The sequence below is a fragment of the Kitasatospora sp. NBC_00240 genome (assembly GCF_026342405.1).
Taxonomy (GTDB): domain Bacteria; phylum Actinomycetota; class Actinomycetes; order Streptomycetales; family Streptomycetaceae; genus Kitasatospora.
The window spans coordinates 5443922-5901304 of record NZ_JAPEMU010000001.1 but is presented as its reverse complement, the minus strand read 5'-3'; the positions used below and the strand labels follow the sequence as shown (position 1 = coordinate 5901304).

Below are 457383 nucleotides of genomic sequence, written 5' to 3'. Positions count from 1 at the left end.
CGTCCGGGTCCTCACCCGGCAGCACCCGGTCGCGGCTGGAGACCAGCGTGACCTTGGAGCCGAGCGCCTGGTACGCGCCGGCGAACTCGGCGCCGGTGACGCCGGAGCCGACCACGATCAGCTCGCGCGGCAGCTCCTCCAGGTCGTAGACCTGGGTCCAGGTCAGGATCCGCTCGCCGTCGGGCTGCGCGTCGGGCAGCTCGCGCGGGTGGGCACCGGTGGCGATCAGCACCGCGTCGGCGCGCAGCGTCTGGACGCCGCCGTCGGGGCCGTCCACCAGCACCTCGCGGGAGCCGTCCGCGGCCTGCCCGCCGCCGCCGAGCCGGCCCTTGCCGCGCAGCACCGTCACGCCGGCCCGGGTCACGGACTGGGTGATGTCGTGCGACTGCGCGATCGCCAGGCGCTTGACGCGTCGGTTGACCTTGCCGAGGTCCACGCCGACGACCCGGGCCGATCCCTCGATCGGGGGCGTGTCGTCCGCGACGATGATGCCGAGTTCCTCGTACGAGCTGTCGAAGGTGGTCATCACCTCCGCGGTCGCGATCAGGGTCTTCGACGGCACGCAGTCCGTGAGCACCGCCGATCCGCCGAGGCCGTCGCGGTCGACGACGGTCACCTCCGCGCCGAGCTGGGCCGCCACCAGGGCTGCCTCGTATCCGCCAGGTCCGCCACCGATGATCACGATCCGAGTCACGTGCACCATTGTCCCGCACGCCGACCCCGCCGCCACGCCGGGGTCACGGCTGCCCTGCCGGCGCCGGGCGACGATCCCCGGTCGGCGGCGGCCCGGCGCACCCGTGGACGCTCCCCCGACCGGTTCCCGCGTTCAACTCCCGTAGGCTGGCGCCCATGCCCCTCTACGCCGCGTATGCCACCAACCTCGATGCCCGGCAGATGACCCGCCGTGCCCCGCACTCCCCGCTGCGCGGCACGGGCTGGCTGGACGGCTGGCGGCTGACCTTCGGCGGCGAGCAGCTCGGCTGGGAGGGCTCGCTGGCCACCGTGGTGGAGGACGAGAAGGAGCAGGTCTTCGTCTCGCTCTACGACGTCGCCCCGATGGACGAGGAGGGGCTGGACCGCTGGGAGGGCGTGCAGCTCGGCATCTACCGCAAGATGAAGCTGCGGGCGCACACCCTGGACGGCGACATCCAGGTCTGGACGTACGTCCTGAACGACTACGAGGGCGGCCTGCCCGCCGCCCGCTACCTCGGGCTGATCGCGGACGCGGCCGAGAGCGCCGGCGCCCCCCACGACTACGTGCTGGACCTGCGCCGCCGGCCCTGCTGACGGCTCCCACCGGCCGGACGGCCCGCCGTGCCGGGACCACCCGGGCCGGCGCCCCCGTTCACGGTGTGGCGCCGCCGCCCCAGGACCGCGCGGTGACCGCCAGCACGGCCGCCACCTCCGCGCGCCGCTCCGGATCGGTGCGCAGCCCGTTGCCCAGCTCGACGTGCAGCCAGGGCAGGCCCAGGCCGGCCGCGAAACGGCCCTGCACGTTGGTGGTCCCCTCCAGGTGGCCGCACTTGTCGCGCCAGGCCCGGCAGACGGCGAACCCGGCCCCCTCCAGGCCGTCGGCGGTCGACCGGAGGGCCGGCCCGGGGGGCGCGGTCCCGCCGGACAGCACCGCGTCCTGCCCCGGCAGGCTGCCCTCGTCGAAACCGTGCACCTGGAGACCCGGCAGTCCGCGCGCCGCCGTCGCCTGGAGCACCGCGTCGAACACGGTGTCCGTCCGGTGCGCCGGGTCGGAGGAGCCGCCGGCCCCGGCCTTGCGGTGCGCCCCGGCCAGCACCAGCACCCCGCCCGGCGCGTCCCGGAAGACCTCGACGCCGAGCAGTTCGGTCCGGGTGTCGAAGACCGGGTGCGGCACCTGCACCGACCAGGACGCCTTCGCGGACAGGTCCACGTACACCCGGCCCCAGCCGCGCTCGGCCTCGTGTCCGGAGCCGTCGGCGATCTCGGCCAGCCGCCGCCCGGAGCCGCTGTCCACGAACTCGGTCAGCCGGTAGCCGACCGTCCGCAGGCTCCGGTCCGCCTGGTCCGGGTGCCCCTCCACCGCCTGCGCCACGCCGTCGACGACCGCCCGGCGCTGCCCCTCGTCGGGGGAGCTGTAGGGCGTCGAGGGCCCGAACCCGGCGGTCCAGGCGTCCACCCGGGCCGCCAGGTCCACCTGCTCCGGGCCGGTGGCGCGCCCGGCGGCGGAGGCCTTGCCGGCGCCGGCCCGGCCGTTCGCCCCGGACGGGCCGGCGCCGAGCAGCGTCGCGGTCAGCACCCCCGCCAGCGCCGCCAGCGCCAGCAGCAGCACCACCGGCAGCACCCGGCGCCGGGAAACCCGTATCTCCATGCCGGAGAACCTACCGGCCCCGCGGGCCACGACCGCCGCGGCCGCCGCGGCCGCCGGGCGGGACGCCGGCCGCACACCCCTCGCGCGGCGCCCGGACGTGGAAAAACCGACCGACCGGGCGGATCGGTATCCAGCTGTGACCCCTCCGGTCCGCTCAAGCCACCGTGGATACGTATGCTTTTCAGGTTGTAAAACTGCGTATGCGAGCTGTCCGGAGCGGGCAGGCCGCCCACCTTCGACATCGAGGCATTCCTTGAGCACGGCCGCGTCACCGCCTCGCCAGCACCGCTACCGCCGCCGGGCGGACATGCCCCTGCTCGGCGGGATCCGGCCACCCATCGCCCTCCTGCTGGTCCTGCTGCTGGCCGTCTCCGCGCTCACCGCCGTCGCCGTCGGCGGGCTGCGCCTGGACGACGCCCCGCAGGCCGTCCGGGAGTCCCAGCAGTACGCGGCCGAGGACGGGGCCACCGCGCTGCGCGCCGCCGTCAACGAGAACGCCACCGACCTGCGCCGCGCCGCCGCCCGCTTCGACACCGCGCCCGCCGAGCCGGCCGCCGTGCTCGGCGCCCTCGGCCAGGCCTACCAGAAGTGGCGCGGCACCGTGATCCTCCAGCCCGGCAGCGGCAAGCTGCTCGCCGCCCGCGGCGAGACCGTGCCGCTGGCCGGACTGCTCGACCTCGGCGCGCTCGGCGACACCGCGCCCGCCCCCGTGCTCACCGGCACCGCCGGCGGCCCCCGACTGCTGACCTTCGCCCTGGTGGCCACCCCTACCGGGGAGCGGGCCCTGCTGGTCGCGTCCGGCGGCCTGCGGCTGCCCGGCATCACCACCGGGAAGTCCCAGAGCCTGCAGGTGCTCGACAACACCGGAGCCGTGCTCGACAGCGCCGGCCCGCCGCTCACCTCCGAGCCCGACAAGCGGATCGTCGGCGCCGCCCGCACCCGCGTCGCGCGGCAGCCCGCAGGCACCGCGGAGGTCACCTCCGGCAGCCTGGTCGGCCCGCCGGACCAGCACGGGACCCGCCGGATCGTCGGCTACTCGGCCGTCGCCGGCACCACCGCCCAGGACCTGGCCGCCCCGCTCGGCCTCACCCTGGTCTCCAGCACCACGGTCGACCGGCAGGCCGGCAGCCTGCGGCACCCGCTGCTCGGGCTGGCCGCCACCGGCGCCCTGCTGCTGGTCGCCCTGCTGGTCGCCGGCCTGCTCGTGCTCACCCTGCAGCGCCCGCTGCTGCGGCTCTTCCTGGAGTCCCGCCGGCTGACCCGCGGCGAGCGGCTCGACCAGCCGGTCTCCGGACCCGCCCGGGGCGAGGCCGGCCGGATCACCCGCGCCCTGGAGGAGGTCCGCCTCCAACTGCTCGACCCCGCCAGGCCGCCGGCCACCGAGCCGCCGGCCACCGCGGGCCGCCGGCGCCGGTTCGCCCCCGGCATCGCCCTGCCGCTCGCCCTCTGCGCGGTGGTCGTCCTCAGCTGGTCCGGCCCGCTGCTGCTGCTGAGCGGCGACAAGGGCGCGATCCGGGTACCCGGCCAGGTGGTCTCCGCCCAGCGGGACCGCACCGACACCGCCGCGGACCGGATCCGGCAGGCGCTCAACGAGGGCTACGCCGACCTCAGGTCGATCGCCCCGGCGCTCGGCGACGGTACCGAGGCCAAACCGATCGAGGCGGTGCTCCGCGGCACCCTCGCCGAGCACGGCCGCTACCGGTCGCTGTACGTACTCGGCCCCACCGGCGCCGTGGTGGCCCGGGCCGGCGAGGCGCCGCGGCACGCGGGCGCCGGGACGGTCGGGCCGGACGGCGTCCTGCTCCTCAACAAGTCCGGCAAGGAGCCGCAGGTGGCCGCCCGGGTCGGGCTCGGCCCGCAGGCCCAGGGCGAGAGCGCCGACCCGGCCGCCGAGGCGGCCGCGGCCGCCGCCCCGCCGACCGCCGTGGTGGTCGGGGAGTTCAAGCGCGAGTTCCTCGACGGCCTGCTGACCCGCCCCGGCCTCGGCCGGGTCTGGCTGATCGACGACCGGCACAAGGTGCTCTCCGCCAACGAGGCCTTCAGCTCCTTCGGCGACCTGCCCGAGGCCCGCGCCGAGGCGGTGCTCACCTCGGCCGGCAAGGGCGCCGCCGCCGACGTGGTCCGCCACGGCGGCGACCCGGCCGTGCTGGCGGCGGCCCCGCTCGGCGGCAACGGCACGGTGGCCAGGCTCGGCTGGTCCGTGGTCAGCGCCCAGCCGGTGGCCTGGCTCCACCTGGACCAGAACAAGGCCGACCGGCGGGCCGTGCTGGCCGGGATGCTCGGCCTCGCCGCGGCCGCGCTCTGCCTCGGCTGGCTGTTCGTCGCGGTCGGCATCCCGCTGCGCCGGCTCGCCGCGAGCGCGGAGGCGCTGGCCGCGGGCGACCGCCGGACGGTGCTGTACCCCGCGCACCACGACGAGGTGGGGGCGGTCGCCCGCAGCCTGGAACTGCTCCGGCAGGAGCTGGAACTGCTGGGCCGGCCGTCCGCCGGCCGCCGGGCGGCCCGGGCGGCCCGGGCGCCAGGGCCGCCGGCGGCCCCGCCCACCCCGGCCGGTGCCGGACACCGCTAGGGCCCCGCCGCCCGGCACCACCCGCGACCCGCCGTACGACCGACCGCCGTACGCCCGCCGTACGACCCGAGACCCCCGCGCCGCCGACCGATCGGACCGGCCGAAGGAACCCCGTGCTCTTCCTCTACATCGTGCTGGTGGTGTGCTGCGCCGTGCTGCTGGTGGCGGGCATCGTCGAACAGCGCCGGCACTTCGCGGCCCTGGAGCAGATCCCGGTCCGGGTGCTGGTCAACGGCATCCGGGGCAAGAGCTCGATCACCCGGCTGTGCGCCGGCGCGCTGCGCGGCGGCGACCTGGTGACGGTCGCCAAGACCACCGGCACGGCGGCCCGGTTCATCCACCCCGACGCGACCGAGGAGCCGGTCTACCGCAAGTTCGGCATCGCCAACGTGGTGGAGCAGATCGGCATCGTCCGGCGGGCCGCCACCTACCGGCCCGACGCCCTGGTGATCGAGTGCATGGCGGTGATGCCGGCCCTCCAGGAGGTCAACCAGACCAAGCTGATCCGCTCGACCATCGGCGTGCTCTGCAACGTCCGCGAGGACCACCTCGCCGAGATGGGGCCGACCCTGGACGACGTGGCGCGCTCCCTCTCCCGCTCGATGCCCGTCGGCGGTGTCTGCGTGACGGCCGAGCGCGACCGGGTGGACATCCTGCGCGAGGAGGCCGCCCGCCGGAACTGCGAGCTGATCGTGGTCGACCCGGAGACGGTGAGCGACGAGGAGCTGCGCGGCTTCAGCTGGTTCACCTTCAAGGAGAACGTGGCGATCGCGCTGGCCGTCGCCGAACTGCTCGGCGTGGAGCGCGGGACGGCCCTGCGCGGCATGTGGGAGGCCCCGCCGGACCCGGGCGTGCTGTCCGTCGACCGCTACCGCACCGCGGACGGCAAGCGGCTGCGCTTCGCCAACGTCTTCGCGGCGAACGACCCGGAGTCGACGCTGATGAACGTGCAGCAGCTGCTGGACCTCGGGGCGATCCACCGGCCGCTGAACGTGGTGATCAACTGCCGCCCGGACCGGGTCGAGCGCAACGGCCAGATGGGCGGCATCGTGCCCGACCTGGACCCGGACACGGTCTTCCTGATCGGCCACCCGACCAGAAGCGCCCGGGACGGCATCCCCGCCGACTGGCAGGGCCGGGTGGTGGACCTGGGCGGCGACCGGCGCGACCCGGCCGAGCTCACCGCCGAACTGCTGGCCGCGCTCGGCCCCGACACCTCGCTGGTCGCGGTCGGCAACATCCACGGCCAGGGCGAGCTCTTCCTGGAGGAGCTCACCCACCTCGCCCCCGACGACGAGGCGGACGAGGCGGCGGACGAGGACGCGCCCACGGCGGCGGACCTCTTCGCGCCCCGGGCGGCGGACCCGTTCCCCCCGGCCGCGGACCCGTTCCCCCCGGCGGCCGACGTGTTCGCACCGGTGCCCGGGCCCGCCCGGCCCCGCCGCGGCGCGCCCTGGCCCGGGGACGGCGTCCCGTCGCAGGCGACCCCGCAGGCCCGTCCGTACCCGGAGCCGTACGCGCAGCCGGAGCCGTACGGACAGCCGCAGCCTTACGGGCGCCAGGCGCCGTACGCGCAGCCGGGTCACCCCCACCCGCAGGCGTACCCGGACCAGGCCCAGCAGGGGTACCCGGCAGCGCACCGGCAGGGGCCCCGGCAGCAGCACCCGGCGGACCGGTCCGGGGAGCCGTCGCCCTACCCCGCAACGGACCGGTACCGGCAGCCCGACCAGTACCCGGAGCCGGACCGGTACCGGCAGCCGGACCGGTTCCCCCAGCCCGGCCAGTACTCCCAGCCCGGCCGGTACCAGCCGCCCGGCCCGTACCGGCAGCGGCCGGACACCACGCCGGACCAGCACCAGCAGCCGCGGCCGCCCGCGCCGGACCAGTTCCAGTACCAGTACGGAGACCAGCAGTGATACCCACCGAGCTCACCCCCGAGATCGCCGCCATCGGCATCGCGCTCGGCCTGGTCTTCTCGCTCGTCTGCTACCTGACCACCAACCTCTCCCCCGGCGGCATGATCACCCCGGGCTGGCTGGCGCTGACCCTGGTCGAGGACCTCCAGCGGGTCGGCATCGTGATCGGGGTCACGCTGCTCACCTACCTGGCGACCCGGCTGGTCCAGAAGCTGGTGATCCTCTACGGCAAGCGGCTGTTCGCCGCCGTGGTGCTCACCGGGGTCGTGCTCCAGGCGACGGTGATGCTGGTGCTGCAGCGCGAGCTGCCGACCCTGTACGCCAACCAGACGCTGGGCTTCATCGTGCCCGGCCTGATCGCCTACCAGCTGGTCCGCCAGCCGCGCGCGGCGACGCTGATGGCCACCAGCACGGTGACCCTGGCGAACTACGTGGTGCTCACCGCCGGCCTGCTGCTCGGCGCCCTGCCCGGCAGCTGAGCAGCCCGCACGCCCCCGCCGCACCGCCCGCTCCCGGCCGGCCCGGCCCCGTCTCCTCCCGAGGACCCCGCAATGAGCGTCTCCCGCAAGTCCGTGTTCAGTGGCGCGCTCGCGCTGACGCTGCTGGCCACCAGCGGCTACCTGACCGTGGAGCTCCGGCGGCGCGCGGAGCAGCCCGTGGCCGCGGCGGCCCCGCTGGTCGCCCACGCCACCCACCAGGCCGCGGGGGCCGCGCCGCAGGCCGGCACCTACCGCTACGAGCGGCTGGCCGCCCCCGACCGCACGGTCGTCCGGGACGCCGGCGGCGCGGTGCTGGCGACCCTCACCGACAAGGCCAGGACGGCCGTGCTGACCGGCCCCGGCCGGGTCTTCGCCGAGCCGGGCACCACCTCGGCGACGGTCACGGGGGACTCCTGGGTGCGGCTGCTGCCCCAGCCGTGGCGGGCCGGGGCCGAGGGCGAGGCGTGGTTCCGGACGTGGTTCCAGCAGTCGCTGGGCAGCACCGCGGACGACGTGCTGGCGATCGCCACCCAGTACATGGCCGGCGCGGCGCCCGAGAAGGACGCCAAGGGCGTCCGCTACCGGGGTGACGCCTCGTTCGGGCCGATCAACCCGGACGGCTCCACCGGCCAGGACTTCCGGCTGGAGCAAACCGACTTCTTCGACTACCTGGGGATCCCGTACACCTTCGCCGACAAGGCCACCAAGCAGCCGGACAAGACCCGCTACGGCGCCTTCGACTGCTCCGGCTTCGTCCGGATGGTCTACGGCTACCGGTCGGGGTACCCACTGCTCAGCAAGGACGTGGCGGGCGCCGGCCTGGCCCGCAGTGCCAACGGCCTGGCCCGGTTCTCGCCCGGTGTGCCCGTCCTGCCGCTGACCACGCTGCCCGGCTCCGACGTGACGGTGCGGCCGGCGTCGATCGACGCCCTGCAGCCCGGTGACCTGGTCTTCTTCGAGATCGACACCCGGACGGGCGCCAGGCTGGACCACACCGGGATCTTCCTGGGCATCGACACCGACGGGCACCCGCGTTACATCTCCAGCCGGGAGGAGGCCGACGGCCCGACCTTCGGCGACAAGGGCGGCACCGCGCGCCTGGACGACAACGGGATGTACGCCAAGGGCCTGCGCAGCGCGAAGCGGCTCTGACCGGCCGCCCCGGCCGCACCCGGCCACCGGGCCGGACGGACCGGACGGGTTCGGCGGGCGGCCGGGCAGGTTCGGCGGCGGCCGGGCAGGTTCGCCGGGCGGCCGGACGCCCCCGTCCGGAGCGGGTGGCGCCGGCCGGGGCGGCCACGTTTGTGGGTATTGCCGGACGGGCACGGTCAGATCCGGCCTCGACCTGTGGTTTTGGGTCATCCGGGTAACAATCCGGCATGGCCTGAGAGGGTTTTCTACGCGCGTAGTCGATTCCCGTCTATCCTCGGACCCGTGAACGTATCTCCTCAGTCGGTCGTCTTCGCCGACCCCTATGCCGCCGCCCAGGCCGCCGCCGAGCGCCTGCGCGAGCTGACCGGTGCCGAGCGCCACGACGTCGCCCTGGTGATGGGCTCCGGCTGGGTGCCCGCCGCCGACGCCCTCGGAGAGACGGTGGCCGAGTTCGCGGTCACCGAGCTCCCCGGCTTCCCCGCCCCGGCCGTGGCCGGCCACTCCGGCAAGATCCGGTCCGTGCGGATCCCCGGTCCGGACGGCGAGCGGCGCGCCCTGATCTTCCTCGGCCGCAACCACTACTACGAGGGCCACGGCGTGGCCACCGTGGTGCACGGCGTGCGCACCGCCGCGGCCGCCGGCTGCGGGACCATCGTGCTGACCAACGGCTGCGGCGGCCTGCGCCAGGGCTGGGTCCCCGGCCAGCCGGTCCTGATCAGCGACCACATCAACCTCACCGCGGACTCCCCGATCGTCGGCGCCAACTTCGTCGACCTGACGGACCTCTACTCCAAGCGGCTGCGCGAGCTGTGCCGCGAGGTGGACCCGTCCCTCGACGAGGCCGTGTACGTCCAGTTCCGCGGCCCGCACTACGAGACCCCGGCCGAGGTGCACATGGCCCGGGTGATCGGCGGCGAGCTGGTCGGCATGTCCACCACGCTGGAGGCCATCGCCGCCCGCGAGGCCGGCGCCGAGGTGCTCGGCATCTCCCTGGTGACCAACCTGGCGGCCGGCATCACCGGCGAGCCGCTCAACCACGCCGAGGTGCTGGAGGCCGGCAAGGCCTCCGCCGAGCGCATGGGCGCGCTGCTGGCGAAGGTCCTTGAGCGGATCTGAGCCGCCCGCGGCGCAGAATCAGCACTGACGGGGTCCGCGGGACGCCTCCCGCGGACCCCGTCGGTCCGCCCGCCCCCTCCGCCCGCACGCCCTCGCCGGCCACGGGCCCCGAACAACGCCCCCGGACCCGGTCCCCGGGCGCACCCGCCGACATCCGCACGACGTCCCCGTTGGAGCTGGAAGCGATGACCCAGGCACCCACCACCGACCTCCTCGCCCGGGCCCGGGCCTGGCTGGCCGAGGACCCCGACCCGCAGACCCGCGAGGAGCTGTCGGCCCTGCTGGCCGAGGCCGAGGGCGAGACCGAGTCCGGCAACCGGATCGCCTGGTCCCAGCTGAGCGAGCGCTTCGCCGGCCGGCTCCAGTTCGGCACCGCCGGCCTGCGCGGCGAACTCGGCGCCGGCCCGATGCGGATGAACCGCGCCGTGGTCGTCCGCGCCGCCGCCGGCCTCGCCGCGTACGTCAAGCGCGAGCAGCTGGGCGACCTCGTGGTGATCGGCTACGACGCCCGCCACAAGTCGTACGACTTCGCCCGCGACACCGCCGCCGTGATGGTCGGCGCCGGCCTGCGCGCCGCCCTGCTGCCGCGCGCGCTGCCGACCCCCGTGCTCGCGTTCGCCGTCCGGCACCTGGGCGCCGCCGCCGGCGTCACCGTCACCGCCAGCCACAACCCGCCCCAGGACAACGGCTACAAGGTCTACCTGGGCGACGGCGCCCAGATCGTCCCGCCCGCCGACGCCGGCATCGCGGACGAGATCGACGCGATCGTCGCGCTCGCCGACGTCCCGCGCGCCGAGGAGGGCTGGGAGGTGCTCGGCGAGGAGGTCGTCGAGGCGTACCTCGCCCGGGCCGCCGGCGTTCTCGAACCGGGCGGCCCGCGCGATCTCGACGTCGTCTACACCCCGCTGCACGGGGTCGGCCGGGACGTCCTGGTCGCCGCCTTCGCCAAGGCCGGCTTCCCCGCCCCGACCGTGGTCGCCGAGCAGGCCGAGCCCGACCCCGACTTCCCGACGGTGGCCTTCCCCAACCCGGAGGAGCCCGGGGCGATGGACCTCGCCTTCCGGACCGCCGCCGCGGCCGGCCCCGACATCGTCATCGCCAACGACCCGGACGCCGACCGCTGCGCGGTGGCCGTCCCCGACCCGGACGCCGAGGGCGGCTGGCGGATGCTGCGCGGCGACGAGGTCGGCGCGCTGCTGGGCGAGGCCCTGGTCGCCAAGAAGGCCGTCGGCACCTTCGCCACCACCATCGTCTCCTCCACCCTGCTCGGCCGGATCGCGGCCGCCGCCGGGCTGGGCTACGCCGAGACGCTGACCGGCTTCAAGTGGATCTCCCGCGCCGAGGGCCTGCGCTACGGCTACGAGGAGGCGCTCGGCTACTGCGTCGACCCGGAGGGCGTCCGCGACAAGGACGGCATCAGCGCCGCCCTGCTGGTCGCCGAGCTCGCCGCCGGCCTCAAGCGCGCCGGGCGCACCCTCGGCGACCTGCTCGACGACCTGGCCGTCGAGCACGGGCTGCACGCCACCGACCAGCTCTCCGTCCGGGTGAGCGACCTGTCGCTGATCGCCGACGCCATGCGCCGGCTGCGCGAGCGGCCGCCGACCGTGCTGGCCGGGCTCCGGGTCACCCAGGCGGACGACCTGACGGCCGGCTCGGCCGACCTGCCGCCCACCGACGGCCTGCGCTACCAGCTGGCGGGCGAGGGCGTCCGCTCGGCCCGGATCGTGGTGCGTCCCTCCGGCACCGAGCCCAAGCTCAAGTGCTACCTGGAGGTGGTCCTGCCGGTCGGTTCGGCGGACGCGCTCGGGGCGGCCCGGGCGGCGGCGGCCGATGTGCTGGCCCACGTCAAGCGGGACCTCGCCGAGGCCGCGGGCATCGAGGCCTGACCTCCGCCGGCCCCCTGGCACGACAACGGGCCCGGCCGACGAAGTCCTGTCGGCCGGGCCCGGGTGCGTCCGGGGAGGGGCGGGGTCAGGCCGCGATCACCGCGATCAGGGCGACCAGCCCGGCCAGGGTCGGCGCGATGATCCACCAGCACCAGGTGGCGGTCGCCTCGCCGGCGGCGTCCGGCCGGCCGCCGTTGCGCTCGGCGAGGTCCTGCAGCACCGCGACGACCTGGTCGGAGTAGGCCCGGTTCGGGTCGGGCGCGCCCGGCAGCACGGGCATGCTCGGGCGGACCAGCGTCCCCAGCCGGGAGGCGTGCGGGTCGCCCGAGGCGGCGCTGCGGGCGGCCAGCCGGTTCGCCCGCTTGCGCTGGCGCAGCGACACCGGCACGGCCCACACCTGGTACTTCTTGCCGCTGGCGAAGAGCTCGACCGAGTACCCGGCGCGCAGTCCCTCGACCGAGGCCCAGGGCGCGTGGACGGTCCGCAGCGGGTTGCGGACCAGCAGCCGCCGGTCGTCCGCGAGGACGGCGGGGCGCAGGGTGTAGGCGACGACCGGGGCCGCGAACACCGGCACCGCGGCCAGCGCGACCCACGGCGTCTTGCCGGTGCCGGTGATGACGGCGTCGACGATCAGCCAGCCGGCGATGGCCAGCAGCATGACGCCGGAGATGATGCCGGGAACGGAGCGGTACACGCGGTCGGCGTACACGGGCTCGCCTTCGGGGGCGGCGGAGCCCTGGTGGGGCGTGCCGTCGGAATCGGTCATGGCGTCGATTCTGCCCCATGGGCCCCCCGATCCACAGGGGTCGAGGGGCCCGGACCGAGGTCACGGCGCAGGTCGCCGGCTCACGCCGTCCGGCGGCGCAGGGTGGCCGCCCCGAGGGCGAGGGCGAGCAGGCCCGAGCCCGCGATCACCGCGAGGTCCCGCAGCAGCGGGCCGCCCGTCCCGGAGGTCGTGGTGATTCTGGTCATGGCGTCCACCGCGTAGGAGAGCGGCAGCACGTCGGAGAGCCACCGCAGGACGGAGGCCATGCTCTCCCGCGGCACGAACAGCCCGCAGAGCAGCAGCTGCGGCAGGATCACCGCGGGCAGGAACTGCACCGCCTGGAACTCGGTGGCCGCGAAGGCGGAGACCAGCAGGCCGAGGGCCATCCCGAGCAGCCCGTCGCCGAGGGCGACGGCGAACAGCAGCCAGGTGGGCCCGGCGACGTCCAGCCCGAGCAGGCCGAGGGTGAGCGCGGAGGCCAGCGCCGCCTGGACGAGCGCGACGACACCGAACGCCAGGGCGTAGCCGAGCAGCAGGTCGAGTTTGCCGAGCGGCATGGTGAGCAGCCGCTCCAGGGTGCCGCTGGTGCGCTCGCGGAGCATCGCCACCGACGTGACCAGGAACATCACCAGCAGCGGGAAGATACCGAGCAGGGCGGCGCCGAGCCGGTCGAAGGCCTGCGGCTGGCCGTCGTACATGAACCGCAGCAGGGTCAGCAGCAGGCAGGGGACGACCAGCAGCAACGCGATGGTCCGCGGGTCGTGGCGCAGCTGGGCGAGCACCCGGCGGGCGGTGGCGGTGGTACGGGTGACTCTCATGCCACTGCTTCCGTTCTGCCCGCCACCAGGGTGAGGAAGGCGCTGTCGACGTCGGCGGCGCCGGTGCGGCGCAGCAGTTCGGCGGGGGTGTCGTCGGCGAGCAGGCGGCCCTCGCGCATCAGCAGCAGGCGGTCGCAGCGCGAGGCCTCGTCCATGACGTGGCTGGAGACCAGCAGGGTGCTGCCGTGGTCGGCGAGTTCGCGGAAGAGCCGCCAGAGGTCCTGCCGGAGCACCGGGTCGAGGCCGACGGTCGGTTCGTCCAGGATCAGCAGTTCGGGGTGGCCGAGCAGGGCGGCGGCCAGCGAGACCCGGGCACGCTGGCCGCCGGAGAGGCGGGCGGCCAGGTCGTGCTCGTGGCCGGCCAGGCCGACGGCGGCGACGACGCGCTCCGGGTCGTCCTTGGGGGCGCCGAGGATGGCGGCGAAGTAGCGGAGGTTCTCCATCACGCTGAGGTCGCTGTAGACGGAGGGCGCCTGGGTGACGTACCCGACCCGGCTGCGCAGATCGGTGCTCCCGGCGGGCAGGCCGAGCACCTCCACCTGGCCGGAGGCGGTCTTCTGGACGCCGACGATCGAGCGCAGCAGGGTGGTCTTGCCGCAGCCGCTGGGGCCGAGCAGGCCGGTGATCGAGCCCCGGGGGACTTCGAGGGCCAGGTCGTGCAGGACGCTCCGGCCGCCGCGCAGCACGTTGAGCGCCGTGACCCGGATCGCGGGAGGTTCACCCGCGAGTGAATTCATCATGCGATGAGTTTCTCGCCGCGCACCCCTCCCGTCAAGCGCCCGGCCGGCCCTGCTCAGGCGCCGCCGAGATACCCCTGGAAGGTCGGCGCCAGCAGCGGCACCAGCTCCGCGCGGGTCGCCGAGGCCAGCGGCTCGACCCCGATCACATACCGGGCCATCGCCAGCCCGACGATCTGCGAGAACATCAACTCGGCCCGCAGCTCCGGCTGTTCGACCTGCAGCTCGGCCGCGATCCGGGCCACCAGCTCCTCCTGGACGAACTCCCGCATCAGCCGCGCCACCTGCTCGGTGGTGGCCGCCGCCCGGACCAGCGCCATCAGCCGGTCCAGCACCCCGGGCTGTTCCCAGAGCGTCAGCACGAACTGCGCCACCCGCTCCCCCAATACCGCCCGGTCACCCTCCAGCAGCTGCGCCACCGCCGCCTTCGGCTGCACCGGGAACTCCAGCGCGGCCATGAACAGGCGGTCCTTGCTCCCGAAGTAGTGGTGCAGCAGGGCCGCGTCCACCCCGGCCGCCCGCCCGATCGCCCGCATGCTCGCCTTCTCGTACCCCCGGACCGCGAACTCCGCCCGTGCCGCCTCCAGCACGGTCCGCCGGGTGTCGGCGCCACCGGGGCGCCGCCCGGTCCGCTTGCGGGGGGTGGGGGCGTCCGGCTGGTCGGGCGTGGTCGTCATGGGGCCATTCTCGGCGCTGCCGGGCGGTGGGAATTCGCGCCACAGGCCGCTGCCCGAATTCTTGCCGGGCGGTAGCTCATCCTTTCGAGTGAGCGGAATCGTTACTGCGCTCCGAGGCCGCGGTTGAATCCGCACGCTCTGCCGGATGAGCAACGAGACCGAGAGCCGGCCCGGCGACGGCCACTCCGAGCAGGACCTCGAAACGGCCCTCGTCGACCACGTGGTCCGGTTCCTCCAGGAGCTCGGCGTGGGCTTCGCCTTCGTCGGCCGGCAGTACCCGCCGCAGGTCGGTAGCCAGCAGTTCAAGACGGACCTGCTCTTCCACCACCTGCGCCTGCACCGGTACGTCGTCGTCGAGCTGAAGATCGGCCGCGCCCAGCCGGAGCACCTGGGCAAGCTCGGCTTCTGCACCGCGGTGGTGGACGACAAGGTGCGCGACCCGCAGCGCGACGACGCGACACTCGGCATCCTGATCGCCGCCCACCGGGACGAGGACGCCGTCCAGTACTCGCCGCGCGGGACGAACCAGCCGCTGGCCGTGACCACCTACCGGACGCTGCCCGCCGAGTTGCGTCCACTGCTGCCGAGCCCGGAGGACCTGGCCCGGGTGACGCACGGGGTGCTGGAGAAGCACGGGGTCGCGGGGACGTACGAGGCGTAGCCGCAAGGGGTGCGGCGCCCGACCCCGGGTGCCGCTTCGGCCGAGGTCTCGGTCCCGTATCGAACGGCAGCAGAAAGGGGCTCGCCCTAGCGGACGACTACGCGCGTAGATATGGTGGTCTGGTGACTATGTCCACTGTTGCAGCCCAAGCCTCCAGCGCTGCGGGCGGCGGCCTGAGTGACGTCGCGTCCTCCGAGGCCTCGCTCCGCCGTTTCCTGCACGGACTGCCAGGAGTCGACGCCGTCGGCCTGGAAGCCCGCGCCGCCACCCTCGGCACCCGCTCGATCAAGACCACGGCGAAGGCGTACGCCATCGACCTGGCGATCTCGATGATCGACCTGACCACGCTGGAAGGCGCGGACACGGTCGGCAAGGTGCGCGCCCTGTGCACCAAGGGCAGGAACCCCGACCCGACCGACCCGACCACCCCCCGCGTCGCCGCGATCTGCGTCTACCCCGACATGGTCGCCACCGCGAAGGCGGCCCTGAACGGCACCGACATCCAGGTCGCCTCGGTCGCCACCGCCTTCCCCGCCGGGCGCGCCTCGCTCCCGGTGAAGCTGGCCGACACCGCCGACGCGGTGGCCGCCGGCGCCGACGAGATCGACATGGTGATCGACCGGGGGGCCTTCCTCTCCGGCCGCTACCTGTCCGTCTTCGAGGAGATCACCGCCGTCAAGGAGGCGTGCAAGCGCCCCGACGGCACCGCCGCCCACCTCAAGGTGATCTTCGAGACCGGCGAGCTGCAGACGTACGACAACGTGCGCCGCGCCTCCTGGCTGGCCATGCTGGCCGGCGCCGACTTCATCAAGACCTCCACCGGCAAGGTCGCGGTCAACGCGACGCCCCCGGTGACGCTGCTGATGCTCGAAGCCGTCCGCGACTTCAAGGAGCAGACTGGGGTCCAGGTCGGTGTGAAGCCCGCCGGTGGCATCAAGACCACCAAGGACGCCATGAAGTACCTGGTCATGGTCAACGAGACCCTCGGCGACGACTGGCTGAGCCCGCACTGGTTCCGCTTCGGCGCCTCCAGCCTGCTCAACGACCTGCTCATGCAGCGCCAGAAGCTGACCACCGGCCGGTACTCCGGTCCCGACTACGTGACGGTGGACTGAGAACCATGGCCAAGAACACCAAGAAGGCGGAAGAGCCCGTGCGCAAGAACGGCCTCTTCGAGTACGCGCCCGCTCCCGAGTCCCCCGCGGCGGCCGGCGACATCGCCACCTCGTACGGTCACTTCATCGGCGGCGAGTTCGTCGACAGCAGTGGCAGCGAGGCCCTGAAGACCGTCAACCCGGCCACCGAACAGGTGCTCGCCGAGTTCGCGCAGGGCACCGAGGAGGACGTCGACCGCGCGGTCGCCGCGGCCCGCAAGGCCTTCACCGACTGGTCGGCGCTGCCGGGCAGCGAGCGCGCCAAGTACCTGTTCCGGATCGCCCGGATCATCCAGGAGCGCTCGCGCGAGCTGGCGGTGCTGGAGTCGATCGACAACGGCAAGCCGATCCGCGAGACCCGCGACGTCGACCTGCCGCTGGTCGCCGCGCACTTCTTCTACTACGCGGGCTGGGCCGACAAGCTCGACTTCGCAGGCTACGGCGCCAACCCGCGTCCGCTGGGCGTGGCCGGCCAGGTCATCCCGTGGAACTTCCCGCTGCTGATGCTGGCCTGGAAGATCGCCCCGGCGCTCGCCACCGGCAACACGGTCGTGCTGAAGCCCGCCGAGACCACCCCGCTGACGGCGCTGCGCTTCGCCGAGATCTGCCGCCAGGCCGGTCTGCCGAAGGGCGTCGTCAACATCGTCACCGGCGACGGGCGCACCGGCGCCGCGCTGACCTCCCACCCGGACGTCAACAAGGTCGCCTTCACCGGCTCCACCCCGGTCGGCCGGGCGATCGCCAAGCAGTTGGCCGGCACCCGCAAGAAGCTGTCGCTGGAGCTGGGCGGCAAGGCCGCGAACATCGTCTTCGACGACGCGCCGATCGACCAGGCCGTCGAGGGCATCGTCAACGGCATCTTCTTCAACCAGGGCCACGTCTGCTGCGCGGGCTCGCGCCTGCTGGTCCAGGAGTCCGTCCAGGACGAGGTGCTGGACGCGCTGAAGCGCCGGATGGACACCCTGCGGGTCGGCGACCCGCTGGACAAGAACACCGACATCGGCGCGATCAACTCGGCCGCGCAGCTGTCCCGGATCACCGAGCTGACCGCCGCCGGCGAGGCGGAGGGCGCCGAGCGCTGGTCGCCCGCCTGCGATCTGCCCGGCACCGGCTTCTGGTTCAAGCCGACCCTGTTCACCGGCGTCAGCCAGGCCCACCGGATCGCCCGCGAGGAGATCTTCGGCCCGGTGCTGTCCGTGCTGACCTTCCGCACCCCCGCCGAGGCGGTCGAGAAGGCCAACAACACCCCGTACGGCCTCTCGGCCGGCGTCTGGACCGAGAAGGGCTCGCGCATCCTCTGGATGGCGAACCAGCTCAAGGCCGGCGTGGTGTGGGCCAACACCTTCAACAAGTTCGACCCGACCTCGCCGTTCGGCGGCTACAAGGAGTCGGGCTACGGCCGCGAGGGCGGTCGCCACGGCCTGGAGGCGTACCTCGATGTCTGAGACCAGCACGCGACTTGACGTCCTCAAGACCTACAAGCTGTACGTCGGCGGGAAGTTCCCGCGCTCCGAGAGCGGGCGGGTGTACGAGGTGACCGACAGCAAGGGCCAGTGGCTGGCCAACGCCCCGCTCGGCACCCGCAAGGACACCCGCGACGCCGTGCTCGCCGCCCGCGCGGCGGTCAAGGGCTGGTCGGGCACCACCGCCTACAACCGCGGCCAGGTGCTGTACCGGGTCGCCGAGATGCTGCAGGGCCGACGCGAGCAGTTCGCGGCCGAGGTGGCGGTGTCCGAGAACATCGGCGCCAAGAAGGCCGCCGCCCTGGTGGACGCCGCCATCGACCGCTGGGTCTGGTACGCGGGCTGGACCGACAAGGTCGCCCAGATCGCGGGCAACGGCAACCCCGTCGCCGGGCCGTTCTTCAACCTGTCGGTGCCCGAGCCGACCGGCGTGGTCGGCATCGTCGCCCCGCAGGCCGGGTACGGGCACTCGTTCCTCGGCCTGGTCTCGGTGATCGCGCCGGCCATCGCCACCGGCAACACCGTGGTGGTGGCGGCCGCCGCCGACGCCCCGCTGCCGGCCCTCTCGCTGGGCGAGGTGCTGGCCACCTCCGACCTGCCGGGCGGCGTCGTCAACATCATCTCGGGCCGGACGGCGGACATCGCCCCGACGCTGGCCTCGCACCAGGACGTCAACGCGGTCGACCTCACCGGCGCGATCGCGACCGACGGTCCCGGCGCGGCGGCGGAGCTGGAGGCGTCCGCCGCGGATACCCTGAAGCGGGTGGTTCGACCCGAGGTGGACCCGTTCGCCCAGGACTGGACCGTTGCGCCCGGAACGGACCGGCTACTCTCCTTCCTGGAGACCAAGACGGTCTGGCACCCGATCGGGATCTGACCGGCCCCCGGGCCGGAGGACTCCGGTACAACTCCACAGACTGGCCGTCCCCAGTGCCCTACCCCCCCAGGGCCCGGACGTGCCATGACGGACCCGCGCCTCCCCCCCCTGGCGCGGGTCCGTCGACTTTCCGGGCCCGGCCGCACCGGTCGGCCCGAAGACGCCCCACCCGCACCGGCGGGCCGGTCGGCCGGCCGTCGACTTTCGTAGCGCCGGACCGAGCCGATCGGCGCTCCCCCGCCACCGCCCCGGCGCCCAGACTGGAACCATCGACCGGGAGGGGAGCACCATGGGGGAGATCATCGGCGAGCTGCTGGCACTGCTGACGGACGGCCTTGTCCGCAGCCTGCACGTGGTCCGCACCCGTCGACGGCTGGCCGCCGGCCGGCCCGTCCGGGTGCCGTGCTCGGCGCGCCCGGACGGGTCCGTGTGGCCGGCCGAGTACGTCTCCGGACGGCTGTGGCTCACCCCGGGCGCCACCCACGCGGTCTTCCGCGCCCGCACCCTCCCTGCCCTCGACCTGCCGGTCGGCGGCACCTTGCAGGACCCCGAACCGGACTCCTGGCGGAGCCAGGACTGGGCCGCCAAGACCTACCGGCCGCCCGGCGGCGGGCGGCCGGTGCACCTGCAGGTGGACAGTCGCTACCTGCCGCTGCTGCACACCGCCCTGACCGGGCCGGCCACCCTGCGCAAGGCCTGAGCGGCGGCCGGCCGCACACGCGGGACGCCCCACCGCAGGCCGGTGGCCTGGGGCGGGGCGTCCGTCATCGGTCCGCGCGAAGCGGTGCGGATCAGCTCCCGTCGGCGGTGCGCCGGCGGGACACCAGGACCGCGCCCGCGCCGAGGGCGAGAGCGGCGGTGGCGCCGCCGACCTCCCACGGAAGGGCGTCGCCGGCGCCGGTGGCGGCGAGCTGGGTGCCGGTGCGGGCTCCCGCGGTGGTACCGGTCGCCGTGGTCGTCAGGGTGGAGGGAGCGGTGACCGGGGTGGTCAGGCTCGCCGGCCGGACGCCGTCCCCCGGCCCGCCCTGGGCGGCGGCGGCGTCCGCGGCCGCCTTGTCGGCAGCCGCCTTGTCCGCGGCGGCCCGGTCGGCGGCGGCCTTGTCCGCGGCTGCCTTGTCCTTCGCCGCGGCCTCGTACTGGCCGGTCTTCAGGAACAGCCGGACGTCCTCGATGCTGCCCTCCAGCGCCGCCAGGGCGGCCGCGCGCACGGCCGGGCCGCCGGTCTCGGCGAGCTGGGAGGTCCGGAGCCGGTCGTCCGAGTCCTGGGCCACCTGCCGACCGGTCTCCAGGAAGCTCCGCAGGTCCGCGGCGCTGCCGTCGAGCGCCTGCTCCGCCGCCGCCCGGACGCGCGGGCCGGTCTTCGGGTCGCCGAGGATCGTGAGGATCTCGACCCGGTCGTCCTCGGCGCGGGCCACGTACTGGCCGACCTCCAGGAACTGGGCGATGGCCTCCGCGGTGTCGGCGTCCAGCGCGGCGCCGGCCGCCTTCTGGACCGCCTTGCCGCCGGCACTCATGATCTGCGAGACCCGCACCCGGTCGTCGGACAGCCGGGCCGCGTACTGACCGACCTCCAGGAACTCCCGGATGGCCTCGTCGGTGTTGGCGTCCAGCGCGGCGCTCGCCGCCTTCCGGACCGCCGGGCCGCCGGCGCTCAGGATCTGGAAGACCCGCACCCGGTCGTCCTCGGCGCGGGCCTTGTACAGGCCGGTCTCCAGGAAGTCCCGCAGGTCGGCCGCGGTGCCGGCGAGCGCCTTGGCGGCCGCCTCCCGCACGCCGCGACCGCTCGCCGGGTCGTCCAGCAGCTTCTGCACGGCCGCGCGATCCGCTTCCTCGGCCGGGTCGGACGCCTTGGGCGCCGCCGGGGCCTGCTCGTCGGCCGCGAGGGCGTCCGGGGCCGAGCTGCCGGCCGGCGACCCGCCGTCGGTGGTGCCGACCGCCGAGGCCGAGGAGGGGAGCAGGACAGCCGGTGCGATCGCGACCGCCACGAGGATCGCCGAAACGCGCGCCAACTTCATCCGTGGAACCTACTTCGCCTAGGAAGATCGTGAACCGCTCCAGCCTAGATCGTTTTTGACTTCTCCATGACTGAATTTTTACTTGCCGAGTCATCCGCCCGGACCTGGCACCCCCTGGCCGGCGAGGTGCCGACCAGCAGGCGAACCACCCGGGTCGGCGGCGACCGCGGACCGGCCCGGCAGGCCGGTCCGCACAGCCCGTCACCCCCCGGTCCACCCCCGTGACCGTCCTGCGGGCGACCGGCCGCCCGGCCGCGAAAGTCCGCTCCGCACCGTTTCGGCATCGCCGTCCGATGCGTCAGACTGGTGTCTCGTGAGTGACTCCCCGCTGAACCCCGCACCGACAGCCCGCGCCCAGGTCGTCCTGCTGTCCGGACCCTCCGGCTCCGGGAAGTCCTCACTGGCCGAGCGCAGCGGACTTCCCGTGCTCCAGCTCGACGACTTCTACAAGGACGGCGACGACCCGAGCCTGCCGCGGCTCGACGACGGCGCCGTCGACTGGGACTCCCCGCTCTCCTGGCACCGTGAGCAGGCCGTCGAGGCCATCCGCCGGCTCAGCGGCGCCGGCCGCACCGACGTCCCGGTGTACTCGATCCCCGACAACGGCCGGGTGAGCACCCGCACGCTGGACCTCGCGGGGGCGTCCGCGTTCATCGCCGAAGGCATCTTCGCCGCCGAGATCGTCGGGCAGTGCGCGGCCGAGGGCCTGCTCGGGGACGCGCTCTGCCTGCGCAACCGCCCGACCACCACGGCCTGGCGGCGGCTGCGCCGGGACGTCCGCGAGGGCCGCAAGTCCCTGCCCGTCCTGCTGCGCCGCGGCTGGCGGCTGATGCGCGCCGAACGCGGCATCGTCGCCCGTCAGGTCGGGCTGGGCGCGTACGCCTGCGCCGGCCCGGAGGCCGGGCGCCGGATCGGGGCGGTGGCCGCCGCCCCCGCGCCGGTCGAGGTCGGCGTCTGACGGCGGGCGCCGCCGGACAACGCCCGCACCCACGCCGTCCGCCGTCCGCCCGGCGCCCCGATGCCTCGGCGGCCGATCGTCCGCCCGCTGGACCTGAGGGTCCCGTGCCTCAGCCGAGGTCGCGACGCAGCAGGTCCTGGTAGCTCTCGCGGCGCACCACCGCACGGTGCTCACCGTCCCGGCAGAACACCACCGGGGGCCGCCGGGCACCGTTGTAGTTGTTGCTCAGCGCGTACGTGTAGGCGCCGGTGACCGGCACCGCGACCAGGTCGCCCGGGCGCGGGTCGCGCAGCGGCACGCCCGCGCTCAGCACGTCGCCGGACTCGCAGTGCCGGCCGACCAGCCGGCACCGCTCGCCGCCGCCCACCCGGGTCGCCACCGTGGCCTCGAAGCGCTGGCCGTACAGCGAGACCTCCAGGTTGTCGCCCATCCCGCCGTCCACCGCGACGAACGGCTGCCCGCCCGGCTTGACCGTCACCACCCGGTACAGCGAGACCCCCGCCTCCGCGACCATCGAGCGGCCCGGCTCGATCAGGATCCGCGCCCCCGCCGGCAGGACCATGCCGGCCGTCTCCACCAGGGTGTCCAGGTAGTGCTCGACGCTCGGCGGGCGGTCCCGGTAGGTGTACCGGGCGCCCAGGCCGCCACCCAGGTCGTACACCGCGAACTCGCCCAGCCCCGCCAGCGCCTCGACGGCCCGGGCGAACGGTCCGGTCTCCATGATCTGCGAGCCGACGTGCGCGTGGACGCCGTCCAGCCGCAGCCGGTCGCTGCCGCGCAGCCGGGCCACCGCCTCCTTCGCCTGCGGGAGCGGCAGGCCGAACTTGGAGCCCGCCTGGCCGGTCGAGATCGCCTCGTGGGTGTCCGGCCGGATGTCGGGGGTGACCCGGACCAGCACCCCCTGGGTACGGCCGGAGACCTCGCCGACGATCCGCTCCAGCCGGTCGATGTCGTCGAAGCTGTCCACCACGATCAGGCCGGCCCGCGCCTCGACCGCGAGCCGCAGCTCCTCCTCGGTCTTGGCGTTGCCGTGCACCACCAGACCGGCCGGATCCGCGCCGGCCGCCAGGGCCAGGGTCAGCTCGCCGCCGCCGGCGACGTCGAAGCCCAGGCCCTCCTCGGCGAGCAGCCGGTAGACGGCGGTGCACGGGAACGCCTTGGAGGCGAAGGTGACCCGGGAGTTGGGCCAGCGGGCGGCGAGGCCGTCGGCGTACCGGCGGGCCCGGGCGCGTACCGCGTTCTCGTCCACGAGCAGGGCCGGCGTGCCGTAGGCCTCGGCCAGCTCCGTCACCGGGACGCCGCCGATCAACAGGGTGCCGTCGCCGGCCAGGGAGGTGCCGGGCGGGAAGAGCCGGAGCAGGTCGTCCACGGCGGCCGACCCCGACGCCGTACCCGACCCCGTCGCCGCGCCGGCACCCGTCGCGGGCACCCCGGGCCCGGAGAACCCGCTCCCGGAGATCCGGGCGGTGGAGGGCCGGGCCGCGGGCGTGGTGGCGGCGAAGCTCATGGACTCCCTGCCTTTCCTGCTGCTGGGGGTGGACGGCCGCGCACCGGCGGAGGGGCCGCGTCGAAGGGGTGTGAGCACCATCGTCCGCGTGCCGGGCCGCCCGGTCTTTGGCGGAACTGCCTAAGGTGGAGGTATGGACCTCGCGAAATCGCCAATCGTCGACGGCACCAGCGAGGAACTCTTCGCCCTCGCCAACGCCATCGCGGCCGTCGTCGGCGGCTCCGTGGCGGTCGAGGACCTCGACCGGCGGGTCCTCGCCTACTCCGCCCTGCCCGGCCAGCCGATGGACGACCTGCGCCGCCGCGGCATCCTGGAGCGCCAGGTCCCGGACGACGAACCGGAGCAGCACGGGCAGTACCGCGAGGTGCTGGCCGCCCCCGGGGTCGTCCAGGTGCCGACCCTCAGCGCGGAGGAGATGCCCCGCTCCGCGGTGGCCATCCGCGCCGGGGACCTGCCGCTCGGCACCATCTGGGCCATCGAGGGCCCGGCCGCCACCGACCCGGCCGGCCGGCTCCTCCCGGCGGCCGAAGGCGCCCTGCTGGACGGTGCCCGGCTCGCCGCGCTCCACATGCTGCGCCGCCGCAGCTCCGCCGAACTCGACCTGCACGCGCGGGAGGACGCGCTGCGCGGCGCCCTGAACGGCAGCGGGCCGGCCGCCGAGGCCCGCTACCGGCTCGGGCTGCCCGACCGGGCCCGGCTCACCCTGGTCGGCCTGGCCGCGCAGCGGTCCGCCGGCCGCCAGGCGCCGCCGCTGGTCCGGCTCGCGGCCGCCGCGGCCCGGCACTGGGCCGCGGTGCATGCCGACGCCGCCGTCGCCACGGCCGGCCGGACCGTCTACGTGCTGCTGGCGGAGCTCGACCCGGCGGCGGTCCGCCGGCTCGCCGAGCAGGCCGTGGCGACCCTCGGCCGGACCTTCGACGCCCCGCTGCGGGCCGCCTTCAGTCGCTGCGCCGACGACCTCGGCGAACTGCCCGACCTGCGTTCGGAGGTGGACGACATCCTGCGGGTCACCACGGCCGCCCCGGACTCCCCCGAGGTGGCCGACCTCGCCGACGCCCACGCCGGGGTGCTGCTCGCGCACGTCGCGGACGAACTCGCCCGGCTGCCCCGGCTGCGGCACCCCGGGATCGAGGCGATGGTCGCGCACGACCGGGCGCAGCAGACCGCCTACGCCGCCTCGGTCACCGCCTGGCTGGACGCGGTCGGCAACGTCGCGCAGGCGGCCGAGCGCCTGGCGGTGCACCCCAACACCCTCAAGTACCGGCTGCGGCGGGCCCGGGAGCTGTTCGGCCTGGACCTGGACGACCCGGACGACCGGCTGTCCTGCTGGCTTCAGCTCCGGCTGTCCACCTGACCGGGCCGCGGCCTTGCGCCCCGGCCGGCCCGCCGGGACCCCGCCCGGGTCCGGCGGCACGGCTCCCGGGCACGGCAGAACGGCGGCCGGGCCGGTGCATCTCCCCCGCACCGGTCCGGCCGCCGTTCACGGCCGCGGGCTTCCCCCGCGGCGCCCGCTCCCCCGAACAGGCACCGCGATCCCGCGGCCTTCCGTTCCCGTCCCCCGACGGGAGTCCTGCACTGCGGGCCTCCCCCACGACACCCGCTCCCCCGAGCCGGTACCGCGTTCCCGCAGCGTCCCTGTCCCGTCCCCCGACGGGAGTCCTGTGGTGGTGCCCGTCACGCCACCAGTTCGCCGAAGGCGTGCGCGGTGTCGCCGGTGCGGTTGAGCTGCTCGTCCTCGCGCAGCCGGCGCAGGGCGCGCCAGATGCTGCTCTTGACGGTGCCGACGCTGATGCCGAGCACGTCGGCGATCTCCGGGTCGGTCTTGCCCTCGTAGTAGCGGAGCACCAGCATGGTGCGCTGGTTCTCGGGCAGCTTGGCCAGCGCCTGCCAGAGCACGGCGCGCAGCTCGGTGCCGCCCATCGCGTCGGTGTCGCCGACCGTCTCCGGCAGCTCCTCGGTCGGGTACTCGTTGACCTTGCGGCGCCGCCAGGCGGAGATGTGCAGGTTGGTCATGGTGCGGCGGAGGTAGCCCCCGACCGCGGCCTTGTCGGTGATCCGGCCCCAGGCGCGGTAGGTGCTGAAGAGCGCGCTCTGCAGCAGGTCCTCGGCCTCGTAGCGGTCACCGGTCAGGTGGTAGGCGGTGGCGTACAGGGAGGCGCGGCGCTCGCGCACGTACGCGGTGAACTCCGTGATGTGGTCCTCCGCGGCGGCCGAGGGCTCCCCCTGCGCGCCTCCCTGTACTCCCCCGCCGGTGCGTCCTGCCGCGGGAGACAGCCGCAGCAGTGTCGCACCTGCGGCCTCGCGGGCGTCCGGCTCCCCCGAGCCGACCGTCGCCAGGCCGTTCCCCGCACCCCCCGGGGTGTCCTTGCCCTCGACGCGGACGGGGAGGATGCCCCGCAGCGTGAGGGTGTTGGCGGAGTCGGCCGCGTTCCCCCGTCGGCCGATCCCGTACAGCTCCCCCGCCCTGCCGACGCCACCCACCCGGCGTCCGACAGGGTTTCCACCGGTGCTGTGGGCGCACCCCCGTACGACGACGGCACCGGAAGTCTCGTCGGTCCTGACCTCGTACCGCGTCCGGTGGGCCGGCTGGACGCCGGCTGACGAACGCGCGTTCCGCACAGCCGGGTTGCTCCGGGTCTGAAGCGATGCGTTCATCGTGCGCCCCCTTGGTCGGTACGAGCGGTTCCTTGCGCCGCCTCCGCGACCGGCCTGTTGGCCTGCTGCGTTGCGGCGACATGGAAAATCTTGCCCGCCGGTTGTGATGGCGCTGTCCGCCGACTGTCACAGGGCTGTCACAGCGGCCGGGACCCCGTTACCCGCCCCACCGCTCGCACCCGAGGACGCCTGAACACCTCGTTCCGGTTGCGGCTCCCGGTCCCTTGGCGCGGCCCCGGCCCGCACGGGTGTCCGTGATGCCGGTAGCGGGGGTGATTCGGCGGGCCGGGTGGGCCAGAATGAGGCCGTGCCATTCCTCCTTCTGATCGAGGACGACGACGCCATCCGGACCGGCCTCGAACTCGCTCTCACCCGCCAGGGCCACCGCGTGGCCGCCGCCGCCTCGGGCGAGGACGGACTGAAGCTCTTCAAGGAGCAGCGTCCGGACCTGATCGTCCTGGACGTCATGCTGCCCGGAATCGACGGCTTCGAGGTGTGCCGCCGGATCCGGCGCACCGACCAGCTGCCGATCATCCTGCTGACCGCGCGCTCGGACGACATCGACGTGGTGGTCGGCCTGGAGTCCGGCGCGGACGACTACGTCGTCAAACCGGTGCAGCCACGGGTGCTGGACGCCCGGATCCGCGCCGTGCTGCGGCGCGGCGAACGGGAGAGCTCCGACTCCTCCGCGTACGGCTCGGTGGTGATCGACCGCTCCGCGATGACCGTCACCAAGGACGGCGAGGACCTCCAGCTGACGCCCACCGAGCTGCGGCTGCTCCTGGAGCTCAGCCGGCGGCCCGGCCAGGCGCTGTCCCGCCAGCAACTGCTGCGGCTGGTCTGGGAGCACGACTACCTGGGCGACTCCCGGCTGGTGGACGCCTGTGTCCAGCGGCTGCGGGCCAAGGTGGAGGATGTGCCCTCGGCCCCGACGCTGATCCGCACGGTGCGCGGCGTGGGCTACCGGCTCGACCCGCCGGCCTGACCGGACCGCCGGCGACCGGCGACCGGCGACCGGCGACCGCAGCTGCGGACCGCGGACCGCCCGCACGGCAACCGGCCGACCGGGCCGGCCCGCAACGGCGGTCGGACCACCGGACTCCCGTCCGGGCTCCGGCCGGAAGACCTTCATCCCGACAACTACGCGACAGGTTCAAGTGACTGACCTTCAGGGGACCCGGCGGTTCGGACCGGTGCGGTGGCGCAGGCTGCGCTCGCTGCGGGTGCGGCTGATCGCGGTGTTCGCCGTGGTCGCGCTGACCACCGCCGTGTCGGCCTCCGGGATCGCGTACTGGTTGAACCGGGACGCGGTGCTCAAGCGCGCCCAGGACACCGCCCTCAACGACTTCCGGGTCTCGCTGACCCGCAACGTCTCGGAACTGCCGCTCGGCGCCACCTGCGAGGAACTCACCACCCTCGCCACCCAGGTGGCCAGCTCCGGGCTCAGCTACGACGTCCTGGTCGTCGACGACGCCCACCCGGAGTGCACCGCCTCCTCGGACCCCTCGCTCTACACCCTGGCCCAGGTGCCCACCCCCCTGCGGACCACCGTCAACAAGCCGCGCGAGCTGACGGCGAGCAACTCCGACGCGTACCACCTGTACTGGCAGCGGCAGAGCCTGTCCGGCCGGCCGTACCTGATCGGCGGGACCAGGGTCGTGCCGACCGGCCCGACCGCCTACATGTTCAAGTCGCTGGAGAACGAGCGGGCCGATCTCAACACCCTCGGCTGGTCGCTGGCGATCGCCACCCTGCTCGCCCTGATCGGCTCGGCACTGCTGGCGCAGGCCGCCTCCGCCACCGTGCTGCGGCCGGTCAAGCGGCTCGGCGAGGCCGCCCGGCAACTCGGCGAGGGGCGGCTCGACACCCGCCTGGAGGTCGAGGGCGCGGACGAACTCGCCGATCTGGCCCGGACGTTCAACCGCACCGCCGAGTCCCTGCACGAGCAGGTCGAGGAGCTGAGCGCCCGCGAGGCACAGAGCCGGCGCTTCGTCGCCGACATGTCGCACGAGCTGCGTACGCCGCTGACCGCGATGACGGCGGTGACGGACATCCTGGAGGACGAGGCCGAGTCGCTGGACCCGATGATCGAGCCGGCCGTCCGGCTGGTGGTGAGCGAGACCCGGCGGCTCTCCGACCTGGTCGAGAACCTGATGGAGGTGACCCGCTTCGACGCCGGCACCGCCAAGCTGGTCGCCGACGAGGTGGACATCGCCGACCTGATCATGTCCTGCATCGACGGCCGGGCCTGGTACGACGCGGTGGAGCTGGACGCGCCGCGCGGCGTCCGGGCGGTGGTCGACCCCCGCCGGCTGGACGTGGTCTTCGCCAACCTGATCGGCAACGCGCTCAAGCACGGCGGGTCGCCGGTGCGGGTGAAGGTCCGCGAGCGCGGGGAGAACGTGGTCGTCGAGGTCTCCGACAGCGGGCCCGGCATCCCCGAGGACGTGCTGCCGCACGTCTTCGACCGCTTCTACAAGGCGGACAAGGGCCGCGCCCGCTCCGAGGGCAGCGGCCTGGGGCTGTCGATCGCGATGGCCAACGCCCAGATACACGGCGGCACCATCGAGGCCGCGAACGGCGAGCAGGGAGCGGTCTTCACCCTGACCCTGCCGCTCACCCAGCCCCGGCCCGCCGACCAGGACGAGGACGCCTGATGAACACCCGCCCCGACGAGCGACAGTCCCCGCGCCGCCGCGCCGCCCCCGGCCGGCCGGTCGCCGGGCGACCCGGCGGCGACCGCCGCGGCGCGGACGCCTCCGGCCGGGCGCTGGCCGGTGTCGCCGTGACGGCGGCCCTGCTGGCGGCGCTGGCCACCGGCTGCGGCATCCGCCCGACCGCCGTGCCGGTGGACGCCGGCGGGCCCGCCAGCCGGACCGCCTGCCCGAGCCCGGTGCAGGTCCCCACGGCGGTGGGCACGCCCTCCGCCGCCCCGAGCGTGCAGCGGGCCCCCGCCGTCACCACGCCGTCGGCCAAGGCCGCGGCCGGTACCGGCCGGTCCGCCTCGGCCTCCCCCGCCGCGACCGTGCCGGTGACCCCCACGCCCGGCGCCGCGCCGACGGACGGCGTGTTCAGCGCCCTGCCCTCGCCCTCGCCCTCGCCCTCGGCCGGCGGAACCGGCCGGACCGGCTGCCCCTGACCGCCCGGGCGGCCGGGGCACCGGCCGCCGGAGCCCGCCGTGAAGGTCCCCGCGACCGGTGGGAACCGAGGCGCCCCGGGCCCGCGTCCTCCCCGGTGTGCAGCGAGATGGCACCAGCACACGCGCCGAGCGTGTCGGAGTGCGGACCGAGAACGAGCCGACCCGGCAGTGGTCGGCTCCGCCGTCCGCCGCCGAAGTCCCCCGCCCGCTCCGCGCGGCCGGCCTGACGGCGCTGGTGCTCCATCTGATGGTGGTCGGCTGGTTCGTGCTGCGGCCGCTGCCGGTGGCCTGGGTGTACGACAGTAATCTGACCCCGTTCGGCTCCGTCCGGCGGGCGCTGGCCCTGGGCGAGGCCGCCGGACTCTGGCAGGTGGCCTGCGAACTGCTGCTGCTGGCCCCCCTCGGGGTGCTGCTGCCGCTCGTCCGGGGCCGGGTGCGGGCCGCCTGGCTTCCGTCCTTCCTGCGGGTGGCCGGGGTGTCGGCGCTGCTGGCCACCGGCCTGGAGTTCCTCGGGTCCTGGGTTCCCGGCCATGTGCTGAACGTCGACCACATCCTGCTCGGGGTGGCCGGGGTCTCGCTCACCCACCTCGCGGTCGTCCCGGCCGCCCGGGCCGTGCTCCGCGCCCGGCCCGCGCCGGAGCGCCGCCCGGCGCCCGTGCCCGCGCCGGCCCCCCTGCCGCTCCAGGTGCCGGCACCGGTGCCGGCAGCCGCCAAGCTGAGCGCCGCCGCGTACGGCCGCCCGGCCCCGCGGACGCGCTGAAACACCGGCCCCGCAACACGGCACCCGGCAGCCGAACCACACGCGGGCAGTGCCCGGAGCGCGGCACCCCGGCAGCCGAACGACCCGCGAAGTGCCCGGAGCGGCCCCGCCCGCTCCGGGGTGCCGGCCTGTGCGGAGGCCGGCCGGCCTCCACCCCCACCACCGGGCCGACGGGCAGACGGCTCCTCCGGGGCGACCCTGAGAGCGACCCCGAGATCCGGCCGCGCGGGCCCCGGTGGGATGCCAGGGGCCGGGTCGCCTTCGGGGCTGACGCCCGTACGGCCGGCCCCGCGGAGGATGGAGACACGCCCACCGGAGAGACCGGCACCGGGCCGAAACCCTTCGGAGACTGTCATGAGCCGCCTCGCCCGCCCCCGTCACAACCGAGTCATCGCCGGCGTCTGCGCCGGGATCGCCGAGCGCTTCGACCTGACCCCGTGGACCGTCCGGGTGCTGTTCGTGCTCTCCTGCCTGCTGCCCGGCCCGCAGTTCCTGGTCTACCTGGCGCTCTGGCTGCTGCTGCCCCAGGAACCGTGAGCCGAGGGCGCGGCGCGCGCCCCCGGCGGCAGGAGGACAGAACCGCGTCAGCACGCGGACAGGCCCGCGGGCCCCGGGAGTTCCGGGGCCCGCGGGCCTGTCCGCGTCAGCGGTCGGCCGGGCCCGGCCGTGCGACAGGTGGTCGGTGCCGGGTCAGCCGCCGAGGCCGGGCAGGCCGGCGCCGCCGAGCGCGCCGGTGAGGCCGCCGACCGGGGTGCTGCTGAGGCCGGGGACGGCCGGCAGGCCGGCGCGGGGGGCGGGCGCGGCGTCGGCCGGAACGGCCTGGCCGGCGCTCGGGGCGAGGGTGCCGACGGTGCTGGCGACCCGGTCGCCGCCCGGCAGGCTGCTGACGGCGTTGGTCGCGGCGCCGGTCAGGGCGGGGTTGGTGAGCGCGCCGACGGGGGTGCCGAGCCCGCCCGTGGCGGCGGGGGCGGCGGATGCGGTGCCGGCGGCGGCCGCGGCCATCGCGACGCCGAGAGCGGCGACGCCGGCGGCCTTGAGAGTGGCCTGCTTCATGAGTTGGTCCCCTTGAGTCCTCGTCGGTGGCAGCCGTCCGGGCGCGTAGGACGGCACCCGCCGCCACACCGTGTCAGCAACGACTGGCACACCGTAGTGACTCCGTCGCATGCGGATCAAAGCCGCTTCACTCACACGGCCCAGTTGTCCGATGAGCGCCGATCCCGCTCGGGAGGGCGCCCATCGGACCGCGGCCACCGCCGAGGGCTCAGCCACCCACGCTGAACAGCCACTCCGCCTTGAGCTCGGCGTAACCCGGCTTGATCACATCGTTGATCATCGCGAGCCGCTCGTCGAAGGGCAGGAACGCGGACTTCATCGCGTTCACCGTGAACCACTCCATGTCGCCCAGGGTGTAGCCGAAGGCCTCCACCAGGTGCCCGAACTCCTGGCTCATGCTGGTACCGCTCATCAGCCGGTTGTCGGTGTTGACGGTGACCCGGAACTTCAGCCGGCTGAGCAGCCCGATCGGGTGCTCCGCGTACGAGGTGGCGGCCGCGGTCTGCAGGTTGGAGGTCGGGCACATCTCCAGCGGGACGCGCTTGTCGCGCACGTACGCGGCGAGGCGGCCGAGCTCGACGCCGCCGTCCTCGTTCACCGTGATGTCGTCGATGATCCGCACGCCGTGGCCGAGCCGGTCGGCGCCGCAGCACTGCAGCGCCTCCCAGATGGACGGCAGGCCGAAGGCCTCGCCGGCGTGGATGGTGAAGTGGTTGTTCTCGCCCTTGAGGTAGTCGAAGGCGCCCTGGTGGCGGGTCGGCGGGTGGCCCGCCTCGGCGCCGGCGATGTCGAAGCCGACCACGCCGTGGTCGCGGAAGCGGTTGGCCAGCTCGGCGATCTCCTGCGAGCGGGCGGCGTGCCGCATGGCGGTCAGCAGGGTGCCGACCCGGATCCGGTGGCCGGCCACGCGGGCGTTGGCCTCGCCGAGCCGGAAGCCCTCGTTGACGGCCTCGACGACCTGGTCGAGGGTGAGCCCGCCCTCCAGGTGCTGCTCGGGGGCGTACCTGACCTCGGCGTAGACGACGCCGTCGGCCGCGAGGTCCTCGGCGCAGTCGGCGGCGACCTTGACCAGCGCCTCGCGGGTCTGCATCACGGCGCAGGTGTGCGCGAAGGTCTCCAGGTAGCGCACGAGGGAGCCGGAGTCGGCGGCCTCGCGGAACCAGAGGCCGAGCTTGGCCGGGTCGGTGGTGGGGAGCCCTTCGTAGCCGCAGGCCGCCGCCAGCTCGACGATGGTCTCGGGCCGCAGCCCGCCGTCGAGGTGGTCGTGCAGCAGCACCTTGGGCGCGCGCGCGATCTGGTCGGGAGTGGGGATGCGGGGGCCGGTGGTGCCCGCGGTCACGGGGATCTGCTTCTCCATTGCGGGAGTGTAGCCCCTACGCGCGTAGATTCCCTAGCACGAATCACACCCGGCGAAGAACCGGCACCGGGATTCCACCGAAGGGCCCCCTCCCGGCCGGCCCGTGACCTGCGCGGCCGCCACCGCCCCGGCCCGCCTGCTGCCCGGCCCGGCCCGGCCTCCACAGGCCGGGCCGCCGGCCCGCCCGGCTCAGTCGTGTTCCAGCAGCCGCCCCCGCCGCGACAGCACGAAGTCCCGGAAGGCCGCCACCGGAGGCGTCAGCGGCCGGCCCGCCGCCCAGGCCAGTCCGATCGCCCGCCGGGTCCGCGGCGCCGTCACCTCCAGCTCGACCACCCCCGGCCGGGCCACCAGGGCCGGCGGCAGCAGCGCCACCCCCAGCCCGGCCGCCACCAGCCCGCGCAGCGTCTCGGCGTCCTCCCCCTCGAAGGCGAGCCTCGGCACGAACCCGGCCTCCGCGCAGAACCCGTCCGTGATCGCCCGCAGCCCGTACCCGCGCTCCACCGCCACGAACGGCTCCCGCGCCACCTCCGACAGTCGGATCCGCCGCCGCCCCGCCAGCCGGTGCCCGTCCGGGACGACCAGTGCCAGCCGCTGCTCGTCCAGCGGGCGGGCCGTCAGGTCCGGCGCGTCCGGCAGCGGGGAGACCAGGCAGAGGTCCAGCTCGCCGGCGCGCAGCCGCTCCAGCATCGCCGCCGTGTAGTCCTGCACCAGCTGGAACCGGATCTGCGGCTGCACCGCCCGGAACCCGCGCAGCAGGGCCGGCACCGCGTCCGTCCCCATGGTGTGCAGGAACCCGAACGCCACCCGGCCGCTCGCCAGGTCCGCCTCCGCCCGGGCCGCCTCCGCGCCGCGCTCCAGCTCGGCGAGGGCCCGCTCGACCGAGCCCAGCAGCAGCCGGCCGGCCCTGGTCAGCCGGACGGTGCGCCCCTGACGGGCCAGCAGGTCCACCCCCAGCTCCTCCTCCAGCCGGGCCACCGCCCGCGACAGCGTCGGCTGCGGCATCCCCAGCAGCTGGGCCGCCCGGGTCACGTGCTCCAGCCGGGCGACCGCCGCGAACTGCGCCAGCCTGGGCGCCAGCTGAGCCACCGCCGCCTCCGGCCCCAGCTCGGCGAGCCGGATCGGCAGCTCCACCGGCAACTCCCCGATCAGCCCACCGGGCGACCCTCCCGCGGCCCGCTCCCCCGACTGCTCGGTGCCGTCCGTCACCCGTTCCCGCTCCCCGGCGGCGGCCGCCGCCCCCGCCACCTCGACTCATGCCCGTACGTATGGGTTTCGAGTCAATCATGTATTGGACGCATCAGTCGGTGCGGTCCTACGGTCGTGTCATGTCACCCGCCAGTACCGGGGCATCCGCGGCCACCGTGCCGCCGGGTGCCCTCACCCAGTCGTCCCCTGCCACCGAAGCCCCCGCCACCAAGACCCCCGGCCCCGCGGTCGGCCCCGACCGCCGCCACCGCCCCGGCGACCGCGCCTTCCGCCGTGCCAACCTGGCCCTGTTCGCCGCCGGCGTCGCGACCTTCGTGCTGCTGTACTCCACCCAGGGCCTGCTGCCGATCCTCTCAGCCGACCTGAACCTCACCCCGGGCCACGCCAGTTGGACGGCGTCGGCGGCCACCCTCGGCCTGGCGCTGGCGCTGCTGCCGGCCAGCGCGCTCTCCGACCGGTACGGGCGCACCGCCGTGATGACGGCCTCCATGCTGGCCGCCTCCGCGCTGGCCATGGCCCTGCCGTTCGCCCCCGACCTGAGCACCCTGGTGATCCTGCGCGTCCTCCAGGGCGCCGCCCTCGCCGGACTCCCCGCCACCGCGATGGCCTACCTCGCCGAGGAGATCCACCCGAGCGCGCTGGCCTCCGCGATGGGCCTGTACGTGGCGGGCAACAGCATCGGCGGCATGGGCGGCCGGCTGGTCTCCGGCTGGGCCGGCGCCGCCTGGGGCTGGCGCTGGGGCCTGGCCGCCTCCGCCGCGCTGGCCCTGCTCGCCGCGCTGGCCTTCCGGCTGCTGATCCCGGCCGCCCGCCACTTCCGCCCCGCGCCGGTGGACGCCCGCGCGCTCGCCCGCACCGTCGGCGCGCACCTGCGCAACCCGCTGCTGGTCCGGCTGTACGCGCTGGGGATGCTCTTCATGGCGGTCTTCGGCGCCGTCTACAACACCGTCGGGTACCGGCTGACCGCCGAGCCCTTCGGCCTGCCGCAGTCGCTGGCCGCCTCGATCTTCGTGGTCTACCTGGTCGGCACCGCCACCTCGGCCGCCGCCGGCCGGCTCTCCGGCCGGCTCGGCCGCCGCGGCGCCCTGTACGTGGCGATCGGCGTCACCGCCACCGGCCTGCTGCTCTCGCTGAACAACTCGCTGGTCGGGGCGCTGCTCGGCCTGGTGCTGATCACCGGCGGCTTCTTCGCCGGCCATGCCACCGCCTCCAGCTCGGTCGGCCGCACCGCCACCCACGGCCGCGCCCAGGCCTCGGCGCTCTACCTGATCGCCTACTACCTGGGGAACAGCCTCGGCGGCACCGTCGGCGCCGACGCCTACCACTCGGTCGGCTGGGACGGCGCCGCCGCCGTCGGCCTCGGCGCGATGACCCTCGCCGCCGGCGTCACGCTGTACGCCACCCGGCAGGCGGTCCAGGCCCGGCGGGGTGCGGCCGTCACTACACTCCGGGCATGAGCATCGATCCTGCTGTGTTCGCCCGGTTGCGCGGGATCGCCGACCAGCTGCCGCAGGTCTGGATTCCGCAGTATGCCGAGCCCCGCGTCTTCGAGGTCGGCGCCGCCGTGGGCGATGTACCCGGGGTGGGTGTCCGGGAGTTGGGCGTTGAGCTGCCGTGCGATCCGCAGTACGGCCAGTTCATGAAGCCTGACCGGTGACAGCGTCAGGACGATCCCGCCCTCGGCGATCTCGACCTTCCCGATCCCGGGCCCCGCAAGGGCACCGGGATCGTCCACGACGAACCCGGGTACACCTCCCGCACGGAGTTCGCCTTCGGTGACACCGTGACAGTCGGGCCCTGGTCCCTGGACACCGGCGTCCTGCGCACCTACGCCTGACCGGACGGGCGGATGCACGGATCCATGGCCACCATGCGTCTGCGAGCCCGTGGCCCGCACGGCTTCCGCCAGTTACGCCAGGACCCACCTGGCGGGCTACGGAGCGCCATGTCCCGCACGATCAGTCACATCCCGTACCGGCCCGTCGACAGCGGTGTGCTGGCGCCAGCGTCGCCGGAGCGAGCCCTGGCGCCGCGCCGCCCTGCGCACTCTGCGGTACAGCACCGCACACCTGGCGCAGGCACGGGCCGAAGGCCGGCGGCCGACCCCGGAGCGGATCCGGCTGAGCCTGGAGATCCACTGCTACGGCAACGCCTTCCGCGACAGCGCCCGACTGGGCCGTTGCGCCGATCTCGCCGAGCGCGGCGCCCGGCAGAAACCCGGCTCCGGCTACGGGAGATCCTGCTGCCGGCCGCCTTCGAGGAGGCCGTTGTCGAACCCGCCCGCCACCGCCACGGCGAACTGTGGCACTCCTGGTGAGGCGGCCGGGCCCCGCCGATCGCGTCGGCGGGGCCCGGCCACATCTCGGAGGGCGGTTACGCGATCCGGTCCAGCACGATCGGCTTCGCCGTGAACGGCGTGCCCGCCGGGTCGACCACGATGCCGCCGGCCAGCGCCTCGATGGCGTACTCGTAGCGCTCGGGGGTGTCGGTGTGCAGGGTGAGCAGCGGCTGGCCGGCCACGATCGGGTCGCCGGGCTTGGCGTGCATCTCCACGCCGGCGCCGGCCTGCACCGGGTCCTCCTTGCGGGCGCGGCCGGCGCCGAGGCGCCAGGCGCAGACGCCGACGGCGTAGGCGTCGAGGGCGGTGAGGATGCCGGAGGAGGAGGCGGTGATCACGTGCTGCTCGCGGGCGACCGGCAGCGGGGCGTCGACGTCGCCGCCCTGGGCGCTGATCATGCGGCGCCAGTGGTCCATCGCGGAGCCGTCGCGCAGGGCGTCGGCCGGGTCCTTGCCGTGGACGCCGGCGGCGGCGAGCATCTCGCGGGCCAGCGCGATCGTCAGCTCGACCACGTCGGCGGGGCCGCCGCCGGCGAGCACCTCGACCGACTCGCGGACCTCCAGCGCGTTGCCGGCGGTCAGGCCGAGCGGGGTCGACATGTCGGTGAGCAGGGCGACGGTGTTGACGCCGGCCGCCTTGCCGAGGCCGACCATGGTGCGGGCGAGCTCCTGGGCGTCGGAGAGGTTCTTCATGAAGGCCCCGGAGCCGACCTTGACGTCCAGGACGAGCGCGCCGGTGCCCTCGGCGATCTTCTTGGACATGATCGAGCTGGCGATCAGCGGGATCGCCTCGACCGTGCCGGTGACGTCGCGCAGCGCGTACAGCTTCTTGTCGGCGGGGGCCAGGCCGTCGCCGGCCGCGCAGATGACGGCGCCGGCGTCGCGCAGCACGGTCATCATCTCGTCGTTGGAGAGCAGCGCCCGCCAGCCGGGGATGGACTCCAGCTTGTCGAGGGTGCCGCCGGTGTGGCCGAGGCCGCGGCCGGAGAGCTGCGGGACGGCGGCGCCGCAGGCGGCGACCAGCGGGGCGAGCGGCAGGGTGATCTTGTCGCCGACGCCGCCGGTGGAGTGCTTGTCGGAGGTCGGCACGCCCAGGGCGGAGAAGTCCATCCGGACGCCGGAGCGGATCATCGCGTCGGTCCAGCGGCTGATCTCGCGCAGGTTCATGCCGTTGAGCAGGATCGCCATCGCCAGCGCGGACATCTGCTCGTCGGCGACCTCGCCGCGGGTGTAGGCGTCGATCACCCAGTCGATCTGGGGATCGGTCAGCTCGCCGCTGTCGCGCTTGGTCCTGATGACGGAGGGGGCGTCCATGGGGTTCTCCAGGAGGGTCGGAAAAAGCGAAGAGTGCCGCGAGCCGACTGGTTCACACAGCCTCTCGCGACACTCTACGCGCGTAACAAACGGAACGGCCAGAGCCGCTCGCAAGACCTACAGGCGCTCGGGCCCGAACGCGTCGGGGAGCACCTCGCTCATCGGCCGACGGCCCGAGGGCAGGTCGACCAGCAGTTCGGGCCCGCCGTGCTCGTACAGCAGCTGGCGGCAGCGCCCGCACGGCATCAGCAGCTCGCCGGCGCCGTCCACGCAGGTGAAGGCCACCAGCCGGCCGCCGCCGGAGGCCTGCAGCGCGGAGACCAGGCCGCACTCGGCGCAGAGGCCGAGCCCGTACGAGGCGTTCTCCACGTTGCAGCCGCTGACCGTCCGTCCGTCGTCCACCAGGGCCGCCGCGCCGACCGGGAACTTGCTGTACGGGGCGTACGCGTGGCCCATCGCCTCGCGGGCCACAGCGCGCAGCGCCTCCCAGTCGACCGTCGGAGCGGGCGTCACTTGCCCTGCCCCTTGCGGTAGATCTGGCCGTCGGCCTTCGGCGGCCGCAGCCGCTGCGAGGCCAGCGCGAGCACCACGAGGGTGATCACGTACGGCGTGGCGACGATCAGCGGACGCTGCACCTGGTCGGTCAGCGCGTACCAGGCGCCGAGGCCGCCGGCCACCACGAAGCTGATCGCGGCGGCGAGGTACGTGCGGCGGTAGAGCTGCCACAGGGCGAACAGGCCCATGGCGAGCGAGACCACCAGGATCAGCACGTGCACCGACTCCGGGTCGCGCAGCTGGAGGCTGTCGGTGAAGCCGAACAGGCCGGCGCCGATGGCCAGGCCGCCCGGCATCCAGTTGCCGAAGATCATCGCGGCGAGGCCGATGAAGCCTCGGCCGAGCGTCTGGCCGTCCTTGTAGAAGTGCGCCGCGACCAGCGAGAGGTACGCACCGCCGAGGCCCGCGAAGGCACCCGAGGCGATCACCGCGATGTACTTGTACTTGTAGACGTTGACGCCCAGCGACTCGGACGCCGTCGGGTTCTCGCCGCAGGAGCGCAGCCGCAGGCCGAACACCGTCCGCCAGAGGACGAAGTAGCTGGCCACGATCAGCGCCGCCGCCAGGACCACGACCACCGAGAGGTTGGTGACCAGGCCGCCGAGCACACCGGCCACGTCGGACACCACGAACCAGTGGTGGTTCTCGATGTTCTTCAGCCCGGTGGAGAGCCCCGGGATGGTGATGTACGGCAGCGGATCCGCGGGCGGCGACTGGTTGGCGCCGGCGCCGAACGGGATGTAGTCCTTGTAATAGATCTTGTTGACGTACGCGCAGATCCCGGGGATCAGCAGGTTGACGCCGACACCGGACACGATGTGGTCCACGCCGAAGGTCACCGTGACCACGGCGTGCAGCAGACCACCGAGCGCGCCGCCCAGCATGCCCGCCACCAGGCCGAACCAGGGGCTGACCAGGTAGCCGCCCCAGGCGCCGCAGAAGGTGCCGGCGATCATCATGCCTTCGAGGCCGATGTTGACCACGCCGGCCCGCTCGGACCAGAGACCGCCCAGACCGGCCATGCCGATCGGCACGGCGGCGCCGAGCGCCGCCGCGATCTGCCCGGAGGAGGTGAGGCTGTGGTTGCCCGTCGCCATCCCCACCGCGGAGAACAGGATCGTGGCGCCCGCGATCAGCAGCAGCACCACCGGCAGGGACAGCTTGCGCTTCTTGGCGGGCGCGCTGCCCGGCGTCTTCGCGCGAGCGGCGGTTGCGGTGCTCATGCGGACACCTCCTTCTTGGCGGTCGACGCGGCCAGCGCGGCGAGTTCGGCGCCCACCTTCTGCTGCTGGCGCTTGAGGCCGTAACGGCGCACCAACTCGTAGGCGACGACGACGCAGATGACGATGGTTCCCTGCATGACCTGGACGATCTCGAACGGGAAGGCCCCGTTCTGCGGCAGCGGCAGCTGGGTGCCGCTGACGTCCAGGAAGGCGAACAGCAGCGCCGAGAAGACCATCCCGATCGGGCTGTTGCGGCCGAGCAGGGCGACCGCGATGCCGGTGAAGCCGAGGCCGGCCTGGAAGCTCTGACCGTAGTAGAAGGAGTTCTGCAGCAGGTCGGGCAGGCCGATCAGGCCGGCCAGCGCGCCGGAGACCGCCATGCTGATCAGCACCATGCGCTTGACGTTGACGCCCGACGCGGTGGCGGCGCTCTCCGAGCGGCCGGTGGCGCGCAGGTCGAAGCCGAAGCGGGTGCGGTTCAGGGTGAACTGGAACAGGACACCGACGATCACCGCGATCACGATGAAGCCCCAGAGCGTGCCGCCGGCCGTCTCGATCGAGAAGAAGTGGCTGGAGGCCGAGACCGGGTTCGTCTGGATGCTGTTGGTGGTGGTGCCCTTCTCCGGCGCGAAGATGCCGGGGACGAGCAGCAGACCCACCACCGCGCTGGCGATGGCGTTCAGCATGATGGTCGAGATGACCTCGCTGACGCCCCGGTAGACCTTGAGCAGGCCGGCGATGCTGGCCCAGAGGCCACCGACCAGCATGGCGGTGATCAGCAGCAGCGGGATCTGGATGACGGCGGGCAGGTCCATCTGGCCGCCGACGTAGGCGGCGAACAGCGCCGCGATCCGGTACTGGCCCTCGACACCGATGTTGAAGAGGTTCATCCGGAAGCCGAAGGCGGCGGCCGCCGCGGCCAGGTAGTAGACGGTGGCCCGGTTGAGGGTCAGCACCTGGCCGTCCGACTTGGTGCCGTAGGTCAGCATCACGTCGAAGGCGTCGAACGGGTTCTTGCCGGAGATCAGCAGCAGGATCGAGCAGAGCACCAGCGAGAGCAGCACGGCCAGCACCGGGGCGGCGAGGCCGAGCGCGATCCGCTCGCCGTCGAAGCGCTTGGCGGCCGTGGGCTTCGCCGGGGCCGGCGCGCCGCCCTGGCCGGGCGCGCTCGGGGCCGAGCTGCCGCCGGAGGGCGGGCCGTCGGCGAACGCGCCTTCGGCGGAGGTGCCGTCGGCGGGCTTGCCGTCGTCGGCGGAGTGGGAACTGGTCATGGGTTACTCCCCCGCCTGCGGGTCTTCGGCGGTCTCGGTGGTCGCGTCCGTGGTGCCCGGCAGGGCGTCGCCGGACTCGGCCTCGGTGCCCTCGGCGGCGAGCGCGCGGTCCTCGGCCACGGCCTCGGGCTCCGACTCGATGTGGCCCGCGGCGGCGCCGGTCATCGCGGTGCCCAGGTCCTCGGCGGTCACGGTGGCCGGGTCGGCGTCCGCGACCAGCCGGCCGCGGTAGATCACCCGGATGGTGTCGGAGAGGCCGATCAGCTCGTCCAGGTCGGCGGAGATCAGCAGGACGGCCAGACCCTCCCGCTGGGCGGAGCGGATCTGCTCCCAGATCTGCGCCTGCGCGCCGACGTCCACCCCGCGGGTGGGATGGGCGGCGATCAGCAGCTTGGGGTGGTGGCTCATCTCGCGGCCGATGATCAGCTTCTGCTGGTTGCCGCCGGAGAGGGAGGCCGCGGTGACCTCGATGCCCGGGGTACGGACGTCGTACTCCTGGACGATCCGCAGGGTGTCCTTGCGGGCGCCGGCCGCGTCGAGCAGCGGGCCCTTGGAGTTCGGCGCCTCGGTGACGTGCCCGAGGATGCGGTTCTCCCAGAGCGGGGCCTCCAGCAGCAGGCCGTGCCGGTGGCGGTCCTCGGGGATGTAGCCGATGCCGGCCTCGCGGCGGGCCCGGGTCAGGGTGCCGGTGAGGTCCTTGCCGTCCAGCGCGACGGTGCCGGCGTCCAGCGGGAGCATCCCCATCACGGCCTCGACCAGTTCGGCCTGGCCGTTGCCCTCGACACCGGCGATGCCGAGGATCTCGCCCTTGCGGATCCGCAGCGTGATGTCGTCCAGCACGACGCGCTCGATGCCCTCGGCGTCCGCCTTGGCGATCCGCAGGCCCTCGACGCGCAGCATCTCGTCCTCGGTGACGGTGGACGCGCGGCTCTCCGGGGAGGGCAGCTCGGTACCGACCATCATCTCGGCGAGCTGGCGGGCCGTCACGGTCTTCGGGTCCGCGTCGCCGACCGTGGTGCCGCGGCGGATGACGCTGATCGCGTCGGCCACCGAGAGCACCTCGTGCAGCTTGTGCGAGATGAAGATGACGGTGACGCCCTCGGCCTTGAGCTCGCGCAGGTTGGCGAAGAGCGCCTCGACCTCCTGCGGCACCAGGACGGCGGTGGGCTCGTCCAGGATCAGGATCCGGGCGCCGCGGTAGAGCACCTTGAGGATCTCGACCCGCTGGCGGTCGGCGACGCCGAGGTCCTCGACCAGCGCGTCCGGGCGCACGCCCAGGCCGTACTGGTCGGAGATCTCGCGGATCTTCGCCTTGGCCTTGCCTCCTATGCCGTGCAGCTTCTCGCCGCCGAGAACCACGTTCTCCCAGACGGTGAGGTTGTCCGCGAGCATGAAGTGCTGGTGGACCATGCCGATGCCACGGGCGATGGCGTCGCCGGGGGTGGCGAACTCCACGAGCTCGCCGTCGACGGCGATGGTGCCCTCGTCGGGGCGCTGCATCCCGTAAAGGATCTTCATCAGGGTGGACTTGCCGGCGCCGTTCTCGCCCATCAGGGCGTGCACGGTGCCTCGTCGCACGGTGATGTCGATGTCGTGGTTGGCCACGACGCCGGGGAAGCGCTTGGTGATGCCGCGCAGTTCGACGGCCGGTGTCGCCGTCCCCGCGCTGGGGGTGCCGCCCTTGCTCAGGGCGGGGTCGGAAGCGGTGATGGCGGTCTCCTGGTGGTCTGGAGGCGCGTCGTTGCGCTGGAGGGCCAAAAGTTCATGGGGGGACGGGACGGGGCCCGGGGGTACGCGCTGAGCGCACCCGGCCGGGCCCCTCCCTGATGCTGCGTCAATCATCCCGCTGCCCGGCAGGCGGCAGCGGTACCGACGTCTTGTTCCGCGCGCCTTACGGGGCGGTCGGGACGGTGGTGGCGCCGCTGGTGATCGCCGTGGTCGCGGCGTCCAGCTTGGCCTTGATGTCGTCGATGTGGCCGCCGGTGGTGGCGAGCGAGACGCCCTGGGCCTTCAGGTCGAAGTTCTTCACACCGGTGAGCGGCGCGTTGTCCTTGATCGACTTGATGTAGGTGTACACCGCGGTGTCCACGTTCTTCACCATGGAGGTGAGGATGACGTTCTTGTACTTCGACAGGGCCGGCTGGCTGGCCTGGTCGGAGTCGACACCGATGGCCCAGGTGCCCGGCTTGTTGGAGACGGCCTCGATCGAGCCGCTGCCGGAGGAGCCGGCCGCCGCGTAGATGACGTCCGCGCCCTTGTCGAGCTGGCCCTGGGCGGCCTCCTTGCCCTTGTCGGGCGAGGAGAAGCCGGAGAAGTCCGGCGGGGTGGTCAGGTAGGTCGTCTCGACCTTGATGTTCGGGTCGACGGACTTGGCACCCGCCACGTAGCCGGCCTCGAACTTCTTGATCAGCTCGGACTGCACGCCGCCGATGAAGCCGACGTGCTTCGCCTTGCTCTTGTTGGCGGCGGCGACGCCGGCCAGGTAGGAGCCCTCCTGCTCGGAGAACGTCAGCGAGGTGACGTTGGCCGGCTGGGTGGAGGAGGCCGAGTCGATGATCGCGAACTTGACGTTCGGGTTGTCCTTGGCGACCTTCTCGACCGCGGACTGGTAGACGAAGCCCACCGCGATGATCGGGTTGTAGCCGCCGGTGACCAGGCTCTTCAGCCGGGTCTCCTTGTCGGCCTCGGCCTCGCCGGTCTTGGCGTCGGCCTCGGTGATCTGGACACCCAGGTCGGCCTTGGCCTTGTCGAGACCGCGCGCGGCGGAGTCGTTGAACGACTGGTCACCGCGGCCACCGATGTCGTAGGCCATGCCGACCTTGATGCCGGAGTCGCCGGAGGCGCCGGCGGAGGCGGTCGTGTCGTCGGTGCTCTTTGCGCCGCAAGCGGCGAGCGAGGCAATGCCCAGGGAACCCGAGAGCACAACCGCGGCGAGCTTAGTAGAACGGCGCAAGGGAGTATCTCCTTCTCACACGCACCCGTTTAGCGTGGTCGGACGCCACCGTAACGCGCGTAGAACACGGTTGTGTTACGGCTCGTTCGGGCATCCGGGTTGTTATCAAACCGTGCCACCCGAGGGTGCGAATCCAATATCCGCCTCCAGTGTTACGGGCCAGGAGCCCACATCCAAACCAAATCGGAGCGGATCACGACAAATCCGGTCGGATCCGTGCAGGAATGAGGGTCGAAGGCGGGCATCTCGGGGCATCCGGATCGGCGCGGAGTCACCCGACGGCCACTGTCCGGGGCCGGAGCCTGCGCGGGCGCCGGGGCCGGCGACGGCGGGAGAAGCCGGCCGGAGGGGCCGTCCGGGGGCCGGCAAGGACAAGAACAGGACAAGGGCCGGAACAGGACAAGGGCAAGAACAAGGAGAAGGCCCCGGGTTCGACCCGGGGCCCCTCGTCGGAGCAGGCGGCGCCGTGACTCCGGCCCCGCCGCGGCTCAGACCTCGCTGTGCTCCAGGGCCAGCGCGGCGAACAGCTCGACGCCGATCCCGATCGCCCGCTCGTCCACGTCGAAACGGCCCTGGTGGAGGTCGCGGACCGAGCTGTCACCGGGAGCCCGGACGCCGAGCCGGGCCAGCGCGCCGGGGGCGTGCTCCAGGTACCAGGAGAAGTCCTCGCCGCCGAGGCTCTGCTCGGTCTCCTCGACCACCTGCCCGGCGGAGCCGAAGCGGGCGGTCATCGCCGCCTCCAGCTCGGCGATCGAGACGGCCTCGTTCACCACCGGCGGCACCCCGCGGTGATAGTCCAGCGTCCACTTGGCTCGGTGCGTCTCGGCCATCTTGGCGATGAGCTCGTGCAGCAGGTCCGGGGCCTCGCGCCAGCCCGGCAGCTCCAGGCAGCGGACGGTGCCCTCCAGCTCGGCGTGCTGCGGGATGACGTTCGCGGCGGACCCGGAGGCGATCCGGCCCCAGACCAGGCTGACGCCCCAGCGCGGGTCCATCCGGCGGGCGAACACGGCCGGCAGGTCGGCGGCCATCCGGGCGATCGCGGTGACCAGGTCGGTGGTCAGGTGCGGCCGGGCGGTGTGGCCGCCGGGGCCGTCCAGGTGCAGCACCAGCCGGTCGCAGGCGGAGGTGATCGCGCCGACCTTCAGGCCGATCCGGCCGACGGTGACCTTGGGGTCGCAGTGCACCGCGAAGATCCGGCCGACGTTGTCCATCCCGCCGGCCTTGATGACGTCCAGCGCACCGCCGGGCATCACCTCCTCCGCGGGCTGGAAGAACAGCCGTACGGGCCGGCGCAGGTCACCGTTGCGGGCCGCGGCCGCCAGCACCAGGGCGGTGCCCAGCACGATGGAGGTGTGCACGTCGTGCCCGCAGGCGTGGGCCCGGCCGGGCACGGTGGAGCGGTAGGTCACGTCCGTCTTGGCGTCGTCGATCGGCAGGGCGTCGATGTCGGCCCGGAAGGCCAGGAACGGCATGCCGGCCGGCGTGCCCGGCGGGACGATGTCGACGGTCATCCCGGTGCCACCGGGCAGCACCCGGGGCTCCAGGCCCGCGGCGACCAGGCGGTCGTGCAGCAGCCCGGTGGTGCGGAACTCCTGGCGGCCCAGCTCGGGGTGCCGGTGCAGGTCGCGACGGAACGCGATCAGCTCTGCCTCGAAGGCGCGTACCCGGGTGCGCAGGTCGGCGGGGCGGGCGGCAGCGAGAGTGGCCTGTTGGGCGGTCCGAGGATCGTTCACCTCAACAAGGGTAGGCCCGTGTGGGGGATTTGGCCTGACTTCCCCCGAAGAAGTCCCCGGATGGGCGCATACCGCCCGCGCAGCTGGGTATGACATCTCGTTTCAGTCGCCTTCCCGGGTGATCACTGTCCTGTGCAACGAACGCCCGCCCGGACGGACACGGCCGCAGCTCAGCCTGCCGCCCGCACATGACGACCGGGTGTACCGGCTGTTTCGACCTCGGTGGCCGGCCACCCGAACGAGTGACGCGACGTCAGAATCGCTCGACCGGCGCGTAGGTGCCCCACACCTCGCGCAGGGCGTCGCAGACCTCGCCGACGGTCGCGCGGGCCGCCAGCGCCTCCTTCATCGGCGGAAGCACGTTGTCCGTCCCCTCGGCGGCCCGGCGCAGCGCACCCAGCGACCGCTCGACGGCCGAGCGGTCGCGCCCGGCCCGGAGCGCGGCGAGCCGGGCGCACTGCCGGCCCTCCACCGCCGGGTCCACCCGCAGCGGCCGGTAGGGCTCCTCGGCGTCCAGCCGGAACCGGTTGACGCCGACCACGGTGCGCCGGCCGGCGTCGGTGTCCTGCTGGACGCGGTAGGCGGTGCGCTCGATCTCGGCCTTCTGGTGGCCCCGCTCGATCGCGGCGACCGCGCCGCCCAGCTCCTCCACCCGGCGCATCAGCCCGAGCGCGAGGGCCTCGACCTCGTCGGTCATCCGCTCGACCGCGTAGGAGCCGGCGAAGGGGTCGACGGTGGCGGTGACGTCCGTCTCGTACGCCAGCACCTGCTGGGTCCGCAGGGCCAGCCGGGCGGCCTTCTCGGTGGGCAGCGCGATCGCCTCGTCGAAGCTGTTGGTGTGCAGCGACTGGGTACCGCCGAGGACGGCGGCCAGCGCCTGCACGGAGACCCGGACGAGGTTGACCTCGGGCTGCTGGGCGGTCAGCTGCACCCCGGCGGTCTGGGTGTGGAACCGCAGCATCTGCGAACGCGGGTCCCTGGCGCCGAACTCCTCGCGCATCACCCGGGCCCAGATCCGCCGCGCGGCCCGGAACTTGGCGACCTCCTCCAGCAGCGTGGTGCGGGAGACGAAGAAGAAGGAGAGCCGGGGCGCGAAGTCGTCCACGGCCATCCCGGCGGCCAGCGCGGTACGGACGTACTCGATGCCGTTGGCGAGGGTGAAGGCGATCTCCTGCGCGGGATCCGCCCCGGCCTCGGCCATGTGGTAGCCGGAGATCGAGATGGTGTTCCACCTCGGGATCTCGGCCCGGCAGTACCGGAACACGTCCGCGACCAGCCGCAGCGAGGGCTTCGGCGGGAAGATGTACGTCCCGCGGGCGATGTACTCCTTCAGCACGTCGTTCTGGATCGTGCCGGTGAGCCGGGCGGGCGCCACCCCCTGGGACTCGCCGACGAGCCGGTAGAGCAGAAGCAGCAGCGCCGCGGGCGCGTTGATGGTCATCGAGGTGGAGACCTCGTCCAACGGGATCCCGCCGAACAGGACGGCCATGTCCTCGACGCTGTCCACGGCCACGCCCACCTTGCCGACCTCGCCGGCCGAGAGCGCGGCGTCGGAGTCGTAGCCCATCTGGGTCGGCAGGTCGAAGGCGACCGAGAGGCCGGTGCCGCCGCCGGCGATCAGTTGCCGGTACCTGGCGTTGGACTCGGCGGCGGTGCCGAAGCCGGCGTACTGGCGCATCGTCCAGGGCCGTCCGGTGTACATCGAGGAGTGGACGCCGCGGGTGTAGGGGTACGCGCCGGGCTCGCCGAGCCGCTCGGCCGGGTCCCAGCCCCGGAGCGCCTCGGGGCCGTAGACGGGCTCGACGGGCAGGCCCGACTCGGTGCGGCGGGGCTCGGCTGCCATGGGGTCTCCTCGGGCCGAGGGTGGCGCGCGGCGGCGCCGCCCGGTGGGCGTCCGACCCTTCGCAATGTAGTCCGCGGGGCGGTGCGGTGCCCGGGTGACGCGGACGGAACCGACCCGGGCGCGCCGCCCGCCGGGACGGGTGGCCGGCCCACTCCGGCGGGTGCGAACACTTTGAGATGATCGGATGAACGTCCAAGCCTCGCCGGCGGCCCCACCACGGGTGGCCGGCCCACTCCGGCCGGCAGCCCCTGCCGGCCGCCCCCACGAAGGAGCGGCTATGACCGAGCAGAAGGTGGCCGTGGTCACCGGCGCCAGCAGCGGGATCGGCGCGGCGACCGCCCGCCGGCTGGCCGCCGAGGGCTTCGAGGTGGTGCTGACGGCCCGCCGCACCGAGCGGATCGAGGCACTGGCCAAGGAGATCGCCGAGCACGGCGGCTCGGCCCGCGCGATCACCCTGGACGTGACCGACCGGCCCGCCGTGGACGCCTTCGCGGCGGAGCTCGGCCGGGTGGACGTCCTGGTCAACAACGCCGGCGGCGCGGTCGGCGCCGAGTCGGTCGAGGCCGGCGACCCGGCCGACTGGCTGGCCATGTACCAGGTCAACGTACTGGGCGTGCTGCACGTGACCCAGGCGCTGCTGCCGGCCCTGCGGGCCACCGGCGACGGCACCGTGCTGATCCTCTCCTCCACCGCGGCGCTGACGGCCTACGAGGGCGGCGGCGGCTACGTGGCCGCCAAGCACGCGGCGCACACCATCGCGGCCACCCTGCGGCTGGAGCTGTGCGGGGAGCCGGTCCGGGTGATCGAGATCGCGCCCGGGATGGTGAAGTCCGAGGGCTTCGCGGTGACCCGGTTCCGCGGCGACGAGGAGAAGGCCGCCGCCGTCTACGCCGGTGTCGCGGAGCCGCTGACCTCGGACGACGTCGCCGACACCATCGCCTGGGCGGTCACCAGGCCGCCGCACGTGAACATCGACCTGCTGGTGGTGCGCCCGCGCGCCCAGGCCGCCAACCACAAGGTCCACCGGGCCTGACCCGGCCGGACGCCGCCCGGGGGGCCGACGAGCGGATTCATCACATGATCATCAACTGGTACACCTGTGCGATGAGAACTCCCCGGGCCACCCGTCCGCGCCTGCTGGCCGCCTGCCTCGCGGCCGGCGCGCTGCTGCTCACCGCGTGCGACGGCCACCCGCAGCCGCGCGGCGCCGTCCCCGCCACGACCGGCCCCGCGACGGCGGCCACCGCCGCCGCGAGCCCCGCCCCGGCCGCCGGGCCCACCGGCGCGGCCGACCCGGCGCTGGGGCCGTTCTACGACCAGCGGGTCACCTGGGCCGGCTGCCCCGACGACCCGCGCGCCAAGAACGTCGACACCTCGGCCATGCAGTGCGCCAGGCTGCACGTCCCGCTCGACTACGCGCACCCCGGCGCCGACGCGATCGACGTCGCCCTGCTGCGGCTGCCCGCCGCCAGGCCCGAGCAGCGGATCGGCTCGCTCGTGGTCAACCCCGGCGGCCCCGGCGAGTCCGGCGTCGACATGGTCAGGTTCGGCGCCGACCGCTTCGAGGGCGCCCTGCACGACCGCTTCGACGTGGTCGGCTTCGACCCGCGCGGCGTCGGCGGCAGCGCCCCCGTCAACTGCCTGGACGACAAGGACCGCGACGCGCTCAACTCCACCGACGAGCCGCAGGACCCGCAGGCCCGCCAGGCCGACCGCGCGAAGCGGGCCGCCGACTTCGCCGCCGCCTGCCAGGCCCGCTCCGGCAAGCTGCTGCCCTTCGTCGGCACCCGCAACACCGCCCGGGACCTCGACGTCCTGCGCGAGGCCCTGGGCGACCGCAAGCTCAACTACCTGGGCATCTCCTACGGCACCTACCTCGGCTCGCTGTACGCCGAGGAGTTCCCCGCCAACACCGGCCGCCTGGTGCTGGACGGCGCCGTCGACCCGGCCGCCGACAAGCTGGACCAGAGCGTCAACCAGGCGGCCGGCTTCGAGAAGTCCCTGGAGCGCTTCGCCGTCGACTGCGTCCGCAACCACCCCGAGGACTGCCCGCTCGGCAGCTCGCCCGACCAGGCCGCCAGGAAGGCCGCCGACTTCCTGGACGGCCTGCGGGAGCACCCGCTGACCGCCAAGGACGGCCGCCGCCTCACCAGCGACCTCGGCTGGACCGGCGCCATCAGCTACCTCTACGGCGACGGGACGACCGCCTGGCAGCAGCTGCGCCGGGCCCTCGGCTGGGCGATGGCCGGCGGCAAGGGCGACTTCCTGCTGGCCTCGGCCGACAACTACAACGGCCGCGACGAGAAGGGGCACTACACCACCCTGGAGGACGCCGGACGAGCCATCCGCTGCGCCGACAGCGCGCCGCCCGCACCCTCCGCGGAGCGGATCCAGCAGGTCCTCGGGCAGCTGCGCGAGCAGGCGCCGCTGGTCAGCAAGGGCACCGCCGCCGAGGACTACAGCACCCCCGCCTGCGCGGCCTGGCCCTACCGGACCACCGAGACCCCGCACACCGTCCGGGCCGAGGGCAGCGCCCCGATCCTGGTGGTCGGCACCACCGGCGACCCGGCCACCCCGTACGCGGCCGCCGAGAGCCTGGCCAAGGGGTTCGCCGACGCCACCCTGCTCACCCGGGAGGGTGAGGGCCACGGCGCCTTCGGCAAGGACAACGGCTGCATCGACGCCGCCCTGGAGGCGTACCTGGTGAACGGCGTCCCGCCGGCCGCCGGCACCCGCTGCGCGAGGTGACCCGAAGGGGTGACGGCCGGCCCGGCGGCAGCTTCCCCGGGCCGGCGCACCCCGGGACCGTGCCGGGCGAAGTAGCACATCAGGCGGCCACGGGGACTGACGCAAAGCTGTCAACGTCACAACTTGATAGCTCGATCGGGTGAATTCCGCGCGCGCTCTCCCCAACTGATGACTGCTCAACTACCGTTGTGCCGCTGCCCGGCCGACCCCCGGAACCGCCCGGACCGGCCCATACTTCACCCGTGCCCCGCACCGACGGCACAGTCCCGCGCGACCACCGAGCACCGATTCATCGGCAGGATTGCCCGCACCCCTGTACGGCGCGGCTCCCTTTCACACTCCCACCGCGCCGCCCCTTCCCGCCCTCACGAGGAGGACCCGCTGGCCAGCGACGTCCCGCCACAGCGGCTCGACCTTCCCCCGGCTCTCGTCCAGGGGAGCCCCCAGACGGAGCCGGCGCTGCTCGGGCTGCACCGCTTCAACGAGGCCGACGCCGGTGCCGCCGAGGAGGCCCTGCTCGCCTGCTGCGGCAGCCACCGGTGGGCACTGCGGCTCACCGCGCACCGGCCGTACCCCGACATAGGGTCCCTGCTCGCCGCCGCGAGCGAGGCCTCCTACGATCTGCGCCCGGCCGACCTGGCCGAGGCGCTGGCCGACGAGAGCTGGATGCCGCAGCCGCTGCTCGGCATGCGCGCTCCCGGCAGCCAGGCCGCGCACACCGCACTGCGGGCGGCACATGCGGCGTACGAGGCCCGGTTCGGTCACGTGTTCGTGGTCTGCCTGGAGGGCATCGCCCCCGAGGAGATGCTCGACACCGTGCTCACCTCGGTCCGCACCCGGCTGGCCAACGACCCGGACGAGGAGCGGTTGGTCGCGGCCGACGAGCTGCGCCGGATCGCCCTGACCCGGCTGGAGCACCTGGTCGCCACCCACACCGAGGCCGGGGCGCGCTGAGGACCGGGCCGCCACCCGGCCCTCAGTCGTCGCGCTGGGCGGCGCGGAGCTTGGCCACCTGCTGCCGGACGACCCGTTCGTCCGGTGCGGAGGCCGGCTCCGCGCCTACGCCCACCGTGCTGAAGACCGCCAGCACCGACCCGACCCGGGCGAGTACCGCCCGCTGGGTGAGGGTCACTCCCCCGGATTCATTCGTCAGAGTGAACCCTGTCATCGCGTCCGCTCCCCCGGTGGTGGGCGTGTCGACCCGGGTGAGCCGGTGCTTGGCCGGCACGCCCTTGCGGGCGCCGGCCGTCCCGTGGCCGGTCGCCGTGGTCGAGGTGAAGCTGCCGCAGTTCGCCAGCACCTGCTCCACCTGCCGGCGCAACTCCGCTGCCCGGCCGGGGCGGTAGGCGAGCAGACCGGCGTAGACACTGCCCTTGGGATCGGCCGCGGTCGCCACGCTGAGGTCCGTCTCGGCGAGCGGGAGGTCCGGCCCGGCGGGGGTCGGGGAGCCGCCCCGACCGGCCGCGACGGCGGTGTTGGCCGGGGTCACCGCGTCCAGGACGGGCTGGCAGGCAGGTACGTCGGTGACCTCCCGGCCGTCCGCCGGGCCGGTCTCGCCGTGACCGGGAGTCATCACCGTCACGATGTAGCCGGGCCCGAGGTCCCCGTCGGCGAGGGCGGCGGCCCGCAGCTCGGCGGCGGCCAGGGCCCGGCCCTCGGCGACCCGGTCGGCGGAGACCCCGACCGTGGTGCAGCCGCTGGCCAGCAGCAACGCGCCGGCCAGGGCGGCGGCCGGGCGGGCCGCAGCGAGGGGGGACGGCCGGCGGCGCGGGCGGACCCGGAGGGCGGGCCGCAGCAGCGGGCGGAGGGCGAAGCAACGGGCAGGGCGGAGCGGCACGGGGGCCTCGGCAGTCGTCGGCGGCGGGGCGGGCCGCCACCGTAGCGCAGTCGGATGATGACGGACGGTGACGAGTTCCCGTCGGATTAGGCCGCTCGTGCCTGTTTGATCACACCTCGGGCCCCCGGAGGCGGTTCCCGACAGCGCGTCGATAGGATGCTGGCGGCCGGAGGACCGTACCGGCCGGGCTGACCGACACCGAAGCCGGCCGAGCCCCCAATCGCTTCCGGAGGGTTTTTCCGTGCCGGCTGGAACGCTGTACCGCGGCCGGGAAGGCATGTGGAGCTGGGTGGCTCATCGAGTCACCGGCGTCCTCATCTTCTTCTTCCTGTTCGCCCATGTCCTCGACACCGCCCTCGTGCGGGTGTCACCCGAGGCCTACGACACCGTCATCGCCACGTACAAGACGTGGCTGGTGAACCTGATGGAGTACGGCCTGGTGGCCGCCATCCTGTTCCACGCACTGAACGGCCTGCGGCTCGTCGCCGTCGACTTCTGGTCCAAGGGCCCGAAGTACCAGAAGCAGATGCTCTGGTCCGTACTCGGCGTCTGGGTCGTCCTGATGGCCGGTGCCTTCTACCCGATCCTTCAGCACACGCTGACCAACTGGTTCGGGAAGTGATCGGCATGCCTACGGACTACACCTACACCGACTCGCTGGTGGTTCCCTCCGCCCAGGCCCACACCGGCCTGGGTCTCGGTACCGGGAACCCCGCCGACGCCTTCGTGGTCGAGCCTCCCCGCACTCGCACCGCGAAGACCCCCCGCCGTACGCGGACCAACTTCGAGATGCTCGCCTGGCTCTTCATGCGCCTGTCGGGTGTCGTGCTGGTCGTGCTGATCCTCGGCCACCTGCTGATCATGCTGGTGCTCGACGGCGGCGTCTCCAAGATCGGCTTCGCCTTCGTGGCGGGCCGCTGGGCCTCGCCGTTCTGGCAGGGCTGGGACCTGCTGATGCTGTGGCTGGCGATGCTGCACGGCGCCAACGGCATGCGCACGGTCATCAACGACTACGCCGAGAAGGACTCCACCCGGTTCTGGCTGAAGACGCTGATGGGCGCCGCCACGGTGTTCACCGTGCTGCTCGGGACGCTGGTGATCTTCACCTTCGACCCCAACATCTGACGACACAGCATCTAATCGGCAATCGGCAGAGGCCAGAGGCGAGTTAAGACCCCCATGCAGATTCACCAGTACGACACAGTCATCGTCGGCGCGGGCGGCGCCGGCATGCGCGCGGCCATCGAGTCGACCCAGCGCAGCCGTACCGCCGTGCTGACCAAGCTCTACCCCACCCGGTCCCACACCGGCGCGGCCCAGGGCGGCATGTGCGCCGCCCTCGCCAACGTCGAGGAGGACAACTGGGAGTGGCACACCTTCGACACGGTCAAGGGTGGTGACTACCTGGTCGACCAGGACGCCGCCGAGATCATGTGCAAGGAGGCCATCGACGCCGTCCTCGACCTGGAGAAGATGGGCCTGCCCTTCTCCCGCACCGAGGCCGGCCGGATCGACCAGCGCCGCTTCGGCGGCCACACCCGCAACCACGGCGAGGCGGCCGTCCGCCGCTCCTGCTACGCGGCCGACCGCACCGGTCACATGATCCTCCAGACGCTGTTCCAGAACTGCGTCAAGCACGGCGTCGAGTTCTTCAACGAGTTCTACGTCCTGGACCTGCTGATCAACGAGGGCAGGACCGCGGGCGTCGTCGCCTACGAGCTCGCCACCGGTGAGATCCACGTCTTCCAGGCCAAGTCGGTCGTCTTCGCCTCCGGCGGCACCGGCAAGTTCTTCAAGGTCACCTCCAACGCCCACACCCTCACCGGTGACGGCCAGGCCCTGGTCTACCGCCGCGGCCTGCCGCTGGAGGACATGGAGTTCTTCCAGTTCCACCCGACGGGCATCTGGCGGATGGGCATCCTGCTCACCGAGGGCGCCCGCGGCGAGGGCGGCATCCTGCGCAACAAGGACGGCGAGCGCTTCATGGAGCGCTACGCCCCGGTCATGAAGGACCTCGCGTCCCGTGACGTCTGTTCGCGCGCCATCTACACCGAGCTCCGGGAGGGGCGCGGCTGCGGTCCGGACGGCGACCACGTCTACCTGGACCTCACCCACCTCCCGCCGGAGCAGCTGGACGCCAAGCTCCCGGACATCACCGAGTTCGCGCGCACCTACCTCGGCATCGAGCCCTACACGGACCCGATCCCGATCCAGCCCACCGCGCACTACGCGATGGGCGGCATCCCGACCAACGTCCAGGGCGAGGTGCTGCGCAACAACACCGACGTGGTCCCCGGCCTCTACGCGGCCGGCGAGGTCGCCTGCGTCTCGGTGCACGGCGCCAACCGCCTGGGCACCAACTCGCTGCTGGACATCAACGTCTTCGGCAAGCGGGCCGGCATCGCCGCCGCCGACTACTCGTCCACGGTCGGCTTCACCGAGCTGCCCGAGAACCCGGCCGAGAAGGTCCAGGCGCTGGTCGACGGCCTGCGGGAGTCCACCGGCACCGAGTCCGTCGCGCAGATCCGCAAGGAGCTGCAGGAGTCCATGGACACCAACGCGATGGTCTACCGCACCGGGGCGACCCTGAAGCAGGCCGTCGAGGACATCGCCGCGCTGCGTGAGCGGTACAAGCACGTCGCGATCCAGGACAAGGGTTTCCGGTACAACACGGACCTCCTGGAGGCCGTCGAGCTGGGCAACCTGCTCGACCTGGCCGAGGTGCTGGCGGTCTCCGCGCTGGCCCGCGAGGAGTCGCGCGGCGGCCACTACCGCGAGGACTTCCCGACCCGTGACGACGTGAAGTTCATGCAGCACACCATGGCGTACCAGGAGGTCGCCGAGGACGGCACCACCTCCATCCGCCTCGACTACAAGCCGGTCGTCACCACCCGCTACCAGCCGATGGAGCGTAAGTACTGATGAGCACTCCGACTGTGGAGCAGCACTCGGCCGCTCTGGACGCGGCCGAGGCGGGCGGCGTCCAGCTGATCACCGTGACCCTGCGCATCCGCCGGTTCAACCCGGAGGAGCACCCGGAGCCGGTGTGGGTGGACTACCAGCTCACCCTGGACCCGAAGGAGCGCGTCCTGGACGCGCTGAACAAGGTCAAGTGGGAGCAGGACGGCACCCTGACCTACCGCCGTTCCTGCGCCCACGGAATCTGCGGCTCGGACGCGATGCGGATCAACGGCCGCAACCGTCTGGCCTGCAAGACCCTGATCAAGGACGTCAACCCCGAGAAGCCGATCACCATCGAGGCCATCAAGGGCCTCACGGTCCTCAAGGACCTGATCGTCGACATGGACCCGTTCTTCCAGGCGTACAAGGACGTCATGCCGTTCCTGATCACCAACGGGAACGACCCGACGCGCGAGCGCCTGCAGTCCGCCGAGGACCGCGAGCGCTTCGACGACACCACCAAGTGCATCCTGTGCGCCGCGTGCACGTCGTCCTGCCCGGTCTTCTGGAACGACGGCCAGTACTTCGGCCCGGCCGCGATCGTCAACGCGCACCGCTTCATCTTCGACTCGCGCGACGAGGGTGCGGAGCAGCGGCTGGAGATCCTGAACGACCGCGAGGGCGTGTGGCGCTGCCGCACCACCTTCAACTGCTCGGAGGCCTGCCCGCGTGGCATCGAGGTCACCAAGGCGATCCAGGAAGTGAAGCGGGCCCTGGTCACCCGCCGCTTCTAGGAGCCACCCGCAGCACCGAAGCCCGAGGGCCCGTCCGGAGTGATCCGGACGGGCCCTCGGGCGTTCGCGTCGGGCAGGCCAGCCCGGCCGGACGGTTCGCAAGTCCGTTCGCCCTCCGCGCCGGACCGACGGCCGGCCACCGAGCGGTCCGGGCGGGAAGCGGCTATGCGGTCGGCCGATCAGCCGATCAGCCGGTGACGCTCCGTTCGCGCCCGGCGCGCAGGCCGCGGACGCCCACCAGGCCGACCAGGACGCCGAGGACGAAGGAGGTCACCGCGAGGGTGAGGTGGACCCAGAAGAAGGCGGTCGGCTGGGAGTGGTCGCCGCCGGTGAAGGCCTGGCCGCCGGAGTCCTTCCAGAGGTTCTTCACGAAGGTCACCCAAATGATCATCGACCAGGCGCCGAAGGCGGTCAGGAACCAGGAGGTGCGGCGGCTGAGCTTCATGGTGCGATTCCTCTGAAGGACGGGGGTCGGACCGGCGGGAAGCGGTCCGTCCCAGTATGCGCAGTGCGCCGGACGGCCCAGCCGGAGCCCCTCCCCCGGGGGACATCGACCCTGCTGCGGACGGACGCACCCGAATGTGGGTACGGTCTGCGGGTGCAAACACGCCGTCACCTCGCACGCCGGCTGGCCGCGCTGACCGCCGCCGCCTCGTTCTGCGCGGCTCCGGCCGCCTTCGCCGCACCGGGCGAGGACCCGCAGCCCCCGCCGCCGGCGATCGGCGGGGAGCGGCTGGGCCTGCCCGGCGTCCAACTCTCGCCCTCGGCCGGCGCGCCCGCGCTGCCCGCGGACCTCACCGGCAAGTCCTGGATAGTGGCCGACGCCGCGTCCGGCGAGGTGCTGGCCGCGAACAACCCGCACCTGCGGCTGCCCCCGGCGAGCACCATGAAGATCCTCTTCGCCGACACCGTGCTGCCGAAGTTCGACAAGGAGCAGGTGCACAAGGTGGCTCCGGAGGAGCTCACCGGCCTCGGTTCCGGAAGCAGCCTGGTCGGTATCAAGGAGGACCTGGACTACCGGGTCGAGGACCTCTGGCGGGGTGTCTTCCTCAGCTCCGGCAACGACGCCGTGCACGTGCTCTCGCACATGAACGGCGGGATCGAGGAGACCGTCGCCGAGATGCAGGCCCGTGCCGAGGCGCTGCAGGCCCGCGACACCCACGTGATCTCCCCCGACGGCTACGACCAGGACGGGCAGGTCTCCTCGGCCTACGACCTGACCCTGTTCGCCCGGGCCGGACTGCGCAATCCCGACTTCCGCGCCTACTGCGCGACCCGGGACGCCCAGTTCCCCGGCATGTTCGACAAGAACACCGGGCAGCGCGGCAGCTTCGGGATCGCCAACACGGACCGGCTGCTCGGCAAGTACCCGGGCCTGATCGGGGTCAAGAACGGTTTCACCACCAATGCCGGCTCCACCTTCGTCGGCGCCGCCGAGCGCGGCGGCCGCACCCTGCTGGTGACGGTGATGCACCCGACCACCTACCAGAAGGTCTACGACGAGACCGCCGCCCTGCTCGACTGGGGCTTCGCCGCCGCGGACAAGGTCACCCCGGTCGGGCAGTTGGTCGACGAGAAGGCGGCCGAGGCCTCTCCGGCCGCCGGGGCGGGCGCGGAGGCGACCGCCCCGGCCGCGAGCGGCGGACAGGCCGGCGGTGGCGACGGCGGGAGCGGGCCGGCCAAGGCGCTGGCGCCGCCGGTGGCGCGGACCTCCTCCGAGGGGTCGGGCGCCGGACCGATGGTGGCGCTCGGGGTGGCCACCGCGGCCCTGCTGCCGCTGCTGGCCTTCCTGGTGATCCGCCGGGCCCGCCGGGCCGAGGCCGCCGCCGCGGACGGGCGGTGGAGCGGGCCGCCGCCGTTCGACCAGGAGGCCTGAGCGGGGCCCGCGGGCACCGGAGGCAGACGAAGCACGGCGCGGGCCCGGCAGGCTTCCTGAAGCCTGCCGGGCCCGCGCCGTTTTCGATCCGGTGTGCAGGGGGTCGGCGGCCGTACCGCCGCCGAGGCGGGGTCAGCCCGCCCTGCGGTCCCGGGCGGCCTGCAGCCGGCGGCGGACCGCCCGGGTGGCCATCGGGGGCAGCAGGTCGATGGCCAGCCGGCGGCCGACCGAGCGGGGCCCCGGGACGGGCCCGCGGGCGGCGGACCGGGCGACGGCGGGGCGGGCGGCCGCCCTGGCCCTGACCTCGGGGTCGGCCAGGTTGAGGCCCTTGCCGGACAGCCGCAGCACCTCGCCGCCGGCCAGCGTGTCGCGGCTGAGGTCCCAGCCCTCGCCCGTCCAGTCGTGGCCGAGCAGCATCTCCTGGAGCACGGCCGGATCGCCCCAGGTGCCGTAGAACTTCTCGGGGCTCAGGCAGACCGGCCGCAGCCCGTGGCTGAAGACGGCCTCCCAGACCGCGGCGGCCGTCCCCGGGGTGTGCGCGGAGCGGTAGTCGTCGAAGACCACCACGCCGTTCTTGCCCAGGGCCGCGCGGGCGACCTGGACGTCCCCGGCGACGTGCTCGTACAGGTGCGAGGCGTCGATGTGGACGAAGCGGCAGCTCTCCGCGGCGACCCGGCCGTCCTGCAGCACCGAGGTGGGCGCCTGGACGACGGTCGGGAGCTCCGGGTGGAAGGCCAGGTAGTTGGCCTCGAAGGCCTGCCTGGTCAGGGTCTTGCGGTACGACATGGACATCTCGTCGGAGTTGGCCTCGTCGGGCGCGTCCGAGTCGAACAGGTCACAGATGGTGAAGGACTCGCCCGCCTGCAGGTGCCGGCCGATCAGGATCGCGCTCCGGCCCAGGTAGGTTCCGAGTTCCAGCAGGTCACCGGTGGTGTCGGCGTCGGTCTGCCCTTCCAGGATCCTGGTGAAGAGCAGTTGGTCGACGGGCCAGAACCAGCCGGGGACGTCATCCAGGCGCCGGGGGGTGGGGCGCACCGGATTCATGGTGTGGGGATCGGCGCTCATCACGGGAATCTCCAGGTGACTGCGGTGAGCGGGGTGGCCGCTGCTGCCTGCTGACACTGAAGTGGGGCCGGCAGTGAGGTGTGAGCCTAGTCACTTGTTCGACTCTGTGCGAGAGATACGGGCGGCTCGCTTTTATTCCGTCCGGACGCCCCCGCGGGGCCACCCCGGGAGGAGCCCGGAAGCCGCCTGTGGACCGGCCGGGAGGTGCCCGGGAACGGCCTTCGCGGCGTCCGGGCGGCGCGGGGAGGGCTGGACGAGGGGCTAGGGCTGGGCGGCCCCGCCGGCCGCGCCGGCCCGGTCCTCGTCCACGGCGGCCAGGGCCCGCCGGGCGTGCTCCCTGGCCCGCTCGCGGGCGGCCTCGGGGTCGGCCAGCGCCGTCCAGGAGACGCAGTACATCAGCAGCCGGCAGACGAAGTTGATCCACAGCAGCAGGGCCACCGGGACGCCGAAGGCCCCGTACAGGCTCCTGCCGGCCACCGAGCCCAGGTAGGAGGCGAGCAGCAGCTTGAGCAGCTCGAAGCCGACCGCGCCGATCAGCGCGCCCTCGACCAGACTGCGCCGGCGCTGGTCGGTGATCCGGGGGAAGGGCGCCAGCAGGTAGGCGAACAGCACCATGTCGGAGGCGATCGCGATCAGCAGGCCGACGGCGCTGAGCAGGTAGCCGCCGGGGCCGCCGCGGTCCAGCCCGAGTTGGTCGGCGATCTTCCCGGCGAGGGTGGTGCCGGCCGCGGAGGCGGCCAGCGAGAACAGGCTGACCAGGCCGAGGCCGAACAGCACCAGGCAGTCCCAGGCCTTGCGCAGCACCGGGTTGGCGGTCTCCTCCGGCAGCAGCCAGACGTCCCGGATCGCGCCGCGCATGGTGTCGACCCAGCCGAGGCCGGAGAGCAGCAGCAGGACACCGCTGATCGCCCCGACCGTGCCGGCGTTGGCGACCAGCGCGTTCAGGTCGAGCGAGTCGGACAGGCCGGGCAGCTGGTCCGCGATGCGCTTCTGGAGCTCCTCGACCCGCCCCGGGGTGAGCGCCGCGACGGCGATCGCCAGCGCGACGGTGAGCAGCGGGAACAGCGCGAGGAAGCCGAAGAAGGTGATCGCCCCGGCCAGCCGGTTGCCCTTGGTGGCGGTGAAGTGCTCGTAGACCCGGTAGGGCCGGCTGCGCAGCACCCGGGCCACAAGCGGTCCGACCACCGGGAGACGGGTGAGGAATTCCACGACGCGGGGCTACCTGTCTCGGGTCGGGGCGGCCGGAAGCGGGCGGCCGGGGCGGCGGTCCGTCCCCGTTATACCGCCCGGGCCGCCCGGAGCGGCTCAGGCGCCCCGGGCCACCAGCCGGCGGGTGCGGGCGAGTGCCCGGACCGCCTGGTAGCCGGTGTAGCGGCCCTGGCTGAGCAACTCGGTCCGGACGCCGTCCACGCCGCCGGGGGGCCGGTAGCCGGCCGGGCGGAGCCGGGCGCAGTGCTCGGCGGCGCGGCGGAAGAACTCCCGGCGGTCGCGGGGCGGGATCCGCCCGGCCCGGCTGACCACGGTGTTGAGGTGGTGCAGCATCCGCCCGAAGACCACCGGCCGCCAGTGGTCCAGGTCGGGGCGGCGGTCGAGGAAGGCGAAGACGAGGTCGTACTGGGCGAAGACGTCGAAGTGCTTGCGGCTGGGGGTGGCGAGGATGTTGCCGCCCTCCTGGCGCTGGCGGTAGTGCACGCCGACCTGGTCGAGGAGGGTGATCCGGCCGGCCGCGAGCAGCGCCGGGTAGGTCCAGGGGGTGTCCTCGTAGTAGCCCGCCGGGAAGGTCAGGCCCTGCGCGGTGACGTAGTCACGGCGGTAGGCCTTGTTCCAGACCACCTGCAGCAGCTCCAGCAGGTCGGGGCGCTGGTCCAGGTCGAAGACCTCGGGGCCGGGGCGGCCCATCACGGCGGCGGAGGCGGCCCGGACCACCCGGCCGTCGGGGTAGGTACGGGCGTAGTCGTAGACCAGGACGTCCGGGTCCTCGCAGCGGCGCAGGCGCTCGTCGACGGCCGCGAGCAGGCCCGGGGTGAAGGTGTCGTCGCTGTCGAGGAAGAGCACGTAGTCGCCGGTGGCCAGGTCGAGGCCGGCGTTGCGGGCGCGGCCCAGGCCCACGTTCTCCGGCAGGTGGAGCACCCGCACCCGGCGGTCGCGGTCGGCGGTCGCGTCGAGGATCGCGCCGCAGCCGTCCGGGGAGCGGTCGTCCACCGCGATCAGCTCGAAGTCCGCGGAGGACTGCGTGAGCACCGAGTCGAGGCACTCGGCCAGGTAGGCCTCCACCTGGTGGACGGGGACGATCACGCTGAAACGGGGCATCTGACAATCATTCCAGGGGTGGCTGCCGGGTCGGGGGTCCGGCCGGGCGGCAGGCGGGGAAGCACGCGGGGAGGCGCGCGGCGGCGATCGCGCGCCAGGCGGCAGAGTAACCGCCGCGCGGCGCCCCGACCCCATCCGCGCCTGGTGACCGGCGTCGGGCCACCGGACCGGCGAGGGCCGGACGGTAGGATCGGCCGCACGTGTGCAGCCGGAACAGCTCACGGCCGCCGCCCGTGCGCGCGGTCGTGGTTCCACCCCCCAATGAAAGGCCCGCGTAGCCGATGGCCCCCCGCCTCTCCATCGTCGTCCCGATCTACAACGTCGAGCGCTACCTGGTGGAATGCCTCGATTCGATCGCCGCCCAGACCTTCGAGGACTTCGAGGTCGTCATGGTCGACGACGGCTCCAAGGACGGCAGCGCTGCGCTCGCCCGGGCCTATGCGGCCAAGGACTCCCGGTTCCGGCTGGTCCAGCAGGTCAACAAGGGTCTCGGCGCCGCCCGCAACACGGGCATCCGCAACCTGACCGAGGGCACCGAGTTCCTCTGCTTCGTCGACAGCGACGACTCGATGCCGCCGAGCGCGTACGAGCTGATGATCAACACGCTCGACGAGACCGGCTCCGACTTCGCGACCGGCAACGTGCTGCGCTTCCGGGCCGTCGGGTACTACCCGTCCGGCGGGCACCGGAAGCCCTTCAAGGAGACCCGGCTCAAGACCCACATCACCGAGATCCCGGCGCTGGTCACCGACCGCACCGCCTGGAACAAGGTGTACCGCCGCTCCTTCTTCGACGAGGCCGGCATCCTCTACCCCGAGGGCATCCTGTACGAGGACGCCCCGGTCAGCGTGCCGCACCACTACCTCGCGCGCAGCGTGGACGTGCTCTCCGAGCCGATCTACCACTGGCGCGAGCGCGAGGTCGGCGAGATGTCGATCACCCAGATGCGGACCAACCCGAAGGGGCTCACCGACCGCGTCAAGTCGGTCGAGCTGGTCCGCCGGTGGCTGCTCGGGCGCAGCGAGCCGCGCTTCGCGAAGTACCTGCGCTCCTACGACGAGAACACCCTCGTCGAGGAGATCCCGATGTTCTTCCGGTCCGTGATCGACGGCGACCAGGACTACCGCGACGCCTACCAGGAGAGCGTCAGCCGGCTGCTCCGCGCGATCGGCCCGGAGAAGATCCGCAAGCTGCGCGCCCCGCTGCGGCTGAAGTACTTCCTGACCCTGCAGGGCCGGATCGACGAGTTCGTCGAGCAGCTGGAGTTCGAGGCCGGCAGCCACGGCGCCGCCCCCGCACGCGGTCTGCTCCGCCCGTACGCCGACTACCCCTTCCTGCGCGGTGGCCGCAAAAGCGTGCCGGCCGACGTGCTGCGGCTGGAGAACTCGCTGGTCATGCGCAGCCGGCTGTACAGCTCGGCGTGGGTGGACGGCAAGCTGGAGCTCACCGGGCACGCCTACCCCGAGCACCTGGGCGCCGAGAACAAGCACGACATGATCAAGGTCCTGGTGCTGCGCGAGGCCAAGGGCCGGCGGGTGCTCGCCGTGCAGACCAAGGCGCAGTACAGCCCGGAGGCCACCTTCGGCACCACGCACGACCTGTACAGCTGCGACTGGGCGGGCTTCAGCGCCTCCGTCGACCCGAAGCGGCTCAAGCACCGCGGGCGCTGGAAGGACGGCACCTGGCGGGTGCTGGTCGCCGGCGCCGGCAAGGGCGGCGTCTACAAGGGCCGGGTCTCCGGCGGCCGGAGCGACACCGCGGCCTACCTGCCCGCCCACTGGGTCGAGCAGGACGTCCGGATCGTACCCTGGGTCAAGGACACCTTCGTCCACCTGCGTGTGGAGACCGTCCGGGCCCGGGTGACCGGGCTGAGCGCCGGGAACGGGGAGGTCGAGATCGCCGGCGCGGCCCGCTCCGGGCCCGAGCTGGCCGGCGCCCGGCTGCGCCTCACCCACGTCGAGTCGGACCGCTCGCTGCTCCTCCCGCTGGAGCTGGGCGTCCCGGTCGGCCTGGCCCAGCCGTTCACCGCGAACTTCGGGACGGCGGCGCTGACCGAGGTCCGGCAGGCCTGGGCCGCCCTCGACCCGGCCGCCGAGACCCGGACCCGGGACACCTGGGACGCCGCGCTGGAGCTGGCCGACGGCGCCGTGCTCCCGCTGGCCACCGACGACCGCCTGCCGCTCGTCCACATCGACCTGGCGCTGGCCGCCCAGCCGGGGCAGCCGCGCCGCGCGCTCTACTCCAAGCCCTCCCCGACCGGCAACCTGCAGTTCGCGGACCAGGTGCTGCAGCCCGTGGTGGAGGCGATCACCGCCCGCGGCGAGGACGGCTTCCTGCTCAGCGGCAGCTTCCCGCTGCCCGGCGCGCACCACTACGAGCTGGTGGTGCGCCACGAGTGGCTGGAGGAGGAGCACGCCTACCCGGTGGAGATCTCCGAGGGCCGCTTCAGCACCGCGCTGCCGACCGTCCCGACCGCCTCCTTCGCCGGCCGGGTGCCGCTGGTCCTCGGCACCTGGGACGTCTTCTTCCGCCCGGCCGGCGCCCCGGTCGGGGAGCAGTGGCCGCGGGCCCTGGTCGCCCCGTCCTGCTGGTCGGCGCTCCCGCTGGACGTCGACTCCCGCGGCAAGCGGATCACGCTGGAGCGCCGCCGCCACGACGGCCTCTCGCTGGAGTCGCACTCCGCGCTGCTGCCCGAGGAGGCCAGCGCGTTCCGGCTGCGGCAGCTGCGCCTGACCGACTACCCGGCCGCCCAGCGGCGGCCGGTGCGCGACGCGGTGGTCTACCACCTCGCCTCCGGCGGCCAGTACGCCGACGCGCCGCGGGCGATCCACGAGGAGCTGGTGCGCCGCGGGGCGGACCTGGAGCACCTGTGGGGCGTCGAGGACCTGCAGACCGAGCTGCCCCGCACGGCCCGGGCGCTGCGGATGTCGAGCCCCGAGTGGTACGAGGCGCTGGCCACCGCCAAGTACGTGGTGACCAGCGGGCACCTGCCGGAGTTCTTCACCCGCCGTCCCGGCCAGGTGGTGCTGCAGACCTGGCTGGGCACGCCGCTGAAGCAGATCGGGCACGACTTCGAGAAGATCTGGTTCACCGATGTGAACTACCTGAAGGACCTGGACCGGGAGGTGGCGCAGTGGAACCTGCTGCTCTCCGGCAACGGCTTCTCCACGCCGGTGCTGCGCCGGGCCTTCGGCTACCAGGGCGAGGTGCTGGAGGTCGGCTCCCCGCGCAACGACGTCCTGTACGCGGCCGACCGGGAGAAGACCGCGGACCAGGTCCGGGAGCGGCTGGGCCTGCCGGAGGGCAAGAAGGTGGTGCTGTACGCGCCGACCTTCCGCGAGGACCGGCTGCGCCCCGACGAGGGCTACCAGCTCGACCTGCGGCTGGACCTGGACGCGGCCCGGGCCGCGCTCGGCGACGACCAGGTGCTGCTGGTCCGCAGCCACCACCTGGTCTGCGGACAGATCCCGGGCGCCGGCAACGGCTACATCTGGGACGTCGGCAGCTACCCCGACATGGCGGACCTGCTGCTGATCGCGGACGTTCTGGTCACCGACTACTCGTCGGCGGTCTTCGACTTCGCGGGCACCGGCCGGCCGATCCTGTTCTTCACGTACGACCTGGAGCACTACCGCGACAACCTGCGCGGATTCAGCCTCGACCTGGAGGCCGAGGCGCCCGGCCCGCTGCTGGCCACCTCGGCGGAGCTGGTCGCGGCCCTCGGCCGGGTCGACGAGGTCGCCGCCGAGCACGCGGAGCGCTACACGGCCTTCCGTGAGGCCTACTGCGGCCTGGACGACGGCGGCGCCGCCGCCCGGGCGGTCGACGGGCTGCTGGGCCACCAGGCCTAGGCCCCGGCCGGAACAGGCCCCCCGAAGTGCCCGGTGCGTGCGTCGCGCCGGGCACTTCGCCGTTCCCGGGGCTTTCTTTCCACGCTCCGGGCGTCCACGTCCGATTTGCTCTCGAATATGTGTTTCGTTAACGAATTTCCCAGGAGATTCCCTGGAAGATCTGGTTGACCCGGCAAGCCCCCCCGGTATGGGATGGCAATTCGGCCCACGCCCCCACCCGCACCGACCGGAATCGGCCGGCACCGGGCAGGGGTGGGCCCCCGGCCACCGCCACGGCCGGGTTGCCGCCATGAAGGGCCTCCCCCATGCCTGTCATCACCCGCCGCGGGCTCCCGCGCGCCCAGGACACCCCGGCCGCGGCCGGGACGCAGCCGGACGATCCCGAGTTCGGCCTGCTCAGAGCGCACTGGACGGACGCCGGCCTGGAGCTCACCGGCTTCGCCCGGCCCTCGGACCTCGACACCTCCCGCCGGGGCAGCGCACGGACCTGGCTCACCCTGCGGCAGATCGGCGGATGGCGGCACGTCAACGTACGGACCAGCCCGCAGTTCCTCCCCGAGGTCACCGAGGACAGCGCACAGACCCTGTTCAACCACGACTGGTCCGGCTTCACCGCCCTCGTCGACCCGCGCCGGCTGCGCACCGGCGGCACCTGGGCGGCCGGCGAATGGCGGATCGGCGCCAGCCTGTTCACCCGGCCCCGCCCGGCCCGGCTGCGCCGCCAGCACGGCCCGATCACCCGGCACTGGTGCGGCTCCGGCGAGTACCCGCCGGACCGCTGGGTCGACGAGGACGTCCGGATCCTGCCGTACTTCTCCGGCGAGGCACTGCGGCTGCGGGTGGAGCGGCCGCGGGCCCGGCTCACCTCGGCCCGCCCGGTGGACGGCGGCGTCGAGCTGGCCGGGACGTCCCTCCACTGCCCGGCCGGCACCGTGCTGCGGCTCACCCACCGTGAGTCCAGCGCCGTGCTGGACCTGCCGGTCCGCACCACCGGCAGCGCCTTCGGCGTGCGACTGCCGCTCGCCCCGTTCACCGCCGAGGGCCGCGGCACCGAGGCCCTCGAACACTGGGAGCCGGAGCTGGTCCGCCCCGACGGCGGCACCGAGATCCTCACCGTGGACGAGCGCGGCGGCCCGGTCGCCGGGCAGTACCCGCTGACCGCGCCCGACCGCGTGCTGTACCTCAAGCACCTGGCGCACGGCCGGCTCCAGCTCTGCGTCCGGCCCGGGGCCGGCTTCGTCGACCGGATCGCCGTCCGCCCCGACGGCTTCGAGCTCTCCGGCAGCTGCCCGCGGCCCGGCGACGGCCCGCTGGAACTCGTCCTGCGGCACAACAACGGCACCGCCGAGCTGCGCCACCCGGTCAGCCTCGGCGACGGCGACCGGTTCCGGATCCACCTGCCGGCCACCGCCACCGACTCCGGCGGGACGCCGCTGCCGCTGCGCAAGGGCGTCTGGGAGCCGCTGCTGAGCGCCGCCGGCGCCGAGCGCCCGCTGCTCGCCTCCCCCGCCGCGCTGCCCGCCCTGCCCGCCGCCGCCGAGGCCGGCGGCAAGCGAATACTCCTCCAGCGCCGCTGGCACGACACCGTGATCGTGGACTCCACACCCGTCCTCGCCCCCGCCGAGCGCAGCGCCTACGCCCAGGAGCGGCTGCGCACCCGCCACTACCCGGCGGCCCGGACCCTGCCGCTGCGCGAGGCCGTGCTCTACGACGTCTTCAGCGGCCGGGGCTACAGCGACTCCCCGCGCGCCGTGCACGGCGAGCTGGCCCGCCGCGGGGCCGCCCTGGAGCACCTCTGGGCGGTCGACGACGCCCAGGCCGTGGTGCCGCCGGGCGTCCGGGCCGTCCGGACCTGGAGCCCCGAGTGGTACGAGGCGCTGGCGACCAGCCGCTACCTGGTCGGCAACACGCACTTCCCCGACTTCCTGGAGCGGCGCGAGGGCCAGGTGGTGGTGCAGACCTGGCACGGCTCGATGCTCAAGCGGATCGCCCACGACGTCGACAACCCCTGGCTCTCCGACCGCGGGTACCTGGAGCAGTTGGACCGGGAGTCGCCGCACTGGAGCCTGCTGGTCTCCCCCAGCGCCTTCGCCACCCCCGTCCTGCGCCGGGCCTTCCGCTACGGGGGCGAGATCCTGGAGTCCGGCTACCCGCGCAACGACGTGCTCGCCCGGCCGGACGCCGCCGCGGCCGCCGCCGTCCGCCGCCGGCTCGGCATCCCCGACGGCCGCCGGGTGGTGCTCTACGCCCCCACCTGGCGGGAGGACCAGCAGCGCGAGGACGGCGACGGGTTCCGCCTGGGTCTGCGCCTGGACGTCGACGCCGCCCGCCGCCGGCTCGGCGCGGACCACGTGCTGCTGGTCCGCCCGCACGCGCACGTCCGGGAGCCGCTGCCGGGCGCCGGCGACGGCTTCCTGTACGACGTCGGCGACTACCCGGACGTCCAGGAGCTGCTGCTGATCGCCGACGTCCTGGTCACCGACTACTCGTCGATCATGTTCGACTTCGCGATCACCGGCCGCCCGATGCTGTTCTTCACCTACGACCTGGAGCACTACCGCGACACCCTGCGCGGCTTCTACTTCGACTTCGAGGCCGAGGCGCCCGGCCCGCTGCTGCGCAGCTCCGAGCAGCTGGTCGGGGCGCTGGCCGCGCTGCCCGCGGCGGTCGGGCCGCACCACGAGCGGTACGCGGGCTTCCGGGAGCGCTTCTGCGCGCTGGAGGACGGCGGCGCCGCGGGCCGGGTCGTCGACCGGATGCTCGCCCTCGGCGGCGGCTGAGCTCCCGGCCGGCCCGGTGACGGACCGGCCGGGACCCGGTGCCCGGCTGCCCCGGGCACCGGGAACCCCTTGGGGCGGCGGGCCGGCCCGAGCGGGCCGCCGGCGCTCAGCCCGTGCCGAACCCGTACGTCCGCCAGGGCCGCCAGACCTCGTCGGCGCCGAAGCGGGAGATGCCGAAGCCGGTGACCGGGAACGCCGCCTGGAAGGTCCTGGCCTTCTCGTAGGCCTCGTCCAGGACCTCCTCGGAGAGGCCGTGGGCCACCGTCACGTGCGGGTGGTAGGGGAAGGCCAGCTCCCGGGCCAGCGGCCCGGAGCGGACCGCCGCCTCCAGCAGCCGGCACTCGTGCGCGCCCTCCTCGACCCGGACGAAGACCACCGGGGAGACCGGGCGGAAGGTACCGCTGCCCTGCAGCAGCATCCGGAACGGCCGGTGCGAGCGGGCCACCGCCGCCAGGTGCTCGCCGATCTCGGGCAGCCTCACGGCCGGCACCTCGGTCGGCGGCAACAGGGTGACGTGCGTCGGTATGGACCGGGCGAGCGGGTCGCCGTGACCCGCGCGCGCGTCCTGGATCCCGGAGCCGTACGGCTCCGGGACGCTCACGGACACACCGATGGTGACGATCTCGGGGAGATCGCCACCACCGGGCAGGCTCGTCAGCGGCATCAGCGCCGCGCGGGGTTCGGGCTCGCCGGCCGCAGGAAGCCGATCCGGTCGTAGACCGAGGCCAGGGTCTCGGAGGCCACCGCCCGGGCCTTGTCGGCGCCGACCGCGAGCACCCGGTCCAGCTCGGCCGGGTCCTCCAGGAAGTCCTGGGTCCGCTTCTGGAACGGCGTCACCCACTCGGTGAACAGCTCGGCCAGCTCGGTCTTCAGGGCGCCGTACATCTTGCCCTCGAAGTGCGCCACCAGCTGCTCGACGCTCTGCCCGCTGAGCGCGGAGTGGATCCGCAGCAGGTTGGAGACGCCGGCCTTGCCCTCCTCGTCGTAGGAGACCACGGTGCCGGTGTCGGTGACGGCGCTCTTGAACTTCTTGGCGCTGACCTTCGGGTCGTCCAGCAGGTTGACCAGGCCCTTGGCCGAGGAGGCCGACTTGCTCATCTTCGCGGTCGGGTCCTGGAGGTCCAGGATCTTCGCCGTCTCCTTGAGGATGTACGGCTTCGGCATGGTGAAGGTCGGGGCGTAGCGGGTGTTGAAGCGCTCCGCGAGGTCGCGGGTGAGCTCCAGGTGCTGGCGCTGGTCCTCGCCGACCGGGACGGCGTCGGCCTGGTAGAGCAGGATGTCGGCGATCTGCAGGATCGGGTAGGTGAACAGGCCCACCGAGGTGCGGTCGTTGCCCTGCTTGGCGGACTTGTCCTTGAACTGGGTCATCCGGGCGGCCTCGCCGAAGCCGGTCAGGCAGTTCATCACCCAGCCGAGCTGCGCGTGCTCGGGCACGTGCGACTGGACGAACAGCGTGCAGCGCTCCGGGTCGAGGCCGGCGCCGAGCAGCTGGGCGGCGGAGATCCGGGTGTTCTCGCGGAGCGTCGCCGGGTCCTGCTCGACGGTGATCGCGTGCAGGTCGACCACCATGTAGAAGGCGTCGTTGGCCTCCTGCAGGTCGACCCACTGGCGCACCGCGCCCAGGTAGTTGCCCAGGTGGAACGAGCCGGAGGTGGGCTGGATGCCGGAGAGAACCCGAGGGCGGTCCTTGACCGGACCATTGACCGCTGCGTTGACCATGCGGGCCATTGTTCCAGCTTCACCGACCGCTCAGGAAACGTCTTCGAGAGAGGGCTGCGACAGTGTGACGGCACTCACTCTGAGCCGGGCGATCCGGCGGCCCTCCAGCTTGGCCACCGTCAGCAGCACACCGTCCGCCATCCGGACGTGGTCGCCGTCGACGGGCAGCCGTCCGAGCTCGGCGACCACGTAGCCGGCCACCGTCTCGTACGGGCCCTCCGGCACCGTGACGCCGGTCTCCTCGGCGAAGTCGCCGAGGTTGAGCAGGCCGTCCAGCTCCATGCCGCCGCCGGCCAGCCGGCGGGTGGTGGTCGTCTCCTGCGAGTCGTACTCGTCGCGGATCTCGCCGATCACCTCCTCGACCAGGTCCTCCAGGCTGACGATGCCGGCCGTGCCGCCGTACTCGTCGACCACGATCGCCAGGTGATGGCCCTCGCGGCGCATCTCGCCCATCGCCTCCAGCACCCGCTTGGTGTCCGGCAGCAGCTTCACCGGGCGCGCCAGGTCGCGGACCCGGACGGCCTGCTCGCCGCGTGCCCCGTACAGGTCCCGGACGTGCACGAAGCCGACCACCGAGTCGTAGCTGCCCTCGACCACCGGGTAGCGGGAGTGCGGCGAGGAGCTGGTCTCCTCGCGGACCTCCGCGAGCAGCCGCTCGGCGTCCAGGAAGGTCACCTCGGTGCGGGGCACCATCACCTCGCGCAACTGGCGCTCGCCGGCCGCGAAGACGTCCGCGATCAGCGCCCGCTCGTCGCTTCCCAGCTCGGTGTTGGCGGCGACCAGGCCGCGGAGCTCCTCCGAGCTCATGCTGCCGCGGCCCGCCTTGGGGTCGCCGCCGAACAGCCGGACCATCAGGTTGGTGGAGTGGCCGAGCAGCCAGATCGCCGGGCGCAGCACCACCGACATCACGTCGACCACGGGCGCGGCGAGCAGCGCGATGGAGTCGGCGCGCTGCAGGCCGATCCGCTTGGGGGTCAGCTCGCCGAGGACCAGCGAGACGTAGCTGATGACCAGGGTCAGCCCGACCAGGGCGACCGCGTCGGCGACCCCCGGGGACAGGCCCAGGTCGACGAAGAGCGGGGCGACCTTGCCGGCCAGGGTGTCGGCTCCGAAGGCGGCGGAGAGGAAGCCCATGCAGGTGACGCCGACCTGGACGGCCGCCAGGAACCGGTTCGGGTCGGCGGCGAGGTGGGCGGCCCGGGAGGCCCGCCGGGTGCCCCTGGCCTCCAGGGCCCGGATCTGCCCCTCCCGCAGGGAGATGAGCGAGATCTCGGCGACGTTGAACAAACCGCCCAGCATGATGAAGACGAGGACGAGCGCGGCGTCCCCGAGGGTTTCGTTCACAGCGGGTCAGTGTACGGCGCCGCCGCGGCCCGGGCGGGACACGGCGAAGGCCGGCCGCCCCGGGGTGGGGCGGCCGGCCTTCGGACGGTCCTGCGGAGCCGGCCGGGCGCTGCCGGTCGGTGCCGAGCGGGCGCTGCCGGACTGCGCTGATCGGTCGGTGCCGGTCAGGCGGTCCCGGTCAGGCCGTCCCGGTCAGGCGGTCCCGGTCAGGCTCAGATCAGGCCGAGCTCGGCGACCGCGTCGCGCTCCTCGACCAGCTCGCCGACCGAGGCGTCGATCCGGGCGCGGGAGAAGTCGGAGATCTCCAGGCCCTGGACGATCTCGAACTTGCCGTCCTTGGTGGTGACCGGGAAGGACGAGATGATGCCGGGCTCCACGCCGTACGAGCCGTCGGAGACGATGCCCATCGAGGTCCAGTCGCCCTCGGCGGTGCCGTTGACCCAGGTGTGGACGTGGTCGATGGCGGCGTTGGCGGCCGAGGCGGCCGAGGAGGCGCCACGGACCTCGATGATCGCGGCGCCGCGCTTGGCGACGGTCGGGATGAAGTCGTTCTCCAGCCAGGCCTGGTCGTTGATCAGCTCGGCGGCGTTCTTACCGGCAACCTCGGCGTGGAAGATGTCCGGGTACTGGGTGGCCGAGTGGTTGCCCCAGATGGTGAGCTTCTTGACGTCGTTGACGGTGACGCCGGTCTTCTTGGCGAGCTGGGCGACCGCGCGGTTGTGGTCCAGGCGGGTCATCGCGGTGAAGCGCTCGGCCGGGACGTCGGGCGCGTTGCGCTGGGCGATCAGGGCGTTGGTGTTCGCCGGGTTGCCGACCACGAGGACCTTGATGTCGTCGGCCGCGTTGTCGTTGATGGCCTTGCCCTGCGGGCCGAAGATGCCGCCGTTGGCCGACAGCAGGTCGCCGCGCTCCATGCCGGCGGTGCGCGGGCGGGCCCCGACCAGCAGGGCTACGTTGGCACCGTCGAACGCGGTGGCGGCGTTGTCGGTGATGGTGATGTCGCGCAGCAGCGGGAAGGCGCAGTCGTCGAGCTCCATGGCGACGCCCTCGGCGGCCTTGAGGCCCTGCGGGATCTCCAGGAGGCGGAGGTTCACCGGCACGTCGGCACCGAGCAGGTGGCCCGAGGCGATGCGGAAGAGCAGCGCGTAGCCGATCTGGCCGGCCGCTCCGGTGATGGTGACGTTGACGGGGGTGCGAGTCATTTTTACCTACTCCAGCGATCGCCAGTACCGCGCTCCACGCGCGCCCGACGCGCTGGAGCCGAGGACGATCTCTCGACGTCGAGAGACCCGGCTCAGGCTATCGCAAGCTGGGCGCGGCGCCAGCGCACGGGCCTGGCTGATACCTCACATCCCCCGCTTTCCCGGCCCGGCAAAGGGCGATGCCCGCCCGGGACGGTGTGTCCCGGACCGGCATCGGCGGCGCGCGCCGGCCGGGCGGGGCGGTCGACGAGGTCCACGATCACCTGCGCGGACCCCCGGCCGGCGCGGCCGGGCTGCTCCTGCCGTCCGCCCCGTTCGGTACGTCACCGGGTTCGGCACGGTCCGGCCGGCCACCCCGTGATCCTTGTGCGCACCGGTGGCCGCGGGCATGACGCGGCCCCCGCCCGGACGAACCGGACGGGGGCCGTGGGAGCCGGCCGGGCCTCAGTGCCGGGGACGGCCGATCAGCTGACCGATGTTGTCCAGCAGCGGGACCTCCAGCCAGGGATTGGGCTGGGCGACCATGGTGAGCAGCACGATCCCGCAGCCGAGCACCAGCAGCACGATCACGTCGGTGAACCTGCTGCGTACCGCCAGCATGCCGACCTCCGGCAGCAGCAGCCGCAGTACGGCGCCGAGCAGGATGCCACCGCCGACCACCATCAGCCCGTACTTGAAGCCGTCCTCGAAGTCGGCGAACACGGTGACCGCGAGCCCGGTCAGGACCACCGTCAGGACCAGCGTTATCGGCCACTGCCGGACCGGCAGCGTGTGCCCGCGCCCCAGCGCCGACCCGGCGCCCTCCGGCGGCAGTGTGCCCGTCGTCCGTACCGGCCGGCGGCGGGTCCTGGCCGGTCGTCGTTCGCTCATGGCCAGACCGTCCCTCGGGGTCAGATACCGGCGCGGCGCTCGGCCGCCTCGACGATGTTGTTGAGCAGCATGGCGCGGGTCATCGGGCCGACACCGCCGGGGTTCGGCGAGATCCAGCCGGCCACCTCGGCGACACCGGGGTGCACGTCGCCGACGATCTTGCCCTCGCTGCGGCTGACGCCGACGTCCAGCACGGCCGCGCCCGGCTTGACGTCCTCCGGCTTGACCAGGTGGGGCACCCCGGCGGCGGCGATGACGATGTCGGCCTTGCGCAGGTGGTAGGCCAGGTCACGGGTGCCGGTGTGGCACAGGGTGACGGTGGCGTTCTCGCTCTTGCGGGTGAGCAGCAGGCCGATCGAGCGGCCGACCGTCACACCGCGGCCGAGGACGACCACCTCGGCGCCGTTGATCTCCACGCCGTGACGGCGCAGCAGCTCGACGATGCCGAGGGGGGTGCAGGGCAGCGGGCCCTGGATGCCGAGGGCGAGCCGGCCGAGCGAGGTCGGGTGCAGGCCGTCGGCGTCCTTGTCCGGGTCCATCAGCTCCAGGACGGGGTTCTGGTCCAGGCCCTTGGGCAGCGGGAGCTGGACGATGTAGCCGGTGCAGGCGGGGTCGGCGTTGAGCTCGCGGACGACGTCCTCGACGTCCTGCTGGGTGGCGGTGGCGGGCAGTTCGCGCTGGATCGAGGCGATCCCCACCTCGGCGCAGTCCTTGTGCTTGCCGTTGACGTACCAGCGGCTGCCCGGGTCGTCGCCGACCAGGACGGTACCGAGACCGGGGACGATGCCCCGCTCCTTGAGAGCCGCCACGCGGACGGACAGTTCGGACTTGATCGCGGCAGCGGTGGCCTTGCCGTCGAGAATCTGGGCAGTCATGGCCCTATTCTCCTGGATCGGCCGGGGTGCCTGTGAATGCGCCCCGGCGAATACGGAACGTGTGGTTCTAGTTGCGGTTGCGCCACAGTTCTGTCCGCGCCCCGGGCCAGGCTGGACACGGCCGGGCCGTCCGGTCGACGATAAGGGCCGGCCATCTCCGCGCCCACAACCCGGTGACGGGCCGCCGGAGACGATGCGGGGACATCCTCGGGGGAACAACAGTGAGCAATCCGTACCAGACACCGCCGCCGGACCCGTACGGCGGCTACGGCCAGCAGCAGCCGCAGCAGTACGGTGCGCCGCAGTACCAGCAGCCGCAGCAGCCGTACCAGCAGCCCGGATACGGCTACCCGCAGCAGCAGGCGTACGCGCCGCAGCCCGTCGCCCAGCCGAACTCCTACGCCACGGCGGCCGTCGTCCTCGGCTTCGTCGCCGTCCTCTTCTCCTGCTTCTACGGCGGGTTCATCGGCCTGATCGGCCTCGGCGTCGGCATCGCCGGGCTCAACCGGTCGGCCTCCACCGGGATCGGCCGCAACATGTCGATCGGCGGGATCGCGCTCAACACGCTGGCCGTGCTGATCTCGATCGCCATGATCGTCTTCATCGTGATCGCCCCGCAGTAGCCGTGACCACCCCGACCATGACCGGACTGACGGTCCGTTGGCGGCGCAGCGCCGGCTCCCTGCCGGGCTCGGTGCTGCGGATGCTGCTGCGCGGGGCCGCCGGCGCGGCGGCCGCGGTGGCCGCGGCCGGACTGCACCGGGCGCACGATCCCGGTGTGCTCTGCCCGCTGCGGCTGGTCACCGGCGTCCCCTGCCCGGTCTGCGGGAGCACCACCGTCTTCATCGAGGCCGGCCGGGGCGACTGGGCGACCGCGCTCGGCGCCAACCCGGTGACGGTCGCCGCCGCCGTCGGCCTGCTGTTCGCCCCGCTCGGCCCCGGCCGCTGGTGGTCCGAGCTGCCCGCGGGCCGCCGGAACACCCTGATCGCCGCCGCCCTGGCCGCCGCCTGGGTGTGGCAGCTGGAGCGGCTGGGCATCTCCCGGCCCTGAACCGGCCTGCGCCCGCGCCTGAAAGCTCGTGCCCGAACGCTCGTACCCGAACGCAGCACCCGGTTCACGGGTCGACAGGTTTCCTGCCGTCACCGGCCGCCCCCTCGTCGGTCCGCTCCGCTATTGTCCCCTTCGGTCGGCAGCCCACATGCCCGTCCGTCCAGGACTTCCCCGCTGTCCGTCCCCCGTCCCATCCTGCCCGGAGGCATCACATGAGCTACCCGCCCGACCCCAACAACCCCTACGGCCAGCAGGCCCCGCAGCCCGGCTACGGCTACCCCCAGCAGCAGCCGCAGCAGCCCGGCTACGGCTACCCCCAGCAGCCGCCGGCCGGCTACGGCATCCCGCAGCAGCCCGGCTACGGCCACGCTGCCTACGTGCAGCCGTTCTACGCCGGCTGGGGCTCGCGGGTCGCGGCGTACCTGATCGACGGTCTGATCGTCGGTGTTCCGGCGGGCATCCTCTACGGCATCGGTGCGGCGATGACCGTGGGCAGCCTCGACTGCTCCACCGACTCGTACGGCGTGACGACCTGTGACGGCGGGGGTGTCAGCGGCGGCGGCGTCGCGCTGATGGTTCTCGGCGCGCTGATCAGCTTCGCCGCCGGCCTGTGGCTGATCGCCCAGGAGGGCAAGACCGGCCAGACCCCCGGCAAGAAGATGGTCAACATCCGGGTGGTCCGCGAGGCGGACGGCCAGCCGCTCGGCTTCGGCATGGCGTTCGTGCGCAAGCTCTGCCACGCCATCGACGGCCTGCCTTGCTACGTCGGCTTCCTGTGGCCGCTCTGGGACGCCAAGAAGCAGACCTTCGCGGACAAGATCATGAGCAGTGTCGTGGTCAAGTCCTCCTGACGAGGACGCGAAGGCGGAAGGCCCGCACCCCCGGAGGATTCCAGGGGGTGCGGGCCTTCCGCGTTCCGCCGTGCGGTGCCCGGCCGGTGCCGCGCACCGGCCGGGCGGGCGCTCAGTGGAAGAAGTGCCGGGTCCCGGTCAGGTACATCGTCACGCCGGCCTCGGTCGCGGCGGCCACGACCTCCTCGTCGCGGATCGAACCACCGGGCTGGACGACGGCCTTGATGCCGCCGCCGATCAGGATCTGCAGGCCGTCCGCGAACGGGAAGAACGCGTCCGAGGCGGCGTACGAGCCCTTGGCGCGCTCGCCGGCCCGCTCGACCGCGAGCTTGGCCGAGTCCACCCGGTTGACCTGGCCCATGCCGACGCCGACCGAGGCGCCGTCCTTGGCCAGCAGGATCGCGTTGGACTTGACGGCCCGGCAGGCCCGCCAGGCGAAGGCCAGCTCGGCCAGCTCCTCCGCCGACAGGGCGTCACCGGCGGCCAGCGTCCAGGTCGACGGGTCGTCGCCCTCGGCGTGGATGCGGTCGGTCTCCTGCAGCAGCACGCCGCCGGAGACCGGGCGGACCTCCTGGCGGCCGGCCGGCGCCTCGGGGGCGCGCAGCACCCGGATGTTCTTCTTACGGGCCAGCACCTCGACCGCGCCGTCCTCGTACGCCGGCGCCACCACGACCTCGGTGAAGATCGGGGCGATCTGCTCGGCCAGCGCCACGGTGACCGGGCGGTTGACCGCGATCACGCCGCCGTACGCGGAGACCGGGTCGCACTCGTGCGCCTTGCGGTGCGCCTCGGCGACGTCCGCGCCGGTCGCGATGCCGCACGGGTTGGCGTGCTTGATGATCGCGACGGCCGGCTCGGCGTGGTCGTAGGCGGCGCGGCGGGCGGCGTCGGTGTCGACGTAGTTGTTGTACGACATCTCCTTGCCGTGCAGCTGCTCGGCGCCGGCCAGGCCGCCGGTGCCGTCGCTGTACAGCGCGGCACCCTGGTGCGGGTTCTCGCCGTACCGGAGCACGTTCTGACGCTCCCAGGTGGCGCCCAGGAACTCGGGGAAGGTCGCGTCGCTCGGCGCGTAGCCGGCCTCGAACCAGGAGGCGACCGCGACGTCGTAGGCGGCGGTGTGCGCGAACGCGGCACCGGCCAGGCGCTTGCGGGTGGCCAGGTCGAAACCGCCGGAGGCCACGGCGGCCAGCACGTCGGTGTAGCGGGCCGGGTCGACCACGACGGCCACCGACGGGTGGTTCTTAGCGGCGGCGCGCACCATGCTCGGGCCGCCGATGTCGATCTGCTCGACGCACTCGTCGGGGGTGGCGCCCGAGGCGACGGTGGCCTTGAACGGGTAGAGGTTCACCACGACCAGGTCGAAGGGCTCGACACCCAGCTCGGCGAGCTGCGCGCGGTGCGACTCCAGCCGCAGGTCGGCGAGGACACCGGCGTGCACGCGGGGGTGCAGCGTCTTCACGCGCCCGTCGAGGCACTCGGGGAACCCGGTGAGTTCGGAGACCTCGGTCACCGGGACGCCCGCGGCGGCGATCCGGCCGGCGGTCGAGCCGGTCGAGACCAGCTCGACCCCGGCGGCGTGCAGGCCCTGGGCCAGCTCCTCCAGGCCGGTCTTGTCGTAGACGCTGACCAGGGCGCGGCGAATCGGGCGGACGTCTTCGGAGACAAGCGGCGTGGTGCTGGCGGCGGCGCTCATGCCGGGATCCATACCTTTCGGTCTTCAATACGGTGGCCTTCGCGGGCCAGCCGGCCCACGACCTCGACGAGCAACTGGCGCTCGACAGTCTTGATGCGCTCGTGCAGCGCGTCGCCGCCATCGGCATGGTCGGCGTCGGTGACCTCCACGACGCCCTGCGCGATGATCGGCCCGGTGTCCACCCCGGCGTCGACCAGGTGGACGGTGCAGCCGGTGACCTTCACGCCGTACGCGAGCGCGTCGGTGACGCCGTGGGCGCCGGGGAAGGCGGGCAGCAGTGCGGGGTGGGTGTTGACGATCCGGCCGGCGAAGGCGGCGACGAACTCCGGGCCGAGGATCTTCATGAAGCCGGCGGTGACCACCAGGTCGGGCCGGTGCTCCGCGACGGCCTCGGTGAGGGCGCGGTCCCAGCCGTCCCGGGCGGGGAAGTCCTTGACCCGGTGGACGAAGGTCGGCAGGCCGGCGCGCTCGGCGCGTTCCAGGCCCGCGATGCCGTCCCGGTCCGCGCCGACGGCGAGGATCCGCGCGCCGTACGCGGGGTCGGCGGCCGCGTCGATCAGGGCCTGCAGGTTGGTGCCGGAACCGGAGACCAGGACCACCAGACGGGCGGGGCCGGGCGTACGGGGCGGGAACACTTTGGCGGAGGCCACTGCGACATTCTCCGTAGCTTCGGGGCGCCGCCCGCTGGTACGTCCACCGGTGGTGGGGCCACTACGAACGGCAGGTCGAGCGGGTCGGAACGGCGGAATTCCCGCTGCGCTGCGGGCTCCGGGAACCGATGGGGATTGCTGACCGTCACCACGATAACGGCTGCTCCGGCGGGTCCCGAACCGGCCCGATACCGCTACGCGCGTAGCTGAGACCGGGATCTCGCCGCACCCGCGACGGCAGGCCGCCGCGGGCCTCCCGGACGCCTGCGGGATCATTGGAGGCGGGCAGGCAGGCCCCACCGACCGACAAGGATTGGCTGACACCATGAGCAGCGGCGACAACACCGGCGAGCGCAACCCCTTCGCGCCGCCGCCGGCGGACGCTCCGGACCAGCCGTGGCAGCCGCGGACGCCGCCGCCCCCGGCCGGCGGGAAGCCCGATGCGCCCGAGGCGCCCGAAGGGGAGGAGCAGCACCCCCAGGTGCCGCCGCAGCACCCGTGGAGCCCCGGCTACCAGGGCCCCTGGCACCCGCAGCCGGCCCCCCAGCAGCCCAAGCCCGACCCCAACGACCCGGCCCAGCGGCGCGCCCGCAACGCCCTGATGGCCGGCATGGCAGCCCTGGTCTGCTCCCTCGCCGGCATCCACTACGTGGCGCTGTTCCTCGGCGCGCTCGCCGTCCACTGGGCCGTCGGCGCCCTGCGCGCCACCCCCAAGCCGCCCGCCCCGACCGATGCCGCGACCCGCGGCGCCCCGGCCCGCCCCGGCTTCGGCCCGACCCTGGGCCCGGCGCACGGCCCGGCCGGCAGCCCGCAGAGCCCGGCGGCCCTCGCCGGCCTGTTCACCGGCTCGGTCGCGGTGATCGTGACGCTCTGCTCGATCGGCCTGAGCATGTACTACGCGGACTACGGGACCTGCGTGAAGGACGCCCTCACCTCGACCGCCGAGCAGAACTGCAGCCAGCTCGCGCCGAAGTGGTACGTCAACCTGGTCAACCCGAGCAAGTGACGGAAGCCGGGGGGTACGCCGGGGTCCGCCGGGCGTCCGGCCTCCCGGGGCCACGGCCGTAGCCCCGGCGGGCTGGACCGGGCCAGGGGCGGGCTGGGACCGGGCTGCGGCCGGGCTAGGGCCGGGCCCGCGGGCCGCACCGCAGCACCAGTCCGTACGCCCCCGCCCGGGCCCGGGCCGCCAGTACGCCCAGCACCGCTCCCGGCTCCGCACCTGCCGACGGCCACCGGGAGCCGAGGGGCCACCCGGGCCGGCCCGGCGCTCCGGCCCGGGCGAGTCCGGCCCAGGCGCGTCCGGCCCACGAGGCCCCGCGGGGCGACGGCCCTTCGGCGGTGAACCCGGCCTCCGGGAGGACCCCCGAGGACACCCCGCCGCGCACCAGCCAGGCCCGGACCACCAGGGCCCCCGGTACGCCCACCCCCGCGAACCAGCCGGCCGCCGCCGTCCCCACCTGCCACGGGACGGGACCCAGCTGCGCCATCCGCCCCGTCCCGAGCGCACCGCCGGCCAGCCACCCGGACACCGCGACCGCCGCACCCGCCAGCAGGGCGGCCGCCAGCGCCACCGCCACGGTCGCCACCGGGTGCCAGGCCCCGGCGGCCCGGCACCCGACTCCGCGCCCGTCGTCCTGCGCACCCGCCCCGTCCCGCCCGGCGGCCTCGGCCGGCCCGCCCGTGCCGTCCCCGGCGCCCTCCCCGCCCTCGCCGCCCCACGACCGGAACCCCGCCGACCCGCCCCGGCCCGCCGCCGCCCGGCCCAGCAGTACGGCCGGCGTCAGTCCGGCGAGGAGCGGCAGCAGGCAGACCAGCCAGCGCCAGCCCCCCTCCCCGGAGGCGGGAAGCAGCCCGAACAGCGGAACGGCCGGCAGCGGCCCGAGCAACGCCCCGGAAGGCGCGACCACCGCCCCCGTACCGACCACGAACCCCGGCCCCAGCGCGTACGCCGCACCCCACACCACCGCGTTCGGCAGCAGCACCACACAGAGCAGCAGGAGCCCGAGCACCCCCGCGACCCCGCCGCCGGCCTGCGGCAGCGGCCGACCGCCCACCAGCGCGTCCAGCACCGCCGCACCCGCGACCAGCAGCCCCCCGGCCCCGACCAGGCCCAGTACCGCGGCCAGCGCCGCCCGCCGGACGGCCGCCCCGGCCTCCGCGCGGGCCGCCGGCCAGATCCAGGAGGGCACCCGCTCCGGCTTGGGGACCGACCCGGCGGGCCATCCGTGCCCCACCGTCCGACCGCCAGGACGTACCGACCTGACACCCGCCCCGAGCGCGCCGACCACCAGCAGCGCCGCCGCCAGCACGTCCGGCAGCACCCGGGCCCGGAAGGCGGCCCCGGCCGCCCCGACGGCGCCGACCGGCTCCCCGCTCGCACCCAGCAGCGCCACCCCCGCCACCACCATCAGGTACCCGGCGCCCACCGCGACCGCCCCGCCCCGGCCCCCGCCGCGCGCCGCCGTACCCGCCCCCGCCACCCCGTCGGCCGCACCGCCGCGCGCACCGGCCGCACCGGGCCGGCCGACGCCGGCGGCCCGCCGGCCGGCGCGGTGCAGCTGCCAGGCGGTCAGGACGGTGAGCAGCAGCGGCGTGACGGTGACCGGCGCCCCCGCCCCGCCCCGGCCGAGCGGACCACCGTGCCCGAGCAGCCAGACGGTGCCCGCCAACCGGGCGGCTCCGCTCGCCGTGTCGTCCGCGTACGGGGTCACCACCCAGAGGCCGAGAATCGGCACCGCCACGGCCGCGAGCCCCAGGAGTGCCGTCCGCACCCCGGCGAGCAGGTCGGCCAGCACCGACCGGGAGCTCAGCTCGCTTGGCAGATCCAGGATCGGACGGCCCATCAGCTGCGTCATGCGCCTCATGGTGCCAAGACGACTCGCCCTGCCCCGTGAAGAGGCAAACCGTCGCCGTGTCCCAGATTATTGGCTTATGCGCATTTTCAGACCTCGCCACCAAGCCGTCGTCGCCGCCCCGGCCCGGAGGGTCTGATGACCACGCCACCCACCGCCGAGCGCCCCGCCGAGCGCGCCTCCGACAACACCGTCGAGCAGCCGCCACCGACCAAGGGGCGCCGCGCCAGGCGCAACGGCGGCCGGGCCCGGCCACAGCCGGACGCGGCCCGGCTGCTCGGGCTGCTGACACCGCGTGAGGCCCAGGTCCTGGCCCGGCTCGCCGCGGGTGACGACGCCGCGCAGCTGGCGGCCGCCCTGGGCATCGCCCCGGCCACGGCCCGCACCCACCTGCACCGGGCCATGCGCAAGATCGGCGCCCGCTCCCCCGAGGAGGCCGCCGCCACCGCGGCCGCCCTGCTCGCGGCCCCGACCCGAGGCCCGGCCCAGGGCGGCGCTCCGTCCGCTCCCGCCGGGAACACCGCAGGTGAGCGTGCATCCGGTGACACACCGGCACCCCCGCCCGGGGCCGGGACCACGGCGGCCCGGGCCGGGGCGGGAGCGCCGAAGGACGTCCCGGTGAAGGACGTCCCGACCATGGGCCTTCCGGTGAAGGACCGTCTCGTGAGGGACCGTCCCGTGAAAGAAGCACCGCGACGGGCCGGGCCAGGACAGGCAGGCCCGGCGAAGGGCACCGCGGAGAAGGACCGCGCGGCAGACGGCGCCGGCCCGAGGTCGGGAGCCGCGGGAGCCGGGGGAACCAAGGGAACGACGGCTGCCGCACCCCGCACCGTCACCTCGAAGCCCGGGGCACCCGAGGCAGGATCCCTGAGGTCCGGCGTCCGGGAGGCCGGCACCGGGGAAGCCGGAGCGACAGGGAACGACACCGGGAAGGCGGGCTCGGCGGGCTCGGCGGGCGACGGTACCCGGAAGGCCGAAGCGCCCGCGGGCAGTACCGGGAAGGCCGGACCCGGCGACGCCGCGACCCGGCAGGCCACCGGTGCCCCGTCCCCCGTTCGGCCCCCGGCCGTCGGGGCGGGCCTCGCCTTCGAGGACCTGTACGAGTCCGCGCACACCCGGTTGGTCCAGCAGGTCTTCCTGCTCACCGGGGCCCGCCGCCACACCCTGCGCTGCGTGCACCTGGCGTTCGGCGCCGCACTGCGGGTCTGGCCCGGGGTGTCGGCGCTGCCCGACCCGGAGGCGTGGGTCCGGGCCCGCGCCTGCGAGGCGGCGCTCTCCCCCTGGCACCGTGCGGGCCGGCGCCGGGCGGCGGCCGGGTGGCGGCCGTGGCGCCGGCCCGCGGTCCGGCCGGCCGACGAGGGCCAGGCCGTCCTGCCGGACCACGACCGGCTGTCGGACCAGGACCGGGCCCTGCTCAAGGCGCTGCGGCGACTGTCCCGCCCGCAGCGCCGGGCGCTGGTGCTGCACGACGGGATCGGGCTGCCGGCCGCCGCGGTGGCCGTCGAGGTGGAGTCGAGCACCGCCGCCGCCGAGGGCCGGGTGCTGGCGGCCCGGGTGGCGCTGGCGGCCGCACTGCCCGAGCTGGTCGGCGCGGACCCGGCCGACCCGGGCTTCGGCGACCGGCTCAGCGCGCTGCTCCACCGGGCGGCCGTCCGCGGCTGCCCGGAGCCGCACCGGCCGCCCGTCCCCGTGCTGAGTGCCCGGCACCGGCTCCGGACCGCCGGACGGACCGGCGGCGCGGCGGTGGTCACCCTGGCGATGGCGACCGCCGTGGCGACGACGCTCTTCGGCGCGGGGCCGGGTGAGCTGTTCAAGCCGTCCCCGCCGGTGCCGCACCCGGTCTGCACGAACGCGCAGAACGGCAGTGCCGGGCCGGCCGAGCCGGGCGGGGTGCCGCCGGGCCTGCGGACCGCCTGGTGCAGTTCCGCGCCGGGCCGGGCCGCCGTCCTGGGCCCGCCGCCGCTGCCGGCGCTCTCGCTCTGGGGGCCGGCGCTCCCGGGCGTCCGGGGTTCGATGGACGCGGCCGGTCCGCCGGGGCCGGGCGGGGCGGCGGCCGCCCGGTGCACGGTGCTCTCCCCGCGCCCGTGCGCCGCCCGGCCGCAGTCGGTGCCGCCGCTGCCGGCGCCGCTGCGCGCGGCCGGGGCACGCTGACCCGGGTGCGGCGTGCGCGGTGACCCGGACGGGGTGGCCCGGGCGAACGCGAGGGCGCCCCTCCCCGGACGGTGGTCCGGGGAGGGGCGCCCTCGCGAGCGGGGCGGCCGGGGCCGCCGCGCTCGATCAGCCTGTACTGCCGACCGGCTTCGGTCAGCCGATGAGCTCGCGAGCCAGGCGGGCGGTCTCGGACGGCGTCTTGCCGACCTTGACACCGGCGGCCTCAAGGGCCTCCTTCTTCGCCTGGGCGGTGCCCGAGGAGCCGGAGACGATGGCGCCGGCGTGGCCCATGGTCTTGCCCTCGGGGGCGGTGAAGCCCGCGACGTAGCCGACGACCGGCTTGGTGACGTGCTCGGCGATGTAGGCCGCGGCACGCTCCTCGGCGTCGCCGCCGATCTCACCGATCATCACGATGATCTCGGTCTGCGGGTCCTCCTGGAACGCCTTGAGGGCGTCGATGTGGGTGGTGCCGATGACGGGGTCGCCACCGATGCCCACGGCCGAGGAGAAGCCGATGTCGCGCAGCTCGTACATGAGCTGGTAGGTCAGGGTGCCGGACTTCGACACCAGGCCGATCTTGCCGGCCTGGGTGATGTCCGCCGGGATGATGCCGGCGTTGGACTGTCCGGGGCTGATCAGGCCCGGGCAGTTCGGGCCGATGATCCGGGTCTTGCTGCCCTTGGAGCCGGCGTACGCCCAGAAGGCGGCCGAGTCGTGGACCGGGACACCCTCGGTGATGACGACCGCGAGGCCGATCTCGGCGTCGATCGCCTCGACGACGGCGTCCTTGGTGAACTTCGGCGGCACGAAGATGACCGTGACGTCGGCGCCGGTCTTCTCGATGGCCTCGGCCACGGAGCCGAAGACGGGCACGTCGGTGCCGTCGACGTCAACGGTGGTGCCGGCCTTGCGCGGGTTCACACCGCCGACGATCTGGGTGCCGGAGGCGAGCATGCGGCGGGTGTGCTTCATGCCCTCGGAGCCGGTCATGCCCTGGACGATGACCTTGCTGTCCTTGGTAAGGAAGATAGCCATGATTCAGTCCTCTCCCTTACTTGTTGGCCAGCTCGGCGGCGCGGTCGGCCGCACCGTCCATGGTGTCCACCTGCTCGACGAGCGGGTGGTTGGCGTCGGTCAGGATCTGACGCCCCAGCTCGGCGTTGTTGCCGTCGAGGCGGACGACGAGGGGCTTGGTGACGGCCTCGCCCTTCTCCTCCAGCAGCGCGAGCGCCTGCACGATGCCGTTGGCGACCGCGTCGCACGCGGTGATGCCGCCGAAGACGTTGACGAAGACCGACTTGACGTCGGCGTCGCCCAGGATGATCTCCAGGCCGTTCGCCATCACCTCGGCGGAGGCGCCGCCACCGATGTCGAGGAAGTTGGCGGGCTTGACGCCACCGTGGTTCTCACCGGCGTAGGCGACGACGTCCAGGGTGCTCATGACGAGACCCGCGCCGTTGCCGATGATGCCGACCTCGCCCTCGAGCTTGACGTAGTTCAGGCCCTTGGCCTTCGCCGCCGCCTCGAGGGGGTTGGCCGCGGCCTTGTCCTCGAGCTCCTCGTGGTGGGGCTGACGGAACTCGGCGTTCTCGTCCAGCGACACCTTGCCGTCAAGCGCGATGATCTTGCCCTCGCCGGACTTGATCAGCGGGTTGACCTCGACGAGGAGCGCGTCCTCGGCGATGAAGACCTTCCACAGCTTCTGCAGAACGTCGGCGACCTGGTCGGCGATCTCGGCCGGGAACTTCGCGGCCGCGACGATCTCGGCGGCCTTCTCCGGGGTGCAGCCCTCGTTGGCGTCGACCGGGATCTTGGCCAGTGCGTCCGGGTTCTCCTCGGCGACGACCTCGATCTCCACGCCGCCCTCGACGCTGGCCATGGCCAGGAAGGTGCGGTTGGTGCGGTCCAGCAGGAACGAGACGTAGTACTCGTCCTTGATGTCCGCGGTCTGGGCCAGCATCACCTTGTGAACGGTGTGACCCTTGATGTCCATACCGAGGATCGCCTCGGCCTTGGCGACCGCGTCGGCCGGGTCGGCGGCGAGCTTGACGCCGCCGGCCTTGCCACGGCCACCGACCTTCACCTGAGCCTTGACGACGGCGCGTCCACCGAAGCGCTCGGCGATGGCACGAGCTGCTTCGGGGGTCTCGATGACGTCCCCGTCAAGCACGGGTACACCGTGCTTGGCGAAGAGGTCCCTCGCCTGGTACTCGAACAGGTCCACGTGTGTTCGTCCTTGTTCGTGGTCGCGGATTGTGTCTCTACGAGCGTGCCACGGCAGGATCTTCGCTGCGGGTCGTCGAGGCGGTGCAGGTACGCAGAGATACGGCCTTGCGGCCCACACAGCCACGGGCGCACACGTCAATCAACACGCGCGTCACGTCCGTCTGGCAGGTTATCCCCGTACGACGGGCCTGTTTCGCCCGGGACCGGCCCGGGTTTGGTGAGAACCGTCACAACGGCCCGCCCACGGCGTGTCGGGCGTGCCGCTCACCGCGCCCGGCGACCCCCGGTGAGGTCCGACCCGGTTCACCCGTCCGGGTGAATTTCCGGTCCGGCCGCTCAGTTCTGCAGGTCGGGTACCGGCAGCGGACGCTTCTCGATCGCGGCCGCCATGATCTCCGGGAAGGCGTCCGGGGTGCAGGCGAAGGCGGGCGCCCCCAGGGCGGCCAGCGCGGCCGCGTGGGCGTGGTCGTACGCCGGGGCCCCCTCGTCCGAGAGGGCCAGCAGGGCGATGAACTGGACGCCGGACGCCTTCATCGCCGCGACCCGCTTGAGCATCTCGTTGCGGATGCCGCCCTCGTAGAGGTCGCTGATCAGCACCACGATCGTCTCCGAGGGCCGGGTGATCCGCGACTGGCAGTAGGCCAGCGCCCGGTTGATGTCGGTGCCGCCGCCGAGCTGAGTCGCGAACAGCACGTCCACCGGATCGCTCAGTTGCTCGGTGAGGTCGACCACCGAGGTGTCGAAGACCACCAGTCGGGTGTCCAGCGTCTTCATCGAGGCGAGCACCGCGCCGAACACCGCCGAATGGACCACCGACGGCGCCATCGAACCGGACTGGTCGATGCAGAGGATCACGTCCTTCTTCACCGCCCGCTGGGCCCGGGCGTAGCCGATCAGCCGCTCGGGGACGACCGTGCCGCGCCCGTCCGGGCCGGCCTCGGGCAGGTAGTTCTTGAGATTGGCCCGGATCGTGCGGTCCCAGTCGATGTCGCGGTGGCGGGGGCGGTTGACCTTCGCACTGCGGTCCAGCGCACCGCCGAGGGTGGCCCTGGTCCGGTCGGCCAGCCGGCGCTCCAGGTCCGCGACCACCTTGCCGACCACGGCCCGGGCGGTCTCCCGGGTGGTCTCGGGCAGCGCGTGCTTCAGCGAGAGCAGCGTGCCGACCAGGTGGACGTCCGGCTCGACGGCCTCCAGCATCTCCGGCTCCAGCAGCAGGCGCTCCAGGCCCAGCCGGGAGATGGCGTCCTGCTGCATCAGCTGGACGACCGAACTCGGGAAGTACTCCCGGATGTCGCCCAGCCAGCGGGCCACCTGCGGCGCGGACCCGCCCAGCCCGGCAGTGCGCGGGCCCGGCTTCGCACCCTCGCCGGCCTCCCCCCGGTAGAGGGCGGCGAGGGCGGCGTCCATCGCGGCGTCCCGGCCGAGGAGGCGGCAGCCCGTCCCGTCGGCCTCCCCGCCGAGCACCAGCCGCCAGCGGCGCAGCCGCTCGGCGTCGGCGTCCGAACCGGTGCCCGGACCGGAACCGAGGGCGGTGCCGGCGGCCGTACCGGGGGCGCCGCCGCCGGCCGCGGCGAACTGGGGTGTGACGGACATCGGGCACTCCTTCTGACGGGATCTCGGACTTGGGTTCTCGCGATGTCGCGTCGTCGTCGGGACTTCAGGGCAGCGGGACTTCGGACAGCGGTACTGCAAGGCAGCGGTTCTGCAGGGCTTCAGGACAGCGGTTCTGCAGGGCTTCAGGACAGTGCCGGCGCCTGAGGACGCCAAAGCGCCGGCTCAGGCACTGCGGCGGTCGGTCTGCCGGGGGATCCGCCGCAGGCCGTCGCCCGGCCGGCCGGGACCGGCCGGCGACTGCGGCCCGGCCAGGCCGAGCAGCAGGGCCACGGTGGGCAGCGCGGCGTCCGCACGTTCCTCGTCGAGGTCCGCCGCCGGGCCGGCCGGCCGCGCCGCCGGGGCGCCGAGCGGACCGGCGGCCACCTGCTCGCCGACCGTGCGGCGCACCCCGGCCTCCAAGGCGGAGAACGTCCGGCGCAGCAGCGGCAGCACATCGGTGAAGACCTCGCCGGGCACGCCCGCCAGCCAGCCGTCCAGCAGACCCAGCAGGCGGGCGTCGTGCAGCAGCAGGGCGCCGCCGCCCGACAGGAAGCCCTCCACCCAGCCCGCGGCGTCCGCCGGGGCACTGGCCGTGGAGAGCACCAGACCCATCCGGCGGCCCGCCTCCGCGGAGTCCAGCCGGCCGTCGTCCAGCAGCAGCCGCACGGCCCGGCCGCGGAGCAGCCCGGGGACGCCGGTCGCCGCGCCGCCGGCCGGCTCGCGGCGGGCCAGCGAGCCGAGGGTGGCGGCCCAGCGGTCGGCGAGCGTATCGGCCGCCGGGCGCGGGGCGCCGCCCTGACCGGTGCCGGTAGTTCCGGTGCTGCCGGCGGCGCCGGTGCCCGTCCCGGCGGCGTTCTCCAGCAGGCCGATCGCCGCGTGCACCTCGTCGACGGAGCGCCGCATCGCCGCCGCGCCCTCCGCGTCCAGGCCGGTGCAGGCGGGCGGCAGGCCGACGCAGACCCGCTCGGCCAGCCCCCTGGCCACCGCGTCCAGCGCGGTGCTGTCCGTGCCCCGGACGTCCCCGTACCGCAGGGCCCGGACCAACGAGGGCAGTGCCCCGGCCAGTTGGGCCACGTCTGTGTCGAGGGCGGCCCGGTCGGCGAGCACCCGCATCACCGCGGGCAGCGCCCGCGACAGGCCTGCCAGCAGACAGCGCTCCACCAGCCCGGTCAGCGCGCCGAGTTCGCCGGCCCGGGCGGCCGTCTCCACCGCCTTGCCGGTCGCCGCGTCCTCGACCGTGGTGCCCCACTGGGCGGCCTCCACGATCCGGACCGCGAACTCCGGCTCCCAGCGCAGCCGCCAGCTCTCCCGGAAGGTGCCGGTGGAGTTGACCGCGGACCGGCTCGGGGTGCCCCAGTCGACGCCGAGCAGCCGCAGGCGGTGCAGCAGCCGGGAGCGGGCGACGTCGTTCTCCTTGCGGAGGTCGAGGTCCAGATCCCGGGCCTCGGGCTCCGGCTTGAGCCGCAGGGTGCGCTGGAGCCGGGTGAGGTCCCGTTGGAGCGGCACGGCCGGGGCCGCGTCGGGCACCTCGCCCAGCGCGTCGCCGATCACCAGCCGGTCGTGCACCAGGGCCAGCGCGACGTCCGAGCCGTCGCACATCACCGAGCGGACGGCGTCCAGCGTCTCGGTCAGCCCGGCCAGCGGGCGGCCGCGCATCACCGCGAGCGTGCCGGCCAGCCGGACGGCCTCGATGACGTGCGCGGACGAGACCGGGTGGTCCTCCCGGCGGAGCAGGTCGGCGGCCATCGTCATCCACCGGGCGAGCGGGTCGCCGTCGGCGGCGAACAGGTGGTGGTACCAGCCGGGCGAGGCGATGCCGGCGCCGTAGCCGGTGTGCTGGGAGAGCCGGCGGTGGGTCCACGGGACCCAGGTGATCTCGGTGCGGACCTTCTTGGGCAGGGTGGCGAGCAGGGCCCGGTCGTGCGCGACGGTCGGCATCGTGGCCAGCGCCGGGACGTGCCAGGCACCGCAGACGACGGCGATCCGCCGGTGCCCGGCCCGCCGGGCGGCCCGGACCTGCTGGCGCATGTACGCCTCGCGCAGCTCGTCGCGGCGCCCGGCCCCGCCGTCCTCGCGCAGTGCCGTCATGGCCTCGGCGACCGCCGTGAAGGGCGCGAGGGCGTCCGCGCCGGGGGCCCGGTGCTCGACCACGTCCTCCCACCAGCGCTCGGCGTCGTCGTGGCCGGCCGCCGCGGCCAGCGCGCCGATCGGGTCGCCGCCCGCCGGGCCGCCGTCCGGGAGGTGACCGTCCGGCCCGCCGTCCGGGAGGTGACCGTCCGGGAGGTGACCGTCCGGGAGGCCCTCCTGCCCACCGCCGTCCTCGCCCGGGCCGCTGTCGGCCGGGAGGGCCTGGTCCGGGCGGCTGTCCGGAGAAGTGCCCCCCGGCACTCCCCCTGACGGCTCGGACGGGCTCCGGGGCCCGGTCGGTTCCGTGGCGAGGCTGTACGCCGCGGGCAGGTCGATGAACCGGACGGGGACGTCGGCGTCGAGGGCGTACCGGATCGCGACCCATTCCGGGGAGAAGACCGCGAAGGGCCAGAACGCCGCCCTGGCCGGGTCGTCCACGGCGTGGGCCAGCAGGGCGACCGGCGGAACCATCTCCTTGTCGCCGGCCAGGTCGATGATCGGATCGGCCTCCGGCGGGCCCTCGACCAGCACCACGTCCGGCCGCAGCTGCTCCAGCGCGGCCGCCACCGCGCGCGCCGAACCCGGGCCGTGGTGCCGGACGCCGAGCAGCGTCACCTCTGCGCTCATCGCGCCTCCTCTCCTCGAAGACCGTCGGTCGGGTTCAGCGGGCGTTCTCGCGGGCGGCGCGGTAGAAGTCCTTCCAGCCGTCGCGCTCGCGGACCACGCCCTCCAGGTACTCGCGCCAGACCACCTGGTCGGCGACCGGGTCGCGCAGGACGGCGCCGAGGATGCCCGTGGTCACGTCGCCGGCCCGGAGCACCCCGTCGCCGAAGTGCGCGGCCAGCGCGAGGCCGTTGGTGACCACCGAGATCGCCTCGGCCGTCGACAGGGTGCTGCTCGGCGTCTTCACCTTCGTCCGCCCGTCGGCGGTGATGCCGTCCCGCAGCTCGCGGAAGACGGTGACCACCCGGCGGATCTCCTCCGCCCCGCCCGGCAGCTCCGGCAGGTCCAGCGAGCGGCCCAGCTGGCCGACCCGGCGGGTGACGATGTCGACCTCCTCGTCCAGCGTCGCGGGCAGCGGCAGCACCACCGTGTTGAACCGGCGGCGCAGCGCGCTCGACAGCTCGTTGACGCCGCGGTCCCGGTCGTTCGCGGTGGCGATCAGGTTGAAGCCGCGGACCGCCTGGGTCTCACCGCCCAGCTCGGGGACCGGCAGGGTCTTCTCGGACAGGATGGTGATCAGGCTGTCCTGGACGTCGGCCGGGATCCGGGTCAGCTCCTCCACCCGGGCGATCTTGCCGTCGGCCATCGCCCGCATCACCGGCGAGGGCACCAGGGCGGCCCGGCTGGGGCCGTGGGCGAGCAGCTGGGCGTAGTTCCAGCCGTACCGGACGGCCTCCTCGGGCGTGCCCGCGGTGCCCTGGACGAGCAGCGTGGAGTCCCCGCTGATCGCGGCCGCCAGGTGCTCGGACACCCAGGTCTTGGCCGTCCCCGGCACCCCGAGCAGCAGCAGCGCCCGGTCGGTGGCCAGGGTGGTGACGGCGACCTCGACGATCCGGCGCGGGCCGATGTACTTGGGGGTGATCACGGTGCCGTCGGGCAGCTCCCCGCCCAGCAGGTAGGTGGCCACGGCCCACGGCGAGAGCCGCCAGCGCTCGGGGCGCGGGCGGTCGTCCTGCCCGGCGAGCGCGGCCAGCTCGGCGGCGAACGCGTCCTCGGCGTGCTCCCGCAGCACCTCGGCGTCGGTCGTCCCGGCAGTCGTCGCAGTCGTCATGGGGGCTCCTTCTGGTCGGCCGCCGGACACACCTGTGGCAGGGGTCGCGGGCGGCGGGGTGATCGATGGGGAGCATCGGCGCAGATGTCGTCCGGCCGGCGGGAAGGGCCCCGTCCGGCCTGCTCGAACAACCATGCACCCCGCCACTGACAACCGGTCGCGGGCCACTGACCGGCGATCAGTTCGGCCGCCCCCGTTGTCAGTCCCTCCCCCTAGCGTCGTGGCCATGGAGGAACGCTGGAGCACCGAACACGTCCTGTCCCTGGCGCCTGACGCCCCCTCATGCAAGGCGGCGGGCAAGCTGTCCTCGCCCGCGCCCTGGTCGGGCACGGGCACCGACGGGGCGGCCCTCTGGGGCGAGTGCAAGGGCAGCGGCAGCACGCCGTACCGGACGGTCGTCGAACTGACCACGCCCGCCTACCGGTGCAGCTGCCCGAGCCGCAAGTTCCCGTGCAAGCACGCCCTCGGGCTGCTCCTGCTGTGGAGCGGCAGCCCCGAGGCCGTCCCGGCCGGCGCCGAGCCCGCCGACTGGGCCGCCGACTGGCTGAAGGAGCGCCAGGAACGCACCGAACAGGCCGCCGAGCGGCGCACCGCCAAGGCCGAGGCGGCCGCCGCCGACCCGGCCGCCGCGCGGCGGCGGGCCGAGAAGCGCTCCGCCCGGGTCGCGGCCGGCGCGCAGGAGCTCCGGCTCCGGCTCGCCGACCGGATCCGGCACGGCCTGGCCGACACCGGCGGCACCCGGTCCGACTGGGAGGAGGTCGCCGCCCGGATGGTCGACGCCCAGGCCCCGGGCCTGGCCACCAAGGTCCGCGAACTGGACCACACCGCGCAGGGCGACCTGCTGGAGGAGTACGCGATGCTGCATCTGCTGGCCACCGCCTACGGCCGGGTCGACGACCTGCCCGAGGCGCTCGGCGCCACCGTCCGCGCCCGGGTCGGCTTCACCTCCGAGACCGCCGAACTGCTCGCCGGCCCCACCGTCCGGGACCGCTGGCAGGTCCTGGGGGTGCGCGACACCCCCGACGAACGGCTGACCACCCGCCGGCTCTGGCTGCGCGGCGCCAAGACCGGCCGCCCCGCCCTGCTGCTCGCCTTCGGCCGCCCCGGCCAGGCCCCCGACCTGGCCCTGCCCACCGGCCAGGAACTGGAGGCCGAGCTGGCCTTCCACCCCGGTGCCCGGCCGCTGCGCGCCGTCCTCGGCACCCGCTACGGCGCGCCGCAGTCCCCCGGCGACGCCGTCCCGGCGGGCATCTCCCCGGCCGAGGCGCTGGCCGGCTACGGCGCGGCCGTCGCCGAGGACCCGTGGACCGAGTCCTGGCCCACCGTGCTGACCGGCGTGATCCCGGTCCACGACATCGACGGCTGGCACCTCACCGACGGCCGGCACAGCCTGCGACTGCACCGGGCCGGCCTGCCCGAGCCGGCGCTCTGGCAGCTCGCCGCCGTCTCCGGCGGCCGCCCGGTCACCCTCTTCGGCGAGTGCGGCCACCGCGGCTTCACCCCCGTCACCGTCTGGGACGAGCACGGCCGCCCGAGCGGCCTCACGCAGTAGGGCGCGGCGGCCGCCGCACCCGCCCCCGGGGCCGTGCGCACCGCCACCGCCCGAGCCTCCGCCACCCGCAGCCACAGCCGCGCCCGCAGCCGATCGGCGCCGGCCCGGCCACCACCCTTCAGGAGCCCGCACGTGACGGCCACCCGAACCGAACCCGCCGCCCCGGCCGACGCCTGGGAGGAGCTCCGGACCACCGCCCTGCTGGGCACCGACCGCCGCCCGCTCCCCGCGCCCGCCGGGTCGCCGGCCCTGGTCGCCGCCGCGACCGCGGTCGACCGGACGGACCCGGCCACCGCCCTGCTGGAGCTGGCCGCCCTCACCGCCGTCCGGCGCCGGGCCGGTGCCAGGCCCGCCACCGTGCCGTCCGCCGGGGGCGCCGCCCCCGCCGACCCGAGGCCCGAACTGCCCGTGGCCGCCGCCCGCCGGCTCACCGTCCTGCTGGACGGGCGCGCCGGCGGCGCGGGCGGCACCCTCGCCAACCTCACCGAACTGCTCCCGCAGTGGCTCGCCACCGCCCGGGCCCGCGGCTTCCGGCCGCCCGCCGCGCTGCTGCCCGCCCTGCTGGACGGTGCCCGCGGCCGCAGCGAACTGCGCGGCGACGTGGTCGCCCTGGCCGGCCCGCTGGGGCGCTGGCTGGCCGAGCGGAACCCCGACTGGCGCTTCGTGCTGCGCACCGCCACGGACGCGCCCGGCCCGGCCGGGCCGGCGGCCTCCGAACCGCCCGGCGACGCGGACGGCACCGGCAGCACGAGCACCTCGGGCGACACCGGCGCCCCCGGCGACGAGCACCGGATCTGGCACGAGGGCCTGTTCGCCGAACGCGTCACCCACCTGACCCGGCTGCGCCGCACCGACCCGGCCGCCGGCCTCGACCTGCTGCGCGGCACCTGGCCGACCGAACGGGCCGAGGACCGCCTGCTCTTCCTGGACGCCCTCCAGGACGGCCTCTCCCCGTCGGACGAGCCCTTCCTGGAGGCCGCCCTCGGCGACCGCAGCAAGAACGTCCGCGCGACGGCCGCCGAACTGCTCTCCACCCTCCCCGGTTCCGCCCTCGCCACCCGGATGGCCGAGCGCGCCCGGGCCGCCGTACGGCTCGCCGGCACCGGCCACGCGCTGCTGGTCACGCCGCCGGCCGAGTGCGACGCCGCGATGCAGCGCGACGGCGTGGCCCCGAAGTCGCCGACCGGGCGCGGCGAGCGCGCCTGGTGGTTCGGCGAGATCGTCGCGGCCACCCCGCTGAGCACCTGGACGGACGACACCGGCCTGACGCCCGCCCGACTGCTCGGGCTGCCGGTCGGCGACGCCGGCCCGGACGGCAAGGGGGCCGACCGGGCCGACGGCACCTGGACGGACGATCTGCGCGAGGGCTGGGCCCGGGCCGCGGTCCGCCAGCACGACGCCGACTGGGCCCGCGCCCTGCTCGGGCCGGCACCCAGGCCCGGGCGGGACGGCCGGACCACCCGCACCGCCGGGGCACCCGCCAAGCTGCTCGCCGTCCTGCCCGCGTCCGAGCGGGCGGCCTGGACGGCCGCGTTCATCCAGGCCCACGGCCTGGGTGAGGCCTTCCAACTGCTGGGGGCGTGCGCCACCCCGTGGACGCCCCCGCTCTCCACCGCCGTGGTGGCGGCCCTGGAGCGGGCCGCCCGCTCCGGGACGTACCCCTGGAGCCACAGCGGGGTCCTCGGGATGACCGAGCGGGCGCTAGCCCCGGAGGCCGCTCCCGCCGTGGAGGCCCTGGCGTCCGACGCCGCGCCCGACACCGCCTGGGCGGAGACCTTCGCCCGGCTCGCGGGGACCTTGCGCTTCCGGGCGGCGATGCTGGCCGAGCTCGACGTCTGAGCCCCGGGGCCGGCGGCAGACCGCGTGCCCCGGTGCCGGCTGCCTGCCGCGTGGAAGGCCCGGGCCGACGCGGCCCGGGCCCGGCGCGGCCTGCCGCCGCCCGCGGGAGGCGCACGGAACACGCGAGGGCGCCGCCGGAAGGAATCCGGCGGCGCCCCCACGGCGGCTACGGGAGCCGGGCCGGTGCGGCGCTCAGCTCGCGGCCCGCAGGTTGGCCTCGACCCAGGCCACCACGTCCCGGGTGGGGGTGCCCGGGGTGAAGATGTCGGCGACACCGAGCGCCTTGAGCTCGACGATGTCCTCCTCGGGGATGATCCCGCCGCAGAACACCTTGATGTCCGCCGCGTCCCGCTCCCTGAGCAGCTCCAGCACCCGCGCGCAGAGCGTCATGTGGGCGCCGGAGAGGATCGAGAGGCCGATGCCGTCCGCGTCCTCCTGGATCGCGGTGTCCACGACCTGCTCGGGAGTCTGGTGCAGGCCGGTGTAGATGACCTCCATGCCGGCGTCGCGCAGCGCGCGGGCGATCACCTTGGCACCACGGTCGTGACCGTCCAGCCCCGGCTTGGCCACCACTACGCGGATCGGCCCTGACACACCCATCACTGCCTCCTGGACGACGTTGTCCACCACCCCTCCGGATTGTGTCCGGTCCGGGTGTTGTTAACCATCGATAACTAAACCTGAGGGGAGGTTAGCGCCCAGGGGGCCGGTTGGTCGTTTCGCCCTTCCAAGGGAGGGGAAAATCACAGCACCGCGCGTTCGCCGCGGCCCCACCCTCCGCCCACGGGCTCCCGCGTGCCCGGGCGGCCCAGCCGTACCCGCACCCGCACCACCAGGGACGCACCACCAGGGACGTAGGACCGCGGGCGCCCGTCACGGGCCCGGCCACCGACGCCGGTCACGGGCACCGCCACCGACGACCCGGCACGGACGACCGGCCACCGACCCGTCGCCCGCCCGCCTGACCAGACCCCTCGGGACCGCCCGGCCGCATCGGCCGCGCCCTCCCGGCCGGGCCACCGTTCGACCGCCCCGCGCCGCCCGCCCACCGGGCGCCCCGCCCCGCCGCCGATCCCGGGGAGCCGCCGCATGTCCGTTCCCTTCCAGCGAGCCGCCGACGCCGTCCGGGGCGCCGGGGCCGAGGCCGCCGCCATCGCCGGCCACCTCGTCCGCTACCCCACCGGAGTGGGTGACGAGCCCCGCCCGCCGGCGGGCCGCCCGTGCCCGCCGCAGCACGACGGGCCCGCGCCGGGGCCCGGGGAGGCGCCCGGGGGCGCCGCCGAGGCCGGCCGCCCGCACCCGGGGCCGGTGCTGTTCCTGCACGGCTTCGCCGACAACCGCGCCGTCTTCCACCCCCTGCTCCGGGCGCTGCGCCGGGACGGCTGGACGCATCTGCACGCCCTCAACCACTCCCCGCTGACCAGTGACGTGCGGACCGCCGCCGTCCTGCTCGGCCGGCATGTGGAGTGGGCCCGGCGGGCGCACCGGGGCGCGCTGGTCGCCCTGGTCGGGCACAGCCTGGGCGGCCTGATCGCCCGGTACTACGTCCAGCGCCTCGGCGGGGACGAGCACGTGCCGACCGTGATCACCCTGGCCGCCCCGCACGAGGGGACCCTCGCCGCCCACCTGCCCAACCCGTTCCCGATCACCCGGCAGATGCGGCCCGGCAGTGACCTGCTGACCGAGCTGCGGCGGCCGGCGGCGACCTGTCGCACCCGGTTCACCGCCTTCTGGGGCGAGCTGGACGAGGTCGTGCTGCCCGCCCGCAACGGCCGCCTGCGGCACCCCGATCTGGCGGCCGAGAACATCATGGTCCCGGGGGCCGGCCATGTGGCCCTGCCGGTGGACCGCCGGGTGGTGGACGGGGTGCGCCGGATCCTGTCCGCCGCGGAGGCCGGCCCCGCCCACCACGGGACGGCCGGACCGACCGCCGTTCGCGCCGACGGCCGGATGGACGGGCAGCTGCCCGGGCCGCCGGACGGGCGGACGGATCTGCGGGCGGACCGCCCCCCGACCGACCCGCCCGCCGACCGCCTGTCGGCCTGACGCCGGCTCCCGGATGCCGGATGCCGGGCGCCGGGCCGCCCCGGCCCGAGAGCCGGCCGCCGCCGTCGGGGACGTCAACGGCGGCCCCGCGTGCCGCAGGACACGCCCGGCACACCGCACCCGCACGCCATCACCACAGCGGCGGGGCGATCCGGCTGCCTGAATGGCCGTCAGTCCTCTTGACATCCGGACTTTTGTCCGGACTCGGCCAGGGCGGCTACAGTCTCGGCTGTTTTCCCCCTCGCCCGAGGACCACCTGGAGGCAGCGCCCGATGGCTGACGCAGTCCGCCCCACCCGCGCGGAACTGCGGGTCGCCGCCCGCGCGCAGTCGCGCTCCGAACGCCGCGGCGCCGCGAAGGCCGCCACCCGTACGGCCCTGCTGGGTGTCGCGCTGCCCTCGCTGGCCGCTCTGGGCGTGGCCGGTGCCGCGGCCGTAACAGTGCGGGGCGACGCCGACCGCTCGACGGTCGCCGGTCCGGCCACCGAGGCCGCCCCGGCCGCGGCCCCCGCCGACGGACGGACGACCGACGCGGCCGGCGGGACGGACGCCGAGCGCGCCGCCCGCGGCGAGGCCCGGCCCCCGCTGTCCGCCCAGGAGGCCGCCGTACCGGCCCCCACCGAGACCGCGCCGGCCGCGGCGCCCGTCCCGGAGCGCCCGAAGGTGTCGCTGCCGGTGGAGCTGCACGGCCTGAGCGCCACCTACGGCGAGGCCGGCACGCACTGGACGGCGCGGCACACCGGGATCGACTTCCCCGTCCAGGGCGGGACCCCGGTGATGGCGGTCACCGACGGCACCGTCCGCACGCAGTGGAACTCGGCGTACGGCTACATGGCCATAGTGAAGGCCCCGGACGGCACCGAGACCTGGTACTGCCACCTGCGCACCTACAAGGTCCGCAAGGGCCAGGTGAAGGCCGGCGACGTGATCGCCTACTCGGGCAGCAGCGGCAACAGCACCGGCCCGCACCTGCACTTCGAGGTCCGCCCGGACGGCGGCGCCCCGATCGACCCGCTGCCCTGGCTGCTCGGTCAGGGGCTCGACCCGCGCTGATCCCGGGCCCCGATCCCGGGCCCGAAAGCCGCGCTCGAAAGCCGTGCCGGCCCCCCGGCCCGGAGCGGCTGCCCCGGGCCGGACCGGACGCTAGAGCTTCTCCACCGGCGCGTAGCGCAGCAGCAGCTGCTTGCGACCGGCGGTGCCGAAGTCCACGGTGGCCTGTGCCTTGTCGCCGACACCGGCGGTCGCCACCACCGTGCCGAGGCCGAAGGTGTCGTGGGTGACGCGGTCGCCGACCGCCAGGCCGACCACCTCGCGCTCGGTGACCCGGCGGGCCGACTGGCCCCAGCCGGCCTTCGGCGAGGCGGTGCTCGCCGCACCGCGCGAGCTGCCGCGCGAGCCGCCGCTGCCCGCGGTGAACCCGCCGGAGCCCGAGCCGCCGGAGTAGCCGCGCGAGGGCGGCGCCGAGGCCGCGCCCTTGCGCTTCCAGTCCACCAGCGGCTCCGGGATCTCCTCCAGGAACCGCGAGGCCGGGTTGTACGAGGGCTGGCCCCAGGCACTGCGCAGCACCGACCTGGTCAGGTAGAGCCGCTGCCGGGCCCGGGTCAGGCCGACGTACGCGAGCCGCCGCTCCTCCTCCAGCTCCTTGACCTGGTTGAGCGCCCGCATGTGCGGGAAGATGCCGTCCTCCATGCCGGTCAGGAAGACGACGGGGAACTCCAGGCCCTTGGCGGTGTGCAGGGTCATCATGGTGATGACGCCCGCGCCGTCGTCGTCCTCGGGGATCTGGTCGGAGTCGGCGACCAGCGCGACCCGCTCCAGGAAGTCGGCCAGCGAGCCGAGCGGCGGGGTGGCGTCGCCCTCCTCCGCCTCCGGGCGCTCGCCCGGATCCTGCTCGTACTCCAGGGCGACCGAGGCGAGCTCCTGGAGGTTCTCCACCCGGGTCTCGTCCTGCGGGTCGGTGGAGGACTGCAGTTCGGCGAGGTAGCCGGTCTCCTCCAGCACCGCCTCCAGCACGGCGGCCGGCCCGGCGCCGGACTCGACGATCTGCCGCAGCCCGGCCATCAGGGTGTTGAACTTCTTCACCGCGTTGGCGGAGCGCGAGGCCATCCCGTACGCCTCGTCCACCCGGACGAGCGCCTGCGAGAAGCTGATCCGCTCGCGGGCGGCGAGGGCGTCGATCATCGCCTCGGCGCGGTCGCCGATGCCCCGCTTGGGGACGTTGAGGATCCGGCGCAGCGGCACGGTGTCCTCGGGGTTGGAGAGCACCCGCAGGTAGGCGAGGACGTCCCGGACCTCCTTGCGCTCGTAGAAGCGGACGCCGCCGACCACCTTGTACGGCAGGCCGACCCGGATGAAAACCTCCTCGAACACCCGGGACTGCGCGTTCGTCCGGTAGAAGATCGCCACGTCGCCGGGCCGGGCGTCGCCCGCGTCGGTGAGCCGGTCGATCTCGTCGGCGATGAACTGGGCCTCGCCGTGCTCGTCGTCCGCGACGTAGCCGACGACCTTCTCGCCGTCCTCGCCGGCCGTCCAGAGCTTCTTCTCGCGGCGGCTGGTGTTCCGCTCGATGACCGCGTTGGCGGCGCTCAGGATGGTCTGGGTGGAGCGGTAGTTCTGCTCCAGCAGGATGGTGGTGGCGTTCGGGTAGTCCTCCTCGAACTGGAGGATGTTGCGGATCGTCGCGCCGCGGAAGGCGTAGATCGACTGGTCCGCGTCACCGACGACGCACAGCTCGGCGGGCGGCACGTCGGCCGCCTGCGCGGCCGCCGGGTTCACCAGGTCGCCGTCCACGGTGCGCCTGGGCGCCGCGGTGGCGGTGCCGCCGCTGAGCTCGCGGACCAGCATGTACTGGGCGTGGTTGGTGTCCTGGTACTCGTCGACCAGGATGTGCCGGAACCGGCGGCGGTAGTACTCGGCGACGGCCGGGAACGCCTGCAGCAGGTTCACCGTGGTCATGATGATGTCGTCGAAGTCCAGCGCGTTGGCCTCGCGCAGGCGCCGCTGGTAGAGGAAGTACGCCTCGGCGAGCTTCTTCTCGGTCGGGTTGGCCGCCTGGGCGGAGTAGGTCTCCTCGTCGATCAGCTCGTTCTTGAGGTTGCTGATCTTCGAGGTGAAGGACTTCGGCGGGTACTGCTTCGGGTCCAGGTCCAGATCGCGGCAGACCAGGCCCATCAGCCGCTGCGAGTCCGCCGAGTCGTAGATCGAGAAGCTCGACGTGAAGCCGAGCAGCTTGCTCTCCCGGCGCAGGATCCGCACACAGGCGCTGTGGAAGGTGGACACCCACATCGCCCGGGCCCGCGGGCCGACCAGCTGCTCGACCCGCTCGCGCATCTCACCGGCGGCCTTGTTGGTGAAGGTGATCGCCAGGATCTCGCCGGGCTGCACGTGGCGCGCGCCGAGCAGGTAGGCGATGCGGTGGGTCAGCACCCGGGTCTTGCCGGAGCCGGCGCCGGCCACGATCAGCAGCGGCGCGCCCGCGTGCAGCACCGCCTCGCGCTGCGGGTCGTTCATGCCCTCCAGCAGCTGCGCCGGGTCGATCACGGTACGGGCGTGGCCGTTGCGGTAGTAGGCGTCGCGCTCGGTCTCCGCGGCGTAGTCCGTCCGGAAGAGGTCGGCCGGGATGGCCTCCTCGTAGGCGGTGTACGGGACATCCTCCTCGTACGGCGGCGGCTCCTCGTCGACGGGCGGGTCGAAGGGTTCGTCCAGGGGCGCGGCACCCGCGGCGGCGGGCCGCTTCGGGCCGGCGGGCTTCCGGGCGGCGGGCAGCTCGAAGCCGGGGAGCGGGAGGTCGTCAAAGAGGCTACTCATGGCACTCCGAGTCTATGACCCAGGACTGACAACACCGGCCGGATCACAAGGGCCGCCGGTTCGGTCGGCTTCCGACCGGGTCGGCGCCCCGATCCACCGCCACCCCGCCCCGGAACGAACAGTTGCGGACAGATCAGGGCGCGGCCGTGACTTGCGGCCCGGCCGGACCGCCGTGGCGCTAGCGTCCCCGTCCTGAGCCGGTCGGTACCGCCGGACCGGGCCGGCCCGAGCCGGCCGGTCCGCCCGGGCACCGGGCCGGACGAAAGGAGGACGCCGCCATGGCGTCGCACAGGAAACCCAGGCGCACCACGCTCACCGGCCGGGCCCGCCGGACGGCCGCCACCGTCGTCGGGGCGGCCGCCGCCTCCGCCACCGTCCTCGCGCCCGCCGGCAACGCCGAGCCGCGGCCGGCCCCCGAGCAGGTCCGGGCGCAGGTGGACGAGCTGTACCAGCAGGCCGAGCAGGCCACCCAGCGCTACGACGGGGCGAAGGAGCAGACCGAGGCCCTGCAGAAGCAGGTGACCGCGCTCCAGGACGAGGTCGCCCGGCGGGCCGCCGCGATGGACGCCACCCGTGAGCGGCTCGGCGAGCTGGCCGCCGAGCAGTACCGCGGCGGCGGCTTCCCGCCCGGGTTCCAGCTCGCCCTCTCGGACGACCCGCAGCAGTTCCTGCAGCGCGCCGGCATGCTCGACCAGGCCGGCGCCGTCGAGCGCGGGGCACTGGAGGAGTTCGGCCGGCAGCGCCTCGCCCTGGACACCAGGACGGCGCAGGCCCGGCTGCGCCTCGCCGACCTCGACGCCCGGCAGCGCGAGCTGGCCGCCGAGAAGGCCACCGTCCAGGACCGCCTGAGCCGGGCGCAGGCCCTGCTCGCCGGGCTCACCGCCGACCAGCGCGGCTCCCTCGACCGGGCCTCCCGCGACGCCTCCCGCCCGGACCTCGACCCGGGCGCCGACACCTTCGCCGTCTCCGGCCGGGCCGCCGAGGCGATCGCCTTCGCCCGCGCCCAGCTCGGCAAGCCGTACGTCTGGGGCGCCACCGGCCCCGGTTCGTACGACTGCTCGGGCCTGGTCCAGGCCGCCTGGGCCGCCGCCGGGGTCGGCCTGCCGCGCACCACCTACGCCCAGATCGATGCCGCCCAGCGCGTCCCGCGGGACCAGCTCCAGCCCGGTGACCTGGTGTTCTTCTACTCGGGCGTCACCCACGTCGGTATGTACACCGGCGGCGGCCGGATGATCCACGCGCCGCACCCCGGGGCTCCCGTGCGCTACGAGAGCATCGACGTGATGCCCTTCGCGGGCGCCGTCCGGCCGTCCTGACGCCGGCGCCGGAACGTCCCCCGAGAAGCTCCGCCCGCCAACCCCGCCGGGGGTGCGCCCGCGCCCCCGCCCACGCACCGAACGGGCCCGCCCCTGCCGCAGGGGCGGGCCCGCGTCGTCGGGCGCCGGGGCGTCCGCCGGCGCCCCTTCGGGCCCTCGGTGCGACCGCGCCGGAAGGCCTCCGAAAAACTTTTGAACTCACCTGCAACCCCCGGCGGGGATGGACGTCTTTAGGAGAGAAGGGCACAGAGAGCGAGACCGGCGCAGCCGGGGGGCGCACTTCCGCTCAGCAGGAGCGGGCCGGTCACCTTCACCCACACACCGTCATTGCCACCTCCCTGGGGGAACACGTCATGCGCGCGTCCGGTATCTCCGCATTCACGAAGAACGTCCCGTCGCTCTCCCGCCGCGGCAAGATGGCCGGCCTGGCCGCCACTGTGCTGCTGGCCGGGGCCGTCCAGCTGCTCCCCGCCGACTCCGCCTGGGCCTGCGGCGACTCGATGCCCGGCCCCAGCGTCTCGGCCCCCGTACCCACCGCGACGCACCAGGGCTCGGTCGAGGCCGGCCTCTTCATGACGCCGGGCCCGCTGAAGGTGACCGCCGGCGGCGCCCCGCTGGAGATCCCGGTGGAGGTGGGCAACTTCACCGGCGCCCCCTACGAGAAGGTCGTCCCGCTGTTCGCCCTCTCAAACCCGTCCGGCGGCCTGGACCCGAAGTACGTGGTGCTGGAGGCGAACCTGCCCGGCAAGGGCTGGCAGAAGCTGCCGCTCCACTTCGGCTGCGACCCGACGCTGTGGACCGACGCCTCGGCGTTCCCCGGCGAGCACCTCGACGACGGCCACGCCACCCACTTCACCTTCCGCCTGAGTTTCACCGCCGACGCCTACCAGGACCTGCGGGAGGTCGAGATCGGCCTGTTCGCCGAGGCCGAGGTCGGCGGCGTCGGGAAGGGCCAGAACCACCTGGTGACCGTCCTGGCTCCGGCCGGGCCGACGTCCGCGCCCACCGCCGCCCCGTCGAAGACCGCGACCCCGGCACCCACCACCGCGAGCCCCGCCAAGGCGCCTTCCAAGGCTCCCTCCCCGGCCACCTCCGAACCTGCCGTGCCGGTCGCCGTCGCCACCACGGCCGCGCCCACCACGGCGCCGGCCACGGCGACCCCCACCACGGCTACCACCGCCCCCGCGCCCGCCGAGCTGGCGCACACCGGCGGCAGCCGCAGCACCGGCCCGCTGATCGGCGCCGGCGGCGCCCTCGTCCTGCTCGGCGCCGGCGGCGTCCTGATCGCCCGCCGCCGCGCCCGCGGCTGACCTCCGCCGACCGACACCCCGCAGGCACGCACGGGCCCGCCGCTCCGTCACCGGAGGGGCGGGCCCGCGTCGCACCGTGAGACCCCGTCAGACCAGCCGACGCGCCGTCGCCCACCGGGTCAGCTCGTGACGGTTGCTCAGCTGGAGCTTGCGCAGCACCGCCGAGACGTGGCTCTCCACCGTCTTCACCGAGATGAACAGCTGCTTGGCGATCTCCTTGTACGCGTACCCGCGGGCGATCAGCCGCAGCACCTCGCGCTCGCGCTGGGTCAGCCGGTCGAGGTCCTCGTCCACCGGCGGGGTGTCGGTGGCGGCGAAGGCGTCCAGCACGAAGCCGGCCAGCCGGGGTGAGAAGACGGCGTCGCCGTCGGAGATCCGGAAGATCGCGTTCACCAGGTCGGTGCCGGTGATGGTCTTGGTGACGTAGCCGCGGGCGCCGCCGCGGATCACCCCGATCACGTCCTCGGCCGCGTCCGAGACGGACAGCGCGAGGAAGCGCACCCCCTGCGGGTCCGCCATCAGCGAGGCGGAGCGCCGCAGCACCTCGGCCCCGCCGCCGCCGGGCAGGTGGACGTCCAGCAGCACCACGTCCGGCCTGGTCTCGGCGACCACCCGGACCGCCGACTCGACGTCGTCGGCCTCGCCGACCACGTCGATCCCGGTCACCTCGGTGCGTCCGATCTCGGCCCGCACCCCCGTGCGGAACATCCGGTGGTCGTCCACCAGGACCACCCGGGCCACCCTCCCGCCGCCTTCGGCCGGGGGTACCCCCATGGCCCCACCTGCAGGCTCAGTCATCAGCTCTCTCCATCTCCAGCTCGACCTCGGTCCCGCCGTCCGGCGCGGGCCGCACCCTCGCGGTGCCGCCGTTGCGCTTCATCCGGCCGATGATCGACTCGCGAACGCCCATCCGGTCCTCCGGCACCTCGTCCGGGTCGAAGCCGGGCCCGTGGTCGCGTACGAAGACCGACACGGTGCGCCCCTCCACCTCGGCGTAGACCTGGACCGGTCCCCCGCCACCGTACTTGGCCGCGTTGACCATCGCCTCCCTCGCGGCCCGCATCTGTGCCGAGATCCGCTCGTCCATCGGGCAGTCGCCGACGCAGACCAGCTCCACCGGCACCCCGTGCCGGTCCTCGACCTCGGCGACCACCTCGCGGATCCGCTCGGCCAGGGTGTCCGGCGCGTCCTCGGCGGCAGCCTCCGGGCGGTAGAGCCACAGGCGCAGCTCGCGCTCCTGCGCGCGGGCCAGCCGGAGCACCTCCTTCGGGTCCTCCGCCCGGCGCTGGATCAGCGTGAGGGTGTGCAGCACCGAGTCGTGGACGTGCGCGGCGATCTCGGCCCGCTCCTGGGCCCGGATCCGGGCCGTCCGCTCGGCGCCGAGGTCCTGCCACATCCGCAGCGCGTACGGGCCGACCAGGACCAGTACGCCGGCGAGGACGGCGATCGAGGCCTCGATCACGGAACCGATGGTGGAGCCGGTGCCCTGCAGCACCAGGAAGCCGATGATGCCCGCCACCACCAGCAGCACGCCCGCGCCGACCCTGGTGTAGGCGCCGCGCCGGCGCTCGCCCTCCTCCAGGCCGAACCAGCGCTGCCAGCGCGAGTCGTCGGCCTGGCGCCAGACCAGCGCGACACCGACGCCGATCGCCAGCAGCGGCCAGGTGTACGGCTTGGCGGTCTGGATGTTCAGCGCGTTCAGCAGCGCCATGATGCCGATCACCAGCATCACCAGGGCGGCGAGCTGGCCCAGCCCCTGCTTCCCGGCGCCGTCGCGCTCCGCGGGCGACGCGGCCCCCTCCTGGGCGGGCGGGGCCACCGCGGCGGGCAGTGCGGGCTCACCCTGGAAGGTCCGCTGCAGCAGCTCCCGCAGCCGGGCCACCCGGCCCCGCCCGCCCTTGCGCAGCGCACTGCCGCTCTGGCCCGGCGCGGCGGGCACGAACGCGCCGTCGACGTACGCCCAGTGCGCGGCGCTGCCCGGGGCCGGCTCGCCGATGCCGATCGGCACCACGAACCAGAACGCGGCGTACAGCAGGGCGCCGATCCCCTGCGCGAAGAAGAGCAGCACGAACGCGGCCCGCACCCAGGTGACCGGCAGCCCGAGGTGCACGGCGAGGCCGTGCGCGACCCCGCCGAGCATCCGCCCGTGCGGGCTGCGGTAGAGCCGGCGGTAGGGCGGGCGGCCCTCGGCCGGGGAGGCCGGGTCGCCGCCCGCCGCCGACGGGGTGTCAGGGACGTGGGGTTTGGGATCGGTACCGGGTGCTGCCACGCCACCGATGGTCACATGTGCGCGGGCCCGGGCGCATCAGGGTGAGCCCCGAGGATCTCTCAGGGACAAGTCAGGGTCCGGACAGGGCCGGGAACGGTTGGGCAACCGCCCGCGGGCCACCAGGATGGAGGCATGACGGACGACCACACGCCGGGGGCGGGGCCGCTCTCCCCGCCGGAGACCGAGCGCCCCCCGCTGACCCGCAGCGAGCACCACCGGGTGGTGGCCGGCGTGTGCGGCGGTCTGGGCCGGCATCTGGACATCGACCCGGTGGTGTTCCGGGTGGTGATCGCGGTGCTCTGCCTCTCCGGCGGGCTCGGCCTCTTCCTGTACGGGCTGGCCTGGCTGGTGATGCCGGCCGAGCCCCAGGAGGGCCGGGAGGGGCGCACCGAGCTCCAGCGGGTGCTGACCGGCCGGGTGGACGGCCAGTCGATCGGCGCGGTGCTGCTGACCGTGATCGGCACCGGGGTGTTCTTCTCCTCGATGGGCGACGGCGACCAGCTCTTCCCGCTGCTGCTGCTCGGCGGCCTGATCTTCCTCGCGGTGCGCCACGACCCCGAGCACCGGCGCGGCGGACGGCAGCGCCGGCGCCGCCGCGACCGGCGCCACGGCGGCCCCTACGACCGGCTGTACCCGCAGGCGCCCTTCCAGGACGGACCGGCGGTGGCCGGCGGGACGGCCGGCAGCGACCGCCGGGAGGAGGCCGAGGCCCGGGCCCGGCACGCCAGGGAGCGCGAGGCCGGCACCGTCCCCCAGGACACCCCGCACCCCGGTCCGTCCGGCTACCTCTGGGACCCGCGCCACCCCGAGCGCAACCCGTACGCCGGCCCCGCCGGCCCGTACCCCGGCCCGGCCGCGGCGCCCGGCGCCCCGGCCCGGCCCTGGTGGCAGCGGACCGACCTGCCCGAGGGCGACCCGCTGCGCAAGGGCCCGGCCGCGGCCCCCGCCGGGCGGCCGTCCCCGCCCGCCCGCTGCCGCGACCGCTCCTTCCTGGGCCCGCTCGGCCTGCTGGTGACGCTGGGGGTCTGCGCGGCCGTCTGGGTCCGGCCCGGCGGCCTCGGCAAGGACGTGCTGCTCACCACCGTGCTGGCGGCGCTGCTGCTCGGCATCGGCCTGACCCTGCTGGTCGGCGCGAAGTTCGGCCGGGCCCGGGGGCTGGTGGTGCCCGCCCTGCTGCTGACGGTCGCGCTGGCCTCGACCGGCCACTCCCGGGTGACGGTCGGCGACGCCTTCGGCGACCGGGTCTGGGCGCCGGCGACCGCCGGCGAGCTGCACGGGGAGTACCGGCTGGGCGCCGGCAGCGCCACACTCGACCTGCGCGGGCTGGACCCGGCCGGGGCCACCGTGAGCACGACCGTCCGGGTCGGCGCGGGCGACCTGACGGTCCTCGTACCCCCGGATGTCGTGGTCGAGGTGCGGGCGAGGCACATCCTCGGCAACGTACAGATCACCGGGATCGACGACACCGGTGACAGCAACGACCGCAGTTACGAACTGCACCCGCTGAACGGGCAGGCACCGAAGGGGACGCTCGACCTCACGCTGACGGTCGGGATCGGCGACATCAAGGTGGTCCAGGCATGAGGAAGCACCGGCTCGACCTGTTCTCGCTGATCGCGGGAGCCCTCTTCACCGTGGTGGCCACGCTCTACCTGGTGGCGTCGCTGAACGATTTCTCGGTGAACGGGCGGATAGTCATCCCGGTGACGTTCATCGTGCTCGGCGCCGCGGGCCTGGCCGGCGCGGTGCTGGCGATGGCCCGGCGCGGCCGCACCGAGGCGCCCGCGGCCCCCCGGACGGCGCCGGCCGCCCCCGGCACCCCGGAGGGCGACCTGGACGCCCACCTGCGCGAGCTGGGCCTGCTGGACGGCGAGCGCCCCGGCGACGACGGCCGCTGAGCCGTCCCCGCCGGGGCGCCGGGCCCGCTCCGGGCGGGCCTCCTCCGTACCGGCCGGCCCCCGCGGGGGCCGGCCGGCCGGGTCAGGTCTGGAGCGGACCGAGGTTGAGCTTGTCGCCCTCCTTGGTCACCGAGTACTTGGGCAGCGGCTTGGTCGCCGGGCCGTTGATCACCGCGCCGGTGGCCGCGTCGAACTTCGAGCCGTGGCAGGGGCAGTACATCTGGCCGTTCTTCGGGGCGTCGACCGCGCAGCCGGAGTGCGTGCAGACCGAGGAGAAGGCGCAGTACTGACCGGCGGTCGGCTGGACCAGGTAGACGGCGTCGCCGGTGGCCGGGTCCTTGACCTGGGCCGAGCCGCCGACCGGGACGGCCGAGACCGCCACCGAGACCACCGGGCCGGCCGGGACGGGGGTCGGCGCGGCCGTCTGCCGGGGCTTGACCGTCTTGTCCCGCCCGAAGGTCGCCGTCAGCGAGCCGGTGAGCAGCCCGGCGCCGCCGATCGCCACCGCCGCGATCGAGCCGTCCACCAGGGACCGGCGCCGGATCTGCCGGCCGTCCAGCCCTCGGGCGCGGTCCCGGCCGGCGCGGGCGGCGAGGTAGCCGTCCACCGAGAGGTACGGGGTGCCGGCCAGGACCAGGGCGGTCCAGGCCATCAGGTAGATCAGGTCGTTGCCGAGGTAGTACGGCGTGACGCCCCAGCTGACGGTGAACCAGAGGCTGGCGCTGATCAGCGCGCCGCCGGCGGCCGCAACCCGGCCCCAGAGGCCGAACAGGGTGCCGAGGCCGACCGCCAGCTCGCCGAACGCGATCAGCAGGGCGAAGAAGGTCGGCTGGTCGAGGGCGGGTCCGAGCAGGAAGGAGATCGGGCTGGCCGCCCTCACCGCCTGGGTCTGCGAGACGAACGAGGCCGGGTCCCCGGCGCCGGCCAGGTAGTGCGCGTCGGAGAGCTTGTCCAGCGCGGCGTACACGAAGGTCACCCCGAGGAACAGCCGCAACGGCAGCAGCGCGTACTGCGAGGCGAGCCGCCTGAGCCGATCCACCCGGGTGCCGCCACCGGGCTCCTTACCGCCTGGCCGGTCCGTACTGGCCTGCGACATGCCTCCACCTTCCCTCTCGGCCCGTCAGCCCCCTGACAGATCCGGTCCGATTCTGCCCGTTGCCGAGCACTTTCGGTGGGAGGGCCCACCCGACGGGCGGCCCCCGCACCGGATACGGCCGCGCCGTCGCTCCCATGGATACGGGTGCGACGGCGCGGCTGTTCAGTCCGGCGGGAGACTACTCCCACTCGATGGTGCCCGGCGGCTTGCTGGTGACGTCCAGCACCACGCGGTTCACCTCGTCGACCTCGTTGGTGATCCGGGTCGAGATCTTCGCCAGCACCTCGTAGGGCACCCGCGACCAGTCGGCCGTCATGGCGTCCTCGGAGGAGACCGGGCGGAGCACGATCGGGTGGCCGTAGGTACGGCCGTCACCCTGCACGCCGACGCTGCGGACGTCGGCCAGCAGCACGACCGGGCACTGCCAGATCGAGCGGTCCAGGCCGGCCGCGGTGAGCTCCTCGCGGGCGATGGCGTCGGCCTCGCGCAGCAGATCCAGGCGCTCCTTGGTGACCTCGCCGACGATCCGGATGCCCAGGCCCGGGCCGGGGAACGGCTGGCGCTGGACGATCTCCTCCGGCAGGCCGAGCTCCTGGCCGACCATCCGGACCTCGTCCTTGAACAGCTTGCGCAGCGGCTCGATCAGCGAGAACTCGATGTCGTCGGGCAGGCCGCCGACGTTGTGGTGCGACTTGATGTTCGCGGTGCCGGTGCCGCCGCCGGACTCGACCACGTCCGGGTAGAGGGTGCCCTGCACCAGGAACGCGACGTCCTCGCCGGACGCGCCGGCCTCGGCCACGATCTCGGCCTGGGCCTGCTCGAAGACCCGGATGAACTCGCGGCCGATGATCTTCCGCTTGGTCTCGGGGTCGCTGACCCCGGCCAGCGCGGCGAGGAAGCGCTCCTCGGCGTCGACGACCTTCAGCTGGATGCCGGTGGCCGCGACGAAGTCCTTCTCGACCTGCTCGGTCTCGCCCTTGCGCATCAGGCCGTGGTCCACGTACACGCAGGTCAGCTGCGAGCCGATGGCCTTCTGCACCAGCGCCGCGGCGACCGCGGAGTCGACACCGCCGGAGAGCCCGCAGATCGCGCGCTTGCTGCCGACCTGCTCGCGGATGAGCGCGACCTGCTCCTCCACCACGTTGGTGGTGGTCCAGTTCGGCTCGATGCCCGCGCCCCGGTAGAGGAAGTGCTCCAGCACCTGCTGGCCGTGCGTGGAGTGCATCACCTCGGGGTGGTACTGGACCCCGTACAGCTTCTTCTCGTCGTTCTCGAAGGCCGCGACCGGCACCACGTCGGTGGACGCGGTGACGGTGAAGCCCTCCGGCGCGGCCGAGCAGGCGTCGCCGTGCGACATCCACACCGACTGCTCGGCCGGGGTGCCCTCGAAGAGGGTCGAACCGGTCTTCGAGACGACCAGCGGGGTACGGCCGTACTCCCGGGCGCCGTTGTCGTCGACGGTGCCGCCCAGCGTGGTGGCCATCAGCTGGAAGCCGTAGCACATGCCGAAGACCGGGACGCCGGACTCGAACAGCGACCGGTCGACGGTCGGGGCGCCCTCGGCGTACACCGACGACGGACCGCCGGAGAGGATGATCGCCCGGGGGTTCTTGGCCAGCATCTCTTCCACGGGCATCGTGCTCGGCACGATCTCGCTGTAGACCCGGGCCTCACGGACGCGGCGGGCGATGAGCTGGGCGTACTGGGCGCCGAAGTCGACGACCAGGACGGTGTCGGCCGGCGGTACGGAGTGGTCGGGGGTAGCAGAGGACACGAACGGCCTTCCGGCAGCGGAACGGGAGGTGCCACACGCCACGGCGCCCGGCAGGGCGGCGGCGGGTGGTATGTGGGGGTGTCGGCCCCCAGTCTACCGGCCCGCCCGGGGCCTCCCGCTGCACCGGGTACGTCACCCTGTTGGCACCGTGACCGCCCGGGCCGCCGGCTCGTTTCTCCTCACGACCGTACGACCGCGTCGCACCCGCCTGGTGCGCCGCCTCGGCCCCGCAGTCCGGGGGTGGTTCCGTACGGGCTTGCAGGACCACGCGTGGAGCTCATCGCCAGTCCACCGGCGCACGTGGCGCCGCCGCCGTCCCGGTCAGCCGGGGAGGCGGCCCGCCGTGGGACCGTGCGCGGGTGCCGCGACCGGACAGCAGGGGACAGCGACCCCGGCCGCGACTGGGTCCAAGGAGGTGGGGCGGTCCGCGCCCGGGGACGCCCGGGCGCGGGCCGCCGCACCCCCGTACCGTCCCCGAGTCCCCGAGTCCCCGGGCGCCGGCGCACCGCCGGCCGTCCCGTCCCGGCGCACCGTCGTCCCCGCGCGCCCCCGTGCCCGTCCCGTACCGTGCCGGCTTCCGTCGTCCCGTCCGGACCGCCGGCCGTGCCACCCGCCGTGCCACCGGCGCGCGTCTCGGCACCGCGCGCCGCTACGCGCGTCCCCATGCGCACCGGCCCGCTCCCACTACTCAACGTGATCATCACCCGCCGTGCCCGCCCCCGGCCGGGAACGCCCCGCCGGCCGCTCCGGCGGGCTCCCGCCGGGACTCCCGACCGGCCTCCCGGCGGAGCTCCCCGCGAAATGGACTGTGCCGAACTGCGTCGAATCGGTTGCAGAGCAAGGGGCCCGTCCAGCACGATGCTGTGGGAGGGGGTTCGCCGGACGACCGCGGTCAGGTCGGCGGCGGGTCCGTACCGGTGCCGCCGCAACCCGACGGCGACAACGGTTATCACCTCACGCTCCGTGAGCGCTGGCCCGTCCGAACCCGGCACGGCGGGCCGCGCACCACCGCGCACACGCGCCGCACCCCGGCTCACCGACGCCGGCCGCGGCGCGACATCCGAGCCATCCGCCGCGACGGCGCTCTTCCCCCGGCGCCGTCACCACAGCACCGGCGCAGCCCTGACGCCGAGTGCTGAGCGACAAAGGGCCCCGTTCCCCCGCGGGGCCCTTTGCCCTTTCCCGGGCGCGGGCCGGCCGCCGGGGGCGGCTCCGGGTGAGGAGCGCCGCCCGGGCGGACCGACCCCGGAAGCTACGAGTCCGCCGGGCCCTGCTTGCGCCAGACCGAGGAGTCCTCGGCCGCGGCGACGCCGCCGGACGCCGGACGGGCGCCGTCGTACGAGTCCGAGCCCCGCGCGCCCGAGCCGTGCGTACCCGGGCCGTGGGCGTCCGGACCGTGCGAGTCCAGCAGGTCGCTCGGCGCAGGCACCACCGACACCGGAGCCCCGGCGTCCGGCCCGCCGTCGTCGTACCCGCCCTGCGCCGGCACTCCCGGCGCACCCGCCGCCGTCACCCCCGGACCGGCCGCCGGCCGGCGCGCGCCCAGCCGTGCCAACAGCGGCGGCAGCGCCAGCGCGCCGGCCGCGGCCCAGATCAGGTTCGCCGCCAGCACGGTGGCGAAGGCCAGGCCCACCGAGGAGGTGTCCCCGGAGCCCAGCTGGGACGCGCTTCCCCTGGTGTTCGTCTGCTCGGTGGCCAGCGCGGCCCCGGCGAGCAGCGTCAGCAGGCTCAGCGCGACGCCGTGGACCACCGCGAGCCGGATCCGGTCCGCGGTGTCCAGCCGGCGGCGGAACGCCGTCCAGCCGAGCAGGACCGCCGTCGCCAGCGCCAGCAGACCCGTCCAGCGCCAGTCGCCCGGCAGGTCCTTCAGGTCGAAGAAGGAGTACTGCAGCCGGCTCGGCGAGTACCCGTCGCCGTCGTACCCCGACCCCGTGTAGTTCTGCCGGCCCGCCTCGAAGGTCGCCCCCGAGCCGAAGCCGAGCAGCAGCAGGCCGAGGTTCGGCAGGAAGGCCAGTGAGGCGAGGGTCAGCGCGCCCTCGCCCTGCACCGCGACGATCACGAAGGCCGCCACCGAGGCGAGGGCGACCGCCGTCGCGATCACCCGGCCCGCCGTCAGCCCGGCCACCGCCCAGCCGCGAACCCCGGCGTTGCGCCAGGCCGCCCAGCGCAGGGCGTCCGTCCCGTACACGGCCAGGGCGATCAGCCCCGCCAGCAGGAAGGTCCAGCCGAGGGCCTGCACCCAGCCGGCGTCCAGGTCGAAGGCGGGGCCGCCGAAGATCCCGTCGTACCGGTCCTCGTCGTAGCTCGGGCGGCCGCGCTCGGCCGGCTGCCACCGGGTGCCGCAGAGCAGGCCCAGCACCAGGGTGACGGCGGCCGCGACCAGCCCGGTCCTGGCCGCCTCGCCGAAGGCGAACGGCCGGCCGGCCTGGCCGCCGGTCCGGGCCTGCCGACGGCGCAGCCCGGACCGCAGCCCGGCCCAGAGCGCCAGCGCCCACAGCAGGGTGACCGTCATCGGGAGCGCCCGCAGGGTGTAGTCGAGCGACATCGCCGTCCGCCCGCTCCCCATCGACAGCAAGCCCTCGAAGGGCGCGCCGAGCGCGGCCAGGGCGGCCGCCAGGGAGCCGCCGAAACGGGTGCCGAACGGAGCCGGGAACTCGCCGCCGTAGTTGCTCGGGACGGCCGCCAGCAGGGCGGCGAGCAGCAGCACCGCGGTCGGCGCGACCACCACCCGCAGGGCCGGACGCCAGTCCGCGCCGGTGAACCAGCGCAGCGCGGCGGGCTGCGCCGCGCCCTCGGCGAGCGCCCTGCCCGCGCCCCAACTGCCCAGTGCCGGAGCGGCGGAGGGCTGCGGCGGGGCGGCCGGCGGGGCCGGCGCGACCACCGGAGGCGCGGTCGGCGGCGCGGCGGGCGGCGGTACCGGCACCGCCGCGGCCGGCGGCCCGGCCGGCCCTGCTGCCGGCGGCGCGACCGGCGGCGCCGCGGGCGGTGGTGGTGGCGCGAGCGGCCGGTCGCAGGACGCGCAGCGCTGCGCCCCCTGCGCCGAAGCAGCCCCGCACGATGCACAGATGGCCATAGCCGCGTCCCCCGTCGTCGCAAGCCCTCGATGAGCCCCTGTTTATCCCACCGGCCGTCCGAGACTGTCAACCGGCGACGGTACGGGCCCGAACTCCCGCCCTGGGGCGGTCAGTCCAGCTCCGCCGGGGCCTTCCTGGCCGGCACCGCCGGCACCGCGAGCAACGGCAGCCGAAGCTCCCCGAACGCGCCCTTCGGCACCGAGGGCCGCACCGGCGCCACCGCCGCGACCCGGCGGTACCCCTCGCCCTGCGCCGGACGCCGGTCCGCCTCCCCCTTGTTGGGCCACATCGACATGGCCCGCTCGGCCTGCGCGGTGATGGTGAGCGAGGGGTTGACCCCGAGGTTCGCGGACACCGCCGAACCGTCCACCACGCTGATCCCCGGGTACCCGTACAGCCGGTGGTAGGGGTCGACCACACCGGTCTCCGGGGCGTCGCCGATCGGGCAGCCGCCGAGGAAGTGCGCGGTCATCGGGATGTCGAAGATCTCCCCGACCGTGCTGCCGGGGAACCCGTTGATCTCCGCCGCGAGCGCCTTGGCGCCTTCCTCGGCGGCCGGGATCCAGGTCGGGTTCGGCTCGCCGTGCCCCTGCCGGGAGGTCAGCTTGCCCTTGCCGAGCCCCTTGGTCTTCAGCGAGACGGTGATCGAGTTGTCCAGCGACTGCATCACCAGCCCGATGATGGTCTTCTCCGACCACCGGTGCAGGCTCATGGAACGGGCGAAGTTGACCGGGTGGGTGGCCGCCGTGATCGCGTACGTCAGCCAGCGCGGCGCCCGGCCGCCGCCGGGGACCTGCTGCACCGAGAGGGCGCCCATCGCGTTCGAGCCCTTGCCGTAGCGGACCGGCTCGATGTGGGTGTTCGCGTTGGGGTGGATCGAGGAGGTGATCGCGACGCCCTTGGTGAAGTCCGCCTTCGACCCGTAGCGCCGGTCGTTGGTCTGCGCCCCCACCAGCGCCTCGGAGTTGGTGCGGGTCAGCTCGCCGAGGCGGGCCGAGATGCCGGGCAGCTGACCGCCGTCGCGCATCCGGTGCAGCAGGCTCTGGGTGCCGTAGGTGCCCGCGGCGACCACCACCCGGGCCGCCGTGATCGTCCGGGCGCCGGCCTTCACCCGGTCCTTGGAGCGTGAGTCGGTGCGCCGCACGTCGACCGCGAAGCCCTCCCCCTGCTCCCGGATCCGGGACACCGTGGTGAGCGGGTGGATCTCGGCGCCGCTGCGCTCGGCCAGGTAGAGGTAGTTCTCGGTGAGCATGTTCTTGGCGCCGTGCCGGCAGCCGGTCATGCACTCACCGCACTCGGTGCAGGCCCGCCGCCGCGGCCCGGCGCCGCCGAAGTACGGGTCCTCGACCTCCGCGCCGGGCGCGGCCTTCGCGGCACCGTCGGAGTCCTGCCCGTCGCCGAAGAACACCCCGACCGGCGCCAGGTGGAAGGTGTCCCCCACGCCCATCTTCTCGGCCGCCGCCTTGAGGTGGACGTCGGCGGGCGTCACGGTCGGGTTCAGCCGGACGCCGAGCATCCGCTGCGCCTGGTCGTAGAACGGCGCCAGCTCCTCCTGCCAGTCGGTGATGTGGCTCCACTGGCGGTCCTCGAAGAACGGCTTCGGCGGCACGTAGAGGGTGTTGGCGTAGTTGAGGGAGCCGCCGCCGACGCCCGCGCCGGCCAGGATCAGCACGTTCGCCAGCAGGTGGATCCGCTGGATGCCGTACAGGCCGAGGGCCGGCGCCCAGAGGTAGTTCCTGGTGTCCCAGGAGGTGGCCGGGAGCTCGTCCGCCCGGAACCGGCGGCCGGCCTCCAGGACGGCGACCCGGTACCCCTTCTCGGTCAGCCGCAGGGCGGTGACCGAGCCGCCGAAGCCGGAGCCGACCACGACCACGTCGTAGTCGAACTCATCGGCCTGCGCGGGCTGTTGCCCGGCCGGAGTCGCTTCGGGGGTTGTCTCCGGGGTCGCTTCCGGTGTCACTGCCATCGCCCGCTGCTCCTTCGCGTTACCGGCCGGCGCACCACCGGCCTACCGTTCGACTGCCCGACCGCCCCCGTTGCCCGGCCGCCCGGGCACCCCGGCCCTGCCCGGCCGGGCCCGCATCCTGCCGTCCGCCCGGCCCGGCCCTGCCCGGCCGGGCGGACGCGGCTACTTGAGCCGGAAGGCCTTCATCGCCCGCAGCCCCGTGGTGAACAGGGCGGCGAACTTCTCGTCGTCCATGCCCAGCGACGGGCCGATCGGCAGCAGCCGCTGGCTGGCGATGGTCTGGGCCTCGGTGTAGCGCAGGATCCCCTCCGAGCCGTGCCGGCGACCGAGCCCGGAGTCACCCATCCCACCCATCGGCGAGGCGACCGAGCCGTAGGCCGCCGCGTACGCCTCGTTGACGTTGACGGTGCCCGTGCGCAGCCGCGCCGCGACCGCCCGGCCGCGCCGCGGGTCCTTCGTCCAGACGCTGGAGTTCAGCCCGTACGAGGTGGAGTTGGCCGCCGCGACGGCCTCGTCCTCGGTGTCGAAGCGGTAGACCGAGACGACCGGGCCGAAGGTCTCCTCGGCGCAGACCGTCATCTCCGGGGTCACCCCGTCCAGGATGGTCGGCTCGAAGAACAGCGGGCCGAGGTCGGGGCGGGCCCGGCCGCCGGCCAGTACGGTCGCGCCGGCCTTGACCGCCTCCTCGACGTGCCGGCTGACCACCTCCAGCTGCCGCTCCGAGACCAGCGAGCCCATGTCCGCGCCGTAGGCGAGGCCGCCGCCGAGCCGCAGCGCGCCGGTGCGGGCCGCGAAGCGGGCCAGGAACTCGTCGGCGACCGAGCGGTGCACGAAGAGCCGCTCGACCGAGATGCAGAGCTGCCCCGCGGAGGAGAAGCAGGCCCGGACGGCGCCCTCTGCGGCCTTGTCGAGGTCCGCGTCGGCTAGCACCAGCAGGGCGTTCTTGCCGCCCAGCTCCAGCGAGGCGCCGACCAGCCGGGCGGCGGCCTTCTGGGCCACCTCGCGGCCGGTACGGGTGGAGCCGGTGAAGGAGACGTAGTCGGCGTGCTCGACCACGGCCGGGCCGATCACCGGGCCGTCGCCGATCACGATCTGCCAGAGGTCGGCCGGCAGCCCGGCCTCGACCAGCAGCTCGCGGGCCCACAGGGCGGTCAGCGCGGTCTGCGTGTCCGGCTTGTTGACCACCGCGTTGCCGGCCACGAAGGCGGGCAGCGCGTCGCCGACGGACAGCTCCAGCGGGTAGTTCCACGGCGAGATCTGCCCGATCACGCCCTTGGGCCGGCGGGCCTCGACGGTGTGGGTGAGCACCGGTACGGCGCCGCCCCGGCGGCGGTCCCGCAGGTACTTGTGGGCGGCGCGGCCGTAGTGCCGGGCGGCCAGCGCGGCGCCCAGCACCTCCTCGAAGGCGTGCAGCCGGGCCTTGCCGGTCTCCGCCTGGATCAGGTCGAGCACCTCGTCCTGCCGCTGCAGCAGCAGGTCGTGGAAGCGCAGCAGGACCGCGGCCCGGCGGCGCACCGGCAGCGCGGCCCAGGCCCGCTGGGCGCGGCGGGCCAGCTCGTAGGCCAGCTCGACGTCGGCCGGGGTGGACTGCGGCAGGGTGGCCAGCCGCTCGCCGGTGAGCGGTGCGAGGGTGTCCACCGGCACGGGCTCGCCGGCCGCGGTCACACCGGCCGCGAGCCGGGCGACCAGGGCGGGGGTGACCGCCGAGGCGACGGTACGGGCGCCGCCGGGCGCCGCGGGGTTGCGTCCGGGCTGGGCGGGCGCCTGTGCATCTGCCGTGAGGTCCGTCATGCGGCGAAGCCTAAGCGCTCGGCGGCCGGTTCGGTACCCGCCAGTAACCAGAAAACTCCGGCGGCTTCCCCACGCCGCCGCCCGGCGCCCGGGCGGCGCCCGTCGTCAGCGGACGACGGGCTCGAAGCTGTTCAGCACCGTGGTGAAGCGGCGCTCGCCCTCCGTCCAGTCCTTGTCCGGGCAGGACAGGTAGACGGCGTACGCGGTGCCCTGGTCGTCGATGAACTCGGCCTCGATCGCGTGCCGCCGGCCGCCCTCCTTGGCCGCGTACGAGAACTCCCAGACCGCCGCGTCGTGGCCCTTGACCTTGGCGTCGGCCATCCTGGCCTGCTTGTAGCCGGTCAGGTTCTTGGAGACCGTGGACTCCAGCTGCTGCAGGTGCTCCAGCGGGGTGCTCGACTGCCCGACCGTGACGGCGAACTGCAGGTAGTGCACCTTGCTGTCCGGGCTGTAGTAGATCTGGTTGTCGCCGGTCGTCCGCTCCCAGACCGGGCCGACCGAGGGCAGCAGGAAGCGGAAGCCGCCCGGGTCCTCCGTCCAGCGGTAGCCGGCCGCGGCCGGCGCGCCGGAGGTCGGGGACTGCTGCTGGCCGGTCGGGGTCGGGCCGGGGGTGGCCCCGCCGCCCGGGCCGTCCTTGGCCGTCACCATGTAGGCGGCGCCGCCGGCCACCAGCGCGGTCACCAGGCCCAGCGCCGCCACCTGGAGGACCAGCCGGGCCCGGGAGGCGCGGCGGACCGGGCGGGCCGGCTGCGCCGGTGCGGCGGCCGTGGTCTCTTCGGCCGCCGGCCGGGGCACTCCGGCCGGCTGCGGCACGGTGGCCGGCTCCGGGTCCGTCCCGGCAGGCGGCGTGGTGGTCCGGTCCACCACCGGCACCGACTGGGTGGGCACCTTCGGCGGGCTCTTCGGCTCCGGCTTCTTGAACCCCATGGTGTGTCCGGCCGTCACCTCGGCCAGCATCCGCAGCGCCTGGTCGGCGGTCGGCCGCTCGGCCGGATCCTTGGCCATCAGCGCCGCCAGCACCGGCCCCAGCGCGCCGGCCCGGCGCGGCTCGGGCAGCGGGTCGCCGACCACCGCGGCCAGCGTGGTCAGCGGGGAGGTCCGCCGGAACGGCGACTCCCCCTCCACCGCCGCGTACAGCGTTGCGCCGAGGCCCCACAGGTCGGAGGCCGGCCCCGGGCGCTCGCCCTGGGCCCGCTCGGGCGCCAGGTAGTCGGGCGAGCCCACCAGGTCACCGGGACGGGTCAGTTCGGCCGAACCCTCGTAGGTGGCGATGCCGAAGTCCAGCAGCACCACCCGGCCGGTGCCGCGCTCCAGCAGGACGTTCCCGGGCTTGACGTCGCGGTGCAGCACGCCGAGCTGGTGGCCGCGGTGCAGCGCGGCCAGCACCTGGGCGCCGACCTCGGCCGCCTCCCGGGGCAGCAGGGTGCCGTCCTGGCTGATCACGTCGGCCAGCGAGCGGCCGTCCACCAGCTCCATCACGATCCACGGCCGGCCGTCCTGCTCCAGCACGTCGTGCACGGTGATCACACCCGGGTGCTTGATCCGGGCGGCGGCGCTGGCCTCGCGCTTCATCCGGGCGTTGAGGATCTCCAGCTCCTCCTCGGGCAGGTGGCTGACGGTCAGTTCCTTGACCGCGACCTCGCGGTCCAGCATCCTGTCCCGGGCCCGCCAGACGGTGCCCATGCCGCCCCGGCCGAGCCGCTCCCCGAGCTCGTAGCGGTCCGCCAGCAGGCGCTGCTCCGCAGCCGTCTCCGGCCTGTCCTGAACACCCATGGCGACCGCTCCCCCTCATCCACCTGCCGTCACCCCGACGGAGGGTCCGGTGCACCGCTGACCACCGTTCGAACATCTCTCACGCACAGATTAGGCCGGACGTTCCACCAGGGGGATCCCGCCCCGGCCACGTGACCGCCCTGTGACCTGCGGCACGGCCCGTCAGCCTGCGAACAACACCACGGCGCCCATCGCCAGGACCAGCGCGACCATGACCGCGGCCACCAGCAGCGGCCCCAGCAGCGCCGGCGCCACTCTGGGCGGGCGGGGCCGCGGGCCGCTCCCGTCGGCGTCGGCGACCGGCCCGCTCCCGTGCCCGCCGCGGCGCCGGCGGGGCACCAGCGGCCCCTCCGGACGCCGCACCGGCAGCAGCACCGGCGGCGGCGCGCCGAACGGCTCCGGGGCGCCCGAGAGCAGGTCGGTGAGTTCCCGCCAGGCCTGCACGGCCGTCGGCCGCAGCGCCGCGTCCGGCTGGAGCAGACGTTCGACCAGCGGGCCGAGCGGGCCGCAGCCGTGGGTGGAGGCCCGCCGGTCGTCCCGGACGGCGCCGAGCAGCGTCGGCAGGTCGGTCTCGGGGTAGGGCGCGGCCCCGGTGAGCAGCCGGAACAGCAGGACGCCCAGCGCCCAGCAGTCGCCGGCCGGGCCGCCGTCCATCGGCCAGCGCTCGGTCCGGGGGCCGAGCAGTCCGGCGCGCACCTCGTACCGGCGCCGGCCGGCCGGGCCGCCCAGCTCCTCGCAGAGCGCCTCCAGGGCCACACCGGCGTCCAGGCCGCCGAGCAGGGCGGCGCCGTCCTCGCAGAGCAGCACGGTGTCGACCGAGATGTTTCCGTGGGTCAGACCGGCCTCGTGCAGCGCCCGGAGGGCTCCCGCGAGGTCCGCCGCCAGTTCCGCGACCCGGTAGGGCGGCACCGGCCCGCCCTCCAGGATGTCGGCCAGCGGCACGCCGGGCGGGCACTCCTCGACCGTCCACAGCAGTTCGTCGTCCACGAAGGCCCCGCCGCCGCCGAGCAGCCGCGGATGGGTGGGGACGCCGGCCGCCACCGCGGCCACCCGCCGGACCAGCCGCTCGCCCTGCGCGGGCACCGGATCGCCGTGCACCGGCTCGCCGTGGCCCGGTTCGCCGTACGCGGGGTCGACGGCCGTCAGCAGTCCGGGCAGTTCCAGCCCCGTCAGTTGCACCGAGGTGCCGGTCCGTTCGTCCTTCGCGAGCACCCGCAGGTACTCCGGACGGTCCGTCACCCGGTACCGCCCTGCCAACACCTGCCCCGGGCCCGCCAGCATGCTGTTCCTCTCGTCCCCGCCAGCGTACGTGTCCCAGGTGGGTACGCTCGGTCCATGGACTGGACCGATCTCATCGATGTGGCCTTCGACGTGGTCGGCGACGGCAGCCACGAGCGCCGGGCCGCGGCCGTGCGGACCGTCGAGGCCACCATCGCACCCGGCGAGAGGCCGGTGGCGGCAACCGCCGCCCGACACCCCGACCACTTCCGCAAGGGCGCCATGGTGCTGACCACCCACCGGCTGCTCTTCCTGAAGGACGGCAAGCCACCGCTGCCGGTTCCGCTGGAGGCGGTCACCGAGGTGCGGGTGAACCGGACGACGTTCAACGGCGAGGTGCTGCAGGTGATCGCGCTGACCGGCGCCCACCGCTTCGAGGACGTGGTCAAGGCCGAGCCGTTCGCCGAGCAGCTCCGGGCCGGCGCAGGGGCCGCCAGGAGCGCCTACGAGGCCGCCCTGGCCGCCGTCGTCCCCACCGCACCGGCCGCGTCCGCCGTCCCCTCCGGGCCCGCCACCGGCGAGGACCTGCTCGACGGGCTGGAGCGGCTGGCCGCCCTGCGGGCCGCCGGCGCCCTCACCGAGGAGGAGTTCACCCGGGCCAAGCAGCGCCTGATCGGCTGACCGGCCGACCGGCCGACCCCGGCCGGCGGCCGCTACGGCGCGGGCTGGAAGCTGTCGAAGCCGGTCTGGCGCGCCTGGGCGTTCGCGGGCGCGGCCCAGGCGGCGTCGGTGGTCGTCCAGTAGAGGGCGTACCCGTACTTGCCGCCGCCGGTGACGAAGCCGCGGTTGAGCGAGTGCATCCGGGTGCCGCCGCTGCTGTTGAAGGTCCATTCCCAGTCGGCGGCGTTGGTCCACTGCCGGTAGGTGATGGCCTGCAGGGCGACGCGCTGGTACCCGCCGCGCTGGCCGGGCTCCGCGCTCTGCCAGTCCGCCAGGGCGCTGGCGCCGCCCGGCTGGGTCCAGTCGACGACCAGCTTCACGCCCTGGCCCTCGAACTTGCGGCTGGTGTGGTCGTAGTCCTCGCCGGCGTCGGCCAGCCAGTCCGGCAGCACGATGCTGAAACCGGCGGCGTCCTTGTGCTCGTGGTAGCCGGCCGGCACGGCGGGGCCGGCCGGCACCGCCGGCGTGGCCGCGGCGGCCGGGCTCGCGGACCGGGAGGCCTGCGGCTCGCCGGCCGGGGTGGTCTGCGCCGGGCCGGGCCCGGCGTCCTGGGAGGAGGCGCCCGGGGCCGGGCTCTGCGCCGCCGGCGGGCCCCCGCCGGGCTCGCCGGAGGCGGTGTCGCCGGCCGGGGCCGGCGGGTTCGCGCCGGCCGCCGTGGCGGCGCCGCCGTTCTGCGCGCCGCCCTTGCCCGCGCCGTTCTGCTCGGAGCCGCCCAGCGCCTGCGCCAGCACCACCCCGGCGATCAGCACCAGCACCAGCACCACGGCCAGGATCACGGCCCGCCGGCGCCCGCCGACGGCCCGCACCAGCCGGGCGCCGGGACGGGCGCTCACCGTCTCGCCGGCGGACCACTGACCGGCCGCCGGCGCGGCCGCGGGGGCCCCGGCGGGATCGACGGCGGCACCGGCGGCAGCGGCGCCGGAGGCAGCCGTGGTGGGCCGCACGGGCTCCGCCGGCGCCGGCTCCGGCGCCTTCGAGCGGCTCCCCACCCGGACGGTGCCCAGCAGCCCGCCCACCGGGCGCTTCGCGCCGCCCGCGGCGCCGGCCGGAGTGCCGGTCTCCTCGACGGGAGCGGCCGGTGTGGCGGGAGCCCGGTCGGCGCCGGCCACCGGCACCGCCTGCTGGGTGGTCGCCTCGGACTTCACGGTGGCCTGCGCGACCACCCGGCGGAGCATCGCGCGGGTCTGCGACGCGTCCAGGCGCCGGGCCGGGTCCTTCTCCAGCAGTCCCTCGATGACCGGCTTCAGCGGCCCGGCGTTGGCGGGCGCGGCCAGGTCCTCGGTCATCACCGCGGTCAGGGTGGCGAGCGCCGAGCCCCGGTCGTACGGCGGCCGGCCCTCCAGCATCGCGTACAGGGTGCCGCCCAGCGACCACAGGTCGGCCGGCGGGCCGGGCTTCTGGCCCCGGGCCCGCTCGGGCGATATGTAGGAGGGGGCGCCGACCAGCATGCCGGTGGAGGTCACCGAGGCGTCACCCTCGACGCTGGCGATGCCGAAGTCGGTGAGCACGACCCGGCCGTCCTCGCCGATCAGCACGTTGGACGGCTTGACGTCGCGGTGCAGGATCCCGTGGCTGTGGGCGGCGACCAGCACACCCAGCACGTCGAGCGCGATCTCGGCGGCCCGGACGGGCGTGAGCGGCCCGTCCTCCTTGATCACCTCGGCCAGCGAGCGGGACTCCACCAGCTCCATGACGATCCAGGGCCGGTCGTCCTCCTCGACCACGTCGAAGACGGTGACGGCGGCGGTGTGCCGGATCCGCGCGGTCGCCTTGGCCTCCCGCAGGGTGCGGACGATCAGGCGGTGCTTCTCCTCCTCGTCGACACCGCCGTGCATCCGCAGTTCCTTGACCGCGACGACCCGGCCGAGCATCTCGTCCTCGGCCCGCCAGACGGTACCCATACCGCCGCGTCCGAGCACCGTGTCCAGCCGGTAGCGTCCGGCCAGGAGACGGCCGGTGGAACCCTGCGCCTGGGTCATTTGGAGAGTTCCCCCATGTGGTGCTGGCGGTCGAAGTGACGGCGTATCGGCCCGGCGTAGGGCTCCGCATGCCAAGCCTCCATCATCCCCTGTCCAGGGGGTCCGCGACCACCCGGCCCCTGACCGGGCGGCCGTCCGACGGGGCCCGCACCGGCGTACGCCGTTGCACGACCGGCGCTCTGTGCCCGACCCGTAATCAAAAGCCGGTGTTCGAGCGCGTATCGGCGCTGCTATCTTCGACGCCGCCGCACCACACTTCCCCGGGGGGAATCCGCATGACCGCATCCGTGCCAGGCCCTGACGGCAAGGCAGCCCCGGCCGCCCAGCACTACGCCGCCCCGCTGTACGAGCCCGACGCCCCGGCCGGCTACGTGGCCCCCGGAATGCCCGGCGCGCCCGCACCGTACGCGTACGCCCCACTGCCCGCCGCCGCGCCCCGCACGCCGAACGCCGGCGCCGCGCTGGCGGCCGCCCTCGGCGCGGTGGTGGTCGGCGCGCTGGCGTACGGGTTCCTGATGAAGGCCCTGGACCGCGAGTTCGGCTGGCTGGTCATCGGCCTGGCGGCGGCGGTCGCCTGGCCGCTGGGCAAGCTGGGCGGCCGCAACCCGGTGCTCCCGGTGGCCGGCGCGGTGCTGGCGGCGCTGTCGCTGCTGCTCGGCCAGTTCTTCGGGGTCGGCCTGTACCTGCACCAGCTCACCGGCGCCTCGCTGGGCGAGCTGTACGGCCCGGAGTTCAGCGTCACCCTGGAGGGCTGGAAGGCCGTCCTGGAGCCGATGGACGCGCTGTTCTACGGGATCGCGCTCTTCGAGGGCTTCGTCTTCACCCGGCGGATCAGCGCCTGACCCCGGGTACGCGCAAGGCCCCGCCGGACCTCCGGCGGGGCCTTGCCCATGTCGTCGTCAGCCGTGCTGCGGGGCCGAGTTGACCGTGACCTCGACCCGCTGGAACTCCTTGAGCTCCGAGTAGCCGGTGGTGGCCATCGCGCGGCGCAGGGCGCCGAAGAGGTTCATGGTGCCGTCGGGGGTGTGCGACGGGCCGGTGAGGATCTCCTCGGTGGTGCCGACCGTGCCGAGGTCCACCCGCTTGCCGCGCGGCAGCTCGTCGTGGACGGCCTCCATGCCCCAGTGGACGCCCCGGCCCGGGGCGTCGGTGGCCCGCGCCAGCGCCGCCCCGATCATCACCGCGTCCGCGCCGCAGGCCACGGCCTTGGCGAGGTCGCCGCTGTAGCCCACGCCGCCGTCGGCGATCACGTGCACGTACCGGCCGCCGGACTCGTCCATGTAGTCCCGGCGGGCGGCCGCGACGTCCGCCACCGCGGTCGCCATCGGCACCTGGATGCCGAGCACGTTGCGGGTGGTGTGCGCGGCGCCGCCGCCGAAGCCGACCAGCACGCCCGCCGCGCCGGTGCGCATCAGGTGCAGGGCGGCGGTGTACGTGGCGCAGCCGCCGACGATCACCGGCACGTCCAGCTCGTAGATGAACTGCTTGAGGTTGAGCGGCTCGGCCGCGCCGGAGACGTGCTCGGCGGAGACGGTGGTACCGCGGATGACGAAGACGTCGACGCCGGCGTCCACCACGGCCTTGGAGAACTCCGCGGTGCGCTGCGGCGACAGCGCGGCGGCCGTCACGACGCCCGACTCGCGGACCTCCTTGATGCGCCGGCCGATCAGGTCGGCCTGGATCGGGGCCGCGTAGATCTCCTGCAGCCGGCGGGTCGCGGCGGCCTGGTCGGTGATCGCGGCGATCTCGTCGAGCAGCGGCTGCGGGTCCTCGTACCGGGTCCACAGGCCTTCGAGGTTCAGCACGCCGAGCCCGCCGAGCCGGCCGATGTTGATGGCCTGCTGCGGGGAGACCACGCTGTCCATCGGGGCGGCCAGGAACGGCAGCTCGAAGCGGTAGGCGTCGATCTGCCAGGCGATCGAGACCTCCTTCGGGTCCCGCGTACGGCGGCTGGGGACGACGGCGATGTCGTCGAAGGAGTACGCCCGGCGTCCGCGCTTGCCTCGCCCGATCTCGATCTCAGTCACTTCGAGCCCTTCCGGTTTTTTTGCTCATACCTGCCGGGTCACCCCGGCCGACCCCAGTATCCCGCACCGGCGGACCGCTACGGCGCAGCCGGTCAACGGGCGGACACGGGGCGAGGCCCGCCACCGGCCGGTGGCGGGCCTCGCGCAGTCCGCGGAGCGGGGTGTGCTCAGCGGCTGGTGTAGTTCGGTGCCTCGACGGTCATCTGGATGTCGTGCGGGTGGCTCTCCTTGAGGCCCGCCGAGGTGATCCGGACGAACCGGCCCTTGCTCTCCATCTCGGCGACGGTGGCGGCGCCCACGTAGCCCATGGTCTGGCGCAGGCCGCCGACCAGCTGGTACAGCACGGCGGAGAGCGGACCGCGGTACGGGACCTGGCCCTCGATGCCCTCGGCGATCAGCTTCTCGTCGGAGGAGACCTCGGCCTGGAAGTAGCGGTCCTTGGAGAACGACTTCGCCTGGCCGCGGGTCTGCATGGCGCCCAGCGAGCCCATGCCGCGGTAGGACTTGAACTGCTTGCCGTTGATGAACAGCAGCTCGCCCGGCGACTCCTCGCAGCCGGCCAGCAGCGAGCCGAGCATCACGGTGTCGGCACCGGCGGCCAGCGCCTTGCCGATGTCGCCCGAGTACTGCAGGCCGCCGTCGCCGATCACCGGCACGCCGGCCGCCTGGCAGGCGAGCGCGGCCTCGTAGATCGCGGTGACCTGCGGGACGCCGATGCCGGCGACCACGCGCGTGGTGCAGATCGAGCCGGGGCCGACACCCACCTTCACGCCGTCCACGCCGGCGTCGATCAGCGCCTGGGCGCCGTCCCGGGTGGCGACGTTGCCGCCGACGACGTCGATGCCGACGGCGGCCTTGATCTTGGCGATCCAGGACAGCGCGTTGTGGCTGTGCCCGTGCGAGGTGTCGACCACCAGGAAGTCCACCCCGGCGCCGACCAGCGCCTGGGCGCGGTCGAAGGCCTCGGCGCTGGCGCCGACGGCGGCACCGACCAGCAGACGGCCCTCGGCGTCCTTGGCGGCGTTCGGGTACTTCTCGGCCTTGACGAAGTCCTTGACGGTGATCAGGCCCTTGATCCGGCCCTCGTCGTCGACCAGCGGCAGCTTCTCGATCTTGTGGCGGCGGAGCAGCCCGATCGCGTCCTCGCCGGAGATGCCGACCTTGCCGGTGATCAGCGGCATCGGCGTCATGATCTCGCGGACCTTGCGGCTGCGGTCCGACTCGAAGGCCATGTCGCGGTTGGTGACGATGCCCAGCAGCCGGCCCGCCTCGTCGGCGATCGGCACGCCGCTGATCCGGAACTTGGCACAGAGCGCGTCGGCCTCGCCGAGCGTGGTCTCCGGGCCGACCGTGATCGGGTCGGTCACCATGCCGGACTCGGAGCGCTTGACCAGGTCGACCTGGTTGACCTGGTCCTCGATCGAGAGGTTGCGGTGCAGGACGCCGACGCCGCCCTGACGGGCCATCGCGATCGCCATCCGCGACTCGGTGACCTTGTCCATGGCGGCCGACAGCAGCGGGATGTTCACCCGCACGTTGCGGGACACGCGCGAGGACGTGTCCACCTGGTTCGGCAGCACCTCGGAGGCCCCGGGCAGCAGCAGGACGTCGTCGTACGTCAGTCCGAGCATCGCGAACTTCTCGGGTACGCCTGCGGCGTTGACGCCGTCGTTGATGGGCATCTTGGGGGTTACCTTCCGTGGCCGGCCGAATTCAACTGCAATGCGCCCGGCTGAGGGTGGGGGCGCACTGATCCTTCGTCGGGCGGACGGACAACCGTGTACGGCGCCGTCCCACCCGCGCGCTCACCGGCACAGGATCGGGCCACCGCAACGCTCGATGCCTTGGAGGAACCTCCAGGAGAACCCCGTCCGCACCCACGAAACTTTGGCGACCAGCCCAGGCGCCGATACCCCATGGTACTGGCACCGGGAATGCCGACTCGCGCCCCCTTGACAACACCGGTCACACGTGAGTGATTCCATGGCCCGTACGTGCCGGTACGATCACGCCGCGTTCCCTCCCCGGTCGGCGGACGGTCTTCACGGCAATGTCCTCGACCGGCGGCCGGCACCGTGCGGCGCCCGGCCCCCCGCGTTCAGGAGGACTCCTCCGCCAGGGCCCGCAATCTGCTCAGCGCCCGGTGCTGGGCGACCCGCACCGCGCCCGGCGACATACCGAGCACCTCGCCGGTCTCCTCCGCCGACAGACCGGCGGCCACCCTGAGCAGAACCAGCTCCCGCTGACGGGCCGGCAGATTGGACAGCAGCTCCTTCGCCCAGGCCGCGTCGCTGCTCAGCAGCGCGCGCTCCTCCGGGCCGAGCGCGTCGTCCGGCAGCTCGGGCAGGTCGTCGGGCGGGATCACGGTCGACCCCGGCCCGCGCATCGCGGCCCGCTGCAGGTCCGCGATCTTGTGCGCGGCGATCCCGTAGACGAAGGCCTCGAACGGCCGGCCCTGGTCCCGGTAGCGCGGCAGGGCGCAGAGCACCGCGACGCAGACCTCCTGGGCGATGTCGTCCACGTGATGGCGGGCCCCGCCGGGCAGCCGGACCAGCCGGCCGCGGCAGTACCGCAGCGCCAGCGGGTGGACGTAGGCCAGCAGGGTGTCGATGGCCGGGCCCTCACCGCGCACGGCGGCGGCGACCAGGTCGGCCATCAGCGGCGATCCGGCGCTGCCGAGGACGGGCGGACGCTCGGCGCCCTCCGGCCCCGTGTCCGGCCCGGCGTCCGACCCCGGGTCGGACTCGATCTCGGCGCCGGAATCCGGCAGGCCGTCGGCGTACGGCGACTCCTGACCCGGGCCGGAGAGCCCGGCCTCCTCTGGGTCCGCCCCGCCGGGAGCGGTGGAAACGTCGTCGCGCATCGGTCCATGGTGCCTGGTCGGGCCGGAAAACATGGCACCGCGTCCGGAGTTGTGCACCGGAACGTTATGCGTCGGCGCGGCCACGCCCGGTACCGGCCGGCCGCCCGCGGGCGTGGTGGGCACCGGCGGGCCGAGCCCCGGGCCGTCGTCCACCGTGCCGCCTCCCGCCCCGCCGCCGTCGGTTGTCCCGCCTGCCGCGCCGTCCGCCGAGTGTCCTGCGGCTGCGTCGTCCGCCGCAGTGCCTGTCCGCTGGTCCCCGAGGTGCTCCACACCTCCATGGTGCAACCTCGGGACCGTAACGTCACACGTCTGCGCGAGGGGAATCGCGAGGAGGTGCCGCGGGCGGCAGGCCGGGGCCGGTCAGCGGACCAGACCCCACCTGAACCCCAGGGCCACCGCGTGCGCGCGGTCCGAGGCGCCGAGCTTCTTGAACAGCCGCCGGGCGTGCGTCTTGACGGTGTCCTCGGAGAGGAAGAGCTCCCGGCCGATCTCCGCGTTGCTGCGGCCGTGGCTCATCCCCTCCAGCACCTGGATCTCACGCGCCGTCAGCGTCGGCGCCGCACCCATGTCGGGGCTGCGCAGCCGGCGCGGGGCGAGCCGCCAGGTCGGGTCGGCGAGGGCCTGGGTGACGGTGGCCCGCAGTTCAGCGCGCGAGGCGTCCTTGTGCAGGTACCCGCGCGCCCCGGCGGCCACCGCGAGGGCGACGCCGTCGAGGTCCTCGGCGACGGTGAGCATGATGATGCGCGCGCCCGGGTCGGCGGACAGCAGCCGCCGCACCGTCTCGACGCCGCCGAGTCCGGGCATCCGGACGTCCATCAGGACGAGGTCGGAACGGTCGGCCACCCAGCGGCGGAGGACCTCCTCACCGTTCGTCGCGGTGGTGACCCGGTCGACACCGGGTACGGTCGCGACCGCGCGGCGAAGCGCCTCGCGGGCGAGCGGGGAATCGTCGCAAACGAGAACGGAAGTCATGACCGTCCTCCGCTGCTGATCCGCGTCACGTTGAGCCTCCTGGCTGGTACGAATCTCTCCGACACGGCCGATTGGCGACAGACCTCGTGCTGATCGCCGGTTCTCCCCGCGATCGTTCCCGACGTCCGGCGCCCGCTAACCGCCTCCGCACATCCAACGACCGTCACTCGAATGAGTTACGGCCTTCAGGGCCATCTCCACCACTGTACGTGGCCAACCCATTACGGATCAGCCGCATCGCGGGGCGCGCGCCGCACTTTTCTGCAGCTGGTGCGCGGTCGGCGCGCGACGCGCACGCCGGTACGGGCCCGCACGCCCGCTCCGGCCACTCGATTGCCACGTCCCTGCCCGCCAAACCACATGCCCACTTTGCCCGTTTTTATAGCTTTTGTACGGTCATTGACTGTTGTGCCACTCTGTGGGTGACTTGTCCATGAGGTTGCCTTAAGTCATATTTCCAGGTGTCCACACCAGCGCACCGAAGCCCCGCCGAGCCGAGCCGAGCGAAGTCCGGGCCGGCGCGGGGCCGACGAGCCCTTGAAGGGAATGAGCCATGGCAGATTTTTCCCGCCTCCCCGGCCCCAACGCGGACCTTTGGGACTGGCAGCTCTCCGCCGCCTGCCGAGGCGTGGACAGTTCGCTCTTCTTCCACCCGGAGGGCGAGCGCGGCGCCGCGCGCAGTTCGCGCGAGGCCAGTGCCAAGGAGGTCTGCATGCGCTGCCCGGTACGCACCGAGTGCGCGGCGCACGCCTTGGCGGTCCGTGAGCCGTACGGCGTGTGGGGCGGTCTCACCGAGGACGAACGCGAGGAGATGATGGGCCGTTCGCGCAACCGCCTGGTCGAGGTCCCGCTGACGATGCCCTCGGGAGTACGGCGCTAGAAGGACGACACACTCGCCGTGGAGAAACGTTTCTTCACGGTTTCCGTGCCGCCCCGGACCGGCACCCACCGTGCCGCCCGCCGGCACCCGCGGCGCACCGGAGCACCCGGGCCGGCCACCACCGGACCCGGCCGCGCGACACCCGTCCCGACACCCGGCCGCGACACCGGTCCCGACATAGGACCGACACCGGCGAACGGGCACCCTCGCAGGACCGGAGCGGAGCCCGCCGGACCTGCCCCGGCCATCGCGTCCCGGCCATCGCGCCCGCCGGACCTCGCTCCAGGACAGCCTCGGGACCTCCCCGGCAACCGGCCTGACGACCCGTCCCAGGCCCCCGCGCCCGGCGCACCCGCCACGCCCGGCCCCGCTCCCCGGGTACCGCACGCCGCCCGCCCGTACGGGACGGCCCCCGTCCGGCCCGTCCCGGCGGCCGGTTCAGCGCCCGGCCGCGGAGCCCGCCAGCCGGTCGAGCATCAGGGCCACCGCCGGCACCTCGGCCAGGTCGGGCAGGGTCAGTGCCACCACCTGGCGCAACGCCGGCTCACCCGAGGCGGCCCGCAACTGGACGGCCGACACGCCGTCCTGGCGCACCGAGTCCAGCGCGAGCCCCGGCAGCACCGCCACCCCGAGCCCGGCCGCGACCAGGCCGACCACCGCCGGGTAGTCGTCGGTGGCGAAGTCGATCCGCGGCTCGAAGCCCGCGCCCGCGCAGAGTTCCACCAGGTGGCCGCGGCACTGCGGGCAGCCGGCGATCCACTGCTCCTCGGCGAGTTCCGCCAGCTCCACCGGCGCGTCGCCGACCCCGGCCAGCGGGTGGCCGGCCGGCAGCAGGCCGACCAGCGGATCGTCCAGCAGCGGCCGGACCACCAGGTCGGACCAGTCGTTGGCGGCCGCCGCGGCCGCCGCCTCCAGGGTCGCCTCGGCGCGCGCCTCGCGCGGGGTGCTGTGCGGGGAGGGGACGGCCAGGCCGCCCTGCGAGTCGGGGTAGCGGAAGGCCAGCGCGACCTCGCACTCGCCGCCGCGCAGCATCGCCAGCGACTCGGTCGGCTCCGCCTCGACCAGCGACACCCGGACCCCGGGGTGGCTGGCGCGCAGCCGGGCGACGGCGGGCGGCACCAGCGTGGAGCTCGCGGTGGGGAAGGACACCAGTCGCACCCGCCCGGCCCGCAGGCCGGCGATCGCGGCGACCTCCTCCTCGGCGGCCGACAGCCCGGCCAGGATGCCGTTGGCGTGCTTCAGCAGCACCCGGCCGGCCTCGCTGAGCTGCATGCCCCGGCCGGCCCGGACCACCAGCGGGGTGTCCACCGACTTCTCCAGGGCCTTCATCTGCTGGCTGACGGCGGGCTGGGTGCAACCCAGCTCGCGGGCGGCGGCGGAGAAGGAGCCGGTGCGGGCGACGGCACGCAGGACGCGCAGGTGGCGGGCCTCGATCATGCCTCAGTTATAAGGCATCCTTTGCTTACCGCAAAACTCCACTGATATGTGGTTGAACATTGGAACAGCACGCCGGAGGCCCGGCCGCACCCAGGGGGTGCGGGCCGGGCCTCCGGTCACCGTGAGGTGTGTCAGTGCGAGTGGCCGTGGCCGCCGTGCGAGTGACCGGCGCCGGCCTCCTCGTCGGCCGGCTTCTCCACCACGAGGGTCTCGGTGGTGAGCAGCAGCGAGGCGATCGAGGCGGCGTTCTCCAGCGCGGAGCGGGTGACCTTGACCGGGTCGATGACGCCGGCCTTCAGCAGGTCGCCGTACTCGCCGGTGGCGGCGTTGTAGCCGAAGCCCGCCTCCAGCTCGGCCACCTTGTGGGTGATGACGTAGCCCTCGAGGCCGGCGTTCTGGGCGATCCAGCGCAGCGGCTCGGCGAGCGCCTTGCGGACGACCGCGACACCGGTCGCCTCGTCGCCGGACAGGCCCAGGCTGCCGTCGAGCACCTTCTGCGCGTGCACGAGAGAGGCGCCGCCACCGGCGACGATGCCCTCCTCGACCGCGGCACGGGTCGCCGAGATGGCGTCCTCCAGGCGGTGCTTGCGCTCCTTGAGCTCCACCTCGGTGGCGGCGCCGACCTTGATCACGCAGACGCCGCCGGCCAGCTTGGCCAGGCGCTCCTGCAGCTTCTCGCGGTCCCAGTCCGAGTCGGTGTTGGCGATCTCGGCCTTGATCTGGGCGACGCGGCCGGCGACGGCCTCGCTGTCACCGGCACCGTCGACGACCGTGGTGTCGTCCTTGGTGATGGTCACGCGGCGGGCGGTGCCCAGCACCTCCAGGCCGGCCTGGTCGAGCTTGAGACCGACCTCCTCGGAGATGACGGTGGCACCGGTCAGGGTGGCCAGGTCGCCCAGGATGGCCTTGCGGCGGTCACCGAAGCCCGGGGCCTTGACGGCCACCGCGTTGAAGGTGCCACGGATCTTGTTCACCACGAGGGTGGACAGCGCCTCGCCGTCGACGTCCTCGGCGATGATCAGCAGCGGCTTGGAGGCGCCGCCCTGCAGGATCTTCTCGAGCAGCGGGAGCAGCTCCTGGATGGAGGAGATCTTGCCCTGGTTGATCAGGATGTACGGGTCCTCGAGGACCGCTTCCTGACGCTCGGCGTCGGTGACGAAGTACGGCGACAGGTAGCCCTTGTCGAACTGCATGCCCTCGGTGAAGTCGAGCTCCACGCCGAAGGTGTTCGACTCCTCGACGGTGATGACACCGTCCTTGCCGACCTTGTCGATCGCCTCGGCGATGAGCTCGCCGACCTGCGAGTCCTGCGCCGAGAGACCGGCGACGGCGGCGATGTCGTCCTTGCCGTCGACCTCGCGGGCGATCGAGAGGAGGTGCTCCGACACGGCCGCGACGGCCTTGTCGATGCCCTTCTTGAGGGCGGCCGGGCCGGCGCCCGCGGCGACGTTGCGCAGACCCTCGTTGACCAGGGCCTGGGCCAGCACGGTGGCGGTGGTGGTGCCGTCACCCGCGACGTCGTTGGTCTTGGTGGCGACCTCCTTGACGAGCTGCGCGCCAAGGTTCTCGTACGGGTCGTCGAGCTCGACCTCGCGGGCGATGGTGACACCGTCGTTGGTGATGGTCGGGGCGCCGAACTTCTTGTCGATGACGACGTTGCGGCCCTTGGGACCGATGGTCACCTTGACGGTGTCGGCCAGCTTGTTCACGCCGCGCTCCAGCGAGCGGCGGGCGTCCTCGTCGAACTGCAGAATCTTCGGCATGTTCCCGTTTCCCTCAGGGTTACTGAATACGTGAGCCAACAGCCGCGCCCCGGGCCCCTGTCGGTGAAGACACGGATCCGGGGCGGGCGGATACGGGCCCGCGGGCCCGTGAGGTCTTACTTCTCGATGACCGCGAGGACGTCGCGGGCCGAGAGGACGAGGTACTCCTCGCCCTTGTACTTCACCTCGGTGCCGCCGTACTTCGAGTACAGGACGATGTCGCCCACGGCGAGGTCGAGCGGAAGACGCTGGCCGTCCTCGAAGCGACCCGGGCCGACGGCCAGGACGACGCCCTCCTGGGGCTTCTCCTTGGCGGTGTCCGGGATAACCAGGCCGGAGGCCGTGGTGGTCTCGGCGTCGAGCGGCTGGACCACGATGCGGTCCTCGAGCGGCTTGATGGCAACCTTGCTGCTGGTGGTCACGTCCGAGCTCCCCTTCGGAGATTACGGGGTTGTCTAACAGGTAGTTGTGATGCCTGCGTGCCTGCCGTCGCGGGGGTCAGACACGCTTCACCGTGTTAGCACTCACCCGGTGGGGAGTGCCAGGACTGACCATAGGCCGCGGTTAGCACTCAGTCAACCAGAGTGCCAACGGCGCGGCCGGGAGATTCCCGCAGTCGCAAGCGTGTACGGATCGGCCGGGTGCGGACTTCCTGCACGGCGGCGGTGCGGCGCACCCCCGGGCATCCCCCGGTCACCCCCGCCGGCGCACTCATCCCCGCCACCGCAGCGACCGGCGGGGTTGAGTAGCCGTACTCATGTGCCGGTCCCGTCCCGGGCCGCAGACTCCGTCCATGACCACCGCGTCCAGCGCCCCGTCCGCCGCCCCGTCCGGTGCCGCCGACACCGCCGCCACCTCCGACACCGCCGACACCGCCGACACCGCCGCCGTCGTCGATCCGTCCGGCACCGATTCCTCCGGCACTGCCCTGACCCCCCGCCCGCTGGGCAGCGACCTTCTGCTGACCCTCCTCGTGCTGCCGCTGGAAGCCCTGCTGCTCGCCGGGATCGGCTACCTCGCCTTCGCGCTGGCCTTCGGCGCGGGCCAGAGCGGCGGGGGCGAGCTGGCCGTGCTGGTCCTGGTGCTCGGCGTCGTCCTCCTCCTCACCGCGCCGATCCTGCTGGCGGTCCGGTCCGGCCGGGCCGGCTACCGGGTGCTCCCGGTGGCCGGGCTCCTGCTGCCGGTCGCGGCACTGATCGTGCTCTCCCTGCGCTGAGCCGGCCCGCCCCGCCCCGCCCCGCCCCGCGAGGAAACCCACCCGCCTCACCCGTCGAGCCGAGGAGCCGGACGATGACCAGGACCACGCCGCCGGACCGCGGCCGCACCGCCCACCGGCCGCACCCGCCGGGCCGCGACCTGCTGGCGGCCCTCCTGCTGCTGGCCCTCGGAACGCCGCTCACCGGCGCGCTCGGCGCGCTGTCCCTGCTCGCCCTGTTCCGGCTGGAGGCGGGCGGCCAGGAACTGCTCGGGCTGCTCGTCCTGCTGACCGGCCTGCTCGCCGTCACCGGACCGCCGCTCGTGCTGGCCGTCCGCACCTGGCGGCGCGGGTACCGGGCGCTGCCGGTGGCCGCCGCCCTGCTGCCGTTCCTGCCGCTCGCCGCCCTGATCGCCGCCTGAGCCCGCCCCGAGCGGCGAGAATGGGCGGGTGGAGACCGAGAACCTGCAGGCCCTGCTGACCCCCGAGGGGCAGTCGCTGCTCGCCGAGCTGCGCGCGTACACGCCCGGCGACGAACTGGCGCTGGCCACCCGGCTGCGCCGTGACCACCCGGCGGAGCTGGTCTCCGCCGCGCTGGGCCAGGCCCGGCTGCGGCAGCGGGCGCGGGCCAAGTTCGGCGACGACGCGGACCTGATGTACTTCACGCCGAACGGCGTCGAGCAGTCCACCCGGCGCAGCGTGGCCGAGTGGCGGGCGAAGCGGTTCGCCGAGCTGGGCGTCCGGCGGCTGGCCGACCTGTGCTGCGGGATCGGCGGGGACGCGGTGGCGCTGGCCCGGCAGGGGATCTTCGTGCTCGCGGTCGACCGCGACCCCGCGGCCTGCGCGGCGGCCCGGGCGAACGCGGCGGCGCTGGGCCTGGCCGAACTGATCGAGGTGCGCTGCGCGGACGTCACCGAGGTGGACGTGACGGGCTACGACGCGGTGTTCACCGACCCCGCGCGGCGGACCACCAAGGGCAGGGTGTTCGACCCCGAGGCGTACTCGCCGCCGCTGTCCTGGGCGATCGAGGCGGCCCGGCGCACCCCGTTCGGCGCGCTGAAGATCGCCCCGGGCATCCCGCACGACCTGGTCCCCGAGGACGCCGAGGCCGAGTGGGTCTCCGACCACGGCGACGTGAAGGAGGCGGTGCTCTGGTTCGGCACCCGGGCCGGGCACCCGCACCGGGCGACCCTGCTGCCGCACGACCGCACGCTGGCCGGCGGCACCCTGCCGGACCCGCAGGCCGGGCCGGTCGGGCGCTACCTGTACGAGCCGGACGGCGCGGTGATCCGCGCGCACCTGGTCGCCGAGGTCGCCGGGCAGGTGGACGGCCGGCTGATCGACCCGATGATCGCGTACCTGACCTCGGACCACCTGGTGGCCACCCCGTACGCGCACGCCTACGAACTCACCGACGTCCTGCCGTTCAACGTGAAGAAGCTCAAGGCGCTGTTGCGCGAACGCGGGGTCGGCACCGTGGTGATCAAGAAGCGCGGCCTCTCCATGACTCCGGAGGAGCTGCGGCAGAAGCTGAAGCCGCAGGGGCCGGCCACCGCGACCGTCATCCTGTCCCGGGTCGGCGACGGGCACCTGATGATGATCGGCCGGCCGGTGGACGCCGGGGCCGTCCGGTAGGGGCCACCGGGCGCCGGCCGCCCCGGTGGCCCGGCTACGCCGGTGGCTTGATGTAGTCCTCCAGCCGGGCCACCGCGAAGCCCTGCTCCTGGATCCGGCTGAGCAGCTCGCCGAACATCTGGGTCATCGTCTCGCCCTTGAGGTCCTTGGGGCCCCGGAAGTGGGCGAGGATGATGTCGCCGGGCTTCAGCTTCTTGTCGGCCGCCTGGTACTGCATGTCGTGGATCTGCATCGACTCGCGCCAGAGCACGATCGCCCGAGGTCCGCACTGCTGCACCGCCGTGTTGAGCGCGGCGGTGTGGGCGCCGTCGCCGTACGGCGGGCGGAACAGCATCGGGGCGACGCCGTACTGCTGGGTGAGCGCGGACTGGGCGTCGCAGACCTCGGACTTCTGGACGTCGGCCGGCTTGGTGCTCATCGCCGGGTGGTCGGTGGTGTGGTTGTGGATGTGGTTGCCGAGGGCCTTCAGCGGCTTGAAGTAGCCGTAGTCGTTCTTGACGATGTCGCGGGTCAGGAACATCGAGACCGGCACCTTGAGGTCGGTGAGCATCTCGACGAACCTCGGGTCCTTCTCGGCGCCGTCGTCGAGGGTCACGAAGACGACCTTGTCGCTGGTCGGGACTTCGCTGAAGACCGGCACGGCACCGGTGGCGGTGAGCTTCAACGGCTTGTCCGCGGGCGGCGCCGGGGCGGGCGGCAGCGGCTTGAGGTTCCACTTCGTCCAGACCGCGACGGCCGCGTCGGCGGCCGGCGTGGCCGGGTCGGTGCGGGGCGGCGCGGGCGGCCGCGACGCGCTCTGCGAGCCCGCGCCGCCGGTCGGCGGGCCGCTCGGCACCTCGGGGGCGGCGCCCCCGCAGCCGGCCACCAGCGCGGCCAGTGCCAGCGCCCCCACCGCGTACGTCCTCGTCCTGTTCCAGCCGTACCGCTCCACCGCGCCGTGCCCCCCCAGATCGTTCAGCCGACTCCCAGGAAGCACGCTACCGGCCGTCGGCCGGTTCCCCCGGCAAGGCGCTACTCGACGTGTTCGCTGGTGAACTCCCAGCGGTGGACCGGCCGGGCGACCAGCGCCGCGGGCGGGTCGGCGACCGCAACCGGGGCGCCGTCCCACCAGGTGATCAGCAGTACCCGGCCGCCCGGCGCGCCGAACACCTCGGCCCGGACCGGGCCCGCCGAGCCGCGCAGCGCGGGCAGCGCGGTGGCGTGCACCCAGGCGGTCAGCTCGGCGGCGCGGCCGTCGGCCGCCCGGGCCTCCCACATCGCGGCGACGGTCACCGGCCGCCGCCGAGCGCCCGGTAGGCCTCGCCGTGGACGTCGCCGTGCGCCCCGCCGCCCGTACCGCCTCCGCCCGTACCGCCGCCGGTGGCCGGCACGTGCACCTCGGTGACCGGCAGCGAGGAGTCCGCGGAGAGGTCGGCGGAGGACGGCGAACGGCCCCGCCAGACCATCTCGGACCCGAGCGCGGCGACCATCGCGCCGTTGTCGGTGCACAGGCCCGGACGCGGCACCCGTAGCCGGATGCCGACCTTGTCGCAGCGCTGCTGGGCCATCTCGCGCAGCCGCGAGTTGGCCGCCACCCCGCCGCCGATCATCAGGTGGTCCACGCCGCTGTCCTTGCAGGCCTTGACGGCCTTGCGGGTGAGCACGTCGGTGACCGCCTCCTGGAAGGAGGCCGCGACGTCCGCGACCGGCACGTCCTCGCCGGCCCGGCGCTTCGCCTCGACCCAGCGGGCCACCGCGGTCTTCAGGCCGGAGAAGGAGAAGTCGTACGCCGGGTCCTTCGCGCCGCTCAGCCCGCGCGGGAAGGCGATGGCCTTCGGGTCGCCCTCACGGGCCATCCGGTCGACCACCGGGCCGCCGGGGAACCCGAGGCCGAGCACCCGGGCGACCTTGTCGAAGGCCTCGCCGGCCGCGTCGTCGATGGTCGCGCCGAGCGGGCGGACGTCACTGGTGATGTCCTCGCTGAGCAGCAGCGAGGAGTGCCCGCCGGAGACCAGCAGGGCCATCGTGGGCGAGGGCAGCCGCCCGTGCTCCAGCTGGTCCACGCAGATGTGCGAGGCGAGGTGGTTGACCCCGTACAGCGGCTTGTCCAGCGCCCAGGCGTAGGCCTTCGCGGCACTGACCCCGACCAGCAGCGCGCCGGCCAGGCCGGGCCCGGCGGTGACGGCGATGCCGTCCAGGTCGGAGGCCTTGACCCCGGCCGTGTCCAGCGCCCGCTGGATGGTCGGGACCATCGCCTCCAGGTGCGCCCGGCTGGCGATCTCGGGCACCACGCCGCCGAAGCGCGCGTGGTCGTTGACGCTGGAGGCGACGGCGTCGGCGAGCAGGGTGGTGCCGCGGACGATGCCGACGCCGGTCTCGTCGCAGGAGGTCTCGATGCCGAGGACGAGCGGTTCGTCAGCCATGGCGGGGGTCCTTCATCACGTCGGTCTTCGGATCGTTGCTCGGGTGGTCCAGGCGCATCACCAGCGCGTCCACGTTCGCGGGCTGGTAGTAGCCGCGCCGGATGCCGACCGGCTCGAACCCGAAGCGCTCGTACAGGCGCTGGGCGCGCAGGTTGTCCACCCGCACCTCCAGCAGCAGGTCGGTGCAGCCGCGCCGGGCGGACTCCTGGACCAGGTCGGTGAGCAGCACGGCGCCGAGGCCGGCGCCCTGCAGTCGCTCGTCGACGGCGATGGTCTGCACGTCGCCCTCGCCGGCCACCACCATCAGGCCCGCGTAGCCGGCGACGGCGCCGTCGGGGGTGGTGGCGACGGTGTAGTGGCGGGTGCCGCCGGGGTGCGTCTCGGCCAGCTCGGACCAGTACATGCCGGTGGACCAGGCGTCCTCCGGGAACAGTCGCAGTTCCAGGTCCATCACCGGGGCGATGTCCCACCAGCGCATGGGTCGCAGGGTGGTCCCGCCGGGGCCGGCGGTGCCGTTCGGGCCGGGGGTCACGCCGGGAGCACCGCCTTGTACCCGGCCGGGACCTGCGCGTCGGGGCGCCGCAGGTACAGCGGGACGCAGGGCAGCAGCTCGCGCCCGGCGGCCAGCTCGGCGGCGGCGAAGGCGGCCATCGCGCCCGCGGACACGTGCTCGGGGCCGGTCGCGTCAGGGAAGGTGTCGGGGTAGAGCAGCGCGCCGGCGCCGACCGAGCGCGGGCCCGGTGCCAGCTCGGCCGGGCGGTCCACCCCGGGGCCGGCGGTCCGGGCGCCGGCGGGGTCGTACGAGGCCCAGTAGACCTCCTTGCGGCGCGCGTCGGTGGCGACCGTGAACGGCCCGGCGAGACCCTCGGTCCGGGCCTGGTGGGCGATCGCGTCGAGGGTGCAGACGCCGTGCACGGGCAGTCCGAGCGCGTGACCGAGCGCGGCGGCGGTGACCAGGCCGACCCGCAGGCCGGTGTACGGACCCGGCCCGACACCCACCACGATGCCGGTCAGCCGGTGCTTGTCGACGCCGGCCTCCCGCAGCACCTGGTCGACGGCGGGCATCAGCAGCTCACCGTGGCGTCTGGCGTCGACCGTGAAGGCCTCGGCGAGGACGGCCGTGCCGTCGTGGACGGCCGCGGTGACGGCGGGGGTTGCGGTGTCGAACGCGAGCAGCAGCACGGGTCCAGGTTAGTTGGTCCCGCCGCCCGGATTTCCGTGCCATCACGGAACACACATCCGGATCGGTGCGGCCGCGCCCGGCGGACCTGGCACGATTGGGGCCGACAGTTACGGACAGCGCTGGGAGCACACGTGGCGAAGATGGGTCCTGGAGTGGTGGTCACCGGGCTGACCGTGGGGGCTCTGGCCTTGGTGAGCCTGCTGGCTTTCCAGGCCAACGGCGCCGTGGATCGTGCCGGTGCGCCGCCGAAGCCGACCGCGAGCACCGCCGCCCCCGGCCCGTCCGCCTCCACCGCGGCGCCGACCGCCTCCGCCACGCCGACGATCCCCGCCCTGCCGGCCACCTCGGGCGCCGGCCTGCGGGTGGTGTACTCGCTGGGGACGCACACCGTCTGGCTGGTCGACCCGAAGAAGACGCCGCAGGTCGTGGCGGCCTTCGCGGTCACGCCGGGCTCGGTCGAGCCGACGGCGGGCAGCTACACGGTCTACAGCCGGCGGCCTACCACCACCGGCACCGACGGCAAGCAGATCGAGCACGTGGTGCTGTTCGCCCAGCAGAACGGCATCGTCTTCGGCTTCAGCGCGGCCCAGGACGGCGCGACGCCGACCCCGGACCCGGCGGTGAAGACCGGCGGCATCCGGCAGAGCCGGCAGAACGGCCAGCTGCTCTGGGACTTCGCACCGAACGGGACGAAGGTCGTGGTCGTCGCCTGACGACGGCGCGGCGGACGGCGGCTGGACGGCGGCTGGACGGCAGGCCGCTCCCGGACGGCGGGTACTTCCCCGCGGCCCGGCCGGCCGACATCGGGGCCGCCCTCCCGATCAGGCCGCGGTGCGCCGCGGATCCGTCCGACCGGCCGGTGCGTGCTGTCCCGGCGGGGTGGACACGGCCTCGGCGGCCGCGCAGGCGGCCAGCAGCGTGCGCATCGCGGCCCCGGGCCGGGGTGCGGCGGCTGCGGCCTCGTCAGGGAGTCGGCCCTGGCCGGGCGCAGGACGGGCGGGCTCGCCGGCCCGGTCGCGCGGTGCGCGCTCCGGGGCGGGGGTGGTGCTCGACATGGCGCCTCCCTAGTTAGGCAGACCTAACCGCAGCACCCATCCCACCACGCCCGGCACCCCGGCCGCAACATCTTCCCGACAGTCTGTCGGGAAGATGTCGGAGGGTCAGTCCTCGGTCAGCGCCGCCAGCTCCACCGCGTCCCAGCGCCGGCCGAGCCCGGTCAGCACCACCCGGCGCGGGTCCGAGTCGTCCGCGGCCTCGTCCTCGCCGGCCGGGGTCCCGTCCGCATCCTGGGGCGCGGCGCCGCCGAGGGCGCGCTCGATCCGCACCTCCAGCCGGTCCTCGGAGAGCTGCTCGACCTTGCCCTCGCCCCACTCGACCACCACCACCGACTCCGGCAGCGAGACGTCGAGGTCGAGGTCCTCCATCTCGTCCAGGCCGCCGCCCAGCCGGTACGCGTCCACGTGCACCAGCGCCGGGCCGCCCACCAGGGACGGGTGCACCCGGGCGATCACGAAGGTCGGCGAGGTGACGGCGCCGCGCACCCCGAGCCCCTCCCCCAGGCCGCGGGTCAGCGTGGTCTTGCCCGCGCCCAGTTCGCCGGAGAGCAGCACCAAGTCCCCCGGGCGCAGCAGCCCGGCCAGTTCGCGGCCGAGCCGGCCCATCCGCTCGGGGGTGGGAACGGTGAGAGTGGCGTGCGAGCCCATGCGCGTGTCATGCCCTTCGGATCCGTGCGGCGCCCCCGGTCGAGCGCCACCGCTACGGTGCCACATCCGCGGGCGGGTGCGCGTCGGCCCGGGGCCGTCCCGGACGCCGCGGGCTCACTCCGGCTGCCCGGCCTCCCGGACGGACGGCGGCAGCGGCGCCGCGCCCGCGTACTCGACGGCATGCTGGAGCAGTGCGGCCAGCCGGCGGTCGACCAGTTCGGGGCGCTCCAGCATCACCAGGTGTCCGGCGTTCTCCACCAGCAGCAGTTCGGCGTCCGGCAGCTCCCGGGCGATCGTCTCGCTGTGGCCCGGCGGGGTGAGCAGGTCCTTGGTGCCGGCCAGCACCAGGGCGGGGATGCCGCGCATGGCGGCCAGCGCGGCGTGCTTGTCGTGCCGGCCGAAGGCCGGGTAGAACTCGGCGACCACGTCGATCGGGGTGGCGTCCAGCAGCTGCTCGGCGAAACGGGCCACGCCGGGGTCGACGTCCTGGGTGCCGAAGGAGAACCGGCGGTAGAAGACGGCCGCGAAGTCCGCGCCGAACCGCCGGGTGGCCTCGACCAGTTCGACCTGGCGGCCGAGCAGCTTCATCATCCCGGGGGCGACCCGCCGGAAGACCTTCGCGCCCAGGACCGGCAGGCCGAGGGTGACGCTGTCCCAGTCGCTCGCCAGGGTGCCGACCAGGGCGATCCCGGCCACCCGCTCACGGAACAGCTCGGGGTGGCGGTCGGCGAGGGCCATCACCGTCATCCCGCCCATCGAGTGACCGACCAGGACCAGCGGCCCCTCGGGCGCGACGGCGTCGATGACGGCCTTGAGGTCGCCGCCGAGCTGGTCGATGCTGGCCGGCTCGCCCGCCAGGAAGGACCGGGAGCGCTCCGAGCGGCCGTGGCTGCGCTGGTCCCAGAAGACCAGCCGCATGCCCTCGCGCAGCGCGGCGCGCTGGAAGTGCCAGCTGTCCTGGCTGAGGCAGTAGCCGTGGCAGAACACCACCGTCAGCGGGGCCCCGGCCGGTGCGGTGGAGCTGCCGAAGCCCCGGCGGCTGCTGGCCCGCACCAGGGCGCCGGAGCCGGCGAGCAGTCCGGGCAGCCCGCTGCGGTCGACCGGCCCCGTCTCGCCGCGCCGCCGGGCGAACCAGCCGCGTCTGGGGCCCTTGTGCTGGTCCTCGGGATGCACCTGGACGGGGCCCGGCCAGCCGCTGCCGTCCAGCTCGACGTACAGCTCGGTGCCGTCCGGGGCGGCGACCGTGCGCGGGCGGCCGCGCAGCGAGCCGTAGGAGGCGGTGGCGTCCAGCGCCTCCCGGGCCCGGCGGCGCATCGCCCGGCCGACCGTCAGCCGCTCGACCGCGACACCCGCCGCGGCGCCGGCCGCGACCACGCCGACCGAGATGCCGATCAGCCCGGCCCGGCTGACGCCGACCGAGGCGCTCTCGGCGGCCCGGGCCACGGCCACGATCGGGCTTCCCCCGCCCTCGTCGCTCATCTCTCCCCGTTCACCTTTCGCCGCTCATCACTCGACCGTGCCGACGTAGCGGCGCGGCACCCGGGCGCCGATCCGGGTGACGATCTCGTACGAGATGGTGCCGCAGGCCCGGGCCCAGTCCTCGGCCGTCGGCTCGCCCTGCTCGCCGGCGCCGAAGAGCAGCACCTCCTCGCCGACCGGCGGGACGTCCCCGCCGAGGTCGACCACGAACTGGTCCATCGCGACCCGGCCGGCGACCGTGCGCCACTTGCCGCCGATCTGGACCGGCCCGGCGTTGCTGGCATGCCGCGGGATGCCGTCGGCGTAGCCGAGCGGCACCAGGCCCAACGTGGTGCTGCCGGGGGTCGTGTAGTGGTGGCCGTAGCTGACACCGTGCCCGCCCGGCACCTCCTTGACCAGGGCCAGTCGGGCGGTCAGCGACATCACCGGGCGGAGCCCGAAGTCGGCCGGTCCGCCGACCTCCGGGACGGGCGACAGCCCGTACATCGCCAGGCCCGGCCGGACCAGGTCGTAGTGCGACTGCGGCAGCAGCAGCGTGGCCGGCGAGTTCGCCAGGTGCCGGACCTCCGGGCGCAGCCCGGCGCCCTCGGCCTGGGCCAGCGCGGCCGCGAAGCCGTCCAGCTGGAGCTGGATGGACGGGTGCCCGGGTTCGTCCGCGGCCGCGAAGTGCGACCAGACACCGGCCACCGTGAGCAGGCCCTCGGCCTCGGCGCGGCGCGCGGCGGCGACCAGTCCGGGCCAGTCGTGCGGCTGGCAGCCGCCCCGGCCGAGGCCGGTGTCGGCCTTCAGGTGCACCCGGGCGGGGACGCCGCTGGCGCGGACCGCGGCGAGCAGCTCGTCCAGGGCCCACTGCCCGCCGACCGAGATGTCGACGCCGGCGCGCAGCGCCTGCTCCCAGGGGCCGCCCGGGGTCCAGAGCCAGCACAGGATGCGGGCCCGGTCCGGGCCGATGCCGGCGGCCCGCAGGGCCAGCGCCTCCTCCGGGGTGGCGGTGCCGAGCCAGCTCGCGCCGGCTTCGAGCGCGGCCAGGGCGCACGGCAGCGCGCCGTGGCCGTAGGCGTCCGCCTTGACCACGGCCATCACGGCGGGGCCGCCGGTCCGCTCCCGCAGCGCGGCCAGGTTGGCGCGCAGGGCGGCCAGGTCGACGGTCGCCTCGGCCCGGTGGTGTCGACCGTCGGCGTCGGTGAAGGTGGCCGGCCCGGTCGTCTTCGCAGTTGTCATCGGGGTCAGTCTCCCAGACCGGGCCGGGTGCCCGCCGAACGCCCCGGCGGCGCGGCGCCCGCCGGGCGGCCCGCCCATCAGTGCCGCCCACCTGGGCGGGCGCCCGCGGCGGACCGGTGACCGCCCGGTCGGGCGTCCGGTCGGGCGTACGCCTGGGTGTCCGGCCCGGCCCGGTGGGCCCGCGCCGCACCGCCGTGGACGTCCCGCCAGACGGCGGGCAGCTGCCGGGCCACGTCGGTGGCGGTCACCGGCGCGCCGCGGCCGGCGGCCCGGCGGCCGGCCAGGCCGTGCAGGTAGGCGGCCGCCGAGGCCGCGTCCAGCGGGGCCAGGCCGGCCGCCAGCAGCGAGCCGGCCAGCCCGGCCAGCACGTCGCCGCTGCCGGCCGTGGCCAGCCAGGAGGTGCCGGTCGGGTTGCTCCGGGCCACGCCGGTGGGCTCGGCGACCACCGTGGTCGAGCCCTTGAGCAGTGCCGTCGCCCGGTACGCCGTGGCCAGCCGGCGCGCGGTGCGCAGCCGGGCCGCCGCCAGGTCGGCGGCCTGCGGCGGCGGGCCCTGGTCGGCGCCGGCGAGCAGCCGGGCGGCCTCGCCGGTGTGCGGGGTCAGCAGGGTGGGGGCGGTCCGCCCGGCGAGGGCGGCGGGCCCGAGCCGGGCGAGTTCGGTCAGGCCGTCGGCGTCGACCAGCACCGGTACGTCGCTCGCCAGGGCCTCCCGCAGGGCCTGGTCGGCGCCGTCGCCGCCGCCGGGGCCGACCACCCAGGCCTGCACCCGGCCGGCGCCGGCCGGGCCGCCCTCGGTGACCAGCACCTCGGGGAAGCGCCGGACCACCTCCTCGGCCGCCGTCCCCACGTACCGCACCGCGCCGGCGCCACCGCGCAGCGCGCCGGCCACCGCGAGCAGCGCCGCGCCCGGGTAGCGGGCCGAACCGGCCGCGACCCCGACCACACCCCTGCGGTACTTGTCGCTCTCCGCGTCCGGCCGGGGCAGCAGGCCCGCCACGTCCGGGTGCTGCAGGGCCGTCAGGCCGGCCGGCGGCAGCTCCAGTCCGATGCCGACCAGCTCCACGGCGCCGGCGTACGAGGCGCCCGGATCGATCAGCAGGCCCGGTTTGAGGGTGCCGAAGACCACGGTGACGTCCGCCCGCAGGGCCGTGTCGGGCACCTCGCCGGTGTCGGCGTCGACGCCGCTCGGCAGGTCCACCGCGACGACGGCGCCGGGGCGCGGGGCGGCGGCGTAGGGCTGGGCGGCGGGCCGCAGGCCGCCCCGGCCGCCGATGCCGACGATCCCGTCCAGTGCGAGGTCGGCGGCGCCGAAGGCGGCCAGGCCCGCCTCCGGGTCCGTCAGCACCAGGCCCCGGGCGGCCCGCAGCGCGGCGAGGGCGCCCGGGTGGGCCCGGGCGGGGTCGAGCAGGACGGCGGTGACGGCGGCGCCGCGCCGGGCCAGCAGGGCGCCGGCGTACAGGGCGTCACCGCCGTTGTCACCGCTGCCGGCGAGCACCACCACCTTGCTGCCGTAGACCCGGCCGCGGGAGCCGGCCAGCAGCCGGGCGCAGGTGGCGGCGAGGCCGGTGGCGGCCCGCTGCATCAGCGTCCCCTCGGGGAGGCGGGCCATCAGCGCGGCCTCGGCCGCCCGGACCTGCTCGACGGTGTGTGCGTGGCGCATTCCTCGGCCTCCAGGGGCTCCGTGCCGGGGGTCTCAGCCTTCGGCGATGACTACCGCCGACGCTACGCCCGCGTCGTGGCTGAGCGACACGTGCCACGAGCCGACGCCGAGTTCGGCGGCGCGGGCGGCGACCGTCCCGGTGACCCGCAGGACCGGCCTACCGGAGGGCTCGGTGTGCACCTCGGCGTCGTGCCAGTGCAGTCCGCCGGGCGCGCCGAGGGCCTTGGCCAGCGCCTCCTTGGCGGCGAACCGGGCGGCCAGCGAGGCCGGGGAGCGCCGGGCCCCGGAGGGCAGGGTCAGCTCGGCCGCGGTGAACAGCCGCTCCGCCATCCCGGGCGTGCGCTCCATGGCGGCGCCGAACCGGTCGATGGCGGCCACGTCGATGCCGATCCCGATGATCACTCCGGTACTCCTCCGTGTCGTCCGCCCGTGTCGTCCGCGGTGACGGCGGCCCGCTGCCGCGGACCTTACGGCACACTTTCGAGTGAGAGCCGCTGCGAACCCCCCGCCGGCTTCGGTCCGTACGCCTACCGTGTCGCGTGGCACGGACCAGCAGGAGGGAGAAAGGCCATGGTCGCCATGCCCGCCGTCGAGCACCCCCTGACCGAGGACGACGTCCTCCAGGCGTTTCTGGAGCTGGAGACACCGGCCGGTTTCAAGGCCGAGCTCATCGAAGGGGAGATCGTCGTGACCCCACCGCCTGACGGTGACCACGAGGACGCGATCGCACGGTTCGCACGGGCGGTCGCCCGACACGCAGCGGAGGAGTTGTACGTCAGTGGAGGCAAGGGCCTGATCACACCGAACGGTCGTTTCATCCCTGACGCCACGGTCGCACCGGTCGGACGCTTCCGGGCCCAGGACTCCTGGTCGAAGCCGACGGATGTCAGGCTCGTGCTGGAGGTCACCTCGACCCGTCCCGACAACGACCGCGGTGCCAAGCGCCTCGGCTACGCCGCCGCCGGCATCCCCTGCTACCTGCTGGTCGACCGCACCGACGGCAACGTCACGCTCTTCACCGACCCGGAGGACGGAGACTACACCGCCCACGTCCAGGTCCCGTTCGGCAAGCCGCTGGACCTGCCGGCGCCGTTCTCCTTCGCGCTCGACACGGCGCCCCTGCGGTAGGGCCCCTGACGTCAGGGCACCGCCACCGCAGGGGCGCACGCACGCGCTCGGACGGACTACTCGACCGTGACCGACTTCGCCAGGTTGCGCGGCTGGTCCACCTCGTGGCCCTTGGCGGTGGCCAGCTCGCAGGCGAAGACCTGCAGCGGCACCGTCGACACCAGCGGCTGGAGCAGCACCGGCGTGGCCGGGATGCGGATCAGGTGGTCGGCGTACGGCACGACCGCCTCGTCGCCCTCCTCGGCGATCACGATGGTCCGCGCGCCGCGGGCCCGGATCTCCTGGATGTTGGAGACGATCTTGTCGTGCAGGATCGACCGGCCGCGCGGCGAGGGGACGACCACCACGACCGGCAGCCCCTCCTCGATCAGCGCGATCGGGCCGTGCTTGAGCTCGCCCGCCGCGAAGCCCTCGGCGTGCATGTACGCCAGCTCCTTGAGCTTGAGCGCGCCCTCCAGGGCCACCGGGAAGCCCACGTGCCGGCCGAGGAACAGCACCGACTTGGCGTCGGCCAGCGAGCGGGCCAGCTCACGGACCGGCTCCATGGTCTCCAGCACCTGCTCGATCGCCTTCGGGGCGTCGCCGAGCTCCTTGATGACGGCGAAGATCTCGTCGCCCCACTTGGTGCCGCGCACCTGGCCGAGGTACAGCGCGACCAGGTAGCAGGCGACCAGCTGGGTCAGGAACGCCTTGGTGGAGGCGACCGCGACCTCGGGGCCGGCGTGGGTGTAGAGCACCGCGTCCGACTCGCGCGGGATGGTCGAGCCGTTGGTGTTGCAGATCGCCAGCACCTTGGCACCCTGCTCGCGGGCGTGCCGCAGCGCCATCAGGGTGTCCATGGTCTCGCCGGACTGCGAGATGGCGATGACCAGCGTCCGCTCGTCCAGGATCGGGTCACGGTAGCGGAACTCGGAGGCCACCTCGACCTCGCAGGCGATCCGGGTCCAGTGCTCGATCGCGTACTTGGCGATCATGCCCGCGTGGAAGGCCGTGCCGCAGGCGACGATGACGACCTTGTCGACGGCGCGCAGGTCCGCGTCGGCGATCCGCAGCTCGTCGAGGGTGAGCCGGCCGTCGGTGCCGATCCGGCCGAGGAGGGTGTCGGCGACGGCCTTCGGCTGCTCGGCGATCTCCTTGAGCATGAAGTAGTCGTAGCCGCCCTTCTCGGCGGCGGAGGCGTCCCAGTCGACGTGGTACTCGCGCACCTCGGCGGGGGTCCCGTCGAAGTTGGTGACGGTCACCGCGTCGTGGCGCAGCTCGACGACCTGGTCCTGGCCCAGCTCCAGCGCCTCGCGGGTGTGCGCGATGAACGCCGACACGTCGGAGGCGAGGAAGTTCTCGCCCTCGCCGCGCCCGACCACCAGCGGCGAGTTGCGGCGTGCGCCGACGACCACGTCCGGGGCGTCCGCGTGCACGGCGACGAGGGTGAAGGCGCCGTCCAGGCGGCGGCAGACCACCCGCATGGCCTCCGCCAGGTCACCCTGGTAGGCCTCGCCCAGCAGGTGGGCGACGACCTCGGTGTCCGTCTCCGAGCGCAGCGTGTGGCCGCGCTCGGCGATCTCCGCCCGCAGCTGGGCGAAGTTCTCGATGATGCCGTTGTGGACGACCGCGACCTTCTCGGCGTCGTCCAGGTGAGGGTGGGCGTTGGCGTCCGTCGGGCCGCCGTGGGTGGCCCAGCGGGTGTGGCCGATGCCGGTGGTGCCGCCGGGAAGAGGGGTCTCGGCGAGGGACTTCTGAAGGTTGGCGAGCTTGCCCGCCCGCTTGTCGGTGGCGAGGCTCCACTGCCCGTCGGAGCCAAGGGTCTGGACGGCCACACCGGCGGAGTCGTACCCCCGGTACTCCAGCCGCTGCAGGCCTGCGATTACTACGTCAAGAGCGGGCTGAGCGCCCACATATCCAACAATTCCGCACATGCGTGCCAGCATAAGGGCCGCCCCGGCGTGGCCTCACCCCCTGCGCGAACCCCGCGTGACAGACACCACAGCGTGCCGGGGAGCCCGCACGGCCCACAATGGAGCACGTGCTGACCGAACTCTGTACCCGGGGCGCCGCCACGCCCGGCCCCTCCCCGTCGCCGTACGTGGACCTGAGCCGGGCCGAGTGGAGCGCGCTGCGCGAGCGTACGCCGCTGCCGCTGACCGCCGAGGAGGTGGAACGGCTCCGCGGTCTGGGTACCGCCCTCGACCTCGACGAGGTGCGGGACGTCTACCTGCCGCTGTCCCGGCTGCTGAACCTCTACATCCACGCCACCCATGAGCTGCGCGGGGCCGTGGGCACCTTCCTGGACACCGGGGACACCGAGCGCACCCGCACGCCGTTCATCATCGGGGTGGCCGGGTCGGTGGCGGTCGGCAAGTCGACCACCGCGCGCCTGCTGAAGGCCCTGCTGGCCCGCTGGCCCGAACACCCCCGGGTCGAGCTGGTGACCACCGACGGGTTCCTGCTGCCCAACGCCGAGCTGCGCCGGCGCGGCCTGATGGCCCGCAAGGGGTTCCCGGAGTCGTACGACCGCCGGGCGCTGATGCGGTTCGTCGCGGACGTGAAGGCCGGCAAGGACCGGGTCACCGCGCCGGTGTACTCGCACCTGGTGTACGACATCGTGCCGGACGAGCGCCTCACCGTGGAGCGCCCGGACATCCTGATCGTCGAGGGCCTGAACGTCCTGCAGCCGGCCCTGCCCGGCACCGACGGCCGCACCCGGCTCGCCGTCGCGGACTACTTCGACTTCTCGATCTACGTCGACGCCCGCACCGACGACATCGAGAACTGGTACCTGTCCCGGTTCAAGAAGCTGCGCGACACCGCCTTCCAGAACCCGAACTCCTACTTCCGCCGCTTCACCGAGGTGCCGGAGGAGGAGGCGATGGACTACGGCCGCCAGGTCTGGCGCACCATCAACAAGCCCAACCTGGTGGAGAACGTGCTGCCCACCCGGGGCCGGGCCACCCTGATCCTGCAGAAGGGCGCCGACCACAAGGTCCGCCGCGCGCTGCTGCGCAAGCTCTGATCCCGCCCCGCTCCCTGAACAACGGTCAGCGCCCCGCCGGAGGTCTCCCGGCGGGGCGCTGACCGTTGTTCAGCGGACGGTGCCTCAGCCCAGGTGGGTGCGCACGACCTCGGCCAGCCGCTCGGCGACGGCCTTCGCCTGGACCTGGTCCGCGGCCTCGACCATCACCCGGACCAGCGGCTCGGTGCCCGACGGGCGCAGCAGCACCCGGCCGGTGCCGCCGAGCTCGGCCTCGGCCTCGGCGACGGCGGCGGTCAGCTCGGGGCAGCTGTCCACCCGGCTCTTGTCGACACCCTTGACGTTGATCAGGAGCTGCGGCAGCCGGGTCATCACGGCCGCGAGGTCCGCCAGCGGCTGCTTGGTGGCGGCGAGCCGCGCACCCAGCATCAGGCCGGTCAGGGTGCCGTCGCCGGTGGTGGCGTGGTCCAGCAGGATGACGTGGCCGGACTGCTCACCGCCGAGCGCGAAGCCGTGCTGCTTCATCTCCTCCAGCACGTAGCGGTCGCCGACCGCGGTCTGGACGAGGTCGATGCCCTCGCGCTCCATGGCCAGCTTGAAGCCCAGGTTGGACATCACGGTGGCGACCGCGGTGTTGCCGCGCAGTGTGCCGGCCTCCCGCATGGCGACCGCCAGGATGGCGATGATCTGGTCGCCGTCCACCTCGTTGCCGTCGGCGTCGGCGGCCAGGCAGCGGTCGGCGTCGCCGTCCAGGGCGATGCCGAGGTCGGCCTTGTGCTCCGTCATCGCCGCGCGGAGCTTGTCCAGGTGGGTGGAGCCGACACCGTCGTTGATGTTGAGGCCGGTGGGCTCGGCACCCAGGGTGTGGACGACCTCGGCGCCGGCCCGGGCGAACGCCTCCGGGGCGACGTAGGCGGCGGCGCCGTGCGCGCCGTCGATGACGACCTTGACGCCGTCCAGGCGGTTGGGCAGCACGCCGATCAGATGGGCGACGTACTTGTCGAAGCCCTCGGTGTACTCGCGCACCCGGCCGACGGCCGCGCCGGTGGGCCGCTTCCACTCCTCGCCGGCGCCTTCGCGGTAGCGGTGGTAGTGCGCCTCGATGGCGTCCTCGATGCGGTCGTCCAGCTTGTGACCGCCGCGGGCGAGGAACTTGATGCCGTTGTCGGGCATCGCGTTGTGGCTGGCGGAGAGCATCACGCCGAGGTCGGCGCCGAGCGCGCCGGTCAGGTACGCCACCGCCGGCGTCGGCAGCACGCCGACCCGCAGGACGTCGACGCCCGCGCTCGCCAGGCCGGCGATGACGGCGGCCTCCAGGAACTCACCGGACGCCCGGGGATCGCGGCCGACCACGGCGACCGGACGGTGCCCGTCGAATGCGCCCGCGTCACCGAGAACATGCGCGGCGGCCACCGAGAGGCCCAGGGCCAGTTCGGCCGTCAGGCCTTCGTTGGCCACACCGCGTACGCCGTCCGTACCGAAGAGTCGTCCCACTGTCCTGTCCTCCATTGCCGCTGCTGGCAGTCATCCTGTTGAATCCCCGCCCACCGCACAACGGCCGGGGAACACGACGCCCCGGAGTACACGAGGTACTCCGGGGCGTATGAGCGCTTCCAGGGGCGCGCACCACCAGGGCGGTACGCACCCCTGGGGGCGCGACTAGCGCTTGCTGTACTGCGGCGCCTTGCGGGCCTTCTTGAGACCGGCCTTCTTGCGCTCGACGGCACGCGCGTCACGCATCAGGAAACCGGCCTTCTTGAGGGCGGCGCGGTTGTTGTCCACGTCCGCCTCGTTCAGGGCACGGGCAACGCCGAGGCGCAGCGCGTAGGCCTGACCGGAGACGCCGCCACCCGAGATGCGGGCGACAACGTCGTAGCGGCCGTCGAGCTCAAGCAGCTTGAAGGGCTCGTTGACGGTCTGCTGGTGCACCTTGTTGGGGAAGTAGTTCTCCAGGGTGCGACCGTTGATCTTCCAGACGCCGGTGCCCGGGACGATGCGCACGCGGGCGATCGCCTCCTTGCGACGGCCGAGGCCGGCGCCCGGGGTGGCCTCGCCGAAGCGGCCGGCCAGCGACTCGGAGGTGTAGCTCTCCTCGGAGGTGTACTCGCCCTCGACGACGGTCTCGTCGAAGTCGACCTCAAGGGTTTCAGTGGTCTCGGCCACGGTGTTCCTCAGCTCCTGCTAATTGGGATGGGGTTTTGGTGGCCGGACTTACTGCTGCGCGACCTGGGTGATCTCGAACGGCACCGGCTGCTGGGCAGCGTGCGGGTGCTGGTCGCCCGAGTAGACCTTCAGCTTCGAGAGCATCTGGCGGCCCAGGGTGTTCTTCGGGATCATGCCCTTGATGGCCTTCTCGACGGCCTTCTCCGGGTTCTTGTCCAGGAGGTCGTCGTAGCGCACCGAGCGGAGACCGCCCGGGAAACCGCTGTGGCGGTAGGCCAGCTTCTGGGTCTTCTTGTTACCCGAGAGGTGCACCTTGTCCGCGTTGATGATGATGACGAAGTCACCAGTGTCAACGTGCGGCGCGTAGATCGCCTTGTGCTTGCCCCGGAGGAGGTTGGCGGCCTGGGAGGCCAGGCGGCCGAGCACGACGTCGGTCGCGTCGATGACGTGCCACTGACGCTGGACGTCGCCGGGCTTGGGGCTGTACGTACGCACGGTCGTAGCCTTCGCTTTTCAGTGAGTGAGTCCTGACAGGAGCACCTGAACGAGAAGAACAGCCTGGCTCGCCTTGGACGCAATTCAAGGGGAGCCGCTGATCGTCGGCCGGGTGTCTCCGGCGTACCGACCTCTCACGTGAGATGGAGCGAGCCAATACGCACAACAAGCGCCCAGCCTACCGGGCACATCGGTGGGGGTCAAAAACGCCCGCCCGCCGCCAGGTGGGCGGCGGGCGGGCGGGCGCTCCCGAAAGGCCCCGGAACCGGCGGAAACCGGGCTCGGGCCGGGCTGGAGCGGCGGGCCGGATCAGCGGTCGCGGACGACCCTGGCCTCGTCCCAGACCGGCTCCGGGGCCTCGTAGACCCGGCCGTCGGAGCCGAACACCAGGAACCGGTCGAAGCTCCGGGCGAACCAGCGGTCGTGGGTGACGCAGAGCACCGTGCCCTCGAAGGCCTCCAGGCCCTCCTGCAGCGCCTCGGCGCTCTCCAGGTCCAGGTTGTCGGTCGGCTCGTCCAGCAGCAGCGCCGTGACCCCGGAGAGCTCCAGCTTGAGGATCATCAGCCGGGCCTGCTGGCCACCGGACAGCGACTCGAACTTCTGCTCCTCCTGGCGGTCCAGCTCGTAGCGGCGCAGCGCGCCCATCGCGGCCCCGCGGCTGAGCGCGTGCTCCTGCTCGACGATCGACCGCACCGTCCGCCCGAACAGCTCCGGGTGGGCATGGGTCTGCCGGAAGTGGCCGGGGACGACCCGGGCGCCGAGCTTCCAGCTGCCGGTGTGCTTCACCGACCCGTCGCCGGCCAGCATCCGCAGGAAGTGCGACTTGCCGGAGCCGTTGGAGCCGAGCACCGCGACCCGCTCCCCGTAGAAGACCTCCAGGTCGAAGGGCTTCATCAGGCCGGTCAGTTCCAGGTTCTCCAGGGTGAGCGAGCGCACACCGGTCCGGCCGCCCTTGAGCCGCATGGAGATGCTCTGCTCGCGCGGCGGCTCCTCCGGCCGGCCGGCCTCCTCGAACTTCTTCAGCCGGGTCTGCGCGGCCGCGTAGCGGGTGGCGAGGGCGTGGCTGACCGAGGCCGCCTGGCGGAGGTTGACCACCAGCTTCTTCAGCTTGGCGTGCTCCTCGTCCCAGCGGCGGCCGAGCTCCTCGAAGCGGGCGAAGCGCTCCTTGCGGGCCTCGTGGAAGGAGTCGAAGCCGCCACCGTGCACCCAGACGCTGCTGCCGCCGCCACCGAAGCCGGACTCCACGGCGATGATCTTCTCCGCCGTCCGGGAGAGCAGCTCGCGGTCGTGCGAGATGTACAGCACGGTCTTGGAGGTGGACTTGATGGCCTCCTCCAGCCAGCGCTTGCCGGGGACGTCCAGGTAGTTGTCCGGCTCGTCGAGCAGCAGGACCTCCTCCGGGCCGCGCAGCAGCGCCTCCAGCACCAGCCGCTTCTGCTCGCCGCCGGAGAGGGTGTTCAGCCCGCGGAACTGCGCCCGGTCGAAGGGCATCCCCAGGGCCGCCATGGTGCAGACGTCCCAGTCGGTCTCGTAGTCGTAGCCGTCGGCGTCCGCCCAGTCGGAGAGCGCCTGGGCGTACGCCATCTGGGTCTTCTCGTCGTCCTGCGCCATCATCGCCAGCTCGGCCGCGTCCACCGCCTTGGCGGCCTTGGCGATCCTGGGCGGCGCGACGGAGACCAGCAGGTCCCGTACCGAGGCGTCCGGGGGCAGCGCGCCCGGCGTCTCGCGCTGGTCCTCCCGGCCGGTGGTGCCGACGAACTGGCGCATCACGCCGAGCCCGCCGCTGATCGTGACGCTGCCGCCGTGGGACTGGATGTCCCCGGCGATCATGCGCAGCAGGGTGGTCTTGCCGGCCCCGTTGGCGCCCACCAGGGCGACCGCGGAGCCCTCCCCCACCCGGAAGGACGCGTCGTCGAACAACACCCGCCCGTCCGGCAGGTAGTACTCAAGGTGCGAAATCTCGACGTGTCCCATATGGCGGATTTTGCCAAGAGAACGGCCTGTGGCCCAAACGGATTAGAACGGCCGGCCCGCGGCGGCCGGACGAAGGAGCGGCGCCCGCTCCTAGCCCCCGGCCGGCCGGGGCTGCCCGGGCAGGGTGCGCATCCGGCGGGCGGCGCGATTGCGCTCGGCCAGCTGGTCGTCGGCCGGGTAGCCGACCTCCTCCAGGGTCAGCCCGTACGGCCGGATCACGTTGACGGCGGAGTTCCGCACCCCGCCGGCCAGCACCTCGCCGGGGAACTCCACCGGCCGGTGCCCGTCGCCGACCAGCAGCATCGCGCCGACCAGGGCGCGCACCATGTTGTGGCAGAAGGCGTCCGCGCGGACGGTGGCGACCGCCAGCGAGCCCGCCACGCCGGCGGTGTGGCTGTCCGCCGGCACCCGCTCCCAGTACAGGTCCAGCAGGGTCCGGATGGTCGTGGCGCCCTCGCGCTTCTTGCAGTACGCGGCGAAGTCGTGCTCGCCGAGCAGCAGGGCGGCGGCCTCGTTCATCCGGTCCACGTCGAGCGGGCGGTCGTGCCAGAGGACGTGCCCGCGCAGCAGCGGGTCCACCCCGCCCTGGTGGTCGGCGACCCGGTAGGCGTACCGGCGCCAGATCGCCGCGAAGCGGGCGTCGAAGCCGGCCGGCGCCTCGGTCAGCCGGTAGATCCGGACGTCCCCCGGCAGCCGGCCGGCCAGCCGGCGCAGCAGCTTGTCGCCGTGCGCGGCCCAGAGCTCGGCCGGCAGGTCCACGTGGGCGACCTGGCCGCGGGCGTGCACACCGGCGTCGGTGCGCCCGGCCACCGTGAGGTCGTAGGTCTCCTCGCTGCGGGTGACGACCTTCAGGGCACTCTCGATCTCGCCCTGGACGGTGCGCCGCCCCGGCTGGCGGGCCCAGCCGGAGAAGTCGGCCCCGTGGTACGCGAGATCGAGCCGGATCCGGACCGTCCCCTCGGCGGGGCCGTCCGGGCGGGGGCCTGCGGTCTCGGCACATTCCTTGAGCACTGCTGCTACTCCAGTCGGGCTGCTGCTCCGGTCGGGACGAAAAGAACGGGCCCGTTCCCCCAGCAGAACTGGGGGAACGGGCCCGTCCGACACCTCAGGGTGTTCAGGCGGTCTCGACCTCGGGGGTCTCGTCAGCCTTGGTCTCGGCGGCCTGCTCGGCCTCCTTGACGGCGCGCTTGGTGGCACCCTCGGCCTCGCCGACGGCGGTCTGCGCGACGGTCAGGGCCTCGACCAGCTCGATCACGGCCATCGGGGCGTTGTCGCCACGACGGGGACCGATCTTGGTGATGCGGGTGTAGCCACCGGGGCGGTTCTCGTAGCGCGGCGCGATCTCGGTGAAGAGGGTGTGCAGCACGGAGACGTCGGTGATCGTCTTGCGGACGATGCGACGGTTGTGGATGTCGCCGACCTTCGCCTTGGTGATCAGCTTCTCCGCCAGCGGGCGCATCCGACGGGCCTTGGCCTCGGTCGTGGTGATGCGGCCGTACTGGAAGAGCTCCCGGCAGAGGCCGGCGAGCAGCAGCGGCTCGTGGTGCGGGCCGCCGCCGAGGCGGGCACCCTTCGCGGGACGGGGCATGGTAGCTCCTTAAATCTCCGAATCCGGCCGTGTCAGGTACCGGAACGGGCGGCCGGGCACGGTTGCCCGGACGGCTTAGCGTGGGCCCAAGGGCCCGGTGTGCATCGAACAGGGGCGGCCCGGTGGGCCGCCCCCGCCCAAAATCAGTACTGCTCGGTCTCCGCGTAACCCGCGTCGTCCAGGTCGTCGGCGCCGAAGGCGTCGGCGGCGGCGGTCGGGTCGAATCCGGGCGGGCTGTCCTTGAGGGCCAGGCCCATGCCGGCCAGCTTCGCCTTGACCTCGTCGATCGACTTCGCACCGAAGTTGCGGATGTCGAGCAGGTCGGCCTCGGAGCGGGCGACGAGCTCACCCACGGTGTGGATGCCCTCGCGCTTGAGGCAGTTGTACGACCGAACGGTGAGCTCGAGCTCCTCGATCGGCAGCGCCAGGTCGGCGGCCAGGGCGGCGTCCGTGGGGGACGGGCCCATGTCGATGCCCTCGGCGTCGATGTTCAGCTCGCGGGCGAGACCGAACAGCTCCACCAGGGTCTTGCCGGCCGAGGCCATGGCGTCACGGGGGCGCATGGCGGGCTTGGTCTCGACGTCGACGATGAGCTTGTCGAAGTCGGTCCGCTGCTCGACACGGGTGGCCTCGACCTTGTAGGTGACCTTCAGCACGGGGCTGTAGATCGAGTCGACCGGGATACGGCCGATCTCCTGGCCGGAAGCCTTGTTCTGGACGGCGGAGACGTAGCCGCGACCGCGCTCGACGGTCAGCTCCATCTCCAGCTTGCCCTTGCCGTTGAGCGTGGCGAGAACCAGCTCGGGGTTGTGCACCTCGACACCGGCCGGGGGCGCGATGTCGGCGGCGGTGACCACACCCGGGCCCTGCTTGCGCAGGTACATCACGACCGGCTCGTCGTGCTCCGAGGAGACGACCAGCTGCTTGATGTTGAGGATGAGGTCGGTGACGTCCTCCTTGACGCCCGGCACGGTGGTGAACTCGTGCAGGACACCGTCGACCCGGATGCTGGTGACAGCGGCGCCGGGGATCGAGGAGAGGAGCGTGCGGCGGAGCGAGTTGCCGAGGGTGTAGCCGAAGCCCGGCTCCAGCGGCTCGATCACGAACCGCGAGCGGAATTCGTCGACGACCTCTTCGGTCAGCGAGGGACGCTGAGCGATCAGCATGTTTTCAGATCCTCCAGTTGTCTTCGGCACCCACTATTTGATGCCGAACAGAACCAGCGTACGGGGTCCTGTCGGAAACAGGACCCCGTACGCGGTGTCGTGCTGTGGCGCGGGGAGAGCCCCGCAACACCCTGCCCGAAGGCGCTGCGTCAGACGCGGCGGCGCTTCGGCGGACGGCAGCCGTTGTGCGGGGTGGGGGTGACGTCCTGGATCGAGCCGACCTCCAGGCCGGTGGCCTGGAGCGAGCGGATCGCGGTCTCGCGGCCGGAGCCCGGACCCTTCACGAAGACGTCGACCTTGCGCATGCCGTGCTCCTGCGCGCGACGGGCAGCGGCCTCGGCGGCCATCTGCGCGGCGAACGGGGTGGACTTGCGCGAGCCCTTGAAGCCGACGTGGCCGGCGGAGGCCCAGGAGATCACGTTGCCCGCGGGGTCCGTGATCGAGACGATCGTGTTGTTGAACGTGCTCTTGATGTGGGCGTGCCCGTGAGCGACGTTCTTCTTCTCCTTGCGGCGCACCTTCTTGGCGCCGGCAGCCTGACGACCCTTGGGGGGCATAAGTCTGTTTCTCCTACTGAGGTGGTCGGTCCGCTAACCCGCGGGCCGGAGGGATGTCCGGTTACGGGACGGACTACTTCTTGCCGGGCTTCTTCTTGCCGGCAATCGCGCGACGCGGGCCCTTGCGGGTACGCGCGTTGGTGTGGGTGCGCTGACCGCGGACCGGGAGGCCACGGCGGTGACGCAGACCCTCGTAGCAGCCGATCTCGACCTTGCGGCGGATGTCGGCGGCCACCGAGCGGCGGAGGTCACCCTCGACCGTGTAGTTGGCGTCGATCCACTGCGCGAGCTTCACGAGGTCTTCCTCGGAAATGTCGCGGACCCGGATGTCGGGGTTCACGCCCGTCTCGGCCAGCGACTGCTGGGCGCGGGTACGGCCGATGCCGTAGACGTACGTGAGGGCGATCTCGATCCGCTTTTCGCGGGGGAGATCAACGCCGGCGAGGCGTGCCATTCATGGCTCCTGTGGTTCTTCAGAGGTCTGACGGGCGGCCTACTCCGAAACCTCTCGGCTTGGGAGCCCCGGCCTCTGACCGGGGGTGGCAGTCCGTCCCTCGAGGGACGGATCGGGCAGCCCGCGTATGACGTTTTTCGCGTCGCGCGAAGTACTACGAGAAATGCGGAGCTGGATCAGCCCTGGCGCTGCTTGTGGCGCAGGTTGTCGCAGATCACCATGACCCGGCCGTGACGGCGGATCACCTTGCACTTGTCGCAGATCTTCTTGACGCTCGGCTTGACCTTCATGGTTCAGGTTCTCCGGGTCTAGATCTGACGTTTAACCCTCGCGGAGCGAGGTTGCTACTTGTAGCGGTAGACGATCCGGCCGCGCGTCAGGTCGTAGGGGCTGAGCTCCACCACGACCCGGTCGTCCGGGAGGATGCGGATGTAGTGCATCCGCATCTTTCCGCTGATGTGCGCGAGGACCTTGTGACCGTTCTGCAGCTCAACCTTGAACATGGCGTTCGGGAGAGACTCGATCACGGTGCCCTCGATCTCAATGGCGCCTTGCTTCTTTGCCATGAACTGCGAGATCCACCTTCCGGGACCGGCTACCGTATGCGGCACGCTCGTGCGAACCTGGGTTCACCCCGACCCCGAGGGGAAGAGGGCGTGCTGAAGCACGCTACGAGTGAGCCGACGGTCCATCCTACGCCAGTCGCGCGGGTACGGCCAAAACCGGCGTCACCGCTGCGCCACGAGGACGATCGGCTCGACGTGCGCGGTGCAGGCGGCGCACCGGCGGGCGGCCTCCGGGATCTCGGTCAGGCACTCCGGGCACGGGCGCTTGGGGGCCTTCGGCTTCTTCGGCAGGTAGCGCGCCGTGGCCTTGGTCACGGGCAGCACCACGAAGAAGTAGAGCACCGCGGCGGTCAGCACGAACGCGATCAGCACGTTCAGGAACTGCCCGTACGGGAAGATCACTCCGCCGATGTGGAAGGCGTAGCCCTTGAAGTCGCCGGCCGCGCCCACGGCGACGCCGATCAGCGGGGTCAGGAAGGCCGACACGAAGCCGGTCACCACCCCGGTGAAGGCGGCGCCGATGACGACACCGACCGCCATGTCGACGACGTTGCCGCGCATCATGAAGTCCCGGAAGCCCTTGAGCACCGCTGTCCCCTTTTTTCATCTCATCTGGTAAGCCAGGCAGCTTAGCGAAACATCACCGGGCAGCAAAAAGGACAAAAGCCCGGAAGCGGGGCTTCCGGGCTTTGAGTCCTCGTCAGTGGGGCAATGGCGCAGGTCAGCCCAGCGGGTCCGGCGCGGCGGTGATCCCGAGCTTCGCCAGCTCGGCCTTGCCGCCGTCGAAGGCGGTCAGCACCAGCGGGCCCTGCTCGGTCACGGCCACCGAGTGCTCCCAGTGCGAGGCCCAGGTGCCGTCGTTGGTGACGACCGTCCAGTCGTCCTCCAGCACCGAGGTGTGCGGGGTGCCCAGCGACACCATCGGCTCGATCGCCAGCACGGTGCCCGGGACGAGCTTCGGGCCCTTCCCGCGGCCGCGCTCGACATAGTTCAGCACGTGCGGCTCCATGTGCATCGCGGTGCCGATGCCGTGGCCGCCGTACCCCTCGGTGATGCCCCACTTGCCCTTGGGGGGCAGCGGCTGGCGCCGGATGTAGCCCTCGATCCCCTTGGAGACGTCGACCAGCCGGTTGTTCTTCTTCATCTGGGCGATGCCGGCCCACATCGAACCCTCGGTGACCCGGCTGAGCATCTCCACCTCGGGCCGGACCTCGCCCACCGCGACGGTGATCGCCGCGTCGCCGTGCCAGCCGTCCACGATGGCGCCGCAGTCGATGGAGATGAGGTCGCCCTCCTCCAGCACCCGCTCCCCCGGGATGCCGTGCACGACCTCGTTGTTGACCGAGGCGCAAATCACCCCGGGGAACCACAGGCCGCCGTGGTGGGCCCGGAAGTTGGAGGTGGCGCCGTGGTCGGCGATCACCTTGGCCGCGACGTCGTTCAGCTCCTGGGTGGTCACACCCGGCGCCACCGCCGCCCGGGCGGCCTTGAGCGCCTCTGCCACGACCAGCCCGGCCACCCGCATCTTCGCGATCTGCTCGGGGGTCTTGATCTCCACCATCTGGCCACGCCTTCCCATTGGTCGCCGCCCGGTCCTTGCCGGGCGGCCGTGCACTCGTACCACCGTACGACGCCGTACGGCCGCGCTGCCCCGTCCGGGGCACCGCGGCCGTACGTACGTCGGTCGGGCCCGGCTCGCGCCGGGCCCGCTCGTTACTTCTTCAGCGCCTCGATCGCGCGCTGGGTGACCTCGTCGACCTTGCCCAGCGCGGGGATGGTCGCGACCAGACCCTGCTGCGCGTAGTAGTCGATGATCGGCTCGGTCTCGGTGTGGTAGACCTCGAGCCGGGTGCGCACCTTGTCCTCGGTGTCGTCGGAGCGCTGGTACAGCTCCCCGCCGCACTCGTCGCAGACGCCCTCGGAGGCGGGCGGGTTGTAGTCCACGTGGTAGACGTGGCCGCCGTCGTTGCGGCACAGCCGGCGACCGGCGATGCGCTTGACGACCTCGTCCTCGGGGACCTCCAGGTCGAGCACGCCGTCGAGGGCGATGCCCCACTCGGCGAGGATCTCGTCGAGTGCCTTGGCCTGGGCAAGATTGCGCGGGAAGCCGTCGAGCAGGAAGCCGCCTGCGGCATCCGACTCGGCCATCCGGTCCTTGGCCATGCCGATGGTGACCTCATCCGGCACCAGGCGACCCGCGTCCATGTAGCTCTTGGCCTCGAGCCCCAACTGGGTGCGCTGGCCGATGTTGGCGCGGAACAGGTCGCCGGTGGAGATGTGGGGGATGGACAGGGTCTTGGCGAGCAAGTGCGCCTGAGTACCCTTCCCGGCCCCGGGAGGCCCGACGAGGACGATACGCATCAGCGGAGGAACCCTTCGTAATTGCGCTGCTGGAGCTGGCTCTCGATCTGCTTAACAGTTTCGAGTCCGACGCCGACGACGATGAGCACGCTGGTGCCGCCGAACGGGAAGTTGGTCTGCTGTCCGAAGGCGACCAGGGCGATCATCGGGATCAACGCGATCAGGCCCAGGTAGAGCGAACCCGGCCACGTGATGCGGGTAAGCACGTAGTTCAGGTACTCGGCCGTCGGTCGGCCGGCCCGGATCCCCGGGATGAACCCACCATACTTCTTCATATTGTCCGCAACTTCTTCGGGGTTGAAGGAGATCGCGACGTAGAAGAAGGCGAAGAAGACGATCAGCAGGAAGTAGGTCGCCATGTAGATCGGGTGGTCGCCCTTGACGAAGTTCGTCCTGATCCACGTCGCCCAGCCGGCCTGGCTGCTGGTCAGCTGCACCAGCAGGGCGGGGATGTACAGCAGCGACGAGGCGAAGATGACCGGGATGACACCGGCCTGGTTGACCTTCAGCGGGATGTAGGTCGAGGTGCCGCCGAAGGCGCGGCGCCCGATCATCCGCTTCGCGTACTGGACCGGGATCCGGCGCTGTGCCTGCTCCACGAAGATGACCAGCATCACAACGATCACGCCGACCGCGATGACGGAGAAGAACTCCACCCAGCCGCCGCCGATGGTGCCCGACTTCTTGATCGCCCACATCGAGCCCGGGAAGCCGGCCGCGATGGAGGTGAAGATCAGGATGGACATGCCGTTGCCGATGCCGCGGTCGGTGATGAGCTCACCCAGCCACATGATCACCGAGGTGCCGGCGGTCATCGTGATGACCATGACCGCGATCCGGAACACCGAGGTGTCCGGGACGATCTCGTTGGCGAAGGTGCAACCCGAGAACAGCGCGCCGCTGGAGGCCGTCGCGACGATGCCGGTGCCCTGGAGCACGGCGAGCGCGATGGTCAGGTAGCGGGTGTACTGGGTGATCTTCGCGGTGCCGGCCTGGCCCTCCTTCTTCAGCGCCTCGAGTCGCGGGATCACGACGGTGAGGAGCTGGAGGATGATGCTGGCCGTGATGTACGGCATGATGCCGAGGGCGAAGATCGTCAGCTGCAGCAGCGCGTTGCCGCTGAACAGGTTGACGAGGCCGAACAGGCCGCTGGTCTTGGTCTGGTCCAAACAGGCATTGACTGCTGTGAAACTGACCCCGGGGACGGGGATGTGCGCACCCAGCCGGAACAGCACCATGATGCCCAGCGTGAACAGCAGCTTCTTGCGCAGGTCGGGCGTCTGGAACGCCCGCGCGAACGCACTGAGCACGGTGCCTCCTGCGCCTCCCGCGCGTCGTCGGCGGGAGGGTCGGTCCTGATGGGGGGAGTTTGCGGTCTCGCTCCCCGGCGGACGGGCGCGGACAGAGCTGCGCGAGCCTACAAGGGAACTCCACGGACTCTAACAGTGCACGGCCACTCGACAGAAGCGCGTGCCGCCCCTCCCCCACGCATGGGGTACGGGATGACCGGTTTTGCCATACAAAAGACTTGCCGGTTCTGGATGAGAAATCCGTGTCCGGAGCACCGGAGGGTCCGCCGGGAAATGCGACAGGCCCCGCACCTCCCTTGCGGGAAGTGCGGGGCCCGAGTGTCAGCGGACTCAGATGAGCTCGGTGACGGTGCCGCCGGCGGCGGTGATCTTCTCGGCGGCGGAGCCGGAGACGGCGTCAACCGAAACCTGCAGCGCGACCGAGATGTCGCCGGTGCCGAGCACCTTGACGAGCGAGTTCTTGCGAACCGCGCCCTTGGCGACCAGGTCCTCGACGGTGACCTCTCCACCCTGCGGGTAGAGCTCGGACAGCTTGTCGAGGTTGACCACCTGGAAGGTGATCTTGAACGGGTTCTTGAAGCCCTTGAGCTTCGGCAGACGCATGTGGAGGGGCATCTGCCCACCCTCGAAGCGCGTCGGAACCTGGTAGCGGGCCTTGGTGCCCTTGGTGCCACGACCGGCGGTCTTACCCTTGGACGCCTCGCCACGACCCACGCGGGTCTTGGCGGTCTTGGCACCCGGGGCGGGACGCAGGTTGTGGACCTTCAGCGGAGAGTCCGCCATGTCAGTCAACCTCCTCGACCGTGACGAGGTGACGGACAGTCTGGGCCATCCCGCGGATCTCGGGACGGTCCTCCTTCACGACCACGTCGTTCATCCGCTTGAGACCAAGCGAACGAAGGGTGTCACGGTGGTTCTGCTTGCTACCGATGTAGGACTTGGTCTGCGTGATCTTGAGGCGAGCCATCAGGCGCTCACCCCAGCAGCACGCGCCCGCAGCAGGGCAGCGGGGGCCACGTCCTCCAGCGGCAGGCCACGACGGGCCGCGACCTCTTCGGGGCGCACGAGGCCCTTCAGAGCGGTGACCGTGGCGTGCACGATGTTGATCGCGTTCGAAGAGCCGAGCGACTTCGACAGGATGTCGTGGATGCCGGCGCACTCCAGAACGGCACGCACCGGGCCACCGGCGATAACGCCGGTACCGGGGGCAGCCGGCTTCAGGAGCACGACGCCGGCAGCCTTCTCGCCCTGGATCGGGTGAGGGATGGTGCCCTGGATACGGGGGACCTTGAAGAAGTTCTTCTTGGCCTCCTCAACACCCTTGGCGATGGCGGCCGGAACCTCCTTCGCCTTGCCGTATCCGACACCTACGGTGCCGTCACCGTCGCCCACCACGACCAGCGCGGTGAAGCTGAAACGACGACCACCCTTGACTACCTTGGCGACACGGTTGATCGCGACGACACGCTCGACGTAAGCGCTCTTCTCGACGACGGGGGCGCCGCCGTCGCGCTTACGGTCACGCCGCTCGCCACCGCCGGTGCCGCCGCCGGCGCCGCTACCGCGGCGCTGGGGTCCAGCCATTGGAATTACCTCTCTCGATTACGTCCGTCGACTGAGCCGACGAGCGGCTTAGAAGTCGAGCCCGGCCTCGCGGGCAGCATCGGCCAGAGCGGCGATGCGGCCTGCGTACCGGTTGCCCGCGCGGTCGAAGACGACCGACTCGATGCCGGCGGCCTTGGCGCGCTCGGCGACCAGGGCTCCGACCTTCTTGGCCAGCTCGGTCTTGTCGCCCTCGACGCCCTTGATGGACACGTCGAGGGTGGACGCCGACGCCAGGGTGTGACCCTTGCCGTCGTCGATGACCTGGGCGACCATGTGGCGGTTCGAACGCGTCACAACGAGGCGCGGACGCAGCTCGGTACCGGTGACGCGCTTGCGAACGCGGATCGCGCGGCGCTTACGGGCGGAGGGCTTGTAGGCGTTGCCCTTGCCGATCTTGACAGAAAGACTCATGGCTTACTTACCGCTCTTTCCGACCTTGCGGCGGATGACCTCGCCCGCGTACTTGACGCCCTTGGCCTTGTACGGGTCGGGCTTACGCAGCTTGCGGATCTTGGCCGAAACCTCGCCGACCAGCTGCTTGTCGATCCCGTCCACGTGGAACTTGGTGGGCGACTCGACCACGAAGGAGATGCCCTCCGGGGCCTCGATCAGAATCGGGTGGCTGTAGCCGAGCTGGAACTCCATGTTGGAGCCCTTCGCTGCGACTCGGTAACCAACACCGCTGATCTCCAGCGACTTGCGGTAGCCCGCGGTCACGCCGGTGATCATGTTCGCCACCAGCGTGCGGGAAAGGCCGTGAAGGGCCTTCGACTGACGCTCGTCGTTCGGGCGGGTGACGAGCAGGTTGCCGTCCTCGCCCTTGCCGATCTCGATCGGCGCGGCGACAACGTGGGTGAGGGATCCCTTGGGACCCTTCACCGAGACCGCCTGGCCATCGATGGTGACGTCCACGCCGGCGGGAACCGGGATGGGCAGCCGTCCAATGCGCGACATTGCTGTACCTCCGTTTCCCGAATTACCAGACGTAGGCGAGAACTTCTCCGCCTACGCCCTTCTTGGCGGCCTGCTTGTCAGTGAGGAGACCCGAAGACGTGGAGATGATCGCCACGCCCAGGCCGCCGAGCACCTTCGGCAGGTTGGTGGACTTTGCGTAGACCCGCAGGCCCGGCTTGCTGATCCGCTTGATGCCAGCGATCGAGCGCTCACGGTTGGGGCCGAACTTGAGCTCGATGGTCAGCTTCTTGCCGACCTCGTTCTCCTGCGGCTCCTCAACCTTCCAGGAGGAGATGAAACCCTCCTGCTGCAGGATCTCGGCGACGTGCGCCTTGATCTTGCTGGCCGGCATCGCCACGGTGTCGTGGTACGCCGAGTTCGCGTTACGCAGACGCGTGAGCATGTCTGCGATGGGGTCGGTCATGGTCATGATGGGCCTCAGGCCTCTCTCGCCGTGGTTTCTCCGCGCCAGGTCCCCCCGCCGCACTCCGAGGAGTGCGGGCAGGGGCACAGACGCAGGGGACCTGCGGCGTCGTAAGACTAAGTGCGAGCCCTCCGAAGAGGGTCGTCAGCAGCTACGGAGCTGCCGCGACAGGGGGCCCGACCCCACTACCTTACGGGATTCCGTACGCAGCCCCAAAAAAGGGCTCTGTGGGATCGGGCACCACTGCTTCGCTAGTTGACGAGAACTGCCTGGACTACCAGGAGCTCTTGGTCACGCCCGGCAGCTCGCCGCGGTGGGCCATCTCACGGAGGCACACACGGCAGAGGCCGAACTTGCGGTACACCGAGTGCGGACGACCGCAGCGCTGGCACCGGGTGTAGGCCCGCACGCCGAACTTCGGCTTGCGCTCGGCCTTCGCGATGAGGGACTTCTTCGCCATGTGCGGCTCACGCCTCCTTGAACGGGAAGCCCAGAGCGCGCAGGAGCGCCCGGCCCTCGTCGTCGGTCTGAGCGGTGGTCACGACGGTGATGTCCATACCGCGCTGACGGTCGACCTTGTCCTGGTCGATCTCGTGGAACATAACCTGCTCGGTCAGACCGAAGGTGTAGTTGCCACGGCCGTCGAACTGCTTGGGGGAGAGACCGCGGAAGTCACGGATACGCGGCAGAGCCAGCGACACCAGACGGTCCAGGAACTCCCACATGCGGTCACCACGGAGGGTGACGTGGGTGCCGATCGGCTGGCCCTCACGCAGCTTGAACTGCGCGATGGACTTGCGAGCCTTCGTCACCGCCGGCTTCTGACCGGTGATGGCGGTGAGGTCGCGGATCGCGCCCTCGATCAGCTTGGAGTCGCGGGCGGCCTCGCCCACACCCATGTTGACCACGACCTTGACCAGGCCGGGGATCAGCATGACGTTCTCGTAGGAGAACTCCTCCTTGAGCTGGCCCTTGATCTCGGAGTTGTAACGCTCCTTGAGGCGGGGGGCCACCTTCTCAACGTTCTCGATGGTCGTCTCAGACATCAGATGTCCTCACCGGTTCGCTTGGCAACGCGGATCTTGTTGCCCTCGTCATCGAAGCGGTAACCAACGCGAGTGACGACCTTCTTGCCGTCCTTCTCGACGACCAGCTGCACGTTGGAAACGTGCACCGGGGCCTCGACGGTGACAATGCCACCCTGAGTGCCCTGGCCGGGCTTGGTGTGCTTCTTGACCCGGTTCACACCCTCGACGAGAACCTTGTTGGTCGCGGGCATGGCCTGAATGACCTTGCCCTGCTTCCCGCGGTCCTTGCCGGTGATGACCTGAACCAGGTCACCCTTCTTGATCTTCATGCTGTTCGCCATGGGTTAGAGCACCTCCGGCGCAAGCGAGATGATCTTCATGAACTTCTTGTCACGCAGCTCGCGGCCCACCGGGCCGAAGATGCGGGTTCCACGGGGGTCACCATCGGTGTTCTTCAGAACCACCGCGGCGTTCTCGTCGAACCGGATGTACGAACCGTCGGGACGACGGCGCGACTTCACGGTGCGGACGATGACGCACTTGACGACGTCACCCTTCTTCACCGAACCACCGGGGATCGCGTCCTTGACGGTCGCGACAATGACGTCCCCGATACCGGCGTAGCGGCGACCGGAACCACCGAGAACGCGGATGCAAAGGATTTCCTTTGCGCCCGTGTTGTCGGCGACACGCAGTCGCGACTCCTGCTGGATCACAGCTTTCTCCTGATCGTCAACGAGAGTTGGCGGGCCGGCCGCTGCTCACACCAGCGCTCGCGAGGAGCCTGATGCACATACGGCCGTACCCGGACAACTTCGTTACTTGGCCTTCTCGAGGATCTCGACGACGCGCCAGCGCTTCGTCGCGGACAGCGGGCGGGTCTCCGCGAGGAGAACCCGGTCGCCGATGCCGCAGGCGTTTGCCTCGTCGTGCGCCTTCAGCTTGTTCGTACGGCGGATGACCTTGCCGTACAGAGCGTGCTTGACGCGGTCCTCGACGGCGACGACGACGGTCTTGTCCATCTTGTCGCTGACGACGAGACCCTCACGGGTCTTGCGGAAACCGCGCGTCTCTTCGTTGGTGGTGTTCTCAGTCATCAGGCGTTCTCCACCGTCTCGATGCCCAGCTCGCGCTCGCGCATCAGGGTGTAGATCCGCGCGATGTCCTTACGGACGAGCTTGAGCCGTCCGTGGTTGTCGAGCTGCCCGGTCGCCGCCTGGAAGCGGAGGTTGAACAGCTCCTCCTTGGCCTCACGGAGCTTGGCAACGAGACCCTCGTTGTCCAGCTCGCGAAGCTCAGCAGCCTTGGTGCCGGCCGACATCAGCTCTCACCTGCCTCGCGCCGGATGATCCGGCACTTCATCGGGAGCTTGTGAGCTGCGCGGGTCAGCGCCTCACGAGCCACCTTCTCGTTGGGGTACGACAGCTCGAACATGACCCGACCCGGGTGCACGTTCGCGATCCACCACTCGGGCGAACCCTTACCGGAACCCATGCGGGTCTCGGCCGGCTTCTTGGTGAGCGGACGGTCCGGGTAGATGTTGATCCAGACCTTGCCGCCACGCTTGATGTGACGGGTGACGGCGATACGAGCGGACTCGATCTGCCGGTTCGTCACGTAGGCCGGGGTGACGGCCTGGATGCCGTACTCGCCGAAGGCGAGCTCGGTGCCACCCTTGGCAGCGCCACGGCGCTTCGGGTGGTGCTGCTTGCGGTGCTTGACCCGACGGGGGATCAGCATGTCGGTCAGGCCTCCGTTCCGGTGCTCTCGGCAGCCGGCGTCTCCGTCACAGCCGCGGCCGGAGCCTCGGTGTTCTGGGGACGACGGGCGCCACCACGTGCGCCACCGCGCTCGCCGCCACGGCCACCGCGCTCGCCGCCACGCGCGGGGCGGGCGTCGTTGCGGGCCGGACGGTTGCCCGAGCGGGCAGCAGCGTTCTCAGCGCGGACCTCGGCGATGTTCTTGACGTCGCCCTTGTAGATCCAGACCTTCACGCCGATGCGGCCGAAGGTCGTCTTGGCCTCGAAGAAGCCGTAGTCGACGTTCGCGCGAAGGGTGTGCAGCGGCACACGACCCTCGCGGTAGAACTCCGAACGGCTCATCTCGGCGCCGCCGAGACGACCGGAGCACTGGACCTTGATGCCCTTGGCGCCCGACTTCATGGTGCCCTGCATGCTCTTGCGCATGGCACGACGGAAGGAGACGCGCGAGGACAGCTGCTCCGCGACGCCCTGAGCCACGAGCTGGGCGTCCAGCTCGGGGTTCTTGACCTCGAGGATGTTCAGCTGGACCTGCTTGCCGGTCAGCTTCTCGAGGTCGCCGCGGATGCGGTCGGCCTCGGTGCCACGGCGACCGATGACGATGCCGGGGCGGGCGGTGTGGATGTCGACCCGGACGCGGTCGCGGGTGCGCTCGATCTCAACCTTCGAGATGCCGGCGCGCTCCATGCCCTTCGTCATCATGCGACGAATGGCAACGTCTTCCTTGACGTAGTCCGAGTACAGCTTGTCGGCGTACCAGCGGGACTTGAAGTCCGTGCTGATGCCGAGACGGAACCCGTGCGGGTTAACCTTCTGGCCCATTACCGGGTCCCTTCCTTGCTGCTGACGACCACGGTGATGTGGCTGGTCCGCTTGCGGATCCGGTAGGCACGGCCCTGGGCGCGCGGACGGAACCGCTTCAGGGTCGGGCCCTCGTCAACGTACGCCTCGCTGATGACGAGGTCGTCCACGTTGTTGTGGTTGTAGTTGTGCACGGCGTTGGCAATGGCGCTGTCGAGCACCTTGCCGACCGGCACGGTAGCGGCCTGCGGAGCGAAACGCAGGACCGCCTGGGCCTCCGTGGCGTTCAGGCCACGGATGAGGTCCACCACGCGGCGGGCCTTCATGGGCGTGACGCGGATGTACCGCGCCTGGGCCCTGGCTTCCATGGTTGTCCCCTTGCTGGTGTAAGTCATTGAGTCGGTAATCTCGCTGGCGACTAGCGACGCTTCGACTTGCGGTCGTCCTTGACGTGACCGCGGAAGGTACGCGTCGGCGCGAACTCGCCGAGCTTGTGGCCGACCATCGACTCGGTGACGAACACCGGGACGTGCTTACGGCCATCGTGGACCGCGATCGTGTGGCCGAGCATGGCCGGGAAGATCACGGAGCGACGGGACCAGGTCTTGATGACGTTCTGGGTACCCGCCTCGTTCTGCGCGTCCACCTTCTTGAGAAGGTGGCCGTCGATGAAGGGGCCCTTCTTGAGACTGCGCGGCATCTGACCTGCTCCTAGCGCTTCTTGTTGGTCTTGCGGCGGCGCACGATGAGAGCGTTCGAAGCCTTCTTCGGGCTACGAGTGCGACCCTCCTTCTGGCCCCACGGCGAGACCGGGTGGCGACCACCGGAGGTCTTACCCTCACCACCACCGTGCGGGTGGTCGATCGGGTTCATGGCCACACCACGCACGGTCGGGCGAACGCCCTTCCAGCGCATACGGCCGGCCTTGCCCCAGTTGATGTTCGACTGCTCGGCGTTGCCGACCTCGCCGACGGTCGCGCGGCAGCGCGCGTCCACCAGGCGGATCTCACCGGAGGGCATGCGCAGGTGCGCCATCTTGCCCTCACGCGCCAGCAGCTGGATGCCGGCACCGGCGGAGCGGGCCATCTTGGCACCGCCGCCCGGGCGCAGCTCCACCGCGTGGATGGTGGTACCGACCGGGATGTTGCGCAGCGGCAGGTTGTTGCCGGGCTTGATGTCGGCCGCGGGGCCGTTCTCAATCCGGTCGCCCTGGCCGACACCGCGCGGGGCGATGATGTAGCGCTTCTCGCCGTCCGCGTAGTGCAGGAGCGCGATGCGCGCAGTGCGGTTGGGGTCGTACTCGATGTGCGCGACCTTGGCCGGCACGCCGTCCTTGTCGTGACGACGGAAGTCGATCACGCGGTAGGCGCGCTTGTGTCCGCCACCCTGGTGGCGAGCGGTGATACGACCGGCGTTGTTACGGCCGCCCTTGCTGTGCAGGGGGCGAACCAGCGACTTCTCCGGCGTGGACCGCGTGATCTCTACGAAGTCGGCCACGCTGGAGCCACGACGGCCCGGCGTAGTCGGCTTGTACTTGCGGATGCCCATTTGGCTCTCTCGTCCTCGTCCTTATCGACGATCCGAGTCTCCGTTAGGAGACCGGACCCCCGAAGATGTCGATGCGGTTGCCCTCGGCCAGCGTCACGATGGCGCGCTTGGTGTCCTTGCGCTTGCCAAAGCCCGTCTTGGAGCGCTTGCGCTTGCCCTGACGGTTGAGCGTGTTGACCGACTCGACCTTGACCGAGAAGACCGCCTCGACGGCCTGCTTGATCTGGGTCTTGTTGGCGCCCGGCGACACGACGAACGTGTACTTGTTCTCGTCGAGGAGCGCGTAGCTCTTCTCGGAGATGACCGGCTTCACCAGAACGTCACGGGGGTCCGTGAACGTCTTGCTCGTGATCTCTGCAGCCATCAGGCGGCGCTCCCTTCGAGCTCGCCCTCAGCAGCCACAGCCTTGGCGGACGCGGCGGGACCCGCCACGAAACGCTCGAAAGCAGCCTGGGTGAAGACCACATCGTCGGAGACGAGCACGTCGTAGGTGTTCAGCTGACCGGCGTCCAGGATGTGGACGTTCGGCAGGTTGCGGGCGCTCTTGAGACCCAGCTCGTCGGCACGCTCGACGACGAGGAGGATGTTCTTGCGCTCGGTGATCTTGCCGAACAGGCCCTTCGCGGCCTTGGTCGACGGCGCCTCGGCGGCAACCACGTCGGTGATGACGTGGATGCGGCTGTGACGGGCCCGGTCGGTGAGCGCGCCACGCAGAGCGGCGGCGATCATCTTCTTCGGGGTCCGCTGCGAGTAGTCACGCGGCTTCGGGCCGTGGACGACGCCACCGCCGACGAACTGCGGCGCGCGGGTCGAGCCCTGACGGGCGCGGCCGGTGCCCTTCTGGCGGTACGGCTTGCGGCCGCCGCCTCGGACCTCGCCACGACGCTTGGTCGAGTGGGTGCCCTGGCGGGCGCCGGCGAGCTGAGCGACGACGACCTGGTGCATCAGCGGAATGCTGACCTTGGCGTCGAAGATCTCAGCGGGCAGCTCGAGGCTGCCGGCCTTGTCGCCCGAGGGCGACAGGATGTCAATGGTGCTCATATCCTCACAGCCCCTTCGCCGCGGTGCGGACGAGGACGAGGCCGCCGTTCGGACCCGGGATTGCGCCCTTGATGAGGAGCAGCCCCTTCTCCGCGTCAACGGCGTGGACGGTCAGGTTCTGGGTGGTCACGCGCTCGTGGCCCATCCGGCCGGCCATCTTCATGCCCTTGAACACGCGACCCGGGGTGGCGCAGCCACCGATCGAGCCGGGCGAACGGTGCTTGCGCTGCACGCCGTGACCGGCGCCGAGGCCCTTGAAGTTGTGACGCTTCATGACACCGGCGAAGCCCTTGCCCTTGGAGGTGCCGGTCACGTCGACCTTGACACCCGCCTCGAACAGCTCAGCGGTGATCTCCTGGCCGAGGGTGTACTCGGACGCGTCCGAGGTACGGAGCTCGACCAGGTGACGGCGCGGGGTGACACCGGCCTTGGCGAAGTGACCCGCGAGGGGCTTGTTCACCTTGCGGGGGTCGATCTCGCCGAAACCGATCTGCACGGCGTCGTAGCCGGTGCCATCAGCGGTGTGGACCTGGGTCACGACATTGGGCCCGGCCTTGACGACGGTCACCGGAACGATCCGGTTGTTCTCGTCCCAGACCTGGGTCATGCCGAGCTTCTCGCCCAGGATGCCCTTAATCTGCTTTGCCATCTTCGTCGCGCCTCTCAGAGCTTGATCTCGATGTCGACGCCGGCCGGAAGGTCGAGGCGCATCAGCGAGTCAACGGTCTTCGGGGTCGGGTCGAGGATGTCGATCAGACGCTTGTGGGTGCGCATCTCGAAGTGCTCGCGCGAGTCCTTGTACTTGTGCGGCGAGCGGATGACGCAGTAGACGTTCTTCTCAGTGGGCAGCGGCACCGGGCCCGCGACCTGCGCACCAGTGCGAATGACGGTCTCGACGATCTTCTTCGCCGAGGAGTCAATCACCTCGTGGTCGTAGGCCTTGAGCCGGATGCGGATCTTCTGTCCCGCCATGGCTACTCAGTAGTCCTTTGTGTCGTCTGATGCTTCTGCGGCCGGAGTCATCCGGGTGGATTGGTCCGGTGGTACCTCTGGGTGGTTACCTCCGACCCACGCGGTCGGGCGTGTCGCCCTCGCGCTTGCAAAAAATCCACCAGAGATCACTCTCTGCGGATTCCTGCGGGTCGGTGGAGGTCTTGCACCCACCAGATACCGGGTCGAGGCCCTGCTCACACTGCCCGGAAGATTCCCGTACGTCCGCCCCGCAGCTGCCGCGGTGTCGCTTACACACCACTGCGGTCCACACCTTCACCCTGGGGTAGAGGCGGACCACATGAACGGCCATCACGGGAACGACGAGTACGTGGGACTCGCTTCCGGTCCTCCCGGCGGGAGGCGCGCAGCATCGGCAACTCAACCGAGCAACTTGGACATACTGCCACAGCTCGCACCCGATAAGCCAATCGGGGCCGGTGAGGTCTTCCTCACCGGCCCCGACCGAACACTCAGCGCTTGCGCCAGAGCACCCAGCTGTGCTTGATGCTCACCCGGTCGACCTCCCAGCCGGCGGGCGCGCCCGGCCAGCTCGACTCCGGTGTGGCGTACGGCTGGGGCAGGTTCAGCAGCACCGCCGTCGCGCCGGCCCTGGGCGTGCCGCCGTGCTTGAGGTCCTGGGTCCAGACCCGGCCCCAGTACACCTCGTAGGACTGCGCCATCCGCAGGCCCCACTCGACGTCGTCTCCCAGCACCACGCTGTCGCCCTTGCGGATCCCGGCGTCCTTGGTGAAGCCGGTGGCCTCGTACCTGCGGTCCTTGGCGTGCTTCTCCGCCACGTTGTCGCTGACCGTGGAGGTGGCGTACAGCGCGAAGGCGCAGAGCGAGGCGGTCAGCGCCCACATCACCCGGCGCCCGCCGGCCACCCGCATCAGCACGCACAGGCCGAGGACCAGGAAGGCGCCGGCCATGGTGCGCCACATGTGCAGCCCGGTCCACTCCGAGGCCAGGAACAGCGCGTCCGGCATCGCCCACGGGATGATGTTGGTGGAGCGCAGCGCGCCGCCTGCGTACTGCATGACCACCTCGGCGCCGACCACCGCCAGCAGGCCGCCGGCCAGCGCCAGGCGCAGGGTGTCCTTGGGCCGGCAGCGGTACAGCACCGCGGCCCCCACCAGGAAGTAGACCGGCACCAGCGGGGCCAGGTAGCGGGCGTAGATCCAGTTGTCGAGCCGGTCGCCGTCGCCCAGGCCGGCCGCCGAGGCCAGCGCTATCCCGACCAGTGCGGCGACCATGACGAACGCGACCACCCGGTCGGCCCGCGCGACCCGCGAGCTGAACACCGCGAAGAGGCAGAACGCCAGGGCCAGCGCCCCGAAGCCCCAGGAGGAGGTCATGAAGTACCAGAGCTGGCCGGTGGTCCGGGTCAGCGTCCGGCCGAGGATCTCGGTGTTCAGCAGGTTGTCCAGCACCTGGGTGCCGACCGAGCTGGGCGGGCTGTCCTTGAAGCGGGACTCCACGTAGGACGCCATCAGCTTGGCGCCCAGCACCGTCACGCCGAGCGCGGCGACGCCGACCAGCGTCGCCCGGCGCGGCGCCCGACCGAGCACCAGGGCGCCGACCAGCACCAGCGCGGTGAGCGCGACCACCACACCGCCGCGGTCGTGGGTGGCCAGCGCGTAGCCGGCCGCCAGGCCCGTCCCGGCGGCGTACAGCGTCCGTCGGCGCAGCGAGCCGTCCGAGAGCCAGCCGTGCATGGTGAGCAGCCAGCAGAGCAGGATCACCGGGAAGACCGTGTCCGACATCGCGAACTCGGAGTAGAAGATCACCGGCGGCAGCAGCGCGGCGGCGGTGCCGATCAGGAAGGACAGCAACCGCGGCAGGCCGAGCCGGCGCAGCGCCAGGAAGGCCAGCGGGAACACCAGCGCGTTGACCAGCGCGTTGGTGCCCATCACCAGGTGGTAGGCGGTGATCGGGTTGCCCCCGAGCCGGAGCGCCGGCGCGAGCAGCAGCGGGTAGCCGCCGGGGATCACCACGCCGACGGGCATCTCGGTGCTGGAGCCGCCCGCGAACACCCGGGCGATCACCAGGTACGAGGCCTCGTCCGCGTGCACCGAGGGGTAGCTGTTGTGCAGCACCAGGGAGAGCCGGAACAGCACCTGGCCGAGGTAGCCGGCCAGCAGCGCGAAGGCCGGGAACCGGCGGCGGGCGGCGAGCCGGAGCACCCACCCGGGCAGGGTGAGACGGTCGTCCGGGCCGTCGTCGGTCCGCGCCCCGTCCCGGTGCCGGCCGGATTCGCCGCCCGCCTCGGGCACATCCACGGATTCGGTTACCGGCTGCACCGATGCACTTCCCATACTGGTTGGCATTCAGGTCGACCACGGGTCCCCCGGTACGGGGGCCGGACGGGCGCAATCCACCGTCCGGAGGCCTGTTCACGCGAGAGTGTACGGCCCCGGTCCCGTCGACCAACGGGCTGAGACGGCTGTGCCCGCCCTGCCCGGGTGCCGGAGCGCGCGGCGGGGGATCCACTCCCCCGCCGCGCGCTCCGCCGTCCCGGGCGGGCGGGTCAGCCGTTGGTGCGCTGGCCCTGGGTGAGGGCGTGGCGCGCGAGAGTGCGCGCGCCGTCGCGCTGTCCCCGGCGCAGGGCGCCCGGGAGCATCGTCAGGGCGTGCAGACGCGAAGCGCTGTGGAAGCGCGCCGCGCGCGCCGCCTTCGGCCAGCCGCGCGCGTCCATCCGCTCGGCCACCGCCGCGAAGTACCGCTCCGCCTCGGTGAACCGGGTGCCCGAGAACGCCTGGACGGAGGACTCGCTGACCGCGTGCCGGCGGTACTGGAACACCGTGGTGGTCGTGTCGATCACCATCTGCTCGCCGAGCTCCAGCAGGTCGACCACCAGGGCGAGGTCCTGGATGACGGAGTAGTCGTCCCGGAAGTTGACCGCCCGCAGGGCGTCGCCCTTCCAGCAGATGGAGGGGAAGTACAGCCAGTTGCCGCGCAGCACGCTGGCGGCCAGCTCCTCCCCGCCCATCACCCGGCGGCCGGCCACGTTCGGGGCGTAGATCCGGCGCTTGGTGGCATCGGCCAGGCTGGAGCCCACCACGCCGTTGCCGTCGATCACCTCGACCCCGGGCTGGACCATGCCCGCGTCCGGGTACTCCTTGAGGATCTCCCGGACGGTGGCCAGGTAGTGCGGGTGCAGCAGGTCGTCGCACCCCATGATGACCACGTGGCCGTGCTCGGAGAGCTCCACGCACTTCTGGAAGTTCTTCGTGATGCCGAGGTTCTGCTCGTTGCGCAGGTACCGCACGCGCTCGTCGCCGAGGTCGGCGAACCACCCGGGGACCTCCGGCTCCTTGCCGTCGTCGACGACGGTGAGCCGGAAGTCCGGGTCGGTCTGGGCCAGGACGCTGCGCACGGCGTCCTGCATCAGTGCCACGTCGCCGTAGTACGGCAGCATGACGTCGAAGGTGACCATCGATCAGGCCTTCGTGGCGGTGACGGGGGCCGGCGCGTCGAGGTCGAACCGCTCCTCGTTGAGCCGGGCACCCTCGTTGATCGCCACCGTCCGGGCCAGGTCGGTGAGCTTCTTCTCCAGCGAACGGAACCGCAGGAAGGTGTTGAGGGTCAGGAAGCCCATGCCGAGCACCATGCCGTACAGCACCAGGTCGGTGCCGCGGCCGACGCCGAGCTTGTGAGCGACCCAGGTCACGTCGGTCGGGCGCAGCACCGCGTAGATGTTCACGACCACGAACACCGAGAAGGCGATGCGCTTCCAGGCCCGGGTGTTCGCGGCGTCCCAGCGCCGGATGAACATGAAGGCGAGGCTGACCGAGCCCAGGATGAGAAGCAGCTGGATCCAGAGGTAGTTCATCGGCGGCCACGCTCCCGCAGCGAGATGTCGAAGATGATGTTGACGCCGTTGATCAGGGACTGACCCTTGGCGCGTGAGTAGTCGGTGTACAGGATGTCCACCGGCAGCTCGGCGACCCGAAGGTCGGAACCCGCCAGGAAGCTGACGATCTCCGACGCGTGGGCCATGCCGTTCATGGTGATCCGCACGCGGGAGGCCGCCTCGCGGTTCAGTACCCGCAGACCGTTGTGCGAGTCCGTGAGCTTGAGCTTGCGTGCCGTGGGGCTGACCGTGGCGGCGGTGCGCAGCACCACGCGCTTGATCCACGGCACCTGGCCGTTCTGCTCGATGAAGCGGGAGCCCAGCACGACGTCGGTCTGGCCCTCCCTGAGCAGCGCGACCATCTTCTCGACGTCGGCGGTCTGGTGCTGCCCGTCCGCGTCGAAGGTGGCGAAGTACTGCGCGCCCGGCTGGGCCAGCGCGTACGCGAGGCCGGTCTGCAGCGCCGCACCCTGACCGAGGTTGACCGGGTGGCGCACCAGGTGGGCGCCGGTGGTCATGATGTGCTTCGCGGAGTCGTCCGCGCTGCCGTCGTCGACGACGACGATATTCGGGAACGTCTTGCGCGCTCCCTCCACAACGTCGGCGATCACCTGGCCTTCGTTGTAGGCCGGGATCACCAGCCAGACATCGTCGTATTGGGACACGGGGGCTCCATGGTCGGGGTAGGGCCCGCGCGTGCGCGCGGCAGGCCGTATGTCGGGGGCGGGGGCGGTCATTCGCCGACCACACCAGCGCCCAGAGGGCTCGGGGCGGACTCGTGCGCGGGCTCGACCGTGCCCGGCGCGGTCCGGTCGGGGAAGCTCCGCCTGAGGGCGGCCAGCATACCGATGACGGTCGCCAGCGAGCCCAGCGCGTAGGCCAGCACGACCCGGGTGGCCACGTCGCCGGGCACGAACGTGACGCCGAGAAGTACCAGTGTGCCAGCGGCCCAGCAGAGCAGCTGGAGGTTGTGACGCTTGAATACCATCAGCGCCTGGCCGAGCACCATCGCGAACATGTACGCCACCGTGCCGGCGGACATCCAGAAGAAGTCGAGGCAGCCGAGCACCGGCTCCGCGCCGAACAGCACCTGGATCAGCCACGGACCGAGCAGCACCGCGGGGATGCCGCCGAGCACGCCGAGCAGGCCCACCACGGCGCCGATCTTGCGCAGCATGCCGGAGAACGCAGCCCGGTCACCGACCGCCAGCGCGGCCGACAGGCCGTTCAGCAGCGAGGCCTGCAGCGAGCCGAAGACGAACAGCGGCACCCGGGCCAGCACCAGGGCGTTCAGCAGGGCCGCGATCAGCGCCGAGTCGGTGGGGGCGAGCAGCTTGGTGCTCAGCACCGCGGCGTTCACCACCACCTGGGAGAGCAGGGTGGAGCAGATCAGCAGGCCGAGACCGCCGCAGAGGTCGCGCCAGGCGATCGCGGGCCCGGGCTTGACCGCCCGCAGCAGCGGCGGCAGCGTGGCCAGCATCGCGATCACCGGGGCGACCGCGAGGATCAGGCTGAAGGCCAGCGCCGACCGGACGCCGAGGACGGCGCAGCCGAAGGCCAGCACGATCCGCAGCCCGCCGTCGAGGCCCAGCTGGGTGCCGTACGCGCCGAACCGGCCGAGGCCGGCCAGCACGCCGCGGGTGAGGTAGCAGACGGCCATCCCGAAGAAGGCCGCGCCCAGGGCGGCCACCAGGGCCTTGTCGCCCCGGAAGAGCCCGTCGGCGATCGGCCCGGCCGCGGCGGCCAGGGCCGCCAGGGTGACGCCGAGGATGCCGGCGGTCAGCAGGGTCGCGCGGCGCAGCACCGGTCCGGCGCCGTGGCCGAGCGCGGCCCGGGCGGCGACGATCCGGGTGAGTTCCTGCTCGATCGGGAAGAAGACGCCGATGCCGATGGACATCACGATCGTCCACAGCAGCGAGACGTTGGCCATCTGGTCGGTCGTGAGGCTGTGCCCGGCCACCCCGAGGTGGACGTACGACGCGGCTCCGAGCACCACGGTGCCGCCGGCCACCGCCAGGGTTCCCGGCGGCAGCGCGGCGGCTACCTTGGCCAGCGGGTTCTTCACTGAGGTCTGCCGCTCTCGGTGGTCCGGGCCGCGAGGGCCAGTTCGGTGAACACGGGGGTGCCCAGGGCCTCCGCCAGCTGGTCGCGCCAGTCGGGGAGGGGGGCGAGGCCGGCCTGCGCCCAGCGGCCGTGCGCCAGGACGCTGAAGGCCGGGCGGACGGCGGGCCGGACGAAGGCCGTCGAGTCGGTCGGGCGGATCCGCTCCGGGTCCAGGCCGGCCAGCCGGTAGGTCTCGCGGGCCAGGCCGAACCAGGTGGTCCGGCCGCTGCCGGTGCCGTGGTAGACCCCCGCGGGGGCCTGCCCGGCGAGCGCGGCGGTGCCCAGCGCCACCAGTTGCCGGGCCAGCGCAAAGGACCAGGTCGGCTGCCCGTGCTGGTCGTCCACCACGTCCAGGCTGTCGCGCTGGGCGGCGAGCTTGAGCATGGTGGCGACGAAGTTCGGGCCGTGCTGGCCGTACAGCCAGGCGGTCCGGACGGTGTAGCCGGTCTCCGGGAGCAGCTCCGCGACGGCCTGCTCGCCCGCCAGCTTGCTGCGCCCGTAGGCGTTGACCGGCGAGGTCGGGGCGTCCTCGGCGTACGGCTCGGTGGCGTCACCGGGCAGCACGTAGTCGGTGGAGACGTGCAGCAGCCGGGCGCCGGTCTTGGCGCAGGCCGCGGCGAGGTTGCGGACACCGGCGCCGTTGACGGCGGTGGCGGCCTCCTCGGCGCTCTCCGCGCCGTCGACGTCGGTCCACGCCGCGCAGTTCACGACCACGTCGTGGCCCTGCACCGCGGCGAGCACCGCGTCCGGGTCGGTGATGTCGAGGTCGGCCCGCCCGAGGGCGGTGACCTCGGCCCGCGGGTCGGCGGCGAGCTCGGCCAGCAGGTCCTGGCCGAGCATCCCGGCGGCGCCGGTGACGAGCCAGCGCACGGTGTCCGAGGAGTTGGCGGTCACTGGGCCAGGGCCGCCTTCGTCTTCAGCGGCTCCCACCAGTCGCGGTTCTCGCGGTACCAGGCGATGGTGGCCGCGAGGCCGTCCTCGAAGCGCACCTGCGGCTCGTAGCCGAGCTCCTCGCGGATCTTGCTGATGTCGATCGAGTAGCGCAGGTCGTGGCCCTTGCGGTCCTCGACGTGCTCGACCATGTCCCAGCCGGCGCCGGCCGCCTCGAGCAGCAGGCCGGTGAGCTCCTTGTTGGTGGCCTCGGTGCCGCCGCCGATGTTGTAGACCTGGCCGGCGCGGCCGCCGCGCATCACCATCTCGATGGCGCGGCAGTGGTCGGAGACGTGCAGCCAGTCGCGGACGTTGCCACCGTCGCCGTACAGCGGCACCTTCTTGCCGTCGATCAGGTTGGTGGTGAAGAGCGGGATGACCTTCTCCGGGAACTGGTAGTGCCCGTAGTTGTTGGAGCAGCGGGTGACCACCACGTCCATGCCGTGCGTGCGGTGGTAGGCCAGCGCCAGCAGGTCGGAGGAGGCCTTGGAGGCCGAGTACGGGGAGTTCGGCACCAGCGGCCACTCCTCCGTCCAGGAGCCCTCGCTGATCGAGCCGTACACCTCGTCGGTGGAGATGTGCACGAAGCGGCCCACGCGGTGCTTGCGCGCGGCGTCCAGCAGCACCTGGGTGCCGACCACGTTGGTCAGCACGAAGGGGCCGGCGCCCGCGATGGAGCGGTCCACGTGGGACTCGGCGGCGAAGTGCACGACGACGTCGTGACCGGGCATGACCTGGTCGACGGCGTCGACGTCGCAGATGTCGCCCTTGACGAAGGTGTAGCCGCTGTGGGCCGCCACGGACGCCAGGTTGGCCTCGACACCCGAGTAGGTGAGCTTGTCGAAGACAGTGATCTGGTCGGTGGCGTCCGTGCCCAGCAGCTGGCGGACGAACTCAGAACCGATGAAGCCGGCACCGCCGGTCACGAGAATGCGCATAGTGTGCGCAGTCTACCGTCGGCCGGACGCCCGCACCGACCTGGCCCTCACCAGCCCCTCGCCTCTCGCATAAGGTGCACGCATGCGTGGAATTCTCTTGGCAGGCGGCACCGGATCACGACTCTGGCCCCTGACCCGAGCTGTCTCGAAGCAGCTCCTGCCGGTCTTCGACAAGCCGATGATCTACTACCCGCTCTCTACCCTCGTGATGGCGGGAATCAGCGAGATCCTCATCATCACCACCCCGGCCGACCGGGAGCAGTTCGAGCGGCTGCTCGGCGACGGCTCGCAGTTCGGCCTGCGCCTCGAGTACGCCGTCCAGGAGCGCCCCGAGGGCATCGCCCAGGCCTTCGTCCTGGGCGCGGACTTCATCGGCGACGAGTCCGTGGCGCTGATCCTCGGCGACAACATCTTCCACGGCAGCGGCCTGGGCACCAGGCTCGCCGAGCACACCGACGCGGCCGGCGGCCGGGTCTTCGCCTACCCGGTGGCCGATCCCACCGCGTACGGCGTGGTGGAGTTCGACGGACGCGGCCAGGCGATCTCCATCGAGGAGAAGCCCGAGCACCCGAAGTCGCGGTACGCCGTGCCGGGCCTCTACTTCTACGACAACCAGGTCGTCGAGATCGCCCGCGGCCTGAAGCCCAGCGCCCGCGGCGAGCTGGAGATCACCGCGGTCAACGACGCCTACCTGCAGAAGGGCGAGCTGAACGTCACGATCCTGGATCGCGGCACCGCCTGGCTCGACACCGGCACCTTCGTGTCGATGGTGCAGGCCTCGGAGTTCGTCCGGGTCATCGAGGAGCGCCAGGGCTTCAAGATCGGCTGCATCGAGGAGGCCGTCTGGCGGGCCGGGCTGATCAGCTCCGACGAGCTCCGTGAGCTCGCCGTCCCGCTGCTGAAGAGCGGTTACGGCCAGTACCTGATCGCCCTGATCGAGGAGGAGAACGCCCGGTGAAGTTCCGTGAGTTGAGCATCGAGGGCCTGATCGAGGTCACCCCGCAGCTGCACGGCGACCCGCGCGGCATGTTCACCGAGTGGTACCGCTTCGACCGGCTGGCGGAGGTCGTCGGCCACCCGCTGCGGCTCGCCCAGGCGAACCTCTCGGTCTCCTCCCGCGGCGTCGTCCGCGGCATCCACTTCGCCGACGTGCCGCGCGGCCAGGCCAAGTACGTGACCTGCGTACGCGGCGCCGTACTGGACGTGATCGTCGACCTGCGGGTGGGCTCCCCCACCTTCGGCCGTTGGGAGGGCGTGCGGCTCGACGACGTCGACCGCCGCGCCGTCTACATCCCCGAGGGGCTCGGGCACGGCTTCTGCGCGCTGAGCGACGACGCCACGCTCTCGTACCTGTGCTCGGAGACGTACAACCCGACCGGCGAGCACTCGGTCCACCCGCTCGACCCCGATCTGGGCATCGAGTGGCCGGCCGACCTGCCGCTGCTCTCCGCCCGCGACGAGGCCGCGCCCTCGCTCGCCGACGCCATCGCGACCGGCCTGCTGCCGGACTACGAGGCGTGCAAGGCCTTCACCGCCTCGCTGGACGAGCAGAACTGACCCGCTGCCGATCCGGCACACCGGAGCCCCCGCCCCCGAGAAGGGGACGGGGGCTCCGGTCGTTGCGGCCGCAGGGCGGTCAGTGGCTGGGCGTACCGCTGCCGACCGGCTCCCCGTGGGCGCGCGAGGCCGGCACCTCCGGGGGCTGGGACGCGCTGCGGAAGTCCTTGATCGAGCTGGCCATGCCGGCCTTGAGCATCGGCGCCAGCGGGCGCTCGACGAGCCGGTGCACCAGCCAGGAGGCCACCAGCATCGCCACCGTGACCACGGCCACCGAGGGCCAGGGCCGCAGGTGGGGCTGGAGCAGCCGCAGGGCCGTCCAGCCGATGGCCTCGTGCAGGAGGTACAGCGGGTAGGTGAGCGCGCCGGCGACGGTGAGCCACCGCCACCTGATCCACGACAGCCGGCCCAGCGCCACCAGGGCCATCACCACGAACGACAACGTGACCACGAGCACGGCCGGCCACAACGGGACGTCCTGGCCGATCTCCCCCGAGACCTCACCCTGATGCCCGAGGGCGTAGCGGGTGGACAGGATCCAGGACATCCCGACGATCCCCCAGAGCAGCAGGTTCGGCCGGAACCGGTGCATGAGGTAGAACGCCAGACCCGCGACGAAGAACGGCGCGACCGGCGCCATCACGATCAGGTCGAGCTGGTGCACACCGCCGTAGCTCGTCAGCAGGCCCGCGGCCGTCCACAGCAGGCAGAAGGCCACCACCCTGCGATACGTGACGCCGCGCCAGACGACGATCGCGAAGAGCAGGTAGAAGCGCATCTCGATCCAGAGCGTCCAGTAGACGGCGTCGACGGCCTTCACATGGAACGCTTCCTGGAGCATCGTCATGTTGGCCAGGACGTCGTACATCCCGAGCGGGTGGCGGACCGTCGGCCACACCATGAGTACCGCCGTGGTCGCGAGCACGGCGAACCAGTAGGCCGGGTAGAGCCGCATGACCCGCGACTTGAGGAAGTCGCTGAGCCCCCGGCCCCAGCTGCTCATGCAGATGACGAAGCCGCTGATGATGAAGAAGAGGCAGACCCCGGTCCAGAGGTAGATGCCCACTTCGGCGCCGCCGTGGAACACCGCTGCGGCCGGACGTCCCCAGGCGCTGTCGTCCTTGGTGGATCCGCCCCCGTAGCCGACGTAGTGGTGGAAGACCACCATCAGAGCGGCCACGAGCCGGAGCCCGTCCAGAACTGCGAGGCGCCCGGCCGGTATGCTCCGACGTCGCCGCTGTGTGGCCCCGATACTACGAACCCGTCCTATCACCGGGGAATCCTAGCGGTACGTGGTTTACCTCAGACCGTGGGCCTCGTCACACCCGTACGACAGCCCTCACGGCAGTCGGCCGACGTGGGCAGCCGTCCGGGCACGCCCCCGTCGATCAGCTGTTCGGGAAGGGTGCGTGGACCACCGTGGCACGTACGTCCGCCGAGGCGAGGTCCCGCTTCAGGCGCTCCGCCACCTTCGCGTCGCCCACCAGAATGGTCGGCGGGGCCGGGCAGTCGGCGATGGCCTTCTTCAGATGGCCGAGCGAGGACTGGTACTCCTTCTCCCGGTCCGCCGCCTTCTCCGCCTCGGTCTTGTCCTTGTCGGCCGGCTTCTCCTTGTCCTTCGGCGGCACTGCGGGGCCGCCGATCTTCACGTAGAAGACCTCGTAGAGCCCCACCATGTTGCCGCCCTGGTGGGTGAGGAGCTGGGCGATGAAGGTCGACTTGAGGTTGTGGTACGAGTCGTTGCTGTACAGCGCGATGACCGGCGTGGTGACGCCCTTGAGGTCGCGCTTGGTGAGGAGGTTGGTGGCAGGGCCCATGTCGCTCACCGCCTCGCCCTTCGCCCACTTGACCATGGGGCTGTCGTACCAGGCCGAAGGCTTGCTCCAGCCGGAGGGCACGCCCCACTGGACGCCCGCGAACATGCTGAGCGCCGCCGCGGTGGCCACCGCCGAGAGACCGAGACGTTCGGCCCGGCGCCGCAGCGGCGTGCCCTTGGTCCGCTCGGCGGGCTGCAGCATCAGTCCGACCATCCCGAGGGAGATCAGCGCGATCACCAGGCCGCCGGCGGCCAGCTTCTCGAAGTAGTACGAGAGGTAGCCGATGGTGTGCAGCTGCCAGAACCCGAAGACGGCGAGCACCAGGCCGGTACCGAGCACCAGGGCGAAGACCGTCCGGCCGGTGGCGGTGCGGCGGTTCACCGGCAGCGCGGCGGCCACCAGGACGAGCAGGGTGCAGCCGATCAGCACCGGGCGGTCGGGGATGACCATCGGCCCGGCGAGGTTGGAGGTCTTGGCGACGTCCAGCTTGGTCAGCACGGAGAAGACGGTGGGCAGTCCCGCGACGAGGGCGCCGGCGGCGAGCGCGCCGAACAGCAGCCCGCGCCGGGCCGCGAACCGGCGCCGGTGGATCACCAGCACCGCCGCGAGCGCGATGCCGACCAGGACGCCGTAGAGGTTGTAGACGAAGGTCACCGCGACCAGGGCGACCACCCCGACCAGGGCGAACTCGGCCCGGCCCATGGCCGGCCGCAGCAGCAGGGCCAGGGCCACGGTGAGGAAGAGCAGGCCGACCGTCTCCGAGTCGAAGCCCTTCTCCACCAGGTTCGCCATCGACCCGGACAGCATGATGGAGAGCACCGTGGCGCAGACCGCGGCCGTGCGCCAGCCGCGCAGGCGCGGTCCGCCGACCCAGCGGGCGGCCCAGACCAGCGCCGCGCAGAACAGCGCGTAGGCGGCCATCACGTAGAGCAGGTAGCGGTTCATCATGCCGAGGGCGTCGCCGCCGTCGGTGGAGGACTTCACCAGGATGTCGATCCAGGCCAGCAGGAAGTGCGTGCCCTGCGGGTAGACCGCCTCGGCCGGCGTCATCATGTACGTCCTGGCGGCCTCCTGGTGGAGGAACGCGTAGCCGCCGATGTGGTGGATGCCGTCGAAGTAGGAGAAGTGCCCCATCCGGTCCTCGGCGGTGGCGAAGTAGGCGATCCGGTCCGCGGCGGACTTGCCGGCCAGCGGGTGGTGCACGTACTTCCAGACCACGGCCGCGGTACCGAGCACCAGGACGTCGGAGCCGCGCAGCTTCAGCGGGATGTGCGGACGCCGGCCGCTGAGCCAGCCGGTGACGGACGCCACCGTCAGCAGGAATCCGGCCGTCGGGACAGGGGCCAGGCCCCAGGGCCAGAGCGAGAACAGCAGGCCGAAGGCCATCACGGAGCCGCAGAGGACGAAGGCCGCGACCACCAGGCGATCGAGCAGGCCGCCACCGACCCGGAGCAGGCTCGCCACCGCCAGCAGCAGGACCGGGATCAGGACCACGTCCAGGCTGACGGCGTTCAGTACCAGCGGCAGCACCCAGGACGCCGCCACGGCCGCCGCCAGGACGGTCCACCGCCGGGCGCCGGCCGGGCCGCCGGCCTGTTCCGCCGGCGATCTCTCGGCATTCCTATTTCTCACAACAGCTGAGCGGATCGCCACGGGAGACAAGGCACCTTTCCATCACGTACTGGCCGGATCACGGGGCCTGGCTGTCACGGCCCGATCCGTCCACGCGGCTCGGCCACTCAACCCCCACGGCCGGATCATAACTCCCGGGGGTCCGGGAAAAGCGCCAGGGCCCGGCGGCCGCCCAAGGGGCGGACACCGGGCCCTGGCTGCACCCCGGGGACAGGTCCTCGGGGAACGGTCAGACCGTCAAATTACTTGAGGATCTTGGTGACCTGGCCGGCGCCGACGGTACGACCACCCTCACGGATGGCGAACTTGAGGCCCTCCTCCATGGCGATCGGCTGGATCAGCACGACCGTCATGGCGGTGTTGTCGCCCGGCATGACCATCTCGGTGCCCTCGGGGAGGGTCACGACGCCGGTCACGTCCGTGGTACGGAAGTAGAACTGCGGGCGGTAGTTGTTGAAGAAGGGGGTGTGACGGCCACCCTCGTCCTTCGACAGGATGTAGGACTGGGCCTCGAACTCGGTGTGCGGGGTGACCGAACCGGGCTTGATGATGACCTGGCCGCGCTCGACGTCCTCGCGCTTGATGCCACGGAGGAGCAGACCGACGTTCTCACCGGCCTGGCCCTCGTCGAGCAGCTTGCGGAACATCTCGATGCCGGTGACCGTGGTGGTGGTCTTGGTCTCCTTGATGCCGATGATGTCGACAGTCTCGTTGACCTTGAGGATGCCACGCTCGATACGACCGGTGACGACGGTGCCACGACCGGTGATCGTGAAGACGTCCTCGATCGGCATCAGGAACGGGAGCTCGGTGGCGCGGGCCGGGGTCGGGATGAAGTCGTCGACCGCGGACATGAGGCCGAGGAGCTTCTCGCCCCACTCCTTGTCGCCCTCGAGCGCCTTGAGCGCCGAGACGCGCACGACCGGCAGGTCGTCGCCCGGGAAGTCGTACTCGGAGAGCAGCTCGCGGACCTCGAGCTCGACGAGCTCCAGGATCTCCTCGTCGTCCACCATGTCGGCCTTGTTCAGGGCGACGACGATGGAGGGGACGCCGACCTGGCGGGCCAGGAGCACGTGCTCCTTGGTCTGCGGCATCGGGCCGTCGGTGGCGGCGACGACGAGAATCGCACCGTCCATCTGGGCCGCACCGGTGATCATGTTCTTGATGTAGTCCGCGTGACCCGGGCAGTCGACGTGGGCGTAGTGACGCGCCTCGGTCTGGTACTCGACGTGCGCGATCGAGATGGTGATACCGCGCTGCCGCTCCTCCGGCGCCTTGTCGATCTGGTCGAACGGCGTGAAGGGGTTGATCTCCGGGTACGCGTCGTGCAGCACCTTGGTGATCGCCGCGGTAAGGGTCGTCTTACCGTGGTCGATGTGACCGATGGTGCCGATGTTGACGTGGGGCTTCGTCCGCTCGAACTTCGCCTTCGCCACTGCAGTCCTCCTGAGGACAGTTCTGTACGCCGTACGACGTCAGTTGGTCTTTGATCGGGTTTTGGTACGGAGCGCTGGTTTGCGCTCCATGCCGTCCCGCGGGTGGGGGCGGAGACGCCGGCGGGATCATGCGATCCCGCCGGGTATGTCTCCTAATAGCCTAAGGGGTCGTGAACATCCCGATATTCGGGACGTTACTCGCCCTTGGCCTTGGCGATGATGTCGTCCGCCACGTTCCGCGGAACCTCGGCGTACGAGTCGAACTGCATCGAGTAGCTTGCGCGACCAGAGGTCTTGCTGCGCAGGTCACCGACGTAGCCGAACATCTCGGAGAGAGGCACCAGCGCCGAGACGACGCGGGCGCCGTGACGCTCCTCCATGGACTTCATCTGGCCACGGCGAGAGTTGATGTCGCCGATCACATCGCCCAGGTAGTCCTCGGGCGTGGTGACCTCGACGGCCATCATCGGCTCCAGGAGGGCCGGACCGGCCTTCTTGGCGCCTTCCTTGAAGGCCATCGAACCGGCGATCTTGAACGCCAGCTCGGAGGAGTCGACGTCGTGCGAGGCACCGTCGAGCAGCGTCACGCGGACACCCTGGAGCGGGTAGCCGGCGAGGACACCGAACTCCATGGCCTCCTGGCAACCGGCGTCGACCGAGGGGATGTACTCCTTCGGAACGCGGCCACCGGTGACCTTGTTCACGAACTCGTAGCCCTCGCCGGACTCGATCGGCTCGATCGCGATCTGGATCTTCGCGAACTGGCCGGAGCCACCGGTCTGCTTCTTGTGCGTGTAGTCGATGCGCTCGACGGCCTTGCGGATCGTCTCGCGGTACGCGACCTGCGGCTTGCCGACGTTGGCCTCGACCTTGAACTCACGCTTCATACGGTCGACCAGCACCTCGAGGTGCAGCTCGCCCATACCCGCGATGATGGTCTGGCCGGTCTCCTCGTCGGTGTTGACCTGGAAGGACGGGTCCTCCTCGGCCAGCCGCTGGATCGCGGTGCCCAGACGCTCCTGGTCACCCTTCGACTTCGGCTCGATCGCGACGCGGATGACCGGGGCCGGGAAGTCCATGGACTCCAGGATGACCGGGTGCTTCTCGTCGGACAGGGTCTCGCCGGTGGTGGTCTGCTTGAGACCCATGACGGCGACGATGTCGCCGGCGCCCACCGAGTCGATCTCCTCACGCTTGTTCGCGTGCATGCGGTAGATCTTGCCGATGCGCTCCTTGCGGCCCTTCACCGCGTTGAGGACGGCGGTGCCGGCCTCAAGGCGCCCGGAGTAGATCCGGACGAAGGTGAGCTTGCCCAGGTGCGGGTCGGACATGATCTTGAACGCGAGCGCGGCGAGCGGCTCGTCGTCCGAGGCCTTGCGGGAGATCTTGACCGTGTCGTCGCCGGGCTTGGTGCCCTCGATGGACTCGATGTCCAGCGGCGACGGCAGGTACTTGACGACCGCGTCGAGCAGGGGCTGAACGCCCTTGTTCTTGAAGGCGGTACCGCAGAAGATCGGCGTGAAGGCCGAGTCCAGGGTGCCCTTGCGGATCGCGGCGACCAGCAGCTCCTCGGGGACGTCCTCGCCCTCCATGGCGAGTTCCATCACCTCGTCGCTGACGTTCGACACGGTGTCCAGCAGCGCCTCGCGGTACTCCTCGGCCTGCTCCTGCAGGTCGGCCGGGATGTCGACGATGTCGTACATCTCGCCCTTGGCGGCCTCGGCGGACCAGACCAGCGCCTTCATGCGGACCAGGTCCACAACGCCGGCGAAGTCGCCCTCGGCACCGATCGGGAGCTGCATCACCAGCGGGGTGGCGCCGAGGCGGTCCACGATGGTGTCGACGCAGAAGAAGAAGTTCGCGCCCGTGCGGTCCAGCTTGTTGATGAAGCAGATGCGCGGGACGCCGTAGCGGTCAGCCTGCCGCCACACGGTCTCGGACTGGGGCTCGACACCGGCGACACCGTCGAACACCGTGACGGCGCCGTCGAGGACGCGGAGCGAACGCTCCACCTCGACGGTGAAGTCGACGTGACCCGGGGTGTCGATGATGTTGATCGTGTTGTCAACATCGTCGACGGTCCAGTGACAGGTCGTCGCGGCCGACGTGATCGTGATGCCGCGCTCCTGCTCCTGCTCCATCCAGTCCATGGTGGCAGCGCCATCGTGGACCTCACCGATCTTGTACGACACACCGGTGTAGAACAGGATCCGCTCGGTGGTGGTGGTCTTGCCCGCGTCGATGTGCGCCATGATCCCGATGTTGCGGACCCTGGCAAGGTCAAGGGAGGTTGCAGCCATGGTGGCTCGTTCTCTCTCTGTCTAGTGACGGGGTTAGGACTACCAGCGGTAGTGCGCGAAGGCCTTGTTGGACTCGGCCATCTTGTGGGTGTCCTCGCGACGCTTCACGGAAGCGCCCAGGCCGTTGCTGGCGTCGAGGATCTCGTTCATGAGGCGCTCGGTCATGGTCTTCTCGCGACGGGCGCGGGAGTAACCGACCATCCAGCGCAGCGCCAGGGTGGCGGCGCGGCCCGGACGGACCTCGACCGGAACCTGGTACGTCGCGCCACCGACACGGCGGGACTTGACCTCAAGGGCGGGCTTGACGTTCTCAAGCGCGCGCTTCAGGGTGACGACGGGGTCGGCACCGGTCTTCTCACGAACGCCCTCGAGGGCGCCGTAGACGATCCGCTCGGCGGTGGAGCGCTTGCCGTGCAGCAGGATCTTGTTGACCAGCGACGTCACCACAGGGGAGCCGTAAACCGGGTCGATGATGACCGGGCGCTTCGGGGCGGGGCCCTTACGAGGCATTCTTACTTCTCCTTCTTGGCGCCGTAGCGGCTGCGGGCCTGCTTGCGGTTCTTGACACCCTGGGTGTCAAGGGAGCCGCGGATGATCTTGTAACGCACACCCGGCAGGTCCTTCACACGACCGCCACGCACGAGCACGATGGAGTGCTCCTGCAGGTTGTGGCCCTCGCCCGGAATGTAAGCGGTGACCTCGATCCCGCTGGTGAGGCGCACACGGGCGACCTTACGGAGAGCCGAGTTCGGCTTCTTCGGGGTGGTCGTGTACACACGCGTGCAAACGCCACGACGCTGGGGCGAGCCCTTGAGCGCGGGAGTCTTGTTCTTCTCGACCTTGTCCTGCCGGCCCTTTCGGACCAGCTGCTGGATCGTAGGCACCGTTTCTCCGTTTTCTGTGTGCCATCGCTTGGTAGATCTAACCTGCGGTGTTCCCAACGCACACGGCCCCGTGGTCGACCCACGCGGTCGGGTGTGTTGGGCTTCTTCCAGCCCCTCCGTACCGGCTTCGCAGCCGACACGGACGGTGGAGGAATCGCGGAATCCCATGAGCTGATGTGCAGCGACGGCGCTCACGCGCGCGAGGCGCTGGAGAGCGCATCGCCGTGGCGCGGCGGCCGGTGTGCTTGCACGCACAAGGACCCGGGGACACCCCAGGCACAAGGTCAGAGCGTACCTAGCGCATCGGGCGCGGTCAAAACAAATGCGACGGCCCAGGTCATGGCGTCCGTCACGACGGCGGTCCGTCCCTCCAGCGCTATCACACCCACTCCGGATCCGCATCCGGAGCGGGCCGGCGTCAAGCCTCCGGCGCGACCTGGCGCCGCCGGTGCCACGCCGCCGGCCTCAAGCCGCCGGCGCGACCTTGCGCTGGCCCCGGCGGCCGATCGCCCGACCGAGGCCGAGCTGGGAGCCCGCAGGGGTCAGGCTGCGGTCGTCCGCCATCACGAACAGGGTCAGCAGCAGGGCCGCCGCGCCGTAGACCACGATCCAGAGCAGCCAGCTGCCGGGCGGCGACCAGTGGGCGTGCAGGAGGAAGAACGAACCGTCGGTACCCGCCGTGTTGCGCCGCAGGGCCCAGACGAAGCCCGCCATGTTGGCCAGGGACAGCGAGAACGCCGAGAGTGCGACGAGGCGCCGCCAGGGCACGCCGGTGACCGGGGAGCGCTTGACGCAGATGGCCGCCGCCATGATCGGAAGACCCACCGCGAACGGGAGCAGATAGCGGCCCTGCCAGATCATGCCGAGTTGCGGGGCCTGGATCCCCTGCGCCACCACCGGGACCATGATGATGCCGACGAGCGACCCCAGCAGGGCGACCGTCTCGCGGACCCGGGCGAAGCAGAGCGCCAGCATGGCCAGCATCATCACCACCGTGCTCCAGATCAGCAGGGTCGCCGCCGGGGTCGGGGTGTCCAGCCAGCCGAAGTATCCGATCATCTGCCGGATGTAGGTCAGCGAACTGTCGAAGGTCCACCGCGCCGCCTTGAGCGTCGTGAGGTCCGACGGCGTGTCGATCACCGAGTGGTCGGGGTGCAGCGCGGTCCAGGCCAGTGCCGCCGCGCTCGTCGCGCCGAGTGCCAGGGTCCAGAGCCAGGCGGCCCGACGGCGCAGCACCGCGCGCAGCGCCCCGCTCTCCTGGAGCAGCAGACCGCCGATCACGGCTCCGAGGAACCAGATGATGCCCAGCGGCCGGATGCTGATCAGCACGGTGGCGCCTATGCCCAACCGGGCCAGTCTCCTGGTCAGCAGCTTGGGATCGGGGGACATCAGAATCGGCAGGACCGCACTCCAGACCAGGATCCCCGCCGCGATCTCGGCGCCGCTGGGGTTCACCATGCCGATCATGAACAGCGACATGGGGGTGGCGGCCGCGAGCACGCCGAGCACGGTGATCGAGCGTCGGTGCCACTCGGCCGCCGAGACGACCGCGCTGGCCAGCAGTGCCGCACCGATCGCCGCCGACGCCAGCCGCATCAGGTAGAGACCGCTGACCCCGTCGAGGACCCGACTGGTCCAGCCCACCGCCAGGTAGTAGGCCGGGTTGTAGCGGCCCGCTGCCGTGGTGACCTCGGTGATCTGCTTCTCGGAGCTCGCCAGCCCCGGTGCGCAGCCCGCCGAGCGCTCCGGGTGGAACACGTAGCACGAGTTGATCGTCTTGAGGTCCTCGTACCAGGCGGGGAGCTGGACGCCGGTCTCGGCGAAGTTGCCGTCGATGCTGGCCACCCGGTGCGGGACCATCACCTCGGTGCCGCCCAGCTGTCCGCGGGCCACCGCGGCCGCCCGGATGATGTGCGCGTGCTCGTCCGGCGAGGCGCCCATGGGTGTGGAGAGCGAGAATGCGCCGCCCAGCATGAAGAAGAGCACGAAGGACACCACCCACAGACGTCGGGGCGTCTTCATGAGCCGGTCGGCAAGCCGCTTCATGGTGTTCGTCATCTGGAGATGGCCCTCTGGGGAACTCGGAGAAGTCTTGCTGTCGGGAGGGGTGGACCCACCGCCACCGGTCACTGGATCATCGCCACCCAGGCCTGGTCGCCCTCCTTGGTGCAGACGCCGCCCGGAGCGAACTTCGGGCACTTCCCGTCGAGCTTCTGCACGGTGTGCGACACCCAGGGCAGGATCCGGTAGGTGTTCTCCTTGGCCGGCATGTAGCGGTCGGCCATCGAGGAGGAGACGGTGCCGAACAGGAACAGCAGGGCGAACAGCGCGCCGATCACGGCGCCCTGCGGGTTCGGGAAGCCACCACCCAAGATCTTCGTCCCGTCCGTCCCGTCGGCGGCCGCGCCGCGGCGCTCGGCCAGTCGCAGCGAGAGCAGGTGGGCCACCAGTGCACAGAGGATCAGCCCACAGTAGAGCAGCTGGTTGTTGGTACGGGTGTAGAGCTGGACCGTCTGGGTCTCGTACATGTGCGAGGCGATGTACATCCGCATCACCCAGGCGCTGGCGAACATGCAGATGATGGTGACCACCATCGGCTTGCGCAGGCCCAGCCAGAGCGCGACGCCCAGGCAGACGAACATCACCACGGCGAACAGGCCCATGCCGCCGAACTCGCCGGGCAGCGGCCATTCGGTGACCTTGCCGGGCATGTCGGTGCGCCACATCAGGAAGTACGCCGGGTCGGTGAAGTTGTCGAACCGGAAACTGACGTCCTTGGTGGTCTGGCCCTCGGTGAGCAGGGTCACCAGGTAGCGGCCGGCCACCGCGGCGAAGGCCCCCGCGGTGACGGCGACGAACGCGAGTCCGCGCAGCCGGTCGGCCCGCCAGGGGAAGTAGACGAGGGCGGCGACCAGCACGCCGGCCGCGCTCCACAGGAACCAGCCGGAGTAGGTCAGGAACAGCAGCCCGAGCACCGCGCCGAAGCCGGCGCCCTTGAGCAGCAGCAACCGCCAGCCGTCCGTCCCGCTGCGCCTCAGCTGGATGACCATCGCGACCAGCACCGGCACCAGCAGGACCAGCACGGTCTGGCTGTACGGCTTGTAGGCGTCGATCAGCGCGAAGGCGGGCAGGACGCCGAACGCCAGGGCGCGGACCGGGCTCAGCAGCATCCGCCAGGCCAGGTAGACCAGCGGGCCGAAGGCCGCGGCGCCCAGGATCTGGAGGTCCTTGAAGGCGTAGGCGGTGTTTCCGTCGTGGAACCACTGCGCGTAGTACCCGAGGGTGTACAGCGGCGCGGGCGGGTAGACCGGGGAGGGCGAGGGCAGCCCGTGGGCCACCGCCTGCGACCACTCGACGATCCGGCCGCTGTCGCCGTTCAGCCCGAACATCGGCCACGGCGTACCGAGCAGCGCCACCACCGCACCCGCCGCGACGAAGCCGCTGGCCAGCCCGGCTATGGCGGCGCTGGCGAAGCGGGTGACCAGACCGAAGTGGCGTCCGCCACGCAGCCGCATCGCGACCACCGCGGCGGCGACCAGCAGCAGGCCGATCACCGCGAACCGGAGCTGGATCGCGGCCAGGCCGCTCACCTGGGCCAGCCGGTTCAGCGGGTCGAGCTTGAAGCTGCGGGCCAGGTAGGGCAGGACGAGTGCGGCGGCGAAGGCCACCCCCGCCTCGGCCGCCAGGAGGAGCGGCGAGCGCCAGGCCGGGCGCAGGTGGGGCCGGCGGCCGGCGCGGCCTGCTCCGGCGTGCGAGCGGGACGGCGAAGGCGTGCTCGCACTCTCGGTGCTGACTGTCACTGGATTTGAGTCCTCGGTGGTCGATGTCCCGCGAACCGCGGAGTCTGACGCCCCCCTCACCGGGCATCCGGCCGACGGCGAGTGCGGCTGGCTTCTGCGTTGACGCAGCAGTAGCCGCTCCGGGCATCCTAAGGCCTGCCCGTTGACGAGCCTTCGTGGAGGCCCGGCCGCTGCGGAATCGATACCGTCGGTGTGATACCGGACGACCGACCGGTTTCCGTGCCGGGCCCGGCGAGCCGCGGAAGCCGCTCCGAACAGTCGTGGCGGTGCGGCAGGCCGGCCGCAGCCGGTTCAGCCCCCGCTGACCGAGGCGACCAGGCCGAGCAGGATCAGCAGCGACCAGCCCGCCAGCGACAGCCAGCCGATCACCAGGCCGGCGGTGGCCATCCCGTCGCCCTCCTCGTGCCGGGCCCGGATCTGCGACTTGGCGATGTGGCCGCAGACCACCGCCGGCAGCCCGAGCATGCCGCCGGTCGGGATGCAGAGCAGGCCGAGCACCATGGAGGCGACCGCGACACCGTTGGTCGGCCGCTGCATCGGGATCACCGGCGGCGGCAGGAAGGTGGGCGGGACGACCGGCACCGCCGCGCCCATCGGCAGCACCATCGGGCCGGACGGCAGGTCGGCGACGATCTGCGAGAGCTGGCCGTAGGTCTGGGCGCGGTTGGCCGCGTCGAAGCGCTGCGAGTACTCCTCGGCGGAGAGCCGCCCTTCGGCGTACGCGGCCTTGAGCACGTCGACCGTCCGGTCGCGGTCCGTGTGGGCGGCGCGCATGGCGGCCTGCGGGGTCGCGGCGGGCTGCCAGGGCTGGGCGTACGGCTGGGGCTGCTGGTTCGTCGGGGGCTGGGCGTACGGATTGGGCTGCCCGTGCCCGGAGCTCTGCTGACCCCACGGCTGTACGGCCATCCGGCCACCTCCCCGACACCCGGCGCGCTGCGCGCACTCGCTGCTCTCATAGTGCAGGACGAAGGAGCGCCCTGAGTAGTTGCCGTTTTCGACGGGGAGCGCATTCGGATTCCTCCGCGCTCACCCATTTGGCCCAGACACGCCGTATCCCCGGCCTCGGCGGCAGGCCCCGGACGCGGTGGCAGGCTGAGCCGCAGCCCCTCCGCCCGCCGCCCCCACCCTGGAGAAACCCCCATGCAGGCGTCCGCCCCGCCGCCGTCCCCCGAAGCCGCCGTCAGTATCCACAACCTGTGGAAGCGCTTCGGGCGGCAGGCCGCCGTCGCCGGGCTGACCCTCGACCTGCCGGCCGGCGCCTTCGTCGGACTGGTCGGCCCGAACGGCGCGGGCAAGACCACCACCCTCTCGATGACCACCGGCCTGCTGCGCCCGGACGAGGGAACCGTCCTGATCCACGGCGCCGACGTCTGGGCGGACCCGGTCGCCGTCAAGGCCCGGATCGGCATCCTGCCCGAGGGCCTGCGGATGTTCGAGCGGCTCAGCGGGCGCGAACTGCTGCAGTACAACGGACGGCTGCGCGGGCTGCCCGGCGCCGAGGTGGACCGCCGCGCCGAGGAACTGCTCGGCGTCCTCGACCTCGGCGCCGACGCGGACAAGCTGGTCGCCGACTACTCCACCGGCATGCGCAAGAAGATCGGCCTCGCCGCCGCCCTGCTGCACAACCCCGACGTGCTGTTCCTCGACGAGCCCTTCGAAGGCGTCGACCCGGTGTCGGCCCAGACCATCCGCGGAGTGCTCAAGCGGTACGCCGCGGCCGGCAGCACCGTGGTGTTCTCCAGCCATGTGATGGAACTGGTCGAGCAGCTCTGCGACTGGGTGGCGGTGGTCGACGCCGGCCGGGTGATCGCGCACGGCCCGCTGGAGGAGGTCCGCGGCGGGCGCTCGCTGCACGCCGCCTTCCTGGAGCTGATCGGCGTCCGCGAGGACGACGGCCAGGCCCTCGGCTGGCTCGGCGGCGACCGGTGAGCGCCGCGCCGCCGGACGGCCGGCAGGTCGTCCGGGCGCTGGTCTCGCTCAAACTGCGGCTGCTGCGCAACGGACTGCGCCGCAGCCCCGGCCGGGCCGCCCTCTACGTCTTCGGCACCGTGGCCGGCCTGCTGCTGACCACCGGCCTCGCGCTCGGCCTCGCCCTGCTGAACGGGCGGGCCGGGGCCGGCGACGCCGCCGTCATGGTGACCTGCGCCCTGGTCCTCGGCTGGGCCGCGGTGCCGCTCTTCCTCTTCTCCAGCGACGAGAGCGCCGACCCGACCCGGCTCACCATGCTGCCGCTGCGGCCCTGGCCGCTGCTGCGCGGCTCCGCGCTGGCCGCGCTGATCGGCCCCGGCCCCGCCGTCGCCCTGGTGCTGCTCACCGGCGCGGCGCTGGCCGGCGCGCACGGCGCCGCCTCCGCGGTGGCCGCCGTGATCGGCGTGCCGCTCACCGTGGTGAGCGTGGTGACGCTGTCCCGGGCGGTCGCCGCCGGCAACGCCCGGCTGCTGTCCAGCCGGCGCGGCAAGGACTTCGCCATCTTCGGCGGGCTGCTCTTCGCCCTGCTCGTGCAGGTTGCCAACCTCAGCTTCCAGAGCATCCTCGGCAGGCCCGGCGACTCGCTGGACCTCTCCCCCTTCGCCCCGTTCGCCGCGGTGCTGCGGTGGGTGCCGCCGGTCAGCGCGCTGGACGCCGCCCGCACCGCCGGCGAGGGGCACCACGTCCTGGCCCTGCTGCAGCTCGCGGCCGCCGCGGCGCTGCTGGCGCTGCTGCTGCGCTGGTGGCTGGGCAGCCTCCAGCAGCTCATGGTGACCGCCGACGCCTCCACCCTGGAGGTCGCCCGCGGGGTCGGGCAGTCCCGCGGCTGGGGCTTCCTGCCGGCCGGCCGGACCGGCGCGGTGATGCAGCGGCACCTGCGGTACGCCTGGCGCGAGCCGCGGGCCAAGGCCGCGGTGTTCACCAGCATCGGGATGACGCTGGTGGTCTGCGTGCTGTCGCTGATCCAGGGCTGGTCCAGCGTCTACCTGGTGGTGATGGCCGGGATGTTCCTCGGCCTGCAGATGGTCAACCTGTTCGGAATGGACGGCTCCGCCTTCTGGATGGTCGCCGCCACCCTGGTCACCCCCGCCGACGCCCGGGACGAGCTGCGCGGACGGGCCTACGCCGTCCTCCTCTACGCGGTGCCCGTCACCGCACTGCTCGGGCTGGTGCTGGCGACCGCCACCGGCGACTGGGCCGGGTTCGCCCCCGCACTCGGCCTGGCCCTGTCGGTGCTCGGCTGCGCCGTCGGGCTCGGCGCGCTGTTCAGCGTGGTCGTGCCGTACGCCATGCCGGCCGACGGCAACCCGATGCGCAACGCCGCCCCCGGCCAGAGCGGGCTGACCCTGCTCAACACCTTCGGCTCGATGGTCGGCGTGGTGGTGCTGAGCCTCCCGGTCGGCGGCTACCTGCTGTGGGCCCTGGCCGGCGACGGCCCGGCCTGGCCCGTCCTCCTGCTCGGCCCGCTCTACGGCGCCGCGGCCGCGGCGCTCGGGGTCCGGCTGGCCGCCGGGCGACTGCTCGGCCGGCTGCCGGAGATCCTCGCGAAGGCCGTCGAGCGCTGACCGCGGCCCCGCCGCAGCACGGTCACGGCGCCGGTCACGGCGCCGGTCACGGCGCCGGTCACGGCGCCGGTCACGGCGCCGGTCACGGCGCCGGCCGCTGGGCGGCCGGGCGGGTCGGCGCCCGCGCTCCGGCATCATGGCAGGAGGGCCGACCGCCCCGGACACCGTACGCAGCGAAAGCAGATTCACCGTGGGCAAGCGCAGGCAGCAGCAGGACTCCGGGCCGGACGAGGCCGTCGGCGGGCTGCTGGAGCAGGCGGTCCACCGGGTGGTGGCCGCGCCCGCGGAGGGGCTGGACCTCGCGCTGGACACCGGCGCCTCGATGCTGGCCGCCGCCCCCGGGCAGTGGCCCGCGGTGAGCCGGGCGCTGCTGCGGTACGCGGACACGGCCGTCGGACGCTGCTGGTCCGCGGGCTGGCGCCCGGCCGACCTGGCCCGGGTGGTGCGGCGGGAGCTGAAGCCGGTGCACCTGGCGCTCGCCGTCGACCTGATCGCCGCCGAAGGGCGCCGGCACCCGGCGGCCGCCCTCGACCGGCGCTGGCACGAGCAGCTGCGGGAGCTCGCCGCCGAGGTGTGGTGGGCCGGCGACGAGAGCTATCTCACGGATTTCGCCGAGCGCCACCGGCTGGACCGCTTCGCGCTGGCCACCGTCGCACTGGAACTGCTCCGGACCTGGGGGCACCTGCCGCCCGTCCAGCCGGTCGGCCCGGTGCCCGGCCAGGCCCCGCGGGCCGAGCGGCCGAGCGGACCGGTCACCGGCGAGCCCCGGATGCTGTCCCGGATCCGGGCACTGCTCGCCAAGGCCGAGTCCACCGAGTACCCGGAGGAGGCCGAGGCGCTGACCGCCAAGGCCCAGCAGCTGATGGCGCAACACAGCATCGACGAGGCCCTGCTCGCCGTCACCGCCGCCGCCGCGGACACCCCGGCGGCACTGCGGATCGGCGTCGACAGCCCGTACGAGGTCCCCAAGACGATGCTGCTGGACGCGGTGGCCGCCGCCAACCGCTGCCGGGTGGTCTGGGCGAAGGAGTTCGGCTTCTGCACCATCGTCGGCTTCGACGCCGACCTGGACGGCGTCGAACTGCTCTACACCTCGTTGCTGGTGCAGGCCACCGCGGCGATGCACAAGGCGGGCAGCCGCCAGCACCTCGACGGCGCCTCCCGGACCAAGGCCTTCCGGCAGTCCTTCCTGGTCGCCTACGCGGCCCGGATCCGGGAGCGGCTGACCACCGCGGCCGAGCAGGCCACCCAGGACGCGGCCGCCGGCCGGCACCTGCGCGAGGACGGCACCGCCGAGCAGCTGACGCCCGACGAGCGGCTGCTGCCGGCACTGGCCGCACGGGAGCAGGCGGTGGATGCGACGATCGGTCGGATGTTCCCGAAGCTGACCTCGCAGCGCGTCCGGGTGAGCGACGGCGAGGGATGGGCGGCCGGCCGGGCCGCCGCCGACCGTGCCGCACTGCACGGGCGGGCCGGGGCCATCCGGCGCTGAACGGCGAAGCTGCGGGCGAAGGCCCGGACGAAGGGGGATTGGTGCTGTGACGGAGTACGCGGACCGGGTACGGGGCGCCCTGCTCGGCGGGGCGGTCGGTGACGCGCTCGGCTGGCCGGTGGAGTTCCTGCACCTGGAGGACATCCGGGGGCGTTACGGCCCCGAGGGCGTCACCGGCCCGGTGGGGACCCGGGACTGGCAGGTCACCGACGACACCCAGATGACGCTGTTCACCGCGGAGGGCCTGATCCGCGGCTTCGTCCGGGGCTGGTCCGGCGGCGGCGGGTCGGTGCCGGAGGCCGTCCACGGCGCCTACCAGCGCTGGCTGCTGACCCAGGAACAGGGCGGGCCCGACCTGCTGCCGCTGCAGGCCCCGTACGACGGCTGGCTGCTCCGGCAGCCGTTCCTGTACGCCCGGCGGGCGCCCGGCAACGCCTGCATGACCGGGGTCGCGTACCACCGGGAGTTCGAGACGCCCTCGATGTTCGGGCAGCCCGGCCCGATCAACGCCCACTCCAAGGGGTGCGGCACGGTGATGCGCTCTGCGCCGTTCGGGCTGGCCCGGCTCGGCGTCGAGCAGGCCTTCGGGCTGGCCGCGCAGTGCGCCCAGCTCACCCACGGGCACCCGACCGGGTACCTGGCGGCGGGCGCCTTCGCCGCGCTGATCGAACGGGTGACGGCCGGGACGGACCTGCGCACCGCCGTCCAGGAGACCATCGAGCAGACCGAGGGCTGGCCGGCCGGCGAGGAGACCGTCAAGGCGCTGCGGCGGGCCGTGCTGCTGGCCGACCAGGGCGATCCGAGCGCCGAGTGGGTCGAGCGGGTGGGCCTCGGCTGGATCGCCGAGGAGTGCCTGGCCATCGCCGTGTACTGCGCGCTGGCGGGCGGCGAGGGCGCGGCCGGCGCCCGGCGGGCCCTGCTGCTCTCGGTGAACCACTCCGGCGACAGCGACTCCACCGGCGCGGTCTGCGGCAACCTGGTCGGCGCGGCCTACGGCGCCGCGGCGCTGCCGGCCGACTGGACCGGCTCGGTGGAGGGCCGGGAGGTGCTGCTCAGGGTGGCGGACGACCTGGTGGTGCTGTTCGGCAGCCGGGAGCCGGCCCACCCGGTGCTCGACGACCGCTACCCGGTGGGGTAGCGGCCGCCGGGCCCGCAGGCGGTCGCCCTGTCAAACGGTCGGGCGGTCGGGCGGTCGGGCGGTCGCTCTGCCAGGCGGTCGGGCGGTCGGGCGGTCAGGCGTGGCCGCCGGACCGGGCCCCGTCCGCCTGCGTCAGGTCGAGTCCGGTGAGGGCGGCGCCCGCCCCCGGATGGCCGGGCTCCAGCCGCAGCGCCTGGCCGAGCGCCGCGGCGGCGCGGGCCCGGTCGCCGAGGCGGGCCGCCGCCTTGCCCAGCACCACCCAGGCCACCACCAGCCCCGGCTCCAGCCGGACCGCGCGCTCCAGTTCGCCGACCGCCTCCCCCAGCGACCCGGCGCGGGCCAGCCGCAGGCCCTCGTTGTAGGCGAGCCGGCCGCGCAGCCGCAGGTGCACCAGCGGCGTGAGGTCCTCCTGGCAGCCGGGGCAGCGCAGGCTGTCGGGTGCGGGGGCGAGCCGGCAGAGCGGGCACTGCACGCCGTACCCTGCGCCGTCGTCCTGCGGGGGGATCACCGGCTCGGGCCGTCCGGTCATCGCGGCCCCGCCTCCTCCGGCCGCACCGGGCCGCTCGGCACCGAGTCGTGGTGCGCGTCGATGTCCTGCCCGGCGAGCGCGTAGCACTCCACCAGGTCGGTCATGCCGGCGTTCACCAGCTCGTAGTTGCCGGTGTCCAGTCCGTCGTCGACCCGCTGCAGGGCCGCCCGGATCTGCTGGGCGAGCGCCGGGCTGACCATGCCCTGGACGACGAAGACCCGGCAGTACGTCAGCACCCGGACGGTGTGGCCCAGGGCCGCGATCGCCGCGTCCGCCCGCTCGGCGGCGTCCACCGCGGCGGCCTGGTCACCGGCGTCCCGGGCCGCGTCCAGTTCGGCCCGCAGCCGCTTGAGCTCGTCCAGGTCGTCCGGGCGCAGCAGGCGGTCGCAGCTCTGGATGACGGCGCTCAGGTAGGCGCTCACGCCCCGGACCATCGCCTGCGCCTGCTGACGCTGCAGCGAGTCGGCCAGCATCTGCTCGGCCGACCGGCCCTTGACCTGGCCGGCGGCCATGTCGTCGAGCTCGCCGAGCAGGTTCTCGGCGGCGCGGCGCTCCTCCGGCGTGAGCTCCTGCTCCCAGCGCTCGGTGAACTCCGCCACGGCGCGCCGGCGGTCGTCCACCTTGGCCCGCCACTCGGGGTCGAGGACCGTCCGCTGGAGGGTGACGGTCTTCGCCTCGCCGCCCTTGATCCGCACCTCCAGAGTGATGGTGCGGTCGGCCGAGAGCCCGAAGGAGACGGTGATCCGGGCCCGGCCGGTGGCGTCCTCGGGCAGCCGCAGGGTGAGGGCGCCGATCAGCTCGTTCTGCTGGGCCACCTCGTGGTCGCCCTCGTAGACGGCGACCTCCAGGCGCCGGCTGCCGCCGCCGGTGGCGAAGAAGTCCTTGTGGACGGGCTCCGCGGTCGGGTAGTTGGTGTTCTTGGGGATGATCACCGCCATCCGGCCGTCGTTGAGCTCGATCCCCAGGTCCTTCGGGGTGATGTCGAAGGGGTTGGCGACCTGCATCCACTCCCCGCAGCCCGCACAGGACTCCGCGCCGGGGGCGTTGAGCACCCCGCAGGCGGCGCAGCGGAGCCCTCCGGTGTCCGCGTCGGCGGCGACCGCCGGGGCCAGCGACTCACCGCACAGGCCGCAGGCGGCGGCGCCCGGTGCCGCGGCGGTGCCGCACCGCGGGCAGCTCCGCACCCCGGCCGCGGCGGCCGGGGCCGGCGGCAGCGCCGAGTTCTCCTCCGGGACGGGCGCCGTCCCGCACTTGGGGCACTCGGCGGCCTGCGGGTCGACCGGCAGGAAGCAGCCCGGACAGGTGGTCCTGGGCTCACCGAGCAGCGAGTTGCCGCAGCCGGCGCAGTCCGACGCGGCCAGCGGGTTGTCGGTGCGGCAGGACGGGCAGTCCAGTTCGGCGATCAGCGCGGACTGCACGGCCGCGCCGAGCGCCACGCACTGCATCGGGTTCACGCCCCGGCGGATCCGGTCCGGCCCGAACAGCGCGGCCAGCTCCCGCTCGACCAGCGGGATCGCGGTGGAGCCGCCGACCAGCAGCACCTCGTCGATGTCACCGACCGTCAGGTTGGCCTCCCGGACGGCCTTGCGGGTCAGCTCCAGGGTCCGCTGGATCCGGGCGGCCACCAGCTGCTCGAAGCGCTCCCGCTCCAGCTCGGTCTCCAGGATCAGCGCGCCGCCGCCGAGCCCGGTCAGGTTGAGGTCGGCGACCAGCTGGCTGGACAGCTCGATCTTGGCACCCTCGGCCGCGCCGTCGATCCTCGGCCGGTCCCGCTGGTCCGGCTCGTAGCCGGCGCCGTGCTCGGCGCGGATCTCCCGCAGCAGCTCCTCGGTGAGCAGCCGGTCGAAGTCGTCGCCGCCCAGCAGATTGTCGCCCTCGATGCCGAGCACGGAAACGGACCCGGGCATCAGCAGCAGGATCGAGATGTCGAAGGTGCCGCCGCCAAGGTCGTAGACGAGGACGGTCCGGCCCTCGTCGCCGAGGTCACCGGTCATCCCGTACGCCAGGGCCGCGGCCGTCGGCTCGTTGATGATCCGCAGCACCTGGAACCCGGCCAGCCGCCCGGCCTCCTGGGTCGCGGCCACCTGCCGCTCGCCGAAGTACGCCGGCACGGTGATCACGGCACGGTGGAACACGTCGCCGGACCGCAGCTCGGCGTCCTCCTTGAGCCGGCGCAGGATGATCGCCGAGAGCTCGATCGGCGTGTAGGCCCGGCCGTTGAACCAGACGTTGACGTCGCCGTCCTGCCCCGGCGTCACCCGGTACGCCAGGTCCTTCAGCACCGCCTGGACCTGCGGGTCCTTGAACTTGCGTCCGATGAAGCGCTTCACCGAGCGGATGATGTTCTCGGCGTCGGTGGCCACCCGGCCGCGCGCGCTGGAGCCGACCAGCAGCTCACCGCGCTTGCCCCGGCCGACCACCGAAGGGGTGGCCTCCTGGTTCTGCCGGTTGTGGATGATCTCCGGTTCACCCCGGCGGAGTTGGGCGACCACGGAGTTCGTGGTGCCGAGGTCGATACCGAGCGTCCTGTACACGTCCCTGTCCCCTCACTGCGCCGTCCGTCGGCACTGTGCTGCTGCTGGTCTCAGCTGCCGGTGCTGCCGGTGCCGGTGCTGCCGGTGCCGGTGCTGCCGGTGTCGGTGCTGCTGGTGTCGGTGCCGGCGACATCGGCGCTGGCGGTGGTGGCGGAGCTGCTGGTGCTACCGGTGCTGCTGGTGCCGCTCCCTGCGGTGGTACGGCGCTTCGCCCGGGACTGCTGCCGCTTCGGCTGCTTGCGGACGGGCCGGGGACGCTCGGGTACGGGCTCGGGTACGGGCTCGGGCTCGGGTACGGGCTCGGGCTCGGGTACGGGCTCGGGCTCGGGTACGGGCTCGGGCTCGGGTACGGGCTCGGGCTCGGGTACGGGCTCGGGCTCGGGTACGGGCTCGGACGCCGGCTCCGCTGCGGGAAGCGGCTGCGCCCCGGACGGCCCTTCGGGCAGGGCCGGGGCCGGCCCTTCGGGCAGGGCCGGGGCCGGCTCGACGGACAGGGCCGGCGCGTCCGGTCCGGCAGCGAGCTGCTCGTCCGGTGCCGCCGCCGTCCACTCCTGCGCCGTCCATTCCTCCGGCTGCCATTCCTCCGGCGGCCCGGCCGGCAGCTCCTCCGGGAGGACCGAGACCACGACGCGGGCCCGGCGCAGGACTTGGTCCTGCCAGAAGAAGCCGGCCTGCACCACGTCGACCACGGTGTCCTCGGGCATCCCCGCGACCGGGGTGGTGGCCACGATCTCCGAGACGTCGGTGTTGGCCAGCCGGTTGTCGAAGCTCATCGGCCGCACCCCAGCCCGGGCCAACTTGAGACGCAGCAGCCGCCGGGTCGCCGCCGCCCCGGCCTGCGTGGTGGCGGGGGCGGGGGCGCCGAGCAGGCGCTCGGGGTACGCCACGGGCTGGAGTTCGGTGCCGGCGATGGCGCCGAGGGCGTCGTCGACCTCCAGCAGGCCGAGCAGCAGGTCACGCAGCCCGCTCTCGGCCTCCTTGGCCTCCTCGGCGCGCTTGCGCTGGGCGAAGGCGCTGCGGAAGAGCAGCTTGCCGAAGGCGTCGGCGAGGTCGACGGCCGCGGCGCCCGGCGGCACCGGCAGCGGCTGCTCGTCGATGGCCAGCGGGTCGGCGCCGGCGGGGAGTCGGGCGCCGGGGATCTGCGCCCCGAGGGCCTGCGCGGCGGGGAGGCCGTCCGCGGGGAGGTCCGCGGCCGGGCGGCCGGTGTCCGTCCCGGTCATTCCGGCACCTCCACGGGCGGCAGCACCGCGAGGGTGACGGCGTACCGGTCCACCGCCTCGAACGGCGGCGGCTCGCCTGCGGGCGGGCGCCAGACGCCCGTCACTTCGTCCGGGCGGATCACCACGAGGGCCTCCAGGGGCGGAAGTCCGAGCTCCTGCACGGGCGGCAGGAAGGTCTCGGGGGCGGCGTCGGCGAAGGTCTCGGCGAGGGCGGTCGGCCACCGGGCCGGCGCCGGTGCCTGGATGTCGAGGGCCAGGCGCTGGTCGGGGTTGCGCAGGATCGCGGCGGCGGCGTTGACCTCGCGCGGACTGTGCCGGCGGGCCCGGATGGCCTTGAGGTGGGCCGCCTTGATCTCGGCCGCACCGGCCCCGAGCGGGAGCCCGAGGATGTCGTACGCGGTCTCATCGGGCAGTGGCACGAAGGTCTCCTGTCCCCATCAGCGCATCCTGGCCAACTGGGAGTTGAGCATCATCAGTTCGGTGTTGTAGGGGTCGATCTCCAGGCCTTCGCGGACGGCCCGGCGGGCGCCGTGGAGGTCCCGCCGGTTGGCCAGCGCGACGGCCTGGATCCGGTAGCAGAGCGCCAGTTGCTGCCGGGTGTCGGCCAGGTCGAGGACGTCCAGGGACTTCTTGAGCAGGGCGAGCGCCCGGGTGAAGTCGTCGGCGTTGGCCCGGTCGACACCGTGGTTGCGCAGTGTCCAGGCGAGCGCCTCGCGGGTCTGCGCGTCGTCCTCGTACCAGCGGGCCTCCTCCAGCAGGCCGATGCGTTCGGTGGGCCGGCTCTTGAACTCCTCGCCGAGGGCGTGGTTGTGCAGCATCACGCCGAGGATCCGGCGGCCTTCGGCGCGGGCGTCGGCGGGGTCCTTCTCGGGGTCGAGCACCACCGCCTGGGTGGCGGCGGCGAGCGCCGGGGCGCGGTCCCGGGCGAGGGCGAGCTTGCGGCCCTTGCGGTAGAGGACCCCGGACAGCGTGCGGCGCAGGTCGTCGCCGTCCGCGAGCGCCAGTGCCTCGCGCAGCAGTTCCTCGGCCTGCGCGAAGTCGCGGTCCCGGCCCTCGTCCATCAGGGCGCCGGCCCGGTTGCCCAGGACGGTGCTCGCCGTCCGCCGGACGAGTTCGTCGTCGGGGGTGAACTCCAGGGCCAGCCGGACGAGCCGCAGGGCCTCGGTGTAGTCCCGCTGCTCGTTGTTCACCTTGCGGCCGAGCTGGAGGTAACTGGCCCCCAGGTTCTGCCGGACGCCGTGGTGGCCGGGCGCGAGGGCGAGGGCCTGCTCCAGCAGGGCCACCGCGCCGGCGTGGTTCTCGCTGTCCTCGGCGAGCAGCGCCCGAACACCCTGGAGGGCGGCGTCGGCGATCTGCTCACGCTGGGTGTCGAGCGCGGCGCCGCCGGCCGCGGCGCTGGTCCAGCTGTCCAGCGCGGCGGCCCACTCGCGGTGCCGGTGGCGTTCGCCCGCCTGGCGGAGCAGCACCTCGGTGAGCAGGTCGGCGGCGGCCTCGCCCGGCCGGCCGGCCAGCGCCGCGACGGCCTCCTCGTAGAGGCCCTGTTCCAGCAGGAAGTGCTGGACGCCGAGCGGGGAGAGCAGGGCGGCGAGCCGGGCGAGGCCGTCGCCGCCGCGGGCGGCGAGCGCGGCGTCCAGGGCGCCGGTCCAGGCGGGGCCGGCGGGTTGCTCCCGGATCCGGGCCAGCAGCAGCGGGCCGCAGGCGAGCCCGGCCGGTCCGTCGCCGGCCAGGGCGGCCCGGGCCATCTCCTCGGCGGCGCGTAGTTCGAGGCTCCACCGGACGTCCAGGGCCGTGTCGGCCCGCTGGGCGGCCGGGCCGTCGGCGACGTCGGACTCCCGCAGGTCGCGGCCGATCCGCTCGGCCAGGGCCGCGCGGGCGGTGGCGATCTGCTCGGGCCCCGGGGTGCGTCCGGTCCGCTCGGCGAGCAGCTCCCAGAACGCCGGGCTGTGCAGGACGGCGGCCCAGCAGGCGGCCGTCCACTCCCAGTGGACGCGGCCCGCGCCGGAGGCGGCCAGCCGGTGGGCGGCCAGGGCCAGGGCGTGGATCGCGGCCAGGTCGCCGGGGGCCTGCTGCCAGGACGCCCGGCGGTGCTCCCAGGCCTGCGGGTGCCGGCCCTCCTGCTCGTCCAGGTCGGCCCGGCGCTCGGCCAGCAGTTGCTTGCCGCGCAGGCCGGTCGGGTGGGCCGGGACGAGTTCGAGGGTCAGGTCGAGCTGCCGCTCGGCCTCCTCGTGGCGCTGCTCACGGGCCGCGTGGACGGCCAGGGCGAACCGGACCGCGGCCAGGGCGGCCCGCGAGGCCTGGTCCGGGCCGGCCTCGCCGTAGGCCTGGGCGGCGCCGGCCAGATCCCCGCGCTCGGCGCGGAGCAGGGCGGCCGTCCGGCGGGCGAGAGGGTCGGCGGGCGCCCAGCGGGTGAGCGCGGCCTCTGCCGCGGCGAGGTCGCCGGCCCGGCGGGCGGCGTCGACCAGGGCGGCGGTGACGGGGGCCAGGCAGCCGCGGCAGCGGGCCGCCGGGGGCCGGGAGCCGGGCGTGGACGTGGAGGTGGGCGGGGACGTGCGGGGGGCCGGCAGGACAGCGGCATGGGCGTGGCAGCACGGCCGCCCGCACTGACCGCAACGGACGGCGGACGGGATCGCGCAGTCCCCGCCGGACTCGTCCCCGGCGGCACAGCGCAGGGGTGCGAGGACGGGTTCGCCGCCCTGGACGTCGGCGGCCTCCTGCCCCGGGTCCAGGGCATGGGCGTAGAGGGCGGCGGCGCGGGCCCAGCTGCCGGCGCGGGCGGCGAGCGCACCGCGCAGCACGGCCTCGGCCGGGTCCCGCGGGAGCGCCTCGGCGGCGCCCGGCGCACCGGGCCCGACCCGGCCGGGGTGCTCGGCCCCGGCGGGGTCGCCGTCACCCAGCAGCGAGACCGCGAGCGCCGGGCGGCCCTGCAGCAGCCGGGCCAGCGCGAGGTGGTGGCGGCCCCGGGCCGTGAGGTGGCGCTGCCCCAACGGGCGGAGCAGGTCCACGACCGCGGCGGCGTCACCGCGCAGGAGGGCCGGCACGGCGAGCAGGTGGGTGGCGCGGGCGTCCTCGGGGTCGGACAGCAGGGCGATCCGCAGCAGGCGGGTGATCCGGCGCCGGGCCAGGTCGTCGGCGGGCCGGGCGAGCAGCGCGGCGCCGCCCTCGCGCAGGGCGGCCTCGGCGATGAGCGCGGGCCAGGTCGGGCCGGCCGGGTGGGAGCCGTCCGGCTGGTGCTCCTGGCAGCTCTCCCAGAGTTCACGGGCCCGGGCGTGGTCGCCGGCGGCGAGGGCGCGGCGGGCCAGGTGGTCCCGGGCGGTGGCGAGGTTGCGGGCCACGGCGGGGGTCTGCTCCAGGCCGGCCCAGCAGTCGGCGGCGGCGCCCGGGTCGCCGAGGGCGGCGTGGGCGAGGCCGCGGTGGTGTTCGGCCTCGGCGGTCCGCAGGCCGTCGAGGAAGTGCAGGGCCTGGGCCGGCTGGGCGGCGGCGGCGAGCGCCGCGCCGAGTCTGACCCGGCCCGGCTCCCAGCCGGGGTTGTGGGCGAGGCCGGCCTGGTACTGGGCGACGGCGGTGGCGGGGTCGGCGGCCCGTTCGGCCAGCAGCCCCAGGCCGAAGCGGGCGGGCGCGTGGTCGGCGTCGGCCCGCAGCGCGGCCTCGAAGCAGGCCCCGGCGACGGCGTCGTCGTGTTCGGCGACGGCCAGCACGCCGCGCGCGTAGTGGGTGCGCGGGTCGTCCGGGCCCTCCCGGACGGCGGCGTCGAGGTCGGCGCGGGACCGGGCGAGGTCGCCCGCCTCGCGGTGCGCGATGCCGCGGTGCAGCGGGACCTCGCGGCGCAGCCGCTCCCCCAGGGTCCAGGGGGAGGGTGTGCCGGGCGGGCGCCGGGCGGCCTCGTCCAGGGCCTGGACGGCCTCCGGGTGACGGCCCTGCCCGGCCAGCACCACGCCGAGCCGGAACCAGATCTCGGCGCTGCCGGTGACCGCGCCGCCGTCCGCCCCCTGACCGGTGGCGACCCGCAGGGTGGCCTCGGCGTCGGCGGGTCGGCCGCCGGCGCGCTGGGCCGCGCTGCGGGCGAGCACCGCCCATTCGAGGCCGGGGGCGGCGAGCAGCACCCGGCGGGCGAAGTCGGCCACCTCGGTGTGGCCGCGCCGGCGGGCGGCCAGGCAGCGCTGCTGGAGGTAGCCGTCGAACGGTCCGGCCGCCGGCCCGGGGGCCGGTGCGGCCGCCAGCGCGGCGAGGACGATGTCGAGCTCCTCCTCCCCGGCCCGCGCGGCCGGGGAGGCGCCGGCGGCGATGTCCTCGGCCAGCGCGTGGAGCGCCTCCGGCGGGAGCTCGGTGAGGGTGAAGGCCTCGCGGTAGAGCCGGAGGGCGGCCGGGCCGTCGCCCAGGGCGGCGGTGCAGAGGCCCTGGCCGACCAGGGCGTTGCCGCGGCCCTTGCGCAGCGTCGGGCTGAGGGCCGCGCCGGCCAGCCGTTCGGCCAGCTTGCGGTAGGCGCGCAGGGCTTGCGGGGTACGGCCGGCGGCCCGTGCGGCGTCGGCCGCGGCGAGGAGCTGGGCGTACTGGTCGGCCCGGGTGACCGGGCGGCTCGCGGCGCGCCGGCGGAGCCCGGCCCAGATCGCCAGCGCGATCACCGGCAGTAGGACGAGAACGATCGTCATCCCCGCATCCGGGCGTGGCTACGCCCATCCGTCGCACTCAACGGACCCCCCTCAGCTGCCGTTTCGGCTGTCTCCCCCGGTGCGGCCCGCGGCCAGGTCGTCGGCTCGTCCTGGAACGCGGGAGCACCAGGAAAACATCTTGCCGGGCAATCGGCCGGAGCGGAGATCTCTTCCCGAAATCACCCCAAAATCCTTGGCTTCGACCATGTTTGTCGATCAGTCATCTGCAGGGCCGATCAGGGCTTCGGGCTGGTCGGAGCCTCGGCATGTCAGGGCCGCGGCCGGCCGGAGCCTCGGCCGGCCGGCGCGGCCGGTCAGGGCAGTCGGTCAGGGCTTCGGGTCGGTGACCTGGCCGAGGAAGAGCGGCTGCCCGGTGGCGGTGTCACGGATCAGAAAGACGAACGGGCGGTCGACGTGCAGTTCCACGGCCTGCCGGGGAGCCGGCGCGGCGGCCGCGCCGATCCCGACGCCGCTGCCCGCGGCGGCGACCGTGCCGTCCTCGTCCACCGCGATGGTCGCCTTCTGCACCACGGCGTCCACCTTCAGCCGCTCCTGCTCGCCGGGGCCCGGGATGCCGCTCAGGTCGGCGGCGTCGAAGGCGGCCTTCACCCCGAGCGAGCGCAGCGGCCCGGCGAGGTTGTTCGAGGTCTCGAAGGTGAAGCGGGGCAGGGTCAGGTCGACCTGCCGTTCGGCGAGGCCGCCGACGATCCGGTCGAGCTGAGCGGCGTCCAGCCCCCGCACGAAGCCGTCGAACCCGCCCTGCGCGGGGACCACCAGGTCCATCGCCAGATTGCTGTCGGCGTACGGGAGTTCGACGGCCTGCCAGGGCTGTCCGGCGATCCCGCCGGAGCCCTCGGCGTAGCGCAGGGCGGCGTTTCGGCCCATCGTGCTGACGGCCGCGGCGTTGCCGTCGAGACGATGGAACGGCTGGTCCGAGGTGTGGGAGTGCTGGAACGGCTCGCGCCACTTCGCCTTGAGGAAGAGGGCGTCGGTCAGGACGAGGCGGGTGTCCGGGGTGATGTCGCGCGGGCCGAAGAGGTCCTTGATCCGGCCCTCGGTGTCCTTCTCGACCAGTGCGTTCACCGCCTGGCGGGAGCCGGCCGGGTCCTTCTTGAAGTCGGTGGTCCGCACGCCCGCGTCGAAGGCGGCGGCCAGGGTGGCGAGGTAGCCGGGGTCGAGGGTGAAGCCCTGCTGGGCCCAGAGGGTGTCCGACTGCCGCAGTACCGCTCCGTCCTTGCCGCCGGCCGGCCGGGCCTGCCGGCCGAGTGCGCCGGTCGCCACCGCGTACCGGGTGGCGGTGAGTCCGGTGTGCAGCGCCTTGGACAGCTCGTCCGCCGTGGCGCCGCGCGCACCGGGCAGCACCATCGCCAGGGCGGTGGCCAGGCCGGACGGCGAGAGCACCAGGTTGCGGCCGGCGCCCCCGTCGGCGGTGAGCGCGCGGAGGAGGTCGACGCCGAAGGCGTTGGTGGCGGCGGCGGTGGCTGCCAGCTGCCCGGGATCGGCGCTCACGGGGGTGGCGGGGGCGGAGGCGCGGACCACGGACGGGTCCGGGGCAGCGCCAGGTCCGGCTGTACTGCCGCAGGCCGCGATCGGGGCCGTGGACAGGACGGCCGCGAGGAGGAGTGCCGCCGGGCGGCGGGGCCCGCGGGAATGGCCGGTCCGGGGGATTCGAGAGGTCGGAGAGGTCCGAGAGGTCCGGCTGGTCATGGCAGGTGTCCCCGTCCTGGTTCGGAGCGCCGCCTGGGCCCCGGCGCCGGGTACTGGCGGTTTCGGCTGTCGGCGGTTCGACGCGGGCGCCCCCGGTCCGGTTCCGGGACGGCTCGCGACCTGCACCGGACCGGGAGCAGGCAGGCCGGGCCGGGCGGGCCGGCGGAAGGCACGGACGGCGGCGCGCCCGGCCGGTGATCGCGCCCGGGCCCGCCTACCCTGGCGCCATGGCCGAGCCGAAGACCACCAGGACCACCGCCGACGTCGGGGAGTTCCTCGCCGCGGTGGCCGACGAGCGGCGCCGGGCCGACGCCCAGGCGCTCTGCGCGCTGATGGCCGAGGTCACCGGCACCGCGCCCGCCATGTGGGGCAGCGCGATCGTCGGCTTCGGGACCTACCACTACCGCTACGCGAGCGGCCGGGAGGGCGACTGGCCGCCGGTCGGGCTGGCGCCGCGCAAGCAGGCGCTGACGCTGTACGTCGCCGAGGGCTTCGACCGGCACGCCGATCTGCTGGCCAGGCTGGGCCCGGTGACCACCGGCAAGGGCTGCCTCTACATCAAGCGGCTGGCCGAGGTGGACGCCGAGGCCCTGCGCGAGCTGGTCAAGGCGGCCTTCGAGCGCTTCGACGGCACCACCGTCACCAACTGACCGGGCCCGCGCCGCCACCTCCCCGGCCGCCTTGCGCCGCCCGGCCGGGCGGGCCGCAGGTCAGTCCTGGTCCCAGAGCGCGCCGAGGCCGAGCAGTTCGTCGCGGTGCTCGATCCGCTCCACCCACGCGGCCGGCCAGGCGCCCGCGCCGTGGTGCGCGCCCGCGAAGGCACCGGCCAGGCAGGCCAGCGAGTCGGAGTCCCCCGAGGACCATGCCGCCCGGCGGACGGCCGCCACCGGGTCGTCCGGGAGCAGCAGGAAGCAGAGCAGACCGGTGGCGAAGGCCTCCTCGGCGATCCAGCCCTCGCCGGTGGCCAGGCAGGGGTCGGCCTCCACGTCCGGGGTTGCCAGCGCGGCGTCCAGCCGGTCCAGGACGTGCAGGCAGTCGTCCCAGCCCCGGGTGATGAAGCTTTCCGCCGACGGGTCCTGCGCCCGGTCGGCGAGGTCGCCGAGCCAGTACGCGTCGTACCTGGTCCGGTGCGCCAGCGCGTACGCCCGCAGCAGCGCGGGCAGTCCGGCCGGCGCCGCCCCGCGCGCGAGCAGGCGCACGGTGTACGCGGTGAGGTCGCTCGCCGCCAGCGCGGTGGGGTGGCCGTGGGTGAGCGCGGACTGCAGCTGCGCGGCGCCGGCGTACTCCTCCTCGGTGAGCCCGGGCAGCAGGCCGACCGGCGCGACCCGCATGTTGGCGCCGCAGCCCTTGGAGCCCACGTCGGTGGCGTCCTGCCAGCGCCGCCCGTCCCGGAGCCGCTCGCAGGAGCGCAGGCAGGTCATGCCGGGTGCCCGGTTGTTGTCCGGCGAGCGCCACCAGTCGACGAACTCCTCGCGGAGCGGCCGCTCCAGACGCAGCGGCCCGAGCGGGCCGCGCTCCAGCGCGGTGCGCAGCCCGCGGGCCAGTGCCAGCGTCATCTGGGTGTCGTCGGTGACCAGTGCCCGCTTCGGCAGTGGCAGTTCGCGCCAGTCGGGCCAGTCGGCCGCGATCCGCTCGACCGGCTGGAACTCGGTGGGGCGCCCCATGGCGTCGCCGATCGCCAGGCCCAGCAGCGTGCCGGTGGCGGCCTTCCGCATCACGTACCCCCAGGTCTTGACTACACCTCGACCAGCAGCTCCTTGAGCCCCCGGATCACGTACCCGGGCTGCCACTCGGGCTCGCGCACCAGGCGCAGCCCGGGGGCCCGGCGCAGCAGCGCGCCGTACGACTCGCCGAGCTCCAGTCTGGCGAGCGGGGCGCCCAGACAGAAATGGATTCCGGCACCGAAGGTGATGTGCGGGTTGTCGGCGCGGGCGAGGTCGAGCCGGTCCGGGTCGGCGAAGCGGGCCGGGTCGCGGTTGGCGGAGCCGAACAGCAGGGCGATCTCGGAGCCGCGCGGGATGGTCGTGCCGGCCACCTCGATGTCCTCCAGCACCCAGCGCTCGAACATCTGCAGCGGGGTGTCGTAGCGCATCAGCTCCTCCACGGCGGTCGGCAGCAGTTCGTCCACCGAGCGGCGCAGCAGGGCGAGTTGGTCCGGGTTGCGCAGCAGTGCCCACCAGCCGTTGCCGGTGGTGTTGACGGTGGCCTCGTGGCCCGCGTTGAGGAGCAGGACGCAGGTGGAGACCAGCTCCTGCTCGTTCAGCGCGTCCGAGCCGTCCTGGGCCTGGATCAGCGCGCTGAGCAGGTCGGTGCCGGGCCGGACCCGGCGCTCGCGGATCAACCCGCGCAGGTAGTCGGAGAACTCGACGCTGGCGGCGACCGCCCGCCGGCCGGTCTCCTCGGTCGGGTTGAGTTCGAACATGCCGGTGATCGCGGCCGACCAGGGCCGGAGCAGCACCCGGTCCGCCGCGGGGATGCCGAGCATCTCGGCGATCACCGCGACCGGCAGCGGCTCGGCGACGGTGGCGATCAGGTCGCCGCCGCCGTCCGCGAGCAGGGCGCCGGCCAGCTCGTCGGCGAGCCGGGCGACGGCGGGCCGCAGCTCCTCGACCATCCGCGGGGTGAAGGCCTTCGCGACCAGCCGCCGGATCCGGGTGTGGTCGGGGGCCTCCAGGTCGAGCAGCCCGTTGTCGTTGAGGGTGTGGAAGGGCTCGTGCGCCGGGTCGGGTGCGGGCCGCCCGAACTCCTCGTGGGTGTAGCGGTGGGTGTAGGTGCGGCCGAGCCGGCGGTCCCGCAGCAGGGCGCTGACGTCCTGGTGCCGCGCGACCAGCCACTGCCCGGTCGGCTCGTACCGGCTCACCGGCGCGTGCTCGCGCAGCTCGGCGTAGGCGTCGTACGGGTGCGCCACGAACTCGGCCGACCAGGGATCGAACATCGCTGTCGTCATGGGTCACTCCCTGCGGGGTCGGGGAGCCATCGTAAGCGGGGACGGCCCCTGCGGCCGCGGGTCAGGGCCGCAGGGGCGGGAGCCGGATCCGCCCGCGGGGGGCGCGGGTGTCGAACATGGTCTCGTCCACCGGGCGCGGGGGCGGCGCGACGACGCGGGTCAGCGGGATGGTGTCGCGTCCGCCGAGCGCCAGCAGCCAGGCCGTCAGGTCGGGCCTGCTGCCGTACGGGCCGCCGGCCTGCGCCCAGGTCCGGCGGACCGCGGCGAGGCGGCGTTCGGTCAGCACCCCGGGCAGGGGGTCGAGCTGCTGGTCCGGGGTGAGGTAAGGGTCCTGGGCGAGGGCCCGGCCGATGATCAGGGCCGCCTTGAAGCGGTCGCTGTCCGTGCTGGCCCGGCTGCCGGGCGGGGTCCGCAGGTCCTCCCAGTCGGGGGTGTCCGCCTGGTCGAGGACGGGCAGCGCCCCGGCCTTCCGGGCGCCGTCGCAGTCGATGAGGTAGACGGCCGGCTCCGGGGCGACCGACCAGAGGATGTTGGTTCCGGAGAGGTCTCCGAGCACCAGGCCCCAGCGGTGCAGGCGGTCCAGCAGCCCGGCGAGTTCGAGGACGAGGGCGAGCCGTTCGGCGGGATCCGGGCGGAGCACTCCGCGGGTGGCCGGCCGCTCCGCCCGGAACAGGTGCTGGAGCTCGGTGAGCTTCGGACTGCCCGAGGCCGGCTGCCAGCGCATCGCCGCGGGGGCCTCGCGCATGAGGAAACCGACGCAACGGCTGCCGTCGACCACCCGGCAGAGCGGCCAGGCTGCCTGGGCGTCCAACCGCTCCCGCTCCGCGGGGGGCAGAGCGTGGCGCAGTCCGACGAGGTCGGTGAGAGCGGCACCGTTGACCTTGGCCGGCTGGAGGTAGCGCTTGAACAGGAGCCCCGGACGCCCCACGATCCGATGGATGGTGCCCTGACCGCCCCGGCCGGCCCCACCCGACAGGACCAGCCCGCCCTCGTCGACGTCCCCGCCGTCCCGGAGGGCCAGGAGGACCGTGTCCACCCCCGCCATCAGTGCCCCTCCCACAGGCAGATGACGGTGCGATCGTCGTCGTAGCTCCGGGCCCTGACCTGGGTCTGCCAGAGGAACTCGGCCAGACCGGGCACGGGTCTGCCACCCCACTGACCTGCCAGGAGCTCCCTCATCTCGGCCTCACCGGCGAGCGGGAGGGAGAACCCGTCGGTGCAGAGCACCAGCACGTCGGCCGGCCGGCCGTCGCTGATCAGCCGGGCGTGGGCGTGCTGGTAGGGCCCGGGCAGACAGTCCGTGGCGCTGTCGATCACCGGCTGGGCGTCGGTGGTCCGGTCGAGCGGAGTCCAGACGCCCTCGCGGAGCCGGAGAAGTCCGCCGTCGCCCACGGACACGAACCCGCGGACCCGGACATCGGGGTCGAGCGGCACCAGGAGCGCCCGCATCGTGGTGGAGTAGGCCTCGGCCGGCAGCCCTTGCCTCTCCGCCTCCTGCTTGAGCTCGGCCGCGGCCTCCGTCACGGCGTTGTTCACCAGGCCGGCGAAGTTGGTCTCGTCGCCCCGGGCCAGGTAGCCCGACAGTGCGGACGCCTTGTTCCGGATCTGCTTGGCGAGCAGCCGGCCGATCCCGTTGGAACCCCGCTGGGAGTGCGGCTGGGAGCCGACGCCGTCGGCGACCAGGAGCAGCGCCAGTTCACCCACCTCGGCCACCAGCAGGGCGTCCTGGCGGCACTCGCCGGCGTACCGGTGCGAGTCGCCGCGGACGGAGGCCGCCCGGACCACGACCCGGCCGAAGGTGCCGCCGTCGAGCACCGTGTCCGGCAGCAGGGAGGCGTAGAGGTCGGGCGCGGAGGCCGACGGGAGGCCGGCGGGCTCCGGTGGGTAGGCCGGGGCCTTGCGGCCGATGTGCGGCGCGGGGCCGGGGTTCAGCTCCGAGTCCGCCCAGCCTGCGGCGGACGGCACGGCCCGGGCGGGCTTGAACAGGCTCACCGGCTCCGCGGGCGGCGGGACCGGGACCGCCGGCTCGGACGGTGCGTAGACGGATTCGTACGGCGCGGAGTACTCCGTGGTCATCGGGTGCCCGCCGCTCAGAGCTTGTCGAGCGAGACGCTGGTGAACCCGGGCACGTGATCGTCCACGAGCAGGCTCATCCCCACTCCGTCGGCGGTCGCGCCGCTGACGGAACGGACGATCGAGCGGGTGAGGCTGGCCGCGAACTCCTTGAGCGCCACGGCCGCCGAGACACCGTCCTCCGTCCCCATGAACGCCTTGAAGGTCGCCACCTGCGCGATCACCGCGCGCTGGGCCACACCGATCCCGAACGCGATGATGTGCGGGCGGAACTTCGAGGCGAGCAGCTCCTGGTACGGCCGCTCCCAGTCGGTGTCGGTCGGGATGCCGTCGGAGAGGAAGAAGACCACCGGCCGGAAGACGTCGTGCCCCTCGGCCTTCAGTGCCGGTACGTCCCGCTCGATGGCCCGGTGCAGCGTCTCGAAGGCCTTCCCGAAGGAGGTCAGCCCGGAGGCCGCCAACGCGGGCAGCTCCTCGATGTCACTCAGCTCGACCAGCTGCTGCAGCTCGTGGGCCTCGGTGGAGAAGCCGATCAGCGCGAAGCGGGTCTTGTCCGAGACCGTCGGGTTGGTACTGATCTCCTGGTGGAGTTCGGCCAGCGCGTCGTTGAGGTCGCCGATGTTGGCGTCCATCGAACCCGACTCGTCGCACATCACGTAGAAGGGGAGGATCTGCACTGCGTCTCCTTTGTCAGGGCCCTGCGCGAGCCGGCCGATTCCGCTCAGCGGGTGTAGAAGTAGATCTCCAGCGAGGCGTGCCTCGGGTTGTCCGCCAGCGAGATGAAGTCCCGGGTGGTGGCGCCCTGGAACATCTCCGGACGGGCCTGCGCCAGCAGGCCGTTGACGGTGTGGGCGTAGGCCTGGCCGGCCCCCGGGTCCCGGTTGCTGCCGAAGGTGAGCACCACGGCGGCCTGCCGGCCGGCGTACCGGTCGGTCGCGGCGCGGATCTGGGCCGCCAGGCCGGCCGCGTCGGCGCCGTCCCCCGCGACGTCGACCGTCACCGGGTCGTGCTCCACCCCGCGCGGGCCGGTGCTGACCGGGCTGGGGCTCGCGGACGGGGACGCGGGCCCGGCCGACGGGCTCGGGGACGGGCCGGCCGCCTTCGCCGCCGCCCGCTGGGCGGCGATCGGGTCGCCCTGGTCACCCATCGCGATCAGGGCCAGCACCAGGAGCATGTCCGCGAAGAGCCAGCCCGCGAGGTGCAGCGTGCGGGAGCCCGCCGCGGGGCGGCGGAACCGGCCGCTCACCGGCCGGCCTGCCGGACGGGGAGCTCGTCCAGTTCGAGCGTCGACCGGCGGGCGGGCTCGTCCGAGAACTGGCCGGGCCGGGGCCGGGCCGGGCCGGGCAGGTCGACGCCGTGGTCCTCCTTGGCGAGGACGACCGGCCGGCCCTCCCCCGCCAGGGGTACCGGGGCCGGCTGCTGCCGGGCGGCGACGGCGTCCAGCACGTCGGCGGCCAGCCGGGCCGCGGTGCGGTCGACCCGGTCGGCCGCCGCCAGCGTGGCGTCGGAGGCGGTGGCCACCTGCCCGGCCAGCTCCGCGACCTGCCGGACGGTGTCGACGAGACGTTCCAGCACCTGGCCGGTGACGTCGGCGACGGTTTCGGCACCCGTCGTGAACCCGCGCTGGGCGACCGCGAGGTCCCGGACAGCGTCCTCCACCCGGTCGCCCGCCCGGGCGAGTTCGGCGCCGACCCGGTCGGTGGCCTGCTTGACCAGCTCGGCGGCGTCGGTACTGCGCTGTCCGCTGCGGTGGACCAGGCTGTCGGTGGCGGCCGCGCCGTCCCGAACGGTGACGGAGAGCTGCCCCGCGCTGTCGCGGACGGTGTCCGAGAGCTGGCCCACGCCGTCCCTGAGCGCCTTCTCGACCCTGCGGACGGCCTGCTGCAGGGGGTCGACGGACGCGCCGACGTCGGCCAGTCGGTCCTTGGCGGCGACCAGCGACTGTTCGACCAGTCGGGCCGCCTCGCCGAGGTCACGCTGGGTGTCGACGGCCTGACTGCCCAGCCGCTCCAAGGTCTGGGCCGCGCCGGTGAGTTCGGCGGCGAAGCGCTGCGGGGCGGCCCGGCGCCGCTCGTGCAGGACGAGCTGGGCCCGGGTGAGCAGCGGCACCAGCTCCGCGAGCAGGCTCTCGGCCTCCTGCGCCGCCGCCGCCTCCCGGCGGTCCGCCCCGGCCTTGCGGCTGCCGTGGACGACCGAGAGGGCGAGCAGCACCGCGATGAACAGGGTCGCGTACAGGGCGACATGGCCGAAGGTGGCCCAGGCCGCGAGCCGGCCCTCGAAGCCGGACTGCCACAACTGGAGGAACGGGCGGCCCGCCTGGGTCGCGTCGCTGCCGATCAGTGCCTGGTAGGCGCTGGTCGCCTGCATCAGGCCGGACCAGGTGACCAGGAGCGGCAGGAACACCAAGGTCCCCAGAGCGATCTCGATCAACGACCAGACCCGGTGCTCCGAGCGGGGCACCACCGCCGCCCGCACACTCTCCGGCCGGACGAAGACGTGAGTCAGGTCGAGTTCGGCCCAGGCGTCGACGTCGCCGCGACCGGAGAGCGCCGATCCGAGCTCCTGCAACTCTCCCTGACGTGTCGCCAGGCCCGGCCGGGAAGCCAGCTCGCGCAGCTCGCCGGCGATCGTGTCACGGTCGAGCAGATGGCCCGAAGCCATGGCGGTGCTCCTTCGCTGAGATACCGGCGGATGCGGCGGCCTGCCAACCCTGGAGCGGCCCACGCACGCGGGCGGCGGTCCACCGGCGGCGGTCAACAGCCGGGCACAACTCCCCCACGAGGATGACGCAGCGTCATACTCCGCACCCGACCGGCCTGTTCCAGCGGCAGCGTAGCGCAGAATCCTGCACACCCGGGGCACAGTCCGCGCACCGGAAGCACATCCGTGACCTGGCACCGGGAGCCGCACCTCGCGGCACCCGGTGCCCCCACGCCCGCCGTCGCTCAGGCCTCCGTCAGCAGTCGCCGGACCAGCGCGGGCAGGGCCGTGCCGATCGGTTCGCGGATCACCTCGTCGGCGACCGGGTCGTACGGGGTCGGCTCGGCGTTCATCACGACCAGCCGGGCGCCGCCCTCCAGCGCGACCTGCACCAGCCCGGCGGCCGGGTACACCTGGAGGGTGCTGCCGACCGCGACGAACAGGTCGCAGGCCTTGGCGATGGTCTCGGCCTGGGCCAGCACGACCGGGTCGAGGGTCTCGCCGAACATCACCGTCGCCGGCTTGAGGATGCCGCCGCAGGCCGCGCACGGCGGGTCGGGCTCGCCGGCCGCCACCCGCTCCAGCACCTCGCCCATCGGGCCGCGGGTACGGCACCGTACGCACTGCACCTCCCGTGCGGTGCCGTGCAGTTCGAGCACCTTGCGGGCCGGCAGGCCGGACCGCAGGTGCAGCCCGTCCACGTTCTGGGTGAGGATCCGGACGGGCAGCCCGGAGCGCTCCAGCTCGGCCAGCGCGAGGTGGCCGGCGTTGGGCTCGGCCGCCAGGGCCCCGGCGTCTCGGCGCATCAGCCAGGCCCGGCGGCGGACGTCCGGGTCGGCCAGGTACGGGCCGATGGTGACGAGTTGCTGGGCGTCGGGGTCGCGCTGCCAGACACCGTTCGGGCCCCGGTAGTCGGGGATGCCCGAGTCGGTGGAGACACCGGCACCGGTCAGGACGGCGATCAGGGGACGCTTCGCGTTCATGCCCGGACGGTACGGGCCCGGCGGGCGCGGCCGCCACCGAGTAAACGGCCGGTCCGCACCGACCTGCGGGGCGCCCCCGGCGCGAGCCCGCCAGCCCCCGAGGGGGCCGGGTGGGACACCCTGGGGGCCAGTCCTCCGAACGCGCCGGGGCGCCCGCCCGCGGTCCGCTAGCGTGGGGCCTGTGACCAGCGCCGACGCCCTGATGACCTGGCTGACCACCCGCACCGCCGAGCAGCTGACCGAACTGCTCGAACAGCGCCGGCTGCCGTGGACCGGCGCCGCCGGCCTGGACGACCCCGCCCGGCTCGCCGAACAGCTGCTGGGGAACGCGTCCGTCGCCACCGCCCTGACCGGGCTGAACACCGCCGAGACCCAGGTCCTGACCGCGATCGCGGTGCTCGCCGAGCGGCTGCACGGACCCGCCCCGCGCGCCGCCGGCCCGGCCGGGCTGTCCGGTTTCGCCGGGACGCAGGCCGCCTACCGCCAAGGCCTCGGCGGCGGCTCGGGCGCCGATCCCGCCGAGCGGGCCGTGCCGCGCTCCCTGCTGCTCGACGCGCTGGGCGGGCGGGCGGCCACCGAGCTGGACGCGCTCGCCGGGCGCGCGCTGCTGCTGCCCCCGCACGGCGAGCGGCTGACCGTGCCCGGGCTGCTGCACGAGCGGGTGCCCGAGCTGCGGGGGCTCGGCCGGCCGGCCGGCGTCCTGCTGACCTCGGCCTACCGGGCGGCCGAGATCGCCCGGGTCGCGGACGAGCTCGGCCTGCCGCCGAGCCGCAACCGGGACCAGGCCCAAAGCCAGGTCGAGGAGCACCTGGGGGACGCCGAACGGCTGCGCGCCACCCTCGCCGACGCCCCGCCGCAGGCCGCCGCCCTGCTGGCGGCGCTGGCGGCCGGTCCGCCCCGGCTGCACACCTACTGCTTCGTGAGCGACACCGGCGGCTACTACGGGTCGGGCGGCAAGTTCCTGTTCCGGCCGGACGGTTCGGGTGATCCCGGCGCCGACTGGCTCGCCGACCGCGGCCTGCTGGTACCGGTCGGCCCGGACATCGCCGAGCTGCCGCGCGAGGTCGCCCTGGCGCTGCGCGACCCGGCCGAACCACTGCCGTACGACCCGCTGCCGCCGGCCGTCCTGGCGCTCGTGCCGCTGCCAGCCGGCTGGACGGGCGAGGCGCAGGCCACGGCCACCGTCACCGCCTCCCGGGTCGAACTGCTGCTCCGGTCGACGGCCGCGCAGCCGCTGTCCGTCCGCAAGGCCGGCGGCGTCGCCGTACGGGACACCAAGCGGCTGGCCAAGGCGAGCGGCTCGTCCGAGGAGCAGGCCCGGCTGTGGCTGGACCTCGCGGCCAACGCCGGCCTGGTCGCCCCGCACCGGGACGCGCCGCCGCCGACCCGCGGCCGCCGGCCCGCGCCGCCGCAGCCCGCCCGGATCCTGCCCACCGCGCGGTACGACGAATGGCTGGTCGCCCCGCCGGCCGGCCGGCTGGTGCCGCTGATCGCCACCTGGGCCGTCACCCCCGAGGTGTTCGGCCACCGGCGCGACGCGGAGGAGGTCCCGGTCGCCCTGGTCACCCCGCAGGACCGGTCCGCCGTGCCGCTGCGGCACGCCCTGCTGGAGGCTCTGGCCCGGCTCCCCGACGGGTACGGGATCGGCCCGGCGGCTGCCACCGGTGACCGGGCGCTCGGTGAACTGCTGGCCGGGGCCGCCTGGTTCAGGCCTGACCTGCTCGACACCGCGGACCCGGCCGGGGCGCTCACGGGCACGGCGGGCACGGCGGGTGGAGCGGGCACGGCGGCGCCCGGGGCGGACACCCTGGGCCGGGCCGCCGCGACCCTGCGCGAGGCCGAACTGCTGGGCGTGGTCGCGCACGGCGCGCTCACCCCGGTCGGCCACGCGGTACTGGCCCTGCTCCGGGCCGGCGCCGACCGCTGGTTCCCGGCCGTCCCGGGCACCGGTGTCCGGCTGACCCGGCACCCGGCGCTGCGTACGGCGGTCGACGCCCTGCGCACCGCGCTGGCCGATCTCGTCCCGCCGCCGCGGACCACCGCCCGCTTCCAGGCCGACCTGACCGCCGTGGTCGCCGGCTCCGCCGCGCCCGAACTCACCGAGCTGCTCTCCGCGGTCGCCGACCGCGAGTCCGAGGGCCACGCCGTGGTGTGGCGGATCGGCCCGGCCTCCGTCCGCCGGGCGCTGGACGCCGGCTCGGACGCGACGGAGCTGGCCGCCCGGCTGGCCGAGGTCTCCGAGGGCGGACTGCCGCTCCCGCAGGCGCTGGAGTACCTGCTCAGGGACACCGCCCGCACCCACGGCCGGATGCGGGTGGTGCGCAGTGCCTGCTGCGTCCGCTCGGACGACGAGGCACTGGTGCTGGAACTGTCCAAGGTCCGCTCGCTGGCCCGGATCGGCCTGCGGCGGATCGCTCCCACCGTGCTGATCAGCACCGCGCCGCCGGAGGAGACCCTGGCGGCGCTGCGGACGGCCGGCTACGCACCGGTGCTGGAGGCCGAGACGGGGACGACCGTGGTGGAGCGGGCCGCCGAGGAGCGGGCGGAGAACCCGATGCCCTCGCTGGCGCAGGCCCGCCGGTTCCTGGGCCGCGGCCCCGCCACCGCCGCCGAGCTGGCGGCGGCGGTGCTGGGTCTCGGCCCGGCCGCGCAGGACGGGGACTGACCGCCGGCACACCGCCCGAGGGCCGGCGCCCGGCCGGGCCCGCTCAGAGCAGGCGCCTGATCTCGCCGCGGGCCCGGTAGAAGCCGCCGTCACCCGACTCCAGCACCTCGGCGACCAGGTAGCGGGCGCCGGGCACCCGGATGTCCTTGGGGAACTGCACCCGCCGGGCGGGGTCGAAGCCCGCGCTGACCACCCGGATCCTGGTCCGGGCGCCCTCCTGGACGCACTCGACCTCCACGCCGCCGCCCGCCCCGGCCGCGGCCGCGCTGACGGTCTCCAGCTCCACGCCCGGCACCACCCGCTCCCAGCCGGCGGCCTTCACGTCCGCGGTCCGCGGCAGCCGACCGCCCTCGGCCGCGCGCACCGCCTCCTCGCTCGCGTCCAGGCAGGCCAGCGATCCGTCGGTGGTCACCAGGTAGAGCCGCCCGTCGCGGTACTGCATGCTGTACGCCGATCCGCAGCCGGTGCCGAGCTTCCACAGCCGGGTGCCGTCGGCGGCGAAGCAGTACACCGAGGAGTGGTTGTCACCCGCGAAGACGTACTTCCCGTCGGGCGAGGTGGCGCAGGAGAACACCGCCGCGTCGCACTTGTAGCGGGCGACGGTCGAGCCGTCGTCCTTGCGCAGCCGGTACACCCAGCCGCGGGAGGTGCCGGCGAAGACCTCGCCCGGCTCCTGCCAGCCGAACAGCACGGCGCCCTGGGTGTCGACCTGCCACAGCTCCTCGCCACCGCGCGTCGAGTAGCGGCCCACCCCGCGCGAGTGCCCGTGGTAGACGCCGTCCTCGTCGCAGCGGACCATCCAGCCCGAGCCGCCGGCGCCCTTGCGCCGCCACTGGAACTCGTCCTCGTGATCGACCGTGGTGATCCCGCCGGCGCCGTCGGAGACCCCGAGGACGCCGTCGTGGATGTCCAGCCAGTAGATGTCGACGTCGGCGGCGATCTCGTACGCCACCCGCGGGATCTTGCCGCCCAGGTCGTAGACCCGGCCGTCGTCGCAGCCCGCGTAGATCCAGTGGTCGTCGGCGACGATGCACTTCACGCCGTCCGGCAGCCCGTAGCGGCCGGTGACCTCACCGTCGTGGGTGAGGGTCCAGACGTCGCCGGACTCGTTGCCGACCCAGGCGTGCTCGTCGCCGACGAAGATCCCGAACGCGGCCGCGCCCGACTTGAACCGCCACAGCACGGGGGCCTGGCTGGCGCTCGACCGGGTACTGGTGATCGCCCGGCGGGTGACCGCCCGCTTCTGCCGCACCCCGCGCTGCGCCGGGGCGTACCCCTTGCGGACCTTCTCGCCGACCTTCTTGGCGGCGGCCGCGGCGGCCTTCTCGGGCGTGGCGTAGGCCGTCGTCCTGGCCTGGCCCGGCTCGCCGATCCGCCCGTAGGTGATGGTCAGTGCGGCGCCGGCCTGGCGTACCTCGTAGAACTTGTGGGCGCTGCCGCTGCCCTCGTCCTCGGACAGTTCCAGGTAGGTGACCTGCTCGTCGGAGGCGGGGGCGGTGGTGGCGGGGGCGGTGGTGGCGGACATCGGCGGTCCCTCCCGGGGAGTCGGCAAGAAGGCTGTCGCGGGGGTGGCGGGCGGCCGGGGCGGCGTACGGCCGGTGGCCGGTGCCGGGGCGCGCGGCCGGGCGATCGGCGGGCCCGGCGGCGCCGTCCGTCGACAAAGGAGAACCTATTTGCCACCACCGACAGTTGACCCTCCGTCCCCGGCCCGGTCGCCGCCCTGACCGCGGCACGGGAGGTCAGAGCGCCGCGGCTGCCGGCCGCCCCGCCCGGCCGGTACGGCGGGCCAGCGGTGCCAGGGCGGCCAGCCAGAGCGCCGCACCGATCGTGATGAGGTCCAGGTCGGCCGCCATCAGCACGGTGCCGGCCAGCACCAGGACCGGGCTCCACACCGGAACCCGCCGGGCCCGGCCGGCCGCCAGGGTGACCAGCAGCGCCAGCAGGCCGAGGTGGAACAGCACCGGCCCGACCGTGTAGAAGGCCGGCAGGACGCCGGGGTGGCCCTGGATCTGGTCGAACAACCGGTTCTGCTCGGCCCGGTCGGCGGCCCTGGCCCCGACGTACAGGTCGATGACGCTCTGTCCGGCCGACGCCAGCAGTCCGGCGTAGGCCAGGCCCGACATCAGGTTGGCGGCCGCCCGGCCGGCCGGGCGGCGCGGGGCGACCAGCCGGCGCAGCTCGGCGAACACCGGGACGAAGAGCAGCAGTCCGGCGAGCAGGGCGGTGTGCCCGGCCGTCCAGCCGGGGCCGGGGGCACGGGACCCGGCCAGCAGCCGGATCCCGCCGTACAGTCCCAGCAGGGCCGGGGCGGCGATCGAAGCGACTCCGGTGGCACGGGCGTTGGTGGTGGCGGTCATGACGGGTTCCTCTCGGGGCGGTGTGGTCCGACACCGCAGAGCCTGCCTGCCGGCCCCCGGTCGGCGGATCGCCCGTACCGGCGAACCGGCCGCCTCCCCCGCACGGGTGAGGGTCACCCCTCGCCGGCGACCACCGCACCCGCCTCGTACGCGAACACCACCGCGTGCACCCGGTCACGCAGGTGCAGTTTGGCCAGCACGTTGCTGACGTGCGTCTTCACGGTGTGCTCGCTGACCACGAGTTCGGCGGCGATCTCCGCGTTGGACAGGCCGCGGGCGAGCAGCCGCAGGGTCTCCTGCTCGCGGGCGGTCAGCTGCTCCAGCAGCCGCGAGGGCGCCCGGGCGGCGGTGGTCGCCCCGGCGGGACGGCGGGCGGCGAACTCGCCGATCAGCCGGCGGGTGACCGAGGGGGCGAGCAGTGCCTCGCCGGAGGCGACCATCCGGACGCCGTGCGCGAGGTCGTCCCGGCGGACGTCCTTGAGCAGGAACCCGCTGGCCCCGGCGTAGAGGGCGTCGAAGACGTAGTCGTCGGCGTCGAAGGTGGTCAGCATGATCACCTTGGTCTCCGGGTACCGCGCGCAGACCTGCCGGGCCGCCTCCAGCCCGTCCATCACGGGCATCCGGACGTCCAGCAGCAGGACGTCCGGGCGGTGCGTCCGGACCGCCTCGACCGCCTGGGCGCCGTCCGCCGCCTCGGCCACCACCTCGATGTCCGGCTGGGCGTCCAGGATCATCCCGAACCCGGCCCGCACCAGCTCCTGGTCGTCGGCGACCACCACCCGAATCGGATCCATCGGTCCGTTCCCTCTCCGTCGTAGGTGTCCCGGGCCCGCTCAGGCCCGGCCCGCTCAGGCCCGGGCCCGCTCCACCAGCACCACGGCGCCCAGCGGCAACCGCGCGGTCACCAGGAAGCCGGTGCCGTCGGCGCGCGGCCCGGCCTCGGCCCGGCCGCCGCAGGCCGCGGCCCGCTCGCGGATGCCGACCAGGCCCCGGCCGCCCGACCAGTCGCTCACCGCCCGGTCCGCCCGCGGCCGGACGCCCTGGCCGTCGTCCGACACCAGCACCTCCAGCACCTCGCCCGCACCGGTGACCCGGACTTCGGCGGCGCCGGCGCCGGCGTGCTTGACCACGTTGGTCAGCGCCTCCTGCACGATCCGGAACGCGGTGGCCTCCACGTCCGCCGGCAGGGCGCGTTCGGGCCCGGGCAGCTCCAGCCGGACCCGCACGCCCGCCTCCCGGACCCGCTCGGCCACCGCCGCCAGTTCGGCCAGCCTCGGCTGCGGGGCGAGCTGCGGGCCGGCCCCGTCCTCCTTCAGGACGCCCAGAACCCGCCGGAGCTGGACCATCGCGTCCCGGCCGGAGTCGGCGATGGTGTCGAAGGTCCGGATCGCCCGCTCCGGGTCGGAGCGGACCACCACCGGGCCGGCCTCCGCCTGGACCACCATCAGGGAGACCGCGTGCGCCAGGATGTCGTGCATCTCCCGGGCGATCCGCCCGCGCTCCTCCGCGACCGCCCGGGCCGCGTCGCTGGCCGCCCGCAGCCCCACCTCGTGCGCGCGCTCCGCCTCCACCCGGGCCAGCCTGCGCAGTTCGCGCACCAGGGAGCCGAAGACGAAGGTGCCGATGGTGAGCAGCAGGCTGAACAGCATCCCGTCGGCCGAGTGGGTGCCGACGATGTTGGACACCACCAGGATCGCCAGCAGCAGCATCCGCTGCCACTCCCGGCCCCGGTCGGCGACGGTGTAGACGGCCAGGACGGCGTACACCGGGATCTGCGGCATCGACGAGTGCGCGGCCACCGACACCCCCACCGACACCAGCCCGCTGGCCGCGGCCACCGACATCGGGTGGCGGCGGCGCCAGGGCAGCGGAACGGCGGTACCGATCGCCAGCGCGTACACCCACCAGGGGCGGGCCACCTGGTCGTTCCACACCGACCAGAACGACACCGCGGCCGAGAACAGCGCCAGCAGGCTGTCCAGCACGTACGGGTTCACCCCGGCCAGGCGCCGCCGCTGCCCCGCAGTCCAACGGGCCACCCCGGCCGTCCAGTTCGCCACCACCGCGTCCACCCCTCCCCCGGGCGGGGGCCGGCCTCCCCCGTTCGGACGATCATGCCCTACCGGCGGGCGGCGCGCCCCGCCCTCAGGCATCGGCGACCGTCACGTCGCCGGTCTCCGTCCGGGCGGTGATCCGCCGGGCGGCGGCGTCGTCCCCGGCCACCCCGACCTTCACGTCGCCCGTCCGGGTCGCCGTCTCGACCGCGTAGCTGCCCTCCGCCGGCACCTGGACCCGGACGTCACCGGTCCGGGTGGTCGCCCGTACGCTCTCGGGCCCGGTGCTGAAGCTCACCGAGACGCCGCCGGTCCGTGCCTCCAGCCGGACCGTCCGCGAGGCCAGCGCACTCGCCGTCACGTCGCCCGTGCCGGTCCGCACGTCGACCTCGGCGCCGAGGCCGGACAGCGCCACCGAGCCCGTCTCGTTCTCCACCCGGAGAGCCGTCCCGGCCGGCACCTCGATGTCGTAGCCGACCCCGCAGTCCCCGTCCGGGCAGCGGTAGCCGAGGGTGAGCGTGCCGTCCGCCGTGGTGCGGGTGGTGACCGGCTCCGCCCCGCGGTACGTCCGGCGCTCGGTGACCCGTACGGCGGTCCCGCCACCGGTGACCCTGATGTCGCCGGTGTGGCCCTGGACCACCAGGGTCCGCACCGGGTCGGCGACGCCGTAGACCACCACCCGCTCCTGGTCGTCGTCGATCAGGCAGCCGCTCATCCCGCCCACCACGGCCGCCGTGATCGCCAGCTTCGACCCGACCCGTACCAGCACCCGTCGCTTCATGTGTCCCCCTCGGTCTCCCGGAGCGCCCCGGCTCCCGGGGCGGCGGCACCGAGCCTCCCCCGCCGGCCGCCGCCACCGGATCCCCCGCACGGGCGGTCTGCCCGCCTCCCCCGCACGAGGGACACCCGGCGCACCGGGGGCATGGGCCCGGGCGTACGACGAAGGGCCCGGAGGCTTGATGCCTCCGGGCCCTTCACCTGCAAGTAGCGGGGACAGGATTTGAACCTGCGACCTCTGGGTTATGAGCCCAGCGAGCTACCGAGCTGCTCCACCCCGCGTCGGTGAACACGACACTACGCGACATCGGGCCCAGCGACCAATCCATTTCCGCCGCCATGGGCCCGCGGCCCTCCCGCCGGCGGATACGATCACGCCGGCCGGCCCGGCCGCCCCGGCCGGGGCACCGGCGGCCGGCCCCGAGGCCCAGGAGAGCACCGTGGAACAACTGCCACCGGCCGAGTACCTGCGGACGCTTCCGCACGGCACCCTGTTCGCCACCGCCCATCTGACGGACGAGGAGCACAACCCGCTGCTGCTGCGCTCCGTCTACGACCCGGAGGAGTGGCAACTCGTCGGCGGCAACCTGGACTTCGGCGAGGACCCCTGGGGCTGCGTCCGGCGCGAGGCCCAGGAGGAGACCGGCCTCGCGCTCCCCGAGGAGCCGGGCGCACTGCTGGCCGTGATCTTCGGCCCGCCGTCCGGGCCCTGGCCGTTCAAGGTCGGGCTGGTCTTCGACGGCGGCACCCTGACCGGCCGTCGGATCGCCGAGATCCGGCTCGACCCCGAGGAGCACACCGAACTGCGCGTGCTGCCGCTGGCGCGGTGGCGACCGGTGCTGGCGCCGCGCCGCCGCTCGATCGTCGAGGCGGCGGCCGAGGCCCGCCGCACCGGCCGGACCGCCTACCTCCACCTCGGCGGGCCCGCCGCGACGTCCCACCCCGACAACGCGAAGGGCCCGGAGGCTTGAAGCCTCCGGGCCCTTCGACTGAGTAGCGGGGACAGGATTTGAACCTGCGACCTCTGGGTTATGAGCCCAGCGAGCTACCGAGCTGCTCCACCCCGCGTCGGTAGACACGACACTACGCGACATCCCACCCGGCACCTAATCGGCCCGTAGCGGCCTGCCGGGTGCGCAGCACGAACCGCGACCTCAGTCCTCGATGAAGCGCACCACGGCGTGCTCGGTGGTGCCCGCACCCGTCGGGTACGAGAAGTGCTCCCCCGTCTCGGACCACAGCAGCATCCTGGCCAGGTCCGAGTTGGGCGAGATCCGCACCGCCTCCGGGCTCGCCATCGAGGAGACGCTGTACAGCACGATCTCCGGATCGCCTTGGTGCTCCACCCCGACGAGCGACCCGGGCACCACCACGCCCACCCCGGTGAGCCTCGGATCGGGGGTCACCTCGTCCAGGTAGGCCCGCAGGAAGTCCCGGCGCTCCTCGTCGCGTGCCCGGGCCTGGTCCTGCCCGGCCCGTCGGGCGGCCAGCGCGGCCGCGTCCACCGCGACCACGACCTCGGCGGGAGCCCCGATGCGGTCCTCCAGGAAGTGCAGCTCCCGCTGTGCCCGCCGGTAGGCGTTCACCGAGACGGCGGTCACGGGGAAGGAGAACCTGGACGCGCGTCGGGCGGTCCGCGCCGCCGGTACCGGTCGGCCGGCCACCGGGGCGGTGGCAGCGGCAGGGCCGGTGGCAGCAGGCGGGGCAGCGGCAGGGCCGGTGGCAGCAGGCGGGGCAGCGGCAGGGCCGGTGGCAGCAGGCGGGGCGGCGGCGGCTGCCCGAACCGGCCCGGCGGCCGGCTCCGGCGGGAGCACCGGGCCGAGCCGCAGCACCCCGCGGCGGGCCCGCTCCCCCGGCAGGGGACCGCCCGCGGCAGCCGCCGCGGGGTCCGGAGCGGGGTCCGGAGCGGGTCGGACCACGGGCGCCGGCCCCCGGACGGACCCGGGCGCCCCTGCCGGAGCGGGTACCGCCCCGACTGCCGGCCGGGGCGCCGGGGGGACGGCGGGAGCGGGCGCGGGCAGCACTCGGGCAGCGGGCGCGGGAACAGCCCCGGGACCAGCCCCGCGGGCCCCTTCGGGCTCGATCCCGAGCCGGTCCAGCTCGGACCAGAGCGGCTCCAGAGCGCGGTCCGGATCCAGGAAGAACCGGCTTCCCCTGATCCGGACGAAGGTCCAGCCCACCCGCTCCAGCTCCCGCTGCCGGGCGGCGTCCTCGTCGGCGTTCCCCTCATGGTGGAAGGCGTCGCCGTCGCACTCCACCGCCAGCCGGCGGGTGCCGCCCTCGACCACCAGGTCGATCCTGAACCTGCCGGCCGGATACTGCGGCCGGACCCGGAACCGACGACCGCGCAGGGCCAGGAAGACCCGCTGCTCGAAGAGGCTGTCGAAGGCCTCGTGCCGGGTGTCGGGGGTGACGTCGTCCAGGCCGAGGCCGTCCTGCTCCTCGGCCGGGCGGGTGCAGTAGTCGAGGTAGCGGCGGCGCAGGTCGTTCGGCCCCAGGTCGGTGGAGACCACGCTGTGGAACAGCCAGATCTGGTCCCGGGCCCGGGACACGGCGACGTTGAGTCGCTGCTGCATCGCCTCACTGGCGAACGGACCGGGCCGGCGCGGACCGTCCGCGCCCGCCAGGCTGACGACCAGCCCGATGAAGACGATGTCGCGCTCGTCCCCCTGGAAGTCCTCGGCGTCGCCGACCCGGATCCGGCGCTGCTGCCGTTCGTCCACGGCGAGCCGTTCGACCAGCAGGTCCTCGATCTCCTGGCGCTGACCGCCGCCCAGCATGGTGATGACGCCCATGCTCCGGCCCCGGTACGCCGGGTCGGCGCAGCACCGCACGATCTCCTCCACCAGCCGCTCGGCCTCGGCCCGGTTGCGCTGCCGCTGGCCGGTGCCCTCGATGTACGCGCCGGGGACGTGGACGGTCCGGATCGGCGGCAGCCGGTCGGCGCCGTACTGCCGCAGCGGCTGCAGCTTGCCGTTGTAGGAGAGCTCGTTGGAGAACCCGATGATCTCCGGCATGCAGCGGAAGTGCTCCCGGAGCATCAGCCGGCCCCGGCCGCCGGCCAGGCCGCCGGCGATGTCGAAGAAGCTGGCCGTCGGGCTGAACAGGTTGCGCCGGGAGGCCGGCAGAGCGTCGAGTTGCCGGTTCTGCAGCTGGAACAGCTGTTCCTGGTCGACCCCGACGTTGGCCGGGCTGACCTGCTTGTCGTCCCCCACCACGACGATCTTCTTGCCGAGCCAGGCCAGCAGCAGGGCCTCCGGCCCGGACTGACTGGCCTCGTCGATGATCACCACGTCGAATCGCCCGGCCTCGTCCATCGGGACGGTCGCCGTCACCTGGTACAGCGGCATGATCCAGGCCGGCACCGCTCCCTGGCACTCCCGCAGGCTCTCCCTGGCCTGCGCCCGGTAGCGGTGCGCGTACTTGCCGGTGCCCTTCCCGAACCGGCCGACGCTCTGCTGGTACGAGGTGAGCGCGACCGTCTCCTGGTCCGTCAGACGCCGCAGGCAGCCGTACCAGGACCGGTCGGCCGCGAGCTTCTCCAGGGTGATCCGGATGTCGGCGTCCGCCTCGGCCAGCACCGCCCGCTGCTTCTCCTCGGCGGCCGGGTCGGTGAGGTCGCGCATCCGGGCCGACCAGGCGGACCAGGCCCACGCCTGCTCGACGTGCGCCAGCCGGCCGTCCCACCGCGGGTCACCGGGTCGCTCCGCGAGCTCCCGGGCCAGCGCCGGAAGCACGGACGCGACCGGGCCCCGGGCCTGTTCGAAGGCCTCCTTGAGGGCGAGCGAGCCGCGCAGGTCGTCGAGCTCGGCCGCGATGTCCCGGTACTGCGCGCTCTCCCGGGACCGGACGGCCGCGAGCAGTCGGCGCAGCGGTGCGTCCGCGGTGCCCGGGCGGTCGGCCCAGCCGACCAGGGTCTGCTCCAGCGCGGCCAGTTGCTGCCGCGGCAGTTCGGCGGCCCGCAGGGCGGCGCGGGCCCGTAGCGCGTCGCGCAGCGCGTCGCAGGTCGCGGGTTGATGCCAGGGCTTCACCGTCAGCACCGGCACCGCGGCCAGCGCGGCGACCAGTTCGGAGCGCCGCTCGGCCAGCTCGCCGAGCCGCCGCAGCGCCGCGGTCTGCGCCTCCAGTTCCGCGAGCCGGCGGGTGGGGGCCTGCCACGCCTGAGCACCGGCGCCCCATTCCCGCTCGACGTCCTGCAGGTGCCGCTCCAGGTTCACCCGGTGCAGGACGCGCGTGGCGCCCTCCACCGTGTCGGGGACGAGTCCGTCGATCCGGATCTTCTCCGGGAAATCCCCGACGACCTTCCGCAATCTGGTTCTGATGCCCAACGGGCCGCGCAGCCGCTCACCCGCCAGCAGGCCCTCCCGCAGCGCGGTGACCAGGGTCAGTGCCGTTGCGAGGTCATAGGCCTCCAGGCCGTCGACCCGGCCGCCGGCCAGCAGCCGGGCGGCCTCCCGGGCGCCCTCCAGGGCCTGGCCGGTCGACCGCCACCGCCCGCGCAGCTGCCAGTCCTGTCCGGTGAGCGCCTCCTCCAGCAGGGGTGCGGCCCATCCGGGTACAGCGCTCTCGGCCGCCGCCCGGGCCGCGGTGAACGCCTCCAGCGCCAGCGCGGCCGCGTCCTGGGCCCCGGGGGTCAGCCGGGAGGCCGACTCGTCGAGGGAGCCGGCCTCGCCGCCGCGCAGCAGGTCGAGGCCCTCCTGGGCGTCGCGGACGGCCAGCACGGCCTGTTCGAAGGCGGTCGGCCCGAGCAGTTCGGCCGGCCCCGGCAGCACGTCGACGGACTCGACGGCGGCGCGGTGCTCGCCGGTGTAGGCCCGGGCGGCCGCCAGCAGGGCGGACGCCGCGGCCGAGGTGATCCCCGGCCGGGCGGCGGGCACCGGCCCCAGCCAGCCGAGGCCCGGCTGGTCCTCGGCGAGCCGGCGGGCGATCTGCTGGAGGGTGCCCGCGTAGTCGCCGATGTCCGCGGGGTGCTGGTAGACCTCCTGCTCGCGGATCGCCCGCAGCGCGGTCAGGGCGAGCGCCTGGGTGGTCCGGGCCGAGCGCAGGCGCGTCTCGTTGCCGGCGATCCGCTGCAGGTACTCGCGCTCGTCGTACGTTCCCTGCCGCTCCAGGATGGCCTGGATGGATCCGCGCAGTTCCTGCTGGGCCACCAGGCCTTCGTCGGTGCGACTGACGCAGAGCTCCCGGATGCTCGCCGGCAGTTTCTCCTTCAGCACCTTGAGTGCCCGACCGGTATGACTGGTGATCAGCACCCGTTGTCCGTGCGCCAGCAGGTCGGTCACCAGGTTGGCGATCGTGTGGGTCTTGCCGGTGCCGGGCGGGCCCTGCACCACGACGAGCCGGTTGCCGCGCAGCCGCTCGGCGATGGTGCGCTGCTCCTCGTTGGAGGGCAGCGCGAAGTAGGTCTCGACCGGGCCGGCGGCGGCCGGCGACGGCCCCTCGCCGTCGGCCGGGGCGGTCAGCGCACCGTCCCCGGCGATGAAGTCGAGCAGTCCGGTGGGTTCGGCGCCCTGCTCGATCTGCCGGGCGATGCCTTGCAGGGCCTCGATGTTGGTACGCCGGCTGCGCTCGCGCAGGATGACGGCCGGCGCGAAGCTGACCACCGGCTGCCCGGTCGAGGCGGGCCGGTGCCGGACGCGCTGCGGCAGGTAGCTGCCGCGTTCGTGGGAGGCGATCGCCCAGGCCTCCAGGGCGCGGTGGATCAGCTCGATCCCCTCCGGCCCGCTCACGCTGCCCGCCTCGTCCAGCAGGCGCAGGATCGTCTCGCGAGGCTCGCTGCGGATCTTCTGCCCCGCGTCGAGCATGCTCTCCTCCAGCGCGGGGCCCGGAGCGTCCGGGTCGGCGGCGAGGAGCAGCCCGCCCGTCTTGGTGTCCAGTTCCAGCACCGCCCGGACCGAGAGCAGGTGCCGGCGGATCTGCTGCCCTTCGGCCTCCCAGGTCAGCAGGCCGAAGGAGAGCACGAGTTCGAAGCTCTCGCCCAGCGCCGTGACGTCCTCGTGGATCCGGTACAGCTGCTCGTACAGCTTCCCCACCGGGGCGTCGGCCCGCTTGCGGGCCGCCCAGTGGCTCCAGGTGCGTGACCAGTCCGTGTACTGCGCCTCCAGGCGCTGCCGGGACGGCAGGTCCCGGCGCAGGAGCGTCCTGGTCGCCGGCGAGGTTCCGCCGGGGGTGACGACCTCCTCCGGCACCTCGACGGAATCGCGCAGCGCCGGCGGCGCCGGCTGCCGGTGGTCGGTCAGGTCGGCGCCCTGGAGCCAGCGGCGGAGCTCCGGGTCCGGCAGGGGGCAGGGCCGGTTCTCCGGTCGTTCGACGCTCAGCCAGCCGGCCGCGGCGCTCTCCGGCGAGGTGTCGAGGAAGCTGAAGATCCGGGAGTCTCCCTGCGGCACCTCGGACAGCCAGAGCAGATGGCGGGCCGACTCGTCGAGGGAGCGGACGGGTTTGACCTTGCTCTCCCCCGCCTCGGCGAGATAGCGGAAGATCTGCCGGACTCTCAGCTTGTTCTCGCCGGAGGTCTCTGCGCCTGGGCTGGACAAGGTGCCTCACTCAACCATCGGGGCGGCCGTACGCGGAAGGGTTCGCGTGCCGTCGAGATCGTAGTTCCGCCGACTGCTCGGCCATGCCAACAGCCGCACGCTGAGACCAGGTTGAGACCGGGGAACCCCCACCGGTCAATAAGTATGAAAAGCATTCAGATTTGGGGCGCACCCGCACCGGTCTCCTGCCGACAGCCGGAAACGCCGCAGGGCGGCCACCCCCGAGGGGGCGGCCGCCCTGCGGCGTACCTGGTACGGACTGTCAGCCGGTGTACGGGCCGTAGTCGTAGTCGTCCAGCGGGACGGCCTGGCCGGAGCCGGCGCCGAAGGGCGACAGGTCGTAGTCGTCGTAGCCGACGGCCGAGTACATCGCGGCCTTGGCCTCTTCGGTCGGCTCGACCCGGATGTTGCGGTAGCGGGGCAGACCCGTACCGGCCGGGATGAGCTTACCGAGGATGACGTTCTCCTTGAGGCCCAGCAGCGGGTCCGACTTGGCGTGGATCGCCGCGTCGGTGAGGACCCGGGTCGTCTCCTGGAAGGAGGCGGCCGACAGCCAGGACTCGGTGGCCAGCGAGGCCTTGGTGATACCCATCAGCTGCGGACGGCCGGAGGCCGGGTGGCCGCCTTCCGAGACCACGCGACGGTTCTCCTGCTCGAAGCGGCCGCGCTCGACGAGCTCGCCCGGGAGCAGCTCGGCGTCGCCCGACTCGATGATCGTCACGCGGCGGAGCATCTGCCGGATGATGATCTCGATGTGCTTGTCGTGGATCGACACACCCTGCGAGTTGTAGACCTTCTGGACCTCGGCGACCAGGTGGATCTGGACGGCACGCTGGCCCATGATCCGCAGCACGTCGTGCGGGTTGGTGGCACCCATGGTCAGCTTCTGGCCGACCTCGACCGCCTGGCCCTCGCTGACGAGCAGCTTCACACGCTTGGAGACCGGGTAGGCGATCTCGTCGGTGCCGTCGTCCGGCGTGACGACCAGCTTGCGGGTCTTCTCGGTGTCCTCGATGCGGACCCGGCCCTGCGCCTCCGAGATCGGGGCCACACCCTTGGGGGTACGAGCCTCGAAGAGCTCGACGACACGGGGCAGACCCTGCGTGATGTCGTCACCGGCCACACCACCGGTGTGGAAGGTACGCATGGTCAGCTGGGTACCGGGCTCACCGATGGACTGGGCGGCGATGATGCCGACCGCCTCACCGATGTCGACCAGCTTGCCGGTGGCCAGCGAGCGACCGTAGCAGAAGGCACAGGTGCCGACGGCCGACTCACAGGTCAGGATCGAGCGGGTCTTGACCTCGCTGATGCCGTGGCGGATCAGCTCGTCGATCAGCACGTCACCGAGGTCGGTGTTGGCGGTGGCAAGGAGCTTGCCGTCCACCGTGATGTCCTCGGCGAGCATGCGGGCGTAGACGCTGGTCTCGACGTCGTCCGTCTTGCGCAGGACGCCGTTCTCGACCGTGCCGATCGCCAGCTTGAGGCCGCGCTCGGTGCCGCAGTCCTCCTCGCGGATGATGACGTCCTGGGAGACGTCGACCAGACGACGGGTGAGGTAGCCGGAGTCCGCGGTACGCAGAGCGGTGTCGGCCAGACCCTTACGGGCACCGTGGGTGGAGATGAAGTACTCGAGGACGGTGAGGCCCTCACGGAACGACGCCTTGATGGGACGGGCGATCGTCTCGTTCTTCGCGTTCGACACCAGACCACGCATACCGGCGATCTGACGCATCTGCATCATGTTTCCTCGAGCACCGGAGTCCACCATCATGAAGATGGGGTTGGTCTTCTCGAAGTTGGCGTTCATCGCCTCGGCGACCTCGTTGGTCGCACGGGTCCAGATGCCGATGAGCTCCTGCTTGCGCTCGTCGTTGGTGATCAGACCGCGCTCGTACTGCTTCTGGATCTTCTCGGCCTGCGCTTCGTAGCCCTCGAGGATCTGGGCCTTCTGCGGCGGGACGACGACGTCCGAGATCGAGACGGTGACACCCGAGCGGGTGGCCCAGTGGAAGCCGGCCGCCTTCAGGTTGTCCAGGGTCGCCGCGACGACGACCTTGGGGTAGCGCTCCGCCAGGTCGTTGACGATCGCGGAGAGCTGCTTCTTGCCCACCTCGTAGTCGACGAACGGGTAGTCCTCGGGCAGCAGCTCGTTGAAGAGCGCGCGGCCCAGGGTGGTCTTCAGGCGGAAGGACTCGCCCTCGAACCAGCTCGGCGTGCCGTCCTCGTCGACCGGCGGGGTCCAGCCACGGGGCGGGACGGTGCCGATCGGCAGGCGGACGTCGATGACGGCCTGGACGTCCAGCTCCTTGGCGTCGAAGGCCATGACGGCCTCGGCGGTGGAGGAGAAGGCACGGCCGCCGCCCTTGACGACGTCACGGTCGGACGTCAGGAAGAACAGGCCGAGCACCATGTCCTGGGTCGGCATGGTGACGGGGCGACCGTCGGCCGGCTTCAGGATGTTGTTCGAGGACAGCATCAGGATGCGGGCCTCGGCCTGCGCCTCCGCGGAGAGCGGCAGGTGGACGGCCATCTGGTCACCGTCGAAGTCCGCGTTGAACGCGGTGCAGACGAGCGGGTGGATCTGGATGGCCTTGCCCTCGACCAGCTGGGGCTCGAAGGCCTGGATGCCGAGGCGGTGCAGGGTGGGTGCACGGTTCAGCAGCACCGGGTGCTCGGCGATGACCTCTTCGAGGACGTCCCAGACGACCGGGCGGGCGCGCTCGACCATGCGCTTGGCCGACTTGATGTTCTGCGCGTGGTTGAGGTCCACCAGGCGCTTCATCACGAACGGCTTGAAGAGCTCCAGCGCCATGGCCTTCGGCAGACCGCACTGGTGCAGCTTGAGCTGCGGGCCGACGACGATGACCGAACGGGCCGAGTAGTCGACTCGCTTGCCGAGGAGGTTCTGGCGGAAACGACCCTGCTTGCCCTTCAGCATGTCGCTGAGGGACTTCAGGGGCCGGTTGCCCGGGCCGGTGACCGGACGGCCGCGACGACCGTTGTCGAACAGCGCGTCGACGGCCTCCTGGAGCATGCGCTTCTCGTTGTTCACGATGATCTCGGGGGCACCGAGGTCGAGCAGGCGCTTCAGGCGGTTGTTGCGGTTGATCACGCGGCGGTACAGGTCGTTCAGGTCGGAGGTCGCGAAGCGGCCACCGTCCAGCTGCACCATCGGACGCAGGTCCGGCGGGATGACCGGGACGCAGTCCAGCACCATGCCGTTGGGCTTGTTGGTGGTCTGCAGGAACGCGGAGACGACCTTGAGGCGCTTGAGCGCACGGGTCTTCTTCTGGCCCTTGCCGGTGCGGATGATCTCGCGCAGGCGCTCGGACTCCTCGGCCAGGTCGAAGGTCTCGAGACGGTCCTTGAGGGCCGCCGCGCCCATCGAGCCGGAGAAGTAGGTGCCGAAGCGGTCGCGCAGCTCGCGGTAGAGCAGCTCGTCGCCCTCGAGGTCCTGGACCTTGAGGTTCTTGAAGCGGGCCCAGACCTCGTCCAGACGGTCCAGCTCGCGCTGCGCACGGTCGCGCAGCTGCTTCATCTCGCGCTCGGCACCCTCGCGCACCTTGCGGCGCACGTCGGCCTTGGCGCCCTCGGCCTCGAGCTCGGCCAGGTCGGTCTCGGCCTTCTTGGCACGGGCCTCGAGGTCGGAGTCGCGGCGGTTCTCGATCTGCTGGCGCTCGACCGAGACGTGCGCCTCCAGGGACGGGAGGTCGCGCTGGCGACGCTCGTCGTCCACCCAGGTGATCATGTAGGCGGCGAAGTAGATGACCTTCTCGAGGTCCTTCGGCGCCAGGTCGAGCAGGTAGCCGAGGCGGCTGGGGACACCCTTGAAGTACCAGATGTGGGTGACCGGCGCGGCCAGCTCGATGTGGCCCATCCGCTCACGACGCACCTTGGCGCGAGTGACCTCGACGCCACAGCGCTCACAGATGATGCCCTTGAAGCGGACGCGCTTGTACTTGCCGCAGTAGCACTCCCAGTCCCGGGTGGGGCCGAAGATCTTCTCGCAGAAGAGCCCGTCCTTTTCCGGCTTCAGGGTGCGGTAGTTGATGGTCTCCGGCTTCTTGACCTCGCCGTGCGACCACTGGCGGATGTCGTCGGCGGTCGCGAGGCCGATGCGGAGCTCGTCGAAGAAGTTGACGTCAAGCACTGGTCGTCAAGCCCTCTTTCGTAAGTCGAAAGTCGTTCATCTGGTCTGAGGGGGCCTGGGGGCGGGCCGGCTGTCCGTACGGGCAGCCGGCCCAACCTCCGTCAGACCTCTTCGACGCTGCTCGGCTCGCGCCGGGACAGGTCAATGCCGAGCTCCTCGGCGGCGCGGAAGACGTCCTCGTCGGAGTCACGCATCTCGATGGACGAGCCGTCCGAGGACAGCACCTCCACGTTGAGGCAGAGCGACTGCATTTCCTTGATGAGGACCTTGAAGGACTCGGGAATGCCGGGCTCGGGGATGTTCTCGCCCTTGACGATGGCCTCGTAGACCTTCACCCGGCCGAGGACGTCGTCGGACTTGATGGTGAGGAGCTCCTGCAGCGCGTAGGCCGCGCCGTACGCCTCAAGGGCCCACACCTCCATCTCACCGAATCGCTGACCACCGAACTGCGCCTTACCACCGAGCGGCTGCTGGGTGATCATCGAGTACGGACCGGTCGAACGGGCGTGCAGCTTGTCGTCGACCAGGTGGTGCAGCTTGAGGATGTACATGTAGCCGACCGAGACCGGCATCGGGAACGGCTCGCCGGAGCGGCCGTCGAACAGCCGGGCCTTGCCGGTGGAGTTCACCAGGCGCTCACCGTCACGGGTGAGGGTGGTGTGGTCCAGCAGGCCGGTGATCTCGTCCTCGCGGGCGCCGTCGAAGACCGGGGTGGCGAGGTTGGTGCCACCCGTGACGTTGTCGGCGCCGATCACCTGCAGGCGCTGGGCCCACTCGTCGGCGAGCCCGGAGACGTCCCAGCCCTGCTTGGCGAGCCACCCGAGGTGGATCTCCAGGACCTGTCCCGGGTTCATTCGGGACGGGACACCCAGCGGGTTGAGGATGATGTCGACCGGGGTGCCGTCGGCGAGGAACGGCATGTCCTCGACCGGCAGGATCTTGGAGATGACACCCTTGTTGCCGTGACGGCCGGCCAGCTTGTCACCGTTGGTGATCTTGCGCTTCTGGGCCACGTAGACCCGGACCAGCTGGTTGACGCCAGGGGGCAGCTCGTCGCCCTCTTCGCGGTCGAAGACGCGGACGCCGATGACCTTGCCGGACTCACCGTGCGGCACCTTCAGCGAGGTGTCGCGGACCTCACGGGCCTTCTCGCCGAAGATCGCGCGGAGCAGGCGCTCCTCCGGGGTCAGCTCGGTCTCACCCTTGGGCGTGACCTTGCCGACCAGGATGTCGCCGGTGACGACGTCCGCGCCGATGCGGATGATGCCGCGCTCGTCGAGGTCGGCGAGGACCTCCTCGGAGACGTTCGGGATGTCCCGGGTGATCTCCTCGGGGCCCAGCTTGGTGTCACGGGCGTCGACCTCGTGCTCCTCGATGTGGATCGAGGAGAGGACGTCGTCCTGCACGAGGCGCTGCGACAGGATGATCGCGTCCTCGTAGTTGTGACCCTCCCAGGACATGAACGCCACGAGCAGGTTCTTGCCGAGCGCCATCTCACCCTGGTCGGTGCACGGGCCGTCGGCCAGCACCTGGTTGACCTCGACCCGGGCGCCCTCGTCCACGAGCACCTTCTGGTTGAAGGAGGTGCCCTGGTTGGAGCGGGTGAACTTGGCGGCGCGGTACGTGGTGTACGTGCCGTCGTCGTTGGCCACGGTGACGTAGTCGGCCGAGACCTCCTGGACGACACCCGCCTTCTCGGCCGTGATGACGTCCGCGGCGTCGACCGCGCAGCGGTACTCCATGCCGGTGCCGACCACGGGTGCCTCGCTCTTCAGCAGCGGCACCGCCTGGCGCATCATGTTGGAGCCCATGAGCGCGCGGTTGGCGTCGTCGTGCTCGAGGAACGGGATCATGGCGGTCGCGACCGACACCATCTGGCGCGGCGAGACGTCCATGTAGTCGATCTCGGAGCCCGGGATGTAGTCGATCTCGCCGCCACGGCGGCGGACCAGGACACGGGGCTCGGCGAAGTGCAGGTCCGCCGTCAGCGGGGCGTTGGCCTGCGCGATGACGAAGCGGTCCTCCTCGTCGGCGGTCAGGTAGTCGACCTGCTCGGTGACGATGCCCTCGACGACCTTGCGGTACGGGGTCTCGATGAAACCGAACGCGTTGACCCGGCCGTAGGACGCGAGCGAGCCGATCAGACCGATGTTCGGGCCTTCAGGGGTCTCGATCGGACACATGCGGCCGTAGTGCGACGGGTGAACGTCACGGACCTCGAAGCCGGCGCGCTCACGGGACAGACCACCGGGGCCCAGCGCGGACAGACGGCGCTTGTGGGTCAGGCCCGACAGCGGGTTCGTCTGGTCCATGAACTGGGACAGCTGGCTGGTGCCGAAGAACTCCTTGATGGAGGCGACGACCGGCCGGATGTTGATCAGGGTCTGCGGCGTGATCGCCTCGACGTCCTGGGTGGTCATGCGCTCGCGCACGACACGCTCCATACGGGCGAGACCCGTACGGACCTGGTTCTGGATCAGCTCGCCGACGTTGCGCAGGCGACGGTTGCCGAAGTGGTCGATGTCGTCGACCTCGACGACGATGTCCCGGCCCTCGGTGTCACGCCACTCGGTCTCGCCCGCGTGCAGCTTCACCAGGTACTTGATCGCACCGATGATGTCGGGCTCGGTGAGCACGCCGGAGTCCAGCGACTCGGCGTTGCCCAGCTTGCGGTTGACCTTGTAACGGCCGACCTTCGCGAGGTCGTAGCGCTTCGGGTTGAAGTAGAGGTTCTCCAGAAGCGTCTGCGCGGCCTCGCGCGTCGGCGGCTCGCCGGGACGCAGCTTGCGGTAGATGTCCAGCAGCGCGTCGTCCTGGCCCTGGGTGTGGTCCTTCTCCAGGGTGGCGCGCATCGACTCGTACTCGCCGAACTCCTCGAGAATCATCTCGTTGGTCCAGCCGAGGGCCTTGAGCAGCACGGTGACCGACTGCTTGCGCTTGCGGTCGATGCGGACACCGACCATGTCGCGCTTGTCGATCTCCATCTCCAGCCAGGCACCACGCGAGGGGATGACCTTGCAGGAGTAGATGTCCTTGTCGGACACCTTGTCCAGGGTGGAGTCGAAGTACACACCCGGGGAACGGACCAGCTGCGAGACCACGACACGCTCGGTGCCGTTGATCACGAAGGTGCCCTTGTGGGTCATGAGCGGGAAGTCGCCCATGAAGACCGTCTGAGACTTGATCTCACCGGTCTCGTTGTTGGTGAACTCGGCGGTGACGAAGAGCGGGGCGGCGAACGTGAAGTCGCGGTCCTTGCACTCGTCGATCGAGTTCTTCGGCGGCTCGAAACGGTGGTCGCGGAAGGTCAGCGACATCGACCCGCTGAAGTCCTCGATCGGGGAGATCTCTTCGAAGATCTCCTCCAGACCGGACTTCGTGGGGACGTCCTGACCACTCTCCAGGGCCGCCTCGACGCGAGACTTCCAGGCCGCGTTGCCGAGGAGCCAGTCAAAGCTCTCGGTCTGCAGGGCCAGGAGGTTCGGAACCTCGAGGGGCTCCTTGATCTTCGCGAAAGAAACGCGGAGCGGGGCGGTGGAATTAGCGTTGTTCGAGGCGTTGCGCGGCGCGGCCAAGAGGGGGGTCCTTCCGAGGGCTCGGAGCTCACTGCGCGCGTACCGGCCGGCCTCGACGGGCTGGTCCCACCCCCGGCGCCGTGGGTCTCAGCCGGGGTGGAAACCCCAGGTCAGAGCCGCTTTGCGGAGGCGGTGCCAGGCCCCTTCAGGGCATCGCACACTCCGGGCGACGAGTCACGGAGCAGCTAACAGGCAGCGCAAAGGGACAGTGTAGCCAATAGGCACACTGCTGTCCAGCTCTGATTCGGAGACCGAATCGGAGACTCCTCCCTGTCGCCACCCGGAGCACTCCGGGCCCCCTTCGGGGCCGGACCGCAGGGTGGTCCCTGCCCTCACGAACTGCCGCCGGCCCGCACACTCCGGGCCACCGCGCCTCACATGGAGTCACTTCCCGCTGGGGCCTCCGAATATGCATCCAGGGCCTCGCCAACCGTCCGCGCTCTCCACGCACACGGCGCGCCTTGAGAATCGCGCGCCAGGTTCGGTTCGTCAAGGCCCTCACCGGAGTGCGGACCTCGTCATACCTATCGTCCGAGACCCCTCCGGCGTTACAGAACCCGTGGTGAGGGCCGTTCCGGACGACAGCGATCACCCTACCCGCCCGGACCGACAGTGCCGAGGGGGCAATCGGCCACGATCGGGCGCACAGCGGGCCGATCCTCGGACGGGCGTACGCAAAAAGGCCGGGCCGACCACCCGCAAGGGTGATCGGCCCGGCCCCGCGCCCCCTCAGAGGGGGCGGAGAGTCACTTGACGGTGACCTTGGCGCCAGCGGCCTCGAGCTGGGCCTTGGCCTTCTCAGCGGCCTCCTTGGCAACCTTCTCCAGGACCGGCTTGGGGGTGCCGTCAACGAGGTCCTTGGCCTCCTTCAGACCGAGGGAGGTAAGGGCGCGCACCTCCTTGATGACCTGGATCTTCTTGTCGCCGGCCGACTCGAGGATGACGTCGAACTCGTCCTGCTCCTCGACGGCCTCGACGGCGGCGGGGCCACCGGCGGCGGCAACGGCGACCGGAGCGGCAGCCTTGACGTCGAACTTCTCCTCGAACGCCTTGACGAACTCGGACAGCTCGATGAGGGTCAGGGTCTCGAACTGCTCGAGCAGCTCGTCCTGGGACAGCTTCGCCATGATGGCGTCCTTCCACTAAATCGGCAGGTGCCGGATGTACGGGATGGCGGGCGTACGGGCCCGCTGCGGCCGGAGGTACCGGACGCTGAGTGCCTCACGCGTGAGCGTGAATTACTCGGCAGCCTCGGTGGTGTCCTCGGCCTCGGCGGGAGCCGGCGTACCGGCACCGCCCTGCTCGACCTTCGCGCGCAGTGCCTCGGCAGTGCGGGCGAACTCGACCAGCGGAGCCTGGAAGGTGGCCGCGGCCTTCGCCATGGACGCCTTCAGACCGCCGGCCAGCTTGGCGAGCAGCACCTCGCGGGACTCGAGGTCCGCGAGCTTCTTGATCTCATCGGCGGTCAGCGCCTTACCGTCAAGGACACCGCCCTTGATGATGAGAGCGGGGTTGTCCTTGGCGAAGTCACGCAGAGCCTTCGCCGACTCCACCGGGTCACCGGTGACGAAGGCGACAGCCGTCGGACCCGCGAACAGGTCGTCGAGCTCCGTGATCCCGGCCTCATGGGCAGCGATCTTGGTCAGCGTGTTCTTCACCACGGCGTACTGGGCGTTCTCACCCAGCGAGCGACGCAGGTTCTTCACCTGCTTCACCGTCAGACCGCGGTACTCGGTCAGCACGGCCGCGTTCGAGGCACGGAACTTGTCCGTGATCTCGGCGACGGCAGCAGCCTTGTCGGGCCTTGCCATAGGCTTACGCCTCCTTCCGTGATGTCGAAGTCGGGCCGACCTGCGAAAGTCGACCATCTGCGCCTCGGACACACCGGTCTGATCAGAAGGAGACACCCTGCAAAAACAGTGAGAGCCCCGGTGCGCAGGCGCACGGGGCTCAGTAAGACCTCGACGGCCGAACGGCGAACCGTGCGGACCGGAAGTCCAAGCTCCAAACACTCCTGCGCGGGCTGTCTGCGGTAAATCGCAGATCCTTCGGTCGCCCCGCACCCTCACAGGCGCACAGCGACAACCAGCGGTCTTTGGCTTGCACCAAGGTAGCCCGGATCGCCCCGGAACGACAAATCGCGCCGCCGGACACCCCCGACGCGGCCGGCCCCACCCGCTCCGGTCCCGCCCGCCGACACCCCTGACGCCGGCCCGGTCGCTCGGCCGGGCCGGCCGGCCCGGCGCCCGGTCAGCGGGCGAGCGGCGAGGTGCTGCGGGTGCCGGTGTCGGAGGTGTCCGCCTCGGCCGGCGCCTGCACCGACAGGGCGCCGCCGAAGTCGGAGTACTGCACCGTGTCGTCGGTGCCGCCCTCGGCGCCCGTCCCGGTCCGGCGGAGCTGGACCAGCTGGTCCTTGTCATTGAGCCACAGATCGAGGGTGAGCACGGTGGCGCCGCCCGGCGCGAGCGCCGTCCGCAGGCCGCCCCGGCGGGACTCGCTCAGCTGGGTCTGGGCCGCCGCGTAGCGCTCCGCCGTGGTGCTGACCTGGTAGTGCTGGACGGTGTTGTCGTCGAGCTTCTCCTCGCCGAGCAGCACCGGGTCGGCGGCCGCCGCCGCGGCGGTGAGCGCCACCACCGGGTTGAGCTGGTCCACCAGGCCCGCGTACGGCACCTCCTTGTGGCCGTCCGCGCCGGTCGCGCCGCCGAACTTCTCCCAGTGGTGACCGCCGAGGCGGGCCGCGGTGGCGTCGTCCCCGCCCTGGTAGGCCGTGGTGTCCATGACGATCAGCTGCTCGGCGGTGCCGGGCGTGCCGCGCTTGATCTGCAGGGCGGTCTTCGGCTGCCAGAACAGCAGGCCGGCGGCGCTGTCACCGCCGAGCCGGTAGGTGATCTTGGCCCGGCGGGCGGTCTGCATGGCGAGCTGGGCGGACAGCAGCACCCCGTGCGGCGAACGGTCGGTGGGCTTGTCGGCGTCGCTGGGCGACGGGCTCGCGCTGCTCGGGGTGCCGGAGGCGGAGGGGTCGGGCGGCTGCGCCGGCCCGCCGCCGCATCCGGCCAGCAGGCCGGCGAGCAGCACAGCGGCCACTCCGGCCGTCATCCGCCGCCGCGCCGCCATACCCGTCTCCCGTCGGTCCGCCACCCGTCCTCCGGGCGCCCCGGGGCCGCCCTGCCGGGCCCCCGTCCAGCTTGTCCAGCGTGCACCGGCCGTCGGGCCCGCGCACGGGGGCCGCTGCCGGCCTGGCCGGCCGTGCACTCCCGGTGGCGGCCCGATGCTCCGTCCCGTCCGGCGCTCCGCACCGGCACGGGTCCCCGGTGCGCCCGGTCCCCGGCCGGGTCTTCCCCCGGTGCTGCCGGGCCCTGCGGGCCCGAACCGCTCTCCCCCTGCCCACCCACCATGTCACGCCGCCGTCGCCCGCCCGGCGGCGCCCTGCCCCCTGGCGGCCGCGGCGGACGGCCGGCGCCCGGTTCAGCCCGCGGCGGGCACCCCGGCGAAATCGGCCGGCCCCGGCGCCCGGACCTCGAAGGCGACCCCCGGCTCGGAGACCGCCGTGCTGGTCACCTCGGTCCCCGCCCGGCCCGAGGCGCTCTCGCGCAGCCGCAGCAGCTGGTCCCCCTCGCCGATCCAGATGTCGTAGTCGAGGGTCTCGACGCCCTGCGCCTGGTAGTACGCCAGGACGACCGCGCGCCGCTCCGGGCTCAGGTTCTGGTCTGCGCCGAACAGGGCGGCAACCGGGGCACTGCCCCGGTAGTGGGTGGCCACGACCCCGTTCTCGGTGGTCGGCCCCAGCTCGCCGAGCCGCCCGGCGAGCGCCACCAGACGCAGCCGGCCGCCGGGGTTGCCGACCAGGGCGGTGAGCCAGCCGCCCGCGTAGCCGCCGACCCCGGCGCCACTCGGATCGAGCGACTCCACCTCCGCCCGGTCGGCCCGCCGCCAGCCGGCCGTGCCGTCGTGCGCGAGATAGCAGACCCCGTCCACCACCCGCAGCCGGCCGGCGCCCGCCGCGTCGGTGAGCCGCAGGTCGGCCGCGTCCGCCGCGCCCCAGGAGAGGGTGCCCTCGGCGCTGCCCCGGCCGAGCGGCCCCTCCCGGTCGGTGCGCAGGCGCGCGCTGCCGGCGTCGTCCAGGCCCTGGGCGGCGGTGAGCAGCACCTGCCGGGCCGGCCGGGAGGCGGTGGTGGCGGGCGCCACCGATCCGGGGCGGGCCTGCGGGCCCGGGTCGGCCCGGACGTCCAGGGTGGCCACCGCCGCGCCGAAGACCACCAGCGTGGCCACCACCCCCAGGGCCACTATTCGATCGGACGGCACAACACTCTCCGGAGGACGGACGCGGGCACGGGTCAGCCGAGCGTAATCCGGCCCGGGCCGTGGTCGGCCGCCAGGAGCGTCTCGATCCGGAAACATCCCTCGCCGTCCACGGCGGGACGGGAACGACGACGGGCCCGCACCCCCGGTGAAGGGGGTACGGGCCCGTCGTACGGTCTGAGCTGCGCCCAGGACGCGACTGCCGGTCAGAGCACGGGGGCTCAGACGGCGGCCGGGTCCTCCTCGACCAGGAGGTTGCGGGTGCGGTTCGGGTCCACCTGGATGCCGGGGCCCATGGTGGTGGTGACCGCGGTCTTCTTGATGTAGCGGCCCTTGGCGGCGGACGGCTTGGCCCGGAGGACCTCGTCCAGCGCGGCGCCGTAGTTCTCGACCAGCTGCTCGTCGGTGAAGGAGGCCTTACCGATGATGAAGTGCAGGTTCGAGTGCTTGTCGACGCGGAACTCGATCTTGCCGCCCTTGATGTCGTTGACAGCCTTGGCGACATCGGGGGTGACGGTGCCGGTCTTCGGGTTCGGCATCAGACCACGCGGGCCGAGCACGCGGCCGAGGCGGCCGACCTTGCCCATGAGGTCCGGGGTGGCGACGACGGCGTCGAAGTCGAGGCGGCCCTTGGCGACCTCGTCGATGAGCTCGTCCGAACCGACGATGTCGGCGCCCGCAGCACGCGCGGCCTCGGCACGCTCGCCGGTCGCGAAGACCAGGACCCGAGCGGTCTTACCGGTGCCGTGCGGGAGGATCACGGTGCTGCGGACCATCTGGTCGGCCTTGCGCGGGTCGACACCCAGGCGCATGGCAACCTCGACGGTCGCGTCGAACTTGGTGGTGGACGTCTCCCGGGCGAGGCGGATGGCCTCGAGGGGGGCGTAGAGGCGGTCGCGGTCAACCTTGGCGGCCGCGGCCGTCAGAGCCTTGCTGCGCTTCACTGCTGCTCCTGAATAGATAGCGGAGTTGTGGTTTGTCGGGCCGCGCAGGCCCTGCCACAGGGACGACTGGGGCGTCCGCCCCGGCCGGAAAAGGGCTTGATCAGCCCTCGACCGTGACGCCCATCGACCGGGCGGTGCCGGCGATGATCTTCGCAGCGGCGTCCAGGTCGTTGGCGTTCAGGTCGGGGAGCTTCACGGTCGCGATCTCGCGGACCTGGGCGCCGGTGAGCTTGGCGACCTTGGTCTTGTGCGGCTCGGCCGAGCCCTTCTCGATGCCGGCGGCCTTCAGGATGAGGCGCGCGGCCGGCGGCGTCTTCGTGATGAAGGTGAAGGAGCGGTCGTCGTAGACCGTGATCTCCACCGGCACGATCATGCCGCGCTGCGACTCGGTCGCGGCGTTGTAGGCCTTGCAGAACTCCATGATGTTCACGCCGTGCTGACCCAGCGCGGGGCCGACCGGCGGAGCCGGGTTGGCCGCACCGGCCTTGATCTGGAGCTTGATGAGCCCCGTGATCTTCTTCTTCTTGGGAGGCATGTCTCTCGGGTCCTTCTGAGAGGGGATGGTCGGCGTGTGCGGGCAGCCGGGGCGACACCCGAAGGGCACCACACACATCGGACCAGGCTAACGCGGATGCGCCGCTGGACCAAAACGATAAAGGGGGCGGGGCCGAAGCCCCGCCCCCCGTCGTGCCGCTGGCTAGTTCTTCTGGATCTGGTCGAACGACAGCTCGACCGGGGTCTCGCGGCCGAAGATCTCGACCAGGCCCTTGACCTTCTTCGAGTCCGGGTTGATCTCGTTGATGGTCGCCTGCAGGGTCGCGAACGGACCGTCGGTGACGGTGACCGAGTCGCCGACCTCGAAGTCGAGCACCTGGACCTCGATCGGCTTGCCGGGAACCGGCCGGCCGGCCTCCTTGGCCGCCTGGCGCTCCACGTCGGGGGCGAGCATCTTGACGACCTCGTCCAGCGTCAGCGGGTACGGGTCGTAGGCGTTGCCGACGAAGCCGGTGACACCCGGGGTGTTGCGCACGACGCCCCAGGACTCCGGGGTGAGGTCCATCCGGACCAGGACGTAGCCGGGGAGCTTGTTCTGGCGGATCGTCTTGCGGTCGCCGTTCTTGATCTGGACGACCTCCTCCTGCGGCACCTCGGACTGGAAGATGTAGTCCTCGACGTTCAGGGAGACGGAGCGCTGCTCCAGGTTCTGCTTCACGCGGTTCTCGTAACCGGCGTAGGTGTGGATCACGTACCACTCGCCCGGGGCGGTGCGCAGCTTCTCGCGGAACTCGGCGACCGGGTCGACCTCGACCTCGGGCTCCTCGGCGACGGCCTCCTCGGCGCTCTCGTCCTCGGCGACGGCCTCCTCGGCGCTCTCGTCCTCGGCGGCGGCCTCCTCGGACGCGTCCTCGTCCTCGTCGTCGGCGTCCTCGGTGTCGTCGGCGTCCTCGTGCAGCGCGGCGACCTCGGCGGGCTCGTCGGCCTCGGCCTCGTCGAACGCCTCGACCTCGTCCTCGTCACTGTCCACGGCGTCCACGATCTGCTCGGCGGACTCGGAGTCGGCGGCACTGTCAGCCAGCGCAGCCGCGTCCAGCTCGGCGGCGACATCCGCCTCGCGGACGGTCTCGTCGGCGTCGTACAGGGGGGACTCAGACACGGTGGCTGCTTCTTTCCTGGAGATGGTGAAGATGGCGCGCTCCGGGCCGCTCCGGCGCCGCGCTGCTCTCGCGGGCGCCCAGGAAAAACGACTCAGAGACTTCAACAGTACCGAGTCAACGGTAGCGGGCTCGTACGATCGCCGCCGACAGCTCGACCCGGACCAATGAATCGGCCCGGGTCGGAGTGTTTGTTCGAGATGCTGAGGTCAGCTCGGTCAGCCGAAGATCCACAGGCTGAGCTTGGCGAAGCCGAAGTCGAGGGAGGCCACCAGGCCCATGATCACGACAACGAAGACGACCACGACGGTGGTGTAGTTGATCAGGTCGCTCCGGCTGGGCCAGACGACCTTGCGCAGTTCCGCGATGATCTGCCGGTAGAAGAGCGCCAGCCGGGCGAAGACGCCCTTCTTGGCACGCTTGCCGGACTTCTTCTCACCGTCGCCGCCCGAGCGCTTGGCGCGCTTGCGGTCGCGGCGCGAGAGAGCCTTGTCCTCGCCGTCGACAGGCGTGGTCCCGTCAGCGCCTTCGGCACCCTCGGGGTTGCCGCTCTCAGGCGTTGCGGTGGAGCCCGTGGTCTCCGTCACTCGTCCTCACCTGAATCCGGGTCCTGCCGAGCGTCGCCTGTGCCTTTGGAGCACGAGCGATCCGGCGAAAGCAGTGCTGTATGAGGCCCTCTCCGCATCAAGCCCGCTCGCTCTGCAAGAGCGAACGGGCTCGGTACGGATCAAGCAGCAGGGCAAGAGGGACTTGAACCCCCAACCGCCGGTTTTGGAGACCGGTGCTCTACCAATTGAGCTATTGCCCTACGACGCCTCGCGGCGCCTGCAGTGTCCCCCAACCTACCGCATCCGGGGCCGCTGTATGCACAGGCGGTGGATGCTGCACTTCGGGAGCCATCGAGCAGTGAGTGTACGTGTTCCAGGGCGATTGGTCGAACCTCTCGTCCCGGAAGCGTCGGACCGTCACCGATCCGGCCCCCCACGGGCCCGACACATGCTGGACCGCGCGGGTACGGATGGTGAAACCGCCATGCCCGGTCCGTACCGGTTCTGCGACGATGCAGGCATGAGCGCTTCCACCCCGCAGCCCGACAGTTCCGTCCGTCCCGCCGACCGCCGGGTGTCCGCCCGGATCGGTGCGATCGCCGAGTCCGCCACCCTCGCCGTGGACGCCAAGGCCAAGGCCCTCAAGGCGGCCGGCCGGCCGGTCATCGGCTTCGGCGCCGGCGAGCCGGACTTCCCCACCCCGGACTACATCGTCGAGACGGCCGTCGAGGCCTGCCGCGACCCGAAGAACCACCGCTACACCCCGGCCGGCGGCCTGCCCGAGCTCAAGGCCGCCATCGCCGCCAAGACGCTGCGCGACTCCGGCTACGAGGTGGACGCCTCGCAGGTGCTGGTCACCAACGGCGGCAAGCAGGCCATCTACGAGGCCTTCGCCGCGATCCTCGACCCGGGCGACGAGGTCATCGTCCCGGCCCCCTACTGGACCACCTACCCCGAGTCGATCCAGCTCGCGGGCGGCGTCCCGGTCGAGGTCGTGGCCGACGAGACCACCGGCTACAAGGTCTCGGTCGAGCAGCTGGAGGCCGCGCGCACCGAGAACACCAAGGTCCTGCTGTTCGTCTCGCCCTCCAACCCGACCGGCGCGGTGTACACCCGCGACGAGGTCGAGGCGGTCGGCCGCTGGGCCCTGGAGCACGGCCTCTGGGTGCTCACCGACGAGATCTACGAGCACCTGGTCTACGGCGACGCCGAGTTCGTCTCGCTGCCGGCCCTGCTGCCCGAGCTCGCCGACAAGACCATCGTGGTCAACGGCGTGGCCAAGACCTACGCCATGACCGGCTGGCGGGTCGGCTGGGTGATCGGCCCCAAGGACGTCGTCAAGGCCGCGACCAACCTCCAGTCGCACGCCACCTCGAACGTCTCCAACGTGGCCCAGCGGGCCGCCGTCGCCGCCGTCTCCGGCGACCTCTCGGCCGTGCACGAGATGCGGACCGCCTTCGACCGCCGCCGGCGGACCATCGTCCGGATGCTCAACGAGATCGCCGGCGTGGTCTGCCCCGAACCCGAGGGCGCGTTCTACGCCTACCCGTCGGTGAAGGGCCTGCTCGGCAAGGAGATCCGCGGCAAGCGCCCGCAGACCTCCGCGGAGCTGGCCGCCCTGATCCTGGACGAGGCCGAGGTCGCGGTCGTCCCCGGCGAGGCCTTCGGGACCCCGGGCTACCTGCGCCTCTCGTACGCGCTCGGCGACGCCGACCTCGCCGAGGGCGTCGGCCGCCTGCAGAAGCTGCTCGGCGAGGCCCGCGACTGACCGTCGCCCTCCCGAACCGGAGCCGCCCCCGTCACCCCTTCGAGGGATGTGACGGGGGCGGTTCCCGTGCACGGCCCGGATACGGCAGTATCGGTGAATGGAACGCCTGCCTGTACCCCGCGACGTGAGGGACCTGCCGAAGGCCCATCTCCACCTGCACTTCACCGGTTCGATGCGCCCGGCCACCCTGCTGGAGCTGGCCGCCAAACACCGGCTGCGACTGCCCGAGGCCCTCAGCTCCGGCGAGCCGCCGCAACTGCGCGCCACCGACGAGCGCGGCTGGTTCCGCTTCCAGCGGCTGTACGACACCGCCCGGTCCGTCCTGCGGGACGAGGAGGACATCCGCCGCCTGGTGCTGGAGACCGCCGAGGACGAGCGGCGCGACGGCTCCCGCTGGCTGGAGATCCAGGTCGACCCGACCTCGTACGCCCCGCTGCTCGGCGGGCTGATCCCGGCCCTGGAGCTGATCCTGGACGCCGTCCGGCACGCCTCCGAGGCCACCGGGGTGGGAATCCGGGTGCTGGTCGCGGCCAACCGGATGAAATCGCCGATGGACGCCCGGACCCTGGCCAGGCTCGCCGTCCGGTACGCCGACCAGGGCGTGGTCGGCTTCGGCCTCTCCAACGACGAACGGCGCGGCCTCGCCCGCGATTTCGACCGGGCCTTCGCCATCGCCAGGAACGGCGGCCTGCTGGCCGCCCCGCACGGCGGTGAACTGGCCGGCCCGGAGTCCGTCCGGGACTGCCTGGACGACCTGGGGGCCGGCCGGATCGGCCACGGCGTCCGGGCCGCGGAGGACCCGCGGCTGATGCAGCGCCTCGCCGACCGGCAGATCACCTGCGAGGTCTGCCCCTCGTCCAACGTCTCGCTCGGCGTCTACGAGCGCCCCGAGGACGTGCCGCTGCGCCGGCTCTTCGACGCGGGCGTACCGCTGGCGCTCGGCGCCGACGACCCGCTGCTGTTCGGCTCCCGGCTGGCCGCCCAGTACGGGCTGGCCCGGGACGTCCTCGGCTTCAACGACGCCGAACTCGCCGAGCTCGCCCGGCAGTCGGTCCGGGGATCGCGCGCGCCGGAGGACGTCCGGAAGGAACTGCTCGCGGACATCGACATCTGGCTGGCCGGCTGACCTTCGGCCTCCCCCGGCCGGGGGAGGCCTGGTGGGGGCCCGAGGGCCTACAGCTGGACGCCCACCATCACCGGCTCGTTGACCAGCTCCACCCCGAAGGCCGCCCGCACGCCGTCCCGGATCTCCCGGGCCAGCGTCAGCAGGTCACCGGCCGTGGCGGCGCCCCGGTTGGTGAGCGCCAGGGTGTGCTTGGTGGAGAGCGTGGCCGGGCCGCTGCCGTAGCCCTTGCCGAAGCCGGCCTGGTCGATCAGCCAGGCGGCGGAGGTCTTGGTGCAGCCGTCCGGTGCCGGGTAGGCCGGGGCCGGGCGCCCGGCCAGCCGGGCCTGGAAGTCGGCGTACTGATCGGCCGTCAGGATCGGATTGGTGAAGAAGGAGCCCGCCGACCAGGTGTCGTGGTCGGCCGCGTCCAGCACCATGCCCTTGCCGGCCCGCAGCCGCAGGACGGCGTCCCGGGCGGCGGTCAGGTCCACCCGGTCGCCGACCTCGACACCCAGGTGCCTGGCGGTCTCGGCGTACCTGACCGGGGTCGACAGCCCGCCGTTGTCCTCCAGTGCGAAGCGCACCCGGAGCACCACGTAGCGCTCCGGGTCGGCCTTGAAGCGGCTGTGCCGGTAGGAGAAGCCGCACTCGGCGCCGGTCAGCGTGATGCTCCCGCCCGCCCGGCGGTCGTAGGCGACCACCTCGGTGATGCCGGTGGACACCTCCTGGCCGTACGCGCCGACGTTCTGCACCGGCGTGGCGCCGGCCGAGCCGGGGATGCCGGCCAGGAACTCGACACCGGCCAGGCCCTTGTCGACGGTCCGCGCCACCGCGTCGGCCCAGACCTCGCCGGCCGCCAGCTCCAGCGCCGTGCCGTCCAGCGCGAAGCCGGTGGTGGCGATCCGCAGCACGGTGCCGTCGAAACCGGCGTCACCGATCACCAGGTTGCTGCCGCCGCCGAGCACCAGCAGCGGCTCGCCCGCCGCGTCGGCCTCGCGGACGGCCGCGACGACCTCGGCGTCGGTGGTCGCGGTGACCAGCCGGCGGGCGGGGCCGCCGAGCCGGAGGGTGGTCAGCGGGGCGAGGGGGGCGTCGTGTTGTACCAGCACGCCACCAGCGTACGGGGCGGCCGCGGCCCGCCCGGCGCGGCGGCGCCCGATTCCGGCAGCCCGCTCCCGCCGGCCGTGACGCGGATCACCCCGGCTCGGGCCGGCCGTGCGCGCCGGCGGCCCCACCGCGCCCGGGCCCGGCTGCGGGCCGCACGGGAAGGTCGGGAACCACGCGGGGCCCGGGGCGATCGCCCCGGGCCCCGCCCACGTCCACGGACCCGTCAGGCCAGCTGCACGACCGCGCGGGACATGCCCAGCACCTTCTGGCCGCCGGAGGTCGCCAGCAGGTCGACCCGGACCTTGCGGTCCTCCAGCAGGGCCGCGACCTTGGCCGTGACGTCGATCACCGCGCCGGTGCCGTCGTTGGGCACCGGCACCGGGCGGGTGAAGCGCACGCCGTACTCGACCACCGCGCCGGGGTCGCCCAGCCAGTCGGTGACCACCCGGACGGCCTCGGCCATCGTGAACATGCCGTGCGCGATGACGTCGGGCAGGCCGACCTCCAGCGCGAACTTCTCGTTCCAGTGGATCGGGTTGAAGTCGCCGGACGCGCCCGCGTACCGCACCAGCGTGTCGCGGGTCACCGGGAAGGACCGGCCGGGCAGCTCGGTGCCGACCTCGACCTCGTCAAAACTGATCGCCATCGCGCTACTCCCCCGCCTCGTCGGCGGCCCGGGCCACCAGGGTCATCAAGGATGTGACCACGTGCTCGCCGCTGCCGTCGGACACCTCGCCGCGCACCGTCAGCACGTCGTTGCCGGCCAGCGACTTGATGGCGTCGATGGTCACCACGACCGAGAGCCGGTCGCCGGCCCGCACCGGGCGGGTGTAGGCGAACTTCTGGTCGCCGTGCACCACCCGGGTGAAGTCCAGGCCGAGCTCCGGGTCCTCGACCACCTGGGCGGCGGCCCGGTAGGTGATGACGAACGGGAAGGTCGGCGGGGCGATCACGTCCGGGTGGCCCAGTGCCTTGGCGGCCTCCGGGTCGGAGTACACCGGATTGTCGTCACCGACGGCGGCGGCGAACTCGCGGATCTTCTCGCGGCCGACCTCGTAGGGCTCGGTGGGCGGGTAGGTCCGCCCGATGAAGGCGGGGTCGAGCGGCATGGGCAACTCCTCCGGGGTCGGGTCGATACGAAAAAACTCCGGGCCGCACCCCTGGGAAGGGGTGCGGCCCGGAGTCAGAGACCTGAGTCACACAGGCCCGGCGACACCTTACGGGGTCAGCGGGTCTCGCGGTGCGCGGTGTGCGAGTTGCAGCGGGGGCAGTGCTTCTTCATCTCAAGACGGTCCGGGTCGTTACGCCGGTTCTTCTTGGTGATGTAGTTCCGCTCCTTGCACTCCACGCAGGCCAGCGTGATCTTCGGGCGGACATCGGTGGCAGCCACGGGAGTGCCTTCCTAGAACAATGGGTGAGAACACAACAAGAGTAGCCGACCGGGAGTTCGATCTCCCGACCGACTACGCGGGGTAGCGGTGACCGGACTTGAACCGGTGACACAGCGATTATGAGCCGCTTGCTCTACCAACTGAGCTACACCGCCACAGTGACCTTCATGACAGCCGAGGCTGACAATCGTTCACCAGAGCCCCCATGCGGAATCGAACCGCAGACCTTCTCCTTACCATGGAGACGCTCTACCGACTGAGCTATAGGGGCGAACGAGGAAGAGATTACACGGTTCCCGGCCAGAGGTGAAATCCGTATCCGGACCGGAAGATCGCAGGTGGGCGGCTCGCACACCCGACCGATCGACGAGCCGGCGTCCGGAGCGCCTGCGAAGGCCACGGCCCGACCCGATACGACTATTGCCCGCCTCCCTGCACCCCGCCCGGCGGCGCCCTAGGCTCGAACCCCCAGCGATCTTGCCTGCCACGAAACCCTCCCGGCCCGTCGGCGGGCCCCGGGGGAACGCGGGAAGGAGTCTGCCGATGACCGCGGACAGCACACCCGCCGACGGGCCGCAGCAGGGCCACGGCCCGGCCGCCAACCCGCTCGGGCACGGCCCCGTCCTGCTCCTCACCGGGGCCCGCCTCGCGGACGGCCGCGTGGTCGACGTCCGGATCAGCGGCGACCGGATCCAGGCCGTCGGCACCGTCGGCAGCCTCGCCCCGCTGCACGCCCTGCCCGGCGGCCCCACCGCCACCACCGGCGCCCGGATCGACCTGGCCGGCTACCTGCTCCTGCCGGCCCCCGCCGAGGCCCACGCGCACTACGACCTCGCCTTCTCCGCCGCCCTGTCCGCCCCGCCCCCCGAGACGTCCGCCGACCTGACCCGCCGGGCCACCGAAGCCGCCCTCACCTCCCTGGGCTACGGCGCCACGGCCCAGCGCACCCACGTCCGGATCGGCGATGTGCACGGCCTGCGGCGCCTGGAGGCCGTACTCACCGCCCGGCAGTCCCTGCGGGGCCTGGCCGAACTCCAGGCCGTCGCGATGCCCCGGCTGCTCACCGGCCTCGCCGGGGCGGACGGCCGGGCCCAGCTGCGCGACGCCCTCAAGCTGGGCGCCACCGCCGCCGGCGGCTGCCCCGACCTCGACCCGGACCCGGCCGGCTACGTCGAGGTGCTGCTGGAGGCCGCCCGCGAGGCCGACTGCCCCGTCGACCTGCACACCGAGGCCGCCGAGCCGGCCGCCCTGGCCAGACTCGCCGCAGCGCTCGCCCCGCTGCGCCCGCGCGTCACCCTCGGCCCGTGCGGCGGGCTCGGCCCGGACGGCCCGGGCGTGCTGGCGGGCGCCGGGATCCAGCTGGTCCTCCTGCCGCAGAACGGCGGCTGCACCGGCCTCCCGGGCCGTCCGAACGGCCTGCGCCCCTCCCTGGTGGCGGAGTTGACCAGGGCCGGGGTTTCGATCGCGGCCGGCAGCGGCTCGCTGCGGGACGCCGCCAACCCCGCCGGCCGGGCCGACCCGCTGGAGGCCGCCTACCTGCTGGCCGCCGGCGGGGTGAGCGTCGAGGCCGCCTACGACGCCGTCGCCAACCGGGCCAGGACCGCCCTCGGCCTGCCACCCGTACGGGTGGACGCGGGCTTCCCCGCCGAGCTCCTCGCCATCCGCGGCGACAGCCTGGCCGGCGCGCTCGCGGGTGGTCACAGCCGCCTGGTGGTGCATGCCGGACGGATCGTCAGCCGGACCAGCGCGGTCCGGGAGTTCGCCGACACGGTGGCCCTCGCCCTGCCGCGCCAGAGCACCCCGGAGTAGCCCGCCCGACCCGCCGCGAATCGCCCCGCCCCGTCCGACGCTCCTGGCGGCCGGCCGGCGTCCTCGCCGTGCCGCCCTCGCCGGCGGCCCGGCCCGTTCGGAGCGGGCGGTTCGGGGCGGGCGGTTCGGGGTGGGCGGGCCTGACGTCCCGGCGGGCGCCGGTTGGGAAGACGATCAGCTCGCACGGAGGACCCCGATGCGCACCGGGGCGCGTCCGGGACTGTCACAGCGGGGAGGCTGACAGGCCTCGCCCACCCCTGACGAAACACTCTGATGCCATCAGTAGGTAATTGCAAGCGATGCGCAATAGTGTGGCGGAGGCACGTCCGAACACCCATCAGCACACGGACTAGGAGCCCCTATCCCATGGGCCAGTACACCCTCCCCGACCTCGCCTACGACTACTCCGCACTGGAGCGCGCGATGACGGGCGAGATCCTGGAACTGCACCATTCCAAGCACCACGCCGCCTACGTGAAGGGCGCCAACGACACCCTGGAGCAGATCGCCGAGGCCCGCGACAAGGAGCAGTTCGGCGGCCTGGTGGGCCTCCAGAAGACCTTGGCCTTCCACCTGTCGGGCCACGTCCTGCACTCCCTCTTCTGGGAGAACCTCTCGCCCGACGGCGGCGACCGCCCCACCGGCGCCCTGGCCGATGCCGTCGAGGAGCACCTCGGCGGCTTCGAGGCCTTCAGGAAGCAGCTGACCGCAGCCACCGTCGGCGTCCAGGGCTCGGGCTGGGGAATCCTCTCCTGGGAGCCGCTCGGCAAGCGCCTGATCGTCGAGCAGGTCTACGACCACCACGGCAACGTCGGTCAGGGCACCACCCCGCTGCTGGCCTTCGACGCCTGGGAGCACGCCTACTACCTGCAGTACAAGAACGTCCGACCGGACTACGTCACCAAGCTGTGGGACGTCGTCAACTGGAACGACGTCGCCGACCGCTTCGCCGCTGCCCAGGGCTGACCGCCCCGCCGCTCCTCGACCCCTGTCCGCGCGGACGGACGCCGAGGGGCGGCGCCCGGGGGCCGGCGGTCCGCGACTGGTCCGCCATCGGTCCGCAGACACCGCCCGGGAGCGGGGGCGAGCAGGGAGCAGGGTCCGCCCGGGCATACAAAAACGGCCCTGACTTGCGTTTCCGCAGATCAGGGCCGTTCCGTTATCCGGTGGCTGGTGCAGGGTTCGAACCTGCGTAGCTTGCGCGACAGATTTACAGTCTGCTCCCTTTGGCCGCTCGGGCAACCAGCCAGGGATGTGTTTCGCGGGGCTTGCCCCGTTCGACTCGGTAAACGATACCTGATGACAGGGGGTGGTCCGCCACTCGATCGATCACATGATGATCAAGGGCTCCACCCGGCTGTCGGGGGCGGCGACGGGGCCGCGCTGGATAGGCTGGGGCGGCGGTCTGCCCCGTGGGGCGGACCCCTGCCAGTGAAGCCAGAGCATCAAGGAGACCAAGACACCATGGCCGACTCCAGTTTCGACATCGTCTCGAAGGTCGATTGGCAGGAGGTCGACAACGCGATCAACCAGACCTCCCGCGAGATCGCCACCCGCTTCGACTTCAAGAACGTCGGCGGCGAGGTCAAGCGGTCGGGCGAGAAGATCGAGATGAAGGCCAACGGCGAGGAGCGCGTCAAGGCGATCCTGGACGTGCTGAAGGACAAGTTCATCAAGCGCGGCCTGTCCCTCAAGGTGCTGGACGCGGCCGAACCGCAGCTGTCCGGCAAGGAGTACAAGATCTTCGCGGACATCAAGGAAGGCATCACGCAGGACGACGCCAAGAAGGTCGCGAAGATCATCCGGGACGAGGGCCCCAAGGGCGTGAAGGCCCAGGTCCAGGGTGACGAGCTGCGCGTCAGCTCGAAGAGCCGGGACGACCTGCAGACCATCCAGGCACTGCTGAAGGGCAAGGACCTGGAGTTCGCGATCCAGTTCGTGAACTACCGCTGACACGACACCCCGAGCCGCGCGAACGCGGGCTCTCCCGACCGGGAGGGCGCATCGAGGGCAGCGCCCGAGGATTCGGACGCTGCCCTCGATGCGCCCTCCCGGTTCGGTTTCCGTGCCAGGCCGGGGGCAGTACGTGGACGCAGGTGGTCCGGCCCTCGTACCCACAAGGGCCGGACCACCGTTCGTCACCCCGGGGCGGTGCTGCCCCCCGAACCGGGTGGGCAGCGGCTACCGTGCCGCCGTGGTCGCCGCCCTGGCCGCCGTCGCGGCGTCGGTCAGGGCCTTGGCTCTGGCCTTCAGCTGATCGAGCTGGTCCTGCAGGACAGGCCGCGCGGCCAGCGACGGGCTCCGGGCCGGCGTGTTCGCCGTCGTCCCGGTCGGAGTCCTGGCCGCGGTGCCGGCCGGGGCCTTCGGCGCCGTACCGGTCGGGGCCTTGGCGACCGTCGTGGCCAGAGGGCCGGCGGCGGGCGCCGAGCTGTTCGGCTGCTGCTTGGTCGGTGCCGGGACGGTCGGTGCCGGGACGGGCGTGTTCGGGAGCTGGCCGAGCAGGGACTGCACGGTCGCCTGGAGGTCGGCGAGCAGCTGCTGCAGGGCGCCCGTGTCCGGCGCGCCGACCGGGCCGAGCGCGGTGCCGATCAGGCCGGTGACCAGGCCGAGGACGTCACCGAGACCGCCGAGGGCGGAGGTGAGGTCGGGCAGTTCGGGCACCGCCGGCAGCGCGGGGAGTGCCGGAAGGCCTGAGATGTCCGGGAGTTGGGGCAGGGTGGGCGTACTCGGCAGTGCCGGTGGGTCCGCGGCCGGCGGATCCACCGCCGGCAGGGCTGCGACGGGTGCGTCGGCGGCGGGGGTGTCGTCGACCGGCGCCACGAGGGCGGGCCGGACGGGTATGCGGGGGGCGGTCGCCGCGGCCGCGAAGGGCCCCGGGGCGCTTCGGCCGACGAGGTCGGTCCGGCCGGAAGCGGTGGCGGACGCCGCGGTGACCGTGGTCAGCCCGATGGCTGTGGTCAGCGCGGCGGCCATCCAGATGGCACGCATAGGAAACGCATCCTCTCGGTGTGGTTCAGGCGATGTGCCTGTTCCACACGTTGAGCCACCGGAGTTGACCCGGCCAGCCTTTCTACGCCGAATGATTCACGACCCCGGGGGCACACCGGGACCGGCGGGGGCAACGGCCGGCCGCGCCGGCACCGTGCCGCGCCACACCCCCGCCTGATGCTCCAACTCGCCTGATACATCGCCTGGTTGTCGACCGGGCGGCAGCGTCAGCCGGCCCCCACCCCGGCAGCCGGGCCGACATCGGAGTCGGAGTCGGAGTCGGTGCCGGCCGTCCGGCCTGGGCCGGCGTCGGCGACCGGCACGCCGTACAGCAGGGCGAAGGCGGTGACGTCGACGGCGTCGGGGGCGGTGCTCCTGCCCTCGGCGGAGAGTTCTTCGAAGATGGCACCCAACTCCCTGCGCAGGCGCACCATTCGCTCCGGGTCGAGGCGCACGGAGAAGTGCGCGACGAACGCGGGCGGGCCGGCCGAGCCGTCCTCCGGCGCGCTGAAGTCGATTCGGCCGTCCCGGACTTGGATCCGGAACCCGTCGCGGACCAGGTCGATCGCGGCGAGGACGGCGTCCACCGCCTCGGTCCGGACGCCGGACCCGACGGAGAACATCTCCCGGGACAGCCGCAGCGACCCCTGGGCGGCCACGTACCGGCTCTCGACGATGCCGGAGACCAGCCGGGTGCCGGCGACGGCGATCAGTCCGACCGCCTCCAGCTGCTTGACGTGCCGGTACAGCTTGGTCTGCGGCTCGCCCAGGGCGGCGGCGAGCTCCTTGACGGTCTGCGGTTCGCCCTCGGTCCGCATCAGGGCACTGATGATGGCCAGCCGGACGGGGTCGGCGAGCGCTTTCAGCGTCGCGACGTCGTTCACCTGGCGTTCTTTGGCTTTGTCGACCACGGGCCCACTGTCGCAGCCCGTCCACCCTTGCGCAATCAATCACCTAACAGTAATCATTCACCTAAGCGTGAATGCTTTCGCAAGCGCAAAGGGGTGGGGAATGACCATGACCGAGGACGCGCCGTCGGCGGTTCAGGACGCGGCGGGGCAGGGGGCAACCCGGCGGGAGGCGGAGCGGAGGGAGACGGCACAGGAGGGCACCGGACAGCCGAGGACGGCACAGGCGGCCACGCGAAAGTCGGCGCAGCCGGTGCCGCTGCGCCGTAACCTCCGCTTCCAGCTGCTCTGGGGCGGCTCGGCCGCCTCCACGCTCGGACTCCACGTCTCCGACACCGCCTACCCGCTGCTGCTGCTCGCGATGACCGGATCGTCCACGCTGGCCGGTGCGTTCGGGGCGCTCCAGATCGCCGCGTCGGTGCTGTGCGGGGTGCACGGCGGGTCGGTCGCCGACCGGTACGACCGCCGCCGGGTGCTGATCGCGGCGGACTCCGTACGGCTGCTGGCCGCCCTGAGTGTGCCCCTCGCGATGGCACTGGACGCCTTCAGCGTGGTGCACGCGCTGCTGGTCGCCGTGGTGATCGGGGCGACGATCGCCTACAGCGGGCCGGTACGGCTGCTCGCCGTCCGTTCGGTGGTGGCGCCGGAGCAGCTGCGGCAGGCCCTCGCGCAGGACGAGGCCCGGATGAGCGGCGCGGGGCTGGCCGGGCCGCCGCTGGCGGGGCTGCTGCTGGGGGCCGGGCGGGCGGTGCCCTTCCTCGGCGCCGCGCTGGCCTCGCTGCTCTCCCTCGCCTCCGCCTGCCTGGTGCGCTTTCCCGGCCGTGCCGAGCCGGCGGCACCGACCGTGGCGGCGGGCTCGGCAGCTGACAGGGCAGCGGGCGAGGTGGCTCGCACAGCGACGGACGCGGTGACGGCGACGAAGGAGGACGGCTCCGGCGCCCTCGCGGGGTTCCGGCACCTGCTCGCGGACCGGACACTACGGGCGACCCTGGCGGTGGTGTTCGGCATCAACCTGGTCGGTTCGGCGGTGGTCCTGCCGGTGATCGTGCTGCTCCGGGAGCGGGGTGTGTCCAGCGGCGGCATCGGGCTGGCGCTGGCCGGCGAGGCGGTGGGTGCGATGGCCGGCGCGCTGCTGGTCTCCCGGCTGCACCGGCTGGCCGGGCCCGGTGCGCTGCTGCTGGCCGTGGCCTGGTTCGCCGTGCCGCTGTTCCTCGCGCCGCTGCTGCCGGGCGGGGCGGCGACGGTGTTCGCGGCACTGTTCCTGATGGGGCTCGGGGTCCCGGCACTGCGGGTGATGATCGACCTCCTGGTGTTCCAGCAGGTGGCCGAGGAGCTGCGCGGCCGGGTGATCGCGGCCACCATGACGCTGTTCACCGTCGGCATGCCGGCCGGGCTGTTCGGCAGCGGGGTCCTGCTCGACCACGTGGCACCGGGCACCGCGCTGTCCGTACTGGCCCTCCTGCTCGCCCTCGGCCTGCTGCCGGCGACCTTCGACCGGACCTTGCGCCGCGCCGTCTGGCCCGCCTGACAGGGCGCCCGGCCACGCTCCCACCAGCTCGTTGGCCCCGACCGGCGGCGGCGCACCACCCGACCGACGGGCCTGACAGTCGATCACCCGTGCGGGTGCGCGCGACGTGCGGGCCCGTCGGCATCCGGGTGAACTTGGCCTCGTGCGGTCCGAGCGGGTCGCCTCGGAGGAGGCCTGATGAGTTCCGTGGACGTGCCGTCCGAGGGCCGGGAGAGCCAGGTGACGACACGGCGGGCGGTCCGACGGCGCGAGCGGCCCGGGCCAGCGGCCGGTGCTGTCGGACCGCCAGGTGGTGCTCGGCGAGGCCATCGTGCTGTCGGTCTACGGCCCGGACAAGCTGGACGCGATCCAGGACAAGATCGACGACCTCGACCTCCGGGACACCGTCCGGGACTGACCGCACCCCACGCGGCCGCGCCCGCGCCCGCACACGGCGCTCCCCACGCACCCCACCCCCGGACCGACCAGAGGAGCACGCATGACCGACGACCTGGCCCGGCGCATCGACGAACTGATGCCCCGGGCGAAGAGCGACCTGGCCGAGCTGGTGGCGATCCCGTCCGTCGCCGACCCGCGGCAGTACCCGCCGGAGCGGTGCCGGGAAGCCGCCGAGTGGGTCGCCGCGGCCTTCACCGAGGCGGGCCTCCAGGACGTCCATCTGGAGGAGACGCCCGACGGCAGCCACGCCGTGATCGGGCACCGCCCGCCGCCGCCCGGCGCGCCGACCGTCCTGCTGTACTGCCACTACGACGTGCAGCCACCGCTCGACGACGCCGCCTGGACCTCCCCGCCGTTCGAGCTGACCGAGCGGGACGGCCGCTGGTACGGGCGCGGCACGGCGGACTGCAAGGGCAACATCGTCATGCACCTCACCGCCCTGCGGGCGCTCGGCGACGACATCCCGGTGGGCCTGAAGCTCGTCGCCGAGGGCTCGGAGGAGCAGGGCACCGGCGGGCTGGAGGAGTACGTCCCGCCGCACGCCGGGGAGCTGCACGCGGACGCGCTGCTGGTCTGCGACACCGGCAACGCCGCCGTCGGCGTGCCGACCGCCACCATCACCCTGCGGGGCCTGGCCAACGTGGTGGTCACCGTGCGGGCGCTGGAGGGGGACGTGCACTCCGGGATGTTCGGCGGGCCGGCGCCCGACGCCCTGGCCGCACTGGTACGCATCCTCGACTCGCTGCGGGACGAGCACGGCGGCACCCGGATCGACGGCCTGGACTGCGAGGGCACCTGGGCGGGCGTCGGCTACGACGAGGCGCAGTTCCGCGCCGACGCCGGCGTGGTCGACGGCGTCTCGCTGACCGGCACCGGCGCCGTGGCGGACCGGCTCTGGGCCCGGCCCGCCGTGACGGTGCTGGGCATCGACTGCCCCCCGGTGGTCGGCTCGGCCGCCGCCGTCCCGGGCACCGCCCGGGCCCGGGTCAGCCTGCGGGTGCCGCCGGGCACCGACCCGGGGGCGGCCCGGGACGCGCTGACCGCGCACCTGAAGGCCGCCGCCCCGTGGGGCGTCCGGGTCGAGGTGGAGAACGAGAGCACCGGCTCGCCGTTCGAGGCCGCCACCGGCGGGCCCGCCTACGGCGCGCTCGACACCGCGATGCGGGAGGTCTACGGCAAGCCGATGGCCTTCCTCGGACAGGGCGGCTCGATCCCGTTGTGCAACGTTTTCGCCCGCACCTACCCCTCGGCGGAGATCATTCTGATGGGCGTGGAGGAACCGCGCTGCCTCATCCACGCCCCCGACGAGAGTGTCGACCCGGAGGAGATCCGCCACATGGCGCACGTCGAAGCCCTGTTCCTGCAGAACTACGCGAAGGCCGGCCGGCCGTGACCGCCCCCCAGGAGAGCGGGACGCCCGCACCCCGGCCGTTCACCCAGCAGGACTACCGGGCGCGGATGGACCGCGCCACCGCCGACGCCACCGCCGCCGGCCTGGCCGGCCTGGTCATCGCCCCCGGCCCGGACCTGGAGTACCTCTGCGGCTACCGGCCCACCGCGATCACCGAGCGGCTGACCGCACTGGTCCTCACCACCGGGCGGGAGCCGGCCCTGGTGGTGCCCAAGCTGGAGCGGCCGGACGCCGAGAAGGCCCCCGGCGTGCCCGGGCTGCGGCTGGTCGACTGGTCGGACGGCGAGGACCCGTACGCGAGCGCCGTCCCGCTGCTGGACGCCGGCGGGCGGTACGGCGTCTCCGACTCGGCCTGGGCGATGCACCTGCTCGGCCTGCAGTCCGCCCTGCCACGCAGCGGCTGGACCTCGCTCACCGCCGCGCTGCCGATGCTGCGGGCCGTCAAGGACACCGACGAGCTGGAACGGCTGGCCGCCGCCGGGGGCGCCGCCGACGCCGCGTACCGGCGGATCCTGGAGGTGGAGTTCGCCGGCCGGCGGGAGAGCGACGTGGCCGCCGACCTCAGCGCGCTGCTCATCCACTACGGGCACAGCCAGGTCGACTTCACCGTGGTCGGATCGGGTCCGAACGGCGCCGACCCGCACCACGAGGCCGACGACCGGGTCATCCGTACGGGTGACACCGTGGTGCTCGACTTCGGCGGGCTCAAGGACGGCTACGGCTCCGACACCACCCGCACGGTGTACGTCGGCACCGAGGTGCCCGCCGAGGTGCAGGAGGTCCACGACGTGGTGCGCCGCGCCCAGCAGCTGGCCTTCGAGGCGGTCCGGCCGGGCGTGGAGTGCCAGGAGATCGACCGGGTGGCCCGGCGGGTGATCACCGAGGCCGGGTACGGGGAGTACTTCATCCACCGCACCGGCCACGGCATCGGGATCACCACCCATGAGCCGCCGTACATGGTCGAGGGCGAACGGCAGCGGCTGGTGCCGGGCATGTGCTTCTCGATCGAACCGGGGATCTATCTCCCGGGGCGTTTCGGCGTCCGGATCGAGGACATCGTCACCGTGACCGACCGGGCCGGCCGCCGGTTCAACAACACCCCGCACGAACTGCAGTGCGTCAGCTGACCGCTAGCTGGGTGACATGACCGGCGATCCCAAGAATTCTCCAAGAAAGCGTTGCTAGCTTCACCCTGTATGACCGACTTGCTCCGCCCCGCGCCGCCCGACAAGAAGACCGACAGGGCATTGCGCGCCCGGCGGGGCGCCGCCCGGCTGCGTCTGCTGGCCTGGCCGGTCTACTTCGGCGTGCTGGCCTGGTACGTGGACGAGAACGGGCTCCCGTACGCCAACGACGTGGTGTTCTGCTGCCTGATCGGCGCGCTGGTCGCGGCCTCCCTGCACAGCGGCCGCGGCCTGCGCGGGTCCCTGCTGGTGCTGCGCGACTGGGTCCCGGTGATGGCCGTGGTCTGGGTCTACTCGCTGCTGCGCGGGTACGGGGCGCACACGCCGTGGCCGGTGCGGTTCGAGCCGCAGCTGAGCATCGACACCTTCCTCGGCGGCGGCGAGACCTGGACGGTCCGGCTGCAGGAGTGGCTGTACCACCCGGGGCGGCCGCGCTGGTACGACTACGCCGGCGTCGCGGTCTACATGTCGCACTTCTTCGTGATCTTCGTGACGCTCGCGGTGCTCTGGCGGCGCGACCACGGCCGGTTCCGGCAGTTGCTGGGCGGCTACGTCCTGCTCACCTACGTCGGCTTCGCCACCTACATCCTCTACCCGGCCGACCCGCCCTGGCTGACCTCCCTGGAGGGCCACATGCCGGCCGTCACCCGGGTCGTGCAGGACCTGCTGAACTCCAGCGGGATGCCCAGGGCCGGGTCGATCTTCGAGAACGGCAGCCAGTTCGCCAACGACGTCGCCGCGATGCCCTCGCTGCACGCCGCCTACCCGATGCTGCTCGCGGTGTTCTTCTGGCGGACGGCGAACCGGCCGGCCCGGGTGCTGCTGGCCGCCTACCCGCTGGCGATGGCCTTCGTCCTGGTCTACGGCGCCGAGCACTTCATCATCGACATCCTGGTCGGCTGGGCCTACGCCGCCGGGGTCTGGTTCGCGCTGGACCGGTTCCTACGGGCCCGGCGGGAGCGGCGGGAGCGGCGCGCCGGGGTACCGGCGGGGGCCTGAACCCACGCGCCGGCCGGGCCCGCGGCGGCGGGACTCAGGCGGGCGCCCCGGGCTGAGACCGGCCTGCCGACGGCACCGGTGCCCCGCCGCGGAGATGTCCGCCCCGGCGCCATGGGTCACGATGGGAGGACCCGCTGCGGGAGGTGCCGATGCGTCCGATCCGGGCCCGGGGCGAGGCCCTCGGCGAGTACCTGCGCGGCGCCCTGTGGGTCCTGCCCCTGGTCGCCGTGGCGCTGGCCCTGCTCGCGGGCGGCACGCTGTCGCGGGTACGGGTCCCGGACTCCTCGCCGCTGCACTCGTTGGCCTTCGCCGGCACCGCCGCCGACGCCCGGGACGTCCTGACCGCGATCAGCGCCACCATGGTGACGGTGATCGCGCTGGTCCTCGGCCTGACCATCGTCGCGCTGCAGGTGGCCTCCACCCAGTTCTCGCCCCGGCTGCTGCGCAACTTCCTGCGCGACCGGCCCAACCAGGTGGTGCTGGCCGTCTTCGTCGCCACCTTCGCCTACAGCACCGCGGGGCTCTACACCGTCGGCACCGCCGACGCGGCGGACGAGGACTTCCCCCGGATCGCGGTCACCGGTGCGATCGTGCTGGTCTTCGTCAGCCTCGGCATGCTCGTCTACTTCGTGCACCACGTGGCGCACTCGATCCGGATCGACACCGTGATGAACACCGTGGCGCGCAACACCGTCCGGGGCCTGCCCCCGCCCGCCGCCGCGGCCGCCGCCCAGGACGGCTCGGGCCCGGACCCGCCGCCCGGTGCGGTCGTGCTCCACTCGCCGCACTCCGGCTACCTGCAGACCTTCCACCCGGAGCGGCTGCTGGAGGAGGCGGTTCGCCAGGACGCGGTGGTCGCCGTGACCGCCCGGGTCGGTGACCACGTGGTGGCCGGGGTCGAGCCGCTGGCACTGGCCTGGTCCCGCTCCGGCGGACCGGTCGCGGACCGGGCCGCGCTCGCCCGCGCGCTGCACCAGGCGGTGGCCGTCGGCCCGGAACGCACCCTCCAGCAGGACACCGCCTTCGGGATGCGCCAGCTCGTCGACATCGGCCTGCGGACCCTGTCGCCCGCGATCAACGACCCGTACAGCGCCGTCCAGGTGCTCGACCGGCTCGCCACCGTGCTCTGCCCGCTCGGTGCCCGCCCGCTGGGCGACGAGGGCTTCACCGACGCGGACGGCCGGCTGCGGGTGAGCGCGGCCGGCCACCGGTACGCCGAGTACCTCGACCTCGCCTGCGGCCAGATCCGCCGGTACGGCTGCGCCGAACCGGCCGTCTGCCTGGCCCTGCTGCGGCTGCTCGGGGACGCCGCCGCCACCGTCACCGCCCCGGCCCGCCGGGCCGCCGTCGCCGAGCAGGCCCGGCTGGTGCTGCTGGACGCGGAGGCCCACGTCAGGCAGCCCGCGGACCTGCTGCCGGTGCGTGCGCTCGCCGCCCGGCTGGGCCTGCCCTGACCGGGCCGGGGCGGGGCGGGCCGGGGGGGCAGGGCGGGGCGGGGACGGGACGAGCAGCGGCGGACCGGGTGGGGCGGGCGAGAACGGACGATCCCGGCCGGCAGACCGGCCGGGCAGGCAGACTGGGCGGGTGCCGACCTCCTCCCGCCCCACCGCCGAACAGCTCGCCGCCGCCCAGGACGCGACCATCCCCGACGTCGCCGGGCCCGGACTCACCGTGCTCTTCTGCGGCATCAACCCGGGCCTGTGGTCCGGCGCCACCGGCCGGCACTTCGCCCGCCCCGGCAACCGCTTCTGGCCGGCCCTGCACCGCTCCGGCTTCACCCCCCGCCAGCTGCGGCCCGACGAGCAGGACCAGCTGCTCGACCTGGGCCTCGGCATCACCAACGTCGCCGCTCGCACCACCGCCAAGGCCGACGAGCTCACCCGGGCCGAGCTGCTGGAGGGCGGCGCCGCCCTCGCCGAACGCGTCGCCCGGCTGCGCCCGCGCGCCCTCGCGGTGCTGGGCATCGGCGCCTACCGGACGGCCTTCGGGCAGCCGCGCGCCACGGTGGGGCGCCGGCCGGAGGGGCTCGGCGACACCGAGGTGTGGGTGCTGCCCAACCCCAGCGGCCTGAACGCGCACTACACCCTGGACGCGCTGGCGGCGGAGTTCCGCAAGCTCCGGGAGGCCGTCGGCCGGCCGGAGTGACCCGGGGCCGGGTCAGCTCCGCAGGAACTCCAGCACCGCCAGCACCCGGCGGTGCGACTCCACGGCCGGCGGCAGGTCGAGTTTGGCCAGGATGTTGCCGATGTGCTTGCCCACCGCGGCCTCGGAGACCACGAGCTCGCGACAGATCGAGGCGTTCGACCGGCCCTCGGCCATCAGGCCCAGCACCTCCCGCTCGCGCGGGGTGAGCCGCTCCAGCGGGTCCCGGCGGCGGCGCAGGAGCTGGCGGACCACCTCGGGGTCGACGACGGTGCCGCCGCCGGCCACCACGGCGACCGCTTCCAGGAACTCCTCCACCTGGCCGACCCGGTCCTTCAGCAGGTAGCCGACCCCGGAGCCGTCGCCGGAGTCCAACAGCTCAGCTGCGTACGAGCGTTGGACGTACTGGCTGAGCACCAGCACCGGCAGGCCGGGCCACCGCTCGCGCAGGGCGACGGCCGCCCGCAGGCCTTCGTCGCTCTGCCCCGGCGGCATCCGGACGTCCGTGACCACGATGTCCGGCCGGTGCGCCTCGACGGCCGCCCGCAGCGCCTCGGCGTCGCCGACGGCCGCCACCACCCGGTGGCCGAAGCGGCCCAGCAGGCCGATCAGGCCCTCCCGGAGCAGCACCGCGTCCTCGGCGAGGACCACCCGCAGACCACCCTGCGGGCTGTCGGACGGGCCGCCCGAAGGTACGGGGCTCGCGGCGGGCTCGGGGTTCAGGGCGGGCTCGGGGTGCAGGGCGGGCTCGGGGTGCAAGGGATCTCCACGCGCAGCAGGGTCGGGCCACCGGGCGGGCTGCTCACCGTCAGCGTGCCGTCGACCACCGACACCCGGTCGGCCAGCCCGGTCAGCCCGCTGCCCCCGGCCGGGTCGGCGCCGCCCACCCCGTCGTCCCGTACCTCGATCGTCAACAGGCCGCCAGCGTAACGCCCGTCGACCCGGGCACCGCGGGCGCCGCTGTGCTTGGCGACGTTCGCCAGCGCCTCGCAGACCGCGAACCACCCGGCCGACTCGATCGCCGCCGGCAACCGGCCGGGCAGGTCGAAGGCCACCACCACCGGGACGGGGGACCGATCGGCGACATCGGCGCAGGCGTCCGGCAGCCCGCGGTCGGTGAGCACCTGCGGGTGGATCCCGTTGATCAACTCCCTTAGTTCGGCCAGGACTTCCACCGCTTCGCGCTGAGCCTCGGCGAGCCGGCCGGCCAGCGGCCCGCCGGGCGGCGCGTCCAGCCGGGCCAGCCCCAGGGACATCGACAGGGCGACCAGGCGCTGCTGGGCGCCGTCGTGCAGGTCCCGCTCGATCCGGCGCCGCTCGGCCTCGAAGGCGTCCACCAGCCGCGCCCGGGAACTGACCAGTTCGCCGATCCGCAGCTCCTGCCCGGTGGGCTCCAGCAGCATCCGGGTGAGCGCCGCCCGGCCCGCCGCCAGCGCCGTCAGCGGATAGGCCAGCCCGGCCAGCAGCAGCACCCCGCCGACCGCCGACACGGCGGTGAGCATGGGCGATTCGACCTGCCAGACCTTCAGGACGTTCACCTGCTCGCCGTCCAGCGCGAGCAGCAGCGGCGAGGCGATCAGCTGGCCCGGTACGACCAGCACGAAGCCGACCGCCACCAGGTCGACCGGCCACAGGACGAACCCCGCCAGCGCCGCGTGCCCCAACTCCCGCCAGGTCGCCCGCTCCTGGAAACGCACCCGGAGCCAGGCGGCCAGCCCCGGCCTGGCCGGCTCCCGGTGCGGGGCCGCCACCGGCGTCCGGTCGACCAGTCGCAGCAACCGCCGCTCCAGCGCCGCGAAGGGCACCCCCGCCAGCGCGAGCGCCGCCAGCAGCGGCAGGCCCACCAGCACCAGGGCGAGCACCCCGGCGATGGTCCCGCAGAGCAACAGCCCGGTGCCCATCAGCAGTCCGGCCGAGCCGCTCAGCAGCAGGTACCCGGCCGCCCGCCAGGGCCAGCGGGTGCGCAGGAGGCCGGGGCGCCGCAGCGCCTGCCAGGCCGTACCGGTGTCCATCCGCTCCCCCGCGCTCCGCCCCGCCCGCCGCCGGTGCTCCCCTCGGAACCCTAGGCCGCCGGGCCGCCCGGGGCGGTAGGGCAGGCCCTACCGTCGGGACGGGGTCCAGGGCTGGTGCGGCAGCCGGCCCCGGCCGGTTGCCTTGAGGGCATGAGGATGACAAGGATCGCCCTGAAGTCGCTACGGGCCCGCTGGACTTCACTGACCGGGGCGTTCGTCGCGCTGGCCCTCGGCGTCGCCCTGACGGCCGCGATGACGCTCGGGCTGGCCGGCGTCCCCGCCCTGCCGCCGGGGGAGGACGCCGTCGTGCTGTACGCCGTCCTCGGCACCGCGAGCGGCGTGAGCACCTTCGTGTCCGCCTTCGTGGTGGCCTCCACCTACGCCTACGTGGTCGCGCAGCGCCGCCGGGAACTCGGCCTGCTGCGGCTGGCCGGCGCCACCCCCGCACAGGTCCGGCGGACGGTGCTGGCGGAAGCCCTGCTGCTCGGGGTGGCCGCCTCCGCCGCCGGGTGCGCGGCCGGCCGGGCCGGCGCGCCCCGGCTCGCCGGCCGGCTGGTCGCGGTCGGGATGGCCCCGCCCGGCTTCACCGCCGGCACCGCCTCCTGGCCGCTGTACGCCGCCTTCACGACCGGCCTGCTGGTGGCCCTCGGCGGGGTCGCCGTCGCGGCCCGCCGGGCCGGCCGGATCGGACCGCTGGACGCCCTGCGGGAAGCCGACGTCGACACCGGCGTGATGACGGCCGGCCGCTGGGTGTGGGCCGTCGGCCTGCTGGTCACCGCGGCCGCCGTGGTGGCCACGGCACTGGCCACCGACCCCGGCCGGCTGCTCGCCCGCAAGACGTACACCACCCAGCCGATGCTGCTGATCAGCGCCTGCGCCCTGCTCACCCCCGTAACTACGCCCCCGCTGCTGCGCGTGCTGGCCTGGCTGCCGGCCCGGCTGACCCGCTACGCGGGGCGGCTGGCCCGGGAGAGCGCGACGGCGGGCCTGCGGCGGACGGGCGCGATCGCGGCGCCGGTCCTGGTCTCCGTCGCACTGGCGGGCTCCCTCGCGGGAGCGCTGCAGACGGTGAGCGCGGCGAAGGCCGCCGAGGCCCGGTCGCAGAGCGCGGCCGACTACGTGGTCACGCCCGGCCGAGGCACCGGCGCCGCCGGCACCGGACTGCTGGACGCGCTACGCGCCGTTCCCGGCCTGGTGCTCTCCCCCACCGCCGGCACCAGGCTGTCGGTGGTCGAGCCGGACGGCGCCGTGGTCGCCGCCGAGGCCCGGACGGCCGATCCGGCCGCGCTCGCCGTGGTGTCCCGGCTGCCGGTGCTGGCCGGCTCGGTCGCCGCACTCGACGACGACGGCATCGTGCTGCCCGAGGAGTGGCCGCAGCACGGCGTCGGACAGCGGGTGCCGGTGGTCCGACCCGACGGCAGCCGGACCACCCTGCGGGTCGCCGCCGTGCTGCGCGACGGCATGGGCAACAACGGCCTGTACGTCACCGCGCGCAACGCCCCGGGCGCCCGGGTGGACCGGGTCGACGTGCGGCTGCTGCCCGGCGCCGACCCGGCCGCGACGGACGAACGCCTGCGCGCCCAGGCCCGGGCGCACGGCGCGACGGTGGCCACCCGGGACGCCTGGCTCGCCGCCGCCTACCCCGCCGACAACCGGACGGCCCAGCTGCGCAGCGCGCTGGTGTTGGGCCTCGCCCTGCTCTACACCGGCATCGCACTGGCCAACACGCTGGTGATGGCGACCACCGACCGCGGGCGGGAGCTGGCCGTACTGCGGCTGACCGGGGCGACCCGGGGGCAGGTGGTGGGGCTGGTCACGGCCGAGTCGCTGCTGGTGGTGGCCGCCGGCACGGTGCTGGGCTGCGCGGTGGCGGGTCTCAACCTGGCCGGGATGCACGGGGCCCTGGCGCTGCTGGGAGTGAGTGCGCCCGTCCCGCTGCCCTGGGGCACCGTCGGCGTGGTGGCGGGCGCGGCCGCGGTGATCACGGTGCCGTGCGCGGCCCTGTCGGCCGCCTGGGTGCTGCGCGGCCGGCCGGTGGCGGCCGTGGCGCGGTGACCGGAGCGGGTGGCGACGGCACGCCGTCCGGCCACGGCGGTCGGCGGCTCCCGGAACGGGCCGGAGAGGCGACGGGAGGGCCGGGCCGGGGAGGGCCGGGGAAGGCTCAGACGGCGCCGAGCGCACGCAGGGCGGTGCGCTGGGTCCAGGCCAGCAGCCCGACCGTGAGGGCGGACATCACCAGGGCGAAGCCGACATGGCCGAGGGTGGAGGTGACCGCGAGACCGACCGCGCCGAGCAGCAGGTGGCTGCCCAGCCGCAGCGCGACCAGGCCGACGGCCACCCTGCGCGTCCCCTTGCCGCGCCAGAGCGCCTTGGCCAGCCGGAGGCGGCCACGCAGCACGGTCAGCGAGACGGTGATGTTGACCAGGCCGACCAGCAGCAGCGCCGGCCAGGCCTGCGGGAAGGCCTTGATGATGTCGAAGGCCGCGGCCAGGACGGCCTCGAAGCCGAAGAACCAGACCGGCAACCGCGGCACGTCTCCCTGGAGCACGGCGGGCGATCCGGTCGCATCGGCCCGCGCCGGCAGCGGCAGCGCGGCGACGGGGACGGCGGTGGCGAAGGCGGCGGCTCGGTTGCCCATGGTGATCTGTTCCCCCGGAAGCGTGTGGTCCGGTCCGGCGCGTTCGCCCGATCGGTGGACACGATTCTTCTCGGGTGTCGGTGCCCCCACCACGATCCGGCGTCACCACTCCCGGATGACGGATGTCATACCGCCCGGTCCCGGCGGCACCGGGCTCGACAGCCCCACGCCCGGCCGCTCCCCCGCTCCCCCGCGCCCCCGCGCCCCCGCGCCCCGGGGGACGTTGCCCCGGCGCGGGCCGGGGCGGCCGGGCGTGGGAACACGAAGGAAGGGTTCTGTGAATTCCCGGTGGCCCTGCCCGCCCGGGCGGGATCACAGCCGGCCGATTCGGCCGGCCGGCCCAGGCGCCTCGCCGGAATTCCCCCGGTCACGGGCACCGGAAAGAAGATCGCCCGGTGCTCGGCGCAGCGTGGGCGGAACCCGACGCTCCGGGCGGTCCGGACGGAAATGGGCACAGAACGGCCGTGGGGCCCGCAGAAACTCTGCGGGCCCCACGGTCAGCGACTCACGCCGCGCACTTCGACACAACCATCAGACGATGGTGATGTTCTCCGCCTGCGGGCCCTTCTGGCCCTGCGTGACGTCGAACTGCACCTTCTGGCCCTCGATGAGCTCGCGGAAGCCCTGGGCGCTGATGTTCGAGTAGTGGGCGAAGACGTCGGCGCCGCCACCGTCCTGCTCGATGAAGCCGAAGCCCTTCTCGGCGTTGAACCACTTCACGGTGCCAGTAGCCATATTCATTCTCCTTCGGGGCTGAACCGGCGACCCGCACCTCGCGGATCACCTTGTCGTCGCACTGATTGCCCCGTCCGGAAAAGAATCCGGGCAAAAAACAAAAGTGCGCCCCCAGGTCGAAACCAGCAGGCGCACACATAAGTTCATGGGAACCAAAACTGCAACTGGTATCGACAGTAGCACGGTCCGGGGGGCAAATGACCCATGCCCGCCAGAAAATTCAGGCCTCGCGCCGGCGGGCTCCGATGTGCGAACCTCGACCTAGAGGACCACTCGCTCCCCCGACCCCCGACCACACCCGTGAGGCAACATGCGTTCCACCATCGCCGGCCGCTCGTTCTACCTGGAGGCGAACGAGGTGGAGAAGGCCATGGCCGGGATCAAGCCCGAGCCCGCCCTGGCGGAGGCCGTCCGGATCGGGCGCCGCTGGTACCCCGTCAAGCAGGTCGGCGCGGTCATCACCCGCCAGGACCGCCGGGACTTCAGCGCCGCCGAGGTGTACCGCGCGATGGAGCGGCTCGGTTTCACCTGCCGCACCTCGCCGCCGGTCGCCGAGACGCCGGAGCCCACCGAGCCCACCGCCGGTACCGAGTCCACCGACCCGCTGGGTTTCTGACCGGACCACGTCCGACCACGACCGCTCCCCGGTCCGGCCCCATGCCGGCCCCGTTCACGGGGTGGCGGTCCGGTAGGCCGACCTGCACCACCGCCCGGCCGGGCCCCTCGGGGCCGCCGGGCTTTTCGGCGCGTCCTGACCCGCCGACCCTGCACGGGCGCCGGGGGGCGCCGGCAGGGCCCGGCCCGAGCGGGCCGAGGACGGCCCGGGAGCCGGCCCGGGAGCGACCGCGCCCCGGCGGCCGACGCGGGGCCCCCGAGGCCCGCCGGGCGCCCGCGGGTGCCCCGCCGGGCGCCGTCTGCACCGGCCCGAGCACCCACCGGCCGGCCCGGCCTCAGGCGCCCGTGGACCCCGCCCCGCGGACCAGCTCCGCGACGAACCCCCGCACCCGTTCGGCCGGGTCCGCCGAGTCCGCCCAGGCGGTCATCAACAGGTGGTGGACCGTACCCACCACGAGCAGCGCCAGCGCGGCGCAGTCCGCCGCCGGCCCGAGCCGGCCGAGCCGCTGCTCGGCCTCCAGGTAGCCCGCGAGCGCGCGTTCGACCTCCGGCATCCCCGGCGCGCCGCCCTCCATCGCGGCCCGCACCCGCGCCGACACGCCCGCCCGGGTCAGGGCGAGCGAGGCGACCGCCGGGCCGCTGGAGGCGAGCAGGGCGAGCGCCGTCCCGGTCAGGTTCTCGGCCACCATCCCCCGCCCGGCGCGGCCCGGCAGGCTCTCGGCACCCTCCGCGACGGCCCGGAACCGGTCCAGCACCAGCTCCGCCACGAACTCGTCCAGATCGGCGAAGTGGCTGTACAGGACACCTTTGGCGCAGCCCGCCTCGCCGGTGACCGAGCGGTTCGAGAGCCCGCCCGGGCCCTCCCTGGCCAGCACCCGCTCGGCCGCGGCGAACAGCCGCTCCCGGACGTCGGTGATCGGCACGCCTCGCGGTGACATCGCCCTCCTCCAGCACTGCCCGGGGCAGCGGTCCTCGCCGTGCTCGCCAATACCCCTTGCGGGTATGGGCGACCGCCCATACGGTATGGGCAGGCGCCCATACTAGCGGGGCGCCCCCGCACCGGACCGGAGGGAGTTCGCGATGCACCCTGTCGTCAACACCGAGCAGGCGCAGGCGTGGAACGGCTACGAGGGCGACCACTGGGCCGGCCACCACGACCGCTGGAACGCCGTCAACGGAGGCTTCGACGAACCCCTCCTCGGCGCCGCCGCGATCGGCCCCCGCGACCACGTGCTCGACATCGGCTGCGGCGCCGGCCGGACCACCCGGCTGGCCGCCCGCCGGGCACCCGACGGCCGGGCCCTCGGGGTCGACCTGTCGGCGCAGATGCTGGCCCGCGCCCGGGCCGAGGCCGCCGCCGAAGGCCTGGCGAACGCCGCCTTCGTCCAGGGCGACGCGCAGGTGCACCCCTTCGCCCCCGCCGCCTTCGACGTGGCCGTCAGCCGGTTCGCGACGATGTTCTTCGGCGACCCGGTCGCCGCGTTCGCCAACATCCGCGGCGCCCTGCGCCCCGGCGGCCGCCTGGCCTTCGTCTGCATGGGCGACCCCGGCCGCAACGACTGGCTGCGGGTGCTGGCCGCCCTGCGCGAGCACCTGCCGGTCCCGCCGCCGCCCACCCCCGGCGACCCCGGCATGTTCTCGCTCGCCGACGCCGCCCGCGTCCGGGAGGTGCTGGCCGGCGCCGGGTACGCGAGCATCGGCTGCACCGCCGTCGAGGCCCCGATGCACTGGGGGCGGGACGCCGCGGACGCCGCCCGCTTCCTGCTCGGTTCCGGCCCCGCCCACCACCTGCTCGCCGGGGCCGACCCGGCCACCGCACGACGGGCCGAGAGCACGCTGACGGCCGCCCTGCGGCCCCACGAGGGACCGGACGGCGTCCGGCTCCGGGGCGCGGCCCTGCTGGTCACGGCCGTCGCGCCGTAGCGACGGAACGGCTCGGCCCGGACGGCGGGACGGGCTGGACCGGCGGGCGGGGCGGGCGGGACCGGCGGGCGGGGCGGGCGGGACCGGCGGGGCGGGCTACTCCTCGATCGCCCCGCCGGTCGCCCGCAGGTGCTCACGGAACGTCAGCCCCGGGTTCGCCCCCCGTGCGGCCAGGTAGTCGGCGAAGCCCGTCTGCCGGCGCAGGGACGACCCGGCCCGCATCGCGTCCGCCTGCCGTTCCTCGACGTCGCGGATCGCCTCGGCCGCCGCCACGATCTCCCGCATCCGGTCCCCCGGCAGGAAGACCACGCCGTCGCCGTCGCCGACGGCCACATCGGCCGCCGTGACGGCCCACGGCCCGACCCGGGCCCGCTCCAGACCGTCCGGGAGCCGTTCGCCGACCTGGAGCGGGCCCGCCGGTGTGGCGCCGAGGGTGAAGACCGGCAGTCCGATCCGCAGCAGATCCCGGGTGTCCCGGTGCAGGCCCCAGACCACGATGCCGGCCAGCCCGGCCTGCTGGACCTCCAGCACCGCCAGGTCGCCGATGCACGCCTCGTCGAGCCGCCCGCCGTTGTCGATCACCAGCACGTCGCCCGGCCGGGAGCGCTCCAGCGCCTCGAAGAAGATGTCCACGCTGCCGACATGACGCACCGGCAGCACCCCGCCGGCGCACCGCATCCCGCCGGCCACCGCGGTCAGGCCCGAGGGCCCGCAGCGCACCTGGACCCCGAGACGCACGCAGGCGTCCGCGAGATGCGCGGTGGACAGCGCGGAGAGGGCGGACTGTACGGACGTCTGCACGGCCGGCGACCGGTCGCTCATCGGGCTCACTCCGATTCCCGGGGCCCGGCGGATGCCGGTCGGATCCGCAGTCTCCTCCCCGATCGCCGGGCAGGGCAAGGACCGTGACGGCGTGCCACCCCCGCACCGCCCGCCCGCCCGCCTGCCTGCCCGCCCGCCCGTCTGCCCACCCGCTCACCCCTCACCACTCACCCGGCCGCCCGGCCGCCGGCCCGGCCGTGAGAGTGTCGGAGCAGCCGGTCCGAGGATCCGGCGGGAGCAGTCGGCGCCGCCACCCGCGGCCGAACCGGAGGAGCACCGCCATCACCACCCCGGCCTGGCACGAGCTGCTGGTCAACCCCGAGCCGCTGACCCGCTGGTACTCCGCCGTCCCGCCGCTGGAGCGGGCGCCGCTGCGGTCGGTCCACCTCGGCCGGTACGGTCCGGTGCTCAAGCTCCGGGTCGACCTGCCCTGCTTCCCGGACCGCCCGCCCGCCGACTGGTCCGAGGCGGGCTGCGACCGTCTCGAATGCCAGCTGCACTTCATCCTGACCGACGAGGACCTGCGGATGCGGGGCCGCCCCGACGGCGGCCCGGCCGACGTGTCGTTCGAACCGCGCGAACGCCGCCGGCTCCGGGTGTCGGTCCGCGGCGAGGGATTCACGGCGGACTTCACGGCCTCCGACTCGCTCCAGGTGAGCCACCTGAGCGCCTACCGTTCGGGCGACGGCGACCCGTACACCGCCCGTCGCCGGTTCGCGAGCCGGGTGGACGGGATGCTCCACGACACGCTGCCCCCGACCACCCGGAAGCCCTTCTATGACCTCCCCTGACGCACCGGCGCCCGACTGGTCCGCCCTGCTGGCCGACCCGGCCCCGGTCCGGAGCGTGCTCGGCGTGCCGGCCCCGCCGCTGAACGGCTACGACCTCTTCAGCGTCCACCTCGACGAGCGGGACGCCTCCGTCACCCTCGGCTTCACCGCCCCGGGCCTGCCCGCCGCCGCGGCGGCCGAATGGGCCGAAAGGGGCCACACCGCCGTGGAGTTCTTCCTCGTCCTCACCGGCGTGGACGAGGTCGAGGCGGACGGATGGACCCATCGGCCGCTCGACTCGATCACCCTGGCGGACGGCTCGGCGGTCCTGTCCGGCCACGGCACGCGGATCTCCTTCACCTGGACCGGCGCTGGGGCCGACCGGCCCAGGGGCTACCTGCTCGGCAGCCTCTGACCCGGCCGGCGGCCACCGCCCTCAGCGCGCGCCGAACTTCTCGTCCGTGGAGACGATCTCGCGGCCGAGCGGCATCAGCGAGATCGGGATCATCTTGAGGTTCGCCCAGCCGAACGGGATCCCGATGATCGACAGGAACAGCGGGATGCTCGTCACCACGTGGGCGATCGCCAGCCAGATCCCCGCGAAGATCACCCAGATCACGTTGCCGACCAGCGACGGGGCGCCCGCCTCGTCCCGCTGGACCGTCGTCCGTCCGAACGGCCACAGGACGTAGCCGGCGATGCGGAAGGAGGCGATGCCGAAGGGAATGGTAATGATCAAGATGCAGCAGATGATGCCGGCGATGGCGTAGCCGATGAACATCCAGATGCCGCAGAAAATCAGCCAGAGCACGTTGAGGATAAAGCCGATCACCTTCATGAAACCCAGCCTCCCATGAGCTGTCCCCCGAGGCTCTTCGGCGCTTCCCCTGCCACGTCCCCGCTGCCGGGGCCCGGAAAACCCCGATCGGGCGGACGGGTCCCGGGCCGGGCCGGTCAGCCGAGCGGCTCGCGGTCGTTCTGCAGCCGGTCGAGGGCGGCGATGTCGGGGTGGTGCAGGTCGAAGGCCGGGGACTCGGAGCGGATCTTCGGGAGGGTGAGGAAGTTGTGCCGCGGCGGCGGGCAGGAGGTCGCCCATTCCAGTGACCGGCCGTAGCCCCACGGGTCGTCGGCCTCGACCTTCTCGCCGTACCTGGCGGTCTTCCAGAGGTTGTAGAGGAAGGGGAGGGTGGAGATCCCCAGCAGGAAGGATCCGATGGTGGAAACGGTGTTCAGGGTGGTGAAGCCGTCGGAGGCCAGGTAGTCGGCGTAGCGGCGGGGCATGCCCTCGGCGCCGAGCCAGTGCTGGACCAGGAAGGTGGTGTGGAAGCCGACGAAGAGCGTCCAGAAGTGGATCTTCCCGAGGCGTTCGTCGAGCATCCTGCCGGTCATCTTTGGCCACCAGAAGTGGAAGCCGGCGAACATCGCGAAGACGACGGTGCCGAAGACCACGTAGTGGAAGTGGGCGACGACGAAGTACGAGTCCGAGACGTGGAAGTCGATCGGCGGGGAGGCCAGCAGGACACCGGTGAGGCCGCCGAAGAGGAAGGTGACCAGGAAGCCGATCGTCCAGAGCATCGGGGTCTCGAAGCTCAGGCTGCCCCGCCACATGGTGCCGATCCAGTTGAAGAACTTCACCCCGGTCGGCACCGCGATGAGCAGCGTCATGATCGAGAAGAACGGCAGCAGCACCTGCCCGGTGACGAACATGTGGTGCGCCCAGACCGTGATCGACAGGCCGGTGATGGCGACGGTGGCCGCGATCAGACCGGAGTAGCCGAAGATCGGCTTGCGGCTGAAGACCGGGATGATCTCCGTGACGATGCCGAAGAAGGGCAGCGCGATGATGTAGACCTCGGGGTGGCCGAAGAACCAGAACAGGTGCTGCCAGAGCAGGGCGCCGCCGTTGGCCGGGTCGAAGACGTGCGCGCCGAACTTGCGGTCCGCCTCCAGCGCGAGCAGTGCGGCGGCCAGCACGGGGAAGGCGAACAGCACCAGGACGCTGGTGAGCAGGATGTTCCAGACGAAGATCGGCATCCGGAACATGGTCAGGCCCGGCGCCCGGAAGCAGATGATCGTGGTGATGAAGTTGACCGCGCCCATGATCGTCCCGAAGCCGGAGAGGGTCAGCCCCATGATCCACATGTCTCCGCCGATACCCGGCGAGTGGATCGCGCTGTTCAGCGGCGCGTAGGCGAACCAGCCGAAGTCGGCGGCGCCGTCCGGGGTCAGGAAGCCGCCCACCACGATCAGCGAACCGAACAGGTAGAACCAGTACGCGACCATGTTCAGCCGGGGGAAGGCCACGTCGGGCGCACCGATCTGCAGTGGCATGATCCAGTTCGCGAAGCCCGCGAACAGCGGCGTCGCGAACATCAGCAGCATGATCGTGCCGTGCATGGTGAACAGCTGGTTGAACTGCTCGTTGGACAGCAGCTGCAGCCCGGGCCTGGCCAGTTCGGCCCGCATCAACAGCGCCATCACCCCGCCGACCAGGAAGAACCCGAACGCGGTGGTCAGGTAGAGGGTGCCGATCCGCTTGTGATCAGTGGTGGTCAGCCACGACACCAGGACCCGCCCCCGGCGGCCCCGCGGGTCGCGGCGCCGGTGAGCGCGGGCCGGTCGCTGCGGACCGCGGCCGGGGACTTCGGTTCTCGGCAGAAGGGTCATGGCTCCGCACCTTCCTGGGCACCGTCGCGAGTGGTCCGTCAAGCACTACCAGTCACGATGGCCGGGAGCGTGCGGCACGCCGGGGCGCGGCCGGGCGGCGTCGGCCGAACGCGGCCGCCGGCCCGGCCCGCGCCCCCCCGACCCGGCCCGCGCACCCGGACGCCCCCGGTACGCCCCGCGGTACGCCCGCCCGCCGTTCCGGCGGCGCCCCGGTCCGCCCGGCCGGGAGGCCGCCGGCGGACCTCAGGTACGGGCCCGCTGCGTCGCCGCGATGCACAGCAGGACGGCCAGGGCGGTGACCGGCGCCGCCGGCGGCAGCTCCTCCCCCAGCAGCAGGACGGCCCACACCAGGGTCAGACCCGGCTGCGCGAGCTGCAGCTGACTGGCCTTCGGCACGCCGACCTCGGCCATGCCCCGGTACCAGACCACGAATCCGCCGAACTGCGAGACCGCCGCCGTGTAGGCCAGCCCGCCGACCGCCCCGGCCGACAGGTGGACGGGCTCGGCCGCCAGGGCCACGGCCGCGGCCGGCACCGTGACGGGCAGGGAGGCCACCACCGCCCAGCCGATCACCTGCCAGCCCGGCATCTCCCGGGAGAGCCGCCCACCCTCCGCGTACCCGGCGGCGCAGACCAGCAGGGCCCCGAACAGGTAGAGGTCCGCCACGGCCAACCGGCCGTGGCTCTGCTGGAGGGTGAAGCCGAGCACGGCGGCCGCACCGGCCAGCGCGGCGCACCAGAAGGCGCGGGAGGGGCGGGCGCCGGTACGGGCCGCCGAGACCGCGGCGGTGGCCAGCGGCAGGATGCCGACCACGACGGCCGTGTGGGCGGTCGAGGAGGTCTGCAGGGCCAGGGTGGTCAGCAGCGGGAAGCCCAGGACGCAGCCGGCCGCCACCACGAGCAGCCCGGGCCAGTACCGGCGCTCGGGGACCCGGACCCGGGCGGCCGCCAGGCAGCCCAGCGCGAGGACGCCGGCCAGCACGCCGCGCAGTCCGGTCGCCGTCCACGGGCCGAAGCCGGTCAGGGCGCCGGCGGTGGCGGGGAAGCTGAAGGAGAAGCAGAGCACGCCGAGGGCCGCCAGCAGGGTGCCTCGGCCGGCCGCGCCGCCGATGCGGGGTGTCACCGCTATCGTCGAGGGGCGGGTAGCGCTATCTTGTGCCGTCATGAACGAGCCTAGCAGTGTCAATGAACTGGCCGACAGCCTTCGCCGTGATCTCGACCGCTACTCCGAGGGAGAGAAGCTGCCGTCGAGCCGGGCGCTGGTGGAGCGCCACCAGGTGAGCCCGGTGACGGTGTCGCGGGCGATCGCGCTGCTGGTCTCCGAAGGGCTGGTGGTGGCCCGGCCCGGCGCCGGCGTGTTCCGGGCGCCCCGGGCCGCCCCCGGTGGGGGCGCCGCCCGCCCCGGCGACCTGTCCTGGCAGGAGGTGGCGCTGAGCGCCGAGGTGGGCACCGCCAACCCGGGCGTGGGCGGCCTGCTCACCACCCTCACGGTCCCCCCGCCGGACGTGATCGACCTGAACGGCGGCTACCCGCACTCCTCGCTGCTGCCGGAGCGCACGCTGGCCGCCGCACTGGCCCGGGCCGGCCGGCGGCCGGGTGCCTGGGGGCGGCCGCCGGTGGACGGGCTGACCGAGCTGCGGGCCTGGTTCGCCCGGGACATCGGCGGGCCCGGCGGTTCGCTGAGCGCCGCCGAGGTGCTGGTGACGGCGGGCGGCCAGAGCGCGCTGACCACCGCCCTGCGCTCGCTGGTGGCACCGGGCGCCCCCGTCCTGGTCGAGTCGCCCACCTACCCGGGGACGCTCGCCGTCGCCCGGGCCGCCGGGCTGCGCCCGGTGCCCGTCCCGGTGGACGCCGACGGCGTCCGGACCGACCTGCTCGCGGAGGCGTTCGAGGCCACCCGGGCCCGGGCCTTCGTCTGCCAGCCGCTGTTCCAGAACCCGACCGGCGTGGTGCTGTCGGCGCGGCGCCGGGCCGAGGTGCTGCGGATCGCCCGGGCGGCGGGCGCGTTCGTGATCGAGGACGACTTCGCCCGCCGGCTGGTCCACGCGGACTCCGCCGCGCTGCCCCCTCCGCTGGCGGCACAGGACCCGGACGGGGTGGTGGTGCACGTCCGGTCGCTGACCAAGGCGGCCTCGCCCAGCCTGCGGGTGGCGGCGCTCACCGCGCGCGGGCCGGCCCTGGAGCGGCTGCGGGCCGTCCAGGTGGTGGACAGCTTCTTCGTCCCGCGGCCGCTCCAGGAGGCCACCCTGGAGCTGGTCGGGGACCCGGGCTGGGCCCGGCACCTGCGCACCCTGGCGGCCGAGCTGCGGGACCGCAGGGAGGCCGCGGTCGCCGCGCTGCGCCGGGGGCTGCCGGGGCTGCTGGGGCCCGCCGTGCCGACCGGCGGCTACCACCTGTGGCTGCGGCTGCCGGACGGCGTGGACGAGGCCGCCGTGGCGGCCGCCGCGCTGCGCGCCGGGGTCGGTGTGACACCCGGCCGGCCGTACTTCGCGGCCGAGCCGCCCGGCCCGCACCTGCGGCTGAGCTACGCGGCGGCGGAGAGCGCCGCCCAGGTGGCCGAGGGGGTGGAGCGGCTGCGCCGGGCGTGTACGGAAGACGGCGCCTGAGGCCGCCCGCTCGCGACCGCTCCTGGCCGGCCGCGTGGACCGGGCAGCCGCGTGGACCGGGCGCGGTGGCCGGTCAGCCGCGGTGGCCGGCCAGCCGTTCCAGCCGGGCGATCCGCTCGGCCATCGGCGGGTGGGTGGAGAACAGCCGGGCGCCGGCCTCGCCGGGGCGGAACGGGCTGGCGATCATCATGTGGCTGGCGGTCTGGAGCTGCGGCTCGGGCGGCAGCGGGAGCTGCTTGGTGCCGGCGTCCAGCTTGCGCAGGGCGCTGGCCAGAGCCAGCGGATCGCCGGTGATCCGGGCGCCGTCGGCGTCGGCCTGGTACTCCCGGGAGCGGCTGACGGCCAGCTGGATCAGGCCGGCGGCGAGCGGGCCCAGGATCATGATCGCGAGGAGCCCGAAGAGGCCCGGGCCGTCGTCGTCCTCGCTGCGGCCGAACGGCACCAGCCAGGCGAAGTGGACCAGGAACATCACCACCGAGGCGAGCGCCCCGGCCACCGAGGAGATCAGGATGTCGCGGTTGTAGACGTGGCTCAGCTCGTGCCCGAGCACCCCGCGCAGTTCGCGTTCGTCCAGCAGCTGCAGGATGCCGTCGGTGCAGCAGACGGCGGCGTTGCGGGGGTTGCGGCCGGTGGCGAAGGCGTTCGGGGCCGGGGTCGGCGAGATGTAGAGGCGGGGCATCGGCTGGCGGGCCGAGGTGGAGAGCTCGCGGACGATCCGGTACAGCCGGGGTGCCTCGATCTCGCTCACCGGGCGGGCCCGCATGGCGCGCAGGGCCAGCTTGTCGCTGTTCCAGAAGGCGTAGGCGTTGGTACCGACCGCGACCACCAGGGCCACCACGAAGCCGGCGCGGCCGAAGAAACTGCCGATGACCAGGATCAGCGCAGAAAGGCCGCCGAGCAGTACGGCGGTCCTCAGTCCGTTGTGCCGGTGATGCACGGCAGGCCCTCCAGGTGGTGCGGTGGGAAGCCTTCTGTCTAGTCCCCGTGCCCGATCAACGGACGGATGCGGGGGCCTTGTTCCCTTGTGCCCTCCGCGGTCGTCCCAGGCCCCTGTCGGGACCGGCCGGGGGGCGTGCCCGCCCGGGGCGGCACGGCCGGACGCGCCGCCCGACCCGGGCCCGACCCGGCTCAGAACAGGCTGCCGCCCGCCACCTGGAGCACCAGCTGCGGGACCACCGACAGCACGACGGCCGCGGAGGCGGTGAGGGCCACGGTGGCCGTCAGCGAGACGGGCAGCCGGACGGCCGGGGCGCCGGCCCCGGCGGCGGGTGCGGCGGAGACCGGCCCGGCGGTGAACAGCTTCGCCGTCCAGACCAGGTAGTAGAACAGCGCGATCACCACGTTGGCGGCCATCACCACGGCCAGCCAGCCGAGCCCGGCGTCGACGGCGGCCTGGAAGACCACCACCTTGCCGAACAGGCCGATCACGCCGGGCGGCAGCCCGGCCAGGCAGAGCAGGAAGAACGCCAGCGCCAGCGCCGTCCAGCGGCGGGTGGCGAACAGGCCGCGGTAGTCGTCCAGCCGGTTGCCGGTCGAGCGGCCCACCACGGCGGCCACGGCGAAGGCGCCGAGGTTGACCACCCCGTAGATCAGGCCGTACGCGGCGGTGGCACCCAGCGCGTCCGGTCCCGGGCGGTAGCCGGCGGCGGCGATCGGCACCAGCAGGTAGCCGGCCTGGCCGACCGAGGACCAGGCCAGCAGGCGGACGGCGCCGTACTCGGTGTCGGAGCGCTGGCGCAACGCCGCGACGTTGCCGGCCGTCATGGTGAGCGCGGCCAGCACCGCCAGCACCGGGCCCCAACTGTGGCCGTACGCGCGGAAGCCGATGCTGGTGACCAGCGCGAGGCCGGCCAGGCCGGCGGCCTTGCCGACCACCGAGAGGTAGCCGGCCACCGGGAGCGGGGCGCCGACGTAGGTGTCGGGCACCCAGAAGTGGAACGGGACGACGGCGACCTTGAAGGCGAAGCCGACCAGCACGAGCACCGCACCGGCTTCGGCGATCGGCTTCAGCTGCCCGGGCGCGTGCGGCAGGGCGTCCGCGATCACGCCGAGGTGCAGGCTGCCGGTGGCGGCGTAGACGAAGCTGACGCCGAGCAGCATCACCGCGGTCGCGGTCACCGAGGAGAGGAAGAACTTCAGCGCGGCCTCGGCGCCCCGGCCGTCCCGGCGCAGCGCGACCAGCGCGAAGGCGGGCAGCGAGGCGACCTCCAGGGCGACGACCAGGGTCGCCAGGTCCCGGGCGGCGGGCAGCAGGGCGGCGCCGGAGGCGCTGCTGAGCAGCAGGAACCAGTACTCGCCGCCGGGCAGCTTCGCCTCGTCCACGGTGTGCACCGAGAGCAGGGCGGCGATCAGGGCGCCGCCGAGCGCGAGCAGCTGGAAGACCAGCGCGAAGTGGTCGGCGACGTAACTGCAGCCGGCCGTGCCCTGGACGTCCTGCAGGCAGAAGGTGCTGCGCGGGGTGCCGCCGGTGAGCGGCAGCAGGGCGGCGACGGCGAGGGCGAGTCCGGCGACGGAGAGCCGGCCGAGCAGCTTCTTGCGGCGCTCGGGCAGGAAGAGGTCGGCGAGCAGGACGGCCAGGCCGGCCAGCGCGGCGATCAGCGGCGGCGCGACGGCCACCCAGTCGACGGACTGGATGAGGCCGCCCGGGTCGGCGACGGCGAGGGAGGTCACAGTGGGCTGCCCCGTGAGGTGAGAGCTGAGCTGCGGACCGAGCGTGGTGGCGAGCTGGGCGGCGGGCATGGTCAGCCACCTCCGAGCAGGTGCTTGACGGCCGGGTCGGAGAGACCGAGCAGGAGGGCGGGCCACAGTCCGGCGAGCAGGGTGAGCGCGGCGAGCGGGGTCCAGCTGACGGCCTCGTAGCGGCGCAGGTCCGGGAGGTCGGCGGCGGCCGCGGGCTGCTCGGGGTCGCCCATGCAGACCCGGCGGACCACGATCAGCAGGTAGGCGGCGGTGAGCAGGGTGCCGAGTCCGGCCAGCACCATGTAGGTGACGAAGGCGGGCCGGGAGAGGCCGGCGGCCGGATCGAAGGCGCCGAACATGGCGAGCAGTTCGCCCCAGAAGCCGGCCAGGCCGGGCAGTCCGAGGCTGGCGACGGCGGCGAAGGCGAGCAGTGCGCCGAGGCGTGGTGCCCGTCCGTACAGGGCGGCGCCGGTGGCCCCGGCGAGGGTGTCGAGGTCGGCGGTGCCGTAGCGGTCCTTGAGAGCGCCGACGACGAAGAACAGCAGGCCGGTGATCAGGCCGTGGGCGATGTTGGCGAACAGCGCGCCGTTGACGCCCACCGGGGTGAGCGAGGCGATGCCCAGCAGCACGAAGCCCATGTGGCCGACCGAGGAGTAGGCGATCAGGCGCTTGAGGTCGCCCTTGGCGCCGGGCCGGGCGAGCGCGAGGCAGGCCAGCGAGCCGTAGACGATGCCGACGGCGGCGAAGGCCCCGAGGTAGGGGGCGAGGGTGGCCGTGCCGTCGGGGACGATCGGGAGCAGGACCCGGACCAGGCCGTAGGTGCCCATCTTCAGCAGGACGCCGGCGAGCAGCACCGAGCCGACGGTGGGGGCGGCGGTGTGCGCGTCCGGGAGCCAGCTGTGCAGCGGCCAGGCGGGGGCCTTGACGGCCAGTCCGATCATGATCGCGAGGCCGGCGGTCAGCTGGGTGGTGTGGCTGAGGCCGTTGCCGTGGGCGTTGGCCAGGGCCTGCATGTCGAAGGTGCCGGCCTTGATCCCGATCAGCAGGAAGCCGAGCAGCATCACCGCGGAGCCGAGCAGGGTGTAGAGGATGAACCGGTTGGCGGCCGGCACCTTCCGTCCGCTGCCCCAGCGGGCGATCAGGAAGTACATCGGGATCAGCACGATCTCGAAGGCCAGGAAGAAGAGGATCAGGTCCAGCACCGCGAAGGTGGCCAGCATGCCGACTTCGAGCAGCAGGAACAGCCCGACGAAGGACCGCGCCGAGGGCACGCCCTCGCCGGCGGGCAGCCGCTTCTGCGAGTAGCCGGCGCAGAGCAGGGTGAGCAGCGAGGTCAGCACGATCAGCGGCAGCGAGACGCCGTCGACGCCGAGGTGCAGCCGGACGCCGATCGCCGGGATCCAGGACAGGTCGGTGGTGGCCTGCATCCGGGCCGGCCGGTCGTGGTCGAAGCCGGCCGCGAGCGCGACGGTGAGCAGGAACACCACGCCGGTGACGGCGGTGTTGAAGCGCAGGGCGCGCCGGTCGGCGGTGGCCGGGTCGGTGCCGAAGACGGGGGCCAGGGTGAGGGCGGCGCCGAGCAGCGGCAGCACCAGGAGGGCGATGAGGACTGCGTTCATCGGGGGCTCCAAACGGGTGCTGCGGCGGGCGGCGGGGTGCGGTGCGCGGTGGTGCGGTGCGCGGGAGTGCTGTGCGCGGTGGTGCGGTGCGCGGGGGCGGCGGGGCCGGTCGGGTCGGTCATCCGCTACACCGCCACCCAGACGGCGAGCAGCACCACGCCGGCGAGCAGGGCGCTGAGGTAGGTCTGCGCGTTGCCGGTCTGCGCCAGGCGCACGGCCCGGCCGAGCAGCTGGGCGCCGAGGCCGGTGCCGCGCACGTACGTCTCGACCACCTCGCGGTCGAGGAAGCGGACCAGCCTGGCGGTGGCGCCGACCGGGCGGACGAACAGGGCGCTGTAGAGCCGGTCGACGCCGAAGCCGTGCCGGGCCGGGCCGAACAGCGGGCCGAGCAGGGTGCGGCCCGGGTCGGCGGGCGGCTGCTCGACCGGCGCCGGGGTCTCGGCCGGGCCGGGGACGCGGCCCTCGGCGGTGGGTCCCAGCGGACGGGCGGCGGCGAGCCGGGCCGCGGTGACCCGGGCGGTGCCGGAGCGCCAGGCGGCGTACGCGATCAGGATGCCGGCCACGGCCAGGCCGGTGCCGATCACCGCGGTGACCGGGGAGGGCCGCAGCGAGCCGCCGTCCAGCAGGGCGGGCAGCCAGTCCGAGCGGACGCCGGCGATGCCGAAGCCCATGGTGGGTACCGCGAGCACCCAGAGCGGCCAGCGCATCGCGGAGGGCTCGGCGGTGGCCGGGTCGGCCTCGTCCACCTCGGGCGAGTACGGGGCGCCCGGCTCGGCGGCGGTCGGGGCGGGCGCGGGCGGCACGGCGGCCGGGGTGTGGAAGGCCACCAGCCAGAGCCGGGTCGCGTACGCGGCGGTGATCAGGGCGGTGAGACCGGCCGCGACCAGCACGATCCAGCCGGCCGTGGCGGGCACGGCGGAGGACGGGCCGACGCCGTTGGTGATCGCCTCGCCGGTGGCGGCGTGCTCGGCGGCGGTGAGCACCGCCTCCTTGCTGAAGAAGCCGGAGAACGGCGGCAGGCCGATCAGGGCGATCAGCGCGATGCCGGTCGTCCAGTAGGCGTCCGGCACCCGGCGGCGCAGCCCGGGCATCCGGGACATCGCGGAGATCGAGTTGGTGTGCGCGGCGTGGATCACCACACCGGCGGCGAGGAACAGCAGGGCCTTGAAGGCGCCGTGGCTGACCAGGTGGAACACGGACGCCTCGCGGTCGCCGCTGGCGAGCGCGCCGGCCATGTAGCCGAGCTGGCCGACGGTGGAGTAGGCGAGGACGCGTTTGAGGTCGTCCTGGGCGAGCGCGCAGAGCGCGGAGCCGATCATCGTCACGGCGGCCATCACCGCGAGCACCACCAGGGCGGCGCCCGAGAGCAGGAAGACCGGCAGCAGCCGGGCGACCAGGTAGATGCCGGCCGCGACCATGGTGGCGGCGTGGATCAGCGCGGAGACCGGCGTGGGGCCGGCCATCGCGTCCGGGAGCCAGGTGTGCAGCGGGAACTGCGCGCTCTTGCCGGCCACGCCGGCCAGCAGCAGCAGGGCGGTCAGCGTGGGGTGGCCGAGCCGGCCGTCGCCGGCGGCGGCCAGCACGTCGCTGATCCGGAAGCTGCCGGCGTCGGCGCCGAGCAGGAAGATCCCGAACACGAACGGGACGTCGCCGAGCTTGGTGACCAGGAAGGCCTTCAGCGAGGCGGAGCGGGCGTCGGCGGTCTCCCAGTGGTGGCCGATCAGGAAGTACGAGCAGATGCCCATGACCTCCCAGCCGACCAGCAGCACGATCAGGTCGCCGGAGTAGACGACCACGAACATCGCGGCCGTGAACAGCGAGACCAGCGCCGCGTACGAGGGGTAGCGGGGGTCGTCCTTGAGGTAGGCGGTCGAGTAGACCTGCACGCAGGTGGCGACCAGGCCGACCAGGACGGTGATCACCGAGGTGTAGCCGTCCAGCTGGATGCCGAGGGAGATCTCGGGGCCGCCGGTCGGGGTGAGCCGGGTGGCGGCGTCCAGCACCTGGCCGGTGCCGAGCTGGAGGGCGACGACCAGGGCCAGCACGGCGGAGGCGGCGACCGGGAGGATCGCCAGTGGCCGGGCGAAGCCGGGGGCGCGCCGGCCGGTGGCGAAGGTGGCGGCGGCGCCGAGCGCGGGCAGCGCGGGGACGAGCACCGGGAGGGCAAGGTTCATGCGGCGGCCCGGCCCTTCAGGGTGTCGGCCGAGGCGGGCGCCTGGGCGGCCTCGGCCGGGTCGCCGAGCGCGGTGATCCGGTCGATGTCGGCGGTGCCCCTGGTCCGGAAGACCAGCAGGACGATCGCCAGGCCGAGTCCGATCTCGGCGGCGGCGACGGTGATCACGAAGAGGGTGAGGGCCTGTCCGGCGTGCAGCGAGTCGCGCAGCCAGGCGTCGAAGGCGACCAGGTCGAGGTTGACGGCGTTGAGCATCAGCTCGACGGACATCAGCACCAGGACGACGTTGCGCCGGGCGAGCACGCCGTACACGCCGACGCTGAAGAGCAGCGCGGCGAGGACGGCTGGGTAGGCGAGGTGCATCGGCGGTCAGCGCTCCTGCGGAGGGGTCGTCGAGGCGGCGGGCGCCGGGTCGGCGGGCATCGGGGCTCCGCCGTCCGGTCCGGCGGGCGGCGGAACGGCGCGGCCCGGGGTGCCGACGGGCTTGCCGGCCCGCAGCTTGCCGGCCCGGGGGGCCGGGACCTTGCCCCTGCCGCCGCGGGACAGCACGACGGCGCCGACCAGGGCGGCCAGCAGCAGGACGGACAGCGCCTCGAAGGGCAGCACCCAGTGCCGGAACAGGCTGGTCCCGGTGGCCCGGGTGGAGCCGCCGCCGGCGCCGAGGTCGATCCAGGCGCTGCGGAAGGCGTCCACCATCAGGGTCACCAGGGTGCCCGCGGCGGCGAGCGCCACCACCAGGGCGACCCAGCGGTTGCCGGAGTCCGCGTCGGGCGAGCGCCCGATCGGGGCCTTGGTGAGCATCAGCCCGAACAGCACCAGCACCACGACCGAGCCGAGGTAGATGAGCACCTGCACCCAGGCGATGAACTCGGCGGTGAGCAGCAGGAACTCCACCGCCAGCCCGCCGAGCGCGACGACCAGCCAGAGCGCGGCGTGCACCAGCTGCTTGGTGGTGACGGCGACCAGGGCGGAGCCGAGCACGGCGACGCCGACCAGCAGGAAGACGATCTCGACGCCGGTCGGGGAGAGGAAGGAGCGGGCGGCGGGCTCCAGCGGGCCGGCCGCGGCGAGCAGCGCGCTCACTCGGACCCACCCGCCTCGACGGCCGCGGCCGCGGCCAGCTTCTCGGCCGCCTTGCGGGCGGTCGCGATCTCCTTGGGCTCCTCGGCCGCCGGGTCCAGGGCGGGCGGCGCCGGTACGGTCCACATCCACTCGCGGAGCTTGTCCCGCTCGTGGGTCAGCTCCAGGATGTCGGTCTCCGCGTACTCGAACTCCGGTGACCAGAACAGCGCGTCGAAGGGGCAGACCTCGATGCAGATGCCGCAGTACATGCAGAGCGAGAAGTCGATCGCGAACCGGTCCAGCACGTTGCGGGTGCGGGCGCGGGCGTTCGGGTCGGCGGCGGGCAGCGTCTCCTTGTGGGAGTCGATGTAGATGCACCAGTCCGGGCACTCGCGGGCGCAGAGCATGCAGACGGTGCAGTTCTCCTCCAGCAGCGCGATCACGCCGCGGGTGCGCGGCGGGAGGTCGGGCTGCACGTCGGGGTACTGCGCGGTGACGGTCTTCTTCGTCATCGTCCGCAGGGTGACGGCCAGGCCCTTGGCCAGGCCGGAGCCGGGGAAGCTCATCAGGAGATCGCCACCTTGATGACGCCGGTCAGGGCGAGCTGGACGAGGGCGAGCGGGATCAGGACGGTCCACGCGAACCGCATCAGCTGGTCCTCGCGCAGCCGGGGGTAGGTGACCCGCAGCCAGATGACCACGAAGGCCAGGGCGAAGGTCTTGAGGACGGTCCAGAGCCAGCCGAGGTCGTCGGGCAGCGGCCCGTGCCAGCCGCCCAGGAAGAGCACGGCGGTGAGCGCGGAGATCACCAGGATCCCGGCGTACTCGGAGAGCAGGAAGAACGCGAAGCGCAGGCCGGTGTACTCGGTGTACGCGCCGAAGATGATCTCGGAGTCGGCGACCGGCATGTCGAACGGCGGCCGTTGCAGCTCGGCCAGGCCGGCCGTGAAGAAGACGAACGCGCCGATCGCCTGCCACGGGATCCAGTACCACTCGAAGGCGTCCACGATGCCGGGCAGCGAGAGCGTCCCGGCGGCCATCGCCACCGAGGCGGCGGCGAGCACCATCGGCAGCTCGTACGACATCAGCTGGGCGGCCGTGCGCAGGCCGCCGAGCAGCGAGAACTTGTTGGCGGAGGCCCAGCCGGCCATCAGCTTGCCGATCACGCCGACGCCCATCACGGCCAGCACGAAGAACAGCCCGGCGTCGACGGCCTGGCCGACGAAGCCGTCCGGGCCGACCGGGATCACCAGCAGCACGATCAGGTACGGCAGCAGCGAGACGGCCGGCGCCAGCTGGAACACCCGGCGGTCCGCCCCGGCGGGGACGATGTCCTCCTTCTGCGCGAACTTGACGCCGTCGGCGACCAGCTGCGCCCAGCCGTGGAACCCGCCCGCGTACATCGGGCCGAGCCGGCCCTGCATGTGGGCCATCACCTTGTGCTCGGTCTGGCCGATGATCAGCGGGAAGGTGAGGAAGACGACGAGCGCGGCGACGCAGCGCAGCAGCGTGTCGAGCAGGTTCACGCGCTGTCTCCTTCCTGGGTGGGCCGGTCGGTGCCGGTCTCGGGGGCTTCGGGCGTCCCGGCCTCGGGCTCGGCGGCGGACGGCTGTCGGGCCTCGGGCTCCGCGGCCTCGGGCTCCGCTGCTTCGGGCTTCGGGGCTTCGGGCTGCACGGCGTCGGGCTTCGGGGCTTCGGGCTTCGGGGCTTCAGGCTTCGGGGCTTCAGGTGCCGGGGTGGCCGGCGGCTCGGCGGGTACGTCCGGCGTCGGCGGGGCCGGCTTGTCGACGGGCCCGTGGGCGGGCACCGGTGCGTGCCAGGGCGCGTCGGAGGACTGCGTCCGGGCGGGCGCCGGCGGGGTGGCGGCCGGCGGAGTCACCGTCGGCGTGGCGGCCGCCGGCTCGGCGGGTGCCCCGGCCGGGGTCGCCGCGCTCTGGCTGGCCGACCCCTCCGTGATGGACCGGGTGCGCCGGGGCCGGTCGGCCCGGATCGCGGGCCCACCCTCGCCGGCAGCACCAGCAGCACCAGCAGCCCCAACAGCAGCGGCACCAGCAGCCCCGGGGGCGCGCGGGGCGCGCCCCGCCGCACCGGTCGCGCGGGCGCCCCGGGCGGGGCGTTCGGCGACGGGCGGCAGGGTGCCCTTGAGCGGCCCCCACTCGTTCGGGTCGGGCACACCGGCCGGCTGCATCTTGCGCCGGGCGGGGCCGTCCCCCTCGGACTCGCCCGGCTCCTTGGCGCCGGGCCAGGCCTTGGCGACCCGGGCCGCCAGCACGAACTCCTTGCGCAGCGGGTGGCCCTCGAAGCCGTCCGGCAGCAGCAGGGTGACCAGGTGCGGGTGGCCGGCGAAGTCGATGCCGAACATCTCGTGGGTCTCGCGCTCGTGCCAGCCGGCACCGGCGTAGACGCCGATGGCGGTCGGCAGCACGGCCCGCTCGCGCGGCACCCGGGTGCGGACCAGCAGGTGCCGGACACCGGTGTCGTCGAGGGCGGCCAGGTGGGCGGCGACGGAGAAGCCCTCGGCCAGTTCGTCGACGGCGCTCAGCCAGTCGAACCAGCTCAGACCGAGGATGTCCCGGGCCGCCGTCAGTGCCTCGATCCAGTGCTCGGCGGGCACGTCGACGGTGATCAGCTCGTACGCCTCGGCGGCGGTCGCCCACTCGCCGATCGACGCGGCGAGTTCCTCGGGGGTGCGGTCGAAGCTCACGGACGGCCGCCCTCGGGCCCGGCGACCAGCGGCCGGCGCAGCGCGGACGCCGGGGCGGCGTAGCGCTCGGGCAGCGATTCGGCCGCGATCTTCTCCTGCAGCTTGAGGATGCCCTGGAGCAGCGCCTCGGGGCGCGGCGGGCAGCCCGGCACGTAGACGTCGACCGGGATGATCTGGTCGACGCCCTTGGTGACCGAGTAGGAGTCCCAGTACGGGCCGCCGGAGTTGGAGCAGGCACCGAAGGAGATGACGTACTTGGGTTCGGGCATCTGCTCGTACAGCCGCTTGACGGCGGGAGCCATCTTGTCGGTCACCGTGCCCGAGACGATCATCAGGTCGGCCTGGCGCGGGCCGGGTGCGAACGGGATGACACCCATCCGGATGAAGTCGTGCTTGGCCATGGACGCGGCGATGAACTCGATCGCACAGCAGGCCAGGCCGAAGTTGAAGCACCAGAGGCTGTAGCGGCGCCCCCAGTTGAGCACCACCTTGACCGGGTCCGGCGCCAGCCGGGCGAGCGGGCCCAACCGCGGCTGCTCGGCCGGCCCGCCGGGGCGGGCGGGGTCGGGCATGCCGAGCGGGACGGCTCCGGCGGAGTCGCCGCCGTGGGCGTGGCCGTGCGGGTGGCTGTGGGTCACGTCCATTCCAGAACGCCCTTCTTCCAGGCGTAGAGCAGGCCGACCGCGAGGAAGCCGATGAAGACGAACATCTCGACCAGCGTGCCCGCGCCGTACCCGGCGGCGGAGAACACCGTCGCCCAGGGGAACAGATAGATGGCGTCGACCGCGAAGATCACATACAGGAACGCGTACACGTAGTAGCGGATCTGGGTGTGCGCCCAGTCCTCGCCGACCGGGTCGACCCCGCACTCGTAGGCGAGGAGTTTCTCCGGCGAGTACACCGCCGGCCGCAGCAGCCGGTTGGCGGAGAACGCCACGGCGACGAAGAGCACGCCGACGACGGCGAGCAGGCCCACCGCGGCGTACGCGTCGAAGTAGCCGCTGCCCACCGCAGGGTCGGCCGCGACGGCAGCTGCCTGCTGCCCCTTCATGCGTATCCCTCCACATCGGCCTTGCTCCGGGCCCCGCCGGGACATCCCCGGAGGACCGTACTGCCGCGTTCTTTACGCACCCATAACCATCGTCAAGGCGTGAGTCTAAGTGCAGCGCCACCGGCTGCCACACCCTGCCCGCCGACCAAGACGGGCCGGGGCGGAGCCTGGGTGGGGATAACCCCCGGACAGGTACACGGATCACCCCCATGGCCCCGCCCGCGGCCCACCCGGGAAGCTGGGAGCACGAGCTCGACCTAGAGGGACGGTAGACATCAGATGAAGCCTCTGCTCCACCGCGCGGCGGACACCGTCCGGCTGCGCAACGCCCAGGGTGAGCGCGTCCCCGCGTACGGCGGGCAGATGTGGCGGCAGGTCCTGCAGCTGGTCCTCAACCTGCCGCTGGGGATCGCGGGCTTCACCTTCACGGTGGTGCTGATCTCCGTCGGGGTGGCCCTGTCGGTGACCGTGGTCGGGCTGCCGCTGCTCGCCCTCGGGCTGGCGGGGTGCCGCCGGCTGGGGGCGCTGGCCAGGGCCCGGGCCCGCTCGGCCGGCTCCGTGGTGGGCGAGCCGGACCCGCTGCGGGTGCGCCGCCCGGGCATCGCCGGCTGGGCGACCGCCGCGCTCACCGACGGCCTGGGCTGGCGCTCGGCGCTCTACCACGTGCTGCTGCTGCCCTGGGGCGTCCTGAGCTTCGCCGTCACCCTGGTGTCCCTGCTGGTGGGCTGGCCGGTGCTGCCCTGGGTGGTGGGCTGCCAGACCGCGATCGACCGGATCCTGCTGGAGAGCCTGCTCGCCCCGACCGCGCTGTCCGAGCGGGTCCGCGAGCTGGAGGACGACCGGGGCGCGGTGGTCGACACCGCCGCCGCCGACCTGCGCCGGATCGAGCGGGACCTGCACGACGGTGCCCAGGCCCGGCTGGTGGCCCTGGCGATGGACCTCGGCCTGGCCAAGGAGAAGCTGACCGACGAGCCGACGCCGGACACCGTGGAGGCCGCCGCGAAGATGGTCGGCGCCGCGCACGGCGAGGTGAAGCTCGCCCTCCAGGAGCTGCGGGACCTCGCCCGGGGCATCCACCCGGCCGTGCTGACGGACCGCGGCCTGGACGCGGCGCTCTCCGCGGTCGCCGCCCGCTGCACCGTCCCCGGCGGCGTCAAGGTGCATGTGGACCTGCGGGCCTCGGGCGGCCTCGCCGAGCGCCCCGACTCCGCGGTGGAGGGCATCGCGTACTTCACCGTCAGCGAGCTGCTGACCAACGTCTCCAAGCACGCCGGGGCGCGCACCGCCACGGTGGACCTCTGGCGGGCCGCCGACCGGCTGATGCTGCTCGTCCAGGACGACGGCAAGGGCGGCGCCGCCCCCTACCCGGGCAGCGGCCTGGCCGGGCTGGCCGAGCGGATCCGCGCGGTGGACGGGGTCTTCCTGGTGGAGAGCCCCGAGGGGGGCCCGACCACGGTGACGATCGAGCTGCCGTGGCGCACCCGGGCGGCCCGCCGGGTCTGACCCGGGGCCGGACGGACGAGCCGGGGCAGGCGGCGGGGCCGGACGGCACGGGCCGGAGCCGGGCGGGCGAACGGCCGGGGCTCCGCCGAGGCAGTGGCGGAGCCCCGGCCGGCCCTGCGTCCGCACCGGCGTACGGGGCAGGGACGGTCCCGGCGGTGTCCGGACCCTTGCGCGGTGCGCGGACGGCCGGCCGGGGCCGGGTTGGTGCTGCCGGCCGGTCCGGTGGTCCCGGTCCGGCCGGCAGGGTCAGGAGGTGGGCAGGGTGCCCAGGGTGACGTCGGCGGTCTTGGACTGACCGTCCCTGAGGTAGGTGACGGTGACCTTGCTGTCGGGGGTGAGTGAGGCCAGCACCGTGGTGAGCGAGTTCAGCGTGGTGATGTCGGTGTCGCCGAGCTTCGTGATCACGTCCCCGACCTGGAGCCCGGCCGAGTCGGCGGGCCCGCCGGGGATCACCGTGACGATCACCGCGCCGGCCGGCTGGAAGTCCGCGTTGAAGAAGGTCCGGGCGGTGATGCCGAGGGCGGCCCGGCCGGAGTTGGTGACCTTGCCGCTCTTGATCAGCTGGTCGGTGATGCTGGTGATGGTGGACGCCGGGATGGCGAAGCCGATGCCGGGGGCGACGGCGCCGTTGCCCTCGGGCTCGGTGGCGGCGAGGGTGTTGATGCCGATCACCTGGCTGGCGAGGTTCACCAACGCCCCGCCGCTGTTGCCGGGGTTGATGGCGGCCGAGGTCTGCACCATGTTGCCGATGGTCGCCCCCGGGGCGCCCCCCGTCCCGGGCTCGGAGACGGTCCGGCCGGTCGCCGAGACGATGCCCTCGGTGACGCTGCTGGCGAGCCCGAGCGGGCTGCCCATGGCGAGGGTGATCTGGCCGAGTTCGACCTTCTTGCTGTCCGCGAAGACGGCCGGCTTCAGTCCGCTCGGCGGGCTGCTCAGCTTGATCACCGCGAGGTCGGAGTCGGGGTAGGTGGCGACCAGGGTGGCGTCCAGCGACTTGGTGCTGTTGGCCAGGGTGACGGTCATCGCGGTGGCCGTGCCCACCACGTGGGCGTTGGTGACGATGTCGCCCTTGTCGTCGTAGACGATGCCCGAGCCCAGGCCGTTCGCGGTGGTGATCTGGACCACCGACGGCAGCACCTCGGAGATCACCCGCTGGTAGTCGTCCTGCAGCTGGTTGCTTCCGGCGGCGGCCGAGGCGGAGCTGCTGGCGGAGGCGCCGGGCGAGGAGCTGTTCGAGGTGGAGGAGCCGCTGCTGCAGCCCGCCAGGGCCAGCGCCGTCAGCGCGGCCGCCGTGCCGGCGGCGACCAGCCGGCGGTCGAGGGTGCGCGGGCCGGTCGGCCGGGGCCCAGCCGGGATCGGGCGGGTGGGTTCCTTCTTGGGGTGCACCTGGCTGCCTCCGGTTCCGTGCGGGCGCGGCCCGGCCCGGGGGAGAGCTCTCCTCAGGTCGAGGACAGGGCCAGATTTTTGTCAGCATTTCACCTCTTTGTCCGAATCGGCGCGCCGACTCGCCCGGCGGGACCGCCCGGACACCGGCACCCGGATCGACCCCCCGGATCGATCACCCGGGACGGCCGGTCGAACGGACCGCCTAGGATTCAGCCATGACTTGGTTGATCACCGGCGGGGCCGGATACATCGGCGGGCACGTCCTGCGTCAGCTCATCGACGCGGGCGAGCGGGTCGCCGTCCTCGACGACTTCAGCACCGGCGACCGCACCCGGCTGCCCGAGGGCGTCGCCGTGGTCGAGGGCTCGACCCTGGACCGGGCCGTGCTGGACCGCGCCATCCGCGACCACGCGGTCGAGGGCATCCTGCACTTCGCCGCGAAGAAGCAGGTCGGCGAGTCCGTCGAGCAGCCCTTCTTCTACTACCGGGAGAACGTCACCGGCCTGCAGACCGTCCTGGAGGCGGCGGCCGAGGGCGGCGTCAAGCGGTTCCTCTTCTCCTCCTCCGCCGCCGTCTACGGCATGCCGGACGTCGACCTCGTCACCGAGGACACGCCCTGCGACCCGATGAGCCCGTACGGCGAGACCAAGCTCGCGGGCGAGTGGCTGGTGTCGGCCGTCGGCAAGGCCTACGGCATGTCGACCGTCTCGCTGCGCTACTTCAACGTGGCCGGCGCGGCCTCGCCGGAGCTCTCCGACGCGGGCGTCTACAACCTGGTCCCGATGGTCTTCGAGCGGCTCACCGCCGGCCAGGCCCCGCGGATCTTCGGCGACGACTACCCCACCGCGGACGGCACCTGCGTCCGTGACTTCATCCACGTCTCCGACATCGCCTCGGCACACGTCGCGGCGGCCCGCCGGATGAGCACCGACCCGGCCGGCGGGACCTCGCTGATCCTGAACATCGGCCGCGGCGAGGGCGTCTCCGTCAAGGAGATGCTCGACGTGATCGGCCGGGTGACCGGGTACGACGCCACCGGCGAGGTCACCCCGCGCCGCGCCGGCGACCCGGCCCGGGTGGTCGCCTCCGCCGAGCTGATCCACAAGGAGCTGGGCTGGAGCGCCGAGCACGGCGTCGAGGAGATGGTGTCCTCCGCGTGGGACGGCTGGTGCAGCCGCCACCCCGGGGCCCGCAGGTAGCCGACGGCGGTACGCGGGGGGGGCGGGTACCCGGTCACGGGCCCGCCCCCCGCGCCGTACCGGCCGCTGCTACGGCACCGCGGTGCCGTAGTAGGCGTCCAGCGCGTAGACGCACCGGTCCTTGCTGCCGACGAAGACCCGGCCGCCGACCGCCACCGGGGAGCCGGTGAGCTCGCCCTTGGTGCCCAGCTCCCAGCGCAGCTGACCGGTCGCCAGGTCCAGGGTGTGCAGCGAGTGGTCCCGGCTGCCGAGGTGGACCAGCCCGTCGGCGACCGCCGGGGAGCCGACGATCTCGCCCCGGGCGGTGTAGCGCCAGCGCTCCTGACCGGTGGCGGTGTCGAAGGCGTGCAGGCGGTCCCCGCTGCCGATCAGCACCGTGCCGTCGGCCACGATCACCGGTTCGGCGCCCTGCCGGCTGCCGGTCCGCCCGCGCCAGCGGTCCCGCCCGGTGGTGACGTCCAGGGCGTAGACGGTGCCCAGGTAGTCGGCCACGTACACCGCCGTGGAGTCCATCGCGGGCGGGGTGAACAGCACCACCGGAGCCTCGAAGCGCCAGCGCTCCGTGCCGGTGGCGGTGTCCAGCGCGTACACCCGGGTGCCGGCCGTCACGTACAGCACCCCGGCCCGCTCGACCGGCCGGGACGGGACGTCCTCGCCGACCGGGAACGACCAGCGCAGACCGGCCCCCCGCGGGTCGACGCAGCGCAGCCGTCCGGCGCCGTAGTAGTACGCGGCGCCGCCCACCAGCACGGGCCCGGACTGCGGGTTCTCGTAGTCCTGCTGGGCGTCGTCGGCACGCCAGAGCTCGGCGCCGTTGGCGGCCGAGCGCAGTTGGACGCCGCCGCCCCGGATGCCGCAGCAGAGCACCCCGTCGGCGGCGTCCAGCGAGAAGACCCAGCCGTCGAGGGAGTTGCGCCAGCGCTCGGTGCCGTCCGCCACGTCCACGGTGTAGAGGTGCGGGCCGTCGGCGGCGTGCACCCGGCCGGAGTCCACGGCCATCGCCCAGGCGACGTCCCGGGTCTTGTACCGGCGCTCGCCGGAGCCGATGTCGAGGGCGTGCACCTCGAAGCTGGAGACGAACAGGGTGCCGTCGGCGACCACCGGGGTGCCCCAGACGTCGTTGGACATCCGGAACCGCCAGGGGCGCCAGCGGGTGGCCCTGGCCGGCGGCGGGACGGCCGCCCGGCGCACCCAGTCGGTCTCGGCGGGGGCGGCCCCGTCCGCGCCCTGCTCGGCCCGCGGGCCCGGGCCTATCCGCACGGAGGCGCCGGGCAGCCGTACCTCGACCGCGCTCTCGCCGACCGGGGCCCGGTGCCGGCGGGCGGCGATCTTCTCGGTGGCCGCCTCGGTGTCGGGGACGGGGGCCGGCCGGGCGCCGTGCACCGGCCCGGTACGGCCGGGCGGCACCGGGGCGCGGCCGTGCTGGGCGGTGCGCGGGTCGGCGGGGCCGGGCGGCTGCGGGGCCGGCCGGGGGGCCACCGGCTGGGGCTGGGGGGCCACCGGCTGCGGGGGCACGGGCTGGGCGGGCACGGCGGCGGCCTGGGCGAGCGGCCGGCGGCTGCTGCGCTTGCGCTCGATCAGGTCCAGCGCGTTGGTCGGCAGCCAGTCCCCGGCCTCGCCGGAGGCGTCGTCCCGGGAGAACAGGTGCGGGGCCAGCTCGGCCTGGATCTGGGCGGGCGTCGGCCGGTGCTCGGGCGAGGGCCGCATGCAGGCCCGGACGAGGTCCACCAGCTCGACCGGCAGGCCGGAGAGGTCGGGCTGGTCGCGGAGCAGCTGGAAGACCGTCTCGACGGGGTTGGCGCCCCGGTAGGGGGGGTGCCCGGTGGCGCAGAAGACCAGCAGTGAGCCGAGCGAGAAGATGTCGCTGGCGCCGGTCACGCTGCGGCTGTCGCGGGCCTGCTCGGGCGACATGTAGGCGGGGGTGCCGACCGCGACGTTGGTCATGGTGAGCCGGGTGTGCGAGACGCCGGCGGCGATGCCGAAGTCGATCACCCGTGGGCCGTCCTCGACCACCAGCACGTTGGAGGGCTTGAGGTCGCGGTGGACCAGCCCGGCCGCGTGGATCGACTGCAGGGCCTCGGCGATGCCGGCGATCAGCCAGCGCACCGCGCCGACCGGCAGCGGGCCGCACTCGCCGACCAGGTCCTCCAGGGAGGGGGCCGGCACGTACGCGGTGGCGAGCCAGGGCACCGGGGCGTCGGCGTCCGCGTCGACCACGGCGGCCGTGTAGAAGCCGCCGACCGTCTTGGCGGCCGCGATCTCGCGGGCGAAGCGGACCCGGAACAGCTCGTCCTCGGCCAGTTCCCCCCGCACGGTCTTGATGGCCACCCGCCGGCCGGACGCGGAGCGCGCCAGGTACACCAGGCCCATTCCGCCCGCGCCGAGCCGCGCCAGCACCTCGAAGGGCCCGATCCGCCTCGGATCGTGCGCCGTCAGCTGGTCCACTCCGCTGCCACCTCCCCGTCTCCCGGCACCCGCCGAGGGGTGCCGGTCCTGATTCTCCAATGCCGCCCGGGTCAGATCCAACCTCCCCCGCCCAGGGCGCCCGCCCCGTGTCCCGCGCGCCCCCCGGCGTCCACTGTGAAAGTTCTGGCTGGATTCTGACGCCCCTTCCGGCGCCCCCGGACCGGCCCGCGGACCCCACCAAGGTTACGGAGCGCCACCTCACCGTCCCTCAGCGGACTCGTCGTCACGCTGCGAGGTCATCAGCTCACGGGGGGGCTTCAAAACAGCGCCTCCGGGGCCCGGTGAATATCGGCGTCGACCGGTTTGGCGGTTGTATAGCACCCCCCGGGCGGAGTAATAGTCGCATCACCGAATCGCGCCAAGATCGTGCCACGGTAAGCTGACGGCATGACAGGACAAGTTCGCACCGTCGACGGTCGCGTCGCCGGGCGACGCGGGCAGGAGACGCGGCAGAAGCTGCTCGACTGCCTCCGCGAGATGCTCAGCACGTCGCCGTATCGGGACGTCAAGGTCATCGACGTCGCCCGTATGGCGGGTACCTCCCCCGCGACCTTCTACCAGTACTTCCCGGATGTCGAGGGCGCTGTCCTCGAGATCGCCGAGGAAATGGCCAAGGACAGTGACGGGCTCAAAGAGCTCGTCGCCGGAAAGTCCTGGGCAGGGAAATCCGGTGTCACCACTTCGGAAGAACTGGTGGACGGATTCCTCGCCTTCTGGCGCAAGAACGACGCCATTCTCCGAGTGGTCACTCTCGGTGCTGCCGAAGGGGACAAGCGGTTCTTCAAGATCCGCATGACCGTCCTCAACTCGGTCGCCAAGCCGCTCACGGATGCCGTCAAGGACCTCCAGAGCAAGGGCCAGGCCGACAAGACGCTGGATCCGGCCGCCGTTTCCGGCGCGCTGGTCTCGCTGCTCGCCTCCGCGGCGGAGCACGGGAAGGCCTTCACGGCCTGGGGCGTCAAGGTCAAGGACCTCAAGCCCAACCTCTCCCCCCTGGTGTACCTGGGCGTCACCGGCAAGAAGCCGCCCAAGTAGGTCCTTCCCTCCTATCCAGCCATCCGCTCCGCGCACGTCCCCGGCCTCCTGTCCGGGGAACGACGGACGGCGGCCGTTGCCTCGGGGGAGGTTCGCCGACGTACCGCAGTGCGCCAGACATGCCGGTGGGCGGGACCCTTCCCGGGTCCCGCCCACCGGCATGTCCGCAGGCCCGCCAGGGGGCCGCACAGGGCCCCGCCGCGCCCGGGGCCGCCCAAGGGCCGCCCAAGGGGGTCTACGGGCAGCGCACGACCTGCCCGGCGTACGCCAGGCCGCCGCCGAAGCCGAACAGCAGAACCGGGTCGCCGGAGGCCAGCTCACCGCGCTCCACCAGCTTGGAGAAGGCCAGCGGGATGGACGCCGCCGAGGTGTTGCCCGAGTCGACCACGTCGCGGGCGATCACCGCGTCGGGCGCGCCGAGCTTGTTGGCGATGGCGTCGATGATCCGCAGGTTGGCCTGGTGCGGTACGAAGCCCTTCAGCTCGGACGGGTCGATGCCGGCCTTCTCGCAGGCCTGCCGGGCCAGCGGGGCGATCTTCGTGGTGGCCCAGCGGAAGACGGACTGGCCCTGCTGGCTGATGGTCGGGTCCCAGCCGGTGATGACGACCGCGTCGCCCTTCTCCGGCTCCGAGCCCCAGACCACCGGGCCGATGCCCGGCTCGCCGCCCTCCTCCTGCGCCTCGACCACGGCCGCGCCGGCGCCGTCGCCGAAGATCACGCAGGTGGTGCGGTCGGTCCAGTCGATGGTGTCGGACATCCGCTCGGCCCCGACCACCAGCGCCAGCCGGGCCGCGCCGGCCCGGATCGCGTGGTCCGCGGTCGCCAGCGCGTACGAGAACCCCGAGCAGACGGTGTTGATGTCGTACGCGGCCGGCGAGGGCACCCCGAGGCGGGCCGCGACGGCGGCGGCCGTGTTGGGGCTGCGCTCGATCGCCGTGCAGGTGGCGACGACCACCAGGTCGACGTCGGCGGCCGACCGGCCGCTGTTCGCCAGCGCCTTCTGGGCCGCCTCGGTGGCGAGGTCCACCAGGGACTCGTCCACCGCGATGTGCCGGGTGCGGATTCCCACACGGCTGCGGATCCACTCGTCGTCGGTGTCCACCAGCGCCGACAGTTCGGCGTTGGTGAGGACCTTGGGAGGCTGGTAGTGCCCCAGGGCAACAATGCGGGATCCGCTCATACAGCCACTCAACCCCGTTACCGGCTGGTCATCCGGTCGCGACCGGCTACAGGATCCACCCCCGGATGCTGTAGGGGCCGGACAAGAGCCCTTGGCGCGCCTGGTCCGGTAGGAGGGCCGTCGAGTACCGGTATCCGGTGGTCAGGCCGCCAGTGAGGCGGCGTCGCCCATCACGATGACCGGGTTGGCCGCCGGGTCCAGCAACTGCAGCAACCGGGCCATCTTGTCCTCCGGCACCGAGATGCAGCCGTGGGTCGGGCCGCCGTGGTCGACGTGGATCCAGATGCCGCCGCCCTTGGTGCTGCCGTTGGGACGCCGCCCGTCCAGCGGGGAGGCTCCCTGCACCCGGTTGTAGTTGATGGCGACCACGTAGTCGAAGGAGCCCGCGAGCGACTCGCCCGCGAAGCCCTTGCCGCCGACCACGAAGTTGGCGTCCTTGTCGTACGGCAGCTTGCTGCCCGGGTCGGCGTTGCGGCCGCCCGCGTCGGTCAGCGTGAAGACGCCGATCGGGCTGCGCAGGTCGCCCTCGTTGTGGTCGGTGGTCCAGCCCTTGTAGGCGTTGTGGCCGGCCCAGGCCTCGCCGGCCAGCCAGCGGCCCTCCGCGGTCCTGGTCCAGACGGTGACGGTGGTCTCGTTCCCGTCCTTGCTCCTGCCGGAGGCCAGCACGACCTGGTTGGTGGTGGCGGGTATCCGGGCGGTGAACGCCGGGCCGAGGCCCGGTATGGCCACCAGTGAGCCGTCGGCGCGGTTCTCGCTGCGATCGGCCGCCGGGGCCTCGGTGTGGGCCGCGGCCGCCTGGGCGGCCTGCGCGGCCTGCGGCGCGGCGTCCGGGGCGGCCGCGTCGGGGCCGTCCGGCCCGCCGCCGTCGGCGGCGGTGACCGCCGGGGCCGTCCCGCCGGGCCCGACGGTGTACCAGCCGGCGGCAGCGGCGGCGACCAGCAGCGCCGTACCGGCCGTCAGGGCGCCGCCGTGGGACTTCTTCTTCGCCTTGCGCCGACGCCCCTGGGCCCGCGGCTCACCGGGGGCCGTCGCGGCATCGGAGGAGACGCGCGCAGGGGCGGGCACGGCGCTCGCGGCGACGGCGGGCCCGGCCGGTCCGTGGCCGCCCTGGGACGCGTGCGGCTCGTCCGGCGTGACCGGCTCGAACCAGCCGCCGGAGCCGTAGGACTCGTCGCCGCCGTCCCCGGCACCGCCCCGCAGGTACACCTCGTCGCCCGGCTCGTACGGCTCGGACGCCTCGTAGACACCGGCGCCCCCGTACGTCCCGTACTCCTGGTACGGCGCGGGAGCCTGGTACGGCGTGGGCGCCTCGTGGGGCGCTGACGCCTCGTAGGACTGCTGGCCCGGGTACGCCGGGTACTGCTGCCCGTACGGCTCGGCGGGGTACTGCTGCTGGTACGACTGCTGGTACCCGTCGGCGTAGGGCTGCCGGTACGAGGACGGGTAGGCCTCGTGGGCCGGATACGCCTGCTGCTGGTAGGTCTGGTCGTAGGAGCCGTAGTCCTGCCCCTGGGCCGGCTGCTGCGGCTGCCCGTACGACGGGTACGGCTCGACGGGCTGGTACGGATCCGGCTCCCGGCGTGCCCCCGGGACCGCCGCTGTGGCGCCGGCGTGCGGGAGCGGATGAGTGCGGTGGGATCCGGACATGCGGCGATCCTGCCAAATCCGGGGGCTGTTGGGAAACCCGCGGGGCCGGGCAACACTGTCACAAAATGCGGCCCCCGCACCCGCGAGGGGGTCGGGGGCCGACAACTGCGCTGGTCAGAGGCGCATTGCCTGCGGGGTCTCGCGGCGCTGGAAGTCCGGGCCCTCGTACTCGCGGATGATCTCGTACCGCGTGTTGCGCTCCATCGGGCGGAACCCGGCGTCACGGATCAGGCCGAGCAGGTCCTCGCGGCCGAGCTTGTTCGGGGTGCCGAAGTTGTCCGCGTCGTGGGTGATCTTGTACTCGACGACCGAGCCGTCCATGTCGTCGGCGCCGTGGCTGAGCGCCAGCTGCGCGGTGGTGACACCGTGCATCACCCAGAACACCTTCACGTGCGGGACGTTGTCGAACAGCAGCCGGGAGACCGCGAAGGTCTTCAGCGCCTCGGCACCGGTCGCCATCTCCGTACGGGCCATCAGCTTGTTGCGCACGACGCCGTCCTTGGAGTCGTGGAAGTCGTGCTGGTAGCGCAGCGGGATGAAGACCTGGAAGCCGCCGGTCTCGTCCTGCAGCTCGCGCAGCCGCAGCACGTGGTCGACCCGGTGGCGGGGCTCCTCGATGTGGCCGTAGAGCATCGTCGAGGGCGTCTTGAGGCCCTTGCTGTGCGCCAGGCGGTGGATCCGCGACCAGTCCTCCCAGTGGGTGGCGTGGTCGACGATGTGCTGGCGGACCTCCCAGTCGAAGATCTCCGCGCCGCCGCCGGTCAGCGACTCCAGGCCGGCGTCGATCAGCTCGTCCAGGATCTCGTCGGCGGACAGGCCGCTGATCTTCTCGAACCAGTGGATCTCGGTCGCCGTGAAGGCCTTCAGCGAGACGTTCGGCAGGGCCGCCTTCAGCTCGCGCAGCGACCGCGGGTAGTAGCGCCAGGGCAGCGTGGGGTGCAGGCCGTTGACGATGTGCAGCTCGGTGAGGGAGTCGACCTCCATCGCCTTCGCGAGGCGCACGGCCTCCTCGATGCGCATCGTGTACGCGTCCTTCTCGCCCGGCTTGCGCTGGAACGAGCAGTACGCGCAGGAGGCGGCGCAGACGTTGGTCATGTTGAGGTGACGGTTGACGTTGAAGTGGACGACGTCGCCGTTCTTCTGCGTCCGGACGTGGTGGGCGAGACCCCCCAGCCAGGCCAGGTCGTCACTCTCGTAGAGCGCGATCCCGTCCTCGCGGGTCAGCCGCTCACCCGCGTAGACCTTCGCCTCCAGCTCGCGCTTCAGCCCTGCGTCCATGCGGTGGACCGCCTCCCTGCACATTCGATTCGTTGACCGGAACGAGCCTACGCCCCGGTTGCCAGCAGCTCCGCAAGCAGGCCGGGGTCGATGTTGCCGCCGCTGACCACGGCGGCGAAGACCCGGCCGCCGAGTTCGGCCGACCGGTGGAAGTAGGCCGCCGGGGCCACCGCGCCGGACGGCTCCGCCACCAGCCGGCCACTGCGGGCCAGCAGGGCGACGGTGTCGCGGATCTCCGCCTCGGTGACGGTCACGATGTCGTCGACGTACGCCTGGAGGTGCTCGAAGGGCAGCTCCCCCACCGAGGGGGTGCGCAGCCCGTCGGCGACGGTCCGGTAGGTGTCGGCCACCGGCCAGCTGGTGCGCCGGCCGGTGCGCAGGCTCTCCTGGGCGTCGGCGGCCAGTTCCGGTTCGACGCCGATCACCCGGACGCCCGGGCAGCTCAGCTTGAGCGCCGCCGCCGTGCCGGAGATCAGGCCGCCGCCGCTGACCGGCACCAGGACGGTGTCCAGCTCGTCCGGGGCGTCCTCGCCGATCTCCAGGCCCACCGTGCCCTGGCCCGCGATGATCCACGGGTCGTCGTACGGCGGCACCCAGACGTAGCCGTGCCGTTCCGCCAGCTCGGCGGGCAGCGTGTCGCGCTCCTCCGGCGGGACCAGCACCACCTCGGCGCCGAACGAGCGGGTGCTTGCCACCTTCACCGCGGGCGAGGTGTCCGGCATCACGATCACGGCCTTCAGGCCGAGCAGCCGGGCCGCGTACGCCACCGCCTGCGCGTGGTTGCCGCTGGACTGGGCGACCACCCCGCGAGCCCGCTCGGCCTCGCTCAGCGCGGCCAGCCGGTTGTACGCGCCGCGGATCTTGAAGGCACCGGTCGGCTGGAGGTTCTCCGGTTTCAGCCAGAGCCGACGCTCGCCCGCCCCGCCCTCCGGCCCCCGGTCGGCCCAGGGGCAGGGCATCAGGGGTGTGCGGACGGCCACGCCCTCGATCCGCCGCTGCGCCGCGCGCAGCTCCTCCAGGCCGACCAGTGCCATCGCTCTACTCCGTCTCGTCCAGGGGAAGTTCGCTGACCCGGTTCTCCCACTTGGTGGAGAGCACGACGGTCGTCCGGGTGCGCGCCACGCCCTTGGTGCCGGACAGCCGCTTCACCACGGATTCCAGGCCCTCCACGTTGGAGACCCGGACCTTGAGCATGTACGAGTCGTCGCCGGCGATGAACCAGCAGTCCTCGACCTCGCCGAGCTCCTTCAGCCGGTGCGCGACGTCCTCGTGGTCGGCCGCGTCGGTGAGCTGAAGGCCGATCAGGGCCGTGACACCGAAGCCGAGCGAGGCCGGGTTGACCGTCGCGCGGTACCCGGTGATGACGCCGGCCTGCTCCAGACGGTTGATCCGGTCCGTCACGCTCGGGCCGGACAGGCCGACCAGCCGGCCCAGCTCGGCGTACGACGCGCGGCCGTTCTCCCGCAGCGCCTGGATGAGCTGTCTGTCCACCGTGTCCATATACCGTCCGCGTCCTTCCGAACCTCACCAGACCCACAGATCATTATCCGGAATCAAAGGTGCCATGGGCAGACCAACCCGGATATCGCAAAGAACATACTCTCCCGGTCGAGGCCCGCTCACTCCACCGTGTCGGCCGCCCCTGCGGCTCCCCTGGCGGCCGCCCCCAACTCGCCCTCCCAGCGCCGGTACATCCCGTGCGGCACGCCGGCCGCGTCGAGCACCCGTCCGGCCACGAAATCGACCAGCTCGCGCACCGTGGAGCCACCCGCGTAGAAGCCGGGCGAGGCGGGCAGCACCACGGCGCCCTGCGCGTCCAGCTCCACCAGGTGCTTCAGCGTCACCCCGTCGAGCGGTGCCTCGCGCACGCAGACCACCAGCGGGCGGCGCTCCTTGAGGGTGACGGCGGCGGCCCGTTGGAGCAGGTCCTTGCTCAGGCCGAGCGCGATCCCCGCCACCGCCCCGGTCGTCGCGGGGACGACCAGCATCCCCTTGGCCGGGTAGGAGCCGCTGGACGGGCCGGCCGCGAAGTCCCCCGCCGCCCAGTGCCGGACGCCGTCCAGGCCCTCGTCCGAGCCCAGCCAGCGGGCCAGGTCCTGCCGCCAGTGCGCGTCCCGGAAGGAGATGCCGGTCTCGTCCAGGATGGTGAGCCGGGCCGCCCGGCTGACCACCAGGTCCACCGCCTCGCCCGCGTCCAGCAGCCCCCGGATCACCGATGCCGCGTACGGGGTGCCCGACGCTCCCGAGACCCCCACCACCCACGGCCGCCGGACCGCCGTACCGTCTGCTGACTTCGCTGCGCTCATGACCTCATTTCTATACGCAGCACAGGTTTCGATCCGCCGGGCCCGCCGGGCACGGGAGGATGGGGCCATGGCGCCGACGCTGATCGACCTCACCCATCCGCTCACCACCGGCATGCCCGTCTACCCGGGCGACCCGGAGGTGGAGCTGCGGCCGGCCCTGACCACCGCCACCGCCGGGGTCAACGTCCTCGGGCTGCACCTCGGCTCGCAGTCCGGCACCCATGTGGACGCGCCGTACCACGTGGACGTCACCTGGCCGACCCTGGACGGGCTGCCGCTCGACCTGTTCACCGGCCCGGCCGTGCTCGCCGACCTGCGCGGCCTGGAGCCGCGCACCGCCGTCACCCCCGGCCTGCTCGCGGACGCGCTGGCTCGGGTCACCCCCGGCGCCGTCCTGCTGCTGGCCACCGGCTGGCCCCGCCACTGGGGCACCGACCACTACCTCGCGCACCCCTATCTGACGCCCGCCGCCGCCGAGGCCGTGGTCGCGGCCGGCGTACGGACCCTCGGGGTGGACGCCCTCAGCATCGACCGGACGCCCGACCCGGGCCCGGCGGACCCGGCGGTGGCGGCGCTGCTCGCCGACCTCGCCGACGAGCACGACGGCGGGCATCCGGAGGAGGCCGGCGGCCTCGCCGCGCACCGGGTGCTGCTCGGCGCCGAGGGCGGCGCGGTGATCGCGGAGAACCTCACCGACCTGGCGCCGCTGCTGGCGGCGCAGGCGGCCGGGGCGCCGGTGGAGGTCTCGTTCTTCCCGCTGCGACTGGTCGCGGCTGACGGCGCGCCCGTCCGCGCGGTGGCCCGGATCGGCTGAACGGACCGGCCCGGCCGAGCGGCACCGGCCGGCGCGCCCGTCCGCTCGGTGGCCCGGATCGGCTGGACGGACAGCTGGACGGACGGCTGGACGGACGGCTGGACGGACGGCTGGACCGACCGGCACCGGACGGCCCGAACGAACCGAGCCGGCACGGACCTTGGTCTAGACCATCAAGGCGACCCGCCGATAGGCTGCCCGCCATGGCAGAGATCATCGGTGTGGTCGAGCGGCTCTGGCGCTACCCCGTCAAATCCACCGGTGGCGAACAGCTCGACTCCGTCCAGGTGGACGAACGCGGCCTGGCCGGGGACCGGCTCTACGCCGTGCGCGACGGCGCGGGCAAGCTCGGCTCCGGCAAGAACACCCGGCGCTTCCGCCGGATGGACGGCCTGCTCCGCCTCGGCGCCCGGCTCGGCCACCGCCTCGACGGCCCCGTCCTCCTCGACCCGCTCGGCCGCCCGGTCACCGACCCCGACACCTTCCTGCGCGCCTTCCTCCAGCTCGACGACGTCGAACTCGCCCGCGAGGACGCCGTGTCGCACTTCGACCAGCTGCCGGTCAGCGTTCTCACCACCGCCACCCTCGACTGGGTCCGCGAGGCCGCCCCCTGCACCGTCGTCGACGAACGCCGGTTCCGGCCCAACATCCTGCTGCGCACCCCGCCGGGCACCCCGCCCTTCGTCGAGGACCACTGGCTCGGCCGGGAGGCCACCGCCACCGGCCGCGCCGGCCCCCGGCTCGCCTTCCTCCGCTCCAGCGAACGCTGCGTCATGACCGGTGCCCCGCAACCGGGACTGCCGCACGCCCCCGAGATCCTCAAGGCGATCTTCGCCGCCCACGACGGCCACCTGGACGCCCTCGCCGAAGTCCGTCGCCCTGGCCGGCTGCGGCTGGGCGACAGCCTGACGCTCTGCTGACGCCCGCGCCCGGCCCGTCAGACGGGAGAGCCGGCGGTACCGCCGATCAGGCAGAACGGGTGCCCTGCCGGGTCCGCGTAGACCCGCCAGCCGTCGTACGCCTTCAGCGGCGCACCGCCGTGGGCGACCACCTCGCGCTCGGCGGCCTCGATGTCCGCCACGTCGATGTCCAGGTGGACCTGCTGCGGGTGCGCCGGGTCCGGCCACTGCGGCGGGTGGAAGTCCTGCACCCGCTGGAACGCCACCACCGGCCCGCCGTCGGTGTGCAGGGTCGACCAGTCCTCGTCCAGCGACCACCGCGGGTCCGGCCGGTCCACCTCGCCGCCGAGCAGCGCCGCGTAGAAACGGGCCAGCGCGGCGGGGTAGTGGCAGTCCAGGACGATGCACTGCAGCTTGCCGATCACCGTGTGCCTCCTCGGATAACGCGACTTTGTCCCGATGACGAGGCTAATGTCCCGGGCCCGGATCCGTCGGAGGAGCCGCCGCCGAATCGGCGGTCACCCGGGCGGTGAACGAACAAGCAGGGGAACAATCCGGGCAACCGGATATCACCTTGACCCGGTGTCGATCCGCTGTGAAATGATCCGTTCGCTCTCGACCCGGCCGGTGTCCGGCGGTCGGGAACGGCCGCCTCCGGCGGCCGCCGCTCATTTCATCTGGGGGACCATCATCAAGAGACGAATAGCCGTATGTGTCGGCACCGCGCTGCTCGGCGTCGGCCTGCCGGCCCTCTCCGTGACCGCGGCGGGCGCCGCCGTCACGACCCTGTACGTCAACAACGCCGCCGGCGCGCACTGCTCGGACGCCGGCAGCGGCACCCAGGCCGTCCCGTACTGCCACGTCACGGCCGCGGCGGCCGTGGTCCTGCCGGGTCAGACGGTGGACATCGCCTCCGGCACGTACAACGACAGCACCCTGACCGTCACCCGCTCGGGCACGGAGCAGGCGCCGATCACCTTCCGCGGCCCGGCCCCCGGCGCGAACAGCCCGGGTGGCGGCGTCACCCTCTCCAGCACGGCGCCGGGCCACGGCCTGGTCGTGAAGGGCGCGCAGCACATCCGGTTCCAGGACCTCCTCCCGCAGTCCACCGAGGCGGGCCTCCAGCGGGAGGCCGTCGTACTGGACGACGCGCACGACGTGGCCTTCACCCGGGTGAATCCCTGGAACGGCGGGCTCCGGGTCACCAACGGCTCCAGCGGCGTCAGCTTCACCCAGGGCCGGTTCGCGTACGCCGCGGGCCCGGTGGTCCGGGTGGACGCCGGCTCGACCGGCACGGTCCTGTCGACCAACGTGATCCGGGCGAACAGCGTCGAGGACACGACCGGCATCCTGGTCAGCGATGCCCCCGGCACCGTGATCGTGAGCAACACCGTGGAGAGCCTCTGCTTCCCCGGGATCACCCTGAAGGGCGCCTCCGCCGAGGCGGTCGTCGAGAACAACGTCGTCGACACCGCCAAGGACGGCGGCAAGGCCTGCGCAGCGGGCGCCCCGGACACCGGGATCTCGCTCGACGCGGCCGCCGTCGCGGGCAGCAAGGTCGACTACAACGTGGTCTCCCCGGCGAGCGGCGGCCCGGCGTACGGCTGGGGCGGTGCGACCTACACCACCCAGCAGGCGTTCACCGCGGCCACCGGCCAGGGCGCGCACGACTTCGTCGCCGTGCCGAACGACCTCTTCACGACCAGGACCTCCCCGATCGTCGACTCCGCCGACGAGACCGCGCCGGGCATGGCGAACGGCGACGCCTGGGGCTGGCCCGCCGCGGACGACCCGCTGGTGCCCAACACCGGTACCGGCAGAGGCTTCCGGGACCGTGGCGCGCAGGAGTACCAGGACTTCGGCAGCGTCTTCACCCCGGCCGGGCCGACCCGCCTGCTGGACACCCGCGCCGCGATCGGCGTGCCCACGGCCGGCGCCGTGCCCGCCAACGGCACCGTCGACCTCCAGGTCGCCGGCGTCGGCGGTGTTCCGGCCACCGGCGTCACCGCCGTCACGCTGAACGTCACCGTCACCGCCCCCCAGCAGCCGGGCCACCTCACCGTGTACCCGCACGGCGACGAGGCACCCACCGCGTCCAACCTCAACTGGACCGCCGGCACCACCATCCCCAACCTGGTCACCGTGCCGGTCAAGGACGGCAAGGTCTCCTTCGCCAACGTCTCCTTCGGCACCACCCAGGTCATCGCCGACCTCGCCGGCTACTACAGCGCCAAGGGCAGCGTCTTCACCGCGAAGGGCCCCACCCGCCTGCTCGACACCCGGGCCCCGATCGGCGTCCCGCAGGCCGCTCCCGTGGCGGCCAACAGCGGCGTCGACCTCCAGGTCGCCGGCGTGGCCGGTGTTCCGGCCACCGGCGTCACGGCGGTCACCCTGAACGTCACGGTGACGGACCCGAAGCAGGACGGCCACCTCACGGTCTACCCGCACGGGGACAAGCAGCCGGACGCCTCCAACCTCAACTGGACGGCCGGCACCACCATCCCCAACCTGGTCACCGTCCCCGTCAAGGACGGCAAGGTCTCCTTCGCCAACGTCTCCTTCGGCACCACCCACGTGATCGCCGACCTCGCCGGCTACTACAGCGCCGACGGCAAGGACACGTACCGCCCCGTCGGGCCGTGGCGCACGATGGACACCCGTGAGACCCAGTACTACGAGGACGGCAGCAACCGCCCGGCCGGCGCCGTCGCGGCCCGCGACACGCTGGTCGTCCCGATGAACATCCCGAACGTGACCTCGGTGACGCTGAACGTCACCGTGACCGAGCCCGGCGGCCCCGGCCACCTGACGGTCTACCCGCACGGCTCGGCCGCGCCGGACTCCTCCAACCTCAACTGGACCACCGGCCAGACGATCGCCAACCAGGTCGTCGTCCCGGTCAAGGACGGCAGGGTGTCGTTCTACAACGCCAGCGACGCCCCGGTGCACGTGATCGTCGACGTCTCCGGCTACCAGGCCCCCTGAGGCACCTCCGTACAACGGCGGCCCCGCACCCGGAACCCACCGGGTGCGGGGCCGCCGCCGTCACGCCCGCCGTCGTACGGCCGGGCCCGGTCCGACTCGCCGTCTGCTGCGGCCGTCACGAAGGCCTGCCACGGCCCCGGGGGCGAAGGCCGACCGCCGGCCGGCCTGGGTGCACGGGCGGCCGCTCCGCCGGTGATCGACGCGGCGGACCGGTAAGGCCGTTCGAGCCGTACCGGTCCGTGGTGCGAGATCGACGCCCAAGGCCGGGCACCGGGGGCCGGGCGTCAGACGCCAAGCCCCCGGACCACCAGGTCGAGCAGGGCGAAGACGAAGAGCGAGATGCCGACGAAACCGTTGGTGGTGAAGAAGGCGCGGTTGAGTCGCGAGAGGTCGCCGGGCTTGACGATCGAGTGCTCGTAGACGAACGCGCAGACCACCACGAGCAGGCCCACCCAGAAGGCCGGGCCGGCGTCGGTGAGGACGGCGTACCAGCCGAGCAGCAGCACGGTGAGGACGTGGCAGACCCGGGCCCCGTACAGGGCGCCGGCGATGCCGAAGCGGGCGGGCACGGACCGGACGCCCTCGGCGCGGTCGGCGGCGACGTCCTGGCAGCCGAAGATCAGATCGAAGCCGCCGATCCAGACGCCGACCGCGAGGCCGAGCACCACGGCGTCCCAGGACCAGCTGCCGGTGACGGCCAGCCAGGCGCCGACCGGGCCCATCGCCTGGGCCAGGCCGAGGATCGCGTGCGGGAAGTCGGTGAACCGCTTGCCGTACGGATAGACCACCATCGGGACGACCGCGACCGGGGCGAGCGCCAGGCAGAGCGGGTTGAGCAGGGCGGCGGCGCCGAGGAAGACCACCAGGGCGATCGCCGAACCGATGTAGGCGGTGCGCACGGAGACGGCACCGGTGACCAGTTCGCGGCCGGCGGTGCGCGGGTTCCGGGCGTCGATCTCGCGGTCGATGATCCGGTTGGCGGCCATCGCGAAGGTCCGCAGACCGACCATGCAGACGGTCACGATCAGCAGCGTGGACCAGTGCACCCGCTCGTCGGTGAGGAACATCGCGGTGAGCGCCGCGATGTAGGCGAAGGGCAGGGCGAACACCGAGTGCTCGATCATGACCAGCCGCAGGAAGGCCCTGGCCTTGTTCGGCGGCGGGGCCTCGAAGAGGTCGGCGGTGGCGCTCACAGCCCGTACTCCTTCCAGCGCTTGGTGACCAGGGCGGCCGTCTCCGGGTCGGAGGCGACCATCTCGGGCCAGCCGCCGTCGCGGGTGTAGCCCTCCTCGGGGAGCTTGCGGGTGGCGTCGATGCCCGCCTTGCCGCCCCAGAACTGCTGGTAGGACGCGTGGTCCAGGTGGTCGACCGGCCCCTCGACGACCGAGAGGTCCCGGCTGTAGTCGGTGTTGCCGAGCGCCCTCCAGGCCACTTCCTGGTAGTCGTGCACGTCGCAGTCCGCGTCCACCACGATGATCAGCTTGGTCAGCGACATCATGTGGGCGCCCCAGATCGCGTGCATGACCTTCTGCGCGTGCTTGGGGTACTTCTTGTCGATCGAGACGATCACGCAGTTGTGGAAGCCGCCGGCCTCGGGGAGGTCGTAGTCCACGATGTCCGGGATGATGATCTTCAGCAGCGGCAGGAAGAACCGCTCGGTGAACTTGCCCAGCGGGCCGTCCTCGGTCGGCGGGCGCCCCACCACGATCGACTGCAGGATCGGCCGCTGCCGCATCGTCACGCAGTCGATGGTCAGGGCCGGGAACGGCTCCTGCGGCGTGTAGAACCCGGTGTGGTCGCCGAACGGGCCCTCGGGCAGCATCTCGCCCGGCTCCAGCCAGCCCTCCAGCACGACCTCGGCGTCGGCGGGCACCTGCAGCGGGACGGTCTTGCAGTCGACCATCCGCACCCGCTCGCCGGCCACGAAGCCCGCGAACAGGTATTCGTCGATGTCGCCGGGCAGCGGCGCGGTGGCCGCGTACGTGACGGCCGGCGGGCAGCCGAAGGCGATCGCGACCGGAAGGCGCTCACCGCGCTTGGCGGCCACCGCGTAGTGGTTGCGGCTGTCCTTGTGGATCTGCCAGTGCATGCCGATGGTCCGCCGGTCGTGCCGCTGCAGGCGGTACAGGCCGAGGTTGCGGATGCCGGAGTCCGGGTCCTTGGTGTGGGTCAGCCCGAGGTTGAAGAAGGAGCCGCCGTCCAGCGGCCAGGTGAACAGCGCCGGCAGGTCGTCCAGGTTGACGTCGTCGCCGGTGAGCACCACCTCGTGCACCGGCGCGTCGCCCGACTTCACGTTCTTCGGCGGCACGTGGGCCATCGAGGCCAGCTTGCCGAAGGCGTCCCGGAACCCGGTGAAGCCCTGCGGCAGCTCGGGCTTCAGCAGGCCGGCGATCTTCTCGGAGATCTCCTCCGGACCCTTGAGGCCCAGCGCCTTGGCCAGCCGGCGCTCGGTGCCGAAGACGTTCATCGCCAGCGGCATCGCCGCGCCCTTGACGTTCTCGAAGAGCAACGCCGGGCCCTTGGCCTTCTGCACCCGGTCGACGATCTCGCCGATCTCCAGATGGGGATCCACCTCGGCCTTGATCCGCCTGAGGTCGCCTTCTCGGTCCAGCGCCCGGAGAAACGAGCGGAGATCGTCGTATGCCATGCCAGTCAGTATCCGCCACCCGATAGCCTGGGCCGGTCAAGGGGCCCACCTGTCTCCGGGGGAGATCACCGCCGTGCTGAGGATGCTTCCGTTCCTGATCGTGCTCGCCCTGTGGATCTGGGCGTTCATCGACTGCCTCACCACGCCGGAGGAGGAGGTCCGCCACCTGCCCAAGGTGGTGTGGGTGATCATCATCCTGCTCTTCGGCGAGGTCCTGCTCGGCCCGATCGCCTGGCTGGTCGCGGGCAAGCAGCGGGCCGGCGTGCAGCGCCGCCAGGCGGCCTGGCCCTCGGGCACCGCCGGCTACCCGGAGTACGAGCGGCCCCGGGCCGGCCGCAGCACCGCCCCGGACGACGACCCCGAGTTCCTGGCGTCCTTGAAGAAGGACAACAAGCAGCACGAGGACATGCTCAAGCAGTGGGAGGCCGACCTGCGCCGCCGCGAGGAGGACCTGCGGGGCAAGGACGACCCGGACACCGGCGGCCGGGGCTGACCCCGCTCCTCTCCGCTCCCTCGGACAGCCCACCCGGCACAGCCTGTGGTGGGCTTCCGCTTTTTTGGCGCATCCCTACGAGTCGACGGCCCGGACGACGGCGCCTTCCGACATGCACAGATCACTCGGGCCGAGCCGGAGGCTCCCCCCATCCGTCCCCGAACGGCCCTGGACAAGCGGCTCTGACCTGCGCCTTCCCGTCTTCCTCCAAGGCCGGCGAGACCCGCCCGGCGAAACCACCCCGATACCGGCCCGGCGGGCCCGAGGAGGCCCCTTTCTGTTCAGGACTGACATCTAATCGCTCGCGACCTTGTACGGAATCGACGCCGAAACCAAGCTGCCGAGCCTCGTAGAGTCGGTAACTGAAGAAGTGATTCGCAGCCGGGGGCACAGCAGACGTTGGCTGTCGGACAGTTCCCTCACCCTTGGAGTGGTTCGAGATGACGGTTGTGCATGAGGCGCCGGTCGGTGACGAGATCCCCGAGATCCCTGCCGACGCCCGCGGGCGGGTCGCCGAGCTGCACGAACTGCGCGAGAAGGTGCGCAGCGGCCCGAGTGAGCAGGCGACCGAGGCGCAGCATGCGAAGGGGAAGCTGACTGCTCGGGAGCGGATCGATCTGCTGCTGGACGAGGGTTCGTTCCGTGAGGTGGAGCCGTTGCGTCGGCACCGGGCGACGGGTTTCGGTCTGGAGGCGAGGAAGCCGCACACCGATGGTGTGGTCGTCGGTTGGGGCACGGTGCACGGGCGGACCGTGTTCACGTACGCGCACGACTTCCGGATCTTCGGCGGCGCGCTGGGTGAGGCCCATGCGCAGAAGATCCACAAGATCATGGACATGGCCATCGCGGCGGGTGCCCCGCTGATCTCGCTGAACGACGGCGCCGGTGCCCGGATCCAGGAGGGTGTCACGGCGCTGGCCGGGTACGGCGGCATCTTCCAGCGCAACACCCGGGCCTCCGGCGTCATCCCGCAGATCTCGGTGATGCTCGGCCCGTGCGCCGGTGGCGCCGCCTACTCCCCCGCGCTGACCGACTTCGTCTTCATGGTCCGCGAGACCTCGCAGATGTTCATCACCGGTCCGGACGTGGTGCAGGCCGTGACCGGCGAGAAGATCAGCCAGAACGGCCTCGGCGGCGCCGACGTCCACTCCGCGGTCTCCGGTGTGTCGCACTTCGCCTACGACGACGAGCAGAGCTGCATCGAGGAGGTCCGCTACCTCCTGTCGCTGCTGCCGCAGAACAACCGTGAGATGCCGCCGGCCAGCGTCAACGACGACCCGGTGGACCGGCGCAACGACTCGCTGCTGGACCTCGTGCCCGCCGACGGCAACCGCCCCTACGACATGCGCAAGGTGATCGAGGAGATCGTCGACCACGGCGAGTTCCTGGAGATCCACGAGCGCTGGGCCACCAACGTGCTGTGCGTGCTGGCCCGGATCGACGGCCATGTGACCGGCATCATCGCCAACCAGCCGCAGTCGCTGGCCGGCGTGCTGGACATCAACGCCTCCGAGAAGGCCGCCCGCTTCGTCCAGATGTGCGACGCCTTCAACATCCCGCTGGTGACCATGCTGGACGTGCCGGGCTTCCTGCCCGGCGTCGACCAGGAGCACGACGGCATCATCCGGCACGGCGCCAAGCTGCTCTACGCGTACTGCAACGCCACCGTGCCGCGGATCCAGCTGATCCTGCGCAAGGCCTACGGCGGCGCGTACATCGTGATGGACTCCCGCTCGATCGGCGCGGACCTGTCCTTCGCCTGGCCCACCAACGAGATCGCCGTGATGGGCGCCGAGGGCGCCGCAGGCGTCATCTTCCGCCGCGACATCAACGGCGCCGACGACCCCGAGGCGATGCGCGCGCAGAAGATCAAGGAGTACAGGAGCGAGCTGATGCACCCGTACTACGCGGCCGAGCGCGGCCTCGTCGACGACGTCATCGACCCGGCCGAGACCCGCGCCGTGCTCGCCTCCTCCCTGGCCATGCTCCGCACCAAGCACGCCGACCTGCCCAGCCGCAAGCACGGCAACCCGCCGATGTAGTGGATCACCGCAGTGCACCGCCGCAGTTCGCAGTGGCACGAAGCAGTTCGACCCGGTTCGACGCACGTTCGCGCAGCTCGCGACAGTTCCCCGCAGGTCGGGGAGCCCGCACTCCGACCATCCATCCAGCAATCTGCACGGGGGAGAAACCAAGGCCATGAGCGCTTCCGAACCTCTTGTCCGCATCGTCCGCGGCTCGCTGAACGACGAGGAACTCGCCGCCCTGACGGCCGTGCTGATGGCCCGCGCGGTCGCCGCCCAGCAGGCCGCCGCGGCCATCGCCCCGGTCGAGCCGATGGCCGGCTGGAAGCGTCTGGAGCGGCGCCAGCCGTACTGGTCGCCGGTCAGCTGGCAGCAGGCGGCCTAACCGCCGCCGGCCCGCCACCCGTACCGTCAACACCGCCGACGCCGCCCGCACCCCTGCGGCACCGGCACCAAGCGAACGGCCCCCTCGGCCCGGACCCCCGGGCGTCGCGGGGGCCGTTCGCGTACCCTGGCGGGCCGGGCCGAACCCCGGGCCGGGCGAATTCCCGAAGACGGCCCGGCGACGGGAAGTTGGCCCCCGTACAATTCCAGCTGCGCGGTTGCGGCTATCCTCCCCAGATCCCCGGGAGACCCGCCGCCCCCGACCGGACGCCGGCGAGGACCCACGACACCTAGGAGGCTCCGATGGCTCGGCAGGCCCGCGCCCTGGCGACCCGGCAGGCAGTTCTCCGCGCCGCGGCCGTCGTGTTCGACAAACGGGGCTACGCCGGTGCCACGATGGCCGAGATCCTGGAGCAGGCGGCCGTCACCAAGGGCGCGCTCTACTTCCACTTCAGCTCCAAGGAGGAGCTGGCCCGGGCCGTCATCGAGGAGCAGTCCACCTGGCTCGCGTCCTGGGTCCCCACCTCGGACAGCCCGGTCCAGACGCTGATCGACCTCGGGTACGCCTTCGCCGACGCCCTGCAGCGGGATCCGCTGGTCCGCGGGAGCATCCGGCTCACCATCGAGCACGGCACCTTCACCCAGCCGCAGACCATGGCCTACCGCGGCTGGTCCGACGCGGCCCACCTGCTGCTGCGGAACGCGATGGACAAGGGCGAGCTGCACCCCGGACTGGACACCGCAGGGGCGGCCGACGTGATCGTCGGCGCCGTGACCGGGATCCAGCTCACCTCGCAGGTGCTGACCGACCGGCAGGACCTGATCCAGCGGATGACCGACCTGTGGACCCTGCTGCTGCCCGGCCTGGTCCAGCCGCACGCGCTGGCCCGGCTGGCCGTGCACCCGCCTCAGCCGGAGGCCGCCGAGCAGGGCTCCAGCCCCGGCACCAGCCCGGCCGCCGGCTGAGGCGCGAAGACCGGCGCCGGGATGAACCCGGAGCCGAGGTCGAACACGCAGGCCGGGCCCGGATCGGGTTCGGGCTCGGGCTCGGGTTCGGCGGCCGGAGCCGGCACGCCTGCCGGGGGGAACACCCCCGACCCGTCCGTCCGGTAGTCCCCGCGCCGTTCGGCCGGCACCAGGGCGGGCAGCGCCGAGGCCAGCACGGTGGCCACCGCCTCCGGGCGGAGCACCCCGGCGTCCGCCCAGGACAGCAGCACCAGACCGGCCGCGACCGCGGTCAGCAGCTCGGCCGACTCCTCGGGGCCGACCCCCGGCCGCAGCTCGCCGGCGGCCTCGGCCACCGCCAGCTGGCGACGCACCATCACCGTCCAGTCGTGCCAGGGGCCGCACCGGTCCGCGGCGGCCGCGCCCGGCGCCGGCCTGCCGCTCTGGGTGCCCTGGCTCAGCAGCACGCCGGCCCGGACCACGATGTCCTCGCGGAGCAGCCGGGCCAGCTCGTGGGCGAGGTCGAGCAGGGCCTGCACGGCCGGTCCGTCACTGCGGCGGGCCCGCAGCACCGCCGTGGCGATGACCCGGCGGGCGGCCGCCCGCACCCCCTCGGCCAACGCCTGCTTGGACACGAAGTGGAAGTAGAGGGCCCCCTTGCTGACCCCGGCGGAGCGGCTGATGTCGACCAGACTCGCCGACTCGTAGCCCGCGTCCGCGAACGTCCTCGCCGCCGCCATCAGCACGGCCTGCCTGGTGCGTCCCGCCCGCTCCTGCTTGACCACTGAAGGTCCCCTCCCTCTCGACCGGCATGGCACAGCCCGACCCACCGCCGCCGCCGGCCGATGGCGCCCACGGATCCTCCGCGGACGATCCGGGGTCGCCCGGCGCGCCGGGGGCGGTGGCGCGGCCCCGGATGTTCACCCGACCAAGGCCCCGCTCCCGCACCCGCCCCCGTCCGCAGGGCGATCTAAACCGCATGGTTGGTTTCTAATCTAACCCTTGCGCAGTAGTCTTCGTGAAGCGGGCGGTGGAGTCCGGCCCTTGCGCTGCCGGTCCGCACCCCACCACAGTTGTCCCATGCCCGGACGGCCCCCGGCCAGCAGGAGAAACCGGGTGGTCTGTATGTTTCTCGTGGCCGCCCGCTCGCGGTCCCGTCGACCAACTCCCGGGAGTGGGGCAAGGAAATGCCGCTGATCGCAGAACTGGGCGAGGACGAGGCGTATCCCGGACCCAGCGCCGGCTACGACTTCCACGAGCGGACGGTCTCCCGGCACCTGGTGCACCGCACCACGGTCTCCGAGGTCTTCCTCACCGGCTGGCAGGCCACCGGCCCGTACGACTTCCTGCTCGGCGCCCAGTGGCCGCGCGCGCACGGCTTCTACCGGCTGCCCGGGGACACCCAGCACGACCCGGTCCTGATGGCCGAAACGATCCGCCAGGCCGGCCTGCTGATCTCGCACGTCGGGTTCGGCGTCCCGCAGGGCCACCACTTCGCGATGGACGACCTGTCCTACACGGTCGACCCGGACGGCCTCACCATCGGTGCCCGCCCGGCCTCGCTGATGCTCCGGGTCAGCTGCCAGGACGTCCGGATGCGGCACCGCCGGCTCGCCTCGCTGCGGGTCGAGGTCCAGGCCGAGCGCGACGGACGCCCCCTCGGCCACGGCTCCGGGCAGGTCTCGGTGATCCCGCCGCAGGCCTACCGGCGGCTGCGGGGACGCGACGGCCTCAACCCTGCCCCGTTGCGACCCGGCACCCCCACCACACCTGCGCTGGTCGGCCGGGAGAACCCCTCGGACGTGGTGCTGACCCCGGCCCGCCAGCCCGGCACCTGGCTGCTGCGGGCCGACGCCCGGCACCCGGTGCTGTTCGACCACCCGGTCGACCACGTCCCCGGCATGCTCGTCCTGGAGGCCGCCCGCCAGGCGGCCCAGCGGCTGCGCCACCCCGATCCGGTGGTACCCGTCGAGGCGATCAGCAGCTTCGAGCACTACATCGAGCTGGACCGGCCCTGCATGGTCCGGGCCTGGCTGGAGCCGGGATCGGACCCGCGCCGGGTGCCCGTCCGGGTGACGCTGGAGCAGGACGGCCGCACCGCCGCCGAGTGCCGCCTGGTGACCGCACCGCTGGCCCCCGCCGCGGCGCTGCTGGACGCGCCGGCGCTGCTCGACGGCCCGGGCTTCCGGGACTCCCGCGGCCAGGGCCTGCAGATCGCCTCCTGACCGGGCGCCGCCCCGCGGCCCGGCCGGGTGCGCTCAGCCCGGGCGGCCGACGGGTGCGGCGCCGGAGCCGACGCCCAGGGCGGCGCGGTACCAGGGCGCGTGGTCCGCGAACCGCGCGGCGAAGCCCGGGCCGGGGTCGCAGCCGGCCGGTGCCCAGAGCCGGGAGCTGTCGTACCAGTGGTCGACGGCCAGCAGCGAGAGCCGGCGCTCCCGGACAGGAGTGGCGCCGCCGAGCAGCTCCAGCGCCCGCGCCATGCTGATGTCCCCTTCGGGCAGCGGGAGTTCCAGTGCGGTGGCCACGGTGGTGACCAGCTCGCGCGTGGTGACCGGGACGGGGTGGCCGGCGTGCAGCACCCGCCCTGCCGGACCCTCTGCCGGACCCTCTGCCGGGCTCGAGGCCGGGCCCGCCGCGAGGTCCGGCCCCGGGCGGACGGCGAGCGCGGCGAGGACGCGGGCCAGGTCGTCGACGGCGACCAGCGAGAGCCTGGCCCGCCCACCGTCCACCCAGTGCGGCAGCCCGCGGATCAGCTGGGCCAGCGCCGGCACGAACCAGGTGTCCCCGGCCCCGTAGATCAGGTGCGGGCGCAGCACCGTACCGCCGGCCGCGAGCACGAGCTGCTCGCCCGCGAGCCGGGTCCGGCTGGTGACCGAGACCGGCCCGGTTGCCAACTCACCCTCGGCGGCCCCCCGGTGGGCGCCGTCGCGGTAGACGGCCGCGGTGCCCAGCTGGACGATCCGGCGCACTCCCGCGCGGCCGGCCTCGGCGAGCAGGTTGCGGGTGCCCTCCACGTTGACCGCGTGGGCCTCCTCCTCGTCCTCGCCGACCCGGACGGCGAGGTGCACCAGGGTGTCCACGCCGTCGCAGAGGCCGCGCAGCGAGGCCCGATCGGTGAGGTCGCCCCGGGCGTGCTCCGGCCGCGGCAGGGCCCCGGCCGCAGGCCCGGCATCGGCCCCGTCCGGCACCGGCCGCCGGTGGGTCAGCAGCCGTAGGACGGACGGCCGCGAGGCCTCCGCGTCCGCCCGGTGCAGGGCTCGGCGGAGCTCGCGGGCCGTCCAGCCGCCGGTGAAGCCGGCTACTCCGGTCAGCAGGACGGTCCGGGCGGTGCTTCCCATCGGCGTACGCCTCTCGCTCTCCGCCGCCGGGCGGCCCGTCGGGTCAGGTCGGTCGGACGGTCCGGTCGGGACGGTCCGGTCGCCCGGAAGGGCCAGGACGGCCCGTCAGGTCGGGGCGGGGGCCGTCCGGGCCCGGGGCGGCAGGGTCGGCCGGTCAGGCCGCGGCCAGGGCCGCGGGACGGCCCGCGTGCATCACGCTGAGGTTGGCGGCGAGCCGGTTCGGGTCCTGGGTGAGCCAGAGCCGCAGGGTGGCCCCCAGCATGGCGCTGGCGGAGCCGATCCGCACCCCGGTGACCTGGGCCACCCGGGCCGCGCCGGGGACGAGCAGATCGGCCAGCGGGGTGGGCAGCCAGACCGTCAGGGCGCAGGGCGCGGGGGCGGCCAGGGCGGCCAGCAGCCGGTACGCGTCCGCCGGGCTCTGCAGGGTGGGGATGACGTCCAGCAGGCCGTCCGCCACCACCTCGGACAGATCGCTGTGGTGCCCTTGTGCGAGCCTGCGGAGCAGCGTTCGCTCGGCGGCGGTGATTCGGACGGTCACCATGACCTCGTCGCACTCCATTGCGCGGTCCTCCTCGACGCTCCCGTGCCAGGCCCAGATGCCTGACACATACCCTGCCACAAACTGTCATATATCCGGACACCGCCCCCGGCAGCGTCAGGACGGCCGCGCCGGCGGCCCGGCGGCCACCGCATTCACCGGCACCGGCACCGGCACCCCGCCGTAGGCCCGTTCGGCCATGGTGGCGACCATCAGCGGGAAGGACGCCGGCGGGATCAGGGGCGAGGCCGGGAAGTCCGGCCGCAGCACCCCGTCGGGGAAGAACGCGGCCTCGCACCGGCGGCAGAGCAGCGCCGCCTCCCAGACCGCGGCACGGCGTTGCCCGACCCCGGTCTCCCAGGCGTGGACGGCCAGCCGCTCCCGGTGCCGCAGGGTCAGCACCAGGTACCGGGCCCCGGCGGCGGCCAGCAGGAGCACCGGCAGGACGAACCCGCTGAAGGCCCGGCCCAGCTGGTAGGAGCTGCTGACGTCGATCCCGTCCGAGGCCGCCGTGTTCACCCCGCCGACCAGCAGCAGGCCGCCGAACACCGCGAGCACCGGGACGGCCCCGCCGAGGTCCCACCGGGGCGGCGGTCCGGCCGCCTCCGGCGGCGCCACCGCCTGCCGGAACGGCTCGCCGGCCGCCCACTCGTGGTCGGCGTACGCCGCCCGGACGGTCGTCACCGCGTCGGCGCGGTCACAGCCGGGACAGCGCGCCCGGTTCTCGGCCATCGGTCCCCTCCCCTGAGAATGCGATGCGGTGGAGCGTGGTGCTCAGGACGACGGCCCGGCTTCCTCCCCCTGCGGAGCACCGGGCCGTGCGAACCGGTCGGCCGTCAGACGCCCGCGTACGAGTGCTTGCCCGTGACGAAGATGTTGACGCCGTAGTAGTTGAAGAGCCAGCAGGCGAAGGCCGCCAGCGCCAGGTAGGCCGCCTTGCGCCCCTTCCACCCGGCGGTGGCGCGGGCGTGCAGGTAGCAGGCGTAGGCGACCCAGGTGATGAAGGACCACGTCTCCTTCGGGTCCCACTCCCAGTACTTGCCCCAGGCGGCCTCGGCCCAGATCGCGCCCGCGATGATGGTGAAGGTCCAGAGCGGGAAGACCAGGGCGTTGATCCGGTACGAGAGCTTGTCCAGGGTGGACGCGGCGGGCAGCCGCTGCCAGACCGAGGCCGAGGTGCGCAGCGGGCCGGTGGTCAGCCCGGCCGCGATCCGCTTGTCGTACGAGTCCTTGCCGAGGTAGAGCGCGGTGGTGATGAAGGCCGCGTAGAACGCGCCGCCGCAGATGATCGCGGTGGAGACGTGGATGGCCAGCCAGTACGAGTGCAGGGCCGGGACGAGCTGCTCGGAGTCGGTGTAGAGCACGGTGGTCGCCACGCCCAGGGTCAGCAGACCGGCCACCATCACCGGCAGGCCGAGCCAGCGGGCCTGCTTCTTCGCCGCCAGCAGGGCCAGGAAGGCCAGCACCATGGTGAGCGCGAAGGCGCACGAGAACTCGTACATGTTGCCCCACGGCCAGCGGGTCACCGACAGGCCTCGGGCGATCACCCCGCCCGCGTGCAGCAGCGCACCGAGGACGGTGAGCGAGATGGCGATGCGCCCGGCCAGGTCGGCCTTCTCGCTGCCGCCGGCCGCGCCCGGGCCGTCGGCCTCCTCGCCCTCCTCGCGGCCGCTGGTGACGACCGTCGCGCCCTCGCCCGCGAGGGCGGTGCGGGTCAGCGTGGTGGTGCCGCCGCCGGCCGCGGCCACCGTGACGGTGACCTTCTTGGCCGCCTTCGCGGGCGTGCCGACGGCGGCCGCGGCCACCGTCTCGGCGAGGCTGGACTGCTCGGAGGAGCGGACGGCGACCGCGCCCTTGCTGCCGAAGGTCCACTCGAACATGTAGGCGAACATGCCGAAGAGGTACACGGCCATGGCCGAGTAGATGAGCTTGTTGGAGAGGTCGGCCAGGCTGGGGTCGACCGCCGAGGCGAGATGCACCGTCTACTCCTTGGAGTGCGGGTCGGCAGGGACTGCGGGGTCTGGGGTTGCGTCGGGTGCGGATCCGGCCTCGGCCCGATCCGGCCGCGGCTCGTCGGAGGCGGGCTCGTCGAGCGCCGGGGCGTCGTCCTGGAGGTCGACCGCGAGTTCGGCCAGCTCCTCGGCGATCTTCGCGGACTCGCTGCGGGCCAGCCCGGCGAGTTCGACCAGGGTGGTGCCGTCCGGCATGGCGACCGCCCGCACCCAGATCCGGCGGCGCTGCACGAACAGCGAGCCGATCAGGCCGAGGATCGCGCACACCGCGCCGGTCAGGGCGACCGCGTTGCCCGGGCGGTGGGACACGTTGAAGCTGGCCCACTGCTTGTAGCCGTCGAAGGTGACGGTCCCGTAGTTGTCCGGCAGGGTCCAGCCCTGGCCCGGCTTCAGCTTCACCTTGGCGATCTGGCCGTCCTGGGTGAGCTGGGTCATGCCCCGGCTGTCCAGCTGGTAGACGTTCTCCGGCAGGCCGGAGTCGCCGGCCGGGCCGACGTACGCGTTGAGCACCAGCAGCGGGTCCGCGTCACCGGGGAAGAGCGAGCGCGGGCCGGTGCTCATGTCGAAGTTGGCCGGCGCGGTCGGCAGGAAGAAGCCCTGGAAGGCCATCTTGACCTTCTTGTCGTCCTTCTCACTGAAGCCGTAGTCGGACACCTTGACCACACCGGTGGAGGTCAGGTTGCTGTCCTGCGGCAGGAACGCGGTCGGGCCCGAGTAGACCACCTCGCCCTTGGCGTTCTTCACCGTCACCACCGGCGCGTAGCCGTGGCCGATCAGGAAGACCTTGCTGTCGCCGATCTCCAGCGGGTGGTTGACCTCGATGTCGCCCTTGGTCAGCTTCGAGTCGTCGCTGCCCTTCCAGTACCGGATGTGCGCGGTGAACTCGCGGGCACTGCCGACCTGGTCGCCGCTGGTCTGGAAGCGGGAGGTGAAGTTGTCGAGCTTGAAGCCGAACGAGTCCAGGTCGTCCGAGCCGTAGAAGGCCGTGCCCTTGAAGTCGTCCAGCTGCGTCATGGTGTTGGAGTAGCCCTGGCCCTCGATCACCAGCTTGCCGCCCTGGCCGCTGGCCAGGCTCGCCCAGGCGAAGCCGGCCAGCAGCGCGAACAGCGACAGGTGGAAGAGCAGGTTGCCGACCTCGCGCAGGTAGCCCTTCTCGGACGCCACCGAGCCGCCGGCCAGGTTCGCCCGGAACCGCCGCCGGCGCAGCAGCCGGTGCGCGGCCGCGTTCACCGTCACGGCGTCCGCGTCGGTGCGCCAGGCCGCGTACACCGGCATCCGGGTCAGGTTGCGCGGCGCGGCCGGCGGCTGCGCGCGCAGCACCCCGACGAACTGCCAGGTCCGCGGGATGATGCAGCCGGCCAGCGAGACGAACAGCAGGATGTAGATCGCCGAGAACCAGACCGAGCTGTACACGTCGAACAGCTGGAGCTTCTGGTAGATCGGCGCGGCCGTGGTGTGCGCCGCCTTCCAGGCCTGCACCTTGAAGGCGTTCTGGCCGTTCTGCGGGATCAGCGAGCCGGGGACGGCCGCCAGCGAGAGCAGGAAGAGCAGGATCAGCGCGACCCGCATCGAGGTCAGCTGGCGCCACGTCCAGCGCAGCCAGCCGAACGCCCCTATGCCGGCCGGACCGTCCGACTCGGCGGGGGCGCTGGTGAGGCGCTCCGCCGTCCGCTCGTCCTCGTCGGGCCGGCTGACCCCGGTGTCGGTGTCGGTGTTGCTCACGCTCAGATTCCGATCGAGAAGTCGGCGGTCAGGACCTGCATCTGCTGCACCAGCGAGTCCCAGACCCCGGTGACCAGCAGCAGCCCGACGGCGACCAGCATGCCGCCGCCGATCCGCATCACCAGCGGGTAGTGCCGCTTGACCCAGCCGAAGGCGCCCAGCGCCCGGCGGAAGGCCAGCGCGGCCAGGATGAACGGTACGCCCAGCCCCAGGCAGTAGACGGTCATCAGCAGCGCGGCGCGGCCGGCGTCCGCCTCGCTGGTGGAGAGCGACAGGATGGTGCCGAGGGTCGGGCCGATGCACGGGGTCCAGCCGACCCCGAAGACGACACCCAGCAGCGGCGCCCCCGCCAGGCCGATCGCCGGGCGGCGGTGCGAGCGCATCTCGCGCATGCTCAGACCGGGCACCAGGCCCATGAAGGCCAGGCCCATCACGACGGTCAGCGAGCCGAGCACCACGCCGATCGCCCGGCGGTGCTCCTGCAGGGTCTGCCCGAAGTAGCCGAACAGCGCGCCGGTGGAGACGAACACCGCCGTGAAGCCGAGGATGAACAGCACCGAGCCGAGCAGCATCCGGCCGCGCCGGGCGCCGCGCGCGTCGGCGAGGTCGGCGGCGGAGAAGCCGGTGACGTACGAGAGGTAGCCCGGCACCAGCGGCAGCACGCACGGTGAGAAGAACGAGACCAGACCGGCCGCCAGCGCCACCGGCACGGCCAGCAGGATGGCGCCGCTCTCGACGGTGCCGGAGGCGCCGCCCAGCGCGATCAGGGTGGCACTCAACTCTTCTGCTCCGCCAGCACGGGCTTCAGCATCGCCTCGATGTCCTCGGCCTCCAGCGCCCGCATCGCCCGGGCCGCCAGCTTGCCGTCGCGGTCGATCACCAGGGTGGTCGGGATCGACTGCGGGTTGAGGCTGCCCTTGGGGAACTTGAGGATCTGGGTGCCGTCCGGGTCGTACAGGCTGGGGAAGGTGACGCCCTTCTCCTGCTCGAAGCGGACGGCGTTCGCCGGGTCGATGTCCCGGGTGTTGATGCCGAGGAACTGGACGCCCTGGTCCTTGTAGGTGTTCCAGACCGACTGGAGGTTGGGGGCCTCGGCGCGGCACGGGTTGCACCAGGAGCCCCAGATGTTCAGCACCACGACCTTGCCCCGGTAGTCCGAGAGCGCGACCTTGGCACCTTCCAGGGTGGTGCCGGAGATGTCCGGCGCGTCCTTGCGGTGGCCGGCGGCGGCGGTGTCCGGCGCGCCGCCCTTGCCGACGATGAAGCCGGTCTGCGCGTCACCGCTGCCTGAAGACCCGGACGACGAGCAACCGGTGAGGACGAGCGCGGCAGCGGCGGCTACGGCTGCGGCGAGACGGAGGCGGGGACGCGTCGTGCCAGACATGTGAAAAGTTTCGCATGGGACTCCGGGCAGGTTTCGCGGGGTCCGACCTAGCGTGTCGAACCGCCCCTGACCTGCGGCTGCGCCAAGGCGCGGCTGGACGCTCCGGCCCCGAATCGCTTATCCGCCGGGGCCGGGCGCCGCGGCGCCCGGGGGCGGTACGCGTACGGGCCCGGGAGCGGCACGGGCCCGGGTGAGCGCGGTCACTCCCCCGGGCCCGCCCGCGTCAGGCGCCGAAGCTCTTGCCGACCGGCTTGCCCTTGCCGCCCTTGCCCACCAGGTGCGCCGGCAGCAGGTCGCGGGCCGGCTCGCGGTAGCCGACCGACACGATCCGGTCGCCCTCGTAGGTGAAGCTGGTCAGCGAGGCCAGCGAGCACTGGCGGCGGCGCGGGTCGTGCCACAGCCGGCGCTTCTCCACGAACGAGCGGACCGTCCAGATCGGCAGCTGGTGGCTGACGCAGACCGCCTCGTGCCCGCGCGCCGCGTCCCGGGCGGCGGCCAGCGCGCCCATCATCCGCACCGCCTGCTCGATGTACGGCTCGCCCCAGGACGGCTGGAACGGGTTGGTCAGGTACTTCCAGTACGAGGGGTTGCGCAGCGAGCCGTCGCCCACCCCGAAGGTCTTGCCCTGGAAGATGTTGTCGGCCTCGATCAGCCGCTCGTCGACCGCGACGTCCAGGCCGTGCGACTTGCCGATCGGCTCGGCGGTCTCCTGGGCCCGCTCCAGCGGGGACGCCACCACGTGGGTGATGTCCCGCCCGGCCAGGTCCTCGGCGACCCGGTCGGCCATCTGCCGGCCGAGCTCGGACAGGTGGTAGTCCGGCAGGCGGCCGTACAGGATGCCCTCCGGGTTGTGCACCTCACCGTGCCGCATGAGGTGCACGACGGTGATCTCTTTGGCGCTCACTTCAAGTTCTCCTGGCGGGCTGCTGAGTGGTTGGGGTCCGGGTGTTGGGGTCCGGGTGTTCGGGCCCCGGTGGGCGGGTCCCGGTGGTGCGAGGTCCGCGGTGCCGGGTCCGAGGGCGGATCCGGCACCGGCGGGGCCGTACGGTCGGCGGGTCAGGCGGCCGGCCGGGCCTCGGCGGCCGCGCGGGCGGCGGCCGGCAGGGCGGCGGCGATCCGCTCGATCGCCCGCTCGTCGTGGGACGCCGAGACGAACCAGGACTCGAAGGCCGACGGCGGCAGGTAGACGCCCTGCGCGAGCATCGAGTGGAAGAAGCCGTTGAAGCGGTACGCCTCCTGGGTCTTCGCCTGGTCGTAGTCGGTCACCGGCCGGTCGGTGAAGAACACCGAGAACATGTTCCCGGCCGTCTGCAGGCGGTGGGCCACGCCCTCCTTCGCCAGCGCGTCCGAGACCAGGCCGGACACCTCGGCCGCCACCCGGTCCACGGTCGCGTACACCTCGTCGGTGCAGCCGCGCAGCTGGGCCAGGCCCGCCGCGGTGGCGACCGGGTTCCCCGACAGCGTGCCCGCCTGGTAGACCGGCCCGGCGGGGGCCAGGTGGCCCATCACGTCGGCCCGGCCGCCGAAGGCCGCCGCCGGGAATCCGCCGCCCATCACCTTGCCGAAGGTGAGCAGGTCCGGCGCCCAGCCCTCGTTCGCGGCCTCCAGGCCGTACCAGCCGGCCTTGGAGACGCGGAAGCCGGTCATCACCTCGTCCGAGATGAACAGCGCGCCGTTCTCCCGGCAGAGCCGGGCCAGGCCGCCGTTGAAACCGGGCAGCGGCGGGACGACGCCCATGTTGCCGGGCGAGGCCTCGGTGATCACGCAGGCGATCTCGCCCGGGTTCGCGGCGAAGGCCGCCTCGACCGCGGCCAGGTCGTTGTACGGCAGCACGATGGTGTCGCCGGCCTGGGCCCCGGTGACGCCCGGGGTGTCCGGCAGGCCGAAGGTCGCAACGCCCGAGCCGGCGGCGGCCAGCAGCGCGTCCACGTGACCGTGGTAACAGCCGGCGAACTTCACCACCTTGGCGCGGCCGGTGAAACCGCGGGCCAGCCGGATCGCCGACATGGTCGCCTCGGTGCCGGAGGACACCAGGCGGACCTGCTCGACCGGCGCGATCCGGTCGACGATCTCCTCGGCCAGCTCCACCTCGCCCTGCCCCGGCGTACCGAAGGAGGTGCCCCGGGTGACCGCGGACCGCACGGCGTCGATCACCGCCGGGTGCGCGTGGCCCAGGATCATCGGTCCCCACGAGCACACCAGGTCGACGTACTCACGGCCGTCGGCGTCGGTGAGGTAGGGGCCGTTTCCGGACACCATGAAGCGCGGCGTGCCGCCGACCGCGCGGAAGGCGCGCACCGGGGAGTTGACGCCACCGGGGGTGACGACCGAGGCGCGGTCGAACAGCGACTGGGACTGAGGTGCTTCGTAGGGGTAGCTCACTCGCACATGGTCTCAAATCGTGTCCTTCACCTCTGCATGTCGGACCCGATCATCTGGAACGATGATCCGTGTGCCGTTGTCTGTACGGTTGTCCGTACAGCAGGGGCGCCGACTGCTGCCTTGACCGAACCGGTCAGACTGTGCGCACATGCATTGCACAGGGCTTACGTCGCCACCGCCGCGGGCAGTGGTGACGTACGACGGTGTGAACGGGTTGGACGGTACGACGGCGGCCGTGTACGACGGCGCTTGACGGGTAAGGGGCACGTCCGGGAGGGACACCGGACGTGCGGGGGTCTGTCGATTCCGGCGAATTCCGGTGAGGATGGTCCGAGTGTCCGAGGCGCAGGACGGCCACGACGAGATCGCGGGCGGCTCCCGACGGTCCGCGCGGGCCGCGAGCGGCGGTACGGGAGCGGGTACGGGTGCAGGTCGCAGTGGAAGACGGGGTGAGGGACGCGTGGGGGTGACCTACAAGTACTTCGGCGCACCCGATCGCGCCACCGCCGCCAGAGTCCCCACCGCGCTCGGCCCCGGCGGCCTCGGCCTCGACGCCGGCGAGCTGGGCGCCCTCGGCCGCCTCGGCGACCTGATGGAGACCAGCGGCTCACCCAACGGGCATCTCTCCACCAAGATCAAGCCGGAGACCATGAGCGCGATGGTCCTCACCGGCATCCAGGGCGTCCCGCTGCACCAGGTGCCACCGCTGGAGCTCGTCGTCCTGCACCCGGACTACGCGGTCGTCCAGCTGCCCCAGATCGTCGTCGAGCCGCTCCGCAAGGCCGACGAGACCGAACTGGGCGCGGCCGCCTTCATCTGGTCCACCGTCCCGGACCGCCGCGGTCCGCGCGACGCCTTCGTGATCTACAGCATGCTGCACGAGTGGCAGGACTTCGCGAACCGGCTGCACGACGCGGGACACCAGCTGTACTGCCTGGTGTGGCCCTGACCCGGCACTTGGCAGTTGGTTGATCAGCGTCCCCCGTGACGGAGATCCTGGCCCGGATGCCGGATGCCGGATGCCGGATGCCGGATGCCCGAGCTCGGGCCGTGCGGCCGCGAGGCGGTGCGGCCGACTCCCGAGCGTGGGCGGCCGAGCCTCGGCGGCCGGGCGTGGGCAGCCGGGGGCGGGCGACAGTCCGATGGGGGTCCGCCGCTCCGGCCGGCCGGCGAGCCCTGGCCGACCTGCTCCGTACCGGACGACGAGGAGCCCTCGGGCTGCCGGCCTCGGCGATGGTGGCGGTGGCGGTGGCCGGCTCTTCTGTTCACCCTCGCGAGCGACGACGGGACGGAGATCGTGGTCGGACGCTTCGGCGAGCTGCGGATCTTCGCCTGCCCGGCCGACCGGCGGCACCCGTCCCAGGCGGACCTGCACCGAAGGAGCCGCGGACCTGCCGCGACCCGTGGGCTCACCGCGCCCGTTCGACCCATGGCGGTGACGCCACGTCAATCATTGCTCACCGGTACCCCGCAGGCGCCTCGACGGCCGGAGCGGCCGGACGGGCCACCGGTTACGGCACGCCCAGTTCGAAGAGGGCGTAGCCCGCGTACCAGCCCGAGGCGAGGGCGGGGAGCGCGAGGAGCCCGGCCAGGGTGGCCCAGCTGTGCCGGCGCAGGGCGACCGCCAGGCCGATGAAGAGCGGGAAGGCGGGCAGCAGGTAGCGGGAGATGTTGTCGAATATCTGGTTGCTGGCCAGCGCCGCGACGATGGTCAGCCCGGTGTAGACGACCAGGACCAGCGGGGGACGGGTCCGCAGCAGTAGGACGACCAGGCCGGGGAGGGCGATCAGCAGGGCGATCGCGATCAGGTCGGGGACGGGGTTGACCTGCCAGGCGTGCCAGCGGCCGACCAGGATGTCCAGGAGGCTGTGGGCGGTGGCCGAGCCGAAGTCGAAGTAGCGGTTCCAGGCGCCGCGTTGGAGATGGAAGTAGCCGGCCGGGTCGCCGACCTTCCAACCGACCCAGCCGATGTAGCCGAGCAGGCCCCACGGGGCGATCAGCAGGGCCACCAGGGGGCGCACGATGCCATCTGTGCGCCGTACGAGTGCAACGAGCGCCGCGAGGGAGACGGCGGCGATCAGCGCCGCGGCCGTCGGGCGGCCCAGGCCCGCCGTGAAGGCGAGCAGACCAGCGGTGAGCCAGCGCCGGGTGATCACGCAATGGCAGGACCAGGCCGCGAGCGCCACGAACAGCGAGTCCGAGTAGACCGCCCACTCCACGCCCGAGCCGGGGAACAGGCCCCAGATCGCCGCCGCGATCACGCCCGCCCGCACCCCGCCGAGCCGGGCCGCGACGGCGAAGATCCCGGCGGCCGCGGCGAACGACGCCACCACCGCGACCAGCATCCCGGCGCCGTAGGTACCGAGGCCGGTGCAGGCACAGACGATCCGGATCAGCCACGGGTAGAGCGGGAAGAACACCGCCGAGTTCTCGTACAGGGTGGCGTGCGGGTAGCCCTGCAGCGGGATCAGCTGCGGGTGGTACCCGCTGAGGGCGATCCGCTGGTACCAGACGCCGTCCCAGCTGCCCAGGACGTCCCAGGGCCGGGCACCGCCGCCGCGCCCGGCGGCCTTGCCGCTGTAGTCGTCCGCGTAAACGAGCAGGCCGAGGAAGACGGCGAACCCGGCCGCCTTCACCGCCGCGTACACACCGAGCGCGGCGCCGTAGCGGCCGGCCCGGGCGCGTAGCGCCGTCCCTCGCGGGGCACCGGACCATGCCTCGGGCAGGTCCGCGGGGCGGTGCGGGCCCGTGGAGGTGGCGGCCGACGGCGTCGTGTGCGCCAACGCGCCGGACGCCTCGGGCGACGCGCTGATCGGTGTTGTGCTCATGGAACCCTGACTCCGCCCCCGCCGAGGACCGCCGCTGTGTACGCAAGCTGCCGGGCGAGCCTACGGCACGGCCTGCCGCTGCCCGCGGGGGCCTGCCCCGGCGCCCCGGGCGCCGGCGGCCGGGGAGCGCCGGCGGCCGGGGAGCGCCGGCCGAGCTGCCGTACCCGCTGCCGGGGCCCGTCGCCGCCGTGATCGGGGCGACGGGCTGAGGGCGAGCGAGGGCATGCGCCCGGCCGGCTGCCCGCCGGCGGATCAGCCGTGCAGGTACACGATGCCGAGCTTGGTGAGCTGCCACAGCTGGCCGGGGGCGCCGGTGTCGGCGGCGAGTTCGATCAGCTGGTTGCCCTGGGCGTCCGGCGGGCCGGCGGTGGCGACCTTCCCGGTGTCCTGCGAGTCGGCCAGGGTGTACCGGCCGTCGCCGGCCGGCTTGAAGACCCAGTGCTGGTTGCCGCCGCCGTTGCAGCGCCACTGCACCAGGCGGGTGCCCGGGGCGGTGGAGGCGCCGGTGGCGTCCAGGCACATGGCGCGGTTCCCGCTGAAGTCCAGTTCGTAACTGCCGCCGGACTTGGCCTCCAGGACGAAGGACTGGTTCAGCCCGCCGGTGGCCCGGTAGGTGATGGCGGCCCGCCCGTTGGTGCTGTCGCCGTAGCTGCCGCCGCCGGACAGGTCGAGCACCTGGCCGGTGGCGGGGTTGGTGAGCTGGTACCAGGCACCGTCCTCGGGCTTGTCGCCGAACGGCTGCCCGGGGGTGAGGGGTTCGATGGAGGTGGTGTTCTGCTGATCGAGGGTGCAGTACGCCTGCTGCTGGGCGGGCCGGGCGTAGAACTGGCCGAGGCAGACGCCCTCCGCGCGGTAGCCGGCGACCCGCAGGTGGTACGACTGGCGCACCATGTTCATGCACAGGCCCGGGATGCCGATCTGCTGGTCGCAGCCGTTGCGGACCCACTCGGAGAGGTTGATCACGTCGCCGTTGGTGTACTCGTACGGCGAGCTGGTCCACTCCGCGCACACCTCGTGGCCGAACGAGACCCGGCGCTGGTCGAGGTAGCGCACACCGGGCACCTGCTCGGCGGCGGCGCGCAGGGTGTCGCTGAAGACCGGCACCACCCAGTTGTGCCCCCAGGCGAGGTCCTCGGGGAACGCCGGGCAGCCGTCCGCGACCTTGCCGACGTACGTGTTGGTGCGGATGTCGGGCGTGATCGGGTTGAAGTAGGACTGGTGGACCAGCTGGTACGAGGAGTCGGCGTAGCCGGCCGCCCGCATGGTCTGCCGGATGTCGCGCAGGGCCGCGACCACCTTGGGCTGGATCCGCTTCGCCCGTTCGGCGATCTCGGCGCTGCCGATGGTGTCGCGGCAGCCCTGGCTCTGCGGGATCGGGAAGTACTGGCTCAGGCAGTGCATCATGATGCCGCTGAAGTCGAAGTCGTCGTTGGCGCCGATCGTGACGACGACCATCTTGATGTCGTACCTGGCGGCCGCCCGGGCGAGTTGGACGTCCTGCTTGGGTTCGCCGAAGTCGCCGCTGCCGGGGCCGGTGATCTTCGCGAGCTCGGGGTCGCTGACCAGGTCACCGGTCTGCGCGCCGGAGCAGGCGAGGTCGATCGGGGTGACGCCGGGGATGTCGGTGACAAAGATCTCCGACTTGGGGTGGCGGTGGCAGTAGTCGGTGGGGGTGTCGCTGTCGGGGAAGTAGCCGTCGCCGGTGTCGGTGCCGGCGCCCTCCCCCGAGATGGCGCTGTCGCCGAGGGCGACGATCGCGGGCGGGCGGTCCTGGGCGGCGCCGGCGGTCGCGGTGTCGGCGAGCGCGCCCGGGGCGCCGGCCAGGACGAGGGCGGCGACCAGTCCGGCGGTGGCGAGCAGGGCGGCGACGGGGGAGCGCCGGGACGCGGCGCGTCTCGGGGCGGGCGGGAGCGGTGACCTGATCACGCGTTACTCCTTGCGGGGGCGGGGACGCCGACCGGTGGGGGCCGGACGGCGCGGAGCGTGGAGCGTGCGGTTGCCCTCGGCCCGAACTGCCGTCGGCCGAAGGAAATATGAGCAGGCCTCATATTCTAGGTACTGACAAGTAACGCAACAAGGGTCATGACAAGGGCGGGACGGACGCATCCGCCCGCTCCCCGGTGCTGTCCGGCGGCCCCGACGCGAAGGGCCGCCGGACAGCACCGAGCCGCCGCCCGCACCCCAGGAGGGAGGCGAGGACGGCGGCTCGGTGCTGCGCGGAACGAACTGACCGGGTGAGGTCAGCCGACGTTGGCGCAGCTGTTGCCGAAGGCCGGGTTCAGCAGGCCGACAACGTCGATGGAGTTGCCGCAGAGGTTGACCGGGATGTGCACCGGGACGGCGATGTTGTTGCCGGAGGCGACACCCGGGGAGCCGGCGGCGACGCCCTCCGCGGTGGAGCTGGCCATCGCGCTGCCGGCACCGGCCGCAATGATGCCTACCACGGCGGCGCCAACTGCGGCGGTCTTCTTGATGCTCATATCGAGCCTCCTGAACGATCGAAGGGGTTCACAGCTGCACGGAACGTGCGTGATCTCCAACGAGGCCCCGGGTACCGGGTTGCGCGCACCCGGCGGCTATCACCCGTACGGCTTACCCGGCGCATTCGGGTGATCGGAGAACCCGGCCGTTTCCCCCCGGGCGTCCCGTCGTTCTTCCTGGCGGAACACGCTTCATCCGGCCCACTCACGAAACGGGACCCCGACACATGCGCAAGCTCGCCCACGGCGTGCTCGGCACCGCGGCCGCCGCAGCCCTGCTGCTCGGCGGCGCCGCCACGGCCTCCGCCCACTCCTACGGCGCGTCGGCCGAGGGCGTCGCGGCGGGGTCGCCCGGTGTGCTCTCCGGCAACCTGATCCAGATCCCGGTGAACATCCCGGTCAACCTGTGCGGCAACACCGTCGACGTGATCGCGGCCCTCAACCCGGCCTTCGGCAACGCCTGCGCCAACGGCTGACCCCGGGCCACCGGACCGGACGAAATCCGATTCCCCGGACTCCCGGGAGGTCGCCCCGCGTCGAACTCCCGTTCTTCGTGGACGATCTCCTGGTCGCGCCACCGTGCGAACTTTTCCCGGCCGTGTGGGAATTGTTCGAGGGGCGCAAGAACGAAGCGGCCGAGCACCGCCCAAGCCAGGGGCGACACGCGCGACTTGGGCCGCCAGAGTGACAATCACGGCGCACCCCGAAACCCGCGGGCGATGATTCTGATTCGCCCGGATCCCGACAGTCGATCCCGTCGGGAAGACAATGGAGGAAGACCCCCATGCGTAACCTCAAGAAGGCTGCCGTCCTGTCCATCGTCGCGGCCGGCCTCGTGGTCGGTGCGGCCGGTGGCGCTGCCGCCAGCTCCACCGCCGAGGGCGTCGCCGCCGGCTCCCCCGGTGTGCTCTCCGGCAACCTGATCCAGGTCCCGGTCCACGTTCCGCTCAACGTCTGCGGCAACACCGTCAACGTGATCGGCCTGCTGAACCCGGCGTTCGGCAACAGCTGCGCCAACGTCGGCTGAAACGGCGGTCGCTGATCAGGCGACGTCGTTCCACCGAGTCCGTGCCGCACCCCGCCACCGCGGGGTGCGGCACGTCCCCCGTTTGTGATCTAGGAGATCAACTCCCATGCAGAACGTGAAGAAGGCCGTCGTCCTCACCGCTGCCGCCGCCGGCATGGTGCTGGCCGGCGCGGGTGCCGCTGCCGCCAGCTCCACCGCCGAGGGCGTCGCCGCCGGCTCCCCCGGTGTGCTCTCCGGCAACCTGATCCAGGTCCCGGTCCACGTTCCGGTGAACCTCTGCGGCAACTCCGTCAACGTGATCGGGGCCCTCAACCCGGCGTTCGGCAACAGCTGCGCCAACGTCGAGGTCCCGCAGCCGCCGCCCGTCGTCGACGAGGCCGACTGCTGATCACCGATCGGCACGAGTCCTGACCGTACTGCCCCTCGGCCTCCGGCCCTGGGGCAGTACGGCGTCGGCGCTCCACCCCTGCGACCCGCACCACCGAAACACCCGAAGGGTAGGTCCTGATGGCCTTCAAGAAGAGCGGCGCCGGCCTCGCCGTCCTGGGCGCGGCGATGCTGCTGGGCACGGGTACGGCGCACGCGGATCCCGTCACCAACCTCCAGCGGACCGATGTCGTCCCCGCCGTCGGCGGGCTGACCGGCGCCCTCGGCTACGGCGTGGCGCCGGTCAAGGACCTGCGGCTGGACCCGTTCGCGCAGTCCTCCGCCGACGTGCTGAACAACGGGGTGGCCGTGCAGCCCGAGAACTCCGGCCTGACGCCGGTGGCCACCACCACCGTCACCGGACCGCTCAGCGACGGCGGCGGCCCCAGGGACCTGCCCGCGGTCGGCCCGCTGCTGGGCGTCCTGCCCGGCTGATCTCACGCCAGCACCCGGGACACGTCAGGAGCCCGGTGCCCCGCCGCCCGTCCGGGACGGGCGGCGGGGCACCGGGCTCCCGGCCGTGCGGAGGCCCGTACCTGATCAGCCCTTGGCCTGCTCCAGGACGCCGGTGGCGGTGGCCGTGGTGGTCGCGGCGAGGTTCTCCACCGACTCCGCCACCGAGATCCGCTTGTCCGAGCCGCCCAGCGAGGCCTTGGCCCCGGGCACGGCCTGGACGGGGGCGGTGACCAGCTGCGGGTCGATCTCGCCGAACTTGAGCGGGTTCTCGGTCAGCGGCCCGCTGGTGCCCTCGACGTAGCTGACCGGGCGGCCCAGGGTGAGGGCCGGCCCGGCCAGGTTGAGCGGCGCGGCCGGGGCGTCCACCAGGAGGTCGCCGAGGTCGGTGGAGCGGTCGGCGGTGGGCAGCGGGACGGCTGCCTGCAGCTCGGGGCCGACCTTGCCGCCGGCCAGGGCGGGGATGATCCGCTCGGGGACGAGCTGGTTGCCCTGCCCCTTCTCGGGCACGGCCGGCATCAGCAGCGAGGTCGGGATGCCGCCGTGCAGGTGTCCACCGGCCGGCAGCAGCCCGAGGTGGTCGGTCGCGGCACCGAGCGGGACGTCGAAGGGCACGTGCTCGGTGGCCAGCTTCCCTTCGAGGGCGCCGACCTGATCGGGCGTGATCCCGGCGGCGGCGGCCGCGCCCTGGGAGGCGAGGACGCCGGCGCCGACCGCCAGCAGCATCGCACCGGCCCGCTTGGAGAACTTCATGGTATTCACCGTTCTAGCTGGAGATCTTCTGGGGACGGCTGCGTCGCGCAGCCGAAAGCAACTGCTTTAACGAGCCACCGGCGGCCCGGATTGCGCCCGTTAACCGATTCGGCCTAATAATCCGACTGCACGGCCGTTCGACGACGAACCCCGGGCACGATCCACGGATGGTTTTCCAGATTCCGCGTAACCTTCCGGCCCGTCATTCTTTGATCTCAATGTCGCAGCCACGACGATGGCAGGACCGGATGCCACAGTGCATTACAGAGTCCGCCCGAATCTGGCCAGTGACCGCAGACCGGGTCTCATCGTTGAACGCACGGAATCCGAAAAAGCATTTCAGAGAGGGATCTCCCCCATGCTCCAGAAGACTTTCGCCACCGCCGGCCTGGTCACGGCCGCACTGGCCATGGCTGCCGGCCCCGCCTCCGCCATCGGTGACGCGGACGGCGCCGCCGCCTCGCTCCAGGGCAACGGCGGCACCAACAACACCGGCACGTGGGGCGACCACAGCCCGAACTTCCACTTCCTGGACAACCCGAACATCTGCCTCCCCGAGATCCACAACATCGCTGTGGGCGTGCTCGGTGTGGCAGTGCCGGTCGAGGTCCCGATCGCCAACAGCGGTGGCAAGCAGTACTGCACCCAGGGCCAGGGCACCCAGTCCAAGGGTGACGCCGGGGTCTCGCACCTCGTCGGCTGATCTCCCGGCCACCGTCGGGACCACCGGAACCACTCCGCTCCACCCCTCCTGAACCACCCCGAATCGCCCCCGATTCACCCCCGAGAGGAACATCAGAAATGATCAAGAAGACCCTTGCCGCCGCCGGCCTCGCCGTCGCCGCGATCGCCATGTCGGCCGGTTCCGCCTCCGCGATCGCCGACTCCGACGGCTCGGCCGTCTCCGTCCAGGGCGACGGTGGCACCAACGCGACCGGCACCCACGGCGACCACAGCCCGAACTTCCACACCCTGGACAACCCGAACATCTGCCTGCCGGAGGTCCACAACATCGCCGTCGCCGTCGTCGGTGTCGCGGTGCCGGTCGAGGTGCCGATCCTCAACAGCACCCCGAAGCAGATCTGCAACGTCGGCCAGAACACCCAGTCCTCGGGCGACGCGGGTGTCTCGCACCTGATCGGCTGATCAGGCCGACTGCTCGGCACGGCTCACCAGCCGTGACCGGAAACAGTCCGTGGGGCTCGGGGGAACCACCTCCGGGCCCCACGGGCTTCTGCACGACCAGCCGATCGGACGGTCCGTCCGTGTACGCCCCCTTCGGGTGACACGCCCTCAGGGCGGCGCGCGCCGAGGCCCGTCCACCGGCTTCGTGTGGTCACGTGTCATGACAGGCCCCCCACCCGATCCGACCAGCTCCCCGGCCCACCGGGCCCGGGAGGCGGATCGCAGGAGAGAGGACAGATTTCGATGAAGAGCATGCTGGGCAAGGCCGTTCTGACCGCGGTCGGAGCGCTGGCGATCGCCGGCGTCTCGGCGCCCGCCCACGCACACGTCGGCGTGGCCGGCGGCGGCGAGTTCGCGGCCTCCGCCGACCCGGTCTTCGCGGCCGGAGAGCAGTGGGGTGTGGCGCACACCAGCAACATCCTGACCGGCGCCCACCAGTGGGGCTGGGCCACCTCCACCGACCTGGCCGGCGGCCAGGAGGGCTTCGCCCACATCGGCTGATGCCGGAGCCCGGCCCCGGACAACCGTCCCGGGCCGGCACCGCTCAGGCGTACCGGACATGCCGGCGCAGCCCCGGGCCGCCGGTGGGCGGGGATGGTGAAGGCCGGGCCCCGATCGGGGCCCGGCCTTCCGCACGTCCGCAAGCGGGCGGCCCGGCGGCTCAGCCCAGCATCGCGGCGGCCTCGACCGCCCAGTACGTCAGGATCTGCTCGGCGCCGGCCCGGCGGATCGAGGTGAGCGTCTCCAGGATGGTCCGCTCCCGGTCGATCCAGCCGTTGGCGGCGGCGGCCTCGACCATCGAGTACTCGCCGGAGACCTGGTAGGCGGAGACAGGCACCGGCGAGGCGTCGGCGATCTGACGCAGCACGTCCAGGTAGGCCATGGCGGGCTTCACCATCACCATGTCGGCGCCCTCGGCGAGGTCCAGCTCCAGCTCGCGGAGCGACTCGCGGGCGTTCGCCGGGTCCTGCTGGTAGCTCTTGCGGTCGCCCTTGAGGGACGAGCCGACGGCCTCCCGGAAGGGCCCGTAGAAGGCGGAGGCGTACTTCGCGGTGTAGGCGAGGATGCCGGTGTCCAGGTGGCCGGCCTCGTCCAGGGCCCTGCGGACCACCGCGATCTGGCCGTCCATCATGCCGGACGGGCCGACCAGGTGGACGCCCGCGTCGGCCTGCACCACGGCCATCTCCGCGTACCGGGCCAGCGTCGCGTCGTTGTCCACGCTGCCGTCGGCCGCCAGCACGCCGCAGTGGCCGTGGTCGGTGTACTCGTCCAGGCACAGGTCGGACATCACCACGAGCGAGTCGCCGACCTCGGACACCACGTCCCGGATGGCCTGCTGCAGGATGCCGTCCGGATTGGTGCCCTCACTGCCGACCGCGTCCTGGACCGCCGGCACGCCGAAGAGCATCACGCCGCCGAGGCCCGACTCGGCCGCCTGCACGGCGGCCTTGCGCAGGGTGTCGCTGGTGTGCTGGACCACACCCGGCATCGAGGAGATCGGCACCGGCTCGCTGACGCCCTCCCGGACGAACAGCGGCAGGATCAGCTCGGCCGGGTGGAGCCGGGTCTGGGCGACCAGCCGGCGCATCGCCGGGGTGGACCGCAGGCGGCGCGGGCGTACGTGCGGGAATTCGGCGGTCACTGCTTCTCTCTCCGAACGGTCGAACGTCGGGGGAGGCCGCCCGGCCTCCCCCGACGGGATTCTCAGCGGGCCTTGCGGCGCGAGCCCGGGCGGCGCTCGCTGGGCCGGTAGACCGTCTCGCCGGCCGCCGTGGCGGTGTCCCGGCGACGGGCGCCGAAGTCCGCCAGGGCCTGGGCCAGCGCGGCGGCGGACGGCGCGGGGGCCATCACGTCGACCCGCAGGCCGTGCTCCTCGGCGGTCTTCGCGGTGGCCGGGCCGATGCAGGCGATCACGGTCACGTTGTGCGGCTTGCCGGCGATACCGACCAGGTTGCGCACGGTCGAGGACGAGGTGAAGAGCACCGCGTCGAACCCGCCGCCCTTGATCGCCTCACGGGTCTCGGCCGGCGGCGGCGAGGCGCGCACCGTCCGGTAGGCGGTCACGTCGTCGACCTCCCAGCCCAGCTCGACCAGGCCGGCCACCAGGGTCTCGGTGGCGATGTCGGCGCGCGGCAGCAGCACCCGGTCGATCGGGTCGAAGACCGGGTCGTACGGCGGCCAGTCCTCCAGCAGCCCGGCGGCGGACTGCTCGCCGGAGGGCACCAGGTCCGGCTTCACACCGAAGTCGACCAGCGCCTGCGCGGTGGTCTCGCCGACCGCTGCCACCTTGATGCCGGCGAAGGCCCGGGCGTCCAGCCCGTACTCCTCGAACTTCTCGCGCACCGCGCGCACCGCGTTGACCGACGTGAACGCGATCCACTCGTAGCGGCCGGTCACCAGGCCCTTGATCGCCCGCTCCATCTGCTGCGGGGTGCGCGGCGGCTCCACCGCGATGGTGGGCACCTCCTGCGGCACCGCGCCGTACGAGCGCAGCTGCTCGGAGAGGCCGGTGGCCTGCTCCTTGGTCCGCGGGACCAGGACGTTCCAGCCGAACAGCGGCTTGGTCTCGAACCAGGAGTGCGAGGAGCGGTGCGCGACCTGCTCCCCGACCACGGCTATCACCGAGGTCGCGGTGTCGACCGGCGCCGAGACCGGCGAGGGCAGCACCCGGGCGGCCTTCAGGTCGGCGGCGATGGTCGCCAGCGTGGCCGTGAAGCTGCGCTGGCGGGTGGTGGTGCCGGAGAGCGTCGCACAGAACGCGGAGTCCGGCTTGCGGCCGTTGGCCACCAGCGCGTTGGCGGTGGCGGGCAGCTGACCGAGCGTGGTGCGCACCACCAGGGTGGTCTCCGGCGCGCCGAGGTCGACCGGGCCGCCGGCCAGCAGCGCGGCGCCGTCCACGAAGCGGACGTCGGTGCCGTTGCTGCCGCGCAGCGGAACGCCCGCGTAGGCCGGCACGCCGACCGACTGGGCGACGCCCGGGATCACCTCGAACGGGATCGCCGAACGGGCGCAGGAGAGCATCTCCTCGGCGGCGAAGCCGTCCAGGCCCGGGTCACCGTCGACGGTGCGGACCACGTGCTTGCCGGCCCGGACGGCCTCGGCGACGAGCCGCGGCAGGTCGAAGGTGCCGTCCTGGCCGTCGGCGCCCGGGGCCGCGGGGGTGTGCACCTGCACACCGGCCGGGCAGTGGCTGCGTACCGCGGCGGCGGTCAGCGGGTCGGCGACCAGGATGTCGGCCGAGGCCAGCACCTCGACGGCGCGCAGGGTCAGCAGTCCCGGGTCCCCGGGGCCCGCGCCCAGGAAGGTGCAGCGCCCCGAAGGTGCGGACCCGGCCGGGAACGGGCTCCCGCCCGGAAGGGGGGTGTCGGTGGCAGCGGTGGGGCTCATCGGGCTCGCTCCCCCATCAGAGTGGACGCGCCCGCGTCGAGCAGCCGGGCGGCGAGGGCGTGGCCGAGGGCCTGCGCCTGCTGCCCGGCCGTCTCGTCGAGGACGAGCGGACCATTGGCGGACATCTTCAGCAGCGTGGCGCCGTCGACGGTGCCGACCACGCCTTCCAACTGCAGTTCTGGGGGGCCGTCCCCGCCCTGGGGATGCCAGGTGGCGAGGGCGCCGACGGGGGCGGAGCAGCCGGCTTCGAGCGCGGCCAGCAGGGCGCGCTCGGCGGTCACCGCGACCCGGGTGGGGGCGTGGTCCAGGGCGGCCAGCGCGGCGGCGAGCGCCGGGTCCGTGCTGGTGCACTCGATCGCGAGGGCGCCCTGGCCGGGGGCCGGGAGCATCAGCTCGGGGTCGAGGTGCTGGCTGATCTCGGCGGCCCGGCCGAGCCGGTTGAGGCCGGCCGCGGCCAGGACCACCGCGTCGAGCTCCCCGGCGGCGACGAAGCCGATCCGGGTGTCGACGTTGCCGCGTATCGGGGTGGTGACGACCGAGGCGCCGCGGGCCGCGGCCCAGGCGTTCAGCTGCGCCGCCCGGCGCGGGGAGCCGGTGCCGATCCGGGTCTCGCGCCCGGCCCCGGCCAGCTTCTCGGCCAGTTCCTCCAGGCCGAGGCCCTCCTGCGTGACGAGGGCGTCGCGGACGTCCTCACGCTCGGGGACGGCGGCCAGCACCAGCCCCTCGGGGGCGGCGGTGGGGAGGTCCTTGAGGGAGTGCACGGCGAAGTCGATCCGGCCCTCCAGCAGCGCGTCGCGCAGGGCGGACACGAAGACGCCGGTGCCGCCGATCTGCGCGAGGGCCTCGCGCGAGACGTCGCCGTACGTGGTGATCTCCACCAGTTCGACGGGGCGCCCGGTGACCCGGGTCACCTCCCGGGCGACCATGCCCGACTGCGCCATGGCCAGCGCGCTGCGTCGGGTGCCGAGCCGCAGCGGCGCGGCCAGGTCGGTGAGCGGTTGACCATTCATGAGGCGATCGTCCCGGTGGTACTCGTGGGATGGCTGACGGTTCATCTGGCGACCTCGCCCGCGAGGCTGCCGTTGGCGGTCCGGGTCCGGCCCGGGGGCTGCGGGCCGTTGGCCTGCGGGCCCACCTGCGCGGTGCTCTGGGCGCCGACCGGCGGGCCGGAGACCGCGTGCACGGCCGCCGGGTCGAGGTCGAACAGCTCGCGCAGGGCGTCCGCGTAGGAGGCGCCGCCGGGTTCGGCGGCGAGCTGCTTCACCCGCACGGTGGGCGCGTGCAGCAGCTTGTCGACGACTCGGCGGACGGTCTGGGTGATCTCCGCGCGGGAGCGCTCGTCCAGGTCGGGCAGCCGGGAGTCCAGCCGGCCGAGCTCGGCGAGCACCACCTCGGAGGCCATCGCGCGCAGCGCGACGACGGTCGGGGCGATCCGGGCGGCACGCTGGGCGGCGCCGAACGCGGCGACCTCGTCGGCGACGATGCCGCTGACGGCGTCCACGTCGCCCGCGCCGGGGGTGGCGGCGTGGGCGTGCGAGAGGCTTTCCAGGTCGACCAGCAGGGCGCCGGGCAGCTCGTGCACGGCGTGGTCGACGTCCCGCGGCATGGCGAGGTCGAGGAAGGCCAGCGGCGTCGCGCCGGCCCGGGCCGCGACCGCGGCCGCGACGTCCGCGGCCCCGATCACCACGCCGGCCGCGCCGGTGCAGGAGATCACCAGGTCGACGTCGGCCAGCGCCTGCGGCACCTTGGCCAGGTCGAGGGTGCGGGCGTTGCCGCCGCCGAGGTTGGCGACCAGCCGCTCGGCCCGCTCGGGCGTGCGGTTGGCGATCAACAGTTCGCTCACCCCGCTGCGCAGCAGCGTGGCGGCGGCCAGCGAGCTCATCGAGCCCGCGCCGACCACCAGGGCGCGCTTGCCGGCGATCGCCCCGGCGCCGGCGGCGATCTGCTCCAGGCCGAAGGTGACCAGCGACTGGCCGGCCTTGTCGATGCCGGTCTCGCTGTGCGCCCGCTTGCCGACCCGCAGGGCCTGCTGGAACAGCTCGTTGAGGTCGCGTCCGGCGGTGTGCTCCTCCTGCGCGCGCGCGAGCGCGTCCCGGAGCTGGCCGAGGATCTGGCCCTCGCCGACGACCATCGAGTCCAGGCCGCAGGCCACCGAGAAGAGGTGGTGAACGGCGCGGTCCTCGTAGTGGACGTAGAGGTGCGAGGTGAGTTCCTCCAGGTCGACGCCACTGTGGTGGGCGAGCAGGAGGGACAGTTCGGCGACGCCGGCGTGGAACTTGTCCACGTCCGCGTACAGCTCGATCCGGTTGCAGGTGTTGAGCAGCGCGGCCTCGGCGACGGTCGCCGTCGCGGCGGCGTCGTGCAGCAGCCGGGTCGGGACGTCACCGGTCAGCGCGGCGCGCTCCAGCACCCCGACGGGGGCCGTGCGGTGGCTCAGCCCTACGACGAGCAGACTCATGCCAGCCCCCTGCCCGGACACATCCGTGCGCTCATGCCGGCATCACCGCGGAGAGGTCGCCCTCGGGGCCCTGGCCCGGGCCGCCCTTGGCCGGCTCGGCCTCGGCCTTGGCGTCGGCCCGCTTGGCGCCGGCGCCGGCGGCGCGGCGCAGCTTGGCGGCCGCGGCCCGGACCGGACCGGGGGCGCGGTCCAGCACGGACTCGCCCCGGTCGGGCTCCTCGCCGGCCTTGCGCTGCTCGTGGAAGGCCAGGATCTGAAGCTCTATCGACAGATCGACCTTGCGCACGTCCACGCCGTCCGGGACGGTCAGCACGGTGGGCGCGAAGTTGAGGATGCTGGTGACGCCCGCCTCGACCAGCCGGTCGCAGACCTGCTGGGCGGCGCCGGGCGGAGTGGTGATGACGCCGATGGAGACGGCCTGGGTCTCCACGATCTCCTCCAGCTCGTCCATGTGGCGCACGGGCAGGCCGGCCGCGCTGCTGCCGACCACGGCCGGGTCGGCGTCCAGCAGGGCCGCCACCCGGAAGCCGCGGGACGCGAAGCCGCCGTAGTTGGCGAGCGCGTGGCCGAGGTTTCCGATGCCGACGATGACGACGGGCCAGTCCTGGGTCAGGCCCAGCTCGCGGGAGATCTGGTAGACGAGGTACTCGACGTCGTACCCGACACCGCGGGTGCCGTACGAGCCGAGGTACGAGAAGTCCTTGCGCAGCTTCGCGGAGTTCACGCCCGCGGCGGCCGCCAGCTCCTCGGAGGAGACGGTGGGTACCGAGCGCTCGGAGAGCGCGGTCAGCGCCCGCAGGTACAGCGGGAGGCGGGCGACTGTCGCCTCCGGGATTCCCCGGGCACGCGAGGGTCGGCGCGCGGCGCCCTGGTCGGGCGCCTGCGAACTGCTCTGTGGTGATCGGCCGATTGCCACGGTGCTCCTGTGGGTGAAGCTGGGCTTAGGCAGCCAGGCTATGCGTTTGTGAACGTGTGCACAAAGATGGTGTCCGATTTGTCCATGAACAGTGACGCGCATCACGCCGGGAATCCCATAGCACCGGAGTCCTCGCGCGCCACCGCCGGGGGCTGCACACCGAGTGGCCGTGGGCCGTACGGAGCCTCTCGCCGGAGCGACGGAACCGGCTCCCCGTCCGCCCGGGACCGCGCCCGGGCGAGCCTCGGCCAGGGCACCCGCGCGGCCTCGCGCAGCGGCTCGGCCCAGTCGGCCGGAGGGCACGAGCGGACGTGTATGCAGTGCCGCAGCAGATCGGCGGTGACCCGGGCGTCGCCGAGCGCGGTGTGCGCGGGGTACCCGCCGAGGCCGGCCGCCGCGACGCAGGCCGCCAGGCCGAAACCGCCGGCCTCCGGCAGGTGGGTCCGGGCGAGGCGCATGGTGCAGAGCAGCGGCACCGCGGGCCAGGCCACCCCGATCCGGGCGAACTCGCGATCGAGGAAGGCACGGTCGCAGGTCACGTGGTGGCCGACCAGGACCCGTCCGGCGAGCAGCTCCAGCAGGTGCGGGGCGACCTCGCGAAAGCGCGGGGCTCCGGCCACGTCCGCCTGGGCGATCCGGTGCACATGGGTCGGGCCGACCGGGCCCAGCGGATCGAGCAGGGTGGAGAACTCGGTCTCGGTCCGCAGCCGGCCGTCCAGCAGCACCACGGCGATCTCGACCACGCGATGGCGCCACGGACTGCGCCCGGTGGTCTCCACGTCGACCACGGCGAATCCCTCGCCGGCGGACGCCGGCCCGGGGGTTCGGCCGGGAAGCATGCCTGCTCTCCTCTGCGGTCGGCCCCCTCGGCGTCTGCGGCAGGCCCCCCTGGGCGCGAAACGAGGTTAGATCGTAAGCCGACCACGCGGCCGTTGGACAGCCGCTTGCGGGAAATCTTCGCCACACCGACCGCGCTCGGGCCGCCGTCCCGAGCGCGATCAGGGCGCGAACAGGGAGAACAGGGCGCGGACCGGGCACGGGCGAGGGGCGGACCGGGCACGGGCGACCGGCAGGCCGACCGCCGACCGGCCGCGCACCGGCCCTCAGCCGCCGGTCAGGCGCCCAGCGCCGCCCGGAGCCGGCGCTCGTCGACCCGCCAGAAGTCGTGCTGGCGACCGTCGATCAGGGTCACCGGGATCTGCTCCCAGTACTTGCGGTACAGCTCCTCGTCCTGGGTGATGTCCTTCTCCTCGAAGGCGGCACCGGTCTCGCCGGTCACCCGGGCGATCACCTCGCGGGCGTCGTCGCAGAGGTGGCAGCCCGGCTTGCCGACCAGGGTCACGGTGCGGTCGGCCGGGTTCGAGTTCTTGTCGCGTCGCAGCAGTGGGCTCACCCGGCCCATTGTGCTCCAGACCCGCCCGCGCCCGGGCCGTCCCCGCGCGCCCGCCACCGCACCCCGGCGCCGCGCTCCCCCGCGCGCGCCCCCGCCCCGGGCGCCGTCCGGACTCCGGGGCACCGGGTCGCCGCAGGCGGTGCCGGGCCGGCCCGTACCTGGCTGTTAACGGTGCCTGCACGCCGTAGTCACAGGCAGAGCCTTCACTCCTGGCTATGCTCGGTGCCATGGCCGTGCTGCGAAGGCTCACCCAGGCGAGGCGTTCCCCCACCGAGCGGACCGCGCTGGCGGGCGAGGCCGCCGCCGAGGCGGCGGAGGCCGCCCTGCGCGCGGCGCCGGCGGCCCGGCCGGACGCCCCCGCCGGACTCCCCGACACCCCTGCGGACCGCACCCCCGGGGCGCCCCGGAGCCAGGCGGCCCGGGCGACCACCGGGACGGTCGTGACCGCCGAGGCGGACGGTGCCGCCGAGGCGGACGGGACGACCGGGACGGACGGGGCACCCGGCCGGAAGCCCGCCAAGGCGCCCAAGCCCCCGGCCGAGAACCACACCCCGGACCCGGACGACCCGCGCGCCGCCGCCTTCTTCGACTGCGACAACACCATCCTGCGCGGCGCCGCGATCTTCTACCTCGGGATCGGCCTCTACCGCCGGCGGTTCTTCACCCGGCGGGACGTGGCCCGCTTCGGCTGGCAGCAGGCCTGGTTCCGGCTGCACGGCACCGAGGACCCGGGTCACATGGCCGACGCCCAGCACACCGCGCTCGGTCTGGTGGCCGGCAAGCGGACCGCCGACCTGGAGGAGATCTGCGAGCAGATCTTCGAGGAGGTCATCGCCGAGAAGATCTGGCCCGGCACCCGCGCCCTGGTGCAGATGCACCTGGACGCCGGCCAGCGGGTCTGGCTGGTCACCGCGGCCCCGCAGGAGGTGGCCCGGATCATCGCCCGCCGGCTCGGGATGACCGGCGCCCTCGGCACGGTGGCCGAGGCCACCGACGGCTACTACACCGGCCGGCTGGTCGGGGAGCTGCTGCACGGCCCGGCGAAGGCGGCCGCCGTCCGCTCGCTGGCCCGCCGCGAGCGGCTCGACCTCGACCGCTGCGCCGCCTACAGCGACTCGGCCAACGACATCCCGATGCTCTCGCTGGTCGGCCACCCGTACGTGGTGAACCCGGACGGCGCGCTGCGCCGGCACGCCCGGGCGATGGGCTGGCGGGTGCGCGACTTCCGGACCGGCCGCAAGGCGGCCCGGGTGGGCATCCCGGCCGCCGCCGCGCTCGGCGTGGTCGCCGGGGCCACCGCGGCCGGTGTCGCCGTGCACCGGCGCCGCACCGCCTGACCTGCCGGCCGGCCCGGCGCGCGACCGCACCCGGCGGCGCTCCCGGGGCGGACGCCGGGCCCGGCGCCCGGCGTCAATGCGGTGGCCGGCCGGGGCCCCGTACGAGCGAACTCCCGGCCGCTCCGGGCCCGTCGGGCCGCCCGATTGCGAACCTGCCACCGGATGACCGGATCTGATCGTTCGACGGCACCCGAAAGTCTGGGGTTGCCGGGCCGGAAGTCGGGGAAACCGCCGGCCAGGCCGCGAAAGCGGTCACCGAGTGCTCCGATCCGGTCACGTTGAGCCGGGCGAATGACGACAGGTCCGGTCGTTTCCAGCTGCATATGCACACCGAGCGGATCCCAAACGACCACTTCGGCAACAGGGTGTAGCTGTCATTGCACAAAGCGTTATTCTCTCCTGGATGCACGCCTCCCCGTGCGTCCTCAGGACGGGGGTGGGGGGTGCTCTCCGCGCAGGCGGAGGTGATCCGTCCACAGTTCTGCCTCTGGGAGTCCCGTGTACCCACCCGTCCGGAACGACGCGCCTGCTCCCACCCGCCCGTCGCCCGCGCCCCTGCGCTCCCGCACCAACCGGGTCCGGCAGGCTTCCGACCGGCAGATCTCCACCGGGCTGGACCTGTTGCGCACCCTGCTCCGCAGCCAGTTCCTGCCGGCTCCCCACCTGGTGCCCGCGGGGGCCGCGTTCGCGGTCGGCCACGCCCACCCTCCCGGGCTGGCGCTGCGGTCCACGGCGACCACCGGCGGCACCAACAGCAGCAGCGGGACCGGCGCCGGCGGCACGACCACCACGACCACGACCACCGCCGGCGGCACCCGGGGCCGCCCCGCCACCGCGGGCGGCCGCGGTCGGGCCCGGACGGCCCCGAGCCCCGGCTTCGAGACCGAGCACAACCCGATCATGGAACTGGTCGAACGGGCCCAGGCCGGCGAGAGCGAGGCCTTCGGGCGGCTCTACGACCACTACTCGGACACCGTCTACCGCTACATCTACTACCGGGTCGGCAGCCGGGCCACCGCCGAGGACCTCACCAGTGAGACCTTCCTGCGCGCGCTGCGCCGGATCGGCACCTTCACCTGGCAGGGCCGCGACTTCGGCGCCTGGCTGGTGACCATCGCCCGCAACCTGGTGGCCGACCACTTCAAGTCCAGCCGGTTCCGGCTGGAGGTCACCACCGGCGAGATGCTCGACTCCAACGAGTGCGAGCGCAGCCCCGAGGACTCCGTCCTGGAGCGGCTCTCCAACGCCGCCCTGCTGGAGGCGGTCGGACGGCTCAACGCGCAACAGCAGGAGTGCGTCACGCTGCGGTTCCTGCAGGGGCTCTCGGTCGCCGAGACGGCCCGCATCATGGGGAAGAACGAGGGCGCCATCAAGACCCTTCAGTACCGCGCGGTGCGGACCCTGGCCCGCCTGCTGCCCCCCGACGCCCGGTGAGCGGCGGAGTGGTCCGGCGGATATCCGACCCCCTGTCACCAGCATCATCCGGCCCACACGTGCGGGTGAACGGTCGATCCGATGATCAGTCGTGCGTAACCGACGGCCCGCGCCGCTCGTTGGCCAGCGTGCAAGCCTCCACCAGGCGTACGGTCAAGCCGGATTGCGACCTCTCACCCGATGGAGTGGCTTTGGCCCGCCGAGGCAACCGTCCGGCCGGCCGGGGTGTCGACAACGACGAAGGGAGGTGTGGCCCGTGACGGCAAACGTGCTGGAGCACCGGCGGGCGAAGGCCTTCGCCGAGGCGCTGGAGGCCCACCAGGTAGAGGACCGGGACGCAGCGCGGCCCGCCGGGACCGCCGCCGACCGCGGGGACGCGATGGCCGTCCTGCTCGGTATGGCCGACTCGCTCGGCGCATTGCCGGGCCCGGAGCTGGACCCGGAGGTCCGAACGGTCCAACGCGCCCAGCTGATGGCCGCGTTCGAGCAGGCGTTCGCCGGCGGGGCCGCGGCCACCGTGCCCGGACAACGCAGGAGCCGGGCCCACCGGGCCGTCCCGCGCGGCCGCTGGAGCCGCCGGTTCGCGATCGGCGGGCTGGTCGCCGGCATCGCCGTCGGCAGTTTCGCCGGCGCCGCCGCCGCGAGCACCAACGCCCTCCCGGGGGACACCCTCTACGGGATGAAGCGCGGGCTGGAGGGGCTGCAACTGGACTTCGCGGGCTCCGACAGCGAGCGCGGCGCGCTGCTGCTCGACCAGGCCTCGACCCGGCTCGGCGAGGCCAAGGGGCTGCTGGGGCGGGCCGGTTCGCCGTCCGCGCTGAACCCGGACACGGTCGAGCAGGTCCGCCGGGCGCTCGCCGACATGCACGCCGAGGCCATCAAGGGCCGGGAGCTGCTCCGGTCCGTCTACCGCAGCAACGGCTCGCTGGAGCCGATGCGGATGCTGGCCGGGTTCGCCGAGGACGAGGACGGCCGCTGGTCGGAGCTGCAGGGCCGGCTCCCCGCCCAGCTCACCCAGGAGGCGGGCCGGGTCGACCGGCTCTTCGACGACATAAGTGAGGACGTCGCGCCCCTGCGCCTGGTCGAGCCGCCCTCCCAGGGTGGTTCGGCCGACGGCAGCGGGGCGGGCGGCGAGCACGCGGGCGGCCCGTCCGACAGCGGGCAGACCGGCGGCGACCCGGCCGGCGGCACCGGCGGCGCCAAGCCCGGTACGGGCGGCAAGGCGCCCTCGACCGGGGCCTCCGCGAGCGGCTCCGGCGCCCCGAGCGCGACGCCGGGCAACCCCCCGGCGGCCGTCGGGGGCCTGGTCGACGGCCTGGCCAACGGCATCACCGGTGCCCATCCCTCACCGAGCCCGGACGCCACCGCGGGCGCCACGGCCGCGCCCACCGGCGCGCCGAGCAACGCTCCGAGCAGCCAGCCGGGCCTGGACATCCCGCCGCTCATCCCCGGCCTGCTGCCGGGCCTGAAGCTGGGCTGACCGGGCGGAGACGGACACAGTGCGGGCCCGGGCAACCGCCCGGGCCCGCACTGCTGCATTCCCCGCCTGTGCCACCGGCCCTGCCGGCGGGTCAGAAGAAGACCGAACGCCGTTGCACCAGCAGCTTGTAGAGGGTGTGCTGGATGGTCTCGCGGACCTCGTCGGTCAGGTCGAAGACCAGCATCGGGTCGTCCGCCGCCTCCGGCGGGTGGCTGTCGGTGGCGATCGGCTCGCCGAACTGGATCGTCCACTTGGTCGGCAGCGGGATCGCGCCGAGCGGCCCCAGCCACGGGAAGGTCGGCGTGATCGGCACGTACGGCAGGCCCAGCAGTCTGGACAGCGTCTTGGCGTTGCCGATCATCGGGTAGGTCTCCTCGGCCCCGACGATCGAGCAGGGCACGATCGGCACCTGGGCCCGCAGCGCGGACGCCACGAAGCCGCCGCGGCCGAAGCGCTGCAGCTTGTAGCGGTCCGCGAAGGGCTTGCCGATGCCCTTGAAGCCCTCCGGCCAGACCCCCACCACCTCGCCGCGCTCCAGCAGTGCCTGGGCGTCCTCGTTGCAGGCCAGGGTGTGCCCGGCCTTGCGGGCCACCTCGTTGACGCCCGGCAGCACGAACACCAGGTCGGCGGCGAGCATCCGCAGGTGGCGGCGCTGCGGGTGGTGGTCGTGGATCGCGACCTGGGTCATCAGGGCGTCCAGCGGGATCGTCCCCGAGTGGTTGGCGACGATCAGCACACCGCCCTCGGCGGGGATGTTCTCGATCCCGCGCACCTCGACCCGGAAGTACTTGTCGGCGAGCGGGCGCAGCAGCGAGAGGAAGACCGCCTCGGTCAGCTCCCGGTCGAAGCCGAACTCGTCCACCTCGTAGTCGCCGGTGATCCGGCGACGCAGGAAGGACAGGCCGCCGGCGGCCCGCTCCTCCCAGCCCTTGCCGAACAGCTTGGTGGCCGCGGGGCCGAGCCGGCCCGCCAGCGCGCCGCCGACCGCGTCGGCCAGCCGGTCGGCGAGGCCCGCCTCCGGGGTGTCGTTCCAGCTCGGCGCGGACTCGATCGGGATGACCTTGGCCTCGCCCGTGGCGTACTCCCTCGCGGCACTCATCGCGGGTTCAGCTCCTGTGTGGGGTGGGTCGGGTGGGCCGGGTGGCGGACCGCGGCGCCCTCGGGCCCGAGCAGCCCGGTGAGGCGGTCGGTGACGGCGGTCAGGCGTTCCGGCGGCAGCAGCCCGGCGCGCTGCGCGGCGGCGAAGTCGCCGAAGGCCTCCGCCGTGGTGAACCTCGGCTGGTACCCGAAGGTTTCGCGCAGGCGGGTGGTGTCCACCACCCGGCCGTGCGTCAGCAGCCTCAGCTGCTCGGGCGAGAAGTCGGCGAGCCGGGTCTGCCGGACCAGTCCGGCCACCCAGCCGATCACCGGCTGCAGCATCGGCACGGTGGGCCGACCGAGCCGGCGGGCGCACTGGGAGAGCAGCAGCACGCCCTCCCCCGCCACGTTGAAGGTGCCGGCGTTGCTGGTGCCGCGGAGCGGCTCGACGGCGGACCGGCAGAGCACCTCGATCACGTCGTCCTCGTGGACGAACTGCAGGCGCGGGTCGTGGCCGAGGACGGTGGGCAGCACCGGCAGGGTGAAGTACTCGCAGAGCGGGGTGTCCCCCACCGGGCCGACGATGTTGGCGAAGCGCAGCACGGTGACCGCGACGTCCGGGCGGCGGCGGGCGAAGCCCCGGACGTAGCCCTCGACCTCGGCGGCGTCCTTGGCGAAGCCGCCGCTCGGCAGGTTCTTGGGCTGCATCCGCTCGCCGAAGACCGCGGGGTCGCGCGGCGCGGAGCCGTACACGCCGGTGGTCGACTTGACCACCAGGCGGCGCAGGCCGGGCGCCTTCTGGCAGGCACCGAGCAGCTGCATGGTGCCGATGACGTTCGATTCCTTGACGGCGCTGCGGCCGGCCGGTCCCAGCCCGGTGGCGCTGACGTTGAGGTGGACGACGGTGTCGACCTGGTGCTCGGCGATCACCCGGGCGACGGCGGGGCGCCGCAGGTCGAGCTTCTCGAAGCGGTACCCGGCCGCCCGGCCCTCGGGGTCGGACACCGGGTCGCGGGGTGGCTGGACGTCGACACCGACCACCAGGTCGATGTCCGGACGGCGACGGATGTCGGCGACGAAGCGGGCACCCAGGTGCCGTGCCACGCCGGTGACGAGCACGACCTTGCCCACGGTGTTCGCGTCCTCCTCGGCCGACCTGCGCTGTTCTGCGTGCACCGTATCGCGCCCGGGTTGCGGGCGGGTGTCCCCGCGCGCACCGAATCGGGCGGTGTTGCCCGGCGGGCGAACGGTGCCCCGCGGTGCTGCCCTGCGGGCCGGCGGGCGAACGGTGCCCGGCGGTGCCGCCCGGCCCCGGCCCGCGCGCCGGGGCCGGAGATGGCACTGCCCGCCCGGGCCATGACGGCCGGGGCGGGCAGGAAAGCTCCAGGCCGGCAGTGCGCGGCCGTAGGGCTTACTTCTTGTTGCGACGCTGAACGCGAGTCCGCTTCAGAAGCTTGCGGTGCTTCTTCTTGGCCATACGCTTGCGACGCTTCTTGATGACAGAGCCCACGGAACAACCCTCGCTCACTGAGACTCTCGTCCGTGTGAGACGGAGTCCATACGACTGACGGAGGGCCTAGCCTACCTTCCGCGCGGCCCGCACCGTAATCGCGCTCCCGGCGACCGGGAAACTTGCGGGAAATCTGCGGCAAACGGGCGCGGGACCCGCTGGCTGCGGGCCCGCCCACCGGTTGCCGGCTACGCGCTCTCGAGCCGCACGTAGGACTCCTTGAGGTACTCGTGGACCGCCTGCTGGGGCACCCGGAAGGAACGGCCGACCCGGATGGCCGGCAGTTCTCCGCTGTGCACCAACCGGTACACCGTCATCTTGGACACCCGCATGACCGAGGCAACCTCTGCCACGGTCAGGAAGACGACCTCCTGCAGGGGGCGTTCGCCGGAACTCATGACCTCACCCGACCCTTACCCGTGTGCAAGGCACCGGCTTCCCCTCCGGTGACTCCACCGGCACACGTGTATCCCCAGAGTAGTTAAGGGTGGTACCAGTGGGAAGAGGGGGGAGCACCCTGCTCATACGGTGCGAGATCCCCCCGTTGCAGTACGTAGTCGATCGGCGGTCTGTCGCAGCCGGTCCGCGCAGCGCCGTCGAGCGGCCGTACACGGACGGGGCCCGGCCCGCAGGGGTGCCGGCCTCGGCCCGGGCGGCCGGGGCAGCGGTCCGCGGCCCGGCGGGGCGCCGGCGGCCGGTCCGGTCGAGTCTGCTGCGAGGGGTCGGGGCGGCAAAAGGCGCACGGAAGCACGGAGCGCGCGCGTGGAGCGCCGACGGCCCGCCCTACGCCCCTGTACGCCGCCGTGAGCGCCCCCGGACCCTCCGTGGGACATCGGGCCCGGCCGGCGCCCCGGGACGCCGCCGCAGGGCGGCCAGGGACGTCTCAGGGACGACTCAGGGCAGCAGCCCGTGGTGCGGGAACACCGCCTTGCGGGCGGCCAGGATCGCCTGGTCGAGTCGGTCGGCGGGGTCGTAGCCGCTGTCGAAGTCCCGCCAACGGGCGTCGGCGCCGTCGGTCATCCGCAGCGGGCCCTGCTGCCGGGTCCGGCGGTAGACCTCCGCGCGCCAGTCCGCCGGCGTCTCGGCGGCCGGGTCGACGGGCCGGCCGGCGGCGGTGGCGACCAGGTGGGTCCAGGCCCGGGGGACGACATCGACCACCGCGTACCCGCCCCCGCCGAGGGCGACCCAGCGGCCCTCGGCGTGGCGGTGGGCCAGCTCGTGCAGTTGCTCGGCGACGTGCCGCTGGGCGTCCAGGGTGACGGCGAGGTGTGCCAGCGGGTCCTCGACATGGGTGTCCGCGCCGTGCTGGGTGACCAGCGCCTGGGGGCGGAAGGCCGCCAGCAGGTCCGGCACCAGGGCGTGGAAGGCGCGCAGCCAGCCGGCGTCCCCGGTGCCGGCCGGCACCGGCAGGTTCGCGGCGCTGCCCGGCGCGGCCGGCCCGCCGGTCTCGCTGGACCAGCCGGTCTGCGGGAAGATCGTGGCCGGGTGCTCGTGCAGCGAGATCGTCAGCACCCGCGGGTCGTCCCAGAACGCCTGCTGGACACCGTCGCCGTGGTGCACGTCCACATCGACGTAGGCGACCCGCTCGGCCCCCAGCTCCAGCAGCCGGGCGACCGCCAGGGAGGCGTCGTTGTAGACGCAGAAGCCGGACGCCTGGCCGGGCATGGCGTGGTGCAGGCCGCCGGCGAAGTTCACCGCGTGCGGGGTCTCGCCGCGCCAGACCGCCTCGGCGGCCGCCACCGACTGGCCGGCGATCAGCGCGGAGGCCGAGTGCAGGGCGGGGAAGGACCAGTTGTCCTCGGTGCCGAGACCGTGCCGGGCGTCCCGCTCGTCCGGGTGCGCGGCGGCGTACTTGACCGCCTCGACGTACTCGCGGGTGTGCACCAGGCCGAGGGTCGAGTCCCCGGCAGCGGCCGCGGCCCGCACCGTCACCCCCGGCCCGGCGGTCAGCCCCAGCGACTCGGCCAGCCGCATGGTGAGCGCCAGCCGGGTCGGGTCCATCGGGTGGCCGGGACCGAAGTCGTAACTCGTGACGGCCTCGTCCCAGAAGAGGTGCAGGCCGCAGGGGGTTTCACGCTCGACGTCGGGCATGGCCCCCACGGTAGTGGGTGGGGCCCGGCGGGCGCCGCAAGGGTCCGTACGCGGACCCGGCGGGCCGTCAGGCCACCTTGACCGGCGTGCGCGTCGAGGCCGGCGCGGGCGCGAAATGGCCGGCCAGCGGGATCACCGCGAGGACCAGCAGCATCGGCGCCAGCAGCGCCCAGCGGTAGGAGCTCGCGTCGGCGATCGCCCCGACCAGCGGCGCTCCGATCAGGAAGCCGACGTAGTTGAACAGGTTGAGCCGGGCCACCGCCGCGTCGGAGTCGTCCGGGAAGAGCCGCCCGCCGGCCGCGAACACCTGCGGGATGATCGCGCAGATGCCGAACCCGAGGACGGTGAAGCCCGCGATGCCCGCCCACGGGCCGGGTGCCGCGGCGGCCAGCGCGAAGCCGAGGGCCGCCACCGAGGCGCCGACCCGCACCACCGCAACGGCGCCCCAGCGCTGCACGGCCCGGTCGCCGAGGGTCCGGCCGAGCAGCATCGAGACCATGTACCCGAGGTAGGAGAGCTTGGCGACGTCGTCCGGGCTGCCCAGTCCGTCGGTGAGGTACTTGACGCTGTAGTTGGAGACCGAGGCGTCCGCGATGTAGGCGAAGGCCATCGCCAGGCAGAGCGGCAGCAGCGGGCGCCAGGGGATCGAACGGGCGGCGGCCTCGCTCGCCTCCCGGACGGCGTCGCCGAGCTCGGCCGGCCCGGCGAACCGGGTGCCGGCCAGCAGCGCCAGCGGGATCAGGACGGCGGCGGCCGTGCCGAACAGGGTGAACAGGCTGAGGTGGTAGTGCGAGCCGAGGCCCGCGACGGCGGCGCCGAGGATCCCGCCCAGGCTGAACGCGGCGTGGAAGCCGAGCATGATCGAGCGCCCGTAGCGGTGCTGCAGGCCCACACCGAGCATGTTCATACTCGCGTCCAGCGCGCCGACCAGCAGGCCGAAGGAGCCGAGCACCAGCCCCAGCTGCCAGAGCGTGTCGCCCAGGCCGACGGCGGCCAGTGTGAGGCAGAGGGCCGGCTGGACGACCCGCAGCACGCTGCGGGCGCTGGTCCGCTTGACCAGCCACTCGGACCCGATCGAGCCGACGCCCGCGAGGATCGGTACGGCGGCCAGGAAGACCGGCAGCAGCGAGTCGTCGAGCCCGTACCGGTCCTGGATCTCGGGGATGCAGGTGACCAGCAGCGCGAAGGTGATGCCCTGGAGGAGGAAGCTCACGGCCAGGGCGGCGCGGGCCTGCCGCAGTCGGGCCGGCGTCTCGGTGCTCATGCGGGACCTCGCTACTGGCCGGTACGACAATGTTGGCGAGAGCGTAGGCGGTGCACGGGGTTTTGGGGAGGGGTCGCGGACCGCCGGGCCGTTCCGCCGCCGGTGAGGGCAGCGCCCCGGCGGGCACTGCCGCTGGTGGTGCCCGTGCCCCGGCGGGCACGCTCCGCCCGCCTCCGTCCGGCGCGGCGGCCGGGAGCCGCGCGGGCCGTCAGAGCAGCCCGGCGATCTGCGACAGCTCGGCGACCAGTCCGGTGGCCCCGGCGGCGGTGAGCTTGGCCGGGTCGGTGAGCGCGGTGTGGCCGTACACGTCCATGCCGGCCGCGCGGGCGGCCAGCACGCCGTTGACGCTGTCCTCCACGACCAGGCAGCGGGCCGGGTCCACGCCCAGGGTCCGGGCGGCGTGCAGGAACAGGTCGGGGGCGGGCTTGCCGACGCCGACGTCCTGGGCGCTGAAGATCCGCTCCGGCGGGAAGTACCCGCGCAGGCCGGTCAGGTCGAGCGCGGTACGGATCCAGGCGTGGTGCGCGGAGGAGGCCAGGCAGTACGGGACGGAGCGCTGCCCGAGCTCCTTCAGCAACTGCTCCGCGCCGCGCACGGCGGTGAGTTCGGCCGCGAAGGCGTCGAAGACCCGGGCGTGGAACAGCTCGTCGAAGCCCTCGGGCAGGCTCGCGCCGTACCGCTCGCCGATCACGTCGTGCACCCGGTGGGCGGCGGTGCCCATGAAGTCCCGGTAGGAGTCCTCGATCGTGGTCGGGAAGCCGAGTTCGGTCAGGTACTCGGCGAGCAGCCGGTTGGAGACCGGCTCGCTGTCCACGAGGACGCCGTCGTTGTCGAAGATCACCAGGTCGTAGCTCACACCCGCGAGCCTACTGCCGGGCCCGCCCCCGGCCGGGACTACTTGCCGCCGGACGCCAGCTCCTGCGACCGGTCCCGGGCCGCCTCCAGGGCGCCGAGCAGGGCGGCCCGGACCCCGTGGTTCTCCAGCTCGCGGATGGCGGCGATGGTGGTGCCGGCCGGCGAGGTGACGGCCTCCCGCAGCTTGACCGGGTGCTCCCCGGAGTCGCGCAACATCACGGACGCGCCGATCGCGGACTGCACGATCAGGTCGTGGGCGACGTGCCGGGGCAGGCCGAGCAGGATGCCCGCGTCCGTCATCGCCTCGACCAGGAAGTAGAAGTACGCCGGACCGGAGCCGGACAGCGCGGTGGCCGCGTCCTGCTGGGACTCGGGCAGCCGCAGGGCCTTGCCGACCGAGCGGAAGATCTCCTCCGCGCGCTCCAGGTGCGCCTCGGTGGCGTGCGATCCGCCGGAGATCACCGACATGCCCTCGTCCACCAGCACCGGCGTGTTGGGCATCACCCGGACGACCGGGGTGCCGACCGCGAGCCGCGCCTCGAACCAGCGGGTGGGGATGCCGGCCGCCGCCGAGATGACCAGCCGGTCGGTACCGACGTGCGGGGCGAGCTCCTCCAGCAGGGTGCCCATGTCCTGCGGCTTCACCGCGAGGATCAGGGTGTCGGCGAGCTTCGCCGCCTCCGCGTTGGTCACCACGCCGACGCCGTACGTCTCGACCAGCTCGGCCGCGCGCTCCGGGCGCCGGGCGGTGACCAGGACGTCCGCCGGGTCCTTGCCGGCCCGCAGCAGGCCCGAGAGCAGTGCCTCGCCGATCTTTCCGGTGCCGAGGAAGGCGATCTTCTGTCCGTGTGCTGCGCTGCTGCTCATGGCCGCTCCTTCGTACCGTCCCGACTCGGTGCTGCGGCCATCCTCGCACCGACACCCGCACGGACGGGTGCGAGTCCAGCCCGTGGGCAGCTCCGGGCCCGGCCGTCCCACTCCCCGAACACCGGGCCCGGGTCGGCGGGTTCGGCCGGCCCCGGGCCGTCCCGGGCGGCCAGGCCCGGTGCCGGGCCCGCCGGGGTGCGCCGGCGCGACCCGTGCGGCGTAGGGGGAAACTCGGGGTTCTCCCCTATGGCTTCCCGCGCACCGGCGGAGCACCGTGGAGACATGGCACACGGAGACTTGTCCCGACGCGAAAATCAGCAGCTCGCCGTCGCCTCCGCGACGATGGGCCCGTGGAAGACGGCCGCAGGGGTCGGTGCGGTGGTGGGCGCCGCGGCGCTCGGGGTCGATCTGATCACCGGGCACTGGTCCATGAGCATGCTCGCCGGTCCGGCCGGCTGGGCGCTGTTCTTCTTCTTCCTGGTCGGCACGGTGGGCGGTCGACTCCGCACCGACACCGGCGACCGCCGGATCCGGCACTGGGCCGCCGAGCACCCGTGGCAGGCGGCGATGCCGGCGGCGGGGGCCCTGCTGGTCCTCAACACGCTCGCGCAGACCTTCCTCGGGGACGCGAGCCTGATCGGCGCCTTCCTGGTGTCGCTGCTGCCGGCCGGTCTGCTGCTGGCGATCGCCGGCGTGGTGGGCTCGGTGAAGCAGGCCCGGGGGAAGTGAGGCCGGCGGCCCGTCGAGCGTCCCGGGAGCCGGGACCACGGGGGTGCCCCGGGGCCCGGGACGCGGGGGCGGCCGGGCCCCGGGGCGTCGCCCGGCCGGGAAGGAACGCTCCCGACGGGGGACACACCGGGCGCTACCGGACCGAACCCACCGCCCGCCACCAGGACTTGGGCCCCTGATCATCGGGGTGTCACCCGCCGTCGGCATACTGACGCGATGCCGATAGTCGAAGATCCGGATCCCCGCCCTTCCGAGGGATCCGACCCGAACGGGAGCGACCCGTTCGAGAACCTCGTCCTGGACGAGGAGTTCGTCAAGGGTGCCACCGTCAAGGAGCAGGCCGGGCGCACCCGGATGCTCGCCGCCCGCTGGAAGGACCAGCCGCCGGTGGACCCGGGGGCCCGCCGCACCGTCCTCGATCCGACACCCGCCCGGCCGAAGCGCCGGCTGCGCCGCGCGGCCGCACCGGTCGACGCCTGGGGCACCCCGCGGCGCGGGACCAGGGACTGGCGCGCGCCGCTGTTCGTGCTCCTCATCGTCGTCGCCCTGGTCGCCGCGCTCAACCTCGACGGCCTGCGGGACCGGTTCGGGGGCGCCCGCGGCGGCCTGCCCGCCTCCGCCCCCTCCGTCGCCCCCGAGACGGCGCGCCCCACCACCGCGCCCCCGTCGCTCGCCGCGCAGACCCCGACCGTGGACCACCCGTGGGCGGGCTCGCCCGCCGAGGGCTGGCCGGCCGGCCCGGACGCGATCGCGCTGCCCCCGGCCCAGGCGGTCGGGGCGTTCGACGCGGAGCAGGTGGCGGCCCAGCTGAAGCTGGTCAAGGACTTCCTGGTGGCGGCGAACCTGGACCCGGCGGTGATCGCGGGCGGGCGCCCGCAGACCGCGCTGGACCTGCTGGACCGGGAGGAGCAGGACGCCGCCGTCCGGACGCTGGACCACCCGGACGGGCCGGCCGACGCCACCTCCCTGTTCAGCCGCTTCGACCCGCGTGACGCGATCCCGGTGGGCGACGTCCGGATCCTCGGCCGGATGAGCGTGGAGGGCGACGGCGAGCGGGGTGTGCTGGTCCGCACCGACTTCACCTTCGTGTACGCGCTGCGACCCGGCCCGGAGGCCGGGCAGCGGCTGCCCGGCTCGAAGCCGTCGGCGAGCGCGCGGCCGGCCGCCCCGGAGAACTCGAACGCCGCGAAGCCGGTGGCCTGGACGGTCGCCGCGGCCGAGGATGCCGGCGGGAGCACCCGGACCGCCCGCACCGTCGTGCGGCGGGCGGACACCTACCGCTTCCAGGACCCGGCGCGGTACCGGAACAACCCGAAGAAGATCAACTTCGCGGAGCGCCGCAGCGAGGCGGGCAACACCGCCTGCGAGGTCCACGACGGCTTCTACCACCCGCGGTTCGAGCAGTTCGCGGCGCCGGGCCGGGAGACGCCCCACGGGCCCACCACCGACCCGTACGACCGGAGCACGCCGGCCCCCGCCCCCAGCCCCGGTACGACCCCGGAGTGCGGCACCGTCAGCCGCAGCTGACCGCGCTCAGCCCCGCCGCCTGCCGCGGCCCGGCGCCATGGTGTCGGGCCGGCGGCTGCGGCTGGCCCGGCGCCGCCCGTACCGCTCGACGGCCTGCTCGTGGCGGGCCCGCGCGACCGCCTCCCCGGGGGCCTCCACCAGGCTGCGGACGAAGTACGCGAGCAGCGCGCCCACCCCGCCGATGATCCAGACCGCGCCGAGCGACTTGTCCTCGGCCATCCAGCCGGTGAGCGCCTCCCGGCCCTCGCTCAGCAGCTTCCAGTTGCGCAGGGCCGCCAGGCAGGAGCAGACCGCGACGGCGGCGACCAGCAGCCCGTTGACGAAGGTCCCGGCGTCGGACATCTGCACGCCCTGGACGCCGAACCGCAGCAGCAGGGCGCCGGCGGCCGCGGCCAGCAGGGCGCCCACCGGGACGAGCACCCGGCGCAGCCGGTAGTCGGAGCCGCGCCCGACCCAGCTGGTGCCGAACCAGCGGATGCCCTCCGGTGCGGGGGCGCCCTCGGGGGCGGGGCCGGCCGGGCTCTGGCTGGGGGTGGGGTGCTCGCTCACGGATCCGATTATCACCCGACCGGACCCGAACGACGTAGGAGCCGCCCCGGCTGCCGGGGCGGCTCCTACGTCGTTGCTGGTCCCGCGTACGGTCAGCCGAGCTTGCTGACGTCCCGGACGGCGCCCTTGTCGGCCGAGGTGGCCATCGCCGCGTACGCCTTCAGCGCCTGGCTGACCTCACGCTGCCGGTTCTTCGGCCGGTAGCCGCCCTCGGACTCCAGCTTCAGCCGGCGCTCGTGCAGTTCCTCGAAGGAGACCTGCAGGTCGACCTTCCGACCCGGGATGTCGATCGAGATGATGTCGCCGTCCTCGACCAGCGCGATGGCGCCGCCGGAGGCCGCCTCGGGCGAGGCGTGGCCGATCGAGAGGCCCGAGGTGCCGCCGGAGAACCGGCCGTCGGTGATCAGCGCGCAGGCCTTGCCCAGGCCCCGGCCCTTGAGGAAGGAGGTCGGGTAGAGCATCTCCTGCATGCCGGGGCCTCCCTTGGGGCCCTCGTAGCGGATGACGACGACGTCGCCCTCCTTGACCCGCTTGGTCAGGATCGCGTCGACCGCGTCCTCCTGGGACTCCAGCACCACGGCCGGGCCGCTGAAGGTCCAGATCGACTCGTCGACGCCGGCTGTCTTCACGATGCAGCCGTCCTCGGCGAGGTTGCCGTACAGCACCGCGAGCCCGCCCTCGACGGAGTACGCGTGCTCGACGCTGCGGATGCAGCCGTTCGCCGCGTCGGTGTCCAGGGTGTCCCAGCGCTCGGACTGCGAGAAGGCGGTGGCCGAGCGGACGCAGCCGGGGGCGGCGTGGAACAGCTCGACGGCCTCCGGCGACGGCGAGCCGCCGCGGATGTCCCAGCCCTTCAGCCACTCGTCGAGCGAGCCGGAGTGCACGGTGTGCACGTCCTCGTTCAGCAGCCCGCCGCGGTACAGCTCACCGAGGATCGCGGGGACGCCGCCGGCCCGGTGGACGTCCTCCATGTAGTACTTGCCGTTGGGCGCGACCTTCGACAGGCACGGCACCTTGCGCGAGATGGCGTCGATGGCCCGCATGTCGAAGTCCACCTCGGCCTCCTGGGCCGCGGCGAGCAGGTGCAGGATCGTGTTGGTGGAGCCGCCCATCGCGATGTCCAGCGCCATGGCGTTCTCGAACGCGGCGCGGGTGGCCACGTTGCGCGGCAGGACGGAGTAGTCGTCCTGGTGGTAGTGCCGCTTGGTGATGTCGACGATGGTGCGGCCGGCGTCCTCGTACAGCGCCTTGCGGGCGGTGTGGGTGGCCAGCACCGAGCCGTTGGCGGGCAACGAGAGGCCGATCGCCTCGGTGAGGCAGTTCATCGAGTTGGCGGTGAACATGCCCGAGCACGACCCGCAGGTCGGACAGGCGTTCTCCTCGATGATGGCGATGTCCTCGTCCGAGACGTTCTCGTTGACGGCGTCGGAGATCGCGTTGACCAGGTCCAGCTTGCGGACGGTGCCGTCCACCAGGACGGCCTGGCCGGCCTCCATCGGGCCACCGGAGACGAAGACGGTCGGGATGTTGAGCCGCAGCGCGGCCATCAGCATGCCCGGGGTGATCTTGTCGCAGTTGGAGATGCAGATCAGGGCGTCCGCGCAGTGCGCGTTGACCATGTACTCCACCGAATCGGCGATCAGGTCGCGCGAGGGCAGCGAGTACAGCATGCCGGCGTGACCCATCGCGATGCCGTCGTCCACCGCGATGGTGTTGAACTCGCGCGGGATGCCGCCGGCCGCCTGGATGGCCTCGGAGACGATCCGGCCGACCGGCTGCAGGTGGGTGTGGCCCGGCACGAACTCGGTGAAGGAGTTGGCCACCGCGATGATCGGCTTGCCGAAGTCCTCGCGGGCTACGCCGGCCGCCCGGAGAAGCGCCCGGGCGCCTGCCATGTTGCGACCGTGGGTGACCGTACGGGACTTCAGCTCGGGCACTGTGCTCCACTCCTTCGGAGGCTGCTGCGGCCGACTGCGCTGGTGGGAGGGTGCAGGGCCGCTGTTAGCTATCGAGCGTACGCCTCAGGTCCAGCGCGCGGACGCTCCGTCCGCGATGCGGTCAGCGCGGGTCGCACCGCGACCGCCCCGGCGATGCCCGCCCCGGCCGTGTCCGGGAGCTCAGCCCTCGGTGACCGCGACCGTGAGGTCCAGGCGGTACGGCTCGGTGACCCAGCCGTCCGGGAACTCGGCGAGCAGCGCCTCCCGCTCGACCGCCAGCAGCGGCGCGCGCTGCTCGGGGGTGATCGCCGCCAGGTACGAGCGCGAGGTGAGGTCGGTGATCACCTGGTCGACGGTGATCACCCGCTCCCAGCGCAGCACGGCGCTGCCCAGCCGCAGGCCGTACGGCTCCAGGTGCCCGACGATCTCGTTCACCGCGCCGTAGGCGTGGTAGGAGTCCTGCAGGGCCTCGGCGAGCCGGTTGCCCATCGCCCTGACCCAGCCGGCCGAGGTGTCCTTGACGTTCCACCAGGTGGCCAGCGCGCCCCCCGGGCGCAGCACCCGGATCGCCTCGGGGACGGAGCGGGCCGGGTCCGTCCAGTGGAAGGCCTGGGCGTAGGTGATCAGGTCGGCGGTGGAGTCGTGGAAGGGCAGGTCGTTGCCGTTGCCGCGGACCAGCGGCAGCTCCGGCGAGACGGTGTGCAGGCGCCGGGCCATCCCGGGGGTGGGCTCGACGGCGGTCACCCGGGCGCCGCGCCCGGCCAGCAGTCGGGTGGAGATGCCGGTGCCCGCGCCGACGTCCAGCACGTCGGCGCCCTTCAGCGGGCGGCCGGCCAGCCGCTCCAGCTCGTCGAAGAGCGCCTCGGGGTAGCCGGGCCGGGCCCGGTCGTACTCCTCGGCGACCGCGCCGAAGGATGAAGCGAGCGTGTCATGGTCCGTCATGTCTTCCCCCGGGTAAGGCGGTTCGCATCCGTGCGGTCCTCCCTCAGCGTACCCGGGCGGGGGTTGCCAGGTGGAGCCGGGTGAAGGCGAGCGCCTCGGCGAGGTCGGCCTCGCGTTCGGCGGCGGAGACCGAGCGCCGGGTGTTGACCTCCAGCACCACGTGGCCGCCGAAGCCCGTCCGGGCCAGGTGCTCCAGCAGTTCGGCGCAGGGCTGACTGCCCCGGCCGGGGATCAGGTGCTCGTCCTTGCCGGAGCCGGAGCCGTCGGCCAGGTGGATGTGGGCCAGCCGGTCGCCCATCCGCCGGACCATCTCCATCGCGTCGATCCGGGAGGTGGAGGCGTGCGACAGGTCGATGGTGAAGTGCCGGTACTCCTCCTCGGTGACGTCCCAGCCGGGGGCGTAGGCCAGCATCTCGCGGTCGCGGTAGCGCCAGGGGTACATGTTCTCCACCGCGAAGCGGACGTCGGTCTCGCCCGCCATCCGCCCGATCCCCTCGACGAAGTCGCGGGCGTACTGGCGCTGCCAGCGGAACGGCGGGTGGACGACGACCGCGCCGGCGCCGAGCCTCTCGGCGGCGGCCCGGGCCCGGACCAGCTTGGTCCACGGGTCGGTGGTCCACACCCGCTGGGTGATCAGCAGGCAGGGCGCGTGGACGGCCAGGATCGGCATCCGGTGGGCGTCGGAGAGCCGGCGCAGCGCCTCGACGTCCTGGCTGACCGGGTCGTTCCAGACCATCACCTCGACGCCGTCGTAGCCCAGCTTCTCGGCCAGCTCGAAGGCCACCGACGTGGACTCGGGGTACACCGAGGCGGTGGACAGCGCGACCTTGGTGTCGGGGATGTGCAGCGCCGGGTGCTGCGGCAGGACGAGGCGGTCGGTGGTGCGCAGCAGGGGCGCGGTCCGGGCGGCCCGCTTGGCGGCCTTGACGGCGCCGACGGTCCGCACCGCGCGTTTCACGGCCGCCTTCGCGGGCGTCCGGGGCGCGTCGGCGCCGGGCGGGGTGGTGGCGCCGGGCGGGGTGGTGGCGCCGGGGTCGGCCGGGGCGGGGACCGGCGCGTCGGCGCCGGCCCGGGCGCGCTTGCGGGGCCTGGCCGGCGCGGCGGGTTCCGGAGGCCCGGGCGGCACCGCCGGCGCGGCGTCCCTGGCGGCCCGGCTCCTGCGCGGCACCCTGGGCTGCTTCCCGGCGGCGGCCGGCGGTCCGGCCGGGTGCGCGGTCGGAGCGGCGCCGGTGTGGATGCCGGTGTCGGTGTTCGGGGGGTCGTCGGCGGCCGTCCCGCCTGCCGGGTGCGCCGTCCGAGCCTCGGCCGAACGGCTCGCCCTGCCCGCCTTGCCACCGGCCGACTTCACCGTCCTGGCCGTCCGGGAGGCCGCCTCGACCGTCCGCCTGGCAGCCGTACCGGCCCGGGCCCGGCGCGGCCCGGCCGACCGCGGCTGCCCCGCACCGGCAGCGCGGCCCTCCTGCGTCCCGTCCTCGTCCGCTGGTTGCGCCACGGGACACAGCGTATGCGGACACGGCCCGGAACGGGACGTAGGCGACGAACGTCACGGACCGGGCGGCGGTTGTCAGCCGGTGAGCGCGGCCCGGCTGCGGTCGGCGGGGCTGTCCAGGGTGTCGAGGCGGCGCAGGATGATGCCCTCCCGCAGCGCCCAGGGACAGATGTCCAGCTCGGCCAGGCCGAAGATGTCCATCGCGGCGTCCGCGACCAGGGCGCCGGCCAGCAGTTGCCGGGCCCGACCGGGCGAGACGCCCGGGATCTGCGCCCGCTCCGCCACCGACATCGCGCAGAGCCGGGGCACCCAGGCGGACAGGCCGGACCGGGTGAGCTTGCGGGCGGCGTACTGGCCCGCGTCGGCGGGGGCGGCGCCGGTCATCCGGGCCAGCTGCTTGAAGGTCTTGGAGGTCGCCACCGCGTGGTCGGGCGCCCCGAGCCGGGCGATCTCGCCGGCCACGCTGGCGATCTCGGCCCGGATGTGGCGTCTGAGCCGGCGCAGGTCGTCCGGGTCGGCGACGTCCCCGGGCAGCCAGCCGGCGGTGAGCCGGCCCGCGCCGAGCGGCAGCGAGCAGGCCACGTCGGGCTGCTCGTCCAGGCCGCAGGCGATCTCCAGGGAGCCGCCGCCGATGTCGAGGTTGAGCAGCCGGCCGGAGGACCAGCCGAACCAGCGCCGGACCGCCAGGAAGGTCAGCCGCGCCTCGTCCTGGCCGGAAAGCACCCGCAGCTCGACGCCCGTCTCCTCGGCGACCCGCCGCAGGACGTCCTCCCCGTTGCTGGCCTCCCGCACGGCGGAGGTGGCGAACGGCAGGACGTCCACCACGCCCTTGTCCTCGGCGACCCGGATCGACGAGGAGACCATGCCGATCAGCTTGTCCACACCGCTCGCGCAGATCGAGCCCTCGGCGTCGAGCAGCTCCGCCAGCCGCAACTCCGCCTTGTGGGAGTACGCGGGCAGCGGGGCAGCCCCGGGATGGGCGTCCACCACGAGGAAGTGGACGGTGTTGGAACCTACGTCTAGAACACCGAGTCGCATAACCGTCCACGCTACGCGATACCACCGACCACCGGCCCTGGCCCGCACACCCCGATCGGCGGACCGGCCGCCCCCGCGCCCGGCCACCTACCGACCCCGACCCGGGGAGCGGCCCCCGACGGCAGCCTGACGCCGACTCAGGGAGGTGACCCGCGACGGGCGGTGCTACCGGTCGCCACCCGGGGCCGGCGGACCGCTCCCGGGCGCCCGGCAGCGGCCGTCCGCCCACGCCCTGGCCCGGTCCGGCACGTCGGTGATCAGGCCGGCCGCGTCCCGGTCGGACATCGCCTGCCAGGACGGCTCGTCGTCCAGCGTCCACACGTAGACCTGGTGCCCGGCCCGGCGCTCGGCCCCGATCCGCTCGGCGGTGGCCAGACCCGCGTCCAGGGCGAGCCCGGCCAGCGGCAGGCCGTCCGGCGGGTCGGCCAGGCCGCCGCCCTGGATCAGGACCAGGGGCAGTCGGGGCGCCTCCTCGTGGGCCTGCTTCAGGTGGGCGGCCGAGAAGGAGTAGAGGACCACGTCGGCCCGGCTGGCGGCCGCGATCCGGGCGATCCGGGCGACGTCCTCGGGCCGCTGCCACTTGATCTCCATCAGCAGCCTGGTCCGGGTGCCGGCCAGCCGGGCCAGCAGCAGCTCCAGCGTCGGGACGGGCTCCGGGCCGCCGGGGCCGATCGTGACCCGCAGGCCGGCGATCTGGGCCGCCGTCAGGGCGGCCACCTCACCCTTGCCGTCGGTGACCCGGTCGACGGAGGAGTCGTGCATCAGGACGGGCACCCCGTCACTGGTGGTCTGCACGTCGGTCTCCAGCCAGTCGGCGCCGCCCCGCAGGGCGGCCTCGAAGGAGGCCATGGTGTTCTCGGGGGCGGTCGCGGGCGCGCCGCGGTGGCCGATCACGACCGGCCCGGCACAGGCCTTGGGGGCCGCGGCCACCTGAGCGCGCAGCGCGGTCGCCGGGGCCGCCGACGTGGACCGGGCCGCCGGGGTGGTAAGCGGCGCGGCGCAGCCCGCGGCGAGCACCGCCAGGGCGGCGAGGACGGCCGCGGGCATGCGGGGTGGAACGGTCAAGGAGGGGCTCCGGCTGCGGTCGTGGACGCCCGGGACACGCCCGGACGGATCATCACCCTGGCATGACGGCGCGTCATGACAGGGCTCGGCTCGGCTCGGCTCGGCTCATGGCGGCGCGCGGTGCCGGCCGGCCCGCCCGCACCGCGCGGGCGGACGCCCGGACCGGCGGCCCGGGTGGGCCGGCGCACAGGTGGGCCGGCGCACAGGTGGCCCGGCGCACAGGTGGCCCGGCGCACGGGTGGGCCGCGGCGGGTGGGCCGCGGCGGGTCAGTTCACAGCAGGCCGTCCCAGAACTGCTCGACCAGCACGGCCCACCAGTTCTCGGGGTCGTCGAAGACGGTCCGGTCGACCGCGGCCAGCCCCCACTGGAGTTCGGCGACGGCCTGGCCGGCCGCGTACGGGTGCAGGCCACGCAGCTTGGGCAGCCGGTCCGCGAACAGCGACAGGCAGCGGACGAAGGCCGTCAGGTCGGCGTTGCAGTAGCGGGCGGTGGCGTGGTCCGGGTCGACCGCGCGGACCACGCCGCGCGCGGTGTCCACGGTGATCAGCGACCAGCCGTCCGTCCCCAGCACCACCTGCGAGACCAGTTCCTGCCCGGCCCGGACGGTGGCCAGGGCGCCGCGTCCGAGCTCCGCCAGGTGGTCGGCGGCCGCCGGGAGCACCGGGCCGGGCCGGGTGCCGTCGGCGATCCCGTCCGGCAGCGGGTGGTGCAGCGCGAAGTACCCCTCGACCAGGACCGGTACGCCGACCCCCAGCAGCGCCCGGGCGGTCACCTCCGGCAGATCCGCCCGGGCGACGTCGGCCGGGTCGAAGCGGCGGACGCCCGCCGGGCCGAACTGCTCCGCCAGCCGGGCCGCCAAGGTCCGGTCGTGCTCGGCCGCCGCGGCGGGCACCGAGCGGGGGAACGGCACCCGGTTGCGCCGCGCGGGCGCGGGCTGCCCCGGCTCCGCCACGGGCTCCGGCAACGCGCGCAGGGCCTGCGCCCGGGCGTCCGCGCGCGGCCCGTACGGGATCTCGAACCGGACCTGGGCAGCGGGCAGTTCGGCGGCCAGCGCGTGCGCCCAGTAGCCGCCGGGCAGGGCTCCGATCCGCAGGTCGGTGCGGACCGACCCGACGTCCTCGGCCCGGACGCCCTGCTGCTGCAGCTGCCGCCAGGCGCGCAGCGCGGGGTGCGGCAGCCCCGGTTCGGAGCGCAGGGTCAGGCTCCGGGCGCCGCCGAGTTCGTCGCGGTAGGTCAGTTCGGCCCGGGCACCCGGGCCGGTGGCGGGCGGCAGCGCCGGGTCGTAGCAGCCGGCGCCGAGGCTGTCGCGGTAGAGCCGGACCACCTCGGGGACGGGGACGGACGGCCAGACGCTGAGGGCGCCGGTGGCGCGGTCGACGACGGCGCAGGCCGCGCCGATCTCCTCGGGCGCCCGGCGCTCCCCGGTCAGCGGGTCGACCCGGACCGGGGAGGGGTCCGCCCACAGCACCCAGCCCAGGTCGAACTCGTGGGCGTGCACCGCCCGGCTGCCGGTGGCGGCGTCGGCGGAGGCCCGGGGCAGGTCACCGTTGATCCAGCGGTGGGCGGCGTCGATCGCCTGCGCGCGGGTGGTCACGAGTCGACGCTCCTGGTGCTGGTGGTGCTGCTGGCGTTGGTGTTGCTGGTGTGGGTGTTGCTGGTGCTCTCGGTGGTGAGGGTGGTGCCGGCGCTCTCGGTGGTGCCGGTGGAGCCTGCGCTGCCGGCGCCCTCGGTGGCGCCGCCCTCGGTGGCGCCGACGGTCTCGGTGCCGGCGTGCGCCGCCGGGGCGGGCTCCGCGGCCGGGGTCGTCGGGGCGCCCGCGGGCCCCTCCCCTGCGCTCCCGGCCCCGGTGCTCCCCGCCCCTGCACTCGCGGTCGGGGCGCTCCCGGCCCCCGTGCTCGCCGGGTCGTCCGAGGCCGGCCCGGAACCCGCGGGGATCCCCGGGGCCTCAGGTGCGGCCGGTGCAGCCGGTGCGGCCGCCGCCTCCGGGACGGCCGGCCGGGCCCGGCGCTCCGCGAGGTCCAGCGGACGGCAGTCCGGGTCGAGGGCGATCGCCCACAGGCCGTGGTCCGCGCTGTGCAGCGGGGCCGGGCCCTGCCGGCCGGTCTGGTGGTCCAGGTAGGTCACCGTCTCCTGGTGGTTGACGGCGTTCCAGGCGTGCGAGCGCCCGTAGGCGTCCAGTGTCAGCAGGACGGCCTGGGCGCCGTGCCCGGCCCGGCGCAGCGCACCGGCCAGCCGCTCGAAGGCCTCGGCTCCCTCGCCCAGGTCCCGGAACGGCGCGCCGAGTTCGCGCTCCGCGCGGTCGCGTCCGCCGCGCTCGCCGGCGTCACCCTCGGTGGGGATCCGCGGGGCGGCGCAGGCCGGACGGCCGGTGAAGGTGTCCACCGCGGAGAGGGCGATCTCCAGTGCGTTGTTCGCCCGGCCCGGCTCGCGGTGGCCGGCGGCGTTGACCACCTCGGCCCAGCCGCCGGCGGCCGGGTCGGGGTGCCGGCCGGGCAGGCCGTCGGCGCCCTTGGGTACCCGGCGCTCCAGCTCGGCCTGCTCCTGCGGGTCGACCGGGCCCAGCCCGCCGGGCATCCCGTACGGGCGGCTGTCGGCGATGCAGCGGATCCGCACGGCCGTGTCCGGCTCCTGCTCGCCCTGGCCGCGGGCGGCCCGTGAGGCCAGGTGCAGGGCGAGCAGCTGGGCGGTGGCCACCGGGGCGACCCAGGGCGCGGTGCCCTCGCCCGGCCCGTGCTCGCCGCGGCGGCGCGCCTCGCCGGCCCCGAGGCCCGCGCCGGCACCGCCGCCACCGCCTTCGGGCGCGGCGCGGCCGGGGCCGGGGGCCAGGATCGGCCCCGTCCCGATCGGCACCGGGCCGGTGGCGCCGGCCCCGGCCCGCGATCCGCCCACGCCCGTACCTTGGCGGGCCTCCGCCGGCTGCGCGCCCGTTCCGGCGGCGGACCCGCCACCGGACCCGCCCGCACCGGTACCACCAGCACCACCAGCACCGGCAGCACCGGCAGCACCGGCACCACCAGCACCAGCACCGCCCGCGGCCGGTGTCCCCGCCCCCGGTACGCCGACCACACCGGCGGCTCCCCCGGCGCCGGTCGCGCCCGCGCCGCCCTGGGCCCCGCCGGAGGAGGGCAGGTGTCCCGCGCCGGCCGCGGTACCGCCGCCGAACCCACCACCGCCGGTACTGCCACCACCACCGCCACCGCCGCCACCGCCGCCGAAGGCGCCACCGGAGCCGAAGCTCCCGCCCCCGGGCAGCGTCCCGGTCACGCCGTAGCCACCGCCGGAGGAGGAGGCGCCACCGGGGACGTACCCACCGGAGGAGGCCGACCCGCCGAACCCGCCGCCCGCCGAGCCGCCGCCCGCCGGGTGGCCGCCACCGGCGACCGGACCGCCGGGGCCGCCGCCGTGGTCCACGTCGGGCGCCGGCGGGGCGAGGACGGAGTCGGTCCGCACCGAGACCGGGGCACCCGCGCCGCGCGGCGCCGTCGGGGCCTCGACCGGGGCGGCCGGCGCGTACCCGCCGGCGGGGGCGGAGATCGGGCCGTAGCCACCGCCCGCGTGCCCGGAGCCACCCGCCGGGGCGGGGCGCTCCGGCCGGCCCACCGGGGTGTCCACGGAGGCGCCGGCCGACGGACCGCCGCCGTTGCCGCCGCCGTCCCAGCCGCCGGGGGCCGAGCCGACCGGGCCGGTCCGGATCCGGACGTCCGGTCCGGCGCCGCCGGCCGTCACGTCCACCAGCGGGCCCGCTCCCGGACCGCCCGCGCCCGGCACCCCCGCACCGGGCGGGCCGGAGCCCGGAAGCCCCGAACCGGGCAGCTCCGAGCCGGGCAGTCCCGAGCCCGGCACGGCGTCCAGGCCGGTGCCGAACGGCGGCTTCCCGCCGGGGGCGGCGTGCTGGGTGAGGTCGACCGCCACCACCGGCTTGCCGTCCGGACCGTTCAGGACGGTCCGGCCGTCGGCGCCGACCTGCGGCCTGCCGTGCTCGTCCAGTTCGACCGTCAGGCCCTCCACCGCGACGACCGGCTTGCCGTCCTTGCCGACCACCAGCGTGAGTCCGGTCGGGTCGGCCACCTCGGTGCCGTCGGACCGCAGGATGACCGGGTTGCCCTGCTCGTCGAGGGCCGGCCGGCCGTTCTCGTCCAGCTTGACGGTCAGTCCCTCGACCCCGACCACGGGCTTGCCCTGCTCATCGAGCCGGACGGTCAGCCCCGCGCCGCCGGCGCCGAGCACACCGGGCTCGCCGAGCGCGGCGGGCAGTCCGGCCGCGGCCGGGTCGAAGCCGCCCTTGGCCGCCATCACCTCGGACATGGTGGGGACGTCCACGCCCCCGGCGTGCGCCGTCCCGGCGCCCGCGATCCGGGTCAGCGCGGTGAGGGCCGGCTCCTTCATCGCGCTCTGCACCGAGGCCTTCATGGCCCGGCCGAGTTCCTCCAGCAGCCCGGCGACCTTCAGTCGCGCGGCCTCCACCGCCACCGTCTTCACCGCGTCGGCGACGGTGTCCGAGGCGGCGTCCTTGACCTTGGCGGCCACCGCGCCGACCGACTGCACCACTGCGCCGAACACGCCCTGGGTGTGCTGCGAACCGGCGGCGGCGGTGGAGACCTGGGCGGCCGCCTGCTTGGCCGCCGCGGCCTGCTCGTCGGCCTTCTTCAGGTCCTCGGCGAGTGCGGTCAGGGTGGCGACCAGCTCCGCCTTGCAGGTGTCGGTGGCCCGGGCGGCCGTGTCGAAGGCCTTGGCGACCAGTTCGGCGGCGTGCTGCGCGTCGTCCAGGTGTCCGCGGCCGCCGCCGCTGAAGGTCTGCCAGTGGTCGGCGAAGGCCTCCACCGCGCGGCCCGAGTTCTCCCCGGTGACCCGGCCGGCCGAGGCCCCGCCGCGGCGCCCGAGCCGTTCGCTCTCGGTGGCGAAGTCGCGCCACAGCGCGGCCGACCGGCGCAGTCCGTCCTCGTCCGCCTGCGGCCAGGCGTGACCCAGCCGGGCCAGTACCGGGGCGAGTTCCTCGGGCAGCTTCCGGGACACGCGTTTCCCCCTTCGAAGAGCTACATGCGACAGCGCGCCGTACGGGCGTACGGGCGGGAACAGCGGTCTCAGGCCGCCGGGCCGGACCCGGCCGGGCCGCGGACCGGACCCGCGGCGAACCCCCCGCCAGGGTGGACGGCGCCACCGGGTGCGGAGGTTGCGGTCCGGCCGAAGTCCGCCGAGATGCCGGCATCGGTGTCCGCCACCGAGTCGGCCATGGTGTGCAGGCCGGTGCCGATCTTCCCCAGGCGGTCGGCGATGCCGTGCAGCCCGCCGAGCACCGCCTCGCGTGCCTCCTGGTAACTGCCGCCGAACCCGCTGCCGGGCTCGTCCTGCCCCCAGGGGGTGCCGAGGCCGGCCAGCGACTGCTCCAGGCCGAGCGCGGCCCGGGCGAAGTCGTTGGAGATCTGCTCGAACTCGCGGCCCTCGCCGTGCATCTCCCACGGCTTGACCGAGAAGTGCTCCCCCGGGCCGGCCCCGCCGCCCGTACCGCCCGCGGGCGTACCGCCGCCGCCCGTACCGCCGTTGCTCCTGCTGCTGCCCATCCCCGTACCTCCCCGTAGCGGACCTCGTCCCGAGGGCCGCCTTCGGTGCGCGGCCGGCGGGACGACTCCGGCGGCCGCCATCCTAGGGCGCCCGGCCGGGCCGCCGAGGGGCGCGGCGGCCTTTTCACCCCGCCTTCACGTCCGGCGGCGGCCCGGCCCGGCCGACGCGGCCCCGTCCACCTGGTGAAATCGTGGCAAATGCCTCGGCCGTGAGCTGATCCGTACCCCCCGAAGGCTCTACCCTTGCCGAGTGGCAGCAGCAGAGACCTCGAAGAACGCCCCGCACGACTCCCCCGCCAAGTCCAAGAAGGCGAAGGCACCCGCGGTCGACCTCGCGATGCCGACCCGGCGCCCGGAGGTGCCGCTCGACTTCCCGCGCGCCTGGGTGGAGTTCACCGACCCGGAGGACGACGAGCAGGTCTTCCGCTGCGACCTCACCTGGCTGACCTCCCGCTGGAGCTGCATCTTCGGCAAGGGCTGCCACGGCATCCGGCCGGGCCGCGGCGAATCCGACGGCTGCTGCACGCTGGGCGCGCACTACTCGGACGAGGACGACGAGAAGCGGGTGGCCGGGCACGCCGCGCGGCTCACCCCGGAGACCTGGGAGCTGTTCGAGCACGGCACCGACGCCAAGGGCCGGATCAAGGTCGACGGCGGCATCACCATGTTCGACGAGGACGGCGACCGGCAGACCCGCCGGGTCGACGGCGCCTGCGTGTTCCTCAACCGCCCCGGCTTCCCCGGCGGTGAGGGCTGCGCCCTGCACACCCTGGCCCTGAAGGAGGGCAAGGAGCCGCTGGAGACCAAGCCGGACGTCTGCTGGCAGCTGCCGGTCCGCCGCACCTACGACTGGATCGACCGCCCGGACGAAACCCGCTACCTCCAGGTCACCATCGGCGAGTACGACCGCCGCGGCTGGGGTCCTGGCGGCCACGACCTGCACTGGTGGTGCACCGGCAGCCCGGAGGCGCACAACGGCCCCGACCCGGTGTACGTCAGCTACCGCCCCGAGCTCACCGAGCTGATGGGCGCCGGGGCGTACAAGGTGCTGGCCGGCCTGTGCGAGGAGCGGATCGCCACCAAGGGCGACCGCAAGGTGGCACCGCACCCCGCCGACCCGGCGCCCGCGCCGAAGAAGCCCAAGCACAAGTAGCGGACGGACGGGTCCCTCGCCCCGGCGGGAGGGACCCGTCCGGTCACTTGTCGATGTCGCCGACCACGAAGAACATCGAGCCGAGGATCGCCACCATGTCGGCGACCAGCGTCCCGGGCAGCAGCTCGATGAGTGCCTGGATGTTGTTGAAGGACGCCGAGCGGAGCTTCAGCCGCCAGGGCGTCTTGTCGCCGCGCGAGACCAGGTAGTAGCCGTTGATGCCGAGCGGGTTCTCGGTCCAGGCGTAGGTGGTGCCCTCCGGTGCCTTCAGCACCTTGGGCAGCCGCAGGTTGACCGGGCCGGGCGCCAGCGTGGCCAGCTTGTCCAGGCAGGCGTCGGCGAGGTCCAGCGAGTTGGCGGTCTGCTCCAGCAGGCACTCGAAGCGGGCCAGGCAGTCGCCCTCCTCCCGGGTGACCACGGTCAGCACCCGGCGCAGCTCCTCGGAGCCGTACGCGAGGTAGGGCTCGTCGCGCCGCAGGTCGAGGTCGACGCCGCTGGCCCGGGCGATCGGGCCGCTCACCCCGTACGCGTGCACATGCTCCTTGGAGAGCACGCCGACGCCGGCGGTGCGGGCCCGGAAGATCTCGTTGCCGAGCACCAGGTCCTCGAAGACCGGCAGCTGCGAGCGGACGGTGGCGACCGCCGCGCGGACCCGGCCGAGCCAGCCGGCCGGCAGGTCCTCCTTGAGGCCGCCGACCCGGTTGAACATGTAGTGCATCCGGCCGCCGGAGGCCTCCTCCAGCACGTGCTGGAGCTCCTCGCGGCCGTGGAAGGCGTGGAAGACCGGGGTGATCCCGCCGAGCTCCAGCGGGTACGAGCCGAGGAACATCAGGTGGTTGAGCACCCGGTTCAGCTCGGCCAGCATGGTGCGGATCCAGACCGCGCGCTCGGGCACCTCCATGCCGAGCATCCGCTCCACCGCGAGCACCACGCCGAGTTCGTTGGCGAAGGCCGACAGCCAGTCGTGGCGGTTGGCGAGCATGATGATCTGGCGGTAGTCGCGGGCCTCGAAGAGCTTCTCCGCGCCCCGGTGCATGTAGCCGATCACCGGTTCGGCGGAGACGATCCGCTCGCCGTCCAGCACCAGCTTCAGGCGCAGCACGCCGTGCGTGGACGGGTGCTGCGGGCCGATGTTGAGCACCATGTCCGTGGTGCCCGGTTCGCCCGAAAAGTTTTCCGCACCCGCGCCGATGCCGACCGTGGTCTCCCTCATGGCACCAGAGTCTGCCATCCCTCCAGGCCCTCCAGGCTCCTCGGTACCGGGATACGGACGGCCTGCGCCAGCCAGCCGAAGGCTCCCAGCCCCGCCGGGTCGGTCAGCTCGGCCGCCTCGCCCGCCCCGCCGAGCGCCCGCAGGTAGGCCGCCGGGTCGCTGGACGCCAGTGCCAGCGGCGGCCGGGCGCCGCTCACCCCGAGGGCCCGCAGTGCCTCGCGCTGCGTCGTCCACAGGCTGTGGACACCGGGCACGGCTGCCGCGTCCAGCGCCACGTGCGCGGTGATGTCGCGGGAGCCGTCCGGCACCGGGCTCGCCTCCCGGCCGTCCCGGAACCCGGTGAGGGTGCCGAACGGCGGGCGCCGCCCGGCGGTGTGCGCGTAGTCCACCGCCACCGCGAGCCCGGCCGCCAGCGAGCCGACCGCACCCGCCCAGGCCGCGTCCCGCGGGCCGCCCAGCTCGACGAAGTCCCCGGGTTCGCCGGCCGGCCACCAGCGGTCGGCCCAGCGCCGGTCGGCCTCGGACACCGGGGCGCCCGGCCGCTGCTCGCCGCTCGCGGTGTCCACCTCGGTGTAACGCAGCAGCCCGTCCTCGTCGACCTCGGCGAGGTCCAGCGGCACGTTGTCCAGCCACTCGTTCGCGAACAGCAGCCCGGTGACGCCGGCGGGCGGCCCGTCCGTCCACCGGACCTCGGCCGGCAGGCCCGGCGGCCGGGCCGCCAGCTCCACTCCGTACGGGCGCAGCCGCCCGGCCAGCTCGGCGGGCACCGCGGCCAGCACCCCGGCCAGCAGCTCGCCGCGCCCCGCGCCGACGTCCACGAAGGCCAGCTCGGCCGGGCGGCCGAGCGCCTCGTCCACCTCGCCGAGCAGTCGGGCGACCGCCCGCGCGTACAGCCCCGAGGCGTGCACGGAGGTCCGGAAGTGGCCCGCCGGGCCCTCCGGCCTGCGGTAGAACCCCTCCGCCCCGTACAGCGCCTGTTCCATGGCGGGCCGCCACCGCATCCAAGTCATAGGGGTGGACGCTACCCGGCGCCGGACCCGACCCGGGGTTCGTCTCCGACCTAGGGAGTAGAAGGGATCGCTCTCCCGGCGGACCTGGGGGCACTGTGCGACTGCCTAGGCTGGACACGTGCATCGACTCAACGCCTGGCTCCGCCGACACCCCATGGTGGCCGACTCCGCCTGGGCGCTGTTGTTGCTGCTCCTCGGCCTGCTGCCGGACGGCGGCGACGACGGCTGGCGCGAGGTCGTCCACTACGTGATCGCGGTGGCCGTCCCGGTTCTGATGGTCTTCCGCCGCCGCAACCCGGACCTCACCCTGGTGCTGGCCGTCACGATCGGCCTGGCCCAGCTGGCGATGGCGGTCGAGCCGGCCGCGTCCAGCATCGGCTTCCTGGTGTTCGCGTACAGCGGCGCCGCGTTCGGCTCCACCTGGGCCTCCCGGCTGGCGCTGGCCGCCGGACTGGCGGCGGGGCCGCTGACGCTCTGGCGCTACCCCAACAGCGCCAGGGACGAGCAGGGCGAACCGGTCGGGCCGCACTACAGCCTGATGCAGAGCCTGCTGCTGGCCCTGCTGATGTCCACCCCGTTCGTGCTCTGCTGGGCCTGGGGCCGGCTGACCCGGGTGCGCCGGGCGTACCTGGTGGAGCTGGAGGACCGGGCGGCCCGGCTGGAGCGCGAGCGGGACGCGCAGGCGAAGGTCGCGGTGGCGGCCGAGCGGGCCCGGATCGCCCGGGAGCTGCACGACGTGGTGGCGCACAACGTCTCGGTGATGATCGTCCAGGCGGACGGCGCCGCGTACGTGCTCGACAACTCGCCGCAGCAGGCGAAGGAGGCGCTCGGCACCATCGCCTCCACCGGCCGCCAGGCGCTGGTGGAGATGCGCCGGCTGCTCGGGGTGCTGCGGACGGCCGACACCGCCGAGGAGTACATGCCGCAGCCCGGCGTGGAGGAGCTGCCCGAGCTGCTCGACCAGGTCCGCACGGCCGGCCTGCCGGTCGACTTCACCGCCTCCGGCGACGCCCGCGAACTGCCCAGGGGCGTGGAGCTGACGGTCTACCGGATCGTCCAGGAGGCGCTCACCAACGTCCGCAAGCACGGCGGCCCGGACGCCAGGGCCAAGGTCGCGGTCGACTTCGGCGAGCGGGAGCTGGCCGTGCTGATCGAGGACGACGGCCGGGGCACCACCTCCGAGCAGCTCACCGGCGGTGGGACCGACGGCCTCGGGCATGGTCTGATCGGCATGCGGGAGCGGGTCGGGATGGTCAGCGGCAGCCTCGACGTCGGCCCCAGGCCCGGCGGCGGGTTCCGGATCCGCGCCGTGCTGCCGCTCAAGGCGGCGAAGTAGAAGCAGAGCCGGTGCGTCCCGTCCGGGCGTCCGTGTCACGGTCCGGGCGACGACGTCCGTGAACCGGTCCGAGCAAGAAGGAGAGCCATGACCATCCGCGTGATGCTCGTCGACGACCAGGAGCTGCTGCGCACCGGCTTCCGGATGGTCCTGCAGTCGCAGGGCGACATCGAGATCACCGCGGAGGCCGGTGACGGCGCGCAGGCCCTGGAGGTGCTGCGGCACACCGAGGTGGACGTGATCCTGATGGACGTCCGGATGCCCCGGCTGGACGGCGTCCAGGCCACCCGCCGGATCTGCCTGTCCGCCGAGGGCACGCCGCTGCCGGGCGCCCCGCACGTGCTCATCCTCACCACCTTCGACCTGGACGAGTACGCCTTCGCCGCACTGAAGGCGGGCGCCAGCGGCTTCCTGCTCAAGGACGTCCCGCCGACCGAGCTGGTCGCCGCGATCCGCTCGGTCCACGCCGGCGACGCCGTGGTCGCGCCGACCACCACCCGCCGCATGATCGACCGCTTCGCCGAGGTGCTGCCCACGGCCGGCGCGGCCCCGACCGCCGACACGCTGGCCCCGCTCACCGACCGCGAGCGGGAGGTGTTCCTGCTGGTCGCCCAGGGGCTGTCGAACAGCGAGATCGCCGCCCGGCTGGTGCTCTCCGAGGCCACCGTGAAGACCCACGTCGGCCGCATCCTCGCCAAGCTGGGCCTGCGCGACCGGGTGCAGGCCGTGGTGCTGGCCTACGAGGCCGGCCTGGTCCGGGCCGGCGCCGGGGATTGACGGGGGCGGGGCGCGTCGGGGCCGGGCGGGGCGCGTCGGGGCGGGGCAGCCGGGCCCGCCCGGCCGGTGTCGCGGGCCCGTCCCGGCGGGTGGCTCCCGGGCGGCCGTAGAATGGCCCGGTACGTCTGGTACCCGCAGAGGACTGGAACGGAAAGTTAGGACGAACGCCAAGCCGTGAGCACGTCCAACCCCTTCGGAGCGCCCGAGCAGTCCGCCGGCCCGTCCGACCCCGGTGCCCGTCCCGCCCGGCTCGCCGTCGGCGTGGTCGGCACCGGCCGCGTCGGGCCCGCCCTGGGCGCCGCCCTGCAACTGGCCGGCCACCGGGTGGTCGCCGCCTCCGGTGTCTCGGCCTCCTCCCGGCGCCGGGCCGAGGCGCTGCTGCCGGGGGTCCGCCTCGTGACGCCGCAGCAGGTACTGGCCGCCGCCGACCTGGTGCTGCTGACCGTCCCCGACGACGCGCTCGCCGACCTGGTCCGGGGCCTGGCCACGACCGGGGCGGTGCGCCCCGGGCAGATCGTGGTGCACACCTCGGGCGCGCACGGCGTGGCGATCCTCGACCCGGCGACCCGGGCCGGCGCGCTGCCGCTGGCCCTGCACCCCGCGATGACCTTCACCGGGACGTCGGTGGACCTGGCCCGGCTGGCCGGCTGCCCGTTCGGGGTGACCGCCCCGCAGGAGCTGCGGCCGGTGGCCGAGGCCCTGGTGGTGGAGATGGGCGGCGAGCCCGAGTGGGTGCCCGAGGAGGTCCGCCCGGTCTACCACACGGCGCTGGCGCACGGCGCGAACCACCTGGTCACCCTGGTCGCGCAGGCCATGGAGCTGCTGCGCGACGCCGGGGTGGCCGAGCCCGGCCGGCTGCTCGGCCCGCTGCTCGGCGCCGCCCTGGACAACAGTCTGCGCTCCGGCGACGCGGCCCTGACCGGCCCGGTCGCCCGGGGCGACGCGGGGACGCTCCGCCGTCACCTGGAACAGTTGCGTACGGTGTCCCCGGACATCGATCAGGCGTACCGCGCGATGGCCCGGGCCACGGCGCAGCGGGCGGTCCGGGGCGGATCGCTCAAGGAAGAGTCGGCGGCGGCGCTGCTGGACGTACTCAACGAGGAGAGCAACTGATGGCGGGCAAGAACCAGCGTGGCAGGCAGCCGGTCCGGGAGCCGAAGGTCCGCAAGGCGGCCCTCACCCACACGATCGCCGACTTCGAGCCCGCCTTCTGGCCGGACGAGCAGCCGGTGGACAACGCCGTCGTGATGACGATGGGCGCCCTGCACGAGGGCCACGCCGCGCTGATCCGGGCGGCCCGCAAGCAGGTCGGCGCGGACGGCCGGGTGGCCGTCACGGTCTTCGTGAACCCGCTGCAGTTCGGCGCCGGCGAGGACCTCGACCGCTACCCGCGCACGCTGGCCGCCGACGTCCGGCTGGCCGAGGAGAACGGCGCGGACGTGGTGTTCGCCCCGCTGGTCGAGGAGGTCTACCCGAACGGCGAGCCGCAGGTGCGGATCACCGCGGGCCCGATGGGCGAGCGCTTCGAGGGCGCCACCCGCCCCGGCCACTTCGACGGCATGCTGACCGTGGTCGCCAAGCTGCTGCACATCACCGACCCGGATTTCGCCTTCTTCGGCGAGAAGGACGCCCAGCAGCTGGCGATCGTCCAGCGGATGGTGGCCGACCTGGACTTCGACGTCGAGGTGATCGGCGTTCCGACCGTCCGCGAGGAGGACGGCCTGGCCCGGTCCTCGCGCAACCGCTTCCTCGCCGAGGACGAGCGCGAGCGGGCCCTGACGCTCTCCCGGGCCCTGTTCGCCGGCCGCGACGTGGCCGCCCAGGGCCCCAAGGCGGTCCGCGAGGCGGCCTCGGCCGTGATCGACGCCGCCGAAGGTGTCACCCTTGACTACCTCGCCCTGATCGACCCCGACGACTTCACCGAAGCGGCGGACGACTTCCAGGGTGAGGCCGTGCTGGCCGTGGCCGCGAAGGTGGGTTCCACCCGTCTGATCGACAACGTCCGCATCATCGTCCGCTAGGACGGCAGCGTCCGCCGGGACGAGGCACCTCGCACCACCCGCCCCACGTACCACTTCTCCCCCACCACCCTCAGGCATGCACTCACCACAGGAGGCGTGACCCAATGCTCCGCACCATGCTCAAGTCCAAGATCCACCGGGCCACCGTGACCCAGGCCGACCTGCACTACGTCGGCTCGGTCACGGTGGACGAGGACCTGCTCGACGCCGCCGACCTGCTCCCCGGCGAGCTGGTCCACATCGTCGACATCAACAACGGCGCCCGCCTGGAGACCTACACCATCGCGGGCCCGCGCGGCTCCGGCATCATCGGCATCAACGGCGCCGCCGCCCGGCTGGTCCACCCCGGCGACCTGGTGATCCTGATCGCCTACGCGCAGATGGACACCGCCGAGGCCAAGGGCTACGTGCCCAACGTGGTCTTCGTCGACGCCGACAACCGGATCACCGGCCTCGGCACCGACGCCGCCGAGGCCCGGGAGGGCAGCGGCCTGCTCCGGGGCGACCAGGCCCACGCACCCGGGACGGTGGGCCGGCAGGCGTACGGTGGCCCCGACAACGCGGCCGCCACCGCCGCGCGCTGAAGGAGCAACTGAACGCCATGTCCGTCTCGCACCGTCTCACCGCCCCCGCCCCCGGCTGGACGACCACCACCGACGTCGTCGTGGTCGGATCCGGCGTGTCCGGCCTCACCGTCGCCCTCAACGTCCGCAAGGCCGGCCTGCGGGCCGTGGTGGTCACCAAGGCGATGCTGGACGACGGCTCCACCCGCTGGGCCCAGGGCGGCATCGCCGCCGCCCTGGGCGAGGGGGACACCCCCGAGCAGCACCTGGCCGACACCCTGGTGGCCGGCGCCGGCCTCTGCGACGAGGAGGCCGTCCGCACCCTCGTCACCGAGGGCCCGGAGGCCGTCCGGCACCTGATCGCCACCGGCGCCGCCTTCGACGTCGACGAGGCCGGCGAGATCCTGCTCACCCGCGAGGGCGGCCACCACCGGCGCCGGATCGCGCACGCCGGCGGCGACGCCACCGGGGCCGAGATATCGCGGGCCCTGGTCTCCGCCGTGCGCAGCGACCCGGGCCTGGAGCTGATCGAGCACGCCCTGGTGCTGGACCTGCTGACCGACGCCGAGGGCCACGCGGCCGGCCTGACCCTGCACGTGATGGGCGAGGGCCAGCGCGACGGCGTCGGCGCGATCCGGGCCCGCGCCGTGGTGCTCGCCACCGGCGGCATGGGCCAGGTCTTCTCCGCCACCACCAACCCGGCGGTCTCCACCGGCGACGGCGTGGCGCTGGCGCTGCGCGCCGGGGCCGAGGTGACCGACCTGGAGTTCGTCCAGTTCCACCCGACCGTGCTCTGGCTCGGCGCGGAGGCCGAGGGGCAGCAGCCGCTGGTCTCCGAGGCCGTCCGCGGCGAGGGGGCCTACCTGGTCGACGCCGACGAGCACCGCTTCATGGTCGGGCAGCACGAGCTGAACGAACTGGCCCCGCGCGACATCGTCGCCAAGGCGATCAGCCGGCAGATGCACCTCAAGGGCACCGACCACATGTACCTGGACGGGCGGCACTTCGGCGCCCGGATGTGGGAGGAGCGCTTCCCGACCATCCTGGCGTCCTGCCGCTCGCACGGCATCGACCCGGTGACCGAGCTGATCCCCATCGCCCCGGCCGCGCACCACGCCTCCGGCGGCATCCGCACCGACCTGCTGGGCCGCAGCACCGTCCCGGGGCTGTACGCCTGCGGCGAAGTGGCCTGCACCGGCGTGCACGGCGCCAACCGGCTGGCCTCCAACTCGCTGCTGGAGGGCCTGGTCTTCGCCGAGCGGATCGCCGCGGACCTGACCGCCCGGCACCGGGCCGGCGAACTGCCGGAGCGTGCCGTGGACGTGGCGGCCGCCCGGGCGGCGCGCGCCGTGCCGCTGCCGGCACCGGAGGCCCGGGCCGACATCCAGCGGCTGATGTCCAAGGGCGCGGGCCTGCTGCGCTCGGCCGACGGCATGGCGGCCACCGCCGCCGGGCTGGCCGCGCTCGCCGAGGAGGCGTACGCCCAGCTGGCCGACGAGAAGCCGGCCGACCCCCGGGTGGAGACCTGGGAGGCGGCCAACCTGCACCTGGTCGCGACCGCCCTGGTGGCGGCCGCCGCCCAGCGCGAGGAGACCCGCGGCTGCCACTGGCGCGAGGACTTCCCCGAGCGGGACGACGCCCACTGGCGGCGCCACCTGGTCACCACTCTCGCCGGCACCGCCGGCACCCCCGTCAGTACTCCCGAGGAGCAGTAAGCCATGTCCCACACCCACGAAGAACTCCCGCTGGCCGAGCAGAGCGGCGGCTGCGGCGACGGCTGCGGCTGCGGGGACGGCGAGGGCTACGAGAGCGGTCTCGACCCGCAGCTCGCCGAGCTGCTGGAGGAGGCCGGGCTGGACCCGATCGAGGTCGAGGACGTCGCCACCCTGGCGCTGGCCGAGGACCTGGCCGGCGGCGAGGACGTCACCTCCGTCGCGACCGTGCCGGCCGAGGCCGTCGCCACCGCCGACTTCACCGCCCGGGAGGCCGGCGTGGTCGCCGGCCTGCGGGTCGCCGAGGCCGTGGTCTCGCTGATCTGCGAGGAGGAGTTCGAGGTCGAGCGGCACGTCCAGGACGGCGACCTGGTGGAGGCCGGCCAGGTGCTGCTCTCCGTCCGCAGCCGCACCCGCGACCTGCTGACCGCCGAGCGCAGCGCGCTCAACCTGCTCTGCCACCTGTCCGGCATCGCCACCGCCACCCGTGCCTGGGCCGACGCCCTGGCGGGCACCGGTGCGGTCGTCCGCGACACCCGCAAGACCCACCCGGGCCTGCGGGCGCTGCAGAAGTACGCGGTGCGCTGCGGCGGCGGCGCCAACCACCGGATGGCGCTGTCCGACGCCGCGCTGGTGAAGGACAACCACGTGGTGGCGGCCGGCGGCGTCGCCGAGGCGTTCCGGGCCGTCCGGGCGGCGTACCCGGATCTCGCGGTGGAGGTCGAGGTCGACACCCTGGAGCAGATCCCGCCGGTCCTGGAGGCGGGCGCCGACCTGATCCTGCTCGACAACTTCAGCGTGGCGCAGCTCAAGGAGGCCGTCGCGCTGGTGGCCGGCCGGGCGAAGCTGGAGGCTTCCGGCGGACTGACCCTGGCCACCGCGCGCGAGGTCGCCGAGACTGGTGTCGACTACCTGGCGGTGGGAGCGCTGACGCACTCCTCGCCGATCCTCGACATCGGCCTGGACCTGCGTCCGTAATCCCTCGTCAGAGACCCCTTCTAGCCGTTACGGGACCTCATGCTCCTCACCATCGACGTCGGCAACACCCAGACCACGCTCGGCCTGTTCGACGGCGAGGACGTCGTCGAGCACTGGCGGATCTCCACCGATCCGCGCCGCACGGCGGACGAACTGGCGGTGCTGATGCAGGGGCTGATGGGGTCTCACACCGCGGTCTCCGAGGCCAAGGTGGACGGCCTGGCGATCTGCTCCTCCGTCCCCGCCGTGCTCCATGAGCTCCGCGAGGTGACCCGCCGCTACTACGGCGACGTCCCCGCGGTGATCGTGGAGCCCGGCGTGAAGACGGGCGTGCACGTCCTGATGGACAACCCCAAGGAGGTCGGCGCCGACCGGATCGTCAACGCGCTGGCCGCCAACCATCTCTACGGCGGCCCGTGCATCGTGGTCGACTTCGGCACCGCGACCACCTTCGACGCGGTCAACGAGCGCGGGGACTACGTCGGCGGCGCGATCGCCCCGGGCATCGAGATCTCGGTGGACGCGCTCGGTGTCCGCGGCGCCCAGCTGCGCAAGATCGAGCTGGCCCGGCCGCGCAACGTGATCGGCAAGAACACCGTCGAGGGCATGCAGTCCGGCATCCTGTACGGCTTCGCCGGCCAGGTCGACGGCCTGGTCAACCGGATGTCCCGGGAGCTCGCCAAGGACCCGGAGGACGTCCAGGTGATCGCCACCGGTGGCCTGGCCACCCTGGTCCTCGGCGAGGCCACCACCATCGACGTGCACGAGCCGTGGCTCACCCTGATCGGCCTGCGGCTGGTGTACGAGCGCAACCGCCCGGCCGCCTGAGCGGACCGGCCGGACGGGCCCCGGGAGGCCGCGGCCGTCCCTTCGGCACCGCTACGGCCCGGGTACCGGGGTGGGCGCCCCCAGGACGGGCGCGCCGGGTGCCGGGCCGCCCTGCGGCGTCCCGGCGGTCGGCGGGACGATGATCGCCCCTTCGGACGGCGTGCGCGGCCGCCGCGGCCCGGTGGGCGGCGACACTCCGTCCGGCTCCGGCATTCCCACCAGGGGCTCGGGCTCCAGGGCGGCCTTCACCGACTGCCACTTCCGGTCCGTGACCAGGGCGGTCAGCTGGGCCTGGGTCAGCGGCGGGTCGGCCCGGGTGATCGGAGCCCCCCGCTGCTGCGGGTCGCGGTTCCACTCCTGGAGCTGCATCCGGAAACCGTCGGCGGTGTACAGCAGCGCCGACCAGGTCCGCGCGCCGGCCGGTTCGTCCGCCCTGGTCCCGGATTTGTACAGGGCCACCGACGATCCGTCCGGGAGGGTCTCGACGGCGCACTCGTCACCGGCGACGAGCGGCGTCGGGCATTCCGGGCCAGGGCCCGCGTCGGGGGCCCTCGTGACCCAGAAGATCACCTGCGCCGCGCCCCCGCCGTCGTCGAGGATCAGCCGGACCTGCGCCGTCCCGTCCTGCGTCCCCTGGGCCTGGGCCACCTGTACCGTGCCGGCCGGCAGCGACCCGGTCAGCAGGGCGGTGAACTCCTCCGCGCTCACCGGCGGCGCCGTGGCCGGCCCGGCGCCGCCGACGCCCGGCCCCGCCACGAACACCCCGCCGGCGCCGATCACCGCGAGCGCGGCGATGCTCGCGGCGACGGAGGCGGTCCGGCGGCGGCGCAGCCGACGGCCCCGGACCTGGGCGCCGGCGATCAGCGGCTCGGCCCGCACGGCGTAGTCCTCGCCGGCCCGGGACAGGGCCCGGGTGAAGTCCAGCTCGAACTGCGGGTCCGGCCGGTCATGGTCGGTGGACATGTCTCATCACCACTTCTACTGATCGTTCCACGGATGACTTGGCGAACGGTCGGGAGACCGCCGGGGGTGGGGCTCAGCGGTCCGCGAGCTCCGCCAGGCCGTCCCCGAGCAGGGCCCGGATCCGCCCGAGGGCGCGGACGGTCTGCGTCCGCACCGCGCCGGAACTGCTGCGCAGCACCTCGGCGGTCTCCTCGACGCTGCGGTCCTCCCAGTACCGCAGGACGAGCACCGCCCGGTCGCGCGGCGAGAGCCGGCCCAGCGCCTCGACCAGGGCCAGCCGCAGTGCCGGGTCGGCCTCCCGGGCGGCGGCGTCGGGGATCTCCCGGACGGGCTGCTCGGAGGTGCTGCGGCGGCGCCGGTGCGAGAGGAACGCCCGGACCAGCACGGTGTGCGCGTAGCCGGCCGGGTTCTCGATCCTGGCCCGCGGCGCGAACCAGGAGGTGCGGTACCACTGGGCGTAGATCCGGCCGAGGGCCTCCTGGACGAGGTCCTCGGCGAGATGGGTGTCACCGCCCGTCAGCAGGCAGGCCGTCCGGAAGAGGTGCCCGGTGCGGACCACGGCGAACTCCAGGAAGTCGTCCTCCCCCGCCGTACCCGCTGCGCTCGCTCGTGCCATCTGCTGGGCTCCCCCGCTTGAATTCCCTTACACCTGGATGACGGGGCCCGCGGCGCGGATGTTACAGGCGGCCCCGGAGGACTTCCCGGCGGTCGCCCCCGCCGTCACCCGCAGTGCGCGCCGCACGGCCCGCCGCGCCGGGGCCGGGCACCGGGCCGGACGCCGCCGGGGCCCTCCGCCGGGGGCCCTCGACGGTCGGCCGCCGGGGCGCCGCGCCGCTGGTCATGGCCGTTCCGGCGCACCCGTGGTGATCGTTTCGGGCCAAACGGGGGGCTCGGCGCGACACTACCGACAAATCGGATATTCCTCACGTAGTGTCAACCCATGCCTACGCCACACGGATCGCGCGGCGGCATGGCCTTCAGCGCCGACGAAGTCCGCGTGCTGCGCCGCGCCCTCGCCCAAGCCCTGCACCCCGCCGTGCCCGCCCAGCTGTCCGTCCTCGGCCACCAGTCCGCCGGCCTGTGGGCCGAAGACGTCCAGGAGGCCCTGCGCCTCACCGAGGCGATCGACGAGGCCGTACGGGAGGGCGGCCGGCTGCGCGCCTTCCTGCTCGCCGATCTGGCCCGCTACCGGGCCGCCCTGCCGGGGAGCGCGGGCGGCTACCTCGAACGCCTGGAGGAGGCCGTCGCCGACGGCTACCTGCCGGGCGCGGAGGACCTCACCGCGCTGCGCACGCTGTCCCGGCTGCCCTGCGGGAGCACCGAACGCTCCCGCCGGTCCCACCTGGCCGGCCGCTGTCACGCCCTCGCCGAGGCCGCCGTCCGCGAGCGTCTCGCGCTCACCTCCGGGCAGCGCCACCTCATGGCGGTACCCAACCCCGCCGCACCACCGAGCGCCCAGCTCACCTTTGCTGGTCCCATCCCTGCTGGAGGACGGATTCCGATGAGCAGCCCCGCCGACTCCCCCACCCCGAAGGCCACCCCCGCGGCCAAGGCCGCGCCGGCGCCCAAGGCCGCCCCCGGTTCCAAGGCCGGGCCCGCGACGCCGGCTCCGCAGGGCGGGCAGCCGCACCGGATGCCGACCCCCGCCGAGCTCTTCGGCCGCCGCCCCCGGCCGCCGGCCCGCCCGGAGCCCGCCGACGACGAGCTGGAGCTGGCCACCGGCACCGGCTGACCCGGCGGCGAACCACGGAGGGAGGACGGCGACGCCGTCCTCCCTCCGCGCGTCCCCCGCAACGCCTCCGGTGCCGCGGCGCACCGGGATATCCCGTCGCGGAACACCCCCCGGGGCTGGCTACCCTGGTGGGGTGAGCGATCAGAGCAGCGTCCCCGCGACCGACGACCTTCCCGAGCAGATGCGCGTGCGGCGCGAGAAGCTGGACCGGCTCCGGGCGGCCGGCGTCGACCCGTACCCGGTCGGCTTCCCCCGCACCACCACCATCGCCGACCTGCGCGCCAAGCACCCCGACCTGGAGCCGGACGTCGCGACCGGCGAGCGGGCCGGCGTGACCGGCCGGGTCATCCTGGCCCGCACCGGCGGCAAGCTCTGCTTCGCCACCCTGCGGGACGGCTCCGGCGACCTCCAGGTGATGCTCTCCCTGGACAAGCTCGGCCCCGAGCGGCTGGCCTCCTGGAAGTCCGACATCGACCTCGGCGACCAGGTCGGTGTCGAGGGCGAGGTGATCACCTCCAAGCGCGGCGAACTCTCGGTGATGGTCGACCGCTGGGAGCTCACCGCCAAGTGCCTGCGCCCGCTGCCGGACAAGCACAAGGGCCTGACCGACCCGGAGGCCCGGGTCCGCCAGCGGTACGTCGACCTGATCGTGAACCCCGAGGCGCGGGAGATCCTGCACCTGCGCAGCAAGGTCGTCCGCTCGATCCGCCGCACCTACGAGGACCGCGGCTACATCGAGGTCGAGACCCCGATGCTGCAGCCCGTGCACGGCGGCGCCAACGCCCGGCCGTTCAAGACCCACATCAACGCGTACGGCATCGACCTGTTCATGCGGATCGCCCCCGAGCTCTACCTCAAGCGGCTGGTGGTCGGCGGCGCGGAGAAGGTCTTCGAGATCAACCGCAACTTCCGCAACGAGGGCGCCGACTCGACCCACAACCCGGAGTTCACCTCGCTGGAGTCGTACGAGGCCTACGGCGACTACGACACCCAGGCCGAGCTGATCCGGGCGACCATCATCAACGCCGCCCGGGACGCGCTGGGCACCACGGTGATCCGGGGCCTGGACCCGCACGGGGTCGAGCACGAGATCGACCTGGCCGAGCCGTGGGCCGAGGTCGGCGTCTACCCGGGCATCTCCGAGCACCTGGGCACCGAGGTGACCCCCGAGACCGGTGTCGAGGAGCTGCGCAAGCTGGCGACCGAGCACGGCATCCCGTTCGAGAAGGAGTGGGGCCACGGGCAGATCGTCCTGGAGATGGTCGAGCGCCTGCTGGAGGAGAACGCGATCCGGCCGACCTTCATCAAGGACTACCCGACCGAGGTCTCCCCGCTGACCCGCCAGCACCGCTCGATCCCGGGCGTGGCCGAGAAGTGGGACCTGGTGATCTTCGGCACCGAGATCGGCACCGCCTACTCGGAGCTGGTCGACCCGGTCGAGCAGCGCGCCCGCCTCACCGCGCAGTCGCTGCTCGCGGCCGGCGGCGACGTCGAGGCGATGCAGGTGGACGAGGACTTCCTGCGGGCCCTGGAGTACGCGATGCCGCCCACCGGCGGCCTCGGCCTCGGGGTGGACCGCCTGATCATGCTGCTCACCGGCAAGAACATCCGCGAGACGGTGCTCTTCCCGCTGGTACGGCCTGATCAGCGGGGGGCCGAGCCCAAGGCCGCCGCGGCGGCACCGAAGAACGACGAGGAGTGACCCGATGGACTACGTGAGTGCGATCGTGCCGCCGCTGGTCATGGCGGTCGGATTCGGCTTCCTGGTGCGGGCGATCATCCGCAGCCAGGGCGGGGCCCAGAAGGCCAAGGAGGACATCGCCGACTGATCGTCCGCGATCGGCCCGCGATCACCGCGCAACCGGGCCCGTGCGCCGTCGTCCCATTCCGGGCGGCGGCGCGCCGGTTTGCTCCGGCTTAGCAAGATTTGCCCGATTCACTCCCCTATCCTGGCCCCACTATGGTCCGGCAACTCGGTGAACTAGAGAACGACATCATGACCAGGGTCTGGCAGTGGAACCGCCCGGTCACGGTTCGCGAGGTTCTGCTCGACCTGCAGACGGAACGCGATATCGCCTACACCACGGTGATGACCGTGCTCGACAAGCTCTTCAGAAAGGGCTGGTTGCGCCGGGACCAGGTGGGGCGGGCCTATCGATATGAACCCGTCTCCTCGCGCGAGGCGTACAGCGCGGCTCTCATGAACGACGCCTGGGGCACCAGTGACAATCCGGCGGCGGCTCTGGTGCACTTCTTCGGTCTGATGTCACCGGAGCAACGGGAGGCACTGCGCGACGCACTCCGTGTCGCGGCGCTCTTCCCGGCCCCCGCCGATCCCGGCCCCGCCCCGGCCGACACCGAAGCCGATACCGGCGCCGAACCGGATACGGCCGGCGAAACCCCGCCCGATACCGGGGCCCATAGCGGCGCCCGTAGCAGGGCTCATAGCGTGGCTCATAGCGGGGCTCGTAGCAGCGCCCACAGCGGTGCCCGCACCGGGGCCGACAGCAGCGGGCCCGGCACCCCCCCGTAGCCGGAACCGGCGCCGAAACGCGTGCGCCCCCGGGCGCCGGGACGCGATAACGTCCCGCCATGGAGGTCACCATCCGCCGGGCGCGGACCACTGACGTACGGGCCGTACGACGGCTCATCGACGGCTACTCGCGGGACGGCATTCTGCTCGACAAGCCCACCGTCACACTGTTCGAATCCGTCCAGGAGTTCTGGGTCGCCGAACGCGACGACACCGGCATCGTGGTGGCCTGCGGCGCGCTGCACGTGATGTGGGAGGACCTGGCCGAGGTGCGCACTCTCGCGGTCGATCCGTCCTGCCTGGGGCAGGGCGTCGGGCACATGCTCCTGGAGAAGCTGCTGCAGACCGCGCGCTGGCTCGGCGTACGTCGGATTTTCTGCTTGACGTTCGAGGTCGCGTTCTTCGCGAAACACGGTTTCGTCGAGATCGGCGAGGTCCACGAAACCGACGATGGTACGGCAGACCCGGCGGCGATCGCTACGGATGTCTATGAAGAACTTCTCCGCTCGTACGATGAAGGCGTCGCCGAGTTCCTCGACCTGGAGCGTGTGAAGCCGAACACTCTGGGCAACTCGCGCATGCTGCTGCACCTGTGAACCCGTCCCGCCGGGCGTAGGGGTTTGTGTTTTCCGCAGAAAGGCGGTTTCCTTTCCTCAGGCAATGGGTCGTTTACGCGGAAAGGGAAGCCCGTGGCGCAGAGGGTGCAGGTCATTCTTGAAGACGATCTCGACGGTGGTTCGGCGGACGAGACGGTGACGTTCGCTCTCGACGGCGTTGCCTACGAGATCGATCTGAAGAGCACGAACGCAGACAAGCTTCGCGGGCTGCTGGCCCCGTACGTGGAGAAGGGCCGCAAGCAGAGCGGCCGGCTCACCAGCGCCCGCCGCAGCAGCGGCCGGGGTGCGGTGGCCCGTCCCGCGGCCGGCGCTCCGGACACGGCGAAGATCCGTGCCTGGGCGAAGGAGCAGGGCCTGGAGGTCAACGACCGCGGCCGGGTCCCCAGCACCGTCCGCGAGGCGTACGAGAGCGCCAACGCGTCCTGAAACGGCTCGGGACACCGCACAGGATGTCCCGGGGGCACAGGACGTCCCGGGGCCGCGACAGGGCCCCGGAGAGCCGCTTCCGGCGCCTTGGGCGGGCCGCTCACGCCATCGGCGTGCGGCCGGTCGACCGTCGCGGCGCACAGGGCACATTTTCGGGGCGTGGAGGACTTCCTCCGCGCCCCGCGGTGCTGAGGGCGCGCCCCGCGCGCGCCGCCACCGCCCGGCGCCGTTCCGGGCGCCCCGGCACGACCCGGCGGGCGCCGCAGGACCTCCGTACGGGCGGCGGAACACTCATGGGCTGTGCAACGCTGTAGGAGCGGAGCGGTAACGCGGGTGCCACCTGATCGGCCGCACCCCGACTCCGGCCCACCCGGCCGGAGGGCCCGTCGCGCCGAGGCGCGCGGGCGGGGCCACCCGGCCACTGAGCCGCCGTCACCCCGGCGGACTCGGCGCCGACCGGACCGGGCGGCCCGTCAGCCGACTTCTCGCCAGGCGAACACCGCCACCGCGGAAACTGCGCGAGATCCGGCGGAATACCGGGTATGAATGCAGGTGGGACGGGCCGCGAGGCCCGGCCGGGGCAGATCGTGTGACCAGCCGCAGCCGGTGCGGCCGCGCCGAGGCGGGCGTTGTTCGCCGATGGCGTAGCGGTATCGGGTGCATCGGGACCACCTGTGGGAACACCGTCTCCCAACATCAGGTTGGGATTGGTGTCTGCTGGTCGCGCAGCACGACTTCCCACGAGAGTGGGGCTGATCCACCCTTCTCGTCCACTTTCGGACAGGAGGGGCCCATGCCGCGCCGCTGAGCGGGACTAGCATGCGGAAGGACAGGGCGGGGACCGACCCCGAACTGCCCGACCGCTCTGAGGAGCGATAAACGATGTTCGAGAGGTTCACCGACCGCGCGCGGCGGGTTGTCGTCCTGGCTCAGGAAGAAGCCCGGATGCTCAACCACAACTACATCGGCACCGAGCACATCCTCCTGGGTCTGATCCACGAGGGTGAGGGTGTCGCCGCTAAGGCCCTGGAGAGCCTCGGGATTTCGCTCGAGGCTGTTCGTCAGCAGGTCGAGGAGATCATCGGCCAGGGCCAGCAGGCCCCGTCCGGGCACATCCCCTTCACCCCGCGGGCGAAGAAGGTCCTGGAGCTCTCGCTCCGCGAGGCCCTTCAGCTCGGCCACAACTACATCGGCACCGAGCACATCCTGCTCGGCCTGATCCGCGAGGGCGAGGGCGTCGCCGCCCAGGTCCTGGTGAAGCTGGGCGCCGACCTCAACCGTGTCCGCCAGCAGGTGATCCAGCTGCTGTCCGGTTACTCGGGCGCCAGCAAGGAGTCGGCCACCGCCGGCGGCCCCGCCGAGGGCACCCCCTCCACCTCGCTGGTCCTGGACCAGTTCGGGCGCAACCTCACCCAGGCCGCCCGCGAGGCCAAGCTCGACCCGGTGATCGGGCGCGAGAAGGAGATCGAGCGGGTCATGCAGGTGCTGTCCCGCCGCACCAAGAACAACCCGGTGCTGATCGGTGAGCCCGGCGTCGGCAAGACCGCCGTGGTCGAGGGCCTGGCCCAGGCGATCGTCAAGGGCGAGGTCCCGGAGACGCTCAAGGACAAGCAGCTCTACACGCTGGACCTGGGCGCCCTGGTCGCCGGCTCCCGCTACCGCGGTGACTTCGAGGAGCGCCTGAAGAAGGTCCTCAAGGAGATCCGCACCCGCGGCGACATCATCCTGTTCATCGACGAGCTGCACACCCTGGTCGGCGCGGGCGCCGCCGAGGGCGCGATCGACGCGGCGAGCATCCTCAAGCCGATGCTGGCCCGTGGTGAGCTGCAGACCATCGGTGCGACGACCCTGGACGAGTACCGCAAGCACCTGGAGAAGGACGCCGCGCTGGAGCGCCGCTTCCAGCCGATCCAGGTCGCCGAGCCGTCGCTGCCGCACACCATCGAGATCCTCAAGGGCCTGCGCGACCGCTACGAGGCGCACCACCGGGTCTCCATCACGGACGCCGCCCTGGTCGCCGCCGCGACCCTGGCCGACCGGTACATCTCGGACCGCTTCCTGCCGGACAAGGCGATCGACCTGATCGACGAGGCCGGCTCCCGGATGCGCATCCGCCGGATGACCGCGCCGCCGGACCTGCGCGAGTTCGACGAGAAGATCGCCGACGTGCGCCGCGAGAAGGAGAGCGCGATCGACGCGCAGGACTTCGAGAAGGCCGCGTCCCTGCGCGACGACGAGAAGCAGCTCCTCACCGCGAAGGCCAAGCGCGAGAAGGAGTGGAAGGCCGGCGACATGGATGTCGTCGCCGAGGTGGACGAGGAGCTGATCGCCGAGGTGCTGGCGACGGCCACCGGCATCCCGGTCTTCAAGCTCACCGAGGAGGAGTCCTCGCGTCTGCTGCGCATGGAGGACGAGCTCCACAAGCGCGTCATCGGCCAGAAGGACGCCATCCGGGCGCTCTCCCAGGCCATCCGGCGCACCCGGGCCGGCCTCAAGGACCCGAAGCGCCCCGGCGGCTCGTTCATCTTCGCCGGCCCGTCCGGTGTCGGTAAGACCGAGCTCTCCAAGACGCTCGCCGAGTTCCTCTTCGGTGACGAGGACGCGCTCATCTCGCTCGACATGTCGGAGTTCTCGGAGAAGCACACCGTCTCCCGGCTCTTCGGTTCTCCCCCCGGCTACGTCGGGTACGAGGAGGGCGGCCAGCTGACCGAGAAGGTCCGCCGCAAGCCGTTCTCCGTCGTCCTCTTCGACGAGGTGGAGAAGGCCCACCCGGACATCTTCAACTCGCTGCTGCAGATCCTGGAGGACGGTCGCCTGACCGACTCGCAGGGCCGGGTGGTCGACTTCAAGAACACCGTCATCATCATGACCACCAACCTCGGCACCCGGGACATCTCCAAGGGGTTCAACCTGGGCTTCGCGGCCACGGGCGACTCCGCCACCGGGTACGAGCGGATGAAGGCGAAGGTCGGCGAGGAGCTCAAGCAGCACTTCCGCCCCGAGTTCCTGAACCGTGTCGACGACATCGTCGTCTTCCACCAGCTGTCCGAGGAAGACATCATCCAGATCGTCGACCTGATGATCGACAAGGTGGACGGCCGCCTCAAGGACCGCGACATGGGCCTGGAGCTCAGCGTCGAGGCCAAGAAGCTGCTCGCCAAGCGCGGTTACGACCCGCTGCTCGGTGCCCGTCCGCTGCGCCGGACCATCCAGCGCGAGATCGAGGACAACCTCTCCGAGAAGATCCTCTTCGGTGAGCTGCGGGCCGGCCACATCGTGGTCGTCGGCGTGGAGGGTGAGGGCAAGGATGCCAAGTTCACCTTCCGCGGCGAGGAGAAGTCCGCGGTTGCGGATACTCCCGCTGCCGTCGCTTCGGCCGGACCCGATCTGACGAAGTAAAAACAGTTAACAGTTAACTAAACGGTCCAGCCCCCCGGCATTCTTGCCGGGGGGCTGGACCGTTTTTACGTGACATCACAATATCTGTGACCTGGCGCACCAGAGGGCCCTCCCGGACCGGCAGGCCCGGCCCGTGCGGATGCGATGCATCCCTTTACAGCCGCCATTCCCAAGGGTTTTGACCGATCATCAGCTGATCGGCGGCCGCGGAGGATAGCGCCCTGTTCATGTCATGGTCAAGGTCTATCTTTTCCGCGTCCCCTTGGATCAAATGTCGTCCACCTGTCTTCATTGGTTTGCCGGAAGGCCAAGAGCCGGACCGGTTTGGGGAGGACGTCACCACGTTGAAGAAGACCACGAAAGCCGCCTCGGTCCTCGCGACCGCTGCGGTCATAGCCACGATGGGAGCGGGCCTGCTCCCGGGTACGGCCGTTGCGGCCGGTGCCGCTCCTGTGCCGCGCGACCCCGCCGACGCCGTCCAGTCCCTCAAGACCGACGACGTGCTGCCGGGCCCGCTGAGTGGCAAGGTCGAGGCCGAGCAGAAGGCCGCCACCGAGCAGCTGCTCGCGGGCACCGCCAAGGTCGAGACCCATGGCAGCAGCACCAGCGTCAAGCTGGGCAAGGACAAGTACGTCGAGCTCGGCCGTGAGCGCACCGACAAGATCTTCACCATCCTGGTGGACTTCAGCGACCAGGTGGACAACACCACCAAGTTGCCGAACGGTCAGCTCAAGTACGGCGGCCAGCCCGGCCCGGCGCACAACCAGATCGCCCAGCCGGACCGCGCCACCAACAACTCCACCGCCTGGCAGGCCGACTACAACCAGGCGCACTACCAGAACCTGTACTTCAGCAAGGACCAGGACTCGCTGAAGACCTTCTACGAGAAGCAGTCCTCCGGGCGCTACTCGGTCGACGGTCAGGTCACCGACTGGGTGAAGGTCCCGTGGAACGAGGCCCGTTACGGCTCGGACTACTGCGGCCAGCACGTCTGCAACAACGCGCAGGACCTGATCCGCGACGGCGTCAACGCCTGGGTCGCCGACCAGAAGGCCAAGGGCCAGACGGACGCTCAGATCAAGGCCACCATCGCGCAGTACGACCAGTGGGACCGGTACGACTACGACCACGACGGCAACTTCAACGAGCCCGACGGTTACGTCGACCACTTCCAGATCGTGCACGCCGGTGAGGACCAGTCCGCCGGTGGCGGCGTCCAGGGCACCGACGCGCTCTGGGCCCACCGCAGCTACGCCTACGGCACCGCCGCGGGCCAGACCGGCCCCGCCGACAACAAGCTCGGCGGCACCCCGGTCGGCGCGTCCGGCCTCTGGGTCGGCGACTACACCATGCAGGCGGAGAACGGCGGCCTCGGCGTCTTCGCGCACGAGTACGGCCACGACCTCGGTCTGCCGGACCTGTACGACACCAGCGGCAGCGGCATCGACAACTCCGTCGGCTTCTGGTCCCTGATGTCCTCCGGCTCCTGGCTGGGCGACGGCAAGAACGAGATCGGCGACAAGCCGGGCGACCTCGACGCCTGGAGCAAGCTGCAGCTCGGCTGGCTGAAGTACGACAAGGCCACCGCGGGCACGGGTTCCAAGCACCACATCGGCCCGGCGGAGTTCAACACCGCTCTGCCGCAGGCGCTGGTCGTCAACCTGCCGAAGAAGACCGTCACCACCGAGATCAACACCCCGTTCGCGGGTGCCAACGAGTGGTGGAGCGGTAGCGCCGACGACCTCAACGTCTCGGTCGCCCGCGACGTCGACCTCACCGGCAAGACCTCGGCGTCGCTGAGCGCCAAGGCCTGGTACGACATCGAGCAGGACTACGACTACGGCTACGCCGAGGTCTCCACCGACGGCGGCGCGCACTGGAACGCCCTCGACGGCACCTACAACGGCGTCGCCATCCCGGCGGACCCGGCCGGCAAGGCCGGCCTGACCGGCAACTCGGGCGGCAACTGGGGCGACCTCGCCTACTCGCTGAACGCGTACGCCGGCCAGTCCGTCAAGGTCCGGTTCCACTACACCACCGACGGTGGCGTGCACCTCAAGGGCCTGGCCCTCGACAACATCGCCATCACCGCCGACGGTGCGGCCGTCTTCTCCGACGACGCCGAGAACGGCGACAACGGCTGGACGGCCAACGGCTTCTCCCGGATCACGGGCAAGTTCTCCAAGGACTACGCCCAGTACTACATCGCGGAGAACCGTCAGTACATCTCGTACGACACCACGCTGAAGACCGGCCCGTACAACTTCGGCTACGGCACCACCAAGCCCGACATGGTGGAGCACTACGCCAACCAGGACGGTCTGCTCATCTGGCTGTGGGACACCTCCCAGAGTGACAACAACGTCACCAACCACCCGGGTTCGGGCCTGATCCTCCCGATCGACTCGCACCCGGCACCGCTGAAGTGGTCCGACGGCGCCCTGCTGCGTCCGCGCGTCCAGGGTTACGACTCCACCTTCGGCTCGCAGAAGACCGACGGTCTGACCCTGCACAAGAACGGCGTGGAGACGGTCGTCCCGAAGGCGAAGGGCGTTGACTCGTTCAGCGACCTGAAGTCCTACTACGACGCCACCAACCCGTACAGCAGCGTCATCGTCCCGAAGACCGGCACCAGCATCGAGATCGAGAACGAGTCCTCGAACTACCTCGAGACCTGGATCCGCGTCCGCCCGGTCGACAACTGATCGAGCCGTTCGGCCGAGCAATCGGCTGACCGGCCGGATCATCTGACGATCTGGCACTGATACACCCTGTCCGGCCCGGCCCCGCACCTTGTGCGCGGGACCGGGCCGGTTGTGCTATCGCAGGAGTGCGATGCGGCCGGCCGCACCCTCGGTTCCGACGACGAGGTCTGACAGGGTCACGCTCCCCCGGCCCTCGACGCCGGCGAGGACCTGGAACTCCCCTCCGGCCAGGAACTGTCCGATGTCGAGGGGCACCGGAGGCAGTGCGGCGAACATGAACTCCACGGTTTCGACGTCCACAAAGTCCGAGGCCCGTAGGAACAGGTCCGGTCCGGACGCGGAGGGCGGGATCCGCATACACAGGTGCCGAACCCGTACTGGCCCGATGCCCTTCCGCGGGAACGGCCACTCCGGCAGGTAGCAGGTGACTCGGTGGATCCGGCCAAGAGCGGCCAGCGCCTTGAACTGGTCCGCGTCGTGGACTGTAAGGGCGACCTTCTCAAGCGGCAGGACGGCCAGCACCGTTCGAGCGAAACGATCCGCATCGAAGCTGCTCCAGTAGTTGCTCAGGAAGCCGGCGTCCTCGGGGGTGACCTCGGCGGCGATCTCCGCGAGCCGCGCCAGCGCCCGATCGCCGCCGACGGCCGCAATGAGCCAGCCGAATTCGAGGGGCCTTTCCCGCCCACGCGGGATGAGCTCCAGCAGGTCTTCGCCGACCAGTGCGAGTGCGTACCGGTGGCGGTCCAGCAGGTGCTCGGTCTGCTCGTGGAGCAGTGAAGCAATCCGCTCAAGCACGGCAGCCCGTACCTCGGCCTCCAGTCTGGGAGCGTATGACAGGCAACTGCCCGCCAGAACCAGAATGGTCAGACGGTCCGGCTCGCTCGCTTCCTGGGCCGCCGCGAGCAGCCGCCGCAGCAGGTCCGCGCGGTCCTTCGGGCTGCTGTGGCCGACCGTCATCCGGACCACGTCGGACCACTGTTCGTCACCGGCGCGGCCGGAAAGCATGCCGAAGGCTCGGTCCTCGGTGAACTCGGCGGCGGCCAGGTAATCCTGGAAGGTCCTGTGCAGGAACTCAAAGGTGTCCACGCTGGTCTCGCTCAGCAGACCCGCGCGGTTGATCAGGTAGCTGTACACCTGTTCGGCCGTGGCGGCGCGAGCGGAAGCGGAGAGGGCCGGCAGCAGCCGCTCGATCTGACGGACGGCGTCCGCCCGGGTGCCCTCCACCATGCCGTTGGACACCAACCACGCCGCGATCCGCTGGAGGAGAGCGAGCTGCTCCTCCCTGTTGAGCCGCAGCCCGTCGGTGTCCTCGACTCTGCGCTGCTGGTCGCGGCGGACGAGCAGCATGTTCAGTGCGGCCTCGTAGACGTCCATCTTCCGGCGCGGCAACGCGCCGTCCCAGTCGCGGTGCAGGGCGCAGATCATGGCACAGAGAAGTGGACTGTCGGTGAGGGTGGCAAGGTCCGGCGAGGTCCTGAGGGCCCGTTTCAGGGCTTCCTTCAGCTCCCCGAGCTCCTGGCTCTCGCGCGGTGTCAGCTTCGGCGGACCGGCTTCCAGTTCACCCTGGGCGGCGGCGTGCCAGCGGTCGATCAGCGTCTCACGGTCGGCACTCTGCATCGGGCACAGCGTCATTTCCTCGAATCCGAGGTGGGCGAGCCAGTCCGTGGCCACCGCGGACGGCCGGACGGTCACCACGCACAAGGTCTGCGGGTAGTGGCCGAGCACCCGCCCCAGCCACTCCCGGGCCTCGTCCCGCTCCTGCTCCGGGATCTCGTCCATGCCGTCGACCAGCAGCAGCGCCCGTCCGGCCCGCAGGACGCGATCGGCCCAGCCGGGCGGCTGGGCGCCGGCCAGCGGGCTGCTCTCCACCCCCAGGTACTCCTCCGGGCGCGGGTGCAGGTTCCGCAGCCGGTACATCGCCCGGAGCCGCAGGACGAACGGGACGCGGTGGTTCCAGTCGGCCAGCGCCTCGCCGAGACTGCCCTCGGCCGCGTGCACGGCCAGCCACTGGACGAGGGTGGTCTTGCCGGAGCCCGCCTGCCCCCGGAGCAGGATCCGGCTCCGGCCCCGGAGCACCGCCTCCACCCGCTCCGGCCGCTGCTCGGCGCGGACCGCGCCCTCCTGCGGGAGCGCCTTCGCCTCCAGGCCGAGGTAGGCGGTGTCGAGATCGCTGAGCCGGGACCGGGCCCGCGAGAGGTCCAGCCCGAAGATCCGCAGCTTGCCGTGGTCCACCCGGACGGATTCGGCGTAGCGCTGCTCGAAGTCGGCGTCGTCGGCCTCCTGGTCGCTGACGCCCTCCAGCCGGGGCCGGGGCACCCCATGCTCGGCCAGCGCCTCGGCGAAGCCGGCGACGGCGAGCAGGTCGGCGACCGGGACCAGCGAGAGCTGCGCGTGCTGCCAGGTCCCGGGCTGCCGGTCCTCCACCGCGAGGCCCATCAGCCGGTCCCGGAAGAGCACCCCGGCGCCGGAGACGCCGGCCCAGGGGGACGCCGCGCCCGGCACCGCGGCGGGCGGGGTGTGGTCGCCGGCGAGCACCAGCCGGTGGGAGAGCAGACCGGAACCGGGCATCAGCGTCCCGGCCACCTGGGTGCTGTCCAGCCGGCCCCGGTCGTCCCTGGCCGCCGCCGGGTAGCCGGTGAGGTGGCAGCGCGGCACGGGCTGCAGCCCGTCGATCCGGCCCCAGCGGACCTCGGCGGCGGTGAGGGCCGCCCCCGCCCTGTCCACCAGGTCCTCCTCGGTACGGACCAGGGCCGCGTCCAGGTGCTGGCTCCCCGCGGCCGGCATCCACACCACCGAGCCCCGCACCCACCCCCGGCCGCCGGGCACGGCCGCCTCGACGGCCTCCGGCGCGTTCGCCCAGGGGTCGGAGCGGACCACATGAGCGGCCGTCAGAAACAGCCGGGGCGTCAGCAGGTACCCGCTGCCCTGGCCCGCGCCGCGCACCGCGACGATGCGCTCGGCGCGCACAACCACCGTCAGAATCCTTCGCGGCTGCCGAGGTCGGCGTTGCCGACCAACGGGCTCGCACCGGTGGCGGCGCTCTTCGGATGCAGCGTCACCGAGACCTTGTGGACACGATTGTCGGCGATGCCGGCCTCGGCGTCGGCCGAGAGCACCCAGGCCTTGACGCCGCCCTTGGCCCTGGCGTCCCGCCGCAGTTCGACGCTGAAGTCCAGGGTGACCGCACCGACCTCGAACTGGATCTGCTGCCCGGCGCCCCGGGCCGACGCGTCGAGGAGTTCCTGTCGGACCGCCTCGATCGCGTCGGCCAGTTCGATGCTCTCGCCCATTGCGCCCCCCGGGTGAAACGGCCGCGCGGTGCGGCGGGTCGAGCGTAGAGCAGCGGGACGGGGCGGGGCGATCAGAGCAGGGCGAGCAGGGCCTCGACGCCCGCCGTGACGTCCTTGGCGCTCCACTCCAGGGCGGGCCCGGCGACCGTCACCTCGGTCATCGCCAGGCCGGGCAGCGCGGAGTCCCACCAGCCGCCGAACAGCCCCAGGCCGGACTCCTCCGCGAGCCGGATGCCCGCCTCGTCCAGGGCCCGCGCCGGGTACGGCAGCCAGACCTGGAACTGGTGGGTGTGCGGCGGCTCGGGGAAGACCCGGGCGCCCGGCACCGCCGCGAGGGCCTCCGCCAGCGCGGCGGCGACCACCTTGGCATGCGTCACGTACGACTCCAGGCGCGGGAGTTCGCGGTCCAGTCCGGCCAGCGCGGACAGCGCGGCCGGCCACTGTTGGAACAGCTGGCCGCCGTACCGGTGGCGCCAGGCCTTGGCCGTCCGCACGAACTCGCGGTCGCCGGTGAGCGCGGCGCCGTTGACGCCGCCGAGGGTCTTGTAGAAGGAGACGTAGACGGAGTCCGCCAGGGCGGCGATCTCCGGCAGCGAGTGCCCCAGGTGGAAGGTGGACTCCCACAGCCGGGCGCCGTCGAAGTGCACCGGCGCGTCCTCGGCGGAGACCGTGGCGGTCAGCTCCGCCCAGGTCGGCAGGACGAACCCGGCCTCGCGCAGCGGGAGTTCCAGGGTCAGGACGGCGTACGACTCGTCGAAGCCGCGGATCTCCTCCGGGGTGGGGATGCGCGGCGCGGTGGTCGGCCAGACGCTGTGCAGGCCGCCGAGCGTGGCGTAGGCCCGCCGCTCGTGCCGCTCGGGGTGGGCCAGCGGGTGCAGGGCGACGTTGCGCTCGCCGCGCCGGTCGGCCCAGATCCGCATCGCGACCTGCTGGGCCATCGTGCCGGTCGGGAAGAAGGCCGCGTCCTCGGCGCCGAGCAGGGCCGCCACCCGCTCCTCCAGGGCCCGCACCACCCCGTCGCCGTAGAAGTCGGGCCGCTGGTCGAGGTCGTGGGCCTGCTCCGCCTGCTCCGTCAGCGCCGCCAGGCGCTCGCGCAGGTTCTGCGGCCGGGTGCCCGAGAGCAGCCGGTCGCAGCCCCGCAGGGCTGCGAACCGGCGCTCCTGGACGCTGGGCCCGGCCGCCGCGGCGGCCGGGGTGTCGTTCTCGTTGACATCCATACCTCGATGGTCGCCCAGAACGACGGACAGGTCAGCGGGGCGGGTAGAGCGAGTGCGACGGGAAATTGCCGTACAGCTTCTCCTGCGCCCCCTCCGGCCCGTAGGTGACCGCCTGCACCAGGAGGTCACCGCCGACGAAGGCGCCCTTCCAGGAGGCGCCGAGTCCGCCGAAGACCTCCTCGCGGTCGCCCCGGCTGCGCGGCCTGTTCACCCCGACCTTGAAGGCCAGCAGGTCGGGGCCGATCCGGGCGGCGAAGTCCCGGTCGTCGGTGGCCAGCGAGGCGACCAGCGAGCCGTTGCCGGCGTTCATCGCGGCGAGCAGTTCGGACTCGGTGTCGACCAGCACGACCGAGTCCAGCGGCCCGAACGGCTCGGAGTGGTGCAGCGCCCAGTTGGCGGGCGGCTCCAGCACGCAGGCCGGGGCCAGGTACGCGTCCAGGACCTGGCCGGGCAGGAACCGGCCGTCCGCCAGGGTCCCGCGGTACAGCGGGACGGCCCGGGCGGTCACGGCCGCGTCGAACTGCGCGCGCAGCTCGGTGGCCTTGGCGGCATGGATGACCGGCCCGAAGTCCAGCTCGGGGAGGTCGTCGGCCGGGTCGTCGACGGCCAGCGGGTGGCCGAACCGCAGACCCCCGACGACCTGCAGATAAGTCTCCAGGAAGGCCGGGAACAGCGAGCGCTGGACGACGTGACGCGGGTACGCGGTGCAGCGCTGCTTCGCGTACTCGAAGCCCTTGCGCAGGTGCGCGGCGAGCGTCGGCCAGTCGCTGAAGTCCCAGACTCCCCAGGCGTTCAGGCCCTCCTGCTCCAGGAAGTGCCGGCGGCCGAGGTCGGCGAGCGAGGTGGCCGCCAGGCGGCCGTTGGCCCGGCCGCCGACGAAGGCGAGGGCGCCCAGGCCGGGCGCGCGGATCAGCGCGTCCGCGATGCTGGCGCCCTGCCCGGAGAGCAGGGTCACCGGGAGGCCGGCCCGGCGCATCAGGGCGTGCGCCAGGGTGAGGCAGTGGAAGCCGCCCTGCGAGGGGGTCTTGGCCACCACCGCGTTGCCGGCCGGCAGCTGGACCAGCTCGGCGTGCACCTGGACGCTCATCGGATAGTTCCAGCTGGCGATGTTGGAGACCGGGCCGGGCAGCGGGGTGCGGCCGGCGGTCTGGCGCTCGATCTGGTCGAGGTACCAGCGCACGCCGTCCAGCGCCCGGTCCACGTCGGCGCAGGCGAGCCGCCAGGGTTTGCCGATCTCCCAGACCAGCAGCAGCGCCAGCAGCTCCCGCTGCTCGGCGAGGGCCTCCACCGCGGCGGCCACCCGGGCCTTCCGCTCGTCCAGCGGGACCTTGCTCCACACGGCGTGCTGCTCGATCGCGAAGGCGACCGCGCCGCGCGCCTCCTCGATGCCCACCCGCGGCGGGCCGGGGACGGTGGCGCCGTCGATCGGGGTGGTGTGCTCGCCGGGCGTGCCGACGGTGCGCCACTCGCCGCGGACGAGGTTCAGCAGCCGGTCGGGGGTGAAGGCCTCGGGGGCGGCGCGTACGCAGCGGGCGTACGTCTCGTCCCAGGAGTGGCCTGGCTTGAGCTGTGGTGCCGCCATCTGGAGTGCCTCCGGTCGGGGAAGGTGTCTCGGGCAGGGCTCGGGGGCCGGGGCGGCCGGCCGTGTTCCTGGGGCGGACCGGCCGGAACGCGCCCGGGCCCGGCCGGTCGGGCGCTGCGCCCGACCGGACCGTGCGGTTCCGCGCACAGAGTGGCACGGGAGCGCGGGCCCGCCCGGGAGGCCGTCCCGGGCGCGGGTGACCGGGCTCACGATCGGCCCCGCCGGGGGCCGGGGAAGCGGGCTGCGGCGGTGAGCCACGGCACACGGCGGGCGGGGCCGCCGGTGTCGATGGTCACAGGCCGGGCGCCGGTACTAACGGCGGTAGGAGGCCGGCCGGCGCCGCTCGGCGGGCGATCCTCGGCGGCCCGCGCGGGCCGAAGGGCGTCCCACGGACCATCAGACCGTGATCAAATCCGCCGATCATTACTCCGACAGCCTGAAGTTCAGACCTCACGATGACTACACGCCGTAGTACGTCACACCGTTTGGGACTCCGCTCGGTAACGGTTTACACCTGAGTGGTCCCCCGCTCTGCACGCCCTACCGGGCTCAGTGCTGTCCCCGTACGCCCCGTGAGGTTGAGCATCCCGATGTCCACCGTCCCGAACCCGGGGCCGGCCCTGCGCCGCCTCGCCACCACCGCGGCCGCCCACGCGGCGTCCTGGCAGCCCCGACTCGGCCAGGCCGCCCGTACCGGCATCGCCCCGCTGCGCGCGCTCCACGGGCCGCAGTCGACCCTGCCCCGCACCCGCGTCCGGGCCGCCACCGCGGCCGGCGCCGCCGCGGTGATAGTGGGCGGCGTCCTGGTCGCCGGGGTGCCCGCCAACGCGTCGGCCCAGACGGTCATACCCACCACGCCGGGCATCTCCGCCTTCACCTCCCCGCACGGGGAGGGGCCCGCCGCCGGGCTGGTCCAGATCGCCGGACCGAGCGCGTACCAGGTCAGGCACGCCCCCTCGCACGACTCGGTCGCGGTCGCCGCCAACCTCGCGGTGCCGGTCCCGATCCCGGTGCCCGCACCGGCCCCCGCGCCGGAGCCCGCGCCCGCACCGGCCCCCGCGCCGGCCCCGGCCTGGTCCGCTCCCGTGCCCAACGCGCCGACCAGCAACCCGTACGGGGTGGCCAACCCCGAGTACGCGGCCGGCTACCACACCGGCGTCGACTTCGCCGTGGACCCGGGCACGCCGCTGCTCGCGGTCGGCGAGGGCCGGGTGGTCTCGGCCGGCTGGGACGGCGCGTACGGCAAGGAGGTCGTCCTGAAGCTGACGGACGGCCACTACGCCCAGTACGCCCACATGTCGGAGCTGGAGGTCAGCGCGGGCGACGAGGTGACGGCCGGGGAGCAGATCGGCGCCTCCGGCAACACCGGCAACTCGACCGGGCCGCACCTGCACTTCGAGATCCGCTCCAGCAACCACTACGGCGCCGTGATCAACCCGATCGCGTTCCTGTCGGGCCACGGCGTCAGCGACTTCTGACCCGCGGGGCGCAGCCGACCGACCCGCGCAGAGCGGGCGGCGGGACCGGCGCCGTGGCCCGCCGGGGACAGCACACCGGCGCCGTGGCCCGCCGGAGACACCACACCGGCGCCGTGGCCCGCCGGAGACACCACACCGGCTCCAGAAGGACGGCGGCCGGCTGGCCGGGTTCCCCCCCCCCCGACCGGCCGTCCGCCGTTGCCGCGACCGGCCCGTCGCGGTCGGCGTCCCCGGTGCGGGCGCCGCCCGCCGAGGTCTTGCGGTTGCCGTCGCCGGCCGCCGCTCCGGGCCCTCGTGACGCCCGGTCAGTCGTCCTTGGGCTCGATCAGTGTGGCGATCTCCAGCGCCACCGTCAGGGCCGCCGGGAGGCTCTCCGCCAGCGCCTCGGCCTGCGCCTCCCCGCACCGGTCCCCGGCCGCGCCGGGCGACGCCTCGGTCATGCCCTGCTTCAGCAGGAACATCGCGGAGTTGATGGTGAACAGGGACATGGTGGCGCGCAGCCGGTCCTCGAAAGAGGCGCCCGGGCCGTGCACCAGGCGGATCATGGCGATCATCCGCTCCTTGAACTCCAGCCCGGCCGGGGAGTCGCGCAGCGCGGGCTGGTTCTCGTGGAAGAACCGCAGCAGCGGCGCCCGCTCGGACATCCCCGCCGCGAACCGCCGGACCAGTTCGTCCCGCAGCTCGGGCGACCACGGCTTCTGCTCGCCCCAGGCGATCGCCTCGTCGATCGGCGCCGCCATGGTGTCGACGATGCCGTGGACGATGTCGTCCTTGGTCTTGAAGTGGTAGTACAGCGCCGCCTTCGTCACGCCGAGCCGGTCGGCGATCTCGCGCAGCGAGGTCTGTTCGTAGCCCTGCTCGGAGAACAGCTCCAGCGCCACGCGGATGATGCGCCCCCGGGTGTCACTGCGGGGGCTCTGCGTCGTACCCATGGCGTCCTGGCCTGCCTCAGACTGCGTTGACATTCGGCGAGTACCGGTCCGGACGCTCACCTCTGGGTCCATTCTCCCTGCCCAGGGCTTTCGTGCCGAAACCGGCTTGACGCCCGGCTCGGGACAACCTACCGTGCCGACGAACGTATAACTAGCCGGTCGTCAAGTAAGTTCCCTCGGAACCGGGCGTCCGACACCCTCTCCTGGGAGAAGCTTTCATGCCACACAAGCAGGTCGGGAGCGCGGAGGACAGCTCCGCCGCCGCAGCCGAGGAGGTCCCCTCGGACGCTCCGGCGACCGCCGCGAAGGACTCCGAGCAGCAGTTCCGATCCCCCCGCGAGATCCGCCTGGTGATGACCGGCCTGGTCGTCACCATGCTGCTCGCCATGCTCGACAACCTGATCGTCGGCACCGCCATGCCGACCATCGTCGGCGACCTCGGCGGCGCCGAGCACCTGTCCTGGGTGGTCACCTCGTACACCCTGGCCACGGCGGCCTCGACCCCGATCTGGGGCAAGCTCGGCGACCTCTACGGCCGCAAGGGCACCTTCCTCACCTCCATCGTGATCTTCCTGGTCGGCTCGGCGCTCTCCGGCCTCTCCCAGAACATGAACGAGCTGATCGGCTTCCGCGCCCTGCAGGGCCTGGGCGCCGGTGGTCTGATGGTCGGCGTGATGTCGATCATGGGTGCGCTGATCGCGCCGCGTGACCGCGGCAAGTACCAGGGCATGTTCGCCGCGGTGATGGCCCTGGCCACCATCGGCGGCCCGCTGCTCGGCGGCTTCATCACCGACCACTTCAGCTGGCACTGGATCTTCTACATCAACCTGCCGCTGGGCGTCGTCGCGCTCGGCGTGGTCGTCGTCACCCTGCACCTGCCGAAGGTCCGCTCGACCGCGCGGATCGACTACGTCGGCGCCGTCCTGCTCACCGCCGGCATCACCGCGCTGACCCTGATCACCACCTGGGGCGGCCAGGAGTACGCCTGGGGCTCGAAGCAGATCCTCGGCCTGGGCGCGCTCGCCGTCGCCTCGCTGATCGCGTTCTGCTACGTCGAGCAGCGGGTCGAGGAGCCGATGCTCCCGCTCAGCCTGTTCAGCAACCTGAACTTCACGCTGGTCTCGGTCATCGGCTTCATCGTCGGCTTCGTGATGTTCGGCTCCACCGTCTTCCTGCCGCTCTACCAGCAGACCGTCCAGGGCGCCTCGGCGACCAACTCGGGCCTGCTGCTGATGCCGATGATGCTCGGCATGCTGGTGATCTCGCTGGTGGTCGGCCAGGCCGTCACCAAGACCGGCAAGTACCGGATCTTCCCGATCATCGGCACCCTCGTGATGACCGGCGGCATGCTGCTGCTCTCCACGATGGGCACCGAGACCAGCACCTTCACCTCCGCCTGCTTCATGGTGGTGCTCGGCGCGGGCATGGGCTTCCTGATGCAGATCACCATGCTGGTGGCGCAGAACAGCGTCGAGCTGAAGGACATGGGCGTGGCCAGCTCCACCGCCACCCTGTTCCGGACGATCGGCGGCTCCTTCGGTGTCGCGCTGTTCGGCGCGCTGTTCAACAACCAGGTCACCGCGACCATGAAGGACCGGCTCGGCGACCAGGCCGGCGCCGGTGCCGGCGCCAACCCCGGCCAGATGACCCCGGCCGCGCTCCGGACGCTCCCCGCCCCGGTGCAGGACGCCTACCACCACGCCGTCGCCAACGGCATGCACACGGTGTTCCTCTGGGGCGCCGCGGCCGCCGTGATCGCCGTCGCCGCCGCCATCTTCATGCGCGAGGTGCCGCTGCGCGGTACCGGCGAGCCGGCCGAGAAGAACCTCGAGGCCGCCGCGATCTGACCCACCCCGACGGCCCCGCTGCGACACCTGTCGCAGCGGGGCCGTCGGCCTGTACCGGGGCTGCTACCGCGGCAGCCGGTAGACACCCTGTGCCACCGGCTCGACCAGCCCGTCCGCCACCAGGCCGTCCAGGGCCCGGGCCCGCTGCACCGGCTCCGGCCAGACCTCGTCCAGCCGGGCCTGCGGCACCTCGCCGTGGGCCTCCCGCAGCACCGCGAGCAGCTTGCCCCGCACCTGTCGGTCGGTGCCCTCGTACGTCTGACCGCGCCGGGCCGGGCCCTCGTACGGCGGCCGGCCCGCCAGCTGCCAGGCGCAGTGCCGCCTCAACGGGCAGGCGCCGCACTCCGGGCTCCGCGCCGTACAGACCAGCGCGCCCAGCTCCATCACGCCGACCGCCCAGGTCGCGGCCGTCTCGGCGGTCTCCGGCAGCAGCGTGGTCGCCGTCCGGCGTTCGGCCGCCGTGGTCGCCTGCGCGGGGTACTCGACGCCCGTCACGGCCCGGGCGAACACCCGGCGGACGTTGGTGTCCAGCACCACGTGCCGCTGGCGGAAGGCGAACGAGGCGACCGCGGCGGCCGTGTACTCGCCCACGCCCGGCAGGGCGAGCAGCGAGGCGTGGTCGTCCGGCACCTCGCCGCCGTGCGTGGTGGTGATGGCGGTCGCGGCGCCGTGCAGTCTCAGCGCGCGGCGGGGGTAGCCGAGCCGCCCCCACATCCGGACCGCCTCGCCGGGTGCGTCCGCCGCCAGGTCGGCGGGCGTCGGCCAGCGCTCCAGCCAGGCCCGGTAGACCGGCAGCACCCGCTTGACCGGCGTCTGCTGCAGCATGAACTCGCTCACCATCACCGCCCACGGCGAGGCGTCCGGGGTTCGCCAGGGCAGGTCGCGCGCGTGGGCCTCGTACCAGTCGAGAACGGTCGAGTGCAGCAGCGGGGCGGGGGTGGTGGAAGTGGTAGCCATGACCCCCCGATCCTCCCACGGGCGCGGCCCGCCGTGTGCCGGTCCGCGTACCTGCCGGGTCCGCCGGTGCGCGGACCGGCGGGACACCCCCGGGCACCTGGCGGCGGCCGGACCGGGCCGGGGCGGGACGTTCCGCAAAGTCGTTCGGGGCGGGCTCCCGGGCCGTCCGGCCGGCCCCGGGCCACGCTCCGTGCACCAAGGACCCGCCTGCCGGCGCCGGCCCGCGGGGCACCGGGCGGCTCCCCCATCCGGCCCAAATTGCGGATCATGTGAAGGAAGGGGCGAGAGTGAGGTGTTGGTGCATCAAGGGACGCACAGTCTCTCGTAGAGTTTGCGCGTGCCTTCTCTGCGTCAACCCGTGGGACCGCTGCCGGCCTCGATCTACTGGCGTCGGCGAGTCGTCGTGCTCGCGGCCCTGGCCGCGGTCCTCGCCCTGGTCCTCTGGCTGACCTCCGATCAGGGAGGCGGCGGGGACCAGCACAAGACCGCCAAGCCGCTCCCCACCCCCGCCCAGGCGATCACCCCGGGTGCGGCTCCGACCGGCCCGGCCATCACCGGCCGCCCGGGCGGCACCGGCGGCGGCTCGGGGGGCGCCGGCTCCGGCGGGGTGTCGGGCTCCGGCGGCGGCGACGTCAGCCTGACCGGCGGCGGGACGGACGGCGGCAGCGCCCCGGCCCCCGGCGGCGGCACCGCCCCGGGCGGGACGGCCGCCCCTGGTACGACCGGCAGCCCCACCGGCAGCGGTGGGGCCGGCGGCACCAGCGGCGGCCCCGCGGCCCCACCGGTGAACACCGCCGAGGTGATGGCCCTGCCGGTCTGCGCCTCCTCCCAGGTGACGCTGGAGCTGTCGAGCGCTCAGAACGCCTACCAGCCGAAGGACAAGCCCCGGCTGGCCCTGACCGTACGCAACGCCGGCACCGCCGGCTGCCGGGTCGACCTCGGCCGGGTCAGCTCGCTGATCACCCTGACCGCCAGCAACGGCGAGCGGGTCTGGTCCTCCGGGGACTGCCCGACGGACCGTCAGAGCACCTGGGTGCAGATCGCGGCCGGCAGCGGCCTCACCGAGACCTTCACCTGGGACCGCAGCCGCAGCAAGCCGCAGTGCGCCTCCCCCGACGCGACGGCCGCACCCACCGGGAACTACCTGGTGGTGGCCGACCTGTCCGGGCTCTCCGGCGGCCTGGTCTCCGCCCGCTCCTCCATCCGGCTGGAGAGCTGACCGGCCGCAGCCGGTACGACGGACGAAGGGTCCCCGAGGAGCTTCCTCGGGGACCCTTCCGTCGTACCGGGCGGCGCCGGGTCAGACGTAGCGCTCCAGGATGGACGACTCCGCGAGCCGCGACAGCCCCTCGCGGACCGAGCGGGCCCGCGTCTCGCCGACGCCCTCGACGGTCTGCAGGTCGTCGATGCTGGCGGCGAGCAGCTTCTGCAGTCCGCCGAAGTGCTCTACCAGCCGCTCCATCACGGTGTTCGGCAGGCGCGGGATCTTCGCCAGCAGGCGGTAGCCCCGCGGGGAGACCGCGGAGTCCAGCGACTCCGGTGTGCCCGAGTAGCCGAGCGCCTTGGCGACGGTCTGCAGGTCGAGCAGCTCGGAGTGGGTGAGCGCCTCCAGGTCGGCGAGCACCTCCGGCACCGTCCGGCCGCGCTTGGCGGCCCGCTCGGGGAAGTAGTCGCGGGCGACCAGCTCGCGCTCGGGCTCGACGCCCTGGATCAGCTCGTCCAACTGGAGCGAGAGCAGCCGGCCGTCGGTGCCGAGCTCCAGCACGTAGCCGGCGATCTCGGTGGCGATCAGCCGGACCATCTCCAGGCGCTGGGCGACGGCCGTGACGTCCCGGACGGTGACCAGGTCCTCGATCTCCAGTGCGGAGAGCGTGCCGGCCACCTCGTCCAGGCGCAGCTTGTAGCGCTCCAGGGTGGCCAGCGCCTGGTTGGCCCGCGACAGCACGGTGGTCGAGTCCTCCAGGACGCGCCGGGTGCCGTTGACGTACATCGCGATCAGCCGCATCGAGTGCGAGACCGCGACCACCGGGAAGCCGGTCTGCTTGTTGACCCGCTCCGCGGTGCGGTGCCGGGTGCCGGTCTCCTCGGTGGGGATGCCGGGGTCGGGCATCAGGTGCACGCCGGCCCGGACGATCTTGGTGATGTCCTTGTCCAGCACCACCGCGCCGTCGAGCTTGCACAGCTCGCGCAGCCGGGTGGCCGAGAACTCGACGTCCAGGACGAAGCCGCCGGTGCACACGGACTCGACGGTCTTGTCGAAGCCGAGCACGATCAGCCCGCCGGTGTTGGCCCGCAGCACCCGCTCCAAGCCGTCGCGCAGCCCCGTTCCGGGCGCGATGGCACTGAGGGAAGCCCGCAACAGGGCCTCCTCACGGGAGGACTTGTCCGCCCGGTCGCTGGCTGCCACGTGACTCCTCCGGTCGACCTGCCGTGCGCCTCGCGCCGTGCGCCGGCCTACGGTCTGTCGCGCTCATTACTGCCTTGTTGCCAATTAGACAGGGGAAAGTCTAACTGCGTGCGGCAATAACAGGGCTTGGGTCAGCCCAGTTCGTCGGAGTCGACCGGCTCCCAGCCCTCCATCAGCTCCTCGGGGTAGGCCGCGACGGGTGCCCGGCGGGGTGCCGGGGGCGTCTCGGTCCGGGCCCCGGCGCCGGTTCCGGCCCCGGATTCGGCACCGGCCCGGGAGCCCGCCCCGGAGCGCGGCTTGGCGGCCGCCCGGCGACGGCCCGGGATCGCCTGCAGGGCCTCACCGATGTCGGCCACCTCGACCACCTTCATGCCGCGCGGCACCTTGCCCGGGTCCGGCGGGACGAGCGCGTGGGTGAAGCCGAGCCGGTGAGCCTCCGCCAGCCGCCGCTGCACGCCCGTCACCCGGCGGACCTCGCCGGCCAGGCCGACCTCGCCGATCGCCACCAGGTTGCTGGGCAGCGGGGTGTCCGAGGAGGAGCTGGCGACGGCCAGCGCGATCGCCAGGTCGGCGGACGGCTCGGTCAGCTTCACCCCGCCGACCGTCGCGGTGTAGATGTCCTGCTTGCCGAGCTTGACCCCGCCGTGCCGCTCGACCACGGCCAGGATCATCGCGATCCGGGGCGACTCCAGACCCGAGGTGGTCCGCCGGGGCGAGGGGATCTGCGAATCCACCATCAGCGCCTGCACCTCGGCGACCAGCGGGCGGCGGCCCTCCAGCGTGACGGTGAGGCAGGTGCCGGGCACGGGCTTGTCACGCCGGGTCAGGAAGAGACCGGACGGGTCGGCCAGCCCGACGATGCCCTCGTCGTGCAGCTCGAAGCAGCCGACCTCGTCGGTGGCGCCGTACCGGTTCTTGATCCCGCGGATGATCCGCAGCCGGGCGTGCCGGTCACCCTCGAAGCTCAGCACCACGTCGACCAGGTGCTCCAGCAGGCGCGGGCCGGCGATCGAGCCGTCCTTGGTGACGTGCCCGACCAGCAGGGTCGCCATGCCGCGCTCCTTGGAGACCCTGATCAGGGCCCCCGCCACCTCCCGGACCTGGGACGGACCGCCGGGCGAGCCGTCCAGCTCGGCGGAGGCGATGGTCTGCACCGAGTCCAGGATCAGCAACCCGGGCTTGACCTGGTCGATGTGGCCGAGCACCGCGCCGAGGTCGGACTCGGCGGCGAGGTAGAGGTGGTCGGAGAGGGCGTTGATCCGGTCGGCGCGCAGCCGGACCTGACCGGCCGACTCCTCGCCGGTGATGTACAGCGTGCGGTGCTGGTCGCTGGCGGCCTTGGCCGCGACGTCCAGCAGCAGGGTGGACTTCCCGACGCCGGGCTCGCCGGCCAGCAGCACCACCGCGCCGGGCACGATGCCACCGCCGAGCACCCGGTCCAGCTCCGGCACGCCGGTCGTGCGGGCGGTCGCGACCTGGCCGTCCACCTGCCCGATCGGCCGCGCGGGAGCGCTGACCGGACCGGCGGCGGTCGTCCTGATAGGGACGGCGCCGTACTCCTCGACCGTCCCCCAGGCGTTGCACTCGGGGCACCGGCCGACCCACTTGGGGAGCTGGTTGCCGCACTCCGTGCAGCGGTAGGCCGGGCGCGGCTTGGCGGTGGTCTTGGTACGGGCTGCCATGCGGCCCACCGTAGCGCCTGCCTCCGACAGTCCCGACCGGCCGCCCGGGCCGCCCCGCCCCCGGCAGCCGCTGGTGCCGAAGGGACACGGGCGGGTGGTGTTGTTACCCGAAAGAAGTACAGCGAGCCCGAATCGCCCGGCCCTGGCCCGCCGGCTCTCTACCGTCGGGCGGGTGACTACGCGTGTGGAAAGGTCCCGCAACCCGGTGCTCGCGGCCTACGACCGCCAGCTGGACGGACTGTTCACCTACTGCCTGTCGGTGCTGTGCGAGCACGAGGCGGCCGTCGAGGCGGTCCTGGAGGTCCGCGAGCTGGCCCTGCGGCACGGCGAGCGGCTGGCCGAGCCCGGGCTGCTCAGGGCCTGGCTCTACTCGCTGGCCCGGTACTGCTGCCTGGCCCGCCTGGAGCGCGGCCCCGGAGCTCCGGCGCCGGACGGCCCGCCCGCCGACTCCCCCGCGGGGGCCGGTGCGGGCCCGGCCGCGGCCCCCGCCGGTGACCACCACGGGGAGCTGGCCGCGCTGGCCTGGCCCGAGGCGGCCGGGACGGACCCGGAGCAGCGGGAGGCCCTGGAGCTCGCGGTGCGCCACCGGCTCAGTCCGATCGAGGTGGCGGCCGTGCTCGGGGTGCCGGCCGACACCGCGCGGGCGCTGCTGGCCTCCGGCGGCGCCGAGGTCCGGCGGACCAGGGCGGCCCTGCTGGTCCTGCTGGTCGGCAGCTGTCCGGAGCTGGACCGGCTGGCCGGCGCGGGCGCCGAGAGCTGGTGCGGGCCGGTCTCGGCCGGGCGCGGTCCGCAACCCGACGGCGGGCGGGGCGGGCGGGTGCTCGGCCCCGGGCTGCGCCGCGAGCTGGTCCAGCACGTGGTCGACTGCCCGACCTGCCGGGGGACGGCGGAGCGGGTCGCCGGCGAGGTACGGGAGGGGCTCACGGGTCTGCCGGGGCTGCCGATGCTCACCGCGCCGGCCACGGCCCGCTCCGGGCCGGCCGGCGCCGCCGACAGCACCTCAAGCGCCGGTGCGGCCGGCGCCGGACCCGACCCCACGGGCCCGGGCCGAGCCCGCGCCGAGCGGACCGCCCCCGGCCTGGCCGCCGTGCCCGCGCCGGCGGCTCCCGACCCGGCCCCGAACCCGGCCTCGCCGGCGAACGCCCACCCCGCCCGGGCGGCCCGCGGCGGCCCGGGCGCTGCCGGCGGGCCCGCCCGCAGCGGTGCGCCGGCCCGGCCCGGCGGTCCCTCGGGGCCGGCCGGAGCCGCGTTCCTGGCCGGCGCGGCCGCCGGCCGGCGAGCGGCCCGGGCGGCGGCCCGCCGCCGGCTGGAGGAGCCCGGCCTGCGCTTCGACCAGCGCGGGTTCCCCCGGCACCGGGCGCCCGCCCCGGCCCGGACCGGGGCGGTCCGCCAGCGGGTGCTGACCACGGGCGTCCTCGCGGCGGTGCTGGCCGCGCCGGTGGTCGCGCTCTGGGCCGGGCACCAGAACGGCGGGACGGCCGACGCGGCCGCCACGGTCTCCTCCGTGCGCGTCGACGACGACGGCCGCTCCGCGGGCCGCCGCTCGGCCGACGCACCGGCGGCCTCGCCGCTGCCCGGCGAGCCGGGCGCCGACCGCACCACCGGGCAGACCGGCGGCGGGCTCGAACTGGCCGGAGCCCTCCCCGCAGAAACGTTGTTCCCCAAGATCCAGGGCCCTGCCGTCCCCGTCCCCGCCCTCGGTTCGACCCCGATCGCCGGCGCGGCCCTGCACTCGACGCCGATGCCGCCGCCCGCCGCGCCCGGGCCCGCCCCGGTCGGGCTGCTCACGGTGGAGGCCGCCGAGTACGGCAGCCGCACGGTGATCACCATGACCAACGCGGGCGGGACGGAGATCCACTGGCACGCCGTCCTGGACGTGGACTGGCTGCGCCTCAGCCGGGACGCCGGCACGCTGGCACCCGGCCAGCGGATCACCGTCACCGTGACGGTCGACGAGGAACGCGCCCCCGCCGGCGCCTGGACGGCCCGGATCGCTCTCCCGCCGTCCCAGGCCGTGGTCACCCTGGAGGGCGGCCCGCACCAGCGCGGCGGGAGCCCGTCGACCCCCGCCGACCCGACCACCGCTCCGGGCACCGGTCCGGGCACCGGTCCGGGCCCGTCCACCGGGCCCACCGCCGGGACACCCGCCGACACCCCGACGGGTTCGCCGGGCACCGCCCCCGCCACCCCGCCGGGCGGCCCGGCCCCGTCGACACCGGCCACGACCCCCGAGCCCACCGGCGGCCCCACGCCCTCCCCCACGGACGGCGGCACGGCCGGCGCCACCGCGGCCCCCTCGGCCCCCGCCGCCTCGCCCTCCGCCGGGTCGCCCGCACCCGCGGGCACGGGCGGCCGCCACCAGCGGGCGGGGGGCGCGCCGGCCCACCGGTAGGCCGCCCTCCGAGCGGCCGGTGCCGTCCCGGCCCCGGACTGCGCCCCTGGCGGCGGACTCGTCCGGGAGGGCTCAGCGCGGCCTCAGCGCGGCCTCAGCGCGGCCGGATCGGCGGCAGCCGGTAGCTGCCGTCGAGCACCGCCGCCTGCGGCTGGTACAGCCGGATCATCGGCCGGAAGTCACCGGCCGGGGTCGGCAGCCAGTTCGCCGCCTCCGCCGGGTCCGCCGGCCGCTCCCGCTGCAGGACGAGCGTCAGCGAACCGTCCTCGCCGCGCACCAGCCCGGGCGTACGGTCGCCGATCGAGTACCGCTCGGCCGGGTTCGCGACCAGGTAGTACTCGGGCAGGGCGTACATGGTGACGGACCAGAAGGCGTCGACCGGCGGCGGCACGTCGAACCGCACGGTGTACGAGCGCTCGCCGGTCAGCTGCCGGCCCTCCTCGTCCAGGAACGCGGTGGCGTACACCGCCTCGTACGCGTGATTGCCCCAGAGGCCGGCCCGCGCGGCCGCCGCGCGGGTCAGGTAGGCCGCCCGGCGGTCGGCGATCCGCCACCGCGGGTCGTCCAGCGTGCCGGGGCCGAGGAAGTCGAGGTTGTAGTCGAAAAGGTGGAGATCGGCACTCCAGTCGCCGGCCGGCCGGCCCTCGACCGGCCGGGTCGCCTCCTCCACCCGCTGCTTGCCCGCGGCGAGCCCCTTGACCAGCGCGGCGGTCCACTCGGGGGCGGCCGCGCGGTAGGGCGACGGACCTTCGTCCAGCAGCCCGAGCGGCGAGAACCGCTGCTGGTACTCGACGTCCGCGGCGGCCGGCGGGAAGGCCGCCTGCCAGACCCGCAACCGCTCGAAGAAGGCCAGCTCCGCGGGCACGGACGGATCCGGCTCCGGCAGCCCGGCCGGTACGCCGCCCGGCGCCAGGGGAGCCACCGTCAGCTGCTCCTGGAGCGCCTTGATCCGGGGCAGGTCGGCGGGGCCGTCGCAGGCGATCCGGCCCACCACGGTGGCGATCGTGGTGGGCGAGGTGATCACCCCCGCCCCCGTGGGCGGCGATCCGTGCCAGCCCGGCGGCACGATCAGCCAGCGCTGCTCGGCGGTGCCGGTCGCCCGTCGGCCGACGTAGGCGAAGTTGTTGCTCCAGGCGTCGACGAACTGCAGCACGTAGTAGCCGCCGGCGGTGTCCGGGACGTGCAGCTCCAGGGGGCCCTCGGAGAGGTCGAGCTGGGCGATCGAGTAGACGGTGTCGTTGTTGACCGAGACGAACTCGTCCGCCGGGGCGGCCAGCTGCGAGGCGTGGCTGAACCGGTTGAACGGCGCGGGCAGGAGGCCGCCGAGGCCCTCGGCTCCCACGTGGTCGACCATCGAGAGGTCGGCGACCAGCGGATACCCGTAGATGTAGGCGTCGGCGGCGAGGGCTTCGAGCGCGGGCTCGGTCATGCGGGGTCCTTCCGGGCGGGTCGGCCGGCCGGGCTCCCGCGTACGGCGGTGCGGTACGGGGTGCGGGTGGGAAGGCGCGGCACGGGTGGGGACGGGGGCGCGGGGTGGGAGCGCGGGGTGTGGGCGGGAGCGCGGGCCGGGGCTGCCGGCGGGTTCCCGGGCGACGGGGTCAGCGCGGGGTGAGCTCCGGCAGCGCCCAGTCGCCGTCCAGGACGGCCCGGGCCGGTCCGTACACCCGGATGACGATGCTGAACGGACCGTCCGGCGCGGGCAGCCAGTTGGCGCTGTGCTCGGCATCGGCCGGCCGCTTGACCTGGACGTACAGGGCCAGACCGCCGTCCGCGTCGCGGACCAGGCCGGGGGTGCGGTCGCCGATCGAGTAGCGCCCGATCGGGTTGTCGACCAGCAGCCGGTCCGGCAGCGCGTACACGGTCGCCGACCAGAAGAACTCGGCCGGGGGCAGCCCACCGGGCGCGAAGCGCAGGACGTAGTCCCGGTCGGCGGCGTTCGGCGGGCTGTTGCCCTCACTGTCGGCCACCCATCCGCCGTACCAGGCCTCCTCGACCGGCAGGCCGTACAGGCCCTTCCTGGCGGCGACGGCCCGCCCGAGGGGGTCGCCGCCGATCTGTTCACGGGTACCGAACAGGCCGTCCGCCCTGGTCGCCACGGCGGCGGCGTGGTCCAGATCGGCCCGGCCGTCGGCGATCCCGCGCTCGATCTCGGCCCGTACCTCGACCGGCAGCGCGGCGGGCTCGAACTCGCCCCGGCCGTCCACGCCCAGGGCCGCCAGCCGGCGGCGCAGGTCGGCCTCGGCGGGCAGCACCGGGAAGAAGCCGAGCAGGAAGTCCAGGAAGCTGAAGAACTCGATGGTGCCGAGGACCTCCTCGCGCCAGACCGGCCACACCGGCTGGGGCGCGGGCGGCGGGGCCTCGGTGCCCGTGTACTCGTGCAGCGGCCGGAGCCGGTACTGCTGCTGGACCGCCCTCAGGTCCGCCACGTCCTCCGGGGACGTCCCGGCGAGGTACGTCCGGCCGAGGATCCCGACCAGCTGCGTCGCCGTCCGGATCACCCCGGCGATGCCGGCCGGCACCTCCCCCTGCCAGCCCGGTCCGGCCACCAGGTGGTCGCCCGCCCCCGGCCCGGTGACGCGGGAGCCGACGAAACCCGCGTACACGGTGTCCAGCTCGTGCACCGGGATCACGTAGTAGCGGTCCTCGGCGGGCACCGAGATCACCCACGGCTCGGCGCGCAGGTCGAGCCAGGCCCACGAGTACGGGGTGTCGTTGTTGGGCGTCACCACGTCCGTGCTGGCCGGGGTGGACGGCTGGGAGTAGTGCCGGAAGACGCCGAATCCGCCGACGAAGCGCGGATCGGCGTCGTCGACGGCCTGCGGGTACATCGTGCGGTAGTTCTCCAGGAGGGCGTAGCCCCAGATCCAGGCCTCGGCAGCGGTCGGGCGGATGGTGTCCGGGTCGACGAGCGTCGGGTTTCCCATGGCGACGGTCTCTCCTAGGCAGCGCACTGATCAGGACATAGCAGTACAAAAGGATGCTATGTGCCCCCGAATGGATCAGCACTCTGCGTACCCCGGACGGGCGTGGCGGTGACCGCCGGGGCGGGTCCGGGGCGCGGCCCGGACCCGTACCCGCCGGCCCGTCGGCACGAGGCGTCAGGAGCGGAGGTGGTCAGCGCGGGGGTGGCAGGCGGTTGAGGAAGACCTCGAAGGCCGTCGGCTTCACCGCCGTCACCCCCGTGAACGGGAAGTCCATCTCCTTGATGACGATCAGTGAGATCACCACCAGCCCGCTCAGCGCCAGCACCATCAGCGTGTGGGAGAGCGTGTTGGAGAGGCCGAACAGGAAGGTGAAGCCGACCGTCAGGACCGCCCCGGCGATCAGCGCCACCCAGAGCAGCGTCGGCACCTCGTCGTCCACCTGGTTCAGCCGCTGACGGCGCTCGGAGGCCAGCTTCTCCAGGTGGCTGACGGCGTGCTCGTACAGGACGTTCTGCTGCTCGCTCTCCGGCTTGATGGCGAACACGTCCGCCCGCATCCCGTACACCAGCTGGGTGGCCTCCGGGCTGCTGTGGTGATCGGCCATCAGCGGCCACTCGGTGTCCATCACCAGCCGGGCGTAGTCGAGCGTGCGCTTCTCCAGCTGGGGGCCGAGCGGCGCCGGGAGCTCGCGGGAGATCCAGTAGATGCCGGCCAGCGAGTCGGCCTCCTGGAAGGTGGTCTTACGGGCGGAGTCGTTGTTCTCCCAGACGGCGATCACCACGAAGGCGAGCAGGACGGCGTAGAGCACGCCGACCGCGGCGAAGATGAAGCCGGCCACGTCGTTGTGGGCCTCGCGGACCGGGTGCGGGACGTAACGCTGCAGCAGTTTCAGGGCAGCGGCCAGGCAGAGCAGGACGATGACCAGGGTGCCGATGTCCATCCAACTCATGGGCTGTTCCTCGTGATCGGGCGGACTGTCATGGTCAGGTGGAGCGGGGCGACGGCCGGGGCGCGCCGGCGGCCGGCCCGAGGGCCCGTCGCGGCGGCCGCCGCGCGACGGGCGGGCCGGGGCGCGGCTGCGCGGGCCGACGGCCTTACCGGGCGGCCTGGGAGGCACGGTGGCCTTACCGGGCGGCCGGAGGCGGTGGCCCTGCCGGACGGCACAGGGCGCTGCTCGTGACCGGCGGGCGGCGCCGGACGGAACGCCGGGCCGGCGAGACCGGCGAGACCGGCCGACCCGGCCGACCCGGCCGACCCGGCCGCGGGGTCAGTGGCTGCGCCGGGTGACCAGTTCCGCGAGCGCCAGCAGGTCGTCGGCGTCGGCCGGCTCGGGCACGGCAGCGGCCAGGTGGTCGATGGCGGCGGCCATCCGCTCGCAGGACTCGCCCTGGGCCCAGGCCCGACCGCCGGCCGCCTCCACCGCCCGGGCGCAGCGCGCCAGCTCGTCATCGGTCAGCGGGCGGTCCAGGTTGTAGAGGCTGGCGAGCACCGCGGCCTCGGCCGTGCCGGCGCCGAGGGCGGCCACCACCGGGAGGGACTTCTTCCGGGCCACCAGGTCCGCGCCGACCGGCTTGCCGGTGACCTCGGGGTCGCCCCAGATCCCGATCAGGTCGTCGATCAGCTGGAACGCCAGGCCGATCTCGCGACCGAACGCGTCCATCGCCCGGGCGGCCTCCTCGCCGGCCCCCGCGTAGAGGGCGCCGACGGCGCAGGCGCAGCCCAGCAGGGCGCCGGTCTTGGCCTCGGCCATCGCCAGGCATTCGGCGAGCGAAACGTCACTGCGCTGTTCGAAGGCGCAATCGGCCTGCTGGCCCGCGCACAGCTCGACCACGCAGTCGGCGAGGCGCCGGACGGCGGCCTGCGCCGCCGGGTGGGTGTCCTCGGCGAGGGTGCGCAGGGCCAGCGAGTGCAGGGCGTCACCGGCGAGGATCGCCTCGGTGGTGCCGAAGACCCGCCAGGCGGTGAGGCGGTGACGCCTGGTGTCGTCCCCGTCGATGACGTCGTCGTGGAGCAGCGTGAAGTTGTGGATCAGCTCCACCGCGGCGGCGGCGCGGGCCGCGGCGGCGGGATCCCCGCCGAGGGCCTGGGTCGCCGCCAGCACCAGGGCGGGCCTGATCGCCTTGCCGGCGGGCGCGGCCGCCGGGGAGCCGTCGGACTCCGACCAGCCGAAGTGGTAGGCCGCGATGCGTCGTAGGGACGGGGGCAGGGTGCCGACGGCCGCGCGCAGAGCCGGATCGACGGATCCGCGGGCCCGGGCGAGCACGTCGTCGACGTCGCTTCCCTCCCGATGGTCCCGTTCCACTGCGAAGATCCCCATGGTTCCTCCCCTGCTGTGAGAACGCTGTCCTGATGGTGCGCCGCGCCGGCGGTTCACGCGCCGGCGGGTCCTGCGGCCGCCCCGTTGCCGGCAGGTCTTGGTGCCAGGGCCCGCGGAAGGCGGACCCGGCGGAAGGGCGGCCCGGCGGTCGGTCCGTCCACCGGGCGGCAGGGCCCCGGGCCGTCCGGGCGCGGCGCGCGGCCGGCCCGGGCGGCCCGGGGTCGGGGCGGTGAATTCGACGGGCGATCACCGGAATCCGGGAATTCGCTGCCGGGAGAATTCGACGGACGCCCCGGAAAAGGCCGTCAGTCCCTGGGGCGGGCGACGTCGACGTTCTCCAGCACGCCGATCGCGTCGGGCACCAGAATGGCGGCGGAATAGTAGGCGCTCACCAGGTAGGAGATGATCGCCTTCTCGTTGATCCCCATGAAGCGGACCGAGAGACTGGGCTGGTACTCGTCCGGAATGCCGGTCTGGTGCAGGCCGACGACGCCCTGGTTGTCCTCGCCGGTACGCAGCGCGAGAATCGAACTCGTGTGCCCGTCCAGGATCGGAATCTTGTTGGACGGGAAGATCGGCACCCCCCGCCAGGCCGGGACATGGTGCCCCTGCACGTCCAGCGCGTCCGGATAGAGGCCGCGCCGGCTGCACTCCCGGCCGAATGCGGCGATCGCCTTCGGGTGGGCGAGGAAGAACTTGGTGCCCCGACGCCGGCTGAGCAACTCGTCCATGTCGTCGGGGGTGGGCGGGCCGGAGTGGGTCTGGATGCGCTGGTCGTAGTCGGCGTTGTGCAGCAGGCCGAACTCGCGGTTGTTGATCAACTCGTGCTCCTGCGCCTCGCGCAGGGCCTCGATCGTCAGCTTCAACTGCTGCTCGATCTGGTTCATCGGCTGGTTGTAGAGGTCCGCGACCCGGCTGTGCACCTGGAGCACCGTCTGGGCGACGCTCAGCTCGTACTCGCGCGGCGCGAGCTCGTAGTCCACGAAGGTGCCGGGCAGCTCGTACTCGCCCTCGTGGCCGGCGGACAGCTCGATCTCCGCCTCGCCGTGACGATTCTGCGCGGCCTGGGAGCCCGCCAGGTAGGTCAGGATCTGCCCGCGCAGGGCCTCCGAGCGGTCCGCCAGCTCCTGGAAGGCGGGCCAGGGCAACGCGAGCACCGTGCCCGCGGTGGCGGCCTTGACGGTGTACTCCCAGGTGGCGTCGGCCTGCAGCAGGGCCTCGTCGCCGAGGTGGTCGCCGTCCGCGAGGAAGCCGACCACCGTCTCGTCGCCGTACTTGCCCCGGCCGACCTTGTTGACCTTGCCGTGGGCGATCAGGAAGACCTCTTCGACCGGGCGCCCGGCCTCGACCAGCACCTCGCCCGAGGAGAAGTCGCGCTGGACGAAGCGGGCCGCCAGCTCCGTCAGCAGGCCCTCGTCCTCGAAACCGCGCAGCACCGGCAGCTCGCGCAGCGAGGGCGGCACCAGGCGGACGTCCGCCCCCGTCTTGACGAAACTCACCCGGCCGCGTCCGACCGCGTACGTGAGGCGCCGGTTGACGCGGTACGTACCACCGGCCACCTGCACCCAGGGGAGCATCTTCAGCAGCCAGCGGGAGCTGATGCCCTGCATCTGCGGCGCGGACTTGGTGGTGGTCGCGAGGTTCTTCGCGCCCGCCGTGCCAAGGCTCTGCTGCTGCCGGGTTTGCGCCTGCCCACCCTGCGCAGGAATACCGACGTTGGTTTCGGTCGACATACAGGAGCCCTTCGTGTTAACCGAATGAAGTGTCGCCTTGCACCAATCATGGTGGGGCCGTTCGAGCTAACCTGCAATCACTCTTTCGAGTGGTCGACATGGCAGGATAATTAGTACGACTGGATCAGTTGAGCGATTACGGTTCGACCTTTGTTCGAGCCGCACGGCGGCTGTCCGGGCATCGCCCGGCGCCGGTCCACGGCGCTCTCGAAAGCTCCTCGAAAAGCCACCGGAAATACCATTCACCCCATTCGGTTCACACTCCGGAAATTCCCCGGAAAACCGGTCGCGGCGAATCGGCCGGCACCGTTCGGCAAGGGCCGCGCCCCCGCCTGCCGGCCCGGGTCGGCAGGCGGCCGGTCCGGCCCGGACCCGCGTTCACGAAGACGCCGAAGGAGCGCTAAGGTGCCACCTCAAGGGCACGTCCAAGGCGCCGAAGTCACTGAAGCCGTTGGCCGACCGCCGGGTTTCGTATGCCTACGCACCGAGCAAGCGGCCGGACCGGATGCCCTCCCGAACGTTCACTCCTGCCCCGGGAGACCTCCGTGAGCGCACCCGTACGCGTCTGGCTCAACCGCACCTACGCCGAGAACGTGTTCTTCATCGAGCAGTTGCGCGCCGCGCCGCGCCAGGTCGAGGTCCATGCCACCCATGTCGACGCCGACTCCCCGGTGCTGGCCGCCGCCGACGTCGCCTCGCTGGAACCCGACGGTCTCGCCCCCGACGAGTACGTGGCCTTCGCTCTCGAGTACTGCGCCCGCAACGCCGTCGATGTCTTCCTGCCCCGGCTCAACCAACTCGCCATCTCCCTGCACCGCAAGGAGTTCCAGGAGATCGGCACCGCGCTGGCCTGCCCGCCGGCCACCGCGATCGCGGCCTTCGACAGCAAGGTCGACGGGTACGCGGCCATAGCCTCCGCCGGCCTGCCGACTCCCCCCTGGTGGCAGGTGCGGACGGCCGACGAGCTGCTGGCCGCGGTGACCGCGATCGAGGCGGCGGACGGTGTGCCCTGCCTCAAGCCCGCCTCCGGGGCCGGCGGCGAGGGGTTCCGGGTCCTCACCCGCGAGCCCTTCGGACTGCACGCCCTGTCCGGGTGGCCGAGCGGCAAGGTCCAGCTCGACCAGGTGCTGGCCGCCATGGACGCCTCCGACACCTCCGTGGACCTGCTGGTGATGCCGTACCTGGAGGGTCCGGAGGTCTCGGTGGACTGCCTGGCCGACCTGGACGGCAGGCTGATCACCGCCGTCGGCCGCACCAAGCACCGCCGGCGGCGCAGCTTCACCACCGCCGCGCGGTACCTGGAGCCCGCCCGCCAGCTGGTCGAGACCCTCGGCGTGGCGTTTCTGTCGAACGTGCAGTTCCGGCACCACCACGGCGAGCCGGTGATCATCGACGTCAACACCAGACCGTCCGGCGGCCTGCACCAGCTGAGCCTCGCCGGCCTCAACCTGCCATGGAACGCGGTGCAGTTGGCGCTCGGCGAAGTTCCCGTCCCCGGGCCGGCCGACCGGCTCGCGGGCATCGAGTTCACCCTGGTGTCCGGAGTCCACCCGGTGCTGCCGCGCCAGGTGCCGCCCGCGCTGGAGCGCATCCCGGTGGCCTTCGACCTGGTCGACGCCCTGCCGGGCTGAGTCTGCGTCGGGCCGCGCCACCACTGTGGCGGAGCCGGCCGCGCGCTGCCCGTGAAGCCGGCGGCGCGGCGGCGGCCGCCGATCGCGGCCGGCCGTTCCCGCCCCCGCGGGAGCGGTCAGCCGCGCTCGGCGGCCTCGGCCCAGTCGGGGCCGTTCCAGTCCAGGGTCGGCTCCAGCACGCCCTCCAGGGTCAGCAGCCAGCGCTTCACCTCGATGCCGACCCGGCCGCCGCCGAAGCCGCCGATGCCGTCCGCCGCGACCACCCGGTGGCAGGGCACCAGCAGCGGTACCGGGTTGGCGGCCATCATCTGCCCGACCGTCCGGGCGGCCGCCCCGGGCTCCGTGGTTCCTTCGAACACCCCGCTGAGCGCGGCGAGTTCACCGTAGGTGATGGTCTGTCCGTACGGGACTTCGGTGAGCAGGGTGCGCAGCACAACCCGGTGGGCGTCACCGGTCCTGGACCAGTCGATCGGCAGGCCCAGCTCACGGCGGCGCCCGGCCAGGTACTCGGTGATCCGGCCCGTGACCGCGTCGATCTTCGCCGGGTCGGCGCAGAGCGGCAACGACGCTCCCGGCCCGGCGGGCAGGTAGCCGGACGTCACGACGCCCGCCGGTGTCACGGCGATCTGCATCGGGCCGCTGGGCAGCGGTGTTCCGACCGTGATCCACGTGGTCGACATGCCGGCCGCCCTGCCCTCGTCCGCCCGCTCCACGAGGCCCCCGCCCGGGTCCGCTCGACGCCGAGGCCCCGGAGGCGGGCCGTCGCGGCCGCCTCCGGGGCCATCGTACGACCGCCCCGCGGGCCCGCGGGGCGGTTCGCCGCCGGTCGTCGGCGGAGCCGGGTTACCGGCCTGGGATCAGTGCCGCATCTTCAGCTCCGCGGCGAGTTCGCGTGCCCAGTGCATGACCTCGTCCCGGTCGGCGGCCTTGCCGTCGCAGAGGACGCTGAGCTGCGAGTCGCTGAGCCGGTTCGGCCCCGGGATCTCCAGCAGGTAGGCGATCTCCGCCAGCATCGACGCAAGCCGCTGGGCGTCCGGGGCGCCGATCGCGACCGCCGTCTCATGGTGACCGATGTTGACAGAACCGGGCATCGCAGCCTCCTCCGTAGGCCCCCTTGTGCCCTCCACGGTACGGCCGTCGGCGCCGGCGCGCCCAGGGGTGACGGCGCTGCCCCTGGGCGGCGCCCCGGTCACGGAGCGGAGCGGTCAGCGCACCGGGGCCGGCCCCGGGCTCATCCCGGCCAGCTGCAGCCAGAGCCCGAACCCGGTGCGGTCCGCGGCGCCGGCCGAGTGCTCGGGTTCGGCCCGCCGGTAGCGGCCGACGTAGTCGTGGGCGGCGCTGACCGTCCAGGCCGGCAGCTCCTGGTCGATCAGCCGGTCCCACTTGGTGGTGGTGCGCTCGTCGTGGAGCTGGTGCAGCGGGAGGTGGCGGCAGGCGGCCCAGCAGATCAGGTCGGGTGCGTCGTCGATCAGCCGCCCGGGCCCGGTCCTGGCCGCCTTGGGGATCCCGGCCAGCGCCTGCCGGGCCGTGCGCCGGGCCTCCAGCGCCCGGAGCACGCCGAGCGGATGGACCCGGGGGTGGATCAGCGCGGCGTAGTGCGGCGAGGAGATGTCCGCCCAGAGCGCGTCCAGGCCGCTGTCGGTGGAGAGCAGGTGCGGCAGGTAGGGGGTGGGCGCGGTGGAGAGGCAGGCCAGTGCCCGGGTGACGTCCGCCATCGAGAACCGCGGCAGCCAGCCCTCCCGTTCGAACTCCTCGGCGAGCCTGCGCAGTTCGGGGCAGCGCCGAAGGCAGTCCTGGGCGGTGGCCGGGTTCAGGTAGAGGTCGGCGATGTCGTGCAGCCGCCGGACGTGCTCCCGCTCCGGGCTGGTGAAGACCTCCAGCCGGACGGTCGACCCGGCCAGGTGGGGCAGCCCGGACCGGGCCGCGGCCTGCGCCAGCAGGGTCAGCCGCTGGAACCCGTCGATGGACTCCGGCCGGGCCAGCTCGACCAGGCCGCCCCGGATCCGGATGCTCTCGGCGCCGAGCGCCAACTGCCCCACCCGGCCGAACTCCTCGGGCCGCTGCCGGAGCAGCTCGGCGAGCACCCGGTTGTGGCCGCTCCCGTGCAGGAAGCCGCGCCGGGCCCGGAGCGACCGGGCCGCCTCCGGCCCCGCCGCCAGACCGGCCAGCTCTCCGGCCGCCACCTGGAGCGACCAGCCCCGGTCGAACCGGGTGAGCCGCCCGGGCCGCAGGGCCAGGACCGGCCCGGCGAACGCGTCGTACCCGGGCAGCGGAAGTAGTTTGTCCACGTATCTGCCAACGGGCCACCGCCCGATCGGTTATGGCACCTGCCCCGGAATCTTGCGGACCGGCCGCGCGGGCGCCGCCGGTCCGGACGCCGGAGCACCCGGTGCGGGCCGCCCCGCCGGGCCGAGCAGGCCTTCGAGGTCTGCCGGCAGCCAGGCCCCCGCCGCCCCCGGGCGACTGCCCAGGTATGCCGCGATGCGCCCGGCCGACCAGCCGTGCCCCTCACGCAGCCCCCGGGCCAGCTGGCGCAGGTACCCGGCGGACGGCCGGTTGGGTTCGGCCTCCGTCCGCCGCCAGGGCGCGGTGAAGGTCAGCACCGGCAGGCCGTCCAGCCAGCCGGCGCAGAGCAGGGTCTCGTAGCGGCCCGGCCCCAGCCGGGCGCGGCCGTCCGCCAGCACCCCGGTCAGGTCGAGGTCGGTGCCGGGTGGGCGGGCCGTCTCCTGGGCCGCGATGTCCGAGAACTGCCCGGCCGACAGCAGGTAGGCACGGGCCGGCATCTCACCCGGGTCGAGCGGGTCGTAGAGGCCGCAGCCGCCGGTCCAGACGGCGGATTCCAGCGCGAAGTAGAGCTGTCCGGGCAGCAGGACGGGCACCGCGCGCTCCGGTGGCCGGGCGTCCCGGCAGCCGGGGTAGGTGCGGGCCGCCCCGACAGGCCGGCCCCCGGCGAGGTAGCTGGTGAACCGGTCCAGGCACATGTTGGAGGCGTAGGCCGCGTACCAGACCCGCCGGCCGGGGGCGGGGCCGGACGCGGCGGTGGCGGGCGGCGGCGGCGTCATGATCCCGCACCGCCCACCCGCTTCACCCGGTTCACCCGGTTCACGGGGCGGGACGTCCCGACACGGCCGCTGCCCGCCGGGCCCACCTGGTCGTCCGCCCTCAGGCCAGCAGCTTGTCCTTCGCCCGCTGGTACTCCACCTCGGTGAGCGCGCCGCTGTTCTTGAGGTCGGCGAGCTTGGCGAGCTCGTCGACATGGCCGGACGGTCCGCCACCGCCACCGTCGGGGGCGGCCGCGTCCCGCACGTAGGCCTTGAACGCGGCGTCGGTGCGCCTGGCCTGCTCCATGTCGCGCTCACCCATCGAGCGGCCGCGTGCGATCACGTAGACGAACACGCCGAGGAACGGGAGCAGGATCACGAAGATCGTCCAGCCTGCCTTGCCCCAGCCGCCCAGGTCCTGGCTGCGGAAGATGTCGCTGATGATCTTGAAAAGCAGGAAGAACCAGAGGACCCAGAGGAAGAACTCCAACATGGTCCAGAACAGATTGAGCAGCGGGTAGTCGTCCATGGTGCTCCCGTCCCAGCCGGCCACCGTATTTCGGTGGACGGTCAGCCAACAGCGCCGCCGGTGACGCACGCACGGCACTAAAACGAGTCATATCACCACATTTCTTTCACGGCATTTCCCCGTGTCCGGTCCGGCGGGCGACGACGACCGGTTCACCCGGAAGGCTCAAGCCACCGTGCCGATCACGCCTCCAGCGCAGGGAATGGGAGCAGCACACCGACCCGGTCGGCCCCGAATCCGCCAGACCGTCCGCCGGCCCTCCGAGGCGTACGGGCGGAAAACCGACCAGTTCCAGGGAGGGCTCCGTGGGCGACGCCGTCGGCCAGATGCTGGCCTCCGCGGTCGGCATCGCGATCAGCCCGCTGCCGCTGATCGCGGTGATCCTGATGCTGTCCACGCCCAAGGGGCAGGCCAACGGCTCCGCGTTCACCGCCGGCTGGGTGCTCGCGCTGGCCGCGGTGGTGACGGTCGTGGTGCTCGCGGGATCCGGTGTCACCACCCACACCGGGAAGCCCACCTGGTCGTACTGGCTGAAGCTGGCGCTCGGTGTGGTCTTCCTCCTGCTCGGCGCCAAGCAGTGGCGGGGCCGCCCGCGGGAGGGCCACGTCACCGAGCCGCCGAAGTGGATGCGGGCGATCGACCGCTTCACCCCGGGCAAGGCGGCCGGCCTGGCGGCCGCGCTGGTCGTGGCGAACCCGAAGAACCTGGCGCTCGCCGTGGGCGGCGCGGCCTCCATCGCGACCAGCAGCGCCTCGGTCGGCGGAAAGACGGTGGCCGCGGTGCTGATGGTGCTGGTGGGTTCGCTGTGCACGCTGCTGCCGCTCGGTGTGCGCCTCCTCGGCGGCGACCGGTCGGCCCAGGTGCTGGGCGGCTGGAAGGCGTGGACGGCCGCCCACAACGCGGCCGTCATGATGGTCGTCCTGGTCGTCCTCGGCGCCAAGTACGTCGGGGACTCGATCTCCGGTCTGACCACGTGACGCCCCCGCGCACCGTGCCCGGCCGACATCCGGCCGCCCGTCCCGGCCTCCGCGCGGAACACCCCCACGGCCGGTGCGCCGCCGGCCACCACGGTGCGGCGCCGTGAACGGGCGGGACGCCGCGAAGCCGCGCCCCGGCGCCGGACCGCCCCGGCCGCGGTTCGACAGGCCGACCACGGCCGACGTCGGATCGGGTTTCGTGACCGGCCTGTTCTCGATCCCCGAGGGCATGGCGTACGCGGCGATCGGCGGCTTCAACCCGGTGGCCGGGCTCTTCTCGGGCGTCGTCCCGGCGATCGTCGGCTCGCTGACGGCCCGTACCGTCCTCATGGTCACCACCCTGACCAGCGCGATCGCGCTCACCGCGCAGAGCGTGCTGGACGAGGCCGGGCTGGACCCGCTCGACCCCGGGAACGTCGCCCTGATCTCGGTGATGGCCGGGGTGGTGATGCTGCTGATGGGCCTGCTGCGCTTCGGCGTGGTGCTGAGCTTCGTCTCCAACGCCGTGATGACGGGCTTCGCCACCGGCATCGCCGTCCAGATCATCACCGGCGTGCTCCACGACGCCACCGGCTACCAGCCGCAGGGCCACAACAGGATCGCGCGGTTCTACGACTGGCTGACGCACCTCGGCAGCTGGGACTTCGCCACGACCGCGGTGGCGGCCGTGACCGTCGGTGTCTGGGCGCTCGCCCACGCCGTACCGCGGCTGCGACCGGTCGCGCTGCTGGTCGCCATGGTCACGGTGGGTGTCGCGGTGGCGCTGCTCGGCACCGATGTCGAGCTGGTCGGGAGCATCGCCGACATCCCCTCCGCGCTGCCGCACTTCACCGCCCCGCACTGGTCGGCGCTCCCCTCCCTCGCGGGCGGCGCCCTTTCGATCGCCCTGGTCGCCCTCGCTCAGGGCGCCGGCATCTCCCCGACCGTGCCCAACCCGGACGGCTCGAAGCCCGACATGAACCGGGACTTCACCGCCCAGGGCCTGGCCAACCTGGCCGGCGGCCTGTTCCAGGCCCTGCCGACCGGCGGCTCGCTGTCCCGCACCGGGGTCGCCGTCGCGGCCGGTGCCCGGACCCGCTGGTCCGGCGTGTTCTCCGGGGTCTGGCTCGCCCTGATCGTGCTGACCCTCGCCCCGGCGGCCGAGCGGATTCCGATGCCGGTGATCGGCGGCCTGATCCTGGTGGTCGGCGGCGAGCTGATCTGGGGGAAGCGCCACGACATCCTGCTCGTCCTGCGCACCTCGTGGACGTCGACGGCGGCGATGGTGCTCACCTTCGTCCTCACCACCCAGCTGGCGCTGCAGCAGACCATCATCGTCGGCGCCGTGCTGTCCCTCCTGCTGTACTGCGTCCAGGCGGCCCGGCAGGCCCGGCTGCGCGCGATCCTGCCGACCGGCGACGGCCACTGGCGCACGGCGGCCCCGCCGCCCCGACTGCCGGCCGGCGAGGTCACCGTCCTCGAATACACCGGCGTCAGCCTGTTCGCCGAACTGCCGCACATCCAGGCCGACTGGCCGGACACCACCGGTGCGGACCGGGCCGTACTCGTCCTGCTGGTCCGCGGCATCCCGGACGTCCCGTCCTCCGCGGTGATCAAGTGGCTCGGCAGTCGGTCGGACGAACTCGGGCGCCAGGGCGGCCGGCTCGTGCTGGCCGGGGCCACCCCGGCCTTCGAGCACGTGATCCGGGCCACCGGCCTGATCGAACGCCTCGGTGACGACGGCCTCGTCCCCGCTGCCCCCGTGCTCGGCGCCTCCCTCCAGGAGGCCGTCGACCTGGGCGAGCGGTGGATCGCCGAGGGCCGCGACCCGGACCGCCCTCCTTGACCCCCTCCCCCCGAACCGCCGTCCGGCCCCCCGAGAAAGGACCCACCATGACCACCAACCCCACCCCGCCCTACCGGGCCCCCGCCGCCTCGTCGAACAGCGGATGGGTCACCGGCCTCGCCCTGTTCGCCGGTGTCGTGATGCTGGTCAACGGCATCCTCGACATCTTCCAGGGGATCGTCGCCGTCATCGACAACGACCTCATCGTGACCACCCCCAACTACGTCTTCCGCTTCGACGTGACCTCCTGGGGCTGGGTCCACATCGTCATCGGCGCCCTGGTCGTCCTGGCCGGCGTCGGCGTCCTGCGCGGCGCCCTCTGGGGCCGCATCGCAGGTATCGTCCTCGCCTCGGTGAGCGCGATCAGCGCCTTCATGTGGCTCCCCTACTACCCCGTGTGGAACATCATCGTCATCGCGCTCGACGTGTTCGTGATCTGGGCCCTGTGCGTCTACCGGGACGACGACCGGGCCTTCTGACCCGGCCGTCCGACCCGGTCTTCGCCACCGGGCGAACCCGCCGGCGTCAGCACCGGCACCCAGGACGCCCCGGGCCGTCGCGGCCCGGGGCGTCCCACGCTCACCGGTGACGGGTCACGTCCCCGTGCTCACTGCCCCGGGACGAGGTGCCGGCGCCCGGCGATCTGCTCGAAGATCAGGTTGGTCCGGGTCTGCGCCACCGCCGGGTGGGTGGTGAGGTGGTCCACCACGAAGTCGCGCAGGGCGTCGGGATGCGCGAGGGCGACGTGGAGCAGGTAGTCGTCGGATCCGGCCATGTGGAAGACCGCCACCACACCGGGCATGTCCGGGGCGGTGTCGCGGAAGCTCTCGTTCTGCTCCCGGGTGTGGGCCCGCAGCCGGACCGAGATCATCGCCTGCAGCGGGAGCCCGATCGCGGCCGGGGCGATCTCGGCCCGGAACGCGCGGATGACCCCGCGCTCGCGCAGGGCGCGCACCCGGGCCAGGCAGGTCGAAGGGGCGATGCCCACCGCGTCCGCCAGCGCGTTGTTCGGCGTGCGGGCATTGTCGGCGAGGATGCGCAGGATCGCCCGGTCCACGTCGTCGAGGGGCGCCTGCCGGGCGTGAGGATTATTCGGCACGAAGCCCAGGGTCTCCGCCCGCACCGATGATTCGCAAGAGATTTCGCCATCATTTCGAATGTTCTTCGGATTGCTTCCCTCCCAGGTGCCACAGGTTCCATCCTGACTCCCGAGCGGATCGGTCACCGCCGGCCCACCGGCCTCCCCGGCGAGGTCCTCCGACCCAGCCGAACCGGGAGCGCCGCACCATGAGCCGAACCGACACCCTGACCGTGCCCGCGGGCCGCGACGAGCCCGCGCTGCCCGAGGCCCGCACGGCCCCCCTGGACGCCGCCGGGCTCCGGAGCCCCGCCCAGGAACCCGACGTCCGCGACTTCGAGCTCCCCGCCGGCGGACTGGACGACGGGCAGCGCCTGCGCGCCCTCGACACCATGGACGCGTACCTGACGAGCAAGCGCCGCTACCTGCTCGGTTACCAGGCCACCCAGGAGATGGGCGGCAGCGCCTTCGACCTCGGCCGGTTCATGCACCACAACATCAACAACCTCGGCGACCCGTTCCAGAGCGGCGGCTACAAGCCCAACACCAAGGTCGTCGAACGCGCCGTCCTCGACTACTACGCCGCCCTGTGGCACGCCAAGGGACCGTACGACGCGGCCGACCCCGAGTCGTACTGGGGCTACGTGCTGTCCATGGGCTCGACCGAGGGCAACATGTACGCGCTCTGGAACGCCCGGGACTACCTGAGCGGCAAGGCGTTGATCCAGCCGCCGGCCGCCACGCCCGACGGCACCCCCCGGTACCTGCGGGCTGCGGCCGAACCGGGCAACCCCAACGCCCACCGCCCGGTGGCCTTCTACTCCGAGGACACCCACTACTCGTTCGCCAAGGCCGTCCACGTGCTCGGTGTCGAGACCTTCCACGCGGTCGGCACGGAGCAGTACCCGGACGAGTGCCCGCTGGCCGCGCCCACCGCGGCGCAGTCCCCGGCCTGGCCCGCCGAGGTGCCCTCCCGCAAGGGCCCCTCGGGCCACACCTGGGACGGCACCGGCGAGATAGACATCGACGCCCTGGCGGTGCTGGTCGAGTTCTTCGCCGCCAAGGGGCACCCGATCTTCGTCAGCCTCAACCTGGGCAGCACCTTCAAGGGCGCCCACGACGACGTCCGGGAGGTCTGCGAGCGCCTGCTGCCGATCTTCGAGAAGCACGGCCTGATCCGCAGCGAAGTGGCGTACGGCAAGGACCCGAGCACCGGTGAGCCGCTGACCGACCTGCGCCGGCGCTTCTGGATCCACGTCGACGGCGCCCTCGGCGCGGGCTACGCGCCCTTCCTGCGGATGGCCGCCGCCGACCCGGCCGGGTTCGACTGGGCCCCCGACACCACGCTCCCCGAGTTCGACTTCGGCGTCACGCTGCCCACCCGTGAGTTCGGCGACGTGGACATGGTCTCCTCGATCGCCATGAGCGGCCACAAGTGGCCCGGCGCGCCGTGGCCGTGCGGGATCTACATGACGAAGGTCAAGTACCAGATCTCACCGCCGTCCCAGCCGGAGTACATCGGCGCACCCGACACCACCTTCGCCGGCTCCCGCAACGGCTTCTCGCCGCTCATCCTCTGGGACCACCTCTCCCGGCACTCCTACCGGGACCAGGTGGACCGGATCCGCCGGGCCCAGGAGCTGGCCGCCTACCTGGAGCAGCAACTGCGCCTCCTGGAGCTGGAGAAGGACATCGAGCTGTGGCCCGCCCGCACCCCGGGCGCGATCACCGTACGGTTCCGCAAGCCCAGCCCCGAACTGGTCGCCAAGTGGTCCCTGTCCTCCCAGGACGTCCTGCTCGTCCCCGGCGACGAACGCACCCGGCGCAGCTACGTGCACGTCTTCCTGATGTCGTCGGTCGACCGCGCCAAGCTGGACGAGCTGCTGGCGGACCTCGGCAACGACTACGCCGTCCTCGGCCGGGGCTGACCGCCGGGCCCGGGACCACATCCGGTCCGCGTACGCGGGCGGCGCCGGTACAGGGTCCGAGGCTTGCCAGCTGCGGATCGTGGCGCGGTCGCGGGCCTTCCTGCCGTGTGACGCCTGCGCTCGGCGTCACACGGCAGGTTCCGCCGGCCGGCCACCGGCCGATTCGCGCCGTCCCGGCCACTCGCCCTCGGAATCGGGCGACCGGCGACCGGCGACGGGCGGTCAGACGATGAATCCCTGGAGATCGACGATCACGTCGGTCGAGCCGGCGTTGTTGTACACCTCGATGTAGCCGTCGGAGTCCACCGGCACCAGGGCGGAGTCGGGCACGGTGGCGCCGGGGGTGACGTTGAGGTTGGAGGCGTCGGTCCACGACCTGCCAGGTGTGAAGACCTTGAGCCAGCTGACCTGCGTCGGGTTGGTCGCCGTCAGATTCACCAGGACAGCCGAAACGCCATCAGGTACTCCGGTCGTACCCCGGACCTTGACCTTCAGCCTGCCGCCCGCTCCCAGCGCCTGGCCGGCGATTCGGGTGTCCACCAGGCGGGTCGGTCCGGTGGTCAGAACTGCCTTGCCGGAGGCGTCCTGCAACGAACTGGAGTAGTAGCCCTGGATGTCGGCGATGAGGTGAACGTTCCCCACGTGGTTGTAGAGCGTGATCGTGCCGTCGGGGTTGATGGGGGCGGTGACCTGGTTCGCGACGGTCTGCCCGGCGGCGAAGTTGAGATTGGAGGTGTGCGGGGGCGACATGTTCGGGGTGGCTGTGACGAAGCTGCTCTCGGTACCTTCGGTCGCGGTCAGATTGACGACCGCGATCGCGGCCTCCTCGGGGAGCATCCCGGGGCCGCGGACCGGTACCGTGATGGCCTCGTTCGGCCCTATCTTCCGGGCGAGGCCACCAGTGCCGTTACGGGTGTCGAGGGCACGGACGATGTTCTGCGCGGTGCCCAGCCGCAGCGCCCAGCTCCGGGGCTCGGGAGTGAAGTAACCCAGGATGTCAACGACGAGGTCGACGCTTCCGGCATGGTTGAAGAGGGAGATCGTGCCGTCCGGGGCGACCGGCACGAGCACGGCGTTGGCGACGTCGTGGCCCGGGGTCACATTCACGTTCGACACGGTCGGCACGGCCCCGCCGGGGAACGCCGTGAGGTGGGTCGCATCGGTGGCATTCGTGGCAGTCAGGTTGAGCAGGACAGCGGTCACCTTGCGGTCGGTCGGCACCCCGGAGACTCCGGTCACCTGCAGCTTGAGCACGCCTTCGGGACCGACCGCCCTGGTCGGGGCGCCGAAACCGATTCGGGTGTCGAGGAACCGCGTGGGGTAGTAGAGCGGGATGTAGCCGCTGCCGACGCTGATGTCCCGTGAGGTGGTGCCTGTCCGACCGTGGTCATCCGTGATCACGTGCGTCACGGTGTAGGTGCCAGGCGCCGCGTAGTCGTGCGGGTAGGAAGTCGAGTTCGCCGCTACAACGGTCACCGTTCCATCACCGAAGTCGATGGTGTTGGTGACGACCGGGTACGTGCTCTCCACGTCGCCCCAGGTGCTGGCGCTGACCCGTAGCGGTCGGTCAGGGACCTCGTAGCCAGGCTGGATCAGGGTTACCGAGAGGTTCGGCTGAATCGAGGTGTCGGCAAAGGCCGGAGACGCCAGCGGCAGCCCGCCGGTGACGGACAGGACGAGGGCAGCACCGGTTATGACGCGCGCTCCGCGCACGGAATCCTCCTGCGTGATCTGATGTCGAAATTGGATCTTGTCAGGAGCCTCGGACAACCGAAGCGACCAGGGCACAAGGTGACGTCCCTGCGTGCCGGCCGCCCCGGGGAGGACCGGTCGGCAGAGAGGTACAGACCGGCGCCCGCATTGGTCGAGTCTCCACGGTTGCGGAACTCGACGAAGACGGCCGGCCCCCGGCCGTGCGACCCGGAGACTCCTCGCAGGTGGTGCGGGCGAGCCGCGCGGACACCTTCGGAGCTCGCGGACCACCGGCTGAGTCTCGGAGCCAGAACCGGCCCACCCGACCTGACCTGCTCGACTGCACGACGTGGAAAGCCCCGGGCCGCTCGCGGCTCGGGGCTTTCCACGCGTTCGCAGGCTGCTGGCCCGCACACGATCCGGAGCCCCCTGTCGGATTCGAACCGACGACCTTCGCTTTACAAGAGCGGTGCTCTGGCCAGCTGAGCTAAGGAGGCACGGTGACCGTCCGCGGCGGACCACGGCGGCACCGGGTGGCAGTCTACCGGGACGGGGTGGCGCGTTGTCTGCATATCGCCGACGCCGCCCGGGCGGGGTGGGGGCGTGACCGAACCGATGCGGAAATCGGGGGCGGGAGGGGGCTGACAAGGGGCGGAGCGGGAGGTAGCGTCGCGGGGAGCTGGTTCACGGAGTGGTTCAGACCACCGGGGCCGGCGGAGCAGACATCCACCTTTACTCGGATCGTCCGGCACGTTCCTGCCGGTGAAGGAGAACACAGCCATGGCTTCTGTCACGTTCGACAAGGCGACCCGCCTCTACCCGGGCGGCACCAAGCCCGCCGTGGACGCCCTTGAGCTGCACGTCGAGGACGGCGAGTTCCTCGTCCTCGTCGGCCCCTCGGGCTGCGGCAAGTCGACCAGCCTCCGCATGCTGGCCGGCCTGGAGGACGTCAACGGTGGCGCCATCCGCATCGGTGACCGCGACGTCACGCACCTTCCGCCGAAGGACCGCGACATCGCGATGGTGTTCCAGAACTACGCGCTGTACCCGCACATGACCGTCGCGGACAACATGGGCTTCGCCCTGAAGATCGCCGGCGTCAACAAGGCCGAGATCCGCAGCAAGGTCGAGGAGGCCGCGAAGATCCTCGACCTGACCGACTACCTCGACCGCAAGCCGAAGGCGCTCTCCGGCGGTCAGCGCCAGCGTGTCGCGATGGGCCGCGCGATCGTCCGCGAGCCGCAGGTCTTCCTCATGGACGAGCCGCTGTCGAACCTGGACGCCAAGCTCCGTGTCTCGACCCGTACGCAGATCGCGAGCCTGCAGCGCCGCCTGGGCATCACCACCGTGTACGTGACCCACGACCAGGTCGAAGCCCTCACCATGGGTGACCGCGTCGCGGTCCTCAAGGACGGTCTGCTGCAGCAGGTCGACAGCCCGCGCACCATGTACGACCGCCCGGCGAACCTGTTCGTGGCCGGCTTCATCGGCTCCCCGGCGATGAACCTCGTCGAGGTTCCGCTGGTCGACGGCGGCGTGAAGTTCGGCGGCTCGATCATCAACATCTCCCGCGAGGAGCTGGCCGGCGCCGGCACCGACAAGACCGTCACCGTCGGCATCCGCCCGGAGCACTTCGAGATCGTCCCGTCCGGCGGCATCGAGGGCGTCGCGGTCACCGTGAACGTGGTCGAGGAGCTCGGCGCCGACGGCTTCGTCTACGGCACCACCAAGATCGGTGGCGACGACAAGGACATCGTCGTCCGCGTGCACGGCCGTCAGATCCCGGAACGCGGCGAGACCATCCACGTCGTGCCGATCGGTCACGAGACCCACGTCTTCTCGAGCAGCACGGGTGCCCGCCTGAGCGCCTGACGCTCCGGGGCCCCGGCCCCGCGGTACCAGAACTGACATGCGGGTGAGCCCTGTCGGACGGCGGTCCGGCAGGGCTCGGTCGCGCCCGGACCGTCCCCGGCCCGCTCGGCGCCGCGGCGCGCCCGGCGGGCCGCCCGCGCCGGCCTCGTCAACACGGTGACGGGACGAATCGGGACACGGATCACTCGTTGGGGTAACGGAATGCGATACCGGGCATACCCAGCGCTACGCTCCTGAGCGTGAATCAGCTTGTGCGCCGCATCGGCCAGACCGTAGCCCTCACTCTGCCCGTGATCCTGGTGACCACCGGCACCCTCGCCGTGACCCGGGTGCCCTGGGCCCCACCGACCTCGCTCGACCAGCAGGTCGTCGCGGCGTCCAGCAACGACGGGGCCGGCATCGGGCGCGCCCCGACCGGCCAGACCAACGCCCAGGGCCTCGCCCCGCAGGACGCCCTGCGCACCGACCTGCTCGACGAGCTGCGCGCCAACAACCCGGGCACCGCGCTGGACCTGCTGGAGCGGACGATGCGCGAGAAGCCCGCCCTCACCCCGTACTGCAGCACGCTCGCCGCCGACCTGGGCAAGGCCGCGGTGCGCAAGTACCAGGGCGACGTGCAGCGGGCCCGCTCCTTCGCCCGCCCGGTCTGCGACGGCTCCTTCGCCTCGGGGGCCACGGCCGGCTGACGAACGCCGGACGAACGGCCGGGCGACACCGCGGACCCGCCCGGCGGCCGCGGTGGAACCCGACCGCGGACGGCCCGGGCCGATGCGGACCCGGTGCCGGGGTGCTCGTACCGGCCCCGCCGGGCCCGGCCCTATTGTTCTCGGCATGACCGCTGACTCAGCTTCCTTCGTAGCTCCCGTCGTCACCCAGGCGGTGATCCTGGCCGGCGGTCAGGGCTCCCGGCTGCGCCCGTACACCGACGACCGTCCCAAGCCGCTGGTGGAGATCCCCGGTACCGGAACGCCGATCGTCGGCCACCAGCTGGCCTGGCTGGCGGCGGAGGGCGTCACCGACGTGGTGATCTCGTGCGGCCATCTGGCCGAGGTGCTGCAGGAGTGGCTCGACAAGGCCGACCTGCCGCTGAACGTCAGCACCGTGGTCGAGAGCGAGCCGCTCGGACGCGGCGGCGGGCTCAAGTACGCGGCCCGGGCCCTCCCCCGCCCGGACGAGCCCTGGTACGCCACCAACGGCGACATCTGGACCCGCTTCAGCCTGCGCGACATGGCCTCCTTCCACCACGAGCGGGACGCCGTCGCGACCCTCGCCCTGGCCCGGCCGCGGATCCCGTGGGGCGCGGTGGAGACCGACCAGTTCGGCAACGTGCTCGACTTCATCGAGGCGCCGCCCTCGCCGTTCCTCATCAACGCGGGCCTGTACGTCTTCAGCCCCGAGTTCGCGGCGCTGCTGCCCGATGTCGGCGACCACGAGCGCACCACCTTCCCGCAGCTGGCGCGTGGCAAGCGGCTGGCCGGCTACCAGCTGCCGCAGGGCGTGTACTGGCGGGCGATCGACACCGCCAAGGACCTCACGGAGGCGGCCAAGGAGCTGGCCTCCGGCGCCGGCCTGAACCCGGTGGCGCCCCGGAGTACGCCGGTCTCCCCCGAGTAGCACCGCGGCCGGCCCGGACGGCCCCGGCGGCCAGCAGCCCTGCGGACCCGCGTCGCGGCGAGCACCCCGGCCGTCGCCCCCGTACGGCCGCCACAGTCCCCGAGCGGGCCCGGACGACCCGACGCGCCCCCGGACGCCGAAGGTGGCCTCGGACGGCCTGCTGCGGGCCGTGTACGGCTCTGTGCGGCCGTGTGCGCCCCCGGGGCGGAACGAGCCGGCCGGGACACTCCCCACGGAGTGTCCCGGCCGGCTCGTTTGCTTGCCCGCCGCCCCGAGGGTGGTGTGCATCCTCGGGGCGGGCGTCGGATCAGGTGGAGACCACCGTGCCGGGGTGCGCCCGGCCGCCCTGCTGGGCCCCGAGGGTCGGCAGCTCGGCCAGCGGCGCGCTGCCCAGTACGCCGCCGAGCAGGCCGGACCCGGCGCTGCTCTGGCTCGGCCTGGGCGCCGTGCCGCCGGGGGCGGCGGTACGGCCGCTGGACGTGGTGCCGGCGGCGGGGGCGTTCGGCGTCCCGGCCGAGGGGGCCGCGTCGGTCTTGCCCGACCGGGGCTTGGCGCTCGGGCTCGCCTTCGGCGAGGCGGGGGCGGAGGCCGAGGGCGTCGCGGTCGGGGTGGGCGGGTGCGAGACGGTGGGCGAGGGCTTGCCGGTCGGCGTCGCCGCCGGGCTGGGCGCCGTCGAGGCGGTGCCGGGCCACAGCGGGGTGCCGTAGTCGCTGCCGGGCGCGGCCGGGCCGGGGGCCGGGCGGCCGCCGGTGCGCACGGCGGCGCCGAGCATCGAGCCGAGCAGCAGCGTCAGCCCGACCACCAGGGAGGTGACCACCGCGCCGCGCCGCAGGACCCGCCGGCGCAGGGCGCCGGGCGCGCCGGCGCCGTACCGCCGCCAGGCCTCCAGGGCGAGCCGCCCGTCCAGCGAGCCGAACGGCGCGCCGGCGATCAGCAGCGGGCTCCAGGCAGCCAGGAAGATCAGGTCGGGGGTGTCGTAGACCGGCACCGACCGCCAGCTCACCGTGAACAGCAGCGCGGCGGAGAGCACCATCGCGGCGCCGGCCGCGAACCGCTGCCAGAGGCCGAGGATGGAGAGTACGCCGACCACGATCTCGGTGAAGGCCACGCCGAGCCCGGCCCCCACCGGGTGGGCCATCGCGAAGGCCAGCAGCGGCTCGGCCACCCGCCAGGGGTGCAGCGAGGCGAGCCAGCGCATCATCGAGCCGCGGTCGCCGCCGTCGAAGTACACCGGGTTGCAGAGCTTGCTGAAGCCCGCGTAGACGGAGAGCGAGCCGAGCAGCACCCGCAGCGGGAGCAGCACGAGGCCGAGGTCGACACGGCGGCCCGGGTACCAGGCGTGCCTGGAGTCGCCCGCCGCGGTGGCGGAGACCTCCGGCAGTTCGCCGGCCGGTGCCCAGGGCCTGGGCGCGGGTCCGTTGCCGGAGCCGGGGCCGGACGGCGAGCCCGGCTGGCGCGGCACGGTCGAGGATCCGCCGTAGGGCGGGATCAGCCGGGTGTCGTCGTCCGCCCGGGCGCCCTGGCCGCGCGCGCCGGCGGGGGCGGGCACGGTGCTGAGGCGGACGGCCTCCAGCAGCCTGGTGGCGGCCATGTCGCCGGGGGCGGCCTGGCCGGTCCAGGTGACGGCGGTGACCCGGCCCTTGCGGCGGGGCGCGCCGACGGCCGCACCCGCGAGCAGCGGGACCTCGGCCGTGTCGACCACCACCTGCGGGGTGACCATCGGGCGCCGGATGAAGCCCTGGGAGGCGTACGGGTCGCCGAAGGCCGCGCCGTAGGCCAGCAGGTCGCTGGGCGCGTCGATCAGCGGCGCCACGGGGGCGCCTAGTCTGAGCCGGAAGCTCGCCTGGGTGCTGCTCAGCCGGGCGGGGTCGGACGGCACCTTGACCGTGTTGAGACCGGGGCCGGAATCTATCCCCGCCGTGCCGCCCTGCCCGGGGAACCGAGGTGTTCTGGTGTCCACACCCGTCTAACCGGGTGACGGGCGGTTAGGACACTCTCCCGGGTGGATTCTTGGCGGCCACTTGAAGTGATCATGAGAAAAGCGATCGGGCCCGGTCAGGCCCGATCGCTTTCACCCAAAACCGTGCAGGTCAGGAGGTCCTGGCACGCAGCCGGGCGGCCTCGTACAGGACGATGCCCGCCGCGACACCGGCGTTCAGCGACTCGGTGGCACCCGGCATCGGGATCCGCACCCGGATGTCGCAGGTCTCCGAGACCAGCCGGGACAGGCCCTTGCCCTCGCTGCCCGCGACGATCACGACCGGGCCGGTCAGCGCCTCCAGCTCGCCGACCTCGGCCTCGCCGTCGGCGGCCAGGCCGACCACCAGACAGCCGGCCTTCTGGTACGCCTCCAGCGCGCGGGTGAGGTTGGTGGCGCGCGCCACCTGCAGGCGCGCCGCCGCACCCGAGGAGGTCTTCCAGGCACCCGCCGTCATACCGGCCGCCCGGCGCTCGGGGATGACCACGCCGTGCGCGCCGAAGGCGGCGGCGGAGCGGACCACGGCGCCCAGGTTGCGGGAGTCGGTCACGCCGTCCAGCGCCATGATCAGCGCGTCCTGCGCGAGGTCGGCGGCGACGCCCAGCAGGTCCTCGGGGTGCGCGTACTCGTACGGCGGGACCTGGAGCACCAGGCCCTGGTGGTTCAGGCCGCCGGTCATCTGGTCCAGCTGCGGGCGCGGGGCCTCCATCAGCGGGATGCCGCGGTCGTTCGCGGCCTGGAAGGCCTCGCGCACGCGGTCGTCGGTGTCGATGAACTGCATCACGTAGAGCGCCGTGGCGGGCACCCCGCCCTGCAGCGCCTCGACCACGGAGTTGCGGCCCACCACCAGCTCGGCGGCACCGGCGCCGCCGCGGCCGCCGCGACCGCCGCCGCCGCTGCGGCGCATGCCGGCCCGCGACTTGGCGTCCATCTCGCGCTTGACGGCCGCGTTGGCCTGGCGCTGCTTGACGTGACCCTTGCGGGCGGAGGCGGGCGGCGTCGGGCCCTTGCCCTGCAGCGCCTTCCGGCTGTGGCCGCCGGTCCCGACACTCGCGCCCTTCTTGGATCCGGGGTTGCGGCGGTTCCTGCGTGCACTGTTGCCGGCCATGGCTGTCATTCCTGTCTGTCTCGCACGCCCGACGGCGACTCCGTCCGCGACCTGCTCTGCGTCATGTGGATGGGCCGCACCGATCCGGTACGGCCCACCCTCACCCCTTCAGCGCGAGGGGTTACTGGTTGTTGATCGTCCAGCGCGGGCCGGACGGGGTGTCCTCGATCGCCAGTCCGGCGAGGCCGAGCTGGTCACGGATGGCGTCCGCGGTGGCGAAGTCCTTACGGCCCCGGGCCGCCTGCCGCTGGTCCAGGACCAGCCGGACGAGCGAGTCGACCACACCGTGGAGGTCCTCGCCGCGGTCCGCGCCGGTCCACTGCGGGTCCAACGGGTCGAGGCCCAGAACACCGAGCATCGCACGGACCTCGGCCAAACGTGCTACCGCGCTCTCCTTGTCGTCCGCCGTCAGCGCGCTGTTCCCCTGCCGGACGGCGGTGTGCACGATGGCCAGCGCCTGCGGGACGCCCAGGTCGTCGTCCATCGCCTCGGCGAAGGCGGGCGGCACCTCGGGGGCCGCATCGACCACGCCGCAGCGCTCCACCACACGCTGGACGAAGCCCTCGATCCGGCCGAAGCCGGCCTCGGCCTCGCGCAGCGACTCCTCGCTGTACTCGATCATCGACCGGTAGTGCGGGGCGCCCAGGTAGTAGCGGAGCACGATCGGACGCCAGCGCTGGACCATCTCGGAGACCAGCACCGAGTTGCCCAGCGACTTGCTCATCTTCTCGCCGCTCATGGTGACCCAGGCGTTGTGCACCCAGAAGTTCGCGAAGTCGTCGCCGTAGGCCTTCGACTGGGCGATCTCGTTCTCGTGGTGCGGGAAGATCAGGTCGAGCCCGCCGCCGTGGATGTCGAAGGCGCTGCCCAGGTACTTGTGCGCCATCGCGGAGCACTCCAGGTGCCAGCCGGGACGGCCGTTGCCCCACGGGGTGCTCCAGCTCGGCTCGCCCGGCTTGGCGGTCTTCCACATCGCGAAGTCGCGCTTGTCCCGCTTGCCGGTCTCGCCCTCGCCCTCGGGCTGGCGGAGGTTCTCCAGCTTCTGGTTGGAGAGCGAGAGGTAGCCGGGGAAGGACTTGACGTCGAAGTAGACGTTGCCCTCCGCCTCGTAGGCGTGGCCCTTGGCGATCAGGACCTGCATCATCTCGATCATCTCGGGGATGTGCCCGGTGGCCCGCGGCTCCACGGTGGGCGGCAGGCAGCCGAGCACCGAGTAGCCGTCGTTGAAGGCACGCTCGTTGGCATACGCGATCTGCCACCACGGCGTGCCGAGCTCGCGCTCCTTGACGATCACCTTGTCGTCGATGTCGGTGACGTTGCGGGCGAACGTGACCTGGTAGCCGCGGTAGGCGAACCAGCGCTGCATGATGTCGAAGTTCAGGCCGGACCGGATGTGCCCGATGTGCGGGGGCGCCTGGACGGTGGCGCCACACAGGTAGATCGAGACACAACCCGGTACAAGCGGGACGAAGTCGCGTACCTGGCGGGCGTCGGTGTCGTACAGGCGAATACTCACAGCGTCAAGCGTAGTGGGCACAGGGGGGTGCCCCGCGACATTCTTGAATGTCAATGCTGCCGCGGGGTCGTTACGCACATGTGGCCAGTCGGAGGGCGGCCCTCCGGTCAGAGGTTCCCGACCACCTTGCGGGGCGTCAGCCGGACCACGACGCGCACGGCGTCGGGGGTGTCGTACGCGTACGTCTCCTTGCCGCGGTACTTGAGCTCGAGCTCGTCGATCAGCTCCCGGCCGCCCTCGTGGCTGAAGGTGACCTCACCACGGACCTCCACGTAGGAGTACGGGTCGTCGGTCGGGTAGATCACCAGGGAGATCCGCGGGTCCTTCAGCAGGTTCAGATGCTTGCGGCGGCCTTCGACCGTGGAGAACAGCAGGTCGTCGCCGTCCCGCTTGATCCAGACCACGGACGCCTGCGGGCTGCCGTCCGGCTGCACCGTGGCGATCACGGCGAACGCCTTGCCGTCGATCACTGCCTTCGCGCGGTCGGAGAGTTGCGCTGCCATGGAGCCTCTTCTCGTTCACCCGACGGTCGGGCCGAAGGTCGGCGACACCGGCCGGGTGTGCCGGTGCGTCGACCTCCGCCTTGGTCATCAGCGCTGAACACACCTCACCGATCCCTCATTCCCGGACGGTTCACCCCGCGGGGAGATTCACTCCGACGGGTGTCCGGGCACCTGGTAGACCAGCGCGGTGGCGATCGCCGCCAGCCCCTCCGCCCGGCCGGTCAGGCCGAGGCCGTCGGTGGTGGTACCGGAGACCGAGACCGGCGCGCCGACCGCCGCCGAGAGCGCCTCCTGGGCCTCCGCGCGGCGCTTGCCGATCTTCGGGCGGACGCCGATCACCTGCACCGAGACGTTCCCGATCTCGAAGCCGGCCTCCCGGACCAGCCGGGCCGCCTCGCCCAGCAGCTTCACCCCGGACGCGCCGGACCACTCGGGTCGGTCGGTGCCGAAATGCGCGCCCAGGTCGCCGATGCCCGCGGCCGAGAAGAGCGCGTCGCAGGCGGCATGCGCGGCGACGTCCGCGTCGGAGTGCCCGGCCAGGCCGAACTCGGCGCCCGGCCAGTCCAGGCCGGCCACCCGCAGCGGCCGGCCCGCCTCGAAGGCGTGCACGTCGGTGCCGATGCCGACCCGGGGGATCGGCGGGAGCTGGACGGTGTGCGGCTCAGAAGCCATCGGAGGCCCTCCGTCGGGCGAGTACCGCCTCGGCGAGCACGAGGTCCAGCGGGCGGGTCACCTTGAAGGCCTCCTCGTGGCCCGGCACCACGACCACCCGGCCGCCGTAGCGCTCGACCAGGCCCGCGTCGTCGGTGACCGGCGGCAGCCCGCCGTCGGCCTCCTCGGCCAACGCCTTGGCGTGCACCTGCGACAGCACCTCGCGGCGGAAGCCCTGCGGGGTCTGCACGGCGCGCAGCGTGGAGCGGTCGGGGGTGTCGAGCACCGGCTCGGGCGCGCCGGCGGCCTGCGGCTCGACCCGCTTGACGGTGTCGGCCAGCGGCACCGCGGGCACCACGGCCTCGGCCCCGGCCCGGACGGCGGCCGCCACCGCGTCCACCACCTCCACCGGGACGAGCGGGCGGGCGGCGTCGTGCACCAGCACGATCCCGACCTCGGCCGGGATGGCCGCGAGCCCGAGCCGCACCGACTCCTGGCGGGTCGCCCCACCGGCCACCACCCGGACGTCCTTGCCCTCCAGGCCGTGGCTGCCGAGCAGGGTCACCACCTCGGCCACCCCCTCGGGCGGTGCCGCGACCACCACCAGGCCGACGGCCCGGCTACGGGCCAGCGCCCGGACGGCGTGGACCAGCAGCGGCACACCACCGAGTTCCCGCAGGGCTTTGGGGGCTCCCGGCCCCAGCCGCTCCCCGCGCCCGGCGGCGGGCACCACTGCTGCTGCGACTGCTGCTGCCGTGTTCAGGTTTCACTCCTTCGGCGAAGTGGGTATGGCCATGGCGTGCACGACGGACGCGACCCCTTCCGGACACGCCTCAGCGCCCGAAGTGCCACTGCACCACATCAGGGAGCGTGTGCACCCTGAGCGGCGCGCCGGCATCGGGCGCTGTGAACGTGGAGCGCGGAACTACGAGGCCAGCACCTCGTCGAGCAGCGTCTCCGCCTTGTCCTCGTTGGTGTTCTCGGCCAGCGCGAGCTCGCTGACCAGAATCTGGCGCGCCTTGGCGAGCATCCGCTTCTCGCCCGCGGACAGCCCGCGCTCGCGCTCGCGACGCCAAAGGTCGCGCACAACCTCGGCGACCTTGATAACGTCGCCCGAAGCAAGCTTTTCGAGGTTCGCCTTGTAGCGGCGGGACCAGTTGGTCGGTTCTTCGGTGTACGGTGCGCGAAGCACCTCGAAGACCCGGTCCAGACCCTCCTGGCCGACCACATCGCGCACACCGACGAACTCTGCGTTCTCGGCGGGCACGCGCAGCGTCAGGTCACCCTGCTGCACCTTCAGCACCAGGTAGGTCTTGTCCACACCTTTGATCTGGCGAATTTCGATGGCCTCGATCAGCGCAGCCCCGTGATGGGGGTAGACCACCGTGTCGCCAACCTTGAACGTCATGTGACAGGACCCCTTCCGTGGCTTTCCAGAATAACACGCTTTTCGGCGCACCCGAAGGGCGTTTTCGCAGGTCAGGGCCGGTCTCGGGGCTTGACAAGCACCCCCATGACGTGCTGCGACCGGTCGTCGACGGAGGCTTCCCGCAGGTCGGAGGCGGTTCCGACGCCGGGCGAAACCTGCTGCAACACTCGCGAAACCATGATTGGATCTTGAGTTTTCGCTCTTTATTCCGCCGTTTCCCGATCGTGATCCGATCTTGGTCGATGACGGCCCGGCAGGCCGGGGCCTGGTTCGTGGGCGGCGAATCCTCCGGCGCGGCGCGCGGGGGCATCCGGGGGCGTGCACGCCACGCCCGCGCTGCCGCAGGTCGACGGGACCTCCGCCGGGCGCGCCCCGCCCCCACCGGCGGCCGCCCCGCCCGCCGCGCGACGGGCGGCCCCGCCGACTCGGCCCGCGACACGGGGCCACCCCATGAGGAGCGGATAACAGCGGTCGGTAACCTGAGCTCTGACCATCCGAAACGTGACCAAGGAGAAGCCGCCGCCGTGAGCCGCAGCCTTCGACGCGGCAGCCTCGCCGCCATCGCCGCCATCGCCATCGCCTCGCTGTCCGCCTGTGCGGCCGGCAACACCGCGGAGACGCTGGAGGTCAAGCCGGACAACACGTCGGTGACCCTCGGTGACAACCTCAGGCTGAACAACATCGTCGTCGTCACCGGGGACGAGACCTCGGGCGAGCACACCGGGCCCGCCAACGTGACGGTCAACATCAGCAACACCGGCGAAGCCCCGGCGAAGCTGGAGTCCATCAACGTCGAGGGTGGCGGGACCGCGACCCTCACCGACCCGAGCGGCGCGCCCCTCAAGGAGCTGATCATCAAGCCCGGCGACGCGGTGCTGCTCGGCGGCCCGGGCCAGCCCACGGCCCGCCTCGCCTCGGCGACCCTGCAGGTCGGCGGGTTCGTGCCGACCACCTTCGCCTTCGAGCAGGCCGGCCAGGTCCAGGCCGAGGCCGCCGTGTACGCGAACTTCGGCTACTACAAGGGCTTCGGCCCGACCGCGGCGCCGGCGGCCTCGGCCTCGCCGTCCGCCTCGCCGTCCGCCTCGCCCGCCGCCACCGCCCCGGCGAGCCCGGCAGCGGCGCCCAGCCCCACCGCCGGCGGCACCGCCGCGGCCGGTGCCAAGCCCACCGGCTCCACCGCCCCCACCGCCTCGGGCAGCCCGCTCGCCGCCGCGCACTGACCCGCCGCGGCCACCCGGCAGCGCGACGGCCCCCGTCCCCCTCCGAGCGAGGGGGCGGGGGCCGTCGTACGGGCGCGGGGCCCCGGCCGTGCGGCGCGTGGTTACGGCTCGAACTTGTAGCCGAGGCCGCGGACGGTCACCAGGTAGCGCGGGGCGCCCGGGTCCGGCTCGATCTTGGCCCGCAGGCGCTTCACGTGGACGTCGAGGGTCTTGGTGTCACCGACGTAGTCGGCGCCCCAGACCCGGTCGATCAGCTGCATCCGGGTCAGCACCCGGCCGGCGTTGCGAAGCAGCATCTCCAGCAGGTCGAACTCCTTGAGCGGCAGGTCGACCTTGGCGCCGTCCACCGTCACCACGTGCCGGTCGACGTCCATCCGGACCGGGCCGGCCTCCAGCGCGCCGGGGCCGCCGCCGTCCGCGCCCGGGCCGCCGTCCTCGCCGCGGCGGCGGAGCACCGCGCGGATCCGGGCGACCAGCTCGCGGGTGGAGTACGGCTTGGTGACGTAGTCGTCCGCCCCTATCTCCAGGCCGACCACCTTGTCGATCTCGCTGTCCTTGGCCGTCACCATGATCACCGGCACGTTGGAGCGCACCCGGAGCTGGCGGCAGACCTCGGTGCCGGGCAGGCCCGGGAGCATCAGGTCGAGCAGGACGAGGTCGGCGCCGTTGCGTTCGAACTGCTCCAGGGCGTCCGGCCCGGTGGCGGCGATGGCCACCTCGAAGCCTTCCTTGCGGAGCATGTACGAGAGGGCGTCGCTGAACGACTCCTCGTCCTCGACCACCAGTACTCGGGTCACTTTCGGGCCTCCGGGGCAAGCTGGGGGGATGTGGATGACAGGGGGTGGGCGGACGGCTCGCCGGTGGGCGGTCCGTCCGTGGGGGCCTGCCCGGCGGGCAGCCGGACGGTGAAGGTGGAGCCCTGGCCCTCGACGCTCCAGACCGAGACGGTGCCGCCGTGCGAGGCGGCCACGTGCTTGACGATGGAGAGGCCGAGGCCGGTACCGCCGGTCTGGCGGGAACGGGCCGGGTCCACCCGGTAGAAGCGCTCGAAGACCCGTTCGCGGTCCTTCTCGGAGATGCCGATGCCCTGGTCGGTCACCGAGATCTCGATCAGTTCCCCGTCCGCCTCGCCGAGCGCGGCCGCGCTGGAGATCCGGCGGGTCGCGATGGCCACCCTGGTCCGCGGCGGGCTGTAGTTGACCGCGTTCTCCACCAGGTTGCCCAGCGCGGCGGCCAGCTGACCGCGGTTGCCGTGCAGGTAGAGCCCGGCGATGCCGCCGGCCGCGATGTGGATCTGCTTCGCGGCGGCCTGCTGGCGGCAGCGGTCGATCGCCTCGGCGATCAGCTCGTCCACCGGGACCGGCTCCGGGTCGACCATCAGCCGGTCGTCCTGGACCCGCGAGAGATCGATGATCTCCTGCACCAGGCTGGCCAGCCTGGTGGCCTCGATCTGCATCCGGCCGGCGAAGCGCTGCACGGCCTCCGGGTCGTCGGAGGCGTCGGCGACCGCCTCGGACAGCAGCGAGAGCGCGCCGACCGGGGTCTTGAGCTCGTGGCTGACGTTGGCGACGAAGTCGCGGCGGACGGCCTCCACCCGGCGGCGCTCGGTGAGGTCCTCGACCAGTACGAGCACCAGGCGCGAGCCGAGCGGCGCGACCCGGACGGAGACCGCCAGCGGGTCGGCAGCACGGGCCACGCCCGGGCGGGGCAGTTCCAGCTCCGCCTGGCGGATCTCCCCGTCGCGGCGGGTCGCCCGGGCCAGCGAGAGCATCTGGTCGACGGCCACCGCGCCGCCTCTGACCAGACCCATCGCGTAGGCGGCGGAGCTGGCCTTGACCACCTCGTCACCGTCCCCGAGCACGATCGCGCACGAGCGCAGCACCGAGAGCACCGTGTCCACGCCGGGAGGCAGCGGGGAGTCCTGGGTGCCGGTGGTGCCGTTCGCGTTCTTGCCGCTGCTGCCGTGCCGGTCGCGGGCCTGTTCGCGTTCGCTCCAACGGAAGGCGATGGCGGCCGTGAGACCGACGCCGAGCCCGGCTATGGCGCAGGCAGCGGCGGCGGCCACATTCACGTCCATGTGGCCAGCGTAAGCGCATCCCGGGGGCCCTCCCCCGGGGTGAGATCAAGGGATCGACCTGACGTTGCCGAGAATTCACCTTCAGGTAGCCGGCGATTCACTGTGCGGCGCGGGCGTCGTCGCCCGGACGGCCCAGTGTGGTGGCACGGCCCGTGTGGGACGGGGCAGCGGCAGCGGACACCCGCCCGCCGCCCCTGGTGCGCGCGTACGATTCGCGCCACCAGCAGCGGCCGTCCCGCCAGTCCCCGGACTGCGGGGCGACCGGTCGGCACCGCCACCGACACAGCTTCTGAGGAGAGAGCATGCGCGACGCGTACCACGAGGAACTCGACTCGATCGGCGACAGCCTGGTCGAGATGGCCCGGCTGGTCGGTTCGGCCATGGGCCGCGCCACCACCGCGCTGCTCGACGCGGACCTGGCGCTCGCCGAGAGCGTGATCGCCGCCGACGAGAAGGTCAACACCCTCCACCACGACCTGGAGAACCGGGCGATCGACCTGCTGGCCCGCCAGCAGCCGGTCGCCACCGATCTGCGGATCGTGGTCACCTCGCTGCGGATGAGCGCCGACCTGGAGCGCTGCGGCGACCTGGCCCGGCACGTCGCCAAGGTCGCCCGGCTGCGCTACCCGGCGTCGGCCGTGCCCAACGACCTGCACCCGATCGTCCTGGAGATGGGCCAGCTCGCCCAGCGCCTGGTGGCCAAGGCCGGCCTGGTCATCGCCACCAAGGACGTCGACGCGGCGCTGGAACTGGAGCGGGACGACGACGCCATCGACGCCCTGCACCGCGAGCTGTTCGCCCACCTGATCGACGACCGCTGGCAGCACGGCATCGAGACCGGCGTGGACGTCACCCTGGTCGGCCGGTACTACGAGCGCTTCGCCGACCACGCCGTCTCGGTGGCCAAGCGGGTCGTCTACCTGGTGACGGGCGAGCACGTCGAGGAGTTCGTCGCCTCGGGCGAGGCCGCAACCTCGGAGTAGGACCGACCGGCCTTCGGATGGGTGAATGAAGGGGCGGCGTCGGGGTGCGTGCATCGCGGCGCCGGAACGGGGGCGCCCCCGGCCGGCGGCCGGGGGCGATGCCGCGGGGGCCGACGGCAACGCGGCGCGGGGCCGGGGAGCGTACGTGCCCCGGCTCCGCGCCGCCCCCACCCTGGGCCCGGGCGCGCTAAACCGAGGACGCCGGGGGTGGAGGAGCACGGCAGACCGGGCCCTCCACCCCCGCGCGCCCGTTGACGCTCCCCGGGCGCGACGCTTCACTCGAGGTGTAGGCACGGAAGTGTGCCCGTCACGAGGAGGGTCCAGCGCCATGAAGGCAACCCCCACCCGGCCGGCGCCGCCGGTCCGTACCCCCGAGTCCACCGCTCCCCGGTTGCTGCCCGTCCTCGCCGCGGGCTGCGGTTGCGGTCCCGGCTGCGGCTGCGGCTGCCAGAGCGGCGCGCCGTGCCAGTGCGGCGGCGCGAGCGGCGGCTGCTGCGGCCACTGAGCCGGCGCCACGACCACCGGGCCGGGGCCATCGACCCGGGACCACCGACACCGGACCACCGACACCCCACTGAACCGACCCGGCTCCAGAGGGCTGGCGCCGGAACGACCGAAGGCCGGCCGGGGTGCCGCCGCGTTACGGCGGGGCACCCCGGCCGGCCGCGGTCTGTACCCGGGCCAGGCTCAGGACCAGGCCCGGGACAGCCTCGGACCGCGCCCCGGTGTGCTCAGGGCGGGGTCGGCCTGCTCGGCGCGGTGGGCGCGCTCAGAACGTGAGGTCGGTGCAGGAGTAGAACGCGTTGCCGGTGTCGGCGATCTCCCAGACCGCGACGACGACCTGGTGCCCGGTACGACCGGTGGGCAGGGTCGCGCTGTGGCTGAGCGTGGTCGGCGGCTGGGCACCGTTGTAGGGCACGGTCAGGAACGGCGTGAGGTCCAGGTTGGCCCGCGTCACCGGCTGACTGGCGTTGTAGCCGGCCTTGGTGAGGAAGTACCGGAACGACGTGGTGGCATGCCGTGCGGTGAACTTCCAGGTGAAGGTGAGCTTCTGTCCCGCCGTCACCTTGGTGCTGGGCCAGTTGCCGCCGCGCGGGGCGTCCAGTTCGGCGAACCGGGAGTTGCCGCCCGCGCAGATGGTGCCGTCGGACGGGCCGCGCGACGGGAAGCCCTTCGGGCCCTCCACGCTCTGCGGCTCCCACTGGATGTCGCCGCAGCCGGTGACGGTGCCCGCCGCGCACAGCGCGGCGCGGCTCGGCGGGGTGGAGATGTAGCCGTGGGACTGGGCGGGGAACGCGAGACCCAGCGGGACGGCGGCGGCCGCCAGGGTCGCCGCGAGAACATGACGTTTGCGCATGGTGCTCCTCCGTGGGGTGGATGAACACGCCGGACACAGGCCGCGTGTGGGGAGCGGCCGACAGCGTTCGTTGGCATGCCTGCGCCAGGCCAGTACCCCCACGCTAGAAGCCGGGCCCCCCGAGCGTCAATGGTCTGAACCATTTTGAGACGCAGGCCGTTGACGATCGGTCAGTACCCCTGCCCCGCAAGGCAGCCGGGCGGGGGCGGACCACGGCGGCCGGAACGCGAAACGGCCCCGCCCCCCGACGCGGGGAGCGGGGCCGGACCGGCCGATGGGAGTTCGGACTACTTCTTGCCCTGGTTCTTGACCGCCTCGATGGCCGCCGCGGCGGCGTCGGCGTCGAGGTAGCGGCCGCCCTTGGCGACCGGCTTGAAGTCGGCGTCGAGCTCGTAGACCAGCGGGATGCCGGTCGGGATGTTCAGGCCCGCGATGTCCTCGTCGGAGATGCCGTCGAGGTGCTTGACCAGCGCGCGCAGGCTGTTGCCGTGGGCGGTGACCAGGACGGTCTTGCCGGCGGCGAGGTCCGGGACGATCGCGTCGTACCAGTACGGCAGCATCCGGTCGACGACGTCCTTGAGGCACTCGGTCCGCGGACGCAGCTCGCTCGGGATCTCGGCGTAGCGGGCGTCGCCGGCCTGCGAGTACTCGTTGTCGTCGGCCAGCACCGGCGGCGGGGTGTCGTACGAGCGGCGCCAGAGCTGGAACTGCTCCTCGCCGAACTCGGCGAGCGTCTGTGCCTTGTCCTTGCCCTGCAGGGCGCCGTAGTGGCGCTCGTTCAGCCGCCAGCTGCGGCTGACCGGGATCCAGTGTCGGTCGGCCTTGTCCAGCGCGATCTGCGAGGTGCGGATGGCGCGGCGCAGCAGCGAGGTGTGCAGCACGTCCGGGAGGAAGCCTTCGGCGGCGAGCAGCTCGCCACCACGGGCGGCCTCCTTCTCGCCCTTCTCGTTGAGGTCGACGTCGACCCAACCGGTGAACAGGTTCTTCTGGTTCCACTGGCTCTCGCCGTGGCGGAGCAGGATCAGTCGGTAGGTCGTATCAGCCATGACCCCCAGCTTAGTGGAGGGGATTTAAGGGACTGACAGGCGCCGGGGGCACTGTGTAATGTGTGCTCATCGCCAGAGCCACTTACTGTCCCGATGTCCGGTCCACCCCGTACCGCTCACCGTGACACCTGCCGTCCGGGAGTCCCGCATGCCCGTCCCCGCCCGAATCAGCAGCACCGCGCGGGAGACGCTGGGCGGCCTCCCGCGCCAGTTCTGGTGGCTCTGGACCTCCACCCTGGTCAACCGGCTCGGCGGATTCGTGGTCACCTTCCTGGCCCTGTACCTGACCGCCGACCGCGGCTACTCGGCCTCGTACGCCGGTCTGGTCGCCGCGCTCTTCGGCCTCGGCTCGGCCGTCGCCGCCCTCGGCGCCGGGGTGCTGACCGACCGGATCGGCCGGCGCCCCACCCTGGTCACCGCCCAGCTCGGGACGGCGGTCTTCACCGCGGTGCTGGGCTTCTCGGACGGCCCGGCGGCGATCGCGGTGGTGGCCTTCCTGGTCGGGCTCTTCAACAACGCCTCCCGGCCCGCCGTCTCCGCGATGATCGCGGACCTGGTGCCGGCCGCCGACCGGGTCCGGGCCTACTCGCTGAACTACTGGGCGATCAACATCGGCTTCGGGGTCTCCGCCGCGGCGGCCGGCCTGATCGCCACCCACGGCTACCTGGCGCTCTTCCTGCTGGACGCGCTCTCCACGCTGCTCTGCGCGGTGCTGATCTTCGTGAAGATCCCGGAGACCAGGCCCGACGCGCCCGCCGCCCGCCCGGACGAGCCGACCGTCGGCCTGGCCACCGTGTTCCGCGACGCCCGGTTCATGACCGTGGTCGCCCTCAACGTGCTGCTGGCCCTGGTCGCCCAGCAGGGCAGCACCACGCTGGCCGTCGACATGGGGCAGGCCGGCATCTCCAGCACGCAGTACGGGCTGGTGATCGGCCTCAACGGCCTGCTGATCGTGCTGCTGCAGATCCCGGTGACCCGGCTGATGGAGGGCCGCGACCGGACGGCCCTGCTGGTCGCCAGCGCGCTGCTGACCGGCTGGGGCTTCGGGCTGACGGCCCTGGCCGGCTCCTCCGCGATGCTCTTCGCGGCCACCGTCGCGGTCTGGACGATCGGCGAGATCATGAACGCGCCGACCATGATGGGACTGGTCGCCGAGCTCTCCCCGACCCACGCGCGCGGCCGCTACCAGGGCGTCTACTCGCTCTCCTGGTCGCTGGCGTCCTTCCTCGGCCCGGCCGTCGGCGGGCTGCTCCTGCAGTACGCGGGCGGCGGCGCGGTCTGGGGCGCCTGCGCGGTCTGCGGGACGCTCGCCGCGGCGGGCCACCTGGTGCTCGGCCGCCGGACGTCCGGCCCGGTGGCGGCGGACCTGCCCGGGGTGGCGGCGGACCTGCCCGGGACGCCCCGGGTGACGCTGCCCGAGCAGCCGAGCGCGGAGCGGGCTGTCGCCAGCAAGGACGCTGCCGACAGCGCCGGCTGCGGAGCCGCCGGCGGTGACCGGGGCGCGAGCGCCTGAGGCCCGGCCGGGGCCGCGCCCCGGCTCAGGCCGGGGACGGCCCTCCGGCCGGAGCGGCGTCGCCGGCGGCCGGCCGGCCGGGTTCCCGGGGCCCGGCGAGATGGGCGAAGGCGTCGAGGTTCCGGGTCGACTCGCCGCGCTTGGTGCGCCACTCCCACTCGCGGCGGATCGCGGAGGCGAAGCCGAGTTCGAGCAGGGTGTTGAACGGCTCGTCCGCGCTCTGCAGCACCGTGCCGAGCAGGCGGTCCACCGAGTCGGGGGTGAGCGCCTCCAGCGGCAGCCGGCCCGCGAGGTAGACGTCGCCGAGGGCGTCGATCGCGTACGCGACCCCGTACAGCTTGGTGTTGCGCTCCAGCAGCCAGCGGTAGACGCCCTCGTGGTTCTCGTCGGGGCGGCGGATCACGAAGGCGTTCACGGACAGCGTGTGGTCGCCGACCCGCAGCGCACAGGCGGTGCTCAGTTTGCGGGTCCCCGGCAGTGTCGCGACCAGCGTGAACGGGTCGGTGGCGGCGGGCTCCCAGGCCACCCCGGCTTCGTCCAGGGCGGTACGCAGGAGGGTCAGGGCCTCGTCCTTGGTGCGGATTGCCATGAGGGTGACGTTACCCGCCGGTACCGCCGGCGCGCAGCAACGGGCGCCGCCCGGCGCCCGGGCGTCCCCGTCCGCCCGGGCGTCCCGTGCCTCAGGCCAGCCGCAGGCGGGAGTTGCCGAGTCGGCCGGCGGGCCGGCCCAGGGTGCCCGCGTACACCTCGGCGGTACTTGCGGCGGCCGCGCCCCAGCCGAACTCGGCGGCGTGCCGGGCGGCGGCCCGGCCCCGGTCGCGGACCAGCCCCGGCTCGGTGGCGTAGGGCTTCAGCGCCCGGGCCCAGTCGCCGGGGTCGTGGCCGGCCACCAGGCTGCCCGTGACACCGTCGCGGACGGCGACCGGCAGGCCGCCGACGGCCGCGGCCACCACGGGCGTCCCGCAGGCCTGGGCCTCCAGGGCGACCAGGCCGAAGGACTCGCTGTACGAGGGCATCACCAGGGCCGTCGCGGCGCGGTACCAGTCGGCCAGGCGGTCCTGCCCGACCGGCGGGTGGAACCGGACCACGTCGCCGATGCCGAGCTCGGCGGCGAGCTTGTGCAGGCTCTCCGGCTTGGCCAGCCCGCTGCCGGAGGGGCCGCCGACGATCGGGACGACCAGCCGCTCGCGCAGCCCGGGCTCCCGGTCGAGCAGTACCGCAACCGCGCGCAGCAGGACGTCCGGGGCCTTCAGCGGCTGGATCCGGCCCGCGAACAGCAGCACGGCGGCGTCCTGCGGGAGGCCCAGCCGGGACCTGGCGGCCTGCTGGTCCCCCGGGCGGAAGACGTCCAGGTTGACGCCGGGGTGGACGACGGCGAGCTGGTCGGGCCGGGCGGCGTAGTGCAGGGCCAGCTCGGCCGCCTCCTCGGCGGTGTTGGCGATCAGGCGGTCGGCGGCCTCGACCACCTGTGTCTCGCCGATCACCCGGGCCGGCGGCTCGGGGCTGTCGCCCTCGGCCAACGCGGCGTTCTTGACCTTGGCCATGGTGTGCATGGTGTGCACCAGCGGCACGCCCCAGCGCTGCGCGGCCAGCCAGCCGACCTGACCGGAGAGCCAGTAGTGCGAGTGGACGAGGTCGTAGTGCCCGGGACGGTGACCGGCCTCGGTCCGCAGCACGCCGTGGGTGAAGGCGCACAGCTGGGCCGGCAGGTCCTCCTTGATCAGACCCTCGAACGGCCCGGCGGTGACGTGCCGCACCAGCACGCCCGGGGCCAGCTCGACGGTGGGGGCGTCGTCCGAGCAGACCGCCCGGGTGAACACCTCCACCTCGATGTTGAGCTCGGCGAGGCGCTTGGCCAGCTCGACGATGTAGACGTTCATCCCGCCCGCGTCACCCGTACCGGGCTGGTGCAAGGGCGAGGTGTGCACGCTGAGCATGGCTATCCGGCGCGGCCGGCGGGACCTGGCGCCGACCAGCGTCTGCAGCCGGCCACGGCCGGGCTGGCCCTGGACACGACGAACCGAACGGACAGGGTCCTGGATCACCTGGCTGAAGCCTCCTCTGTGCTCCCCCACTTCTTCCTGCTGCCACTGCCGTGCCGCGGCGACACTGCCGCGTACCGCCCCCTCGTCGCGGCCCTCCCCCGTGCCACCCCGCGCCGCCGTACCGCCGAGGTCCCGCCTCGCCGCTCGCCCGGAGCCGGCCGCCGTCTCCCCCGGCCACCGCTCCTTGGTCACAGCCCGGTGCAGGCGTGTTCGCAGACACCGGTCGGCGGCGTCTGCCGGCCGGTGGGGCCGACCGGGCGCACGCCGCCACCAGTGTGCCAACCACGGGCCTTCGGCCCACATTCCCGTCCCGCTCCATGAGATCCGCCGGAGGGCGGCGCGTACCCTGCTGGGATGGCCGCTTCCTTCGATCCCGCACCCCCGACGACCCGGGGCCGGGCGGCCCGACCGCTCGGAACGGTCACCCGCGGCACCACCAACACCAACCGGCTGCGGCGGATGGACCGCTGGATCGCCCACACCCTCGGCCCGGCGCTGCGCGCGTCCGACCGGCCGCCGGTCGCGGTCGACCTGGGGTACGGGGCCGCGCCGTGGACGGCGGTGGAGCTTTCCGCCCGGCTGCGCGCCGTCCGGGCCGACGTCCGGGTGGTGGGGATCGAGATCGAGCCGGATCGGGTCGCGGCGGCCCTCCCGCACGCCGTGCCCCCGCTGCTGACCTTCCGGCGCGGGGGCTTCGAGGTGCCGCTGGACGGCGGCGTGCCCGCGCAGCTGATCCGGGCGGCCAACGTGCTGCGGCAGTACGAGGAGACGGCGGTGGCCGCCGTCTGGGACCGGCTGCGCGGGCGGCTGGCGCCGGACGGGCTGCTGGTCGAGGGCACCTGCGACGAGATCGGGCGGCGGCACGTCTGGGTGGCGATCGGCCCCGAGGGCCCCCGGACGGTCACCTTCGCGGCCCGGTTGGGCGGCCTCGGGCAGCCCTCCGACCTGGCCGAACGGCTCCCGAAGGCGCTGATCCACCACAACGTGCCCGGCCGGCCGGTGCACGCCTTCCTGGCGGACTTCGACCGGGCGTGGGCGGCGGCCGCGCCGTACGGGGCGTTCGGCGCCCGGCAGCGCTGGGTGGCCGCGTGCACGGCGCTGAGCGGCAGCTGGCCCCTGCTGGACGCGCGTGGCCGGTGGCGGCAGGGCGAGGTCACCGTGCCCTGGACGGCGCTGGCGCCCCAGCCCTAGGACGGCAGAGCCGGGCAGACGCGCCGGGGGGCTGGGCAGGCGTCGGCGGTGCAGGCAAGGCCTGCCGGGATCGGGCGGGAACCGGCAGGTGGCGGCACCGGCGGGTGTTCCGGTCGGGGAGCTGGGGTGCGATCGCGGGGATTCACTCGAACGAGTTATCGAATTACTCTGGCGTGTTGACGTCCCGTCACGCCACCATGGGGTCAGCCGGTCCGGCCTCGCCGGCACGGCCGCCCCGACCAGTCCTGCCGCAGCACCGCCTCCCCGTGCCCGCCGCCGTGCCCGGGTCCGCATCCGCCTACCCGTCCCCCGCCTCCGCGCCCTGCCGTCCGGCCCGCCGCCTCCCTGCCGTCAGCCACGCTGCTCCAGCGCCCGCAACGCCCGGTCGAACGCCGCGTACGACTCCGCACCGAACAGGACGAACCGCACCTCCACCGGTTCCGGGCCGTCCTCCCCCTTCTCCTCTTCCCCCTTCTCCTCCTTCTGCTTCTCCCGCCCCTCTTCTCCCGCCTGCGAACCGAAGGCCGCGTCCGCCACCGTGGTGAGCGCGATCCGGGCCGCGTCGTCCAGCGGCCAGCCGTACACCCCGGCCGACACCGCCGGGAAGGCCACCGTCCGCGCACCCAGCTCCGCCGCCACCCGTAGCGACTCCCGATAGCAGGAGGCCAGCAACTCAGCCCGCCGTTCGTAGTCCTCGGCCAGATACACCGGCCCCACCGTGTGCACCACCCAGCGGGCCGGCAGCCGCCCGGCCGTCGTCGCGACCGCTCTGCCGATCTGCAGGCCCTTGCCGTAGTGGGAGGCCCGCAGCGCCCGGCATTCCGCCAGGATCTCGGGGCCGCCCTTGCGGTGGATGGCTCCGTCGACGCCACCACCACCCAGGAGCGAGGAGTTCGCGGCGTTCACCACCACGTCCACCCGCTGCTCGGTGATGTCACCCTCGATCAGCGTGATCCCCAACACCGCTCTGTCCTCCCGTCCCCGGCCCGGATTCGCCGGGCCGCCCATGTCGTTCACGCTATCCGGACGAGCCGGCAGCGGCGTGGCGATAGCCACACCGAAGCCGACGAGCCACAGAAATCCCCGGAGATCACGTTATGGTCGCGAGAAGTTCCCCGACACGCGGTGCCAGGCGGGCACTGCGCACGGATGCCGACCGTTGCCCAGTCGGGGAAAGGGAGGATCGACCGATGCCCGCAACGGGAGACGGGCGGGCACCTGGCGCCGGTGACCCACCGGGCGCCCTCGCCGGTGCCCGTGACGGCCGTGCCCGCAGCCGGACGGTCCGCGAGGAGCGGCCGGCACCCACCACGGTGGCCGCCGCGCCGATACCGCACCCGCGCGGCACCCCCGCCCAGGACAGCGCCCCCACCCAGGCCGCCCGCCCGGCCCCCCTGGAGGCCGCCCCGCTCAAGGTGCTGGTGATCGAGGACGACGCCTCGGACGCCGAGCTGATCAAGGCGGCGGTGGCCGGCAGCGGCGCGTCCTTCGAGATCCACTGGGCGCACAGCCTGGACCACGCCGTCGACCTGCTCGCACCCCCTCCCCCGTGGACCCGTCGGGGCCGCACACGCGGCACCGACTTCGGCTGCGTACTCCTGGACCTCGCCGCCCCGACCGGCCGGCCGGCCACCGCGGCCCCGGACCACGGGCGGCCCGACCACAGCCGGCTCGCCACGACCGGGGCCGGGGCCGGGGAGGCCTCCGACGGCCT

403 protein-coding genes, 7 tRNA genes and 2 pseudogenes (2 of these 412 only partly in view) are annotated in these 457383 nt (G+C 73.3%); 138 read left to right on the top strand and 274 right to left on the bottom strand.

Annotation, left to right across the window (positions count from 1 at the left end; genetic code table 11):
* On the bottom strand, window positions 1–730 hold the 5' end (the start) of the coding sequence (locus tag OG689_RS25180) for an NAD(P)H-quinone dehydrogenase (RefSeq protein ID WP_266323146.1). The gene continues 752 nt to the left of window position 1, outside the view; the window shows 730 of its 1482 coding nt (coding positions 1–730); it begins with the start codon at window positions 728–730; its stop codon lies off the left edge, out of view.
* A gap of 119 nt (window positions 731–849) precedes the next feature.
* Here OG689_RS25180 and OG689_RS25175 point away from each other — a divergent pair, with 119 nt between their 5' ends.
* Window positions 850–1287 (top strand): gamma-glutamylcyclotransferase, encoded by a 438-nt coding sequence (locus tag OG689_RS25175; RefSeq protein WP_073924190.1) that lies wholly within the window; start codon window positions 850–852, stop codon window positions 1285–1287.
* A gap of 58 nt (window positions 1288–1345) precedes the next feature.
* On the opposite strand, the gene OG689_RS25170 is transcribed toward OG689_RS25175, so the two are convergent.
* Complete coding sequence (locus tag OG689_RS25170; RefSeq protein ID WP_266323145.1) at window positions 1346–2341, bottom strand: hypothetical protein; 996 nt, start codon at window positions 2339–2341, stop codon at window positions 1346–1348.
* A 253-nt stretch (window positions 2342–2594) separates the two neighbouring features.
* On the opposite strand from OG689_RS25170, the gene OG689_RS25165 reads away from it, so the two are divergent.
* The 6 genes from OG689_RS25165 to OG689_RS25140 all read left to right on the top strand — a co-directional run bounded on the left by OG689_RS25165 (window position 2595) and on the right by OG689_RS25140 (window position 11459).
* Entirely contained in the window at window positions 2595–4910 is a 2316-nt protein-coding gene (locus OG689_RS25165) for a HAMP domain-containing protein (protein WP_266323144.1), read from the top strand.
* Window positions 4911–5023: 113 nt separating this feature from the next.
* Entirely contained in the window at window positions 5024–6826 is a 1803-nt protein-coding gene (gene pgsB, locus OG689_RS25160) for a poly-gamma-glutamate synthase PgsB (RefSeq protein WP_266323143.1), read from the top strand.
* Entirely contained in the window at window positions 6823–7305 is a 483-nt protein-coding gene (locus OG689_RS25155; RefSeq protein ID WP_266323142.1) for a poly-gamma-glutamate biosynthesis protein PgsC/CapC, read from the top strand. The genes pgsB and OG689_RS25155 overlap by 4 nt, the downstream gene beginning before the upstream one ends.
* Before the next feature lie 72 nt (window positions 7306–7377).
* Window positions 7378–8457 carry an NlpC/P60 family protein gene (locus OG689_RS25150; protein WP_266323141.1) on the top strand — a complete coding sequence of 360 codons (1080 nt, stop codon included), beginning with the start codon at window positions 7378–7380 and terminating at the stop codon, window positions 8455–8457.
* 282 nt (window positions 8458–8739) lie between these two features.
* Window positions 8740–9573, top strand: coding sequence for a purine-nucleoside phosphorylase (locus OG689_RS25145; RefSeq protein WP_266323140.1), 834 nt, complete (start codon window positions 8740–8742; stop codon window positions 9571–9573).
* A 185-nt stretch (window positions 9574–9758) separates the two neighbouring features.
* Complete coding sequence (locus OG689_RS25140) at window positions 9759–11459, top strand: phospho-sugar mutase (protein WP_266323139.1); 1701 nt, start codon at window positions 9759–9761, stop codon at window positions 11457–11459.
* An 85-nt stretch (window positions 11460–11544) separates the two neighbouring features.
* Here OG689_RS25140 and OG689_RS25135 read toward each other — a convergent pair whose 3' ends face one another.
* The 4 genes from OG689_RS25135 to OG689_RS25120 all read right to left on the bottom strand — a co-directional run bounded on the left by OG689_RS25135 (window position 11545) and on the right by OG689_RS25120 (window position 14457).
* Window positions 11545–12225, bottom strand: a complete 681-nt coding sequence (locus tag OG689_RS25135; RefSeq protein WP_266323138.1) for a PH domain-containing protein — start codon at window positions 12223–12225, stop codon at window positions 11545–11547.
* 80 nt (window positions 12226–12305) lie between these two features.
* Entirely contained in the window at window positions 12306–13043 is a 738-nt protein-coding gene (locus OG689_RS25130; protein ID WP_266323137.1) for an ABC transporter permease, read from the bottom strand.
* Window positions 13040–13783, bottom strand: a complete 744-nt coding sequence (locus tag OG689_RS25125; RefSeq protein ID WP_266323136.1) for an ABC transporter ATP-binding protein — start codon at window positions 13781–13783, stop codon at window positions 13040–13042. Before OG689_RS25125 ends, OG689_RS25130 begins: the two co-directional genes overlap by 4 nt.
* A 53-nt stretch (window positions 13784–13836) precedes the next feature.
* Window positions 13837–14457 (bottom strand): TetR family transcriptional regulator, encoded by a 621-nt coding sequence (locus OG689_RS25120; protein ID WP_266323135.1) that lies wholly within the window; start codon window positions 14455–14457, stop codon window positions 13837–13839.
* A 145-nt stretch (window positions 14458–14602) separates the two neighbouring features.
* On the opposite strand from OG689_RS25120, the gene OG689_RS25115 reads away from it, so the two are divergent.
* The 5 genes from OG689_RS25115 (at window position 14603) to OG689_RS25095 (ending at window position 19312) form a co-directional block, all read left to right on the top strand.
* Window positions 14603–15118: a PDDEXK nuclease domain-containing protein gene (locus OG689_RS25115; protein WP_266323134.1), complete on the top strand. Its 516-nt coding sequence runs from the start codon at window positions 14603–14605 to the stop codon at window positions 15116–15118.
* 128 nt (window positions 15119–15246) lie between these two features.
* Window positions 15247–16233: a deoxyribose-phosphate aldolase gene (gene deoC / locus OG689_RS25110; RefSeq protein ID WP_266323133.1), complete on the top strand. Its 987-nt coding sequence runs from the start codon at window positions 15247–15249 to the stop codon at window positions 16231–16233.
* A gap of 5 nt (window positions 16234–16238) precedes the next feature.
* Complete coding sequence (locus tag OG689_RS25105) at window positions 16239–17717, top strand: aldehyde dehydrogenase family protein (RefSeq protein WP_266323132.1); 1479 nt, start codon at window positions 16239–16241, stop codon at window positions 17715–17717.
* Window positions 17710–18612, top strand: a complete 903-nt coding sequence (locus OG689_RS25100) for an aldehyde dehydrogenase family protein (protein WP_266323131.1) — start codon at window positions 17710–17712, stop codon at window positions 18610–18612. The genes OG689_RS25105 and OG689_RS25100 overlap by 8 nt, the downstream gene beginning before the upstream one ends.
* A gap of 289 nt (window positions 18613–18901) precedes the next feature.
* Complete coding sequence (locus tag OG689_RS25095) at window positions 18902–19312, top strand: hypothetical protein (RefSeq protein WP_266323130.1); 411 nt, start codon at window positions 18902–18904, stop codon at window positions 19310–19312.
* A 91-nt stretch (window positions 19313–19403) separates the two neighbouring features.
* On the opposite strand, the gene OG689_RS25090 is transcribed toward OG689_RS25095, so the two are convergent.
* Window positions 19404–20627, bottom strand: a complete 1224-nt coding sequence (locus OG689_RS25090; RefSeq protein WP_266323129.1) for a hypothetical protein — start codon at window positions 20625–20627, stop codon at window positions 19404–19406.
* 313 nt (window positions 20628–20940) lie between these two features.
* Between OG689_RS25090 and OG689_RS25085 the strand changes: the two genes are divergently transcribed.
* A complete protein-coding gene (locus tag OG689_RS25085) occupies window positions 20941–21585 on the top strand; it encodes an ATP-binding protein (protein WP_266323128.1) in 645 nt (214 codons plus the stop codon).
* A 109-nt stretch (window positions 21586–21694) separates the two neighbouring features.
* Here OG689_RS25085 and lysA read toward each other — a convergent pair whose 3' ends face one another.
* Window positions 21695–23092: a diaminopimelate decarboxylase gene (gene lysA, locus OG689_RS25080; protein WP_266323127.1), complete on the bottom strand. Its 1398-nt coding sequence runs from the start codon at window positions 23090–23092 to the stop codon at window positions 21695–21697.
* A 133-nt stretch (window positions 23093–23225) separates the two neighbouring features.
* Between lysA and OG689_RS25075 the strand changes: the two genes are divergently transcribed.
* A complete protein-coding gene (locus tag OG689_RS25075) occupies window positions 23226–24446 on the top strand; it encodes a helix-turn-helix domain-containing protein (RefSeq protein WP_266323126.1) in 1221 nt (406 codons plus the stop codon).
* 320 nt (window positions 24447–24766) lie between these two features.
* Here the strand turns inward: OG689_RS25075 and OG689_RS25070 are convergent, their stop codons facing one another.
* Window positions 24767–25573 carry a SigE family RNA polymerase sigma factor gene (locus OG689_RS25070; protein ID WP_266323125.1) on the bottom strand — a complete coding sequence of 269 codons (807 nt, stop codon included), beginning with the start codon at window positions 25571–25573 and terminating at the stop codon, window positions 24767–24769.
* Window positions 25574–26054: 481 nt separating this feature from the next.
* On the opposite strand from OG689_RS25070, the gene OG689_RS25065 reads away from it, so the two are divergent.
* From OG689_RS25065 to OG689_RS25045, 5 genes are all read left to right on the top strand, one after another.
* Window positions 26055–26732, top strand: coding sequence for a response regulator transcription factor (locus tag OG689_RS25065; protein ID WP_184918780.1), 678 nt, complete (start codon window positions 26055–26057; stop codon window positions 26730–26732).
* A 172-nt stretch (window positions 26733–26904) separates the two neighbouring features.
* Entirely contained in the window at window positions 26905–28404 is a 1500-nt protein-coding gene (locus OG689_RS25060) for a HAMP domain-containing sensor histidine kinase (RefSeq protein ID WP_266323124.1), read from the top strand.
* Window positions 28404–28886 carry a hypothetical protein gene (locus OG689_RS25055; protein ID WP_266323123.1) on the top strand — a complete coding sequence of 161 codons (483 nt, stop codon included), beginning with the start codon at window positions 28404–28406 and terminating at the stop codon, window positions 28884–28886. The genes OG689_RS25060 and OG689_RS25055 overlap by 1 nt, the downstream gene beginning before the upstream one ends.
* 139 nt (window positions 28887–29025) lie before the next feature.
* Window positions 29026–29646: a VanZ family protein gene (locus OG689_RS25050; protein WP_266323122.1), complete on the top strand. Its 621-nt coding sequence runs from the start codon at window positions 29026–29028 to the stop codon at window positions 29644–29646.
* Between the two features lie 354 nt (window positions 29647–30000).
* A complete protein-coding gene (locus OG689_RS25045; RefSeq protein WP_266323121.1) occupies window positions 30001–30183 on the top strand; it encodes a PspC domain-containing protein in 183 nt (60 codons plus the stop codon).
* A gap of 153 nt (window positions 30184–30336) precedes the next feature.
* Here OG689_RS25045 and OG689_RS25040 read toward each other — a convergent pair whose 3' ends face one another.
* The 3 genes from OG689_RS25040 to OG689_RS25030 all read right to left on the bottom strand — a co-directional run bounded on the left by OG689_RS25040 (window position 30337) and on the right by OG689_RS25030 (window position 33193).
* Window positions 30337–30699 carry an ATP-binding protein gene (locus tag OG689_RS25040; RefSeq protein ID WP_266323120.1) on the bottom strand — a complete coding sequence of 121 codons (363 nt, stop codon included), beginning with the start codon at window positions 30697–30699 and terminating at the stop codon, window positions 30337–30339.
* 208 nt (window positions 30700–30907) lie between these two features.
* The gene (locus tag OG689_RS25035; RefSeq protein WP_266323119.1) at window positions 30908–32056 is read right to left on the bottom strand and encodes an adenosine deaminase; all 1149 of its coding nucleotides are present in this window, start codon (window positions 32054–32056) and stop codon (window positions 30908–30910) included.
* A gap of 189 nt (window positions 32057–32245) precedes the next feature.
* Window positions 32246–33193: a LysR family transcriptional regulator gene (locus OG689_RS25030; RefSeq protein WP_266327420.1), complete on the bottom strand. Its 948-nt coding sequence runs from the start codon at window positions 33191–33193 to the stop codon at window positions 32246–32248.
* A gap of 188 nt (window positions 33194–33381) precedes the next feature.
* On the opposite strand from OG689_RS25030, the gene OG689_RS25025 reads away from it, so the two are divergent.
* Window positions 33382–34719 (top strand): MFS transporter, encoded by a 1338-nt coding sequence (locus OG689_RS25025; RefSeq protein ID WP_266323118.1) that lies wholly within the window; start codon window positions 33382–33384, stop codon window positions 34717–34719.
* Window positions 34716–34919 (top strand): hypothetical protein, encoded by a 204-nt coding sequence (locus OG689_RS25020; protein WP_266323117.1) that lies wholly within the window; start codon window positions 34716–34718, stop codon window positions 34917–34919. Before OG689_RS25025 ends, OG689_RS25020 begins: the two co-directional genes overlap by 4 nt.
* A gap of 716 nt (window positions 34920–35635) precedes the next feature.
* Here the strand turns inward: OG689_RS25020 and OG689_RS25015 are convergent.
* The 8 genes from OG689_RS25015 to OG689_RS24980 all read right to left on the bottom strand — a co-directional run bounded on the left by OG689_RS25015 (window position 35636) and on the right by OG689_RS24980 (window position 46491).
* Window positions 35636–36913, bottom strand: coding sequence for a thymidine phosphorylase (locus OG689_RS25015; RefSeq protein WP_266323116.1), 1278 nt, complete (start codon window positions 36911–36913; stop codon window positions 35636–35638).
* 117 nt (window positions 36914–37030) lie between these two features.
* Window positions 37031–37426 (bottom strand): cytidine deaminase, encoded by a 396-nt coding sequence (locus OG689_RS25010; RefSeq protein ID WP_191289725.1) that lies wholly within the window; start codon window positions 37424–37426, stop codon window positions 37031–37033.
* Window positions 37423–38691 (bottom strand): ABC transporter permease, encoded by a 1269-nt coding sequence (locus tag OG689_RS25005; RefSeq protein WP_266323115.1) that lies wholly within the window; start codon window positions 38689–38691, stop codon window positions 37423–37425. Before OG689_RS25005 ends, OG689_RS25010 begins: the two co-directional genes overlap by 4 nt.
* On the bottom strand, window positions 38688–39962 hold the full coding sequence (locus OG689_RS25000; protein WP_266323114.1) for an ABC transporter permease: 1275 nt from the start codon (window positions 39960–39962) through the stop codon (window positions 38688–38690). The genes OG689_RS25005 and OG689_RS25000 overlap by 4 nt, the downstream gene beginning before the upstream one ends.
* 3 nt (window positions 39963–39965) lie before the next feature.
* The gene (locus tag OG689_RS24995; protein ID WP_266327418.1) at window positions 39966–41651 is read right to left on the bottom strand and encodes an ABC transporter ATP-binding protein; all 1686 of its coding nucleotides are present in this window, start codon (window positions 41649–41651) and stop codon (window positions 39966–39968) included.
* A gap of 202 nt (window positions 41652–41853) precedes the next feature.
* Entirely contained in the window at window positions 41854–42915 is a 1062-nt protein-coding gene (locus OG689_RS24990) for a BMP family ABC transporter substrate-binding protein (protein ID WP_266323113.1), read from the bottom strand.
* A gap of 488 nt (window positions 42916–43403) precedes the next feature.
* The gene (locus OG689_RS24985; protein WP_266327417.1) at window positions 43404–44591 is read right to left on the bottom strand and encodes an amidohydrolase; all 1188 of its coding nucleotides are present in this window, start codon (window positions 44589–44591) and stop codon (window positions 43404–43406) included.
* 310 nt (window positions 44592–44901) lie between these two features.
* On the bottom strand, window positions 44902–46491 hold the full coding sequence (locus tag OG689_RS24980) for a methylmalonyl-CoA mutase family protein (RefSeq protein WP_266323112.1): 1590 nt from the start codon (window positions 46489–46491) through the stop codon (window positions 44902–44904).
* Between the two features lie 277 nt (window positions 46492–46768).
* Here OG689_RS24980 and OG689_RS24975 point away from each other — a divergent pair, with 277 nt between their 5' ends.
* The 3 genes from OG689_RS24975 (at window position 46769) to OG689_RS44870 (ending at window position 50193) form a co-directional block, all read left to right on the top strand.
* On the top strand, window positions 46769–47524 hold the full coding sequence (locus tag OG689_RS24975; protein WP_266323111.1) for an SDR family NAD(P)-dependent oxidoreductase: 756 nt from the start codon (window positions 46769–46771) through the stop codon (window positions 47522–47524).
* 71 nt (window positions 47525–47595) lie between these two features.
* Window positions 47596–49239, top strand: coding sequence for an alpha/beta hydrolase (locus OG689_RS24970; protein WP_266323110.1), 1644 nt, complete (start codon window positions 47596–47598; stop codon window positions 49237–49239).
* 168 nt (window positions 49240–49407) lie between these two features.
* Window positions 49408–50193: a 2-oxo-4-hydroxy-4-carboxy-5-ureidoimidazoline decarboxylase gene (locus OG689_RS44870; protein ID WP_323189325.1), complete on the top strand. Its 786-nt coding sequence runs from the start codon at window positions 49408–49410 to the stop codon at window positions 50191–50193.
* A 22-nt stretch (window positions 50194–50215) separates the two neighbouring features.
* Here OG689_RS44870 and OG689_RS24960 read toward each other — a convergent pair whose 3' ends face one another.
* The gene (locus OG689_RS24960; protein ID WP_266323109.1) at window positions 50216–51076 is read right to left on the bottom strand and encodes a hypothetical protein; all 861 of its coding nucleotides are present in this window, start codon (window positions 51074–51076) and stop codon (window positions 50216–50218) included.
* Window positions 51077–51317: 241 nt separating this feature from the next.
* Between OG689_RS24960 and sdhC the strand changes: the two genes are divergently transcribed.
* From sdhC to OG689_RS24940, 4 genes are read left to right on the top strand one after another with little or no spacing between them, the layout of a single operon-like run.
* Window positions 51318–51698 carry a succinate dehydrogenase, cytochrome b556 subunit gene (sdhC, locus tag OG689_RS24955; protein WP_073924222.1) on the top strand — a complete coding sequence of 127 codons (381 nt, stop codon included), beginning with the start codon at window positions 51318–51320 and terminating at the stop codon, window positions 51696–51698.
* A gap of 5 nt (window positions 51699–51703) precedes the next feature.
* Window positions 51704–52201, top strand: a complete 498-nt coding sequence (locus tag OG689_RS24950; RefSeq protein WP_266323108.1) for a succinate dehydrogenase hydrophobic membrane anchor subunit — start codon at window positions 51704–51706, stop codon at window positions 52199–52201.
* Window positions 52202–52255: 54 nt separating this feature from the next.
* The gene (sdhA, locus tag OG689_RS24945; protein WP_266323107.1) at window positions 52256–53998 is read left to right on the top strand and encodes a succinate dehydrogenase flavoprotein subunit; all 1743 of its coding nucleotides are present in this window, start codon (window positions 52256–52258) and stop codon (window positions 53996–53998) included.
* The gene (locus OG689_RS24940; RefSeq protein WP_190213113.1) at window positions 53998–54771 is read left to right on the top strand and encodes a succinate dehydrogenase iron-sulfur subunit; all 774 of its coding nucleotides are present in this window, start codon (window positions 53998–54000) and stop codon (window positions 54769–54771) included. The genes sdhA and OG689_RS24940 overlap by 1 nt, the downstream gene beginning before the upstream one ends.
* 187 nt (window positions 54772–54958) lie before the next feature.
* Here OG689_RS24940 and OG689_RS24935 read toward each other — a convergent pair whose 3' ends face one another.
* Window positions 54959–55216: an SCO4848 family membrane protein gene (locus OG689_RS24935; RefSeq protein WP_266323106.1), complete on the bottom strand. Its 258-nt coding sequence runs from the start codon at window positions 55214–55216 to the stop codon at window positions 54959–54961.
* A gap of 153 nt (window positions 55217–55369) precedes the next feature.
* Here OG689_RS24935 and OG689_RS24930 point away from each other — a divergent pair, with 153 nt between their 5' ends.
* Window positions 55370–56647, top strand: coding sequence for a serine hydrolase (locus OG689_RS24930; RefSeq protein ID WP_266323105.1), 1278 nt, complete (start codon window positions 55370–55372; stop codon window positions 56645–56647).
* A 132-nt stretch (window positions 56648–56779) separates the two neighbouring features.
* Here OG689_RS24930 and OG689_RS24925 read toward each other — a convergent pair whose 3' ends face one another.
* From OG689_RS24925 to OG689_RS24915, 3 genes are all read right to left on the bottom strand, one after another.
* On the bottom strand, window positions 56780–57712 hold the full coding sequence (locus OG689_RS24925; RefSeq protein ID WP_266323104.1) for a class I SAM-dependent methyltransferase: 933 nt from the start codon (window positions 57710–57712) through the stop codon (window positions 56780–56782).
* A 261-nt stretch (window positions 57713–57973) separates the two neighbouring features.
* Entirely contained in the window at window positions 57974–58921 is a 948-nt protein-coding gene (locus tag OG689_RS24920) for a YihY/virulence factor BrkB family protein (RefSeq protein ID WP_266323103.1), read from the bottom strand.
* A gap of 96 nt (window positions 58922–59017) precedes the next feature.
* On the bottom strand, window positions 59018–60022 hold the full coding sequence (locus tag OG689_RS24915) for a glycosyltransferase (protein ID WP_266323102.1): 1005 nt from the start codon (window positions 60020–60022) through the stop codon (window positions 59018–59020).
* Between the two features lie 281 nt (window positions 60023–60303).
* On the opposite strand from OG689_RS24915, the gene OG689_RS24910 reads away from it, so the two are divergent.
* Together OG689_RS24910 and OG689_RS24905 are read left to right on the top strand one after the other, a co-directional pair.
* On the top strand, window positions 60304–63873 hold the full coding sequence (locus tag OG689_RS24910) for a bifunctional glycosyltransferase family 2 protein/CDP-glycerol:glycerophosphate glycerophosphotransferase (protein ID WP_266323101.1): 3570 nt from the start codon (window positions 60304–60306) through the stop codon (window positions 63871–63873).
* Window positions 63874–64178: 305 nt separating this feature from the next.
* A complete protein-coding gene (locus tag OG689_RS24905) occupies window positions 64179–66653 on the top strand; it encodes a CDP-glycerol glycerophosphotransferase family protein (protein WP_266323099.1) in 2475 nt (824 codons plus the stop codon).
* A 106-nt stretch (window positions 66654–66759) separates the two neighbouring features.
* On the opposite strand, the gene OG689_RS24900 is transcribed toward OG689_RS24905, so the two are convergent.
* From OG689_RS24900 to OG689_RS24875, 6 genes are all read right to left on the bottom strand, one after another.
* Entirely contained in the window at window positions 66760–67317 is a 558-nt protein-coding gene (locus tag OG689_RS24900) for a 2'-5' RNA ligase family protein (RefSeq protein ID WP_266323098.1), read from the bottom strand.
* Window positions 67317–68372, bottom strand: a complete 1056-nt coding sequence (gene trpS / locus OG689_RS24895) for a tryptophan--tRNA ligase (RefSeq protein WP_266323097.1) — start codon at window positions 68370–68372, stop codon at window positions 67317–67319. The genes OG689_RS24900 and trpS overlap by 1 nt, the downstream gene beginning before the upstream one ends.
* Window positions 68373–68402: 30 nt before the next feature.
* Entirely contained in the window at window positions 68403–69716 is a 1314-nt protein-coding gene (locus tag OG689_RS24890; protein ID WP_266323096.1) for a hemolysin family protein, read from the bottom strand.
* 212 nt (window positions 69717–69928) lie between these two features.
* Complete coding sequence (locus tag OG689_RS24885; RefSeq protein WP_266323095.1) at window positions 69929–70918, bottom strand: malate dehydrogenase; 990 nt, start codon at window positions 70916–70918, stop codon at window positions 69929–69931.
* 444 nt (window positions 70919–71362) lie between these two features.
* A complete protein-coding gene (locus OG689_RS24880; protein ID WP_266323094.1) occupies window positions 71363–71788 on the bottom strand; it encodes a DUF3017 domain-containing protein in 426 nt (141 codons plus the stop codon).
* A 20-nt stretch (window positions 71789–71808) separates the two neighbouring features.
* Window positions 71809–72663 carry a bifunctional methylenetetrahydrofolate dehydrogenase/methenyltetrahydrofolate cyclohydrolase gene (locus OG689_RS24875; RefSeq protein ID WP_073924235.1) on the bottom strand — a complete coding sequence of 285 codons (855 nt, stop codon included), beginning with the start codon at window positions 72661–72663 and terminating at the stop codon, window positions 71809–71811.
* Between the two features lie 221 nt (window positions 72664–72884).
* On the opposite strand from OG689_RS24875, the gene OG689_RS24870 reads away from it, so the two are divergent.
* From OG689_RS24870 to OG689_RS24860, 3 genes are all read left to right on the top strand, one after another.
* Window positions 72885–73286, top strand: coding sequence for a hypothetical protein (locus OG689_RS24870; protein ID WP_266323093.1), 402 nt, complete (start codon window positions 72885–72887; stop codon window positions 73284–73286).
* Window positions 73287–73303: 17 nt separating this feature from the next.
* Entirely contained in the window at window positions 73304–73714 is a 411-nt protein-coding gene (locus OG689_RS24865; RefSeq protein WP_266323092.1) for a DUF2752 domain-containing protein, read from the top strand.
* Window positions 73715–73926: 212 nt separating this feature from the next.
* Window positions 73927–74565, top strand: coding sequence for an RDD family protein (locus OG689_RS24860; RefSeq protein ID WP_266323091.1), 639 nt, complete (start codon window positions 73927–73929; stop codon window positions 74563–74565).
* A gap of 112 nt (window positions 74566–74677) precedes the next feature.
* Here the strand turns inward: OG689_RS24860 and purH are convergent, their stop codons facing one another.
* Both purH and purN read right to left on the bottom strand, forming a co-directional pair.
* A complete protein-coding gene (purH, locus tag OG689_RS24855; protein ID WP_266323090.1) occupies window positions 74678–76258 on the bottom strand; it encodes a bifunctional phosphoribosylaminoimidazolecarboxamide formyltransferase/IMP cyclohydrolase in 1581 nt (526 codons plus the stop codon).
* Window positions 76255–76908, bottom strand: coding sequence for a phosphoribosylglycinamide formyltransferase (gene purN / locus OG689_RS24850; protein WP_266323089.1), 654 nt, complete (start codon window positions 76906–76908; stop codon window positions 76255–76257). The genes purH and purN overlap by 4 nt, the downstream gene beginning before the upstream one ends.
* Window positions 76909–77233: 325 nt before the next feature.
* Here purN and OG689_RS24845 point away from each other — a divergent pair, with 325 nt between their 5' ends.
* Window positions 77234–77914 carry a hypothetical protein gene (locus tag OG689_RS24845; RefSeq protein WP_266323088.1) on the top strand — a complete coding sequence of 227 codons (681 nt, stop codon included), beginning with the start codon at window positions 77234–77236 and terminating at the stop codon, window positions 77912–77914.
* A gap of 115 nt (window positions 77915–78029) precedes the next feature.
* Here the strand turns inward: OG689_RS24845 and OG689_RS24840 are convergent, their stop codons facing one another.
* Entirely contained in the window at window positions 78030–79763 is a 1734-nt protein-coding gene (locus OG689_RS24840; protein WP_266323087.1) for a DUF6350 family protein, read from the bottom strand.
* Between the two features lie 135 nt (window positions 79764–79898).
* Between OG689_RS24840 and OG689_RS24835 the strand changes: the two genes are divergently transcribed.
* Window positions 79899–81911, top strand: a complete 2013-nt coding sequence (locus OG689_RS24835; protein ID WP_266323086.1) for a LuxR C-terminal-related transcriptional regulator — start codon at window positions 79899–79901, stop codon at window positions 81909–81911.
* Between the two features lie 153 nt (window positions 81912–82064).
* On the opposite strand, the gene sucD is transcribed toward OG689_RS24835, so the two are convergent.
* The 5 genes from sucD to OG689_RS24810 form a co-directional block, all read right to left on the bottom strand.
* Complete coding sequence (gene sucD, locus OG689_RS24830) at window positions 82065–82946, bottom strand: succinate--CoA ligase subunit alpha (protein WP_266323085.1); 882 nt, start codon at window positions 82944–82946, stop codon at window positions 82065–82067.
* Window positions 82947–82962: 16 nt separating this feature from the next.
* On the bottom strand, window positions 82963–84135 hold the full coding sequence (sucC, locus tag OG689_RS24825) for an ADP-forming succinate--CoA ligase subunit beta (protein ID WP_266323084.1): 1173 nt from the start codon (window positions 84133–84135) through the stop codon (window positions 82963–82965).
* Between the two features lie 338 nt (window positions 84136–84473).
* Window positions 84474–85730, bottom strand: a complete 1257-nt coding sequence (locus tag OG689_RS24820; protein WP_266323083.1) for a VWA domain-containing protein — start codon at window positions 85728–85730, stop codon at window positions 84474–84476.
* A 183-nt stretch (window positions 85731–85913) separates the two neighbouring features.
* Entirely contained in the window at window positions 85914–88484 is a 2571-nt protein-coding gene (locus OG689_RS24815) for a DUF5682 family protein (RefSeq protein WP_266323082.1), read from the bottom strand.
* Window positions 88485–88518: 34 nt separating this feature from the next.
* Complete coding sequence (locus tag OG689_RS24810; protein WP_266323081.1) at window positions 88519–89631, bottom strand: AAA family ATPase; 1113 nt, start codon at window positions 89629–89631, stop codon at window positions 88519–88521.
* Window positions 89632–89857: 226 nt separating this feature from the next.
* On the opposite strand from OG689_RS24810, the gene OG689_RS24805 reads away from it, so the two are divergent.
* A complete protein-coding gene (locus OG689_RS24805; protein ID WP_266323080.1) occupies window positions 89858–91183 on the top strand; it encodes an SWIM zinc finger family protein in 1326 nt (441 codons plus the stop codon).
* Window positions 91184–91315: 132 nt separating this feature from the next.
* Entirely contained in the window at window positions 91316–93022 is a 1707-nt protein-coding gene (locus OG689_RS24800; protein WP_266323079.1) for a DUF5691 domain-containing protein, read from the top strand.
* Window positions 93023–93214: 192 nt separating this feature from the next.
* Here OG689_RS24800 and OG689_RS24795 read toward each other — a convergent pair whose 3' ends face one another.
* Window positions 93215–93622 carry a cobalamin B12-binding domain-containing protein gene (locus tag OG689_RS24795; RefSeq protein ID WP_190210917.1) on the bottom strand — a complete coding sequence of 136 codons (408 nt, stop codon included), beginning with the start codon at window positions 93620–93622 and terminating at the stop codon, window positions 93215–93217.
* 489 nt (window positions 93623–94111) lie between these two features.
* Here OG689_RS24795 and OG689_RS24790 point away from each other — a divergent pair, with 489 nt between their 5' ends.
* The gene (locus tag OG689_RS24790; protein WP_266323078.1) at window positions 94112–95068 is read left to right on the top strand and encodes an alpha/beta fold hydrolase; all 957 of its coding nucleotides are present in this window, start codon (window positions 94112–94114) and stop codon (window positions 95066–95068) included.
* A gap of 272 nt (window positions 95069–95340) precedes the next feature.
* Window positions 95341–96120, top strand: a complete 780-nt coding sequence (locus OG689_RS24785) for a M23 family metallopeptidase (RefSeq protein ID WP_266323077.1) — start codon at window positions 95341–95343, stop codon at window positions 96118–96120.
* Between the two features lie 90 nt (window positions 96121–96210).
* Here the strand turns inward: OG689_RS24785 and pcrA are convergent, their stop codons facing one another.
* On the bottom strand, window positions 96211–98874 hold the full coding sequence (pcrA, locus tag OG689_RS24780) for a DNA helicase PcrA (RefSeq protein WP_266323076.1): 2664 nt from the start codon (window positions 98872–98874) through the stop codon (window positions 96211–96213).
* Between the two features lie 278 nt (window positions 98875–99152).
* On the opposite strand from pcrA, the gene OG689_RS24775 reads away from it, so the two are divergent.
* Window positions 99153–100190 carry a C40 family peptidase gene (locus tag OG689_RS24775; protein ID WP_266323075.1) on the top strand — a complete coding sequence of 346 codons (1038 nt, stop codon included), beginning with the start codon at window positions 99153–99155 and terminating at the stop codon, window positions 100188–100190.
* Window positions 100191–100543: 353 nt separating this feature from the next.
* The gene (locus OG689_RS24770; RefSeq protein WP_266323074.1) at window positions 100544–101500 is read left to right on the top strand and encodes a hypothetical protein; all 957 of its coding nucleotides are present in this window, start codon (window positions 100544–100546) and stop codon (window positions 101498–101500) included.
* A gap of 87 nt (window positions 101501–101587) precedes the next feature.
* On the opposite strand, the gene OG689_RS24765 is transcribed toward OG689_RS24770, so the two are convergent.
* Both OG689_RS24765 and OG689_RS24760 read right to left on the bottom strand, forming a co-directional pair.
* Window positions 101588–102274 carry a response regulator transcription factor gene (locus OG689_RS24765; protein ID WP_323189386.1) on the bottom strand — a complete coding sequence of 229 codons (687 nt, stop codon included), beginning with the start codon at window positions 102272–102274 and terminating at the stop codon, window positions 101588–101590.
* Between the two features lie 16 nt (window positions 102275–102290).
* The gene (locus OG689_RS24760; RefSeq protein ID WP_266323073.1) at window positions 102291–103769 is read right to left on the bottom strand and encodes an ATP-binding protein; all 1479 of its coding nucleotides are present in this window, start codon (window positions 103767–103769) and stop codon (window positions 102291–102293) included.
* Window positions 103770–103901: 132 nt separating this feature from the next.
* On the opposite strand from OG689_RS24760, the gene OG689_RS24755 reads away from it, so the two are divergent.
* Window positions 103902–105353, top strand: a complete 1452-nt coding sequence (locus tag OG689_RS24755; protein ID WP_266323072.1) for a PspC domain-containing protein — start codon at window positions 103902–103904, stop codon at window positions 105351–105353.
* Window positions 105350–105667, top strand: coding sequence for a hypothetical protein (locus OG689_RS24750; protein ID WP_266323071.1), 318 nt, complete (start codon window positions 105350–105352; stop codon window positions 105665–105667). The genes OG689_RS24755 and OG689_RS24750 overlap by 4 nt, the downstream gene beginning before the upstream one ends.
* An 82-nt stretch (window positions 105668–105749) precedes the next feature.
* Here the strand turns inward: OG689_RS24750 and OG689_RS24745 are convergent, their stop codons facing one another.
* The 8 genes and pseudogenes from OG689_RS24745 to OG689_RS24710 all read right to left on the bottom strand — a co-directional run bounded on the left by OG689_RS24745 (window position 105750) and on the right by OG689_RS24710 (window position 118380).
* Window positions 105750–106049 (bottom strand): Rieske (2Fe-2S) protein, encoded by a 300-nt coding sequence (locus OG689_RS24745; RefSeq protein ID WP_266327408.1) that lies wholly within the window; start codon window positions 106047–106049, stop codon window positions 105750–105752.
* 201 nt (window positions 106050–106250) lie between these two features.
* Window positions 106251–106763 (bottom strand): annotated as a pseudogene (locus OG689_RS24740) (DoxX family protein); the annotation flags it as partial.
* Window positions 106764–106941: 178 nt separating this feature from the next.
* The gene (gene guaA / locus OG689_RS24735; RefSeq protein ID WP_266323070.1) at window positions 106942–108537 is read right to left on the bottom strand and encodes a glutamine-hydrolyzing GMP synthase; all 1596 of its coding nucleotides are present in this window, start codon (window positions 108535–108537) and stop codon (window positions 106942–106944) included.
* 1252 nt (window positions 108538–109789) lie between these two features.
* Window positions 109790–111418: a hypothetical protein gene (locus tag OG689_RS24730; RefSeq protein ID WP_266323069.1), complete on the bottom strand. Its 1629-nt coding sequence runs from the start codon at window positions 111416–111418 to the stop codon at window positions 109790–109792.
* Window positions 111419–111720: 302 nt separating this feature from the next.
* Window positions 111721–113577: a GMC family oxidoreductase gene (locus OG689_RS24725; RefSeq protein ID WP_266323068.1), complete on the bottom strand. Its 1857-nt coding sequence runs from the start codon at window positions 113575–113577 to the stop codon at window positions 111721–111723.
* Between the two features lie 162 nt (window positions 113578–113739).
* Complete coding sequence (locus OG689_RS24720; protein ID WP_266323067.1) at window positions 113740–115368, bottom strand: succinic semialdehyde dehydrogenase; 1629 nt, start codon at window positions 115366–115368, stop codon at window positions 113740–113742.
* Window positions 115369–115473: 105 nt separating this feature from the next.
* Window positions 115474–117141, bottom strand: coding sequence for a serine/threonine-protein kinase (locus tag OG689_RS24715; protein ID WP_266323066.1), 1668 nt, complete (start codon window positions 117139–117141; stop codon window positions 115474–115476).
* A gap of 162 nt (window positions 117142–117303) precedes the next feature.
* Complete coding sequence (locus tag OG689_RS24710) at window positions 117304–118380, bottom strand: hypothetical protein (protein ID WP_266323065.1); 1077 nt, start codon at window positions 118378–118380, stop codon at window positions 117304–117306.
* Window positions 118381–118476: 96 nt separating this feature from the next.
* On the opposite strand from OG689_RS24710, the gene OG689_RS24705 reads away from it, so the two are divergent.
* Window positions 118477–119040 (top strand): SHOCT domain-containing protein, encoded by a 564-nt coding sequence (locus OG689_RS24705; protein WP_266323064.1) that lies wholly within the window; start codon window positions 118477–118479, stop codon window positions 119038–119040.
* Between the two features lie 32 nt (window positions 119041–119072).
* Here the strand turns inward: OG689_RS24705 and OG689_RS24700 are convergent, their stop codons facing one another.
* Window positions 119073–121058, bottom strand: a complete 1986-nt coding sequence (locus OG689_RS24700; RefSeq protein ID WP_266323063.1) for a serine/threonine-protein kinase — start codon at window positions 121056–121058, stop codon at window positions 119073–119075.
* Between the two features lie 275 nt (window positions 121059–121333).
* Between OG689_RS24700 and OG689_RS24695 the strand changes: the two genes are divergently transcribed.
* On the top strand, window positions 121334–121900 hold the full coding sequence (locus OG689_RS24695; RefSeq protein ID WP_266323062.1) for a hypothetical protein: 567 nt from the start codon (window positions 121334–121336) through the stop codon (window positions 121898–121900).
* 57 nt (window positions 121901–121957) lie between these two features.
* Here the strand turns inward: OG689_RS24695 and OG689_RS24690 are convergent, their stop codons facing one another.
* The 4 genes from OG689_RS24690 to OG689_RS24675 all read right to left on the bottom strand — a co-directional run bounded on the left by OG689_RS24690 (window position 121958) and on the right by OG689_RS24675 (window position 126920).
* The gene (locus OG689_RS24690) at window positions 121958–123085 is read right to left on the bottom strand and encodes a GuaB3 family IMP dehydrogenase-related protein (RefSeq protein ID WP_266323061.1); all 1128 of its coding nucleotides are present in this window, start codon (window positions 123083–123085) and stop codon (window positions 121958–121960) included.
* Between the two features lie 167 nt (window positions 123086–123252).
* Window positions 123253–124767, bottom strand: coding sequence for an IMP dehydrogenase (gene guaB, locus OG689_RS24685; RefSeq protein WP_266323060.1), 1515 nt, complete (start codon window positions 124765–124767; stop codon window positions 123253–123255).
* Window positions 124768–125183: 416 nt separating this feature from the next.
* A complete protein-coding gene (gene shbA, locus OG689_RS24680) occupies window positions 125184–125741 on the bottom strand; it encodes an RNA polymerase sigma factor ShbA (protein ID WP_073924730.1) in 558 nt (185 codons plus the stop codon).
* 567 nt (window positions 125742–126308) lie between these two features.
* On the bottom strand, window positions 126309–126920 hold the full coding sequence (locus OG689_RS24675; protein WP_014136228.1) for a response regulator transcription factor: 612 nt from the start codon (window positions 126918–126920) through the stop codon (window positions 126309–126311).
* 553 nt (window positions 126921–127473) lie between these two features.
* Here OG689_RS24675 and OG689_RS24670 point away from each other — a divergent pair.
* Window positions 127474–127800 carry a WhiB family transcriptional regulator gene (locus OG689_RS24670; protein WP_073924269.1) on the top strand — a complete coding sequence of 109 codons (327 nt, stop codon included), beginning with the start codon at window positions 127474–127476 and terminating at the stop codon, window positions 127798–127800.
* 438 nt (window positions 127801–128238) lie between these two features.
* Here the strand turns inward: OG689_RS24670 and OG689_RS24665 are convergent, their stop codons facing one another.
* From OG689_RS24665 to groES, 3 genes are all read right to left on the bottom strand, one after another.
* Window positions 128239–129237, bottom strand: coding sequence for a LysR family transcriptional regulator (locus OG689_RS24665; RefSeq protein WP_266323059.1), 999 nt, complete (start codon window positions 129235–129237; stop codon window positions 128239–128241).
* A 131-nt stretch (window positions 129238–129368) separates the two neighbouring features.
* Window positions 129369–131000: a chaperonin GroEL gene (gene groL, locus OG689_RS24660; RefSeq protein ID WP_266323058.1), complete on the bottom strand. Its 1632-nt coding sequence runs from the start codon at window positions 130998–131000 to the stop codon at window positions 129369–129371.
* Window positions 131001–131116: 116 nt separating this feature from the next.
* Complete coding sequence (groES, locus tag OG689_RS24655; protein ID WP_049654366.1) at window positions 131117–131422, bottom strand: co-chaperone GroES; 306 nt, start codon at window positions 131420–131422, stop codon at window positions 131117–131119.
* A 371-nt stretch (window positions 131423–131793) separates the two neighbouring features.
* On the opposite strand from groES, the gene OG689_RS24650 reads away from it, so the two are divergent.
* From OG689_RS24650 to OG689_RS24640, 3 genes are all read left to right on the top strand, one after another.
* Complete coding sequence (locus tag OG689_RS24650) at window positions 131794–132216, top strand: hypothetical protein (protein WP_266323057.1); 423 nt, start codon at window positions 131794–131796, stop codon at window positions 132214–132216.
* A gap of 74 nt (window positions 132217–132290) precedes the next feature.
* Window positions 132291–132617 (top strand): hypothetical protein, encoded by a 327-nt coding sequence (locus OG689_RS24645; protein ID WP_266323056.1) that lies wholly within the window; start codon window positions 132291–132293, stop codon window positions 132615–132617.
* A gap of 28 nt (window positions 132618–132645) precedes the next feature.
* On the top strand, window positions 132646–133830 hold the full coding sequence (locus OG689_RS24640; protein WP_266323055.1) for a class I SAM-dependent methyltransferase: 1185 nt from the start codon (window positions 132646–132648) through the stop codon (window positions 133828–133830).
* A 34-nt stretch (window positions 133831–133864) separates the two neighbouring features.
* Here OG689_RS24640 and OG689_RS24635 read toward each other — a convergent pair whose 3' ends face one another.
* The 5 genes from OG689_RS24635 to tsaB are packed head-to-tail and all read right to left on the bottom strand — an operon-like array spanning window position 133865 to window position 137414.
* Window positions 133865–134806 carry a polysaccharide deacetylase family protein gene (locus tag OG689_RS24635; RefSeq protein WP_266323053.1) on the bottom strand — a complete coding sequence of 314 codons (942 nt, stop codon included), beginning with the start codon at window positions 134804–134806 and terminating at the stop codon, window positions 133865–133867.
* 35 nt (window positions 134807–134841) lie between these two features.
* Complete coding sequence (locus tag OG689_RS24630; RefSeq protein WP_266323052.1) at window positions 134842–135102, bottom strand: hypothetical protein; 261 nt, start codon at window positions 135100–135102, stop codon at window positions 134842–134844.
* A complete protein-coding gene (tsaD, locus tag OG689_RS24625) occupies window positions 135099–136232 on the bottom strand; it encodes a tRNA (adenosine(37)-N6)-threonylcarbamoyltransferase complex transferase subunit TsaD (protein WP_266323051.1) in 1134 nt (377 codons plus the stop codon). The genes OG689_RS24630 and tsaD overlap by 4 nt, the downstream gene beginning before the upstream one ends.
* Window positions 136225–136710 (bottom strand): ribosomal protein S18-alanine N-acetyltransferase, encoded by a 486-nt coding sequence (gene rimI / locus OG689_RS24620; protein ID WP_266327405.1) that lies wholly within the window; start codon window positions 136708–136710, stop codon window positions 136225–136227. Before rimI ends, tsaD begins: the two co-directional genes overlap by 8 nt.
* Before the next feature lie 50 nt (window positions 136711–136760).
* Complete coding sequence (gene tsaB, locus OG689_RS24615; protein WP_266323050.1) at window positions 136761–137414, bottom strand: tRNA (adenosine(37)-N6)-threonylcarbamoyltransferase complex dimerization subunit type 1 TsaB; 654 nt, start codon at window positions 137412–137414, stop codon at window positions 136761–136763.
* Between the two features lie 141 nt (window positions 137415–137555).
* Here tsaB and OG689_RS24610 point away from each other — a divergent pair, with 141 nt between their 5' ends.
* Complete coding sequence (locus OG689_RS24610; protein ID WP_266327403.1) at window positions 137556–138128, top strand: hypothetical protein; 573 nt, start codon at window positions 137556–137558, stop codon at window positions 138126–138128.
* A 108-nt stretch (window positions 138129–138236) separates the two neighbouring features.
* Here the strand turns inward: OG689_RS24610 and OG689_RS24605 are convergent, their stop codons facing one another.
* The 6 genes from OG689_RS24605 to OG689_RS24580 all read right to left on the bottom strand — a co-directional run bounded on the left by OG689_RS24605 (window position 138237) and on the right by OG689_RS24580 (window position 143878).
* Entirely contained in the window at window positions 138237–138470 is a 234-nt protein-coding gene (locus OG689_RS24605; RefSeq protein WP_266323049.1) for a hypothetical protein, read from the bottom strand.
* A gap of 105 nt (window positions 138471–138575) precedes the next feature.
* Window positions 138576–139118 (bottom strand): tRNA (adenosine(37)-N6)-threonylcarbamoyltransferase complex ATPase subunit type 1 TsaE, encoded by a 543-nt coding sequence (gene tsaE, locus OG689_RS24600; protein ID WP_266323048.1) that lies wholly within the window; start codon window positions 139116–139118, stop codon window positions 138576–138578.
* A 114-nt stretch (window positions 139119–139232) separates the two neighbouring features.
* Window positions 139233–140597, bottom strand: a complete 1365-nt coding sequence (locus OG689_RS24595; protein WP_266323047.1) for an alpha/beta fold hydrolase — start codon at window positions 140595–140597, stop codon at window positions 139233–139235.
* A 27-nt stretch (window positions 140598–140624) separates the two neighbouring features.
* Entirely contained in the window at window positions 140625–141818 is a 1194-nt protein-coding gene (gene alr, locus OG689_RS24590) for an alanine racemase (protein ID WP_266323045.1), read from the bottom strand.
* A 77-nt stretch (window positions 141819–141895) separates the two neighbouring features.
* Window positions 141896–143476, bottom strand: coding sequence for an NAD(P)H-hydrate dehydratase (locus OG689_RS24585; RefSeq protein ID WP_266323044.1), 1581 nt, complete (start codon window positions 143474–143476; stop codon window positions 141896–141898).
* Between the two features lie 33 nt (window positions 143477–143509).
* The gene (locus OG689_RS24580; RefSeq protein ID WP_266323043.1) at window positions 143510–143878 is read right to left on the bottom strand and encodes a holo-ACP synthase; all 369 of its coding nucleotides are present in this window, start codon (window positions 143876–143878) and stop codon (window positions 143510–143512) included.
* Between the two features lie 177 nt (window positions 143879–144055).
* Between OG689_RS24580 and OG689_RS24575 the strand changes: the two genes are divergently transcribed.
* Window positions 144056–144604: a Uma2 family endonuclease gene (locus OG689_RS24575; RefSeq protein WP_266327401.1), complete on the top strand. Its 549-nt coding sequence runs from the start codon at window positions 144056–144058 to the stop codon at window positions 144602–144604.
* Window positions 144605–144660: 56 nt separating this feature from the next.
* On the opposite strand, the gene glmS is transcribed toward OG689_RS24575, so the two are convergent.
* The gene (gene glmS / locus OG689_RS24570; RefSeq protein ID WP_266323042.1) at window positions 144661–146517 is read right to left on the bottom strand and encodes a glutamine--fructose-6-phosphate transaminase (isomerizing); all 1857 of its coding nucleotides are present in this window, start codon (window positions 146515–146517) and stop codon (window positions 144661–144663) included.
* Between the two features lie 98 nt (window positions 146518–146615).
* On the opposite strand from glmS, the gene coaA reads away from it, so the two are divergent.
* Window positions 146616–147611, top strand: coding sequence for a type I pantothenate kinase (gene coaA, locus OG689_RS24565; protein WP_266323041.1), 996 nt, complete (start codon window positions 146616–146618; stop codon window positions 147609–147611).
* Window positions 147612–147695: 84 nt separating this feature from the next.
* Here the strand turns inward: coaA and glmM are convergent, their stop codons facing one another.
* The 43 genes from glmM to rfbB form a co-directional block, all read right to left on the bottom strand.
* Window positions 147696–149063, bottom strand: a complete 1368-nt coding sequence (gene glmM, locus OG689_RS24560) for a phosphoglucosamine mutase (protein WP_266323040.1) — start codon at window positions 149061–149063, stop codon at window positions 147696–147698.
* A 165-nt stretch (window positions 149064–149228) separates the two neighbouring features.
* The gene (gene rpsI / locus OG689_RS24555) at window positions 149229–149732 is read right to left on the bottom strand and encodes a 30S ribosomal protein S9 (protein ID WP_073924284.1); all 504 of its coding nucleotides are present in this window, start codon (window positions 149730–149732) and stop codon (window positions 149229–149231) included.
* Window positions 149733–149780: 48 nt separating this feature from the next.
* Window positions 149781–150227 carry a 50S ribosomal protein L13 gene (rplM, locus tag OG689_RS24550; protein ID WP_073924285.1) on the bottom strand — a complete coding sequence of 149 codons (447 nt, stop codon included), beginning with the start codon at window positions 150225–150227 and terminating at the stop codon, window positions 149781–149783.
* Window positions 150228–150536: 309 nt separating this feature from the next.
* Entirely contained in the window at window positions 150537–152201 is a 1665-nt protein-coding gene (locus OG689_RS24545; protein WP_266323039.1) for an ATP-binding cassette domain-containing protein, read from the bottom strand.
* A gap of 90 nt (window positions 152202–152291) precedes the next feature.
* Entirely contained in the window at window positions 152292–153212 is a 921-nt protein-coding gene (gene truA / locus OG689_RS24540; RefSeq protein WP_266323038.1) for a tRNA pseudouridine(38-40) synthase TruA, read from the bottom strand.
* 103 nt (window positions 153213–153315) lie between these two features.
* Window positions 153316–153789 (bottom strand): 50S ribosomal protein L17, encoded by a 474-nt coding sequence (gene rplQ / locus OG689_RS24535; protein ID WP_073924288.1) that lies wholly within the window; start codon window positions 153787–153789, stop codon window positions 153316–153318.
* Between the two features lie 143 nt (window positions 153790–153932).
* The gene (locus OG689_RS24530) at window positions 153933–154955 is read right to left on the bottom strand and encodes a DNA-directed RNA polymerase subunit alpha (protein ID WP_030232516.1); all 1023 of its coding nucleotides are present in this window, start codon (window positions 154953–154955) and stop codon (window positions 153933–153935) included.
* 149 nt (window positions 154956–155104) lie between these two features.
* Entirely contained in the window at window positions 155105–155512 is a 408-nt protein-coding gene (rpsK, locus tag OG689_RS24525) for a 30S ribosomal protein S11 (protein WP_035800872.1), read from the bottom strand.
* A 73-nt stretch (window positions 155513–155585) separates the two neighbouring features.
* Window positions 155586–155966 carry a 30S ribosomal protein S13 gene (gene rpsM, locus OG689_RS24520; RefSeq protein ID WP_073924290.1) on the bottom strand — a complete coding sequence of 127 codons (381 nt, stop codon included), beginning with the start codon at window positions 155964–155966 and terminating at the stop codon, window positions 155586–155588.
* 176 nt (window positions 155967–156142) lie between these two features.
* A complete protein-coding gene (gene rpmJ, locus OG689_RS24515; protein ID WP_003956441.1) occupies window positions 156143–156256 on the bottom strand; it encodes a 50S ribosomal protein L36 in 114 nt (37 codons plus the stop codon).
* A gap of 54 nt (window positions 156257–156310) precedes the next feature.
* Window positions 156311–156532, bottom strand: a complete 222-nt coding sequence (infA, locus tag OG689_RS24510; protein ID WP_003956442.1) for a translation initiation factor IF-1 — start codon at window positions 156530–156532, stop codon at window positions 156311–156313.
* A gap of 162 nt (window positions 156533–156694) precedes the next feature.
* A complete protein-coding gene (gene mscL / locus OG689_RS24505; RefSeq protein ID WP_266323037.1) occupies window positions 156695–157120 on the bottom strand; it encodes a large conductance mechanosensitive channel protein MscL in 426 nt (141 codons plus the stop codon).
* 133 nt (window positions 157121–157253) lie between these two features.
* Window positions 157254–158093 carry a type I methionyl aminopeptidase gene (gene map / locus OG689_RS24500; RefSeq protein ID WP_266323036.1) on the bottom strand — a complete coding sequence of 280 codons (840 nt, stop codon included), beginning with the start codon at window positions 158091–158093 and terminating at the stop codon, window positions 157254–157256.
* A gap of 152 nt (window positions 158094–158245) precedes the next feature.
* A complete protein-coding gene (locus OG689_RS24495; RefSeq protein WP_266323035.1) occupies window positions 158246–158893 on the bottom strand; it encodes an adenylate kinase in 648 nt (215 codons plus the stop codon).
* The gene (secY, locus tag OG689_RS24490) at window positions 158893–160203 is read right to left on the bottom strand and encodes a preprotein translocase subunit SecY (RefSeq protein ID WP_073924294.1); all 1311 of its coding nucleotides are present in this window, start codon (window positions 160201–160203) and stop codon (window positions 158893–158895) included. The genes OG689_RS24495 and secY overlap by 1 nt, the downstream gene beginning before the upstream one ends.
* A 330-nt stretch (window positions 160204–160533) precedes the next feature.
* Window positions 160534–160986, bottom strand: a complete 453-nt coding sequence (gene rplO, locus OG689_RS24485; RefSeq protein WP_266323034.1) for a 50S ribosomal protein L15 — start codon at window positions 160984–160986, stop codon at window positions 160534–160536.
* Window position 160987: 1 nt separating this feature from the next.
* A complete protein-coding gene (rpmD, locus tag OG689_RS24480; RefSeq protein ID WP_073924296.1) occupies window positions 160988–161170 on the bottom strand; it encodes a 50S ribosomal protein L30 in 183 nt (60 codons plus the stop codon).
* Window positions 161170–161787 (bottom strand): 30S ribosomal protein S5, encoded by a 618-nt coding sequence (gene rpsE, locus OG689_RS24475; RefSeq protein ID WP_266323033.1) that lies wholly within the window; start codon window positions 161785–161787, stop codon window positions 161170–161172. The genes rpmD and rpsE overlap by 1 nt, the downstream gene beginning before the upstream one ends.
* Before the next feature lie 48 nt (window positions 161788–161835).
* Window positions 161836–162219: a 50S ribosomal protein L18 gene (gene rplR, locus OG689_RS24470; RefSeq protein ID WP_266323032.1), complete on the bottom strand. Its 384-nt coding sequence runs from the start codon at window positions 162217–162219 to the stop codon at window positions 161836–161838.
* A 3-nt stretch (window positions 162220–162222) separates the two neighbouring features.
* Window positions 162223–162762 carry a 50S ribosomal protein L6 gene (gene rplF / locus OG689_RS24465; protein ID WP_266323031.1) on the bottom strand — a complete coding sequence of 180 codons (540 nt, stop codon included), beginning with the start codon at window positions 162760–162762 and terminating at the stop codon, window positions 162223–162225.
* Window positions 162763–162784: 22 nt separating this feature from the next.
* Window positions 162785–163192, bottom strand: a complete 408-nt coding sequence (gene rpsH / locus OG689_RS24460) for a 30S ribosomal protein S8 (protein WP_266323030.1) — start codon at window positions 163190–163192, stop codon at window positions 162785–162787.
* Between the two features lie 268 nt (window positions 163193–163460).
* The gene (locus tag OG689_RS24455; protein WP_030393303.1) at window positions 163461–163646 is read right to left on the bottom strand and encodes a type Z 30S ribosomal protein S14; all 186 of its coding nucleotides are present in this window, start codon (window positions 163644–163646) and stop codon (window positions 163461–163463) included.
* A 7-nt stretch (window positions 163647–163653) separates the two neighbouring features.
* Window positions 163654–164232: a 50S ribosomal protein L5 gene (gene rplE / locus OG689_RS24450; protein WP_073924301.1), complete on the bottom strand. Its 579-nt coding sequence runs from the start codon at window positions 164230–164232 to the stop codon at window positions 163654–163656.
* On the bottom strand, window positions 164232–164543 hold the full coding sequence (gene rplX, locus OG689_RS24445; RefSeq protein WP_266323029.1) for a 50S ribosomal protein L24: 312 nt from the start codon (window positions 164541–164543) through the stop codon (window positions 164232–164234). Before rplX ends, rplE begins: the two co-directional genes overlap by 1 nt.
* A 15-nt stretch (window positions 164544–164558) precedes the next feature.
* Window positions 164559–164930 (bottom strand): 50S ribosomal protein L14, encoded by a 372-nt coding sequence (gene rplN, locus OG689_RS24440; RefSeq protein WP_035800854.1) that lies wholly within the window; start codon window positions 164928–164930, stop codon window positions 164559–164561.
* A 102-nt stretch (window positions 164931–165032) separates the two neighbouring features.
* Complete coding sequence (gene rpsQ, locus OG689_RS24435; RefSeq protein WP_073924302.1) at window positions 165033–165311, bottom strand: 30S ribosomal protein S17; 279 nt, start codon at window positions 165309–165311, stop codon at window positions 165033–165035.
* Window positions 165311–165535: a 50S ribosomal protein L29 gene (gene rpmC, locus OG689_RS24430; RefSeq protein ID WP_030055825.1), complete on the bottom strand. Its 225-nt coding sequence runs from the start codon at window positions 165533–165535 to the stop codon at window positions 165311–165313. Before rpmC ends, rpsQ begins: the two co-directional genes overlap by 1 nt.
* On the bottom strand, window positions 165535–165954 hold the full coding sequence (rplP, locus tag OG689_RS24425; protein ID WP_030055824.1) for a 50S ribosomal protein L16: 420 nt from the start codon (window positions 165952–165954) through the stop codon (window positions 165535–165537). Before rplP ends, rpmC begins: the two co-directional genes overlap by 1 nt.
* 5 nt (window positions 165955–165959) lie before the next feature.
* The gene (gene rpsC, locus OG689_RS24420) at window positions 165960–166796 is read right to left on the bottom strand and encodes a 30S ribosomal protein S3 (protein ID WP_073924303.1); all 837 of its coding nucleotides are present in this window, start codon (window positions 166794–166796) and stop codon (window positions 165960–165962) included.
* On the bottom strand, window positions 166796–167143 hold the full coding sequence (rplV, locus tag OG689_RS24415; protein WP_033824229.1) for a 50S ribosomal protein L22: 348 nt from the start codon (window positions 167141–167143) through the stop codon (window positions 166796–166798). The genes rpsC and rplV overlap by 1 nt, the downstream gene beginning before the upstream one ends.
* A gap of 50 nt (window positions 167144–167193) precedes the next feature.
* Window positions 167194–167475: a 30S ribosomal protein S19 gene (gene rpsS / locus OG689_RS24410; protein ID WP_030055821.1), complete on the bottom strand. Its 282-nt coding sequence runs from the start codon at window positions 167473–167475 to the stop codon at window positions 167194–167196.
* 11 nt (window positions 167476–167486) lie between these two features.
* Window positions 167487–168323, bottom strand: a complete 837-nt coding sequence (gene rplB, locus OG689_RS24405; protein ID WP_073924304.1) for a 50S ribosomal protein L2 — start codon at window positions 168321–168323, stop codon at window positions 167487–167489.
* A gap of 43 nt (window positions 168324–168366) precedes the next feature.
* On the bottom strand, window positions 168367–168690 hold the full coding sequence (gene rplW, locus OG689_RS24400; protein WP_110670517.1) for a 50S ribosomal protein L23: 324 nt from the start codon (window positions 168688–168690) through the stop codon (window positions 168367–168369).
* Window positions 168687–169364, bottom strand: coding sequence for a 50S ribosomal protein L4 (gene rplD / locus OG689_RS24395; RefSeq protein ID WP_266323028.1), 678 nt, complete (start codon window positions 169362–169364; stop codon window positions 168687–168689). The genes rplW and rplD overlap by 4 nt, the downstream gene beginning before the upstream one ends.
* 4 nt (window positions 169365–169368) lie before the next feature.
* Window positions 169369–170013 (bottom strand): 50S ribosomal protein L3, encoded by a 645-nt coding sequence (rplC, locus tag OG689_RS24390; protein WP_266323027.1) that lies wholly within the window; start codon window positions 170011–170013, stop codon window positions 169369–169371.
* Window positions 170014–170027: 14 nt separating this feature from the next.
* The gene (gene rpsJ, locus OG689_RS24385; protein ID WP_012785157.1) at window positions 170028–170336 is read right to left on the bottom strand and encodes a 30S ribosomal protein S10; all 309 of its coding nucleotides are present in this window, start codon (window positions 170334–170336) and stop codon (window positions 170028–170030) included.
* A gap of 491 nt (window positions 170337–170827) precedes the next feature.
* Window positions 170828–172636: a hypothetical protein gene (locus OG689_RS24380; RefSeq protein WP_266323026.1), complete on the bottom strand. Its 1809-nt coding sequence runs from the start codon at window positions 172634–172636 to the stop codon at window positions 170828–170830.
* A gap of 248 nt (window positions 172637–172884) precedes the next feature.
* On the bottom strand, window positions 172885–173793 hold the full coding sequence (locus OG689_RS24375; RefSeq protein WP_266323025.1) for a glycosyltransferase family 2 protein: 909 nt from the start codon (window positions 173791–173793) through the stop codon (window positions 172885–172887).
* Between the two features lie 3 nt (window positions 173794–173796).
* Window positions 173797–174189 carry a DUF2304 domain-containing protein gene (locus tag OG689_RS24370; RefSeq protein ID WP_266323024.1) on the bottom strand — a complete coding sequence of 131 codons (393 nt, stop codon included), beginning with the start codon at window positions 174187–174189 and terminating at the stop codon, window positions 173797–173799.
* Window positions 174186–174875, bottom strand: coding sequence for a glycosyltransferase family 2 protein (locus OG689_RS24365; protein WP_073924311.1), 690 nt, complete (start codon window positions 174873–174875; stop codon window positions 174186–174188). Before OG689_RS24365 ends, OG689_RS24370 begins: the two co-directional genes overlap by 4 nt.
* Before the next feature lie 68 nt (window positions 174876–174943).
* A complete protein-coding gene (locus OG689_RS24360) occupies window positions 174944–176275 on the bottom strand; it encodes a hypothetical protein (RefSeq protein WP_266323023.1) in 1332 nt (443 codons plus the stop codon).
* On the bottom strand, window positions 176272–177153 hold the full coding sequence (rfbD, locus tag OG689_RS24355) for a dTDP-4-dehydrorhamnose reductase (protein ID WP_266327398.1): 882 nt from the start codon (window positions 177151–177153) through the stop codon (window positions 176272–176274). The genes OG689_RS24360 and rfbD overlap by 4 nt, the downstream gene beginning before the upstream one ends.
* Window positions 177154–177203: 50 nt before the next feature.
* Window positions 177204–178181, bottom strand: coding sequence for a dTDP-glucose 4,6-dehydratase (rfbB, locus tag OG689_RS24350; RefSeq protein ID WP_266323022.1), 978 nt, complete (start codon window positions 178179–178181; stop codon window positions 177204–177206).
* Between the two features lie 82 nt (window positions 178182–178263).
* On the opposite strand from rfbB, the gene rfbA reads away from it, so the two are divergent.
* Entirely contained in the window at window positions 178264–179139 is an 876-nt protein-coding gene (gene rfbA, locus OG689_RS24345) for a glucose-1-phosphate thymidylyltransferase RfbA (protein WP_266323021.1), read from the top strand.
* A complete protein-coding gene (rfbC, locus tag OG689_RS24340; RefSeq protein WP_266323020.1) occupies window positions 179136–179738 on the top strand; it encodes a dTDP-4-dehydrorhamnose 3,5-epimerase in 603 nt (200 codons plus the stop codon). Before rfbA ends, rfbC begins: the two co-directional genes overlap by 4 nt.
* A gap of 79 nt (window positions 179739–179817) precedes the next feature.
* Here the strand turns inward: rfbC and OG689_RS24335 are convergent, their stop codons facing one another.
* The 9 genes from OG689_RS24335 to OG689_RS24295 all read right to left on the bottom strand — a co-directional run bounded on the left by OG689_RS24335 (window position 179818) and on the right by OG689_RS24295 (window position 192513).
* Window positions 179818–180936 carry an acyltransferase gene (locus OG689_RS24335; RefSeq protein WP_266327396.1) on the bottom strand — a complete coding sequence of 373 codons (1119 nt, stop codon included), beginning with the start codon at window positions 180934–180936 and terminating at the stop codon, window positions 179818–179820.
* A 190-nt stretch (window positions 180937–181126) separates the two neighbouring features.
* Entirely contained in the window at window positions 181127–183187 is a 2061-nt protein-coding gene (locus OG689_RS24330) for a hypothetical protein (protein WP_266323019.1), read from the bottom strand.
* 242 nt (window positions 183188–183429) lie between these two features.
* Window positions 183430–184623: an elongation factor Tu gene (tuf, locus tag OG689_RS24325; RefSeq protein WP_266323018.1), complete on the bottom strand. Its 1194-nt coding sequence runs from the start codon at window positions 184621–184623 to the stop codon at window positions 183430–183432.
* Window positions 184624–184817: 194 nt separating this feature from the next.
* On the bottom strand, window positions 184818–186923 hold the full coding sequence (gene fusA / locus OG689_RS24320; protein ID WP_266323017.1) for an elongation factor G: 2106 nt from the start codon (window positions 186921–186923) through the stop codon (window positions 184818–184820).
* A 39-nt stretch (window positions 186924–186962) separates the two neighbouring features.
* The gene (gene rpsG, locus OG689_RS24315; protein ID WP_073924319.1) at window positions 186963–187433 is read right to left on the bottom strand and encodes a 30S ribosomal protein S7; all 471 of its coding nucleotides are present in this window, start codon (window positions 187431–187433) and stop codon (window positions 186963–186965) included.
* A gap of 2 nt (window positions 187434–187435) precedes the next feature.
* Entirely contained in the window at window positions 187436–187807 is a 372-nt protein-coding gene (rpsL, locus tag OG689_RS24310) for a 30S ribosomal protein S12 (RefSeq protein ID WP_014144289.1), read from the bottom strand.
* 465 nt (window positions 187808–188272) lie between these two features.
* Window positions 188273–189865 carry a DUF2142 domain-containing protein gene (locus OG689_RS24305; RefSeq protein ID WP_266323016.1) on the bottom strand — a complete coding sequence of 531 codons (1593 nt, stop codon included), beginning with the start codon at window positions 189863–189865 and terminating at the stop codon, window positions 188273–188275.
* Between the two features lie 68 nt (window positions 189866–189933).
* Window positions 189934–191607, bottom strand: coding sequence for a hypothetical protein (locus tag OG689_RS24300; RefSeq protein ID WP_266323015.1), 1674 nt, complete (start codon window positions 191605–191607; stop codon window positions 189934–189936).
* A gap of 291 nt (window positions 191608–191898) precedes the next feature.
* On the bottom strand, window positions 191899–192513 hold the full coding sequence (locus OG689_RS24295; protein WP_323189324.1) for a DUF1707 and DUF4190 domain-containing protein: 615 nt from the start codon (window positions 192511–192513) through the stop codon (window positions 191899–191901).
* Between the two features lie 234 nt (window positions 192514–192747).
* Between OG689_RS24295 and OG689_RS24290 the strand changes: the two genes are divergently transcribed.
* From OG689_RS24290 to OG689_RS24275, 4 genes are all read left to right on the top strand, one after another.
* Window positions 192748–193536, top strand: coding sequence for an ABC transporter ATP-binding protein (locus OG689_RS24290; RefSeq protein WP_266323014.1), 789 nt, complete (start codon window positions 192748–192750; stop codon window positions 193534–193536).
* Window positions 193533–195140 (top strand): transporter, encoded by a 1608-nt coding sequence (locus tag OG689_RS24285; RefSeq protein ID WP_266323013.1) that lies wholly within the window; start codon window positions 193533–193535, stop codon window positions 195138–195140. The genes OG689_RS24290 and OG689_RS24285 overlap by 4 nt, the downstream gene beginning before the upstream one ends.
* A gap of 190 nt (window positions 195141–195330) precedes the next feature.
* Window positions 195331–196632 carry a DUF2786 domain-containing protein gene (locus OG689_RS24280; RefSeq protein WP_266323012.1) on the top strand — a complete coding sequence of 434 codons (1302 nt, stop codon included), beginning with the start codon at window positions 195331–195333 and terminating at the stop codon, window positions 196630–196632.
* Between the two features lie 46 nt (window positions 196633–196678).
* Window positions 196679–197770 (top strand): ADP-ribosylglycohydrolase family protein, encoded by a 1092-nt coding sequence (locus tag OG689_RS24275; protein WP_266323011.1) that lies wholly within the window; start codon window positions 196679–196681, stop codon window positions 197768–197770.
* Window positions 197771–197864: 94 nt separating this feature from the next.
* Here the strand turns inward: OG689_RS24275 and OG689_RS24270 are convergent, their stop codons facing one another.
* The 6 genes from OG689_RS24270 to OG689_RS24245 all read right to left on the bottom strand — a co-directional run bounded on the left by OG689_RS24270 (window position 197865) and on the right by OG689_RS24245 (window position 208208).
* A complete protein-coding gene (locus OG689_RS24270) occupies window positions 197865–198299 on the bottom strand; it encodes a tetratricopeptide repeat protein (protein ID WP_266323010.1) in 435 nt (144 codons plus the stop codon).
* The gene (locus OG689_RS24265) at window positions 198296–200833 is read right to left on the bottom strand and encodes an Hsp70 family protein (protein WP_266323009.1); all 2538 of its coding nucleotides are present in this window, start codon (window positions 200831–200833) and stop codon (window positions 198296–198298) included. Before OG689_RS24265 ends, OG689_RS24270 begins: the two co-directional genes overlap by 4 nt.
* Before the next feature lie 50 nt (window positions 200834–200883).
* Window positions 200884–202053, bottom strand: coding sequence for a nucleotide exchange factor GrpE (gene grpE / locus OG689_RS24260; RefSeq protein WP_266323008.1), 1170 nt, complete (start codon window positions 202051–202053; stop codon window positions 200884–200886).
* A complete protein-coding gene (locus OG689_RS24255; protein WP_266323007.1) occupies window positions 202050–202472 on the bottom strand; it encodes a hypothetical protein in 423 nt (140 codons plus the stop codon). The genes grpE and OG689_RS24255 overlap by 4 nt, the downstream gene beginning before the upstream one ends.
* 18 nt (window positions 202473–202490) lie before the next feature.
* Window positions 202491–206699, bottom strand: a complete 4209-nt coding sequence (locus OG689_RS24250; RefSeq protein ID WP_266323006.1) for a hypothetical protein — start codon at window positions 206697–206699, stop codon at window positions 202491–202493.
* A gap of 327 nt (window positions 206700–207026) precedes the next feature.
* Window positions 207027–208208: a serpin family protein gene (locus OG689_RS24245; RefSeq protein ID WP_266323005.1), complete on the bottom strand. Its 1182-nt coding sequence runs from the start codon at window positions 208206–208208 to the stop codon at window positions 207027–207029.
* Window positions 208209–208633: 425 nt separating this feature from the next.
* On the opposite strand from OG689_RS24245, the gene OG689_RS24240 reads away from it, so the two are divergent.
* The gene (locus tag OG689_RS24240) at window positions 208634–209056 is read left to right on the top strand and encodes a DUF1801 domain-containing protein (protein ID WP_266323004.1); all 423 of its coding nucleotides are present in this window, start codon (window positions 208634–208636) and stop codon (window positions 209054–209056) included.
* Between the two features lie 60 nt (window positions 209057–209116).
* Here OG689_RS24240 and OG689_RS24235 read toward each other — a convergent pair whose 3' ends face one another.
* The 8 genes from OG689_RS24235 to OG689_RS24200 all read right to left on the bottom strand — a co-directional run bounded on the left by OG689_RS24235 (window position 209117) and on the right by OG689_RS24200 (window position 217109).
* A complete protein-coding gene (locus tag OG689_RS24235) occupies window positions 209117–210121 on the bottom strand; it encodes an ADP-ribosylglycohydrolase family protein (RefSeq protein WP_266323003.1) in 1005 nt (334 codons plus the stop codon).
* A 20-nt stretch (window positions 210122–210141) separates the two neighbouring features.
* The gene (locus OG689_RS24230; protein WP_266323002.1) at window positions 210142–211353 is read right to left on the bottom strand and encodes a cytochrome P450; all 1212 of its coding nucleotides are present in this window, start codon (window positions 211351–211353) and stop codon (window positions 210142–210144) included.
* Between the two features lie 61 nt (window positions 211354–211414).
* Complete coding sequence (locus OG689_RS24225) at window positions 211415–212389, bottom strand: hypothetical protein (RefSeq protein WP_266323001.1); 975 nt, start codon at window positions 212387–212389, stop codon at window positions 211415–211417.
* An 8-nt stretch (window positions 212390–212397) separates the two neighbouring features.
* Window positions 212398–213429 (bottom strand): protein phosphatase 2C domain-containing protein, encoded by a 1032-nt coding sequence (locus OG689_RS24220; RefSeq protein ID WP_266323000.1) that lies wholly within the window; start codon window positions 213427–213429, stop codon window positions 212398–212400.
* 14 nt (window positions 213430–213443) lie between these two features.
* Window positions 213444–214103 carry a VWA domain-containing protein gene (locus tag OG689_RS24215; protein WP_266322999.1) on the bottom strand — a complete coding sequence of 220 codons (660 nt, stop codon included), beginning with the start codon at window positions 214101–214103 and terminating at the stop codon, window positions 213444–213446.
* A 44-nt stretch (window positions 214104–214147) separates the two neighbouring features.
* Window positions 214148–214672 (bottom strand): hypothetical protein, encoded by a 525-nt coding sequence (locus OG689_RS24210; protein WP_266322998.1) that lies wholly within the window; start codon window positions 214670–214672, stop codon window positions 214148–214150.
* Complete coding sequence (locus OG689_RS24205; protein ID WP_266322997.1) at window positions 214669–216087, bottom strand: methyl-accepting chemotaxis protein; 1419 nt, start codon at window positions 216085–216087, stop codon at window positions 214669–214671. Before OG689_RS24205 ends, OG689_RS24210 begins: the two co-directional genes overlap by 4 nt.
* Window positions 216088–216371: 284 nt before the next feature.
* Window positions 216372–217109: a Sir2 family NAD-dependent protein deacetylase gene (locus tag OG689_RS24200; protein ID WP_266322996.1), complete on the bottom strand. Its 738-nt coding sequence runs from the start codon at window positions 217107–217109 to the stop codon at window positions 216372–216374.
* Between the two features lie 181 nt (window positions 217110–217290).
* Here OG689_RS24200 and OG689_RS24195 point away from each other — a divergent pair, with 181 nt between their 5' ends.
* Window positions 217291–219774: a helicase-associated domain-containing protein gene (locus tag OG689_RS24195; protein WP_266322995.1), complete on the top strand. Its 2484-nt coding sequence runs from the start codon at window positions 217291–217293 to the stop codon at window positions 219772–219774.
* Window positions 219775–219817: 43 nt separating this feature from the next.
* On the opposite strand, the gene OG689_RS24190 is transcribed toward OG689_RS24195, so the two are convergent.
* The 6 genes from OG689_RS24190 to OG689_RS24165 form a co-directional block, all read right to left on the bottom strand.
* Window positions 219818–221299: a WGR domain-containing protein gene (locus OG689_RS24190; RefSeq protein WP_266322994.1), complete on the bottom strand. Its 1482-nt coding sequence runs from the start codon at window positions 221297–221299 to the stop codon at window positions 219818–219820.
* Between the two features lie 214 nt (window positions 221300–221513).
* Window positions 221514–222131: a hypothetical protein gene (locus tag OG689_RS24185; RefSeq protein ID WP_266322993.1), complete on the bottom strand. Its 618-nt coding sequence runs from the start codon at window positions 222129–222131 to the stop codon at window positions 221514–221516.
* Window positions 222132–222244: 113 nt separating this feature from the next.
* Complete coding sequence (locus OG689_RS24180) at window positions 222245–222925, bottom strand: response regulator transcription factor (RefSeq protein WP_266322992.1); 681 nt, start codon at window positions 222923–222925, stop codon at window positions 222245–222247.
* 54 nt (window positions 222926–222979) lie between these two features.
* The gene (locus tag OG689_RS24175) at window positions 222980–224203 is read right to left on the bottom strand and encodes a sensor histidine kinase (RefSeq protein WP_266322991.1); all 1224 of its coding nucleotides are present in this window, start codon (window positions 224201–224203) and stop codon (window positions 222980–222982) included.
* A 73-nt stretch (window positions 224204–224276) separates the two neighbouring features.
* Window positions 224277–224966 (bottom strand): DUF4097 family beta strand repeat-containing protein, encoded by a 690-nt coding sequence (locus OG689_RS24170; protein ID WP_266322990.1) that lies wholly within the window; start codon window positions 224964–224966, stop codon window positions 224277–224279.
* A 204-nt stretch (window positions 224967–225170) separates the two neighbouring features.
* Window positions 225171–225244, bottom strand: a tRNA-Met gene (locus OG689_RS24165).
* A gap of 158 nt (window positions 225245–225402) precedes the next feature.
* Here OG689_RS24165 and OG689_RS24160 point away from each other — a divergent pair.
* Entirely contained in the window at window positions 225403–225933 is a 531-nt protein-coding gene (locus OG689_RS24160) for an NUDIX hydrolase (protein WP_266322989.1), read from the top strand.
* Between the two features lie 23 nt (window positions 225934–225956).
* Here OG689_RS24160 and OG689_RS24155 read toward each other — a convergent pair.
* The 13 genes from OG689_RS24155 to OG689_RS24095 form a co-directional block, all read right to left on the bottom strand.
* Window positions 225957–226030 (bottom strand) — tRNA-Met (locus OG689_RS24155).
* An 86-nt stretch (window positions 226031–226116) separates the two neighbouring features.
* Window positions 226117–231495, bottom strand: coding sequence for an AAA domain-containing protein (locus OG689_RS24150; protein WP_266322988.1), 5379 nt, complete (start codon window positions 231493–231495; stop codon window positions 226117–226119).
* 262 nt (window positions 231496–231757) lie between these two features.
* Window positions 231758–235648: a DNA-directed RNA polymerase subunit beta' gene (locus OG689_RS24145; protein ID WP_266322987.1), complete on the bottom strand. Its 3891-nt coding sequence runs from the start codon at window positions 235646–235648 to the stop codon at window positions 231758–231760.
* Between the two features lie 101 nt (window positions 235649–235749).
* Window positions 235750–239223 carry a DNA-directed RNA polymerase subunit beta gene (gene rpoB, locus OG689_RS24140; protein ID WP_266322986.1) on the bottom strand — a complete coding sequence of 1158 codons (3474 nt, stop codon included), beginning with the start codon at window positions 239221–239223 and terminating at the stop codon, window positions 235750–235752.
* A gap of 746 nt (window positions 239224–239969) precedes the next feature.
* Window positions 239970–240353, bottom strand: coding sequence for a 50S ribosomal protein L7/L12 (gene rplL, locus OG689_RS24135; RefSeq protein WP_266327392.1), 384 nt, complete (start codon window positions 240351–240353; stop codon window positions 239970–239972).
* A gap of 108 nt (window positions 240354–240461) precedes the next feature.
* Entirely contained in the window at window positions 240462–241034 is a 573-nt protein-coding gene (gene rplJ / locus OG689_RS24130) for a 50S ribosomal protein L10 (RefSeq protein WP_266322985.1), read from the bottom strand.
* 439 nt (window positions 241035–241473) lie between these two features.
* Window positions 241474–242337: a hypothetical protein gene (locus tag OG689_RS24125; protein ID WP_266322984.1), complete on the bottom strand. Its 864-nt coding sequence runs from the start codon at window positions 242335–242337 to the stop codon at window positions 241474–241476.
* Window positions 242338–242688: 351 nt separating this feature from the next.
* Window positions 242689–243525, bottom strand: coding sequence for a hypothetical protein (locus tag OG689_RS24120; RefSeq protein WP_266322983.1), 837 nt, complete (start codon window positions 243523–243525; stop codon window positions 242689–242691).
* 218 nt (window positions 243526–243743) lie between these two features.
* Window positions 243744–244466 (bottom strand): 50S ribosomal protein L1, encoded by a 723-nt coding sequence (gene rplA, locus OG689_RS24115; RefSeq protein ID WP_073924350.1) that lies wholly within the window; start codon window positions 244464–244466, stop codon window positions 243744–243746.
* A gap of 100 nt (window positions 244467–244566) precedes the next feature.
* Entirely contained in the window at window positions 244567–245001 is a 435-nt protein-coding gene (gene rplK / locus OG689_RS24110) for a 50S ribosomal protein L11 (protein ID WP_073924351.1), read from the bottom strand.
* A 162-nt stretch (window positions 245002–245163) separates the two neighbouring features.
* Window positions 245164–246057: a transcription termination/antitermination protein NusG gene (gene nusG, locus OG689_RS24105; RefSeq protein ID WP_266327390.1), complete on the bottom strand. Its 894-nt coding sequence runs from the start codon at window positions 246055–246057 to the stop codon at window positions 245164–245166.
* A 279-nt stretch (window positions 246058–246336) separates the two neighbouring features.
* The gene (gene secE / locus OG689_RS24100) at window positions 246337–246705 is read right to left on the bottom strand and encodes a preprotein translocase subunit SecE (protein ID WP_266322982.1); all 369 of its coding nucleotides are present in this window, start codon (window positions 246703–246705) and stop codon (window positions 246337–246339) included.
* A 148-nt stretch (window positions 246706–246853) separates the two neighbouring features.
* Window positions 246854–246926: transfer RNA gene (locus OG689_RS24095), tRNA-Trp, on the bottom strand.
* A gap of 260 nt (window positions 246927–247186) precedes the next feature.
* Here OG689_RS24095 and OG689_RS24090 point away from each other — a divergent pair.
* Both OG689_RS24090 and OG689_RS24085 read left to right on the top strand, forming a co-directional pair.
* Window positions 247187–248434, top strand: coding sequence for a pyridoxal phosphate-dependent aminotransferase (locus tag OG689_RS24090; RefSeq protein ID WP_266322981.1), 1248 nt, complete (start codon window positions 247187–247189; stop codon window positions 248432–248434).
* A gap of 97 nt (window positions 248435–248531) precedes the next feature.
* Complete coding sequence (locus OG689_RS24085) at window positions 248532–249560, top strand: adenosine deaminase (protein ID WP_266322980.1); 1029 nt, start codon at window positions 248532–248534, stop codon at window positions 249558–249560.
* 47 nt (window positions 249561–249607) lie between these two features.
* On the opposite strand, the gene OG689_RS24080 is transcribed toward OG689_RS24085, so the two are convergent.
* From OG689_RS24080 to OG689_RS24055, 6 genes are all read right to left on the bottom strand, one after another.
* Window positions 249608–250648 carry a UDP-N-acetylmuramate dehydrogenase gene (locus OG689_RS24080; protein ID WP_266322979.1) on the bottom strand — a complete coding sequence of 347 codons (1041 nt, stop codon included), beginning with the start codon at window positions 250646–250648 and terminating at the stop codon, window positions 249608–249610.
* Window positions 250649–250869: 221 nt separating this feature from the next.
* A complete protein-coding gene (locus OG689_RS24075) occupies window positions 250870–251292 on the bottom strand; it encodes a MaoC family dehydratase (protein ID WP_266322978.1) in 423 nt (140 codons plus the stop codon).
* Between the two features lie 4 nt (window positions 251293–251296).
* Window positions 251297–251755: a MaoC family dehydratase N-terminal domain-containing protein gene (locus tag OG689_RS24070; protein ID WP_266322977.1), complete on the bottom strand. Its 459-nt coding sequence runs from the start codon at window positions 251753–251755 to the stop codon at window positions 251297–251299.
* Between the two features lie 116 nt (window positions 251756–251871).
* Window positions 251872–252036, bottom strand: coding sequence for a 50S ribosomal protein L33 (rpmG, locus tag OG689_RS24065; protein WP_006604855.1), 165 nt, complete (start codon window positions 252034–252036; stop codon window positions 251872–251874).
* A gap of 83 nt (window positions 252037–252119) precedes the next feature.
* Window positions 252120–252192, bottom strand: a tRNA-Met gene (locus tag OG689_RS24060).
* A 43-nt stretch (window positions 252193–252235) separates the two neighbouring features.
* Window positions 252236–252308: transfer RNA gene (locus OG689_RS24055), tRNA-Thr, on the bottom strand.
* A gap of 272 nt (window positions 252309–252580) precedes the next feature.
* Between OG689_RS24055 and OG689_RS24050 the strand changes: the two genes are divergently transcribed.
* Window positions 252581–253846 (top strand): hydrolase, encoded by a 1266-nt coding sequence (locus OG689_RS24050; RefSeq protein ID WP_266322976.1) that lies wholly within the window; start codon window positions 252581–252583, stop codon window positions 253844–253846.
* Window positions 253847–254212: 366 nt separating this feature from the next.
* Window positions 254213–254812, top strand: coding sequence for a superoxide dismutase (locus tag OG689_RS24045; RefSeq protein ID WP_266322975.1), 600 nt, complete (start codon window positions 254213–254215; stop codon window positions 254810–254812).
* A 201-nt stretch (window positions 254813–255013) separates the two neighbouring features.
* Here the strand turns inward: OG689_RS24045 and OG689_RS24040 are convergent.
* Window positions 255014–255094, bottom strand: a tRNA-Tyr gene (locus OG689_RS24040).
* A gap of 216 nt (window positions 255095–255310) precedes the next feature.
* Between OG689_RS24040 and OG689_RS24035 the strand changes: the two genes are divergently transcribed.
* Window positions 255311–255799: a YajQ family cyclic di-GMP-binding protein gene (locus tag OG689_RS24035; RefSeq protein WP_266322974.1), complete on the top strand. Its 489-nt coding sequence runs from the start codon at window positions 255311–255313 to the stop codon at window positions 255797–255799.
* A gap of 228 nt (window positions 255800–256027) precedes the next feature.
* On the opposite strand, the gene OG689_RS24030 is transcribed toward OG689_RS24035, so the two are convergent.
* Together OG689_RS24030 and OG689_RS24025 are read right to left on the bottom strand one after the other, a co-directional pair.
* On the bottom strand, window positions 256028–256834 hold the full coding sequence (locus OG689_RS24030) for a hypothetical protein (protein ID WP_266322973.1): 807 nt from the start codon (window positions 256832–256834) through the stop codon (window positions 256028–256030).
* Between the two features lie 227 nt (window positions 256835–257061).
* Window positions 257062–257745 (bottom strand): helix-turn-helix domain-containing protein, encoded by a 684-nt coding sequence (locus OG689_RS24025; RefSeq protein ID WP_266322972.1) that lies wholly within the window; start codon window positions 257743–257745, stop codon window positions 257062–257064.
* Window positions 257746–257845: 100 nt separating this feature from the next.
* Between OG689_RS24025 and OG689_RS24020 the strand changes: the two genes are divergently transcribed.
* The 7 genes from OG689_RS24020 (at window position 257846) to mug (ending at window position 265447) form a co-directional block, all read left to right on the top strand.
* Window positions 257846–259270 carry an MFS transporter gene (locus OG689_RS24020; protein WP_266322971.1) on the top strand — a complete coding sequence of 475 codons (1425 nt, stop codon included), beginning with the start codon at window positions 257846–257848 and terminating at the stop codon, window positions 259268–259270.
* A 271-nt stretch (window positions 259271–259541) separates the two neighbouring features.
* Window positions 259542–259667, top strand: coding sequence for a hypothetical protein (locus OG689_RS24015; RefSeq protein ID WP_266322970.1), 126 nt, complete (start codon window positions 259542–259544; stop codon window positions 259665–259667).
* Window positions 259668–259748: 81 nt separating this feature from the next.
* Entirely contained in the window at window positions 259749–261101 is a 1353-nt protein-coding gene (locus OG689_RS24010) for a dipeptidase (RefSeq protein WP_266322969.1), read from the top strand.
* 65 nt (window positions 261102–261166) lie between these two features.
* Window positions 261167–262246, top strand: coding sequence for an aminopeptidase P family protein (locus OG689_RS24005; RefSeq protein WP_266327388.1), 1080 nt, complete (start codon window positions 261167–261169; stop codon window positions 262244–262246).
* Between the two features lie 69 nt (window positions 262247–262315).
* On the top strand, window positions 262316–263302 hold the full coding sequence (locus OG689_RS24000) for a phosphatase PAP2 family protein (protein WP_266322968.1): 987 nt from the start codon (window positions 262316–262318) through the stop codon (window positions 263300–263302).
* A gap of 149 nt (window positions 263303–263451) precedes the next feature.
* Complete coding sequence (locus tag OG689_RS23995; RefSeq protein ID WP_266322967.1) at window positions 263452–264756, top strand: DUF2254 domain-containing protein; 1305 nt, start codon at window positions 263452–263454, stop codon at window positions 264754–264756.
* A gap of 130 nt (window positions 264757–264886) precedes the next feature.
* Window positions 264887–265447 (top strand): G/U mismatch-specific DNA glycosylase, encoded by a 561-nt coding sequence (mug, locus tag OG689_RS23990; RefSeq protein ID WP_266322966.1) that lies wholly within the window; start codon window positions 264887–264889, stop codon window positions 265445–265447.
* A gap of 12 nt (window positions 265448–265459) precedes the next feature.
* On the opposite strand, the gene OG689_RS23985 is transcribed toward mug, so the two are convergent.
* Both OG689_RS23985 and OG689_RS23980 read right to left on the bottom strand, forming a co-directional pair.
* Window positions 265460–266101: a response regulator transcription factor gene (locus tag OG689_RS23985; RefSeq protein WP_266327386.1), complete on the bottom strand. Its 642-nt coding sequence runs from the start codon at window positions 266099–266101 to the stop codon at window positions 265460–265462.
* A gap of 62 nt (window positions 266102–266163) precedes the next feature.
* Window positions 266164–267456: a sensor domain-containing protein gene (locus OG689_RS23980; RefSeq protein ID WP_266322965.1), complete on the bottom strand. Its 1293-nt coding sequence runs from the start codon at window positions 267454–267456 to the stop codon at window positions 266164–266166.
* 150 nt (window positions 267457–267606) lie between these two features.
* On the opposite strand from OG689_RS23980, the gene OG689_RS23975 reads away from it, so the two are divergent.
* Complete coding sequence (locus OG689_RS23975; RefSeq protein WP_266322964.1) at window positions 267607–269511, top strand: FtsX-like permease family protein; 1905 nt, start codon at window positions 267607–267609, stop codon at window positions 269509–269511.
* Between the two features lie 106 nt (window positions 269512–269617).
* Here the strand turns inward: OG689_RS23975 and OG689_RS23970 are convergent, their stop codons facing one another.
* Complete coding sequence (locus OG689_RS23970) at window positions 269618–270094, bottom strand: hypothetical protein (protein WP_266322963.1); 477 nt, start codon at window positions 270092–270094, stop codon at window positions 269618–269620.
* 531 nt (window positions 270095–270625) lie between these two features.
* On the bottom strand, window positions 270626–270829 hold the full coding sequence (locus OG689_RS23965; RefSeq protein WP_266322962.1) for a cold-shock protein: 204 nt from the start codon (window positions 270827–270829) through the stop codon (window positions 270626–270628).
* A 310-nt stretch (window positions 270830–271139) separates the two neighbouring features.
* Here OG689_RS23965 and OG689_RS23960 point away from each other — a divergent pair, with 310 nt between their 5' ends.
* Complete coding sequence (locus OG689_RS23960) at window positions 271140–271445, top strand: SCO5918 family protein (protein WP_266322961.1); 306 nt, start codon at window positions 271140–271142, stop codon at window positions 271443–271445.
* 334 nt (window positions 271446–271779) lie between these two features.
* Here OG689_RS23960 and OG689_RS23955 read toward each other — a convergent pair whose 3' ends face one another.
* Window positions 271780–272382, bottom strand: coding sequence for a TetR/AcrR family transcriptional regulator (locus OG689_RS23955; RefSeq protein ID WP_266322960.1), 603 nt, complete (start codon window positions 272380–272382; stop codon window positions 271780–271782).
* Window positions 272383–272524: 142 nt separating this feature from the next.
* Here OG689_RS23955 and OG689_RS23950 point away from each other — a divergent pair, with 142 nt between their 5' ends.
* Window positions 272525–273367 carry a class I SAM-dependent methyltransferase gene (locus OG689_RS23950; protein ID WP_266322959.1) on the top strand — a complete coding sequence of 281 codons (843 nt, stop codon included), beginning with the start codon at window positions 272525–272527 and terminating at the stop codon, window positions 273365–273367.
* Window positions 273368–273463: 96 nt separating this feature from the next.
* Here the strand turns inward: OG689_RS23950 and OG689_RS23945 are convergent, their stop codons facing one another.
* Window positions 273464–274189: an RraA family protein gene (locus tag OG689_RS23945; protein WP_266322958.1), complete on the bottom strand. Its 726-nt coding sequence runs from the start codon at window positions 274187–274189 to the stop codon at window positions 273464–273466.
* A 203-nt stretch (window positions 274190–274392) separates the two neighbouring features.
* Here OG689_RS23945 and OG689_RS23940 point away from each other — a divergent pair, with 203 nt between their 5' ends.
* Both OG689_RS23940 and OG689_RS23935 read left to right on the top strand, forming a co-directional pair.
* Complete coding sequence (locus OG689_RS23940; RefSeq protein ID WP_266322957.1) at window positions 274393–274980, top strand: Imm50 family immunity protein; 588 nt, start codon at window positions 274393–274395, stop codon at window positions 274978–274980.
* A complete protein-coding gene (locus tag OG689_RS23935) occupies window positions 274967–275374 on the top strand; it encodes a hypothetical protein (protein ID WP_266322956.1) in 408 nt (135 codons plus the stop codon). The genes OG689_RS23940 and OG689_RS23935 overlap by 14 nt, the downstream gene beginning before the upstream one ends.
* A gap of 21 nt (window positions 275375–275395) precedes the next feature.
* Here OG689_RS23935 and OG689_RS23930 read toward each other — a convergent pair whose 3' ends face one another.
* The 3 genes from OG689_RS23930 to OG689_RS23920 form a co-directional block, all read right to left on the bottom strand.
* Complete coding sequence (locus tag OG689_RS23930) at window positions 275396–275797, bottom strand: YccF domain-containing protein (protein ID WP_266322955.1); 402 nt, start codon at window positions 275795–275797, stop codon at window positions 275396–275398.
* A 116-nt stretch (window positions 275798–275913) separates the two neighbouring features.
* Complete coding sequence (gene ctaD, locus OG689_RS23925) at window positions 275914–277626, bottom strand: cytochrome c oxidase subunit I (RefSeq protein ID WP_266322954.1); 1713 nt, start codon at window positions 277624–277626, stop codon at window positions 275914–275916.
* A 243-nt stretch (window positions 277627–277869) separates the two neighbouring features.
* Complete coding sequence (locus OG689_RS23920) at window positions 277870–278790, bottom strand: DMT family transporter (RefSeq protein ID WP_266322953.1); 921 nt, start codon at window positions 278788–278790, stop codon at window positions 277870–277872.
* On the opposite strand from OG689_RS23920, the gene OG689_RS23915 reads away from it, so the two are divergent.
* A complete protein-coding gene (locus tag OG689_RS23915) occupies window positions 278789–280231 on the top strand; it encodes a PLP-dependent aminotransferase family protein (RefSeq protein ID WP_266322952.1) in 1443 nt (480 codons plus the stop codon). The two genes, OG689_RS23920 and OG689_RS23915, sit on opposite strands and share 2 nt — an antisense overlap.
* 73 nt (window positions 280232–280304) lie before the next feature.
* Here OG689_RS23915 and htpX read toward each other — a convergent pair whose 3' ends face one another.
* From htpX to OG689_RS23855, 12 genes are all read right to left on the bottom strand, one after another.
* Window positions 280305–281168, bottom strand: coding sequence for a zinc metalloprotease HtpX (gene htpX / locus OG689_RS23910; protein ID WP_266322951.1), 864 nt, complete (start codon window positions 281166–281168; stop codon window positions 280305–280307).
* 191 nt (window positions 281169–281359) lie between these two features.
* Window positions 281360–282970 carry an NADH-quinone oxidoreductase subunit N gene (locus OG689_RS23905; RefSeq protein WP_266322950.1) on the bottom strand — a complete coding sequence of 537 codons (1611 nt, stop codon included), beginning with the start codon at window positions 282968–282970 and terminating at the stop codon, window positions 281360–281362.
* A 2-nt stretch (window positions 282971–282972) separates the two neighbouring features.
* Window positions 282973–284529: an NADH-quinone oxidoreductase subunit M gene (locus OG689_RS23900; RefSeq protein WP_266322949.1), complete on the bottom strand. Its 1557-nt coding sequence runs from the start codon at window positions 284527–284529 to the stop codon at window positions 282973–282975.
* On the bottom strand, window positions 284526–284651 hold the full coding sequence (locus OG689_RS23895) for a hypothetical protein (RefSeq protein ID WP_266322948.1): 126 nt from the start codon (window positions 284649–284651) through the stop codon (window positions 284526–284528). The genes OG689_RS23900 and OG689_RS23895 overlap by 4 nt, the downstream gene beginning before the upstream one ends.
* Window positions 284652–284654: 3 nt before the next feature.
* Window positions 284655–286703 carry an NADH-quinone oxidoreductase subunit L gene (locus OG689_RS23890; RefSeq protein ID WP_266322947.1) on the bottom strand — a complete coding sequence of 683 codons (2049 nt, stop codon included), beginning with the start codon at window positions 286701–286703 and terminating at the stop codon, window positions 284655–284657.
* Window positions 286700–287065: an NADH-quinone oxidoreductase subunit NuoK gene (nuoK, locus tag OG689_RS23885; protein WP_266322946.1), complete on the bottom strand. Its 366-nt coding sequence runs from the start codon at window positions 287063–287065 to the stop codon at window positions 286700–286702. Before nuoK ends, OG689_RS23890 begins: the two co-directional genes overlap by 4 nt.
* Window positions 287066–287071: 6 nt before the next feature.
* Window positions 287072–287785: an NADH-quinone oxidoreductase subunit J gene (locus OG689_RS23880; RefSeq protein WP_266322945.1), complete on the bottom strand. Its 714-nt coding sequence runs from the start codon at window positions 287783–287785 to the stop codon at window positions 287072–287074.
* Window positions 287782–288333: an NADH-quinone oxidoreductase subunit I gene (locus OG689_RS23875; protein ID WP_266327384.1), complete on the bottom strand. Its 552-nt coding sequence runs from the start codon at window positions 288331–288333 to the stop codon at window positions 287782–287784. Before OG689_RS23875 ends, OG689_RS23880 begins: the two co-directional genes overlap by 4 nt.
* The gene (gene nuoH / locus OG689_RS23870) at window positions 288330–289283 is read right to left on the bottom strand and encodes an NADH-quinone oxidoreductase subunit NuoH (protein WP_266327382.1); all 954 of its coding nucleotides are present in this window, start codon (window positions 289281–289283) and stop codon (window positions 288330–288332) included. Before nuoH ends, OG689_RS23875 begins: the two co-directional genes overlap by 4 nt.
* 2 nt (window positions 289284–289285) lie before the next feature.
* Window positions 289286–290467, bottom strand: a complete 1182-nt coding sequence (locus OG689_RS23865) for an NADH-quinone oxidoreductase subunit C (RefSeq protein WP_266322943.1) — start codon at window positions 290465–290467, stop codon at window positions 289286–289288.
* Window positions 290464–291039: an NADH-quinone oxidoreductase subunit B family protein gene (locus tag OG689_RS23860; protein ID WP_266327380.1), complete on the bottom strand. Its 576-nt coding sequence runs from the start codon at window positions 291037–291039 to the stop codon at window positions 290464–290466. The genes OG689_RS23865 and OG689_RS23860 overlap by 4 nt, the downstream gene beginning before the upstream one ends.
* Window positions 291040–291101: 62 nt before the next feature.
* Window positions 291102–291518: an NADH-quinone oxidoreductase subunit A gene (locus tag OG689_RS23855; RefSeq protein ID WP_266322942.1), complete on the bottom strand. Its 417-nt coding sequence runs from the start codon at window positions 291516–291518 to the stop codon at window positions 291102–291104.
* 363 nt (window positions 291519–291881) lie between these two features.
* Between OG689_RS23855 and OG689_RS23850 the strand changes: the two genes are divergently transcribed.
* A complete protein-coding gene (locus OG689_RS23850) occupies window positions 291882–293021 on the top strand; it encodes a sensor domain-containing protein (RefSeq protein ID WP_266327378.1) in 1140 nt (379 codons plus the stop codon).
* A 246-nt stretch (window positions 293022–293267) separates the two neighbouring features.
* Here OG689_RS23850 and OG689_RS23845 read toward each other — a convergent pair whose 3' ends face one another.
* A complete protein-coding gene (locus tag OG689_RS23845) occupies window positions 293268–294329 on the bottom strand; it encodes a trypsin-like peptidase domain-containing protein (protein ID WP_266327376.1) in 1062 nt (353 codons plus the stop codon).
* Window positions 294330–294622: 293 nt separating this feature from the next.
* On the opposite strand from OG689_RS23845, the gene galE reads away from it, so the two are divergent.
* Window positions 294623–295606, top strand: a complete 984-nt coding sequence (gene galE / locus OG689_RS23840; protein ID WP_266322941.1) for a UDP-glucose 4-epimerase GalE — start codon at window positions 294623–294625, stop codon at window positions 295604–295606.
* A 69-nt stretch (window positions 295607–295675) separates the two neighbouring features.
* On the opposite strand, the gene OG689_RS23835 is transcribed toward galE, so the two are convergent.
* A complete protein-coding gene (locus tag OG689_RS23835; protein ID WP_266322940.1) occupies window positions 295676–298051 on the bottom strand; it encodes a PQQ-binding-like beta-propeller repeat protein in 2376 nt (791 codons plus the stop codon).
* A 408-nt stretch (window positions 298052–298459) separates the two neighbouring features.
* On the opposite strand from OG689_RS23835, the gene OG689_RS23830 reads away from it, so the two are divergent.
* Window positions 298460–299107 carry a TetR family transcriptional regulator gene (locus OG689_RS23830; RefSeq protein WP_266322939.1) on the top strand — a complete coding sequence of 216 codons (648 nt, stop codon included), beginning with the start codon at window positions 298460–298462 and terminating at the stop codon, window positions 299105–299107.
* Between the two features lie 235 nt (window positions 299108–299342).
* Here the strand turns inward: OG689_RS23830 and OG689_RS23825 are convergent, their stop codons facing one another.
* The 6 genes from OG689_RS23825 to OG689_RS23800 form a co-directional block, all read right to left on the bottom strand.
* The gene (locus tag OG689_RS23825; protein ID WP_266322938.1) at window positions 299343–300287 is read right to left on the bottom strand and encodes a beta-ketoacyl-ACP synthase III; all 945 of its coding nucleotides are present in this window, start codon (window positions 300285–300287) and stop codon (window positions 299343–299345) included.
* A 141-nt stretch (window positions 300288–300428) separates the two neighbouring features.
* Window positions 300429–301934, bottom strand: coding sequence for a L,D-transpeptidase family protein (locus tag OG689_RS44865; protein ID WP_323189323.1), 1506 nt, complete (start codon window positions 301932–301934; stop codon window positions 300429–300431).
* A 114-nt stretch (window positions 301935–302048) separates the two neighbouring features.
* Window positions 302049–303212 (bottom strand): aminofutalosine synthase MqnE, encoded by a 1164-nt coding sequence (mqnE, locus tag OG689_RS23815; protein WP_266322937.1) that lies wholly within the window; start codon window positions 303210–303212, stop codon window positions 302049–302051.
* A gap of 47 nt (window positions 303213–303259) precedes the next feature.
* Window positions 303260–304246, bottom strand: coding sequence for a threonine/serine dehydratase (locus OG689_RS23810; protein WP_266322936.1), 987 nt, complete (start codon window positions 304244–304246; stop codon window positions 303260–303262).
* A 4-nt stretch (window positions 304247–304250) separates the two neighbouring features.
* Entirely contained in the window at window positions 304251–304712 is a 462-nt protein-coding gene (locus OG689_RS23805) for an Lrp/AsnC family transcriptional regulator (protein ID WP_073924403.1), read from the bottom strand.
* Between the two features lie 119 nt (window positions 304713–304831).
* Window positions 304832–305518: a UbiX family flavin prenyltransferase gene (locus tag OG689_RS23800; RefSeq protein ID WP_266322935.1), complete on the bottom strand. Its 687-nt coding sequence runs from the start codon at window positions 305516–305518 to the stop codon at window positions 304832–304834.
* A 67-nt stretch (window positions 305519–305585) separates the two neighbouring features.
* On the opposite strand from OG689_RS23800, the gene OG689_RS23795 reads away from it, so the two are divergent.
* Both OG689_RS23795 and OG689_RS23790 read left to right on the top strand, forming a co-directional pair.
* Window positions 305586–306332, top strand: a complete 747-nt coding sequence (locus OG689_RS23795) for a cyclase family protein (RefSeq protein WP_266322934.1) — start codon at window positions 305586–305588, stop codon at window positions 306330–306332.
* Between the two features lie 203 nt (window positions 306333–306535).
* Complete coding sequence (locus tag OG689_RS23790) at window positions 306536–307252, top strand: MOSC N-terminal beta barrel domain-containing protein (protein WP_266322933.1); 717 nt, start codon at window positions 306536–306538, stop codon at window positions 307250–307252.
* Window positions 307253–307269: 17 nt separating this feature from the next.
* Here OG689_RS23790 and OG689_RS23785 read toward each other — a convergent pair whose 3' ends face one another.
* On the bottom strand, window positions 307270–307656 hold the full coding sequence (locus tag OG689_RS23785; protein ID WP_266322932.1) for a VOC family protein: 387 nt from the start codon (window positions 307654–307656) through the stop codon (window positions 307270–307272).
* A 175-nt stretch (window positions 307657–307831) separates the two neighbouring features.
* Here OG689_RS23785 and OG689_RS23780 point away from each other — a divergent pair, with 175 nt between their 5' ends.
* On the top strand, window positions 307832–310216 hold the full coding sequence (locus OG689_RS23780; RefSeq protein ID WP_266322931.1) for a right-handed parallel beta-helix repeat-containing protein: 2385 nt from the start codon (window positions 307832–307834) through the stop codon (window positions 310214–310216).
* 284 nt (window positions 310217–310500) lie between these two features.
* On the opposite strand, the gene mqnP is transcribed toward OG689_RS23780, so the two are convergent.
* Both mqnP and OG689_RS23770 read right to left on the bottom strand, forming a co-directional pair.
* Window positions 310501–311409, bottom strand: a complete 909-nt coding sequence (mqnP, locus tag OG689_RS23775; protein ID WP_266322930.1) for a menaquinone biosynthesis prenyltransferase MqnP — start codon at window positions 311407–311409, stop codon at window positions 310501–310503.
* Window positions 311406–312863, bottom strand: a complete 1458-nt coding sequence (locus tag OG689_RS23770) for a menaquinone biosynthesis decarboxylase (RefSeq protein ID WP_266322929.1) — start codon at window positions 312861–312863, stop codon at window positions 311406–311408. Before OG689_RS23770 ends, mqnP begins: the two co-directional genes overlap by 4 nt.
* Window positions 312864–312936: 73 nt before the next feature.
* Here OG689_RS23770 and OG689_RS23765 point away from each other — a divergent pair, with 73 nt between their 5' ends.
* The 4 genes from OG689_RS23765 (at window position 312937) to OG689_RS23750 (ending at window position 316730) form a co-directional block, all read left to right on the top strand.
* The gene (locus OG689_RS23765; protein WP_266322928.1) at window positions 312937–313356 is read left to right on the top strand and encodes a PLD nuclease N-terminal domain-containing protein; all 420 of its coding nucleotides are present in this window, start codon (window positions 312937–312939) and stop codon (window positions 313354–313356) included.
* A gap of 440 nt (window positions 313357–313796) precedes the next feature.
* Window positions 313797–315398, top strand: coding sequence for an acyl-CoA carboxylase subunit beta (locus OG689_RS23760; RefSeq protein WP_266322927.1), 1602 nt, complete (start codon window positions 313797–313799; stop codon window positions 315396–315398).
* A gap of 157 nt (window positions 315399–315555) precedes the next feature.
* A complete protein-coding gene (locus OG689_RS23755; protein ID WP_266322926.1) occupies window positions 315556–315765 on the top strand; it encodes an acyl-CoA carboxylase subunit epsilon in 210 nt (69 codons plus the stop codon).
* Window positions 315766–316067: 302 nt separating this feature from the next.
* The gene (locus tag OG689_RS23750; protein WP_266322925.1) at window positions 316068–316730 is read left to right on the top strand and encodes a ScbR family autoregulator-binding transcription factor; all 663 of its coding nucleotides are present in this window, start codon (window positions 316068–316070) and stop codon (window positions 316728–316730) included.
* Here OG689_RS23750 and OG689_RS23745 read toward each other — a convergent pair.
* Window positions 316673–317494 (bottom strand): ScbR family autoregulator-binding transcription factor, encoded by an 822-nt coding sequence (locus OG689_RS23745; protein ID WP_266322924.1) that lies wholly within the window; start codon window positions 317492–317494, stop codon window positions 316673–316675. The genes OG689_RS23750 and OG689_RS23745 overlap by 58 nt on opposite strands.
* A gap of 402 nt (window positions 317495–317896) precedes the next feature.
* On the opposite strand from OG689_RS23745, the gene OG689_RS23740 reads away from it, so the two are divergent.
* Complete coding sequence (locus OG689_RS23740; RefSeq protein ID WP_266322923.1) at window positions 317897–318934, top strand: ScbA/BarX family gamma-butyrolactone biosynthesis protein; 1038 nt, start codon at window positions 317897–317899, stop codon at window positions 318932–318934.
* Window positions 318935–318967: 33 nt separating this feature from the next.
* Here the strand turns inward: OG689_RS23740 and OG689_RS23735 are convergent, their stop codons facing one another.
* The 9 genes from OG689_RS23735 to hemL form a co-directional block, all read right to left on the bottom strand.
* Complete coding sequence (locus tag OG689_RS23735; RefSeq protein ID WP_266322922.1) at window positions 318968–320047, bottom strand: NAD(P)-dependent oxidoreductase; 1080 nt, start codon at window positions 320045–320047, stop codon at window positions 318968–318970.
* A gap of 154 nt (window positions 320048–320201) precedes the next feature.
* Window positions 320202–320654 (bottom strand): hypothetical protein, encoded by a 453-nt coding sequence (locus OG689_RS23730; RefSeq protein WP_266322921.1) that lies wholly within the window; start codon window positions 320652–320654, stop codon window positions 320202–320204.
* A 48-nt stretch (window positions 320655–320702) separates the two neighbouring features.
* Window positions 320703–321317, bottom strand: coding sequence for a hypothetical protein (locus OG689_RS23725; protein WP_266322920.1), 615 nt, complete (start codon window positions 321315–321317; stop codon window positions 320703–320705).
* A gap of 104 nt (window positions 321318–321421) precedes the next feature.
* Window positions 321422–322564 (bottom strand): c-type cytochrome biogenesis protein CcsB, encoded by a 1143-nt coding sequence (gene ccsB / locus OG689_RS23720; RefSeq protein ID WP_266322919.1) that lies wholly within the window; start codon window positions 322562–322564, stop codon window positions 321422–321424.
* A 3-nt stretch (window positions 322565–322567) separates the two neighbouring features.
* Window positions 322568–324319, bottom strand: coding sequence for a cytochrome c biogenesis protein ResB (locus OG689_RS23715; protein WP_266322918.1), 1752 nt, complete (start codon window positions 324317–324319; stop codon window positions 322568–322570).
* Between the two features lie 2 nt (window positions 324320–324321).
* Window positions 324322–325098 (bottom strand): cytochrome c biogenesis protein CcdA, encoded by a 777-nt coding sequence (locus OG689_RS23710; RefSeq protein ID WP_266322917.1) that lies wholly within the window; start codon window positions 325096–325098, stop codon window positions 324322–324324.
* Entirely contained in the window at window positions 325095–325703 is a 609-nt protein-coding gene (locus tag OG689_RS23705; RefSeq protein ID WP_266322915.1) for a TlpA disulfide reductase family protein, read from the bottom strand. Before OG689_RS23705 ends, OG689_RS23710 begins: the two co-directional genes overlap by 4 nt.
* A 223-nt stretch (window positions 325704–325926) precedes the next feature.
* Complete coding sequence (locus OG689_RS23700; RefSeq protein WP_073924755.1) at window positions 325927–326574, bottom strand: histidine phosphatase family protein; 648 nt, start codon at window positions 326572–326574, stop codon at window positions 325927–325929.
* Window positions 326575–326759: 185 nt separating this feature from the next.
* Window positions 326760–328085: a glutamate-1-semialdehyde 2,1-aminomutase gene (gene hemL, locus OG689_RS23695; protein ID WP_266322914.1), complete on the bottom strand. Its 1326-nt coding sequence runs from the start codon at window positions 328083–328085 to the stop codon at window positions 326760–326762.
* A gap of 460 nt (window positions 328086–328545) precedes the next feature.
* Between hemL and OG689_RS23690 the strand changes: the two genes are divergently transcribed.
* Window positions 328546–329034, top strand: a complete 489-nt coding sequence (locus OG689_RS23690; protein ID WP_073924424.1) for a hypothetical protein — start codon at window positions 328546–328548, stop codon at window positions 329032–329034.
* Window positions 329035–329596: 562 nt separating this feature from the next.
* Here OG689_RS23690 and OG689_RS23685 read toward each other — a convergent pair.
* From OG689_RS23685 to OG689_RS23675, 3 genes are all read right to left on the bottom strand, one after another.
* Window positions 329597–330913, bottom strand: a complete 1317-nt coding sequence (locus OG689_RS23685; RefSeq protein ID WP_266322913.1) for a hypothetical protein — start codon at window positions 330911–330913, stop codon at window positions 329597–329599.
* Window positions 330914–331165: 252 nt separating this feature from the next.
* Window positions 331166–332839, bottom strand: a complete 1674-nt coding sequence (locus OG689_RS23680) for an RICIN domain-containing protein (RefSeq protein ID WP_266322912.1) — start codon at window positions 332837–332839, stop codon at window positions 331166–331168.
* Between the two features lie 314 nt (window positions 332840–333153).
* A complete protein-coding gene (locus tag OG689_RS23675; protein WP_073924426.1) occupies window positions 333154–333393 on the bottom strand; it encodes a chaplin in 240 nt (79 codons plus the stop codon).
* Window positions 333394–333620: 227 nt separating this feature from the next.
* Here OG689_RS23675 and OG689_RS23670 point away from each other — a divergent pair, with 227 nt between their 5' ends.
* The 4 genes from OG689_RS23670 to OG689_RS23655 all read left to right on the top strand — a co-directional run bounded on the left by OG689_RS23670 (window position 333621) and on the right by OG689_RS23655 (window position 335281).
* A complete protein-coding gene (locus OG689_RS23670) occupies window positions 333621–333869 on the top strand; it encodes a chaplin (protein WP_266322911.1) in 249 nt (82 codons plus the stop codon).
* 308 nt (window positions 333870–334177) lie between these two features.
* Window positions 334178–334420 carry a chaplin gene (locus tag OG689_RS23665; RefSeq protein WP_073924428.1) on the top strand — a complete coding sequence of 81 codons (243 nt, stop codon included), beginning with the start codon at window positions 334178–334180 and terminating at the stop codon, window positions 334418–334420.
* 106 nt (window positions 334421–334526) lie between these two features.
* Window positions 334527–334808 carry a chaplin gene (locus OG689_RS23660; protein ID WP_266322910.1) on the top strand — a complete coding sequence of 94 codons (282 nt, stop codon included), beginning with the start codon at window positions 334527–334529 and terminating at the stop codon, window positions 334806–334808.
* A 119-nt stretch (window positions 334809–334927) separates the two neighbouring features.
* On the top strand, window positions 334928–335281 hold the full coding sequence (locus OG689_RS23655; protein ID WP_266322909.1) for a hypothetical protein: 354 nt from the start codon (window positions 334928–334930) through the stop codon (window positions 335279–335281).
* Window positions 335282–335386: 105 nt separating this feature from the next.
* On the opposite strand, the gene OG689_RS23650 is transcribed toward OG689_RS23655, so the two are convergent.
* A complete protein-coding gene (locus tag OG689_RS23650; RefSeq protein ID WP_266322908.1) occupies window positions 335387–336052 on the bottom strand; it encodes a hypothetical protein in 666 nt (221 codons plus the stop codon).
* 358 nt (window positions 336053–336410) lie between these two features.
* On the opposite strand from OG689_RS23650, the gene OG689_RS23645 reads away from it, so the two are divergent.
* The 3 genes from OG689_RS23645 (at window position 336411) to OG689_RS23635 (ending at window position 337738) form a co-directional block, all read left to right on the top strand.
* The gene (locus tag OG689_RS23645; RefSeq protein WP_266322907.1) at window positions 336411–336755 is read left to right on the top strand and encodes a rodlet layer protein; all 345 of its coding nucleotides are present in this window, start codon (window positions 336411–336413) and stop codon (window positions 336753–336755) included.
* 98 nt (window positions 336756–336853) lie between these two features.
* Window positions 336854–337198, top strand: coding sequence for a rodlet layer protein (locus tag OG689_RS23640; protein WP_190213999.1), 345 nt, complete (start codon window positions 336854–336856; stop codon window positions 337196–337198).
* Between the two features lie 282 nt (window positions 337199–337480).
* Complete coding sequence (locus OG689_RS23635) at window positions 337481–337738, top strand: hypothetical protein (RefSeq protein ID WP_266322906.1); 258 nt, start codon at window positions 337481–337483, stop codon at window positions 337736–337738.
* A gap of 160 nt (window positions 337739–337898) precedes the next feature.
* On the opposite strand, the gene hemB is transcribed toward OG689_RS23635, so the two are convergent.
* From hemB to OG689_RS23600, 7 genes are all read right to left on the bottom strand, one after another.
* Window positions 337899–338879, bottom strand: a complete 981-nt coding sequence (gene hemB / locus OG689_RS23630; RefSeq protein WP_266322905.1) for a porphobilinogen synthase — start codon at window positions 338877–338879, stop codon at window positions 337899–337901.
* A 62-nt stretch (window positions 338880–338941) separates the two neighbouring features.
* Window positions 338942–340624: a uroporphyrinogen-III synthase gene (locus OG689_RS23625; protein WP_266322904.1), complete on the bottom strand. Its 1683-nt coding sequence runs from the start codon at window positions 340622–340624 to the stop codon at window positions 338942–338944.
* The gene (gene hemC, locus OG689_RS23620) at window positions 340621–341634 is read right to left on the bottom strand and encodes a hydroxymethylbilane synthase (protein ID WP_266322903.1); all 1014 of its coding nucleotides are present in this window, start codon (window positions 341632–341634) and stop codon (window positions 340621–340623) included. The genes OG689_RS23625 and hemC overlap by 4 nt, the downstream gene beginning before the upstream one ends.
* Window positions 341635–341675: 41 nt before the next feature.
* Window positions 341676–343082 (bottom strand): glutamyl-tRNA reductase, encoded by a 1407-nt coding sequence (locus tag OG689_RS23615; RefSeq protein ID WP_266322902.1) that lies wholly within the window; start codon window positions 343080–343082, stop codon window positions 341676–341678.
* A 31-nt stretch (window positions 343083–343113) separates the two neighbouring features.
* Window positions 343114–343998, bottom strand: coding sequence for a redox-sensing transcriptional repressor Rex (locus OG689_RS23610; RefSeq protein ID WP_266322901.1), 885 nt, complete (start codon window positions 343996–343998; stop codon window positions 343114–343116).
* 101 nt (window positions 343999–344099) lie between these two features.
* A complete protein-coding gene (locus OG689_RS23605) occupies window positions 344100–344837 on the bottom strand; it encodes a 3'-5' exonuclease (protein WP_266322900.1) in 738 nt (245 codons plus the stop codon).
* 275 nt (window positions 344838–345112) lie between these two features.
* Complete coding sequence (locus tag OG689_RS23600) at window positions 345113–345400, bottom strand: glutaredoxin family protein (RefSeq protein WP_266322899.1); 288 nt, start codon at window positions 345398–345400, stop codon at window positions 345113–345115.
* Window positions 345401–345618: 218 nt separating this feature from the next.
* Here OG689_RS23600 and OG689_RS23595 point away from each other — a divergent pair, with 218 nt between their 5' ends.
* The 3 genes from OG689_RS23595 (at window position 345619) to OG689_RS23585 (ending at window position 349642) form a co-directional block, all read left to right on the top strand.
* Window positions 345619–346728, top strand: a complete 1110-nt coding sequence (locus OG689_RS23595; RefSeq protein ID WP_266322898.1) for an HAD-IB family hydrolase — start codon at window positions 345619–345621, stop codon at window positions 346726–346728.
* Between the two features lie 600 nt (window positions 346729–347328).
* Window positions 347329–348162 carry an ECF subfamily RNA polymerase sigma factor, BldN family gene (locus OG689_RS23590; protein WP_266327372.1) on the top strand — a complete coding sequence of 278 codons (834 nt, stop codon included), beginning with the start codon at window positions 347329–347331 and terminating at the stop codon, window positions 348160–348162.
* Between the two features lie 256 nt (window positions 348163–348418).
* Window positions 348419–349642: a DUF5667 domain-containing protein gene (locus OG689_RS23585; protein WP_266322897.1), complete on the top strand. Its 1224-nt coding sequence runs from the start codon at window positions 348419–348421 to the stop codon at window positions 349640–349642.
* A gap of 91 nt (window positions 349643–349733) precedes the next feature.
* On the opposite strand, the gene OG689_RS23580 is transcribed toward OG689_RS23585, so the two are convergent.
* From OG689_RS23580 to proC, 8 genes are all read right to left on the bottom strand, one after another.
* A complete protein-coding gene (locus OG689_RS23580) occupies window positions 349734–350741 on the bottom strand; it encodes a lysophospholipid acyltransferase family protein (protein ID WP_266322896.1) in 1008 nt (335 codons plus the stop codon).
* Window positions 350738–351850 (bottom strand): NAD-dependent epimerase/dehydratase family protein, encoded by a 1113-nt coding sequence (locus OG689_RS23575; RefSeq protein ID WP_266327370.1) that lies wholly within the window; start codon window positions 351848–351850, stop codon window positions 350738–350740. The genes OG689_RS23580 and OG689_RS23575 overlap by 4 nt, the downstream gene beginning before the upstream one ends.
* A gap of 280 nt (window positions 351851–352130) precedes the next feature.
* Complete coding sequence (locus OG689_RS23570; RefSeq protein ID WP_003948845.1) at window positions 352131–352229, bottom strand: AURKAIP1/COX24 domain-containing protein; 99 nt, start codon at window positions 352227–352229, stop codon at window positions 352131–352133.
* 188 nt (window positions 352230–352417) lie between these two features.
* Window positions 352418–352627 carry a helix-turn-helix domain-containing protein gene (locus OG689_RS23565; RefSeq protein ID WP_063351305.1) on the bottom strand — a complete coding sequence of 70 codons (210 nt, stop codon included), beginning with the start codon at window positions 352625–352627 and terminating at the stop codon, window positions 352418–352420.
* 496 nt (window positions 352628–353123) lie between these two features.
* Window positions 353124–354320 carry an acetoin utilization protein AcuC gene (locus OG689_RS23560; protein WP_266322895.1) on the bottom strand — a complete coding sequence of 399 codons (1197 nt, stop codon included), beginning with the start codon at window positions 354318–354320 and terminating at the stop codon, window positions 353124–353126.
* A gap of 67 nt (window positions 354321–354387) precedes the next feature.
* Window positions 354388–355584 carry an MFS transporter gene (locus OG689_RS23555; protein WP_266322894.1) on the bottom strand — a complete coding sequence of 399 codons (1197 nt, stop codon included), beginning with the start codon at window positions 355582–355584 and terminating at the stop codon, window positions 354388–354390.
* Between the two features lie 208 nt (window positions 355585–355792).
* The gene (locus OG689_RS23550; protein ID WP_266322893.1) at window positions 355793–356440 is read right to left on the bottom strand and encodes an HAD family hydrolase; all 648 of its coding nucleotides are present in this window, start codon (window positions 356438–356440) and stop codon (window positions 355793–355795) included.
* A gap of 38 nt (window positions 356441–356478) precedes the next feature.
* A complete protein-coding gene (gene proC, locus OG689_RS23545) occupies window positions 356479–357306 on the bottom strand; it encodes a pyrroline-5-carboxylate reductase (RefSeq protein ID WP_266322892.1) in 828 nt (275 codons plus the stop codon).
* A 282-nt stretch (window positions 357307–357588) separates the two neighbouring features.
* Here proC and OG689_RS23540 point away from each other — a divergent pair, with 282 nt between their 5' ends.
* Both OG689_RS23540 and OG689_RS23535 read left to right on the top strand, forming a co-directional pair.
* Window positions 357589–358035 carry a hypothetical protein gene (locus OG689_RS23540; protein WP_266322891.1) on the top strand — a complete coding sequence of 149 codons (447 nt, stop codon included), beginning with the start codon at window positions 357589–357591 and terminating at the stop codon, window positions 358033–358035.
* A gap of 216 nt (window positions 358036–358251) precedes the next feature.
* Window positions 358252–359562: a hypothetical protein gene (locus OG689_RS23535; RefSeq protein WP_266322890.1), complete on the top strand. Its 1311-nt coding sequence runs from the start codon at window positions 358252–358254 to the stop codon at window positions 359560–359562.
* Window positions 359563–359568: 6 nt separating this feature from the next.
* Here the strand turns inward: OG689_RS23535 and OG689_RS23530 are convergent, their stop codons facing one another.
* From OG689_RS23530 to OG689_RS23490, 9 genes are all read right to left on the bottom strand, one after another.
* Window positions 359569–360111: a hypothetical protein gene (locus OG689_RS23530; protein ID WP_266322889.1), complete on the bottom strand. Its 543-nt coding sequence runs from the start codon at window positions 360109–360111 to the stop codon at window positions 359569–359571.
* 92 nt (window positions 360112–360203) lie between these two features.
* On the bottom strand, window positions 360204–362048 hold the full coding sequence (ilvD, locus tag OG689_RS23525) for a dihydroxy-acid dehydratase (protein ID WP_266322888.1): 1845 nt from the start codon (window positions 362046–362048) through the stop codon (window positions 360204–360206).
* Window positions 362049–362228: 180 nt separating this feature from the next.
* Window positions 362229–362990 carry a class I SAM-dependent methyltransferase gene (locus OG689_RS23520; protein WP_266322887.1) on the bottom strand — a complete coding sequence of 254 codons (762 nt, stop codon included), beginning with the start codon at window positions 362988–362990 and terminating at the stop codon, window positions 362229–362231.
* Between the two features lie 43 nt (window positions 362991–363033).
* A complete protein-coding gene (locus OG689_RS23515) occupies window positions 363034–363837 on the bottom strand; it encodes a sugar phosphate isomerase/epimerase (RefSeq protein ID WP_266327369.1) in 804 nt (267 codons plus the stop codon).
* A gap of 717 nt (window positions 363838–364554) precedes the next feature.
* Window positions 364555–365517, bottom strand: a complete 963-nt coding sequence (locus OG689_RS23510) for a Ppx/GppA phosphatase family protein (protein WP_266322886.1) — start codon at window positions 365515–365517, stop codon at window positions 364555–364557.
* A 165-nt stretch (window positions 365518–365682) separates the two neighbouring features.
* On the bottom strand, window positions 365683–366582 hold the full coding sequence (locus OG689_RS23505; RefSeq protein WP_266322885.1) for a glycerophosphodiester phosphodiesterase: 900 nt from the start codon (window positions 366580–366582) through the stop codon (window positions 365683–365685).
* A 272-nt stretch (window positions 366583–366854) separates the two neighbouring features.
* Entirely contained in the window at window positions 366855–368177 is a 1323-nt protein-coding gene (locus OG689_RS23500; protein WP_266322884.1) for an SUKH-4 family immunity protein, read from the bottom strand.
* Complete coding sequence (locus tag OG689_RS23495; RefSeq protein WP_266322883.1) at window positions 368174–371596, bottom strand: toxin glutamine deamidase domain-containing protein; 3423 nt, start codon at window positions 371594–371596, stop codon at window positions 368174–368176. Before OG689_RS23495 ends, OG689_RS23500 begins: the two co-directional genes overlap by 4 nt.
* A 68-nt stretch (window positions 371597–371664) precedes the next feature.
* The gene (locus tag OG689_RS23490; RefSeq protein ID WP_266322882.1) at window positions 371665–372141 is read right to left on the bottom strand and encodes a hypothetical protein; all 477 of its coding nucleotides are present in this window, start codon (window positions 372139–372141) and stop codon (window positions 371665–371667) included.
* Between the two features lie 337 nt (window positions 372142–372478).
* Here OG689_RS23490 and OG689_RS23485 point away from each other — a divergent pair, with 337 nt between their 5' ends.
* Window positions 372479–373294 (top strand): hypothetical protein, encoded by an 816-nt coding sequence (locus OG689_RS23485; RefSeq protein ID WP_266327367.1) that lies wholly within the window; start codon window positions 372479–372481, stop codon window positions 373292–373294.
* A gap of 43 nt (window positions 373295–373337) precedes the next feature.
* On the opposite strand, the gene OG689_RS23480 is transcribed toward OG689_RS23485, so the two are convergent.
* The gene (locus tag OG689_RS23480) at window positions 373338–374507 is read right to left on the bottom strand and encodes an NADH-quinone oxidoreductase subunit D (protein ID WP_266322881.1); all 1170 of its coding nucleotides are present in this window, start codon (window positions 374505–374507) and stop codon (window positions 373338–373340) included.
* Window positions 374504–375517, bottom strand: a complete 1014-nt coding sequence (locus OG689_RS23475) for an SAM-dependent methyltransferase (protein WP_266322880.1) — start codon at window positions 375515–375517, stop codon at window positions 374504–374506. Before OG689_RS23475 ends, OG689_RS23480 begins: the two co-directional genes overlap by 4 nt.
* Before the next feature lie 118 nt (window positions 375518–375635).
* Here OG689_RS23475 and OG689_RS23470 point away from each other — a divergent pair, with 118 nt between their 5' ends.
* The 8 genes from OG689_RS23470 to OG689_RS23435 all read left to right on the top strand — a co-directional run bounded on the left by OG689_RS23470 (window position 375636) and on the right by OG689_RS23435 (window position 383732).
* On the top strand, window positions 375636–376853 hold the full coding sequence (locus tag OG689_RS23470) for a sensor histidine kinase (protein WP_266322879.1): 1218 nt from the start codon (window positions 375636–375638) through the stop codon (window positions 376851–376853).
* Between the two features lie 87 nt (window positions 376854–376940).
* The gene (locus OG689_RS23465; protein WP_266322878.1) at window positions 376941–377630 is read left to right on the top strand and encodes a response regulator transcription factor; all 690 of its coding nucleotides are present in this window, start codon (window positions 376941–376943) and stop codon (window positions 377628–377630) included.
* 174 nt (window positions 377631–377804) lie between these two features.
* Window positions 377805–378743, top strand: a complete 939-nt coding sequence (locus OG689_RS23460) for a DUF2520 domain-containing protein (protein ID WP_266322877.1) — start codon at window positions 377805–377807, stop codon at window positions 378741–378743.
* Window positions 378743–379651: a pantoate--beta-alanine ligase gene (panC, locus tag OG689_RS23455; RefSeq protein ID WP_266322876.1), complete on the top strand. Its 909-nt coding sequence runs from the start codon at window positions 378743–378745 to the stop codon at window positions 379649–379651. The genes OG689_RS23460 and panC overlap by 1 nt, the downstream gene beginning before the upstream one ends.
* 104 nt (window positions 379652–379755) lie before the next feature.
* Window positions 379756–380235: an aspartate 1-decarboxylase gene (panD, locus tag OG689_RS23450; protein WP_266322875.1), complete on the top strand. Its 480-nt coding sequence runs from the start codon at window positions 379756–379758 to the stop codon at window positions 380233–380235.
* A 17-nt stretch (window positions 380236–380252) separates the two neighbouring features.
* Entirely contained in the window at window positions 380253–381929 is a 1677-nt protein-coding gene (locus OG689_RS23445; protein WP_266322874.1) for an L-aspartate oxidase, read from the top strand.
* Window positions 381930–381932: 3 nt separating this feature from the next.
* Complete coding sequence (gene nadC, locus OG689_RS23440; RefSeq protein WP_266322873.1) at window positions 381933–382904, top strand: carboxylating nicotinate-nucleotide diphosphorylase; 972 nt, start codon at window positions 381933–381935, stop codon at window positions 382902–382904.
* A 39-nt stretch (window positions 382905–382943) separates the two neighbouring features.
* The gene (locus OG689_RS23435; protein WP_191288789.1) at window positions 382944–383732 is read left to right on the top strand and encodes a type III pantothenate kinase; all 789 of its coding nucleotides are present in this window, start codon (window positions 382944–382946) and stop codon (window positions 383730–383732) included.
* A gap of 51 nt (window positions 383733–383783) precedes the next feature.
* Here the strand turns inward: OG689_RS23435 and OG689_RS23430 are convergent, their stop codons facing one another.
* Window positions 383784–384695 (bottom strand): hypothetical protein, encoded by a 912-nt coding sequence (locus tag OG689_RS23430; protein ID WP_266322872.1) that lies wholly within the window; start codon window positions 384693–384695, stop codon window positions 383784–383786.
* A 73-nt stretch (window positions 384696–384768) separates the two neighbouring features.
* Window positions 384769–385311, bottom strand: a complete 543-nt coding sequence (locus OG689_RS23425; protein ID WP_266322871.1) for a SigE family RNA polymerase sigma factor — start codon at window positions 385309–385311, stop codon at window positions 384769–384771.
* Window positions 385312–385635: 324 nt separating this feature from the next.
* On the opposite strand from OG689_RS23425, the gene OG689_RS23420 reads away from it, so the two are divergent.
* From OG689_RS23420 to OG689_RS23385, 8 genes and pseudogenes are all read left to right on the top strand, one after another.
* Complete coding sequence (locus OG689_RS23420; protein ID WP_266322870.1) at window positions 385636–386427, top strand: hypothetical protein; 792 nt, start codon at window positions 385636–385638, stop codon at window positions 386425–386427.
* 133 nt (window positions 386428–386560) lie between these two features.
* A pseudogene (lysX, locus tag OG689_RS23415) lies at window positions 386561–388129 on the top strand (bifunctional lysylphosphatidylglycerol synthetase/lysine--tRNA ligase LysX); the annotation flags it as partial.
* 4 nt (window positions 388130–388133) lie between these two features.
* Window positions 388134–388256 (top strand): hypothetical protein, encoded by a 123-nt coding sequence (locus OG689_RS23410; protein WP_266322869.1) that lies wholly within the window; start codon window positions 388134–388136, stop codon window positions 388254–388256.
* Window positions 388257–388387: 131 nt separating this feature from the next.
* A complete protein-coding gene (locus OG689_RS23405; protein ID WP_266322868.1) occupies window positions 388388–388960 on the top strand; it encodes a BlaI/MecI/CopY family transcriptional regulator in 573 nt (190 codons plus the stop codon).
* A 59-nt stretch (window positions 388961–389019) separates the two neighbouring features.
* Complete coding sequence (locus OG689_RS23400; protein ID WP_266322867.1) at window positions 389020–389556, top strand: amino-acid N-acetyltransferase; 537 nt, start codon at window positions 389020–389022, stop codon at window positions 389554–389556.
* 93 nt (window positions 389557–389649) lie between these two features.
* Window positions 389650–390003 carry an Lsr2 family protein gene (locus OG689_RS23395; protein WP_266322866.1) on the top strand — a complete coding sequence of 118 codons (354 nt, stop codon included), beginning with the start codon at window positions 389650–389652 and terminating at the stop codon, window positions 390001–390003.
* Between the two features lie 882 nt (window positions 390004–390885).
* A complete protein-coding gene (locus OG689_RS23390; RefSeq protein ID WP_073924470.1) occupies window positions 390886–393402 on the top strand; it encodes an ATP-dependent Clp protease ATP-binding subunit in 2517 nt (838 codons plus the stop codon).
* Window positions 393403–393803: 401 nt separating this feature from the next.
* Entirely contained in the window at window positions 393804–396107 is a 2304-nt protein-coding gene (locus OG689_RS23385) for an immune inhibitor A domain-containing protein (RefSeq protein ID WP_266327366.1), read from the top strand.
* A gap of 114 nt (window positions 396108–396221) precedes the next feature.
* Here OG689_RS23385 and OG689_RS23380 read toward each other — a convergent pair whose 3' ends face one another.
* The 4 genes from OG689_RS23380 to OG689_RS23365 all read right to left on the bottom strand — a co-directional run bounded on the left by OG689_RS23380 (window position 396222) and on the right by OG689_RS23365 (window position 402196).
* Entirely contained in the window at window positions 396222–399080 is a 2859-nt protein-coding gene (locus tag OG689_RS23380) for an NACHT domain-containing protein (protein ID WP_266322865.1), read from the bottom strand.
* A 2-nt stretch (window positions 399081–399082) separates the two neighbouring features.
* Window positions 399083–399397 carry a trypco2 family protein gene (locus OG689_RS23375; protein ID WP_266322864.1) on the bottom strand — a complete coding sequence of 105 codons (315 nt, stop codon included), beginning with the start codon at window positions 399395–399397 and terminating at the stop codon, window positions 399083–399085.
* A gap of 71 nt (window positions 399398–399468) precedes the next feature.
* Window positions 399469–400614, bottom strand: a complete 1146-nt coding sequence (locus OG689_RS23370; protein ID WP_266322863.1) for a beta-eliminating lyase-related protein — start codon at window positions 400612–400614, stop codon at window positions 399469–399471.
* A 31-nt stretch (window positions 400615–400645) separates the two neighbouring features.
* Window positions 400646–402196 carry an aldehyde dehydrogenase family protein gene (locus OG689_RS23365; RefSeq protein ID WP_266322862.1) on the bottom strand — a complete coding sequence of 517 codons (1551 nt, stop codon included), beginning with the start codon at window positions 402194–402196 and terminating at the stop codon, window positions 400646–400648.
* A 590-nt stretch (window positions 402197–402786) separates the two neighbouring features.
* Between OG689_RS23365 and OG689_RS23360 the strand changes: the two genes are divergently transcribed.
* Window positions 402787–403674: a M23 family metallopeptidase gene (locus OG689_RS23360; RefSeq protein ID WP_266322861.1), complete on the top strand. Its 888-nt coding sequence runs from the start codon at window positions 402787–402789 to the stop codon at window positions 403672–403674.
* Window positions 403675–403979: 305 nt separating this feature from the next.
* Here OG689_RS23360 and OG689_RS23355 read toward each other — a convergent pair whose 3' ends face one another.
* Window positions 403980–404639: a TetR/AcrR family transcriptional regulator gene (locus tag OG689_RS23355; RefSeq protein ID WP_266322860.1), complete on the bottom strand. Its 660-nt coding sequence runs from the start codon at window positions 404637–404639 to the stop codon at window positions 403980–403982.
* Between the two features lie 185 nt (window positions 404640–404824).
* Between OG689_RS23355 and OG689_RS23350 the strand changes: the two genes are divergently transcribed.
* Window positions 404825–406453 (top strand): MDR family MFS transporter, encoded by a 1629-nt coding sequence (locus OG689_RS23350; RefSeq protein ID WP_266322859.1) that lies wholly within the window; start codon window positions 404825–404827, stop codon window positions 406451–406453.
* A 63-nt stretch (window positions 406454–406516) separates the two neighbouring features.
* On the opposite strand, the gene OG689_RS23345 is transcribed toward OG689_RS23350, so the two are convergent.
* Window positions 406517–407410 (bottom strand): A/G-specific adenine glycosylase, encoded by an 894-nt coding sequence (locus OG689_RS23345; RefSeq protein ID WP_266322858.1) that lies wholly within the window; start codon window positions 407408–407410, stop codon window positions 406517–406519.
* 337 nt (window positions 407411–407747) lie between these two features.
* Between OG689_RS23345 and OG689_RS23340 the strand changes: the two genes are divergently transcribed.
* On the top strand, window positions 407748–408629 hold the full coding sequence (locus OG689_RS23340) for a hypothetical protein (RefSeq protein WP_266322857.1): 882 nt from the start codon (window positions 407748–407750) through the stop codon (window positions 408627–408629).
* An 81-nt stretch (window positions 408630–408710) separates the two neighbouring features.
* Here the strand turns inward: OG689_RS23340 and disA are convergent, their stop codons facing one another.
* Both disA and radA read right to left on the bottom strand, forming a co-directional pair.
* Complete coding sequence (gene disA / locus OG689_RS23335) at window positions 408711–409769, bottom strand: DNA integrity scanning diadenylate cyclase DisA (RefSeq protein ID WP_073924767.1); 1059 nt, start codon at window positions 409767–409769, stop codon at window positions 408711–408713.
* A 179-nt stretch (window positions 409770–409948) separates the two neighbouring features.
* Window positions 409949–411499 carry a DNA repair protein RadA gene (radA, locus tag OG689_RS23330; protein WP_266322856.1) on the bottom strand — a complete coding sequence of 517 codons (1551 nt, stop codon included), beginning with the start codon at window positions 411497–411499 and terminating at the stop codon, window positions 409949–409951.
* A gap of 172 nt (window positions 411500–411671) precedes the next feature.
* Here radA and OG689_RS23325 point away from each other — a divergent pair, with 172 nt between their 5' ends.
* Window positions 411672–413891 carry a hypothetical protein gene (locus OG689_RS23325; RefSeq protein ID WP_266322855.1) on the top strand — a complete coding sequence of 740 codons (2220 nt, stop codon included), beginning with the start codon at window positions 411672–411674 and terminating at the stop codon, window positions 413889–413891.
* Between the two features lie 94 nt (window positions 413892–413985).
* Here the strand turns inward: OG689_RS23325 and OG689_RS23320 are convergent, their stop codons facing one another.
* The 5 genes from OG689_RS23320 to OG689_RS23300 all read right to left on the bottom strand — a co-directional run bounded on the left by OG689_RS23320 (window position 413986) and on the right by OG689_RS23300 (window position 420865).
* Window positions 413986–415320, bottom strand: a complete 1335-nt coding sequence (locus OG689_RS23320) for a DUF1254 domain-containing protein (protein WP_266322854.1) — start codon at window positions 415318–415320, stop codon at window positions 413986–413988.
* A gap of 169 nt (window positions 415321–415489) precedes the next feature.
* Entirely contained in the window at window positions 415490–416815 is a 1326-nt protein-coding gene (locus tag OG689_RS23315; protein WP_266322853.1) for a DUF1254 domain-containing protein, read from the bottom strand.
* A gap of 190 nt (window positions 416816–417005) precedes the next feature.
* Entirely contained in the window at window positions 417006–417764 is a 759-nt protein-coding gene (locus OG689_RS23310) for a DUF4239 domain-containing protein (RefSeq protein ID WP_266322852.1), read from the bottom strand.
* A gap of 318 nt (window positions 417765–418082) precedes the next feature.
* Window positions 418083–419132 carry a family 2 encapsulin nanocompartment cargo protein polyprenyl transferase gene (locus OG689_RS23305; RefSeq protein WP_266322851.1) on the bottom strand — a complete coding sequence of 350 codons (1050 nt, stop codon included), beginning with the start codon at window positions 419130–419132 and terminating at the stop codon, window positions 418083–418085.
* A 305-nt stretch (window positions 419133–419437) separates the two neighbouring features.
* Window positions 419438–420865 carry a family 2B encapsulin nanocompartment shell protein gene (locus OG689_RS23300; protein WP_266322850.1) on the bottom strand — a complete coding sequence of 476 codons (1428 nt, stop codon included), beginning with the start codon at window positions 420863–420865 and terminating at the stop codon, window positions 419438–419440.
* Between the two features lie 545 nt (window positions 420866–421410).
* Between OG689_RS23300 and OG689_RS23295 the strand changes: the two genes are divergently transcribed.
* On the top strand, window positions 421411–422496 hold the full coding sequence (locus tag OG689_RS23295) for an ATP-grasp domain-containing protein (RefSeq protein ID WP_266322849.1): 1086 nt from the start codon (window positions 421411–421413) through the stop codon (window positions 422494–422496).
* Window positions 422497–422612: 116 nt separating this feature from the next.
* Here the strand turns inward: OG689_RS23295 and OG689_RS23290 are convergent, their stop codons facing one another.
* From OG689_RS23290 to OG689_RS23270, 5 genes are all read right to left on the bottom strand, one after another.
* Entirely contained in the window at window positions 422613–423176 is a 564-nt protein-coding gene (locus OG689_RS23290; RefSeq protein ID WP_266322848.1) for a methylated-DNA--[protein]-cysteine S-methyltransferase, read from the bottom strand.
* A gap of 177 nt (window positions 423177–423353) precedes the next feature.
* Window positions 423354–423587 (bottom strand): hypothetical protein, encoded by a 234-nt coding sequence (locus OG689_RS23285; RefSeq protein ID WP_266322847.1) that lies wholly within the window; start codon window positions 423585–423587, stop codon window positions 423354–423356.
* A 114-nt stretch (window positions 423588–423701) separates the two neighbouring features.
* Entirely contained in the window at window positions 423702–424784 is a 1083-nt protein-coding gene (locus OG689_RS23280; RefSeq protein WP_266322846.1) for a hypothetical protein, read from the bottom strand.
* Window positions 424785–424814: 30 nt separating this feature from the next.
* Window positions 424815–425558: a histone deacetylase gene (locus OG689_RS23275; protein WP_266322845.1), complete on the bottom strand. Its 744-nt coding sequence runs from the start codon at window positions 425556–425558 to the stop codon at window positions 424815–424817.
* 100 nt (window positions 425559–425658) lie between these two features.
* Complete coding sequence (locus tag OG689_RS23270) at window positions 425659–426066, bottom strand: SHOCT domain-containing protein (protein ID WP_266322844.1); 408 nt, start codon at window positions 426064–426066, stop codon at window positions 425659–425661.
* Window positions 426067–426371: 305 nt separating this feature from the next.
* Here OG689_RS23270 and OG689_RS23265 point away from each other — a divergent pair, with 305 nt between their 5' ends.
* The 3 genes from OG689_RS23265 (at window position 426372) to OG689_RS23255 (ending at window position 429347) form a co-directional block, all read left to right on the top strand.
* On the top strand, window positions 426372–427043 hold the full coding sequence (locus OG689_RS23265) for a GAP family protein (RefSeq protein ID WP_266322843.1): 672 nt from the start codon (window positions 426372–426374) through the stop codon (window positions 427041–427043).
* A gap of 73 nt (window positions 427044–427116) precedes the next feature.
* The gene (locus tag OG689_RS23260; protein WP_323189322.1) at window positions 427117–428868 is read left to right on the top strand and encodes a solute carrier family 23 protein; all 1752 of its coding nucleotides are present in this window, start codon (window positions 427117–427119) and stop codon (window positions 428866–428868) included.
* A 47-nt stretch (window positions 428869–428915) separates the two neighbouring features.
* A complete protein-coding gene (locus tag OG689_RS23255) occupies window positions 428916–429347 on the top strand; it encodes a hypothetical protein (protein WP_266322841.1) in 432 nt (143 codons plus the stop codon).
* 128 nt (window positions 429348–429475) lie between these two features.
* On the opposite strand, the gene OG689_RS23250 is transcribed toward OG689_RS23255, so the two are convergent.
* Window positions 429476–429967, bottom strand: a complete 492-nt coding sequence (locus OG689_RS23250) for an Lrp/AsnC family transcriptional regulator (protein ID WP_266322840.1) — start codon at window positions 429965–429967, stop codon at window positions 429476–429478.
* Between the two features lie 188 nt (window positions 429968–430155).
* Here OG689_RS23250 and OG689_RS23245 point away from each other — a divergent pair, with 188 nt between their 5' ends.
* A complete protein-coding gene (locus tag OG689_RS23245; RefSeq protein ID WP_266322839.1) occupies window positions 430156–431874 on the top strand; it encodes a histidine decarboxylase in 1719 nt (572 codons plus the stop codon).
* Between the two features lie 222 nt (window positions 431875–432096).
* Here the strand turns inward: OG689_RS23245 and OG689_RS23240 are convergent, their stop codons facing one another.
* On the bottom strand, window positions 432097–433587 hold the full coding sequence (locus tag OG689_RS23240; RefSeq protein WP_266322838.1) for a PKD domain-containing protein: 1491 nt from the start codon (window positions 433585–433587) through the stop codon (window positions 432097–432099).
* A 402-nt stretch (window positions 433588–433989) separates the two neighbouring features.
* Window positions 433990–434063 (bottom strand) — tRNA-Thr (locus OG689_RS23235).
* 283 nt (window positions 434064–434346) lie between these two features.
* Between OG689_RS23235 and OG689_RS23230 the strand changes: the two genes are divergently transcribed.
* The 3 genes from OG689_RS23230 (at window position 434347) to OG689_RS23220 (ending at window position 437052) form a co-directional block, all read left to right on the top strand.
* Window positions 434347–435438: a sn-glycerol-3-phosphate ABC transporter ATP-binding protein UgpC gene (locus tag OG689_RS23230; RefSeq protein WP_266322837.1), complete on the top strand. Its 1092-nt coding sequence runs from the start codon at window positions 434347–434349 to the stop codon at window positions 435436–435438.
* 239 nt (window positions 435439–435677) lie between these two features.
* Window positions 435678–436124 (top strand): hypothetical protein, encoded by a 447-nt coding sequence (locus OG689_RS23225; RefSeq protein WP_266322836.1) that lies wholly within the window; start codon window positions 435678–435680, stop codon window positions 436122–436124.
* A 145-nt stretch (window positions 436125–436269) separates the two neighbouring features.
* Window positions 436270–437052: a nucleotidyltransferase family protein gene (locus OG689_RS23220; protein ID WP_266322835.1), complete on the top strand. Its 783-nt coding sequence runs from the start codon at window positions 436270–436272 to the stop codon at window positions 437050–437052.
* Between the two features lie 307 nt (window positions 437053–437359).
* On the opposite strand, the gene OG689_RS23215 is transcribed toward OG689_RS23220, so the two are convergent.
* The 7 genes from OG689_RS23215 to OG689_RS23185 form a co-directional block, all read right to left on the bottom strand.
* Window positions 437360–438931: a DoxX family membrane protein gene (locus OG689_RS23215; protein ID WP_266322834.1), complete on the bottom strand. Its 1572-nt coding sequence runs from the start codon at window positions 438929–438931 to the stop codon at window positions 437360–437362.
* Window positions 438932–439142: 211 nt separating this feature from the next.
* The gene (gene rlmB / locus OG689_RS23210; RefSeq protein WP_266322833.1) at window positions 439143–440138 is read right to left on the bottom strand and encodes a 23S rRNA (guanosine(2251)-2'-O)-methyltransferase RlmB; all 996 of its coding nucleotides are present in this window, start codon (window positions 440136–440138) and stop codon (window positions 439143–439145) included.
* 121 nt (window positions 440139–440259) lie between these two features.
* Complete coding sequence (gene cysS, locus OG689_RS23205) at window positions 440260–441654, bottom strand: cysteine--tRNA ligase (RefSeq protein ID WP_266322832.1); 1395 nt, start codon at window positions 441652–441654, stop codon at window positions 440260–440262.
* A gap of 107 nt (window positions 441655–441761) precedes the next feature.
* Window positions 441762–442157: a PPOX class F420-dependent oxidoreductase gene (locus OG689_RS23200; RefSeq protein WP_266322831.1), complete on the bottom strand. Its 396-nt coding sequence runs from the start codon at window positions 442155–442157 to the stop codon at window positions 441762–441764.
* A gap of 147 nt (window positions 442158–442304) precedes the next feature.
* The gene (ispF, locus tag OG689_RS23195) at window positions 442305–442829 is read right to left on the bottom strand and encodes a 2-C-methyl-D-erythritol 2,4-cyclodiphosphate synthase (RefSeq protein ID WP_266322830.1); all 525 of its coding nucleotides are present in this window, start codon (window positions 442827–442829) and stop codon (window positions 442305–442307) included.
* On the bottom strand, window positions 442819–443571 hold the full coding sequence (gene ispD / locus OG689_RS23190) for a 2-C-methyl-D-erythritol 4-phosphate cytidylyltransferase (protein WP_266327363.1): 753 nt from the start codon (window positions 443569–443571) through the stop codon (window positions 442819–442821). Before ispD ends, ispF begins: the two co-directional genes overlap by 11 nt.
* A 162-nt stretch (window positions 443572–443733) precedes the next feature.
* Complete coding sequence (locus OG689_RS23185) at window positions 443734–444216, bottom strand: CarD family transcriptional regulator (RefSeq protein ID WP_030244332.1); 483 nt, start codon at window positions 444214–444216, stop codon at window positions 443734–443736.
* A gap of 545 nt (window positions 444217–444761) precedes the next feature.
* On the opposite strand from OG689_RS23185, the gene OG689_RS23180 reads away from it, so the two are divergent.
* The gene (locus tag OG689_RS23180) at window positions 444762–445457 is read left to right on the top strand and encodes a DUF461 domain-containing protein (protein WP_266322829.1); all 696 of its coding nucleotides are present in this window, start codon (window positions 444762–444764) and stop codon (window positions 445455–445457) included.
* Window positions 445458–445558: 101 nt separating this feature from the next.
* On the opposite strand, the gene OG689_RS23175 is transcribed toward OG689_RS23180, so the two are convergent.
* Together OG689_RS23175 and OG689_RS23170 are read right to left on the bottom strand one after the other, a co-directional pair.
* Window positions 445559–446254: a response regulator transcription factor gene (locus OG689_RS23175; RefSeq protein WP_073924503.1), complete on the bottom strand. Its 696-nt coding sequence runs from the start codon at window positions 446252–446254 to the stop codon at window positions 445559–445561.
* Window positions 446251–447534: an ATP-binding protein gene (locus tag OG689_RS23170; RefSeq protein WP_266322828.1), complete on the bottom strand. Its 1284-nt coding sequence runs from the start codon at window positions 447532–447534 to the stop codon at window positions 446251–446253. The genes OG689_RS23175 and OG689_RS23170 overlap by 4 nt, the downstream gene beginning before the upstream one ends.
* A gap of 302 nt (window positions 447535–447836) precedes the next feature.
* On the opposite strand from OG689_RS23170, the gene phoU reads away from it, so the two are divergent.
* Complete coding sequence (gene phoU / locus OG689_RS23165) at window positions 447837–448517, top strand: phosphate signaling complex protein PhoU (protein WP_266322827.1); 681 nt, start codon at window positions 447837–447839, stop codon at window positions 448515–448517.
* 769 nt (window positions 448518–449286) lie between these two features.
* Here phoU and OG689_RS23160 read toward each other — a convergent pair.
* Together OG689_RS23160 and OG689_RS23155 are read right to left on the bottom strand one after the other, a co-directional pair.
* Window positions 449287–449874, bottom strand: a complete 588-nt coding sequence (locus tag OG689_RS23160; RefSeq protein WP_266322826.1) for a lytic polysaccharide monooxygenase — start codon at window positions 449872–449874, stop codon at window positions 449287–449289.
* Between the two features lie 287 nt (window positions 449875–450161).
* On the bottom strand, window positions 450162–450920 hold the full coding sequence (locus OG689_RS23155) for a phosphoglyceromutase (RefSeq protein WP_266322825.1): 759 nt from the start codon (window positions 450918–450920) through the stop codon (window positions 450162–450164).
* A gap of 148 nt (window positions 450921–451068) precedes the next feature.
* On the opposite strand from OG689_RS23155, the gene OG689_RS23150 reads away from it, so the two are divergent.
* Window positions 451069–452433 (top strand): MFS transporter, encoded by a 1365-nt coding sequence (locus OG689_RS23150; protein ID WP_266322824.1) that lies wholly within the window; start codon window positions 451069–451071, stop codon window positions 452431–452433.
* Window positions 452434–452458: 25 nt separating this feature from the next.
* On the opposite strand, the gene OG689_RS23145 is transcribed toward OG689_RS23150, so the two are convergent.
* Together OG689_RS23145 and mshA are read right to left on the bottom strand one after the other, a co-directional pair.
* Window positions 452459–453022: a YbjN domain-containing protein gene (locus tag OG689_RS23145; RefSeq protein ID WP_266322823.1), complete on the bottom strand. Its 564-nt coding sequence runs from the start codon at window positions 453020–453022 to the stop codon at window positions 452459–452461.
* 91 nt (window positions 453023–453113) lie between these two features.
* Window positions 453114–454418, bottom strand: a complete 1305-nt coding sequence (mshA, locus tag OG689_RS23140) for a D-inositol-3-phosphate glycosyltransferase (protein WP_266327361.1) — start codon at window positions 454416–454418, stop codon at window positions 453114–453116.
* A gap of 414 nt (window positions 454419–454832) precedes the next feature.
* Between mshA and OG689_RS23135 the strand changes: the two genes are divergently transcribed.
* Window positions 454833–455669 carry a class I SAM-dependent methyltransferase gene (locus OG689_RS23135; RefSeq protein ID WP_266322822.1) on the top strand — a complete coding sequence of 279 codons (837 nt, stop codon included), beginning with the start codon at window positions 454833–454835 and terminating at the stop codon, window positions 455667–455669.
* 351 nt (window positions 455670–456020) lie between these two features.
* Here OG689_RS23135 and OG689_RS23130 read toward each other — a convergent pair whose 3' ends face one another.
* Window positions 456021–456632, bottom strand: a complete 612-nt coding sequence (locus OG689_RS23130) for an O-acetyl-ADP-ribose deacetylase (RefSeq protein ID WP_266322821.1) — start codon at window positions 456630–456632, stop codon at window positions 456021–456023.
* 227 nt (window positions 456633–456859) lie between these two features.
* On the opposite strand from OG689_RS23130, the gene OG689_RS23125 reads away from it, so the two are divergent.
* Window positions 456860–457383: the 5' portion of a SpoIIE family protein phosphatase gene (locus tag OG689_RS23125; protein WP_266322820.1), read on the top strand. The gene runs 1108 nt beyond the window's last position; 524 of the gene's 1632 nt are visible here — the first part of the coding sequence; the start codon lies at window positions 456860–456862; its stop codon lies off the right edge, out of view.

Excerpts from the sequence above, each read along its gene's own strand:
- OG689_RS25175 (WP_073924190.1), top strand. The coding sequence starts at position 850 with ATGCCCCTCTACGCCGCGTATGCCACCAACCTCGATGCCCGGCAGATG.
- OG689_RS25170 (WP_266323145.1), bottom strand. The coding sequence starts at position 2,341 with ATGGAGATACGGGTTTCCCGGCGCCGGGTGCTGCCGGTGGTGCTGCTG.
- OG689_RS25150 (WP_266323141.1), top strand. The coding sequence starts at position 7,378 with ATGAGCGTCTCCCGCAAGTCCGTGTTCAGTGGCGCGCTCGCGCTGACG.
- OG689_RS25140 (WP_266323139.1), top strand. The coding sequence starts at position 9,759 with ATGACCCAGGCACCCACCACCGACCTCCTCGCCCGGGCCCGGGCCTGG.
- OG689_RS25135 (WP_266323138.1), bottom strand. The coding sequence starts at position 12,225 with ATGACCGATTCCGACGGCACGCCCCACCAGGGCTCCGCCGCCCCCGAA.
- OG689_RS25130 (WP_266323137.1), bottom strand. The coding sequence starts at position 13,043 with ATGAGAGTCACCCGTACCACCGCCACCGCCCGCCGGGTGCTCGCCCAG.
- OG689_RS25125 (WP_266323136.1), bottom strand. The coding sequence starts at position 13,783 with ATGATGAATTCACTCGCGGGTGAACCTCCCGCGATCCGGGTCACGGCG.
- OG689_RS25120 (WP_266323135.1), bottom strand. The coding sequence starts at position 14,457 with ATGACGACCACGCCCGACCAGCCGGACGCCCCCACCCCCCGCAAGCGG.
- OG689_RS25115 (WP_266323134.1), top strand. The coding sequence starts at position 14,603 with ATGAGCAACGAGACCGAGAGCCGGCCCGGCGACGGCCACTCCGAGCAG.
- deoC (WP_266323133.1), top strand. The coding sequence starts at position 15,247 with ATGTCCACTGTTGCAGCCCAAGCCTCCAGCGCTGCGGGCGGCGGCCTG.
- OG689_RS25105 (WP_266323132.1), top strand. The coding sequence starts at position 16,239 with ATGGCCAAGAACACCAAGAAGGCGGAAGAGCCCGTGCGCAAGAACGGC.
- OG689_RS25100 (WP_266323131.1), top strand. The coding sequence starts at position 17,710 with ATGTCTGAGACCAGCACGCGACTTGACGTCCTCAAGACCTACAAGCTG.
- OG689_RS25095 (WP_266323130.1), top strand. The coding sequence starts at position 18,902 with ATGGGGGAGATCATCGGCGAGCTGCTGGCACTGCTGACGGACGGCCTT.
- OG689_RS25090 (WP_266323129.1), bottom strand. The coding sequence starts at position 20,627 with ATGAAGTTGGCGCGCGTTTCGGCGATCCTCGTGGCGGTCGCGATCGCA.
- lysA (WP_266323127.1), bottom strand. The coding sequence starts at position 23,092 with ATGAGCTTCGCCGCCACCACGCCCGCGGCCCGGCCCTCCACCGCCCGG.
- OG689_RS25075 (WP_266323126.1), top strand. The coding sequence starts at position 23,226 with ATGGACCTCGCGAAATCGCCAATCGTCGACGGCACCAGCGAGGAACTC.
- OG689_RS25055 (WP_266323123.1), top strand. The coding sequence starts at position 28,404 with ATGAACACCCGCCCCGACGAGCGACAGTCCCCGCGCCGCCGCGCCGCC.
- OG689_RS25045 (WP_266323121.1), top strand. The coding sequence starts at position 30,001 with ATGAGCCGCCTCGCCCGCCCCCGTCACAACCGAGTCATCGCCGGCGTC.
- OG689_RS25040 (WP_266323120.1), bottom strand. The coding sequence starts at position 30,699 with ATGAAGCAGGCCACTCTCAAGGCCGCCGGCGTCGCCGCTCTCGGCGTC.
- OG689_RS25035 (WP_266323119.1), bottom strand. The coding sequence starts at position 32,056 with ATGGAGAAGCAGATCCCCGTGACCGCGGGCACCACCGGCCCCCGCATC.
- OG689_RS25025 (WP_266323118.1), top strand. The coding sequence starts at position 33,382 with ATGTCACCCGCCAGTACCGGGGCATCCGCGGCCACCGTGCCGCCGGGT.
- OG689_RS25020 (WP_266323117.1), top strand. The coding sequence starts at position 34,716 with ATGAGCATCGATCCTGCTGTGTTCGCCCGGTTGCGCGGGATCGCCGAC.
- OG689_RS25015 (WP_266323116.1), bottom strand. The coding sequence starts at position 36,913 with ATGGACGCCCCCTCCGTCATCAGGACCAAGCGCGACAGCGGCGAGCTG.
- OG689_RS25005 (WP_266323115.1), bottom strand. The coding sequence starts at position 38,691 with ATGAGCACCGCAACCGCCGCTCGCGCGAAGACGCCGGGCAGCGCGCCC.
- OG689_RS25000 (WP_266323114.1), bottom strand. The coding sequence starts at position 39,962 with ATGACCAGTTCCCACTCCGCCGACGACGGCAAGCCCGCCGACGGCACC.
- OG689_RS24980 (WP_266323112.1), bottom strand. The coding sequence starts at position 46,491 with ATGGCAGCCGAGCCCCGCCGCACCGAGTCGGGCCTGCCCGTCGAGCCC.
- OG689_RS24975 (WP_266323111.1), top strand. The coding sequence starts at position 46,769 with ATGACCGAGCAGAAGGTGGCCGTGGTCACCGGCGCCAGCAGCGGGATC.
- OG689_RS24970 (WP_266323110.1), top strand. The coding sequence starts at position 47,596 with ATGAGAACTCCCCGGGCCACCCGTCCGCGCCTGCTGGCCGCCTGCCTC.
- OG689_RS44870 (WP_323189325.1), top strand. The coding sequence starts at position 49,408 with ATGACTGCTCAACTACCGTTGTGCCGCTGCCCGGCCGACCCCCGGAAC.
- OG689_RS24950 (WP_266323108.1), top strand. The coding sequence starts at position 51,704 with ATGCCTACGGACTACACCTACACCGACTCGCTGGTGGTTCCCTCCGCC.
- sdhA (WP_266323107.1), top strand. The coding sequence starts at position 52,256 with ATGCAGATTCACCAGTACGACACAGTCATCGTCGGCGCGGGCGGCGCC.
- OG689_RS24940 (WP_190213113.1), top strand. The coding sequence starts at position 53,998 with ATGAGCACTCCGACTGTGGAGCAGCACTCGGCCGCTCTGGACGCGGCC.
- OG689_RS24935 (WP_266323106.1), bottom strand. The coding sequence starts at position 55,216 with ATGAAGCTCAGCCGCCGCACCTCCTGGTTCCTGACCGCCTTCGGCGCC.
- OG689_RS24925 (WP_266323104.1), bottom strand. The coding sequence starts at position 57,712 with ATGAGCGCCGATCCCCACACCATGAATCCGGTGCGCCCCACCCCCCGG.
- OG689_RS24915 (WP_266323102.1), bottom strand. The coding sequence starts at position 60,022 with ATGCCCCGTTTCAGCGTGATCGTCCCCGTCCACCAGGTGGAGGCCTAC.
- OG689_RS24910 (WP_266323101.1), top strand. The coding sequence starts at position 60,304 with ATGGCCCCCCGCCTCTCCATCGTCGTCCCGATCTACAACGTCGAGCGC.
- OG689_RS24905 (WP_266323099.1), top strand. The coding sequence starts at position 64,179 with ATGCCTGTCATCACCCGCCGCGGGCTCCCGCGCGCCCAGGACACCCCG.
- OG689_RS24900 (WP_266323098.1), bottom strand. The coding sequence starts at position 67,317 with ATGCCGCTGACGAGCCTGCCCGGTGGTGGCGATCTCCCCGAGATCGTC.
- trpS (WP_266323097.1), bottom strand. The coding sequence starts at position 68,372 with ATGGTCAACGCAGCGGTCAATGGTCCGGTCAAGGACCGCCCTCGGGTT.
- OG689_RS24885 (WP_266323095.1), bottom strand. The coding sequence starts at position 70,918 with ATGACTCGCACCCCCGTCAACGTCACCATCACCGGAGCGGCCGGCCAG.
- OG689_RS24880 (WP_266323094.1), bottom strand. The coding sequence starts at position 71,788 with ATGAGCGAACGACGACCGGCCAGGACCCGCCGCCGGCCGGTACGGACG.
- OG689_RS24875 (WP_073924235.1), bottom strand. The coding sequence starts at position 72,663 with ATGACTGCCCAGATTCTCGACGGCAAGGCCACCGCTGCCGCGATCAAG.
- OG689_RS24865 (WP_266323092.1), top strand. The coding sequence starts at position 73,304 with ATGACCGGACTGACGGTCCGTTGGCGGCGCAGCGCCGGCTCCCTGCCG.
- OG689_RS24860 (WP_266323091.1), top strand. The coding sequence starts at position 73,927 with ATGAGCTACCCGCCCGACCCCAACAACCCCTACGGCCAGCAGGCCCCG.
- purH (WP_266323090.1), bottom strand. The coding sequence starts at position 76,258 with ATGAGCGCCGCCGCCAGCACCACGCCGCTTGTCTCCGAAGACGTCCGC.
- OG689_RS24845 (WP_266323088.1), top strand. The coding sequence starts at position 77,234 with ATGAGCAGCGGCGACAACACCGGCGAGCGCAACCCCTTCGCGCCGCCG.
- OG689_RS24840 (WP_266323087.1), bottom strand. The coding sequence starts at position 79,763 with ATGACGCAGCTGATGGGCCGTCCGATCCTGGATCTGCCAAGCGAGCTG.
- OG689_RS24835 (WP_266323086.1), top strand. The coding sequence starts at position 79,899 with ATGACCACGCCACCCACCGCCGAGCGCCCCGCCGAGCGCGCCTCCGAC.
- sucD (WP_266323085.1), bottom strand. The coding sequence starts at position 82,946 with ATGGCTATCTTCCTTACCAAGGACAGCAAGGTCATCGTCCAGGGCATG.
- OG689_RS24820 (WP_266323083.1), bottom strand. The coding sequence starts at position 85,730 with ATGTCCGTCACACCCCAGTTCGCCGCGGCCGGCGGCGGCGCCCCCGGT.
- OG689_RS24815 (WP_266323082.1), bottom strand. The coding sequence starts at position 88,484 with ATGAGCGCAGAGGTGACGCTGCTCGGCGTCCGGCACCACGGCCCGGGT.
- OG689_RS24810 (WP_266323081.1), bottom strand. The coding sequence starts at position 89,631 with ATGACGACTGCGACGACTGCCGGGACGACCGACGCCGAGGTGCTGCGG.
- OG689_RS24805 (WP_266323080.1), top strand. The coding sequence starts at position 89,858 with ATGGAGGAACGCTGGAGCACCGAACACGTCCTGTCCCTGGCGCCTGAC.
- OG689_RS24795 (WP_190210917.1), bottom strand. The coding sequence starts at position 93,622 with ATGGGTGTGTCAGGGCCGATCCGCGTAGTGGTGGCCAAGCCGGGGCTG.
- OG689_RS24790 (WP_266323078.1), top strand. The coding sequence starts at position 94,112 with ATGTCCGTTCCCTTCCAGCGAGCCGCCGACGCCGTCCGGGGCGCCGGG.
- OG689_RS24785 (WP_266323077.1), top strand. The coding sequence starts at position 95,341 with ATGGCTGACGCAGTCCGCCCCACCCGCGCGGAACTGCGGGTCGCCGCC.
- pcrA (WP_266323076.1), bottom strand. The coding sequence starts at position 98,874 with ATGAGTAGCCTCTTTGACGACCTCCCGCTCCCCGGCTTCGAGCTGCCC.
- OG689_RS24775 (WP_266323075.1), top strand. The coding sequence starts at position 99,153 with ATGGCGTCGCACAGGAAACCCAGGCGCACCACGCTCACCGGCCGGGCC.
- OG689_RS24770 (WP_266323074.1), top strand. The coding sequence starts at position 100,544 with ATGCGCGCGTCCGGTATCTCCGCATTCACGAAGAACGTCCCGTCGCTC.
- OG689_RS24765 (WP_323189386.1), bottom strand. The coding sequence starts at position 102,274 with ATGGGGGTACCCCCGGCCGAAGGCGGCGGGAGGGTGGCCCGGGTGGTC.
- OG689_RS24755 (WP_266323072.1), top strand. The coding sequence starts at position 103,902 with ATGACGGACGACCACACGCCGGGGGCGGGGCCGCTCTCCCCGCCGGAG.
- OG689_RS24750 (WP_266323071.1), top strand. The coding sequence starts at position 105,350 with ATGAGGAAGCACCGGCTCGACCTGTTCTCGCTGATCGCGGGAGCCCTC.
- OG689_RS24725 (WP_266323068.1), bottom strand. The coding sequence starts at position 113,577 with ATGGCAGTGACACCGGAAGCGACCCCGGAGACAACCCCCGAAGCGACT.
- OG689_RS24720 (WP_266323067.1), bottom strand. The coding sequence starts at position 115,368 with ATGACGGACCTCACGGCAGATGCACAGGCGCCCGCCCAGCCCGGACGC.
- OG689_RS24715 (WP_266323066.1), bottom strand. The coding sequence starts at position 117,141 with ATGGGTGTTCAGGACAGGCCGGAGACGGCTGCGGAGCAGCGCCTGCTG.
- OG689_RS24705 (WP_266323064.1), top strand. The coding sequence starts at position 118,477 with ATGGACTGGACCGATCTCATCGATGTGGCCTTCGACGTGGTCGGCGAC.
- OG689_RS24700 (WP_266323063.1), bottom strand. The coding sequence starts at position 121,058 with ATGACCCAGGCGCAGGGTTCCACCGGCCGTCTCCTGGCCGGACGCTAC.
- OG689_RS24695 (WP_266323062.1), top strand. The coding sequence starts at position 121,334 with ATGACCGCATCCGTGCCAGGCCCTGACGGCAAGGCAGCCCCGGCCGCC.
- guaB (WP_266323060.1), bottom strand. The coding sequence starts at position 124,767 with ATGCCCATCAACGACGGCGTCAACGCCGCAGGCGTACCCGAGAAGTTC.
- shbA (WP_073924730.1), bottom strand. The coding sequence starts at position 125,741 with ATGGCCGACCTGGTCGCCGCCGCCGTGCGCGGTGAGGGCCCGGCCATC.
- OG689_RS24675 (WP_014136228.1), bottom strand. The coding sequence starts at position 126,920 with ATGACTTCCGTTCTCGTTTGCGACGATTCCCCGCTCGCCCGCGAGGCG.
- OG689_RS24670 (WP_073924269.1), top strand. The coding sequence starts at position 127,474 with ATGGCAGATTTTTCCCGCCTCCCCGGCCCCAACGCGGACCTTTGGGAC.
- OG689_RS24665 (WP_266323059.1), bottom strand. The coding sequence starts at position 129,237 with ATGATCGAGGCCCGCCACCTGCGCGTCCTGCGTGCCGTCGCCCGCACC.
- groL (WP_266323058.1), bottom strand. The coding sequence starts at position 131,000 with ATGCCGAAGATTCTGCAGTTCGACGAGGACGCCCGCCGCTCGCTGGAG.
- OG689_RS24650 (WP_266323057.1), top strand. The coding sequence starts at position 131,794 with ATGACCACCGCGTCCAGCGCCCCGTCCGCCGCCCCGTCCGGTGCCGCC.
- OG689_RS24645 (WP_266323056.1), top strand. The coding sequence starts at position 132,291 with ATGACCAGGACCACGCCGCCGGACCGCGGCCGCACCGCCCACCGGCCG.
- tsaD (WP_266323051.1), bottom strand. The coding sequence starts at position 136,232 with ATGGCTGACGAACCGCTCGTCCTCGGCATCGAGACCTCCTGCGACGAG.
- rimI (WP_266327405.1), bottom strand. The coding sequence starts at position 136,710 with ATGCGCTGGTGGGACATCGCCCCGGTGATGGACCTGGAACTGCGACTG.
- OG689_RS24610 (WP_266327403.1), top strand. The coding sequence starts at position 137,556 with ATGGGTCCTGGAGTGGTGGTCACCGGGCTGACCGTGGGGGCTCTGGCC.
- OG689_RS24605 (WP_266323049.1), bottom strand. The coding sequence starts at position 138,470 with ATGTCGAGCACCACCCCCGCCCCGGAGCGCGCACCGCGCGACCGGGCC.
- tsaE (WP_266323048.1), bottom strand. The coding sequence starts at position 139,118 with ATGGGCTCGCACGCCACTCTCACCGTTCCCACCCCCGAGCGGATGGGC.
- OG689_RS24595 (WP_266323047.1), bottom strand. The coding sequence starts at position 140,597 with ATGAGCGACGAGGGCGGGGGAAGCCCGATCGTGGCCGTGGCCCGGGCC.
- alr (WP_266323045.1), bottom strand. The coding sequence starts at position 141,818 with ATGACAACTGCGAAGACGACCGGGCCGGCCACCTTCACCGACGCCGAC.
- OG689_RS24585 (WP_266323044.1), bottom strand. The coding sequence starts at position 143,476 with ATGCGCCACGCACACACCGTCGAGCAGGTCCGGGCGGCCGAGGCCGCG.
- OG689_RS24575 (WP_266327401.1), top strand. The coding sequence starts at position 144,056 with ATGCCCGCCGTCGAGCACCCCCTGACCGAGGACGACGTCCTCCAGGCG.
- glmS (WP_266323042.1), bottom strand. The coding sequence starts at position 146,517 with ATGTGCGGAATTGTTGGATATGTGGGCGCTCAGCCCGCTCTTGACGTA.
- coaA (WP_266323041.1), top strand. The coding sequence starts at position 146,616 with ATGGAGCACGTGCTGACCGAACTCTGTACCCGGGGCGCCGCCACGCCC.
- OG689_RS24545 (WP_266323039.1), bottom strand. The coding sequence starts at position 152,201 with ATGGGACACGTCGAGATTTCGCACCTTGAGTACTACCTGCCGGACGGG.
- rplQ (WP_073924288.1), bottom strand. The coding sequence starts at position 153,789 with ATGCCCCGTCCCGCGAAGGGTGCCCGCCTCGGCGGCGGCCCGCACCAC.
- OG689_RS24530 (WP_030232516.1), bottom strand. The coding sequence starts at position 154,955 with ATGCTGATCGCTCAGCGTCCCTCGCTGACCGAAGAGGTCGTCGACGAA.
- rpsK (WP_035800872.1), bottom strand. The coding sequence starts at position 155,512 with ATGCCCCCCAAGGGTCGTCAGGCTGCCGGCGCCAAGAAGGTGCGCCGC.
- rpsM (WP_073924290.1), bottom strand. The coding sequence starts at position 155,966 with ATGGCACGCCTCGCCGGCGTTGATCTCCCCCGCGAAAAGCGGATCGAG.
- rpmJ (WP_003956441.1), bottom strand. The coding sequence starts at position 156,256 with ATGAAGGTCAAGCCGAGCGTCAAGAAGATCTGCGACAAGTGCAAGGTG.
- infA (WP_003956442.1), bottom strand. The coding sequence starts at position 156,532 with ATGGCAAAGAAGCAAGGCGCCATTGAGATCGAGGGCACCGTGATCGAG.
- map (WP_266323036.1), bottom strand. The coding sequence starts at position 158,093 with ATGGTGGAGATCAAGACCCCCGAGCAGATCGCGAAGATGCGGGTGGCC.
- OG689_RS24495 (WP_266323035.1), bottom strand. The coding sequence starts at position 158,893 with ATGCGTATCGTCCTCGTCGGGCCTCCCGGGGCCGGGAAGGGTACTCAG.
- rplO (WP_266323034.1), bottom strand. The coding sequence starts at position 160,986 with ATGGCGGACTCTCCGCTGAAGGTCCACAACCTGCGTCCCGCCCCGGGT.
- rpmD (WP_073924296.1), bottom strand. The coding sequence starts at position 161,170 with ATGGCTCGCCTCAAGATCACGCAGACCAAGTCCTACATCGGTAGCAAG.
- rpsE (WP_266323033.1), bottom strand. The coding sequence starts at position 161,787 with ATGGCTGGACCCCAGCGCCGCGGTAGCGGCGCCGGCGGCGGCACCGGC.
- rplR (WP_266323032.1), bottom strand. The coding sequence starts at position 162,219 with ATGAGTCTTTCTGTCAAGATCGGCAAGGGCAACGCCTACAAGCCCTCC.
- rplF (WP_266323031.1), bottom strand. The coding sequence starts at position 162,762 with ATGTCGCGCATTGGACGGCTGCCCATCCCGGTTCCCGCCGGCGTGGAC.
- rpsH (WP_266323030.1), bottom strand. The coding sequence starts at position 163,192 with ATGACCATGACCGACCCCATCGCAGACATGCTCACGCGTCTGCGTAAC.
- OG689_RS24455 (WP_030393303.1), bottom strand. The coding sequence starts at position 163,646 with ATGGCGAAGAAGTCCCTCATCGCGAAGGCCGAGCGCAAGCCGAAGTTC.
- rplE (WP_073924301.1), bottom strand. The coding sequence starts at position 164,232 with ATGTCTGAGACGACCATCGAGAACGTTGAGAAGGTGGCCCCCCGCCTC.
- rplX (WP_266323029.1), bottom strand. The coding sequence starts at position 164,543 with ATGAAGATCAAGAAGGGTGACCTGGTTCAGGTCATCACCGGCAAGGAC.
- rpsQ (WP_073924302.1), bottom strand. The coding sequence starts at position 165,311 with ATGACTGAGAACACCACCAACGAAGAGACGCGCGGTTTCCGCAAGACC.
- rpmC (WP_030055825.1), bottom strand. The coding sequence starts at position 165,535 with ATGTCGGCCGGCACCAAGGCTGCTGAGCTTCGCGAGCTGGACAACGAG.
- rplP (WP_030055824.1), bottom strand. The coding sequence starts at position 165,954 with ATGCTGATCCCCCGTCGGGTCAAGCACCGCAAGCAGCACCACCCGAAG.
- rpsC (WP_073924303.1), bottom strand. The coding sequence starts at position 166,796 with ATGGGCCAGAAGGTTAACCCGCACGGGTTCCGTCTCGGCATCAGCACG.
- rplV (WP_033824229.1), bottom strand. The coding sequence starts at position 167,143 with ATGGAAGCCAGGGCCCAGGCGCGGTACATCCGCGTCACGCCCATGAAG.
- rpsS (WP_030055821.1), bottom strand. The coding sequence starts at position 167,475 with ATGCCGCGCAGTCTCAAGAAGGGCCCCTTCATCGACGGCCACCTTCTC.
- rplB (WP_073924304.1), bottom strand. The coding sequence starts at position 168,323 with ATGGGCATCCGCAAGTACAAGCCGACTACGCCGGGCCGTCGTGGCTCC.
- rplD (WP_266323028.1), bottom strand. The coding sequence starts at position 169,364 with ATGAGCACCATTGACATCCTGTCGCCCTCGGGCGACAAGGCCGGCAGC.
- rplC (WP_266323027.1), bottom strand. The coding sequence starts at position 170,013 with ATGGCAAAGCAGATTAAGGGCATCCTGGGCGAGAAGCTCGGCATGACC.
- rpsJ (WP_012785157.1), bottom strand. The coding sequence starts at position 170,336 with ATGGCGGGACAGAAGATCCGCATCCGGCTCAAGGCCTACGACCACGAG.
- OG689_RS24375 (WP_266323025.1), bottom strand. The coding sequence starts at position 173,793 with ATGGTCACCTTCGACGTCATGCTGCCGTACTACGGCGACGTGGCACTG.
- OG689_RS24370 (WP_266323024.1), bottom strand. The coding sequence starts at position 174,189 with ATGAACTACCTCTGGATCCAGCTGCTTCTCATCCTGGGCTCGGTCAGC.
- rfbD (WP_266327398.1), bottom strand. The coding sequence starts at position 177,153 with ATGCTCGGCCAGGACCTGCTGGCCGAGCTCGCCGCCGACCCGCGGGCC.
- rfbB (WP_266323022.1), bottom strand. The coding sequence starts at position 178,181 with ATGCGCATTCTCGTGACCGGCGGTGCCGGCTTCATCGGTTCTGAGTTC.
- rfbA (WP_266323021.1), top strand. The coding sequence starts at position 178,264 with ATGCGTGGAATTCTCTTGGCAGGCGGCACCGGATCACGACTCTGGCCC.
- fusA (WP_266323017.1), bottom strand. The coding sequence starts at position 186,923 with ATGGCTGCAACCTCCCTTGACCTTGCCAGGGTCCGCAACATCGGGATC.
- rpsG (WP_073924319.1), bottom strand. The coding sequence starts at position 187,433 with ATGCCTCGTAAGGGCCCCGCCCCGAAGCGCCCGGTCATCATCGACCCG.
- OG689_RS24305 (WP_266323016.1), bottom strand. The coding sequence starts at position 189,865 with ATGACGAACACCATGAAGCGGCTTGCCGACCGGCTCATGAAGACGCCC.
- OG689_RS24295 (WP_323189324.1), bottom strand. The coding sequence starts at position 192,513 with ATGGCCGTACAGCCGTGGGGTCAGCAGAGCTCCGGGCACGGGCAGCCC.
- OG689_RS24290 (WP_266323014.1), top strand. The coding sequence starts at position 192,748 with ATGCAGGCGTCCGCCCCGCCGCCGTCCCCCGAAGCCGCCGTCAGTATC.
- OG689_RS24270 (WP_266323010.1), bottom strand. The coding sequence starts at position 198,299 with ATGACCGGACGGCCCGAGCCGGTGATCCCCCCGCAGGACGACGGCGCA.
- grpE (WP_266323008.1), bottom strand. The coding sequence starts at position 202,053 with ATGACCGGGACGGACACCGGCCGCCCGGCCGCGGACCTCCCCGCGGAC.
- OG689_RS24250 (WP_266323006.1), bottom strand. The coding sequence starts at position 206,699 with ATGACGATCGTTCTCGTCCTACTGCCGGTGATCGCGCTGGCGATCTGG.
- OG689_RS24240 (WP_266323004.1), top strand. The coding sequence starts at position 208,634 with ATGGCCGAGCCGAAGACCACCAGGACCACCGCCGACGTCGGGGAGTTC.
- OG689_RS24235 (WP_266323003.1), bottom strand. The coding sequence starts at position 210,121 with ATGCGGAAGGCCGCCACCGGCACGCTGCTGGGCCTGGCGATCGGCGAC.
- OG689_RS24230 (WP_266323002.1), bottom strand. The coding sequence starts at position 211,353 with ATGACGACAGCGATGTTCGATCCCTGGTCGGCCGAGTTCGTGGCGCAC.
- OG689_RS24220 (WP_266323000.1), bottom strand. The coding sequence starts at position 213,429 with ATGACCACGGAGTACTCCGCGCCGTACGAATCCGTCTACGCACCGTCC.
- OG689_RS24205 (WP_266322997.1), bottom strand. The coding sequence starts at position 216,087 with ATGGCTTCGGGCCATCTGCTCGACCGTGACACGATCGCCGGCGAGCTG.
- OG689_RS24200 (WP_266322996.1), bottom strand. The coding sequence starts at position 217,109 with ATGAACGCGAAGCGTCCCCTGATCGCCGTCCTGACCGGTGCCGGTGTC.
- OG689_RS24190 (WP_266322994.1), bottom strand. The coding sequence starts at position 221,299 with ATGTCCGCCACCACCGCCCCCGCCACCACCGCCCCCGCCTCCGACGAG.
- OG689_RS24185 (WP_266322993.1), bottom strand. The coding sequence starts at position 222,131 with ATGACCGCCACCACCAACGCCCGTGCCACCGGAGTCGCTTCGATCGCC.
- OG689_RS24180 (WP_266322992.1), bottom strand. The coding sequence starts at position 222,925 with ATGGATCCGATTCGGGTGGTGGTCGCCGACGACCAGGAGCTGGTGCGG.
- OG689_RS24170 (WP_266322990.1), bottom strand. The coding sequence starts at position 224,966 with ATGAAGCGACGGGTGCTGGTACGGGTCGGGTCGAAGCTGGCGATCACG.
- rplJ (WP_266322985.1), bottom strand. The coding sequence starts at position 241,034 with ATGGCAAGGCCCGACAAGGCTGCTGCCGTCGCCGAGATCACGGACAAG.
- OG689_RS24125 (WP_266322984.1), bottom strand. The coding sequence starts at position 242,337 with ATGGCGGCGCGGCGGCGGATGACGGCCGGAGTGGCCGCTGTGCTGCTC.
- rplK (WP_073924351.1), bottom strand. The coding sequence starts at position 245,001 with ATGCCTCCCAAGAAGAAGAAGATCACGGGGCTCATCAAGCTCCAGATC.
- OG689_RS24090 (WP_266322981.1), top strand. The coding sequence starts at position 247,187 with ATGAGCGCTTCCACCCCGCAGCCCGACAGTTCCGTCCGTCCCGCCGAC.
- OG689_RS24085 (WP_266322980.1), top strand. The coding sequence starts at position 248,532 with ATGGAACGCCTGCCTGTACCCCGCGACGTGAGGGACCTGCCGAAGGCC.
- OG689_RS24075 (WP_266322978.1), bottom strand. The coding sequence starts at position 251,292 with ATGGCGATCAGTTTTGACGAGGTCGAGGTCGGCACCGAGCTGCCCGGC.
- OG689_RS24070 (WP_266322977.1), bottom strand. The coding sequence starts at position 251,755 with ATGCCGCTCGACCCCGCCTTCATCGGGCGGACCTACCCGCCCACCGAG.
- OG689_RS24050 (WP_266322976.1), top strand. The coding sequence starts at position 252,581 with ATGACCGCGGACAGCACACCCGCCGACGGGCCGCAGCAGGGCCACGGC.
- OG689_RS24045 (WP_266322975.1), top strand. The coding sequence starts at position 254,213 with ATGGGCCAGTACACCCTCCCCGACCTCGCCTACGACTACTCCGCACTG.
- OG689_RS24035 (WP_266322974.1), top strand. The coding sequence starts at position 255,311 with ATGGCCGACTCCAGTTTCGACATCGTCTCGAAGGTCGATTGGCAGGAG.
- OG689_RS24030 (WP_266322973.1), bottom strand. The coding sequence starts at position 256,834 with ATGCGTGCCATCTGGATGGCCGCCGCGCTGACCACAGCCATCGGGCTG.
- OG689_RS24020 (WP_266322971.1), top strand. The coding sequence starts at position 257,846 with ATGACCATGACCGAGGACGCGCCGTCGGCGGTTCAGGACGCGGCGGGG.
- OG689_RS24010 (WP_266322969.1), top strand. The coding sequence starts at position 259,749 with ATGACCGACGACCTGGCCCGGCGCATCGACGAACTGATGCCCCGGGCG.
- OG689_RS24005 (WP_266327388.1), top strand. The coding sequence starts at position 261,167 with ATGGACCGCGCCACCGCCGACGCCACCGCCGCCGGCCTGGCCGGCCTG.
- OG689_RS24000 (WP_266322968.1), top strand. The coding sequence starts at position 262,316 with ATGACCGACTTGCTCCGCCCCGCGCCGCCCGACAAGAAGACCGACAGG.
- OG689_RS23995 (WP_266322967.1), top strand. The coding sequence starts at position 263,452 with ATGCGTCCGATCCGGGCCCGGGGCGAGGCCCTCGGCGAGTACCTGCGC.
- OG689_RS23980 (WP_266322965.1), bottom strand. The coding sequence starts at position 267,456 with ATGGACACCGGTACGGCCTGGCAGGCGCTGCGGCGCCCCGGCCTCCTG.
- OG689_RS23975 (WP_266322964.1), top strand. The coding sequence starts at position 267,607 with ATGAGGATGACAAGGATCGCCCTGAAGTCGCTACGGGCCCGCTGGACT.
- OG689_RS23970 (WP_266322963.1), bottom strand. The coding sequence starts at position 270,094 with ATGGGCAACCGAGCCGCCGCCTTCGCCACCGCCGTCCCCGTCGCCGCG.
- OG689_RS23965 (WP_266322962.1), bottom strand. The coding sequence starts at position 270,829 with ATGGCTACTGGCACCGTGAAGTGGTTCAACGCCGAGAAGGGCTTCGGC.
- OG689_RS23960 (WP_266322961.1), top strand. The coding sequence starts at position 271,140 with ATGCGTTCCACCATCGCCGGCCGCTCGTTCTACCTGGAGGCGAACGAG.
- OG689_RS23955 (WP_266322960.1), bottom strand. The coding sequence starts at position 272,382 with ATGTCACCGCGAGGCGTGCCGATCACCGACGTCCGGGAGCGGCTGTTC.
- OG689_RS23950 (WP_266322959.1), top strand. The coding sequence starts at position 272,525 with ATGCACCCTGTCGTCAACACCGAGCAGGCGCAGGCGTGGAACGGCTAC.
- OG689_RS23945 (WP_266322958.1), bottom strand. The coding sequence starts at position 274,189 with ATGAGCGACCGGTCGCCGGCCGTGCAGACGTCCGTACAGTCCGCCCTC.
- OG689_RS23935 (WP_266322956.1), top strand. The coding sequence starts at position 274,967 with ATGACCTCCCCTGACGCACCGGCGCCCGACTGGTCCGCCCTGCTGGCC.
- OG689_RS23930 (WP_266322955.1), bottom strand. The coding sequence starts at position 275,797 with ATGAAGGTGATCGGCTTTATCCTCAACGTGCTCTGGCTGATTTTCTGC.
- ctaD (WP_266322954.1), bottom strand. The coding sequence starts at position 277,626 with ATGACCCTTCTGCCGAGAACCGAAGTCCCCGGCCGCGGTCCGCAGCGA.
- OG689_RS23915 (WP_266322952.1), top strand. The coding sequence starts at position 278,789 with ATGAACGAGCCTAGCAGTGTCAATGAACTGGCCGACAGCCTTCGCCGT.
- OG689_RS23920 (WP_266322953.1), bottom strand. The coding sequence starts at position 278,790 with ATGACGGCACAAGATAGCGCTACCCGCCCCTCGACGATAGCGGTGACA.
- OG689_RS23905 (WP_266322950.1), bottom strand. The coding sequence starts at position 282,970 with ATGCCCGCCGCCCAGCTCGCCACCACGCTCGGTCCGCAGCTCAGCTCT.
- OG689_RS23900 (WP_266322949.1), bottom strand. The coding sequence starts at position 284,529 with ATGAACGCAGTCCTCATCGCCCTCCTGGTGCTGCCGCTGCTCGGCGCC.
- OG689_RS23895 (WP_266322948.1), bottom strand. The coding sequence starts at position 284,651 with ATGACCGACCCGACCGGCCCCGCCGCCCCCGCGCACCGCACCACCGCG.
- OG689_RS23890 (WP_266322947.1), bottom strand. The coding sequence starts at position 286,703 with ATGAACCTTGCCCTCCCGGTGCTCGTCCCCGCGCTGCCCGCGCTCGGC.
- nuoK (WP_266322946.1), bottom strand. The coding sequence starts at position 287,065 with ATGCACCTCGCCTACCCAGCCGTCCTCGCCGCGCTGCTCTTCAGCGTC.
- OG689_RS23860 (WP_266327380.1), bottom strand. The coding sequence starts at position 291,039 with ATGCCCGACCCCGCCCGCCCCGGCGGGCCGGCCGAGCAGCCGCGGTTG.
- OG689_RS23855 (WP_266322942.1), bottom strand. The coding sequence starts at position 291,518 with ATGAAGGGGCAGCAGGCAGCTGCCGTCGCGGCCGACCCTGCGGTGGGC.
- OG689_RS23850 (WP_266327378.1), top strand. The coding sequence starts at position 291,882 with ATGTGGCGGCAGGTCCTGCAGCTGGTCCTCAACCTGCCGCTGGGGATC.
- galE (WP_266322941.1), top strand. The coding sequence starts at position 294,623 with ATGACTTGGTTGATCACCGGCGGGGCCGGATACATCGGCGGGCACGTC.
- OG689_RS23830 (WP_266322939.1), top strand. The coding sequence starts at position 298,460 with ATGACAGGACAAGTTCGCACCGTCGACGGTCGCGTCGCCGGGCGACGC.
- OG689_RS23825 (WP_266322938.1), bottom strand. The coding sequence starts at position 300,287 with ATGAGCGGATCCCGCATTGTTGCCCTGGGGCACTACCAGCCTCCCAAG.
- OG689_RS44865 (WP_323189323.1), bottom strand. The coding sequence starts at position 301,934 with ATGTCCGGATCCCACCGCACTCATCCGCTCCCGCACGCCGGCGCCACA.
- mqnE (WP_266322937.1), bottom strand. The coding sequence starts at position 303,212 with ATGGACGCAGGGCTGAAGCGCGAGCTGGAGGCGAAGGTCTACGCGGGT.
- OG689_RS23810 (WP_266322936.1), bottom strand. The coding sequence starts at position 304,246 with ATGGCACTGGTCGGCCTGGAGGAGCTGCGCGCGGCGCAGCGGCGGATC.
- OG689_RS23805 (WP_073924403.1), bottom strand. The coding sequence starts at position 304,712 with ATGGACACGGTGGACAGACAGCTCATCCAGGCGCTGCGGGAGAACGGC.
- OG689_RS23800 (WP_266322935.1), bottom strand. The coding sequence starts at position 305,518 with ATGAGCGCAGCGAAGTCAGCAGACGGTACGGCGGTCCGGCGGCCGTGG.
- OG689_RS23795 (WP_266322934.1), top strand. The coding sequence starts at position 305,586 with ATGGCGCCGACGCTGATCGACCTCACCCATCCGCTCACCACCGGCATG.
- OG689_RS23790 (WP_266322933.1), top strand. The coding sequence starts at position 306,536 with ATGGCAGAGATCATCGGTGTGGTCGAGCGGCTCTGGCGCTACCCCGTC.
- OG689_RS23780 (WP_266322931.1), top strand. The coding sequence starts at position 307,832 with ATGATCCGTTCGCTCTCGACCCGGCCGGTGTCCGGCGGTCGGGAACGG.
- OG689_RS23770 (WP_266322929.1), bottom strand. The coding sequence starts at position 312,863 with ATGGCATACGACGATCTCCGCTCGTTTCTCCGGGCGCTGGACCGAGAA.
- OG689_RS23760 (WP_266322927.1), top strand. The coding sequence starts at position 313,797 with ATGACGGTTGTGCATGAGGCGCCGGTCGGTGACGAGATCCCCGAGATC.
- OG689_RS23755 (WP_266322926.1), top strand. The coding sequence starts at position 315,556 with ATGAGCGCTTCCGAACCTCTTGTCCGCATCGTCCGCGGCTCGCTGAAC.
- OG689_RS23750 (WP_266322925.1), top strand. The coding sequence starts at position 316,068 with ATGGCTCGGCAGGCCCGCGCCCTGGCGACCCGGCAGGCAGTTCTCCGC.
- OG689_RS23740 (WP_266322923.1), top strand. The coding sequence starts at position 317,897 with ATGCCGCTGATCGCAGAACTGGGCGAGGACGAGGCGTATCCCGGACCC.
- OG689_RS23735 (WP_266322922.1), bottom strand. The coding sequence starts at position 320,047 with ATGGGAAGCACCGCCCGGACCGTCCTGCTGACCGGAGTAGCCGGCTTC.
- OG689_RS23725 (WP_266322920.1), bottom strand. The coding sequence starts at position 321,317 with ATGGCCGAGAACCGGGCGCGCTGTCCCGGCTGTGACCGCGCCGACGCG.
- OG689_RS23705 (WP_266322915.1), bottom strand. The coding sequence starts at position 325,703 with ATGTCTGGCACGACGCGTCCCCGCCTCCGTCTCGCCGCAGCCGTAGCC.
- OG689_RS23700 (WP_073924755.1), bottom strand. The coding sequence starts at position 326,574 with ATGCGGCACGGTGAGGTGCACAACCCGGAGGGCATCCTGTACGGCCGC.
- OG689_RS23685 (WP_266322913.1), bottom strand. The coding sequence starts at position 330,913 with ATGAGCACAACACCGATCAGCGCGTCGCCCGAGGCGTCCGGCGCGTTG.
- OG689_RS23675 (WP_073924426.1), bottom strand. The coding sequence starts at position 333,393 with ATGAGCATCAAGAAGACCGCCGCAGTTGGCGCCGCCGTGGTAGGCATC.
- OG689_RS23670 (WP_266322911.1), top strand. The coding sequence starts at position 333,621 with ATGCGCAAGCTCGCCCACGGCGTGCTCGGCACCGCGGCCGCCGCAGCC.
- OG689_RS23665 (WP_073924428.1), top strand. The coding sequence starts at position 334,178 with ATGCGTAACCTCAAGAAGGCTGCCGTCCTGTCCATCGTCGCGGCCGGC.
- OG689_RS23660 (WP_266322910.1), top strand. The coding sequence starts at position 334,527 with ATGCAGAACGTGAAGAAGGCCGTCGTCCTCACCGCTGCCGCCGCCGGC.
- OG689_RS23655 (WP_266322909.1), top strand. The coding sequence starts at position 334,928 with ATGGCCTTCAAGAAGAGCGGCGCCGGCCTCGCCGTCCTGGGCGCGGCG.
- OG689_RS23650 (WP_266322908.1), bottom strand. The coding sequence starts at position 336,052 with ATGAAGTTCTCCAAGCGGGCCGGTGCGATGCTGCTGGCGGTCGGCGCC.
- OG689_RS23645 (WP_266322907.1), top strand. The coding sequence starts at position 336,411 with ATGCTCCAGAAGACTTTCGCCACCGCCGGCCTGGTCACGGCCGCACTG.
- OG689_RS23640 (WP_190213999.1), top strand. The coding sequence starts at position 336,854 with ATGATCAAGAAGACCCTTGCCGCCGCCGGCCTCGCCGTCGCCGCGATC.
- OG689_RS23635 (WP_266322906.1), top strand. The coding sequence starts at position 337,481 with ATGAAGAGCATGCTGGGCAAGGCCGTTCTGACCGCGGTCGGAGCGCTG.
- OG689_RS23625 (WP_266322904.1), bottom strand. The coding sequence starts at position 340,624 with ATGAGCCCCACCGCTGCCACCGACACCCCCCTTCCGGGCGGGAGCCCG.
- hemC (WP_266322903.1), bottom strand. The coding sequence starts at position 341,634 with ATGAATGGTCAACCGCTCACCGACCTGGCCGCGCCGCTGCGGCTCGGC.
- OG689_RS23615 (WP_266322902.1), bottom strand. The coding sequence starts at position 343,082 with ATGAGTCTGCTCGTCGTAGGGCTGAGCCACCGCACGGCCCCCGTCGGG.
- OG689_RS23605 (WP_266322900.1), bottom strand. The coding sequence starts at position 344,837 with ATGCTTCCCGGCCGAACCCCCGGGCCGGCGTCCGCCGGCGAGGGATTC.
- OG689_RS23600 (WP_266322899.1), bottom strand. The coding sequence starts at position 345,400 with ATGGGCCGGGTGAGCCCACTGCTGCGACGCGACAAGAACTCGAACCCG.
- OG689_RS23595 (WP_266322898.1), top strand. The coding sequence starts at position 345,619 with ATGGCCGTGCTGCGAAGGCTCACCCAGGCGAGGCGTTCCCCCACCGAG.
- OG689_RS23580 (WP_266322896.1), bottom strand. The coding sequence starts at position 350,741 with ATGAGTGCCGCGAGGGAGTACGCCACGGGCGAGGCCAAGGTCATCCCG.
- OG689_RS23565 (WP_063351305.1), bottom strand. The coding sequence starts at position 352,627 with ATGAGTTCCGGCGAACGCCCCCTGCAGGAGGTCGTCTTCCTGACCGTG.
- OG689_RS23560 (WP_266322895.1), bottom strand. The coding sequence starts at position 354,320 with ATGCCCGACGTCGAGCGTGAAACCCCCTGCGGCCTGCACCTCTTCTGG.
- OG689_RS23555 (WP_266322894.1), bottom strand. The coding sequence starts at position 355,584 with ATGAGCACCGAGACGCCGGCCCGACTGCGGCAGGCCCGCGCCGCCCTG.
- proC (WP_266322892.1), bottom strand. The coding sequence starts at position 357,306 with ATGAGCAGCAGCGCAGCACACGGACAGAAGATCGCCTTCCTCGGCACC.
- OG689_RS23540 (WP_266322891.1), top strand. The coding sequence starts at position 357,589 with ATGGCACACGGAGACTTGTCCCGACGCGAAAATCAGCAGCTCGCCGTC.
- OG689_RS23535 (WP_266322890.1), top strand. The coding sequence starts at position 358,252 with ATGCCGATAGTCGAAGATCCGGATCCCCGCCCTTCCGAGGGATCCGAC.
- OG689_RS23520 (WP_266322887.1), bottom strand. The coding sequence starts at position 362,990 with ATGACGGACCATGACACGCTCGCTTCATCCTTCGGCGCGGTCGCCGAG.
- OG689_RS23510 (WP_266322886.1), bottom strand. The coding sequence starts at position 365,517 with ATGCGACTCGGTGTTCTAGACGTAGGTTCCAACACCGTCCACTTCCTC.
- OG689_RS23490 (WP_266322882.1), bottom strand. The coding sequence starts at position 372,141 with ATGGGCAGCAGCAGGAGCAACGGCGGTACGGGCGGCGGCGGTACGCCC.
- OG689_RS23485 (WP_266327367.1), top strand. The coding sequence starts at position 372,479 with ATGCCGACCCGGCGCCCGGAGGTGCCGCTCGACTTCCCGCGCGCCTGG.
- OG689_RS23480 (WP_266322881.1), bottom strand. The coding sequence starts at position 374,507 with ATGAGGGAGACCACGGTCGGCATCGGCGCGGGTGCGGAAAACTTTTCG.
- OG689_RS23475 (WP_266322880.1), bottom strand. The coding sequence starts at position 375,517 with ATGACTTGGATGCGGTGGCGGCCCGCCATGGAACAGGCGCTGTACGGG.
- OG689_RS23465 (WP_266322878.1), top strand. The coding sequence starts at position 376,941 with ATGACCATCCGCGTGATGCTCGTCGACGACCAGGAGCTGCTGCGCACC.
- panC (WP_266322876.1), top strand. The coding sequence starts at position 378,743 with ATGGCGGGCAAGAACCAGCGTGGCAGGCAGCCGGTCCGGGAGCCGAAG.
- panD (WP_266322875.1), top strand. The coding sequence starts at position 379,756 with ATGCTCCGCACCATGCTCAAGTCCAAGATCCACCGGGCCACCGTGACC.
- OG689_RS23445 (WP_266322874.1), top strand. The coding sequence starts at position 380,253 with ATGTCCGTCTCGCACCGTCTCACCGCCCCCGCCCCCGGCTGGACGACC.
- nadC (WP_266322873.1), top strand. The coding sequence starts at position 381,933 with ATGTCCCACACCCACGAAGAACTCCCGCTGGCCGAGCAGAGCGGCGGC.
- OG689_RS23435 (WP_191288789.1), top strand. The coding sequence starts at position 382,944 with ATGCTCCTCACCATCGACGTCGGCAACACCCAGACCACGCTCGGCCTG.
- OG689_RS23430 (WP_266322872.1), bottom strand. The coding sequence starts at position 384,695 with ATGTCCACCGACCATGACCGGCCGGACCCGCAGTTCGAGCTGGACTTC.
- OG689_RS23425 (WP_266322871.1), bottom strand. The coding sequence starts at position 385,311 with ATGGCACGAGCGAGCGCAGCGGGTACGGCGGGGGAGGACGACTTCCTG.
- OG689_RS23420 (WP_266322870.1), top strand. The coding sequence starts at position 385,636 with ATGCCTACGCCACACGGATCGCGCGGCGGCATGGCCTTCAGCGCCGAC.
- OG689_RS23410 (WP_266322869.1), top strand. The coding sequence starts at position 388,134 with ATGGACTACGTGAGTGCGATCGTGCCGCCGCTGGTCATGGCGGTCGGA.
- OG689_RS23405 (WP_266322868.1), top strand. The coding sequence starts at position 388,388 with ATGGTCCGGCAACTCGGTGAACTAGAGAACGACATCATGACCAGGGTC.
- OG689_RS23400 (WP_266322867.1), top strand. The coding sequence starts at position 389,020 with ATGGAGGTCACCATCCGCCGGGCGCGGACCACTGACGTACGGGCCGTA.
- OG689_RS23390 (WP_073924470.1), top strand. The coding sequence starts at position 390,886 with ATGTTCGAGAGGTTCACCGACCGCGCGCGGCGGGTTGTCGTCCTGGCT.
- OG689_RS23385 (WP_266327366.1), top strand. The coding sequence starts at position 393,804 with ATGGGAGCGGGCCTGCTCCCGGGTACGGCCGTTGCGGCCGGTGCCGCT.
- OG689_RS23375 (WP_266322864.1), bottom strand. The coding sequence starts at position 399,397 with ATGGGCGAGAGCATCGAACTGGCCGACGCGATCGAGGCGGTCCGACAG.
- OG689_RS23370 (WP_266322863.1), bottom strand. The coding sequence starts at position 400,614 with ATGGATGTCAACGAGAACGACACCCCGGCCGCCGCGGCGGCCGGGCCC.
- OG689_RS23365 (WP_266322862.1), bottom strand. The coding sequence starts at position 402,196 with ATGGCGGCACCACAGCTCAAGCCAGGCCACTCCTGGGACGAGACGTAC.
- OG689_RS23360 (WP_266322861.1), top strand. The coding sequence starts at position 402,787 with ATGTCCACCGTCCCGAACCCGGGGCCGGCCCTGCGCCGCCTCGCCACC.
- OG689_RS23355 (WP_266322860.1), bottom strand. The coding sequence starts at position 404,639 with ATGTCAACGCAGTCTGAGGCAGGCCAGGACGCCATGGGTACGACGCAG.
- OG689_RS23350 (WP_266322859.1), top strand. The coding sequence starts at position 404,825 with ATGCCACACAAGCAGGTCGGGAGCGCGGAGGACAGCTCCGCCGCCGCA.
- OG689_RS23345 (WP_266322858.1), bottom strand. The coding sequence starts at position 407,410 with ATGGCTACCACTTCCACCACCCCCGCCCCGCTGCTGCACTCGACCGTT.
- radA (WP_266322856.1), bottom strand. The coding sequence starts at position 411,499 with ATGGCAGCCCGTACCAAGACCACCGCCAAGCCGCGCCCGGCCTACCGC.
- OG689_RS23320 (WP_266322854.1), bottom strand. The coding sequence starts at position 415,320 with ATGACCGAGCCCGCGCTCGAAGCCCTCGCCGCCGACGCCTACATCTAC.
- OG689_RS23315 (WP_266322853.1), bottom strand. The coding sequence starts at position 416,815 with ATGGGAAACCCGACGCTCGTCGACCCGGACACCATCCGCCCGACCGCT.
- OG689_RS23310 (WP_266322852.1), bottom strand. The coding sequence starts at position 417,764 with ATGAGTTGGATGGACATCGGCACCCTGGTCATCGTCCTGCTCTGCCTG.
- OG689_RS23305 (WP_266322851.1), bottom strand. The coding sequence starts at position 419,132 with ATGGGGATCTTCGCAGTGGAACGGGACCATCGGGAGGGAAGCGACGTC.
- OG689_RS23300 (WP_266322850.1), bottom strand. The coding sequence starts at position 420,865 with ATGTCGACCGAAACCAACGTCGGTATTCCTGCGCAGGGTGGGCAGGCG.
- OG689_RS23290 (WP_266322848.1), bottom strand. The coding sequence starts at position 423,176 with ATGTCGACCACGTGGATCACGGTCGGAACACCGCTGCCCAGCGGCCCG.
- OG689_RS23285 (WP_266322847.1), bottom strand. The coding sequence starts at position 423,587 with ATGCCCGGTTCTGTCAACATCGGTCACCATGAGACGGCGGTCGCGATC.
- OG689_RS23275 (WP_266322845.1), bottom strand. The coding sequence starts at position 425,558 with ATGACGCCGCCGCCGCCCGCCACCGCCGCGTCCGGCCCCGCCCCCGGC.
- OG689_RS23270 (WP_266322844.1), bottom strand. The coding sequence starts at position 426,066 with ATGGACGACTACCCGCTGCTCAATCTGTTCTGGACCATGTTGGAGTTC.
- OG689_RS23255 (WP_266322841.1), top strand. The coding sequence starts at position 428,916 with ATGACCACCAACCCCACCCCGCCCTACCGGGCCCCCGCCGCCTCGTCG.
- OG689_RS23245 (WP_266322839.1), top strand. The coding sequence starts at position 430,156 with ATGAGCCGAACCGACACCCTGACCGTGCCCGCGGGCCGCGACGAGCCC.
- OG689_RS23230 (WP_266322837.1), top strand. The coding sequence starts at position 434,347 with ATGGCTTCTGTCACGTTCGACAAGGCGACCCGCCTCTACCCGGGCGGC.
- OG689_RS23220 (WP_266322835.1), top strand. The coding sequence starts at position 436,270 with ATGACCGCTGACTCAGCTTCCTTCGTAGCTCCCGTCGTCACCCAGGCG.
- rlmB (WP_266322833.1), bottom strand. The coding sequence starts at position 440,138 with ATGGCCGGCAACAGTGCACGCAGGAACCGCCGCAACCCCGGATCCAAG.
- OG689_RS23200 (WP_266322831.1), bottom strand. The coding sequence starts at position 442,157 with ATGGCAGCGCAACTCTCCGACCGCGCGAAGGCAGTGATCGACGGCAAG.
- ispF (WP_266322830.1), bottom strand. The coding sequence starts at position 442,829 with ATGGCTTCTGAGCCGCACACCGTCCAGCTCCCGCCGATCCCCCGGGTC.
- OG689_RS23185 (WP_030244332.1), bottom strand. The coding sequence starts at position 444,216 with ATGACGTTCAAGGTTGGCGACACGGTGGTCTACCCCCATCACGGGGCT.
- OG689_RS23170 (WP_266322828.1), bottom strand. The coding sequence starts at position 447,534 with ATGGACGTGAATGTGGCCGCCGCCGCTGCCTGCGCCATAGCCGGGCTC.
- phoU (WP_266322827.1), top strand. The coding sequence starts at position 447,837 with ATGCGCGACGCGTACCACGAGGAACTCGACTCGATCGGCGACAGCCTG.
- OG689_RS23160 (WP_266322826.1), bottom strand. The coding sequence starts at position 449,874 with ATGCGCAAACGTCATGTTCTCGCGGCGACCCTGGCGGCCGCCGCCGTC.
- OG689_RS23155 (WP_266322825.1), bottom strand. The coding sequence starts at position 450,920 with ATGGCTGATACGACCTACCGACTGATCCTGCTCCGCCACGGCGAGAGC.
- OG689_RS23150 (WP_266322824.1), top strand. The coding sequence starts at position 451,069 with ATGCCCGTCCCCGCCCGAATCAGCAGCACCGCGCGGGAGACGCTGGGC.
- OG689_RS23145 (WP_266322823.1), bottom strand. The coding sequence starts at position 453,022 with ATGGCAATCCGCACCAAGGACGAGGCCCTGACCCTCCTGCGTACCGCC.
- OG689_RS23135 (WP_266322822.1), top strand. The coding sequence starts at position 454,833 with ATGGCCGCTTCCTTCGATCCCGCACCCCCGACGACCCGGGGCCGGGCG.